Below are 391,450 nucleotides of genomic sequence, written 5' to 3'. Positions count from 1 at the left end.
TGCGCCGGTCACGGTGGGTGCCGGTGAGACCGACTTAGCGCCGGAATCCAAGGCCTTCCAGCAGCATGCGCGTCTCGTAAAGAGGCAGTCCGACGATGGCGGTATAGCTGCCATTTATAGCCGTGATGAACCCGCCGGCCATGCCCTGGATGCCATATCCGCCCGCCTTGCCCTTCCATTCCCCGCTGGCGACATAGGCCGCGATCTCGGCGTCGGTCAGGCGTTTGACCTTCACCCGGGCCAGCACCGCGCGCGACACCACTCGGCCATCCGGCGCCCGGACGGCAACGCCCGTGATGCACTGGTGGGCCCGCCCGGACAGCAATTTCAGAAAGGCTTCCGCCTCGGCCTCATCCGCCGCCTTTTCGAGGTTGCGCTGGCCGAGCGCGACGACCGTATCAGCGGCCAGCACGAAGCCCGCCTCCGAACACGCAGCCGCTTTTTCCCGCGCCAGCCGTTCGGCCAGGGCGCGGGGCGATTCATCCTTGCGGCGGGATTCGTCGATGTCGGTAGGTGCGACCTTGTCCGGCACGAGGCCGATCTGGGCGAGCAGTTCGAGACGCCGGGGGCTGGCACTGGCGAGAATGAGCGGCGCCCGGTCCGGCATGGGAATTTATTTGAAGCGGTAGGTGATACGGCCCTTGGTCAGGTCATACGGGGTCATCTCGACCATGACCTTGTCACCGGTGAGCACACGGATGCGGTTTTTCCGCATCTTGCCGGCGGTGTGCGCAATGATTTCGTGGTTGTTCTCAAGTTTCACGCGGAACGTCGCGTTCGGCAGCAGTTCAACAACTGTACCTTCGAATTCGATGAGTTCTTCTTTCGACATGCCTTCTCCAGCTGTCCGGCCATTCCGGCCAGGACTTCGCAATGCTGGGCTGCGCCATACAGGCTTGAAGGGATTCCGGCAAGCGCGAGGGGGAGTCGGGCCTCCCCCGTCCCGAACCCCGCAGGCTCAGGCCGGTTTCACCCGGGCGCGAGGTTCCGTTGCGGACAGGCCGAACCAGGCCCGCAGCGGCCCTGCCCGCAGGCCCAGTCCATAAAGTAACCAGCAGCCGAGCGTTGTTGCCCCGATCAGCAAAGGCGCTTCCACCCAGAGCGGCAAGCCGAAATTGTCCAGGTGGTGCCGGACGGCGTCTACCGCCCCCGCCAAGATCCTCTTCCTCGAAGCGGCCGGCAACTATGTCGGGATCAACACCGCCGAGGCAACGCACCTGATCGGCGGCACGCCCGCGCGTGGGAGCAGAAGCTCGCCGGCCTTGGCTTGGTGGGCATCCACCGGTCGCGCCTCGTCAACAAGGCGAAGATTGGCGCGCTGCAGCCGACCGCCTCCGGTGATTTCGAAGTGACGATTGGCGGCCGCCGGACGCTGCAAGGCAGCCGACGCTTCCGCGCCGGTCTCGGCTGATCAGCGCACCGGCAGCGGCACGCCGGACTTCAGGCTGCACTGTCCCGCAAAACCCGGGAAGGTGCCGTTCTGGTCGAGATGGGATTCGGCATATCCGTCGCCGATGGCCACGCGCACGGTGAGGGTGGTCGCAACTGCCGCAAGCAATTCGGGCGACAGGGGCAGTGTCAGGCTGACAGCGGCGCCGTCCTCCGTTTCGGTCAGCACGGCGGCGCCGTCAAACACATCGCCAGAAGCTACGAGCTGCGCTGGCCCTGCCACGGCATACGGACCGAGCTGGCGTGCCGGGGCGACGGCTTCCAGGGTCTTGGCGGCCGCATCGCAATGCACCGCGAACTTCGGCGGCTGCAATCCCGATACAGCATCCTGCGGGCCGACATCCAGAACCGAGATCCCGGTCTCGCTGTCGAACAGTTCGAGCCCGTCTTCATAGCGCACCGGCGCCTCGATTTCCGCAAGCCCGGATTCCTCAATGACCGTGTCCGGCGCGGCGGGTTCTTCCAGCGCCGGTGTCGGATTGCGCGCCTCGCAGGCCGCGAGGGCAGCGAAGCTGGCGGCGATAAGGAACAACTTGCGCTTCATCTGCCGTCTCACCTTTCAGGTGCCCGGCGCCCTGCCCTGACCGGCATGCAATGCGCAGATCAGGGTGAACAGGCGCCGCGCCGTTGCGTGATCAATGTCGATCTTGCCTTCGAGGCGCTCTTTTAGCAGTTCGGAGCCCTCATTGTGGATGCCGCGCCGCGCCATATCGATGGCCTCGATCTGGTGCGGCGTCTGAGTCCGGATGGCTTCGTAATAGCTGTCACAGATCATGAAATAGTCGCGGATCACACCCCGGAACGGCCCGAGCGACAGGATGAATGTGTGAACCTCTCCGCCTTCCTCATCGCGCACGCCGAAGATCAGACGGCGTTCGGCCTGGCTGAGCCAGAGCACATAAGGCCCCTTGTCCTGACCGGCGATCGCGAAGCTGTTCTCCTCGATGAGGTCGAAAATCGCAACGCGCCGCTCGTGCTCCGCGTCGGGACCGGAGGCGCCGAGCGTGTCGTCGTCAATATGGACGGCGATCAGGCGATTATTGCCCATCCCCTCCACCCCGGTTTGTGCGAATGGACACCGAGCGGGCATGCGCCGGCAGGCGTTCGGCCTCAGCCAGGCGGAGGGCTGCCGGCGCGAGGACTTCCAGCCCTTTCGGGCCGGCGCGTTGCACGCTCATCCGCTTCAGGAAATCATACAGTCCGAGTCCGGACGAAAACCGCGCGGCGCGGCTCGTAGGCAGCACGTGGTTAGAACCGGTCACATAGTCGCCCAACGCTTCCGGCGTGTGGTGGCCCAGAAACACCGCGCCCGCATGGCGGATCAGCGGCAGCAAGCCGTCCGGGTCGTCGATGCAAAGCTCAAGGTGTTCCGCCGCGATCCGATTGGCGACTTCCGCCGCCTGCAGGCGATCGCGCACAAGGATGATCGCGCCATGATTGATCCAGGACTCCCGCGCCCGCTCGCCGGTGAGCAGCGTTTTCAGCTGGTTTTCCACAGCCTTTTCCACAGCCTTACCCACAGCGTCATCCACAGTGATGAGAATGGATTGGCTGGACGGATCATGCTCGGCCTGACTCAGCAGGTCGGCGGCGATCCAGTCCGGATTCGCCGTCGCGTCGGCGATGATAAGAATCTCTGATGGCCCGGCTATCGTATCGATGCCGACGTGGCCGAACACCTGGCGCTTGGCTTCCGCGACCCACGCATTTCCCGGCCCGACAATCTTGTCCACCGGCACCAGCGCGCCCGCACCGAAGGCCAGCGCGCCGACCGCCTGCGCGCCGCCGATGGGGTAATACTCGTCCACGCCCGCCTTAAGCGCCGCATAGGCGACCGCATTCGACAGCTCCCCGTTCGGCGCCGGGGCGACCATGACGATCCGCTCCACGCCGGCAATCCGTGCCGGGACGATGTTCATCAGTACCGACGAGGGGTAGCTCGCCCGCCCGCCCGGCACGTAGACACCCACCGAATCCAGCGAAGTCCAGCGCCAGCCAAGCTCGATGCCGGCATCGTCCGTGAAGCGATGATCGGCCGGACGCTGCGCGCCGTGATAGGCCGCGATCCGGTCATGCGCGAAATCGATGGCTGCGCGCAGGTCCGGGGGGCAAGTCGCCGCGAGCGCGTGCAGGTCCACATTGTCGGTCTGCAGGGTCGAGGGGTCAAGCTGCAGCCCGTCAAACTTCGCCGTATAATCGGCCACCGCAGCCCCGCCGCGTTTCCTGACATCGGCAAGGATGTCCTTCACCACCCCGAACACGTCATCCCCCTGCCCGCGATCTTCTGCGAGGAAGCGCGTCAGGGCCTCATTAAACTGAGGCTTGGTGGCGTCGAGATGGCGGGCCATGGGGCGGGCCTGTTTCCGGGATTGTTGCAGCCTCGCTACATGGACCGGGGCTGGCAGGCTGGCAAGGCGGCGCATGGGCTAATTGGCGCCCCGCAGGGCGCAATACGAACTTCGGCCCAGTGCCCCCTACCTCTTCCGCCGCTCATGGCTCGGCACATGCCGGGTCGGCCAGACATAATCGCTGTCGAGCAGCGTGCCGTCGAGGGCTTCCACGGCCAGCACGATCTCGCCGTCGCCGGCGAATAGGAGGGTGACCTTGCCGCCCGGCGGCTCGGCGTCCGGAGTGAACTCAACACTCAGCAGCGACAGGATCAGCTCCGGGTCGGCCTTGGTAATGCCGCGCGTTTTCACGCCAAGAACTCCGTCAAACGCGAGCAGCGCACGCACCCGCTCGCCCGGCTGGCCCTTGCGGGCTGGTGCGGTTTCCCAGCGATAGCGGTTCAGCTCCACGGCAAAACGGCGATTCCGCTTCTCGTATTTGAGGTTGCCGGCCTTCACCACCGCGTCCTGAACGGCCGCCGCGATGATCTTGAGGTCTTCGGCCTCCTCGGCGAGCAGGCGCAGCGGTTTCGGATCGGTCATACAGCCCCGCCCTCGATTACTCGTCTTCGCCAGATCGGCGTTCGATCTTCGCGCCGCAAGCCCCGAGCTTTGCTTCCAGCCTCTCGAAACCGCGATCGAGATGGTAAATGCGGTTCACGACCGTCTCGCCCCTGGCGCCGAGCGCGGCGATGACGAGCGAGACCGACGCGCGCAGGTCCGTCGCCATGACCGGGGCGGCGGTGAGGTGATGGACGCCTTTCACGACCGCTTCCTGGCCGCGCACCGTGATGTCCGCGCCGAGGCGCGAAAGTTCCGGGGCGTGCATGAAGCGGTTCTCGAAGATCGTTTCGCGGATGATGCTGGTGCCTTCGGCCGTGCACATCAGAGCCATGAACTGAGCCTGCAGGTCGGTCGGGAAGCCGGGATGCGGCTGGGTCGAGAGGCTCACGGCCTTCAGCGGCGAGCCGTTGCGGCGGATGCGCAGCGTCGAAGCGGCCTCATCGGCATCGATGGTCACGCCCGCTTCGCGCAGCTTGGAAATCATCGCGCCGAGAGCGGCCACGGGGCAGCCATCCAGCGTCACATCCCCGCCTGCGCCGGCAGCCGCCATGGCATAGGTGCCCGCCTCGATCCGGTCCGGCATCACGGCATAGGTCGTGCCCTTCAAGGCTTCGACGCCCTTGATGCGGATGATCGGCGTGCCGGCGCCCGTCACGTTCGCGCCCATGGAGTTAAGGCAGTTGGCGAGGTCTTCGATCTCCGGCTCGCGCGCGGCATTCTCGAGGATGGTCTCGCCCTTCGCGAGTGTCGCCGTCAGCATCGCATGCTCCGTGGCGCCGACCGAGACGGTCGAGAAGTTGATATGCGCGCCGGTCAGGCCATGGATCGCGGCGGCCTTCACGTAGCCGCCTTCGACGCGCAGGTCCGCGCCCATGGCTTCCAGAGCTTTCAGGTGCAGGTCCACCGGGCGAGCGCCGATGGCGCAGCCACCGGGCAGCGACACGGTGGCATGGCCGGAGCGCGCGATCAGCGGACCGAGCACGTTGAAACTCGCCCGCATCTTCCGCACCTGTTCGTAGGGCGCGATCGTGGACTTCAGCTCCGCCGCATTTAGATGGCAGGTCGATGAGCCCTTCGGCCAGTAGACTTCTACACCCAGCGTCTCCAGCAGCTGCGCCAGGAAGCGGGTGTCCGCCAGGTTCGGCATGTTGGTGAGTTCCACCGGCTGATCGGTCAGCAGGCAGGTGACCATCAGCTTCAGCGCCGAGTTCTTGGCGCCGGAGACGTGGATGCGGCCGTTGAGCGGTGTGCCGCCCGTGATGTGAAGTCTGTCCATGGGCGCGAGGTATACTGTGCTTCGCGGCTTTGTCAGGACCGGAATGTGCGCGGAATTTGCAATTCTTCAGGGCCTTGTGGGCCGGCGGGCCTCAAAGTGGCTGACTTGGGCGCCGGATCAGCTTACTCTGGGGCATATGCTGAGGGTTCACCGATGCACACGGTTGATGCCATCCATACCCGCCGCTCCGTCCGGGCTTACCAGCCCCGGCCGGTCGACCGGCATCTCATCGAGGAAATCCTGTGGGACGCCGCGCAGGCCCCCACCCCGCCCGTCAGCGGAGCCGAGCCCTTCACGTTCGTCGTGATCGAAGGGGCCGACAAGGTCGCCCTCTGCGGGGCCCGCGCCCTCGCCTTCGCCCGCGCCAGCCGCCCCCAGGGACCAGGCTATGCCTGGCTTGATCAGGAGGATTTCTCGGTCTTCTTCGATGCTCCGGTCGTCATCCTCATTTGCGCCGTGCCTGACGAACTCGGCCAGGCGGCGTTCGATTGCACCCGCGCGGGGCAGAACCTTATGCTGTCCGCGCAGGCGCGCGGGCTCGGTACCTGCTGGGTCGGCTCACCGATGCACTGGCTGCGCGAGCCGATGACGCGCGCCGAACTGACGATCCCCGATACACACCTGGCTTACGCCGCTTTCACGCTCGGATATGCCGAGGGGACGCCCACAGGAAAGCCGCGTGAGCGACCACCGGTGATCTGGGCCCCCTAGGGTTTGTCAGCGGGTGTCGGGGCGCCCGCCGCGCCGCCCGAATCCTTGCGGGCAGCGGCCTTCCGGCGCTTCAGATTGGCCCGCAAAGCCTCAGCCTGGCGGGCGGTACGGTCTTCGTTTGACGATCGTGGCTGCTTGTAGGTCATAATGGGCGCCTAAACTCTCTTTTCATCTGGGAAACCTTAGGCTAAAGCCCGCGAACCGAACCGGCAATGCCGCCTTAGCTCAGGGGTAGAGCGCGTCATTGGTAATGACGAGGTCGACAGTTCAATTCTGTCAGGTGGCACCACCGGTCACTGGTTTCGCACAGCTAATGCGCCGGGCGTTACCTAAACCCGCACCAGCCGGTCTATCGCTTGCACACCTGCCGCGTCGGGAAACACCTTTGCGCCCAGCACGCTGTGCTCCAGCCCCCAATGGTCCTGCAACACGGCCATGAATAGCGAGCGCAGGTCATTTGCGGGGGCAACATCCCGCCCTTCGAACAGCGCCCTGGGGGCAAGGCCAGGCCAGTCGCCCGCGAATCTGCCGCCGGACACCGCCCCGCCGAGAAGGAAAGCCGCGCTCCCGGTGCCGTGATCGGTTCCGCCGGTGCCATTACCCGCAACCGTGCGACCAAACTCGGTGACCACGGCGACCACCGTTTTCTGCCAGTGCAGACCGAGGCCGTCCTTGAGCGCGCGCAGCGCCGCGTCCAGCCCGGCGAGACGCAAAGCCAACTGGCCATTGGCGGCGCCCTGATTGGCATGCGTGTCCCAGCCATCGAAGGAGAGAACGGCCGCCGCCGGGCCGCCCGCCGCCGACAACAACCGGCCCGCCGCTTCGGCGAGGCCCTTGTAGGCGCCGGCTCCGCCCCGCCGCTTGCCTTTGCCGTCCATCGTATCCATGCCCGAGGCGCTGGCGACGGCGTTGGTCTCGATGGCTGAGGCAAGCGCCGGGCCCAGCAGGGTGTCACCGGCATAGAGATCCATCAGACGGTTCAGCGTATCGTCACTCGCAGACGGCGCAAACGACGGCGCCCAGCTGGTCGCGGCGCCTGACCCGCGCAGCACCAGCGGCAGCGCGCCGGAAATCGCCACGGCCTCGCGCGCGGCCTCCGGCGGCAGCGCATTGAGCGCGCGGCCGAGCCAGCCATCACTGGCACCGAACACCTCAGCGGCGCCGCTTTCCAACACGTCCTGCGCATCGAAGTGCGATCGCTCCCGATAGGGCGACGCGCAAGCCGGCAGGATGGCCAGTTCCTTACTTGTCCAGCGATCATGCAGGAAGGCCAGATTGGGGTGAAGGCCGAAACCCTCCGTGAGCGGAAGGACACCGTCCGCCTCGCCCGGTGCGGCAAGTGCCAGCTTTCCGCGCGCGGCGCGGTAGTGCGGGTCGGCGTACGGGGCAACCGCGGCGAGGCCGTCCATTGCGCCGCGGAGGATGACCAGAACAAACTTCCGGTCTCCAGCCTGTTTGGAGACGGTCAGCGCGCCGGCCGAGCTGGCGAGGAAAAAACTGCCGCCGGCGATCAGTGCAGCGCGCCGTGTCATCAGGGGCAAGGTCATATCGTACTCCTACCGGCGCTGGAATTCAGGACTCATCAGGCCCAGTGTCAGACCCTGCGAGGCGCTTTCGGCACGCGCCATGCTCTGCACCGTCTGCACCGACAAGGCCGGGCCGAGACCGCCCCGCACGAGGGTCTCGGGCCGGATCTTGCTGCCCATCCGGTCGGACAGGCCCTGCGCCCACTCGACCCGCTTGATCACGGCGTCCGGCCCTGCCCAGCTGACCGCGTCGTCAGGCCAGCCTTCCGGCGATGGCGCCTGAAAGGGCACCTGGCCCAGCAGGCCGTAACCCGCAACGATCCCCTTGCGCTCGATTTTCGGCAGGCCCACCAGGCGCAGCGCAGACAGGAAGAATTCGTTCGGCGACTTGAACTTCCGCGCCTCCGGCTGCCATGCCGCCTCCAGCGAAATCAGCGTTTCGTGCAATGCCGGCAACCGGCCACCGCTGTTACGAAAACGCTTCGCCAGCGCCTCGACAGCTGCAGCCGGCGGATCATCCGAGATGAAATGGCGCGCGAGCTTCGTGGCAATGCGTTGCGCCGTTGACGGATGAATAGCGAGGTCGCGCAGGATCGCTTCGCCCTGCTCTTCTCCGGTCTCGGCATAGCGCTTGCCCATCACGGTGCGCACGCCGGGCTCATGGAACCGGTCGATGAAAATGAAATCCCCCGGCACTGCACCGGGGACAAGCACCTTCGTGCGACCCCCGGCCAACGACCAGCCGGTCAGCGCCTTGGCGAACTCGGTGACGTCCGACTGCGTATAGCCGCCCTGCGCGCCCAGCGTCTGCAGCTCAAGGATCTCGCGGGCGAGGTTTTCGTTGAGGCCCTTGTCCCGGCGCTTGCCGGTTTTCGAGTTCGGCCCCATCGACTGGGCCTGATCCAGATAAAGCAGCATTCCCGGATGCCGGGTGGCGGCGACGAGCAGATCGGCAAACGTGCCCGTCATGCCGGCCCGGATCACCTCGCGTTCGAACACACCCGCAAAAGGAATCGTCACCGCCTTGTTGGCCGATACGGTAAAGTGGTTCGACCAGAACAGCACCAGCCGTTCGGCGAAGCTGTTCCCGGTCGTCAGGCCATGGAGCGTGCGCGCCTCGATCTCGTTCATGTTGATGTCGCGCAACTGCTGCAGCGGCTTGAGGATGGCCGCCTCCTGCGCCTCGGGAGTCATCTTGCCTGCGTTGCCGGCTGTCTTCGTCTTGAGGTCTTCGAGATAACTGCCCAGCGCTTCTGCGGCCACACGGGTGGTTGGAAGGCCGGGCGCGCTCAGCACAAACACCGAATTGTCCTTCAGCTGGCGCGAAAGCCAGGCTTTCGGGTCAGGGGCGGCAGCCTCAAGTTCACCCTGCCGGGCACCCAGCCCAAAGCGGTTCACAGCGATGGCGGCGGCAAGGGAGTCCGGCATGTCTCACTCCGAGCAACTTCACTGTAACGCAGAGCGCCGCGCAATCCGTCGCCAGATGCAAAAAAATCAGAGCGCCCGTTCGAGCGCCGCCGTCCAGCCAGCCAGCAACCGCGCCCGCTGGTCCGGGGCCATCGACGGCAGGAAACGTTTGCCCGGCACCTTTCTGGCCGCCCAGTCCGAAGCCGTGAGCCAGCCCAGCTGCATCGCAGCCGCAGCAGCCGCGCCGAGCGCCGTCATCTCGCGGTAGTCGGGCCGCAACGCCGGCAAAGCACAGATGTCGGCAAGGAATTGCATCAGCCAGTCATTGGCGACCATACCGCCATCGACGCGCAGTTCCGCTATCGGCGCGCCGTCACCGGCAAAGGCGGCGAGCAGGTCGTGCGTCTGATAGGCGACCGACTCGAGGCCCGCGCGAATGAGATGCGCCGCCGTTGCCGCGCGCGTGAGCCCCGCAATCACGCCGCGCGCTTCGGCGTTCCAATGCGGCGCCCCAAGGCCGGTGAAAGCGGGCACCATATAGACGCCGCCATTGTCCGGCAGACCGGCGGCCGCGGCAGCGCTTTCGTCCGCCCGCTGAATGAGTTTCAGATCGTCCCGCAGCCACTTGATGACCGTGCCGGCATTGAAGATGGAGCCTTCCAGCGCCATCGCCGACGCGCCGGGAAGCGCGTAGCCTATCGTGCCGAGCAGCCGGTTCTCGGACACCGGTCGCACCGTACCGGTGTTTGCTACAAGGAAGGCGCCGGTACCAAACGTCACCTTCGCCTGACCAGGGGCGAGACAGCCCTGCCCCACCAGCGCCGATTGCTGATCGCCAAGAACAGAGCAGATCGGTATCGCGCGCCCGAAGAGCGCGGCGTCCGTTTCGCCGTAGGCCGCCGCACTCGGCTTCACCTGCGGCAGTAGCGCGGCCGGCACAGACAGCATTTCGCTCATACGGTGGCTCCAGCCGCCCTCGGCGCCCAGGCCCAGCCGGTAGAGCAATGTGCGCGACGCATTCGTCACGTCGGTCGCGTGGACCTTGCCGCCGGTGAGGCGCCACAGCAGGAAGCAGTCCACGGTGCCGAAGGCCAGTTCACCCGCTTCGGCGCGCGCCCGGGCGCCCGGCACATTGTCCAGCAGCCAGCCGATCTTGGTGCCCGAGAAATAAGGATCCAGCAGCAGGCCGGTTTCCGATTGCGCGGCGGCTTCATGGCCTTTCGCCTTCAGCGCCTCGCAGGCCGTCGCTGTGCGCCGGTCCTGCCAGATGATGGCGGGCGCGATGGGTCTTCCAGTCGTCCGTTCCCAGACGAGTGTGGTTTCGCGCTGGTTGGTGATGCCGATGGCGGCGATTCGGTCTGCGCCGCCCGCCTTGGCAATCACCGTACGGCAGACAGACAGTGTGCGCGCCCAGATCTCCTCGCCATTCTGCTCCACCCAGCCATCGGCGGGGTATTGCAGCTCGACTTCCTCCTGCGCGAGCGCGACTTCGCCGAACTGACGGTCGTACACGATCGCGCGGGTCGAGGTGGTGCCTTCGTCGATGACGAGAATGAAATCGGCGGCCATGGAAATTACCCCTTCATCTGCGCGGGATCATAGAAAAACGTCTCGGCGGCAATACGCTCACCGCGCCAGGTTTGCCAGGCGACTTCTTCCAGTGACCGCCTGCCGCCACCTTTCGGATACAAGGTGAACCGCCAGCGGATGACAACCGTGTCCTCATTGATGACGGGCGGCGCGAGCAGTTCGGTTTCCACCCTCTCCATCCGATCGAGCGTCGCCTGCTCCTGCCGGATCAGCTCGTCCTTTCCCCGGCGCGGCTCGGCCTGGTTCTCCTGCATGGTGGCATCGTCCGTGTACCAGTCACGGATGGCGCCGGCATGATCGCCGCTGAGGACCTGCGCCGTGAAGCGGCGGACGGTTTCGCTGGAGGGCATGAGTGTACCCTGCGTCAAGCCGTGAGGCCTGCAGCTTCGAGCAGCTGCGCGAAGCGCAAGCTCGTACGGTCGCCGAAGGGCGGGCCGATCAGCTGGAAGCCGACAGGCAGCCCGGAACGCGTACGCGCCACCGGCACGGCGGTTGCAGGCAGGCCGGCATAGGTGGCGATGCTCGCCCAGGCGAGCTGGCCGCCATAGGGATGAAGGGCATTGTCGATCGGCAACTGCCGTTTCGTCCAGTCCGGATCGGTCATGTAAGTGAAAGCGGGCGTCGAGAAGATCGGCGAGATGATGATATCGGTCTCGTCGAACACGTTCGCCCACTGGCGCGCGGCCGCGAGCTGTTCGTCCTGCAGGTTCATCCAGTCGTGCGCGTTCATCGGCGATGCCTCGGGCGTACCGCGCGAGATGACGGTCATCAGCATGCGGACATAGGCGGCGTTCATGTGCGCGAGGTCCGGATAGCCTTCGACGGATTCCGTCACGCGAACACCGGCCTTGTCGAGCCCGGCCAAAAATCCCTCCAGCGCCGCCGAAGTATCGGAATCAATCGGTACACCGGGCATGCTGCGGATCACGCGAACGCGGAAATCGGTCAGCCGGCCATGGCGCGCGGGAGGCAGGTCCAGCTTGTAGCCGGGCATCTCCGGCCCGGCAATGATGTCCAGCGTCTCGATCAGGTCGCCGACATTGCGCGCCATCGGCCCGACCACGGCGAGCGGCACATCGAGGCCGTCCGTACCCGGAAATCCATGCCCGCGCAGCGGCACGATGCCATAGCTCGGCTTGTGACCGAACACACCGCACATGTGCGACGGCTTTCGGATCGAGCCGCCGATGTCGGAGCCGATTTCCAGCGGCACCATCCCGGTCGCCAGCGCCGCTGCCGCCCCGCCGGACGAGCCGCCCGGCGAGCGCGTAGGATCGTAGGGGTTCACGGTGCGGCCATAGACCGGGTTTTCGGACTGCCAGTCGCCCAGCGCCACCGGCACATTGGTCTTGCCAACGATTACCGCGCCTTCCGCCTTGAGCCGCTGGACGACCACACCGTCGCGGGGTGCATCGACATTGGCGAACATCTCGAAGCCCCAGGTTGAGGGCAACCCCTCGACATCGTTGGACTCCTTTACCGTCATCGGCACGCCAAGCAGACGGCGCGGGTCGCCGGCCAACTTCGTCTGATCGATCCGCTTTGCGGTCGCCCGCGCGCGCTCGAAATCACGCACGACCACCGCGTTGATCGCCCCGTCCAGCGCCTCGATGCGGGCGATGGCAGCGTCGCAGGCCTCCAGCGCCGAAATATTGCCCGTCCGTACGGCCTCTGCCGTGGCCCGGGCGCCCAGTTTTGCAAGATCGTCCGTCGCTGAAGCGCTCAAGGCTTCCTCCCTTTTGCAGGAAGCCTAACACGGGGGCCGCGAAGCTCAACGCATCCCCCGTTTCGCTACACAAGTTCATTTTCAAAGCGTATATGGTATGTATATGTTTCATATAGTTCTTAAAGCGGAGTGATACCTATGGGCATCGTGAACATCGACCACGAACTGCACGATCAGGTGCGCAGGGCGAGCACTGTCACCTACCGCTCGATCAATGCCCAGGCCGCCTACTGGATCCGCATCGGCATGCTGTGCGAGATGAACCCGTCCCTTTCCTTCAACGAGATCATTCAGCGCGAGATGGCCGCTGCCGGCATCACCCCGCCTCCGCTGGGCGCCCACGCCGCATGACAAAACGACCTGAAGAACTCGGGCTGATGGCAGAGTCCGGCCGGCTGCTGTCGTCCGTGTTCGGACTGATTGACAGGATGGACCTGATCGGGATGTCCACCAAGGACGTGAACGACCTGGCCGAGCGCTTTATCGTGGATGAGCTCAAATCGCGCCCGGCCAGCAAGGGGCAGTATGGCTTTGCCTATGTGCTGAATGCCTCCATTAATGACGTCGTCTGCCACGGCGTGCCCTCGCCCGCGGACATCCTGCGCGACGGCGACATCGTGAACTTCGACATCACGCTCGAGAAGAATGGCTATATCGCCGACTCCAGCAAGACCTACATGCTCGGTAACGTGAACGCGCCCGCCCGCCGGCTGGTGCGCACCACGTATGAGGCCATGTGGAAAGGTATCCGCTCGGTGCGACCCGGCGCGACGTTGGGCGATATCGGCTTTGCGATCGAGCGCCATGCCAAGCAGGCGGGCTATTCGGTGGTACGCGAATTCTGCGGCCACGGGATCGGCCGGGAGATGCACGAGGACCCGCAGGTCCTGCACTTCGGACGGCGCGGCGCGGGCATGGCGCTGCGCCCCGGCATGACCTTTACGATCGAACCAATGCTGAACCAGGGCAGCCGCCAGGTGTTCACCGAAAACGATGGCTGGACGGTGCGTACGCAGGATGGCCGCCTGTCTGCCCAGTTCGAGCACACAGTCGCCGTCACGGACTTTGGCGTATCCGTCCTGACGCTGCGCCAGGACGAGCGCCGCATGCTTCAGCAAAAGACCGCCGCGGGCTGAGCCCCCCGCCGCCGCTTTGCCTTGTTGCAGCGGGTATTGGTGCCCTTGTCGCCGGACCAGCTGAGCGAAGCCGGCGTCTCCGCGGTTCCTGCCTTCGTACCGGCAGCTGCGCTGTCGCAAACTAGTTTCGTGAAGAGCCACCACCGCCGCGTCAGCAGCGCGTGTCGGTGATGGCCGACGCGCGATGCCTGCCGCGATGCGCCAGTGACGGGGCCGCGCCGCCCTCGACAGTGTTGCGCGCGGCGCAGCAATTGGCTGAAAGGATCCTTGTCGGCGCAGCCACAGTTGCACGCAGAGCCCCCATTCCCTCGAAGAAGGCCTGGGCATGCCGTATGCACGCCGGCAACCGCGCATGGGCATGGCGAGCCAGCGCTCAGGGCCTGTCAAGGCGCGAGCGCCGGCCAGCCATGGAAAAGTCCTTGCACGAAGCAAACATTCTTCCGGGAGTATTCTGCAGCCGCGCACCCTGCCGGATTCGAAACGGGTAAATTCTGACCGGCGCGGGGCGGCCTCGCCCCCAATCAACCGACAAGTTCCGGATGGTATGAAGTTTCCCTGCCCCGGCACCGGCAGGAATGGTGCGCCGCGCCGCGCAAACCCCGCAAATCTGTTGAACACGTCATGTCTTATGCACCGAAATCCGGCGCGATGCCGGAAAGGGCGCCTCGCTGCACTGCCACGCCGTCCCTGCGCAATTTCCCCGCGCAATCCGGCGCAAAGTCGCCTATATGCCCGGTCATGAGCTTTCCAGATCGTCAGACTGTCCTTGATTTCCTGAAGGAAAACCCGGCCGCCACGTCCAAGGCCGACATTGCACGCGGCCTCAAAGTAAAGGGCAAGGAGCGCGCGATCCTGCGCGAAGTGCTGGAGGAGCTGGAGCGCGAGGGTAAGCTGGAACGCACCGGCAAGCGCAGCTTCGCCCAGACCGACCGCCCGCCCCCGAGCGGCCTCGTCGAGTTCACCCGCCTCACCCGTGAGGGCGACCTGATCGGCCAGTGCGTCAGCGACCATGGCCTGTTCGGCCCTGAACTCATCTATGGCGGCCCGTCCGGCAAGACCCGCTCCCGCGCGCCGGCCAAGGGCGACCGGGCGGTCTGCAAGATTGCTGAGCGCGACAATGGCGAATGGCGCGCCTATGTGGTCACACTGCTGGAGAAGCGCGTCTCGGACCGCATCGTCGGCCTCTACAACAAGACCCCGCATGGCGGGCGCGTTACGCCGGCGAGCCGCAAGGAGCGCCGCGAATTCCTGATCCAGGAAGCTGACCGCAAGGGCGCCAAAGACGGCGATCTCGTCGTTGCCGAACCGAAACCGCAAGGCCGCCGCCAGTATGGCCCAGCCTTGGGCGTGATCACCGAAGTGATCGGCCATATCACGGATGCGCGCTCGGCCAGCCTCATCGCAATTCATGCTAACGAAATCCCGATGGATTTCCCGGACGAGGTGATTGCCGAGGCGCAATCGAAAGAGCCTGCGAAAGTTCAGCGCACGGACTTGACCCGCGTGCCGCTGATTACCATCGACCCGCATGACGCACGCGACCATGACGACGCCGTGTATGCCGAAGAGCTGCCCGATGGGAGCTGGAAAGTGATCGTCGCCATCGCTGACGTGTCGGCTTACGTCACCGAAGGCTCTGCACTTGACAAGGAAGCCGAGAAGCGCGGCAACTCGACCTATTTCCCGGACCGCGTCGTGCCGATGCTGCCGTTCGAGCTCTCGGCAGAAGCATGTTCGCTGAAGGAAGGCGAACTGCGCCCCTGCCTCGCCGTCGAAATGATCTTCTCCAGGGACGGCCACAAGAAATCCCACCGCTTCCTGCGCGCGACAATGCGCTCGGCAGCGAAGCTTGCCTATGAAGAGGCGCAGGCCGCTATCGATGGCAAACCGGGCGGCAAGGCCGAAGACATTCTGGACTCCGTGCTGCGCCCCCTTTGGGGCGCCTATTCGGCAGTGACGAAGGCACGCGACATCCGCAGCCCTCTCGACCTCGATATGCCGGAGCGTCGCATCCAGTTCAATCCGGAAGGCGAGATCACCGGAATCGTGACGAAGGAGCGCCTGGAGGCGCACCGCCTGATCGAGGAGTTCATGATCCAGGCCAACGTCGCTGCCGCCGAAACGCTGGAAGAAAAGCGCAGCCCCGTTGTCTACCGCGTGCACGATACGCCGTCGGAAGCCAAGATCGCGGCGTTTGCCGAATTCCTGCAGACGCTCGACATGAAATGGAACATCGGAGAACGTCCGCAGACGCACAAATTCAACAAGCTGCTCGCCGAGATCCGCGGCGGTGACTATGAGGGCATGATCCAGCAGATGGTACTGCGCTCGCAGGCGCAGGCAATCTATTCAGAAGAGAACCTTGGCCACTTCGGACTCAATCTCGCGCGCTACGCGCACTTCACCTCGCCCATACGCCGCTACGCGGATCTCGTCGTCCACCGCGCGCTGATCAGCGCCCATGATTTCGGACCGGACGGCCTCTCCGAGCGCTCGGCCGCGCGGCTCGAGGAAATCGCCAGCCACATCTCGATGACCGAGCGCCGCTCGATGACCGCTGAACGCGACGCGACCGATCGCTACCTTGCGATTTTCCTCGCCGACCGCGTCGGCGCCGAATTCGATGGCCGCATCACCGGCGTCACGCCGGCCGGCCTCTTTGTCGCGCTCGCAGGTTCGGGCGCGGACGGGTTCATCCCCATCTCGTCCCTGTCGGAAGACTATTGGGTTCATGATGCAGCGGCGATGGCCGTCTATGCGCGCGGCTCGGGGAAAACCTTCTCGCTCGGCCAGATCGTCCGTGTACGTCTGCGTGAGGTCACGCCCCTGCAAGGTGGGCTGCTGCTGGAAATGATCTCCGAGCCACTGCCCGCCCCTGCCGGCCGGCGCGAAGCCCGCAAGTCGATTAGCCGCGATTCAGGTGGCGGACGCGGCCACCGGGGCGGCGGCAGCGGTCCGCCCCGCCGCGGCAAACCGAAGTTCGACAAGCGGACATTGCCGCCGGGTTCGACGAAGAAGAAGCGCAGATAACCCTCGCCGTTCATTCCCGCAAAGGCGGGAATCTCGCGAGGACCTGCCATTCCCGAGACCCGCCTTAGCAGGCATATGCGAATGGCGGCGTGACCCAACGTCATGGTGCAGTGCGCCTTGCAATCGCCCATTTGGCATTGATGATGCCGCACATGCTGAACACTGTTTTTGACAAGGACGAGGACGGCGTCGCGGTCATCAAGGGCGTACCGAGCCTGCGGCCGCGCGATGCGGCGACACTGATTCTTGTGCGCCGCGACCAGACCCAGCCGCGCGTGCTGATGGGCAAGCGCGCGGGCACCAATGCCTTCATGCCGGACAAGTATGTATTTCCGGGCGGCCGCGTGGACCCAAAGGATTCCAAGGCCATCGCCTGGCAGGAACTGCGCCCTGAAGTCGAGGCGAAACTGCGCATCCAGTCGCGCCGCATCCCCCGCGCTTTCGCGCTGACTGCGATCCGCGAAACCTTCGAGGAAACCGGACTGATCGTCGGCCGCTCTGCCGAGATGCCGGACATAGCGCCGGCCGGCTGGGAAGATTTCCACAAGCTGGACGTTGTGGCGGACCTCTCGTCCCTCGTCTTCATCGGCCGCGCGGTCACGCCGCCATCCCGGCCCCGCCGCTTCGATGCCCGTTTCTTCATGGCCGAAGCCGAACAGGCCCTGATCGACGAGCGTCCCCCGGTGGACGGCGCCGAACTGTCGGACCTGCAATGGGTGACCCTGTCGGACGCCCTGAAGCTGGACCTGCCTTCGGTGACCCGCTTCATGCTGGGCGAGATCGGCGAGCGCCTCGCCAAGCCCGGCCACGAGCCCGGCCCGCCATTCCTGCGCTGGAGCCGGTCCGGCCACGCAACCGACAGGCTTTGAGCGCTTGACTTAAGACAGCCAGATCGTCAATAAGCCCGGTTTCCGGTTTCAACCCCATTCGAGAAGGGCCACCCCATGGCCAAACCCGCCACGATCAAGATTCGCCTCAATTCGACGGCTGACACGGGCTTTTTCTACGTGACGAAGAAGAATCCGCGCACGATGACCGAGAAAATGGTGAAGCGTAAGTACGATCCGGTTGCCAAGAAGCACGTCGACTTCAAAGAAGGCAAGATCAAGTAAGATCCTGTTCTTTAGGGAATTTTTGAAAGCCCGCGCTTTAACGGCGCGGGTTTTCGCGTATCAGGAGGCCTTTTCGGCGGCCACGTCCCGCTCGTTCAGGTAACGGATCCGGCGCAGACCGGGAAAGATGAAGATTGCGGCGGCGGCGACGCCGATGGCGGCGACCCCGCCTGCCACCACGGTAAACACCGGTCCGGTCACAGCCGCCATGAAGCCTGCGCGTGTCTCGCCCAGCTCGTTTGAGGCGCCGACAAAGATAGAGTTCACGGCGTTGACCCGGCCCCTTACCTCATCGGGTGTCCAGAGCTGCAGGATGATCTCGCGCACATAGACCGAGATCATGTCGAACCCGCCGACGCACATCAGCGCCAGGATCGACACCCAGGCCAGCGTCGAGCCCCCAAACACGGCCGTCGCAAGGCCGAACATCGCCACCGCTGCCAGCAGGATCCAGCCGGCATGATCCTTGATCGGAAACGCCGTGATCAGCGCGATTGCGATGATCGCGCCGATTCCGGGCGAGGCGCGCAGGAGGCCGAGGCCCAACTCGCCGACATGCAGGATGTCGCGCGCATAGATAGGCATCAGGGCTACCGCCCCGCCAAGCAGCACGGCGAACAGGTCCAGCGAGATCGCCCCCAGGACCACTTTGTCCTTCCAGACATAGCGGAAGCCGCCAAGGATGCTCGCCAGGGTCGGCGGCTCACGGCTGACGATCTGGTTGGGCTTCGGGATCGAGAAGATCAGTGCGGCGGCCGCAATGAACAGGCAGGTGGCGGTGCCATAAGACGCCTCCGGCGCGAGGCCGTAGAGCAGCGAGCCGACCACTGGGCCGGCGATGGTGGCCATCTGCCAGGACGAGGTGATCCAGCCGACCGCGTTCGGGAAATCCTCGCGTGGCACCAGGTTCACCGCGAGGCTCGTCGCGGCAGGGCCATAGAAGGCGCGGGCGGCGCCGAACAGCGTGAGGATGGCGAGCACGAGGACGGGTTCGAACCGGCCGTTCAGCACCAGAAGGAGGATACTGGCGGCGCAACTCATCATCACCAGCGCCCCGCAGCCCATCACAAGGCGCCGGCCCAGCCGGTCGGCGGCATTGCCGGTGACGACGACCAGCAGCAGCGCCGGCAGGAATTGCACGAGCCCGATCCAGCCGAGCAGCGCCGCGCTGCGCGTCTCGTCATACATCTGCCAGGCCACGGAGACCGACACGATCTGCGCCGAGAAGGACGTCAGGAAGCGGGAGAGGAAATAGCGGGTATAGGAGGAATGCCGGAAAGCCGCGAAACGGTTAGACATGGTTCGCGCTGCCCGACGATCTGGTCATGTCCGGCTGTCGCGCGGGCGCGCGTGCCTGTCAATCAGGCAGCGAGGGTCTGCACGCGGTTGCGACCGGCGGCCTTGGCTTGGTAAAGCGCCGAATCGGCCCGGGCGAGCAATTCCGCCATCGTGTCTTCCGCCCCCTGAAGGCTGGAGACTCCGGCGCTGACGGTGACCGAAATTCGCTGCGTGTCGCTGAGGACGCTGAAGGCATCGGCGGCAATTGCCTTTCGCACGCGTTCGGCCGCCGCATAGGCGAGTTCGCCCGATGTCTCGGGAAGGATCACGAGAAACTCTTCCCCACCCGGACGACAGGCCACGTCCATCGGGCGGATATTGTGGCGCAGGCGGTCAGCCAGTTCCTGCAGCACCTCGTCGCCTGCCTGGTGGCCATGCGTGTCATTGATCGGTTTGAAATGGTCGATGTCGAGCATCATCACCGACAGCGGCTTTGCGCCCATCACGGCACGGTGCATGTATTGCTGCAGCTGGCTGGTCATGTAGCGGCGATTGTACAGCCCGGTGAGCTGGTCAATCACTGACAGCTCAAGGCCGCGGTCCACCCGCTCGCGCAGAATCTCGACATACCGTGTACGGCGCGTCTGCGTGCGGACGCGGGCAAGCAGTTCCTGCGTGTCAACGGGCGCCATGATCATATCGCTCGCGCCGATCTCGAGGCCTTTTACCGCCTTGGCGCGCTCCAGCGGATCGCAGATCAGCAGGATCGAGACGGCGCGGGTGACATCGTTCGTCTTGAAATGGGCGCAGAGTTTCAGCGGATCGAAGCTCTTCGACAACAGCGACAGGAGCAGCACATCCGTGCGCTCCTGCGCCAGGTCGCCCATGTTGCCGGACTCCAGCAGCGTCATCACCTTGTGGCCGTTGTCCCGCAACAGCGTAGCAATGCGGGCGGAGGTGCGCGGATTGTCGTCGATCAGGAAGACACGAGCCGGGCCTTCCGGCTCCTCGCCACCGCCGTTCTCCATCGCGCCGGTCTTGAGGCCGCTGGCCTCGCGCTTGCGCAATTCCGAAGTAACGGCGTTATAGCGCATCAGCGTGTTGACGCGCGAATTCAGGAGAAAATCATCCACAGGCTTGGTGAGGAAATCTTCCGCACCTGCATCAAGTCCGCGCACCCGGTCTTCCGCGTCGCTGAGCGCGGTGACCATCACGACCGGAATATGCGCCGTGACCGGATCGGCCTTGAGCCGTCGGCAGACTTCGTAGCCGTCCATGCCGGGCATCATCACGTCGAGCAGGATGATTTCAGGGTCTTGCGATCTTGCAATTTCGAGCGCCTGCGGACCGCTGCTGGCGAGGATCACCGAATGGTATTGCGCCTCCAGCTTGGCTTGCAGGAGGCGCCGGTTGGCTTCGATATCGTCAACAACCAGGATCCTTGCACTCATGCCGGTTCCTTTGGCATCAGCGATTCGACTGCTCGGATGAAGGAGGCAATCTGGATCGGCTTGGAAAGGTAACCTTCGCATCCGGCTTCGCGCACGCGCTGTTCGTCAGTGCGCATCGCAAAGGCGGTGACGGCGAGCACCGGAATGTGGGCAACCTTCTTATCGTCCTTCAGCCAGCGGGTGATGTCGAGGCCGGAGACTTCCGGCAGCTGGATGTCCATGATGATCAGGTCGGGTAGTTCCTTGCGGGCGATTTCCACCGCCTTCGCCCCGTCCCGGCACTGGAAGGTCTTGAAGCCGTAGGCGCCTAACAAGTCACAGAACAGGCGCATGTTGAGGTCGTTATCCTCAACAACCAGCACTGTTCGGGGGGTGTCCTTGGCCATACTGCTCGATTTTGCTGACGATTCGCACGAATGCTGCTCAACGTTATTCAGTTATACTGTCAAAAGTTAACACGCTTTTATGCCGGTCCGGCGGCGGGTTTGCGGCGACAGACAAAAGCGGCGGGAAAACAGCGCCATGACCAGCCTCTGCCGCGATTGTCTCTTTGTAAAGACAGGAGATTTTGACCGCTGCCCAAGCTGCGGCAGCCTGCGCGTCGTGAGCCATAACGCTTTGGCAACCCTGGGAATAGCGCATGTCGATTGTGACGCTTTCTACGCCTCGGTCGAGAAGCGGGACAATCCGGCCCTGCGGGAGAAACCGCTGATCGTGGGCGGGGGCACGCGCGGGGTGGTGACGACCTGTTGCTACATGGCCCGGCTTTACGGCGTGCGCTCGGCCATGCCGATGTTCAAGGCTCTGAAGCTGTGTCCCGAGGCGGTGGTGGTGGCGCCGGATTTCCGCAAGTACAGCGAGGCCGGCCGGGCCATCCGTGGGCTGATGGACGAGCTGACGCCGCTGGTGCAGCCGGTGTCGATCGACGAGGCGTATCTGGACCTTTCCGGCACCGAACGATTGCACGGCGCGCCCCCGGCGGCGAGCCTTGCCCGGCTGGCGCTGGAGGTGGAGAAGAAGGTGGGCGTGACGGTCTCCATCGGCCTCTCGGCCAACAAGTTCCTCGCCAAGACCGCCAGCGAACTCGACAAGCCGCGCGGCTTTGCCGTGCTTGCCCCGGATGAGGCCGAGGCTTTCCTCGCCGACAAGCCCGCCGCCTTCCTGCACGGGGTAGGCCCGAAATTTGCCGAGTCGCTGGCAAAGGATGGCTTCCACACGATCGCCGATATTCAGCATGCGGACCTTAAGGACCTGATCCGCCGTTATGGCGAGACGGGCGAGTGGCTGAAGAAATGCGCGCACGGGCGGGACAACCGCAAGGTGAGCCCGCACGATGACCGAAAGTCCGTCTCCAGCGAGACAACCTTCTTCGAGGATACGGCAGACCTGGCCCTGCTGGAGGACCATCTCTGGCGCCTCAGCGTGAAGACGGCCGACCGCGCCAAGGCCGAAGGGGTGGTCGGCGTCGTGGTGACGCTGAAACTGAAGACCGCAGACTTCAAGCCGATCACGCGGCGCATCTCGCTGCATGCGCCGACGCAGCTTGCCCAGGAATTGTTCCGCACGGCGCGCCCCCTGCTGGCGAAGGAAGCTGGCGGGCGCGTGAAGTTCCGGCTGATCGGCGTTGGCCTCTCCGGCCTTTCGCCCTTCCGTTCGGACGGGACCGACTTGATTGACCCAAAGGTGGCCAAGCGCGCCGCCGCAGAGCGGGCGTCCGACAGGGCGCGGGCGAAGTTCGGCTCCGGCGCAGTGATCACCGGGCGAAGCGCGCGGATGGCGAAGGACCGGGAGAAGGATTGAGCGGGGCTGACTTGATCGCCGTCAACGGCTAGGACGGGACATAACCATTTCAGGGAGCTAACCCATGCCTACGCCCGAAGAAAAGCTTGACGCCCTTGGCATCGTGCTGCCCGCGCCGATGAAGCCGGTGGCCACCTATGTGCCGTTCGTGATCACCGGCAACCTGCTCTACGTGTCCGGCCAGGTAAGCGCGACCGCCGAAGGTCGCATCCTCGGCCGGCTGGGTGAGAACATGGAACTCTCTGCCGGTCAGCATGCCGCGCGCATCTGCGGCATCAACCTGATCGCGCAATGCAAGGCGGCGATGGGTGATCTGTCGCGCATCAAGCGCGTGGTGAAGCTGGGCGGGTTCGTGAATGCCGCGCCGAGCTTCGTGGACATTCCGCAGGTGGTGAACGGCTGTTCGGATCTGATGGTTGAAGTGTTCGGCGAGGCGGGCAAGCATGCGCGCTCGGCAGTCGCCTGCCCGACGCTGCCACTGGGTGTGGCAGTGGAGGTCGACGGCGTGTTCGAGATCGGTTGAGCGATGGCACGCCGGTTTGATCTTGCCGCCCATTCCTATGCCCACCGGGGCCTGTGGCTGAAGGAAGGACCGCCGGAAAACTCGCTGGCGGCGTTTCGCGCGGCGGCGAAAGCGGGCCTCGGCGTGGAGTTCGACCTGCGCCCGGCCGCAGGCGGCACAGCGATGATCTTCCATGATCCGGTGCTGGAGCGGATGACCGATACGACAGGCCTGTTCGAGGAACGTGAGGCCCGCGCGCTGAGAGCCATCGGCCTGAAGGGGCATGACGAGCGGATCCCCGCCTTCGAGGACCTCCTGGACCTCTGGCCGCACGACCTGCCGCTGCTGTGCGAAATGAAGATCGACGGGACGACGGACCCGGCGGCGTTTGCGCAGACGATTGCCCGCCGGCTGGCCGACTGGCCGGGCCTGGCTGCCGCGATGAGCTTTTCCGAAGCCTGCGTACGCGCGCTGCCGGAGAGCCTGATGCGCGGGCAGCTGGTTGTGCCGATGAGCTATACCGATGCGGAAACCTTTGACGCCATCGTGCAGCGCGCGATTGCGGACGGGATCGACTACCTCGCCGTGCACCATTCAGACCTGGCGCGGACGGCGCCGCTGGCTGCCGCTGCGGGAAGGCCGTTGGTGACATGGACCGTACGCAGCGAGGCAGAGCTGGCCCTAGCGCGCGCTTACAATCCGGCAATCATCTTTGAGCATATCGACCCGGCGCGCGCAGCGCCCTAAATTGCACGGCATGGACTCAGCCCTGCCTCGTATCACGATTATAAAATCGCTCGACGCCGTGGACCCGGCCGCCTGGAACGCGGTCGCAAACCCGCCTGGGCTTGCGTATGATCCGTTTGTCAGCTGGCAGTTCCTGGAGGCCATGGAATCCTCCGGCGCCGCGACCCCGCGCACGGGCTGGCGGGGCGCGCATGTGCTGGCCCATGACGCGGGCGGGCGCCTGCGCGGGGCGATGCCGATGTGGTTCAAGAGCCATTCGCGCGGCGAGTTCGTGTTCGACCAGAGCTGGGCCGAGGCGTGGGAGCGCGCGGGCGGGGCGTATTATCCGAAGCTGCTCACGGCAGTGCCGTTCACCCCGGTGACCGGGCGGCGGCGGCTGGTGGCGCCGGGGACGGACGAGGCGCTGTACAAGTCCGCGCTGCTGCAGGGCGCGTTGCAACTGGTGGCGGAGACGAATGTCTCCTCCTTCCACATGAACTTCATTGAAGAAAGCGAAGCGCCGGCGCTGGAACATGCGGGCCTGCTGATCCGGACGGACCAGCAATTCCACTGGCAGAATGCCGGGTACGGATCGTTTGACGGTTTCCTTGGCTCCCTCTCCTCCGAGAAGCGCAAGAACCTGCGTAAGGAGCGAGCGAAGGCGCAGGAGGGCCTGATCTTCCGGCATATCAGTGGCAGCGAGATCACCGAGGGGCATCTCGACATCTTCTTCGAGTTCTACATGGACACCGGAAGCCGCAAGTGGGGATCACCCTACCTAACGCGCCAGAGCTTTTCTCTGCTTCGGGAGCGGATGGCCGATGACCTACTCTTCATTTTTGCGTATGAGGGAAACGAGCCGATTGCGGGGGCGATGAACCTCATCGGATCGGACACGCTCTATGGCCGTTACTGGGGTACACTTGACCAGCGTCCGATGCTGCATTTCGAGACATGCTACTATCAGGCCATCGATTTTGCGATTGCGCGTGGCCTGAAGACGGTGGAGGCCGGCGCACAGGGAGGGCACAAGCTGGCGCGTGGTTACGCGCCCGTGCTGACGCATTCGGCGCACTGGATCACGCATGCCGGCTTTCGCGCGGCCGTGGCCGATTATCTTGAGCGCGAACGGCAGGCCGTGGACGCGGATTTCGAGTATCTCAAAGACAGAACCCCATTCAGGAAAGACACATGACCCTGCACGCCCCTTACGACACCAATAACATCTTTGCTAAAATCCTGCGCGGCGAGATGCCGAGCGTGAAAGTTTTCGAGGACGATGTAGCGCTGGCCTTTATGGACGTGTTCCCGATGGGCGAAGGCCATACCTTGGTGATTCCTAAGCGGGGCGGGGCTCGGCATTTCATCGATCTGCCGGAAGCGGAAGTCGGCAATTACATGATCCGTGTGCAGAAGGTTGCCCGCGCGGTCGAGAAGGGCCTGCAGCCTGACGGCGTGCGCATCTTCCAGTTCAACGGCGCGCCCGCCGGGCAGAGCGTGTTCCACCTGCACTTCCATGTGCTACCTGTGTGGGAGGGACGCACCGTTGGCCCGCATGCGAGCGGCGGCATGAAGAGTGCTGCGGAGTTGGAGCCTGTGGCGGCGAAGATTCGCGCGGGGCTCTGAGCCCTTCTCCCCTCTCCCATTTCCGGGATAGGGGTTGAAAGGTCAGATACCTAGCTTCGCTTTCAGGATATCGTTGACCGCCTGCGGATTGGCCTTGCCGCCGGAGGCTTTCATCACCTGGCCGACGAACCAGCCGAGCGTCTGCGGCTTGTCTTTCACCTTGGCGACCTGTTCGGGGTTCGCCGCGATGATCTCGTCGACAACCTTCTCGATGGCGCCCGTATCGGTGACCTGTTTCAGGCCATGCTTCTCAACGATGGCCGCGGCCTCGCCCTCACCTGCGATCATCCGGGCAAAGACATCCTTGGCGATCTTGCCGCTGATCGTGTTGTCGGAGATCAGGCCGATCAGGCCGCCGAGCGCGCTGGCGGAGACCGGGCTTTGGGACAGCTCCAGGCCTTCCTTGTTCAGGTATCCGAAGAGTTCCTGTGTGACCCAGTTGGCGGCGAGCTTGGCATCACGGCCCTTGGCGACTTCCTCGAAGAACAATGCCTTGTCGGCGTCGGACGTCAGGACGCCAGCGTCGTAACGCGAGAGGCCGTAATCCATCTCGAAGCGGGCGCGTTTCTGGTCCGGCAGCTCGGGCAGCGACTTGCGGATCTCTTCGATCCAGGCCTTCTCGAGTTCGAGCGGCAGAAGGTCAGGGTCCGGGAAGTAGCGGTAATCGTGCGCGTCTTCCTTCGAGCGCATGGAGCGCGTTTCGCCCTTCACCGGATCGAACAGACGGGTTTCCTGGTCGACTTTGCCGCCGCCTTCGATGATCTCGATCTGACGGCGGGCTTCGTACTCGATCGCCTGCTGGATGAAGCGGTAGGAGTTCATGTTCTTCAGCTCGCAGCGCGTGCCGAGGTGTTTGAAGTCTCCGGTCTCGCGGAATTTCTCGTACTGGCCTGGCTTGCAGACGGACACGTTGACGTCGGCGCGCAGGTTGCCTTTTTCCATGTCGCCGTCGCAAGTGCCGAGCGCGATGACGATGGCGCGCAGCTTCTTTACATAGGCGGCAGCTTCGGCCGGCGAGCGCACGTCCGGCTTGGAGACGATTTCCATCAGGGCAACGCCGGAGCGGTTGAGGTCAACGTAGGTCGCGTGCGGGTCCATGTCATGGATCGACTTGCCGGCGTCCTGCTCGAGGTGCAGGCGCTCGATGCGGCAGGCGAAGGTGTAGCCCTCCTTGCCGGGCACTTCGACGTCCACGTCGATCTCGCCCTCGCCGACGATGGGATGCGCGAACTGTGAGATCTGGTAGCCCTGCGGCAGGTCCGGATAGAAATAGTTCTTCCGGTCGAAGCGGCTGTATTCGTTGATCTGCGCTTTCAGGCCGAGGCCGGTGCGGATGGCCTGTTCGACGCAGAACTTGTTGATGACCGGCAGCATGCCGGGCATGGCAGCGTCAACCAGCGAGACGTTGCAGTTCGGGTCCGAACCGAAAGCCGTGGAGGCGCCGGAGAACAGTTTCGCATTGGAGGCGACCTGAGCGTGGATTTCCAGTCCCATGACGACTTCCCAATCGCCGGTGTCGCCTTTGATGCGGAAGGTGGGTCGGTCGGTCATCGGGGTCTCGGGTGCTTTCGGGTGATCTGTTGCGCTTCTAGGAGAAGCTGGGCCGTTCAGTCCAGCTTGCCTTCTTCGCGGGCTTTGCGGACCCGCTCGCGGCGGGCGGCCATACGGTCCTTGACGTTTGTGGGCGACGTGGCGATCGGGACGGGTACGGGTTCGGGCGCCGGGGCGGGCTCAGGGCCAGCCTCCTCGGGGGCGAGCTTACCTTCGGCGACCAGCTTGCGCCGGCGGGCGGCGAGCTGGGCCTCACGCGCGGCGAGCGCCTTGCTGCGCGGGGCGAACAGGCCGGCAAGCTTGCCCTGCCCTGCCCCGCCGGGCGCCTCGCGATCAGACAGCTTCAGCGAGCGGGCTTTCAGCACGCCGTTGATGCGCCAGGCAACATACAGCGCGACGAACAGGCAGATGCCCAGCATGATCCGCATTTCGGGATCAGCCAGGCTGTAGCCATAGCGGGAGAGGATCCCGCTCATCATGATCACGCCCAGGATGAGGACGATCGAGAAGATTGCGAAAAAACGAGCCATGCGGCCAGATTACCACCAGCGTTCCGGCTTGGCCACAAAGCCGGCTGCATCTTCTAGCGCGCCGCCGACCCGGAAGCAGGCAGCCTCGCCGAGTGCCTTGCCGATGACCTGCAGGCCGAGCGGCAATCCGTTGGCGGACAGGCCCGCCGGCACGGCGATGCCCGGCAGGCCGGCGAGGTTTGCGGTCACCGTGAAGACGTCGTTGAGGTACATTTCCACCGGGTCACCCGACTTTTCACCGAAGGCAAAAGCGGGCGACGGACAGGCGGGTGTCAGGATGGCGTCGCACTTCTCGAAGGCTTCTACGAAATCCTGAAAGATCTTAGTACGGACTTTCTGGGCGCGCAGGTAGTAGGCGTCGTAGTAGCCGGAGGAAAGCACGTAGGTGCCGATCATCAGGCGGCGCTGGACTTCCTTGCCGAAACCGGAGGCGCGGGTGCCTTCATAGGTGCCTGTCAGATTATTTCCCTCGACGCGCGCGCCGTAGCGCATCCCGTCATAGCGGGCGAGGTTGGACGAGGCTTCGGCCGGAGCGACGATGTAATAGGCGGGCAGCGCATACTTTGTATGCGGCAGCGAGATATCGACGATTTCGGCGCCGGCTTCCTTCAGCCACTTGATGCCCTGTTGCCAGAGCGCGTCGATTTCTTCGGAGAGGCCTTCGATCCGGTATTCCTTCGGGATGCCGATCTTCATGCCCTTCACACCCTTGCGGACATCTTTTCGCCAGTCCGGCGTCTTGATGTCCAGCGAGGTGGAATCCTTCGGGTCATGGCTGCACATGACTTCGAGGAGGATGGCGCTGTCTTCGACCGTCTTGGCGATCGGGCCGGCCTGGTCGAGCGACGAGGCGAAGGCGACCATGCCGTAGCGGCTGGCGCGGCCATAAGTCGGCTTGATGCCGACGGTGCCCGTGAACGCCGCGGGCTGGCGGATCGAGCCGCCGGTGTCGGAGGCGGTGGCGGCGAGGCAGAGATTGGCGGCGACCGAGGCGGCCGAGCCGCCCGAGGAGCCGCCGGGGGTGAGCCCCTGATTGTCGCCCTTGCGGCGCCAGGGGTTGATCACGTTGCCGAAACGCGAAGTCTCGTTGGACGAGCCCATGGCGAACTCGTCCATGTTGAGCTTGCCCAGCATGACGGCGCCCTCGTCCCACAGGTTTTGCGTGACGGTGGATTCGTAGGTGGGCGTGAACTCGCCGAGGATGCCTGAGCAGGCGGTCGTGCGCACACCTTTGGTACAATAGAGGTCCTTGATGCCGAGGGGAGCGCCGTCGAGCTTGCCGGCCTTACCCTTGGCGCGGCGGGCATCCGACGCCCTGGCCATGTCCAGCGCCTTTTCGGGCGTCTCGACGATGAAGGCGTTCAGAACGCGCGCGCCCTCGATGGCGCTGACGAATGCCTGCGTCAGCTCGACTGAGGAAAACTGTTTCGATTTCAGCCCATCCAGCGCTTTGGCGAGGGTCAGGGCGGTGAGATCGGTCATGGGGCGTCCCTTTACATGAACTCCGCCTGCTAGGGCCCTCGGGGCAAAAGTTCAAGTCTCCGTGAGCCCATTGCGGCAGCGCCGCCGGGGGCGCAAACTGACCGGGCAGACAGAAGCCGCCCTGGAGGATTCCGCCATGAAACACGTCGCCCTGGCTCTTGCGGCTACAGTCGCCCTTGTCTCCTGCGCCAGCGGGCCGGCAGAGCCGCGCAAACAGAGCCTGGCGGACTATGCTGATGACCCGCGCCTTGGCGAGGAGGCAAAGCGCATTTGCTTTTCCTCTAACATCGACGGGTTCAGCCTGAACGAACGCCGGACCGTGGTGCTGCACGAGGGACGCGACCGGTTCATGGTGGAAGTCACGGCCGGATGCCCGGACCTCGAGTTTGCCGAAGCGATTGCAGTGGACAGCGCGACGGGCTGCCTGACGCCGGGCGATGCGATCATCGTGGCGCGCACGCTGGGCGACTCGTTCGGAAACAACCGGTGCCTGATCACCGAGATGCGCGAATGGGACGAGAAGGCGAAGAAGGCCGAGACTGAGGCGGCCCCAGCTGCGGAATAAAATCCAGCCTGACCCGGCTGGCGCGCGCTTCGGCGCATGCTACAGACGGCGCCATGCTGGCACGAAACGAAGGGGGCCGCGCCGAGGTTCGCACCTCGCCCCTGCATGGACGCGGTTTGTTTGCTTCGGGTAGGATAGCGGCCGGCAGCATTGTCGGCGTTTTCCCGCTTTTGATCCTCAGCCATGAGGATACAGCGCACCTGAAGGCAACACGGCTCTATCACTATGTTTTCTATGTCGATGAGCGGTCGGACGGCGCCGTGCGCTGCGCGGTGGCGTTCGGGGAAATCTCGATGTGCAATCACAGCCCGGACGCGAATGCCGGGTTTGAGGTTGACGCGGACGCACAAACCGTCACCCTGACCGCGCTGACCGATATCGCATCGGACGCCGAAATTCTGATTGACTATCAGGACTTTGCCGAAGAAGCGCTTTAGCGCAGCAACCCTGTTCCGGGAGGACAACACAATGACCAACACGGTTCCCAAGACCGCGCTCCAGCTCCGCAGCCATCTGAAGGCTTCGGGCGAACTCGAGATTTCCCTGGCGGACGTCGCCGTGCCGGAGCCGGGCCCCGATGACGTGGTGATCCGCGTCGAGGCAACGCCGATCAACCCGTCAGACCTCGGCCTGCTGGTCGGCGGGGCGGACATGAGCACGGCGGTGCAGTCCGGCACGAAGGACCGCCCGGTGATCACCGCGAAAGTGCCTGCTCCGGCGATGCGGGCGATGGCGGCGCGGATGGACCAGTCCATGCCGGTCGGCAACGAGGGCGCGGGCGTGGTGGTGAAGGCAGGCTCGTCGCCGGCCGCGCAGGCGCTGCTCGGCAAGATGGTGGCCGGCCTCGGCGGCGAAATGTACTCGCAGTACCGGATGCTGAACGTGGCGCAGGTGCTGCCCCTGCCGGATGGCACTTCGGCCAAGGATGGCGCGTCCTGCTTCGTAAACCCTCTGACGGCGCTGTCCTTCGTCGAGACGATGCGGATGCAGAAGCGCACCGGTATCGTGCATACGGCGGCGGCCTCCAACCTCGGCCAAATGCTGGTGAAGATCTGCCAGAAGGACAATGTTCCGCTGGTCAACGTGGTACGCAAGAAGGAGCAGGCGGACCTGCTCAAGGGCCTCGGTGCGAAATACATCGTCGATTCTTCCTCGCCGACCTTCATGGAAGAGCTGATCACGGCACTGGCCGAAACGAAGACGACGCTGGGCTTTGATGCGATCGGCGGCGGGCCGCTGGCCGGTCAGTTGCTGGTGGCGATGGAAGCGGCGGCGAGCCGTAACATGAAGGAATTCAGCCGCTATGGCTCGGGCCAGGAGACGCAGGTCTATATCTATGGCCGGCTCGACATGTCGCAGACCCAGGTGCCGCCGGGCGTGGGCTTTGCTTGGAACCTGGGCGGCTACCTGCTGACGCCGTTCCTTCAGAAGGTTGGCCCGGAAGTGCGCGCGAAGATGCGCCAGCGCGTTGTCGACGAACTGACGACGACGTTTGCCAGTCACTACACGGCGGAAATCTCGCTCGCCGAGGCGCTCGATCTGAAAACGCTCCAAGCCTACAACGCGAAGGCGACTGGGACGAAGTACCTGATCAATCCGGCGAAATAGCGCTGCTGCGAAAAGGGAGCGGGTTCCCGTCCGGATAGCTCATGCTGAGCGGTGTCGAGGCATGGGCCTGGACCGGCGGGTTGGTGAGCCCGCTCTCTGCGCCGACTTCGCTTGCGATAAGCTTCTTGTGCTCTGCTCATCCCGGCTTTCGCCGGGGTGAGATGACACCAAAGCCTACCGCTTCAGATGTTCCATGCCCTTGAGGTCACCGGGGCGGGCGACGGGGGCGCCGAGTTTCGGTTTCACCTTTTCGGCTTTCGGTTTGCGGATTTCCTTGTTGGACTTCTTCTGACCCTTGGCCATGGCGTGTGCTTTCAGCAACCGAGGCCGGAATGGACCTCTGCCTCTGACGTAAGGCGCTTCGGGGCGGATTGTAAGGCGCGCTATTCCACAGCCTTGGGCACAACGAAAAAGCCGTGCTCGGTGCGAGGGGCGTTGGCGAGGACCTGGTCCTGGATGTTGCCGTCGGTGACCACATCGTCGCGCATGGGGAGTTTCGTCTCGACGACCGAAGTCATCGGCTCGACGCCTTCGACATCAACTTCGTTCAGCTGGTCGATCCAGCCCATGATGCCGTTCAGCTCGCCGGCAAGTTCGTCAAGTCGCTCTTCCGGCACCGCAATACGAGACAGGCGGGCAACTTTGCGGACGTCGTCGCGGGTAACGGTCATGGGAAGGCTCCAGTCGGACTGCCCGATTACGCGATAGGCAAAGCGGCTTCAAGGCGGTATGTGCCCTGCGATGCCCGTTGTTGACCTGTTCGACCTGCCCGCGAAGGGCGTCCTGATCGGCCTCGACCCGGGGACCAAGACGCTGGGCGTGGCGGCGACCGACCTCAGCCGCATTCTGTGCAGCCCGGTGGAGACGATCCCGAAGGTGAAGCTGGCCCCTGCCCTGGCGCGGTTTTTCGAGATCTGGGACGAGCGGGGGGGCGTCGGCCTCGTGGCGGGCCTGCCGCTGAACACGGACGGCACGCAGGGCCCGCGCGTGCAGTCGGTGCGCACGCTGGTGTCGAACCTGCTGAAGGTGCGCGACATTCCGGTGGCCTTCCAGGACGAGCGCTATTCCACCGTGGCGGCAGACGAGATCGTCCGGGAGCTGTCCTTCACCGAGCAGCGGCGCGCCGACCGGATCGATGCAATGGCGGCGGCGATGATCCTGCATGCGGCGCTGGAGCGGCTGGAGAAAGGCGCATGAGCGCTTTCCTCACCGCGCTGGTGCCGGTCATCCTGATCGTCACGCTGGGGCAGCTGCTGGCTCGGCGAGGCCTCGTGCCGGGTGAGGCTTTCCGGGCGCTGGACCGGCTTTCCTTCCTTGTGCTGCTGCCGGCGTTGATCATCCGTGCACTGGCAAATGCGGATTTTGACGGCGCGCCCTGGGTGATGATCGCCGCGCTGATGGCGGCGCAGATCGTGATGGGCGGGTTCGGCCTGACGGCGCGCCTCTGGCCCGGGATGAGCGCGCCGGGGGTGGGCACGATCATCCAATCCAATGTGCGCTGGAATACGATTATCGGCCTGTCGCTGGGCGGGCTGCTGTTCGGCGACGAAGGCCTTGCGCTCGTCAGCCTTGCGGCGGCGGCAATGATCCCGGTGGCGAACGTCATTTCCGTGTACGCCCTGGTGAGCCATGCCGAGCGCCCGCCAGGCGAGAAGCCCCGGCCGCTGCTGGCTCTGACGCGAAATCCGCTGATCTATGCCTGCTTGATCGGAATTGCGCTGGCGAGTTTCCATGTGCGCCTGCCCCCGATTGCGGACGAGACATTAAAGATGCTGGCGAATGCCGCGATTGCCCTGGGTTTGCTGAGCGCGGGCGCGGGCGTCGACCTTGGCGCGCTGAAGCGGGCAGGCCTGCGCACCTTCACCTGGTCCTTTGTGCGGCTGATCGGCCTGCCGGCGGCGACGTTGGTGATCGGACTCGCGATTGGTCTGAGCGGACTGCCGCTGGCCATTGCGCTGATCTGCGCGGCGACGCCAACCGCGCCAAACTCCTATGTGCTCGCGCGGGAGCTGGGCGGGGATACGACGCTGGCGGCCAACTTCATTGCGGCTCAGACGCTGCTGGCCGCCCTCACGCTGCCGCTGACCTGGGGCGTGATCCTCTGGCTCGGAGCGGTGTAGCCGCTGTCACCCCGGCTTTCGCCAGGATGACGCGCCGAAGGCTCAGGCGGTAACAGTCTGCTTACGGACGAAACCCAGGCCCTTGGCGACTGCGGCGCGGGAGTCTTCGTATTCACGCACAAGCTGGTCGACGAAAACCTGCGTCGGCACGCGGGCCTTGATGGCGCCGATGCCCTGCCCGCAGCCCCAGATGTCTTTCCAGGCCTTTGCTTCTGTGTTGCCGCCAGAGCCGAAGTTCATCTTCGAGGGATCGCTTTCCGGCAGGTTTTTCGGGTCAAGCCCGGCGGCGATGATCGACGGCGTGAGATAGTTGCCGTGCACGCCGGTGAAGAGGTTCGAGTAGGTGATGTCTTCGGCGCCGTATTTCACGATGGCGTCCTTGTAGCCTTCCATCGCGTTGGCTTCGTCGCAGGAGATAAAGGCAGAGCCAATATAGCCCATGTCGGCGCCCATCGCGAGCGCGGCAGCGACGGCGCCGCCGGTGGCGATTGAACCGGAGAGGGCGAGCGGGCCGTCAAAGAATTCGCGGATTTCCTGGATCAGCGCAAAAGGCGAGAGCACGCCGGCATGGCCGCCGGCACCGGTGCACACAGCGATAAGGCCATCGGCGCCCTTCTCGAGGGCCTTCTTGGCGAACCAGGTGTCGATCACGTCGTGCAGAACGATGCCGCCATAGGAGTGGATCGCGTCATTCACGTCCTTGCGGGCGCCGAGCGAGGTGATGATCACAGGCACTTTGAACTTCACGCAGGCTTCAATGTCGTGGTCGAGGCGGTTGTTCGTCTTGTGGACGATCTGGTTGACGGCGAACGGCGCGGCCGGACGGTCAGGGTTCTTAATGTTGTATTCGCCGAGTTCGGTGGTGATCCGGTCCAGCCATTCGTGCAGCACGGGCCCCGGACGCGCGTTCAGCGCCGGGAAGCTGCCGACGACGCCCGCCTTGCACTGCGCGATGACCAGGTCAGGTCCCGAAATGATAAAGAGCGGCGAGGCGATCACCGGGATGCGCAGGTTCTGAAGGACGGGCGGCAAGGCCATGAGACTACCTCTGAGTAAAAGTGAACAGTGTTTACATTCAGCGCGAATTTAGCGCTCCGCCGGAGGACGGCAACCCATTACGTAAAGGGAAGCAGTTTCAGCCGATCCGGGCGCTCGCGCCGCCATCGACAGGCAGGATGGCACCGGTGATGAAACGGGCTTCGTCGCTGGCGAGAAAAAGCGCGGCGTGAGCCGTGTCCCAGCCGGTGCCCATGAAGCGCATCGGCACGCGGGCGGCGCGTTCGGCGCGCAGCTCCTCCTCCGGAATGCCTCGCATGCGGGCGATGCCGCCGATGGCCATCGGCGTATCCATCAGACCGGGCGTGACGGCGTTGACTCGCACACCGCAGGAGGCACCGGCCACCGCGGCGCTCTGCGTGAGACGGTTCATGCCGGCTTTGGAGATTTCGTAGGCAAGCTGGTGTCCGCCTGCGATCGAGGCGAGCGAGGAGATGTTGACGATGACGCCGCGCTGGCGCGTGAGCATGCCGGGCATGACGGCTTTCGTTAGCAGCCAGGCACTTTTCAGGTTGATACGGAGTGTGCGGTCGAAGGCTTCTTCGCTGGCCTTGTGGGCGGGACCGTCGCCCGCGTCGCCGATGCCGACATTGTTCACGAGGATGTCCGGCGGGCCGAACGCGGCATCGCAGGCGGCGATGATGGTGGCGGCGCCTTCAGCGGAGGAAACGTCCGCCACGCACAGCGTTGCGGCGCCGCCTTCGGCGGTGATCGCTTCCACGGTAAGCTGGCCGCGGGCCTGATCCCGATCGACGCAGAGCACCTGCGCCCCGGCACGGGCGAAGAGGATGGCGATGGCCTTGCCGTTACCTATAGTTTCGCCAGGGGCCTGCCCGGCTCCGCTGACGATGGCGATCTTTCCGCCGAGGCGCCCGGTGACAGGCGCGCCGCTCACTTGGCGAGGTCCGGATCAAGGGTCAGGTCATCGTCGAGCTGCACACCGAAGGAATTCAGCATCATCGAGACCTGAGTGTACTGACCAACCGTCATCACAAGATCCATACGTTGCTTTTCGGTCAGCGGGGCCAGTTGCCCCCAGGTCTTGTCAGTGACGAAGGCGTCGGAGGTCAGCTCGTCGGTGGCGCGCAGGAGGGCCGCGTCGATGGCGCTCCAGCCGGGCGCGTCGGGGCCGGCCTTGATGCGGACGATCTCGTCATCGGTGAGGCCGCACTGCTTGCCGATGCGCACATGCTGCGCCCATTCGTAGCCGGACTTCCAGTTGAAGCCGGCCCGCAGGATGACGATTTCCCGCTCGCGCGGGGCGAGGCTGTTCTTGTCCGAAAGGATGTAACCGCCCCAGCGCATGAAGCCCCGGTAGGCCTCCGGGGCGCGGGCAAGCGTGCGAAAGATGTTGTAGACATTGCCGCGGCCGAACTGGGCGGCAAGCGCTTCGCGGTGATCGGCGTTCATGTCCGCGTCTGCGAGTGGGGCAATCCTTGGCGCTTTGAGCCGCATCTTCCTGTTCCTCCGGTTTTTCTGTTCGAAGGATTAAAGGCCGGTCCGGCGCTGGCAGCAAGTGCCTGCGGAATCAGGTTTGAGGTGGGCCGAAGATAGGCGTGTTGTTGCGGTCGAGCGCGGCGGCGCGGGTGCGGGCGGGATCGGCGGCGGCAAGGTCGATCGCGGTGATGGTGGCGGCGTCGGCGATGCCGGTGACCGGCAGGCCGTTTTCCTGCTGGAAGGCGACGACGGCGCGGCGGGTTCCCTGGCCGTATATACCGTCCACACCGCCAGTCGCGATGCCGAGGGTTTCGAGATCCTGTTGCAGTTCGCGCACGCGCTCACCCCGATTGCCGGCCTGCAGCGGTTTCAGCGAGGGCGTGGTCGGCGCGGGTTCCGGCGCGACGTTCTGCGGGGACTGGGTGACCGAGAGTGCGGTGTTCGTCCACAGGATCCGCAGGTCTTCGTGATTGGCGGCGGCGGGATCGTTCGGGTTGCCGCGATTTACACCGCGCGAGACTTTCACGGCGTCGTTCTGGTCGGCGTAGGCATTGAGGCCATTGGTTTTCCAGAAGGCAGCAGCCACTTCGACGGACTTGGTGAGGTCGCGCTTGATGATGTCGGGATCATTCACAAGGTCGATGCCCGCGGCGTCGCCATAGCGGGTGTAGTTGTCGCGGCCAGTCAGCTGGATGAAACCGCGGCCACGAAATTTCCAGCCATCGCCTTCCTGCGTGTTGCCGAGGTCGGCGCGGCCGCCATAGACGGTGTTGGCGATCAGCTCCGGCTTGCGGGCGTGCTGCCTGGCAAGGTCCGGATTGCGGCGGTAGTGGCGGAAGGTCTTGATCAGGCCTTCGGCGGAATAGCTGAAGCCTTCCTCGGTGTATTTCAGCCAGCCGGTTTCGACGAGGCCCTGCCCGAAGAAGTGACCGAGGCGCAGGGGCGTGTAGATGTCGTAGCGCTCGAGCGTTGGCCAGGAGTCTATGATGGCCTTGATGTAGCGGCCCTGCGTGCCGAGCTGCAGGATGTCCCAGCCGTTGCGGCCGGGCAGCAGCTTTGCGATCTTATCGAGGTCTACGTCCCCGACGCCGTTGATGGTGACGATTTTTGCCATGAGCTGCCCTCCCGCATGGCATCGTTGTGCCACGCCTTGAAGGCAGACCCTACACGGATTTAAGTCGAAAGCGTGACAATCAGGCGATGGCGCCGGAGCCGAATCAGTCGTCCTTGCCGGACTTGCCGTCGAGCAGGCCGCCGGCCAGCAAACCGGCGAGCGCGGCGATGATCAGCGTCTTGGCCGAGCCGCCGCCCATGGCAAGGCCGCTGAGCGTGCTGAGGGTGGCTTTCTGGCGGGCGTCGGCGACTTCCTTGGCGCGCGCCTCCGCAGCCTGCGCCGACCGGACGCCCAACAGGTAGACGATGGCCGCCATGCCGATGAAACCGAGCGCGACAGCGCTGAGGGCGGCCCAGGGGCTCATCCGCTCGGCCAGGAAGAACGCGAGCGCGCCCACAGCCAGCACATAGGCGGTGAACAGAAACAGCCCTGCCGCCAATGCGTAGCCGAGCCCCTTGGCGCGGCGCGATACAGCGCCGCCCACGTCAAGGCTGGCGACCGACAGGAGAGAGCTGAGCAGTGGCAGAAGGCGCATTGCGCGGAATTACTTGTTACGCAGAAGGAGCGAGGCGAGGAAGCCGACGCCGAAGGCGACAAGCAGCGTCTGGAGCGGATTCTCGCGGGCCGTCTCGACGACCTTCTTCTCGGCCGCAACAGCCTTTTCCTTGATTTCAGTAACGATGGCGCGCAACTCGCCGAGGACTTCCTCGGCGGCCTCGCCGGAGAAGATGTCGGCCAGCGCATCGGCCTTGGTCTCGGTCTTTTTGCCGAGCGTACTCAGGATTTCGTCCATTTCCTCGCGCAGCGCTTCGAGGCGTGCTTCGAGTTCACGGGTCGCCTTGTCGGCGGCGGCTTTGGCGCGTTTTGAAGCGTTGGAGGCGGAATCGGACATTAGGGTCACCTGTGGTTCGGCGGCGCGTCGAAGGACAGGATTGGCCGGAGCGCCGCGAGGCTGGGCACCGGCATACGCCGGATTGCCGCCTATAGAGTGTAAATCATGCTTCCTATTGCGTGCGCCACCTGATTCACTCAGGCGGCGAAGCATGAACGCAGCAGCCTTGAACAGGTTTCAGCCACGAACCATCCGCGTGCGCAGCATTTCCAGCCACGCCTGCTGGCGGTGGACCATCGAGATCAGATCCTCCGGGTCGCCCTGCTCGATCAGGCGGTCGAGCCAGAGACCAAGCACAGTCGCCTGGGAATCGATCCAGTCGCACAAAGGTGCACTGGCGGGCATCGGGGAGGAAACGGTGCCGGCAGGCAGATGTGGACTGGCCGGACAGGTCCGGCAGAGCCCCGTCATTTCGGAAGCCGGACCATCCGCCGGCGACGCCGGGTGGAGCGGGCTTGCATCGGCTAGACGGGACGGGCGCATGGCTTGGTCTCCAGTTTTGCGAATAATTCTCAATCGCAGAATCTGGGCAGTGCGTCAAGTGGGCAGACTCGGTGTCGCGGTGTCCCAAAGGAAACGGTTCACAAGCGCACCCGGAATGCCCTAAATCCCGCGCCATGGCAGACGACATCCTCCCCTTCAGTTCCGCATTCCCCGAAGCCACCGAAGCCGACTGGCTGCGCGAGGTCGAAAAGGCCTTGAAAGGCAAAGGGCCCGACACGCTGACCCGCAAGACGGCGGATGGCGTGGGCATCAAGGCGCTCTACCGCGAGAGCGATTTTGCCGCCGGTCACGACCCCCTCGGCATTCCCGGCGCAGCGCCCTTCCTGCGCGGGAAAACCGCAGCGCCGGACAAGTGGCTGCCCTGGGACATCCGACAATCCTTTGCCCACCCTTCTGCCGAGCAGGCCAATGCGGAAATCCTGCGCGACCTGGAGCGCGGTGTCTCGTCTATCGAGATCGCACTCGACCCGGCCGGAACAGCCGGCGTGCAGATCACAGAGGCAGCGGACTTCGACACGGCGCTGGCCGGCGTGCGCGCCGACTTTGCCGGCGTGGCGCTCGACCATGCAACCTCTCCCGGCGCACCGGCGGCCGCGCTGCTAGGCCTCTGGGCCGAGACGCAGGAAAACGCCGCCGGCCTGAAGATTGACTTCAACATGGATCCGCTGGGCGCCCTGGCGCGCACCGGCACGCTGGCAGGCGGCGTGGACGCGGCATTTGTGCGGCATGGCGCGGTAGCGAACGCGCTCGGCGCGAAGTTTGCGCTGGCAGGGCTTTTCCGCATCGATGCGCGCATGGTGCACGAGGCGGGCGGATCGGAGGCGCAGGAACTCGGCGCCCTGATCGCTTCAGCCATCGACACGCTGCGCCGGCTGGACGGGCATGCGGACACCGCGAAGATCGCGGCGAACTTCACGTTCGCGCTGTCGCTGGACGCAAATTACGGCATCGGCATTGCCAAGCTGCGTGCGGCGCGGCGTCTCTGGGCGCGCTGCCTTGACGCGCTGGGGCTGGCAGCCTCGCCGATGCGCTTGCAGGGGGTGACGTCCCTGCGGATGCTGACGAAATATGATCCGTGGACGAACATGCTGCGCGGGACGGCGGCGGCCTTTGCGGGCGCAGTCGGCGGGGCCGACATCCTCACGGTGCGCGCCTTCAATGAAGCGCTGGGCCTGCCGGAGGAACTTGGCCGCCGGATCGCGCGCAACACGCAGATCATCGCGATGGAAGAGAGCCAGCTGGGCCGGGTCGCTGATGCGACCGGCGGGGCGTGGTTTACGGAAACGCTGGCAGACGACCTCGCCAAGGCGGCGTGGGTCGAATTCCAGAAGATCGAGGGCGAAGGCGGTTTTGCGGCCTCGCTGGCCGCCGGCGCGTTCCAGGGCCGTGTGGCAGCCGTGCGCGAGACGCGGGCCAAAGACATTGCGCGGCGCAAGATCCCGGTGACGGGCGTCAGCGAGTATCCGCTGATCGAGGAAATCGGCGCGCCGGTCGCGGACGTAGAGACACCGACGCCGCGTGCTGGCTTCTCGACGGCAGGCATCCAGCATTTCGTGAAGGCGGCGATTGCGGGCGGCGCAGATGCGTCGGCCCCTGCCCTTACGCCCACCCGCCTGGCTGCGCCGTTCGAGACGCTGCGCGACGCGGCGGCAAAGGCGGATCGTCCGCCTGCGGTGTTTCTCGCCACGCTCGGGAGCCTCGCGGAGTTTACCGCGCGGGCCGATTTTGCACGCAACCTGTTTGCGGCCGGCGGGATCGTCTCGAAAGAGCCGCCCGTGCCGCCTAAGACGGTTGCAGAACTGGCCTCAGCATTCAAGGCGTCCGGTTGCCGGATCGCGGTGCTGTGCAGCACCGACAAGAATTACGAAGCCGAGGCCGCCGGGGCCGCCGACGCCCTGAAGAAAGCCGGCGCCCAGCGCGTCTGGCTCGCGGGCAGGCTGGAAGGCGCCGGCATCGACGCCAACATCTTTGCGGGCGCGGATGTGGTACATCTCCTCAAGCTTGCCCATGCCGAACTCGGAGTGGCCCAATGACCAAGTTTCCAGATTTCACGAAACTCGCTTTAGAGACCCCTGCCGTGAAGGCGGGCAAGCCGACGCTGGGCGAGGCCTGGGAAACGCCGGAAGGCATCGCGGTGAAGACTGCCTTCACCGCTGCGGACAGCGCGGGGCTGGACTTCGTGGACGACTATCCCGGCCTGACCCCATTCGGCCGGGGCCCCTACCCGACCATGTACACAAACCAGCCCTGGACGATCCGTCAGTATGCCGGCTTTTCGACGGCTGAGGATTCCAACGCCTTCTACCGGCGCAACCTCGCTGCCGGGCAGAAGGGGCTTTCGGTTGCGTTCGACCTAGCCACCCACCGGGGCTATGATTCCGATCACGTGCGCGTCTCTGGTGATGTCGGCATGGCGGGCGTGGCAATCGATTCGATCCTCGACATGCGCACGCTGTTCTCCGGCATCCCGCTGGACCAGATGTCGGTGTCGATGACGATGAACGGCGCGGTCTTGCCGATCCTGGCGCTCTACATCGTGGCCGCCGAGGAACAGGGCGTGCCGCCGGAGAAGCTGGCCGGAACGATTCAGAACGACATTCTGAAAGAGTTCATGGTGCGCAACACCTATATCTATCCGCCGAAACCCAGCATGCGGATCATTTCGGACATTTTTGCCTTCACGTCGCAGAAGATGCCGAAATTCAACTCGATCTCGATTTCCGGCTATCACATGCAGGAAGCGGGCGCGACGGCGGACCTTGAACTTGCCTACACGCTCGCCGATGGCATCGAGTACATCCGTGCTGGCGTAGCCGCCGGGCTGGACGTTGACGCGTTTGCGCCGCGCCTGTCCTTCTTCTGGGCTATCGGCATGAACACGTTCATGGAAGTCGCAAAGATGCGCGCCGCGCGCCTGATCTGGGCGAAGCTCGTGAAGGAGAATTTCAGCCCGAAGTCTGACAAATCGCTCAGCCTGCGCACACATTCACAGACCTCCGGCTGGAGCCTGACGGCGCAGGACGTCTACAACAACGTGATCCGCACCTGCCTTGAAGCCATCGCGGCGGCGGGCGGACAAACGCAGAGCCTGCACACCAACAGCTTTGACGAAGCACTCGCGCTGCCCACGGATTTCTCGGCCCGGATTGCGCGCAACACACAGATCTTGCTGCAACAGGAAGCGGGCGCCTGCCAGTCCATCGACCTGTTCGGCGGCTCATATTATGTCGAGCGCCTGACGCATGACCTGGCCGCCAAGGCGCTCAAGCACATTGCCGAAGTCGAGGCGATGGGCGGCATGGCGAAGGCCATCGAGGAAGGCCTGCCGAAGCTGCGCATCGAGGAAGCTGCCGCCAATACGCAGGCGCGCATCGACAGCGGCACGCAGACCGTGGTCGGCGTCAACAAGTTCCTTCTGGACGAGGACGAGGAAGTCCCTGTGCTGAAGGTCGACAATGCCGCCGTGCGCCGGATGCAGCTCGAGAAGCTCGCGCGCCTGAAGGCCGAACGCAACGGCGCAGAGGTCGAGGCGAAGCTGAACGCGATTGCGGCAGCCGCCGCGGGCACCAGCGGCAACCTGCTCGCGCTGGCGGTGGACGCGGCGCGTGCCAAGGCGACCGTAGGCGAGATTTCGGAAGCCGTGGAGCGCAGCCAGGGCCGCCACAGCGCGGTGATCCGCTCGATCAAGGGCGTCTATGGCGGCGGCGTGAAGGGCAATGACAAGGCCGAGTACGCCAAGAGGCTGGCCGCGAGCTTCGAGACGGCGCACGGCCGCCGGCCGAAGATCTACATCGCCAAGATGGGCCAGGACGGGCATGACCGTGGGCAGAAGGTGGTCGCCTCCGCGCTGATGGACCTTGGCTGGGAAGTCGAGATAGGCCCGCTGTTCCAGACGCCGGAAGAAGCCGCACGCGATGCGCGCAAGGCAGGTGTCGACATCGTCGCGGCTTCGTCGTTGGCCGCAGGTCACCTGACGCTGGTGCCGGAGCTGAAACGCGCCCTCGGCAACGAAGGCGCGGCGAATGCGCGGATCATCGTGGGCGGCGTGATCCCGCCGCAGGACTTCGACGCCTTGCGCACAGCCGGCGCCGCCGCCATCTTCCCACCGGGCACCGTGATTGCCGACAGCGCGATTCGCATGCTCGAATTGCTGGACGGCAAGACGGATCCGGCCCTGACGGCAGCAGAATAAGGACTCGCGCATGATCCTCTCGACCACCTCGTCCATCGAAGGACGCAGCATCACGGCCTACAAGGGCCTCGTCTGCGGAGAGGTCGTGATCGGGGCGCACCTCGGCAAGGATATCCTGGCAAGCTTCACCAACCTCGTGGGCGGGCGTTCGGAATCCTATGAGAGTACGCTGCGCGAGACTCGGGATGACGCGATCCGCGAGATGATCGAGGAAGCGGGCAAGCTGGGCGCGAATGCGATCGTCGGCATCAAGTTCGACTATGGCGTGGTCGGCCAGCAGGGCTCAATGATGATGGTCGCCGTTTCCGGCACGGCCGTCCTGGTCGCGTGAGCGCGTTTGACCAGATAGCGCCCGGCGCCGACGAAATGCTGGCCTGCGCGGAGAAGTGTTTCGCCGAGCTACCGGAGTTCATGCGCAGTGCGGCGGGTGACGTGCGCATCCTCGTGATGGACTATGCCGAGGACGCCCTGCTCGATGACATGGAGATTGACGACCCGCTGGACCTGACGGGGCTTTATGTCGGCGTACCGCTGACGATTGAAAGCGTGACGCAGCCGACGATCGAGCGGCCCCTGATCTATCTCTACCGCTTGCCGATCCTGTTCGAATGGGCGCAACGCGGCGACACCACCATCGAGGAACTTGTGACCCACGTGTTCATTCACGAACTTGGCCACCATTTCGGTTGGTCGGACGAGGAGATCGACGCGAAACTCGAAGAGGACTGATCCCTGTTTCCGGTTTCTCCAGACTGACCTATGAAGGCATGCATCATCGACGAACGCGGGAGAAGAGCACATGGCGGATACATCGGAACTGGACGGCCTGAGCCTTGCGGAACTTGTCCGGACACGGCAAATTTCACCGTCTGAGCTGCTGGAAGCGGTTTTGAGCCGGGCCGAGAAGGCACAGGCGCGGGTGAACTGTTTTGCAGCGCTCTATCCCGATCTCGCGCGCGAGCAAATTGCGAAGGGCGGACTTGAAGGGCCTTATGCGGGCGTTCCGTTTGTCACCAAGGACCTAGCGGTCGGCGCAAAGGGCGCACCCCTGACGGGAGGCAGCCGGGCTTATAGGGATGTAGTGTGCACGGACGATACAACTCTGGTGAAACGCTACCGCGAAGCCGGGCTCGTCTTCTTCGGCTCGACCACAACACCGGAATTCGGACTGACGTTGACGACCGAGTCCACGCTCTACGGTCAGACGCGCAATCCCTGGGACCGCACACGCATTGCCGGCGGCTCCTCCGGCGGCGCGGCGGCGGCGGTGGCGTCCGGTGTGCTGCCGGTGGCGCAGGCGAGCGATGGGGGCGGCTCGATCCGCATCCCGGCCGCCTGCTGCGGCGTCTTCGGCCTTAAGCCCTCACGCGGCCGCATCCCGATGGGCCCCTCGCGGACGGAAGGCTGGAATGGCCTCTCGACCGTGCATGTCGTCAGCCGGTCGGTACGGGACACAGCGGCGCTGCTGGATCTCACGCATGGACCGGAGACCGGCAGCCGCTATATCGCGACGCCGCCGGTGCGGCCTTATCTCAACGAGCTCGACCGCGACCCGAAGCAGCTCCGCATCGCGCTCTGGCGCACAGCGCCGAACGGCACGAAGCCGGACGCCGAGGCAGCGGCCGGGCTCGCAGCAACGGCGAAGCTGCTCGAAAACCTCGGGCATATCGTGGTGGAGGCGGGGCCGTTGCTGGATGGTGAAGCGCTCGGCAAGGCCGGGCTGTTCACAATCTCGGCGAATATCGCGGCGCAGTTGGACGAGTATGGCGCGGCGCGCGGCCGTCCGGTCACGGATGATGAAATCGAGCCAGTGACAGCAGGAATGGTGCGGCTAGGACGCACAGTGCCCATGATGGAACTTGCCAAGGCGAACAACGTGTTCATCACGGCCGCTATCCAGTTTGAACACTTTCTGGATGCGGGCGGGTTCGACCTGACGCTGTCTCCCACACTGCACCGGGCACCGGATCTGCTGGGCACGATGGCGCTGACGGCGGACCCGCAGAAGATGGGCGAGGCCATATTCGGCTTTGCGCCGCACTGCGCGGTGTTCAACCATATGGGCGCGCCGGCGATGTCAGTGCCGCTACACTGGACGGCGCCGACGGCGACCGCGCCGGGAGGCCTGCCGATCGGCATGATGTTCGGCGCCCGCTTCGGGCAAGAAGGCCTGCTGCTGGCCCTTGCCGGACAACTGGAACGAGCCGCGCCCTGGGCGCATCGCAAGCCGCCGCAATGGGTTGGCTGAGCGTGAACGCGCGGAGCTGGCGTACGGGCGGCTGCCATTGCGGCGCGGTGCGCTTCGAGGTCGAACTGCCGCAGGCCTTCGAAGTTGAAGACTGCAACTGTTCGATGTGCGCGATGAGCGGCAACATCCATGTGATCGTGCCTTCAAACCGGTTCCGGCTGGTACAGGGGGCTGACAATCTGGCCGAGTACACGTTCAACACGCGCCGGGCGCGGCACCTGTTCTGCAAAACTTGCGGGATCAAGTGTTTCTATGTCCCCCGGTCGAATCCGGACGGCTATGCGGTGACCTGGCGGTGCCTAGATGACTGGAACGCGCTCAATGTGACGGTCACGCCGTTTGACGGGCAGAACTGGGAAGCCAACGCAGGGCGCCTGGCCCACAAGTCGAAGGACTAGTTCGGACCGGTCTCCGGCGTCGCATCGGTGCGCTGGTCGCGGCGCTCGCGCCACTTCTCAAGTCGTTCACCGCGCTTGCCGCGCTTTTCCATGTTGCCGGACATTATCCTGGCGACCAGAGCGCGCTGCGCCGGCGAAAGCTCTGCGAGACCGTCAAACATGTGGTTGCCCACGGTCTCCCGAGCGACACGGTCCGTTTCGCGCAGCCGCATGAGCGCCGCGCGGGCGGCGGCATCATCATAGACTTCGGCCCTGAGCACGGTAGCCAGTTCGCGTTCGGCTTCGCGCCGCGCGGCCATGGCATCTCGCCCGGCTTCAAAGCTTTCGCGCATTAGCTGGCGCACGCCTTCGCGCTCTGCTTCCGTCAGCTCAATTCCTGCCCCGCCCTTGCCGCGATCGCGGCCGGGATCGTGTCCGGCTGGTCCCTTCAGGAAAATGCCCGCCAGCAAGCCGATCAGTACGAGATTTCCGAGCACGGACAATGTAAGCCAGAACGGGAAGCGGCGGACCTGCGGTTGTTGTTGTTCGCTCATCAGCCCAGTTCCTCAGCAAACGCCGCCGGATCAAATCCAAGCGCGTGTTCGAGAACGCGTTCAACTTCTTCCGTTTCGCTGGCTGCGCTGGCGGCCGGGGCCACCATCACGCCCATGAAGAGACCCGCGGCCAGCGCGGCAAAACCGCTTGCCGGCGCCCAGGGCGCAAACTTCGGAAGGCCGAAGCCGCCAGCTGCGCGGCGCGGCTTCGGCGCCGAGGCGACGAGCGCGTCGGTGAGCGTGGTGGAGGGGAGAATTTCCGGCATCCGGGCAAGCGCCGCGTCCAGAACGCGCGCTTCGGCGAGAGCGTCGGCAAAGCGCTGCGGATGCGCCGCGAGCAAGGCCCGGGCGGCGGCGCGGTCAGCTTCCGGGTAAGCTGACGGGTCCGCGCCCCAGGCCTCGATGAGTTCGATCAGACGGTCTTCTGTCATGCGCTGGTTCTCCCTTCCAGCAATTGTGCGCGCAAGGTCCGCCGCGCGCGGGCGAGAAGGCTTTCGAGGGCCTCCACACTGATTTCGAGAATCTCCGCCGCTTCGGCCTGCGAGTGTCCCTGCAAAGCGCACAGCGTCAAGGCGGCGCTCTGGCGTTCCGGCAGCGCGGTGATCGCGCCTTCGATGGCGGAGACGCGCTGGGCCTGGTCGAGCGCCTCGTGCGGGGCGAGGCGCGTGTCGGCCTGGTCCGGCAACGCGCCTGGCAGCGATTCCTTCCGCTTGCGCAGACGGTCGTAGCAAAGGTTGAGCGCGACCCGGTGCAGCCAGGTCGAAAATTTGGCACGTGGTTCCCAGCCGGGCAGCGCTTTCCAGGCGCGAAGGAAGGTTTCCTGTGTCACGTCTTCGGCCTCTGCGCGGTCTGCCAGCATGCGGGTAGCCAAACCAAGGACACCCGGGCTGTAGCGGTTGACAAGGGCACGTACCGCAGCCGGATCGCCCGCTGCGGCACGTGTGATCTGGTCGAGGTCAGACGTGAAAGCCACGCAGCAGCATCTATCCGATTCCGGGCCGGCGACCCGATAGGCAATCGCAGGGGGGATGCAATCGCCACAACATGGCTCCGGCCCGGCTCAGAGGCGCTTATTGCTCGGCCGGCTTGTCCCGCCATTTGCCGCGTTTCTCCTTCATCTTGGCTTTGGCCGCTTCCTGCTCGGCGGCCGTGATGTTGTCGTCGCCGTCAGTGTCGAGCTTGGTGAAGTGCTCAAGGCGGTGCGCGACATACTCAGCCTGGTTCCAGCGGCCGTCATTGTCGGTATCGACGGCGGCAAAGCGTTCAGCCGATTTCTCGACCATCTTTGCCATGCGCCCCTCCTTCTGGGCCTTCCAGGCTTCGGCCTTGGCCGGGTCCATGTCCGCCTTCGGCTCGCGGGCCGGCTTGCCTTCGGATTTTTCGGCCCATTTCGCCTTCATTTCGGCTCGGTGGGCTTCATGGCCGGCTTTCAGCTCTTCCTGCGTGAGAAAACCGTCCGTATTGGTGTCAATCTTGGCAAACGATTCAGCGGCAGACCGCTCGGCTTCGGGGCGGGCAATCATGCCGTCGCCATTGGTGTCCATCTGCTCGAAATGCATGCCGCCCTTGTGGCCACCGGCTTGGGCAATCATCGGGACAGCCAGCGCGAGTGTCAGCGCCGAGGCTGCGGCGAGAGTGAGTTTCTTCATTGTGAGCTCCTTGTTGATCCCAGCGCTGATGAAACGGGGAAACCTCAGGATTCCGTCGCCGGGAGGTGAAGTTTTTCTGCAGCAAGGGCGTGAACCCTTGATTTTACGGCGGTCAGGCGCTCTTCCAGGCCCTCGAAGTCGTCCTCGCCGGCTGCCCGGCACATCCGGGCTTTCAGGCCTTCGGGCATCTCGGCGTCCACCGGGTCGCTGCCGATGGCGAGGCGTTGCAGCTGCTGCATGGCCGACAGGAGGTTGAGCGCAGCTCGCAGGAAGCACCAGTCCAAGCTATCTGCCCCGTCGGCATCTGCGAGCCCGGACAGCGCCATCCCGGTATTGGGGCGCACCAGCTCCGGCCGGGCACGGAGCAACATTTCCTGCTGCGCCATGAACTCGATATCAACGAGGCCGCCCTTTGCGGTCTTGAAGTCCCAGAGTCCGTGCCCTGGCTTTTCGCGGTAGAGCGTCTGGCGCATGTCGGACACATCGGCAGGTATCTGCTTGCGCCGCGGACTGCGCGCGCGGATGGAGATGGCATCGGCGCCGATCTGGCGCACCGCGTCGCCGAGCGAGGCATCACCTGCCACGAAGCGCAGACGCGTCAGCGCCATGTGTTCCCATGTCCAGGCTTCTTCATTCTGGTAGTGGCGGAACGCCTCCAGGCTGACGGCCACCGGACCCGCCCTGCCCGAGGGGCGCAGGCGCATGTCGACCTCATAGAGATCGCCCTCGGCCGTCGGCGCAGTGAGACCGGTGATCAGGCGCTGCGTGAGGCGCGTGAACCAGTTCTGTGCGTTGTCTGAGGCAGAATCGTAGATCACGATGAGGTCGAGATCCGAGCCCGCGGTCATTTCCTCGCCGCCCAGCTTGCCCATACCGAACACGGCCCAGCGTCCCGGCACCTCACCGTAGCGCCGCGCCGTCTCCGCTTCGCCCACGGCCGCCATGTAGCGGATCGTCTCATCGGCAAGACGGGTCCAGACCAGCGCGGCCTCCTCGGGCGCGATCAGCCCGTGCAACAGGCGGTGCCCGGTGAGGAAGCCCTGCTCGCGGTGATAGCGGCGCCAATTGTCCAGCGCTGCGTCGAAGGATACGGCCGCGGAAACTTCAGGCGCCTTGGGGATAGCATTCGAGACAAGCGCTTCCAGAAGATCCGGCCGGCGCGCAAGGATGCGGGCAAGGCGCGGCGCGAGGGCAAGCGTGGCGACAAGGTCGGACAGGAGATCTGGCCGCGCGAGCAGCATGGACAGCGTCTGAACGCCGGACGAAAGCCCCTCGAAGAAGCGCGAGAACCAGTGAAAGGCCTGATCGGGTTCGCCGGTCGCACCCATCGCTTCCAGCATGCCCGGCAGGATAGAGGTCAGAAGTTCGCGTCCGCGCGCCGTGCGCGTGGCGGGCACGCGGCCACGGTGCCAGTTGCGGATCGTATCGATGGCGGCAGACGGATCAGAAAAGCCGAGACCCGCCAGTGTTTGAACCGTACCCGGATCATCATCAACGCCGGTGAAGACAAGATTGCCCAGCCCGTGGCTGCTGGCGGCACGGTCCTGCTGCGCGAACAGCGCATCATAGGCTGCCTGAACCTGGCGGCGCGTATCGAGCAGGTCGCGGTCAAAGTCTGCGAGTGCGCCGTAGCCGCAGAGATAGGCCAGGCTTTCGCGCTCTGCCGGATCGGCGGGCACCGTGTGCGTCTGCTCGTCCTGGCGCATCTGGATGCGGTGCTCGACATTTCGCAGCGCGCGGTATGCGGTCGACAGAGTCTCGGCGGTGGACTTCGCAACGATGCCTTCGGCTTCCAGCGCGGCCATCGCGCCGAGCGTGGTGTTGTCGCGCAGCGACGGCTCCCGGCCGCCGAGGATCAGCTGCTGCGTCTGGACGAAGAACTCGATCTCGCGGATTCCGCCCGGCGCAAGTTTGACATCGGGCGAGCGGATATCGAATTCGCCTGCGCCGACTTTTGTATTGATCATGCGCTTGATGGCCTGGATGTCGCCAATGGCCCAGTAGTCGAGATTACGGCGCCAGACATAGGGCTCCATCCGTCCAAGGAACTTTTCGGCTGCGCCACGGTCGCCCGCCGCTGGCCGTCCCTTGATCCAGACCATGCGCTCCCAGTTCTGCCCGACGCTCTCGTAGTAAAGTTCGGCCATTTCGGTTGAGACGGCGATGGGCGTGGAGGATGGATCCGGGCGCAGGCGCAGATCGGTGCGGAAGACATAGCCGCCTGACGTGATCTCATCCATGATCTTCACGACATCACGCACCACGCGCTGCGCGGCTTCTCCGGGATCGCGTTGGCCGCCATCGAAGCGTTCGCGGTCGTAGAAGACAGCGATGTCGATATCGCTGGAGTAATTGAGCTCGAAGGCGCCCATCTTGCCGAGCGCGATGGCGAAGATGCCCTCTGCGTTCAGGCCACGTGCGGCCAGCGCGACGCGCAGGGCGGCATCAAGGCTTTCGCCGGCAAACTCCGTGAGGCACCGCGTGACGTCCATCACGTCCCGCTGACCGGAGAGATCATCGCCCGCGAGTGACAGGTGTACCGCCAGTTTCGCGGCCCGCAACACCGTCATGGCTTCGTCCAGCGACGTGCTCGCTGGGAGTGTGCGCGCCGCCTCGAGTGCAGCCGGGAAGTTCGTTCCGACGCCCCGGTCGCGCAGCCGGCGCAGGTAAGGGGCGTGCGCTTCAGCGGCGGCGAGCGCGGCTTCGGGTATCGGGGCGATGGGGCGGATCGTGAGCATGCTAAACGCTTAGCCGAGGAGGCGGCGCGCGACAAATGCCAAGCAGGCCAAGGCCTTCGGCGGCGCGGCGACGGTCACCGATGGCCTCGACAACATGGCCGCGCTGGAAGAAGACCTGACCGCATTGCAGTACCACCTCTATTCCGAGCCCTGGCCCAAGGACGACGACGCAGAACGGTCGGTGGACGAAATCTTCCTTGTCCTGCTCATCGACGTCCTGGCGCTGATGGTCGCCGCTGACGGCGCAGTCGACGATCGGGAAATCCTCGAAGCCCAAGTGCGGGCGGCAGAGCTCTTCGGCAATTTTGACCGCGACGGATGCCGTGAGCGCTGCCGGACGCCGGACCAAATCCCTTCGCTCGACAGGAGGGTCTCCTTTGCCGACAAGCTGCTGACCGAAACGGGCATCGAAAACCTGAAGCTGGTGCTGCGGAAGATCGCAGCGCGGACGGCGTGGTGCAGGACGAAGAGGCCCGGCTGCTCGACCAGCTGGACGCCTCTCTCAAGTCTGAGCCCCCATGGCCAGGCTGAGGCGCCATGGCCGGTTTCATGCCCGGCGCGGATTTGCTATCTGGCGAGCATGAAAAGTCTCCTTGCCGCCGCCTTCATAGCTTTTCTGGCCGAGACGCCCCTGGCGGACCCTGCCGAGGAAGCACGCGCCCAATCGCTGATGCGGGAAATCCGTTGCGTGGCCTGCGAGAATGAACCTGCCTCCCAGTCCTCAGCGGCGATTGCCGAAGACATGCGCATCCGCATCCGGGAAATGGTCGAGGCGGGTGCCTCAGACAAAGAAGTCCGGGACTGGTTTGTCAGCCGATATGGTGAATTCGTCCTGTTCCGTCCGCCGGCCCGTGACCCTTCTGGCTGGCTGCTCTGGGGGCTGCCGTTTGGTCTGCTCGCAACAGGTGTGGTGACCGGCCTGATCCTCGCGCGGAAAGCCGGCCGGAAATCAACCGAAATTGAGGCGGAAGACGTCTGACCGCCTGCCGCAGCGCCTGCTGCAGGCAGTTCACATTCGCGGGAAATCACCTAACTGTCTTTTAATGACCACATTACGTGTGTCATGTTTAAGTGCACCCACGCAGCCTGAACGGGCGGCAAATTCACTTCTCTGGAGAGGTTGATGAACAAATTTGGCGTTTCGGCGCAGACACTTGTGGCGGCAGCCGTCGGCGCCGCGCTCATGGGATCCGCATTCGCCATTCCAAAGCTGATCCCGTCGGAAGCCGGAGCTCAGCCGATCGCGATCCAGGCGCCCCCCGGCGCCCCGCTCAGCTTCGCTGACCTGATCGAAAAAGTCGAACCCGCTGTCGTCTCGGTCAACGTCGTCTCGACGCAGGACATGAGCGAACTTGGCGACATGGATGAGTTCTTCGAGCAGTTCCGCGGCATGCCAGGCCTTGAAGATTTCTTCGAACAGCGCCGCCAGCAGCAGGAGCAGGAAAGCCCGCGCACCCGCGAGGCCCGCTCCCTGGGTTCCGGCTTCTTCATTTCACAGGATGGCCTGGTGGTGACGAACAATCACGTCATCGAACGCGCCACGCAGATCCAGATCGTGATGAGCGACGGACGTGAACTGGACGCCGAACTTGTCGGTACAGACCCGCTGACAGATCTTGCCGTCGTCCGCGTGAAACAACCCGGCCCTTATCCCTATGTGTCGTTCGGCACGTCCAAGGACATCCGTAAAGGTGACTGGGTGGTCGCGCTCGGCAACCCGTTCGGGCTCGGCGGCTCGGCCACCGCAGGCATCCTTTCGGCTGACGGCCGCGAACTCGGCGCCGGCAGCCCGTATACGGACTTCCTCCAGATCGACGCGCCGATCAACCGCGGCAACTCCGGCGGCCCGACCTTTGACCTCAAGGGCAACGTGATTGGCGTGAACTCGCAGATCCTTTCACCCACCGGCGGCTCTGTCGGCATCGGCTTTGCCATCCCGGCCGAACTCGCCCGCGAAGTTACCGATACGCTGATCCGCAATGGCCGCGTCTCGCGCGGCTGGCTCGGCGTGCAGATCGGCGACCTGACGCCCGAGTTTGCCGAAGCTCTCGGCCTTGAAGATGTCAAGGGCGCCCTGATCGCCGACGTCACGAGCGGCAGCCCTGCTGAACGTGCCGGCCTGAAGCGCAATGATATCATCCTTTCTGTCAACGGCCAGAAGGTCACCGATTCCACCTCGACCACGCGTCTCGTGGCCAAGCTTATCGCCAACACCAAGAACGAGTTCGCGATCCTGCGAGATGGCAAGCCCCAGTCGATCAGCGTTACAGTGGGCGAGCGCCCGGCAGACCCGAGTGCTGCGACCCCTGCCGGCGACGGCAACGGCAACAGCGTCGGCCCCGGCGCCCCGTCTGCCCTGCCCGGCACGCTGCTTCCGGACTTCGGCGTACGCCTCGCCCCGATGGATGAAGAGACGCGCACGCGCCTCGGCCTTCGCCCCGGCGATACCGGCCTGGCCATCACGGAAGTCGTCACGGACGGCATCTTCGAGAAAGCCGGCTTCGAGAACGGCATTGTGATCCTTGAAGCCAACGGCCGCGCCGTTCCGACCGTGGACGCGTTCCAACGCGCCATTGTCGAAGCCAAGGCGGCCAACCGTTCCAAGGTGCTGCTGGCCCTCCGCATTGGCCAAGTCACTAACTACCGCACGATCGACCTTCCCAAGTAACCCGCGTTAATGGAGCCCCTGATGGCGGATACGCTTCACCATCGATCCCTCAAGGTTCTCGTGATCGAGGACGATCACGAGATGGCCGACTTCATCGAGAAAGTTCTCGCGGATGCCGGACATGACGTCGAATGTGCCCGTGACGGGGCTGCCGGGCTTGCCCGGGCCCGCGCGGCAGATTTCGATGCCCTCGTCGTGGACCGGATGCTGCCCGAAAAGGACGGCCTCACCCTGATCAAGGAGTTCAGAGATGCCGGCGGCACGACGCCTGCCCTTTTCCTGTCGGCGCTCGGTGATGCGCACAACAAGGTGCAGGGCCTGAAGGCCGGCGCAGAGGACTATCTCGGCAAACCCTTCGTGCCCGCCGAACTGGCCGCCCGGGTGGAAGCCCTCGGCCGGCGGACGACAGCCGAGCCGCAGGTCACCACCCTGAAGGCCGGCGACCTGGAAATGAACCTCCTGACCCGCAAGGTCACCCGAGCCGGCAAGAAGATCGATCTCCAGCCACGCGAATTTCGCCTGCTGGAGTATCTGATGCGCCATGCCGGCCAGGTCGTGACACGCACGATGCTGCTGGAGAAGGTCTGGGACTACAATTTCGATCCCCAGACCAATGTCATCGACGTGCACGTCTCCCGCCTGCGCGCGAAGATCGACAAGGACTTCCCCGAGCCCCTGCTGCAGACCGTGCGGGGCGCAGGTTACCGCCTTCAAGGCTAGACGGCGATCAAGGGGGCTGGCACCTAGGCGCCCATGAAGCTGCCCCCCAACTGGCCGGCCTGGCTCAGTCCTGAGCATATCGCCAAGCTGCCCGCGAAATTCGCCGGGCAGTTTTCGCGATTCCCGGACGATTTTCGCCTGCCGATCCCGGAGCGGGTTCGCAAGGCCATGCCGATCTTCGTGCGCACGACGACGTTCAAGCTTGCCCTGCTCTACAGCTTGATGATTGCGGCCTTCTCAGGCGCTTTGCTGGCCTATCTGTATTACTCCACCGTCTATTACATTCGCGTTGAATCCGAACGCCGCATCACCGTGGAGTTCGAGCAGCTGGCGAATGCCTACTATACCGGCGGCATGGAACGCCTCAGCCAGTCGGTGTTCGAGCGGATGACGCTGTCAGGCTCGCCCTTCTACTACTACCTCGAAGACACGTCCGGCCGGAAGATTGCGGGCCACTTCCCGCGCCTGCCAGACGAGCCGCCAGAATCGGGTACGAAGACGGTCTATTTCGATTTCGAACTTCCGCAGACGGATGGAACGAAGGTCCTTCGCCCGGCCGCTGGCCGGATCGTGCGGCTGGTCGACAATGGCGGCGCCCTGATGGTGGCGTTCGATACCGCGCAGCAGACGGTCATCGTGGACCGAATCCAGAGCGCCATTCTCGTCGCCGCGCCCGTTGCGCTGATCCTTTCCCTGTTCGGCGGCGTTCTGATCACGCGCGGCGCGGCCCGGCGCGCCGAGGAACTGGCGAAGACGGCTGAGGCGGTCATCGGCGGTGAGCTCAGCCGGCGCGTGCCGGTGCGCGGGACGGGCGACGAATTCGACCGCCTCGCCCAGCGCATAAACGCCATGCTCGACCAGATCGGCAAGCTGGTCGAAGCCTCGCAAAATACAGGAAACGCCATCGCGCACGACCTGCGCTCGCCGCTGACACGCCTGCGCAACCGTCTGGAGATCGCGCTTTCGCGGCCAATGTCGGAGGAGGACGCGAACACCACGCTCGGCGAAACGGTAGAAGAGGTGGACCGCGTGCTCGACACGTTCAACGCCATCCTGCGCCTTGCCCGGCTCGACGCCGGCACCGAGGGCCTGCGTGTTCGGATGGACCTCAGCGAGGTGGCCGAAGAACTCGCCGAGCTGTTCGATCCGGCCTGCGAAGAAGCCGGCCTCAAGTTCCGCAGCCAGATCACGCGCAATCAGCTGGTGTTGGGCGACCGCGAACTGATCGGACAGGCCATCTCGAACCTGATCGACAATGCCATCAAGTATACGCCAGAAGGCGGCTCGATCTCGCTCAGCGTGTCACGCGGTCCCGAAGCGATGATCGACCTGACGGTGCTCGATACCGGCCCCGGCATTCCGGCTGACGAGCGCCCCAAGGTGATCGAACGGTTCCACCGGATGGACTCGGCGCGCACCCAGCCCGGCTCTGGCCTCGGCCTGTCGCTGGTGCAATCGGTGGCCGACCTGCACGGCGGCGAACTGGTGTTGGCGGACGGCGTGGGCCCGAAGGATTGCCCCGGCCTTAAAGCGACGCTTCGGCTGCCGCGGGCCTAGCTGCGCGGCGCGAAGGCCACAGGCCGAGGAAGCCGCCGAGCCCGATCAGCGTAACGCCCAGAAAGAGAACGTCGACCAGCGGGTTGAAGTAAACGCGGAATACCCACCGCGATTCCCCGTCCACTTCGCGCGCTTCGCCCAGCGCGATGTAGAGGTCACCGGCGCCGGTCTTGTGGATCGCTGTTTCAGTCGTGGGCATGGCCGCCGCCGGATAGTAGCGTTTCATCGGCGTCAGCGTTGCCGTCTGGCCGTCCTTACGGGCTGTCAGCACCGCGCGGTCAGCATACCAGTTGGGGCCTTCGATCGCGCGGATCTCGTCGAGCGTGATGTTCCACCCTGCTACCGTGCCCGAGCCACCCTCCGGCAGCGCCAGCGTGGCCTCGTAGCGCCCGGTCGTCTCGACCACCGCTCCGATCACGAACAGACCGAGCCCGATATGCGCCAGGGTCATCGACCAGACGCGGCGCGGCAACTTGAACACGCGGCCCGGCGTGATCGCCCGGCGTTTCAATTCCCAGATCGCCCCGCCCACAAGCCAGACGCCGAGCGCAAGACCAAAGGCGGCGCCTGCAGAAATGTCGAGCAGCCCGACACCCAGTAGCAGGAAGACTGCGACCAGCGCCGCACCTGCAGCTGCCCAGCGCAGCCAGCCCTTTACGTCCGCCTTCCCCCAAGCCCAGGCCTGGACGATTGGCAACAGGATGAGGATCAGCGTGAGGATCGGCACGAAGGTGAGATTGAAGTAGGGCTCGCCGACCGAAATGGTGCGCCCGAAGGCTTCGGCGATCAGCGGGAACAGCGTGCCCAGCAGCACAGTCAGCGCCGCCACGATCAGCACGACATTGTTCGCCATCAGCGCGCCTTCGCGGCTGATCAGCGTCCAGGCCTTGCCGCCTTCAAGCTTCGGCGCGCGCCACGCAAAGAGGCCGAGCGCAAAACCTCCATAGGCCAGAAGCCCCATCAGCAACACCGTGCCGCGTTCAGGGTCTACCGCGAAGGCGTGCACCGATGTCAGCACGCCGGAACGCACAAGGAAGGCGCCGAGGATCGAAAACAGGAAGGCGAGGACCGCAAGCAGCGCGGTCCATGCAGCAAAGCCTTCCCGCTTTTCGGTGACGACGACGGAGTGCAGCAACGCGGCGCCGATCAGCCAGGGCATCAGCGATGCATTCTCTACGGGGTCCCAGAACCACCAGCCACCCCAGCCCAGTTCGTAATAGGCCCAGTAAGATCCGAGCGCGATACCGAAGGTGAGCGGCGCAAAGGCGGCGAGCGACCAGATGCGCACTTCCTTCGCCCATACGCGGTCGATGCGGCCTTCCATCAGACCGGCGGCGGCGAGCGCGAAGATGAAAGAGTAGCCGACATAGCCGAGATAGAGCATCGGCGGGTGGATCGCGAGCGCTGGGTCCTGCAGCAGCGGATTCAGTTCGCCGCCCTGAAACGGCGCGGGGTCAAGGCGCAGGTAGGGCGAGGACGCAAACAGGAGATAGGCGAGCGCGCCGACACCGAGCAAGCCCTGAATGCCGAGCGCGCGCGCTTCGAAAACCTGGCGGCCCGTATTCATGGTCGCCGCCGCAATCGCGCCGAAGCCAATGGTGACGAGGCACCAGAGCGCCATCGAGCCTTCATGGTTTCCCCATGTGCCGGCGATCTTGTAGACCATCGGCTTCAGCGTGTGGGAATTGTTGGCGACGAGCGCGACCGAGAAATCCGACGTCACGAAGGCGTTGATCAGCGTGAGGAAGGACAACGCCATCACGGCGAAGGCAGAGATGGCCGCAAGACCAGCAAGCCGGCGCTCTCCGCGCAGGCCGAAGATGCCCTGCGCAAGCGACAGAGCAATGGCAAGGAAGGCAGCGAAATGACCGGCCTCGATCATCCGCCCGCCTCGAGCGGTTTCAGTTCGCGCGGCTGGTAATTCTCGTCATGCTTGGCCAGCAGTTGCTTCGCCGTGAACGTGCCATCCGGTGCGAAGGAGCCTGTGGCGACAACGCCCTGCCCCTCGCGGAACAGGTCCGGCGCCACGCCGTTGAACCGCACAGTGATGATGTTCGGGCTGTTATCGATGACGATGAACTGCATGGTCGTGCCGCCGTCAGAATAGGTCAGCGTCCCCGGCTCGACCCAACCGCCAACCTTCACTTCCTTGCCCTCCCGCGGCAGGCCTTTTTCGGCCAGTACTTCCGGCGTGTAGAACAGGTTCGCATTCTCCCGCAGGGCGAAGAAGGCGAGTATGGCTGCGCCCAGCACCAGGAGGGCGGCGAGTCCAAAGGTGTAGAGTCGGCGGGTACGGGCGCGCATGGAAGAATGTATAGGGCGCACCGGCCGGTTTGGGGAGTGCGGCAATGCGGCGGGCTACTGAGGGGGCGCCGCCGCCCCTTGCTCGCCGATCGCCTCGATCATCGCACGGAACCGCTCGCGCCGCGGGTCGTCTTCCGGAAGGCGTGCGTAAATGTAGCGCATGGCCTGTTCGGCCTTGGCCTGATCGCCCGCCTGCGCGGCGCCCATGGCAGCAAACATCCCCGCGCGGACCTGCGTTTCGTCCAGCTCATAGGCTCGGGCATAGAGGCGCGTCGCGTCTGCGCTGACCGCCCCGCCACCCAGTTCGACCAGCACGTCGGACAGTGCCACCAGCGCCGGTACATAGTCCGGGTTGCGGCGAAGGGCCGACTGGTAGGCCCGGAGGGCATCATCCGGCCGGTTCTGCGCGCGCAGCATCTCGCCGATGAAGAAATGTGGCTCCGGCGCGGTAGGCTGGTCCTTGATGGCCTGCTCGAGCCGAGACAATGTCTCGGCCGCAGACAGTGATTGCGGATCGGTGCGTATCTTCTCGGCCAGCGCTTCCTGGCGCAGGCTCATCGGCAGGTCGCCCATGCCGGGCTTGCCGAATACGAAATAGCCGGCCGCACCGAGCGCAAGCGCGCCGCCGAGGATCAGCCAGTTGGAGCGGGACATCAGGGAAGTCGTCATGGGCGCGGAAACCGGAGTGTGGCGCTGAGGCCGCCCAATGCAGCCACGCCGAGTTCGAAGCGGCCCTTATGCAGTTCGGCGAGTTCCTTGACAATCGACAGGCCCAGCCCCGTGCCCGGCGTCGTCTCGTCCAGCCGGACGCCGCGCTTCATCGCTGCTTCCCGCTCTTCTTCGCTGAGCCCCTTGCCGTCATCTTCGACGATGATCGTCAGCCCCTGCGGCGTATCGGATACCGTGACCTTCACTTCGGTGGACGCCCATTTGCAGGCGTTTTCCATCAGGTTTCCGATCATTTCCTCGAAATCCTGCTGCTCGCCCCGGAAGATGGCTGACGCGCTGCCCTCCACCGTCACCTCGATACCCTTGGCATCGAACAGGCGGTTCAGCAGCCGCGCGAGACCGTCGATCACGGGGCGGATTTCCGTCCGTGCGCCGATCGTCTCGGCCCGCGCCGCAACGCGGGCACGCTTCAGGTAATGCTCCACATTGGTCTGCATCGCTTCGGCCTGCCGGCGCACGACATTATCCAGCTGCGTCTGCCCGGCTGCTTCGTTCTTCAACACCGCCAGCGGTGTCTTCAACGCATGTGCGAGGTTACCCACGTGGGTGCGCGCGCGGTCCACGACCTCGCGGTTATGCTCGATCAGCTTGTTCAGTTCCTCCGTCAGGGGACGAACTTCGGAGGGATAGTCGCCGCCCAGCTTCTGTGCATCGCCCTCGCGTACTTTCGCCACATCGGCCTGCAGCTTGGCGAGCGGATTGAGGGAGTAGCGGATGCCGAGCAGCATGGCCGCAAACACGCCGCCGAACAGCGCGATCATCGTACCCAGCAAGAGATTGCGGAACTGCGTCGCCGAAGCATCGTTCGGTGTGCGGTCCGAGGCCGCGACGAGTATCAGCGGCGTCGCCCGGTTCTCGATCACGATGGCTTGCACCGCCACGCGCGAGCGCTGGTCCGCCGGGCCGTTATAGTTGCCATATTGCGTGATGCCCGGTGCGGTGACGGCACGCTCGATCAGCTCTGCCGTGATCGGCACATCCTCATCCCACAGGCTCTTTGACCGGAAGTCACCGGCGATGCTGCCATCTTCGTTGAGGCCTACCACGGCCCAGTATTGCCCCGAATACTGGGTCTGGAAGCGGACATCGCTCGGGAAGAAGTCTCGGTTGGTATTGGTGATCCGGCCATCCGGCAGGAAGGCATCCTCGCGGATCAGCTCGCGCGACAGGGTCACCAGCGTTTCCTGCAGGTCGCGTTCCACCAGCGCCAGCGTCTGCGCCCGGTAGACTGCCGACAAGGCCAGCGCCCCCCCGATCAGCACGAAAAGGCCCCAGACGGCGGCCGCAATGGTAATGCGGCGCGCCAACGAGACGCTCGACCAGCGGTCTATCAGGCTTTTCTGCGGGGCGCCGGTCGTTTCGCTCATAGAGGCGGTTTAGCCTCTGTTTGCGTCATCCCGCAACGCGCGCCTCTTCATCCGGCACAATCAGGCGGTAGCCGAGGCCCCGCTCAGTCTGGATACGGTCCTGGCCGATCTTGCGGCGGAGGCGCCCGATGAACACCTCGATCGTGTTCGAGTCGCGGTCGAAATCCTGATCATAGATATGTTCCACCAGTTCCGTCCGCGGCACGACCCGGCCCTGATGGTGCATCAGGTAAGACAGGACGCGGTACTCGTGGGCAGTCAGCTTGATCGGCTCGCCATTGACGGTCGCCCGCGCGGCGCGCGTGTCTACCATCAGCTTGCCGCACTCCAGTGTCGCCGCCGAATGGCCGGTCGCCCGGCGCAGCAGGGCACGCAGGCGGGCCAGCAATTCTTCGGTGATGAAGGGCTTCGTCAGATAGTCGTCCGCGCCCGCATCGAAGCCGGCTACCTTCTCGCTCCACTGGTCGCGGGCAGTCAGGATCAGCACCGGGAAAGCCTTACCTTCCTTGCGCCAGCTCTTCAGCACGCTGACACCGTCGATCTTGGGCAGGCCGAGATCGAGGATCACGGCGTCATAGGGTTCGGTCTCGCCGAGGAACTGGCCGTCTTCACCATCTGCTGCAAGGTCGACTGCATAGCCGGCCTGCGAGAGCGCGTCCGCCAGCTGGCGGCGCAGGTCTGCATCATCTTCGACGACCAGGATTCTCATCAGTACTGCCTCTTCAATTACCTTTTGAACGCGTCAGCCGCCACTACGGCTGATGATCGCGCCCGTTTGCGCGTCGACCGTAACATGAACCTTGCGGCCGTCATCGGTCAGCCAGTCTATTTCGTACACCGCTTCGCCGGAGCCCTGCGAGTAGAGGTCGGCGCCGAGCTGGTAACCACCATACTCACGCTTCAGCGTCTGGAAGATCTTGCTGAGAGGCACCGTGCGCCCCTCTTTCACGGCATCGCGGGCCTCACCCGGCGAGAACTGGTTGCCCCAGCCCTGGTCCTGCCCCTGGCCGAGGGCAGAGGGGGCGAGCATCAGGCCGAGGGCGGCGAGGGAGGCAAGGGTGCGTTTCATGAGGCTCCATATGCGGGCGAGGCTCTGAACGTTAAGTGAATGGTGCAGTTGAGCTGCAGTCAGCCTAACGCCACCCCCCGATGATCGCCCCGGCCGCAATGTATCCAAGCAGCAGATGGACCGCGTCCATCAGTAAAAGTCCAGCTTTTTCAGGGCTATAAACAAAAGAGTATAGCCGTGTCGACAGCACGATGAAAAACCAGACCTGCACCGCCAGCAGGACGCCCATGGCGAGATTGTCGACCCGTGCCAGCTTGAACAGGATGGCAAGGCCGATGGCCGTCAGAATCGGCATGACCGGGGAAACGGCCATCTTCCACGCGTGTGGCTGCAGCAGCTCTTTGGTATATCCGGAAAGGCGGAGCCAGAGGCCCGAGAAGACAAGTCCGTAGATCAGGAACCCGACAGCATAGACTGCGGCCGCCGCCGCCAATACCGCCAGCCAGTTGTCGCCGGCAAGTATTATCGTATCCGAATGCGGCATGTTTCCCTCCCCGGAGATGCCTCGGAGTGAAGCTATGCTTCATGCGGGGCTATGTCGAGCCGCTCCCAGAGACCGTCAGAGCCGGGATGCTTCGATCTGCGCATTGGCGTGCATCCAGACATGCTCGAAGTGCTCGCGCAGGTGTTTCGCCTGATGGCTTTTTTGCCTTGCGCTTCCAACGCGCCTGCAAGACCTGCCATGGACGAGCCGCTATGAGGATACGCCTCGATCTGCTCGAAACGGACATTCGCTGCCAGCTTTTCAGCCGTCTGAAGGGTCAGCGCGCTCTGGCCGGACATCCCGGCAGCGGCCCACAGGAAGTGTAGGTTGTGCGGGTAGCACATCGCCGGATAGAAGCCCTGCGCATTGCATTGGGCGATGTAGTCCTCACCCACCTTCGCCGCCCGGATATTGGCCTGCGCGGCATCTTCATAGCGGCCGACCCGCCAGAAAACATGTGAAGGCATGTGAACGAGATGCCCGCAAACGGGCACCAGCGTGGAGAGGCGATCGGCCTCATCCTCTGCCCGCGCGGCATCAGGCGAGGCCTCTACTGCATGCAGATAGAGGTGCAGCGCGAGCGGATGGTTCGGCGAACGCTCCAAGATTGTTTCGGGCGCATTGATCAACTGGACCGTACCCTCCCTGGGCAATCCGTCTACGGACCAATAGTTCCAATGCATCGTGTTCATTCGTGCTTCGGCATAGATCGCGGCGGCATCGTCGTCCTCCGGATAAGCAGCGGCGTATGCCCCGATGGCATTCGCCCAGGCAATGTCCTGCGGATCGCGCTCTGCATCAAAGTCCGCGCTGCAGCGTGCGGCGAGCGTATCGATCAGCGCCTGCTCTAGCGCTGTCGCCTTACCGTTCAGCTGTACCACCTTCCGGATCTCCGCATAGGCCGCCTGCCGGTCGGCCATCGACATCACGGCCTTGCCCTTGCTCGTCACATTGATGTTCGGACCCGTCGCCAGCGCCGCTCCCCAGACACACATTGCGCAATCCGGATCGAGCCTCTGCGCCGCGCGGAACGAGCGGATGCTCTCGGCATGATTGAGCCCGAAGGAGAGGACCATCCCCTGATCGAGTATCGTTGGGCATCAGGGTTTGAAGTCGATATCGTGCTGTGAAGTTTTTCCCCTGCCCTCGAACAGCAGCGCTCCGGCGCGTTCGGCGAGACTGCTGCTGTTTTCAGCGGCGGGCGCGTCCAGAGAGACCACGGGCGTTGCATCCGGACTGCACCAGCCGTCAATCGTCTGACAGCCTCCGAGCATCAGAGCGCCCGCCGACAACAGTACCATCCTGATTTTCGTTTTTCCTGCCCTGTTGGCCAAGTCACTGGCTTCGACAGGTGACGCCTATCGAGAGGCATTCCTAACACCTCCGCCGGAAGGAGTTTGGTGCGAAGCCTTACCGACCCTCCGCCCAGCGGCGCAGACCGTCGTCTTTCGGATCGCTGAGGACAATCTCCAAGCGGACATAAAGATCGCCGGGCGGTGTCAGCTGCACGCCCTTGCCTTTCAGCCGCAGCTGGGAGCCCGTGTTCGATCCCGCCGGGATCTTCAATGAGACCGGCCCGGACGGCGTGCGCACTTCGACCGTGCCGCCGAGCACCGCCGTGCGCAGGTCCACGCTCAGCGCCATCCGCAAGTCCTTGCCGTCGCGGGTCCAGATCTGGCTCTCGGCCACATCAACTTCCAGCAGCGCATCACCCGGCGCACCCCCGGAAGGCGAGGGCTGGCCCTGGCTCTTCAGCCGCAGCGTTTGGCCGCTGGTGATACCCGCCGGTATGTTCACGTCCAGCGCGCTGCCATCGGCCATCGACATGCGCCGGCGCGCGCCGGTCACCGCGTCTTCGAAGCTGATCTCCACGCGGTAGCGGACATCGCGGCCCTTCTGCGGACCCGGGTTACGGCGCCGTCCGCCCCCGCCAAACATGCCGGAGAGAATGTCCTCGAAAGGATCGCCCTGCGCTCCGAACGGACTGCCGCCGCCTTCCCAGCGCCCGCCGCCGCCGCCCGGAAAGCCGCCACCGGCAAAGCCTTTCGGATTGCCGTCGCCATCTATCTCGCCGCGGTCGAACTTGGCGCGCTTTTCCGCATCACCAAGGATCTCGAACGCACCGGACAGGCGCTTGAACTCTTCTTCCTTAGCCTTGTCGCCGGGGTGCTGGTCCGGGTGCAGCGTCTTCGCCTTCGCGCGGAACGCTTTCTTGATCTCGGCCTCCGTGGCCGAGCGGGAAACTCCCAGAACTGAATATGGATCGAGCGCCAAACCGGGCTCCTCGCCGCAAATGCCGTGTTGGACCTACAGGTAAGGTGATCCGGGCCGGATTGAAAGCCATGGCCCGGTGCGGCCATCCGGCCCTGTCTCAGCGGCCGGCGGCCGGAATCGTGCCTTCCGGCACGGCGCGGCCGGCCGATTCGGTCTCGATCCGGCCTTTTCGTAACTGCCGCCGAGGCCGAACTCCCCCGCAGCCCGCCCGGCATTCGGCGCCTCCGGGCAGGCCCGGCTATGCGCGAGGTACCGTCCCCGGCGCCATCAGCGGCCGAGCCCGGTGCGAACGCGAAGGCGGTACGGCTGCCAGGGCAGGTTGTCCTGGCGGGTGACGGCGAGCGTCGGTGTTCTTCTACCGCCCACCTTCCAGGTCAGGTCCGGCCGGAGTTCCGCCGCCGGATGGAAAAGGATCGCCTGCAGCATCGGTATCCAGCATTCTGCCTTGCGGCGCACCATACGCTGCTGACCCGTCCGCCCACGGATCGCCCAGGCCTTCAGCAAGACGCTGAATCCCCTACCGGCTGCATGGCTCGGCTGCGCAGCAGCAACACCGCTGCCACTTCTGCAACCATCCGCACACGCCTGTACCCCACTGCGTTGCGCAGGTAAGCGCCGCAGATCCGCTACCCCGCATCCCGCGCGCTGCGCACTGGCCTGCGCTCTGATTCCAAAAGGCCATGTCGATGTCATGGCGGCCTGGCCGCGCGCTGTCTGTCTGCACGGCCATGAAGCAAACCCCGCCGCACCCCTTACCGGACCCAAGCGGCGCGATTTGCAGCCTGTATTTCCCGATGCTTTGAATCGTTAGGAATTTTTTATTGCCGCTTACCCAGAAAATGTAGGCACAAGTGTTTTCTTGTGCCTCTAAATCTGCCATCACCCGGGGTCAGAAACGGACTAGACCGAAAGAGAGAAACTCCATGTCGGCCCGCGTTATTTCGATTGCCAACTCCAAAGGCGGGGTCGGCAAGACCACCACCTGTGTCAGCCTTGCCGAAGCCTTTGCCGCCGCCGGCATGCGCACGCTGGTGATCGACCTCGACACTCAGGCCAATGCTTCGCTGCTGATCTTCGGTCATGCCGGCGACGAACACCTGTTCCGGGCGATCAACGACTACGCAACCATCTCCGACTGGCTGCTGGAAAACTTCTTCGCCGGCGAACAGCGCCGCTTGTCCGAATTCATCGTCACCAATGCCAGCGACGTCACCTTCAAGGGCAAAGCCTTGCCGCTGGACCTTATCCCCTCCTCGCCGCGTCTGCGAAAAACGGAGCGCGAGCTGATCTTCGAACTTACCGCCAAGGGCTACGCCATGGAGGCCTTGCAGAACCAGGTCGGCAAGCGCCTGCGCGACGACCTGAACCTGCTCAAGGCCGACTATGACGTGATCTTGTTCGATTGCCCGCCCGGCATCTCGGTGATGACTGAAACCGTCCTCGCCGCCAGCCACCTGATCATCGTGCCGACTATCCCTGATTTCATGTCGACGCTCGGCCTTGACCTGTTCACCGGTGACATCATGAAGAATCTGCGTAACCGGGATATTGCGACACTGCCCGTCGTGCTCGCCACGCGCTTCGACAACACGCCCCACCAGCAGGTTGTCCTCGGCGCGATGCGGGATGCGTCGAATGCCAAGGAAACCGAGTTCGCGATGTTCAGCACCATCATCCCGCTGAAATCCGGCTTCGCCTCGAACCCGATCGAACTCGGACCGGACCCCACGCTTCAGGCCAAATGGCCGGGTGACGCGCTCGGCATCATCGAGAAGCTTCTCGTCGAAGTACGGGAGAAGCTCGCATGAGTTTTGGCGGCGGCTCCCCCGGTCTGAGGGCCATCGAGGCACTCGTCGCGGCGCGCGGAGACTTCTCCGCTATCGCCGACAAGGACTGGGCCGCCGCGGCCGGCCTCATCGTCAAGAAACTGCTGGTCTCCGCCGGCCAGACACACGCGAGCCTCACAGCCCTTCGCGATGCTGTCGGCGAGGAAATCTTCGATGGCCAGCTGAAAACCCTGTCGCATCACCAGGCAAAACAGCTCGCCCGCCGGCTCGACAAGGCCGCGCCGGACCTTGAAGTCTCCACCGCCCGCGCCGCCATCGGCTATATCCGCACGCTGCTGACGCCTGCGGCCGCCGCAGAGGAACCTGCGCCAAAGGCCGAGATTGAAATTCCGTCCGATCCGTCCGCGGAAGAGACCGTCGCCGCCGATCCGGCCACGGACGAAACGGTCAACGCCCCCTCGGAGGACGAGACACCTCCGTCGCCCCCCGCCGGCCCGAACCCCTATTTCGGCCGCAAGTCCTTCCGCACAGGCTGAACGCCCGCTGCCGTCACCTGCGGGCGCCCATGCTTCAATTCACGGAAAAATCGAATAGCGGCTGATCCCTCAGCCTGCGGACAACGCCGTGTGCCCCGCTGCAGGCGCCGCATCGTTCGCCGGCGCTGCCGCCACGTTCCACAGCGCCCGAAAGGCCGCGCCTGCCAGCTTCGCCTGACCGGTGTCGCGGCCCGTCATCGAGAAGTTGCCTTCCTCGAACGAGGCCGAAAACCAGGCCTTCAACGGCCTGCCCGTCCACACGGCCACGCGGCCGAAATTCACCTGTTCGACAATCTCGCCCTGCTCGGGCACGTTCACCACGCGCACGGTCCGGCGCGCCGTCTCGTCGCCATAGACCGCCGCCACGGCCGCGACGACATCCGTGCCGCTCAGCTTCGTGAAAATCGCCTCAAAACCAACGCCCTGGGCCTCGAACTCCGGGAGCCGCGCCAGCATATCCCGGGCCACCCTGGTGTCCGGGCTGCGGGCAATCAGCTGCACCTTCAGGTCGTCTCCCTGGCGCGCTGCTGCGGCCAACCGGCCGATCACGTCGGGCACCGTGGGAAGCCTTTCGCCGGCGGGCGATCTGGACTGGGTCATGGGGTCTGCCTCGCATCAGCCGGGCAGCCCGAGCCTTCTGCGGCCGCCACCGGTCTGACGCCAACCATCCGCAGAATCCGTAAAGAAGCTGTTTACGTTCTCCGTCAGGCCTCCGGACGCCTCTCAGCGTCGCCGCGGGCCTCATCCTCCGCGCCCGGCATGTCCGGTATCATCGCCTGCAGCACCATTTGCTCGAACGCCCCCGGAAGGAACCGGTAGGCCACGAAGTTCGCGTGCGATTTCGGCAGCTTCAGCGGCAGCGGCGACGCCGCCACCGGCTCCATGTCCTCCTCGTAGCGTGCCCCCGGCCCAACCTCATTGTCATTCTGCGGCTTCTGCACCAGCCGGCTGCCGGACGCGGCCAGCTGCCGCTCGATCGTCGCCGACGACACGCTCGCCCGCTTGATGATCTTGCCCGCCTGCCATGCGATCCTCAGCGTATTCAGGATCTGCGTCGCCTGCTCCTCCGCCAGCGTCCCGCTCACCGGCAGCGCCAGGTACACCTCATCGAAATGCGTGAACACATAGGGCCTCAGGAAACTGAAATCCGGATTGTCCTGGATCTCATGCGCGCCCTGCACCAGAGCCAACGGCCGCTCCTTCTCCCCGCGCAGTTCCCGCATCATGCGCGAGAAGGCGGCAAACTTCTCTGTCGGCTGACTCCACAGCGCCGAGAGGAAGAGCAGGGCGTCGATCACGATGGCGAGGCCCAGCGGCAGCGCATCGTTGCGCCGCAGGCCCTGCTGGCCCTCCACTAGTTCCTTCACGTCCATGCTCGACATCTTGTCGCTGGCCGCCTCATCCGTCCGTGTACCGAGCGCCTCGCGGATCGCATCGCGCCGTACCGCTTCCTCGCGCTCAGTCTCTGTCTGCGTCTGCGGCCCGTCGACCAGTCCACGCAACGGCGCCGTCAGCGTGAACCAGAACCGGTCCAGCGCCTCACGCGTCGCCGCCGCGCCAGCATAGCTGTCCAGCTCCGAAATCGGCAGTACCGGCAGCGCCTCAAGATCCGCTGCCACGCCGTTCAGCTGGCTCGCGATTGTCGTGTTGTAGCATTTGAACGGCGTACCAGTGCCCTCCTCAACGCGCGTCAATGAAGGGTTGCCATACTCGCCCGCCCATGTCCGCAGGTTGGTGATGTAGTTCTGCACGCTCTGGCTTGTCGCCAGCGCCTCCAGCGTCGCGCCCGCCTTGTTGGCCGCCCCCGCCGCCGCGCGGAACACTTCCTCGCGCTGCGCCGGCGTCACTTCGCTGGCGCCCTTCGCGCCCAGCTCGCGCACCGTCTCGATCGATGTGCGCACCACTTCCGCCTCCGTCCTCACGCTCGCAATCTGCGGCGTCAGAGCCATCACTAGCGCATTGATCTCCCCCGCCCGCGCCGCCAGGTGGCGCGTGCGGGGCCCGTCGCCACCGCCAGAGACTTCGCCGCACTGATTGCCGCTTTCGCGCTCCGCCGCCGACAGCGCCGTGAAGTTCGTATTCAGCGTCGTCAGCGTCGCCAGCGTCCCCGCCAGTTGAGTATCCGCCACCGTGATCTCGCGGTCAAAGACCGTCAGGTAGCGCTCGGCATCGCCCACGGCCTGCGTGCGCGCCTCCAGCTGCGTCCAGTAGAACGCAAATCCGAAACTCACCGAGATCAGCAGCGTCACGATATAAGTGATCACCAGCGAAACGCGCGGCCAGAAATCACGACCCGAACGGAACATCTCGCTGACCGAGTAGGCCATGATGATCGTCGTGGCGAAGATGAACAGGAAAACGCCCGTCACGCCCCAGAAGCCGAAACTGTTGTCGCCGGACTGGAGCACTTCCAGCATGCCCGTATACGTCCCAATGAACGAGATCGTCACAAACACTGCGAGGCTGAACATCGGTACCGATGCAAATATCGGCAGCGCCTTCGCTGCCGCGCCCAGCTGGCCCAGCCGCTGCGCGGTGGAGTCGATAACCGCCCCAGCATTGAATCCCGGTCCTCCGGGTGCGGAAGGACCCTGCTCGCTATCGCTGCGTTGCCATGGAAACTTCAAGGTGCGTCCTCCAGGAGATCACGTAGCAACACATCGGCAACCGGCGCCAGAACGCCCCCGCCAAGGTCCTTGGCGAAAGCGCCGCGGTTCGATCCGGCGCCCAGCGATATGACATAGGAATAGGCACGCCCGTCCGCAAACTCGATGCCGCCGGCGATCCACAAGTCGGACTCGTTATACGCCGCCAGCGACCCCGCCGAAACCGATCCCGTCTTCGCTATATGCAGCGCTACATCCTTGCGCGCGTCGGCGCACCAGGCCGACAGCCGCCGCAACGTGCCATCCTTCGTGTCACAGATCGGCTGGCTCAAAACGTCGCGCAGGAACCGGGCCTGCCCGTCGCCGATCGTCTCCGCCAGCGTCAGCGTTGTGCGCTCCGGCGTCTCCAGCCGGAAGCTGTAACCACCGTCCGCCGCCGCCTCGATCAGCCGGTAGCGTTCCACGAAGAACGGCTGTGTCACCGCGCTGGTCTCGCCCTGCGCCGCCTGCAGCGCCGCCGCCGCCAGCCAGTGCACGGCGCGCGGGCGTCCGGCAAACCGGCCAAGCGCGAGGTTCGTCGCCATCGGGGTCTGCCGGTGGCGCTCGGGCAGATAAAACCCGAACGCGTTCATCAGCTCCAGCATCCGCTCGATCGACGTGCCCTCGCCCAGCGCGCGCACCAGCGCCGGGTTCAGCGACGAACCGAACGCGCGGGCCAGCGTCACCCGCGCCGGCGTTGCACCTACAGCCGATGTCGCACATCGCTGCTGCAGTCCCTGCATGCACGCATTGCTCACCGTCTGGCCCGGATCATCCTGCCCGCCTTCAGCCAGCAGCAGCGCCGCCGCCAGCTTCGCGACCGAGCCGATCGAGCGCGTCTCGAACGCGCGGTCATATGCCCCGCGCCCAAAGCCTGGCACCAGGGGCCGTGTCTCGCCAAAACCGGAATACGCCGTCGTCGCCGAGGAATTGTAATAGCGCACGATCCGTCCGGTCTGGTCCGCCGCCGCGACCACCAGCGCCGTGTCGCCGTCCTTGATGCTGAGGCTGCCAAGTTCATTCACGACGCGTTGCGGCAGTGCGCCCTGCCGAAACCGCCCGCCCTCCACCAGCTGCTCGCCGAGCGTCATCGCCGCCTCACGCGCCCGCGCCCGGAACTCCGAATTCTTCGCCACGTCGAGCGTCACCTCGACCTCGCGCACCTTGCCGCGCCAGGGGTGCGTGCCCTGCAGGCGCGTCGGCAGGCGCTTCGCCGGATCAACGGCCTTTGTTGCCTGCGCCGCCGTCACGGGCGCCAGCAGGTCCGTCAACTCAGCCACCACTTCGCGCTGCACGTTGGGCGCCAGTTCCTTCGCCAGCCGCATCGGCGCCACCAGCGGCACCTCCGCCGTCATCCCCCCCCGTCGCATCACGTCCAGGAAAGCCGCTTCCGTCCGGCCCACATTGGCCGGCACGCGCAGCTCCGCCAGCCGCGCCCGGGTCGCGATCCGAAGCGCCCGGCTGTCGATCACCCGCGTCCCGTCGGCCAGCCGCGCATCCTCGCCCGCGCACAAAAGCGCCCGCCGCCGGTCTTCCTCCACGCCGATCAGGTCGTACAGGATTTCGGCGCGCGCCTCCTCGCTCGCTGGCCAGGCAATCGGCCGGCGTACCGCTGCCGCCAGCACCAACTGCTCGGCCGGGTCCAGGTCTTCGGCGCGCTTGCCAAACAGGAACTGCCCGGCCGCATACACGCCGTAGATGCTGCCCTGCTCGTCGCCCCCGCCCTGCACCAGCGGAATGTGCTGCGCGAACCACCGCTCCAGCCCGCGCGTGTCGCCGTTCTTCACGAGATACCGGTTCAGCACCGGCGCCTCACTCAGCTCGTAGAACTTGCGCCACACCGGATCTGAATTGCGCGAGTGCATCTTCCACATCGACCGGGCGAGCTGCATCTCGATGGTCGAGCCGCCCCGCTGGCTGATCGGCAGGCGTGCGAGATGTCCCACATCCACGCCGTAGCGGTTGCGCCATTCGCCCCGGTGCCGGTCCTCGGTGAACACCACGCAGCGCCAGAAGTACGGCGGCGCCTCCGCCACCGGCACGGCCTTGTGGTCCGGCGACATCGCAAACCGGCTCAGGTCCGCGCGCTCGAATTCGCCAAGGTGGTCATGCTCGGTCTCCGGATGCACGATCCCGAAATACCGCCCCTCGCTGTCATAGAGCGCCACTGCCCGCGCGCGAAGATCAGCAAACTGGAATGCATTCCACCGCGCCTTGCCATTGATGAGCAGCGCTCCGTTGATCCAACCGAACCAGGCAAGCGTTCCGAAATAGAGCCCAAAAAAAACCAGAAGGAACACGCCCAGCGTCCGCCGCTGTCCGCCCTGCACCGCCACAGCCGGCACCCGCGTCGTCCACCGCGCCAGCCCGACCACGAAGTCGCGGGCCGATTCGAGTAACCTCACGAGGATACGCACCGGCGTCGGTTTTCCTTCTGGCAGCAACCTGAACGAAAACCTTAACGGAGATGAACAGCGTGTGAAGCAGCCAGACGCAGGCCCGGCTTAAGCCTCGATCAGCTTCGCCCGCAGCTCCGCCTGCAGCGCCGTATCCACGTTCAGCACGTCCATCAGATACCCATCGAGCGAACCTGCGCCGGCGTTGATCGCGGCAAATGCCCGGTCGAGATACTTCAGGTGCACACCCATGAACGGGCGGTAGACTTCTGCCGGCAGGTCTTTGCCGATCATCTGGTTGAAATAGGCCGCCGCTTCCGGCAGCCGCTGGTTCACGCCCACGGCTTCGTTGGTCAGGTCATAATCGGCCCGGATATCCGCGTCCGACACGCCCAGAATGTGATGCGTCAGTGCGCAGAGAATGCCCGTGCGGTCCTTGCCGGCTGCGCAGTTCACAAGCCCCGCCGCCTCGCCTGGCGCCTCAGCCAGCTTCACAAACCAGTCGCGGAACAGCGCCTGATGGTGCGCCTTGAACGGCGCCTTCTCGTAATACTCGCCCATCCACTCGTCGGCCGCTGCCGCGTCCACCGTCACCTGCGTCAGGAAGCGCATGTGCGGCGCCTCGCTCTCGCGCCCGCCATCATGGGTGATCACCACCGGCGGCGCAAACCGGCTCTTCTGCTTGTCGCGCTCGTCCGGCCGGCGCAGGTCCGCCTGCACATGGATGCCGAGCGCGTCCATCTTCACGAGTTCGTCTTCGCTCGCCTCGGCATGGTGCCCAGAGCGGTACAGCCGCCCCATCCGCACCCGGCCGCCATGTCGGCTGTCATAGCCCCCGAAATCCCGGAAATTGCGGATCGTTTCAAAGGCGAGCAGGCGCGGAGGTGTCTGTGTCATACCTCGGACTAAAACGCACCCTCGCCCGCGTCCAGTGACAATGCAGTGTCACGCCGGGGCAAGCTGCCGCGCGCTCTTGCCCCGCGGGCCCAATCCCCTGAAACTCCGCCCATGCCCCCGCTGCCCGACCATCTCGACGCTATTTCCCGCACCGTCCACGAAGCCCTTCGCGGCTGGGCCGCGGCCCATGGACAGCACGACATCCCCGGCTGGGATGAGGCGCCGGACTGGATGCATGCCTCCACGCGCGAAAGCGTCCTTCACGCCCTCGAGAATGGCGGCGCGGACGGCCGCTCCCAGCACGAGCAGTGGCTCGCCCAGAAAACCCGCGACGGGTGGACTTGGGGCGCAAAGAAAGATGTCGCCGCCAGAACCCATCCCCTGATGATCCCCTATGACCAGTTGCCCGACTGGGAGCGCCGCAAGGACGCCCTGATCAACGCCCTCGCCCGCGCCCTCGCTTGACGCCCGCACGCCGCGTCGCTCGGCGTCCAGACTATCCTTCCGGCTTCTTTCCGCGCTTCGGTTTCGGCGGCGCCCAACTGATGTCTGCATTGCCATACGGCGCGTTCACCGGCTCGCCCGTCTCAATGTCCACGAACGACCAGTCATTCTGCAGACCATACCCGCCGCCGCCAAAGAAGCGCACCATCCGGTACATCAACGAGCGCCGCAGCGCCGGCACGCCGGCATCCTTCATCGCATTCAGGAACAGCCGGTCCGCCAGCCGCCGCGCCTTCTTCTGCCCGATGGCATAGAGATAGTCATGCAATACTGCCGCCGGCGCATGACGCCCGAACGGCTGAACGATGAAATGGAAGAAGGACGGGATCGACGCAAAGTCGGTGACAAAGCCCAGTGGCACTTCCACCTTCACCTCCGCACCGTAAATTGGATGCACATAAGCATAAGGCCGCGTCACCACTGCGAGCGTGCGCCCCTGCTTTTCCATGTCCGACAGGATCGCCACCGCGACCATGTAGCGGCGCACTTCATTCTTCCCCACATGCGTCGCGCGGCGAACGGCTTCCAACCCCTCCTCGCCAAGTGCCTCAAGGCCCTCAGTTCCCGCAGACCTGTCAATGAACGGCATCGCGCCCTCTCCCTATCGCCTGCGTCACGCCAGCCCGAACGCCGCCGCATTCGCCGCCGTCACGACGCCGTCCGCTTCACCGGTCATCTCCAGCTGCTTTGCAATCAGCGCGCGCTGCGTCTGGTATCCGAAGTCGCCATCGGCGGTCACGCCCAGCGCCGCCTGCAACATCTTCACCGTGTCACCCTGACTGCCGCGCCGCAGTTTCAGGAACCGCGGATCGCCCCCCGCTGCACCGAGATGCTCGGAGGCAAGGCGCAGCTCGCGCGCCGTCATCAGCACATAGGTGAACACCTGGCCGTCCTCGTCCGTCTTCACCGTATACGCCCCGCCGCCTACGGAGGAAACTTCCGGCTTCGGCGCAAGGCCTGCCGCCATCCGGAAACTCGCCCAATAGCCCGTCGGGGTATCCCGCGTCGCCGGCGTCATGACTGACCCCTTCACCACCTGGCATCCTGCCGAATAATGCTCCGCGCCCCAGTTCGGCCGCGCGACCAGCCCCGCATGGATATTGTCCCAGATCTTGATGTCCTTGCCGGAATCCGTCGTTGTGTCCCAGCGCACATTCCCGCTCCGGAAGCTCAGCTCGGGGCTTGCCAGCCGCATCACGCACAGGCGGGATTTCTGCCGGAACGCGCCTGGCTGTCGGGTTTTTCCACCATCCGCATGCGTGCCCACTGTATGCTGGTAGACACCGGGCGGCAGCATATTGGCGCCGTCGCCCAACTGCCCGCTGGCTGTCTCCTGAACCGCGTTCCAGAGGTAGCCCACTGCCGGCACTGTCGATCCCGGGCAAACCCAGATACGGTCGGTCTCGCGGTCCCACACGCCCATTACGCAATTATAGCCCACATGGTTCGGATCGGTCTCGGCAATCGGCAGTCGCTCGACAAATTCCGGCGGCGCGCCTTCGCGCGGCACGGCCTTGGACGCGGCGCCGCGAATGCCGAACAGTACACGCCGGCTCCAGGTCTCGCCCACCGGCGTCGCGGCAAAAGCCAACGCCTGGCGAAGCACTGCGCCGCTGAACTGAAAGCTCATGCCATTGTTCAGGTCGATCGGGAGGTGCGCGAGATGCTTCGTGTCCGGATGATCTGCCAGCGCCGGCCACTTGGCTTTCGGCTTCGGATTCAGTGCGCTGAAAGGCGCAACACTTCCAGATTCCAGGGCGTGCAGCCCCATGCTTTCATAGCCGGTCTCGGCTGTATCGCGCCGCCCGTCCATGTTCTCGTAGAAGGCCGCATCATCCTCGGGCACAACCTCAACACGCACCGGCGCAACCGGCGCCGCAGCAGGCGCCGCCGCGACCGCCACCGGCGCTGCCACAGGAGCAGGAGCAGGAGCAGGAGCAGGTGCAGGTGCAGGCGCTGGCTGCGGGATAACCGGCTTCGGCGCCTCCGGCACATTCGCCTTCTCCGCCCGCACTGCCGCAATTATCGCCTGGATCCAAAGGCCCTCGTTCGCCTTGTAGCTTTCGTTGGTCTTCAGCGACCGGCCGAGCGGCTCATCCGTGGTCGAATGATGCAGGCCGATCAGCTTCAGCGACGCAGCGCTCAGCACGGGGCTGCCGGAATTGCCTGGCTCGGTCGGGGCACGGTAATGGATACGCACAGGCTGCGGCGTCGCCTTCGCGGCCGGGTTTTTCAGCTCATGATCGATGATGTAATTGTGCTCGAACGTGATCTCGAGACCCCGCCCATTCGGGTGGCCTACGATAAACACGCGCGGCGCGCGCGACGGCGCATCCTTGTCCGCCTGCCCGGCCTCGGTGCTGTAGCGCAGCGGCAGCGAGTCCTGTACCTCCAGTTCCGCCGTCAACCCTTCCGGCTGCTTGTGCAGGCGCAGGATCGCGCAGTCATGCGCCTTGCTGTCTGAGCGCCAGAAGATTTCCGTAACCTGGTAGACGTCATCCGGTTTCAGATCCTCAAAGAAGATGCACGCCTCAGCCGACTTGATTGACGCGCCGCCATAGCTTTTCACGTCGCAAACGACATGGTCATTGGTGATGAACACGTACTCGTTCGCCAGGGCCGGATGAACATGCCGCCCGTGCAGCAGGAACCCCGTTCCCACGGGCCGCCCGTTCGGCGCACACACCTTGCCCACCGATTGCGACAGCTTCAGGACGGTGCGTATGTCCGCCGCCGGAATAGCCTTGACGCCGTCCAGCAGCGCCTCCAACTCACCGGCTTCCGGACCCGCCGTCTCGGCCATCGCCTCAATCTCGTCGATGGTCAGTGACACTGTCGCCATTGAGCGCATCGACAGCTGCGCCATCTGCCGGACGATATGGCTCAGCTCGCCATTGCCCTTCGGCTCAATCCCCCAGACCTCGACCAGCTGCCGCCGCGTCGCATTCAGCGCAAAGGGCTTCGTCTTCGCCTTCTCCAGATAGGCCGTATAATGACCAACTGCCTCGGCCTCTCGGCCAAGGTACAGAGCAGCGTCGCCCGCGTTCGCCAGTTCCCAGTCGGATTTCGATCCGCCCTTCTTCACGCCCTTCAGGATGCCACGCGCCCATTTCGCTGCGTCCGCCTTCTTGCCCAGCGTTATACCGCGCGTCTCTGCCGATTTCATCAGCCCAAGGAGGTTCACCTGATGGAATTCGGGGTCCGGCTCCGCCGCCTGCATCGTCGCGGCCATGCCCTGCATGTAGAACGCATAAGCCCGTTCAAAGGCAAGCCGTGTCGCATCGTTCACGTCCTTCGCGCGCACTGCCCTCTGTTTCCAGATCCGCCCCTGCAGACCGAGGCAATCGGAGAGCAAGCCCGGATCATTCTCGAAATCCTTGCCCGCCAGCTGGACCGCCTTCGTCAGGAAAGCCTCGGCCACCATCGGCGGCAGCGGATCGCCCGCCTCCGCCCGCGCGAGATCCGCCAGGCTCGGGACACCATTCAGTTCCACGTCCGCCGCCGCGCCGAAATAGTGCAGCCAGCCGATCTCCACACCGCCGTCCCGCACCGCCGTCGCCAGCCCGATCAGCGCCTTGAACTCCCTGCGGTCACGGAGCTTCTTGGCAACACCGCGCAGCTGCGCGCGGTAAAGTTCCGGATTGCTGCGTACCAGCGCCGCATAATCCTCTACCGCCGTGTAGAGCTGGCTCACCAGCTCGCTAACCCCCTCATCCGCCAGCCTGTCCGGATTGGCGAGGCCCTCCAGCGAGGCATCAATCGCCGCCTCGGTCTGCGCCGACACCTGCGCGCCGTCCATGATCGCCCGGGACGCCGATTCCGAAACTGCTAAGGGCGAGACATCTTTGGCCGGGAACAGCGTCGCATCGTCGGCATAGTTGAAGCTCTCGCGCTGCTTCATCAGCCGCGTGAAACGTTCCTTCGCATCGGCAATGATCTCGTCCCGGTCCCGCTGCGTCAGCTCGTCGGACAGCTCCACCTCACCGCAGAACTGCCGGAACAGCTCGCGCAGTTTCGCATCCGAAACATCCGCCCCGCTCATGTGCGCCTGCCGCAGCCGCTCGCGCGCCTTCGGAATCGTGCCGATGCGCAGCCGGTCCGGATTGGTGTCCGTCGCGTCGATCGAATAGACGATATACGCCCGCTGCAGCGGCTTGCCCTTGGCATCACGCAGCAGGCTCTCGTGCGCGTCGAAGTATACCTCGCCCGGGTCCGTCCCGCCGCCGGCAATCGCCGCCCAGGTGCCTGTCGTGAACGTCTCGTTGCCCGTCGCCGCAAGGCTCAGGATCACGCCGACAATCCAAGGCGTCTGCTTGTCCGGCAGCAATTCCTTGATGCCCTTGAGCGCCCCGTCGATGCCCGCGCCCGCGATCCCGCCGAGGATCAGCATCTCGCCTTTCGGCAACAGCTTGGATCCTGCGCGCGCCACGTCCACCAGCTTGCGCCCTGCCGCGTTCGACTTGAACAGGTGCAACCCGATATTGATGTCAACCGACCCGTCAAACCGCTCAGGCCCGAAGAAGGTCCGCCCGCCGAAGGCATAGGTGCCGTGCGACTTCATGTTGGGGTGCGCTTCCGGGTTCGGCCCCATCACGGCCACCTGTGGCAGGTCCGTATCCGTCGGCCGGCGCCAGGTCGCATCCGCAAAGATCAGCGGCACCTGTTTGGTCAGCCCCTTGCGCGCCTCCGGGTGATAGAAGGACAGCACGCTGATCGAGAGGTACACGTCCGAATGGGCGGCAATCTCACGCGACACCACCGGCGAGCCCTGCGCGGGCGTGAGCGATAGACGGCGCGGCGGCACGGGCGCCTTGACCAGGATCGACTTCCAGTCGAACCCGCTATCGCCTTGCTCCGCCTGGGCTTCTGCCCCCGTCTTGCGCTTCGCCATAGTGTCCCGCTCCGGCTCGCTGATCGCCGAAACGTTATGTTAATCAGCGCCTTCAGGGAAGCGGGTTCATGCGGCGCCCGCTGCAGACCGGATCCGCTTTACTCAGCGGGCGCCGGCGCCTCATAATCAAACACCACATCCGCCCGCCGGTTGAAGGGCGACTTCACACCGGGCGCCAGCGGCTGCGAGGAGCCATACCCGATCCGCGTGATCCGCATTTCCTCCACGCCCTGCGCTGTCAGCCACTGCGCCACCGTGTCCGCCCGCCGCTGCGACACGCCTTCCGCATAGGACGGGCTGTTAAGCAGATCATCATGCGCCTCGATCCGCACCTCCAGCAACTGGCACCCAAAGCTTCGCCGCAGCGCCCCTTCCAGCACGGATATGGCCTCCGGCGTCAGGTTGGTCTTGTCGAAGTCGAAATAGACCAGAGCTACCGCATCGCCGCAGCCATCATCCGCAAACGTCGCGCCTTGGGACGGCGCCGCCGGTGCCTCGGCTTGCGCTGCATCAGGCTCCGCCCCCACTTCGGGCACACCCGTGGCCGGCACCTCCGCCATCTCCGCCGCCTGAGTGGCCGCCTCATCCGGCGCCAGCATCCGGTATCCAAACCCCACCACCGCAATCACCGCCGCCGCGCCCGCCATGCCCGCCACCAGCTTTGGCCAGGCCGGCCACGGCCCCTTCCGCGCCGGCGCCGCCGCAGCCGCCCGTGCAGGGGCAGCCGCTGCCGCTTCAGCCAGATCCGGCCGCCCCAGCGTGCGTGCCAGCGCCCGCATCAGCTTCTGCCACTCCGCCCCGTCCGTGCGCCCGTGAAATCCCGTAAAGTCGATCTGCTGCAACCCTTCGAACGCGACCGGCACATCCAGCTCCCCCAGCCGCTCGATCGCCAGCGGAATGAGGCATTTGCGCTTCAGCCCGATGGAGCATTCCTGCTTCACCCAGGGCCGGCTCAGCGAATGCTGCGACCAGAGGCTGACCACCGCGCCCGCGCCCTTCACCTCGCGGTCCAGCACGTCCGGAAACACATCGCCTCCGTCCAGCCCCTCCACGTCAAAGAACACGCTCAGCCCGGCCGCATCCAGCCCCGCCTTCACCTTCTCGGCCAACGCCCGGTCCATCCGCGCATACGAGAGAAAAACATCAGCCATCGGAACATCTCATAACCAAACTTTCTCTACCAAGCGAGACAGGTTCGACGTCTCACCGGAACGCCCAGCCAAACACTGCCCCGGCCGCACGCTCCCACCAAGGCGCCAAAGGAGGCGTGCACACATCCTCCCCCTCCCGCCCACGAAGGATCGGTGCGGCAAACGTCGTGGCCTCGTCGATCTCGCGCACGAAAGGCTGCCCGCGCGGCGAGTGCATTCCCTGCAACTTCGACCCGCACACGGCCTGCACGTCCTCCGTCAGGGCATCCAACCGGCCAGCATCGGTCAGGTCCAGCGAGATCAGCTGGCGCTCATTGTCCCAAACCATCAGCCGCCCGGCGTCCTGCTGCCATACCATGTCGCCGTGCGTGAAACTCCCGTACCAGCTGTAGAGCAACGAGATCGTCGCCGTATCGATCACGCGGACAAAACCGCTCGCCTCAATCGCGACCAGGCTGCGTCCATCGTCCGAATAGATAACCTCCTGCTCCACGACTGCGAGCACGATCGGTTTGCCCAGGGCTTCGCCGGTCCGGGCATCCCAGAAACGGAGCATCCGGTCGTCCGCCACGGTCACGATCTGGCTGCCATCCGGAGAATACCAGAGGCCGGATACAATGTCGGGGTGAGCGAGTTCCCTGCCTGCCATGGCGCCGGTGTTGAGATCAGCGAAGGTGACCCCGCGTTCGCCAAGAAGGGCTACCTGTCCTGCGACAGGCGTGAACTCCGCGAGATAAAACTCGCGGTCCGACGCGAAATCCTCACCTATCCCTGCTGCGTCTGAAGATGAAAACAGACCGGCATGATGCAGGCTGTAAACGACAAGCCGGCTGCCATCCGGACTGAACCGCGCCCGCAGAGGCACGCCCTCAAAGCTTGCCTCCGGCTCGCCCGCCGGCGCCTGCGCGACTTCCATCGGGGCGCCCGCTTCGCTGCCCGTCTCCAGATCATACAACTGGCCCGCCTCGTCATCCAGTATAACCATCCGCCCGAGGACGGGTTGGATGGGCGGCATGCCATCCTGGTACATCGCCGTTTCGAAATCCCGGATTCTCGTCAACGTTTCCGCGTTCCAGAGGGTAATCGTGTTCTCGCCGCTCAGGGTTACCAACCGGCGCCCGCCCAGGGCAAACGCTGCATCCCGAAGCGGCAAATCGTGCTCAAGTAAGCCCTCGCGCACCTCTCCGGTCGCAGAATCAGTGACCTGCGCGGCGCCCTCGAACCAGGTCAGCATCAGCGACGATGCAGGGTCAAACGCGGCGCCCCAGTCTCCTGCGTTGCCGAGCAGAATCTCGCGGCCGACCTGCCTACCGGTGCTGGTGTCCCTCAACACGGCACGCCCCGCATCATTCCACATCAACAGACGTTCGCCGTCCGGCGACAGCTTTCCCATCACGAACTCACCGAGGTCCGTTTCGCCGGTGAACGCGATCCGCCGCGCGTGCGGTACTGTCCACACCGATGCCGTATCCTCGTCCAGGGTCACGAAGCTCTGGTCATTGATGAACCGCGCCGGTACGACGGCGTTCGTGTGCCGGAAAGGCCCTGCAATCTGCACCCCGGTCACGAGGTCCCAGAGGCGGGCTTCCTCTACCTCGTTCGACGTCAAGGCCAGGCGCCCATCGGGAGACAGGGTTACAGTCTGTACGAATCCGGGATGTTCGTACACGATCGGCTGGCTTTCGATCCGGCCCTGGCCGGTGAACAGTTCTGCAATCTGGTTGCCATCCCAAGCGATGAAGGATTTGCGGCGCGGATTGCGGATCATGCCGTCCCACGCCGGCATCTCGTCGTTGATTTCCAGGAGACCCTCGCCGGTGGACACGTCCCAGAGCTGGAGGCCGGCCATGTAAGTCCGGGTCAAAAATTGCGTGTCACCCGGATTGACCTGAACGGCGCCGGACCAGCCTTCCGTGCGGATCGGCTCTCCAAGCATCGCGCCGGTCTCGGAATCCCAGATTTCAACAATGCCCGAAGCCGAAACCGTCACGATCCGCGGCGCCGCAGTCATGAATACCGCGCGCTCGACATAGCCGTCCGATTGCCGGGTGCGGGTCATCCGCTCGCCCGTGTCGGTATTCCAGATTTCAATATCGCCTGAGCCGAGTTGCAATACGGCCCGGCGGCCGTCAGGTGACAGAAACCCATCATGATACAGGGGGCCCTCTGTATCGAATGGGCCGCTCAAGATCGCCCCGGTGCCGGCGTCCGCGAGGACAGCCCGCCCGGTATAGACAGCCAGCAGCTTTTCGCCATCCGCCGACAGGCGTACTGAAGGCACGCCCTCCAGCCGAGCGGGAAGTTCCGTCAGCTTCTGTCCGCTCGCCACATCATAGACCCTCACCTCGCTGCCCTGCGCGCCTGTCGCCACCCGCCGCCCGTCCGCCGACAGCGCGACAGTCGTCAGATGACCCGTTTCGCCTTCTTCGATGCCGAGCAGGCCGCCAACCCTCGTCCCGTCCTCCAGCGAAAGGATATGTGCGCCGAGATGATCCCAGACAACGAAATGCCGTCCGCTCTCGGCGGTTTCGAGATGCTGATTGTCCATACTCCCGCTGAGCGCCAGCGTTTCGCCGAGCTGCGCACCCGTCCTCATGTCCCAGACGAAGGTCAGATCCATGTAGTTGGTTGTCACCATCCGGTCGTGTTCCGGACTTATCCAGAACGCCGAGATGATGGAGTCGCCCGCCCCGCCGCCTGGCTGGACCTGGCGCACCGATACCTGGTGGGTCAGCGCCTGCGCGCTTCTCGCAAAAGCAACTCTCGCTTCATCCGTTGACGGATCGAGAAAACTTTCCCGAGAAGCAAGGATCGCCAGCTTCAGCGCGCGCAGGTGATCGCCTTGATTGTAGAACTGGTCGGAGGTCCGCGCCAGCATCAGGCTCTCGCTGCGACCAAGATTTCTCTGCCCGTTGACGACGAACCACGCACCCGCCAGCGTCGCAATCAGGGTTGTCAGCACAAAGACGGCCGTCACCCGCCGCCAGAAGGCACGCCGCACGGCATCCCGCCTGATCTGCTCCCGGCCCGCCGCAATCCACGCGAGGAACAGCTCACCGGGCTCCGGCTCGTTGCGCGGGCGCGACACTGCCCAGCGCTCGGCCTCCTCCACCGCGCCCTCGCGCAGCAGAAGGCTGCGCGGCCGCCCGCGCGTATCCCATTCCTGCACCCGGGCCATATACTTGCGCCCTTCCCGGTGCCAGCCGACATTCATCGCCAGCGCCGAAACCAGTTCCGCCAGCGCTGCGTCAAAGCCCGGCCCGGTCTCTGAAAAGTTGATGCGCACATTCAGCGCCGACAGGCGCGGCGGCGCCTTGGCGAAATCCACTGGCCGCGCCTGCACCGCGATGATCCGCTTGCCCAGCGCCCTAGCGTACGCGATCTCCTCGTCGCACACAGTACTCGCCGCAGAATCCGGCGATACGAGGAACACCATCACGTCCGCCGCCGCGATCATCTCCTGCAGCCGCTTCCACCACTCGTCCTCAGCGGAAATGCCGGCGCTCACATTATGGGGATCATGCGCGGCCTGGTCATAGTCAGCGAGCAACCCTGCCGCCAGCAGCCCGTCCGCCACCCGGACCACAAGAGCCGCATCCTTGCGCGAATAGCTTAGAAAAACCCGCGTGCGGGCGTCTTCCGATCCGGCCTGACTGTCCACCTGTCCCACCCCCGGCCCCTGCCGCTGAACAGGCTCACGTCACCGTAAAATCAGCGCGCTGGCAAGCCGCTCAATCCACCACCCGCAGGCCTTTAGTCTCGGCCCCGAACGTCACCAGCTCCAGCGAACCGGCATCCTCCGACAGGACCAGTTCGAAAGGCCGCGCCGTCGCAAAGAAATGCGTTTCACTTTCGGGATAGAATTCCATGTCCTCGAACTGACCTTCGATCGTTGCCAGCAGGCGTCCCTCACCGGCCTCCAGCACCAGGGTCAGCGGCGTCTCTGTTGCCAGCTCATAAGTGCCGGCATAGAGGGCCAGCACGTCGCCCGGCACATCTGCGCGCATCTTCACAGGATACTCCCGCCGGATCCGGTCCGTCGTCTGCGCTGCCACCATACGCCACTGGCCGTCCGCCTCCTTGCGCCAGATCACGGAGTAACGGGTCGACCCCGGCCGCGGCAGTCCGCCATAATAGGACGCCACCACATCCGTCCGTCCCCGGAACATCACGACACCCGGCCCCAGAACGACGGCTTCGTCCTCGCTCGAGGTCTCCGAAAGGATCCCACGTTTGTCTTCTTTCCGGCGCGCCAGAATTTGGGCCTTGCCGATCCGGTTTCCCGAAAGATCGATGTAGGCATAGTCCTCAGACAGGTATTTCGCGAACGTCTCGAGATCTCCCGCCCCCTGCGCCTGCATCGCCGCCCGGTCGGCGGCTTCCGCCTCGGCAATCAGGTGATCCGGATCGAGCGCAGCGATCGACAAGGGCGCGCCCGCGCAGGCCGCGAGCACGGTGACGGAAACAACCGGTCCTGCAAGTTGCTTGATGAAAGCTGGCATCTTCATCCGGCTAGAGCATCCGATTTCGCTCATCTGCGCAAGTGCGATTGCGCCGCAAAGGCAAGCGCGCGCGGGAAAAGTACGTATCGACGCCGGCCCGAGCCCCTCCTAGCTTGCCGAGGCGAAGTCCGCGCCCCCTTTCCCGTAATCGAGACTACGATGTTGAACATCATGAACCGGGTGCGCCTCTATCATGCGCTACTCGCGATCCTCGCGATCGCAGCTTATCTCACCGGCGAGATCGATCCGGCCCATGCCTGGCTGGGCTATGGCGTAGCTTTCGTTATTGTCCTGCGCCTCCTCTGGGCGCTGGGCGGCGAGCGTCAGGTCGGCCTGATGCGATTCTATCCGAAATTCGAAGGCCTGAAACTCAAAGGCGCGGCAACCCACCCTGCGATCAGCCGTGTGCTGATGCTTGGCATAGCACTCAGCCTGCTGACGGTCACCGGAACAGGCATCGCCATGGATCAAGGCCGCTCGATTGGGCTTCAGCCCGCCTCGGCTGAGCGAACCTACGTTCAATCCCCTGCCGAGCTTCGCTATGCCGGCGACGGTGAAGACGACGAACATGAAGATGAAGAAGACGGTGAGGAAGGTCCGCTTTCGGAAATTCATGAACTGGCAGGAAACCTCCTGCTCGCGTTCGTTGGCATGCACGTCGCTTATCTGCTGGTGTTCAAGCGTCCACTCGCAAAGTTCATGCTCTTCCTGCCGCGCGCCGCCAAAAGAAAGCCAGAGCCGCCTACTTCAGCCTGAACGCATGCGGCAACAGCTCGCTCAGCCAGTAGCGTGCCTCCGCCCCCTCCGGCGTGAAGCACAGTACCTCGAGGTCAGAACCGAACTCCGCCAGCACCTGACGGCAAATCCCGCACGGCGTACCGGCTACATCCCCGTTCGTCACTACGGCGACCGCCCGGAACGCCGTATGCCCCTGCGCCACCGCCGCAAACACCGCACTGCGTTCCGCGCAGCACGTTGCCCCAAAGGTTGCGTTCTCCACATTGCACCCGGCCACGATCTCGCCGCCCGCCGTCAAGAGCGCCGCCCCTACCCGGTAGTTCGAATACGGAACATAAGCCCGCCCCTGCACCGCAAGAGCTGCGGCTTTCAGCGCGGGCCAGTCGATACTCATCGGAACGGCGGCTCGTCGAATGCGCGCAGCTTGCGGCTGTGGAGGCTTGCACCGCCGTCCTGCGAGAGGCGCTCCAGCGTTTCGATCCCGATCCGGATGTGTTCGCCGATGGCGCGTTCGTAGAACCGGTTTGCAGCGCCCGGGAGCTTGATCTCTCCGTGCAGCGGCTTGTCGGAGACACACAGGAGCGTGCCGTAGGGCACCCGCAGGCGGAAGCCATTGGCAGCAATCGTCGCGCTTTCCATGTCAATGGCGACCGCCCGGCTTTTGTTGAACCGGCGCGCCGACGCGGTGAAGCGCAGCTCCCAGTTGCGGTCATCCGTGGTCACCACCGTACCGGTACGCAGTCGCTTCTTCAGTGCCTCGCCCTTCTCACCGGTGACGGCTGCGGCCGCTTCAGCGAGGGCTACCTGCACTTCCGCAATCGGCGGAACCGGAATTTCCGGCGGCAGCACAGCGTCAAGCACATGGTCCTCGCGCAGGTAGGCATGCGCTAGCACATAATCGCCGATCTGCTGCGAATGGCGCAGCCCCCCACAATGGCCCACCATAAGCCAGACCTGCGGACGCAGCACGGCGAGGTGGTCGGTGATCGTTTTGGCATTTGAAGGGCCGACACCGATATTGACCAGCGTGATGCCCGCGCCGTCTTTCGCGCGCAAGTGATAGGATGGCATCTGGAAACGCCGCCACGGCGAGGCCTCGATGGAGGCGCGGCTCTCGGCATGCGGCTGCGTAATCTCCAGACCTCCGGGCACGGACAGAGACTCATACCGTGTATGACCACCCAGCTGCGTCAGCGCCCAGTCACAGAAGGCATCAACATAGCGATGGTAGTTCGTGAACAGAACATAGTGCTGGAAATGATCCACCGGCGTGCCGGTATAGTGTTGAAGGCGTTTCAGGGAAAAATCCACGCGCTGCGCATCGAAGAGCGACAGTGGACGCACATCATAGGGCTCGAACTGTTCGCCGTCGGCAATCTCGTCACCAATCAGCGTCAACTTCGGCGACGGGAACCAGCGCACCAGCTCCGCCGGCGCGATTTCCTCCAGGCCCGCCGCCTGCGCGGGATCCCACACATAGGCATAGGGGATCTCGGATTCGGAGCGCTCGACATAAACGTCCACGTCATAGTCGCGCATCAGCGGCGTCAGCTGCTCGATGAGGTAGGCGCGGAAAAAATCCGGCCGTGTGACGGTCGTCACATAAGTGCCGGCTTCGGACATCTTGCCAAACGCCCGCGAGATCGGCGGCGGCGGCCCGTCCGGATTGTAGATCAGCCGGATCTGCGGATAGCAGAAAATACCCCCCGCCCGGGCCTCGCCATCGGGCGGCGTGCCATCGTGCAGGAAACGGGTTAGGGCTTCGGAAAGGGCGGAAACAGCTTCGCCGTAGAGCGCCTCAAGCGCGTCCACAATAGCTTTGGGTGTGGTGAGTTTCGACATGGCACCCATTGGCGCGGGTTCGCAGCGAAGTCAATCGGCCCCCCTTCTCTTCTCCCCTCTCCGGCAAGGCTTGACCACCGGCAAAGCTTTCGGCCCGGCGCCAGGCTCATGCCGACAAACGCCGCCGATTTCCGGCCCGCCCCTGAATTGTCATTAACTTGACAGAGTTTACCGGGAGGACGTGTCCTTTATTCTCAGATTCACAAAGGGGACCGCCATGTCCAGAATACGATTCGCGATCGCGGCTGCCGCATCCACCCTTGTGCTGGCCGGGTGCCAGTACTGGCCTTGGAAGGGCGACACGACTTCGACCGCCGCGCCGGCGGAAACCGAAAACCGTGCGGAAGAAACCACCAGACTTGTCACCCCGGTGGCTGCGCCCGCGGAAGAAGCCGAAACCTGCGCCGTACTGGAAAGCCGTGACTGGGCCGCTTGGGTGAACCGGATGCCGGGGCCCGGCGCCGTGCCGACGCTGCATGTCACCGGCAAGGTGGACGTGCGCTCTGGCGGCTATACTTTTGACTGGGAACAAGGCCCGCTGGACCGCTCTGCCACGCCGGCTCTGCGCCTGAAACTGGTGCCCAGGGCGCCGGACGGCATGGCGACGATGGCGATCACCGCCGAGGAGGTGAAGTTCGAGCAGCCCCTGTCGGACACTACCTACAGCCGCGTCATCATCAGCTGCGGCAGCATCACGCTCGGCGAGATCGCCGGGATCATGGACGTCTATTGATGCGACCGCGTGCATTCCTGGCTGCGGGCGCCGCCCTGTCCCTCGCCGCCTGCTTGCCTGCGCCGGAACCAGCAGCTGAGCCAGTGGCCGAAAGTGTGGAGCCCCCCTTTGGTCCTGGCCCCGATGCAATCGAGGGCGAGGCGTTTGACGCAGTCGTGAGCGGCACAGGGACATGGGACGGCGCCGCTCTGCCGGAAACAGCGCGGCTGGTCGTCGAGGTGCGCGACCTGACTCGCCCGCCCGAGGGCGGAGACCTTGTCCTGAAGGAGGAGTTTCCGGTCTCTTCCGGATCCACGGCGGCCTTTTCGGGCACCGTTTCGAAGTTTGACCTGATCCCTGGCGGCAACCTGATTCTGCGCGCGCAGATCCAGGATGGCTCTGCGATCCTGTATGCCTCTGACGGCGATGTCGACATTGCAGATAGCGGTGAGACTGCCGGCCTTGAAGTGCCGATGTTCAACCCCGAGGACCTTGCCAGAGGACGCCCCGCGCAGATGATCACGCCGGCCGGAACGGCTTACATGTGCGGCGGTGAACCGTTGACGATCGCCATTGATGCCAGCGCGGCCTATGTCACGTTCGGCGATGGCACCAGCGTCAAGCTCGACAAACTGGACGCGGTCGTGGGCGGGGCAGCACTGTTCTCGAATGGACGCTTCGTGGTGGAGCAGACGAGCGCCGGCATCCGGTTCGGGCGCGGGCGGGCGACACCGGTGGTCTGCACGGCGGACTGAGGCTCGGCCCGGGCGTTCCGTACACTGACGGCGCTCGCGGCCTGGGCCGGGCTAGACCCCGAACTTAGGATAGTGCTGACCAGTGGCGCTTTTGAAACGCCTGCTCTCTCGGTATTTTACATGCGCTGCGATTAGGCAGCTATAGATTGGCGCATCTGCAATGTTAATCTGCTTGTTTACCCAACAACATGACTATGTTTGAAAGGCATCCTGAAGCCTGCAAGAACGCTGGCCAAAAAAAGAGCTGGCATGATCACGCAAAAATCCAAGTACGCCTTGCGCGCCCTGCTTGCCCTCGCCGCACGGTCGGACGAAGGGCCCATGATGATCAGCGAGATTGCCGAGCAGGAAGTGATCCCGCGCAAGTTCCTCGAGCAGATATTACTGGAGCTGAAGCGGGCGGGCCTGGTCGCCAGCCGGCGGGGCAAGGCGGGCGGCTACTTGCTGCTGCGGCGCGCCGAGACGGTAACCTTTGGCGAAGTGCTGCGCCTGATCGACGGGCCGCTGGCCCCCCTGCCCTGCCTGTCCAAGATGGCCTACCGGCGCTGCGGCGACTGTGCGAACGAGAATGCCTGCAAGCTGCGCAAGGTGTTCGCGCGGGTGGCGGACGCGACGCGCGACATTCTGGATACGACGACGCTGGCGGATGTGCTGCAGGGCGGCGTGAAAAGCCTGCCGGTGGAGATCTAAAGGCGGCCGGCTATTTGGCCGGCGCGGACTCGCTCACGGGCTCTGTCAGGATGAAGCCGTCTTCGCCGTAGATGGCAAGCTGGGTGAGGCGTGGCAGATCGAGCACGTCGATGCGGCTGCGGCCGCGGGAGATCAGGCCGGCTTTCTCTAGGTGTTGCAGCAGGCGGTTGGTCCACTGGCGCGAGGCCATTATGGTGAGAGCGAGCTGGTCCTGCGTGATCGGCGAGATGGTGCGCGTGATGACGCGTTCGCCCTGCGCGTTGGAGGCGAGGTCCACGAGCCGGCGGGCGAGGCGCTGCAGCGGCGTGAAAGCGAGGTGCTCGATCAGGTGCGAGTAGAGCGCGCGCAGGGTCGCGATTTCCGGCGCGACCATGTACGAGAGGGCGTCCACGTCGTTCATGAAGATGCGGCGTACGGCGGCGATCGGCAGGTGAAGCACTTCGCAGGGCTGGCTGGCGACGACGTTGAAGGTGTAATTCTGCTCGTCGAGACAGGCGAGGAAACCGATCCAGTTCCCCGGGCGGTGGACGCCGACGAGGATGTCCAGACCCGCAAGCGTAGTGCCGACGACCTGGGCCTCGCCGCTGACGATGCCGAAAATGCCGATGGCGGGATCGCCTTGGCGAAACAGGTGTTTGCCGCGCTTCAATTTGAGGCGGACGCTGCTGCGCAGCACTTCTTCCTGCAGCCGCTCCGGCAGGCCGGCGAACCAGAGGCCGCGCGTGTGATCGAAGTGCTCTTTTCTGGGCAAGGCCGGTGCCCTCCCCGGCAGCGTCTCTCTGTGCGAAAACTAGCTGCTGGTTAGTCTCTGTCAATCGCGCGACAGTGCCATTTGCCTCGAAAAGGTAGAAATTGACTGCAACGCAAACGTTTCTAGACGGAATGGCAGACGGCAGCACTGGCCTATGCCGCACGTTGCACAGAAAGTCGCGCCCCGAAGGGCGCGCCGTCCCATTCGGGACAAGCATTCGACACAGTTTCCGGCGACACGCGTTGCTGGCCATCGACCGGCGCGGAGAAACCGAAAATGAGGAACTCAGACATGATCCAGACCGCGGTTCGCAGGAGCTTCTTTTTCCCGCTTGTCTCCGCCCTTGCCCTGACGGGCGTTTCGGCGTGCAACCTGACACCTGCCGCGGCGCCGGCCGATCAGGCGACAACGCTCGCTCCGTCTGCCCTGCCGCTGGTCACTGGCACGGCGACCTACCGTGAACGAATGATGCCGCCACCGGGCTCGGTGCTGAAGGTTGTGTTGCAGGATACCTCGCTCGCTGATGCGCCGGCGATCAACCTGGCGGAATTTTCCGCTCCACTGGACGAAGGCGGCGTGCCGAAGGCGTTCTCGTTGCAGCTGGTGACGCCGATGGACCCGCGCATGACCTATACGGTGCGCGCGACGATCCTCGGACCGGATGCGGCGTTGCTATGGGCGACGGACACGGTGAACCGCGTGCCGCAGGCAACCGTCGGTAAAGTCGACATGGGTGAGCTGTTGATGGTGAAAGTGACGCCCTATGAAGCGCCTGCCTCTCCGCTCGGCGGCGGCCAATGGATCATCGAGTCGGTCGGCGGCCAGGCAACGCCCGGCCCGCGCGCGCCGACAATCAACTTCGGCGAAGACGGACGCGTTGGCGGCTTCGGCGGCTGCAACCAGTATTCCGGCGGCTATACGCAGAACGGGGCGAAGGTCACCTTCACGCCAATCATCAGCACGATGATGGCCTGCGCCGCGGGCTCGATCATGCAGGTCGAGTCTGCCATCGGCGCCGCGCTGCGGGGCGATGCAACCTATGCCATCAACGGTGATGGCAAGCTGGTGATCAACTCAGCCAACGGCACGGAGATTGTTGCGGGGCGGGCTGCGGCGAATAGCCTGTCCGGCACCAGCTGGGCCGTAGACAGTATCGGCGGGGCGGCGGCGGTCTCCGGCAGCGAGCCAAGCATCACGTTCACTGCCGATGGGCAGATCAACGGCACCACCGGCTGCAACCGCTTCTTCGGCGGCTATGCGCAGACCGGCAGCAAGCTGACCTTCACCGGCGTGGGCATGACCAAGATGGCCTGCAACGGCGACGGCATCATGCTGCAGGAAAACACCTTTGCGGGCATCCTGTCCGGCGCGGCGGCGGCGAGCGTCGACGGCGCAGGAAAGCTGACGATCATGGGAGAAAAGGGCGTGGGCTTCGTCGCGGTGCCGGCTGCGTCTGCCGAAACGCCTCCGGCAGACCCTGCGCTGCTGCAGGGCGCGGCCTGGATCGTCGAGGATATCAACCGCGGCGGCGTGATCGACAATTCGCGCCTGACACTGTTTTTCGGCGCAGACGGGCGTGTAAGCGGCTCGACCGGCTGCAACGGGCTCAGCGGCACCTATTCCGTAAGCGGCAGAAAACTGACGCTGTCACCTCTGGCGATGACGCGCCGCGCCTGCCTTGCGCCGGCCCTGTCGATACAGGAATCGAAGTACACTGGCGCGCTGAACGGCGAGCTGACCTGGTCGATCACGGGGGATGGCGCGCTGGAGCTGACCGGCGACGGCGGGCGCCGGGTGTCGCTGCGGCGATAGGTTTCCGAAGTAAGCCCCCTCACCTCACGTCGTTGTGCAAGTCCCTATTAAAGGGGCATTCGGCTAGCCGCCGACTACGCCGCCATCAGTCCGCGTGATGGCCATCACGCTTGGACGCGGCGGCGCGGCGTCGCTGAAATCCGGCCAGCGAGTGGTGGGAGCTTCAAAGCTCGCCCCATCCCCATCGCCCGGATGCTGGATAGCGACGAACAGCGTTTCGCCGCCGGGCGTAAACCTCGGCCCGCAGAGTTCGGCCCCGATCGGCACTCGGAAGAAATGGCGGCCGGAGCCGCGCCGCTCGCCGTCCGTCTCGATGGCCCAGAGACCGTCAGCGGCGCCGGTATCATCATTGCCGTCGGTGGAGACCCAGAGGCGGCCGCTGGCGTCGATGGCACAATTGTCGGGGCTTGCGAGCCAGCCGTTTTCAGAGGTCAAGGGATTCCAGGTCGCGCCGACTTCAGCGATCGAGGGATCGCCGCAGCGGACAAGGATTTCCCACGTTGACGTCTCGGAGGTGAAGTCTCCGCCAGGCTCAGTGATCTCGATGATGTGACCGAAGCGGTTGGAGTGGCGAGGATTGGCGGCATCGACCTGATCGGGCGTCCGACGGTCGTTGTTGGTCAGCATGACCCACACGCGGCCGGATTTTGCATCAGGCTCGATATCTTCCGGACGGTCCATCGGCGTGGCGCCGAGGATATCTCCGGCGCGGCGCGTCTCGATCAGAACGTCCGCCTGCGAATTGAATCCATTCGCAGGTGTGAGCGGGCCTGCGCCGAAGACGAGGGGAAGCCAGGTGACCGTGCCGTCTTCGTTGAAGCGGGCGCAGTAGAGCGTGCCGGAATCAAGCAGGTCCATATTGCCGGCGCGGTTTGCCGGATTATAGCGGCCTGCCGAGACGAACTTGTAGATATAGTCGAAGCGCTGATCGTCGCCGGAATAGAGCACAACGCGGCCATCGGGGGCGACGACGCTTTCGGCGCCCTCATGCTTGAACCGGCCGAGCGCGGTGCGCTTCTTCGGGGTCGAGGCGGGGTCCATCGGATCGACTTCGACGATCCAGCCGAAGCGGTTGGGTTCGTTCGGCGCCTTCGAGACATCGAACCTTTCGATGTGCCTGCCCCAGCGATACCAGCCTCCGGGCACACCCATGCGCTTGTGATTGTTCGTCTCCGGATGATCCTTGGGCAGGTCGCCGAGGAAGTATCCGTTGATGTTCTCTTCGGCCATCAGGTAGGTGCCCCAGGGCGTGATTCCGCCGGCGCAATTGTTCAGGGTGCCCAGCACCTTGATGCCAGATGGGTCGTCGGTCGTCTGCAGGCGCAGGTGGCCGGCGGCGGGTCCTGTCAGCTCCATTGGCGTATCGGCGGTGAGGCGGCGGTTGAAGGGAGAACCGATGACGGGACGCCAACCACTCGCCTGCTGGCGGATTTCGACGATGGTGCCGCCATGCGCGGCGATTTCGGTGAGCGCGATCTCACGCGTGATGCCGGCGGGATCATCTGCCCGGATGCCGGGGAACATCAGGAAGGTGGACGTGTATTCGTGGTTGACACAAAGCAGGCCGCGCGGAGCACCGTCCGTATCCGGATCAAGCGGGACGAAGCCTACAAAGTCATTGTTGTAGCCAAACTGGCGCACTTGCGCGGTGGCGGACTGGTTCAGCGGATCGAAGGCGGGACTGTCGGCCCAGAGCGGATCGCCCCAGCGCAAGAGAATGTCAGCGCGGTAACCTTCGGCGACGTGGTGGGTCTGGTCCAGTCCGCGAGCGATTTCAGGAAAGCTGAAAGCCGGCTGCGAGCGTGCCATTTCCTGCGCGGACGCGTTGGTAACCTCAGCCGGGCGGCCTGCGCAGGCGGCGAGCGCAAAGCCGGACACGGCTGTCAGCCCGCCAATGAAACCGCGCCGGGAGAGACGGCGTTCGACGATGCCGGTGATGGTTTCGGCGCCGGCCGCGACGCGCGGGTTCAGGGGAAGGTTTTCGGACTCGTCCATGGGTCGTCTCTCATTTGGCTGGGCAGGCTGCGCGTCACCTTGCATGGGGAGGTGACAGGAAGATGACATCAAACCGGACGGCCCGGATCATGGCTCCATCACGGGATAGGGCTCCAGTTCGGCCAGGTCGAGGCTATAGGCAGCATTGCCCACCTCGTTGAGGAACTGGCCGGAGCTGAAGGTGCCTTCGAGATAGTAGGGCACCCAGATGTCGGCGACGGTGATGCCCTGCGGGGCGCGCACGAAGATGATCTGGTTAGGCGGTGGCGGGGGCGTATGGATGCAGGCGCCCATATAGGGCACGAACAGGAACTGGGTGTGGCGGGCCTTCGGATCGAAGTCGAAAGGGACGACGTAACCAGGAATGCGCACGCGCACGCCGTCGAGTTCGGTGACGGCATCGAAAGTGCCGAGCTGGGGCATGAAATCCAGTTCCGAGCCCTCCGCGATGGTGGCGGGGTCGGGCGCGCCGCCGGCCTGGTAGCGTGCGTCGAGCTCAGCATAGAATTCGGCCTGCTGGCGGGCGAGCTCTTCCTCGGCGCCGGCGGGCATCAGGTCGGACCAGATGATCGGAAGCGCCTCCCCGGGCTCGACGCCCCAGAATTCACCGGCATCGCGCCGGGCCCCGGCAGAGCCGGCCTCGGCGGCGTGGCGCTCGAAGTCTGCTGTCTTTGCATCGCCCGGCAAAGGGGGCGGCTCGGCAGGCGGGGCCGAACGGCCACAGGCAGCAGCGAGAAACAGGAGCAGGGCAAGGAGAATCAGGCGGGTCGCGGGCATTCACGGTGGCTTTCGGCAGGGCGGGATTCGCAGAGGCGATAGTCGGTCGGGTGCAGCGCGCTGACAAGACCGGCAGAACGGTCAGCCCGCCTCAGGCAGATCCAGTACGAAGAGCAGCCGCGGCGGCGCGCCGTCTGGCATTGGCGGGGATTTGTGCAGGACGCCCGGCACCTGCTCGCCGCGCCAGCCGCGCAGGAGGAGAACGTCCCACGCTGCGGCCTGGCCCACCTCGTTCGTTTCCGGCAGCAGCCAGAATGTGCCCTCGCCCCGGTAGGTGACAATCAGGCGCCAGCCTGTGCGGTCCTGATGGAGGCGGCGGCAGGCATCGTCATCCACACATTCCATCCGCAGTCGGAGGGGTAGTGTCGGCGCAGCGTGGCGGATTGCATCCACCAGGATGGCCATGTCGGTGCGGACGGCGTCGCGGGCGAGACCGGAAAGGCAGAAAGAAGATGCGGCACAGTCCACCGCACAGGCGGGATTGGCACGAATGTCCGCGCGAAAGAAGGGTTCGTCCGGCACGAGGCGAAGGCGCGCAAGCGCATCTGCCGCACCCGGCGGCGCCGGGCGCGGCAGGTGAACGAGTTCAGTCGAATCCTGGCCGACAAAGGATAGCAATGCGGACAGGGAGTCGACCGTGGCCATCGGGCATGCGGACGTTTCAGGCGGGCGCGTCTTGACGGGGAGGATCATGGGCGGCATTAAATGTAATAATATTACATTTGGCAACCCGAATTGTGAGCCCTGCCCCATGACGCTATCAACTCTTCCCGTGACCGTGCTGTCCGGCTTCCTCGGCGCTGGAAAGACAACGCTGTTGAACCACATCCTGAACAACCGGGAAGGCCGGCGGGTGGCGGTGATTGTCAACGACATGAGCGAGGTGAACATCGACGCGGATTTGGTGCGCGGCGAAGCGGGCTTCTCGCGAACCGACGAGAGCCTGGTGGAGATGTCGAACGGGTGCATCTGCTGCACACTGCGCGAAGACCTGCTGAAGGAAGTGACGCGGCTGGCGCAGGAAGGACGGTTTGACTACCTGGTTATCGAGTCGACCGGAATTTCCGAGCCCCTGCCCGTGGCCGCGACGTTCGACTTCCGCGACGAGGCGGGCTTCTCGTTGGGTGACCTGGCGCGTATCGACACGATGGTGACCGTGGTGGACGCGGCCAACCTGCTGAAGGATTATTCGAGCTCGGACTTCCTGGCCGATCGCGGCGAAAGCCTTGGCGAAGGCGACCAGCGGCCACTTGTGCAGCTACTCGTGGACCAGATCGAGTTTTCGGACGTGATCGTGCTGAACAAGACCGATGTCATCTCTGCCGGCGACCTTACCATCGTGCGCAAGCTGGTGCGGGCGCTCAATCCGGATGCGGACATTGTGGAGAGCAGCTTCTCGCGCGTGCCGCTGGCGCGGGTTATGGGCACCGGGCGGTTCGACTTCGAGAAGGCGCAGGACCATCCGCTGTGGGCCAAGGAACTGTATGGCTTCGCCAATCACGTGCCGGAGACGGATACTTACGGGATCGAAAGCTTTGTCTACCGGTCGCGCCGGCCGTTTGATCCGGTAAAGGTTCATGCCTTCTTCAACGAGACCTGGCCGAACGTGGTGCGCGCCAAGGGATTTTTCTGGGTGGCAACGCGGCCGGACTGGATTGGCGAGGTGAGCCAGGCGGGCGCGCTGGTGCGCCATCAGGGCATGGGGCGCTGGTGGGCGGTGTCACCGCGCGAGCGCTGGCCGGGCTCGCCCGACTTTGAAGCCTACATCGCCGGCATCTGGGACCCGGTTGTCGGCGACCGGCGGCAGGAACTCGTGTTCATCGGCATCGGCATGGACGAGGCGGCCATCCGCAAGCGGCTGGACGCGTGCCTGACGGATATCCGGCATGGCAGCACACCTGCCCGCATTCGGGCACGCGACGACCTGGCCGATCCCTTTCCGGCCTGGGGCCAGGCTGCCATGGCCGAGTGACCCGTCGCCCCTTGGAGGCGGGCGTCTGAAAAGCTAAGGCTGGAGGCGACACCGAACGCAGAAAGCCCGCCTCCCCACATGACTGCTTCTTCCAAAACACTTATCGGCATCGACCTTGGCACGACCAATTCGCTGGTGGCGGTGTTTACCGATGAGGGGCCTCGGCTGATTGCCAATAGCCTTGGCGAGTTCCTGACACCTTCGGCAGTAGGCTACGGAGACGACGGCGCGCTGCTGGTGGGGCGGGCAGCGAAAGACCGGCTGCTGACGCATCCGGCGCAGACGGCGGCGCGTTTCAAGCGCTACATGGGCACCAACCACGAGATGACGCTCGGTAAGAAGGCCTTCCGTGCGGAGGAGCTGTCTTCCTTTGTGCTGCGCAGCCTGCGGGCGGATGCGGAAGCGTTCCTCGGTCACAGCGTGGACGAGGCGGTGATCTCGGTGCCGGCGTATTTCAACGACATCCAGAGGAAGGCAACGATCACAGCGGCGGAGTTTGCCGGCCTGAAGGTAAACCGACTGATCAACGAGCCGACTGCGGCGGCGCTGGCCTACGGCCTGCAGGACCGGCAGGGGGAATCGACGTTCCTGGTTGTAGACCTAGGTGGGGGGACGTTTGATGTTTCCATCCTCGAGATGTTCTCCGGGGTGATGGAAGTGCGCGCCTCAGCCGGAGATGCGTTTCTGGGGGGCGAGGACTTTACCGACGCGCTGGCAATGGAACTCGGCCGGCAGATTGGCATCAAGCCTGAGGATGTGAGCCGGGAGGACGGGGCCCGCCTGCGTGGGCTGGCGGACCGGATGAAGGTGCAACTGAGCGAGGCGCCAGAGGCTAGGGCGGAGTTTGCGCTGAAGGGCGAGGCGCGGCCGGTGAGCATAACGCGCGAGAAGTTCGACGAGATCACCGACCCGATCCTGAAGCGTCTGCGCCTGCCGATCCAGCGCGCGATTTCGGACGCAAGCCTGCGCGCCGACGACCTGCACCGGATCATCACGGTGGGCGGGGCAACGCGGATGCATGCCGTACGCCAGCTCGTGACGCGGCTGTTCAAACGCTTTCCGGAGTATTCGATCGACCCGGACCATGTGGTCGCCCTCGGCGCTGCGGTGCAAGCCGGCCTCGCGGCACGGCACAAGGCGCTGGACGATGTGGTCATGACGGACGTATGCCCGTTCACGCTGGGCTTCGAGACCTCGATCCAGGTCGGCGAGGGAAAGTATGAACACGGACAATTCTCGCCAATGATCGAACGCAATACGGTGGTGCCGGTGTCGAAGGCAGACATCATCTCGCCGCTGCATCCAAACCAGCACGAGATCGCGCTGCGGATCTTTCAGGGCGAGAGCCCGTTCGTGAAGGATAACATTCTGATCGGCACGCTGCACATTCCGCTGCGCGGCGGGCCTAAGGAGGACAAGTCGGTGGAGCTGCGCTACACTTATGACACGTCCGGCGTGCTCGAAGTCGAGGCGACGCCGTTGGCGACGAAGAAGATGGAACGGCTGGTCATCGAGGGCAATCCGGGCAGCCTTCCCCGCGCCGAGATCGAGAACCGACTGAAGGCGCTGAGCGCGATAAAAATTCACCCGCGCGATCAGCATGAGAATGCGGCGCTGATTGCGCGCCTGCGCGCGGCGTTCGAGAATTCTCTGGGCGACAAGCGGCAATCCGTGGGCCGACTGATCGCAGAGTTCGAGGGCGTACTGTCCCGCCAGGACGTGCGCGAGATCAACGAGGCGCGCCGCAACATCGATCAGATCATAGGCAATTTCGAACGCGACGATGTCTTCTGATCCTTTCGACCTTCTGGAACTGGACCGTGCGACGGCGACGGATGTGGATGTGCGCCGCGCCTATGCGGCGAAGCTGAAGATAACCCGGCCCGAGGATGACCGGGCCGGGTTCATGGCGCTGCGGGCAGCGTTCGAGCGGGCGCGCAATGAAGTGCGCTGGCGGGATGAAGATGCCGAGTACGAGTTCCAGGACGAAGACGAGCAGGATCACAGCCCGCCGGATGCGTATGGGCAGTCGTCCGCGGAAACCGGGCGGCCGCCTCTGATGCACGCGGAAGCCCCTGCCCCGGACCCGCCCGTTGAAACGGCGGCTGAACTGGCTATCCCGGAGGAGACACCAGCGTATGATGTCGAAGATGTTCCGGATGATGAAGACGACTCTCCCCCGACCCCGGCGGAGGTCGACTATGACCGGCGGCTGAACACTGTGTTCGACCGGCTGGTGGGCCTGCTGACGCTGGGCGAATATGGCGCCGCGCCGAAAGATGTCCTGCGCGTCCTGGATGACCCCGATGTGGCAGGCATCGAGGAGTACCAGAGCATGCAGTGGAAAGTCCGAGATTTCCTCTGTGAACGGACGGGGTTCAACCGAGACCCCCAGTTGATGCGCCTTCCCGACTGGCTGACGCTCGAGGTGTTTGACGCGCTGGACGGTTACTATGGCTGGACTCGCCAGCCTGTAATGAATGGCTGGGTGCGGCGGCTGAATGACTGGCTGGTTAGGGTGCGCCGGGAACTGGCGATGGCAGCGATGCCGCCTGCCGAGCGTAAGCAGGCCTTGCTGGCCGAGACCAAGGCCGACCTGTTCGGCGCCAAGGATGGCGAGCGGGCGGGCGGCAGGTCCGGAGGCGGCACGATCTGGCTGTGGATCGGCGCGGGCATTCTGATCAGCCAACTGGTGCGCTTCTTCACATCGATGAGCGGCGGCTGACGCCAGGTCAGGGTCGCCGTCGGAAACCGGACCTTGAACCCGCAACACCGCACCGCTGCAGAAAAATTCTCGGCCGTTGCATCCAAAGTCCGCCGCCGATGCATCTTTGGGCTAACCAAGGAGGTACGACATGAAGATTCAGATTGCCGCCTGCGTTCTTGTGCTGGCGACAGCTCTCGCGCCTGAAGCTCTGGCGCACAACACCAAGGATTGCGCCCCCTTCGAATGGGGCCGCATTGCGTATGGCACTTTTGAAAATGACCAGGCCTTTATTACAGTGCCGGTGGCCGTCTCGGCCTTGAAAACGTCGATGCCCTTCCAGCTCGACACGGGGTCAGGTGCAACCTACCTGTATGATCCCGCTCTCGATGAAAACGAGAAGGGCCGAACACTCGCAACGGAGATTGCGATCGACGCGCCCGGCTGGACAGCTTCGGCGCGTGACATAAAGCTCAAGCACGGCGCGGCGGAATCGAAGAGCCGCGGTACGCTCGGCGTTGACCTCCTCGGTTCCGGCGTGGTGCTGGACCTCAAGGCCGGCACACTTTGCCCCCTGACACCGGCACGTGCGGCAGGCTTCGCCGATTGGCAAGTCATGGAACGCTCCGGCACCTCACCGGTCATCCGTGTCAACGATGGACACCGCGACCTTCGCCTTCTGCTCGATACCGGATCGAGCGCATTTTCCGTGCTTTCGACCCGCGGCCGCTCCAAGGCGCTGAAACGCGGCGAAAGCGTGCGCAAGTTTGACGTGCCTTCATTCAATTCGTCTCTCTCGGTCACTGAACTGAAACCAGAGGGGCAGTTCACGGCGTTTGGAAAAGCGCTCGACACACCCTTCGTGTATGCCTTCAACCATCCGCTCGCGGGCTTCGCCCTCAATCGCGGCAAGATCGATGGCCTGATCGGCCTCACGCCCTTTGCGGGCGGGGCGCTGGCGTTCGATTTTGAGGGCAACCGGATCGCATACCGGGAGGCGGACTGAGCGAGAGCGGGTCAAACAACGAACGGCCTTGCTCGTGCTCGCTGCGCGTGACGCCGGGGCAGGACTGTTTTGGGCGGGCTTTCGCGGGTAGAAATGCTTGGCATCTTCACCACGGAGACCTCTCATGGCCGATACCGGCGCGCTTGATCTCGGATTTGACCCAGCTGCGCTGAAGGCGCGTTACCTTGCAGAGCGCGACAAGCGCGTGCGCAAGGACGGCAACGAACAGTATGTTAACGTGGCCGGGCAGTTCGCCCATTACCTCGAAGACCCGTACACGGAACGTGTGGAACGCGCGCCGGTGAAGGATCATGTCGAAGTGGCAGTGATTGGTGGCGGTTTTGGGGGGATGCTTGCGGCCGCAAGGCTGCGCAAGTCGGGCTTCAACGACATCCGAATGATCGAGACCGGCGGCGCATTCGGCGGCACTTGGTACTGGAACCGGTATCCGGGCGCGGCGTGCGATATCGAGAGCTATATCTATCTTCCGCTGCTGGAAGAGACCGGCTTCATGCCGAAGGAGAAGTATACCAAGGCGCCGGAGATCCTCGCGCACTCCAAGCGCATCGCCGAACACTTCAACCTGTTCGACAAGGCGCTGCTGAGCACTGGTGTAACAGGCATGAAGTGGAACGAGAAAAAAAAGGCCTGGACCATCGAGACGGACAGGGGCGACAAGTTTACCGCCCAGTTCGTGGTGATGAGCAACGGGCCGCTGAACCGGCCGAAGCTGCCCGGCATCCCGGGCGTGGAAACATTCGCGGGGCACAGCTTCCACACCAGCCGGTGGGACTATGGCTATACGGGCGGCGGGCCTGAAGGCGGGCTGACCAGGCTGAAGGACAAGGTGGTGGGCATCATCGGCACGGGCGCGACCGCCGTGCAATGCGTGCCGCACCTCGCGGCCGGCGCGAAACATCTCTACGTGTTTCAGCGCACGCCCTCCTCTATCGACGTGCGCAATGACCGGCAGACCGATCCTGACTGGGCGAAGAGCCTGGAGCCTGGCTGGCAGCGCCGGCGGATGGAGAATTTCAACACGCTGGTCTCGGGCGGCTATGAACCGGAAGACCTCGTGAATGATGGGTGGACGGACATCATCCGCAACATCCTTTTCATTGCCTCGAAGGGCGATCAGCAGGGCCTGACGCCGGAGCGGCTGGCGGAGCTGGCGGAGATCGCCGACTTCAAGAAGATGGAACAGGTACGTTCCCGCGTGGATGAGATCATCAAGGATCCGGCGGTAGCGGCTGCGCTCAAGCCCTGGTATCGCCAGTTCTGCAAGCGGCCGTGCTTCCATGACCAGTATCTCGACGCCTTTAACCGGCCGAACGTGACGCTGGTAGACACGAACGGACAGGGCGTCGACCGGATCACCGAGAATTCGATCGTGGTGGGCGGAAAGGCCTACAAGATCGACTGCCTCGTCTATGCTACGGGCTTCGAAGTGGGCACGGACTATACACGGCGCGCGGGGTATGATCCGGTGGGGCGCGGCGGCGTGACCATGAAGGACTACTGGGCCGACGGGATGCGCAGCCTGCATGGCCTGTCCGTACACGGATTTCCTAATATGTTCCTGATGGGCCCGGGACAGGCGGGCTTCACGGCGAACTATCCGCACCTGCTGGACGAGCAAGCCGAGCAGATTGGCTATACGCTGGCCGAAGTGAAGGCACGGCAAGCGGCAACCTTCGAGCCCTCGGCGGAGGCCGAGGAGGAATGGGTGCAGCAGATCATCGCGAAGGCCGTCATGCGCCAACAGTTCCTGGAAGAATGCACCCCGGGATACTATAACAACGAAGGCAAGCCGAGCGACCGCGCGGCGCAGAACAATTCCTACGGCGACGGCCCGAACGCCTATTTCCGCATCCTCAAGAAGTGGCGCGAGGACGGCGAACTGGCGGGTTTGGCGCTGAAATAGCGCTCTGCTCTGACGGGGCTTGAGCGTGGGTGCGATTGCGCTAACTATCGGCGCATGGACACTAGCGAGTTGCAAAGCTGGATCGGGCGCACCGAGGTGCAGATTGACACCGTGCAGCCGGGGCCAGCCCGGGCGCTGGCGGCGACGCTCGATCAGGACCCGGATGATTTCGGGGTGCGGGCCGAGTTGCCACCGCTGTGGATGTGGCTCTACTTCCTGCCGGTGGTGCGGGCCTCAAGCGTTGGGCCGGACGGGCATCCGCAGCGCGGCGGGTTTCTGCCGCCCATCACCCTGCCCCGGCGGATGTGGGCGGGCAGCCGCTGTCACTTCTTCGGGCCGGTGCGGATCGGCGACGAGCTGACCAAAGTGTCGACCATTGCCAAAGTGACCGCGAAGACCGGGCGGACGGGCGAGATGGTGTTCGTAACGGTGCGCCACTCCTATTCACGCGGAGGCGCGGGGCTGATGGAGGAGGAGCAGGACATCGTTTACATGCCGATCCCCGATGTGTTCACCCCGCCAGAGCCGGTGGCTCCGGGCGCCTGCGCCTGGAGTGAAAGCGTCGCGATAGATCCGGTGCTGCTGTTCCGGTTTTCGGCGCTGACGTTCAACGGGCACCGCATCCATTATGACCGGCCCTATGCGATGGAAACCGAGAAATATCCGGGCCTTGTAGTGCACGGGCCGCTTCAGGCGATCTTGCTGATGGAGGCGGCGCGGCGTCGGCATCCAGGCAAGCGGCCGGCGGGCTATTCGTTCCGGGGCCTGCGGCCGATCTTCGATTTTGACGCTGTTTCCGTTTGTGGACGGATGAAAGAGGCGGGCGGGCTGGACCTGTTTACGGTGAATGGCGACGGCGCGGCCGGCATGCAGGCGAGCCTCAGCTGGGCGCAGGGATGAAATGCCCTATTTGAGTCCGGTGAGGCCGGAAACCGGCCCGCTCGGGAGGCAGGCATGGTCAAGATCCTTGAGGGACTTCGCATTGTCGAAGGCTCCGCTTTCGTGGCGGCGCCGTTGGCAGGCATGACGCTGGCGCAGATGGGGGCGGATGTGATCCGCTTTGACCGGATCCGCGGCGGGCTGGTCAACGGGCGCTGGCCGGTGACCGACAAGAGGCGCAGCCTGTTCTAGGCGGGGCTGAACAAGGGCAAGCGAAGCCTGGGTGAGGATACGGACGAGATTTTGTCCGATATCGGCTTTTCGGACGGATAGATCGCCCGCCTGCACGATGATCTGATTGTGGCGGGGCCGAACTAGGCGCCTCTCCCGTCTCCCGCCGGCAGGAGACAGGCTGGAAGGATCATTCCTCTACCAACAGCACCAACACATCGCCGTCGGCGACTTGCTGGCCGGCGCTGGCGTGGACGGCTTCGACGACACCGTCGCGGGGGGCGACGAGCGCGTGTTCCATTTTCATGGCTTCGAGGACGGCGAGCGTTTCGCCGCGTGTGACGGCGGCGCCGGATTTCGCGAACACGCTGAGCACCTTGCCGGGCATCGGCGCCTTGACGACATTGCCACCGAGGGCGGCGTCGGCATCAGCGCTGAATTCCGGGACAGTGACGAGGAAGGTGTCACCGCCGCAGGTAACGGCGAAGCGGCGGGGCGACAGATCGGTGACGAGCGGGAACGGCGTCCCATCGGCGATAGGGGCATCCGGGTCGACCAGACCGGCGGCGCCATCGGCGGCGAGGAGGACATCGCGGCGGGGCACGGAGTTAAGGCGGAAACCATCGTGCAGGTCCCAGGGAGATTCGGCGCCGTCATCGTCCAGCAGCAGCGTGGCGACGGCCGAGAGTGCAGAGGCGCGGTGGACTTGCGGAACGGCGGCGAGGGCGTCGAGGTTGTCGCCGATCCAGTTTACGTGGTGGGTGCCGTGCGCAAATTCATCCGACAGGGCGCAGCGACGCAGGAAGCCGGCGTTCGACGGCACGCCGCAGAGCTGCGTGTGCGCAAGGGTGGCGGTGAGATGCTCAAGTGCAGCCTCGCGGGTTTCTCCGTGTACAATCAGCTTGGCGATCATGGAGTCGTAATTGGAAGGCACGCGGTCTCCGGATTCGAAGCCCGCGTCCCAGCGCAGAGATTCGCCGTCCGGCTCCTCGAGCAGGCCGAATTCGAGAATAAGGCCGGCGCCGGGGCGGAAGCCTTCGGCCGGGTCTTCTGCACAGATACGTGCTTCGAAGGCATGGCCGGAGAGCTTGATGTCTTTCTGCTTCAGGGGAAGCTTGCCGCCGGAGGCGACGAGGATCTGCCATTCAACAAGATCGGTGCCCGTGATCATTTCGGTGACCGGGTGTTCGACTTGAAGGCGGGTGTTCATCTCGAGGAACCAGAACGTGTCCTGGGCGAGCGGTTTTGACCCGTCCACGATGAATTCGACCGTTCCGGCCCCTTGATAACCCACCGCTTTGGCGAGCTTCACGGCGGCATCGGTCATCGCCTTGCGGACCGCTTCCGGCATTCCGGGCGCAGGCGCTTCCTCGATGACTTTCTGGCGGCGGCGCTGGAGCGAGCAGTCCCGTTCGAACAGGTGAACGACGTTGCCGTGCTGGTCACCGAAAACCTGCACCTCAATATGGCGCGGGCGCTCGACCAGCTTTTCGAGCATCACGCGGCCGTCGCCGAAAGAAGATTCGGCTTCGCGCACGGCGCTGATCAGTTCTACTTCGAGTTCGGACACTTTCGAGACCTGGCGAATTCCCCTTCCTCCGCCGCCGGCGACGGCCTTGATCAGAAGCGGATAGCCGACCTTTTCGGCAGCTTTCGTCAGGGTGCTGATGTCCTGCGCTTCGCCGCGATAGCCAGGGAGGACGGGGACGCCCGCTTCCTCGGCGATACGCTTGGCTTCGTCCTTCGGGCCCATCGCGCGGATGGCGGCGGACGGCGGGCCGAGCCAGGCGAGGCCAGCCGCAAGGACCGCTTCGGCGAAGGCGGCGTTCTCAGAGAGGAATCCATAGCCGGGGTGGATGGCGTTGGCGCCGGTTGTCGCGGCAGCGGCGAGGATGGCCTCGATGCGCAGGTAGCTTTCGGATGCGGGAGCGGCGCCGATGTGGACGGCTTCGTCTGCATCGCGCACGTGCATCGCGGCGCGGTCGGCATCCGAATAGACAGCGACCGTGGCTATGCCGAGGCGGCGGCAGGTGCGGAAGATCCGGACAGCGATCTCACCCCGGTTCGCGACGAGGAGTTTTGTGATTTTCACTTGTATGCGCTCCCCTGCCCCGGTGCACGGTGGCGACCAGGACGAAACTGATGATCATAAGCAGATACCATGATCCGAGCTTGGATAAAGACACCATCTCCCAGCCGTCTTCCTGGCCGGGATAGGACCAAGCGCGGGCAAAGGTTCCGAGGTTTTCGGCAAACCAGATAAAGATGGCGACAAGCAAGAAGCCGAGGAGCAATGGCATGGGGCGGTGGACCTCGTCCGGACGGAACCAGACGACCGTGCGCAGGTAAATGACGGCAGTGGCGGCGAAGAGGCCGAGGCGGATGTCCGGGAGCCAGTGGTGGGCGAAGAAGTTCACGTAGATGGCGGCCCCCAACAGGCCCTGCAGCCAGAGCGGCGGGAACCGGTCGAACCGGAACTCGAAGATGCGCCAGACGCGGGCGAGATAAGACCCGACGGCGGCGTACATGAAGCCCGAAAAGAGCGGCACGGCGCCGATCCGCAGGACGCTGTCTTCCGGGTAGATCCAGCTGCCATGGGCGGTCTTGAAGAGCTCCATGACCGTGCCAACGATGTGGAAGACGAGGATGACGCGGGCCTCCTCCCAGGTTTCGAGGCCGGAGAGGATGAGCAACACCTGCAGAGCGAGCGCGGCGAGGACGAGGAAATCGTAGCGCGAGACAGCGGCCGCTTCGGGGTAGAAAAGGTGCGTGGCCAGCAGCAGGGCGAGCATGACGCCGCCAAAGAGGCAGGCCCAGGCCTGCTTGATGCCGAAGCTGATGAATTCGAAGAGGCCGAGGGACCAGGCGCCCTTCACCCAGCGGGCGCGCAGAGCTTCGCGCTCGGCGTGAAGGTGGGCGCGCAGGCGGGCTGAGGCGGAGCGGTGCGGGATCATGGGCGTATGGGATCGCCGGGTTTGCAGGCCGAAACAAGGCGCAAGGCGGGCGGGTGGCGCGTGATTTTGAGGCTTTGTTGGGCTCGCAGGATGGCGTAAGCAGTAGCAAGGAAAACCTGACTGGGGAGTACGATGGCCTATAACTCAGGCGTTCAACTGGCCGGCATCGCCGGTATCGTCGGCGGCGGACTCGGCGCCTATTTCGGCTACAATTATGCACTGGTGGAAGGCATGCCGCCGATCCAGGGAGCGCTGATCCTTGGCGCGATTGGCATGATCGCGTTCAGCGCGGGCGCCTTTGTGCTCAAATCGGTGCTGCAGTTCATCGTCTACGTCGTCATGCTGGGACTGGTCGTGTACATATTCCGGGAGCCCATAGAAGGGCTGACCGGCATCAATCCGGTCCTAGCCGTTCACACGACGCTGACTGGCTGGGGCCTGCCGCTGCCGCCGCTGGACTAACGGCTCAGGTTTTCCAGTTCGGCGAGCGCTTTTCGAGGAACGCGGCGACGCCTTCCTTGCCTTCGTCCGAGGCGCGGCGCGCAGCGATGCGCTTGGCGGTCTTGTGGCCGATTTCCCGGTCGATCGGCCGGCCGGCGACATCGCGCACCAGCTTCTTCGAATCCGCTACGGCGCCGGGCGCCGCCGCGAAGACGAGCTTGGCGACGTGTTCCTCAAGCTCAGCCATTTCATCCGAGGTCTGAGCAACGTATTGCACGAGCCCGATGCGGTGCGCAAAATCGGCATCGAAGGATTCCGCCGTGACAAAGAGGGCGCGGGCCCAGCGTGGGCCTATGGCGTCGATCACGAAGGGACTGATGGTGGCGGGCGTCAGGCCGAGGCGGACTTCGGAGAAGCGGAACGTGGCACCGGCCTTGGCGATGGCGACATCGCAGGCAGCGACGAGGCCTGCCCCGCCGCCCATGGCGGTGCCATGGACGAGCGCGAGCGTCATCTGCGGCATCTCGTAAAGACGTTGCAGCATTTCAGCGAGCCGCTGGGCATCGGCTTCATTGTCCTCCCGCGAGTTGAGGGCGGCGAGCTTCATCCAGGTGAGGTCTGCCCCGGCAGAAAAGGACGGACCTTCGCCGCGCAGGATCATCATGCGGATGGATGGCTGCTCGGAGATCATCGTGAAGACGTCCGTCAGCTCGGCAATCAGTTCAGCGTTGAACGCATTGTGAACTTCCGGTCGGTTCAGCGTGACGATCACGAGCCCTTCGCGGGTCGCGTCGAACTTGATGAGGTCGTACTCGGAATCGCGCATGACGATGGCTCCTCTCAGGGGATCTCTTTGGCGGCTACCTTGCGGTAGTGGCTCGACGGGCGCAAGGCGGGCTTCTCGACGCAGTGCCAGAGCGCGAGGCTGGCCAGGACTACCAGCACGGCGGCGAGCGCCAGAAAACCCGGCAGGCCAAGCGTGACGACAAGGCCGCCGGCAGCCATCGCCTGCAGGATGGGGAAATGCGTGATGTAGAGGCCGTAGGAAATGTCACCGAAGCGGGCCGGGCTGAGCGGCGGGCCGGGTGCGAAGGCGGCGCCTGCGATGACGCCCGCCAGGGCGAGCGCGCGCAGCGGCTCCAGTACCGGATGCAAAAGCGTGGCGGCAAGCAGGATCGTTCCCGAAATGGCCAGCGCGCGCCAGCGGCGGCGCAGCTGGGGTTCAGCCTTCCAGAGGACGACACCCATGGAGAAGAAGGCCATCTGGCCGGGCAGCTGACGGGCAAGCGCGGCGCCGCCCTGCCCGTCCACGGCCAGCGGGACGAGCATTGCCCAGGCGACCGCGCCAGCATAGAGCGCGAGGATGCCGGCCCACCAGAGGCGGCCGAGCCTCGTCAGCACAAGGAGGATCAGTGGCAGGACGGCGTAGAACATAACCTCGATCTTCAGCGTCCAGAGCGCGCCGTTGACTTCGGGAAAGCGGTTGGCAGCGAAAAGGCCCGGCAGGTTTGGCTCGAGGAAGTTCAGGAAGACAAGGTTGGCGGCGAGATAGCGCAGGACACCGGCGATGTCCTGCGTGAGCACGAGGCTGACGGCGGCGGGGATGACGATGATGACGACATAGGCGGGAAAAAGGCGCCGGATGCGCTTGCCGGCATAGTCCGCAAGGCTGGAGGCGCGCGCGAGGGAGCCTGCGACCAGCGCGCCGGACACGATGAAAAAGCCCTGGATGCAGACTTCGGCGACGTCAGCGAGCGCCAGCTCCAACGCCCCTCCGGGCGCGGCGGACGACAACACTACCGCATGGTAGACGAAGACACCGGCCGCCAGCAGGAAGCGGATCAGGTCAAAACGGTTGGTGGCCGACATGTTCAAGCAAGCGCATCCGATAAGGCGTGGCCCTCTCTAGAGAAGTGCGCGAAGGCGGGAAAGAGGGATTGGGCGGCGCGGGCCTACGGCGATGTAACCCGGCGCGGCGGAACGCCCCGGCCTCGGGTGCGTTGGTGGGGAGATGCAAAGGAGCATATCATGGCCAGCCTCAAAAAGTTTGAAGAAAATCCCCAGCGACAGTTGCTGGAAGAGATCAAGGGCGCGCGCTGCGTAATGCTCGGCTCGCCCGTGCCGGACGCGCACATGCAGCCAATGGCGCCGCAGGTGGATGAAGATGCCGGTGTGATCTATTTCTACTCGGACAATACGAGTGAACTGGGCCAGGCCATTATGGCGCGCCCGGCGAACGTACACCTCTGCCATATCGACAAGGACTATCAGGCCTGCGTCAAAGGCATGCTGACGCCGCATAACGACAAAGCGATCATTGAAAAGTTCTGGAACCCCGCGGTCGAAGCCTGGTATCCCGGTGGCAAGACCGACCCGAAAATGCTGATGCTGAAGTTCGAGCCGAAAGACGCAGCCGTCTGGGCGTCCGACAAGTCCGCCATCGGCTTCCTCTACGAGGTCGCGAAAGCCAAACTCACCGGCGCGGCGCCCGACATGGGCAAGACAAAAGAATTCGGGCTCTGACCCCCCACTTCAGACCTGAAAAAGGGCCTCATATCCGCAAGGATGTGAGGCCCTTCTCTTTGGCAGGTTGTCACATCCGGAACAGCCCGAAGCCACGCTCGCCGAAGGGGGCGTTAAGGGCGGCGGACATCGCCAGGCCGAGAACGCGGCGGGTGTCGGCAGGGTCAATGATGCCGTCGTCCCACAGCCGGGCGGTGGAGTAGTAAGGATTGCCTTCAGCTTCGTAGAGATCGCGGATCGGCTGCTTGAAGACCTGCTCCTCCTCTGCGCTCCACTGGCCGCCCCTGCGCTCGATACCGTCGCGTTTGACGGTAGCAAGGACGCTGGCGGCCTGTTCGCCGCCCATGACGGAGATGCGCGCGTTCGGCCACATGAAAAGGAAGCGCGGGCTGTAGGCGCGCCCGCACATGCCATAGTTGCCTGCCCCGTAGCTGCCGCCGGTGACAACGGTGAATTTCGGGACGGAGGCGGTGGCGACAGCGGTGACCATCTTGGCGCCGTCCTTGGCGATGCCACCGGCTTCGTATTTGGAGCCGACCATGAAGCCGGTGATGTTCTGCAGGAACACGAGCGGAATCCGCCGCTGGTCGGCGAGTTCGATGAAGTGCGCAGCCTTCTGGGCGCTCTCTGAGAAGAGGATACCATTGTTGGCGAGGATGGCGACCGGCATGCCATAAAGGCGCGCGAAACCGCAGACGAGGGTTTCGCCATAGAGTTGCTTGAACTCGTGGAACTCCGAGCCGTCAACGAGGCGGGCGATGACCTCGCGCGCATCATAGGGTTCGCGCACGTCCTGCGGGACGAGGCCGTGCAGCTCCGCGGGATCATAGAGCGGCTCCTGCGGGGGCGTCAGCGCGAAGGGCTGTAGCTTCGGCTTGTTCAGGGTACGGATGATGGAACGCACGATGGCGAGAGCGTGGGAATCGTGGGCGGCGTAGTGATCGGCCACGCCCGAACGGCGGGCATGGACGTCGGCGCCGCCGAGATCCTCGGCCGATATCTCCTCGCCCGTGGCGGCCTTTACCAGCGGCGGTCCGCCGAGAAAGATCGTGCCTTGCTTGCGGACGATGACGGTTTCATCCGACATCGCCGGCACATAGGCGCCGCCCGCGGTGCACGAGCCCATGACGGCGGCGATCTGGGGAATGCCCTTCGCGCTCATCTGGGCCTGGTTGTAGAAGATACGGCCGAAGTGTTCGCGGTCCGGAAAGACTTCGGACTGGTGGGGCAGATTCGCGCCGCCGCTATCGACGAGGTAGATGCACGGCAGGTGGTTTTCCATCGCCACTTCCTGCGCGCGCAGGTGCTTCTTCACGGTGACGGGGAAATAGGCGCCGCCTTTGACGGTCGCATCATTGCAGACGATCAGGCATTCCCGGCCCTCGACCCGGCCAACGCCGGTGATGAGACCGGCGCCCGGGGCTTCGCCGTCATACATGCCATTGGCGGCAAGGGCGCCGATCTCGAGGAAGGCGCTACCCGGGTCGATCAGGCGCTCGACCCGCTCGCGGGGGAGCAGCTTGCCGCGCTCGCTATGGCGGCGGCGGGAGTCTTCCGGGCCGCCGAGGGCAGCCTGCGCGGTCTTCGCCTGAAGCTCGGCAAGCAGGGCCTGCATCGCCTTGCGATTGGCGGCGAACTTCGCGCCGGACACATCCAGCGCCGATTTGAGAACAGGCATGCGATCTTCCTTAACACTTAGGCCGAGGATTAGCCGCCACTCACGGCCATGTCACCGGTTCGGTAACGGATTTGTGGTAAACGGGGAGCATGGACGGCTTTCAATCCCCAGTCAGAGCGCGCAAGAAACGGGTCATGCAGATCCCTCTCAATCCTGATCTGAAAACGATTCCGCTGCTGAAGGACATTTCGCAGCGCGCGATGCGGTCGGCGGGCAAGGAGGCGCGCTGGTTCTCGCTGCCGGCCGGGCAGCCTCTGTTCCTCGCCGGTGAGCTGGCCGATTCGATCTATTTCGTGGTGTCTGGCGCGCTGGGCGCATTCGGAGCGGGTAACGAGTTCCTCGGCCATATCCGTGCCGGGGAGCCGGTGGGCGAGATGGCCCTGTTCCTGGGCGGCACCGACCAGAACGGCGACGGCGTGCGCGAAGACAAACCGCATACAGGTTCTGTCTATGCACTGCGCGATTCCGAAGTGGTGGCCCTGTCACGGGCAGGCTGGAACAAGCTGGTGAAATCCGAACCGGAGCTGCTGGAAGGCATGATCCGGATCATCCTGCGCCGCCTCGGCCGCAGCGGACAGCGCAATGTCGCCACCGTACCGAAAGTCTACACGCTGCTGGCGACCTCGCCGACCATCGACCTGCGCCTCCGGGCGCGGGCGCTGCGCGAGGCGCTGATGAAGTTCGGCCAGAAGGTGGCCATCATCGACGAAGTTCAGGGCCATGAGAAACCGGCGGCCTTCTTTGACGAACTGGAGCAGACCAACGACACGGTGATCCTGATTGCCGCGATCGGGGATACATCCTGGTTCAAGCTCGCGACACGACAGGCAGACAGGATCTGGGTACTGGCACGCGGCGACGCCCGGCCTTCAGTACCGCTGATGCCGGAGGACACTTCACCGGCGCAGCGGCTCAAGCTGGTAGACGTTCTGCTGCTTCATCCGGGGACGGAGCGCCGCGCTGCGGGACCTCAGGAATGGCTGGCGGCAGCGGGGGCGAACCGGCTGTTCCACTGGTTCGGCGATTCTGAGGCCGACGCGATGCGTCTTGCCCGCGTGATGGCGGGCCGGTCGGTCGGCATCGTACTGTCAGGCGGCGGCGCGCGTGCCTACAGCCACATCGGCGCCATCCGGGCAATTCGCGAAAAGGGCATCCCGATCGACTTTGCTGGCGGCGCCTCGATGGGCGCCGTGCTGGCGGCCTGCGTGTCCATGGGCTGGGACGACAACGAGATCGACCGGCGCATCCGCAAGGCCTTTGTGGAGACCAATCCGCTGGGCGACTACAACCTGCCGGTGGTAGGCATGGTCAAGGGCAAGCGCGTGAATGCGCGGCTGGAGGAGCATTTCGGCGAGACCGAGATCAGCGACCTGCGCATCCCCTTCTTTGCCCTGTCGACGAACCTGACCTCCGGAAAGGTGCACATCCACCGGTCCGGCAGCCTGCGAACGGCTCTGCGGGCAACCATTTCTCTGCCCGGCATCCTGCCACCGGTGGTGGACGGAGAGGACATTCTCGTGGACGGCGCCGTTCTGAACAACTTCCCCGTAGACTGCATGCGCGAGCTGCACCAGGGTTTCGTGATCGGCTCGGATGTGTCGGGCCAGCCGGAAGGCCTGAACAAGGAGGAGTTCGCCCACCCCCTGAACTTCTGGCAGTGGGTAGCGCGAAACGGCTTTTCCTCCCCGCCTCCGATTGCAGGCCTGCTGATGCGGGCGGCGACCGTGCGCAATGATCCCAAATACGGGCATGACATGGCCGATCTGATCATCCTGCCGGACCTGCCCGGAATCGAACTTCGCGACTGGTCGGCCTACGACGCGGCAGTGGAGGCCGGTTATGTCGCCGCAAAGGCAGCCCTGGAGGGGAGCGAAATTGCCGCGCTCTACTGCCCGGCCTAGCCTTCAACCTGCTGCAGTATCAACAGTACATTAAGCATGTTGCGGCAGGCTTCGCAGAACAATTCTGCCTATCCGGAGGTGCCGAAGCATGGATACCAACCTGCTCGACAAGCTGCCCATTGTTGTCTGCGAAACGGCGCCGGTACGTAACGAATTCGGCGAGATCATCGATCTTGAGTGGGTGGCGGCAAACCAGCTGATGAACGAGTCCATCCTGCCGGATGGTGGCACCATTGTAGGCATGCGGATCTTCGAGTTCGACCCTGCGTATCGCGACTCCGAAATGGTGCGCTGCGTGCTGGATGTTATCAACACCGGTGAGCCGCGCACCCTGATCACCCAGAAGGGCCGCGCAGCCAGGATGCTCGGCAAGGTCATGAAGACCATGATCATCCCAACCGAGAGGGGCGCCCTCTCCTGCTCGCACGAGATTACCGACATTGCTGCCGAGCGTGATGATGCCCGGCGCCGGTTTGAGCTTGCACGCGCAGCATGTGACAATGCGCTTAACGGGATCATCCTGTCAGACAACAACAGCAAAGTGCTGTATGTGAACCGCGCGGTCTGCGACTTACTGGAATATGCACCGGAAGAAGTCGTCGGCGAGAACATCGGCGTCCTGTTTGGCGTGAAGACGCTCGACGCTGTGCGCGCCTTCGGCAAGAGCACGGTTGGCGAGATCGAGCGGGGCGAGAACATCCGCCTCGAGCGTGACACCGAAGCGGTGACCAAGACCGGCGAGCGGATCAAGGTTCAGTTCTCGACGTCGAGCACGCCTTGGGGCGACACCGGCGAGACACTTTTCATTACCGTGTTGCGGGATGTGCGCGAGGAGCGCCGGAAGGCGCATGAACTGCGCGATGCGCTGCACCGTGCCGAGCAGGCGACGCGCCTGAAATCCGAGTTCCTTGCCAACATGAGCCATGAGATCCGCACACCGCTGAACGGTGTCCTGGGTATGGCGCAGGTACTGGCGCACAGCAATCTGACGCCGGCGCAGAACGAGCAAGTCGGCGTGATCCTGGATTCCGGCAACACGCTGATGGTGCTGCTCAACGACATCCTTGACCTCTCCAAGATCGAAGCCGGGCGGATGGAAGTATCGAACGTTGCGAGCGACCTGCGCCATAAGTTGAGCGGCTTGTTCAAGCTACACGAAGCCTCGGCCCGCGAGAAGGGCATCAGCATCCAGCTGTTCATCCATCCCAGCGTCCCTTCACGCCTGATGTTCGATCCGGTGCGGGTGCGCCAGTGCGTCGGCAATCTTGTGTCGAACGCGATCAAGTTCACCGCGGAAGGCGAGGTGATGATCGTGGTATCGAGCGAACTGGTGGCCGATGCGCAGCACAAGGTGACGATCCACGTCTCCGATTCCGGCTGCGGCATTGCGGCCGACAAGATGGACCGCGTGTTTGAATCCTTTGCGCAAGAAGACGGCTCGACAACGCGCCGGTTTGGCGGGACGGGGCTGGGCCTCTCGATCACGCGCAAGTTGGCGCGGATGATGGGCGGCGACGTGACCGCCGTCAGTCAGGCCGGAAAGGGATCTGTCTTTACACTGACATTCCTGGCCGAAGCCAGCAATTCCGTGATGAAGGAAACCATCAATAATGTGGCCCCTTCACTCTCGCGCAAGCCGCGCATCGGCCTGACGGGGTGCCGCGCGCTGGTGGTAGACGACAATGCGATCAACCGCCGCGTGGCGCGGTCGTTCCTCGAAATCCACGGCCTGCACATCAGCGAGGCCGCCGATGGCAACGAGGCTCTGGAAGTGCTGGCAATGGACAAGTACGACATCGTACTGATGGACATCCACATGCCAGGCCTCGACGGAGCGGAAGCCTTCAAGCGCCTTCGCACCTCGGGAAGCGCCAATCGGTTGACACCGGTGATCGCCCTGACCGCAGATTCGATGCACGGCGACCGGGAGAAGTTCCTCTCGAAGGGCTTTGACGGCTATGTGTCCAAGCCGATCGACGAGCGGTCGCTGGTGACGGCGATCACGCAGATCCTGAGCCTGCCGGATGAACAAGTCCGCACAATGCTGCAGGCGGGCTGACGCAGGGTGAGGCTTTCTCCGGCCTGATTGTCCGTAGACGGTTTTGACGAAAGCTGGCACGTGATGGGCCCTATAGCGCCCGTGTGCGCAGAGGAGATTTCGATGGCCAAGACACCCAAAGCCCACAAGCAGGTCGGCGAGGAATACCTTGCGACAGCCAAGCAGGCGAGCGCCGTGCACCGCTTCCCCTTCCCGCCGCAGATGGTGTGGAATGCGCTGCTGGACGGTCCGGCCTGGACGGAGTGGCTGCCGATCACGAAGGTGACCTGGACGAGCCCCAAGCCGTTTGGCCCGGGAACGACGCGCACGGTGGAAGTCGGCGATCAGATCATTGAAGAGACGTTCTTTGCATGGGACGAAGGCAAGCGTATGGCCTTCCGGTTCGAGCGTTCCACCCTGCCCGTCTCTGCGGCGGTGGAAGACTACCGCGTGGTGCCGGTCGAAGGCGGCTGCGAGCTGCGCTGGAGCGGCAAGGCGAGCGCGCCGCTATTCCTGGGCGGTCTGGTGACCGGACAGCTGACGAAGGGACTGGTGGACGGCCTGCCGAAGCTGGAAGCGCTGATTGCGAAGCAGCCGGACCGGTTCAAGTAAGCTCAGCGCCGAGGTGGCGAAAGCCGACGCTCTCGTGCAGCGCCGCACTGGCGGGATTGCGTAGCGCTATGCCTGCGAAGGCGTTGCGGAATCCCTGCGCGCGCAGGATCCGGATAAGCTCCGTATAGAGACCGGTTCCAAGGCGGCGTCCGCGTGCGCCCTCGGCAAGACAGACGGTGACATCGCAGGACCAGTGATAGGCTTCGCGCGTGCGGCGCTGTGAAGCGTAGGCTTAGCCGATGATGCGGCCCGCTTCTTCCGCAACGAGCCAGGGATGGGTTTCCAGCGTCCTCGCAATGCGCCGCGCCATTTCGGCGGCATCGGGCACCATTGCCTCGAACGAGTTGATGGTATCGCGCACGAACGTCGCATAGATGGCGGCAATTTCTTCGGCATCATCCGGCGTTGCAACCTGAAGGTCAGGCAACCCCGCCATGACTGGTCAGGCCGTCTCGTTGAACAGTTCGCGGCCGATCAGCCAGCGGCGGATTTCGCTGGTGCCGGCGCCGATCTCGTAGAGCTTGGCATCGCGCAGCAGGCGGCCCGTGGGATACTCGTTGATGTAGCCATTCCCGCCGAGGAGCTGGATCGCGTCGAGCGCGAGCTTGGTGGCAGTTTCGGCGGCGTAGAGGATCGCGCCGGCGGCGTCCTTGCGGGCAGTCTCGCCGCGGTCGCAGGCCTTTGCCACCGCGTAGACATAGGCCTTGGCGGCGTTCATCTGTACGTACATGTCCGCGAGCTTGCCCTGCACGAGCTGGAACTCGCCGATCGACTGGCCGAACTGCTTGCGGTCGTGGATGTAGGGAATGACGACGTCGAGGCAGGCCTGCATGATGCCGGTCGGGCCAGCGGACAGCACGGCGCGCTCATAGTCGAGGCCGCTCATGAGGATGCGCGCGCCTGCGCCCACTGGACCCATGACGTTGGCCTCAGGGACTTCGCAATCCTCGAACACGAGTTCGCCGGTTTCGGAGCCGCGCATGCCGAGCTTGTCGAGCTTCTGGGCAACCGAGAAGCCCTTGAAGCCTCGCTCGATCAGGAAGGCCGTGATGCCCTTCGAGCCGCCGTTCGGATCGGTCTTTGCGTAGACGACGAGCGTGTCCGCATCCGGCGCGTTGGTGATCCACATCTTGGTGCCGTTGAGGACGTAACGGTCGCCTTGTCTGTCGGCGCGCAGTTTCATCGAGACGACATCGGAGCCGGCACCGCTTTCGCTCATGGCGAGGGAGCCGAGGTGTTCGCCGGAGATCAGCTTGGGCAGGTAGCGGGCCTTCTGGTCGTCATTGCCCCAGCGGCGCAGCTGGTTGACGCAGAGGTTCGAGTGGGCGCCATAGGAGAGGCCAACAGACGCGGAGGCGCGGGAGATTTCCTCCATCGCCACGACGTGCTCGAGATAGCCGAGGCCGGTGCCGCCCCATTCCTCTTCGACGGTGATGCCGAGGAGGCCGAGTTCGCCCATTTTTGGCAGGAGGTCGCGCGGGAACTTGTCCGTGCGGTCTATCTCCGCCGCGCGGGGCGCGATCTCGTTCTGGGCAAAGTTTTTCACGGTTTCGCGGATCATGTCCGCGGTTTCACCGAGATCGAAGTTCAGCGTGGGATAGGTGTTCGGAATCATTGGACTTCCCTAGCAAGGGCGCCCTTCCGTGTCACCGTTTCAGTCCTGACGGGTCATCGCCCGGTAGAGATAATAGCTGGCGATCAGGAACAGGAAGCCGCCGCCAAGGGCCAGGACAGGCCCGGCATAAACGTCGCTGCCGCGCAGTACGGGACGGGCAGCCTGCGAGATGAAGCGCTCGACGCCGGCAATCAGGCCGACGAGGCCGAGGCCGGAGAGCAGCGCATAAGGCATCCAGGCGCCGAGATTGCGGACGGCGGTGGTGTCATGATCGCCGTTCTCCTGGATGGCGCGCTCGAGGTCGCGCTGGTCGACCTGGACGATTTCGAGGTCATCCACGACGACGCCTTCAGCGGGCGGCAGCGGCGGCAAGGCCGTATCCGTTGTCGTGCCGTTGGCCGGGCGCGGCATGCGGCGGCGCTCGATGCCTTCCGGCGGGCCCTTGGCGCGCTGGGGCGCCGTGGCGGAGGTCAGCGGCGCGGCGATGGGCTCATCGCCCACGAGGGCCTTTACGGCGTCTGTAATCTCTTCCGGGGTCGGCCCGTCGCTCGCTGCGAGGGGCTGCGGCGGCGGCGAGGCGGGCTGGCGCGGCGCTTCGCCCAGGATGCGGGCGATACGCTCGCTGACCGCGCGGGCGGCGGCCTGCGTGGAGTTCTCGGGCGCGGCGGCAGGCGTCTCGCCGGTTACACGCGGGCCGATGGTGACGGAACTGGCGCCGGCACCGCTTTCCTCGTCATCGTGGCCTTGCTGGGCCAGCGGGCGGACGAGCGCGCCCGGGATGGCCGCGCGGCCGGCGGGGTGTTCCAGGAAATGGGCGATCTCGGCGGCGCGGCGGCGGGCCAGCGCATCGACCACACGCAGCTCGCCGGAGATGTTGGCGAGGCGCCAGGCCCACATGGCATTGGCGGCCAGCGCCCGGTCGCCGGCATTCAGCGCAGCGACGACATCGGAGTTCGCGAAGGCTTCCGGGCCGATATTGAAGGCGAAGGAGACGAGGGCGTCGAATTCGTTCTGGCTGAGCGGGCTCAACACCTGCTCGGCGATCTGCTGTTCAATCCGGGGCAGATCATGGTGGCGCAAAATCAACGCGGCATCGCGGGGGGTGATCTGCAGGCCGGCGCGAGCCGTGGCAGTGTGGCCATAGCCAATCAGCCAGCCGCCACCCGGCAAGCGCGCCGCCCGCGGGCGAAAGCCCTCGAAGCTCTGGATGAGCTCGAGACCCTGTGCTGACGTGCGCATGGGACGGGCCAAACCCACTAACTCCCGTTGTGGTACATCCGGCGAATTGCCTACAGGCGCACCTTGCAAAACGCGCGCCCATTCGCCTCCAACGCGAGATTCGGCCGAAATTCCGTCTGTTTACAAGAGAACGAGGCTCGCAAGGCCGAGGAAGCTGAAGAACGCCATGACATCGGTCAAAGTTAATACGAAAACCGACGAGGCTACAGCAGGATCCGCACCCAGGCGCTTGAGGCCGAGCGGCACCAGGATGCCCGACAGGCCAGCCCAGAGGAAGGTACCGAACATGGCAAAGCCGATGACCAGGCCGAGGCCGGTATCGCCGAACCAGAACAGGGCGATGACGCCGACGCCGGTGCCGATCAGCAGGCCGTTGATGGCGGCGGCGAGGAACTCACGCATCACCGCCCGGCGGGCTGCCGAACCGCCGAGCTGGCGCGAGGCGATGGCGCGGACGGCCACGGCGAGGCCCTGACTGCCGGCATTGCCGCCGAGGGCCGCCACCACGGGCATCAGGATAGCGAGGGCCACGACCTGCTCGATGGCGCCTTCGAACATCGAGATGATCGCCGAGGCAATAAAAGCGGTGAACAGGTTGATGGCGAGCCAGGGCAGACGTGCCTTCACGGTTTCCAAGACAGTGTCGGACGCATCCGCCGAAGACACGTTGGAGAGGGCCAGCAGGTCTTCGGAATGCTCCGAGTGCATGACGTCGACCATGTCATCGACCGTGATCATGCCGACGAGGCGGCCGGCGGTATCGGTGACCGGGGCGGAGGCGAGCGAGTATTTCTGGAACTGGAAGGCCACGTCTTCCTGGTCGGTCGACGTATCTAACGTCGTGGTCGGCTCTTGCATGATGTCTTCGAGCAGCGTTTCGCGCGGCTGGCGCAGGAGGTTCGCCAGCGAGACGATGCCGAGGAGTCGATGCGCAGGGTCGGTGACGTAGACGTCATAGAAGACTTCCGGCAGTTCCGTGCCGAGCGTGCGGGCATGATCGATGGTCTGGCCGACGGTCCAGAATTCCGGAACCGCGACAAACTCCGTCTGCATCAGACGGCCGGCGGTTTCCTCTTCGTAGCCCAGACTGCGCTCGAGTTCGGCCCGGTCTACCGGGGCGAGGTCTTCCAGGATGCGCTCGCGGCGATCTTCCTCAAGGTCTTCGAGAATGGTCGTCGCATCGTCCGAATCGAGTTCGTCGAGGGCCTGCGCGACCGCCTGGTCGGGCAGCATGTCGACGGCGTCTTCGCGGTAGGAGTCGCGAAGCTCGATCAGGATTTCCGGAGGCAGCTCCCCACCGAGCAGCTCAACCGCCTCTTCGAACGTATCATATTCCAGCGCCTCGAGTGCATCGGCCGCATCGGCCGGGTGCATGCGCTTGAGGGTGCGGGCCAGCCAGCGGACATCGCGCTCGTCGACTGCATCGGCGAGGTCGCGCAGGAAGACCAGATCGATCTTCCCCTGCTCTTCAGGCGTGGGGGCGCTGGTTTCGGTCATCGGCGCCTCTCATGCCGGGGTTGCAAGGCCGCGGCAAGAGAGGGCAGACCGGCCAGGCGTCAGCTATACCGGAATTCCGGCGCGTCGAGGTCGATGTACGGAAGTTCGTCCTTTTCCTTCCAGTAGTCTTGGGAGTGGGCCCATTCGGCATTTGAGCCTCGCTTGGGCATCTGGTCCATGCCGCGCATCAGGTAGCCCGGGTTGAAGTTGTCCGGATCCATCCAGGGCAGCCGGGCCATATTGTGGTCCTGCGGGCGAAGGGTGACATCGACCTGTTTGGCGCCCTTGGCATCCATATGCTTCAGAAGGCGCGTGACGAAATCTCCAAGGATGTCGACCCGGAGGGTCCAGCTGGCGCGGAAATAGCCGAATACCCAGACCATATTGGGCACACCCGTGAACATCATGCCGCGATAGGTGACCGTGTCTGCCCAGTTGACGGGCTTGCCGTCCACCTCGAACGGAATGCCGCCGAGAACCGACAGGTTGAAGCCGGTAGCCGTGATGATCACGTCGGCTTCGAGTTCCCGGCCGGATTTCAGCAGGATCCCCTTTTCGGTGAAGCGATCGATATGGTCGGTGACCACGCTGGCGAGCCCCGCCTTGACGCCTTCAAAAAGGTCCGCATCCGGAACAAAGGCGACGCGTTGCTGCCACGGCCGGTATTTCGGCGTGAAGTGCGACATGTCGAACCCTTCGGGGAGACATGCCTTGACCCCTTCGAGGAGTTCGTTGCGAAGCGCCTCGGCATCCTCGAAGGAGCGCCGTGTGAACTCGGCCTGCTCGAACAGATACTTCCGGCGGACGATCTCGTGAATCCAGTTCTCGTCGACGCCGAGCTTGCGCAGCTCATCAGCAAGGACGTTCTCGTTGCGGGCCGGAATGAAATAGGTTGGCGAACGCTGCAGCAGCGTAACGTGCTTGCACTTGCCGGCGATGGCCGGCACGACCGTCGCGGCAGTCGCCCCCGATCCGATGCAGATGACGTTCTTGCCGGTAAGGTCCAGATCCTCCGGCCAGGTTTGCGGATGGACGATCTGCCCACGGAACTTGTCCATGTCCTTCCATTCCGGCGTGTAGCCTTCGGAATGCTTGTAATAGCCCTGGCACATCCAGAGGAACTTGGCCGTGAAGGTCAGAACCTCGCCGGTGTCGAGGCGCTCAGCCTTCACGGTCCACCGCTTCTTCGCGGTCGACCAGCTCGCCGAGGTGATCTTGTGGCGGTAGCGGATGTGCGGGGCGAGATCGTTCTCGGCGATCACCTCGTCCATGTATTTCAGGATCTCGTCGCGGCTGGCGATCGGTGGGCCGACCCAGGGCTTGTAACGGTAGCCGAAGGTATAGAGATCAGAGTCCGAGCGGATGCCTGGATACTTGTGCATGTGCCAGGTGCCGCCGAACGTGTCGTAGGCTTCCAGAATGACGAACTTCTTTTTCGGGGCTTGCGTCCTCAGGTGATACCCGGCGCCGACACCCGAAATGCCCGCGCCCACGATGAGCACATCGAAATGTTCCGTCTTCGCCTTTGCCTTTGAAGCCTGAAGGGTTGCGGTATCTGCCATGATCTTCCTCCCGCTCGTTCCGGACCGCCGGAGAGCCACTCATATGACGTGTGCAAGTGTCGCCCGGGAGGAAGGCGCCTCAATACGTAATCGACCGGACCTGCCGCGAAGGCAAGCAAGCGGGAATCAGGATCGGACTGCATGCCCGGCTGTCAGCGCGGGATTTCGCCCTTCACGTCCTTCATGACGCCGGAGAAATCGAGGCCGTCGAGGCCCTTGTCGGAGAGGGCCTGATAGATCGCTTCTGCATGCTCGCCGAGGCGAATTTCGGCGCCGGCGGCGCGCGCAGCTTCAGCGGCGAGGTGCAGGTCCTTCAGCATCATGGCGACCGCGAAGCCAGGCTTGTAATCCCGGTTGGCCGGCGAGGTCGGCACCGGGCCGGGCGCCGGACAATAGCTGGTCATCGACCAGTTCTGGCCGGAGGAGACGGACGATATCCGGAAGAAGGTTTCGGCATCGAGGCCGAGCTTTTCGGCGAGATTGAAGGCTTCGCAGGTGCCGATCATGGAGATGCCGAGCAGCATATTGTTGGCGATCTTGGCCGCCTGCCCGTTTCCGGGACCGCCCGCATGGAAGATGTTCTTGCCCATGCCCTTGAGGATTGCCTCCGCCTTTTGGAAAGCCTTGGCGGTGCCTCCGGCCATGAAGGTCAGCGTGCCGGCTTCAGCGGCGGCGACACCGCCGGAAACCGGGGCATCAACCATGATAAGGCCGGACAGGTCCGCCTGTATATGCGCCTCGCGCGCGTCGGTGACGGCGATGGTGGAGCAATCGATCAGCAGCGTGCCGCGTTTGGCGTGATCCTTGACGCCGTGCGGGCCGAAATAGACGCCGAGCACGTGCTTGCCGGCAGGCAGCATCGAGACGACGACGTCTGCATCCTTTACGGCATCGGCCACCGACGCTGCGGCGCGCGCGCCTTTGGCTGCGACGGCTTTCACGGCATCGGTGTTCAGGTCAAACGCGGAGACGGCATGGCCGGCTTTCACGAGATTGGCGCACATGCCGCCGCCCATGTTGCCGAGGCCGATGAAGGCGATCTTGGTCATCTCACTTGTCCTCGAACTTTGCGGGGCGTTTCTCGCTGAAGGCGGACATGCCTTCTTTCTGGTCTGCGGTGCCGAAGAGACCCTGGAACAAGCGGCGTTCGAACTTCACGCCTTCCGTGGTCGGGAGTTCCAGCGCGCGGGCAACCATTTCCTTGGCGGCCATCAGGGACGGCACGGAGAAGCCAGCGATCTCGTTTGCGGCAGCGAGGGCGACCTCCATCAGCGTGTCATGCGGGACAACGCGGGAGACGAGGCCGATCCGGTCTGCCTCTGCCGCGTCGATCATCCGGCCCGTGAGGACGAGGTCCATCGCCTTTGCCTTGCCGACGGCCTTGGTGAGGCGGATGGAGCCGCCCATGCCGGGCGTGACGCCGAGCTTGATTTCCGGCTGGCCGAACTTCGCCTTGTCGGAGGCGATGATCAGGTCGCACATCATGGCGAGTTCGCAGCCGCCGCCGAGGGCGAAGCCGTTGACCGCCGCGATCACCGGCTTGCGGCAGGCCGCGAAGCGGTCCCAGCCGGCGAAGTAGTCCTCGACATACATGTCAGAGAAGGATTGCGGCTGCATCTCCTTGATGTCTGCCCCGGCGGCGAAGGCGCGGCCTGCACCCGTCAGCACACTGACGGCGAGATCCTTGTTCCGGTCGATATCCGCGAAACACGCGACAACCTCGGACATGATCTCGGCATTGAGCGCGTTCAGGCTGTCTGGCCGGTTCAGCGTGACAATGGCCACGCGGCCCTTTTTCTCGAAGGTAATGGTTTTGTATTGGGACATCAGAGTCAGCCTGTTCTGGAAAAGGAAAAAGCGCCTCAGCCTTACATCGGCGCAGGCGGCGGTCCTGGCGGCGGCGGGAAGTCCAGGCCGCTGGTGCCGGCGAGCGGCGTTCCGGCGACAACCGCGTCATAGACGGCTTCGCCGACAGGCGAGAACCCGATAATGCGCGCCACAAGGGTGACGGCGATCAGCACGCCGATGGTCCAGAACCAGGCAGGGTGCGGTCGGCCGTGGACACGCCAGTCGTACAGGATGCCGATGGCCGGGAAGATCAACGCGGTCAGGCTGGCGATCTCGAAGGCGTAGGGCGGCAGGAAAGGCATTGGCAGCAGCCGTCCGAAGCCGGGGCCCATCAGCAGCACGAATGAGGCGATCTGCAGGCGGGCGTGCCAGTCGGTCTGTTTACGCATGACGTAGGCCGCAACCAGCAGGCCGATGGCAGCACAGAGCGTCATCGGATTGGCAACGATGAAATGCTGAGGCTGGAAGAAGAACGGCGTGCGACCGGTCTGCACCGCGGCAACCGTGATCCAGGTTCCGAAGATGAGAAGGCCAAGGGCCCAGATGGCGGCCAGCTTGCCTACCTGCCGATGCAACGGGATGTTTCCCGCACCAGCAAGCCAGACCTGCGTGAGGACGATGCCGACCCAGCCCATGAACACGACGGCATGAGCATGCACGATCAGCGGCGCATTGAAACTCGACCTGCCCAGCGCGGCCTGGACAACAAAACCCGCCACGAGAATGATGGCCATTCCGGTCGCGAGGTTGCGGATAAAGCGGCGATCGTCCGCCACTGGCGCAGAAGTATTGGCATCCGTCATGAAACCCTCCCCGGTTTCAAAAGTTGCGTCACCCGATTAGCTCAGGCCCGGAAACCCCACAAGCGGCGGAGCTTCCGGTTCGGGGCGCTCTACCCCATCGTCGGGATGACAAAGGCCTGATCGCCGACATCGCCGTCGGGCCAGCGCTGGGTGACGGTCTTGATCTTTGTCCAGAACTTGATGCCTTCCGGCCCGTGCTGGTTGGTGTCGCCGAAGGCGGAGCGTTTCCAGCCGCCGAAGGTGTGGTAAGCGACAGGCACCGGGATCGGCACGTTGATACCGACCATGCCGACGTTCACCTGGGCGGCAAACTCGCGCGCCGCGCGCCCGTTGGAAGTAAAGATGGCGCAACCGTTCCCGTACTGATGATCCGAGGCATAGCCGGCGGCTTCCTCGAGCGTCTCGGCGCGCACGACCTGCAGCACCGGCCCGAAGATTTCCTCATGGTAGGATTTCATGCCGGGCTTCACATGGTCAAACAGCGACGGGCCGATGAAGAAGCCTTTCTCGTGGCCCTGCAGCGTGTGGCCGCGCCCATCGAGCACAAGCTTGGCGCCTTCGTCGACGCCCATCTGGATATAGCTCTCGATCTTGGCCTTGTGCTGGGCGGAGACGACCGGGCCGTAGTGCGCGTCCTTGTCTGTCGAGATGCCGATTTTCAGCTTCCGCGCCTCGGCGGTCATGCGTTCGACGAACTCGTCCGCTGTTTTCCTGCCGACGGGGACTGCGACGGGAAGCGCCATGCAGCGTTCACCGGCCGATCCGTAGGCCGCACCAACAATGTCTTTCACCGCCTGTTCCAGGTCCGCATCCGGCAGGATGATGCCATGGTTCTTGGCGCCGCCCATGGCTTGCACGCGTTTGCCATGGGCGGTGCCGGTGGCGTAAACATATTGTGCGATGTCGGACGATCCGACGAAGCTGACGGCCTTGATGTCAGGATGCGTGAGGATCGCATCGACGGAGACCTTGTCGCCGTTGACGACGTTCAGCACGCCTGCCGGGGCGCCGGCTTCGAGCATCAGCTCGGCCAGGCGCATCGGGACGGACGGGTCCTTCTCCGAGGGCTTCAGAATGAAAGTATTGCCGCAAGCGATGGCGACGGCGGCCATCCAGCACGGGATCATGGCGGGAAAGTTGAACGGCGTGATGCCGGCGCAAACGCCGAGGGCCTGGCGCATCGAGTAGACGTCGATGCCGGGGCCGGCGCCTTCGGTATACTCGCCCTTCAGCAGGTGCGGCACGCCGCAGGCAAACTCGACCACGTCGAGACCACGCTGGATGTCGCCCTTCGAGTCGGCGATCACCTTGCCATGCTCGGACGACAGAAGGTGCGCGAGGTCGTTCATATTGGCTTCGACGAGGCGCTTGAATTCGAACATCACGCGGGCACGGCGCTGCGGGTTGGTCGCTGCCCAGGCCGGGAGGGCAGCCTTGGCAGCATCCACCGCTGCAGCCAGTTCGGCCGCCGTTGCCAGCGCGACCCGGGCCTGAACCTCGCCGGTATTGGGATTGTAGATATCGCTGAAGCGGCCCGATTTGCCTGCTACAGCCTTGCCGCCGATGAAATGGTGCACCTCGCGCATGGCGTGTCTCCTCATGTGTGCGGGCGTTATAGGCGCAGCCTCGCCCGAGATACATCGCGAATTTTGCACTTCGGCGCAGACCAGTCCCACCCCTCCAATATTAGGGCTTGCTTGCCTTTGCGTTATATCCCGGATCAAGGGGTTGAGATGGCGAACGGAACGCGCAAAAATGCGTCCGCTGGCAGACCGTCAGGGAGGAACATTCCGGCGTTTTCCCATGCCGGCACAAAGCGATGGATGGCGATACGCAACTCCTGACCGACAGCCCGCTGACAGCGCGACAACGCGCCGCCACGCTCCTCAAATCACCCCGCGTGCGCCGGCGAGCGATGACTGCGACTGCCCTGCTCCTCCTGTTGCTGGCGGGCCTCTTCGTCGCCGACCGGAGCGCCTACGTCTCGACCGCCGATGCGCGCATCGCCGCCGACATGATCGCGGTCTCCACAGATATTTCGGGCCGGATCACCAGCGTGACCGTCAGCGAGGGCGACCGGGTCAAGACCGGCGACGCGATCTACACGATCGATGACCGCGAGGCCGCCTACACGCTCGCCCAGTTCCAGGCTGAAGCGAACCGGTTGCGCGCAGAGATTGCCCGCGAGGAGGCCCGGGCGGGCCTTGCTACGTCCAAGGCCGGAAGCCAGGTCGCCGCCCGGCAGGCGGGGACGCGGTCTGCCTCGGCCTCGGTGGAGGCGGCGCGATCAAACCTCGAGAACGCCCGTCAGGAACACGAGCGCACGAAGAACCTGTTCGAACAGGGTCGCATTCCCAAGAGCACTTATGACCAGGCCAAGAACGCGCTGGACACTGCGGCGCAGGCGTTGCTGCGCGCGCAAGCGGAGCGCGAGACCGCCGCTGCCGAACAGCGCACGGCCAGCATCACCGGTGAGGAAGTGCGCCTGATCGACTATGACCTGTCGGTGCTGCACGCGGAACTTGAGCGGGCCGAAGCGCGCGTGGATGCGCAGAAGGTTGTGCTGGAGCAGCATACGATCCGCGCGCCGATCGACGGCGTGATCGACGAGTTGTTTTATGATGCCGGCGAGCATTCCCTGCGCGGGTTCAGAATGGCGCTGATGCATGATCCGGACTTGGTCTGGGTGTCGGCAAACATCAAGGAAACGGATATCCGGAACGTCGCGCCGGGCGCCCCGGTTCTGGTGCGGGCGGACAGTCATCCTTCGACGGCGCTCAAGGGCCGGGTGTCACGCATCCGCGAGGCGACGCTGTCGGAAGCGGCGATGATGCCGAACCCGAATGCCAACGGCGTGTTCACCAAGATTACCCAGCGTATCAAGATCCGCATCGACCTCGAGCCCTCTGACGTGCACCTGCGCACGGGAACTATGGTGACAGTGCGAATCCGGAAGTCGAAACCTGACTCCGCTGCGGCTCCGGCTGCGCCTTGACCGGCGCCACTGGCCTGCCCCTGCCCGCAGGCGCCGGCGCGCATGGTCTGCCTGCGGATGTTCCCGCAACCGCCGGCGCAGCCATCCGCGAGCGGTTTGCCCAGTTCGGACCGCGCTATCGCTGGGTTCTTCTCCTGACGATGCTGATCGGGTCGATGGCGACCATGCTGGCAGCGACGACGATCAATGTTGCCCTGCCGGCCATCATCGGTGCGTTCGGTCTGGGACAGGATCAGGCTCAGTGGATGTCCACGGCCTTTCTGGCATCCTCCACCTTGGCGATGCTGGCCAATGCCTGGGCGATGGCGACCTACGGCCCGCGCGCAACCTACGTGTTTGGCATGGCGACCTTCATTGTAGGCTCGCTGCTCGGCGCCGTGAGCGGCACTCTGGAGATGCTGATCCTCGCGCGCGCCTTGCAGGGCGTATCGGCGGGCCTGTTGCAACCGATGTCGATGTTCCTGATCTTTCAGACCTTCCCGGACCGGCTGCGCGGCACGGCGATGGGCCTTTTCTCGATCGGCGTAGTGCTGGCGCCGGCATTCGGCCCGGCACTGGGCGGTATTGCAGTGGACCTTGCCAGCTGGCGGCTGGTGTTCGTCGCGACGCTGCCGCTGGCGGTCATCGCGCTTTGCCTTGCGCCGTTCCTGATGCCGAAGGGCGACCGGCAGAGCCACCAGAAGAAACCTCCGCTTGACTGGCAGGGGCTCTGCCTGCTGGCGGTTGCAGTCGTGGGTCTGCTGTCAGCCTTCGCCGGGGGCAACCGGGACGGCTGGGATTCCGACAAGACACTGATCAAGGTCGTCGTCTCGATCGGCGCCGGAATCGCCTTTTACTTCTGGGAGCGCCGCCACCCCTTTCCCGCGCTGAACCCCGCCATCTTCAGGTACCGGCAGTTCTGGGCGGCGAGCATCATCATCGTGGCGACGGGCACAGCGATCTATGGATCCACTTACCTGATCCCGCTGTTTGTGCAGCTGGTGCAGGGCTATTCACCGACGGCGGCAGGCGTGATGATGATCCCGGCCGGGCTGGTGATGGTTGCGTGTTTTCCGCTCGCTGGACGTCTTACGGACCGGATGGATCCGCGCTGGCTGCTTACGTTCGGCATCCTGTGTTTCGCGATCTCAGGGGTATTGCTCTCGGGGGTCACGGTGCTGACGCCCTACTGGCTGCTGGTCAGCTGGATCATGCTGAGCCGGGTCGGCATCGCTTTCTGCATGCCACCAGCCAACACCACCGCAGTGCGCGCCGTGCCGCAGAACCTTCTGGCCTCGGCAACCGGAGGCGTCTCGTTCCTGATGCAGGTGGGCGGTGCGTTCGGCGTCAACCTGCTCGCGGTGCTGCTTCAGCGGCGGACCATTTTCCACGGCGAGCACCTTGCAGCCGAAATGAACGAATCGAATGCCGAATTCCTGTTCGAACACGCCCAGCAGGCGCTGGCGATGGAGGCTTCGGGAATGCCGACACTTTCAGCCTTCACGCAGGCCTTCGATGCAATCGGCCATCAGGTGGCAATGCAGGCGACGGTGCTGGCTTTCCGGGATTGTTTCTTCGTGATCGCGATCTGGTTCGCCGTTATCTTGTTCACAGTTGCGCTTGTTCCGAAACCGAAGATGCAGATCGCCGCAGCGGGCTGAAGATCACCGGCAGGTCACCTTCAGGCGAGACAGGCCTCGACTGCACGAGCTGTTGATCGCAGCACCCGGCGTGCGTCAAGATCCGGTACTTCAAGCAGCATCTCGATGGCGGCATAGCCGAGTTCAACAGCAAGGCGCGCACGCGCATAGACATCCGCCTTCGCCCGGCCTTTTGCACCGGACTGTGCCGCAACGAGGCGGGCGACGTGGGCATGGGAATCCAGACGGATGGGGAGAAGGTCTGGCACAGCGCGCAAGGACGAGATGATGGCACGGCCGCCCTGGAAGTCGCGGGTGACGGCAAGCGTGTCCATCAGGATGGCCTCCAGCGTTTGAGTGTCTAGGCGGCGTGAACGACCAGCGGACTCGAAGCGGCGCTCGACAATCAGGTTTTGTGCCGACATCAGCCGCCGGCCGAGGTCGGCAAGCAAGTCGTGCTTGTTGCGGAAATAGCGATAGAATGAAGGCGGCGTAACGCCGGCTTCGGCGGCCACGGCGTTGGAGTTGACCGCTTCAAGGCCGCCGCGCTCAAGGATCGCCTGCGCGGCGGCCAGCAAACGCTCGTACGTCTCACGTGCCCGGGCTTGCCGGGGTTCGGTGTGCGACACAGTCAGGCCGGCAGGTGCAGATCTGGGCACAGCAGTCTCCTGGACATCCCGGGAACAAGATTGACCGCTTCTGAAAATTAGTAAATGCTATTTTTGGGGAGGACGGCCAGATGAAGATCACACGGCGAAGCATGCTGATAGGCGCGGCGGGTGTGGGCGCTGCTGCCGGAGCGGTCGGGGCGGTAAAGCTCAACTGGGACGGAAAGTCGTTTGTCCGCGAAGGTTATGTGGAAAGCGCGCCGGTTGCGCCGCCAGGAGAAGCAAGCTGGATGAACTGGGCGGGTATCGAACGCGCTACACCGAAACAGATCGCCTTTCCCGAATCGCTGGACGCGCTCGCGGAGACCATCCGCTCGGCGCCGGGCCGGGTTCGTCCAGTAGGTTCCGGGCACTCCTTTACGGGACTCGCCACAACCGAAGACACGTTGCTGATGCTCAACGGGCTATCGGGATTGATCGCGTATGACGCCGCGACGGGTGAAGCGCAGTTCGGCGCGGGAACGCCGCTTTACCAGGTCAGCGAAGAACTGGCCGCTCATGGGCGCGCCTTCGACAACCAGCCGGACATCGACTCGCAGACACTCGCCGGCGCCTTCGCCACGGCAACGCACGGCACGGGTAATGACCTGCCGGCGCTGCATGACAATGTCACCGGCTTCCAGATGGTGACGGCGGATGGCTCCTTGAAGGATGTAACTCGCGCATCGGATCCGGACCTGTTCGAGGCGGGCAAGGTTGCTCTCGGCGCACTCGGCGTGATGACGTCCTTCACGTTGCGTAGCGTGCCGGCCTACCGCCTGAAACGCACCGTGACAGTTGAAGATTCCAAGACGTTCCTTGCCGGGCTGGAACAGGCTGCGGCAGCGCACCGGAATTTCGAGTTCTACTACTTCCCGCACACGGGCCTTGTGGCGAGTATCGTGCATGATCTGACGGATGCATCGCCTACGGAGGAAACGGCAACAGACGATGACGAGTTTCTGCAAGGCCTCAAGGCGCTGCGCGACCAGCTGGGTTGGGCGCCTTGGCTGAGGCGCTCGTTTGCACGGTCGGAGTTTCCGCGCGGCGTGATCGAGGAACGCGTGAACGAATCGCGGGTGCTGCTGTCGACCGTGCGGCCGACGCGGTTCATCGAGATGGAGTACCACCTCCCGCGCCAGCGGGGACCGGAGATGGTCGAGCGCGTGATGCGCAAGCTGGATCAGCGCGGCGATCTCTATTTTCCGATGGAATATCGCCATATCGCGCCAGACACCGCCTGGCTCAGCCCGTTTAACGCTGGCCCGCGCGCATCCATCGCAATTCACGCCGCCGCCGACGAGCGCTACGACTATTTTTTCACCGACTTCGAGCCGATGTACCGCGAGGCCGGCGGGCGGCCGCATTGGGGAAAACTGCACTCCCTCGGGCGCGCCGATCTGACGGAACTTTATCCCGAGTACGAACGCTTCCTGGCGATGCGTGAGGAGCTAGACCCCAAGGGCAAGTTCCTCAACGCGCATCTGGCCAAACTGTTCGGAGTGGACTTTGATGCTTGAGCTATCGCGCCGCAACCTGATGATCGGGGGCGCAGGCCTTTTGGGAGCGGGACTTCTGATGAGCAAACCGGATGACAAAAGCGGGCCGCGCGATCCTTACTTCCTGCGGTTGCAGGCGGCTTTGACCGAGGCGGGCATCGCGTCGCCGACGCTGGTGATCGACAAAGCGCGGCTCGATGCGAACATCGACACGCTGATGGGTCATCTGCCGGCGGGGATGGCCTACCGGATCGTCGCGAAATCCCTGCCCTCACTCGACCTGATTGCCCACGTCCGCCAGCGTTCAGGCTCGGACCGCCTGATGACGTTCAATCAGCCCATGCTGACCGCGCTCAGCAAGGCCATGCCGGAGGCGGACCAGCTGCTCGGCAAACCCCTGCCGGTTGTCGCCGCACGCAATTACTTCGCCTCGCTCAGCTCCGAAGACGCGCCGGCCGCCGCACGCGTGCAGTGGCTGATCGATACGCCGGACCGGCTTCGTCAGTACCGCGAGCTTGCGGCAGCCACCGGCCAGACCCTGCGCGTGAACCTGGAACTGGACGTGGGCCTGCACCGGGGCGGCCTGGAAGCCGGCGACACGTTGAAGACTTTGCTTGAAACCCTGCGCGATGCGCCGGAGTTCAATTTTTCCGGCTTCATGGGGTATGAGCCCCATCTGGCGGCCCTGCCCGAAGCGATGGGCTGGCGGGACCGCGCAAAATCAGGCGCCTGGCGCCGTTACGGTGAAGCACTGGCACAGGCCGCGCAGGTATTGGGGGCAGAGGCTGTTTCTGGCCTCGTTCGCAATGCGGCGGGCAGCCCGACCTACCGCTACTATCAGGATACGGAGGTTGCCAATGAAATCTCCGCAGGTTCCTGTCTCGTCAAGCCGACGCATTTCGATACACCGCTCCTCGAGCCGCACCAGCCGGCAAGCTTCATCGCAACGCCGGTCATCAAGTCGCTCGCTCAGACGCGCCTGCCCGGCCTCGAGTTTGCCGCTGACGGTCAGCGTGCCTGGGACCCGAACACATCGCGCACTGTCTTCATCTATGGAGGCAACTGGCTCGCCGAGCCGGTCGACCCGCCCGGGCTCTCTTACAACAAGACTTTCGGCCGTTCGTCGAACCAGGAAATGCTGACCGGCGGTCACAATCTGGCGATCGCGCCGGACGAGTTCGTATTCCTGCGTCCGCACCAGAGCGAAGCGGTATTCCTTCAATTTGGCGACATCGCGGTTTATGAAGATGGCCACATTACGCAGCGCTGGCCGGTGTTTGAAGCCTCCGCCTGACCCGCGATCCACGTAGTTTCCCGGATTCCCCCCGGCCCGCGCGCCCGCCGAAATGGCAGTCGGACGAAAACGGGAACGGATCAACGTGGACGGAACCTTTGAGCTGAGCACGCCAAGCGCGGGTGCGGACGACGCGTTCCGCCGCTGCGTGGATACCTTTCTCGATGCTTCATTGACCGAAGCTCTGCGCGCCGCTGGGCGCGCGACCACAGGGCTGAAATCGTCGCCGGAGGCATGCGCCGACTGGAGCCGTATCTTGCGCGCACAGGGCTGGCTGGCTCCCTCCTGGCCGGTGACACATGGAGGTGCAGGCTGGACTACAGCGCAGCGTCTCTACTTCGAGAATGCTTGCGCGGAGCGGGATGCGCCGATCGTCCAGTCTTCAGGCATCAGGACCATAGGTCCCCTGATCATTGCGGAAGGATCTGCAGCGCAGAAGGCCCGTTACCTTCCCGCAATACTGGAAGGCCGGCATGAGTGGTGCCAGGGCTTCTCGGAACCTCAGGCTGGGTCTGACCTTTCCGCACTCACATTGCGCGCTGAATTGGACGGCGATGATTTCGTCCTTACAGGGAGCAAGCTGTGGACCAGTTTCGCTCAATACGCGACACACATGTTCCTGCTGGCTCGGTGCAATCCGCACAGCTCAGGCGGCGACGGCCTCGTATTCCTGCTCGTAGAAATGGACCGGCCGGGAATCGAGGTCCGGCCCATTCGGTTCCTCGATGGAGAATGCGAAACAAATGAAGTGTTCTTCAACGGCGTACGAACGCCGGCCGCCGACCGGATCGGGGCCATCGGAGAAGGTTGGAAGACAGCCAAGCGGCTGATGTCTATTGCGCGTTCGAACAACACGACAACCGGCCAACTGCGCCGCGCTTTGCGTGCCGCCTGGCGCGAAAGCGCGGATGCCGGCGCGATGGATGCAGGCTCACGGCGCCACCTTGCGGGTCTGGCGCAGCGGATTGATGAATTCGAGGCGCTCGAACATCATGCCGGACGGGTCAGCATCGACGAGGCGTCCACGACATCCCTGCTCAAACTGATCGCAACGGAGCTGCATCAGCTGATCACGCAGATCGGCTTGGAAGCCGCCCCGGACAGCGACTTTGCGCAGGCGAAGTATTTCGCGACCCGCGCGGCCACGATCTATTCCGGTACCAGCGAAGTGCATCGCAACATACTGGCACGTGCCATCGGCTGTCCCTGAGCCTGCGACTTTGTTTGCCGGAAGTCCGGCCGCTTCCGGAATGATATCCGCAAGGATCGCCGTACTGATAGTCGGTCCAGCGGCGGCAGGCTGCGGTCCAGCACGAAGGCGTCATACTCTTCCCGTGATGGGAGATCGGGCGCATGTAGCCCGCTCGCCGCGTGCTCCACGGAATGAACCTGGTGACGCAGGCCGTTCACGCTGACTTCCGCGTCAGTGGTGCCGTCCCCCACGGCGGGGTCCGCTTTTGCGGGCCGCGCTGTCAGAAGAGAATTTTCAAACTGCGATCGCCTGCGCTCAGTCACCATTGGAGCGGTGATGCATGAGAGCGGGACCAGCCGATGGCCATTCCCATTCCCGATTATAAGCAACAGCGAAAGCCGGGGCTTACGCTCTTCTTTGCTTATGTCAGGCCGGGTCCCCTTTCACACGCGGTGTCCGGACAGGACGGGACGCCGTCCGGTAGGCGCCGGATGCGAACGCGGCGGGCCATCCGCGCTTTTCCGAAGTCCGCACAGACAGGAAGCGGAAGCTGAGCCCGCGCATGTCCTTGCAGGAGTTCAGCAGCGCCATCTTCTCGTTCGGCTTCAGCAGCGAAACAAATTCCGGAATGCTGGCAGCTTTTTCGGCACGCGCCCGCGCCACCGCCAGCGGGACATGAACATCGCCGTGCGCCACTGGCCAGTAGGGATCAACCATGTAGCTGCGGCGATGTATGTCGTGCGGCTCCTGCAGAAGGGATTGCAACGTGTGCGGACGAAGTCGGCCGAACTCCTCGCGGGCCGCAATGGATGCGGTGCTGGACGCGGGCGGCGTGCCATCATGCGGTGTAGCCAGCAAGCCCATTTCCTTAGCCTTGCGTCCGGCCCTACTCTTGGCGGTGAAGTAGGAAACCGGCGCACTGAGGATCAGGCCAAGGGTCGCCGGCGCTAGCCACGCGGCGTGAATTGGCGAGATCACAACAGCCGACACGGTCAGCACCACACCCAGCGCTGTGGCCGGAAGGTTGTGCCGGAAAGTCGTTGCAAAGGAATAGCCGTCATCCCCGCGGCGCTGAGGCGCCCAGCCGGAATCCTGCCCCGACAGAACGCTCACGACAGCGCTGGTCTGCGTGACCATGAGCATCGGCGCCGTCAGGACCGAGAGCGCCGTTTCCGTCAATGTGCCAAGGATCGTGCGCCAGGCCCCGACCCCCTTGCGCCAGGCGCGGTTGCTGAGGCCGTAGATCAGGCCACAGATCTTCGGCGTGAAGAGGATCACCATGGTGGCCATGAACAGGTTCAGAGCGCGCTCGGAGTCGATCACCGGCCAGGACGGAAACAAGGTTGCCCCTTCCCCGAAATAGTCCGGCACCAGGAAACTGTTCTGCAGCGACAGGACCATGCCGATACAGATGAACAAAAGCCAGAGCGGCGATGAGAGATATGAGAAGATACCGGTGATCAGGTGGAACCGGCTTGTAAAGGTCAGGCCGCGCGCCTTCAGCAACACCGCCATGTGCTGCATGTTGCCCTGGCACCAACGCCGGTCACGTACAACGAGGTCGATGATCGTCGGCGGGCCCTGCTCAAAGGAGCCGCCGATCTCCGGTCGCACTTCCACGTTCCAGCCGGCGCGGCGCAGCATGGCCGCTTCCACGAAGTCATGGCTCATGATTGTGCCGCCAAAAGGTGCACGGCCCGGAATGACAGGCAGGCCGGCCGCTTCCGCCAGCGCCCGTATACGGATAATGGCGTTGTGGCCCCAGAAGTTGCCTTCCTTCTGCGACCACCAGGCGATGCCATGCCCCAGTACGGGGCCATAAAGCGCCGCGGCAAACTGCTGATAGCGGCCGAACAGCGTTTCCACACCGACGAGCTGCGGAATGGTCTGGATCAGGCCGGCTTTCGGCGCGGCCTGCATGGCGTCGACAAGGCGCAGGATCGCGTCGCGCTCCATGTAGCTGTCAGCGTCATAGACGACCATGTAATCGTAACGGCCGCCCCAGCGCGTGACGAAGTCCCGGATATTGCCGGACTTGCGATGCAGGTTGATCGTGCGGCGGCGGTAGTGGATTTTCACATCCTGCGGACGAAGGGCCTGAACGCGCTCGAAGGCGGCTTCTTCGCGCAGGGCGATGTCGGCATCGGTCGTGTCGCTCAGGACGAAGCATTCAAAATGCCCCGGGGCATTCGATAGGCTCTGCGCGGTCGACAGGACCGTCGCAAAAATCTGGTCCACGTCTTCATTGTAGATCGGAAAAGCGATGACGGTGCGCGCGCTCGCCACGCGGCTCACGTTGATCTTCACTTCGGGCCGGCTCGCTGTGTGGAGCGCCGACGCCAATCCCGCGAGCGCGTTGACGAAGGCAAAGCAGACCCAGCTGATGTTCAGCGTAAAGACGACCAGCAACGCCCATTCGAAAACCGTCAGGCCGGACACTTTCAGAACCTGGTACATCTCGTGCGTGGCCCAGCCGGTAAGCAGGAGGGCAGACCCGAAGACGAACAGTTTGCGCCACATCAGCGACTTCGGCCGATAGCGGTCACGGTCTGCCGCCGGCGCGGCGAACGCCTGATCCGGCATCGAAACCGGGAATTCGATGGGGCGTGCGCGGAAATCGGTCATTCGGCTCTCCAACGGTAAAGCCAGGTTTCGGAAACAGGTTTCCCGCCCTTGGTAAGCACCGCCCTCAGTTCGGCGACATCGGCGCCATCCGCACTGAGTTCGAAGGTGAGCCGGGTTTTCCCGGTCTCGGAATTGCGTTTAACGACCGGGTTATGGATCGTCCCGGCAGACGTCGAGATGCTCGCCTCGAGCCCGCCTGCCAGCGCGTCTTCGGCCGCCTCATAGTCGATCACAAACAGTTGCCGCCGGCGATCCGGCGTCTTGCCAGAACGTGTCTCCGCGATCGGAATGACGGTCGGCGCGGCCGGCGGAAGAAGGCTCCAGCGCATGTTGTACGAGACGCCATAGGCCTTACCAGGTTGCCAGGTTTCCGACGGCTTCCAGAACACCACGATATTGTCGTTATACTCATTGGCAGTCGGGATTTCGACGAGCGACAACTGGCCTGGTCCCCAGTCTGAAGTAGGCTGAACCCAGACATTGGGCCGGCGGTGATAGTCGGCTTCCACATCGGAATAAGCTGCAAGGTCGCGCTTGCGCTGCACAAGTCCGAAGCCGCGCGGGACATCGGTCGCCAGCACCGAAATCTGCAGCGATTGAGGATTGGTCAGCGGGCGCCAGACCCACTCGCCATTCTCCATCCGGATCATCAAGCCTTCGGAATCATGCACCGCCGGACGGAAATCATCCGGCTGTTTGCGCAGGTCGTGCGGCGAAAAAAAATACATTGAGGTCAAAGGGGCGATGCCGAGTGCGTCAATCTCGCGGCGGGGAAACAGCACGGCCGTGACTTCTGTCCGCGTTTCAGGACCGGGCGTAATTTTGAAGGCGTAGGCGCCCGTGATGCTGATTCCGTCCAGCAGCGCGTAAATGGTCACAGCCGGCGAGGCAGGTGTCGGCTTGACCAGCCAGAACTCGGAGAAATGGGGGAACTCTTCGCCGTTCGGCGAGGCAGTACCGATCGAAAGGCCGCGCGCCGACGCGCCGTAAACGGTGCCTGCTCCGAGCGCGCGGAAGAAGCTCGCGCCCTTGAAGCTTATGAGCTCGTCAAACTTGCCTTCCTGATTGAGAACCGTGAGCACCCGGAAACCGGCAAAGCCCAGCGTTTCCTTGATCCTGTCGTCCAGCGGCAGATCCAGAAAGGCAAAATCCCTTTCCGAGTAGTTTCGCGAAGTGACCTTGCCGCCTTCAACAATGTTGATGCGCACTTCATGCGTGAACAGGTACCCACGCGGATCGGGCAAAACACGAAAGCCGTTTGCCGCATCGGGCCAGATGGCGCGGTCGGGGATGTTCTGGATGCGGCGATACTGGTCATAGTCCAGTTCGGCGGCGGGTTTCGGAAGGTCGGGCTGGACGAAGAAGGGTTCTTCGGAAAGGGCCCGCGCCTTGCGCTGGATGTCCTCGAAGTCGAACTCCGGTGTGGTGGCGGCGAGCACGAGGCTCGCGCCTTCAACGGGCGGGACGGATTCCACTGGCGCGGCCACGCCGACAGCGACCAGTTCCGGCCCTGCAATGCCGGAAACCGTGACTTCAGGGCCGGGGCCGGTTTCAGGCGCCGAGCAGGCGGACATGCAGAAGGCCGCCGCCGCAGCAGCACAGATCCCCCGGTAAAAGGCTTTGCGATCACGCCGCAAATCGAACTCCTGACATACCTATGCCCAGCGTTGCTCAAGCTTCTTATGCTGCGGCGCACCAATCTGGGGCCCCGTTCAATGCAGAAAGGCCCAAAAGGTTGCATGCTGCGCTGAAACTGACCGCCTATCTGGCGTGTCACTCACCGAGCGATGCGGCGACATTGTGGCCGAAATCGCGCCGCAACTGCAGTTTGCGGCGTACTCGCCCCATCTGCCCGAATGAGGGCAAAGGCGCCCGTGATGCACGAAATTACGGGCGCCTCACCTAGCGCGAAACGCGCAGGCTGACGCCCCATGTGGCAGGCTGCGAACGGAACGTATCGTAACCAATGAAACCGTAGCCCGAGAGCGCGTAGTCCTCGTTTGTGAGGTTTCGCCCCCAGATCGCCACTTCGGTACCGCCGCCAAGGTCCAGCGCCGCCCGGGCATCTACCAGCGTGATGCTGCCCTGACGCCGGTCTGCCCGGCCTTCCGGGTCGAGATAGTAGGCGCTCTGATACTTGGCGTTGACCTCGACCGAGGCGCGCCGGTCTCCGCCGGCGGCCCATTCCCGGCGGATGCCGAGGGTGGCCGATACGTCCGAGGCAAAAGGCAGGGGATTGCCGTCGAAGGTGGCGGCATTGGCGGCGCCGGAGGCGTCCGCCCCCTGCCTGATCTCAGTGTCCATGGCGACCACACCGCCCTGCACATCGAGGCCTTGTAGCGGCGACCAGGCCGCAGAAAGCTCGATACCCTGAACGGTGGCGGCATCCAGGTTCGCCAGGGAGTTCGACGTGATCGACCCGCCGCCCGGTAGCGGGAAGAGCACAAAGATGCGCGCCTGCGGGTGGGCATAGTCCTGATAGAACGCGGCCGCTTCCACAGCCAGGCTAGCAGCCAGCGCGCCCTTGTATCCAATCTCGTAGGCATCGACCTTTTCAGCAATGAAGAGACCTTCGTCCTGGTAATGGGTCACGTTGTTGGCGACTTCGCCGTTGAAGCCCCCGCTCTTGTAGCCCTGCCCGAAGGACGCATAGACGACTGACTCGTCACCGAGGCGGTAGCGAAGCGCGGCCATGCCGGTAAACGCGTCCTCGTCGATCGCATTGCCGCCGACGGCGGGGCCAAGACCCGAGCGATTGTTGAAGGCCCGCACGCCGTCGCTGTAAATGTGCTGGCCAAAGCCGCTGGCCTCGATGCGCTCGATGGTCTGGCGTGCGCCAATCGAGACCGTGGCGCGCGGGCCAAGGGCGAAATCAACAAGCCCGTAGACGGCGCCCATGCGGCGCTCCTGTTCGATCCGGGTGAGCAGCGAGACGGCCGGCGCGGACGAGGCCGGCGCCGGGCCGACACGGCCGGGCGCCGCCGGATAGGTGCAGCTGCCGACGAGCGTCAGCGGGTTCAGATCGCCGCACCAGATCAGGTAATCCTGCGTGAAATCATCTTCCGACAGTGAGGCGCCGAGCAGCAGCGAGCCACCTGCCCAGTCGCGCCGGCCGTAGAGCTCCTGGCTGACTTGCAGGTAGTCCCGGTCATAGGAGAGGTTGGCGGTGGCGGCAGGGGTGCCATCGAAATCGAAGCCGTAGCGCTGCTGGAAAGCTTCCGCTGCCGTCAGCGAGGTGATCGCCCAGCCGCCGAGTACGGTGGTCAGTTCCGCCGAGGCGCCGTGGAAATCGTTGTTGGTGTCCTGAACGCCGTCGGCGCCCACAGAGATCCTGTGCTTCCCGAGGGACAGGGCCGAATTGAGGGGCGCAGGGTTTACGCCGTTGTCGGCTTCGAAATGCGCGCGCAGCAGTAAGGTGGTGGCGGGCGCAAGGTCGAACTCCAGCGCGCCGCGCAAGCCATACTCGTCGCGCTCGCCGCCAGCGGAATCCGGGCCGCCAATATTCTCGAGAGCGGCGTCCTGCTTCAGGTAACGGCCAGCAATCCGGCCTCTTACCCCGTCCAGAAACTGTCTGTTTGCAGCTGCCTGAACGTCCAGACGGTTGAACCTTCCATAGGACACCGACGCATAGGCTCCAGGTTCCGCCGTGGGCCTTGCGGTTATGAAGTTGATCGATCCGCTGGAGGCATTTCGTCCCTGCACCGTGCCCTGCGGACCCTTGAGCACTTCGACGCGGTCGAGGTCATAGGCAAGCAGGCTTGCCTGCACGTTCGTCGCGAGGAAGACACCATCGACGCTCACGGCGGCGCCGCTCGGCGTCAGCGCCTGATGGTCGACCGCGCCAACGCCGCGGATCTGGAACGTAGTCTGCGAGCCGTTGGAGATCGCAGCCTGCACACCGGGAAGGTGCATGACAACGTCTTCTGCACCTTCGGCCCTCCGCAGCGCCTCACCTGACACCACGGCGACGCTTTGCGGCAGTTCGCGCGCGGACTGGGACTGGCGGGTAGCGGTGACGACAACCACATCGAGCCGGTCAATTGCCTGCGCAGCAGCGGAGCCGCCCGCGCCCAGAGCAACGGCGGAACCCATTCCGAAAACTGCGGCGCCCAAATGCATAGTCCACTCCCTCAACAGCGAGCGGTTGAATGCGCGAGCGGCGCAGGAAAGGCAATCGCACCTGTGGGGAAGCTAGGCAGCTCCGGACGCTGCGTCAGTGTTCGTGAAGCTGTGGACCGACGGGGAGCGAACCATCCTTTGGTGGAAAGGGATTAATCGGCTCCTTCTTCAGGCTGGCGGTTTCGGTGCGCATCGCTTCCACGGCGGCCGTGAGCTTGGCAACAATTTCGGGATGGTCGCGCAGGTAGCTGAAGCGTTCCTGCGGATCGACTTTCAGATCGAACAAAAGCGGGACGCCGAACGACTGCAGCGGCACATCATAGGTACGATAGAAGGTTTGCAGAACGAGACGGAAGCGCGCGTCACGCACGGCAGAGATGTTGTTGCCGTCGAAGAAGAAGAGCATGTCGTGCGGCGACACTTGGCTGCCGCGCAGCACGTCGGTAATGTCGCGGCCGTCGATCACGCGGTCCTGCGGCACCTTCGCACCGGCCAGCTTTGCAAGCGTTGGCAGAAGGTCGATGTTCATAGTCATCGCATCCGAGACAGTGCCTTTCGGGATGTGGTTCGGCCAGCGCGCCAGGAAGGGTACGCGGAAGCTGCCCTCATGGGCCCCGCCCTTGCGGTCGCGCAGCATGCCGGCATCGCCTTCGAACCATGGTCCGTTGTCGGAGGTTATGATGACAATGGTGTTGTCAGCGACGCCTGCCTTGTCGAGCGCATCGAGCAGGACACCAATGCCTTGGTCGAGATGTTCAACCACATCGCCGTATAGGCCCGCTTCCGACTTGCCCGACGCCTCATCCGGCACGAAGAGCGGGATGTGGGGGAAAGTCTCGGCATAGTAGAGAAAGAAGGGCTCTTCGGCGTGCGCCTCGATGAAGGCGGTGGCGGCCTTGGCATAGTTCGCGGTGAGCGCCTTTTGGTCGGCTGGGGTCTGCACGACCACCTTGTGATGATAGAGATCGAAAGGGCTCATGTCGTTCGAGTACGGAACACCGTAGAACTCATCGAAGCCATGCTCGGTTGGCCAGAACTCGTCCGTGTGTCCGAGGTGCCATTTGCCGACCATACCGGTAGCGTAGCCTGCTTCCTTGAGAAGTTCTGGCAGCGTCACTTCGCTTTTCGGAAGACCGTCCTGCGAATGCGGCATGATCACATGCTGCATGCCTGAGCGGATCGGGTAGCGGCCGGTCAGCAACGCTGCGCGAGACGGCGAGCAGACGTTGGAACCTGCGTAGAAGGTTGAGAGGCGCACGCCTTCGTCGCCGACCCGGTCAATGTTAGGCGTGCGGATGAGACCGGCACCGTTGGCGCCAATGTCGCCCCAGCCAAGGTCGTCGGCCATGACGATGACGATGTTGGGCGGCCGGGTGTCCGCTGCTTTCGCCGCCGTATCGGCGGGCGTTTCGGCGGGTGTCTTGCAGGAAGCCAATGCCAGCAGGAGCGCGAACGCGATCAAGGTCGGTTTCTTCTTCATGGGTGCCTCGCTGGCCAGTCAGGAAATCTCTGGCCGGTTCCGGTCAAACCGGCCAGAGCTATTTGAAGGACTTGAATTAATAGCGCAGGCTAAGCTTGGCGCCCCAGGTGCGCTGGGCCTCGAGCGTTAGGAACTGCGCGTAGCCGCCGGTGTCGAACGTCATGCCGACGATGGCTTCCACGAAGCTTTCGTCGGTGAGGTTGCGCCCAAAGACGGTGAAGGTGGCCCTGTCGTCCCAGAAGCTCACGCCGACCTGGGCATCAATGAGCGTGTAAGCGTCGATGATGGTATTCGGGTCGTTCGTGATAGAGGACTGGACTTCATCCCGGTACTGAGCACCGACTTGTGCAAAGCCGCCGAGCGTTTCGGAGATGTCGAAGTCATAGCGCGCGAGCGCGTTGATGACCCATTCCGGCGAGTTGGCGAGCGTCTTGCTGGAGAGGTCCTGCTGGCGCTGGCCGGAGACAACAGTACATCCCTGAGCGGCTGTCTGCCGCGTGAAGCAGGGCGCGCCGGTGAACTCGTCAAACGTCGCGTTGGTGTAGGCCAAGGCCGTTGAGAGCGTGAGGTTGTCGGTCGGCAAGGCCGTGATCTCGCCTTCGAAGCCGTAGGTTTCGACGCTACCGGCGTTGGCCACGTTGAAGATGGCGGTGCCCGACGGGCCAGGCACGAGGGTCTGGGCCTGGAAGTCGTCTATCTGTGAGTAGAAGCCGGTGAAGTTCGTTACAAGCTTGCCGTCATACGACGTCTTGCGGATGCCGGCTTCGAACTGGGTCGGCACTTCCGGCTTCACGCGCGGCAGGGTGTTGCCCTGGACAGGGCTGACCGTGAGGCCCGTGACGACGCCGGACGCCTTGTAGCCCCGCGTGACGGTGGCGAAGAGGTTCGTTTCGTCATCGAGGAAGTACTGGCCGCCGAGGCGCCAGACGAGCGCGCTGTCATCATCGCGTTCGCTCTGCACGCCGGCCGAAACCGACTGGCCTGCAAACGGCGCGACGAACCCCGGTGCAACGGTCTTGACCTGCTGTCCCTCGATCTCGGACTGCAGGAAACGCAGGCCGGCGATCAGCGAGAACTTGTCCGTGAGCGCATATTCGCCCTGGCCGAAGATCGCGTAGTTCAGCTCCTCGACATTCGATTCGAGCTTGGTACCGACTTGCGCGCCGGGCGGCAGGGCGCCGAGGAAGTTCAGGCCGGCAGTGCCGCCCTGAATATTATTCTGTGCGATCTCCTGCTGGAAGTAATACGCGCCGACCGTGTACGTCAGGGCCTGGTCGCGCGGAGAGTCGATGCGGAATTCCTGGCTGAACTGGTTCTGCGCGAGGTCGCCCGAGTTCACCGACAGCATTGGCAGCGGCACGAGGTCAGCGTCGTTGTTATCAACGCTGTTCCACTCGCGGTAAGCCGTCAGCGAGATGAATTCGTGATCGCCGAGGGGCCGGGTGTACTCGGAGGACAGGCCCCACGAATCCATTTCCGAGGTGAACTCCGCTTCCGAACCGATCGAGAGGTTTTCCGGGCCGGGCGTGATGCCGAGCGCGAGGGTTGCCGGTCCGGTGACGGCCACGCCGAAACCGAGCAGGCCTGTGCCGGGGCCGCCTGCGGAGATCGAGCGGTAGGTCAGCGCGCCGGAAGCCTGGTCGCGCCGCACGTAGTCAGCGCTGAGCAGCAGGTCAGAATCATCCGAGATCTCGAACTTGAGCTTGCCTCGCACGCCCTGCTCGTTGCGCTCGTTCAGGCGGTCCTGCGAGGCGTTCGGATTGACGTTCTTGATGTAGCCGTCACGCTTGTTCGAGTAGGCCGAAATGCGGCCCGTGATGCCGTTGGCGATCGGGCCGGAGATGGCGCCGGTGAGGTTGATCTCGTCATAGGATCCGTAGCTCGCGCTGACATCGGCCTGGAAGTCGTCAGTCGGACCTTTGGTGACAACCGATATCACGCCGGCAGAGGCGTTCTTGCCGAACAGTGTGCCTTGCGGGCCGCGGAGCACTTCGATGCGCTCGACATCCGAGAAGTCGAAGATGCCCGCGCCTTCACGGCCCATCACGACGCCGTCGACCGCGATGGCGGAGCTGGCTTCGATGCCGATATTGAAGAGGCTGGTGCCGATTCCGCGGATCGTGGTAGCGGACTGGCGGGCGTTAACGCCGGCATTGAACGAGATGCCGGGTGCCACGTATTGCAGCTGGTCGAAGCCGTCGATCTGACGCGCTTCGAGGTCGGCGCCTCCGATGGCGGTCACCGAGATCGGCACGTCCTGCAAGTTCTGTTCGACACGCTGGGCGGTGATGGTGACGGTGCCGAGACGGCGGTCATCAGCCTCTGCATCAGCCTCCTGGGCGACCGCGCAGCCACTCCAGCCAAGTGCCAATGCCGATACGGTGAGTACGAGTGTTTGCGTTGTCCGCATGTTTTTATCCTCCCAGAGCAAGGCATCCCATGCCTTTCCGGTCGGAAAATTACCCAAATGGAAAGTTTGTCAAGGGCGCGATGAGTTTCCGTTGCGCAAAGACATCAGTTCTGGCTTTCCTGCTTCCGGGTCCAAGCTGGCAGCTCTGGCCACGTGCCCTTGTGGGTCGATGGCTCGCGCAGCAGAATTGAAATTACCGCGTCCGTATGGGCGTCGATCGCCTCCTGGGAGCGCATGTCCACGCCGTAGAGGCCCTTGATCGTGTTCGCGAGGACGAACGGCATCTGGCTAACGGTCGAGATCACGTAGAACATCGAGACCAGCCAAACTTCAGGCAGGATGCCGATCTTCATCAGGTTCTGCACGACCGGGGCGAGCGCCTGATGACTCTTGCGGATGTAGGAGATCATCCATTGCAGCCGCTCGCCGCCATTGAAGGTCTCGGCAATCATGATGCGCGCCTGCTCGGGATGCGCGGCGCAATGGCGGACGTAATGCTTAAGGTAGTCGCGCATGCCGTCCTTGGTCTGCATGTCGAGCTCGCCGATCACTTCGCGGCTCATCGCCCTGTCGAGCTCCTGGTACATGTGGGTCACCACATCTTTCCAGAGCTGCTCCTTGCTGCCGAAATGGTAGCGGATGAGCGTATGCGTGATGCCGACTTCGGCCGCGATGTCGCGGATGTTGGCGCCTTCGAATCCCCGTTCGGCAAATGCCTTGCGGGCGGCAACGAGAATGCGCGCGCGGCTCTCCTCCGCTCTCGCCTGGGTCGGCGCACGGCGAACGGGTTGCTTGTAAGCGGGGGGATCGGACATCCTGACCTTCTCTTTAACCAGCAGTCGCCGCCAGAGACCCTCAAAACTTCAAGTCTTCAAGGCTTTCGGCATATTGCATTAAAACTTTCCATGTGGAAAGTATCGACAAAACCAGAGAAGCGGGGAGCCAGATGAGTCAGGACAAGGACAAGCACACAGCCGGAAACCGCGGGGCCACGGCCGCATCCGATCGCATCGAGTCGCTGCTGGCGCAGATGACGCTGGCCGAAAAAGTCTCGATGATGTCTGGCAAGGATTTCTGGAACGTGGGCGGCATTCCGCGACTGGGCATCCCGGACCTTTCCGTCTCTGACGGCCCGACGGGCCTGCGCTCTGTCAACTCCGATCCGGCCACAGTGTTCCCGGTCGGCGTGGCGCTTGCGGCGACCTGGGACCGGCAACTCGTTCAGTCCATGAGCTCCGCCATCGGGCGCGAAGCAATTGCTTACGGCGTTGATGTGCTGCTCGCACCGACCGTCAACATCCAGCGCACGCCGCTCGGCGGGCGCAACTTCGAATGCTATTCGGAAGACCCGCTGCTCTCCTCTGAAATCGGGATTGCGTACGTGGAGGGCGTCCAGTCGCAAGGCGTGGGTACTTCGCTGAAACACTACGCCGCCAACAATCAGGAACACGAGCGGATGCGCGGTTCGTCCAACGTGCCCATCCGTGCACTGAGAGAAATCTACCTTTCCTCTTTCGAGCCCGTCATCCGGCGCGCTAAGCCCTGGACGGTAATGGGCGCGTACAACCGTGTGAACGGCGTGTTCGCCTGCGAGAATGATTTCCTGCTGAACCGCGTGCTGCGTGACGAGTGGGGCTATGACGGCGTGGTCGTCTCGGACTGGGGCGGCACGAAATCCACCGCAGATGCATGCAACAATGGCCTGGATCTCGAAATGCCAGGCCCGCCGCGCCAGTTCGGTCAGGCGCTGATCGCCGCCGTGGAGGCCGGCGACGTTTCGCAGGCCACCATCGACGAACACGTGCGCCGTCTCCTGCGATTGTTCGACCGGTGCGGCCTGCTCGACGGCAATCCAAAATCATCGCGCGGCGCGCGCGCCACGCCTGAACACAGGCAACTTGCCCGCAAGGCCGCCGCAGACAGCATAGTCCTCTTAAAGAACGAGCGCAGCCTCCTCCCCCTGCGCGGCGTCAAACGGGTGGCCGTCATCGGTGCCATCGCGGATGGTCCGGCGATACAGGGAGGCGGCAGCTCCCAGGTGTCGCCGGACCGGATCGTCACGCCGCTGGAAGGCCTGCGCGCGGCACTCGGCGACAGCGTCGAACTCGTGTTCGAGCGCGGCATCGACCATGAGCCTCGTCCGCCGGTCATTGATGGCCGCCTGTTGTCGCCCGAGATCGGCAGCCGCGAACAAGGCCTGAAAGCGCGCTACTTCAACAAGCCGAACCTTGCCGGAAAGCCCGTCCACGAGGAGACCGACTGGCGGTTCAACAAGCTTGGCTTCGGCGCGGTTGCGCAATCCAGCGAAGACCTTTCGTTTAGTGTGGAGTGGACCGGATTCATCACGCCGCGTCATTCCGGCGTGCATGACTTTGCCATGTCGCACTCCAACCCGGATGTCGAACTCATCATCGGCAACGAAACGCTGGTCGGCAACGGGACGCCCCGCAAGTCCGAACTGCTGTTCATGATCCTGCCGCTGAATTTGCGCAGGGCGCGGATGGAACTGGAAGCAGGGCGATCTTACCCGATCTCCATCCGCTACAGCCAGCCGACCGAGCACGCGATCCGGGCATTCAACATCTTTTCCGTTTCGATGCGGGAGCCTGCCCCAGCGCTCGATGCCGCCATCGAAAGCGCCGCGACATCGGACGTGGCCATCGTCTTCGTGGGTTCTGGCACGACCTCGGAAACCGAGGGACTTGACCGCGCCAGCATGAAACTCGGCCGGGGACAGGACAATCTCGTGCGGGATGTGCTTGCCGCCAATCCGAACACGGTGGTCGTCATCAACTCGGGCGCGCCGATTGAAATGCCGTGGGCGGATGATGTGCCCGCCATTCTCCAGATGTGGATGCCGGGACAGGAAGGCGGACATGCGCTGGCGGACGTGCTGTCCGGCAAGGTGAACCCTTCGGGCAAACTACCCGTCTCCTTCCCGAAGCGATACGAAGACAACCCGACCTTCCTGCACTATCCCGGCAACATGCAGGCCGACTATGGCGAAGGCCAGTTCGTCGGTTACCGGTACTACGACAAGATGGGTATAGATCCCCTGTTCGCCTTCGGCCACGGGCTCTCCTATTCGCGGTTCGCCCTGTCCAACCTCCATGTTCCGGAAACGGCCAAAGTTGGCGAAACCGTAAAGCTGTCGATTGACCTCAAGAACGAAAGCGATGTTGAAGGGGCGGAGACCGTCCAGATCTATGTCGAAGACCTTGCCACCAGAGAAGCGATGCCGCTTCGCCAGCTGCGCGGTTTCGAAAAAGTCAATCTGCCGCCCGGTTCTTCATGCACCATCTTCGTTGAACTGCCGGCCCGGGCATTCTCCTGGTTCGATCCGGATGCAGACGAGTGGGCCATCATCCCCGGCCGCTACAGGATCCATGCCGGCACCTCGTCGCGAAGCCTGCCCCTCTCGGCAGAACTGGTTCTCGGCGCATGAGCGGCAATACGGCATCCACGAAGGTTCCACTTCGGAGCAAGGTAGGCTTCGGCCTCGGAGACTTCGGCTTTGTCCTTATCTGGCAAGGCACGGCGATGTTCCTGATGTACTTCTATACGGACGTACTGGGCATCGGGCCTTTGATTGCCGGCGCAATCTACCTGACCGCCATGGTATGGGATGCGATAACAGATCCGATCATGGCCACGCTGGCAGATAGGACGCGTACACGCATGGGGCGTTACAGGCCGTGGATCCTCTACGGCGCCCTGCCCTTCGCCTTGTCCTATCCGCTCGCGTTCTCGTCTCCCGGAAACCTGCCGATCGAGCCATGGGTCTGGGCACTCGGCACGCATGTCCTGCTACGGACAACATACACAATCGTGTCGATGCCCTTCAACTCGCTGCAGGCGCGCCTGACGCAGGATGCGGACGAGCGCAGCGTGCTGGCAGGCTTTCGCATGGTCGGCGCAGCCTCCGGCGGGCTTGCCATCGTGTTCCTAACCCCGGTCATCGTCGGCGCTTTCGGTCCGAACCGCGAACTGGAAGCTTACTTCACCGTGGCTTGCATCGCCGGCGTCCTGACGCTGGCTGGCCTTCTGTTCTGCTTCTTCTCGATGCGCGAGCCGGAGGAGACAGACGCCGGGCCGGGGAAAGTACCCTTTCTGTCTGACCTCGGCAGCGTCCTGCCGATGTTCCTGAAGAATCCCCCGCTGATCCGCGTGTTTGCGATCATTGTCATCGGATCGATCTGTCTCGGCATGTTTGGCAAGAATGTGCTGTATCACTTCAAGTATGACATGCAGCGGCCGGATCTTGTTACTCCGGCGCTTGTTTTGCCGGCGATCCTGCTGATCCTGACGACGCCATTCTGGGTCTGGGTCTCGAAAGTTCGCTCAAAACGCGACGCATTGGGCCTCGGCTCGGCCATCGCGCTTGTCGGCTACCTCGTATTCTTTCTCAATCCTTCGCAGAATGTGCCGGTCGCAATGGCAGCCATTCTCGCAACCGGGATCGGCGGATCGGCACTGGCGGTCATGTTCTGGGCGATGCTGCCGGACACAGTGGAGTACGGCGAAGCGGTCACCGGCATACGCGCCGAAGCGAAGACATTCGGCTTTGCCACGTTTGCGCAGAAGGCTGCGGTCGGCATCAACGCGGCCCTGCTCGGCCTCTTGCTGCAGGTATCCGGCTTTGAAGCGAACGCAGTGCAGAGTGAAGGCACCCTGCTGGGGATGAAGGCCATCATGGCGCTTGTGCCCGGGGCTGGGTGCGTTGCGATCCTCGTGATCCTGCGCGGCTACAAGCTGGACAGGTCGATGCATGCGACGATGGTTGACCGGATCAACGATCGCAAGGCGGCGCAGATCGGCGCCGGAAGCTAAACTGGAAATGACTGCTCGGTAGCCCGGCGCGAAACTGACGCAGACCTTGCCCCTGCAATGCCTCGACTAACCCCGCCGGTCCGACTAGGGTTCTCCGGGGCGGGACGGGACAAGATTTGCAGACCACATGACAGGCCAGGCGAAGACCTATCGCGCCTTCATCAGCTATTCCCAGCAGGACCAGGTCTGGGGAAAGCGCCTGCACGGCTGGTTGGAAAACTACCGCATTCCACCGGGGACGAGCGGACTGTCGGCAGGCGAACGCCTCGGGCGCTTTTTCCGCGATGACGAGGAGATGGCCGCTGCCTCGGATATTGCGCAGATCGTGGAAAGGTCCATCGACGATTCCGAAAGCATGATCGTTATCTGTTCGCCGCGTTCGGCAAAGTCCGAATGGGTGGCGGCGGAGATTGAACGGTTCCGGCGCGGCGGCGAACCGCGCCGCGTATTTGCCTTCATCATCGACGGTGTCCCGAACTCCGGCGATCCGGATACGGAGTGCTTTCCTGCTGCCTTCCGAAGGTCTCACCACCCCGCAGATCCTTTGGCGCTACCCATCGAACCGCTCGGCCTTGATGTCAGGAAGGACGGGCGCGATCGCGCGGTGGCGCGGCTTGCAGCTGGACTGCTCGGTGTCGACTTTGATGACCTTTGGCAGCGTGACCGCCGCCGGCAGGAACTACGCCAACGCACATGGCTTTTCGGCTTGGCTGCGCTCAGCTCGGTTTTCGGCCTGCTGGCCACAGCCGCCATTATTCTGGGCCTGCAAGCCCGGCAAAATGCACGGGACGCTCATGACAACCTTGCGGCCTTCTTTGCCGAGCGCGCCTGGCAGAGCCTCGAAAGCCGGAACGTCCAGGCAGCCGCGCGCTACGCGCTGTCGGGCAGAGAGCTCTCCGAGAAAAATGCGAACAGCTACCATGCCGTGCTCAGCGCCGTGATGTTCGAAGCGGGCGAAACCCTGCCGCCGCTTCTGCACGCAGGCGACGTGTTCAGCGCCGGTTTTTCTCCGAACGGCAAACGTGTGGTGACCACGAGTGATGACGGGACCGCGAAAGTATGGGACGCGGGTACGGGCGCGTTGATCGGCGTATTGAATGGCCATGATGGCCGGGTCAGCGCGGCAACGTTTTCCCGCGACGGCGCCTGGCTTGCCACAGCGAGCCATGACGCCACCGCGATCATCTGGGACATGTCCACACTTTCTGAACGCGTCCGGCTGGAAGGCCATCAAGATCCGCTCCAGACGATCCGCTTCTCGGATGACGGCAATCGGCTCCTGACCAGCAGCCGCGATGGTACAGCCCGGCTTTGGGACGCCGGGTCGGGCGAACAGCTTCAGCAGTTTGGCGAACCCGGTGAACCGGTCTGGACGGCCGAGTTTTCTCCTGACGAGACCCGTATCCTGACAGCGCATGAAGACGGAATCGCCCGTATCTGGAGCGCGGAGGGTGGCCGGTTGCTCCGCAAGCTATCGGGGCACACAGGACCTGTCTTCAGCGCCTCCTATTCCGCGGATGGCGCCCGGATTGTCACGGCGAGTTTCGACCAGACCGCACGCATCTGGACAGCTGAAAGCGGACGCCTCCAGTCAACGCTTGAGGGGCATTCCGATACAATCCTCAATGCTGTCTTTTCTCCGGATGGACGATCCGTAGCGGCGGCCAGCGGCGATTCTTCGGCAAGCCTCTGGGACGCCCGCACTGGCCGGCTGAAGCATTACCTGCGCGGGCATGCCGGGACTGTGCGGAGCATTCGCTTTTCAGATGACGGTGAAATGCTGGTTACGATCAGCAACGATTCCACGGCCAAGCTCTGGAACGCTGAAAGCGGTGAACTGGTACGCACGCTTCTTGGTCACGGTGACCGCATCAGGATGGCCAGCTTCTCCCCGGACGGCACGCAGATCGTCACCGCCAGTGATGATGATACCGCCAAGATATGGGAGACCAAGGGACGTTTGCTGGCAACGATCGTGGCAGGTGGCGATGATGTCTCCTTTGCCGAACTTTCGCGAGACGGCACGCACCTTGTCTCGGCGACACAGGATGGCCAGGTGCAGGTCTGGGATACCGCGCGCGGCGAGCGGGTGGCCGTGTTGTCAGAGCATGCCGGGAGCGTGTCAGGCGTAGCCTTCTCACCCGATGGCATGCATGTGGTGACGGCAGGCGAAGATGCGACAAGTCTGATCTGGGACTGGCGCACCGGAGCTATCCTGGCGCGGCTTACAGGCCATGAGGGGGCCGTAAACAGTGCGTCCTATTCCAGGCAGGGAGACCGGATCGTCACCGCAAGCTCTGACGGGACGGCTAAAGTCTGGAATGCATCCGGCGGCGCGCTCCTGACGACACTTACCGGCCATGAGGACGCCGTTCGGGGCGCTGAGTTCTCGGCCGACGGCAAACGGATCGTGACGGCGGGTCATGACCGAACCGCACGGATCTGGACATCCGCCGACGGATCACCCGTCAGCCAGTTGCAAGGCCATACCGGAAGTGTCAGCTCTGCCGTGTTCTCGCCAGACGGAAACCGAATCCTGACGGGAAGTGATGATGGAACCGCGCGCATCTGGGACCTGAACGAGCAACGGGTCATCACGACACTGAGTGCCTCGCGGGGGCGCGTGTTCGGCGTCCAGTTCTCTCCGGACGGGACCCGCATCGCGACAGCCCACCTCGATCAGACAGCCAACATCTGGGACACGGTATCGGGCCGCCTCCTGTCCACCCTACCTGCCTTTGGCAGCGATGTGCGCAGCGCGACGTTCTCCGCGGATGGCCGCCGGATCGTACTCGCCAGCAGCGACGGGCAAATCCGTTTGTGGGACATCGCCCGCCAGACACAAGGCTGGGGCGACCTCGCCGCAGATGCCTGCACACGGTTATTGTCGGCCGGTAGCCGTCGCTTTTCAGACCTTGAGATCGGAACAGATCCGCTGCTCCAGGCCGAATGGCCGGATCCTACGCGCGATGTCTGCCGCCGTGTTGACCGTGCCCCATCCGTCTCGCAACTCAATCAAGCTGCAGGGATCGCGCCCGCGACCCCGCAGTAGTGGTCGCGGGAACCCCGCCGACTAGTCGTCGGGCCGTGTACCGGGACGGGTCGAACCGCCCGGGTCGCTTTCATCTGTCGAACCGGGAGCTGCCAGGACCACGCCGCTCTGCGCGTCGGCTTCGGGCGCAGCTGCCGCCGGCGCTGCCTCAGCAACGGCTTCGGCTTCAGGCGCAGCTGCTACCGGCGCCGCATCAACAACGGCTTCGGCCTCCGGCGCTGCCGCGACGTCTTCGTCAACAACGACTTCATCCGCCTCAGCGGGAGCGTCCGCGCAGTCTTCGCCTTCAGCGCAAGCTTCTGCTTCTTCAACGATTTCGGCCGCCTCTTCAGCTTCGACAATGTCCGTTCCCTGCGCAAACGCTGCAGGGAAAACCGCCGACGTCATCGCCGCACCCAGAATCATCGATGCCGAAATAAGTGATCTATTTTTCAGTCGCATTGGTGCATTTCCTCCCACTATTGCCGAGATTCTTACTCCTGACCCGGGAACAAGAACATTCAATTTTGCAGACGGCGCCAGATCAGCGCCCGAGCTACTGCGCGTCGTCTTCTAATCCCCGCAAGCCGTACTTGAGCCGGGCATCAATCATCTCGTAGCAGAGCGTGATCACGAAGTGATCCTGCTCCGGCGTGGCCCCCCGGACGCGGTCCGAATAGAAAGTGTCCGGCTTTGCTCTGCCAGTACAGCTCATCGCCTGGATGGTCGTACGATGCGTCAGATAGAAGTCGAACTCGATATCAGACTTTAGATCCTCGACGATACCGCTGTCCTGAAGGAACCGCTGGGCGGCCTCCATGCCGCCAGTCGGCGCGGCATACACAATGTCGATCTCGCGTCCCGTTTCACCACTATAGTCGCGGAAGACTTCTTCGATATCCGTCTCGATAAGCTTGTAGTCTGCAGGGCAATCTCGTCCCTCCGGAACATATTCGGCAAAGCCACTGAAGGCAGAAGGATTGCTGCCGTAGAGCAGGCAGATGATTTCGAGGGCACGCACTTCGGCGGGCGCATGCGGCTCGTTGCGGACAATCGAGCTATCAACCTGCAGCCAGCCTCCCGCCGCACTGATGATCTCGTCCACACCGTCCGGATCATCCGCATCGGGAGCAAGCAGGATCATCGCAAACCGGTCTGCATAATCCTCCCTGTCAGTCGCCGTCCAGTCCGGACGGCTATTCAGGTCAGCGATCTGACCCATAAGCATGTGGCCCGCCTCATGATAGGCAAGGAAGCGCACAAATCCGCGAACAAAAGCTTCTGTCTCAGCATCCTGTCCCTGCGCCTGAACCGGCGCAGAAACCATGGCGGAAAAGAACGCCGCACTGACCAACCACCGCAGATACCGCACAATCGTGCTCCCCTGATCGAGCGAGTACCATACCCCGTCTTCAAAGGCAGGAGAAGATACCGAACTGCCTGACGATAGCGCCTGCCTGGACTTGTATTTTTGCGACGACGGAACTTTCAGTGGCCGGCCCCGTTAGGGTGATATGGGCCAGGCTCCTTCCCGGAGCGGCCAAGGAGATCCCCATGAAAACGATTGTCGCAGCCGCCCTTTGGGGCGCGCTACTGGTTGCTGCGCCGGCAGCATTTGCTGAACCAGCGCGGGATGAACTGATCCGCACCGAAGCCCAAGTGGGCGCCCTGAACACTGCGGATGCCTCTTCTGCGGCGCCGATTAACTTCCAGGAGGCACAACTCCGCCTCAGCGAAGCGCGCACCGCCGAAGACAAGAACAAGGACCAAACATCGCTCTGGCGATCGGCAGAAGCCTCACTCCAGGCCGATATCGTCCAGGAAAAAATCAAACTGCAGGCTCTTGAGCGTACCGTCTCGGAAATCGAGACCGGGATCGCCACACTGCGCCGCGAACTGAACTCATAGGAAGCCATCAAGATGAAACATGCACTCAGAAAGACCGCGGGCCTTGTCGCTCTCGTAGCCGCCCTTGGCGCTTGCGCCTCTACGCCGGACGCCAGCCCAAGGCTTTTGGCCGCCGAAGCTTCGCTTCAGCAAGCCAAATCCAACCCGGCAATGATGGAATCGGGCCGCTCGGCCATCGAGAAGGCGGATACATCCCTTGCCGCCGCCCGCGACTACTACATGCGCGGCAAGGAAGATGCGTACACGCACAATATCCGCATGGGCGAAGGCTATGTCGAACTCGCTGAAACACGCGGGCTCCAACGCAGTGCCAATGCCCGGATCGAAGCGCTGGATACGGAACGTGCAGAAGTCGTCTCGCAGGCCCGGATGCGTGAAGTGGCCGCCGCCGAAGCGGCGACTGCGGTTGCAGAGAACCGAGCAGACCGCTCCGAGGCAGTCGCCGCAGGGGCGGTTGCCGACACCGCCGTGTCCGAGGCCGCGCGCCTTGCCGCCGAAGCGCGAGCCGCAGCCCTCGCCGCAGAACTCGCGGGATACGAGCAGACAAAAACGGACCTTGGTGTCACACTGATCATGCGAGACCTGCAGTTCGCTTCGGGGTCCGCCGTCCTAACATCGGGCGCGCAGGGCCGCCTCGCCCCGCTCGCTTCGTTCCTGGCGAAACAGCCCGAGGCCCGCATCCAGATTGCAGGGCACACCGACTCCCAGGGCGCAGACGCCTACAATCAGGACCTGTCCGCCCGGCGTGCACAGTCGGTCGGATCCTACCTGACGTCGACCGGCGTTGACGCTGACCGCATTGTCAGCATCGGTCTGGGCGAAAGCGTGCCGGTATCCTCAAATGCGACGGCGGCCGGCCGCGCCATCAATCGCCGTGTTGAAGTGACCATCCTCGACTAACCGATCATCTGCCGGCACCGGCCGGTAGGGTGCCCGTTCAGAGCTTGCGGCCAGTATTGCCTGAAAATGGCATTCGCTGGCCGCAATTGCATTGAAATCCCGCAGATGTCTGCTCTCCGCATCAATTCCCCCTAGCTTCAAAGTCAGGAGCCGAACCGCCCGCAAGCGGGGTTCAGGTCGACTGCCGGGCAGGATCAGACTCCGGCGGCAGAGGAAAGTCAGACATGCTGGCCGGATCAAGGCAGAAGCTCAGGGCATCCATCTGCCGACGGCAGACTGTTGGATCGATCTGTCGATCGCCGTCTCAAGGGCGCGGGTCACACACGGGCAGGCCGTTCATGCGCGCGGGGGGCGCAGCGAAGTATGGGCAACGGCCGTAACACGGGAGATTGTCGCGCTGCGGTATGGCACACCCCCAGGCGGCGGCGCCGGTCCGGACTGGCCATGCGGTTCCCCCGCATCAGCCGGATACGCCGGGACAAGCCCGCCGTCGAAGCTGATCACCTTGCCACATTGCGCAAAATGATCGACGCGGGCGCAAACGTCTGATCGCATCTGGCGCGGCGCGGGACGGGTGCAAGACGCCGTCTGAGGTGCTAAAGGGGCGCCGATGCTACGGATATCCGAACTTAAACTGCTTTTGGATCACGCGCCTGCGGACCTTCCTGCAGCGATAGCGAAGCGTCTCGGCGTCGACCTGGATGACCTCATTCAATGGTCAGTTTGGAAGCGGGCGCACGACGCGCGGCGAAAATCGGCGATCCTGAAAGTCTACATCGTTGATGTTGCGGTGCGCGGCGAAGCGGCGGTCCGGCAGCGCCTGGCGGGTGATCCGCACGTCATCCCTACCCCCGATACGGCCTATCACCCACCATCCGGACCGGAGGCGCCGCGCCGCCTGCGCCCTGTGATCATTGGCGCAGGGCCCTGCGGCCTTTTCGCCGGCTTGATCCTCGCCGAAATGGGCCTGCGCCCCATCATCCTGGACCGCGGCAAGGTCGTGCGCGAAAGGACGAAAGACACCTGGGGCCTGTGGCGGCGAAGCGAGCTGAACCCGGAGTCGAACGTCCAGTTCGGTGAAGGCGGCGCCGGAACCTTTTCAGACGGCAAGCTTTACAGCCAGATCAAGGATCCGCGCTTCCTCAGCCGCAAGGTGCTGAACGAGTTCGTTGCCGCCGGCGCGCCGGCGGAAATCCTGACCGAGGCGCACCCGCATATCGGCACGTTCCGGCTGGTCACGATGGTCGAAAGCCTGCGTGCGAAGATCGAGGGCCTGGGCGGCGAGTACCGGTTCCGGCAGCGCGTTACAGATGTTGAACTGGACCGCTCGGCCGAGGGCGGCCAGCGCATCCGGGGCGTGCACCTTCATACCGGGGATTTCCTGGAAGCCGATCACGTCGTGTTGGCGGTCGGGCACTCTTCACGCGACACGTTCCACGCCTTGTTCGACCGGGGCGTCCATATCGAAGCCAAGCCTTTCTCGATCGGCTTCAGGATCGAGCATCCCCAGTCATGGATAGATATGGCCATGTTCGGCGCCTGCGCCGGCCATCCTGATCTCGGCGCAGCGGCCTATTCCTTGTCGCATCACTGCTCCAATGGGCGGACCGTCTACAGCTTCTGCATGTGTCCGGGCGGCACGGTCGTCGCGGCCGCGTCGGAACCGGGCCGCCTCGTGACCAACGGCATGAGCCAGTACTCACGCAACGAGCGCAACGCCAATGCAGGCTTTGTGGTCGGCATTTCGCCCGCCGACTACCCCAGCGACCACCCTCTCGCCGGAATCGAGCTGCAGCGAGACCTCGAGAGCCGCGCATTCAATGCGGGTGGCCGCGACTACTTTGCGCCGGGTCAGCGCGTGGGTGACTTTCTGGCGGGCAGCCCCTCTGCGTCGCTCGGCCCGGTCATACCCAGCTATCGGCCCGGGGTTCGCGCGACTGATCTCGCGCCGCTTATGCCGGATTATGTGATTGAGGCCATGCGCGAGGCCCTGCCCGTGTTCGGACGCAAGATCCCCCGCTATGACGATCCGGACGCCCTGCTGACAGGCGTCGAGACCCGCACCTCCGCGCCCATCCGGATTAGACGGGGCGCAAATTTCCAGAGCGTGAACGTGCGCGGGCTCTACCCAGCCGGTGAAGGCGCCGGTTACGCCGGGGGCATTCTCTCTGCAGCGGTCGACGGTATCAAGGTCGCCGAAGCGGTCGCCCGTGCAATGGCGAACGAACCCGTCCATCAATCCTGATGCTGCGATAGGTCAGTAGGCCTCGGCGGCTTCGTTTTCAGCTTCCGGCTCAGCAAATTCTTTTGGGGTCAGGAGCATGTACATTGCCGGTGTAACAATCCGGGCAAGGATGGTCGAGCTGACCAGGCCGCCGATGATCACAACAGCAAGCGGCGAATAGAGCGGAGATTGCTCCCACACCAGCGGGATCATGCCGCCAATGGCGGTGGCGCTTGTCAGAAGCACCGGCAGGAAGCGGATTTCGCCCGCCTGAACGACAGCCTCGCGCAACGGCACGCCTTCGCGCCTTAGCCGGTTGGCAAAATCAACAAGCAGAATCGAGTTCTTGATCTCGATTCCTATGAGCGCAATGAAGCCGATCATCGCGATGAACGAGAGTGGATATTGCGCGATATAGAGCGCCACAAAGCCCCCCATTACACCGAACGGGATCACGAAGGCGACCACAGCCATCTGGGCGAAGCTCCCAAACTCGAGGAGCAGCACGGCAAGCACACCGAACAGCGCGATCAGCACCGCCGCGCCAAGGCCCGAGAAGCTTTCGCTCGCCGCTTCAGCCTGTCCGCCGAAGGTAATGCGGTAGCCGGGCGGCAGGTTGATGGCTTTGATCTTGGACGCGACATCGGCGGTGACATCCGCCGCAAGATAGTCCGGCAGCACATAGGAAAGTACGGTGACCACCCGCTCCTGTTGCACGCGGTTGACCACTGTTGGGCCGGATGCAAATGAGACCGTCGCGACCTCCGACAACGGCACGCCGCCGCCTTGCGCCGTCCACAGGTACATTCGCTTCAGGGCATCGGCGTCCGGCGGTGAGCCGGCATCCATCCGCAGGCGGATGGGATAGGCTTCGCCGGTCGGATCACGAACCTGGGCAACGGTGGCGCCGCCAACGGCTATGCGCAGCGTCTGGTCGATCGAGCCGGGCGCAATTCCGAGTAGCGCGGCCTTTGCCGTGTCGACGTCGAGTTCAAGATCTATCTGGCGTGCCGAGGACGGGTTTGACACATCGCGCGTCCCCGCCGTGTTGCGCAGGATGAGTTCGACATCCCGGGCAATCTGGCTCAGCGTTTCGTTGTCCTTGCCCCAGATGCGAACGGCAATCGGCGCTTCGACGGGCGGCCCATTCTCGAACCGGCGGAAGGTCAGCTTGGCGGCCGGATATTTGGAGAGTTCGGCGCGGATTGCCGTGACGACTGCCGGGCTTTCCTCCGGATGCCAATGTTTGAAGGCGCCATAGACCTGACCGTAGTCTGCAACTCCAATTGTCTCGAATACGTTGTAGTACACCTGCGGATTGCTCGACCCGCTGTTGGCGAACCGGAAGGCTATGTCTTCGCGCTTCTCCAGCACGCTCTCGACAAATCGCACGGCCTTGTCCGTCTCTTCGATGGAAACGCCTTGCGGCAGCTCCACATCGATCATGAAGTATGGGCTGTCGTTCTCCGGAAACAGCGAGAAGCCAAGGCGCGGCACAAGCGCAAAAGACGACAGCGCAATCGCCAGCGAAACAACGACCGTTGAAACCGGGAAGCGGAGCGCCACGCGCAGGATGGGGCGATAGACCCCGTGAATCCCGCCCATGACGGTGTCCAGGAAGACGTTGGATTTTCCATGCCCTTCGCGCGGCAACAGGCGACTGGCCAGAAACGGAATGATCGTCAAAGATACGATCAGTGACGCGATAATGGTCGTCAGCACGGCGACCGGCAGTGAGCGCGTGAAATCGCCAGCGCCTTCCGGCAAGGCAATCAGCGGCAGGAAGGCGAAGATCAGCGTCGCCGTACAACCGATTACCGCAACGTTGATCTCCGATACGCCGGCGATCGCCGCTTCCCGTCTCGGCAAGCCATCTCGCAGGTGTCGCGCAATGTTCTCAGTCACCACAATCGAATCGTCGACCAGAAGTCCAAGCGCGATGACGAAGCCAGAGATCGACAACTGGTTCATCGTAAAGCCCAGTTGGCCGATCCAGAACACGCCAATAGCGAGCGAAAGCGGGATTGCCATCATTACCACAAGGGCTGCGCGAAACCCGAGCGGCAGGAGCGTCAGCAGCACCAGGAATACGGCGATCAAGAAATCCCGGCCGAGGCTGGTCAGACGGTAGGCGACGGTCTTCGACTGGTCGAATCCCGTCTCCAGCCGGATGCCTTCCGGCAGGCTGCTGCGATAGGCTTCGATCTGCTTGTAGAGATTATTGCGCACGACGAACACATCGACGCCAAGTTTGCCCTTGGCGCTGACGAGCACGGCACGCTCGCCGTTATACCGGGTAAAATGGCGGGGCTCGTCATTGTCCCATTCGACCTTGGCGACATCCCCGACGGTGAGAGTACTTCCCCCTGCTGACCGCAGTACCGTGTTCCTGATTTCGTCGAGGCTGTCGAACGGGCCTGTGGCCGTCACGTTGAACCGTCGGCCGCCGGACTCGACCGCCCCGATCGGAACGTCGGCCCCTTCGCGCTGGAGCGCGTCGGCCACCACGAGCGGCGACAACTGGAAGTTTGAGAGCCGGTCGAGATCGAGTGAGATGCGCACTTCCGATTCCGGCGCGCCCCAGATCTGTGACTGCTGCACACCGCCAGCCCGCTCCAGCATATCGCGCAGGTCGCGCGCGGCGGCTTCAAGCTGCCTGGCCGGCGCTGTTTCGCTGACGAGTGCGAGAACAACGACGTTAGCGTTCGCGGTGTTGGCCTTGAACGTGCGCACATCCACGACGCCTGTTGGGAAATCCGGCCGCGCGACATTCAGCTCACGGACCAGTTCATCGTACTTGCGTTCCGGATCTGAGCCATAGGTGAACTCGACCGTTACGCTTCCGACGCCGGATGTCGCGCTCGAGCGTACTTCCTTCACGTCTTCAATCCGGTTGAAGGCCTGCTCCAGCGGTATGACAATCAGCTTCTCGATCTGCTCAGCATCGGCGCCTGGCAATACGACTGTCACACCCGCGAGCGGAAACCGCACGGTCGGGTCTTCGGACTTCGGAATGGAAATCATCGCACTCGCGCCGAGGGCAACGAGCATCGCGAACAGCACCAGCGAGAATTGCCAGCGGTCGACAAAGAAGCGGACGATGTGCTGCATATGGCTCAGGGGCGGTCCGAGACAATCACGGCTTCACCATCTCGGACGTAGGCCGCGCCCTCCGCGATGACCCGTTCGCCCGCAGCAAGCCCGGACAGGATCAGAACTTCGCCGCGGAAGATGCCGGATGTGGAAACAGCGCGCCGGTGTGCGATATTCTGGTCATCGATGACATAGACGTACCCCTGATCCGCCCGGGCATCGATCAGGGCCAGTGTCGGAATGCGCACGGCGCCGCCATCGCCTTTGGACTTGGTTGCTTCGGACGACGTGATGCGCGCATTGCCGATCAAGCCGCTGCGCAGGAGCGCCGGATCACCCGCACTGATGTCGACATCGAAATTGCCGGTGGCGTCATTGCTCTTGGCGCCGATCCGAACAATAGCGCCCGTGCGCGGAGGGCCCGCAAGCCCGGCAATCGAGAATTCAGCCGTGTCGCCAACTTTCAGGCGCGCCGCATCGGCAGCCGTCACCGGCACACGCAGAACAAGTCCGGAGGTCGTATCGCCAATCTGGAGGACAGGAGCGCCGGGCGCCAAGGTCTGCCCCGGTTCGGCGAACCGGCGGAGCACGACACCATCGACCGGCGATGCCATGACGCCGAGATTGCGATTGAAAGCGACTGCGGTCAGCCCGGCTCGGGCCTGATCGCGCGCGAGCGCCGCGTCATCAAGACGGGCCTGCGCGAGATGCCCTTTTTCCACGAGGTCGCGAGTACGCTCATATTGAAGGTCCGCATTGACCACCGCCGCTTCGGCCTGGGCAACACTTGAGGCCAGCTCGGTAAGATCAAGCCGGGCGAGGCGTTGCTTCGCCTTCACGAGGTCGCCTTCGTCCGCTGTGAGCTCCGTCAGGATGCCACCGGTCTTGAAGGACAGCGTGGTCTCCTGCGTGTAGACAATCGTCCCGGTGGCAGCGACCAGCGCATCAGGCTCGGCCGGCATCACCTCGGCGCCCACAACCACGGGTTGGGCGACTTGCGGCGCGGTGACGGCGTGAGCCGTTTCGGGCGCCCCGGCGCTGCAACCTGTCAGCAGCAAGGCGATACTTGCCGCCAATGAGGCTGCGATCGTGCGATCAGTCAACTTACCTGCTGGCATGGCTTACCGCTTGTCTCTATGACAGATTTTAAAAACGCTAAATGAATGATAAACTGTTCAGACGCGATGTCCAGCCATCATCAAAGAAGTTGTTTTACGCCGCGATTGAATAATCTGGCGTCAATGCCAGCCAATCCGGAGCCCGTCTCTTTTCGAGCAGCGCGGCTACTGGAACCGGCTTTTCAGGCGCAGCAACGGTGCCTCCAGGAACCTGTAGCTCGCGAGGGTTACCAGGACGCTGATCGTGAAGGCGAGCGCCAAAAGCAGAACCACCTCCAACTTGGTGTCTGCGCCAAACTGCGCGGTCAGCGGGGAGTGCAAAAGGAGCATGTTGACGATCGGATGCCACACGTAGAGGCCATAACTGTATTTTCCGAACCAGCGCATCACGGGCAACTCCATCACGGAGGTCAGCGGCCGGAAGGTCAGGGAAAGGACAAGGAGGCTCGCATACATGATGGTCAGGCACGAGATCCCGGCCGTCAGGATCACGGCATCTTCTGTCGAAAAGTCTCGCCGCAAGATGACAATGGTCAGGAAGGCAGCCGCCGCCATGGCGCCAAAACGCCATGCCCACGGGACAAGCGGCGCAATGCCACTCGGGCCTCGCACGGCTAGAGCAATAAGCGCGCCCATCGCCAGCCCGTCCATCCGCGCCGGCGTCAGCACATAAACTGCAAGATCGGGCGCATCATTCAGCACCAGAAGCGTGCGGACCAAAGGCGAGATCACGATCATCGCAGCCGCCACAATCATCAGTTTGCGCCGTGACAAGCTAAGAACGATCAGTGGCCAGACGAGATAGAACTGCTCTTCGATAGCAAGGGACCAGAAGTGGTCGAGAATGCTCCCCCCGCCCTCGATCGCCATCTGGAAGTTTCCAACATACAGCAAGATCCAGATCGGATTCGAACCGCCGAGAATTCCAAACCCCGTTATCACCGCCAGAACAATCACGACTACGGCCGCAAAGTAGTAGAGGGGAAAGATCCTCAGTGTACGGCGGGCATAGAAGTTCTTGAAGTAGTTCTGCTTTCCCTTGGCGTCATAAAGCAGTCCGGTGATCAGGAAACCGGACAGCACAAAGAAAAGGTCCACGCCCGACCAGCCGATGCCGGTCACCTTGAGCAACGAACTGCCGAGGCCCAGCGCCATGGCGCTTGAGCCGTAGTGGTAGAACAGGACGAGGATAACGCCGAGCCCGCGTATGCCATCCAGCGCAAGGATGTGCCCCGACCAGACTGACGCTGCGGTCATCGATGGGGCGCTGTTCGCAGACCGCGTTTCGTCAGTCAAAGTATCATCGATCCTGGTCATAGGCCCAACTATAAAGAGCACCATTCGATGAAACATAGGCCGTGCCAGTAGCCACATCGAGTTCGATCGAGCGCAGCCAAGGCCCGAGATATACGGTCTCCACATTGCGCCAGGTGTTGGTGTCGATCACGCGAACCTGGCCCGTGACAAAACTGCCCGCGAACAAAAGTTGGCGTTCATTGTCGACGGCTAGCGTCCGCACCCCGAACGGCCCCTTGATCGCCCCTTTGGTTGCCAATGTGTCAGCGTCCAGCCGTAGGATTTCGGATTTCACCGGCGATGTCACCAGCAGTTCATTGGCTGCGGGCATCAGGATCATGCGATCCAGCCGCGCCGGAGCAGGCGACCTCGCAATTATGTCGCGCTTCGTCATGTCATAGATGAGGACTTCCGGATTTCGCCTGAAGAAACTTAGATAGAGCAGCGGCTTCTCCGGATGCTTCAGGATGTTTCCGGCATCAAGTTCCCGCGTGTCGAGCACATCACCGGTCGCATGATCCAGCAACACAAACGCAACGCCGTCGTCGAGATCAGCCTCGGAAACGAGTGCGATCGTATCCGAGATCGGATCGAAGGATATCCAGGGGTCGCCGGAAGCGAGTAGCTTGACGTCAATGGACCGATTCAGCGAAAGGGTTTCCGCATCAATGAAAAGAAGCTGTTTTGTGTCACCGTTAAAGACACTCAGCTCTCCGGCTTGAGCATCGAGAAAAATTCCCTGGGCGCCGCCACTCACAACTTCAGACGTGCGAGAGGCCTTGCCCGGGGTGTCTATGTCAACCTCGACAATGTTCTCAAGGCCATGTCCTGTAACGTAAAGCCGACGCGAAACGGGCTCCAGCGAAAGACCGTTGATGCTGCCCTTCATGATGATCCCGACTGTGTTCGGCGTGCGCAACGCCTGCTCAACGGGGACAAGCCGCTCACCTTTGATCAGCGCCACCATACTGGCGCTGACGAGGGACACGGCCAGCCCCCAACCCAGGATGCCGCAGACTCGCTGAGCCGCCGCACTCCAGTTCGCCAAGCCTGCTAGCCAGGAGATGTGTCGCCGGATAGCCAGCGCCTCTGTAAAGCCCACGCCGACAGCCAGAATTCGTCCATTAAGATGGCGCTGAAGGAATGCTGCAGGCAGGAAATTTGTCGCGGCAAGGATGACGGGGATTGCGGCATGCCGGAGCGGCGTCTGTGTGATCTCGAACAAGATCACCGTCGTCAGAGCGACCGCACCAAGCAGAATCAAGTATTCCCGCGCCGGAAACCAACGACGCAAGATGATCACCAGACCGCCGAACATAGCGGCAAGCAGCAGAAACAGCATGCCGCGGGAAGCTGGCAGGCTCATCAGGTCAATGATCCGTACAGTGAGGGCTTCACCGTCAAAAACCTGCAGCGTCGAGATTGTTTCCCGGGAAAGGAACAGAATGACGAGGATGAGTGGCGCGCGCAGAATCCCCCACGCCAGGAGCGCCTTGGCGCCTGCCGTCACTGAAGTTGGCGATCTGCTTTGATCGGTATGTGCCATCCCGCAGTTATCCAGTACTTCGGCGATTTCATTTTCCCGGCAGCCTTTTCGAGGCCGCCGGGGTCAAACATTCCGGCCTCGACATCCGCCTACCAGACGCCCTTCAGGTGACCGGTCCAGCGACATACAAGCAAGAAGCAGACCAGAAAACAGCAGGCTTTCAATGCCATAGCCTATTTCCTGCTCACTTCATGTTTGAGTTGGATAATCTCTCCTCGCCCGCACGATCGCCAGAAGTACGATCAGGGCTATCGTGCCGATCAGCCAGTGGGACACAATCAAGTTGGAGAGCGCCCCGAAACGACCAAGTGTCATGGAGTGACTGACAAAAGCGGTGCCTGCCAGCAGCGAATAGGTGCCGATCAGCGGCCAGCGAAGCCCGGAAAGCGCCTGGCCCGGCCGCGACTTCACCCATAGCAGAACCAGCGCGGGCAGCAGCCAGACATGATAGTGCGCCCAGGACAGGGACGAGACCGTCATGGTAAATGATACCGCGATCAATACTTCGACTTCAATGTCGCTTGCGTCTGCCCGCAACAACCGACGCGACTGATATGCAGCAAATACCACGCCCGCAAGCAGCGCCAGCGACATGCCGATTGCGGCGGCGCGGCCAACGGGGGAAAGCGTATGGGCCGAGTAGTCGTGACCGAACGGGCCGCCCAGTTCGTAGCGAGCCACCATTCCTGCCAGCGTCTGATTTACATAAGCAGGAACAGGGTTGCCGGCATAAGGCGCGATCGACGTTTCGTACCAAAGCACATGCATGTCCCATCCAAAGATCAGCAAGGAGAGCGCAGCCGATCCTGCCAGGACGGCGGCGCCGCCTGCTACCACGCTCCAGCGACCCCGCAGGAAGTAAAGGATACCGACAAGCACAAGAGCCGGCTTGATGACAGCAGCAACGCCAAACAGCGCGCCCGCTACAAAGCCCTTGCCGGAACGGACCATTGCCAGGCCGCCAAGGATCAGCGCAAGGACAAAATGCGATGTATTGCCGACCTTGAATGAGTACAGCAAAGGCCCGAATGCGCATATCGCGAGAAACAGCAATGCGCTTTCCCGCGTATCGAGACTGAACATATCCACCAGCAGGCGCCAGATCAGACCAACAATGCCGACACCGATCAGCGTAATGACGATTGCCGCCGGCATGTCGGGCAGCAGGGCAAAAGGCGCGAACAGATAAGCCACGATGGGCAGATTGACGAACACAAGGTCTTCACTGCTATACGCGCCGGCCAGGGACTGAGGCCCCTCAAGGACGAGTTTCCCGGCCAGCCAATAGCATTCCTTGAAGTCCCAGAAGACAAACTCCATTGAGGGCTGTGTGTTTATGAAGATGAGACCAGCAGTCGCTGCGCCCCACAAAACGGTGAAGGGCCATAGAAGTGCGGCATACCGCGGCGATCCAGCGAGACGATGGATGAGCAGAAAACCAACGATCGCGAACACGGCATGAACGCCGTTTACCGTAAGCGAATGCACCAGCACCTCCCTGCTCTCGCTGTCTCTGTGAGAAGCCCCGGCCTGTCCCGGTATTGTCTTGGCGGCGCAAAGTCAACGCGCGCCCAATACTCCGCAGCCCGTCAGCTTCAGGCCTCGCACTCCTCAGCAAGGTTCACGCCAAGACCAGCGCTCGATCGCGAACCACAGCGCAGCAACTCCAAAAGCGCAAGCCGCAAGCCAGAGTTCGTTGACGAAGCAGTCGTGCCGACCAATCCACGGCCAATGCCGAAAACCTGTTTGAGGAGATGTCCTGTCTGACCTTCTAGTCGCGCTTTGCTGCGTAGACCCAGAAGGTGAAGAACAGGAAATTCACGATCGGAAGGGTCACGACCACCGCAAGCAGACGCAGCGGCTCGGGAACGTTCAGTGCCACGCCGAGGCGCGCAACGAAGATGTCCGCAACAATGACGCTTATGAAAATGCTCACAACGAACTTCACGAGCTGGCCGCCGTCAGCCCACTTGCGCTGGAACGTGAACACACTGTGCATGACATACTGGAACACCACGGCGCTCGTCATCGAGATGCCTGATGCGAAAGCGGGAGACAGCGTGAGCAAATTCCTCAAAAGGAAATAGAGCCCGACATATACCGCCGTTACAGCCAGGCCGGTAATTGTATACCGTACAGCGAACTGGACCGTCGCTTTCGAGAGTTTGAAAGGCAGGGTCATCTGGGCCTCATCTGCGCGGTCAGAGCGGAACGCCGAACCAGGCGAAGAAGAAGCATATCCCAGCCAGGGCGGCATAAGCGAGACACACCCTGTCCTTTACCACGAACACAACCGGATCATCATCCAGTTCACCGCGCTGGCAGGTGATCCAGATCCGGCTCGAGATCATGAAGATCATCGGCGGCAGCGCCCATAGCCAATCACCATTCTTGATAAAGCTCTGCTGGTGCGCATCCTCGATGATGTAGAGCACCATGATGACAACGGCGGCGACCGAACTCGAAATTCCGGCGGCAAGGACCAGCGGCAGGTCTGACGCCCGGTAACCGCGGCCATTGACCCAGAAGCCGCCGCGCTCGATCACGCGTGCGATCTCGGTGTGGCGTTTCGCAAACGCCAGGGAGGTGAAAAAGAACATGGCGAAGACAAACAGCCATGGAGACGGCACAGCTGCCACCGCCACCATGCCGACGACCAGACGAAGCGTGAAAAGCCCGGCCAGCGTCACGGCATCGTGGATCACCTTGCGCTTCAGGAAGAGCGAATAGCTCATCGTCACAACCACGTAGACGAGCACCCATTGCAGCACGGCCAGCCCAGCCAACAGTGCCAGTGCCAAACCGGCAGCGAGGCAGATCAGGGCGCCGATGATGCCTGCCGGCAGAGACAGTGTCCCGCTCGCCAACGGGCGCCGGCGCTTCGACCAGTGCGCCCGGTCGTCCTGCAGATCCCAGATGTCGTTGAACACATAGGTCGCCGACGCTGTCAGCGACAAGGCAAAGAACGCGAGTACAAGCGGGAGGATCGCGTCGGGATCTATAATTCGGCCGGACAGAATTGCAGGCACCACGACGAGAACGTTCTTGGCCCACTGGTGCGGGCGCAGGCATTTGATCAGGGCTTTGAAACTGCCCGGGCGCTTGAACACCTCGGTGACGTTTGCACTCTTGCGGGCGCGGCGAAGGGTCGATCCGGACGCCCCAACGACGATCGCATTGCGCGCGCGCTTCCAGACCTCGAGGTCAGGGCGGCTGTCGCCTGCATAGTCGAAGCCCTGCGGAAAACGTGCCGCCAGCGCGTCGGCTTTCACCTTGCCCTTCAGGTTCACCTGACCTTCCGTCGCAATCACGTCCGAGATAAAGGAAAACCGCTGCTTGAAAACCTGAGCAGTGTTCTTGTGCGCGGCCGTTGCCAACACGATCGTGCGGCCCTTGGCCGCTTGCTCTTCGGCGAAAGCCACGAGGTCTTCGTTGACCGGGATGAATTCTGGATCGAGCGAAACGGCATTCGCCAGATGTTGCTTGAGCATCACCCGGCCGGCCAGCAGCCAGCCAATCAGCTTAAAAACTGCAAAGGGATTGCGGCGAAGCAGTGCGAAGCCCTGCTCGATCAGCGAATCCGTCCGAATTAGCGTGCCATCAAGGTCCAGCACGAGCGGAACAGCGTCTGCCTCTCCGGCGGCTTCGTTGGCGATCGGCGTGTTAAGCATGGTTCGGCTTCATCTTTTGAAAGCGGCGCTTGCCACACTGGCCGCCGGATCAGAAACAAGGGTCGTGCAGGCTGTGAAACCAAACGGGGATTCATCCTGCGAAATGCGGCTCAGACTTCTGTTTGGCACCAAGATCCCCTCCCCCAACCAGCCGCCCCCCCGAGCTGACATGCCGCGGGTGCACTAGCGTTCAACGGCTAACCAGCAATTCATGTGCCAGCGGGCGCCGGACGTTTATCGTTAAGCCCGCTGAGTGCGCGGCGGTCAAACCGGAAGCCTGAGCAGTGGCCGACTGGCGCAGATATGCCTCAGGATTGCGACACACCGGTTAAATTCTGGCACGAAAGGGTAAACGGCGGGCGCGCCAGCGCGTGCAATTTCGCGCCCGGATAGGCTGGATTAAGCACGCCGGACCGGCCGATGCCGAAAACCTAGCTTTGCCGGGAGGCTCCCTCGTTCGCGCGAAACTCTGCAATGAGCTTGCCCGCCTCCGCGCACCGGTCCGGCGACTCCAGCCAACTCTCTGCCGCCAGATTGGCCTTTAGCCGTTCAGGCCGCGTGGTCGAAAACAGCACAAGCCCTTCCGGGTTCTGGGCCAGCGCGTGTGCCAGGAAGGCCTGCGCAACTTGGGCTGTGTCGTCTGCATCGACGCCAACAGCCTGGAGCCAACGCTGCCGCAAGCCGGCATCTGACCCCAGCCGGTTAACTATGGCTCTGAAGTCCTGCCCGAGACAGGAGTGGGTGACGATAAGCGGCGGCTTTCCTTCGCCGCTGAGCGGAAAGTGTTCGCGGATGGCCGTGTCGAACTGCGCAACGGCTCCAAAAGGCTCGCCGCTCTTAGCAATGGCAAGCATTTCGTGCGCCGAGGGCGCAACACCGTACATGCGGGCTTTGCCCGATTTGACAGCCTGCTCCAGGAACGCCCGAACCTCATCCTTGCGCACGTCTGCAAGCGTACATTCATGCAGCAACAGCGCATCTACATGATCCGTCCGCAGAAATTTCAGACTGGTCTCAAGGCTTTGTTGCATGCGCCTGGGGTCGAAAACGCCGAACTCCGGATGTTGCACCACGGGCTCCGGAACCACTGCCTTCAGAGGCGGAATGCGCCGGAGAACCGCCGCAGCCTTTCCAGACGCGCGCGTAGCCAGACCCCGGCGGACCGGCAGGATGCCCACCTTCGTCGTGATTATGATGTCGTTGCGCATATGTGAAAAAGCCGCGCCGAGGAGCTTCTCCGCCTCTCCGTCCGCATAGAGCCGGGCTGTATCGAAATAGGAGATTCCCTGATCGTGCGCGTCCCGGAGCAGGCGAACTGCGTTGGACGGGCTGCCGGCATGGTGCAACAACCCAGTTCCGAAGCCGAGGGGGCCGGACCGTTTAGCAAAAAGGCGGGCGCTGATAGTCTGGGCGTCTTGATCCTGCATCCTCGAGCAAAGACGAGGAGATAAATCTCATGTCAATCAAGATCGTATAGTCAAAGTCTTACAGAAGCCGATCGACCCTGCCCGCTTGCTTGCAGACCTTCCGCTGAAGGTAAAACGCGAAAGTGACTATCCCAGATGAGCAAAAACCATGACGCCATCGTTGTTGGTGCCGGCGCTTCAGGAGGGCTCGCAGCCGCCCTGCTTTGCGAATCCGGGCTCTCGGTGCTTCTGCTCGATGCAGGCCGCGAGCAGTCATTCTGGAAAAAGCCGTTCAGCAAGGCCCTGTCGACTTCCATCGGCGCGATATCCGACCCGCGGCTTGCAGGCATCCTGCACCCCAGGCTAATAAATGCGGGGACACGATTGCTGCGCGCTGCAGGACGCCTTCGCCAACCTGTGCAGACAGAGTGCTTTGCTTGGGTGCAAAAGCCCGGCAGCTTTGTCGATGACCGGGACCACCCCTACGAGACCCCGCAAGGCAAGCCCTTCACCTGGATCCGGTCCCACGGTGTCGGCGGGCGGATGGTCGTGCCGGGCCACGGGCGGCAGTACTACCGGCTCAGCGAATATGATGTCGGACCGAAGAATGACGGCCCCAGTCCCTGGCCGTTCGGGATCGAAGAGCTCGCGCCCTGGTACGAGAAGGTTGAAAGCCGGATTGGCCTGTTCGGCGGGCGAGAGGGCATCCCCTTCATCCCCGACAGCCTGGTCACCCATCCGATCAGCCCGAACATCTCGGAACGGCAGCTATTGGAGACATTTGCACAGCGCTGGCCCGAGGCGCGGGTCATGCTCAGCCGGTACGCGCCACCGGTCGATTTCGCCGGGATTGCAGCTGCCACCGGCCGGCTGACCCTGCGCCCCAGCGCCCTTGCGCAGCGCATCCTGCACGCCGCAGATGGCCGCGCGGCCGGTGTCGAATGGCTCGACCCCGCAGACGGTCAAACCCATTCGGCCAATGCGCCGCTGGTTTTCCTGTGCGCCTCATCCCTGGAATCGACACGCATACTCCTGAACTCGTCCAATGCGTCCGGCCCGTTGACAGATCAGTTGCCGGCGCTGGGTCTTCATCTCAGTGATCACGTCATGCTGAAGGCCGAAGGTCTGAGCCCGCCCCTGCCCATCACGCCTCCGGCGGAGCCAGGGCGCTGCCTCTATCTCCCCCGGTTTGACCTTCGCAAGGGCGGCGATGCCACCCGGCGCGGATTCGGCGTTCAACTCTATGCGACCGCCAATCCTGCCGGTGCATGGACGACAGCCGTGGGCTTTGGTGAAACCTCTCAGACCCTGCAGGGACGCGTCTCCCTGTCAAAACAGCGCAAGGACCGCTGGGGGCAGCCCGTTCTGTCGATCGACACCCAGTGGGGTGAGCCCGAGCGGGCGCTGGCAGACTCGATCTCCGGAGCACTCGACGAATTGTTCGAGGGTATCGGCGCGAAGGTCCTGGTTCGGCCGGCAGGGCCTGCAAACCCGGGAACGTCCGTACACGAATGCGGCGGCGCCCGCATCGGCAAGGATCCCGCAACTTCCGTGCTGACGCCCCACAATGAATGCTGGGCAATGCCCGGCCTGTACGTTACCGATGGTGCCGCCCTGCCCTCACAAGGCACGCAGAACCCGACGCTCACCATCATGGCATTGACAGCGCGTGCATGCCAGGCGGCGCTCAGCCGATAGGCGTCGCTGACACGGAGAGACTTCCTCGGCCAAACATTTGGTCCGCAGACGTTGACTTCTGGTCTGCGCGCCGCGTCAGGCCGGGCAAGCGCAGATCAAGCCGCCGGTACGGTCGGGACCGTACCCGTCAAAACCTTCTGGCGCATCGCACGCAATCGCTTCGACAGGTGTATACACCGCCTCGATCCCGGCGTTCTGCATGATGAAGATGCGGGACTCGGCCATATCGGGATTGACGCAGTAGCGCGTGCCCGTTTCTGCAAGGCGCTCGATTTGCGCTGCCGCTTCCAGGCTGCGATTTGCCGAAAGCCAGCTTGAGGCGCCGCCTACTGCCAGTGAGCCTGCCAGACTGACCGCAACGATGGCCGCGCCCAAAGACCGGGCGAGCCGACTGCTGTCAGTCAGCGCGGCGGCCGCCACACAGACCGGCACAAACCAGAACTGCGGAACATACCTCGCCCACCAGTTCTGCGGCATCAGGATTACCGAGACGAGAAGCCCCGCGGCAACGAACAAAAGGACCCGCGCCGCCGGGCCACATTCCGCCCGCCGGACAAACAGAAGGATCGCTGTACCCAGGGTGAGCAAGATGCTGCCTGAGAAGAACGGGCCGAATCCAGCGAGCCGGACATCCACGCCGCCCGCAGCACGCAGCTCTTCAGGCGACACAGTAAAGGGAATTTTCAAATGCGGCAGCGTGCCATAACCCGCATGCGTTTCTGAAAAGAGCGAAAAGAAGAATCGCTCGGCCGCAGACATTTCCTTCAGGACATTCGGCGTATTGTCGTAGGCAGTCCCGTCACCGATCATGATGTCGATCGCATCCTTTCCCATAAGCGGATGGAAAATGTGACCATGCTCGAGGAAATTCTGCATGTAGGGCGACCACCCCAGAAGGAAGATCGCTGCGAAGGCGGGAACGAAAAGAATGGCCGCAGCGGTATACGCCTTGGGGCGGCCGCGCATCAGATAGGCGCCAGCGCACGCGAAGGCGCACAGGATCACGAATGTCGGGATGGCTGAAAATTTCAGGTTGAGGGCGAGCATCATGGCGGCCACACCAGAAACCAGAAAACTCCTGTTCTCCTGCTCGATCCATGTAACCATCGAGACGACAAAGATCAGTATGCAGAGCGCCAGGATGCCGTCGTTCATGCTCGTCCAGATCTGCGCCAGGACGATCGGGTTCAGGACGGCCGCACAGGTCAGGGCCAGAGTGAACAGCCAGGAATAGCCGGCGCGGAACAAGGCGCCGCCCACAAGCGCAGCGGCTGCAAACAGGACAAGCAGGAGTGACAGTTTGACCATTGCCAGCGGAAGGCCCGCGGCAAGGACGTTCGCCGAGAGAAGCCAGACAGCCCTCGGATAATGCACCGCCCACGGCGTTATGGCATCGCCGACAATGGGCGGCGGCGCCGGCTTGTGAACCGGGTTCCATCCCTCTGCCAGGGCATAGATGGCCTGAAAGTGGTAGTGCTGGCCATCGATCGATGTGTCGTGAAGCAGGGAGGCGACGAGCGCCGCGAGCACGCCCAGTCCAAGGGCGAGGAATGGCGCAACCCGCGACGTTTCGGGAAACAGCCTACCCGGCACGTAGAGCGCTATAGCCGCGCAGACAACGAGGACGATCCGGCCAAAGTCCGGTGTGATGGCACCGCCCACCACGAACCAGAGTGTGGTCAGGGCGAAGACGAGCACCGGAAACAGGATCAGCGAGGTGCCGGCAGCCCAAAGCACCGAGGGTGTTCTGGCCCGCGTGTCAGCATGTTCCCGCTTGTAGCCATTCTGGAACAGTTGATCGATCATGCGACTACCCCCCCCAGCCCTATCGTGCCAGCCGTCATCTGATTGGCGCGTTTCGCATACCCGAAAGCGAACGGCATGCCAAAGTTTTAAGTTAACGAACACATTGGCGCCGGCACGCTCACCTTCCGGACAGTGAGGCGATCTGCGGCGAACTCATGGACCTAGAAGGCTTTGTCGTCGCCCGGTCCCGGCCATTGCTGTTTGACGTGCAGCCAGCCCGGCACGGCGGATCCAAATTAGCGACCGCTCCGGTCGCTGGCGGTCTGGCTGCAAGCTACCGGATCGGCGCCACATTGGCGAAAACGTGATCAGAGAGGATCGGGATGCCCCTCTTCCCGGTAGTCCCCCGCAAAGAAAGGGTAGTGCACAGACGAGCGGACTGAGGTGCATGCCAGAAGTTCTGGCGCGCACCTTCAATACGGCAAACGGGCCGTTCGTGCGCGACTGCTCAGATTCGGGCCGCCGCCTGCCATCACGGCGGGCCATGCGGCCGTAACGCGGGAAACATGGCCGGCCACAAGGCGGCGAGGCTTTCCACAGCCTGACGCACGCACGGGAGATCGCATCCCGTTAAAATCACAAAGCATGTTCTTGATTTGTTCTATGCATCGTGTTTGGGTACCTGATCACTTTTTGAGATCCGCCCCTTACATCAGCGGAAGAACAAAACTGCGCCCATGGACCTTAGCACACTTATATCCAAAGGCCTGATCGGCCCGGTGAACACTTCAAGGACACGCACTGCCGCTTTCCCATATGAACTGGGTGCACGGGGCCTGCATGAAGTGGTGGAAGGGGCTTATGGCGATATAGCCGCCGCGACAGGCTTTGCGCTGAGTGCGGCCTGGCCTTCGGGCTTCGGGGCCTTGTTATGGATTTCTCAAGCCACCACGCGGCGAGACGCGGGAAGCCTTGCCGAGACAGCCCTGCGAGAGATGGCCAGCAGAAATGCCCGGCGTCTCAGCCTTGTGGCCAAACATGCCAGTGACGTGTTGTGGGCCACAGAAGAAGCCGTCGTTTCGGGCGCGGTCAGTCATGTCATTGCCGAGGTGGACGCCGCCGATTTTACAGCCACAAGGCGATTGGCACTGGCATCGGGACGTCATGGCGTGCCCGTCACTTTAATGCTTCCGTACGGCCGTGAGGGCGCGACGGCAGCCGCTACACGCTGGCGGATCACCGCACGCCCCTCCGCCCCTAATCCTTATGATCCAAGAGCTCCGGGCCGGGCTCGCTGGCGCGCCAACCTCGAACGTTGCCGCCTCAACCCTTCTGCTGTCGGCAGGACTTTTGATCTTGAGTGGAACGATGAGACGCTATCTCTCAGTGTGGTTTCCGGAATGGTCGCTGGATCGGCTGCGACGCGTGCGGCGCCATCCTACGGACTCCCTGGCCGAAAGGCCGGCTAAGGCTCGCCCTTTCGTCCTCTATGAAAAATCTGCTCACGGACTGATTGTCGCCGCGACAAATGAGGCCGCACGCACTTCCAGTCTGCAGCCAGGCCTGCGTCTTGCCGATGCGCGCGCCACATTGCCAGACCTGACTGCCGAGGAAGTGGATCGCGAAAGTGATGAAGAGAGCCTGAAGGCGCTGGCGAGCTGGCTTGTGCGTTTCTCTCCGCTTGTCGCGCTGGATGGGAACGATGGGCTTATCCTCGAAGTAACCGGCTGTTCCCACCTCTTCGGCGGCGAGGCTTGCATGGCGGCAGAACTTTCTCTGCGTCTGAAGGCGGCGGGATACGGTCATCGCCTGGCCTTTGCGGGCACGCGGGGCGCCGCCTACGCCCTTGCTCGCGGAGAAGCCCTGGAGGACACACCCGCCATCCTGCAGTCCGGAAGCGAACAGGAAGGCCTTGAGAACCTCCCGGTCAGCCAGCTGCGCCTGTCCGATGCGGCGTTTACCCTGCTGCGGCGCTTCGGCCTGACCCGGATTGGGCAGCTCTACGAGATCGACCGCAAGGCGCTCGCACGGCGGTTTCATTCGCGCGAAGCAGCAGACGCTGTCTGCATGCGACTGGATCAGGCCCTTGGTTACCGTAATGAACCTTTCGAACCCTTCCGTCCGCCATCGGATTATATCGAATCCCTGCCCTGCCCGGAGCCCCTGGCGGACAGCGCGGGGATCCATGCCGGCCTCACCCTGCTTACAGGCAAGCTCTGCAGAGCGCTTGATGCAGCAGGATTGGGCGCACAAAGCTTTGTTTTGCGTGCCTTTCGTTCGGATGGTGAAGTCCTGACCCTTCGCGTCAATGCGGCGTTGCCTGTTCGCACCCCCGATCATGTCTTGCGCCTGTTCGGTGATAAAGCGGAGAGCATAGATCCAGGCTTCGGGATAGATCTGTTGCAGATCGAAGCCTTCCGGACCGCCGCCATGACGGCCGGCAGCCGGCCTCTTTCAGGCGAGCTGGCGCAAAACGACATCGATGAAACCGCGCTTGCTGCCCTGGCAGACAGGATCAATGCCCGCCTTGGCGAAGGGAGTGTCACGGTCACCGTGCCGGTGGCGCGCCATCCGGTGGACCTGGCCGAAGAGACCTGGCCGTATGCGGGGAAAATCATGGACGGCGTGCTTCCGGCCGCCGGCATGAAGGGCTTGCGCCCTATCCGCGTGTTCGACCGCGCTGAGCGGGTCGAGGTGATGGCACAGGTGCCCGACGGACCGCCCCTGAGTTTCGTTTGGCGGCGGGTTGTACGCCGCGTCGTTCGGGCGGATGGACCGGAGCGCATCGCCCCGGAATGGTGGACCTACTTTCCGCCGCGAGCAGGCGAAGCGAAGTCCCTGCCGCGCGCGCGGGACTATTACCGGGTCGAAGATGCGGATGGGCGGCGTTACTGGGTGTTCCGCGAGGGGATTTATGGTGACAGACGCGGCACAGCTCCCGATTGGTTCGTACAGGGATTGTTCGCGTGACCGCCTATGCCGAACTTGCCGTGATGACGAACTTCTCATTCCTGCGCGGAGCGAGTCATGCCGCAGAACTTGTCAAACGCGCAGCTGAGCTTGGAATCGCGGCGATCGGGATCGCCGACAGGAACACGCTCGCCGGGGTCGTCCGGGCGCATGTCGCGGCAAAGGACGCTGGTCTTCGGCTTCTGGTCGGCGCCCGGCTTGTGCCGATTGAAGGACCGGAGATCATCGCCTACCCGACAGACCGCGCCGCTTATGGTCGGCTATCCCGCCTTCTTTCCGAAGGCAAGATGAAGGAAGACGCCGCCAAGGGGGAATGCCTCATCACGCTTTCGGACATCCTGGGTGCCAGCGAAGGACAAGTCCTGATCGTCATCCCTCCGGAACAGCCATCCTCTTGTTTTGCGGACACCCTCAGCATGATCGCTTCAGCGGCGCCGGGCCGCACATTTCTCGCTGCGCGGGCCGCCTATTCTGGCCGTAACCGCGAACGCCTCGCGCGGTTGGCGCAGACTGGCGCTCTGGCGAGCGCGCCGATAATCGCCGTGAATGATATACTCTATCACGCACCCGAGCGCCGGCCCCTACAGGATGTGCTGACCTGTATCCGCGAGCACTGTACGCTGGACACCGCCGGTTTCCGCTTGGAAGCAAATGCAGAACGCCACCTGAAGAGCCCTGCAGAAATGGCCCGCCTGTTCAATGGTTTTGAGCCAGCTATTGCCCGCACGCTTGAAGTCATGGAGCGCTGCCAGTTCAGCCTCGACGCCCTGTCCTACGAGTATCCGGATGAACCCGTGCCGCCGGGTTCCACCCCGCAGGCCCATCTCGAAAAACTGGCGTGGGCGGGCGCAGACTGGCGCTATCCCGGCGGCATACCGGAGAAGGTTTCGGCGCAGATCCGTACGGAACTTAAAACCATCGCGGACCTCTCCTATGCACCCTACTTCCTCACTGTACATGACATCGTCCACTGGGCTCGTGCGCAAAACATCCTCTGCCAGGGGCGCGGATCGGCAGCGAACTCTGCCGTGTGTTACTGCCTCGGCGTCACAAGTGTTGATCCGACCCTCACGAAACTCCTGTTTGCCCGTTTCCTTTCACCGGACAGGAAAGAGCCTCCGGATATCGACGTCGATTTTGAGCACGAACGACGCGAAGAAGTGATCCAGCATGTATACGACCGATATGGTCGCCATCGCGCCGCTCTTGCGGCGACAGTCATCTGCTATCGCGCCCGCTCCGCCATCCGCGATGTCTGCAAGGCGCTCGGCCTGAGCGAAGATACTGCATCTGCGCTGGCAAAAGGCGTTTGGGGCAGCTGGAGCGACCATCTGCCCGATAAGCGGATTACCGAGGCAGGTCTTGACCCTGCCAATCCGCTCATCCGCCGGGCCGTCCAGTTGGCACGGCAACTTCTGGGCTTCCCGCGTCATCTTTCCCAACATGTCGGCGGATTCGTGCTGACACGCGGGCCGTTGATCGAAACCGTGCCCATCGGCAATGCGGCGATGGAGCAACGCACCTTCATCGAATGGGACAAGGATGACATCGACGCGCTGGGCATCATGAAAGTGGATGTGCTGGCCCTCGGCATGCTGACTTGCATACGCAAAGCATTTGCTATGCTCGAAAGTCACAAAGGGATCCGGCATACTCTCGCCAGCATTCCACCAGACGACACCGCTACTTATGACATGCTCTGCAAGGGTGACAGCATCGGCGTCTTTCAGGTCGAAAGCCGCGCGCAGATGGCAATGCTTCCGCGCCTCCGGCCGCGCCTTTTCTACGATCTGGTGATCGAGGTCGCAATCGTTCGCCCCGGCCCCATTCAGGGCAACATGGTACACCCCTACCTCCGGCGGCGGAAAAAGCTGGAGCAGGTGAATTATCCCAGCCCCGCGCCAGAGTACGGCCCGGCGGATGAACTCCAGCAGATCCTGGAAAGAACGCTGGGTGTCCCCCTGTTCCAGGAACAGGCCATGCAGATTGCAATAGACGCTGCCCGCTTCACTTCAGAAGAAGTCAACGGCCTGCGCCGCGCCATGGCCACGTTCCGTAATGTTGGCACGATCCGCAATTATGAGGACATGCTGGTGGGCCGGATGATCGCACGCGGGTATGATCCCATCTTTGCAAAGTCCTGCTTCGATCAGATCAAGGGCTTCGGCGAATACGGCTTCCCGGAAAGCCACGCGGCCTCCTTTGCCTTGCTCGTCTACGTTTCCTCATGGATCAAATGTCATCACCCGGAGATTTTCTGCGCCGCGCTTCTGAACAGCCAGCCCATGGGATTCTATGCGCCGGCGCAGATCGTCCGCGACGCGCAGGAGCATGGCGTCGAAGTACGTCCCGTGGATGTGAACTATTCCGACTGGGACCATACTCTTGAGCCCATGGAAGACCGCGAAGGCAAATTCGCGGTGCGCCTCGGTTTCCGGCAGGTCGATGGATTGTCGCAAGCCCACATGGAACACCTGATGGAACGGCGCGGCGGCGGATACGCCACACCGGATGAGCTTATGCGCCGCAGCGGCTTGTCCAGGAGCGTGCTGGAGCGTCTCGCCGCCGCAGACGCCTTCTGCTCCATGGGCCTCTCACGCCGCAACGCCCTCTGGAAAGTGCGGGGCGAAGCGCCAAGCTACGCCCTGCCGCTGTTTTCAGCGACAGGCCTTGCCGAACAGGGCGACGAGGCTGCCGTTGCCTTGCCGCAAATTCCGCCCTCGGAACATGTTCTCCAGGATTATCAGACGACCCGCCTTTCCCTGAAGAACCATCCTATGCATTTCCTGCGGAGCCTGCATGAGAAGCGCGGTATCCTGTCCACAAAAGACGCCGCCAGTCAGCCGGACGGCCGGCGTGTCCAGACATCCGGCGTCATCCTCGTTCGCCAACGCCCGGGCACCGCAAGCGGCGTCGTCTTCATCACGCTGGAAGACGAAACCGGAATTGCCAACCTCGTCGTCTGGCCGCGGGTCATGGAACGCTTCAGGGCCGTCGTCATGCGGTCTCGGATCGTTCATGTAAAAGGCCGGGTGCAAACTGCGGACGGCGTGACACATATTGTCGCCGAGCAATTGATCGACTGTACGGCAGAACTCAACCTTCTTTCGGAAGATGCGCTGCGCGACCCATTGAAAGGCGTTATCTCCCGGTCCGATGAAGTGGCCCGGCCCGTCGCCGAGCGCCAGGCCCCTACCGTCTGGTCAGCAGGCGAAAGTCACCCCCGAAGTGTACGCATCATCCCGCCCAGCCGGGACTTCCACTGATACAGAAAACCTTCAGCGCTGCAGGCTCAATCGTACGCCTCAAGCATGGTGCGGTGGGCTAAACGTAGAGGGCTTTGTGCAGCGAAATCTGTAGCGCAAAGTGCAGCGGTTCAAGTTCGAGCACGTGCAAGCCGGCGCAAAGCTGCGCAATTGATTCAATACGTTCAGAGCGATAACTGTCGCGCCGTAATATCTGGCAGGCGGTGCCATCAGTCTGTTGTAATCCCGCCTCCGCTTTTCGCGTTCGAACAGGTGCCAAGCAAAAAGAAGTTTGCGCCATTCGCGAAAGGTGACATCCCGCAACGATCTGACCCTATCATTCCTCCGCTGTTCCAGTTTTTTGGTTCGCCCTTTCGGAAAAATGACCTCCGGCAAGCTCGGCGCGACTTGATACAAAGCTGCCACATTGGGGAAACACGTGGCAAATCGATTTGCCTCAATGTCACGCCCCCCCGAGGATGCGCGGCAAGAGAACCGCGACAAAGAAAAATGACTTTAGAATGTTGTGACTGTGAGGGACACGCAACATGCTACAGCAGCACCCATCCGCAGTGCGCAAGCTTTTACGTAGGCATCTCGCAGGGCTGTTCCGGGCCGTTTCCCGTCAACCAAAGCAGGTCCTGCAGAATACTTTCAATAAGCCTGTGAGCCGCCTCGTTTTCATCTCGCGGAACGGAAGCCGCAGCGACTGCAAGCTTCGACGCAAGACCAAGCGGCGTTTGGGCAGCCAGTGAAGGAAGGACCAAAAGTAGCTCGCGCTGAACTTCGGCTAACTCTTTAATCCGGCTGTCGATTGCCTCGAGTTCAGCTGCTTCGGGAACTGCTTTGCGTTGCCGGAGCGTGAGCTTAAACCAGTTGCGTTCGCTTATGAGATAGGACTCGAGTTTTTGCCACTCGCTAGCGAGGGCCTTTGCTTCTGCAAATCGAGCAAGCCAATCTTGAGACACTGTGGCAGCCGGATCCATCTCCGGAACAGGAAAAATGCGCTCTGACAGCATCGCGGAAGGCCCCTTCGCAGCGCCCACCGGACGCATGCCTGCAGCCTCCGATTTTTTCGGAAGTCGTGACATTTTAGGCGAACCTTGGTTAGACAAATTACTTCTTAAATCATCGGATTTCGAAAGTCAATCCAAAAGTGACTTATTATACTAAAGGTGACATTTGCTAACTTCTGGACAAGTCCGCGCTGCGCGAGGTCTTTTGGACTGGAGCCAAAGCAAGCTGGCGCATGAATCAAAGCTGTCCGTTCAGACCATAAAGCGCATGGAAGGTGTCCGCGGACCTGAAGGAAGTACCCCGGCGAATGTGGAAACAGTTCGCAGAATATTAGAAGAAGCGGGGATTGTTTTTTTGGCAGACGGCGACAGGCCTGACGGTGGAAGCGGTGTGCGGCTAAAAAAAGTAAAATGAGTCTGATGTTCGCTTTCCACGTCCACACATAGCCGCGTCAATCGGAGCCGGGACTAACTCAAATAGAGGGCCACTTTCCGGGAGGCAGACCAGTCAGCCGGATGCGTACCTCACAATGGCTGACGAGGAACAATCATGAAGGACGAGGCAAATGGTCAGCCATTGCGACGTTTTCCGATCTGCAGTGGCAAAACTCAATCTGGCCCGACCCAGACATTGGCCGGATCTATCAGCACACGGAACAACGCTCTATCGAGCGCGAGATTGCTCAGCATCTTCTCTTGTCGACGAAGGATTTTGAACTGTTTTGCCGCAGGCTTGAATCCCATAAGATGCAAATAGGCATAAACTTCTGCTCTCAGAAGCGGATTCGTCGTTGTCGTCTTAAACCCAAAGGACATTCTCTGTATCCTGGAGACTATGTCGGACTTCTCGAAGAGAACCGCGCCTTCAATATCCGCCAACTTCATTCCAAGGATGTGGGTCATGACCACCGCCGAGGCAGCGTTGCTTAAGTATTGAATTTGTAGCTGGTCAATGAAGGACTGTCTCATTTCGTTTTCATTAGATTTGAAGTGCGCCTCGAGATGAAGGCAGGTTGCCAGATCGTTCACGGCGCGGATCAAGGCCGCTCTGGAATGTTGTCCAGGTAGCTTAGACGCAAACAGATTTTCTACGTGATCCGAATACCCAAGGCTGTAAGCGAAGTTTTGATCCGCCTGTCTGATTTTCGATTGGTCGCCTTTGAACCGAACATTTATCGCTGTCCGCCTGACTTTCGAAGCGAACGCGGCACACAAGAACAAGTTTAGCGCCGCCCGCTCCGAGTAGGCCCGGCAAAGGCGGACAAATTGTGGGCCTTCTGAGTGTTCTTTTGCGTGATAATCGATGCAATTCGTGAGGTGTTCATTTGCTATTTCAAACTCACGGAATACTCGCGCGCCTCCGTCAAAGCTCAGCGGTGGCGACATCGCACCAATGCGGAAACGATTGGTCAGCGCCGCGAGGAATCTGTACTCTGCCCAGTCCTCTTCTTCATCGGCAGTTGGAGGGTGCGAATGGCCATCTATGGTTCTAAGCTCGAGCGCCGCATCAGCAAATTGATCTGCGTTAGACCAGTCCTCAACAGCTAGCGCCGACCAAGCCCCAAGTGCAAGAGCGAGCGCCGGCTGGCCCAACACTTTGTCCCAAGCATTTGCCAGAATAGTCTTTAGCTCGTCGTCTTTTCGGACTGCGAAAGTGTTCGTGAGCTGGAGTTTCGCGCCGTCTTCATTGAGGTTAAGCCTCAGCGAAATTGGAACCCGCGGGGAGGTTCGCATTCCATTCTCATGCCAGACTTGAACGAATTCGCGCGCAATCGGGAGCCAAAACCGAGCGCTGTCATTGCGAATTTCGCTGATGATTAAGTTAACGTAGTCTGCGAACGTATCTTCGGAAGTGGCGCTTCCAGCGTCAGTGAGAGCGGTTTGCATTCGAACGTTCCGATCCTGGAGTCGCGGAAGTATCGTGCGACCGGACATACTGATTGCGCATCGCTCAAGCCGCCTCCATTTTTCGATTGTCGACTGGAGCAGCTTGAGGTCGTTCAGCGCACCACTTAGGTTCAGCATTTGAATGAGCTCGTCGTGCGCTGCACTACTCAAAATCTGTTCGCCATCAGTTAGACGAAGCGCGGTACGCTCGCGTTGACGTAGTTGCGATTCTCCAGAAGCCTTGTTGAGCTCCGACAGATTCAAGGTCAGCAGCGTAACCTCTAGAATCTGATTAAGTTTGTCGAAACTGTTTCGCAACGTCGAACCGAACCGGACGTTGGTGCCCTGCAGATTGAAGATCGGAGCATATTGCCGGAATCGGCGCAGCAGAAATGGATTGGAGTATCTGCTGTCGTCCTGAGCTCTCTGCGAAAACTCTCGCCTATACGTGTCGAAAACGATTTCGTCTGCGGTAACAAATACGACCCTGTCTTCCCCACTTTTTTCAGACACCGCTTCGACAAGTGCGATGGTTTGTGCATCACTCCATAGTGCAGCACGGCTACGCCCCGACCGCTCATCGTCTTGATCGTCGTTAACGATGCCAATATTCCGTCTGCGGCATTCGAGTTGTAGCAATCCGAACCAGTGCTTGGAGCGTGAGGCCGCGACCGTTTCATCATAGTCAGGAAATTTCCTGTGCAAGCCTCTCATTTTGTGAACGGTCTTGCTCTCAACAATGTGCCGCAACTGTTCGATCGGAGTTATCTGGTTGTCTTCTGCGAGGATTTCCATACCGACTCGCGTCTCTACCATCGCTGGCGGCAAATCCGATTCAGAAAAATCCTCTAGATAATCCTGGAAATCGGCAAGCATCGCTGCTCGCAATTTCGTAAGTTTGGCGCGATCAGATTTGCCTGCCAGCGCATCTTCAACGGCCTTCGTGCCTTCGATGATCATCCTGCCTTGAGCTTCCAGTTTCTTAGGGGAAGCGTTCAGAGCCTGTTCCTGAAATTCCTTACTCATCTTGTCGATGCGCAGAGCCAGCTCGACCCTGTGCCAAGGACTGATCAACAGCTGAGGATGCGGTTGCCCCGGCAACACGTCCGAGACGATGTACTCAGCAGCAAGCATCGCAGCCTGTTTCTGATAGCTTTCCTTGACCAAGCGCGTGGAAGGATTGGCGAGTATATCCCAATCTTCGGAATGAAAGCTCGCTGAGCGCCCGCGAAAATCCCAGGGTCGAACAAAAAGTTCGAAGATGTTCGCGTCGACAGTGTAATGAATTGTATGTCCTTCTTTTTGATAAAGAACATCATCGCGCATGCGCTTTAGGTCGAGACTGAGGTCCAAAAATCGAAGCGCAAGTCGGACCAGTTTCTCGGGATCGGCAGACGGGCTCGTCACGCGACATCCTCCGGAATCGGACCGAAATTCGGCACACCTTCGAATTCGGCGATATCCAACTGACGAGAAGCGCCGCGTTTCAATCGATCAGAGTCTGAGCGCGCTGGCAGCTTTAACAAGTTCGCATTTTGGGCTTTTGTCAGATCGATACTGATCTTTGATTGATCGGTGAAAATGGCGTCTGCAGGTGCAACAAGACCTAATCCTTCCAATTCGCCAATCAGAAATCCAACGATATTGTCATTCCAGTCAGTGACCGCACGTCCCGAAAACGCTTTAAGTCCGTCGGATTTTGCAAATCGCACTGCGATGAGATCTCGGACGACGACGCGCTTAACCCCCGACTTTAGCTCGGCTGCGCCGAGTAAGCGAAAAACACTTCCCTTTAAAGACATTCCATTGTTTCCGGCAACCGAGATCGGCTCTTCGAGCACAGGTGTTTGTCGCCGCAAGTATATGCCTGAAAAAGCCTGCTCGATCGGCTTATCGAATCGCTCAGGCACCGGCCAGTGCATCACCAAGTTGCTTGATTCGATGCTTCCATCTGGATCGAGAGCTTCAGCAGCTTTGGCGCCGAGGGCGAGCACGTGCAATCTTTCGTTGATCGATACGAAACAACTCACGTTTCCTGAAGCGACGATGCCGATATCAGAAAGTGATACTCCGGGACCGATCGTATTGGATTTCGGCGCACTCATACCCACAGAGACCCCGTCGCCTGCGTGCTCGGCTCTGTCCTGATACCGAACATTTCTCCGGGCATTTCTAACTGATAGCCTTCTTTTTTTGATCGAGCCACCTCGGCGTCCCACAAAGGGTAGACCTCGAAACCTAAGCCGTCTGCTGATGTGCGAACTGAGTAACCGGGCATGATTGATTTGATGAGTTTCATCGCAAGCGAATGACGAATGGAAACATAAGCTTGGCGTTCTGGTTCCAGTCTGGGGTAACCGGAAGGCGGCTTTAGCGTATGAGGCGCCTGCGTATCGATATAATCCGCGAGCAGCAATTGGCGGATATGGAGCCCGCGTTGCTCGTCGTTCGAAATCTTAAGGCCACCAAGATTCGCGGAAGCGCCATGACGGATGATGTATGGATGATTCGGAAAAGGCTTGCTGCTTGAGACTTGGGTCAGCAGGGGTACTCCGATCTCGGTGCAGCGAAGCATGCCGCTTTCAAATTCCACGACGCCCTTGCCCAATGCGTGGCGGAGCATGAGTTTGTGAATAGGCGCCGACAGCGGGATGAAGGGTCTGGCTTCCATTGCAACAAGGAGCACGGACCCAACATTTACCCCAGCCTTGGCTATTGACTTATCGAGCAACAATCGCGCCGCTTTGGGCATCCGCTTTACTGCCTCCGAGTACGCCGCCTCCAATGCACCAACGTATTCGTGGTGTTCGATATGTGCCTTTAAGTACTCTACGAACCGATCATTTTGCTCCGGTGTCCGCGTCGCAGAATTGGCATCGCGAGGTAGCTCATCCGAGATAGTAGACCTGATCGAACGGATCGCCATCAGAGCGTCCCGTTCGGCTTTAATGATAATCCCAGCCACGGTGTCTTGGCACATCTCAGCTATTTCTATGGCCAACCAACCGTTCCGAAAATCACCATGAACGAAGCGCAGGCAGTCTATCAGCCCGCCATCCCCGCAACCGCTTATCAAAACGCACTTATCACTCGCTCTCAACTCCTTTAGTTCTTCTTCCGTCCACTGACTGAATTGATCCTTGGGCTGCCAGTATGAATGCGAGGCGAGGCCGGCGACGACTCTCTCCTCAGCAAATCCCGTCGTTATGATCGCGCATCGATAAGCGTGGTCGTTCTTTGGGACCGTAACCAAACGGACAGGCCCATCCGGTTTTTGTGGCGACAGCTTAGTGACCGCACTCTTTACCAAATTGAGTTTACGCTTGGGTGTGGTTGAGGATGGAACTATCCGGGTTTCCCAATCGGATAGGATTTCTGCATAAATCTGGGAAGCAGGCGCGGCATACCAATCCGCGAAGCCGTAATCCGTCGTGTGCCGGAGCCGCTCCTCGGGCCAACGAGAGATGGTTGGATGCACAAGCCGATGACTGGCTTCCTTTTGCCTGTGGAAAATGCCCTCGCCACCTTCAAAGATATCGACGATACAATCTTGACCGCGCAGAGCGGCAGCGGCGGTGATGCCCGCCAATCCGGCACCTACAACAGCGACCCGGTCCCCTTCGCGCAACCTTTTCGTCTGGATCAATCCCTCTATGAGGTCCAAAACTCGGATCTGCTGTGATTTAAAGCTGACTCTGCTGGCGTATGGACCCACAAAATAGCAATTTGGCCGGGTATGCAGGTATGCGGCTTCAACAACCTGTTCCAGGTAGCCCCGCCTGCTAGCGTCCACGACAGCCATCCACGCCTCTCGTCTTAGAGCAGTCTTTTGATGACATTACCGTTACGACAGACCCACGCAACCGAAATTCACCCAAGGTTGAGCGGTCTGTTGAATCGCCCGGCTAGGGGGCTTCTTCGCAGTGAGTCGCTGCGCGACCTTTAACGATTATCCCCGATCCGGTTCTGAACAACGCTTCTGGCACAAAACATCAAAGGGCAGCGCCAAGCGCGCAATCCGATACTGCCCAGCGTCCCCGCCACCAAAAGGAGTAAAGCACGCTTCGATCATTGCTCTGTCTGACGCGTAGCGCCGAGGCCGATCCCGGCCGACAGTCCCTGGTCCGGTGCTGTCAGTCTAATGCGAACCCGTCTCCGCTTTTCGCGGGTCAGCAGCTGCTACACAACGAGAAGTTCGCGCCATTCGCGAAGGGCGGCGTCTCGTAGCGATTTGAAGCCGGCCCTCCTCTCGATGTTTCTTTGGTGATTGAAATGATTGTGTACAGACGAATGGACTGAGGCGAATTTCTGGAGACTTCGCATTCGCCTGAAGCGCGACATTGCCCGCTCTCGTCGGCGGAATGGCTGGTGAGAATTTTCGGCGCGGTTGTTTAAGTGCCGGCCCGTCTCCTGGCGTCCCTCGTTTCCAATCACTTTCATCGCCGCGTGATAGGATGGGCACTTGTCAGTCACCACGACCTCGGGATTTCCATAGCGTTTCATGGCTTTTCTGAGGAATTTCAGCGCTGCTGCCTTGTCCCGCTTCTTGGTGACGTAGGCTTCAAGCACCTCCCCTTCGTGGTCAACCGCGCGCCAGAGATAGTGCGTCTCTCCGCGGATCTTCACGAATACCTCATCCAGGTGCCAGCGCCACTGCTTGACCCGGCGTATTGCCTCTGACCTCCGCTTACGGATCTTTTCTGCGAAGTATGTCCCGAAGCGATCGACCCAGAGGCGGACGCTTTCGTGGCAGACATCTATGCCGCGCTCGTGCAGGAGATCTTCGACGTTTCGCAAAGAAAGCGGAAATCGCACGTACATGAGTACGCCAAGCTGAATGATCTCGGGCGACGTTTTGAAGTAGCGGAACGGGTTCTGGCTCATTTTCCAAGGCTATCTGCCCTGCCCGGCCGGCTCAAGACCCGGTTCCTCTGACATCACCCCGGGCCGAGCTCTCACCAGACAATGAGTATTGGAATGTCACCGCCAATCCGAAGGGATCGAAGATGGACCTGAGCGTAGTCCGTGTTGGGAGGTTTGGAGGTGCCATCCTTGGTGCTGACCGAGTGTTCGCATTGTCGGCCGATGTCACAAGCAAGGACGCGGCTCCCGTCGTCCTGCGCATCATGCTCGACAGCTGGGTAAGCCAATAGCCGAAGTGATGGGTTACGATAGCCCATGACGGGCTCACATTCCGCCCTGCAGAAAAGATCATCGAGAGACTTGAGCGCGCGTTGGCTGCTGCACAGGCCCCCTACCTCGACACGAAGCAGGCTGCCGAGCTGACTGACATCAGCACCGTGACGCTTGAACGCTGGCGTGGAGAGGGCGTTGGCCCGCCGTACGTGAAGCTCGGTCGGCTGGTGAAGTACCGGCGCGTGGACCTCGACGCCTTCATGGAAGCCCGAATTCTGCGATCCTTGAATGGAACCGATTGTCAATCTTTTGTTGGCTGAGCGTTTAACTCACACCAGTGGTAGATTGAAATCGGCCCCTAAGCGAAGCTTAGCGAAAATGAACCGTTGGAATTCAAAGAGGATCCCAATGCATTTTGTACGTCATCGGCGCGGTTTGCAAAGCTTCTAGTCGAGCTATTTCCCGCAAACACCAATCCGACCATGTAATTTTGGCTGTCGAGCAATAACGACCCGGAATCTCCCGGCCTACTCATATCTGTTGTCATAATTTGATTAGTAAATGTGCGAGCCCCGCCCGGATACCCACTGACGCTTACGGTGGCATTTGTTGACTGTATTGAACCGGTAGTGACGTTCGTGGTACGACCTCCCTTCTTTACACTGGCTCCTGCTGAGGGACTTCTGATCCCTGCCACACGGCCTATTGTGCGAACAGTTCCAACCGAGACCAAAGAAGAGTTTCGGACCTCAGCGATTGCCAAGTCAACTCGTGCGGTAAGCGCTGACCAACTCAAATCTGCAATCCAGGCGGCAGGAGCCAAGCCTCCATCGTATGCGGACTGCTGGAGAATGGCATCGCCATTCGAACCTCCGCCTCCAACCAAAACATGCCAGTTCGTGATAAGGAAAAGTTTATTGGGTCTAGTGCTGATAGTTACTGTTGCGCCCAGAGTACCGGCTCCGCCAACGCGGGCGTTGCCGATGCTATCTCCTCCTTCAGCGGGTCTGTGAAAATCAGTCCACTGCGCAACAATAGAATCGGTTGGTTCCCACAAAACCTCTATCTGAGGAGAAGCAGATGAGAATATCATCGGGCCATCATCGCTCGGAATCGGCAATGATCTGGGCAAAGGCTCTGGTCCGCCCGGCATTTCATCAACAGCAAGCGCACTCGCCATCTCAGCAAGGTTCAAGTCAAAGACCCCGAGAACAAGAACCCAATTTCCGTTTCGCAATTCGACCGAGGCATAGCCCACATTTGGATGGCTTACCAAAATGTCGCCGAATGCTGCAAGCGTACGATCTGCTTCGCCTTGAGTGGCCATCCAAAGTCTCCCCGATCACCAGACAATGTAAGATTTCAATCCCACGTATTCTTCGGAAAATCAATCTAAAAGTGCGAAGCTGTCAGGTGAGTACCACTATGCAAGACGTTCGAAGTCATCGAACGCCATGCTGGCATTGAGGGCGAGCGAGAAATCGTAGCGCCGGTCGCCTTCGCGGATGCCTACCTCACCGACCCACTGCCGACGCGGCCGATGCCGGGCGTGGACCCGGCGCACCTCGAGGAGCTGGGCCGGACCTACGGCGATCGGTTCACGTACTACCGGGGCCTGCTGCTCGCCGAGGCCGTCCGTGTCCAGAGGATGTCGGGCGAATGAATGACGGCCCGCCACGACGGAAGAGTGCGGGGCCGGCCGGCAGCGAACACACCAGCCGCCGAAGAGCGCCGGGACGGTGGCGCCGTAGTCGTCGGGTTCGCAGCTCGCGCTGGAGATGATGGCTAAAGTCATTGGCTCGAAGTCAGGCGATTGAAACAAAGCAAGGTTAGCAAGCGGCAACAAATCGTTCCGCGGCTGGCTTAGGGCCTTCGGAAGCATAATTCTGGACACCCGCGAACGTCCCCGGAACAGCCTTTGACATTCGCTGCAACTTGCTAACCGATCTGGGCGAATCTCCGAAGGCGGACGGTATGGGCGGCATGGGATCGGGCGGTCACAACAGCAAGGGACGTCGAACGGTCGAAGGCCAGTACCGGCTTGATGCCTCGGACCTGAAGCGGCGCGGATTGACGCGCAACGGCTCTGTCTCGCACCTTTACTGGAAGGGCAGCGACACAGCGCCCGGCCCTTCGCTGAAGGTGGTTGGCGGCGAGAACGCGATCACTCTTTCCTATGCCTGGCGACGAGGCGACGATCTGTGGCAGAAGCATGAGGAGCGAGTCGGGCTGCATCATCATGCGCGCCAGTTCGGTGGATGCGAGACCTACTTCCTATGCCCGAAGTGCGCGCGAACTGTGAAACGGCTGTACGGCGGCGGAGTGCGGTACCTTTGCCGAACCTGTCACGGCCTCGTGCATGCCTCTACGCAGGAACGGCCGGGCAGCCGCGCGACACGCAAGAACCAGAAGCTGCGTCGCCGGCTTGGCGTGGAGATCGGCCTCGGCGACTGGATCGGGCCGAAGCCGAAGGGGATGCACCGGAAGACGTTCGAGGAGATCAGCGCACGGATTCATGCCGCGGAATCCGAAGTCTACGACGACATGCTCGTGCTGCTGAACCGGATGCAGCGGACGACCGAGCGGCGTTCAGCCCGGATTGGCGTGCGAGAGCGTCCGAAGGATTTCTGGAGGTAGGCGGACATGAGCGAACAGGCTGTGCTGATACCGAATGTCCTGCCGCCATCGCCGTATGAAGTCGCACTCCTGCCCTGGGAAGATGCGGAGGCCTTTGTCTGTCTTCGCGAAGAGTACTTCTCAGCATATCCGCCCGGCGGCCCGGCCGAACGGCACATCCCAGAACAGATCGTCTGGTGTGACTGGCGGCGGCGCAGGCTCGTGCTTGGAGAACGAGCGTTGCACATGGCGAGCCTCGACAGCCGGACGAGCGGCGAAAAACGGGATGCCCTGTCGCGCCGCGCGCTGGCGGTATCGGGCGGCACGCGGCCGGAGATCTCGTCAGCCGGCGCCATAAAGAATGACGACGACGAGGACGCCGAGACCGAACAGATGTGGGCCGGCATGGTTGAGCAAGCGGAGACGTCCGAACAACTCCTCGAAGCGAACGCCAAGGATTGCTATGCGCAGGCGCTGGCATGCCTGCCGGAAGAGACCGCTGAATGGTTCCTTGAAACCTGCGAGACCGAAGAGAAGTACAACGAGGACCGCGAGAGCTTGCTACGGTTTTTGAGTGGCGAGGTGTTGCCCTTCTTCCGCAAGCACCTCGCGGGCTCCCAAGCTGGCCCCACTGTGCGCCTCCAGGCCTGGGGCGAAAGTCTCGACCCGCACCGGATGGACCGGCTGATGCAGCTCGATGAACGCCTGACGCGGCAGTATGAGAAGCTATTGGGGATGCTGGAGCGGGCGCGGCGCAGCGGCCCGGCGCAAGTGTGATTCTCTATGTCAAAAGTGATTCATGTTTATGTTCCGCTCACAGAGCAACTAAACCTCTGCAAGAGGCTAAACCTAAACATGCAAAAGTGACAACATTTGACGCTTACTAGCGAAGCGTCTTCGCAAGACGAAACCCCAGATAGTAGTTCCGGATGCCGGGCGTGCTCCTGCCGCGTTCGGCCAAACGCAGGTTTAGCGGATCGTCGCCCCACGAGCCGCCGCGAACCACACGTTCAGAGCAACCTTGGACTGTATATGCCGAACCATCATCCGGTTGCGCCGAATACCCTGCCTCATAGCAGTCTTCCGTCCACTCCGAGACATTCCCATGCATGTCAAATAGGCCGAACGCGTTCGCGGGGAAGGAACCCGCCGGTGTCGTTTTCTCCCGGTATTCGCCCTCGACGCCAGACCCGTAAGTATAAGGGCCGAAATAGTTCGCCTGGTCTGTCGAAATCGTCGCACCGAAACTGAACGGCTTCGCCGTCCCTGCCCTCGCCGCATATTCCCATTCGGCCTCTGTCAGAAGGCGGTAGCCCTGTCCCGTTTTGCCGCTCAGCCACGATGCATACTTCTTCGAGTCTTCCCAGCTCACATTCGTCACAGGCCGGCTGCCCTTGCCGAACCCATCGTCCCTTGCCGCCGCACAGCCCCCATCCGACACGCACGCCGAATACTCCGTCCACGTTACTTCATGCTTGCCGACTGCGAAGTGATAATTGATTCGAACCGTGCGCTGAGGGCCTTCGTTGTCCTTTCGCCCCTCTTCGCCAGCTGGCGAACCCATCGTGAATCTTCCCGAAGGCAGAACCACCATCTGGGGCCCCCGGCCGGAGCCAGACTTGAAGCTATCGCTGAACTCTTCTCCGACACGGGGAACAGCGATAGGGCCCGCAGTTTTTGGCGGAGTACTCAGGGTCGAAATTCGGGTTCTCGCTGCAGATGCGTTCGTCCCCTTCGGAAAGTCCTCAAGGTAGGCCTGATAGGCGGCGGATGTGTCGGTGCGTTGCGTAATCTTCCAGGCTGCGGCGTCACGCTGAGAGTATTCCTTGGCTGCCGATGTCACTTCAGCTCGAAAGACTGCCAGATTGTCGATGGCGACGCTCGCCAACACCAGCTCCTCTCGGCCGGCAACACGCGCAAAGGCATCGGCCGCCGATTGTGTGGCGGCGCCCGCTGTTCCGTCAACGGACGAGGCGTAATAGCCGAGCACCTTGAGACCGGCCTGTATTTCCTTGATCTGGGTAACTCGCGTGGCAGGAACTTCTGAGTTGCCTGGCGGAGGTACGGCGGTACCTGGGTCGGCGACGGTTTGGGCGAACCCCGCTGCGCCAGGCGCGTCCTGTTCCGAAACCACTTCAAGCAGGGAGGGTGCCGCCGGGATGTCAGACTGCTCCTCGACCTGTTGATCGGTACGTGCCGGAGCGTTTCCAAACATGCCGACGGGATCAATGAAATAGACCCCTGCCCCGGCTGCACTGACAATCACGACGCCGAGCGCTATCAGCACCGCCATCCGTCCTGATACCGCTGCCGGTGGTCTTTCGCGTCGGTAGGGATTCACGATCGGGGCCGCCGACCTTGATTCCACTTTGGGCTTCGGTTTCTGCGTAACGAAAATGCCCTTTGTCGGCCGCTCGATGCCGAGGCCTTCCATAAGCCGTTCGACATCAGCTTCAAACGAGAGCCGGTTCACCGGCGTGCCGTTGCGCTTTGACAGCAGTTTCAGGTTCTCCGGTAAGTGATCGGCGCTTGGAACTGGCGCGCCATCAAGCAAGACCGGAACTACGGGGATGCCCCTTTCAAGCGCGGTTGAGATTTCGATGCGGACAAAGTCCGCCGGATCATCTAGCCGACGCTGGCCTGTTTTGGCGTCCTGGCAATTCAGCCAATTCCCCCCGATTACGGCCAGCAGGATGTCGCATTGAGCAACCTTTCCTTTGAGATGCTGCTCGAAGTCCACGCCGAGCGGTATGTTGTCCACGTCGATGAAGATGTCTTCCCTCGGATTGGCGACCCAAGGCTGCATCAGCCTATGCAAGTGGTCGGCCTGATATTGCGCATCCTCCCGCCGGTAAGAGATGAAGATCTTCGCCATGCGCAACGTCCCCTCGACGCAGAGACCCTAGCGCGACCGACTGGGCAGTTCAACGGGACAGACTTGTTCGCCGACGTCCGCAAGGGGACGTCGCCATTCGCTTCAAGCCGCACCGAAGTGTGTGGACGAATGTGGGGACGAGAACTCGACACATTGTCAAATTCCCTTTGTATTCATATACTTATTGAAGTTATCTGGCGGTGCTGTCAGTCGGATGCGAACCCATCTCCGCTAGTCGCGGGTCAACAGGTGCTAACCGCCCTGCTCGGCCGCCTCAAGACCCGGTTCCGCTGACATCACCCAAGTGCCAATTGGCAAAAACATCTGGGCTAGCCGGGCACGGGGTCGTATTTCCGAGTTGGCGGATGTTGTTGCATATCGTGATCGTTGCCGGTCAGTTGGTCGACCAGTGCTTTCAGTTCCACCAGTCGGATCTGACCGAGCTCCCTTGGCGTCACACCATGCCGGTTGCAGAGTACGGCCGCGGCGGCTGCAGCGACACCATGCTGCGCTCCATTCCCCATCAACTTGGTTGATGAACCTGCAACGTGCGTGACGCTGATATGCTTACCCGCGGCCAGGAGGTTGCTGATGTTCCGGGAATAGAGGCAGCGGAACGGGATCGCATAGGCCTGCTTGTCCCGGCCGTCGAATATCCAGTCCTTGAGCCGGAAGTCGTACTTTCCTTCTCCTGGCTCCCAGGCACAATGGATACAGAACGAGCCATCATTTGCGATCAGCGCATCCTCAAAGTATGCGTGGTTTCGGATATCATTTTCGGTCAGGATATGGTCACCCTTGTATCGCCTGAACTCGCCTTGCGCTGCGACATAGGCCATCCACTCGAACTCCAGATTGGCGTAGTCGGTCGGCTCAAGCCTCTTGACGTTCGAAAAGGTCCCGAAAAGGGCACGCATGAGATAGTCCCTGATCCGCTCTCCATTCGTGTACGGATCAAGCCACTGGCCATATTCCCAGAAATGCGTGGCCGGAAAGTCCGTAAGTGCCTGGCTGTACTGGAACTCAGGCGTATTGGGGTTGTTGCCGGCTTTCGGGCCCGGGCCGTTTTCGAGGCCGGGCACAACCAGCTGACCGCTGAGGTTGGCATAATCCTTTGAAACTTCGGTCGCCCAGGGCACATCCGGGAAATCAACGGGCGCGTCCGCCATGCGCGTGCGGAAGAACAGCGTATTGCCATGATGCATATCGTCTGCGGTCTCCGGCGCGTAGGGCTCATTGAACTCTGAGCGCGCCTCCCGCCCGAACAGGGTCTCGGCCCCTGCAAGAACTCCCAGGATCGCAACGCCGCTTGCATCGATCCAGATTGCGCCGCGGATTCGGCGCTCCATGCCGGTCCTCGCTTCCACGGCATCGATACTGTCGATCCGGTCGCCGTGCCGAACCGCAGAGACTACCCGGTGCTCAAGAAATAGCGTTGCGGTCGGCTCTGCCTCAAGCAGGGACTGAGCCCTGAGCTCTCCTGCCGCATTGCGCTCGGAGAGTTCTTTTAAAAGCGCGCCCTGCGTGCCACGCGGCATGAGTCCGATCTCTGTGCTGGCGTTTCCTCCGAGGACAGGACGGTCGTGGATGAGCGCAACCTTCTGACCGAGGCGCGCGGCCGCGAGCGCTGCAGCGCAGCCTGAGATCCCTCCCCCCACAACCACAACATCGTACTGGCCCGCGTCCACCGGTTCAGCTGGCAGCCTCCTCAAACGACGGCGCCAGGCGCGGCTCTGCTCACCCACATCATTCGGCGGCTCGCCGCCAAGCCTTCCAATGAACACAGCATCGCACCGACCGTTAAAGCCGGTCAGGTCATGGAGCGCCAGCGAGACCTCGCCGGCCGGCAGCGCTACCTTTCCGGCCGATTGCCAGGACCAGTCCTGATCGTTTGCACCGAAGATGGTCTCGAGCCTCGTCCCATTGATCGAAAGCGCAAACTGGCCTGGATGGTAGCCTGGTACCCAATCCTTGGCGCGGACCCAGACTTCGTAGTCACCGGCTTCGTCGACGACGACCGTTGTCGTCGCATCCTCAACGGGCCGGCCGAGCCCATGCGCCATGAGGTAAGGCGAGCCCATCTGTACCTCGAACTGCGAGTCCAGAACCCAGCCGCCATAAGACGCGAAGTCTTCAGCCTCGATGAGGATTCCGTCGGGCTGCTTGTCCTCTTCTGATGTTAGCGACATCCGCATGATCTCCTTCGGCTGCTCTGTTCTTCACGGTGCAGGCGTCCGCTAAATTTGGCCTGCTTTCGACAACGGTTCGAGGTCGACACTTCAAGTCACCATATCGGCGCGTATGAAACGCGCGGCGCAAAAAAAATGAAACGCGGCCCATGGCATAAGGAACAGAAGCGCGATGATCGCGGCCTGTAACGAAGCTTCGCCAAAGACAGGCTGGAGCATATCGGACAGAATGCCTGTCAACACAGGCCCTGCCCCCATACCCACAAGGTTCGACACGAGCAGGATGAACGCCATGACCATCGCCCGGTGCCCGGCGTCGATGACAAGGTGGATCGCCGCATAGGCCGGCGAGGCAAGAAGCAGAAGCACCAAGTGTGCGATGCCTGCGAGTATCAGGAAGTGCTGGAAGTTATCGGTCGAGAATTTCGCGAGGTAGAACGGAAAACTGGCCAGAAGCGCCGCCACACAGATCCAGCAGAGCCACCTGATGTCCCGGCGCATCAGGCGATTCCCGAGCCAGCCGCTGAGGGGAATTGCGATCAGTCCCATCGCGGCCTGGATCAGCGACATTGGAACCGCAATCGAGGGGAGCTCTTCAACAGAAATGTCGTAGTGGCGCATCGCAAAGGGCAGCGTCCAGATGAACGCGCCATAGAGCAGGAACCCGTTCAGCGTGAACCCGATCAGGAGGTGCACAAAGGCTGGCTTGCGCATGGCTGGCCTGAGCGCCGACATCATGTCGGGCCAGAGCTTCGAAAGATCCGGCATCACCGGCGCGCGGCGTGGTTCCTTGAGGAAGAGGTATGCGAGCAGACCAATCACAATGCCGGGCAGCCCCATCCAGATCAGGGTCTCCCGCCAGCCAATCACGGCAACGAGAACACTTCCGCCGATACCCGCAACCAGCGAGCCGATCACGGGGCCCAGGTTGAACACCGAAAGCGCGCCGGTTCGATCCGCCGGCGGATAGTAATCCGCGATCAAAGAATGCGACGGCGGCGTTGCGCCAGCTTCGCCCACACCGACGCCCACCCTGAAGAGGAAGAGCTGGACCACGTTGCCCGCCATCCCGCACAGCACGGTCATGAGGCTCCATAAGGAGACGCAGGCAGAGATCAACACGCGCCGGTTCCAGCTGTCGGCGATCCGGGCCAGCGGGATTCCGACAAGTGCATAGAATATCGCGAAGGCGGGCCCGGTCAGCAGGCCGACCATCGTGTCGGACAGGCCGAACTCAGCCTTGATGGGTTCGATCAGGACCGAAAAGATCCAGCGGTCCGCATAATTGACGACGGCAATCAGGAAAATGAGGACCATTGCCCAGCGGCGGGCCCACCCGGTGACCGGCAGGCTTGCCAGCGGGACGGAAGCGGTCGTGACGCCCTCCGACATCCTATCCGGTTGCTTTTGGCGCGAGCGAAACCCCTGCAGCTTGTGCGGCCTTGGTGATGAACTTCGTTACCTGCTGCCCGCCATTGGTATAGGCTGACTGGCCTGCCTCATCCGAGATTTCACCGAAGCGCGCGACGATGTTTTCGGCGGACTGGTCTGCCGGGCCGAGATAGATGCCATCGGTTTCGTGGATGATGGTGCGCGAATAACCGCCGGCGGTCGCATTCAGGATCGTGCGGCGCGGCGCATCTTCACTGACGAGGTAGATGGCGGCGGGCGTGACCGATTCCGGGGTCATCAGAGCGACGATGGGCGCAGGCAGCAGACTTTCCGTCATGCGGGTTGCCGCACCTGGCCCGAGAGCGTTGATGCGAATGTTGTTCTTTTCGCCTTCAATCTGCAGCGTGTTCATCAGCCCGATCAGTGCCATCTTGGCGGCGCCGTAGTTCGATTGCCCGAAGTTGCCATAAAGCCCGGACGAGGACGTCGTCATCAGGATGCGGCCATAACCTGCGTCGCGCATATGCCCCCAGACCGCCTTCGTGCAGATGACCGAGCCCATCAGGTGGACGTCCATCACCTTCTGGAAATCCGCGATTGTCATCTTGGCGAAGCTGGCATCACGCAGGATGCCGGCATTGTTGATGAGGATATCGACCCTGCCCCATTCTTCCATGGCGCTGGCAACCATGTTCTCGACCTGCTCGCGGTTCGTGATATCCGCGCCGTTCGAGATGGCCTGCCCGCCCGCCGCGCGGATTTCACCGGCGACTTTATCAGCAGGACCAGAGGAGCCGCCGGTTCCGTCGACGCCGCCGCCAAAGTCGTTGACGACGACCTTTGCGCCGCGGCGGCCAAGTTCCAGAGCGTGCGCACGGCCGAGCCCGGCGCCTGCGCCTGTGACGATGGCGACACGCCCGTCAAATCGAATCGACATGATACTTCCGTCTCCTGATTATTTTACAAACTGAAGGGACAGCCACCCGGCCTTGACGGCCGGCTTGTCCTCGCCTTCGATTTCAATGGTACAGTCGAGTGTTGCCATCCACTGGCCGGGCGAACGCTCAATCATGTCCTTCAGCGCGAAGCGTCCGCGGATGCGCTTGCCGGACCGAACGGGTGCCATGATGCGCACTTTGTCGAACCCGTAATTGACCCCCATGTAGATGCCCTGCATCGCAAAGCTTGCCGCCTTGCCCATACTGGCGATCATCGAGAGGACGAGGAATCCGTGGGCAATCGTCCCGCCAAAGGGCGTTTTGGCGGCAGCCTCCGGATCGATGTGGATGAACTGATGATCATCGGTGAGGTCGGCGAAGCGGTTGATCATGTCCTGATCGATCATCATCCAGTCGGAGAGGCCGATTTCGGTCCCGATCTTCGCGCGGATTTCGTCCGCTGTATGAAGCTTGATGGTCATGGGATTACTTCCCCTTGAAGTCTGGTTTGCGTTTTTCGAAGAAGGCTTTGACCCCTTCCTGGAAGTCCTCTGAGAGGAAGGTCAGCAGGTACTGATCGCGGTCCATGAAAGTTGAGGCATGATGCAGGGCGTTGGCTGCTGCGTTGATCGCCTCTTTCGTCATCCGTACCGGGATCGGCGGCAGCGCGGCGAGCTTCTGCGCCCAGGCGAAGGCTTCGGCATAGGCGCCGCCTGAGGGGGCTACCTCATCGACCATGCCCCACGCGTGCAGCGTGGCCGCCTTTGTGGGCTCGCCAAACATCGTGAACCGCTTGGCGCGCGACGGCCCGGCGATCGTTGCAAGTCGCGGCAGGGTGCGCCAGCTCATGTTGATGCCCAGCGGCACTTCCGGAAGCCGCATCATGGCCCCTTCACCGGCGATCCTGAAATCGCAGCAGAGGACGAGCGCGGCGGCGCCGCCAACGCAGTAGCCTTCTATGGCCGCGATCGTGACGGGCTCGATCTCTTCCCAGGCTTTGCACATGTCGGGGCCTGACAGGACCGCTTCTCGCAGGGCCAGGAGGCCCGGCTTTTCCGCAGGCTCAGAGGGCACGCCCCGGTCCTCGCCGAAACTGCCAAGATCGGCGCCCGCCGAGAAGAAAGTGTCGGCGCCCCGGAGGATAATCGCCCGGACATGCGGCGCGGTTCGGAAATCGCGCGCAAACTCCGTCAGTTCCTTCATAAGCTTCCGGTTGAGCGTATTGCGAAAAGGTTCGCGATTAAGACGGACGGTTACAATGCCGTCTGCCTCCTCGACGATCAGATGTTCATAGTCGGACATCAGGCTACCTCGAACAGACCTGCCGCGCCCATCCCGGCGCCGACGCACATGGTAACAACAGCATATTTTTCTCCCCGGCGTTTGGCCTCGATGAGCGCATGCCCGGTCGAGCGCGAGCCCGTCATACCATAGGGATGGCCGATCGAAATCGCGCCGCCATTGATGTTGTATTTGGCCGGATCAATTCCGAGTTCGTCGCGGCAGTAGAGGCATTGGCTGGCAAAGGCCTCGTTGAGTTCCCAAACACCGATATCGGAAACCTTAAGGCCTGCGCGTTTCAGGAGTTTCGGAACCGCATAAACGGGACCGATTCCCATTTCGTCGGGTTCGCAGCCGGCGACGGCAAAGCCGCGGAAGATGCCAAGCGGTTTCAGTCCGCGGCGTTCGGCTTCCTTGCCTTCCACGAGAATACAGACGCTGGCGCCGTCGGACTGCTGGGAGGCGTTGCCCGCCGTGACATACTTGCCTTCCTTTACGACCATACCGCTGCGATAGACCGGCTTCAGTGCCGCAAGCGACTCCAGGGTCGTCTCGGGCCGGTTGCACTCGTCCCGGTCAACCCGGACATTGATGAGTTCGGGCTCGCCTGTTTCCTTGTTCGGACGTTTCCAGACAACATCCATCGGAACAATCTCGTCCGCAAACTTCCCGTTACGCTGGCCGGCCGCTGTGCGCTGCTGGGACTGAAACGCATATTCGTCCTGGGCTTCCCGCGAGATGCCATAGCGTTCCGCAACAATTTCGGCGGTCTCAATCATTGGCATCCAGAGCGAGGGCTTGGCGGCGAAGAGGGTCTCTTCGACGGCGCCCGTCATGTTCATTTTGCCGGAGAGCTGCACCATCGAAATCGACTCGACCCCGCCACCGGCAACGACCGTGTCGCCCTCGTTGGTGATGCGTCCTGCGGCCATCGCAATCGCCTGGAGACCAGAAGAACAATAGCGGTTGACGGTCACGCCGGAGGTCGTCACCGGGCAGCCCGCCTTGATTGCGGCATTGCGCGCGATGTTGAAGCCGGTTGCACCTTCCGGCATGCCGGAGCCGAGCACCACGTCTTCGACTTCGCCAGGGTCAATCCCCGCGCGTTCGATCGCTGCCTTCAGCGCGTGGCCGGTAAAGGCGATAGGATGGGTGTTGTTGAAGCTGCCTTTGACAGCCTTCGGCATGCCCGTCCGGGCTGTAGAGACAATGACGGCTTCGCGCATAGGGTGCTCCCTGATTTTGCTTTGTTTTGCGGCCCCGGCGGCTGAACAGTCCCGATCAGCGAAGCGCCGCTTTCCTTGATCTGAAGACTGAACAATAGTTCAGTATTTAGATCAAGTCCCGGCTCGAAATTGACCATTTTCGTAATTTTTGGCGCGTAGGACTGAACAAAAGCTTCGCGTTCGATCGTCAGTCCGTTAGGGTCCAAGTCATGCCTGACAACATTCCGCCGCCCGCCCTGGAACCCGAACGTCCTGCCTTGAAGGGCCGCGACCGGCTGATCATGGTCGCCATGCAGCTGTTCGCGGAACGCGGGTTTGACGGGGTGACAGTCCGCGACATCGCAAAGGAAGCCGGCGTCTCAATCGGCTTGATCAACCATCATTTTGATTCGAAGGAAGGCTTGCGCGCCGCTGTCGATGCGCACTTTCTTGAACGCACTTCAAAGGCAATCGCACGTGGTGCCCGCGAGATGGCCAGCACCGATCTGGAGAAAATGGCCGAGTACCAGCGCAACTGGATCCGCCAGTATGCCGACGAATGGCCAAGCTTTGCCGCCTACCTACGCCGGGCCATCACCGAGAACAGCGAATGGGGCGAGCATCTCTTCCGGGAGTACTACGACTCGATTTCCAAGATGATCATGCGGTTTGACGCTGAGGGACGCGTCTCAGATGATGCCGACCGCCTGTGGCTGCCCCTGCTCTACATGTTCATGCTCATCGGGCCGCTCATGCTGGACCCTTATGTCAAGGCGATGATGGGCAAATCAACCTATGACCCCGAGATGTGGGGCCGGTTCCAGAAAGCGATGAAGCACCTCTTCTGGAACGGCGCTTCTCCCAGGTAAAAAAAGGCCGCCTCAGAGAGGCGGCCTCAGGAAGAGCGCGTGGGAGGAAACGAGCGCTTAGAAATCCACGCCGAGTTTCACGCCGATGCGGCGCGGGTACGGACGGACGATCGGATTGCCGGCAAAAGTCGACAGTTGGGTTGCGCCGTCTTCGTCGGTGAGGTTGTAGCCGAACACGCCGAGCGTCCAGCCCTGGCCGGTCTTCAGGTTGGCCGTGAGCGAGACGTCCTTGATGTCATCGGTGCGCCCGCCCGTCTGCTGCAGCGTATCCGACCGGTAAGCATAGGCCGAGCTGAGAGACAGGGTCGAGCCACCCAGTACATCGACAGGACGCTCGTAAGTCGCCGCGACCGAGAAGGTCTGTTCCGGCACCGCGAGAAGCTCGCCGCCTGCCGTCACGAAAGGAAGTGACGCCGTGATATTGGGGCGCACTTCATCCCATTCGGTGCTCTGGATGTTGGCGTTGGCCTGAAGCGAAAGGCCGTCTAAAGGCGTATTCCATGCAGCGCCAAGATCGATCCCCTGGATCGTTGCATCACCGACGTTTGCAACGGACGACAAGGCTCCGAAGGGCTGTTGAACGTCCGACCAGGTCGTCTGGTAGAGCGCGCCATCAAAGAGGAAGGCGCCGTCTGCGGACACAAACTTAGCGCCCAGCTCATACGTCCAGAGCTCGTCCGGCTCGACCCCTTCCTGCGCGGGCACGCCGAGAGCCGATGCTGCAGCCACTTGCGACGGTGTCTGGATCGTCCCGCTCCGGAACCCGTGCGCGATATTGGCATAGACTGTGGTGTTATCGCTTGGCAGGTATTTCAGGCTGAAGCGCGGGCTGACCTTGTCGAAGGTTACCGACTGCTTCGGGCGCACCAGGCTGGTCACCCGGTCCAGGCCGGGACCGGAGGACCGTTCATCTTCGAAGTAGCGCACGCCGATCAGCGGCACGAGCTTGCCGTCGAAGAGCTCCCACGAGGCTTCACCGAAGATCGACCAGGACTTGGTCTGCAAAGGCCCGACGATGCTGATCAGCGGGATCTCACCCAGCAGGAAATCGGTTCCATCGAGGTAGAAGTCGATATCGCTGTCGATGGTGGCGTCGCGGTAATAGACGCCGGCAATCCATTTGAAGGCGCCGTCATCATTGTTCGTGAGCCGCAGTTCCTGGGTGAAGGAGTCGGTCTCGAAGGTCGAGTCGTTGTTGTAGTTGAAAAATCCCAGTGTAAGGGGGGCTTCAAAGTCAAGCTCATGGGTGGTGTAGGACGTTGAGCTTATCAGGGTGACCGCATCAAACTCGTAGTTCACCGCCAGCGAACCAATGTCCATCGCCGTGTTGGTGAAGCCGTCAACCGGGCCGTTCGTGACACTGCCGGCACCGTTGATTGCAGGCTCAAGGAGCGGCAAGCCGGTCGCCGGATTTGTCGTGATGACCGCGTTGTTGAAGCCCTGCTCGTTCTCGATGGTCCAGTAGGTCGCGCGCAGCGTCAGGCGATCGGACGGGGTGAACAGGGCCTTGATCCGCAGGTTGGTTCCCTGGGAATCGTTGGCATTCTCTTGGCCGGACTGAAGGACATCGGCGAAGCCGCCGAGTTCGTCATAGCCACCAGAAATCCGGATCGCGAACTTGTCCGCAACGACCGGAATGTTGACCACGCCGTCCACGGCATAATTGTCGGCGCCGCCTTCCGTGGTGGAGTATTCGCCGAGCAGCTTGCCGCTGAACGCGTCCGTCGTCGGATCTTCCGTGATGAGGCGGATATTGCCGCCCATGGAGCCCTGGCCCCAGATCGTGCCGGAAGGTCCGCGGATGACTTCGACCTGCTTCAGATCGAGAAGCCGGGCGGGCGGGGACAGCTGCAGGTTCGGAACGCCGAACGCAAAGTCGTCGACATAATAGCCGGTGAGGCCGTCGCCGGTGGTGCCGGCGGCGATGCCGCGGATCTGGATGGTCTCGAACCCGCGCGAGGACGAGGAGACGACAGAGGCGCCAGGGATGAGTTTGACCAGGCCGCCGACATCCTTGATGCCGGAGTTTTCGAGCGTGTCCGCTCCGATCGCCTGAACCGACAGCGGCACGTCCAGAATGGTCTCTTCCCGCTTCTGCGCGGTCACCGTGACGGTGCCGAGGCGCTTGGCATCGGTTTCGTCTTGGGTCGTTTGTGCCTGCGCCGGCAGGAAAGACAGCGCGCCGAACATACCAGCGCTACAGAGAAGCAGTGTACGATTGTTCATTAAATCCTCCCAGTTTCGCGCTGCCACTTGCCGGGCAGACCGCTTTGAGCCAAGAACTATACAAATGTTCAGTCTTCGACAAGGGCTGAGTTTACTTTCGGGAAGGCATGAGGCCTTTCGGTCACACATTGAGGGAGGGCGAACCTGTGACGGGCCCAAGCGTAATTCATCAGGTGCTGGCGGGCCGCTCGGCAGCCGCCCCCACGGATCAGGCGGCCATGCAGGGCGATCTTCGCCTGACGAATGCGGAGCTGCTGGCCCGGGTAGACGCCGCAGCGTCCTTTCTGCTCGCGTCCGGTGTGAAGAAAGGCGACCGGGTGGCCACACTCGCCCCGCCAAGCCTCGACTTCTGGATCACGTTCCTGGCCGCTACGTCGATCGGGGCGATCTGGCAGGGCCTGAACCCGGCCTATAAGCGCAACGAGTATGCTTATCTTCTCGAGGACGCGGCCCCTGCCCTGATCTTTGCGCAAACAGATTTTGACACCCGCAACTACTTTGAAGAGCTTCAGGCCCTCGCAAAGCCGGATATTGTTTTTGTGCCGCTCACGAAAGAACCGCTATCTGCCGTCGATCCGAGGCTCTATCCCGGCCGTACGGTTTCTGCCGCCGACCTTCAGGCAGCGCGCGCATCGGTCGAGCCTGAAGATATTGCCGTTATCGTCTATACGTCAGGGACAACCGGCCAGCCGAAAGGCGCCATGCTCTCGCACCGCGCCGTCGTACAGACCGCGCTGTCGAACCTCGCCTGGATGCCGGCGGAAGGCCTGAAAGCAACTGTCTGCGCCGCCCCGATCAATCATGTCGGCGGCCTGAACAATGTCTGCTTTACCGTGTTCGCCGCGGGCGGCCGGATCATCTTTTTCCCGCGCGTCGACCTCACCAAGCTCGGACAGGTCAACTTTTCAGAGCGCCCGACCTACCTTGTTGGTGGTCCGACTGCCTGGGCGATGATGATTGCCGCCGGGGCGGACTTTGCAGCCGCATCTTTCTACAAGCTGATCGTATTCGGAGGCGCGGCTTCGACCGTTGCGCAGCTGGAACACGTTCGCAGGACCGGCGCGCGCCTGTCGAGCGTCTACGGACAGACCGAGACAACGGGCATGATGACGTATACGGAGGAAGACGCCGGTCTCGACATCATGTCGGAGACCATCGGCAAGCCCATCCGCGGAAACGAGATCCGCATTGCGGCTCCGGACGGGGCAGCTCTCCAGCCGGGCGAGACAGGCGAGATCCAGGTTCGCGGGATCTCGGTCATGTCGGGATACTGGAACAAGCCGGACTCCAGCCGGGAGGCCTTAACGGCAGACGGCTGGTTGAAGACCGGGGACCTGGGTATTCAGCGCCCGGATGGCAACATCGTCTTTGCCGGACGCCTGAAGGAGATGTTCAAGTCGGGCGGCTACAACGTCTATCCGGTCGAAGTCGAGCTTGCGATCTGCGAGCATCCCGACGTGATGGAAGCTTCCGTAATAGAAGTCCCGCACGACAAATTCCAGGAAGTCGGTCATGCCTTTCTCGTCCTGCGTCCGGGCTCAAGCCTGACCGGAGACGACCTAAAGGCGTTTCTCAACGACCGCATTGCCGGCTACAAGATCCCAAAATCCTGGCAGATCCTTGCGGCCTTCCCGCGCCTGCCGAACGGCAAGACGGACAAGCGCAGCCTCAGGGCTGCCTTCCAACCCGCGGATTGATGCCGTCAAAAATCAGGTTTGTGCGAACCTGCGATCGATCACGCCGCGCAGGGCTCTTTCATACTGTTCCAGACGGCCCGTGTTGACTGCGGCTCCGTCATCGACAGGCGTGTGAAATGTCGCCGCAACGCCGGTTAACCCGAGGACGTCCTTGTAGCCCGCGGACAGGACGTCTCCTGTCTCGCCGTTACGCATCTGTGCCGGATCTAGTGGCGAGAGCGCCATCGGACCAAACGCCTCGTCGACAAGGTCCTCAATGCCCGGCGTTGCCATGCGGAAATGCACCGATTTCAGTGGATAGTCTTCATCCTGCGCGGTTGCGCCGAGGCTCGCGCCCAGATGAATCCAGAGACGGACCTCTTCAGGCGAGGGTGCGAGCGCCCCGAGCACCTGCTGCATGCCGAGGTGGCCGATCTCGTGACCGCTGCTGGCGACAATCCAGACCGGGAACGAGGCCTTCGCATAGGCTTCGGCGAGTTGCCTCGCGAGGAGGATCCCGGGCGCGCGCTCGGCCACCGATCCGAACCATCCCGTCATCGGCGTCGAGATGACGAGTCCCGCCCCCTTTCCAAGTCTCGCCCCGATCAGACTTACTCCGGACACGGAGGTACGTGTCGCTGAAAGCGACAGCCGAGCCTCATGCTTCTGATGAGCTGCTGCCAGGATCAGGTCGTGATCGCGCCGCGCATACAAGATCACGGGGATCGCAAGGTCAGAAGACGTGACGGACCGGTTATAGGCAAAGATCGAACCGGACGGTGTCTCGGTGCACATGAGGTAAGCGGCTGCGCCTTGCCGTGCCGCTGCCACAACTTCAGCTTCTAGCGCATCTGTCCAATAGGCAGAAAACGGGCCTTGCATGGCACGTACAACGCAGTCCCCAGGACGGGCGTTGTCCGGCAGGGACAAACGCACACTCCCTTCTAAAGGTGCCGGCAGGGAGATCGGCGGCATCCATTGCAGGAACCCCTCGTACGTTTTGCTGCTCAGTTCGATTGCCACCGCCGGATCTACGAGTGTGTCTGCCGAAAATGCTGTCAAGCCGAGCCTGTAGCCGGCAGACTCGAGGGCCGTGGCAATCCAGTCGCGGGTGCGCTCTTCACCTGGAGAGCCGGTTCGCCGGATGCCAAACGATGCGAGTTGGAGAAGCTTTTCGGACATCGGGACTTCAGTCGGCTGTGCGCCGCGGCTCATACAGGCTGACAAACCTGACGCTAACAGAAGTGACAGGGCCTGACGCCTGCTGGGTCCGGGAATTTTCAAGCTCACCTCTCCTGTCAGGTTCAGCGTCGCAGGGCCTCGACTGAGCGGCGATTATGCTTGCGCTGATCAATTCTCGGAACAAGCAAAAAACGCGAGCAGGTTTGGACCTGAACGCATTTACCGGACCAGAGCCTGATAGATTTAAAACATCTGGCGCTGGTCTTCGCGCTTCAACAGTTCTCGGCGTCAAGGCGCTCGAAACGCGGGGCGGAGTGCCGGCAAGCCTCGACCCACGCACAGCCAACGCGGTGGCCGAAATGTTCTGTCAGGCGACGGCGCTGGAAATCGACTGAATCATCCAAGCCGCGGAAGCCTGGGGCGCGCCCGCCCCTCGCGGTTCATGGCAATGGACCCGTTGGCGACGGCGGCGACAACATCCGGCGTGGCCTTTTCGATTGCGCCCGAATCAAACGGTGGCTGGGGGTCATATTCAATCCCGAGCTGTATCGCTTTGGCGACTGACGCATCTGCGATGAGGCTGACCAGGTGGAGCGCCATGTCGATGCCTGCTGAAACGCCCGCGGCTGTAACGACACGATCTTGCTCGATCCAGCGGGAAGCCTCAGGCGTTGCGCCGAATTCCGTGAGCCGCTCACGAACGGCCCAATGGCTTGTTGCGCGAAGGCCTTTCAACAATCCTGCTGCCCCCAGAATGAGAGAGCCGGTGCAGACCGAACAGGTCCACTTCGATCTTGCGTGGACGTTGCGCAGCCAATCGAGCGTAGGCTGATGGCTTTCCATTGCAATCGACCCCGGACCGCCGGGAACAATGACCAGATCTGCTTCAGTGACGTCCTGGTAGCTGTAGCTGGCTATGAAAGGCAGAACCTGATTGTCAGGATAAACAACACCAGCCGTTTCTGCGACAACGAAGACGTCCGCGTCCGGTAGCAGGGACAAGACTTCGAGCGGACCGACTGCATCCAGCATAGTGAAGTTGTCATAGAGAAGAACTGCAATCTTCAACGGCATCGGAAACCTCCCTCCGAACGTTCTGACGGGCAAGCTACAGGCCCACCTGAGCCCTGCTTCCGTCAGCATTCAACTTTGCCTCAGAGTCTAGAATAGCTCTCGAGCCGGCTAAACTGGACCAGGTGATGAGCCTCAGCCGCAGGAAGCCACCCGCCATCTAAAGTCTTATCCACCTTGCCGCAGATGCGCCAGAATCGCTTCGTGCACGGAGCCTGGCTGTTCGAGATGAACGAAGTGACCTGCGCTGGAAACCGTCTGGGTGCGCACGCCGCCGGCAAAGAAAGCGGGCGGCATGGCGGCCTCGAAGATCGCCGCGCTGATACAGCCATCGTCGGCGCCGCAGAGCCCGAGCGTCGGCGCCGCGATCGGCGACGAGAGGAGGCGCTGGCTTTCGGCAGCACGCGGATGCGCGAAGTCAAAGGCCGTTCGGTAGTATTCGAGCGCGGCGGCCAGCACGCCGGGACCGGCGAGCGCCGCCTCTGCGTTGGTGAGGGACTCTGTATCGTTCCAGTTCGGAGACCAGTCGCGCCAGAGGCGCTTGAGGAATGCATACGCATTGGCTGGCAGCAGGAGTTCGGCTGCGCCGCGGACCTGGAACCAGTAGACATACCAGGACCTGCGCGTCTGCTCATAGTCTGCGGCCATGACCCCGGCGAAGGCGGCGGGTTGCGGGACCGACAGCATGACGACCCGGCCGATTCGCTCGGGGCAAAGCGCGGCGGCGCCGTAGACGAGGTTGACGCCCCAGTCATGGCCGACGAGGTGGGCCTGGTCGGCGCCAAGCGCGTCCATCCATCCGCGTACATCCTCTGCGAGGCTCGCGACGCTGTAATCATTGTCTGCCGGCTGCGAGGAGGGCTCATAACCGCGCAGCGTGACCGCGACAGCCCGGAAGCCAGCCTTGGCGAGCGCCGGCAACATCAGCCGGAAAGTCTGCGGCGTATCCGGGAAGCCATGCAGGCAGAGAACGAGCGGGCCTTCCCCCATCTCATGCGCCGTAAAGGACAGCCCATTGGCTGTGAGGGTCCGGACGGCCGCGCCGTCGATCGTCGGCAGGGTCAATTCAGGCTCCCGTCCGACCACGGATCGATCAGGATCTTGGCATGCTTCTCCGGATCTGCGAGCTCAGAGAAGGCGCCGGCAATCCCGTCAAGGCCGACGGTGCCGGTGTGAAGCGCCTGCCAGTCAAACAACCCCTGCTCGATCAGGCGAAGCGCATCGGCAAATTCTTCCGGCGAGTAGTAGATGACAAACACCATGGAGAGCTCCTTGGCGATGGCCACCATCGGCAGGAAACTCTCATTGCCGGACGCAATGCCGGTCACCACGATCCTCGCATTCTGCGGGGCTTCGAGCACAAGCCGTCCCAGCATGCCGGGCGCTCCGGTATTCTCGAAGATGACCAGCGGAGCGCCGGGCGCTTTTTCCGCGGCGAGCGCGATCGGGCTCTGCTCGGCGCCGTTGACGACATCGCTTGCGCCCATCCGGGCTGCGAGCTCCCGGCGCTTCGGGGAAAGATCTGACGCGATGATGGTCCGCACGCCCCGCGCCCTGAGGACGGCGGTGATCGCGAGACCGATCGGCCCGGCGCCGACAATTACAGCCGCTGCGCCGTCAGGCAGGGCGGCCTTGTTGACCGAGTGCACTGCGATCCCGAGCGGCTCGACGAAGGCGGCAGCTTCTGTCGGGACGGTCGCTGGTACCTTCAGGAGCATGGCTTCTGTCAGGGTCATGTACTCGGCATAGGCGCCTGTCGTTTCCGGATTGGATCCGATGAGGACAGGCGCGCCCTGCTTCAGAACAAAAGGCATCGAGACAACGCGGTCGCCAACGGCGAGGGCTCGCTCCGTCCCTGGCCCGAAGGCGCAGACCTCGCCGACGAACTCGTGCCCGAGGACGACGCCCTGATTGTAGGCGCGCTCGAGTTCGGTCACATCCGCGCCGAGCGAGCGTGCCGTTTCGATCGTGTGCTTCTGGTGCTTGAACACATGCAGGTCAGATCCGCAGATGCCGCAGGAGCGGACCTTGATCAGCACCTCGCCGGGTCCCGGTTCAGGCACGGGACGGTTTTCAGTCCGGAACGTCTGGCCGTAAAGGACGCTTGCCCGCATACCCGTCATCATCATTCACCGTGAACAATCAGCTTGGAGCAATCTGCGCCGATGGCGTCGCAATACACTCGGTACATTTCGAGTGCGGCGCGGGCATCAACGACAGAAACCGGCTTGCCCTCGTCATCGAGATTGATGTTTGCGCCGTAGATCGCAAACCAGACGATGGTCTCTCCAGCCTGATCCGGCGGCGTCACAAGCGTATGGGTCGAGCCGGCGGGCTCGAAAAGGTAGGAGCCGGGCCCGGAGACTTCTTCCGGGCTTTCGAGATAGTACCAGCTTCCCTGCAGGGTGACTGCATAAACAAAACCGGTATGGAAATGCTTGATGACTTTTGCGCCGGCCGGAAGCCGTGTCATCGAAATCCAGAGACCCTGGTTGAGATCCACATGCAGCAGCTTGATGGCGGTGCCGTCCGGGGCGACCGCCCAGGGAAGGTCCTCGTCGCGTACGAGCTGTGTCGGTGCTTCCCAGACCGGGAACGTGCCGCGCGCGGCGACTTTCGCCGCATACTGGGCGAATTTTTCTTCCATGCTGAGCTTAGCCTGTCCGTCTGCCATCTTGTCCTCCCGGGGTCTGTCTTTGAAGTTTTCTGAAGTTCAGCGAATGCTGAGGGCGAGGTTCGAGTAAGTCGTCCTCGCCGTCTCGTAGCCCCCCGGCAGCGGCACCCGCGATGGGTTGTACCAGGGCATGTAGGTTGCCAGCAGTTTTGGCAGGAAGACCTTGTTATAGGCCTTCATCCGGGCCGCACGCTTGGCCTCGAGTTCGGGCGTCTGGTAGCGGGCGATGGTTTCCGGATCAGCCTCAATCATGGCTGCCTGGAAGCGGCTGCAGAGCCCCAGATAGTGCCGCTGGAAGAACATCGCGAGCTTCATCCGGTGGAAGTAGTCGCCGCCGCAGGCATGATAGACATCGTGCGCAACGCTGCGGTGCTCGACCTCTTCCATGATGTGCCAGTACATCAGCCCACGGATGGGTTCCTTCATGTAATCGAACATGCCTGTTTCGATCTGTGTCCGCGCGGCGGCGCACGTCATGGATTCGAAGCCTTCGCCATATGCGAGGCAGAACTTGAGCGGCTTATTGCGGCTCCAGTCGTCGAACAAGGCTTCGACTTCCTTTTCGAGTTCCGCAAGGCGCGGTCCTGCCGGGTGCACCCGCTTTACCACATCGTTCATTTTCTGGTGCTGACGGAAGTGCTGGCCTTCCTGCGCGCAGAAGCGCAGCGCCTCTTCCTTGAGGTCCTGGTCCTTGATCTGAGGCATGGCCGCCTGGACCGTCCGGATCAGGAAGGGCTCAAGGTAGGGCAGCATCATCCATGACCCGACGAAGAGGTAGGACAGGGCCGGATCGTCCTCGATGAAGACGAGATCCATGTCATCGGGAAACTCGAAGTTCATCCGGCGGATCGGAATGTCTTCAGCAATGCTCATGACCTGCTCCTCGCGTTGACAAGCGGCGTTTAACTTCACTTACCGTCCATATGGACTGTACGTTTGTTCAGTGTCAATATGCGGACGATTACGGAGGTCAAAATGCAGCAGCGGCGCGTCCTGGTTACCGGCGGAACGGGGTTTATTGGCCGGCGGGTCGTCAGCCGCTTCCTGAGCGAAGGAGACGATGTCGCCTCCTTTGCCCTGCCCGGAGAAGCGCTGCCTGCTGACTGGGAAGGCCGGGTCGCCGCGCGTTCGGGAAATCTCCTAGAGCCAGCGAGCCTCGCCGCGGCCTGTGAGGACCGCGATCTCGTGATCCATCTGGCGGGGCTCGTCGGTCATGGCGGCGACTATGACCTCCAGTGGCGCATCTTTGTTGATGGCACACGCCATGTCTGCGAGGCGGCTGGTAGCGTCCGCGCGCGGCTCGTCGTTGCGACTTCGATCGCGGTCTACGGCACGCACATCCAGACACGCGTCTGCGATGAGGAGGCCGGCCACGGTCCCTGGGCGGGGGCCTATGGCCGAGCCAAGCAGGGCCAGGAAGCTGCCGCGCTGGAGGTGGCCTCAAGACTGTCACTGCCCCTGACGCTCATACGTCCGGCAAACGTCTACGGGCTCGGCGGCGGCGGGGCCTGGGGCGACCGGCTGATCGAGGCAATCCGGGCGTCCGGCGGCGCGCTGATTGGCGAAGCGGATACGAACAATGCCGGACTGACGCATGTCGACAATCTGGCGGATGCAATTTTCCTTGCGGCCACGCACCCGGCCGCCATTGGACGCACCTACAATGTCTGCGACGGCGAAGACGTGACCTGGGCCCGCTTCATGACCGACATGGCCACCCTTGCCGGCCGGCCGCGCCCGCCGCTATTTCCGCTGCAGGACGTCCTCGATCTCGTGAAAGCGAATGAAAACCCGGCCGAACTGAAAGGCCCGGAAAATGCGGCCCTGCCTTTCATGGAGGGGGTCAATCTCGTGGGATTTGATAACCGGATCCCGAACGCGCGGATCGGCCGCGAACTCGGCTGGACGCCGCAGATCCGCTATGATGAAGCCCTTGAACAGATGCGTCGATCGATCCCGACCGCGGCCATTCCCGGTTCTGGCGAACGGGCTTAGACTCGCGCCATGCCCGACACTGAAAAACCTCCAGCCCGCCGCACCCAGGCCGATCGAACCCGCGCCACGCGCGAGCGCATCTTGAAGGCGGCGCATGATACGCTGATGGGCCGCGGCTATGCCGGGGCATCGACCTGGGCCGTGTGCGAGACCGGTGGCTTTTCGAAAGGCACGCTGCTGCATCATTTCCGGCAGCGCACGGATCTTTTCGGCGCGCTGATCGTGGATCTCGGCCTGCGCAGCCTGGCCTCGCTCGACGCGGCGATGCAGACGGCCGAACCCGGCCAGAAAATAGATGTCTTCCTGGGCTGGCTCTGGTCGACGCTTGAGGGTGACTTCTTCGTCGTGGGCCTTGAAGTGCTCACCGCCGCGCGGACCGAGCCTGAACTCGGCGAAGCAATACGGCGGGGGGCCGACGAGCTTTCAAGGCTTCTGGATACGTTCATCGACAGCGCGCTTGAAGATGTGCCGGTGGGCTCAGCCGATCTCGTCAGGAGCGCGCTCCAGACATCGGTTCATCTGGTGCGGGGGATCGGGCTCGACCTGTCCATTGGCGGCGATCTGAGTGCGCACCGCGCACGCTTCGACACCTGGTCCCGCACTGTGCGCGTGCTTGCCTCAGGCACGTTCGCGCCGCCGCCTGAGCGATAATTTCAAGACAGGCCTTGAAGACTGAACATTTGTATAGTTTCTTCGATCAAAGAGCGCATCGTGCCGAATGCGCCGGATCGGGGAAGACGCCATGCAAACGCACGCATCACCGCTGAGCGAAGCCGACATACAGACCTGGAGGGAAGAGGGCGTCCTGATCCTGCCCGGTTTCTACAGCGCCGAAGAACTCGAAAAGCCGCACGAAGACTTTCAGACGATCTACGAGATGCTGCCGCCGGCGGCGCGAAAAGCGACGGCCGAGGCCGGCAATACGGCCGAGACGGCGAAGTTCCATGTCGACCAGCTCGAAGCGATCCGTCCGCTGCCGACGCTGGGAGCTCCGGACCTCAACCTGCTGGCCGCGCATCCGCGGCTGATCCGGGCCGTACAGTCGCTGCTCGGGACGGACGACGTCTTCCTCTACACGTCCTATGCATGGCGCAAGGATGCCGGCCAGACCAATTACAGCCAACCCTTCCACAGAGACTACCCGACCCATCAGCTGCTTGTGCCGCCGGACCGGCCGGAACACGGCGCCGTGCTGATGTTCATCTACCTCACGGATGTGGACCTCGGTAACGGCGCGCTCGCCTATGTCCGTAACTCAGAGGCGCGGCGCTTCGGTATCGAGGCCGGCCAGCCCGGCAGCGAAGGGCAAACGGAGCTTGCGAGAGGCGAACGCCGCGCGGTAGGCCCGCGCGGCACGGTGCTGCTCTATTCGGGCGAAACCTTTCACCGCGGCACGGACCTGACAGAGCCAGGCGCCTACCGGCACGTGGTGGGTGCCGGATACCGGCGCAGCGACATGCCCTGGATCGGTCCGCGCCGCGGGGATTTCCATCCTGTGCTGCCGATCTGGCGCGACATCATGGAAATGGCTGGCCCCGAACAATTGTCCGTCTACGGTGTACCAAGACCCGGCAATCCTTACTGGACCGAGCGCACGATCAGAGGGGTCGAGGCGAGATTTCCGCGCTGGAATTCTGACCCCTGGCGCATCGCCGCGGGACTTGCTTCCAGGTCGGCCGCGCCGCCCCCAGAGTCGTTCCAGTGGCCGTCGGTCACAGAGGTCGGCGGCGCCGACATTGACGCCTTTGTATCGCGGGCGCGGCAGAAGGCGCGTGCAAGGAAAGCCGGCCAATGAACGCCCGGAAAACGGGTCCGGGGGGTTATGAGGGTTACACCTCAGAGGTGGCGAACAGCTATGAACGCAGATCGATGTACGTTGCGGTCGATGACGGCTGCCGGATTGCCATCGACATCCTGCGGCCATGCCTCGATGGCGAAGTCCTTGAGGGCCCGCTTCCCACGATCGTTCAGGCGACGGGATACAGGCGGGCTTACTTCTTTGGCGAAACCGATCTGGCGCTCAGCGGTGACCAGCCCGCCTGGAAGAAGCTGAAAGTCGGCGATCTCGTCACCGGCTATGAGAAAAGCCTGCTCGCCAAACGGCTGGTTGACCATGGATACAACCTCGTCTGCATTGATCTTCGCGGCACAGGAGCCTCGTTCGGGAAGGGCTCGAATTTGATGTGGCGCAACAGCGCCGACATTGCCTTCATCATCGACTGGATCGCCGCACAGGACTGGTCGACGGACAGGGTCGGCATGATCGGCATTTCCTGGGAAGGAACGATCCAGCTGACGACGGCGGCCTATCATCCGCGTCACCTGACCGCGATCGCCCCGATGGCCACATCGCAGGGTTTCTCCGCCGTCTGCGACGGCGGGCTCTACCTGCATGGTTTCTACTCGGTCGACTGGGCGGGCATGGTTGCCAACCAGCAGGGACAGGCCCCTGCCCTGCCCGTCGATGGGAATGAGGGTCCGCGCCTGATGGAAGAAGCTGTCCTGCAGCGTCGCCCTCGGTCGCTGCCGACAGATACGGCGGACCCGATGTCGCTGATGAAGATGGTCCGTGAACCGATGCTTCAGGCCGTGCGCCAGGACGCCCCTGCCCCACCGCTGCCCGAACTCGGGCCGCTGGGTGACAGTCTCGATGAAACCGCACGCCTCAATGCGTCGGGTACGGCGATCCTGCTCGTCAGCGGCTGGTGGGACATCAGTTTCAACGGGCACATCCTGGATTTCTACAGGGCACTGACGGTTCCGAAACGGCTCCTGATGGGTCCGTGGAATCATCTGGGTCCGCAAGTCTCCTATATCGAACAACACCGCTGGTTCGATTACTGGCTGAAGGGCATCGACAACGGGATTCTGTCGGAGGCGCCTTTCTGCTTTGCTGAGGTCGATACGTTTGGCCTTGAACGCTGGTTCAGCGCTGAGACGTATCCGTTGCCCGAGAGCTGCAAGAGGCGCCTCGACCTTGATAGCGAAGGCAACCTTGCCCAGCCGGGAACAGCAAGGAATACTGAGCTGACTTACGCAGTCGACTATGGAGTCACACTAGGTGACCATAGCCGGTCCCGTTTCTTCTTTCGCAGCGACAAGCGCATTTCGCCGCCGGACCTGAACCGCCGTTCGCTGCGATGCCTCGCATTCCTCACAGAGCCCTTCAGGGACGGCGCGCGCCTCAACGGCCGTCCAGAGCTTTTTGCTTACCTGAAGACGACGGGCCGGTCTGGCGCGCTCATCGCGACGCTGGAGGAAATCCTCACGGATGGCCGGGCGCATTACATCACCGAGGGCTGGCTGAACTTCTTCCACCGCCAGATCTCGGATAGTCCGCGCCCGCATGACGGGCGTGCGTTCCATAGCCAGTCGGCGCGCGATCTGAAGGACGTCACCCCGGGCGAGGTGATGGAGGTCGCTCTTGAATTCTATCCCGTCGCCTGGCGGCTGCAGCCGGGAAGCCGGGTGAGACTGACCCTCGCCGGCACGGATGCGGACAACCTGTTCGTCCTTCCGGAAGCCCCCGCTCCGACGCTGACGCTTCTGACCGGAGGCGAGCCGGCAAGCTGCCTCTACTTGCCTCTCATTGACGAATGTCTTCCACAAAGCGCCGCTCATGATCCTGGAGCCCGGTTTGAAGGGCGCCATGCTGCGGCATTCCACTACTTGGAGCGCAATGATGTCTGATCTGATCAAGCCGGCTTCGATAAGCTACGCGGATGTCTTCGACCTTGTTGCAGCAACCGTTGATCCTGCCTCGCCCGCTGTCATCTGCGACGGCGAGCGGACCGACTGGCAAACCTTTCACGCAAGATCTGACGCTCTTGCAGGTGCCCTCTTGCGGCGCGGACTCGCCCCAAGCTCAAAAGTGGCGCTCTATATGCGCAACGGAGCTGACTACCTCATCGCCTTCGCGGCCTGTTTCAAAGCGCGCCTGGTTTCGGTCAACATCAATTACCGGTACGGCCCTGGAGAGCTGAGCTACCTTCTGAGCAACGCCGATGCCGAAGCGGTGATCTTTGACGCCGAGTTTTCCGGCACCCTCGAGAAGGCGAACTCCTCAACTTTGAAGCTGAAGATATCTGCTCGCGGCTCGGCGCCAGAAGCAGAAGCAATCGAGAAACTTTATGCGGAAGGTCCGCAGCTGTTGCCAGCGAGCCGCAGCGGTGAGGACATCTTCCTGCTCTACACGGGCGGAACCACCGGAATGCCGAAGGGCGTAATGTGGCCGTCGCAATCCATGTGGGAAGCGCTCGCGTCGGCGCGCCGCGCGGGGCTGAACGATCCGTCAGCGATGACACTCGAGGCGCTCGCGGTGCTCCTGCGAGGCAGCAAGACGCAGCCAGCATACTTTATAGCGCCGCCGGTGATGCACGGCACAGGACTGTTCTCTGCGGTCAGCGTCCTGTCACGCGGCGGAGCCGTAGTCTGCAGCGCCGCAAAAAGCTTCGACGCAACCGCGGCGCTCCGCGCGATTGAAGCGCACCGATGCTCCGGTGTCGTCATCGTCGGAGATGCGTTTGCCCGCCCGATCGTCGACGCGCTAGACGCGGCACCCGGCGCATTTGAACTCACGTGCGTTGAAGCCATCGTCTCGAGCGGAATGATGTGGAGCCATGAAGCAAAGCAGGGACTTCTGAAGCACATGCCGCGAGCGGTGCTCTCAGATGGCCTTGGCGCAAGCGAGGCCTCCAGCATCGCCTTTTCAGTCACCACGAAGGACATCGTTCCGGAGGCGGCGCGGTTCTCGCCTGTCGACGTGATCGTTGTTGATCCTGAAACATTCGAACCGGTCGAAGCGGGTTCCGGAAAAATCGGCGTCATCGCCAAGGCCGGTGCCCTGCCCCTCGGCTATTACAAGGATCCGGAACGCACGGCATCGACCTACCGCATCATCGACGGCATCCGGCGCATGATCAGCGGCGACCACGCGCGCCTCGAGGCGGATGGAACGATCACGCTGCTTGGCCGCGGCAATCACTGCATCAACACTGCGGGGGAGAAAGTCTACCCGGAAGAAGTCGAGGAAGTCCTGAAGCAGTTTCCGGGCATCATTGATGCCTTGGTCTTCGGGGAAACAGATCCACGGCTCGGACAGCGGGTCGTCGCTATTGTTTCGCGGAAAGCTGATACTGACCATGAGGAACTAGCGGCCTTCGCCCGGCAAAAGCTTGCCGGATACAAGGTCCCGAAAGCAATCAAGGTGGTTGATCAGGTACCCCGCGGCCCGAACGGAAAGGCCGACTACCCAAGTGCAAGGGGGCTGTTTTTGCAGAAATGACCTGCCGCAGGTTTTTCAGACCCATGATTGTTTCAATCGAGCTGCCCTTAGAGATGCGCCTGTCTCCAAATGAACGGCCCGGATCGGGGGGCTGGGTCAGTTCGGCGACGCCGCTATGTAAATGCCGGGAATTGGCTGGGGATCACGCAAACTTGGCTGGGGATCACGCAAACGGAGACGCTGGAACGTCCCAAATCGCCCCGGTTCGCGGGCATTTGCGGGGGGAAAACCGAAGCGTCGTCACATGAGGAATTGCGTGGCGGAGAGGGAGGGCGCTGCCTAAGAACAAGGGCACTCTTATGTCCATGATTTTATAAGGTTTTAAGAATTAAAGCGTAGCGATATGTGCAGCAATTTGTGCAGCAAATCAGCGGGCCATGAGGCTCATTGCATGACTTAGCCTGTCGCAACAAAGCCGCGACCCGCAAAAATTGGTCCGACAATCTTGGGGCAGATTACGGCTGAACGAACTTAGTTATGAGCGCATCGCAGTTTCGGATACCGATGCGAACCTTTCGTGCAATTGATTGCAACCGGTCTACTGTATCAGCCAACCAAATCTCAAACCCAAAGTTCATTGTGCACCGATCTTCATGAACACTCGCTGACAGATGCACTAACAACCAGCTCTGGCTACACGACCCGCGTCCGCACACGGATTTTGTCGCGGATCTCATTGTAAACGTCAAAGCGGACGTTTCCCTCGACTTCAAAACTGACCGCAATTGCGAAACGAATATCTTCGTCAGGTGACAGCCCCCCCGAACCAATCTCGCGGCACTGAACACGAATTGGCAGAAAGTCAGTCTCATCGTAAGTCGGCGTTGAAACCCTGTTCGGAGTGAGCCTTCGAGACCAAACCGTCCCCCTTCCAATCATGTTTGCATCAGGCCCAATTCCCTTAAGGGCGAGCTTCCAATCTTTTACTTCTGCGTTTGTTGTTTCTGCGAGGCAAACCGCCTCCAATGCCGCGCAGCGATAGAGAGCACGTGTCGGAGACACTGGTGAAAACCATGCCAGGGTGATCCTCAAATGCCGTGGCAGTTTTTGGCCAGAGAGTGACGGCGGTAGCGCAAGTCTAAAAAGTTGAGCACGATCCTTGCGTGTAGTGCCAAGGCCAATAAGCGTAGCGCCGTGTTGGGGACCATCAATCATTCGAATGGGCTCGAGAACTCCATGCCCGAAGTGACGCGCTATCTGATCCTTCACACCAGTGTGCGACTTATCGGTGCCGAAGCGACTCTTCGCCTCTGCCTCAAACGGCTGGAATGACGTTGGCCACATCGCAGCATTCACCGCCAAGGCGCGCGTAGCCAACGCGAGATCGCGTCGTGGAAGTTCTTGCCCTTCGAAAGGGCCATCCTGTTCCGTAAGCATCTGTGCAGCTTGCAGCAGAGCCCGCGTTGTCAAAGCAGTAGCAGGACTTGTTCCACGGCAACGAGTGGTCGAAGTTCCAAGTGCAGCATTAGGCGCAGCGACGACCAAACCGGTTCGGTGCGTGTCTGATATGCCAAGGCGCGTATCAACCCCGTTGGGTTTGATCCTCATTTCTTGTACGCCGCCCGGTGCTAGAAGATCAGGTTTAAGAGCCTTTTTCGGACCTAAGCCAATCGCAGTAGAGACGTGGGGCAAGTGTTCTCCAGCGTTTTCGAAACGAATTAGAGTCGCATCGTGAGGATTAGTTTTAGGAGTGGCATCTATGGAGTAAGCGCCGACAGTCAGTGCGTTCAACGCCTCAGCGGGAGACAACAAACTACGCTCGTAAGCTTGAGCGTCGATTGCGCGGCGAATTAGCGATTGGCGTGTGAGTTGATCACAATCCTCAAACGCGGTTGCCGTTATGCCAGGTAGATCTAGTTCCTCAGGTATATTTCCTGCCGAGACCGCAAACAGAACGCCGTATTTCCATGACCACCAATCCAGTAGGCGAGCTATCGCGCTAATTCGTCCTGCAAAACGTTGGTCACTAACACCAATCGAGAGGTTCACTAAGAATGCGTCTGGCGCTAGTGGCTCCTCGTTGAGAAAACACCGGGCAAGTGCGGCATGCAGAATATCTACGAACAGTTTGTCCGGCTGCGAACGTGCCCGCCCGTCGGCACCGTCTACCAGCACCGGGATGCAGAGAAGTCGGCTATCCTGCAACCGAGTTCCGTCGCTCTCGATGTCACCGCGTAGAATAAGTGAAGCCATTGCGGTACCATGATATCGCTTCGCAACTACGGAAATTGGCTCGATAGAGAACAAATCCTCGATGACCACACCGCCATCGAGCTGTGGGTGAGCTGCCACTGGAACGCTATCAAGCAGGATTGCGCGCATAGGCGCATTTGGATCGAAAGCGTTCGCAATTCTCGCCGCCCCGGCTGCAGGATCATCATCCATTTGTGAGGACTGTGCGATGGTCTGAGGGAGGATAAACTGAATCCCATGAACGCTGGCGAGGCCGCCCTTCAAGCGCGGGTTTTTGATCAGCTCTCGGACGTCTCCCGCTCTGAGCGCAACCAGCACTGCATCGTAGACGAAGCCATCCAATCGAATCTGACTTTCGTCTATAATCCGACCTTCAAGTTCGTCGACAGCGGCTTTCGCCTCCTGGCGCCACTGCGCTCGTTGAGCGTCGTTTGCAGAAGGCCATATCTCAAGCTCAAGCAAGACATCGTCATCATCATTGTCCGGAAGCCGGCTTTCAAGGATTTGTCTTGCTCTCTCCGTGAACCGATCCTCTGGCCCCCAGAGACGCAAATCAACCAGTTGGTCGAACATATTCCACCATGGCATTAACGCTTCTTGGCGGGTCGGCTTCTTACCTGCCTTGTATCGGCGCCAAAGAGCCAAGAGCTGGCGAAGTGCACCTTCGCTAGGCATAGTCGCATAGAGCGTTGGGAATAATTGTTCCTCGCCCTTAGGCGGAGCGAAATCTCCTTCACGAAGATCCAGCGCACTGTCACTCTCAAATTCTGCGAAAACATCAAAGCCAGCGGAAACCGCTACTTTTGCAAAGTTCTGGATAGACGTAGCGGTCTCAAATACGAGTGCTCGCTCGGGCGCTATGCCGGCGGGGTCTTCTTTCAACGTAACACTCGGTTGATCTCCCTCAAACGCTTTGACTAGAGGCGCAAGGCGTGGAGAAAGGCGCTCGCCCTGGCGGGCCCTCGTGGGAGTTCGAGCGAGTCGCTTAGGTATGAACTGCTTGTTGCTTTTTTTACGCTGATCCTGACGCGGCTCAGGCAGTTTCAGAATCGGACGCTCTACCATTTTGTTGTTCTTCCCCCAGATTCGTCATGCGCGAGCCCCAAGCTCTAACTCTCTCGTCAAACACAGTCCGGAGCTTTCGCTTTCCTTGATCGAGCACGTAACGCCGCCGAGTATCCAGGAAGAAATTTTCAGCTTCGGAAAAGCTTGTGGGTTTAATCGCCTCGTAAAGTCTGGTCGCTGTGAATCCGGAATTCTGGTCGAATTTGTCAAGTTGATCGGAAAAGTACCGAATCAATAGATTTCTACCAGGTTTAGCAATTTCTAGCCGCAGTTCGAACCTCCGCCAAGTTGCGCGGTCCAGAAGTTCTGGATGATTTGTAGCGCCGACGACGACGCAGTATGAAGGCAAGTCATCTAACTGGAGAAGAAGCGTGGTCACCAAGCGCTTAATTTCACCGGTTTCGTGTATGTCGCCGCGTTCTTTTCCGATGGCATCAAATTCATCGAAGAACAAAACGCAGGGCTCGGTTCTCACATAGTCAAAAAGACGCTTCAGCCTCTGCGCTGTTTCGCCGAGGTAGCTCGTCACTACCGCCTCGTACCGCACAGTAAAAAGAGGCAGAGCCATTTCGTAGGCCAGCCCTTCCGCAAGCGACGTTTTGCCATTGCCCGGAGGACCCACGAGTAGCACCCGATGACGGGGTTCCAGCCCGTGAGCCCTTAAAAGATCTGCGCGACGCTGCTCTTCCACTAGCTCTTGGCAAGCGTTGAGCACGGGAGCATCAAGATAAAGGTCTGAAAATGAGCGCCGGGCTTCTTGTCGAAGGATCCCCCCGGAACCGTCTCGAAGTCGAGGACGAGCTTGCCCACTATCTCCGGTGGGCCGGTGCTGGTCTGCAAATTCAAGCACTCGGGCAATGCGATCCGCTACACCGGAATGCTTTTTGCCGCGCTCTTCGGCGGCAATTGCTTCGGCTGTTTTGCGCGCAGAATCGACGTCGCCTTGGACACCCGCCTTTACCAAATCGATAAGGTGGTCGCTGCGCGCCATCGTATTCCTTCCTGAATTCACGTCTCTATACTTACGCGAGAACCGATTGAGACTTTCTTACACCGATTTGGGGCAAAGTCTCCCCGATTCGCGCAAATTGCATCCGATATGAATAAAAGCACCTCCACGCCGGCCTGACCTGCCCGAGGTACTTCAATCCAGTCCTTGCTTGGGTCGAGGGGCCCTCGGAGAGCCGCGAATCTCCAAATAAGTGGCTCGCAACAGGGGGCTGGGTCAGCAGGCAAATCTCGGGGGTCGTCTGAAGTGCCGAAGCCGGCGCCTACGCTTGTCCCCTGTAATCAGCGAGCCTTTGCACGTTCGGTCGGAAGTCGCGCTTGGAGGTCGAGCCCCCTCACGATCAGTCGAAGGCTGCCCCCCATATCCTGCTCAATCCGCCTAGCCTCTTCGTTCAGCATCTCGATCAGCGCCTCCAGGTTTACATCCTTGTTTGTGTCAGGATGCTTCCATGTGCGAGGCGAGTTCACTGTAATCAACAGGCAGCCTGCCCGGATGTTTTCTGCAGCCATGTACTTTTCGACAAGCTGCTTCCTGATGGTGGCTTTGAGTTCTGCCGCCGAGCGCTTCTTTTCACCGATCTTCAGCTCGATAACGGCCTCGTGCTCCGAGCCTGTGGAACGAAGCCGAATATCGGTTTCCTTTCCGTCAGCAGTCACCGCTTCTTGATCGACCGTATATGCGGATCTGGAAGCCTGTCTAAGCTCGCGAGCTAGCTGCTGCCGCATGATCGTCTCGTCCTGTATGAGGGCCCAGGCAGCGCGCGGTGAATCATCACGCAGCAGCGTGTCCTCGATATCATCGAGGCGGTCGTTCATCAGTACAAAGGCTTCGTCCCGGGTTTTGGCTGGGAGATCATATGATGTATCTATTGCCACGATTTCATCGTCGGTGAAAACTGCAGCGTCCGCTTCTTCGCTGGCCTGTTCGAGAGCCAGCGCCCTCGCACGGTCCCTGAAGTTTGCGAAGAGCGGGTCCTCGAACATTTCCAGCTTCGCCGCCCACCCATCCGGCCCCTTAGCGGCGAGAAGAGCGGCCAAGATATTGCTTCGACCCTGCTCGGCATGGTCGCGAGCATTGGGCGAGTAGCTCCCCTCGTCGCGGACCATATCGTCCTGGGGTCGGATGAACTCATAGGCGAGGCGCGCAAGCTTGAGCAGCAAGTCCGGAGCGAACCCCGTGCCCGAAAGATGGGTGTCGCCGCCGCTGTGCCGATCACCAAATAGAGACGCAAACCAGGTGGTCGGCGGTCCGAATTTCGCTGGCGAATGCGTCCGAAGGGTTTTCTCAAGCGCATCCACCCCTTCAGCCGGGTTGAGACGCATCAGGATGGGCAGCCAGAGCTCGCTCATATGATCTATTGCGCCGTCAGACAGCTCAGATTTCGCGATGGCTAGGATTAGAGCTAGGTCCTCATCTCCGCCGTGCTGGATGAAAATCTGCAACACTTGGCGAAGCCGGTTCGCCCGAAGGCTCTCATCGGTATTCGGGCCGCCTCGCCATCCGCCCTCGCCGAGCCAACGGCGTAAGCGCGGGAGAAACAAAACCGCCACACTTGGCGCTGCATACTGAATATCCTGCAGCATGCCCGAGTGGGCACTTGCTAGCTCATCGAGCTCCGCTGTCAGTTCTTCACCGAGCACCGCATCTACGGTAGGCGGATGCGCCAAAGCAATGCCCTCAAGCCACGCCGGGAAGCCGTTCAGTTGAATAGGCGCGTAACGCAGCGCCAGTTCCGCTTCGTCCTCATTGAGCTTCTCGGCCCATTTGGGATCTTCCGCTTCAGCCGCGACACCAGCGAGCCCGAACTGCCAGCGGACTAGGTAGGTACCCTTTTCACCTTCGGGACGCTCGCTTCGCAGCGTAGGGCGTTGCTTCCGCCAGAACGCCATCATTGCAGTGCGCAGGCGGTCGGCCACGTCTTTTCCGAACTGATGCTCTATGAAGCGCCTGTTCCAACCTGAAGCCCGGCTTTCTTCGCCTGAGCGTTCCATCGCCCGCCAGAGGTTCCATGCGGTGTTGTCAGAACGGCCGGCGTCAAATAGCGCGTCCGGGTCGTTGCTGACCTCCCGCCAAAAAGTGATCCAGCTGGCACGTGCTTTCGCTTTGCGGCGCTCCTCCTTCTTTTCACGCTTTACGCTCTCACGCCTCAATCGCTCCTCTTCAGGGTCAGGCTTTTGTGGCTCAGCCAGCTGGTCAAGGCGGGAAATCAAGTCGGGAAGATCCTCCACATGCGGTCTGAGTGACGCCAAGTGGTCTATCCATTCCACACTGTCGTCGCGGATACGTAGCGCCGCTTCGAAGTACATTGCGCGCTCATCTGCAAATCGCACCGGGTCGGCCAGGGATGCAATCACCCAGTCGATGTCGGAATTCCTCAGACGCAGAGCATCGGTGTGAAAGGCTACCCGGGCAAGGCGTTCAATAGGATCCTTAGCCGGCTTTTGGGCTTCAAACAGCATGTCCGCTGCTTCGAACAACCGCCGTCGTGCCTCCGCCGGCAGGCCGGCAAGCATGGACGCCAGCTGTTTTGGAGAATCGGCGTGAACATGATCGCTATCCGTCAAGATGACGGTGATCGCGGCAGACTTCATCACGTCGGGCGCGAAAACTCCGGATTGAAGCAGTTGAATACAGGTCGCGGCCAACACGGGCAGCACATGAGGTCGGCGACATTTGAGACGTGGCCACCCCTTCTCATTCCATTTCAGCCCCTCAAGCACTTGCGCTGTAAGACCTTGGCGCAGGGCTTCCAGTGTCGCGGCGTCGAATGCATGTTGATCAATAATGCGCGGGAGCTGCCATGACATTCCCCCGACCGATCTTTTGCCCTCCGTGATACGGGACAAGGTTTTGCAAAGGGAATCGACGGATAGGTGGGCGGGAAAAAGCCGCAGGACCGCGGAGCACGCGAGCGAACTGGGCCAGTCATCTGCATTCTGCGCGACTGCTTCGCCGATCTCGACGAGGCGCGGATCGTTAAGTTTAACGAGCGTGCCCAAGGCATCGATGCGTTCGCCGAACAGCGCGTCCGAACATACAGCTACACGGTAGGCGATATCAGCGCAGTCGCTCATCCCCCCGAGACCGATGAGGTCCAGCAAAACTTCACGGATCTCGGAGTTCTCGATCCCGCTCTCCCACAAAGTCGCGACCTCAGGTGCCAATTCAGTGGCGGCGATCCGGTGCAGCTGGATGGCGGGCACCCGCAATCCGCGCCAACCACCCGCACGATGTCGCTGAACGAACGCGCGCAGAGCAGTTTGCCGCTGTAACGGTGTCAGGGATTCCGGATCCCCGTGATTGAGTAGCACGTCGGGTTCACGATACAGCACCTCCGCGAAGATCGCTTCGTCCTCTAGAGCCATCCACGCTGCGACCGGGCGATAAGTTGGCTTCACGACCGGAATGCCCTGCGCTGTGGTCGTGAACAGGAGTCGCTTGATTGCACGGATCGGCATGCCGCGATCACGCAGCGCAATCAGTTGTTCCGCGGCCAGACGTTCGATGACGGAACGGTGATGAAAACGGACACGTCCATAGGACACGAATCCGAAGAGCGGACGCTCGAGCAGTGTCTTGCGTTCCTCACCAGTCCAATCATGCAGGATGATAGCGGGATCAAGTGGCGTTTGAGCCGACTCCCCATCCCTGTCTGCTTCAGGGCTGTGGCGCAGGGTCAGTTTACGGCTAAGCGTGGCGGCCAGCGCCAAACGACGAGCGCCGTCCAATGCCTTCCCCGGAGACAAGGAAGCGTACTCGCGGCCTTCATCACGCGGCTTTAGCTTCACGGCGATGTCCGCGAGGACTTGGTCGCGATGAGACCTTATCCGGTGGTGTGATCGCCAGTCTGCGCAAAGCTCGATGAGGTCCTGCGGACGGCGAACAAACTCCTCCGCATTTCGCCGCTGTATGTCGGTGAGCAGCGCGTCAGGATCATCGACGCCCCGTATTCTCGCGATATGCCGGATATGGTCGCTTGAAAGGGGCAAGAGCGCGACGTTTCGCCAGTCCTTCGCGACCTGCGCACTGGATGCGCGTTGGTATTCGCGGGAGGTCGCAATATCCGCAAACGCCTCGCCGCTTGGTGCTTCCTGAGGCTCGTCAGGCACCGGGAGGAGCTGGCGAAATAATTTTTCATCAATGGGGGTTGGGCGCGATGTGATGACCACCCGCACTCTAGAAAGGTTGCCAGCCACGGCCTTGGCTAGGCTCGTAAGCGCGCTTCTAAATGATCCGCGCGTCAGCTTGAGTTCGTCGATGGAATCCAGAAAAAAGGTTGCGATATCCGACTGCGCCCCGCGCCAAGCCTTGAAGCGGACTTCTTCCTCTGGCGAAAGCGTGTCTGCCAAAGTTTTTCGCGCCAAGTCAGCAAGTTCGATGAAAAATGCAGGCTCGCCCTTATTCCACAAGGCTTTCTGGCGCTCCTGGCACTCGAACGTCTTGCCCGCGCCTGCTTCGGAAATGATTAGAACGCGTTTAGATTTCAGCAGCTCTCCCCAGTTTGAGCCTCTATGCCAGCTCAACTCCATCAGAAACGCAGTCTGTTCAGACTCGCTGACTCTGTCAGCAGGAATGTCCTGAAAGCTGCGTTCTGGCGCCCCTGCGCCTTGGTCTGCAGTCATAAATCTCATCACCCGTCTTCGCGGAACATAATGACAACATCAATTATTGCCAATAGCCAACGGAACTTGCCTGCGAATTCAGCCGCCGACTCAACCGTAATTGCTGTTTGGTATGTTCTGACCGATCCCGCCGGGGTCTGTGCTGAAAATGCTTTTGATGTGCACGCGTTCACGACCCGGGAGCCCCAGTGAGTTGCCAACTGTTGTCGTCACCACGGTCCGCAAGCAAGTCGTCATCCGACGATGCTCATTATCGTTGGTGTCAATGTCAGCGCCGCCTTGCGCTATTTGCTCAGCCGCACACCGACGCCGCCCAGAACGTTTTGTCCGGCTTCGAGAAAAACGACCCCTGCCCGTTCCAGCGCTCGGCGGACCGCATCGACATTGGCAGGCGTACTTGCCGAGGGGCCGCGTTCGCTTTCCATCCGGCGCACGGTCGGCACGGAGAGTTTTGCAGCAGCGGCGAGCTCTGGCTGGGTCCATCCCAGCAGGGCCCGCGCGGCGCGGATCTGAGCAGAAGTGAATTCAGTCATTTTCTTTTTTCGTTCATATTTACTTAATTCGATCACGATGGTAAGGTGCGTGATATCAAACGATTCACGCGTACCATAAAAGGCCAACCCATGTCTCGACGTCCCAAAGGCGGCGCGAAGGCGGACATCTGCGTACACTGCGGTCTATCACGCCGGCAAGTTCTGGCAGGTTCGGCGGCGCTAGCCCTTCCCGCCGGCAATCCCGCGCCACCTGACCCGGTCATTTCAGCCTGCCAAGACTGGATCCGTCTGGATACGGAGCACGAGGGGTTGATATTCCGCTGGCAGACGCTGGAAAGCCAGGCCGTCCGCGAATTCAATTGGTTCCGACTTTCAGAAATCGAGCGCCATCAAGTACCCCTCGCGCCCGAGATGTCCGCTGTCGAGGCGCGCCTGGAGTCATCGTTTGAATCGAGACATTATCTCCTGACCCAGCTGGCGGATATGACCGCTGCGACGCTGCAGGGTATCTGCCTGAAACTAGCGGTCGCCGCAAAAGCTGTTCCGGTCGATGAGAACCCCGAAGCTCATGCGCTGCTCCAAGGCACGCTGAAGGATTTTCAGGCTTTGCTTGAAGCGGGCGCTCCCCCACTGGCATGAATTGCCCTCCCTGCCTCCGGCCGCACCGGCCACCGCGTCGCGAATTCACAAACGAGACCATCCTGACCACGGTCGAAACGCTCCTCCATAATATGATTTATGTTTGGCGCGACGTGCTCCTGCTGCATAGAATTGAAAAGCTGACCTACGCAAATCGGCGAGCGCCTATCCACCTCCCTCGCAGAGTTGATCGCGTACATTGCCAACTCCGCAACGGAACTCGCAGCGGGTCTTATGCCGCAAGGAACCGTGAAAAAGGGTTGCCCCTCTCAGCTCCCCATCCGCATTAGAAGAATATGAACAAGAAAGTTTACGCTCCCGACTCAATATCGATGTGCAGTTCTCGGACGGTTACGACTAAAGCGGCGTGAGAATGGCCGGCGAGGTACAGTCAACCGGTAGGGCAAGTTTAAAGCAGTGGCACCACCCTTCGGGTAGCGCCCTGTCTGCACAACGATTTTCTGGCGCCTTTTGGACAGCTTATTGGTGCATGGATTTCGCCGGAGCTTCAGCTCGTGCGCAAACGTCCGTACACCAATCTTTGCATTGTGCTGCCGCCGCTTGTGCGCGGTTGCGCCACTTTGCAGATGCTCCAACTACGCGGTCTGGATCAGTGGCGGCACTCTAGGAGACATTTCTGGAGTCCTCGCCATGCCCAAGCTCAACCCTCTCATTCAGAGCGCGGTTTTCGTGCCCGGCGCCGCCCGATGAAACCCCGCGTCAATCTCCGCCTCGATGCCACCCTCCTCGCCCAGGTCGAAGCGGCTGCCCTTGAGCGCCGCACGACCAAGACAGACATCCTCGAAGACGCGCTGCGCTGCTATTTCGATCCTGATCGCAGCCGCCCGTTGGAGGACCGGCTCATGCAGCGCATGGACCGTTTCGAACGGCGGATGGGACGCTTGTCCTGGGCGGTTGATCTCAGCGTCGAGCTTGTCTCACAATTCGTGCTCTATTGGCTAACCCGGACAGACCCGATTCCGGAGGCCGACCGGCAGATGGCCCACGCGCTCGGACAGAGGCGATTTGACCACTTCATCAACCAGGTCGCCGGCAAGGTTGGCAGGCGCCGCACGCTTGTTCAGGAATCCCTTCGCTGGGAAGATCCGGACCCGGAGTGAATTCAGCTCGCGGAACTGTTCTCTGACGATCATCCCTAATAGGTGATCGGAAAGCACCCTGCAGAGCTGCTTCCAGGCCGAATGGCAGGCTCTGCCATTCGGCCATAGCCAGCCTCTCTGCCTACGCGGTCCCTCGTCAAGGGCATGGCCGCTCTCGCGGCGCGCGTCCCGCGCGCCCTTGACGAGGGCCCGCGCAGGCATAACCCTCACGCAGACTTTGCACAGCGTTGTCATCTGATGCTGCAAATGGCTCCTGATCCGATTGGCAGCAGGCCGGCCGCTCGGCGATCCTCGGCACCATGCAAACCGTCAGTGCCCAGCGTATCGAAAACGCCATCCGGATCGTTGCCCGGCTGATCGACGCTTCGGGTGATGAATACTGGCCAGTGCTCGAACGGCTGGAAGCAGAGCAAGCGGCGCTTGCCAGCCGGGAGGAACGCCTTGCCCGCTATCTCGCCGGAGAGCGGCCTCAAGCCGCGCGGCGCTTGCTGTCTCCGTCTGTGCGGTCAGTTCTGCGCGAGCCTCCTGCGCAGAGGCGATGAACGCCAGAACCTTTTCAGAGCGCAATCTCGCGCACCAGCCGCGCGACGTGATCGAGCGAAGCGCCCTTGCCATAGCGTTCGCGGTCAAGCCGGTGGCCGAACAGGTCGCGCCGGATACGGTCATCGATACCCGCCGCCAGCATCCGGTCCTCGAATGCATGGCGCAGGGAGTAGAACGAGTGGGCTGGTGTTTCCAGCAGGCCATGGGCCTTGAGGTATTTGTTGACCGTGGCGCTGAGGCCCGCGCTGCTCTCCCGGTAGCGCGGGAACCCGTCTGGGAACGCCTTGAACGCCTCCAGCGAGACGCCCGTCAGCGGGATCACGCGCCTTGCATAGGCGCTTTTCAGCTGCCGCCCTTCTGGCTCGATGGCGATATGCGGCACGGCAGCATCCAGCCGGATCGTCTTCGCGGTAAGGCCTGCGCCCTCGGACGGCCGGTAGCCGGTGTTGACCATGCCGAGCAGGAGGCCGCGCGCCTCATCGTTCAGCCCCGACAGCGCGCCAGGCGCCAGCAGCCGGTTCCTGATCCATTCAGGACTGAACGGCGGACGCGTCCGCGTCTCACCTTCGCGGAACGAGAGCTCGCCAAGCGGCAGGGTGAGGCCCAGCCGCTTCATCGTGTTCACGGTCTTCAGCACATCGCCGAGATGGATGAGGTCCTTGTTGGCCGAGTTGGGCGTGACCTCACCCGCCTCGATCCGCTCCAGCCAGTGCTGGCGAAAGTCCAGCATGTCGTCCCGCGTGATTGCCTCGATCGGCTTGTTGCCGACGATCTCCACGAAGTTGCGCACGGCCTTGAGGCGGGGGTTCTTCCAGCGCCGGAGCTGGTCCTCGCTCTTGCCGAACGTCTTCTCCCGGGCGAGGCCCCAGTAGAGTTCCAGTGCCTTCTCCAGCGTCAGCGAGGGCACGGGAACGGTGCCGAGCAGAGCAGACGCCTCCACCGGATCCGGCGCCGTCCGGCGCGTGCCGATGGCTTCCACGCGCGCCACAAGCTCATCCACGGGAAGGCGGGCGACTAGGCCGACATCCAGATAACGGAAGCCCCGGATGCGGGCGAGCTCATGGGCGGCCGCATGGCGGGCCTCGGCGTCCTCAGTGTCGCCCGCCAGCCTAGCCTCCCAGGCCTCGACCAGATTGCCCCAGGCGCGGTCCGCCTTGCTGCGCGCCACGGTCTCGGAATCGGTATGCAGGCTGATCCAGATCACCTCGCGCGGTTCCACCCCGCGATACCTCTGAGGCACCCGGCGGCGCAGCTGGAACGTGCTCCCGCGCTTCACAATCGACATGCACAGCTCCGTCAGACTTAGCGGACTTTGTGCAGCGAAATGTGTAGCAAAAAATGCAGCGATTCAAGTTCGAGGGCGTGCAGGCCGGTGCAAATCTGTGCAATAAAATCAACAGGCTCAGCGTGTTGTCGCGAGCAATACCCGACTAGGCTGGCGGAGAGGGAGTCCGCATAACTTACTTTCACCCGCATTCGCTCACTTCCTTTTTACACTGTTTTTATTACTATTATTTCCGCTGATTTTCGCTCGCACTCGTTGAAGCCCGCTTAGTTTCGCACTAAAGTGTGGGGACGAATGTGGGGACGGAAACCGGATCATGGGCCAATTGACCGCTTTGAAAGTGAAGGCTTCGAAGGTAGCCGGAAGCTATCAGGATGGCGGAGGCCTCATGCTGATAGTGAGGCCCTCGGGCGCTCAATCGTGGCAGCTCAGGATTCAGGTGAACGGCAAGCGCAGGGACTTCGGACTGGGCTCAGCGTCGGACGTTTCGCTCGCTGACGCACGGCAGAAAGCCGAGGAGCTGCGCCGGCAGTACCGGTCGGGGCTTGACCCGGTCGCCATCAAGCGCGCCGCCAAGGCCGAAGTAGAGGGTATCCCCACCTTCGAAGTCGCTGCTCGCCAGGTTCATGGCGAACACAAAGCAGGCTGGCGCAATGCCAAGCACGCCGCGCAATGGCTCTCGACGCTGGAGGAGTATGCCTTCCCATACATCGGGCAAAAGCCCGTCAGCGAGATCGACGGCCCCGAGATCCGGGACCTGCTTGCCGAGATCTGGCTCTCAAAGCCCGAGACCGCCAGGCGGGTGCGCCAGCGGATCGGCACGGTACTCGATTGGGCGCATGCAAAAGGCTATCGCTCTGCCGAGGCGCCCATGCGATCGGTGAGCCGCGGCCTTCCGCGCCAGCCGAAGCGGGACAACCATTTCGCCGCCCTTCCCTACGAGGAGCTGCCGGCGCTTATGGCTGAGCTTGAATCAACTGTGTCCCTCAGTCGCCTCGCCCTGCGCTTTGCAATCCTCACGGCCTGCCGTTCCGGCGAAGTGCGGGGCGCTACCTGGGCCGAGATCGACCTCAAGCAGCAGACCTGGACAATTCCAGCGGTGCGCATGAAGGCGGGCAAAGAACACGTGGTCCCGCTCTCGGAAGCTGCGTTGGAAATCCTGCGGGCCGCAGAGCCGTTCCGAGGGCGGAGCAAGGGTTCCTTCATCTTCCCGGGCAAGCCCGGAAAGCCGCTGTCTGACATGACGCTGACGAAAGTCATTCGGGATATGGGGCAAGCGCAAATCACAGTGCACGGATTCCGATCAACGTTCCGGGACTGGGCAGCCGAGCAGACATCCACACCTGGCGACGTTGTCGAGGCCGCGCTGGCGCACACGATAAGGAACAAGGTCGAGGCTGCTTACCGACGGACAAACTACTTGGAGAAGCGCCGGGTACTGATGAAAATGTGGAGCGAGTTTTCTGCACCGATCTAACAGTACCGTTCGCCGCCGGATGTTGAGTTCCGAGCACAGAAGCGTAATAATCGTTGTTGCTTTCAAAGCTCACTCGTCACACCCCGCAAAGCAAACCCTCGAAGAAAGACTGGAGCTAATCCACGGTATCTGCCTTCTCTCGGTTTCCCTTGCCACTCGAATACCTACATTGTTGAACACTTGTTCGGCCGTAACTCCTACCTTCACGATCTCCCCCGCCAGCGCAGGTGCATATCTACCTTCTTCTGCATACGTTCCAGGCGACGACGATAACGCGACGAGCGCGTTGGCCTCGGGAATTTGTCTCGCCAGCCCAAGTCTAAAGGCACTACTGGTGTCGCTGCCTTCATCGCTGGTACTAACGTCAAACACCATAAATGCAGCTTCCGAGTCTACTACACTAAGCTGAATCTTTAGGTCGTCGACGCTTAAGCCCTCAGAGAGGAGATCCATTTCGGTCTCAACATTTGCATCGGTTCCAAGCAAGTATGAAGCGCCAGTCCGAGAGCTCTGAACCGCATGCCCTGTGTAATACACAAACGAAATCGACCCGGGTCCAGCACGACCGACGGTATAGAAGAAGTCATCGAATGACTCTCTGAGTTCAAATCCCGTTACGTCGTTGACGCGCATGACGTTAAAGCCAACAGATGATAAAGCCTGCTGAATTTGATCCGCGTCACTTTCAGATAAGCGGAAATCTGAGAGCTTTGAATAGTTGGACTGCGAAACAACAAGAGCAAAACGAGCGCCTTGGTTTATCTCAGCCGCTGGCGTTTCGGTCGCCAATTCGATCCGGTCACGGACTACGTCTCCAGGGCTCTGCTCGTCAGCATCCCCGGTCTTTCGAGCGAACCAGAGTTCGGGAGGCGGCGACTCGCCGAGGGGCGCGCGCGCGCGCACTACCTGCGTGATGCCAATTCTGCGCTTTGCCGTCGCCGCAATCGAACTGGCAGTTTCCTGATCTGCAGCGTCGAAGTAGCGGACTTCGGGAATTGCCGGGCTTTCGGCTGCACGAAGTTCGATGCCGAGGACAGTCATACCTCTGCGGGAAAAGTCCCGTTGCATCTCTTCAGCCTGCGCCCGCTGATCCTCTGATGCGATTGCGATTCGGAATGAGCCGGCCTCCACTGGCAGCGCCTGCTCATCCATGCGGCTTTCCAGTTGTCCGACCGCGCTTTCATACGCAAGACCTTTGTCTCGCGCGATTCCAGCAAGCTTGCGGTCGTAGGCTTCGACCAGGGCCATATAAGGCGAGACGCTCAACGGAGGCTCGCCCTCACGTTTGAGACGGACTTCGAAACCGATGCCAAGTGTTGTCGGGGTGCCGCCAAAATCATTCGAAAGATAACCGAGGAGGTCGCCTTTGCGGACGCTCTGGCCCTCGGAGATGGCGAGCGCAGCCATGTTGAGATGGATGTAGCGATACTCGTGTGTCCCAGCATCAAGCACAACGGTATACACGTCGACGCTGGAAATCACGCCGTCATCGGCGGCAACGACGCTGACTTGCTGGCGGTCCGCCGCTGCGGCCCTGCTGATGTCACGGCAGAGCGCGGGTGTGCCAGCCCGTATACGCACAATGCTGGTGCTCCGGGGGTCCGGGCAGGCTGTATTAGCACGCGAGCTTGACCGGGACTCGCAAAATGTGTCGCGCCAAGGATAGGCAAAATTGCGGGCATCACATTGGTCGCCGCCACTCATGCCGCCGCCCGGACTATAAATATGCGAGTTGAGCCAGGCCGGATGATCCGCGATCGGGAACGCGATCTCGGGCGCCCAGTTGGTGGTATCGGCAAGGCCCGTACCAGATCCATCAATCAGCTCGCCTGCCGGTAGGAACGAAAACTGCAGGTCCGCCTCGGTGAAGTTCGGCCAGTCGCGCGGTTTGCTGCGGCTCTTGTCACTGCGCACGGGGGGGCCGAGTGCAAGGGCTGCAAGGACGCCAGCGTCTTCCATCTGAAGCTCTTCGTCGGCGCCGTAGCGAACGGTCCAGAGGCGCCCATCTGTGCTGAGCATCCGAAACGTGCCCGGAGCATTTCCCGAAAGCAGCTGCCGAGCTGCGCTCGGCGGATCAAGAGGCTGAGACGCGGTCCTGATCGTAGGCCCTGTCTGCACAGCGCGTGCATTTACGAAGTGCACCGAGCCGTCCAGAGTCGCGACAGCAGCGAGTCCTGGCTCTAGCGCAATAAGTGCCGCCGGGGGACCAAACTCGGCGCCTAGGCTGACGGTCCGGCCACCGACGAGCAGGCGTGTTGCGCCGTCTTTCTCGACCGCAGCGAATAAACGCCCGTCTGGTCCGAAGCCGAGTTTCGGCGGCGAGGCGACGCTTACGAACTGGCCTCCCGTCTCCGGGTCGATCAACGGCTGAAGCGAGCTTCCCGGCTCCCGCATAAACACCCGGCCGCTGGCATCGGCGAAAGCAATACGCGGCGCTTGCGGGGTTCCCCCAATTGCGACAGCCGCTGGCCGGCCGCTGCCTGTGCGAACTGGCGCGCCAATCGGATTGCCATCCGCCGTGAACACGGCAAGGTCTCCGGACGCACTGATTGAAAGAATCAGTCCTCCGTCTACGGATGACACAACTTCTGTTGGTGCGAAGTTAAGCTCCTTTTGGATATGGGCTGTTTTCAAATGCATCGCCACAAGCAGGGCCGTAGAAATTGACGCAGTGACGAGGCTCAAGCGTCCCAGTTGCGGTAACAGTGACGCGCGGACGTCTTTAGAAGAGCGAGCGTGCTTGTTTGCTGACGCAAGTCCGAACCGGCTGGAAATCCAGCCAACCACTGACAGGATCAGAAATGGTAGAAATAACAGGCCGAAGGCGTGGACTATCGTTAGGCCTCTCAAAAGAGAGCCTATCAGATCCCCAAATAGGTAACCGCCAAGAACAAAGGTCACGGCTAGCCCTGCACTTCTCAACAACAGCTGCTGCCAACCGCCCGGTTGGGCTAGCGGAACTGCGAAGATATTGAACCCGAGCCTCTCACCGGCCCATCGAAAGAGGAGAAGCCCAAACGGACCGCCGATGAAGCATGTAGCCCAGAGCAATGCATAAGGCACAAGCGCCCCTATGCTGCCAAATGACATAAGACGCGAATAACCAGATGTCTCGCTGAACCATGCAGCAACCATGAAGACCATTGATGTCGTTATCGCGACTAGTGCCAAAGGGGATGCGCGTTCGGCGATCCAGAACAGTCGGACAATGGAGGCACCGGGATGCCAAAAGATCGTAGCGACAAGCCCGCTGACTGCCAGGATAACCAATGGCAGCAAAGCGCCAGTAACCATCGGACCTAAACCGGGGTGCGGCGTAACTGCGAAGACCGTTGCAGCGGAGGCTAAAGCTGCCAAAGCTGTCAACCATTCCGGCGCTCCGAACTGTTCCCAGAAACTGCGCTGAAATATCTGGTTGAGCCGCGTTAGCCGCGCGAGCGGGAAGTCTTCCTCATTTCGTCCCATGAGGAAATCGAGGAGCACCTCATCATCAAACAGGCGTTCCGGCGGGAGCGCTTCCTTCGGCGCCTCGCGCCCGATCCGCAGGCGGAGCTTTTCTTCCTCGGCACGGTCCTGAGGGCGCGCGGCTTCGATGGCACGGGCGATGACTTGGCGCACTTCCTCGCGCCGAACCGGCGACAGCTCGGCAATCAGCGCGCGGCGCAGCCAGTTCGGCATCTGGCCGGCCTTCAGCCATGGAAGCTGGGAGAGGGTCGCAAGGCGAGCTTCGTCATAGAGCGGATCGCGCACTGGGTCGCCGCCCGGGAGGCGAGCGAGTTCGACACCAAGATAGAGGGTCAGGTCCCACTGGATGGCCGGATAGACACCAATAGCGGCGAGCCATTCGAAACCCTGAGCATCGAGACCGCCCCTCAGTTCACGAATGAGACGGCGCAGCGTGAGTTCGTCCGGCACCGACGGGTAGAGGAAGCGCTGGCCGCCGCCCCGGAAGATGTCCGGCAGCGGCCGCGCGAGCCCGTCCCCTTTGGGATTGAGGCGGGCGGCACTGTCAACGCCGTCCAGACCGAGAAGGTCGGACAGGGTGAGAAGGCCTTCCGGCGTCGCGCGCCCGATCGGCATCGAGAGGCCTTCGGCGAGCGCATATTCTTCGCGGCTCCAGTCGGCGAGAGCGACCGGGGTGAGCAAGGCGCGTCGCGGCCAGAACCGCAGCTTCTGCGCGACAGGGCGCGGCTCGAAGCTCACCGGATCGAGGAACCCCTCCCCCGTCCCGAGAATGATCAGGCGGTGTTCCGGAAACCGCGTCTGGGCCTGTTCGATCGTGATGCGGCGCGCGCGGTCGTCACTTTCGAGTTCGCCGGGCTCGGTCTGGAAGTACCAGATGTCATAATCGACGAGGCCCTTCAGGCGCTCGATCAACTGGCGCAGCCGAAGGGCTTCGTGGTCCGACGCGGAGGCGCGTTCGATCAGGATTAGATATTCCGGGCGGGCGCGTGTGCTGGCATAGACCGGGGTGATGAACACGCCGCCTTCGCGCAGGGTGGCCGACAGGGTTTCCCTGATGTCGAGCGCTGAGGAGGCCTGCGGGGTGCGGCTCAGCAGCCGCTGGCCGGCGCGCTGGAAGAGGCCCGCGTCAAACGCAACCCGGCGCCCGGCATCGCTGACGAGATCTGTATGCAGCGGCGGCACTCGCGGCTGGCGCCGCCGGAGGAATGGCCGCCGCAGGGCATATTTTGTGAAGAACCAGAACAGAAAGCCCAGCGGAACAGCGGCGGCGAGCCAGCGCAGCCAGGCTGGCGCAACCGAAGAGGCGGGATGCGGCGGCGGGGATTTCCATACCTGCTCGGGCGCCGGCAATCGCTCATCGCCGAGGATCGCCAGCGCGCGGTTGACGGCGCCGGCGGACGCGCCATCGATCGCAGGCTCTGCGTTCAGGCGGTCCACCAGCAGGCCAATGTCCGCCGGCGGAGCCTCTTCAGCGGCGATGGCCGTCAAGGGCGCGATCAGGGCGGGCGCGCCATCAACGCTGGCCGTTTCAAAGGCGCGGCTGGCTGCTGTATCGAGTTCTGCAATCGGCGGCGCCTCCGCAGGCGCTTCGATCCGGGCGAGCGCCAGCGCCAGCCTTGCCCAGCCGGACGTTTCCTCGCTGCCGGGCCGGAACAGGTCGAGTGGCACGCCGACGGGCAAACCGCTGAGCTCGTTCAAACGAGCTGCCATCCGCTGGGATGTCCATGCCGTGGTGAAGAGGGCGCTGGTCCAGGCCCCGTCCGCCCCGGCGCGCCAGACACGCGCGGTGAGGTCGTTAGAGTCGGTGACGATCGACGCGCCGTCAGGCGAGAACGCCGCGGATGTGACCTCCCTCCGATGCCCTTTGAGGACGGTGCTGGTCCAGGTCCCGTCCGCCCCCGCGCGCCAGACCCGCGCGGTGCCGTCATCAGACGCGGTGACGATCGACGCGCCGTCCGGGGAGAACGCAGCGGAGCGGACCGGGCCTACATGCCCGTCGAGGATTGTACTGGTCCAGGCCCCGTCGGCCCCCGCACGCCAGACTCGCGTAGTCATGTCCTCAGACGCGGTGATGATTGACTCGCCGTCCGGTGAGAACGTGGCGGAGAAGACAGGCCCCCCATGCCCTTCGAGCACGGTGCTGCTCCAGGCCCCGTCCGCCCCCACGCGCCAGACCCGCGCGGTGCCGTCATAAGACGCGGTGACGATCGACGCGCCGTCCGGTGAGAACCCGGCGGTGTTAACCCAGCCTCCGTGCCCTTCGAGGACAGCGCTGGTCCAGGTCCCGTCCTCCCTCGCGCGCCAGACACGCGCGTTGTTTTCCTGAGACGTAATGACAATCGACGCGCCGTCCGGTGAGAATGTGGCGGAGCGGACCTCGTTCTCAGGCCCGTTGAGGACGGTGCTGGTCCACGCCCCGTCCGCCCCGGCGCGCCAGACACGCGCGGTGCTGTCCCAGGACGCGGTGACGATCGACGCGCCGTCCGGTGAGAATGCGGCGGAGGTGACCTCCTCCCAATGCCCTTTGAGGACGGTGCTGGTCCAGGCCCCGTCCGCCCCGGCGCGCCAGACACGTGCGGTGTTGTCACCCGACGCGGTGACGATCGACGCGCCGTCCGGGGAGAATGCGGCGGAGGTGACATAGCTCCCATGCCCTTTGAGGACGGTTGGGGTCCAGGCCCCGTCCGTCCCCGCGCGCCAGACACGCGCGGTGTTGTCCTCGGACGCTGTGACGATCGACGCGCCGTCCGGTGAGAACCCGGCGGAGAGGACAGACACCGCATTAATGACCGTGGGCGCAGAGGTCCGCTCGACGAAGTTCGCCCGTCCATGTTCTGGATCAAGCATGACCGAGGCGGCGACCTCTTCCAGTGTCGGGGCGAAGTCATGTTGCTCTGCTGCAGCCAGTACGCGCGCAAGCCAACGGTCCGCAGTCTGAAGGATGGGCGCGTCTTCCTCGACGATGTCCGGAGCCATGCGTTCAATGCGGGAGCCCCCCCCGGCCACTCGATCAAGCGCTACAGGTTCTGCGGCCGCAGGCTGGTCCGCAGGCTTCCAAGGCCGCACTGCGCCCGCCCAGATCAGGCCGGCGAGCAGCACCGCGCCCAGAAGGCATATCCAGACCTGCAGGGTCAAGCGCCAGGCAGGCCCCTTCTCTTCCGAGCGCTTGTGCTCGGCGCTTCCGTCACCCCGTTGCAGCGCCGCCTCGGGCGAGAGGCGGCCAAGGATCGCGAAGAACCGCTCGCGCTCTTCCCGGCTGCGCGCGAGTATGGGTGCCAGCAATGGCCCAAGTTCGCGCAGCAGGCGCGTGGAATCTACATCAGCGGCCAGCTCCGAGGCCGCGCCCTGCCTGTCCTGCAACCAGCGAGCAGTCACGGCATGCGCCGCAACGCGTTCCCGGGCGCCGATGGTCAGCCCGTCTTCCTGAAGCTGCGCGAGGAACACGTCCAGCAGGTCCCCGAGTCCTGGGGACGTATCCGGTTCGCGCGTGTCCTCTCCGCCGTCGGCCATATGAGCGGCGTCTCAGTCTGGCCGGCCGGAGGCCTGGCCGGAGACCCATTTCTCGGCGTGGGCGAGCGCGTCTCGCCGGTCCGACTTGTTCTTGACGAGCGACGAGAGGGTTTCGCGCACGAGCGCTGGCTGCCCGCGCAGTGTCTGGCCGGGTTTTGCGCCGCGTTGCACGAGCAACTGGATCCAGTTGATCAGTTCGGCCGTCGAGGGCTCCTTGACGAGGCGCGTGTGGCCATTGGCATGGCGCAGGTCGTAAAACAGGTCTAGCGCATCAGTGAGCAGCGGCGAGCCCTGCTCGATACCGGTAAGGCGCCGGGCCACGATCTCGCCCATGCGGGCCTTGTCCGGGAACGGAATATCATAATAGACGCAGCGACGCAGGAACGGATCGGGCAGACCCTTCTCCGAGTTCGAGGTCAGGATGACGATTGGCCGGAAGGCGTTCGGCACGCCTGCTTCGCCCGCCTCGCTGCCGGGCGTGCCGGCATTCTGCAGTTCGGGGACACGGAACGCGAGACGATCGATCTCGGTGAGAAGGTCGTTCGGGAAGTCGCGCGGCGCCTTGTCGATCTCATCGATCAGGACCACCGCCCGCCGCGGGGCGCCGGGATGGGTGAAGCTGCCCTGCCCGTCAGGCGGCAGGAGCGGCTGAATCGCGGCCGAGTCCTTCGGGAAGGCTTCAAGGATCGCGCGGCCGAGGGCCTGGTAACGGATGAACAGGCGGGGGTCGGCCGCGTCCCTCGCCTTGAACGCTGTCAGGGCGTCATAGGTATAAAAGAGGTCGCGCGCCGCGCTGGTGGACTTGGTGTCGAACCGGTGCAGCGGACAGGCGAGATCATTTGCCAGTGCGTCGGCGAGGCGGGTCTTGCCGGTGCCGGGCTCGCCGGTGAGCAGCAGCGGCATGCCGAGCACGAGCGCGACGTTGACGGCGTGGCTGAGATCGGGGTCCGGCAAGTAAAGGGCAGGATCCTCGCTGCGCGCGCGGTCGACCAGCGGGATCGCCTCTGCTTGCGGCGCCGGGCCATCGGCAAGGCCGCGCCTGAACCATGGATAGGGCGGCGGAGTGCTCATCTGGGATTGATCCTCAACGAAGTCGTGTCCTTAGCGAGCACGGGAAGCAGCCGGTTATTCCAGTCTTCCATGCTGATGCCGGTCTTGCGCGCCTTGCCGGCAAAGAACGTTTCGAACTGGCGGCCAAGGTCCAGATAAAGCGGGCTGGAGGTGTCCTCGATGTGCTTGCGGCGCCAGTCATCGGCGTCCTTGCGGTAGAGCGGGCCGAGAATTTCGAGCAGTTCGACACCGAACCCGCTGGCGGCCGGGCGCTTGGTCTGGGCCTTCGCGAGTTTGCCAAGGTCCTTCCAGGCCTGCCGGGTCGAGACCCCGCGCTGGTTGCGCAAGGCGGGCACGGGTTTCCAGCCGGGCGGCGCTGCCTCGGTGACGACCATCAGGACCGGCAGCAGCGGCGCGCCTGAGCCTGCCGTGCTCAGGCGGCTCCAATATTCGACCCAGGCCTGCACAATCCGGGCACTGCCTTTATGCCAGTCATCAAAATCCATCACCGACTGGACCAGTAAGGGCGCCTGACGCGCGCGCCGCAGGACAGCGCCTACGTCCTTGTCTGGCAGCTTCAAGGCGCTACGCAGGCTGTTCTCATACCAGCTGTCAAACTCTTCCGCGCGGTCGACCCGGGGCCAGTCAACCTTCAGCACTTCGCAGCACCGCCCCTCACCGAGAACGCGCGCACTGGTATGGCGCCGCAGGCGGTCCATGAACTGGTCCGGGCATTCATTACGGGGCGCCTTGGCGATCAGGGCACGGACAGACTGGCCGAGGGTTTCCCGGAGCCGGATTTCGGCTTTCTGCTCCTGCGACTGGCGATTGGCGAGGAAAGGTAGGAAGGGGTCCCGGGCCGGGGCCTCGCCGAGCGAGGCGAGCCGGCGCTGCAGGGTGCGCTCCATTACCCTACCCACATCCTCAAGCAGGGCCTGACGCCGTCCCGGGTCAGCCTGCAGATCGATGATCTGAGCTTCTCCGATCCGCACCGGAATCGCGGTAAAGGCGACATCGTCGATCCGGCAGACCACGGCTTTGCGCGCCGTGAGCGCCTGTGAGACCTCCCGCCAGATGACTCCCTCTTTCTTGTAGGTGTCCAACTCATAGCGCTCGCAGAACTTCCGGCTGACGCAGACGAGGATACAGGCGGCGTCTTCGAGTGCATCATCGATCTGGTCTTCCCAGCGCCCGTCGCCGCGCAGATCGTGAAAGTGGGTCGCAATGTCGGCATCTGAGAAGCCGAGGGCGCGCGGATCGTCGAGCCAGATCTTCAAGCCTTTTTCGATCAGCGCGGTGACAACCGACGCCAGCAAGGGCGTGTGCGCCTTGTCATGCTTGGCATGACTGACGAATACGAACGGCTTCGACCGGATACTGGCGGTCATCGCTGGCACGTCCCTCCCTGATTACCGGAACGTTAACTTTGAGGCGCCGGGACGCCAAGCAGAGATTTGCAGGCTGCGCCGGGATGGCGCTGCAAAAACAACGCAAACCCGCTCCGCGGGTAAAGAGGGGCAGGAGGCCAAGCCGTTCCAGACAGGCACCTGTCCGGATTTCCTCATAGGTAAACCTGTATACAGGAGAACAGGTAAGCTTCCGCCTTAAGGCGGAAGCGTCCTCGCAACCCGGAACCCCAGACTGCTGACCCGGTTGCCGGGATCGGACCTGTAGCGGATGGCGGACCGCAGGTACTGCGGTGCGTCGCCCCACGAGCCGCCGCGGATCACGCGGGCAGAGCACTCTCCGGTTGGGGCGCCGCCCTCCGGGGGGGCGCCCGAATAATCGCCGTCACAATCCTCGACCCATTCCGCGACATTGCCGTGCATATCGTACAGCCCGAAAGCGTTCGCCGCAAAACTGCCTGCCGGCGCGGTATTCAGATAGCCGTCATCGCAGCCCGATGTGGTCCAGTCCGGGTACGATTTTCTTGCCCTCGCATCGGCGCCGTTCATATGCCCGCAGCCGCGATCGGCATCGGTTCCAAATGAATAGGCTGTCGTCGTCCCCGCCCGCGCCGCATATTCCCATTCGGCTTCGGTTAGCAGTCGGTAGCTATGACCAGTCTCGCCGCTGAGCCAGGCCATGTAGGACCTGGCATCTTCCCAATTTATGCAGACGACGGGATCGTTGAGCGACTGAGGAAACGCTGGCGATGTCCAGTTGGCCTCAGGAGTCCCCCCCCATTCGCTGTTCCCGAGGGGGTCAGCGAAACAATTGCCGCCGGCTGAATGGCCGGTTGCACGGGTGAACTGACGGAACTGCTCAAGCGTGACTTCAAAACGGCCGACCGCCAGCGGCGCGGCGATGTCGACTTGCCTTTGTGGGCCCTCGTCGTCGTTGCGGCCCTCTTCGCTTGCAGGCGACCCCATCGTGAACTTGCCGGACGGGACAACAACCATATCCGGGCAGTCCTGGCAGTCCCGGAACATGGTGCCTGGTTGTGGGCGAACGCCTTTCGGAAGGATGGGCGCGCGGACGGAAGGCGCGTCCAACTGGCGGGCAAGCGAGGCCGGGTTCAGTGACCATTCGGCACGCGCGGCGGCAGAGACCAGTTGCGCGCCGCCTGGCCGCCAGAGCCTTGTCGCCGCCCATTCGCGCAGCGCGGGCTCCGGCGCGAGGGCTGCATCGCGCAGGCCCAGCGCAGAAACGGGTGTCAGGCGAAGCCCGCCTTCCACATCGATCGTGCGCACCGCTTTTCCATCCGGCGTGAACTGGACGTCCACAAGCGGCGCTGCATGCCCCCGGACGAGACCGACGAACTCGCCGTCCGCGCGGCGCACTTCGGCGGCGCCGTCATCGCGGATAACGGCGGTGAACTGGCCATCCGGCGACAAGGCCCCGGCGAAACCCGCCTGCCCTTCCGGACGCGACAGGTGCGCCTCGATGTCGGGCGCTGTTCGGACCAGAAAGACGCATCCCGCAATCACCGCGGCCGCGAGCAGGCTGGCCGATGCAAGCCTTGTCCATATTCTGTTTCGTATCTTGAGGGCCAACGCGAACCTCCCACCTTTGCGAGACGCTACTCCGATTGGGCGCCGCCCGTCCACATTTGCGCCTCACCTGCCGCGCCAGCCGATGCGTGACAATCACTTCGCCGCCCTGCCCTATGAGGAATTGCCGGCGCTTATGGCAGAGCTTGAAACGACTGTTTCGCTCGGTCGCCTAGCGCTGCGCTTTGCTATCCTGACAGCCTGCCGTTCCGGCGAAGTGCGGGGCGCTACCTGGGCCGAGATCGACCTCAAGCAGCAGACCTGGACAATTCCAGCGGTGCGCATGAAGGCGGGCAAAGAACACGTGGTCCCGCTCTCGGAAGCTGCGTTGGAAATCCTGCGGGCCGCAGAGCCGTTCCGAGGGCGGAGCAAGGGTTCCTTCATCTTCCCGGGCAAGCCCGGAAAGCCGCTGTCTGACATGACGCTGACGAAAGTCATTCGGGATATGGGGCAAGCGCAAATCACAGTGCACGGATTCCGATCAACGTTCCGGGACTGGGCAGCCGAGCAGACATCCACACCTGGCGACGTTGTCGAGGCCGCGCTGGCGCACACGATAAGGAACAAGGTCGAGGCTGCTTACCGACGGACAAACTACTTGGAGAAGCGCCGGGTACTGATGGATGCTTGGAGTTCGTATCTCGCAACGTTTTAGTGGAGGCACATCACCACGCCACCCGGTGATCATGGACTTACAACAATCAGCGCCCGAACATGAGCATCGGCGGCATCACTCCTGCCTTGAAACTGAAACTTGCCGCGTGAAGTCCAGCAATCCGGCCGCTCAAAAATTGGATGTTTGCCGCCTCATCAAGCCCGCGGCATGAAAACACCCGCTGATGCATTCGCTTTAGCGGTCTAAACTGAGCAGCACCTGCTGGCTCGATCCAAACCGCTAGATCCGGGGACGTCGTCGAAGCTGCGCTGACGCACACCATCCGCAACAAAGCAGGGCACACCTAAGAAGCCCAACGCGGCCAGTCTTGACAACAACGCCGCGGCACTTAGCCCAAGCATTCGCAACCGAAACTTGTAATATACTTTTAGTTGCGCGATTCGAGGGTTTTGCCGTCGATCCGACACGGGAGAAATTACATGGCTAGCTATCAACGCGTTGCGTTGTTTATTTTCTTCGATGCTATCGAACGCGACCTAATCAAGCATATCAGAGATATGTCCGGAGTAGATTTCACTAACGTGCTGAGTGCGCAAGAGCGAGAAAAAGCTAAAGCTCGCTTGGCTGCCCGAGGCGAAGACATTTCAGGCGAGGACACTGATCTCTTAAATGGCCTCGACCTAGGCGATAAATTTTACATCCTCCTCAGACATAAAGACAGGCTGAGCAGAACCACGGCAGATTACTTCATCCAACGTCGGGCCGCTTTTGAGAAGGCGCTTCCAATCAGGAACTCGACTATGCACGGACGCCCTCTGACAACAGAGGAGTTTTCTCTTGGATTTTCGATTGCACAGGACTTTCTGGCATCTCCAAGTTTCTGGCCCACATTGCAGGCTACGTACAAGAAATATGGACAGGATCCGGATGCGTTGTTGTCGTTGACAATAAGTCTATGGGACGAGCCCATTTCAGGCGAAGTACTCAACAACTTACCTGTTCCCGACTACGACGACACGGGTTTTCAGCCAAGAAAAGCGCTAGAATCCGATTTAAAAAAGAAGATCCTCGGACGTCATCCTGTTGTCACAGTGCTTGGCGATGGGGGCGATGGCAAAACCGCTTTGACTCTGCAGACTCTCTACGGGCTACTGCACACAAACGAACATGATTTCGACGCGTTTGTTTGGGTTTCGGCAAAAACCAACCATCTCACTGCCAAAGAGATTGCTCGAATTGAAGGAGCTATCACCACTTCAATGGGGATTTTCGAAGACATCGCAAAAACTTTTGAACCTGGTGATGATGAACCTATTCAAAGAGTGCGTCGCTTGCTTTCAGAGAATAAGATTTTGTTGGTTATCGACAATCTCGAAACGGTCCTAGACGAAGCTATTGTTGAGTTTGCGTCTGACGTGCCCGGCGAAAGCAAACTTGTGTTCACATCGAGAGTGCCCCTGGGAAGTGATCTTGCCGTTCGTGTACCCCCGTTCTCCGAAGCCGAATCTCTGCCCTACCTTCGACGCCTTATAGAGGCCTATGACATCGCAGCGTTGCGCAAAGAGTCTGATGATACTCTCCGACGTCATCTAGGTCGGCTCGCCCACAAGCCCCTTCTTATCAAATGGTTCGCCATAGGTGTTTCAACGGGCCTGCATCCGAACCAGATAACTAGCGATCCGCAGATTGCGCTGAAGTACTGCTTGGAGAACGTTGTCGAACGCCTAAGTGCGACTGCAAGAGCTGTGGTCTCCGTTTTCGCCGCAGTGCCACAGGCACTCTCAGCAAGCTTTTTGCAACATATTGCAGCACTTGAGCCCAAAATCATCGAAGAGGGATTGGCCGAGCTGCTGCGCTTCGGACTTCTGGAGAGGAATATATCAACAGAGCACGAACAACAATATCGACTAAAACCGTTTGCTCGATCGTATGTTTCTCGTGTGCTGCGACTGAAATCCAACAATGCGGACCAAATTCTAGAGCGGTATCGAAATGCAATAAGTGCATATCAAGTCGAACGTGGAGCTGGCCGCACAAACCGCTATGATCCGAGATCATTCGTTGTCCGAACACCATCAGAATCTCTATCGGCGCGACGACTTCGTCATGCAATGAATTTAGCAGCCAAATCTCGCTTTGATGATGCATTAAGGATTATTAGTGATCTGAAGATCATCTCTCCCGACTATTTCGAAGTCTACCGCACAGCGGCGTTCGTATTCTATCGAATGGGAGACATTCCTAGCACTTTGAACTCTTATGAATCCGCGTTCGAATTTGCAAAAAAAGAACCTCAACTTCACTTCTTCTTTGGCGGCTTCCTCATGCGAGGGTATACGGACTTTTCAAGAGCCCGCGATGAGTTTGATGCAGCGCTCGCTATTGACCCGCTTGAAACAACTGTTCTTCGGGAAGCTGCGCGAGCCAATTTTTTTCTCTATGATTTTGAACGGGCGCAGCAACATATCGACAGCGTTTGGAAACTCGGTTTCAAAACTTTCCGCGATGAGGTAATTGTCAACGACCTGCAAGCACAGCTTTTTGTACGGCAAGCCGAGTATCAGCTAAATCGAGGCGATTTCAGAGGTTGCCTAGATTCTATTCGAAAACTGCAGGACTTCTTGGTCGCAATTAGGCCAGAGGTCGTTGACAGCACAATGGTTGAGCACGTGTGGAAGGTTCTACCCGTTCTGCGAGCCCTGGGAAATCAACCCGCGTTCAACGAGCGCACGTTGCTTGATGGCACAATGAAGTTGGTACAGGATCTGACACCTTACGCTTCGACGGAATCCGCTCAGCTCAAGCCAGACTCGGGCGATCTGACCGATCGAACTGGAGAACTCAAGCCGCAGGGCCGAACAAGTCACTTCGGTTTTTTGAAAGACACTCAAGGTTTAGAATCGTACGTAAACCGCAACTCTGTCTCCGAATCTTTATGGAACGATATGTGTGCGGGCAGAGCAGTGCGTTACGACGTAAAGTTTGGTGGGCCAGGCAGAATATGGGCCGTCAATATCGTCCTGATTTAGCGACCCTTGGGCCAAACGCCAAATCGTAAGCGGCATCGAATGAGCATTCTTACTTTGCTGCGTTTCTGCATTGCTTTAACTTCAATATCCAGTTTCTAGATTCGGAACTGGTAGCGCATTGAGCTCACCGCGTGCTTCCCGCCAAGCCGGGAAGTGGCGATCGAGAAGCCTTGTGAACTTCTCGCTATGGCGCGGCTCCAGGATGTGCAGCATCTCGTGGACGATGACGTATTCGAGGAGGTCTTTTGGCTTCTTCACGAGTTCCGTGTTGAGTCGGATCGTGCGCCTGGCCGGATTGTAGCTACCCCACTTGGTTTTCATGCGTTGAAGGAAGTAACCGGCAACCTTTACTCCGAGCCGCTTTTCCCAGCGGCGGATGATGGCCGGCACCTCGGCGTGCAGCGTGGCGAGGTGCCACTTGTGCATGATCTCGGCGCGCTTTGCCTCTGTCGTTCCGGGACGGACGATCAGGCGGAGGGTGCGGTGTGTGACTTCGATGGCTGGCTTCTGATCGCGCTCGATGACTTGCATCAGGTGGCGACGGCCCCAGAGGTAATGCGTTTCGCGTCCGACGAAGCGGCGCGGGGCTTCTCGCGCCTGCCCTCTCAGCTGAGCTTGTTGTTTACGGATCCAGCCGAGGCGGGTGACGGCATAGGCACGCGCAACATCGAGGCGAGTAGCGCGCGGCGCTACCAAGGTCACACGGCCGTCCGGAGGGTGCACGGACAGATGCACGTTCTTCACGGCCTTGCGGGTGACAGCGATAGAGATCTCGGCGATGTCGATAACGTCTGGCATCAATAACCTGGCTGGTTTCGGACAATGTCAAAGATCGCCATCGTTGCCTCCCGATCTTGGTCCATCAAGGGGAAGATTACGTTCTTCACAACGCTTTCCTTAACAGGATCGCCTTTGAAACCCGCCGGCGCTTTTTCCCTGACCTCGCGATCGATCAGCAAGGCGAGCTCAGCCCGATCCGTCTCGTTCGAAGGGCAGACGAAGGTGGTTGCGGAGATCGTTTCGAGGTTGTTGTAAAGGACAGAGGCTTCGCGATTGCCTTTCAAGACCGCTGGTAAACCGCCAACGGAGCTTTTGCTGGCTAGCTGGCGGACGAGCTCCTCAGCTTTCAGCAGGAAGGCTTCATAGGCAGCAGCATCTTCCCGGCTCTGACGGATCAGGTCTTCGAGTAGCACCGACATCTGTTCGTAGAAGCGCGGGTCCGTCAGCTGATCGCGTATGATCGTCTTGCGGATATTGTTCACAATGCCTTCGGCGACAGCGTCCTTCGTCAACTTGCCCTTTTCGTTGAGCTTGCGGGCGATGGCGTCATGGATGCCGGTCTCGATGATCAGCTCAGTCAGGGAAAGGTCGGCAAGATTGCCGAGGTTGGCGGCCGGATCTGCCTGGACGTAAGTGTTCAGGAGGTGGCGCATGTCGGCCTCGTACGGCTTGATGTCGAGTTCTTCCCCGGAGTGCATCTTGATAGCCGCGCGAAGGTCGCTGTAGGTCTCAACCTCTCCTGCTATCTCGGCGGCTTCTACCGCAGAGTAGCCCGCAGCCTCCAGGTGCGCCGAGATGGCCGCATAGGCTCGCACGAAGGCCGCTGTGGACTTGTAGAAAGCGATCCGCAGCGCTTCGGTCTCATTCAGAGCTTCGGGATTCGACGCGTTGCCGCAGAAATAGATCAGGAACTGCTCAACCTCGCGAGGATGCGGCACGGTTTCACAAAGATGCCGAAGCACCTCCCGCGTCTGGTCGAGGTGCGCCTTGCCTTCGACCAGCCAGTTCTTGATCTCGACCTCGTTTGTGCCACCGCTGCCCTGGTCAATGTCCAGCTCATCGGAGCTATACACTGCGATGGCCTGCTGCACGTCGGCGAAGAGCTCCTTGAAATCCACGATATGACCATAATCCTTGTCGTCGCCGTCGAGCCGGTTCGTTCGGCAGATCGCCTGGAAGAGGTTGTGGTCGCGCAGTTCGTTGTCGAGATAGATGTAGGAGCAGCTGGGCGCATCGAAGCCCGTCAGCAGCTTGCTGACGACGATCAGCAGCTTCATGTTCGCCGGCTCTTCGATGAATCGCCGCTTGGTTTCGTCCTCGTACTGTTTTGTCGTCTGCCCCGCCTTCAGGACATGCTTCGTGTACGTATCGAATTTGTAGCGTTCATCGCTGTTGGCCGGCTCGCGCGAGATGGCATTGTGGTTCGGCTCATAGGAGGTGATGATGCCGACATGATCGCCGAAGCTTTTGCTCTTGAACAGGCGGAAATAGTGGCAGGCATCATAGATCGATGCGGCGACTAGGATTCCCGTGCCACGGTCATTGTTCAGACGCGGCTTCAAGCTGAAGTCCCCGATGATCTCCGCGATGATGCGGCTCTTGCGCTCCTCGGCGCTCATCAGGTCTTCCATATTGGCCCAGCGTTTGCGCAAGGCAGCCTTCTGGAAGTTGTTCAAGCCCTTCGTCTTCTGGTCAAACCATGCGTCGATTGTTGCCTGATTGGTGAGGCGCTGCGGCACATCGCGCGCCTCGTATTTCAGGTCCAGCACAACTTTGTCGGCGACAGCCTCATGGAACTTATAGGTGTGGATATATGTGCCGAACACATCCCGCGTCATCTGGCGGTCCTTACGGAGTAGCGGCGTGCCGGTGAAGCCGATGAAGATCGCGCCTTCGAGCCAGCGCTTCATCTGGGCGTTCATGTTGCCGCCCTGCGTGCGGTGGCACTCGTCCACAAACACGTAGAACCGGCCGGTCACCTTGGGCGGTGGGCCGCTGAGGTCGCTCGCGTCGAACTTGTGGACCAGGGCGCACATCAGGCGCGGAGACGCCGCGCCCAACTTTTCGACGAACTCGGCGCGCGAGGTGATGCGCGGCGACAGCGCATCCGCGCCAATCACGCCAGCATTGCGCATGACGCCGGTGATCTGCTTGTCAAGTTCGTCGCGGTCGGTGACGATGAGCACACGCGCACCCGGATCATGCTCCATCAGCCATTTGGCGATCAGCACCATGAGGATGCTTTTGCCCGAGCCCTGGGTGTGCCAGATTACCCCGCCCTCGCGCCTTGCGATGCGTTCCTGTGCAAGCTTGACGCCTTTGAATTGATGCTGGCGCGGCACCTTCTTCTGACCCCCGTCGAAGATGACGAAGTTGCGGATCAGGTCGAGGAGGCGCTCCGGACGCAGCATTTGCGCAACCGGGCGGTCGAGCAGCGCGCCTTTCGCCGCCGTTCCGACGGGCGCATCTTCATCCTTCCATTCGACGAAGAATTTCTCAGGCGTGCCGACCGTGCCATACCGCAAGCCCTGCGCATCGCTGCCTGCGAGGAGCAGCTGAACCGTCGGGAAGAAGGCCTCGTTGAAAATGCCCTCCTGGTTGGTGATCAGTTGACGGATGCCGTCGCCGACATCGACCGAGCTGCGTTTCAGTTCGATCACGGCGATGGCAAGGCCATTGATGTAAAGCACGATGTCTGGCCGGCGCTCATGGCCGCCGCGCAGAGTAACCTCTTCAGCGAGCGCGAAGTCGTTCGCGGCGGGATTGGTCCAGTCGATCAGGTGGACGGTTGTGTGCGGCTGTCCGGCCTCGGTCTGCACATCCACGCCATAGCGAAGTAGCTGGTAGGTGCGAAGAGACGCCTGATAGAGGGTCGTGCCCATGACTTGCGCCGCCGTGCGCAGCTTCAGCAGCGCCGCCGCGATCTGCGCCTCAGTGTAGCCTCGGGCTAAAAGGTTCGCGCGGAGCAGTTCTTCCTCGATGCCAAAATTGACGCGGCCTTTCGACCAGTCGCCGAGATGGCGGAAGCTGAGCCCGCCTTCTGCGGCGGACGCTGTAAGGTGCTTGACCAGCCGGTTCTGGGTCGCCCGTTCGGACCGTGGCCGCTCAGGCATCGACGGCTTCCTTGATCGGCAACCGGATCCGACCCGTGAGCAATTCCTGCATCATTGCCTGCTTTATCATTTGGGTCTTTCCGAGCTGTGACTCAAGTAACGAGAGTTCGGCATCTAGGTCCGACAACACAGCGGCGATGGCAGCCTGCTCCTTTATAGTTTCCGGCAACTTAATCGGGAGCTGTTTCACAAGTGCGGCAGTATAGCTTTGCTGCTTCGTTCCCTGGCAGTATTGCAAAGCTAGGCTATTTCCACGAAAGACATAATAGTGGAACAAGTACGGCGTGATAAGCTTTTCGTTTGGAAACACAGCCATACAAGACTGGTTCATCGTTGAGGGCGCTCCCACGATCGCACAGGCACCACGCGTCCCCTCAGCTTCTAGTCCGGTAACGGCCATCAAAAATGTTCCGGGTGGGACGATGATCAGATTGGTCTCTTTGACCGCATCGAAACTCACAGTCTCTCGCGTCTCGTAGATTACATTGTAGTTGAGTTCTCCGCTGGTAATCCAACGAACCGGACCCTTATAGAACTCAGGCCGGTTCCGCCGTGGCGTTGCTCCGGAAAAGCATCGATCAGCTAGATCGCCTAGTTTTTCAATCCGCCACTCGCCCGAAAAACCCGGCAAGCGGGTCTCACCGGTGAGAAGTTGCTGCATCGCGGCTTGCTTCAGATCGCGCTTTTTGGAGACCAGCCGCTCCAATGCTATAATCGTTTCGTCGACATTTAAGAGAACCGCAGCAATGGCGCGTTGCTCAGCTTGCTCTTCCGGCAATGCAATTTCAAAATCCCTGACCGCAGCAATGGAAAACTCTAACCGAGTAGTTCCAACTATCACTTGAGAAATTCTTTGCTGCGTCTGCTCGTGTGCAATTTGGAAAGCAACGTAATTCGAATCAACGAACGGGAGGACACGGATCCTCGCAATTTCTCTTGCGATGTTGCCTTGGAAATCCTGGGGCACGACTCCGACGCGCCCGATAGTTCCTTTCACGGAAACAAGAACGTCTCCGCCGATCACCCTACTGCCCTTATATTGCCCCTCAATCTCCTTCGAGCTCCGATGAAGTGGCGAACTGGCTATCTTCTTCATGTACTTGATGGGAACGATTGGCACGCCATCATCCACGTTTTTGCCAATTTGAACGACGCCATATCGAATAGGTGCTTCGGGATCGACAATCGAACCCAATCTTTCTGCACTCCAATCCTCCGGTATTTCACCGACCTCAGTTTGCTTGTATCCCGGCCTCATGCAGACACTCCCATCAGATTGAGGTGTCGGGCTACCCTGGCCGCCAATTCAGCAGCCTCCTTCTGAAGCGCCGGAAGCGGCGTCGCATATCGTTCCGCCAGCTGCTTCACCCGGCCCGTCAATTGTTGCGAGATGCGATCCAATTCCACCTGGACGTCGCGCTCCAGTCGCGCCAGCCATTTGTCATGAACAACCAGTTCCCTGACCTCGAACTCGGTCAGCGCATTGTAGCGCGCATGAACCGCCTCAAGCAGCGCGGCATCTGCGGCTGCGCGTTCGCCCTTCACCTTCGCATAGGCTTCGATCAGCTCTTCGTAAGCCAGCAGCGCCGCGCGTTCGTCCGCATACGCCTTATCCACACCGATTTCTGATAGCCGGGCCTTTAGCCCCTTGGCGGTGATCTTCTGTTTGTCGCCGTCGCCGTCGATGACTTCGGCCAGAAGCCCTTCCTCGCCCGCCCCTTCTTCCAGCTTGTCCTTAAGTTCCTGCTCCAGTTGGGCGAGCCGCGTGTCGAGCACATCAAGCGCTGCTTGTTCTTTCACAAAGAAGCGCGCGATGATCAGGGCAGCGGGCAGAAGGTCAGACGCAAAGCGGCGGCGCCCGATCTGATAGTCACCCGCCTCCGGCCAGACGAGCTTGTTATCCTTGTTCTTCACTTTGACGATCTCTCGAACGCGAGCGGCTTTGATCCACCCCTCGGCCGAGACCAGATAGCAGTCGTCCTGCATCGTCTCGTTCCAGAAGGTCATGAGGTGCTGGTAAATGTCATAGGCATCGATCAGCGGTGTGGCGGTGAAAGCATCGAGCAGATCGTCGGCAATCTCAGCGATCAGTTCCTTCGGGGGCGCGCCCTCTTTGAACGTTTCCAGTTTCGGCAGGGTGCGGGCGCGCCAATCTGCAAAGATCTTCGAAGCCTTTCTGGTGAAGGCGGCGAACTCCGGGTGCCCCAAGATCGCTGCCTTCACTTCCGTCTGGGGCAGTCTGAGATGATGGTAGCGCGGACGATCCGCAGCCTGGAACAGCGCTGCGCGTACATCGGGCATCACGGCCCAATAGTCCGAGAGCGCATCAATGTCCCGCTCCGGAATGCCGCCTTTCAGATGGCCTTCGATGTCCTGCAGATCTTCAGGCTCGGAGGCATCGATGTAGCGGGGAAGGTTCAGGTTGAAGACGTTCTTTGCATCCGCGATCTCGTCGAAAGCAACCATGCGGGCAAAGCGGGGCACATCGGCGCCTTTTGCAAACGTGTCCACGATGCGGTGGATGTCCTGCTCGCGCAGGCGGTTCTTCGGCCCATCCTTGGCGAAGCCTTTCGAGGCGTCGATCATGAAGATGCCCTTGCGGGCGTTTGCGTTCTCCTTGTCAAGCACGAGAATGCAGGCCGGAATGCCTGTGCCAAAGAAGAGGTTCGCCGGTAGGCCGATAATGCCCTTGAGATAACCTGAGCGGACCAGCTGCTCGCGTATGACGGCTTCCGCATTGCCGCGGAACAGGACGCCGTGCGGCAGGATGCAGGCGGCCTTGCCGGTTGCTTTCATCGAGCGGATGATGTGCAGGAGATAGGCGTAGTCGCCCTGCTTGTCCGGCGGCGCGCCCCAGCCGAAGCGGGCAAACCGATCGCTCTCCGGCGTCAGCCCGTTGCTCCAGGCCTTGTCGGAGAAAGGCGGGTTCGCAACGACGTAATCATACGTGCGCAGATTGTTGCCTTCGAGAAATCTCGGCTGCGTCAGCGTGTTGCCGGAGACGATCTTGGCGGTCGGGAAATCGTGCAGGATCATGTTCATGCGCGCGAGACCGGCCGTGGTCACATCCTTTTCCTGGCCTTCCAGCGTGATCTGCTTGCCGGCTTCAGCGGCGACCTTGAGGAGCAGCGAACCAGAGCCGCAGGTCGGGTCATACGCGGTCGTGGAAGCCTTGGTGTTGCTTGGCGAAATGCCGATCACCTTGGCAATGATGCGGCTTACTTCGGACGGCGTATAGAATTGGCCCTTGCTCTTCCCGCTTTCGGTCGCGAAGTGGCGCATGAGGTATTCATAAGCATCGCCGAGGATGTCGTCGTTCTCGGCGCGGTTGCCGGAGAAATCGAGCGCCGGGTTTTCGAAGATCGCGATCAGGTTTCCGAGAGTTTCGACCTTCTCTTGTCCGTCGCCGAGCTTGTTCGGGTCGTTGAAGTCCGGGAAATCGGTGCGCGCGAGGGCGGTCGGATTGTTGTCCACCAGCGGCTGGATGACCTGCGTGTTGATCCGGTCGCCGATTTCCGGGTTGCCCTTCAGGGCCACCATGTCCTTGAAGCTCGCCCCTTTCGGGATCTTGATCGGCGGGTCGAAGTCCTTGCTGCTACCGTACTTGTCCGACACGTATTTGATGAACAGCATGAACAGGACGTAGTCCTTGTATTGGCTGGCATCCATGCCCCCCCTGAGCTCGTCGCAGGACGCCCAGAGGGAGGAGTAGAGGTCGGATTTCTTGACGGCCATGGGATAGTCTTCCGGTTACCTGTTTTGCGCGCGCCAGATTGTTCCGCGCGCGAAGATACCTTCTTAGCGACGGCGCCGGACACTGCGAGTGCGTCAGCGAAGCGACAGGTATCGCGTCCCGCGGCCATGAACGCAACCGGACATTGACGAACGCGGGCGAACTCCCCAACTCTCTGATCAGACAGGGTTTTTGCAGGAGCGCTGCGCCGTGCTTTCGCTTTCCGCCTTTGCGTCCGACGTTCCGGCGGAACTTCTGCGCGCCTACACCGAATCGATCGGGTGGGCGATAGCGCGCTCAGCCAAGTTCACTCCCGATGCGCTGGCCGATGGAAAGAAGTTTCAAACGGTTGTCTCAAAGGCACCCGCAAGTATCAGAGACGCAGTCTGGCGCGATCTTGAAGCCTGTGAGCGTATTGCTTCGGGCGGGTTGCAAGCAGTCCTATGGCCGGCTTGTGGCGATGATCAAAGCCTGCGAGCCGAGATCGAAAGGCTCGGATCCAACCGCGCGCGCGCCTTGAAACTGTTTTTGCACCACAAGCCGGCCGACGACCTCTCTCTCGTCTTCCGGCGGGCTGAAGCCTTGTTTGACTGCGGGGCCAGACGGCCCGGCGGCAAAACCTGGAAGCTCTACCGGCTCACACAGTTTTCACGTGACTGGACTCCGGGACGCAAGCTTGAAGCCTCGATCAAACAAATTGTCGAAGAGCAGCTAAGCCAACTCAACGAGCCCAAGCGCCTTATCAAGGTCGAGCTATTCTCACGACCAGCCCATCCCGATGCGGGTCCTGACGACCTATGCCATACGATCATCCTCAACATCGCATCTTCGTCTGAAACTGAAGAAGACTGGCTAGAAGGCGAGCTGGCATTTCGTTCGAAGACACCGAACCGAAAAATCATTCTTTGCATCACCCCAGTTTCGAAAGGCTTCGACTGCGGATGGCATGAAACCAACGCTGCGATGGCAAACCAAGTTATGCGAGCCGTCGCAACGCGCGTCCTCGGTCAGAAAGATGCGCCGGAACCAATTGAACCGGTCGCGATCAATCTAGCCGCTCTCGCAGAGCGCCGGAAGATTTGGGTGCGTGCGCCGGAGCACCATATCAGTTCGGTCCAGGTCAAGAAGCTGGTTGTCAGCCACGGGCCTGGAACCCGGACCTACTTCGCCCCCGCGCGAAGCAAGGCCGACGCCTACGATGTTGCGCCGCGAAACCTATTGGGTGCTCGGATCATCGCTGCCAGCCTGCGTGTAGTTTTCGATAAAGGAGCATTCGGCTCGGGTCAGAAAATCGTAAATTTCGAACTTGCCGTACCCAATCGCTGCAGTCTGCGTGAAACCGACGATGCTGAACGCGTCATACTAGAGAAGTATCTCGGCGAATGGGGTTTGAAGGATACTGATCCAAACGAAGAACGACCGATTAGACTCGCACCAGCTCCGGGTCCATTCACCGTTCTACTCAGTGCACCAACATTCGCCATATCAACCCGCGAAGCACAGAACGCGTTTGGCACCAATGTGGAGTTGCTCGCCGACCTTGGAGCTCTGACCCCTACTCCGCGAGACAGTGCCATGATGTGTGATAATTGCGGAGACCATCATTCCGCCGTTGTTTCTTCGAGCGGCACGGACTGGGTGGTGCATTGCCCAGAGTCTGGCTTGGTAAAGGTCGCGGAGGAGGACTTGCCGGCATTTACATCAAACGTCGATGCGCTAGCTCTTGCGCTTTCGGTTTCAATGCCGCTCAAGGATCTGAAAGTCCGGAGGCTTTCTGAAAACCTATTCTACTTAGGTTCTGGCGCAGGCAAAGCTGACTGGAGTGCACTGTTTGCACCAACGCTCACGTCGATGCGTGATCTCGACAGCGTCAGCAATTGCCTCAGGAGAAATGCGGCACTCGCTCCAGGGATCCTAATCTGCAGCGGCGATGGACCACGGGAAGCATCGCTGCCTGGCAAACATGTCTTCTTATCAATAGATGAACTGTTTTTCCTTCAGGGCGGCCGGCTTTACTGCGACGAACAGCGGTTGGCCCACGCGCTCGGCCGGTCAAAACCGCTTCGCGCGCCGGGACGCCCTTCGGCGAAAGCGCTGGCTCAACGCATCGCAAATGCTCGTCCGCGTCTGGGCGTTCGCGGCATTTCAGCGAGCGAAGAGATCGACGCCATAAAAAACATGATCGTCGCGACCCAGGGACCAACGGATCTGCCGACTGATAAGGTCATTCGATACGATTGGCTCCAAGAACACTTCGCTCGCCTAAGCTTTCCGGAAACCCCAGAATAATTCGCAAACGATAGCCCCGTTTTCCAGAAACGCATCCGTGGTGGGTTGCCTGCATTCGCAGATGGAGCAACTCATGACACAACCTGAACAGTCAGTCCCTCAACTTCGCCTCGCTGTTGCCCCGGCCGAAGCCGCACGCATGCTCGGCCTAGGCAAGACCAAACTCTATGAGCTCATGGCCGCCAATGAGCTGTCATCGATCAAGATCGGCACGCGCCGGTTGATCCGCATATCGGCGATCGAGGCATTCCTTGACCGCCAATCGTCCGTTGCCTGATCGATGGACGCTGAGACTCTCACCCGCGCCCTTGGCGGCAAATGGTATGGGCGAGATGGTCTTGCCTCATGTCCAGTGCCCGGGCATGGCAAGGGACACGGTGATCGCAACCCGTCGCTTTCCATTTCCCGCGGCGACCGACAACCTTTGTTGGTTCACTGTCATGGCGGCTGCGATCCTCGTGACGTATTCGCAGCCCTGCGAGACATCGGACATATCGAGCCAGCCTCCCCACAGTACTCCGGCCAGCGCGGTAGCGACGCGGGTCCCGATCGGACCCGATCAAATCTTCCAGAATGGCTCTGGAACCAAGCATTGCCCGTACAGGACGGTCCGGCGGTTACCTACCTCAGCCAACGCGGGCTCGGACGAACCCTGCCCGCTACCTTGCGCTACCTGCCCCGGTCGCGTCAGCACGAACATGCGATGATTGCGGCGTTTGGACTTGCCGAAGAAATAAAGCCAGGCCGCCTCAAAGCGCCGGCTCATCCGACAGCGGTCCACCTGACACGACTTGCTGCAGATGGCAGCTCTAGGATCGACAAACGGATGCTGGGCCCCGTCTCTGGCCAACCCATCGTCCTTGCACCTCCTAATGACGGCCTCGGGCTCGTTATCACCGAAGGTATCGAAGATGCCCTCTCACTGCATGAAGCGACGGGACTCGGTGCCTGGGCAGGAGGATCGGCCGGTCACATGTCAAAGCTTGGCCAAGTTGTGCCGGGCTATATCGAGAGCGTTACACTCGCCGAGGATGCCAATGAAGCTGGCCGCAGGGCATGCGCCGGTCTGGCCGAGGATCTCTTTCGCCGGGGCATCGAGGTTCGCATCCTTCGCATCGGAGGTTAAGCGAAGCTCATGGATGCACCGAAGGATGCCAATGATGTACATGTCCAAGGGGGAGAGGACACGCTCCGTCGGATTTTCGACCAAGCGACAACCGCTTCACGCGTACACGCGCCGCCTACGAAAAAGAAGCTTACCCCGACGGCCTGGACGCCCCCCGATCCTGCAGCGGTTCCCCGCCGGCCCTGGATTTATGGCCACCTGTTCATGCGCGGGACGCTGACCGTCACGGTGGCGCCGGGCGGGATGGGGAAGTCTATTCTTGCGCTTACCGAAGCGATCGCGATGGCCGCGCAGCGCGACTTGTTGGGGGAAACCCTTCCTGAAGGCGGCCTGCGCGTCTGGTACGTAAACTGCGAAGACCCGGACGGCGCAGCAAACCCTGAACTGACGCGGCGCGCCACTGCAGTCTGCAAGCATTACGGCCTCAACGCTGAAGATTTAGCAGGACGCCTATTTCTAGACTCGGCTGTTCTTACGCCGATCAAGCTGGCCGGCGTTGAGGCCGATCAAAGAAGTTATGCGGTTGATGAACCTGAGTTTGCCCGCCTTGAGCAGGAGATTCGGCTCCGCGCCATCGATGTGGTTATCTTTGACCCTTTCGTTTCAATCCACGATCTCAACGAAAATGATAACCCAATGATTGACCGGCTGGCGAAGCGGCTCGTCAAACTTGCGAGCACCACGAACTGCGCCGTGCATCTCGTGCATCATACCCGCAAATCCAACGGCTCGGAGAATGATGCCGACAGTTCACGTGGCGCTTCAGCTCTCGTGGCGGCGGCTCGGATCGTCCGGGTGCTGAATGGCATGACCGCCAACGAGGCCGACAAAGCAGAGCTGCCGAAGGGAAGCCACCGGCGCTTCTTTAGGACTTCGCTCGACAAGCAAAACCTTGCCCCCGCCCAGTCCGACCGTAACTGGCATCAACTCATGTCTGTAGATCTCGGCAACGGGACCCCGCCCCTCGGGCTGGATTCCGATCTTGTTGGCGTTCCGCAGAAATGGGCGTGGCCCGAGCAGAAAGTGGAGATCAGTCTCCACTCCATCCGGCGCATCCAGGAAGCTTTGCACGAAAAAGCACTCCCCGCTCACCAAACCGCCACCGAATGGGCGGGGTGGGTCATTGCGGATGTCATGGGCTTTAGCATGATCAGGCAGGGTAGGAAGTCACCAGAGGGACATGCTCCAGTACTTCGTTTGCAGGAGATGCTTGTCCAGCAAGGCTGGTTGGTTCTTCAGGAGATTTCCGACAGCCGGCGGGGCGGCACGCGCCAGGTGCTGGCGGTCGGCACATGGGCCGACACGAGCCTTGGGGACGAAAGCAGCTTTGGTTGCGACGAGCCCCAACTTGAAGATTCGGATGAGAAAGATGCCGCTCTGCCTCCTCCGACCAAAAAGCAACGGTCTCGCCGAAAGCCAAAATCGTCGAGCGGCAGCAAACCGGCCGAGGGATGACGGAGTGCGGCTTTTGCTATTAGGCAATTTATCGCCGAAGACGGTCATTCAGTATCCGGCCATCGGCATGAAAACACCGGCTGAGGCATTCGCTTTAGCGGTCTAAACTGAGCAGAACCCGCTGGGTCTATAAAGATCATCAGGTTAGGCCTAAACTGCTCATGGGCCGCACCGATCGAGTTACAGGCGAGAAGGCCAGAATCGCTCATTGCCGGGCAGCGGTTCGGCTGCAAACCTTAGCCGGCAAAGGAAGGGCGCGCCGCAAAAGTCTTCAACTCGCGACGACGTGTCTGACAACCCGGAAACCAACATGTGAATGTCCTTCTGCATGATAGAAGCCCTTTCTCGCCGCACATCTCAGATCCAGCTCCGGGCTCCGCCATCCTCCGCCGCGCGCAACGCGGAGCGGCTGTCCGGCACGTACCCTGGGTTCACCGCTTGAGGCGAGATCGGAATAACCTCGGACCCAAGAATCTTCGCACCACTCCCAGACATTACCAATCATTCCGATCAGGCCGAAGCTGCTTTTGTGCAGCGTAATGCACGCTGCTGTTCCCGCCCGGGCGCTTGCTCCAGCAACTTCGACGCCATCGGGCAAAGGCCCGTCACTGCCAGCCCGCGCCGCAAACTCCCACTCGGCTTCCGTAGGCAGACGATAGGTTTGACCGGTCATGTCGGTCAGCCATTGGCAGTAGAGTTTTGCATGGTCCCAGGAAACACCGACGACGGGGTGTGTATCGCCCTGTTCGAACCCCGGCGCCCGCCAGCTTGCACCTTGGGTCAAACGCCAACTTCGCGCTTCGTGATTCCATGACACGATCGCCGCAGGATCGGAAAGCCCGGTCTCATCGACAAAATCGCGCCACTGAGCAACAGTTGTCGGCGTTACAGCAATCGCAAACTGGTGCTTCAGCTGAATTTCCTTCTGCGGTCCCTCATCACTGGAGCGCCCTACTTCATGATCTGGTGATCCGATCCTGAATGATCGGCCTGCAAGGACGCGCATAGCCGGAGATGTCTCAAGGTCGCGAAACTCGCTGCCCGGAATCTTTGAAGCGGCGGCATTCAATCCTTTGCGGACACCATCGGCCCAAAACTGCGCGTTTGCACCTGAATGTGTCCGGACTAGCCTCGACACTCCCGCCTCGATAAAGCGCACCCGGCTCCGCGCAGGTTCACTTTCCGACGCCGCCGCGAGCCAGTCAGAAAGTATGATCTGTAAGCGGACCAGATCATCGAGGTTCGGCTGCAGGGAGGTCCGAAGATCGAGGTCAAACCCATGTTCAATCGCAAGTTCAAGATCGCCGCCGAAGCAGGCAAGACCTGTCCGATAGATGATTTCATCGAGGCCAGTGAGGTTGCTCCGGCCCAGCAAGCTTTCCAGCGCCTTCAATACGCTTTGCCATTCGATCGAGTTCGCAGGGCCCGACGTCCAGGCACGCCCTTCATGCGGAAGATGCGCTGCACCTGAATAGGGCTGAAACCATTGCTCGAGATTACGTGCATGATCGCGCGCGAATGGCGGCTGCAATTTGCATTGCTCGAACAAGGTCGGCACAGCGACCTTCCGATCACGCAGGAACTCTGCCTCATATAACACCCAGGGAGACGTTTCGTCGAAGACGTCAGGCGTGAAGGCAATAACTCCAGCCGGAACCGATTCCAGCTTTTCGTTCACGGTCCGGCGCCAGTCATCCCCGGCATCGAGACCAAGATCGTACCAGCATTTGACTGACAACGCTTCGAGGCGACGCTTCATCGCCGCAATTTGCGGCAACTTGCGTCGCCTGTATGATATGAAAACCCTGTCTTCGGTTATCTCAGTTCCAGAATTCACCAGGGCACACCCAACGTTTCTGCCGCATCCTCGCAAGATCGCACGAGACGTGAAACGCCTTGCTCTCCGAGGCTTTCCCAGGACACCAACGGACAAAAATCCACGACTTCGACCAGCGCCCGGATGGCCGTGCGCTCGTCTTCAATTCCCATGATCCGTGCAATATCCGCCGGCACCTTGGCAGAGTCTCCCGCACAGGCGACTGTTGCGTTCTCGCCTGCCTTAGTTGCGATGGCCTGGCTCACGGCCTGCAAGAGAGGGTCTTCAAAACCCGTTCGTTCGAACTCCCGCTTTCGGGCATCTAGGGGTGCGCGCACCGAGCAATAGTCGGACGCGTAGGCACGAAAGACGCTGGCAGCGTCCTGGCCCAGCATCATCCGGTGTCGTCCAAGGCGGTCGCCGCCCAGGGCATCGTTCCAGAGTTCGATCAATCGGCGATTTTCCAGCCCGGCATCGTCCTTGCGCCCAAGCAACCGTCCAAGATCAGGCAACGGCCCGGCTGGCGGCGGAGGCTCTTCCCGCGTCCGGTGGACATTGGGAAGTCGGCGTTCGTTCCCGCCTTCTGTGAGCGTCCGCACAGGGACAAGCGGAACGGTATCCGGAAGCCGGAAGAGATCATCATGCAAAGCCTGCTTTGACCAGGTTGATAGAAAATCCGCTTCATAGAGGTCACCTGACAGTGCTCCCAGGAATTCTTGCTCCTGTAGCCGCGCGTAGGCTCCGCAGTACCCTGTTGTGACCTGCTGTACATTCTCCCAGCCGCGCTTCGACGGCGCTGGCTCATGGCAATAGGAAAATGCGTACTGCATCGCGCAATTGGCAACGGGGCTTGCATTATCCGGGGCCCGCAACTGGATACACAAGTCATTTAACCCTTTCTCGACTTCAGGCTCGCCGTGTCCAAGGCCTGAGCCGTCTACGCCGCTTTTGGAACTCACTCTCCCGAGCGGAGACGAGTCATTTTCCGCTCCGAACTTTGTGTACACAAGAGCGCCCGCACCACACACGGCAGCAAGCGCAAAAACGCCAACTGCGAACCAAACCTTGGGGAACCTCTTTACACGGACCTCCTCTGAACGCTGTTGTTCTTTGACCGCCAGCGTTCTCGGGCGCGATACTTTGGGAGCGGATACAGATGCGTGTTCAAAACTGAGGTCGAGCGGTGTTTCAGGCGATACAGGGAAGGCGAAATCAGAGACTGCCGCAAGTCGCGTGGGGTCATCACCGTGCTGGTAAACGGCCGCAGTAAACGCAGGCGCGGGGCGACCAAATTTGTCCAACTCATCCTGATAGTCGAACGCCGCCTCGTACTCGCCGTAACGGCGCTGCACAGGGCGGCTTATCATCAACAGGGGATAGTCATCTTTGACCTGACGAACAATCTCGGGCGGAAGGCGACCCGAAGAACGCCACACAGCGTTCTCCCCACCCTCCCAAAAATGGCGAATGATCCCGACATCGAGCCTGATGACCGAACGCGCCATCTTCCTGTTTCACCCCTTGTAGAGCGTCACAGTGTATGAACTTTCCGGAACGTTCAAGGTGGTCTGCCCATCCGTCTTCAGCTGATAGATATGGTCACGAGTGATCGTCAGGACCTGTGGTCTCATGACAAAAGAACGACCATTGTACCAAGGATTCACTCTGCGCAGCGCCAGTTTGAGCCCACTGCCGGCAGAAATCGCATAAGGATTGATAATCCATCTCAATTGCGAGGAGTATCCGCTGCCTTCGCAGCTCCCTCGACCCAAAAATCCGCCAGCAAAGTCCAACTCGATCTTGCTGCGATCCGCATAGAAGGAATTGCCACATTCAATGTTGAGCGGGTTGTTGTAAGTGTCGGTGCCCGAGTTCGCTTTAACGAGGATGGTGTTGATAGTGATGCTGTATGTGTAGAGGTAATCGGTTGCTGCCGCTTTTGACTGCTGCAATAACGTATCGATTTCTGCGGATCTTGAATAAGCGCCCTCAATACCGTCGAATTGGGAAGTTGCGGCCTGCATATCCTGAACGAGAGCAAGCGTTTCATCAAGTTGCTGAGCGGTCGTGAAGCGCGTCACAAGTTTGTAGCGATTGTCATTGTCCAGCCGCGTGAAAGTCTGGTCACGATCGTTGCCCAAAGCAACCTCAAGCCCCCCCGGCAGGACGCCTTCTGCTTCTGCCGTGAGGCAGGCGCTCGCATCGCCCTCAAACACCCTTTTAAAAAACTCTTCATATCCGGTTGCTTGCTGCGCATATGACCGGAAATCGCCACAACTGTTCAGAGCGTCGCATTTCAGGCTGGCCTCTTGCACTCGGACTTTCTGTTCAATCAGGTCTCGCGCGAAGCCAGGCGTCGCCGGCAACTGCGCATCCAGCGCGACAATGTCCGGACAACCATCGGGCGGCGCTTTTGCGGCAATGGCCCGATCCATGAAAGTGACGGCGTTGCCGAGTTCTGCGGCGATCGCGCGCAGCTCTTCACGAGGGCTGCGATTGCCAATCATCTGCCCTTGCGGCAGGCAGCGTTCATCCGCCTGCATCATCGCGTTGGCTTCCTGGACAACAGCGGCAAGGCTGTCGGCATCTCCCGTCCGAAAAAAATCAATCCGTTCAAGGAGTTTCGATGAAACTGCAGAATGCATTGCAGACTCGGCTGACCTTGCCTTCGCAAGATGGAGATCGAGTTGGTAGATAGGTGGCCGCAATCCTGTCTCGTAATCGGCGAGATAACGGCCTGCTCTTTCGCATTTCGCAAAATCGGCTGGTGTGCTCTCAAGAGCTTTGACCTCGTCGAACCGCTGCCGCTCCACAAGGTTTTCAGACAGCGTCCACATGGCGAAGAGCACCACAGGGATTGCGGCGGTAACCAGACCTATGCGCTTCAGTCTTTTGGCCCGCTGGACCGAGGCAACCCTCGCAACAGCTGCCTGGTAGGCCTGCTCGTGCTCGGGATGTCCTGCGAGGCGCGTGAACAGCCAATCGTTCTCCTTGCGGAAGATCTCGAGATCTTCTGCGCTACCCCGTGCCTTGTTCAGACCTTCTTCGAACTTGCCGACCAGTGCGCCGAACCGCAGCTTGTCGAAACGCCGGTTCAGTTCTTCGGAACGGATAGAATCAAAAAACCACGACTCGTCGGCGATGCGCTCATCGATTTTCCGGGCATCGTACCCGACAAACTCAGCTTCAAAACGGTCTGCGATGCGTTTCTCAAGCCTGTCGTATTCCTCTCCGTACGATTTGTAGTTCTTGATCTCGCGATAATAGGAACTGAGTAGCAGGAAGCGCTGCTTGTCACTTTCTTCGTCAGCGAGGCCTGCAAGATTCGCGTAATCCTCTTCAAATCTCTGGAACACGGAATTGATGATGAACCTCAGCGGTTCCAGGAGATTGTGGGGCTCAATATCAGGGCGGGACGGATTGAACTCTTCTGACGGACGTTGCGTTGAAACAGGAATGACAACATGATTGGGAAGGAAGGTGCGGATCCTCGCCACAGCGTCCCGGTAGACGGGAGTCGAATTGAGGTACTCCGTCGCAGCATCGACCTCTCCCGGCTTGCCAAACTCAGGGGCCCGGTCCCATTTGTTGACGGCAATGACCACAGGAATGGACAAGGCGTCCCGGTTGACCCCACCCTGTTCGACCAGAGAAAGGAACGTGTTGATTTCGTCACGGAACTTGCGCATGCGGTCATCGTCAACCTGTTCGCCGTAAGGGAAGAGGAAGATCAGACCGGAAGCAGACTGCACCATTTTGCGGAAGATCGAGAGATTCTCCGCAACATCGGCATCATCCGCAGACTGACTTAGGACCTCGGTCAACTGACCGTCATAGTCATTGATGTTGAGATCGACGCGAAAGTCCTGTGAATAATAAGAGAATGCGAGTTCGCGCACCCCAAGTGCCGTCGCCGCGGGCCAAGCAGCCCCGCTCTCCAGCTTTTTCCAATCTGCCTGCAGCAATTGTGTGGTCCGGTCGTTGCCGGTCTTGACGTTCGGGGCACGGCCAAAAATAGTCGTGATGTAAACAGTCTTGCCGGACGATTTGGGCCCGCAAAGCACAATCTGAATCTGCGGCCGCACTTTCGCGCTGTCCATCCCCATACCCACGTCTGCTCGAGACCAATAGCGGCACCCGCTAACCCTTGGTCAAGTGGGAATCGAGGCAACCAATCTGAGAAAGCGCGAAAAAGCCCTTCCGTTGCGAGGGCATTTCAGGCGGAGTTCAAGGTCGTCGAACAAGCCATCTTGCTCCTCGCGACTTTCACGGGATGAACGGCCCTACCCTTAGAATCTGGCAGCATCCAATTCTATGTAGCTGGTATTCGTCCCAAACTCCGGGCCGGCTCTACTCGCTTGAAAAGTTGCACCGGCCTGGGTCTGCTACCACAGCGTGACGTGCCCCACGCTTTTTGAGCCAAAGTTTCGTTGCATAAGGTCCGGCGGTTTAGGGCCAGGTCGCCTCCGATCGCCATCGGCGGTGATCGGCAAGGTCAATCCATTCGTGTCATTCGGGATCCTCACCGGCACCAGGTCGGAGTTCGCCGAAAGCTGACGAAGCCTAGTGGCGAGTCGAAGCGTGAACGTCGCCGAAGGCAGACAGAGTCCGGATACGTGTCTCAGGCAGTTCAATTCACTGTTTGCTCACTGTCCGTAGACCACCGGATATTCCATTGTGGGCGCCGAAAGGCGCACTTTTTGAACGCCACTTGACAACCGCGATCTGGATCACAAAGGTCGATATTAACCAATGGGGGAATGCGATCATGGCGAATACAAAATCTCTAACTCATGTTATTGGCGGCATTGTGGTTTTTGGCGCTGTGTCGGTTTCCACTGCCTTTGCGCCTACCTCGTCAAAATCTGGTTTGGAGCACGCTCAACTAGAATTGGAGCATGCTCAACTCGAACAACGATCGTATTCTCTTCCGAACGCGCAAGATGGCCTGACGCTCGCGCAATCACCCGACGACTTCGGCGCGTGCTACGTATGGTTACGCGTTACGCCTTGGAAAGAGTCGTGCAGCGAAGTTACTCGTGAGTATTGCGATCTTCAGAATACAATCACTTTAGGCCGCCGGTTTGAACAAGGCGGTACGTGCCCCGAAGGCATGTAGTGCGCGCTGTGTCGTAACCAGGAATAGGCATCGACAACATTCCCTCCCACCCTCTGCTCAGTGAGAGTTCGGGTTACCTCATCCAGTGTTATGACTGGAGCCATCTCACTGTGGCCTGCCCCTCAGCAGTGGTCATCAGATTTGTTAGCCCGGCGGTTAAAGGTAGCAGCGTTCATGCTGTCACCTCCGCATAGTGAGGCGGCATGAACGCTGCGGGCAAGACGGCTTTTGGGGCGGGCGGTTTGTAGCCGAGAGAGGGAGCGCGGCCGAGCGGTCTTGTAGTGCTGCAGCCACGCTTCGATCAGGCTCTTTGCCTCGCGCAGGTCGAAGCGCCTACTATTCAGACGGCAGACGTCTGTTTGGAGCCTCAGGACAGCCGCAGAACCAGCTGAACGCCCCCGGCTCGAATGGGCCAGGTTAACTCCGATGGTCATCGTCAGCGACCGGCAGGGTCAACTCAGACCTGACATTCAGTGACATCGCCAGCACTAGGCCGGACTTCGCCGGAAACGGTCATCGACGGTCGGCCGCCGAATGACGGATTGCTGGCATTCTCGAATTGAATGCGGGACCAATCGGGGCTTTGGTCACTCAACATTCCGGTTCTGGATCGAACTGGATCAACATCGGGGGTCACAGCAGTCGCCGTGCGCTGCGAGACCTGATCCGCACTCGTATCGCTCGGTCGAACGTAGCTCAGACTCGGAACGCACCGCTGTTCGCATTCCAGCAGCGGACAGCATCTTGCGCGCGTTAATCACTGCGTCTCCGGAAATCTATCCGGTTCCACTTTCTAGTGACGGCGTTTTTCGACGAAGATTAGTTACTCGCCTTTGCGCGACCTTCTACACCAGCCATTGATTGCTTCATCAGCGCCGTCAACCTTATAAAACGGGAACTGAGTCAGGTCCGGGTAGCTTTCATAGACAAAGCTCCATGCTCGCTCGCATTCACCGTGCAGGGCGAGGGCGTAGATCAAGTTTGTCAGCGCCTCGCGTCCCTCCACGCGGCTCGCCTTCAGCGACCAGTACTCGAGGTTTCTAAGGTCGGTACTGGGAAAGTTGGCATAGTATCTCATAAGCGTAGAAATGCTCTGCTCGTCACCTGCCTCCGCCTTTTCAACGATCGCAGCATATTTCTCCTGATACTGAAATTCTTCGAAGACGCCCGATTCCGTTACGTCCGCCTGAGCTGGCACCCTATCGGCAACTTCCTGACAGCAACCAGCTCCAAGCAAGAAGGTTATTCCTACAAACAGAGCTTGGCATTTGAAGAGCATACCTATTCTTCCTTCTTTTCGTCCTCAATACTGATAGATGGATGTCGCCGAAGCCCGACATAAGCGACTCAACGGCGAATGTCATCTTTAGAGCCGACTGCACCAGCGCCGCCACCAAGGAAAACTCGGCGGGCTATCTCGGCCAAGTCCAAGACGCCGCCTGCGTGAAGGTCACAAAAACTAGCGTGGGCAAGCCTCAAGTGGGTTTTCCAGACGCCCATCTTACTGCTACGGGATACTCAGAGTCTAAGTCCACTGGCGGTCCGTCTGTCGACGCGGAAGTCGAAGCAAAGACACAGACAAAAACCAGGGTCGAAATTCGTGAGGATCGATTTGCCGACCAAGCAAGACAAGTTCAGTGGCGTTCGATTTGCTAACCTCTCAGCGCCGCTTGATGACTTAAGACCGTTCTTAAATGGCGGAATGGAAGTCGTATTCCTCGATCAACAACTGTCTGTAGACCCCTTATTCTGTCAGCTATTTCGCTCGGTTTTTCGCAGCAATGGCCTCGTTGCGTGTACTGTCTACTTTCCTGAATCCCGAAGAACGCAAGAGTATCAAGTGAAGTTTTGTGTTGGACTTAGAAAACTGCTTCTGTCGGGCTCAGATTTTTTTTCAGATTTCTACATGGTTCTCGGCGAAGGTGAGTTGTGCTTCTACAACTCTGTTCGAGATGATTTTTCCGTGTTCTTTGTCTCAGACGGAGTATTATCAGTTGACCGACTCCTCATGTGGGATGCTCAATTCTCAAAGCATCTGATTTCGACCGGCATCGGTTTCGGGCGCGCAGGGTACGACTATGCAAATGACTTGTTGGGTGTATTGCCAAGCGAGCGCTTGAAAGTTTTTAAGCCGCGTTACCGTTCGGCCTGAGCACGTGCAATCTCCGCGGAAAGTCTGCTCCCGTCCGTTGCGGGAAGCCTTAAGACAGACCTTCTTCGGAGTTCGAAGGGCCTAGAACTGCCGGTGGACATCACCTAACCGGTATAGGGTGTCTGACGGCGAGCACGGGGCCATAGAAACACGGGTGAAGCCCGTTGGCTCGGGAAACCGGACATTCGCAACAAAAGTCACAACCGGCAGCTTAGGGCCAGAAACTGCCGTGGGTATGCCTAGCCGTGAATGGCAGGCATTGCGCCGATAGAAGACATACCCCCAAAGCCCCACACCTTTACGAGTGTGGTGTGGAAGGGTGTGGATGTATGGAGCAATGAGCGCCATCCACACATCCACACCTTCCACTCCCCCCTTTAGGGGAGTGAAGGTGTGGTGTGGTGGCGCTCGGGCCGATCCAAAAGAAAACTTGGAGCGAACGACAAGGCTCAACAGGAACACAAATATCAATGAGAATTGCCCCGCGGAGAGTTTAGCTTACTTTTCCTGCGATCCTGCCCTAGTCTAAGGCCACCGGCGAACTCAGGCGGAACGCGGTTTGACTTTCCCCTCAACTTGACAACCGATCTGGGCAAACTCCGGAGGCGGACGGTATGGGCGGACTCGGTTCAGGGGGCCACAACAACAAGGGCCGGCGCATCGTCGAGGGCCAGTACCGGCTTGATGCGTCTGACCTGAAGCGCCGTGGATTGTGCCGGACGGGCAATATCTCGCACCTTTACTGGAAAGGTAGCGACAACGCTCCGGGCCCCTCATTGAAAGCAATCGGCGGTGAGGATGCAATCACCCTCGTCTACTCCTGGAAGCGCGGCGACGAGCCATGGCAGCATCACGAGGAACGCGTCGCCCTTCGCCATCACCCGCGCAACTTCGGAGGAAGCGAGACATACTTCCTCTGCCCAAAATGCGCACTCACGGTGAAGCGGCTCTATGGCGCCGGCGTGCGCTACCTTTGCCGGACCTGTCACAACCTGGTGCACGCCTCGACGCAGGAACGCCCGGGCAACCGCGCGACGCGAAAGAACCAGAAGCTGAGACGGCGCGTTGGTGCTGAGATCGGTCTCGGCGACGAGATCGGCCCCAAGCCGAAGGGCATGCACCGAAAGACGTTCGAGCGGATCAGCGAGCAGATTCATGCGGCGGAATCCGAAGTCTACGATGACATGCTGGTACTGATAAACCGGATGCAGCGGACAGCGGAAAGACGATCCTCGCAGATCAGCGGGCGCGGCGCTGTGAAGGATTTCTGGAGGTAAGCAGACATGAGCAAACAGGCTGTCTTGATCCCGAATACCATACCGCCCTCGCCATATGAAATGGCGCTCCTGCCTTGGGAAGATGCCCGCGCATTCGGGATGCTGCGCGAGGAGTACTTCATCGCCTACGCACCCGGCGGCCCTGCGGAGCGGCACATCCTGGAACAGCTGGTCTGGTGTGACTGGAGGCGGCGCCGGCTGGTGCTGGGCGAGCGCGCTCTCCAAATAGCGGGCCTTGATAAGCGCGTTGACTTTGGTCCGAGCGATCCTCTGACACGAAGAGCGCTGATGCCGCTGGGTGCCAAGCGCGCGAGATTTTCTTCCGAGCTGGCGGTTACGACAACACTGGCTGACGACGAAGACCTTGCCGTAGATACCTCGGACGATGAAGCTCACACGGCCGACGCGCTGTTGATCCTCGAAGCTGGCCGACCTGGCGCCTATGAACAGGCACTCGCAGCTCTTCGTGATGACAGCCGGGATTTCTGGATCAACAACGGAACCGGCGATGATCCCGAGTCCTATCCACCAAACACAGAGGGGCTCGCCAATTTCATCCGGCGCGAACTGATGCCGCTACTGGAACAACAGAAAACCGAAGCGACGATGCGGCAGGCCGTTCGTGTTCAGGCCTGGGGCGAAAGCCTCGACCCCAACTATATGGACCGGTTGATGCAACTCGATGAGCGACTGACAAGGCAGTATGAGAAGCTGCTGGGCATGCTGGACCGGACGCAACACAGCTCAGCTCCGAAACCACCCCATCGAACCGCCAACAAACTTCGCTGACGATCGCTGAGATCCGCCGCGGATCGCCTCAAGCCGCCTCGAAGTGTGGGGACGAATGTGGGGACGGCAGATCATTGAACTGGAAAATATCTTTTGTTTTCATATATTTAAAGGAATTTCATGGCGGAGAGGGAGGGATTCGAACCCTCGATGGGCTTGCACCCATACCGGTTTTCGAGACCGGCGCGATCGACCACTCCGCCACCTCTCCGCGCCGGGGTCTTAGAAGGGCGGTCAACTATCGCGGACTCGCCCCGAGCGCAAGCGCTGGATTGCCATCATCACCGCGCGCCCAATTCGGCCAACCCGTCAGCGCAATGCCCGAAGCGCAAGTTCTGCCAGCGACTGAAGCTGGACGGCGCCGGCGCCCCCGCGCGCCGCGATGCGGATGGCACTGATGGACGCCAGCAGGAAGTCCGCGGCCTCGCCCGGGTCAACGGTCTCGCCGACATCGCTTTCCGCCTTCGCCTCGCGCACCCGCGCCGCCAGCGCCGCACGCAGCGTGCGGCTCCCCGCCTGCTGGATCGCCATCAACTCCGGCCTGCGGCGGCCGAACTCGCAGGTCGCCCCAACGCTCAGGCAGGCCTCCCCGGCTTTCGCCCGCACGCGCGCCAGCAGGATTTCGAGCCCGTCCATGGCCCGCGGCCCGGTCCGCAGCGCCGCAAGGTGGGCCTCCGTCTCCTGCGCCGTGTAGCGTCTGAGGGCCTCGAGATAGAGCTGCCACTTGTCGCCGAACGTGTCGTAGAGGCTCTGCCGGCCGATCTGCATCGCCCGGGTGAGATCGCCCGTGGACGTGCCCTCGAAGCCCTGCTCGCGGAACACGGTAACGGCGCCCTCCAGGGCAAGTTCGCGGTCGAATTCTCTGGGTCTGGCCATGCCGGTACATGCCCATTCTGGACTGATAAGTCAATAATGGGCCATTTTCGTACGCCGAAGCCCCCACCCCGGTCGATCCGGTATCCCCGAAAACCCTGCAGCTACGGGGGATTCCGCCCCGCGGCCCTGGCTGAACTCCGGATTTGACACCGCCGCGGCTTTGGTGTTTACCCCCGGCTTCGGTCGCCGTGCCCTTCAGGTTCGGCGGCATCCCCGTTTCTAGACGTTACTATCCGGAAGGTTCCGCCCATGTTCGCGGTCATCAAGACAGGTGGCAAGCAGTATAAAGTGTCCGAAGGCGACACGCTTGTCATCGAAAAGCTGTCGGCTTCGGCCGGCGATACCGTCACGTTTGACCAGGTTCTGATGATCGGCGAAGGCGCCGGCATCACCATCGGCGCGCCCACCGTGGCCGGCGCCGTGGTCACCGCTGAAGTCGCTGCCGATGTGCGCGGCCCGAAGCTGATCACCCGCAAGAAGCGCCAGCGCCAGACCTACCGCCGCACGATCGGCCACCGTCAGGACCTGATGGAAATCAAGATCACCGGCATCAGCGCCGAAGGCGAGAAGAAGAAAGCCGCACCGCGCAAGAAAGCTGCGCCCAAGGCCGAAGCCGCCGAAGGCACCACCGAAGCGTAATTTTCACGGGGACCGGACCAGCCGGTGCCCCACAGGACAGGTAAGAGGAGCGGACTATGGCTCACAAGAAATCAGGCGGCTCTTCGCGTAACGGTCGCGATTCGAACCCCAAGTATCTCGGCGTCAAGAAATACGGCGGCGAGACTGTTGTTCCGGGCATGATCATCGTGCGCCAGCGCGGCACGCAAAAGTTCCCGGGCAAGGGCGTCGGCATGGGCAAGGACCACACGATTTTCGCCACCAAGGGCGGCAAGGTCGAGTACGCGCACAAGTCGGGCGGCCGAGTATACGTCAACGTCGTCCCGATGGCGGACGCGGCAGAGTAACGGCCGGAAACAGCTTCCGGCCTCGTCAAGACGAGTGGCCGGGTCGCTGTTGAAGACGACCAGTTTCCGGGGGGAGGCAGGCCACTGTCTCCCCCTTTTCGTTTCGCCTCCCCCACCCAAGGCCGTGCCCGAGAGGATGCCATGAGTGAGACAGAGATAAGGACCAGCCGGCTGGTGCTGCGGCCCGTCACGCCGCACGATAGCGGGCCGTTCACCCAAGCGGTCAACGACCCGCGCATCTACCGGATGCTCGCCAGCGTCCCGCCGGAGCAGACCAAAGCGCAGACCCTTGCCTGGATCGCCACCCATGACCGCGCCCGCGAAGAGGAGACCGGCCATTTCTTCGCGATCACCGCGCCCGATGGCGGCCTCTGCGGCATCATCTCAGCGACCCGCGCCGCACGCGAAGATCCTTTCGAGATCGGTTACTGGCTGATGCCGGAATTCTGGGGAAAGGGCCTGTGCACCGAAGCGGGCGCCGGCCTCATCCGCTGGCTTGAAAACACGCGCGCCGTTCGGGCCCTGGTGGCCGGCCACTTCGCCGACAACCCAGCCTCGGGCCGCATCCTCGCCAAGCTAGGCTTCCTCCCCTGCGGACGCAGCCCGATGTTCAGCAAGGGCCGCGGCACGAAGTCGGACCACATCATGATGGCGCGGATCGCCTGAAACAGATAAGAGCCCATCCATGAAGTTCCTTGACCAAGCCAAAGTCTTTATCCGCTCCGGTGATGGCGGCGCGGGCGCTGTCTCGTTCCGGCGCGAGAAGTTCATCGAGTATGGCGGCCCGGACGGCGGCGATGGCGGGCGCGGCGGTGATGTCTGGGCAGTGGCCGTCGAGGGCCTGAACACGCTGATCGACTTCCGCTACCAGCAGCACTTCAAAGCCAAGAAGGGCGGCCACGGCATGGGCCGCAACCGCTTTGGCGCCAAGGGCGACGACTCGATCCTCATGGTGCCCGTCGGCACGCAGATCTACGAGGAAGATCAGGAAACCATGATCGCTGACCTGACGCAGGAGGGCCAGAAAGTCCTCCTCGCGCAGGGCGGCAATGGCGGCTGGGGCAACCTGCGCTTCAAGACCTCCACCAACCAGGCGCCTGCCCGCTCGAACCCCGGCGCGCCGGGAGAGGAGCGCTGGCTCTGGCTGCGCCTGAAACTCATCGCCGATGCCGGCCTCGTCGGCCTGCCCAATGCGGGCAAGTCCACTTTCCTCGCGGCCGCCACCGCCGCTCATCCGAAGATCGCGGATTATCCGTTCACGACGCTTCACCCAGGCCTTGGCGTGGTTGACCTCGGCACGTCCACGCGCTTCGTCCTCGCCGACATTCCGGGCCTCATCGAGGGCGCCGCCGAAGGCGCCGGCCTCGGCCACCGTTTTCTCGGCCATGTCGAACGCTGCAAGGTGCTACTCCACCTGATCGACTGCACGCAGGACGATCCTGCCGGCGCCTACAAGACCATTCGCAACGAGCTGCGCGCCTACGATCCCGAACTCGCCGCCCGCCCGGAAATCGTCGCCCTCAATAAGATTGACGCCCTGACGCCCGAACTCGTCAAGGAGCAGGTGAAGCTGCTAAAGAAAGCCTACAAGGGCAAACCGCTGCTGATCTCCGGCGTCTCCGGCGAAGGCGTGAAACCCGCCCTCTACGCCATTGCCGAAAAGCTCGGCCTCAACGCGGACCGCGAAGAGACCGCTCCGTCTTCTGATGATCCAGGCACGGAAGAAGGCTGGAGCCCGCTCTAGGCAAGCCCCATTCTAAGCCCCCGCGCTCGGCCGCGCGCTCACCCGCGCATGCCAGGCGCGCAGATTCCCCGCCGCCTCCGGCACCTTCAGCCCTATCCAGTCGGCAAAATCCACCGTGCTCAGCGCGCAGATGTCCGCCATCGTGAACAGGTCACCAGCCACGAAATCCCGCTGCACGAGCTCCCGGTCCAGCCACATCAGCGCCTTTTCATAAGCGCTGCGGTTCGCCTCACCAAACTCCTTGTACTGAGGAACCACCACGCGCGCCGTGAACGGATGCGCGTGCCGCCAGAAATTCCCGACCGGCCCCATCAGCTGAAACTCGATCCGCCTCACCCACATGTCCACCTGCGCCTCCTCCAGCGCATTGCGCCCGAACATCGCCGGCTCCGGATACAGCCGCTCGATGTACCGGCAGATCGCCACCGTCTCGCTGAGGCACGTTCCGTCATCCAGCTCCAGCACCGGCGTCTGGCCGAGCGAGTTGCGCGCCACATGCTCCGGCGCCTTGTGCTCGCCCTTCTGCAGAGCAACGTCCACCAGCGGAATCTCGACGCCCTTCTCGGCCAGGAAAATGCGCACGCGGCGCGGGTTCGGGGCCGGCATCGGCGTATTGTAGAGTTTCAACGGCGCGCTTCCTTCTTGTTCAAGCTCTTCTCAATGCCGCCAGTGTCCACCGCGCGTCCGCGCTGGTCAACGCCGAAGGGAACGATCCGCTGGCCCCCGCGTTTGTCTCTGGCACCCGGACCCGTCCGGCCGCGCCGGGGAGAAAGAGCCATGCAGACCGAAAACATCGACCCACCCCGTCCCGAACCCGATGCGCCCGGCAAAGGCGTGCACATTTCGACGGACGATGCCCGCGCGGGTTACAATTTCGGCGTCTGGAAAATCCTCGCGGGTTCGCTCGCGCTGGTGATCATCGGCTACGCCCTCGTATCCATATTCTTCATCGGCGGCGCTGCCGACGGCGCCTGATAGATACATATCGTGACCCTCAGTCTGCGGATCATCCTGCAGGCGGAGCCTTTGCTTGAGCCGAGCTATTTAGGCCGCTCCCACACCCATCACCGCCCCTGCAGCAGACCCATCGCCGTCCTTGGACCGACGCGGCGTCAGCCCGCTGCCCCCTCGTCTTCCCCCTCGCCAGAGCCCGCGCGTGCGTGTATCTCCCGGCGCCATGACTGCTGACACCCTCGCCCGCGCCCGGCGCATTGTCGTCAAAACCGGATCGGCCCTCATCGCCGAAGCCGGCGCGCCGCGTGCCGAATGGCTGGCAAACCTTGCCGCCGACATCGCGGGCCTGCGCCGGCGCGGTAAGGAGGTCATCCTCGTCTCCTCCGGCGCCGTCGCCCTCGGCCGCGCGGCCCTCGGCGCCCCGTATCAGGGCAGGCTCGAGCAGAAACAGGCCGCGGCCGCCATCGGCCAGCCCCGCCTCATGGCCGCCCTCGCCGGCGCCCTCGCGCCGCACGGCCTCGCCTGCGGCCAGGCCTTGCTCACCCCCGGCGACACCGAAAGCCGCCGCCGCTGGCTGAACGCCCGCGCTACCCTTGAAACCCTGCTCGAAGCCGGCGTCGTGCCCGTCATCAACGAGAACGACACCGTCGCGACCGAAGAAATCCGCTACGGTGACAACGACCGCCTGGCTGCCCGTGTCGCTCAGATGATGGCCGCCGATGTACTGATCCTGCTGTCGGACATCGACGGCCTTTACACTGCTGACCCGCGCGGCAATCCGGACGCCCGACACATTCCATTCCTCGAGTCCCTCCTGCCCGAGCATGACGCTATGGCCACCGGCTCCAACGCTGCTGCAGGTGTCGGCTCCGGCGGCATGATCACCAAGCTCGCCGCCGCCCGGATCGCCCACGCCGCCGGCTGCTCGACGCTGATTACGCTCGGCAACCGCCCTCACCCCCTCGGCGCCATCGAGGCCGGCGAACGCGCTACCCTGATCGCGGCGAAAATCTCACCCGCCAGGGCCCGCGCCGCCTGGCTCGAAGGCCACCTGCAGCCCGAGGGCGAAATCCTCGTCGATGACGGCGCGGCCAAGGCCCTCGCCAATGGCGCCAGCCTGCTCGCGGTCGGCGTGCGCGGGGTCACCGGCCAGTTCGAACGCGGCGCAGCCGTCGCTGTTCGCGACACCGCCGGCCGCACGCTCGCCAAGGGCGTCACCGCTTACAGCGCCGAAGACATCCGCCGAATCGCCGGCCGGCGCACCGAGGATGCCGAAGCCCTCCTCGGCTACAAGGGTCGCCCCGCCATCATCCACCGGGACGACATGGTGCGCCTGTGATCCGTGCAGCAACCCTGGCAGATCTGGGTGCCCTGGTGGCCATGGAGGAAGCTTTCCCGGAAGTCGACCGTTTCGACCAGCCTACCTGGCGCCGCCTTCTGACCGGCCGGTCAGCGACCCTCGTGCATGAAACCGGCGGCACGCTCGATGCGAATGCTATCCTGCTGTTTCGCAAGGGTTCTGACCTTGCGCGTCTCTACTCCATCTCGGTCGCTCCGGCTGCCCGCGGACGCGGTCTTGGCGCAAAAATCCTTGCTGCCTGTGAAGCCTGCGCCAGGAAACGAGGGGCAAAACGTATGCGGCTGGAAGTTCGGGCCTCAAATAGTGCAGCCCGGCGCCTTTACGACTCAGCCGGTTATCGCGTAATTGCGGCCCTCGAGTCCTACTATCCGGACGGAGAAGCGGCGCACAGGATGGAGAAAGTTCTCATCGCGTCCTCAGATGGAGCCCCATGACCGATTGGGTCGTGCTCGTAGAATCGGCGAGCGACATTTCCCAGGCCGAAACACCGCACAAAGTGCTGCGTATCTCGGACTATATCTCCAAGCCCGCGCTCTTCGCCGGACGGCGCCCCTACATCCTGAACCTTGCGCGTTCCTACGGTTACCAGTCCGGCGGCTACTACGCCTCACTGCTCGCGGAAGCCCGCGGCCACCGCGTCAGCCCCTCGGTCCAGACCATGGTCGAGCTGTCCAAGAAGACACTCTACAACCATGCCCTCCCGGACCTCGGCGAAACCCTGCAGGAAGCCCTCGCCAAGGGCGCGCCCAAGGTCGGCACCCTGTTCGTTGCCTTTTCCCGCTGCGAAATCCCGGCCTATGAGGAGCTCGCCCGCGAGGCCATGGACTGGTATCGCACCCCCGCGCTTGAAATCGAGTTCGACCCGGAAGCCCCGCACGGCATCGCCCGGATCCGGGCCATGCCGCCGCACAAGCTGAAAGACCAGCGGCGCGAGTTCTTCCTCGACGCCATGGAAGCCTATACCAAGGGCAAGGTACGCGACGCCAAGGCGCGCGCTCCCGCCAAATGGGCCCTCGCCGTGCTCGTGGATCCGAACGAGAAGACCGCGCCCTCCAAACCCGCCTCGCTGAAACGCTTCGCTGATGTGGCCGAAAAGATGGGCGTCGAGGTCGAGCTGATCGACCCGACCGACCTGCCGTCACTGGCCGAATTCGACGCGCTCTTCATACGCGCCACCACGTCCATCGACAACTTCACCTACCGCTTCGCCCGCCGCGCCGAGCAGGAAGGCATGCCGGTCATCGACGACACCCAGTCGATGATCCGCTGCACCAACAAGGTCTATCTGAAGGAAATCCTCGAGAAGGCTGGCTTGCCCACTCCGCGTACGGAGATTGTTGACGAAAAGGCAGACCTGTCCGCCCTGTTTGACCGTCTCGGCTCGCCGATCATCCTGAAGACGCCGGATGGCAGCTTCGGCATCAACATGGTCAAGGCCCACACGCTGGAGGAATTGCAGGGCGGCGCGAAGAAGATGTTTGAGGACACCGCCCTCATCATCGCGCAGGAATTCCGTCCCACGAAGTTTGACTGGCGCATCGGCGTGCTGAACGGAGAGCCGCTTTATGCCTGCCAGTACCGCATGGCGCGCGGCCACTGGCAGACGGTGAAATACAAGGAAGACGGCAAGTCCACAGAAGGTGGCTTCACGACGCTGCCCGTGGAAGATGCCCCGCCAGAAGTCGTGAACGCCGCCGTCCGTGCCGCCCAGCTGATCGGCGACGGCCTTTACGGTGTCGATCTGAAAGAAACCGAGCAAGGCGTGATCATTATCGAGATCAACGACAACCCGTCGATCGACCATGACGTTGAAGGCCTGATCCTCAAGGATGAGATCTGGCGCCGGATTATCTCCTGGTTCTCCACACGCCTCGAACGCCGGATGAACCGTTCAGGCTAACCCTTCCGCTGGCGGAGCTTCTCCCGGTACACGCCCGGCGCCTCACCGAACCAGCCCTTGAACGCGCGCATGAACGCCGTCTGATCGCCGTAGCCGAGCAGCCCCGCGATGTCGGCCAGCGAGAGCTTGTCCTCATGGATGTAAACTTCCGCCGCCTCCTTGCGGGCCGTTGCCAGCAGCTCGGAATAGGACAATCCTTCATCCAGCAACCGCCGGCGCAGTGTGCGCCCGCTCATGCCCAGCAGCTTCGCGGTGTCCGCCAGGCTCGGTTTGCCTTGCCGGATTTGCTTGTGCAGCCCGGTCATCACCAACATCCGAAGGGAGCTGCCTGCCTGCAAGGCGGCAAGGCGGGCATTCAACCGCCCGGTCAACAGCTGGACGAGGCCCGGATTGGCATTCGGCAGGGGCCGCGAGGCCAGCCCCGCATCGATCACCAGCGCGTCTTCCGCTGCCCCGAAGGTGACGTTTCCGCCAAACATCACGTCATAGAAATCGCGCGTCTCTTTAGCGGGCGCCTTGTGCCGGAAGCTCGCCGACGCGAACTGCTTCTCCTGATCCCAGAGCAGCCACCGGCCAATCGAGGCATAGCCCGCCAGAATCGCCTCGATCACCCGCCGCATCGCCTCAGCGTCTTTAATTGCTGCCTCGAGGGCAATGCGCAGCTCGTTGCCGCATGAATCGAGCCTCATCCGCGCCACGTTCTGCGTCAGCGCCTGATAGCGAATGTTGATCTCGAGCGCCTCCCGGATCGTTGAGGCGGCAGACAAGGCATAGCCCACGTCCATGAAGGTCGCTGGCCTGAATTGCATGCCGACCCGAAGACCGATCGAATCGAGCCCGGTATGCTCGGCAGCGGCGTCCAGTATCCGGCCGGCCAGAAGGCCGTCAAAGCGCTGATCGGGGTCTGTAACCGCATCGCGCCCGCCGGGCACCATCGCGTAAAGCGCCTCTGCCTGCGCCCCCAGCGCGGTAGCCGTTTCCAGGATACTGCCCAGGTAGGAGGAAGAAACGGTTGGCAAGGCGGGCGTCCTTCATTTCCGAAAATTTACCGCAGCGGCAACCCGGCCTGTTTCGTCCATTGCAGCAAACGGCATTTAAATTTGGCCCAAACTGACGCCCTCGGTGGCCCAATTTGTCAAGACGATAGATTACAAGCAAGATTACCTGCCGGACGGGACGCACGCGGAAACCATTCGTTCGTAAGGGGCGAACGTTTCGGGATGACCCTGTGTCTGGCGGCGCTGCCTGGGTGGGCGGCGCCGCATTCCGTTTCTGCCGCAGTGAAAAGCGCTTGCGCCCACTCTCCATCTCATTACACCGGGACTCCGGAGCGTAGCGCAGTCTGGTAGCGCATCTGGTTTGGGACCAGAGGGTCGGAGGTTCGAATCCTCTCGCTCCGACCAAAGTTTCAAAGACGGGTCAAAGAGCGGCAGAACGATGGAAGCGCGGATCTACAAACCGGCAAAAAGCGCAATGCAATCAGGGCGCGGCAACACGAAGGACTGGGTCCTCGAGTTCGTCAATCCGGCCGCCCGGCGCCGCGTGGATCCGCTCATGGGCTGGACCGGGATCGACGACATGTCCGGCCAGGTCCGCCTTCACTTCGAAACCCGCGACCAGGCCATCGCCTATGCCGAACGCGAAGGCCTGAAGTTCACGGTCGAAGAGACGAAAGAGCGCAAGCGCCTCGTCAAATCCTATTCGGAAAACTTCTCCGCCGCGCGCAAACAGCCGTGGACACACTGAAGCGCCCCGCGCTACTTGGCCGTCAAGACTCCGTAGCTCAGCTGGATAGAGCGCTCGCCTTCTAAGCGAGTGGTCGCAGGTTCAAATCCTGCCGGGGTCGCCACTCCCCCTAGAACTTGAAGCCCCCCGACACCAGCCGGTCATACCGGCCCTGGGTCATCGGCACATAAGCCGCTTCTTCCGGATCAAACATCCACAGCGGCTCGTCCACCTTTTCCGGATCGAACCCGTCCGCCACCAGCTCCACCTTGCGGTACTTGAACGTGCCCGTCGTCTCTGCTTCCGGCTGCACACGGATGAAGATCGGCACTGCATAGCTCGGCAGCATCGAAGCCAGCGATCCGTAGAGTGCCGCGAAATCCACGTCACCCTCGGTCGTGATCGCCGCCATACCGGCCTTGCCGTCCGTTCCCGGAATGGCCACGCCATACACGTTTGCCGTCTTGATGCCGGACACGCGCGACAGCGCCTCACCCACTTCGTTGGTCGACACATTCTCGCCTTTCCAGCGATACGTGTCGCCGATCCGGTCGACGAAATAGATGTAGCCGTCCTTGTCCTTCCTTAAGAGGTCGCCGGTGCGAAACCAGAGGTCACCCTTCGTGAACACATCGCGCAGCAGCTTTTTCTCGGTCGCCTTCTGGTCGTTATAACCCTCGAACCTCTGGCGCACGTCGTCGCCGATCAGCCCCAGCGCCTCGCCCGCCTCGTCCACGTCGGCCTTCACGCACAACCCGTCCGGCCCGCGCACCGGCTGCTCCGTCTCGATGTCGAACTTCACGAACGCGATGTTGGCAAACTGTGATTTGAGCCAGCCCGGAATGCGCCCGACCGCGCCAACCTTGCCGTCAAAGTTCAGGAAGCTGACATTGCCCTCGGTCGAGCCGTAGAACTCGCACAGGTGCGGAATGTTGAAGCGGTCGAGGAAAGCCTGCCACACTTCCGGGCGAAGGCCGTTTCCGAAACCCGTCCGTATACGGTGCGCCCGCTCCTTCGGATGGGGCGGCGAGTTCAGCAGGTAACGGCACAGCTCGCCGATATACACGATGCTGGTCGCGCCTTCCGCAGTCGCCTCATCCCAGAACGCGCTCGCCGAGAATTTCCGCCGCACGATCGCTGTCGCCCCGGTCATCAGAGCCTGCCCGATGCCGCACAATCCGCCCGTGCCGTGATACAGCGGCAGCGTAATGTACACCTTGTCCTTCGGCGTGATGCGGCACGGCGCGATAAAGCTGCGCATCATGCCCTGCGTGCGCGCGTGGGTCAGCCGCGCCGCCTTCGGCAAGCCCGTCGTGCCGGACGTGTAGACATAGAGGCAAAGGTCCTTGCCGAGCAGACCTGCCCGTAGCGAACGGTCTGGCCGCTTGTCTGAAAATGCCTCCAGCGCGCCGGTGAGGTCAGCGCCCGCCTTGCCGCCCAGCGACCAGACCGCCGGCTTGCCCTGGATCAGGCCCAGCGCCCCGAGCACCGCCGCGTCCTGGTCCGCCCCGGTAACAAGCAGCTTTGCATCCGCGATGTTCACGCAGTGCGCAAGCGCTTCGCCTTCAAGGTTGTGATTGATCAATGCCGTGACGAGTCCGGCCTTCGCAAAACCCGCCCAGGCCGCCACGTATTCCGGCCGGTTCTCCATGAACAGCGCGATACAGTCGCCCGCCTTCAGGCCCTGCGCAACAGCCCAGTTCGCAAACCGGCTCGCCAGCGCGTCGAACTCACCATAGGTCATCGAGCGGCCTTCAAAGCGGAAGGCCACATTGGCCCTGTGCGCGTCGACCGCCCGCTCGAAATCGTCCGCCACCAGGAAGTCCGAGTCCGGCGAGATATCCCCCGTCCATTTCTTCAGCAGCTGTGCATCCTGAAAGAAACGGAACTCGCGCGCGAGAATGCCAATAGGGTTCATGGTCGGGGCCTCCGGCCTTAGGGCGTCGTTGAAAATCTGGAAATTGGGTGCTTCATGACAAAGACGTTTTGCCCGCCTTGTCAAAGAAAACCGGCGTGATCGGCCGATTGCCTTCCCCGGCGTGACGCCTTAGTGCTGCGCCGCACAACAAAAAAAAGGAGCCGCGCAATGGCGACCGATCCCGTAGGCGACCTGCTGACGCTGCTCGACATAGAGCGCCTCGAACTGGACCTCTTTCGGGGCCAGAGCCCGGATGAGGAGGAGAGCCAGCGCGTCTTCGGCGGCCAGGTCATTGCGCAGGCGCTTGTCGCCGCCTACCGCACGGTCCCGGACGACCGCACCTGCCACTCGCTCCACGGCTATTTCATCCGGCCGGGCGACCCGAAAGTGCCGATCATCTACCAGGTCGACCACTCCCGCGACGGCGGCAGCTTCACGACGCGGCGCGTCGTTGCCATCCAGCACGGCAAGCAGATCTTCAACCTGGCCGCCAGCTTCCACGTGGCCGAGGAGGCGTGGCACCACCAGCACGCCATGCCGGAAGTGATCGGCCCCGAGGAGGTCGAAGACCGCACCGAATGGCGCAAGCGCTTTGCCGAGAAGCTGCCCGAACGCCACCGCGGCCACTTCCTGCGCCCCCGCCCCATCGAGATGCGCGAAATCGCCCCGCTCCACCCGACGCGGCCCGCCATCGCCAGCGACCAGCACGACCTCTGGTTCCGTGTCGCCCGGCCCATCGACGAGGCGCCGTGGCTGCACCACTGCCTCCTCGCCTATGCCTCCGACATGGCCCTCCTCGGCACCGGCAACCGCCCGCACGGCGTCTCCTGGATGACCGGCGAGTTGATGTCGGCCAGCCTCGACCACGCCATGTGGTTCCACGCGCCCCTGAAGTTCGACAACTGGCACCTCTACTCGATGGACAGCCCCTATGCCGGCGGTGGCCGCAGCTTCAACCGGGGGAAAGTCTTCGACGCGGCCGGCAACCTTGTCGCCTCAGTCGCCCAGGAAGGCCTGATGCGCAAAGTCATCCGCAAACCGAAACCGGAGTAGCCTTCTGTCATCTCCCCGCATCAGCGGGGGAGGTGTCACGTTCTGCGCGACATCAGATCGGCGATAGCAAATGTCCGCCATCCACAACAATCGTCGAGCCCGTCATGTAGCTCCCCGCCTCTGACGATAGCAGCAGCAGCGCGCCGTCGAGTTCGCGGTATTCGCCGAAGCGCCGGAACGCGATCCGCTTGCGCATCGCCTCGCCCGCCTCGGACTCGAGATACGCGTCATTGATCGCCGTCTTGTAATAGCCCGGCGAGATCGCGTTTACGCGAATGCCGTAGCGCGCACTCTCCAGTGCCATGTGCCGCGTCAGGTGGTCCACCCCCGCCTTCGAGACGCAATAGGCCGTTGTCATGTATTGCGTCCGGTGCGCCGTGATCGAGGCGATGTTGACGATCGACCCTTTCGCCTTGGCTTCAATCAACGCGTTCGTCGCATGTTTGCCCACGCGCCAGACACCGGTGAGATTGGTATCGATCACCGCGTTCCAATCTTCCTCGCTCTGTTCGCGGTACCAGCCTTCCCGCGACATGCCCGAATTGTTGATTACAACGTCGCACGGCCGCCCGAGGGCTTCCCGGATCGAATCGAAGGCCGCCACGATGCTGCCATCGTCAGTGACGTCCATCTCGACCGCCAGGGCCTTGCCCCCCTTGGCTTCGATCTCTGATGCCACCTCCTCCAGCTTATCCATCCGGCGCGCTGCGATCACGACGGTCGCCCCGGCCTGTGAGAGTACGTGCGCGAAATGACGCCCCAGCCCGCTTGACGCGCCGGTAACCAATGCTGTCCTGTTAGCCAGACTAAACAAGCTCATGCCTCAAACCTCCAAAATAACAGTTGCGCAGCGCAACGTTTAACCTAATTCAAGGCGCCATGAAGATATCAGTGCTCAAAGAACGGCGACCCGGCGAGACCCGCGTGGCGGCAACTCCGGAGACAGTCAAGAAGCTCGTGGGCCTTGGCCACACGGTGACCCTCGAATCCGGCGCGGGCACCGTCGCCGGTTTCCCGGACAGCGCCTTCACCGAAGCCGGGGCGTCCATCGCCGCCGGCCCGGCCGCTGCCGCAGGGGCTGACATCGTGTTCAAGGTCCGCCGTCCGGAGCCCTCCGAAATCGCAGCCCTGCCGGAAGGCTCGGCCCTGATCGCGTTGATGGAGCCCTTCGCCTATCCGGCCGAGGAAGTCGCGGCGCTGAACGCGCGCAAGATCGCCGGCCTCTCGATGGAGTTCACGCCGCGAATCACGCGCGCCCAGTCGATGGACGCGCTCTCCTCCCAGTCCAACCTCGCCGGCTACCGGGCCGTCATCGAAGGCGCGCAGATCTATGGCCGCGCCATGCCGATGATGATGACAGCCGCCGGAACGGTCGCTCCGGCCAAGGTGTTCGTGATGGGCGCCGGCGTCGCAGGCCTCCAGGCCATCGCCACGGCGCGCCGCCTCGGCGCGGTCGTCACGGCCAACGACGTGCGCCCTGCCGCCAAGGAACAAGTCGCCTCCCTCGGCGCCAAGTTCATCGCGGTCGAAGATGACGAGTTCAAGGCCGCCGAAACCTCCGCCGGCTATGCGAAGGAAATGTCGGCGGACTACCAAGCGAAGCAGGCCGCGCTCACCGCCAGCCACATCGCCAAGCAGGACATCGTCATCACCACCGCACTCATCCCGGGCCGCGCCGCACCGGTGCTGATCACCGAGGAGATGGTCAAATCGATGAAGCCCGGCTCGGTCATCGTCGATATGGCCGTCAGCCAGGGGGGCAACTGCCCGCTCTCGAAGGCTGACGAGATTGTCGACGTGAACGGCGTCAAGGTCGCTGGTTTCTCGAACCTGCCTGCGCGCCTGCCGGCGGACTCCTCTTCGCTCTTCGCGAAAAACCTCCTGTCGTTCCTGCCGCTGATCACCGGCGAGGGCGGCAAGCTCAATCTCGATACGGACGACGAGATCGTCAAAGCCATGCTGCTGACCCGCAATGGCGCCACCGTCAGTGAGAGGCTCAAGTAAATGAAACGCGCCCTTTCCGTCCTCGCCCTCGCGGCGCTCGCCCTGCCCGCCCATGCTGAAGCGGGCGGCATCGACTCCACGGTCTTCCTTGCCGCCATCTTCGCGCTCGCCTGCTTCGTCGGCTATTATGTCGTCTGGTCGGTCACGCCTGCGCTGCACACGCCCCTGATGGCCGTCACCAACGCCATCTCCTCGGTGATTGTTGTCGGCGCCCTCGTGGCCGCCGCTGCCCACGGCCTCACGCAGGAAGGCTGGATCGCCAAGATCCTCGGTGCGGTCGCCGTGATGCTCGCCAGTGTCAACATCTTCGGCGGCTTCCTCGTCACCCAGCGGATGCTGGCCATGTACAAGAAAAAAGGGACCTGACCCGTGGAACAGTTTCAATCCACCTGGGCGCCCTTGCTCTACCTCGTCGCGGGCGTACTTTTTATTCTCGCGCTGCGCGGCCTCTCCAGCCCCGCAACGAGCCAGAAGGGCAACCGCAACGGCATGATCGGCATGACGATCGCCGTCGCCACCACCATCGTCCTGCTCTGGAACCAGCTTGATGCGACGACCTGGGCACTGATGATCGGCGCCGTCGCCATCGGCGGCACCATCGGCGCGGTCACCGCCCGCCGCATCGCCATGACAGACATGCCGCAGCTTGTCGCCGCCTTCCACTCGCTGGTGGGCCTCGCCGCCGTGCTGGTCGCCGCCGCCGCGCTTTATGCGCCGGACAGTTTCGGCATCATGGGCATAACCGGCATCAAGGCCGCCTCGCTGATCGAACTCGGCCTCGGCTCCGCCATTGGCGCGCTCACCTTCACAGGCTCGATCATCGCCTTCGCGAAGCTCAACGGCAACATGAGCGGCGCCCCGATCCTGCTGCCTGCCCGCCATTTGCTGAACCTTGGCCTCGGCTTCGGCATTATCGCGCTCACCGTCATCCTCATCATGAGCGGCGGCGAAGCCCAATGGGCCTTCTGGGGCCTGACGGTCCTGGCGCTCATCCTCGGCATCACGCTGATCATCCCCATCGGCGGCGCCGACATGCCGGTCGTCGTCTCGATGCTGAACTCCTATTCCGGCTGGGCCGCGGCCGCCCTCGGCTTCACGCTCGGCAACTTCGCGCTGATCATCACCGGCGCCCTCGTCGGCTCGTCCGGCGCGATCCTGTCCTACATCATGTGCAAGGGCATGAACCGCTCTTTCATCTCGGTCATCCTCGGCGGCTTCGGCGGCGAGGATGCCGCAGCGGCTGCCGGCGGCGTGAAGGTGGATCGTCCGTACAAGAAGGGTTCTGCCGAAGACGCTGCCTTCATTATGAAAAACGCCTCCAAGGTCATCATCGTCCCCGGCTACGGCATGGCCGTTGCCCAGGCCCAGCACGCGCTGAAAGAGATGGCTGAGAAGCTGAAGGCCGAAGGCGTCGAAGTGAAATACGCCATCCACCCCGTCGCGGGCCGGATGCCGGGCCACATGAACGTCCTCCTGGCCGAAGCGCAGGTGCCTTACGACGAAGTGTTCGAGCTGGAAGACATCAACTCCGAATTCTCCGCCTCAGACGTTGCCTTCGTTATCGGCGCCAACGACGTGACGAACCCGGCCGCAAAGACCGACAAGACCTCGCCGATCTACGGCATGCCCATCCTCGACGTGGAGAACGCCCGCACGGTGCTCTTCATCAAGCGGTCGATGGGCTCAGGCTATGCCGGCATCGAGAACGAACTCTTCTTCCACGACAACACCATGATGCTGCTCGCAGACGCCAAGAAAATGGTCGAGGATATCGTCAAGAACCTCTGACCGGATACACCGTACGCAAACAAAAGGCGGGCCCGCTCAGCGCGGCCCGCCTTTTCATTTCAGGCTCCCAGACCCCGCTCCCCGAACATCACAATCTTGTTCTCCACATCGTGCCCGATATCCGCGCGCCCGAGATACGCAATCCCGCCCCGCGCGCACCAATCCCGCACGATCTCTTCCTCGCCCCTGCCGAAGTCGATATCGTTCACCGGAATCGCCCCGCAGCGTCCGAGCCGGATGCCGGCGACCTTGCGCACCTCCGGGTTCGACGTGATCGTGAACATCATCCGGTCGAGCCGGTAATGATACTCGCCCACATCCTCAAGCATCAGCACATGCCCGCTGAGGTCCGGCAGCCAGCCGGTGCCGATCAGGCTCGCGAACACCGAAATGTTGAACGCGGCATACTTGCCAGGCGCCTGCGCCGCAGCATCGATCCCTGCGCCATCGTCCGTACCCGTCAGGAAACCCAGCGCCCGCCGCACTGCCGCCTCGCCGCCCTCGCGCAATATGTCCGCCGGCATGGGCCCATGCGCCACCTGGCCGATCCCGTCCCGCGCCAGCCGCGCCAGCAGGCTGCCCGCATCGCTATAGCCGAGATACGTCTTCCGCCGCGCCGCATCGCCGAGGTTTTCAAAGGCCAGGTCCAGAATCCGGCACGCCCCATACCCGCCCCGCGCAAACCAGATCGCATCCAGCGAGGAATCATTCGCGTACTCGGCAAACGCCGCCGCCCGCGCGCTGTCCGGCCCCGCAAAATGCCCCTCCCGCAGGAAGCATTGCGGATGAAACACCAGCTCCGCCTTGTCGCCCGCCAGCGCAGTCACCCGCTCCGCCAGCCCCCGGTCAATCGCCCGCCCCGGCCCGACAATTCCGATGCGTGTTGTTTTCTTTTTCAACTTGATCTCCCCGCGTCAGACCGAAGCTCAGTCCCCCTCAGCATAAACCATACTTATCGCAGCGCCATTGCCTGGCTCAGGACGACCGCTCGCTGCATACCTGCAGCTCAGGCGGCACCGTCGGTAAACTGTCCCATTTCTTGCAACTCGTTCAGCTTCCTTAACGGGTTACCACCATGCAAGAGCAACCCAGAGTTTCCAAGGCGCAAGTTCCTGCGCCTGACGCTGCCGCGCCGCGGCGCCTTTTCGAGCAGATCGAACGGTTTGGAAACTCGACTGCGTTGATCTGCGAGGACGGTTCAAGCCTTTCCTATGCCGAACTTGCAGAGCGTGCCGACGCAGCGGTGCGGTCTGTAACCCTCGCGCGCGCGCTGATCTCAGTTGAGATGCCGAACCAACTCGAGGCGATACTGTTCTATATTGGTGCACTCCGCGCAGGGCATGTGGTCATCCCGACAGCAGGCGGGGATGCTGACACCTCCGTCCGGTTGGCCCTCAGGCCAAACTTTGGCTTTGCAAGCACCGGCGAGAAGTGGGCACTGACCGACTTTGACGCCGGCCCGATCGACATGGCGCCGGATCTCGCCGTACTGCTTTCGACGTCCGGATCGACCGGAAGCCAGAAATATGTGCGCCTGTCGCATCAGAACCTGCTGAGCAATGCCTGCGCGATTGCATCCTACCTCGAACTGCAGCCCGGCGAACGCGCGATTATGTCCTTGCCGGCGTACTATTCTTACGGCCTGTCGATTTTGCATTCCCATCTGCTGATGGGTCATACCATTGTGCTCAGCGAGCATTCGGTAACCGATGCGCGTTTCTGGGAACGCGTCGAGCGTGACCGCGTAAGCAGCATTGCCGGTGTGCCGCATACCTATCAGATGCTCGAGCTGGGCGGCTTCCTTGATCGCGACTATCCCAGTCTCAGATACCTGACACAGGCTGGCGGCAAACTGTCGCCGGACCTCGTAAGACGTTTTGCTCAGTGGGCGGAGCGGTCCGGAAAACGCTTCTATGTCATGTACGGGCAGACAGAGGCCGCCCCCAGAATAGCCTACCTGCCCCCCATTGATGCTGCGACTTTTCCGGACTGCATAGGGATTGCCATTCCCGGCGGCGTGTTGCGGCTAGAGCCGATTGGCGATTCTGCAGGCCTACCCGAAGGCGCCGGCGAGCTGGTCTACCGGGGCCCAAACGTCATGCTGGGTTATGCAACCTCCCGCGAAGATCTGTTGAAACCTCAAACTACAGATGAAGTCTGGACAGGCGACATCGCCGTTTGCAACGACCGGGGATATTTCCGAATTGTCGGCCGTACCAGCCGCTTTGCCAAGTTGTTTGGATTGAGGATTGGCTTTGACGATATCGAACGGCGTTTGTCTGATGCCGGCATCCAGGCGGCCGTTTCGGGAGATGATACAGGGCTAGTTGTTGCAACATCAAAAAAGGGATCTGCAGATACAATCCGCAGTTCACTGGCGCAGGACCTGGATATTCCTGCCTATCTGATTTCGGTTGTTGAAGTTGAGGAGATTCCGCGGCTGGCATCCGGGAAGACTGACTATGCGACAATACGGACTTTCCGTCGTGACACGTCGTTGTCCAGGCCATCCTCGCTTGTCGCAGAAATAACGATGGTTCTCGGTCAAGAGGATCTGGACACCCGGTGCAGCTTTACCGAACTGGGCGGCGATTCGCTCAACTATGTTCAGATGGTCCTCGCTCTCGAGAAGCACCTCGGTTACGTGCCAAACGGCTGGGAGAACACGCCGATACGCCAGCTCGCTACGCTGGCGAAGACGCCGGGCACCGGGACTGAAGCCGGAGCGGCGAAAAGATCGAACATTTCGATAAAGGCGCTTGATCTGGCAAGGTCAGGCGCAATCTTCCTCGCTCTCTTGATGCACTGCTTCTATCAAGTCAGTTTTCACGTTGTTCCAGAGCTGCAGTTTGTAGTTCGGACCGCGACCCCGATGCTGATGATCCTGTTTGGCGTGATGATTCCTCTCCTGTATGCTCCGCGTACAGCGCAGGCTGACCAAACCGAAGCGTTCCAGGACTTCCTGACGAAATCCCTGCAATGCTATGCCTTGTACGCGCTCAGCGTCCTCGCCTTCTGGCTGACAATCCCGTCGGGCTGGCTGTATGCGCTCGGATCCCTCGCCCTGGTCGGCGCCATGCCCTATTCGCAGATCCTGATCTTCTACGGCGTCATGTTTCTGCTGGTCCCGCCTATCCTCTTTGCGATTAAGAGAGTGGGATTCTGGACGCTCTTTGCCGCGGCCCTCGCCGTTCACATGGCCTTCATTCCCTTGAAAATGGTTCCAGCGCCGCCAGAGTTTTACGGCCAGCCAGTCTTTCAGAGACTGCTCGATCTCTTAATCGGCGCAGGCGCAGCTCCGTATGCCGCAGGACCGTCGATACTTCACAGTTTTGTCCTGCTTCTTGCCGGCTATTGGCTCGGGTTCGGCCTACGGCGCAGCGCGGACAGCCCGCGCCCCGGCCTGCAGCTCATCCGCTCACAGATACCAATGATGGCGTTGTTCGCAGTGGGGCTTGCCTTTGCCTTCTCGATCCCCGCCTATCCCGTTGACTGGATACGCCTCGTCAGCATGGATCTTCGTAACCTCAACCATCCTGCTTATGTCTTTTTCTTCGGACTCATCTGCATCGCGCTGTTGATTCTGCTGCTCGTCTCAAACGTAAGCGCCCGCGCGCCGAACTGGCTGATGACGATGGGTCGGCGCTCACTGTTTGCATTCGGGGTCGGAAACGCCATCATCCTGGTTTGGCCGCGCGACGGGTTGCCCTTCCTGAGTCCGCTTCCCGACGGGCTTCTGCTGATGTCCCTGCTGATCGCGCTAACCTACTCCTTCGACTATTGCATGCGCACCGGCCGGTATGGGCACGGTTTGGCGCGCCTGGTCTTTGATCTGACCAACGGGGGCAGTCGGAAGATCGCTGCATTGGCCGGCCTGATTGTTCACCTGTTCACGAGAAACAACGCGCTGATGCGCCCTCCGGCTGACGAGACCGTACGGCAAGCGGAATGAGCGCTTCAGTTCCGGCGGCTTGATCCGGCTGATCCGGCATAGAGATTTCCACATTACATCTCCGCAGGACACCGGACCTCGGTGATGGTGCCGATCAATCCGTTGATATAGAAGGCACGCCATGACCAAAAAGAATCGCTTTTTCTTCTGCGGTATCGGCGGCTCCGGGATGTTGCCGCTGGCGTTGATCCTGCTGGATCAGGGGCATGTGATCGAGGGGTCGGACCGGTCTCTGGATCAGGGGCGGACGCCCGCGAAGTTTGATTATCTGCGCGCGCGCGGCATCCGGCTTTATCCGCAGGACGGCAGCGGCGTGACGAACCCGGAGCAGGTCGTCGTCGCCTCTGCCGCCGTGGAAGATACTGTGCCGGACATCGCCGCCGCGATCCGCGCGGGCGCCAAGCGGATGAGCCGGGCGGACATGCTGTCGGCCTTGTTCAATGCGGCGCCGTTTGCGATTGGCGTCGCCGGGACGAGCGGCAAGTCGACCGTGACAGGAATGATCGCCTGGATTCTGCACCATGCGGGCAAGAGCCCGACCGTAATGAACGGCGCGGTGATGAAAAACTTCCGCACGCCCGAGGCGCTTTTCTCCAGCTCTCTCGTTGGAACCAGCGGCCTCTTCGTCTCCGAAGTCGACGAGAGCGACGGCTCCATCGCCGCCTACAATCCTCGCGTTGCCGTGCTGATGAACATCGCGCTCGACCACAAGACGATGGACGAGCTTCGCGCCCTGTTCGGCGGCTTTGCGGGCCGCGCGAAAGATGTGGTGCTGAACCTCGACAACGCCGAAACGTCGCGGCTCGCGGCCGGCTTTCCCGCCGCGATCACCTACAGTCTCGACAATCCGGCGGCGCAGCTGAGCGCAGGCTCCATCGTGCCGGGGCCGACCTCCATCGCCTTCTCCGTACACGACCGGAAGTCGGGCGAGACCGCCGCCATTCGCCTGAAGACGCCCGGGCGCCACAATGTGTCGAACGCGCTGGCTGCCATCGCGGCCGTGACGACGTGCGGCGTGACGCTCGTGGAGGCGGCCCGGGCGCTCGACGAATTTTCCGGGATTGCGCGGCGCTTTGACATCATAGGCACCGCGAACGGCGTGACCGTGATCGACGACTTCGGTCACAACCCCGATAAGATTGCCGCCACCTTGCGCACGGTGAACCAGTTTCCAGGCCGCGTGCTGGTGATGTTCCAGCCGCATGGCTTCGGCCCGCTCAAGAAGATGAGGTCCGAGTTTTCTGAATGCTTCGCGGATAATCTGGATACGGAGGATATCCTTCTGATGCCGGAGCCCGCCTATTTTGGTGGTACGGTAGACCGCTCAGTCGGCAGCGTAGATCTGGCCGCCGATATACGCGCGCTGGGCCGCAGCGCCGAAGCCCTGGGCGACAGGGCAGCCTGCGGCGCGCGGCTTCTGGAACTGGCAAAGCCCGGCGACCGCATCCTCGTGATGGGCGCGCGGGACGATACGCTCACACTCTTTGCGCAGGAATTGCTCGCTAGCCTCAAAGCGCGCTGAGCAAGGCCTGCACGCGGGCTGATTCCGGCTCATCCCATTCACACAGATCGTCAGCGCCCAGCTCCACCGCATGCTCGGCGACCGTGCGCCCGCCTACGATCCAGTCCGGCACAAGGTCTGCCAGGGGGGCGAGGACGAAACGGCGTTGCAGCATGCGCGGATGCGGCAAGGTCAGCGCCGGCGTCTCCAGCTCGGCGCCGGCCATCAGCAGGATGTCCACGTCGATCTCGCGCGGCCCCCAGCGCTCGCGGACCTGACGGCCCATCGCGGCCTCCACAGCCTTGCAGGCGGCGAGCAGTGCCGGCGGCGATAACCCCGTATCGATCCGCACGCAGAGGTTCAGGAAATCCGGCTGCTCCTCCACGCCCCAGGGCGCGGTTCGGTAGACCGGCGAGACGGCGACAAGATGGATGCCGTCCACAGCGTCCAGCCGAATAAGCGCCTCGGCCAGCTGCGCGGCGCGGTCACCCAGGTTGGTGCCGAGGCCGAGGCAGGCTGCGGTCAAGCGCGCCCGCGCGTCACGCTGACGCCGACATGATCGAGGAAATAGCGGATCGGCGCAGACGGCTTGCGCACCGTAATCGTGACACGCTGCACCAGCGGCTGGGTCGAGAGGATCGCCTCAGCAATGCGCTCGGCGAAGGTTTCGATCAGGTTGAAAACGGTCTCGGCCGACAGCTCCATCACGAGGTCGCAAAGTGCGCCATAGTCGACGGTATCGGCCATCTTGTCAGTGGCTGTTGCAGAGCCCGCGAGTTCGCAATCAATGTCGATGAAGAATTTCTGGCCCAGATTCTTTTCGGCGCTGTGCAGGCCGTGGAAGCCGTGCACACAGAGGTTTGAAACGAAAACCCGGTCAGTCATTGTGGCTCCCTGATGGCTGTCATCATGTCCAAGGCGTCGCGGTGTTCGGCCACGTCATGCACGCGCAGCACCCGCGCGCCCCTGTGCACTGAATCAAGTCCTGCCGCCAGTGTGCCCGCCAGCCGCTCGCCGATCGGGCGGCCGGTCAGCTTGCCGATGAAGGATTTCCGCGAGACGCCGACCAGCACCGGCCGGCCGGTCTCCACCAGCACGTCGAGATGCGCGAGGGCCTGCAGGTTCTGCTCATAGGTCTTGCCGAAACCGACGCCGGGATCAAACAGGATGTGTTCGCGGGGGATGCCTGCCCTGGCGGCCCGGGCGAAAGCTTCGGCGGCGAAGGCGGCCATGTCGGTGCGCAGGTCGAGGGCCGGGTCAGCGGTGCCGCGATGGTAGGTGATGACGGCGAGTGCGCCGGTTTCGGCGACCACGGCGCCAATTGCGGGATCGCGCGTCAGGCCCCAGACGTCGTTGATCATCACGGCGCCGGCCTCGGCCGCTTTTTGGGCGACCTCGGCCTTGTAGGTGTCGATGGAGACCGGCAGGGCGCCTTCGGCGGCGAGCATGGCGATGGGGCCGGAGACGCGCTTCCACTCCTCCACCGCGTCCACTTCCAGCGCGCCGGGGCGGGTGGACTCTCCGCCGATATCGAGAATGTCTGCGCCAGCGGCCTTCATCTGCGCACCTTGGGCCAGCGCGGCGTCCAAGCGGTCGAAACGGCCGCCGTCGGAGAAACTGTCCGGCGTCACGTTGAGGATGCCCATGAGGAGGACGCGCGGACCTGCCAGCCGGCTCAGCAGCTGGTCGCGAACCCTGTTGCGCGCGGGCCTGTCCATGGCGCTCCCTTCCAGTGTCCGCGCCGTTTAGCCTTACTTCACGAAGCTGGCCAGCGCTTCGGCTTCGGCGCCGAACGCAGCGGTACCCGGGGTGACGAGTTCGACATGGCCGGTGGCGGACACGACGATCAGGCTGGCGCGGTCGCCGGCCGCTTCGGCCTTGCGGGTCAGCGCCTCGCCAAGGAGCGGCGGGGCGATCCGGTCCTCGCTACCATTGACGCTGATGAAGGGCACGCCGATGGGCAGCAACCGGGCGGGCGAGGTGTCGGACAGCGGGTCAGGCCGCTCCGGCGACGGCGGACCGGTCAACTGGTCGTAGACGGCATCAAGGCAGGTAGGCGAAGTGACCGGGCGGGAGGCTTCAAGGTCGGCCAGGCCGCCGGAGACGACAACGCCCCGGAAGCGGAGCGGGTTGGAGACGCGAAGAGGACTGCTCTCAGGAAGCTTCGCGCGGGCGGCGAGCCACAGGACGAGATGGCCCCCGGCGGAATGGCCGATGCCGGTGACGCGGGAGAGGTCCAGGTTCCAGGCCTCGGCGCGTTCAAATAGTTCATCGGTAGCGGCGCCGACATCGAGATAGGTTCCGGGATAGCCGCCGCCGGGCTCGTCAACGCCGCGATACTCAATGTTCCAGACGGCCCAGCCCTGATTGCGCAGGGCGTCCGCCATAGGGTTCATCAGCGTGCGGTCGGCGATGGATTTCTGCCAGCAGCCGCCATGCACCATCACGATGACCGGATGAGGACCCCGGCCCTCGGGCAGCCAGATGTCGGCGACATCGGTGTCGCCCTCACCCCACTTTACCTCGACGGAGGGCGTCGGTTGCGGACGGGCGCCCAGGTCTGCCCAGGTCATGATCTTCGCGGGCTCAGTCACGGCCGGCTCCGGCACGGCTGCCTCCTGCTGCGCAGGCGTGCAGGCGGCGAGCATAGCCAGCGCCGATGCCGCGACCACAGATTTCCACACACGTCTCTCCCTTGCCGCCGAAGCCTTCGCCTCTACTGTCGCGAGTTCACCTGCCGAGGCAAGCCAGTCTGATGATCCCAATCCCCATTTCCCGCGCCGAAGCGCTTGAGCAGGATGCGGCCGATCCCCTGGCGGAGCGGGCGGACCTGTTCGACCTGCCGGCAGGCGTGACCTATCTCGTCGGCCATTCGCTGGGGCCACCACCGGCAGGCGCCCGGGCGAGGCTCTCGGCGACGCAGGCGGACTGGGCGGGCGATCTGGTGCGCAGCTGGAACTCGGCCGGATGGATCGACCTTGCCGAGCGGACAGGCGACCGGCTGGCGGCGCTGATCGGCGCGCAGCCGGGCGAAGTGATCGTCGCAGACAGCGTATCGGTGAACCTTTTCAAGCTGGCGGCGGCGGCGCTGCCGCAGGCCCGCACCTACGCCCTCTTCGTCGAGGAGGACGAGTTTCCGACCGACCAGTATATTGCGGCGGGGCTGGGCGGCCTCAGCGGCGCGCAAGTGCGCCAACTGGCGCCGGGCGGAGGGTTTGACGCGCTGAAGGCGGGCGGCGTGCTGATCAAGAGCGCGGTGAACTATCGCTCGGCAGAGGTAGCGGACATGGCCGCGCATGAGCGCGAGGCGAAGCGGCATGGCACGCGGATCATCTGGGATCTCAGCCACGCGACAGGTGTGCTGGACCTGAAGGTCGGCGCGGACGGCGCGGTCCTGGCGGCAGGATGTACTTACAAATACCTGAACGGCGGGCCGGGCGCGCCATCGTTCGTGTACGTATCTAATGCACTATCGGGGAAGCTATCCAATCCCCTGCCCGGCTGGATGGGGCATGCGGCCCCGTTTGCGTTTGATGAGAAATATGTGCCGAGGGACGGCGCGGCACGGTTTGCGAGCGGCACGCCGCCGATCCTGTCGCTGGCGGCGCTGGCCGGGGCGCTGGAGGCCCTGGAGGGCGTGGATCTTACCCAGCTGCAGGCGAAGGCGCGGGCCCTTGGCGCGCTGGCGATAGCGCGGGCGAAGGCGATCGGCCTCGATGTGCCAAGCCCGGCGGAGGACGCGCGGCGCGGCGCGCATGTCAGCCTGCGGATCGCCGAGGGCTATCCCGTGGTTCAGGCGCTGGCCGCGCGAGGCGTAATGGCGGACTTCCGGGCGCCGGACACGGTGCGCTTCGGATTCTCGCCTCTGTTCCTGACCTATGCCGGCGTGTGGGATGCGATGGACGCGCTGGCGGACATCCTCGCCAGCAAGAGCTGGGACCAGCCGCGATTCCATTCGCGGGCGAAGGTGACCTGATCAATCCGGGAGCTGACTGCGCCAGCGCGCTCCGAGCTTCTTGCGGATGAGCGTGCGGACATCATCATAATGCTGGCCAAAATCCTCTGCCGCCAGAATGATATCGCCGATGCCGCCGGACTGGTATTTGACGACGCGCGTGGCGACCTTGTTCAGGCCGCGCAAAATCGGGTTGTAGGCAACGAATACAGAATCCGGATCCTTCAGGGACACGACGATCGTGGGAGCCGTTCGCGGGCCACCGATGTTCGCGGCGCCGCTCGTGAGAAGTGGCGCCTCGGCGCCTTCCGATATTTCGCTCCACTTGATGAGGCCGGGCGATACATCGCCCGGTTCATAGATGAAGCCCAGGTCGGTCGCGACGAAGAAGGGCAGTTGCCGGACGGCGCGGAGCGTGAAGGCGACGAGAAGGAAGTGCGCAACGAGATAGAAAAAGAGAAGATACAGCAATGCATCCAGTCCAAGGGCAGCACTATCAAGATCGGTCGCGCCCGGAACAAAGACGACCGCGTTCAGGCCCACGGCGAAGAACAGTGCCAGGAACGGGAGGATGAAGCGGGTTGCGAAGCGGGGCGGATAGAGTTCGATCAGCGGCGTTCCAAGTTTTCGCCGCTGGCGCTTTCGGGAAAACTCAATCAGCAGGAATTGCCAGACGAGCGCCACCAGGACGACGTAGAAGAACAGGATGACGATGATCGCGAAGGGGTCTTCGGCAGTTTTGAAGAAACCCCATACCTGCTCAGTCCAGTATCGGTAGCCGCCGAAAAAGTCGGCGAGAAAAGCCAGGAGCATCAGGGCGCCGACAGGATAGAAAATCCACTGCAGGACGCCGAGTATCGTCAACTGCCGCTTGTTCAAGTTGAGCCCTCCCAAGCTTCCAGACCGGTAATTTACGGGCAGTTTCGAGCCTTGTCGATCAAGGGAGAATGAACCGGGCCGGCGAAAGAGACAGGGCCGCAACGAATGCCGGTTGACCCGGCTCATTATTGGCACTATTCGTGCCATATTATAGACACTGCTCGCGGGGGACAAGGCCTTTGAAGATACTCAGAACACCTGACACGCAATTCGCCAACCTGTTCGAGTACGGATTTTCGCCGAATTATCTGGAGATTTCCGGGCCAACCGGAGAGCCAATGCGGATGCATTATCTCGACGAGGGCCCGAAGGACGGCGAGCCAATCCTCTGCCTGCACGGGCAGCCCTCGTGGAGCTATCTCTACCGCAAGATGATCCCGGTACTGACGAAAGCGGGATTTCGCGTTCTGGCGCCGGACCTGATCGGCTTTGGCCGCTCGGACAAGCTGGCCGAGATGGATGACTATAGCTATAGCGGGCACGTCGGCTGGCTGAACCAGTGGCTGACGAAGATGGACCTCAATGGCCTGACGCTGGTGTGCCAGGACTGGGGCGGGCTGATTGGCCTGCGCGTGGCAGCTGACCAGATCGGCCGGTTCAAGCGCATCGTGGTGGCGAATACGGGCCTGCCGAGCACGGCGATGATCTCGGACGAGATGTCGGCCTTCCTTGGCCAGATGTATCCGGCTGTGCCGGTGCCGGACGCCGCGATGGTGCGCGAGCAGTTCCAATCCGGCGGGCCGGGCGCGTTCCTTTTCTGGGTGAAGTATGCGAGCGAATCGCCCTCCTTCTCGGTGCGCGATGTGTTCGGACTGCTTTCGGGCGTAACCGATCCGCGGATCCTCGACGGCTATGTTGCGCCCTTCCCGGATGACAGCTTCATCGCGGGCGCGCGCAAGTTTCCGGCGCTCGTGCCTCTTCTGCCCCAGCACAAGGACCAGCGCCTCGCCAATGACCGCGCCTGGTCGGTGCTGGAAGGCTTCCAGGGCCGCACACTGATTGCCTTCAGCGACAACGACCCGGTGACCAAGGGCGGCGACGCAATTTTCAAGGCGCGCATTCCTGGCGCCGATTGTGTCACCATTAAAAATGGCGGACACTTCCTTCAGGAAGACCAACCTGCCGCGTTCTCGGAGGCGATCATCGCCTTCATGCGGCAGGGCTGAACGGGGGCGCGCGCCAAATGAAACGGATCCTGCTGATCGTATTGGCCTTCATCGCCTGCGCGGGCGCGCTGGCCTGGGGTTTCAAGAAAGAGATCATTCTATTCCTCGTGACGCGCGCGGACAGGCCGGCGATTGCCGAGTATGCCCCGGTTGCCTGGCAGCAAGGACCGGCGCAGGCAACCTTGCCGGCGGGCGAGCGGCCGCCGAACATCATCTTCATTCTCGTTGACGACCTCGGCATCAATGACCTCTCGACCTTTGGCGGCGGTGTCGCTGGCGGGCGCGTGCCGACGCCGAACATCGACGCGCTGGCCGCACGGGGCGCGAACTTCACCAACGCCTATTCCGGAACCGGCACCTGCGCGCCCTCGCGCGCGATGCTGCTGACCGGGCGTTATCCGACGCGGACCGGATTCGAGTTTACGCCGACGCCGAACGGCATGGGCCGGATCGTGACCATGTTTGCCAATGAGGACACGCGGGGACGGCCGAAGGTAGGCTTTGACCGGAAAGCGGCCGCCACGCTTCCCGATTTCGAGGACCAGGGGCTGCCTGGCTCGGAAGTGACCATTGCTGAAATGCTGAAGGATGAGGGCTATCACACGGCGCATATCGGCAAGTGGCATCTCGGCAATTCGGGCGAGTTCCATCCGAATGCACAGGGCTTTGATGAGAGCCTCAACATGACAGGGCTGCTTCATCTGCCTGCAGATGATCCGGAAGTGGTGAATGCTAGGGTGGACTCCGATCCGATCGACAAGTTCCTCTGGGCACGCGGCGATTTCTCGACCTCGTACAATGGGGGCGCGAAGTTTGCGCCGGGCGGATACCTCGCCGATTACTGGACCGAAGAGTCTCTGAAGGTGATAGAGGCAAACAAGCACCAACCCTTCTTCCTCTACCTTGCACACTGGGGCGTGCACACGCCGCTTCAGGCAACCAAGGAAGACTATGATGCGGTCGGCGATATCGGATCGCACCGTCTACGCGTCTACGCTGCAATGCTGCGGGCGCTCGACCGCAGCGTGGGCCAGATAGTGGCGAAGCTTGAAGAAGAAGGTCTGGCCGAGAACACGATCATCGTGTTTTCCAGCGACAATGGCGGGCCGGGCTACATTGATCTGGCGGGCATCAACGACCCTTATCGCGGCTGGAAGCTCTCGCTGTTTGAAGGCGGCATCCGTGTACCGATGTTCGTGAGCTGGCCGGCCCGTATTCCGGCAGGCACGGTGATCGACACGCCGGTGGCGCATATCGACGTGACGCCGACGCTGGCCGAAGCGGCGGGCGCAGACCTGCCGACAGGTGTGGAGATCGACGGACGCAGCCTCCTTCCTTTGGCGCAAGGTACGGGCGGACTGGCGCGGCCCGACGATGCGCTGTTCTGGCAGAGCGGCTATTATCGCGTGGTGCGGGCGGGTGACTGGAAGCTGCAGGTGGACGGCAAGCAGGGAAAGTCGTGGTTGTTTGACCTCGGCAAGGATCCGACCGAATCTACAAACCTCGCCGCAAGCGAGCCGGAGAAGCTGGCGGAGTTGCAAGCGCTGCTAGAGCGACATCACGCCAATGCCCGCGCACCGCTTTATGCGTCGACATCGGACATCCCGGTGGCGATCGACAAGACCGGCGCAGAGCAGCTGACGGCTGGGGATGAGATTGTCTGGTGGCCCAACTGACGGCGGCCGTAATGTCCTTGTTGCCAGCCTCCACCAACGGATCCTACCGCGGCATGAAGGCGGCCGCCTGGGGGCTCACGGTCATTGCCGCCGCGACGATCATTCCGGCATTGCTGCACATCGGACTGCCCGACGGCGGAGCGGGTGTGATTGGCGGGCTTGATCTCTCGGGCGCCGAACGCACGATCGTCAGCCTGTTTGCATGGGCGGGGACAACACAGTTCGTCTGGGGACTGATGTTACTCGCGATATCCTTGCGCTACAGAACACTTGTGCCGCTCGGGCTCGGCCTGTTGACCGTTGAACGGGCCCTGCACACCTGGAACATGTGGGGCCCCAAGGGCTCGCACCTGGCCGGCGGCCATCATCCCCCGGAAGCCTGGGCTACGTTAGTCAGTGTGCCTGTTCTGACCCTCTTGCTGCTCATGTCACTCCGGCGGGCCTGAACCCGCCGGGAGCTCGTCTCTCACGATGCGGAAGCCGATATGGCTAGACGAGAAATCGACCTCCTGTGGCTGGCGCGCTGCGGGACGGTAGCGGCGGCAGAAATTGTCCGCACACAGATAAGAGCCGCCCTTGATCGTGCTGGCGCCCGCCTGGAAGGGCGTTGACGTCCACTCCCAGACATTGCCAATCATGTCGTAGAGACCGATGCCACTCGGCGCGAAGCAGCCCACCGGGGCGCGGCCGGAGAAGCCGTCTGCGGCCTGGTCCATCAGCGGGAAGAAGCCCTGCCAGGTGTTGGCGACGGGGTTTCCGGACGCATGATAGGCGCCGGACTGGGCATCGCCGGGATCGGGCAAACCGAGCGCCGCGGCGTATTCCCACTCCTCCTCGGTCGGCAGGCGCGCGCCCGCCCAGGCGGCATAGGCCTCTGCATCCTCAAGCGACACATGCACGACCGGCTGCAGGGCGCGGTTGGAGATGTCCGACCCCGGACCTTCCGGCGCACGCCAGGTCGCGCCGGCGACCAGTTGCCAGCCATCTGCGGGGGATGCGCGCTCGGACGGCATGCGGAAGACGGCGGAGCCTGCGGCCGGGCCGCCCGCAGCGGCGCTTTGCTCGGCGGTGGTGACATGACCGGTCGCCTCGACGAAGCGGGCGAACTCGGCATTGGTGACTTCGTGGGCCAGCATCTCGAAGCCGGCGACATGCAGCGACAGCTCAGGTGCTTCTTCTGGATAAAGGGCGTCTGCGCCTTTTCGGAACTGGCCTTCGGGCACGGTGATGAAACGGCCCAGCAATTGTTCATCGAAACCGCAGGCAGGCGCCGAAACATCCGCTGGCGATGTATCGGGGAGCGAGTGTTGCGGCGCAGGCTGGCTGCACGCAGCGAGAAGCGCGGCCGACATCAGAACCGGGACGCGTTTCATTATCCGATGAGGCGTTCCAGCACGAGACGGAAGACGATGCCGGCGTCTTCGGGCGAGAGGTCCGAATCCTGGCGCAGGCGGCGCCAAGTCTGGAAACTGGCGGAGGTTTCGATGGCGGCGAAGAGGACCGGATCTTGGCTGATCTCCTCCGGCAGCAGCGCCATGAGGGCGGAGCGCTCCATTAACAGGTTGCGGCGGTATTCTTCCATCAGGAAACGTGACTGGAACCGCCGCAGGTTCGCCGAAACGCGAACCGGCAGGATGTGCTCATAGATCGCGATGCGTCGGTTGACGTGCTCGAAGAAGCGCTCGCGCCATTCCTGCGCCTCGAACGGCGCGAGGACTTTTGGCATGACCTCGCCATTGATGCGCTCGGCCATCTCGACATAGAGGCTGTCCATGTCCTCAAAATGGCGGAAGACGGTGCGCAGGCCGACTTCGGCGCGCTCGGCGACGCGGGCGGCGCTGGGGCTCATCTCACCTTCGCGGATCAGGCTGAACATCGCCTCGATGATCTGGGCGCGGCTGCGCTCACTGCGCTGGCGGCGGCCGTCAGAGGCCTCGTTCTTGGCGGCATCGCGCGGGACGATTTTCAGGTCGGTCATTCAGAAGGCTTTCTTAACGGTGATGTCCTGGGTGCCAGCCGGGAGCGAGTAGATGAGGCCATCTTCGGCGACCTCGATGGGACCGTCAAATAAAGCCTTTGTCTCCTTGGTGAACAAGGCGTTGAGTGCACGTGAAGGCAGCGGCGGGACGGTATGGTAAAGCACGAGGCGCGAGACCCCGGCATCCTGGGCCGCTCGGGCGGCATCGGCGGGCGTCGCATGGTAGTCGAGGATATCGTTGAGAACCTTGGCAAGGTCGTCCCGGCCCGCCTCGGCCATGGCGTCGCGCATATGGGCGACCATTTCAGGGTTCAGCGCGTCGTGGAAGAGCAGGTCAGCGCCGGAGGACGCGGCTACGAGGTTCGGATCATAGATCGAATCGCCGCTGATTGAGACGGAGCGGCCTTTGAAGTCCGCACGGTAGCCGAACGCGGGCTCGACCGGGGCATGGCTGACCTTGTAAGCGGTGATCGTCAGGCCACCGGCATCGTAGACGACCGTCTGGCCGCCGGGGCCGGCGGGCACGGCAATCGGGATAGGCGCGCCGCCGCGGCCTTCAGGCGGCGCGATGGCGGGGCCATGGTGGCCGGTGCGATAGGTGCCATCGATGCGGTAGGCGGCGTTGAAGCCGCTGACGACTTCCTCGACGCCGGCGGGGCCGTGAACGGGCATGGGGACCTTGCGTCCGCCATTGACCCAGGCCTGCATCAGCAGCTCGCCGAGACCGTCCATGTGATCGGAATGCAGATGCGTCAGGAGGACGGCGTCCAGTTTGCCGACGGGATAGCCCATGCGGGTGAGTGTACGCACGCCGCCGGAGCCGGCATCGATCATGACGTGCTCTTCGCCTGCCACGATGGCAAGGCACGGGCCGCCGCGCATCGGATCGGGAAAAGGAGAGCCAGCGCCGCAAACATAAATGTGCAGGCCGTCGCCCAGGCTCGCAGCGGTGTTGCGGCCGATGTTCTTCTTCACCGCACGTTCGAACATTGCTTCAGAAATCTGTACGCGGAATATCTGGCTTCCGGCGAAGACGGCGGCGGCGGCAAGACCGGCGATAAGGAGTGTCCAGCGTACAGGGCCCATAGGGGTCAGCCTCCGGCTTTCATGATTTCGAGGAAGGGGGAGGTCATTCCGGTGGCCGGGATGACGGTTTCGATGTTCAGCTGGCCCTTGAGGCCCGCCATGCGGTGGACAGCGATCTCACGCCATTCCTCCGACAAGGACATGCGCACCATGGAGGCACGGTCGGGATACATGGCGATGGCGATTTCGTCCCAGAGTTCCTCGACCTGACCGAGGGCGAGGAAGGTGACGTCGCCCGCGAAGAGGCCCCGGCCGCCGAACTTCGGCAGCAGCTCGGTGACGGCGCGGCCGTAGATCATGTAGGCGTCTCGTCCCGACAGGTCGCAGGGGCGGCCATCGTCATACTCCGCCTTGTCCTTGAACTTCAGCAGGTTGACCATGAAGATCGGACCATCAGGTCCCTTCTCCATCATCGCCTTGAAGCGCTCGGGATCAGTTGGGAAAACTTCGTTCAATACCTGCATGTCAATTCCTCCTCAGGCGGATGATCCGGCCTGTCGTTTCAGTTCTTCCTCGATGACCCAGAGGCGGTCTTGCCCCCAGGTGATGACCTCGCCGACGCGGAAACTGGGCACGCCCCAGACACCGAGCGACATCATCTCTGCGCGGTTGGCTTCGGCTTCGGCGCGCCAGGTGTCGGATTCCAGTTGCTGGCGCGCGGCGCTCCAGTTCAGACCGGCGGCTTCGACGATCTGCTTCAGGCCGGTATCGGTACCGGCGTCGATGCCCTGCGACCAGACGCCGGAGAGAAAGGCGTGGCAGAATTCGTAGCCGCGCCCCTGCCCGCGAGCCCAGGGGAGAATTGAATAGCCGCGCTCGACGGGTTTGCCGACGGGATCGACGATTCTGCCGAAGGGGACGCCGAGGCGGCGGGCTTCGCGGGCGGTATCAAGTGAGATGTAGCGGCGCTTCATTTGCGGAACCGGCAGGCCGCGCATCACCATCGGCAACACGTAGCGCAGCTTGAGTTCGGCGCCATAGGCATCGGCAAGCGCCTTTGCGCGCGCGGCGGCAATGTATGTGTACGGACTTCTGAAGGAGAGGTAGTAGTGCAGCTCCAGCGGCTTTGCAGGGCGTGCGCTACCGTACGGCGCGACCGGCGGCGGGAAAATCAGCGCATCGCCCGTGCCGGGCCTGCGGGCGCCGAGTTCGGTTAGGCGGGCTTCGAGAAAGTGGAGCCGGTCGATGCCCCAATACCATTCGCCGCCATAGTGGAGCGTGCCGCTGAGATAATGGCCGAGTTCCTCGCGCAAGGCGCTGCCCGCCGCAAGATCGACGGCGCCTGCCGAACCACCGAGCGTGCCGGCCCAGAGCTGGTCGCCGATGCGGGGCGCGTCTGTCAGGAATGTGCCTGCCCTGATGGCGGCGGCGAGTTGCAGATTGGCGCGCTGGACGAGATCAGGTGCGGGCTGGGCGCCAGGATCCGTGAAGCGGAGACCGGCCCGGCGGGCGAGACGCGCGCCATCCACGCGGGCGTAGGTCTCCAGTTGCGCGCGTTCCGGCGCGGCCCAATCTGCGGGCGGGCCGGCGAGGTGGACCTGCAGCGTGATGTCATAGCGCGCCGCAAAATCAGCGAGCACCTGGGCGGCAAGATGAGAATACGGGTCGGCGGCCTCGTGGAAGTAATCGACGGTGTGAAGCGCCGCCGCTGCGATGCGCCGGGATTCTCGCGTGGCCCTGATGCGTTTCAGTCTTTTTTCGCCGGTCAGGTTCGCCGCGATGCGCGATACCAGCAGGGTTTTCAGGGACATGTGGCGACGCTCCCGGTGAAGAGCCTGGGCCCGCAGCCGATGGGCTGGATTGCATCACGGGCCATCAGAAAACTCGCTCCTTCCTGCAAAACGAACATTATGGCATTTTAAGTGCCATAATATCCGGGAATGCTCAAGCCCCCCGCTTGCGGCGGCGCCACAGCAGGATTGCGCCGCCAATGAGCGCGAAAAGCGCAAGCCCGCCGCCGATCAGCCAGGGACCGTAACGCGCCTGCTGGCGGGCGAGCGAATGACGCGTGACCTCGTCGATCGAGTTATAGCCTTCGGGCACCTCAAGCACGCCGACGCGGCGGCTGTAGGCAGCGTACTCGGCGAGCAGGTCTTGGCGGATGGCGGGCAGAGCCTCGCTGAGATCGGCCGTCTCACCCGGATCCTTCGACAGATCGTAAAGGCGCCAGAGCGCGTCGCCGTGGGGCAGCTGGTTGCGGGTCAGCTTGTAGTCGCCCTTGATGACGGCAGCATTGCCGGAGACTTCGATGACAATGGCATCGTTAGGCCCGTGCGCCGCCTCGACCTCACCGCGCAGGAGCGGCAGGAGGCTGCGACCAGTCATCGGCTTTGCGCCTTCAAGGTCTGCCGGCGCGCCGGCGAGCGCGATCAGGGTCGGCGCAACATCGGTGACGAACGCGCGCGCATCGATGCGGGCGCCCTTCCTGAGGCCCGCGCCGGACATAATGAACGGCACGCGGATGCCGCCTTCAGAGCCGAGGAATTTGAACTTGTCATGCGGCGAAGCGGCAGCCATCGCCCATTCGGGACCGATGAAGGCCCAGCTGCCCTTCTCGCCGATGCCGTCGATATTCATGTGATAGCCATTCATATCCATCCAGAATTTGAGGCGCGGGTCCGTATCGCCGCGCGAGGGCTCGGGACCGTTGTCGGACGTGATGACGAAGATCGTGTTGTCGAACTGGCCACTGGATTTCAGGTGGTCGACAAGGCGGCCGATATGGTGGTCCATCGCCTCGAGCATGCCCGCGTTGACTTGCATGCGGGCAGCGTAAAGTTGCTGTTCCCCAGGGGGCAGAGAATCCCAGGGTCGGAAGTTTTCCGGCATCGGCGCAAGCGCAGCATCGGCCGGCACGTATCCGCGCGCCTTCGCGCGCTCCCAGCGGGCCTTTCGCGTTACGTCCCAACCCGCATCATAGACGCCGGCATAGTTGGCGGTGAATTCGGGCGGCGCCTGCAGCGGAATATGGACTGCCATGAAAGCCATGTAGGCGAAGAAGGGTTCCTTCGCGTCGCCTTCGTCCAGATAGCTCATCATCTTGTCGACGATGAATTCGGAAGAGTAGAAGTCGTCCGGCAACTTGGCGGCGACGTCATTTTCGTACCACGGCGCTTCGGCGTAGTAGGGCATGTAGGACTTGTCTTCCCAGTTGTCCGCGCCAGATGCGTCGAGCGCGAAGGACCGGTCGAATCCGTGGGCTTTCGGCAGGTCGCCTTTGCCGCTGCCGAGGTGCCACTTGCCGGTCATCAGCGTACGATAACCCATTGGCTTCAAACGTTCAGCGAGCGTGGCGACGCCAGGCTCGAGACGCATCGTGTAGCCGGGCTGGCCTTCGTGCTCCTTCGGCAGGACTTCCGGGATGGTGGCGACGCCGGTCAAGTGGTTATCCATGCCGGTGAGCAGCATGGCGCGCGAGGGCGAGCAGAGCGGCGAGGAATAATAGCGCGTGAACAGCGCGCCTTGTCCGGCAAGCGCGTCGATGTTCGGTGTACGCGCTTCCCCGCCATATGCGCCGAGGTCCATGAAAGCGGCGTCGTCGATGACCATGACCACGAAGTTTGGCGGTGCGCCGGTCTGTGCTGCTGCGCTGCCACAGGCCAGGAGACCTAGGCTGATGGCCGTAACCAGACTGCGCATGCGAGGTCCCCCAGATGTCCGGTGCTGGCGCGGGGGCAGTTTGCCCGCTCTTCCCACGCAGATTCAATTGACAGGCATGGCGCCGATACCTGCGCGGATCAAGATGCAGAAGGGTATTTTACGTGGGATCAGCCGCCGCCGAAGAAGCGGCCGATCTGCTGGCTCACGAAATCAACCGCTGCAAAGCCGAGCGTGAACACGAAGATGCTGTAGAGGACGCCCAGCGTGCTTCCGATGATGGCAAGGACGCCGTCGCGTTCGATCATGGCCAGCGCAATGAGCGCGACCGCGACGCCGGGCGCACCGTTCGTGCCGGGCCCCGGGATAGCGATGATCGCGGCACATACGAGCATCACCACCGCCAGCACGGGTTCTGCCCCCCGGCCTGCAAGGAACTTCAGGCGCGGACGCGTTAGCTTCTCGACCCGGCGAAGCCACGGAACGGCAGCCCGCGTCATCTTGCGGAACGTGTCCATGGTGATCGTCTGTGTACGGATGCGGCGCGGCAGCCAGGGGCGGCGCTGGCCGGCCACCATCTGCAGGCACAGCAGTGCGATCGGCAGGGCGGCGGCCGAGTTGATGCCGACGAGGAAAGGGATCAGCGCCGGAATAGCGAACAGCAGGATGAGCATGCCGAAAGCACGCTCTTCGAGGGCATCGACAATCGCGCCGATGGAAATCTCGGTCTCATCTGCGAGTACGGAAATCTGAGTGAGGATGTCTGACGCTGAACCGTGCAGCGCGTCCACTTCGCGCGCCGCCGGGTTATCATACTCTGGGAGGACCTGGGGCGAGGCCTCCGGCGACTCGGGTTCCGGGCCCCGCTCGCTTTCCGCATCCGAAAGGCTAGACATCAGTCCACGACCCGTGAAGGTCCCTGTTGCCCAGAATGGCCAGGCACCAGATGACACTCTGGGTCCCCCGCGGACGATGGCCGGGCAGCGCGATCAGTTCCAAGGCAGCACCTACGCTTTTGCAAGACTCCCGTAAAGCACGAGAACAAGAATATCATGTAGGCTTGAAGCGGGATTGTGGCAGGGTTTGGATGACGCAGACCACGGCGACAGCGTTGGAATTGGTGTGCCCAGCAGGATTCGAACCTGCGACCTACTGATTAAAAGTCAGTTGCTCTACCGACTGAGCTATGGGCACGACCGGACGGCCTGAATCGACCGAAGGGGCCATTTAGGCTGCGCAAAGGTGCCGGTCAACCGCTACCTGCATGGCGTGGGTTGATGGCCTTCACTTTTTGTCGTTCCCTTTAATTATGAAGGTATTTCTGTTCGCTCTCGCCGCCCTCTGCGCCGTTTCGGCCTGCTCCAGCCGCAACACGTCCTCCGCCAACAGTGCAGTGACCCAGACACGGGACGGATTCGCCGATGCCGCTACGGCGCCGCTGGAGGACCTGAACCTGAGGCGGGACCAGATCCCGCCCCTGCTGGCTCGGCTGAGCAACCCCTACGACTTGCCGCCGGAAATCACCTGCGACGAGATCATCAGCATGATCCAGGACCTGGACGGGGTGCTCGGACCAGACTGGGACACGTCCAACCCCGACGAGCGGCTGAGCACGGAAAAGCTGGCAGATGAAGCCGCCGAGGCGGCGCTCGGCGCCGTCGAAACCGGCGTGACAGGCTGGATCCCCTATCGCGGCTTGCTACGCGAGGCGACCGGCGCGGCGGGGCACATGCGCAAGTATAATCAGGCCTACAAGATCGGTGCGCAGCGGCGGACTTACCTCAAGGGGATCGGACTGGCGATGCAGTGCGACCTGCCGGCGAGGCCGGACTTCGACGCCATCGCTGCCGAGAGCGACGGCCGGATCATCTACAAGTAGGCAGGTCAGCCAGCCGCTTCGCGCGGGCCGGACCTGGTTGGTGCCCACGCGGCGGCGAGCCTTGCTCTGAGCGCTTCGAACCTGCCTTCGGCGATCGCGGCGCGGATTTCCTGCATCAGCGCCTGGAAGAAGGCCGTATTGTGCCAGGAGAGGACCATGGGACCGAGGTATTCCCCGGCCTTGAAAAGATGATGCAGGTAAGCGCGCGAGAATTCGCGGCTGGCCGGACTGTCGACGGCTTCGTCCAGCGGCGCGAGGTCTTCGGCGAACTTCGCATTCGTAACGTTGATCGGGCCGTCCCAGGTCCAGGCCTGACCATGGCGGCCGGAGCGCGTGGGCAACACGCAATCGAACATGTCGATTCCGCGCGCGACGCATTCGACGAGGTCAATGGGTTTGCCGACGCCCATGACATAGCGCGGCAGTTGCAGTGGAAGATGGGGCACGGTGAAGTCGATCGTATCGCACATCTGCTGGTGGCCCTCGCCGACTGCGAGACCGCCGAGCGCGATGCCGCCGAAGCCCTGCCCGACGACGCCCTTGGCCGAGCGCTCCCGCAGCGCCGGGAAGTTCGAGCCCTGCACAATGCCGAACAGTGTTTGCGCCTCGCGATGACCGAAGGCATCAAGGCTGCGCTCGCCCCAGCGCAGCGAGAGTTCGAGGCTGCGCTCGGCCTCCTGCGCGGTGCAGGGAAAGTTTGTGCACTCGTCTAGCTGCATAGATATGTCGGCGCCCAGCAGATCGGCCTGGATCTCGATTGAGCGGGCGGGCGTCAGCCGATGGGTAGAGCCGTCGATATGGCTCTGGAATGTGACACCGTCGGGATCCATCTTGCGCAGCTGCGCCAGCGACCAGACCTGGAAGCCGCCCGAGTCAGTGAGCATCGGGCCGGACCATTTGGCGAAGGCGTGCAGGCCGCCGAGCCTCTTCACGCGCTCGGCGCCGGGACGAAGCATCAGGTGATAGGTGTTGCCGAGGATGATGTCGGCGCCGGCCGACTTCACCTGATCCATGTAAAGAGCCTTCACCGTGCCGGCTGTGCCGACCGGCATAAAGGCGGGCGTGCGGATGTCGCCGCGCGGCGTGCGCAGGCGGCCCGTGCGTGCCCTGCCTTCGGTTGCGCTTATTTCAAACGAAAAGGTCGCCATGGGGGCGGCCTATAGGACGGAGGCTAAGCCAAGCCAAGCACCGGATTCAGGACGCCATAGCGCCCCAGGCCGCCATCAGCACCGCGAAGGCGCGCATATCGCCGGTTGTCGTGGGGGCCATCTTGTTCATGGCGTAGGCATAAGTGGCGTGGGCGTCCATGTCGTTGACGACGAGGGAGCCGCCATACCCGCCCCAGTAGATGGTGTTCGGGTTCGGGAAAGGGACCATGCCGCCCGCAAGGCCGAAGCCCATGCCATAGCGAACCGGAATGCCGAGAATGAGGTCCGTGCCTTCGATCTGCAGCTCCAGAGCGCGGCGGCAGCCAGCCTCAGACAGGATCTGCTTGCCGCCTGCCGCACCCCCGGTCGCGAGGATAGACTGCACGGCTGCAACCGAGCGGGCATTGCCCGTGCCGCCAGCTGCCGGGATTTCGGCGCCTCGCCAGGCGCGTGTGCGCGTGTCCAGCGGATTGATTGGCGGATTGCTGGACATGTTGGTGACGAGTTCGTCGGCCGAGCCATTGCCGAGCGTACCGCTGGCCGGCGGCGGGGTGAGATCGGCCACGCGGTGATCCTCCGTAGACGGAAGACCGATGTGGAAGTCTGCACCGATGGGTTCGGCGATCTCCTTCGCGAACAGTTTGCCGACCGTCTGACCGGCTACACGGCGGATGACTTCGCCGACAAGGTAGCCCTGCGTCATGGCGTGGTAGCCAGGCGCAGTGCCGGGCTTCCAGTAAGGCGCCTGCGCGGCGAGGAGGCTGGTGGCCTTCTCCCAGTCGTAGAGATCTTCGCGCACCAGCGGCTCTTTCCAGCCGGAAAGACCGGCGGAGTGGCTCATAAGGTGGGCCACCGTGACATCCGCTTTGCCGTTGGCGGCGAACTCCGGCCAGTATTTCGCAACGGGCGCAGCAAAATCGAGCGCGCCCTTGTCAGCGAGGTAGAGCGCGGTGAGCGCGGTCATCGTCTTGGTCGTCGAGTAGACGTTGACGATGGTGTCCTTTTCCCACGGCTTCATCTGTGCCTCGTCGGCATAGCCCGCCCAGATATCGACGACCGGCTTGCCGTCCAGCATCATGCAGAAGCTCGCGCCGTTTTCCTGCACGCCGTCGAAGTTGGATTCGAACGCGGCGCGCACACCGTCAAAGCGCGGCTCCACGTGGCCCTGGCTTTTGGTCATCGCAAACTCCTCCCGGTGGGCGCCGCCCCTTTTTGGGATCATGCTGCGCGCCGCGAGGTGCTAATCCCGGGGCCGGAAAGTGGCAAGGGCGAGAGCAGGCTGACCCAGCGTCAAAAGGTTATTTCGACGCCGGCGAGTTCAGGCAGCTGGAGCACGATCACGAGATCGCGCAGCTCCTGGCGGGCGGCCTTGTGGCTCATCGTGAAGGCGACGTTGGACGACGTCTCGCTGAGGTCGAGCAGCGTCAGGCCGGCCGGGAAAAGCTCGCGGTAGATGACGCGCTCGGAGAGGCCGGGCGCGAGGCGAAAGCCAATACGCTTGGACAGGTTTTCCAGGGCGCCGCCGACGCGTTCCTTGTTGCGGGCCGCGAGCGGCGACATACGGTTGCGCATCACGACCCAGTCGATCGGGCGGCGTGACGTCTGCGCCTTTTTCTTGCGGCAGGTCCAGACCATTTCGGAATAGAAACTGGGGCGCAGGACTTCGAGCGTCTGCGGGTTCACGTCGCCGAGGAGATCGAAGTCCACGAAGCTGTCGTTCAGCGGCGTGATCAGCGTGTCGGCATACATGTGGGCGAGGCGCGACAGGAAGGTGTCACCGCCGGGGGCGTCGATGATGATGAAATCGCATTCGCGCTTCAGACGCGCGAGCGAGGCGAGGAAACGCTCGCTTTCCTCGGCTTCGGCCTTGTCGAGGTCGCGCTCCTGGCTGGCATCGACGCGGACGATTTCCGGCATCGTGAGCTTGGCACTGGTGTTCTGCATCCAGCGGGTGCGGTTTTCGAGATATCGGGTGAGCGAGCGCTGGCGCACGTCGAGATCGATGACGCCAACCTTCTTGCCGATGCAGAGCAGCGCGACGCTGAGGTGGATCGAGACGGTGGACTTGCCTGCCCCACCCTTCTCGTTGCCGATGACGATCACGCGGGCTTCAGCCTGCTGGGTGATGTCGGCCAAGCCGGTCCGGCTCATGGTAGACATCCCGTCGGCGGGCATGAATCCTACTCCACAATCTGCTCAGCACGAGGCCGGCTAAACCAACAAATCACGCAACGCGTGGAAGTGATTCAATAGTCGCGGAGGGTTTCTGAAGTGTTAGGGTGCTTTCGATGAAGAGGTCATCTTCATCGAATGCCACAACATTCGTGAGCACCGGCGCGGGGGCGGAAATCTCGTCGAAGAGCGCCGTATCCAGCGAAACTGCGGAGGCCGCCATCGGGACGTACTCTTCCTCGGCGTGCAGCGGCATCTTTGTCAGGTTCGACAGGACGGCGCGCAGGCTGGCCAGAGCGCCTGAAGCGCGGCCGTATTCCTGGTCAAGCATATAGGCTTCGGATGAGATCGCCGCGTGCTGACGGTCGAACATCCAGTCGTCGTTCAGATCCTCTGGTTCGGCGCCGCTGCGCAAGGCTTCCGGCTCGCGAACACTGATGTTTGCCCGGCGAAGGCCCAGCTTTACGGCCCCGAACATGGCCAGCGAACGAACGGTGTTAACGATGCGGTGTGTCATGACTTGGAAATTCCGGCCTATGGGTTAACAACCCGTTTACAACAGCCTGATGCGGGACGGGAGCAAAGTGAATTCCACGACAGAAAAGACGTTGACCGTGGTGCGCACCCGTGTGGCCTTGCAGCAACAGGTGCGTGCCTGGAAAGCCGCAGGTGAGACAGTCGGATTCGTGCCCACCATGGGGGCCCTCCATGCGGGCCATATCTCGCTCGTTGAAAAAGCGAAGGAAAACGTCAGCCGCACGATCACAAGCATATTCGTTAATCCGACGCAGTTCGCGCCGGGTGAGGATTTCGAGACATACCCGAGGCGGGAAGAGGACGACCTTGCGTTGCTGACGGCCGCCGGGTGCGATCTCGTTTATTTGCCGACTGTTGCAGAAATGTATCCCGATGGTTCGGTCACGGACGTTCGGGTGAACGGTATGTCGGACTTGCTGGACGGTATCTACCGGCCGCACTTTTTCTATGGTGTGGCAACGGTGGTGGCCCGCCTCTTCCTCCACGTACAGCCAGACGTCGCTGTGTTTGGCGAGAAGGATTACCAGCAATTGCAGATCATCCGGCGGATGGCGCGCGATCTGGGATTCCCGATTCGCATAATCGGCGGCGAGACCAAACGGGATGCGGATGGGCTCGCGCAGTCATCGCGCAACCTTTACCTTTCGGCGGATGAGCGGCGCACAGCGGGCGCGATGTTCGCCGCGCTGCACCGGGCGTCGGTGCGCCTGGCCCTGGGGGGCCTGCCCGGCGATGTGCGCGCTGAGGCCGAGGCACATCTCAGGCGCGCGGGGTTCCGAAGCGTGGACTACGTCGCGCTGGTCGACCCTGCGACCTTGCTGGCGCTGCCCGATGATGCACCGATTATCCCGAAAAGCGAGGCGCGCCTGCTCGGCGCCGCTTGGCTGGGCCGCACGCGGCTGATCGACAATATCAGTGTGATGCGGTGAAGGTTTTCAGCGCGTCGAGGCAACGGGTATTGTCGTGCGCGCTGCCGACCGTGATGCGAAGTTTGGACGGAAGGCCGTAGCCACCGATTGCACGCACGAGGATAGCGTTGTCTTTCAGGTGCTGGTGGGCGGCAGCGGCGCGCGCGCCAGAGCCGAACTCGCAGACCACGAAGTTTGCGTGCGAGACCGGCGTCGGCAGACCCATGGCGTTCAGGGCGTCGATCATCGTGGCCCGCCAGGCGGTATTGTGGTCGCGCGACATCTTGAGAAAGGCGTCGTCCCCGACGCTCGCGATGCCGGCTTCGACCGCAAGCGTGTTGACGTTGAACGGGCCGCGGATGCGCTGGAATGTCTCGGCCACCGGCTTCGGCATGTAGGCCCAGCCGAGGCGGAGGGCAGCGAGCCCATAGATCTTCGAGAAGGTGCGCATCATCACAGTCGTATCGCGCCGGTCGACAAGGTCGCGCAGCGCGGCTTCGTAATCCGGGCCGAGATACTCCGAATACGCACCATCGACAACGAACAGCACATGCGGCGGCAGCGCGTCCTGCAGCGCCTTCAGGGACGCCAGCGGCAGCATTGTGCCGGTCGGGTTGTTTGGGTTGGCCAGAAACAGGATTCTCGTTTTCGGCGATACCGCCCCGAGAATAGAATTCACCCCCGCGGTCATGTCGGTCTCGGGCGCCTTGATGGCGGCGGCGCCGTGCGCGCGCGCGGAGACCTCGTACATCGAAAAGGCGTGCTCCGTGAACAGCACCTCGTCGCCGGGGCCTGCATAACACTGGGTGAGCAGGTGGATGATTTCGTCCGAACCGGCAGATGTAACGACGCGGGCGGCGTCAGCGATGCCCTTCGCCCGGGCAATGGCTTCGCGCAGCGCGGTGTAGTCGGGGTCCGGATAGACCTGCAGACCCTCGCCCGCCGCCTTGCGGATAGCCTCGACGGCCAGCGGACTCGGCCCGAACGGATTCTCGTTGGAAGCGAGCATCGCTACCGGGCCGGAGGCCCCATGCAGCTTACCGCCCGGGACATAAGCCTTGGTGTTCGTGATGTGGTCGAGAGGCTTGATCGTGTTCATCGTCGGCGCGCTTACACCAATCGGGGCGCGGCGGGAATGGCGCCGCACCGGGTTCAGGGGCTGCGGGGCGCGGTGGTTTCGCGCACCACTATCCGATGCGGCAGGACGTGGGCCGCCTGAGGCTCTGCCTCACCCTTCCCCAGGAGGATACCAGTCGCCTGCGCCGCCATCTCGCGGATGGGCTGGTAGATGGTGGTCAGCGATGGCACGAGCACTGAAGCAAGCGGGGTATCGTCGAATCCGGCGACCGACAGGTCCTGCGGCACGCGGAGGCCCCTGCGATAGGCCACGGCGAGGACGGCGGCCGCCATGTCGTCATTGCTGGCGAAGATGGCGGTGGGCGGCGTCCGGGCCGCGAGCAGCGCCTCGGCGGCCTTGAGGCCGGAATCGAAGTGGAAATTGCCGATGGCCATATGTGCCGGATCGAGGTGAAGCCCGTGGCGGCCGAGCGCAGCGCGGAATCCGGTCTCACGCAGGCGGGCCTGGGGATGATCCGGCGGACCGGCAATAAAGCCGATCTGCCGATGGCCGAGGGAGACCAGATGGTCGGTCATTTCGCCGGCGGCAAGTTCGTCGTCCATGCTGACATGGCCCGCCTCACCGTGTGACGCGAACGGTGCGAGCCTTACAAAGGGAATGCCGGCCTCCGTCAGGCGCAGCAGGATGGCCTGGTCTTCCGTCAGCGGGGGCACCAGGATAACGCCGGCCAGATTCGGCTCGCCGCGCAGGGAGACGAGGCTGTCCAGGCCGCCGCCGGCCTCCTCGAAGATGGCGTTGAAGCCTTCGACATTACACCGTTGCAGCACACCGATCTGGATCTCGCTGGTGTAGTTGCGGGAGGGATTTGAATAGTAGACCGCGATCAGCCGGCTCTGCGCGGCCCGAAGGTTGCGCGCGTAGGGGTTTGCCCGGTAGCCGAGCGCCCGCGCCGCTTCCAGCACGCGCTGGCGCGTCGGTTCGCGAACATTCGGTTCGCCGTTCAGGACGCGGCTGACCGTCTTGAACGACACGCCCGCTTCACGAGCAACGTCGACGATAGTCGCGGGCCGGCGGTCGTGCGTGTCGATGGCGAGTTCCCCATGGCGAAGGTCCCCGCGGCAAGGCCGGGACCGGATCAGCCATACCTTATGGCCTCGGCCCGCCGGGGCAAGCCTTCTCGGAAGGGCGGGCGTCAGCCTTCGCGGCGTGTGCTCGGCCGGATTTCGGTGACTTTCGCCTGATAGTCGCGCGGATGGACGAACTCGTCACTGAACCAGATGGCTTCGGGAGACTCGAATAACTTGCGGATCCAGTCGATCAGCAGTTTGCCCTGCGGCAACCGCCGGACGCGCTCTGTATAGGTGATCCAGAACCTGACCGGCGCGAGTTCCGGAAGCTCAAGCGGCACGAGGCGCTTGTCGAGCAGGGACATGTAGGACGGAAGAATGCCGATCCCGCCGCCGCGCGCGCAGGTCTCAACGATGGCGGTGCCGGAATTGGTAATGAAGGCGAAGTCGACCATGCGGCGGTATTCGGACATCCGCGGGGCCCAGCGCTCGACCTGGTTGGCATAGGACGAGTGCAGGATGCAGCGGTGCTTGTGGTACTCGTGCAGGTTCTCGGGCCGGCCGAATTCGGCGAGATAGTCCTTTGAGGCGAAACCGACATAGTGCTGGACACCCAGCTTGTGCGCGATGACGTCCGGCTGGCGGTGTTCTGAAAAACTGATTGCAATGTCGTTGCCGCCGGCATGCACGTCCGGGGTCTCATCAGTGACGTTCATCCGGATCTGGACATTCGGATGGTCACGGTGGAACTGCGACAGGCGCGGCGCGATCCAGTACGGCCCAAGCCCGTCCCCTGTGCAAAGCGTGATCGAGCCGGAAATGGCCGCGCCCGACGGCGCCGTTTCCCGGCGCAGGGCTTCAGCCGATTCCGCCATGGTGTTTACATATCGGAGAACCTGTTTACCCACCTCCGTCAGCGTGACGCCCCGGGTCGAGCGCAGGAAAACCTGCGTTTCGAGGCTGCGTTCCAGGTCGTCTATCTTGCGGCTGATTGTGGGCGGCGACTCACCCAGACGGGCCGCAGCCGCGCTCATGCTGGACAGCTCGGCAACAACACGGAAAACGCGAAGCGTATCCCAATCCAGACGGTCAATCGACATGAAAGCCCACTCGGTTTTGCCCGCAACGGGCGCAAGCTCGAACGCGGGCAGGTCTGAGCCTGACGTCTGCATCCGTCAACTCAAAAATGTAGATGACGCGGTGTCATCTACATGTGGTTGACCTTTTCAGACCCGGGGCCGGCTATTCAGCAGCAAGCTTTTTGGACAGCATGGCGTCGAAGTAGGTGATGGTCTTGGTCAGGCCATCGCGAAGCTGGACCTTGGGCTCCCAACCGAGGATTTCCCGGGCCTTGTCGATGTTCGGCTGACGCTGCTTCGGGTCGTCCTGCGGCAGAGGCAGGAAGACGAGCTTCGACTTCGAGCCCGTCAGGTCGATGACCTGCTCGGCCAGCTGCCGGATCGTGAACTCGCCCGGGTTGCCGATGTTGATCGGGCCGGTGATGTGGTCCGGAGAGTCCATCAGGCCGATCAGGCCGCGCACGAGGTCGTCGACATAGCAGAAGCTGCGCGTCTGCTGGCCGTCGCCGTAGAGGGTGATGTCCTCGCCCCTGAGGGCCTGGACGATGAAGTTCGACACCACGCGGCCGTCATTCGGATGCATCCGGGGCCCGTAAGTGTTGAAGATGCGGGCGACCTTGATGCGCAGCTTGTGCTGGCGGTGATAGTCGAAGAACAGCGTTTCGGCGCAGCGCTTGCCTTCGTCATAGCAGGAGCGCGGGCCGATCGGGTTGACGTTGCCCCAGTACTCCTCGGGCTGCGGGTGAACGGCGGGGTCACCGTACACTTCCGAGGTCGACGCCTGCAGGATCTTCGCCTTCACGCGCTTGGCGAGGCCGAGCATGTTGATGGCGCCGTGAACGCTGGTCTTGGTCGTCTGGACGGGGTCGAACTGGTAATGGATAGGGCTCGCCGGGCACGCCATGTTGAAGATCTCGTCGACCTCCACATAGAGCGGGAAGCAGACGTCATGGCGCATCAGTTCGAAGCGCGGATGGTTCAGCAGGTGCGCGACATTGGTGCGCGTGCCGGTGAAGAAGTTGTCCGCGCAGATGACGTTGGCGCCCGCTTCGAGCAGGCGCTCGCACAGGAATGACCCGATGAAGCCGGCCCCGCCGGTGATCAGGATGCGACGCTCGAGGTGCATGGAAAGTGTCCTTTAACTGTACCGGCGGCTGGAAACGCCCTTGTCGCGGCAAATCCTGCAAGAAGCGTGCAAGACTCGGTGAAAATTCGCCTTATAGGATATGGCACACAACTCAACCTGTTGGAAAACCGGGCTATACAGGCCGTTGGGGCGGTCCTTGAGCGGGGCGATGCCAGCACCGGGGCCGGGCCGCGGCGCGGGCCGGTCCCTGCCTGGTTCAGCCGATTGAGGACAAGAACAGGCCTTTGTCACGCCCCCAGCGGGTAACCATGCCTGGCCAGTCTTCGAGCGGCGTGCCGGCAATGCCCCTGAGGCCGAATCCGTGCCCACCGGCTTCGAACACGTGCAGCGCCGCAGGTACCTCCGCCCGCCGTAGCGCTTCATACAGGACCAGCGCATTTTCGACCGGCACCGCCGCGTCATCGGCCGCATGCATCAGGAAGAGCGGCGGCATGTCTGGCCGAATGCGGTGTTCGAGGGACCAGGCGGCCTCCTGTTCTGGGGTTGGATCAGATCCGATAAGGTTGAGGCGAGAGCCCTCATGGGCAAACGGCCGCGCCATCGTCGCGACCGGGTAGACAAGCACGACCCCGTCAGGACGTGCGGAGGAAGAATCGACGACATCCTGCGGCGCGTGGATCGGCGCATCGAAGCCGGTCGCGAGCAGGCCGGCAAGATGCCCGCCGGCCGAAAAGCCAATGACGGTGACCCGCGCCGGATCGATCCCGTCCGCGGCCGCGCGAGCCCGAATCAGCCGGACAGCGCGCTGCGCATCCTGCAGCGGCGCGCTGGCGCCGGCGGCCCACCCCTGATGGGGCAAGCGGTAACGCAGCACATAGACCGTTGCGCCCTGTCCGCCAAAATGCCGGGCGCCTTCAAAACCTTCCTTATCGACGACGACCCATTTGTAGCCCCCGCCCGGAATGACCAGGATTGCAGAACCGTCCGGGACAGTTGGACGGAAGATCGACAGACTGGGCGCCGTCACTTCATGCGCTGCACGGTCCAGCAGTCCGAAGGGATTGTCGCGGTGGACGATCTGCTCCGAAAGTCCCGGCGGCACACCGCCCGGCGGCCCCTCGGACCAGAGGAAGACTACCTCATCCGGCATGGACAACTTGTCCGTATTCGGAGCAACCGGGGATACGCAGCCACTGAGGCCCGCGGCGGCCAGCGACAAGAGGACGGCGCGTCGGCGCAGCTTCATCACCCTGCCCTATTTGAACGCAGCCGGGAGGGCGAGCGACAGGGCGGGGATGTAGGTGACCAGCATCAGAGACAGAACGAGCGCGAGATAGAACGGCCAGATCGACCTGACGGCCTTCTCGATCGGCAGGCCGCCGACGGCAGAGCTGACGAACAGGACAGAACCCACCGGCGGCGTGACAAGGCCGATGCCGAGGTTCAGCATCATGATGATGCCGAAATGGACCGGATCGACCCCGACTTCCATCACCACGGGCAGAAGGATCGGCGTGGTGATCACGATCAGGGGCGACATGTCCATGAAGGTGCCGAGCACGAGCAGCATGATGTTGATGATCAGCAGCACGAGTAGCGGATTGCGCGTGATCGAGGTGATCAGGTCTGCCAGCTGCGCCGGCGCTTCGAGTACCGCGAGCGCGTAACCGAAGGCTGTCGCCGCACCGATAATCAGCAGCACCATCGCGGTGACCTTGACAGACTGCATGGCGGCTTCAGCAAAGCGGCTCCAGCCAAGGGAGCGATAGACGAAGGCGCCAACGAGGATCGTGTAGATGACGGCGATGGCGGAAGACTCGGTAGCGGTGAAGATGCCCGACAGGATGCCGCCCATGATAATGACGGCGGCCATCAGGCCAGGCACGGCGAAGAACACTGCCCGTGCGAAGGCGCGCCAGCCCGGGAAAGCGCCGCGCCCATAGCCTCGCTTCACGGCGACAAACCAGGTGACCATGCCGAGGATGATGGCCGTGACGATCCCCGGTACGACCCCGGCGAGGAACAGGTCGCCGATGGGCACACCGATGCCAGAGGCCGCCGAGTAGATGATCATGTTGTGTGATGGCGGAATGAGCAGGCCGACGATGGCGGCGGTCGCCGTGACGTTCACGGCATAGTCTGCGTCATAGCCCTTCTGCTTCATCAGCGGCATCAGTGTGGAGCCCATCGCCGAGGCGCAGGCAATCGCCGAGCCGGAAACGGCACCAAACATCGTGGACGCGCCGACATTGACGAGGCCGAGGCCGCCGCGCGTGCGCCCGAGCATGGCTTCCGCGACTTCGACAAGTCGCTGCGCAATGCCGGATCGGTACATCAGATCGCCCGCAAAGATGAAAAACGGAATGGCCATCAGCGAGAAGACGCTGACGCCGGCCGCGAGGCGCTGAAAGACGACGACGAGCGGGATATCCATCACGAGGAAGGTGGCGATGGAGGCGCCGAGCAGCGAGAAGGCGACCGGCACGCCGAGCGCGAGCAGACCGAACAGGACGAGCATCAGGACAGCGAGTTCCATCAGGTACCCACCTCTTCTGTCAGGGATTTCGGAAACAGCACTTCGAGCATCCGCTCGCCCGCGAACAGGACCATCAGCGCGCCGGAGAGTGGCAAGCCGAGATAAGCAAGGCCGCGGGAAATGCCGAGCGACGGGATGACGTGCTGCCATGTCAGCAACACGAGTTCACCGCCCCATATCAGCATGGCGCCGCCGCAGGCAGCGACGACGAGATTGGAGCTGAACTGCATCACCCGCCGCAGGCCTGGCGAGACCGCCTCTTCCAGCGCGACGATGCGGATGTGGAACCCCTGGCGCACCCCCGCAGCGGCGGCGAGCGCGACATACCAGATCATCAGCGTAAGGGCGGCTTCTTCCGACCAGGAGGGTGTCGAGTTCAGCACATAGCGGCCGAACACCTGCCAGCCGACAATCGCGGTCATCAGCACGATGCCGAACGCCGCGACCTTGACCAGAAGGTCGGCGAGCAGATGAGTTACGCGGGCAAGACGTTCCATTATTCGGCCTCCGCCATGTCTTCGATCTGCTGCACGATGCGGCGCTGGTCATCCGTTACGATGTACCTGTCCCAGACCGGGCGCATCGCGGCGGCGAAGGCGGCGGGATCGGTAATCTCGTTCACCTTCACGCCCGCGGCGAGCAGTTTGGAACGCGCGGCGTCGACGCGCCTGTCCCACAATGTCCGCATGAAGGGTACCGACTCCCGCGCTGCCTTTCGCACTTCGGCCTGATCTTCCGGCGTGAGCTTGTCCCACCGGCGGCGCGACATCACGAGCACTTCCGGCGCAATCACGTGCTGCGTGAGGCTGTAATAGGTCGCAACTTCGAAATGCCGACCGGATTCGTAGGAGGGCCAGTTGTTCTCAGCCCCGTCGATCACGCCCTGTACGAGGGACTGATAGACTTCCGAGATGCTCATGGGCGTGGCATCCGCGCCGAGCGCCTTGACCATGGCGATGTAGAGATCGGAGTTCGGTACTCGGATCTTCAGGCCCTTCATGTCTGCGGGCGTGTAGATCGGACGTTTGGTGTTATAGAAATTTCGGTCGCCGCTGTCATAGAAACAGAGGCCAATCAGTCCATGGCGGGTCAGCGATTCAAGGATTTCGTCGCCCACGGCGCTGTCGAGCGCCCGGCGCATGTGATTGTTCGAGCGGAACAGGAAGGGTAGCGCCGGGATAGTCGTCATCGGCTCGATGGAATTGAGCGGCGCGAGATTGACGCGGTTCATGTCGAGGCCGCCAAAGACCGTGATCTCCAGCGTGTCGCGCTCCGAGCCGAGTTGGCCGCCTGCATAGGTCTTCACATCAAGCCGACCGTTCGTCCGTTCCCGCAGGAGGCGCGCCATTTCATCGACTGCCTGGACGGTGGGGTAGTCGGCAGGATGCGTATCCGAGGACAGGAAGGCCCGCCCGTCAGCGCGGCCGCAGGCTGAGAGCGCACCGGCTGCGGCGCCGGCAATCAGCACGTTGCGACGGCTGATGCCGCCTCCATCTGACATTCGCGAAGGCTTCATTTCGCCACCTGTTTTCCGATCACCGGGATCACCGGCGCACGTCGAGACTGCCGCCTGCCATGGCAGCTTCCACTTCCGCGACGGAGACGCGGTTGAAGTCACCCGGGATCGAGTGCTTCAACGCGCCGGCCGCAACGGCAAAATCAATCGTGTACTGCTGATCCCGGCCCGTGATCAGTCCGTGCAGGGCGCCGGCCGCAAAGGCATCGCCGCCGCCGATCCGGTCGATCACGCCTGGCAGTTCATGGACCGGCGATATCCGGCGCGCGTCGCGTGTGACGAGTTCGCCGGCAATGGCCTGGTCTTCCACGGAGGATTGCTGACGCGTCGTCGCGGCGATAGTCCTCAGGCGGGGGAAGGCTGCAAATGCGGCTTCGAACGCCCCTTCCCGGCTTTCGAACCGCGCCTTGAGGATCAGCGCAATATCGCGCTCGTTGATGAAGGCGTAGGTGGCGGAGGCGAGAATTTCCCGCAGAATCGCCGGGCCGTCGCCGTCCCAAGCTTCCCAGAGGAGCGCGCGGTAATTGCCATCGAACGACACGGGCACACCCGCTGCGTTAGCGGCTTTCACGGCGCGGATCGCCGCCTCGGCGGCATTGGGACCAATGGCGGGCGTGACGCCCGATATATGAAAAAGGTCTGTTCCCGGAAAGATGTCTGCCCAATCCAGCGCATTCGGCGCAGCCTCGGCAAAGGCGGACCCGGCGCGGTCATACGTAATGCCGGAGGGCCGGCGCACGGCGCCGGGCTCGAGGAAATAGAGGCCCATTCGCTTCGAGGAGCGCAGCACGTGGCCGGTGGCGACATTGTGGCGGCGCAGCTCGCCCAGCGCGGCCGAGCCCAGCGGGTTGGCGGCCACCACGCTGGCGAACGCCACGTCGTGGCCAAAATTCGCAAGCGACACGGCGACATTTGCCTCCGCCCCGCCGACACAGACATCGAAGGCATGGGACTGAAGCAGCCGTTCACTTCCTGGCGCTGTGAAGCGCAGCAGCAATTCGCCGAAACACACTACCCGCGCCATGCCGCTGCCCCTCCCTTCCCGATCTACCGTGCGAGCCAGCCGCCGTCGACGGCCAGGACAGTGCCATGCACATAGTCCGACGCGCCGGACGCAAGGAACACGGCCGCGCCTGAAAGATCGGACGGCTGCCCCCAGCGGCCTGCCGGAATGCGGCCGAGGATTTCGGTATTGCGCTTTTCGTCCGCCCTCAGAGCATCGGTATTGTTGGTCGCGAAATAGCCGGGCGCGATCGCGTTGACGTTGATGCCGTGTTTGGCCCACTCGTTGGCAAGGAGCTTGGTGAGGCCCGCGATGCCGCTCTTGGACGCCGTGTAGCTCGCCACCCGGATGCCGCCCTGGAAAGAGAGCATGGAAGCGATGTTGATGATCTTGCCGCCTTCTCCGGAAGATACCATCGACCGCGCCACGGCCTGAGACAGAAAGAAGACGGACTTCAGGTTCACGTCCATCACTTCGTCCCAATCAGACTCGGTGAAGTCGAGCGCGTCGTTGCGTTTGATCGTGCCGGCGTTATTGACGAGGATGTTTATGGGCCCGAAGGCGGACTCTGCTTTCGCAGCCACGTCACCCGCAATTGCCGGTTTCGAGAAATCTGCAGGCACAAAAGCAAACTTGCGCCCCAGCGCTTTCACCGCTTTTTCGGTATCAGATGGTGTGGAACGTCCCGCCGCGACAATATCCGCGCCCGCAGCGGCGAGCCCGACGGCGAGCCCCTGCCCGAGGCCGGTATTTGCGCCGGTGACAAGCGCCACCTTGCCCATGAGATCAAATGCCGACGCCATCGCCTGCCCCTATTTCAGCTGGCAGATGTCAAGTACGTTCATGTCGGTATAGTCCAGGTTCTCCCCGCCCATCGCCCAGATGAACGCATAGCTCTTGGTGCCGGAGCCCATGTGGATAGACCAGGGCGGCGAGATCACCGCTTCGTCATTGTTCATTACCAGATGGCGCGCCTTGTCCGGCTCGCCCATGAAATGGAAGACGCGGTCATTGTCGCCCAGGCCGAAATAGAAATATACTTCCGAGCGGCGGTCATGCAGGTGCGGCGGCATCGTGTTCCAGACGGAGCCGGTGTCCAGGATCGTCAGACCAAGGAGCAGCTGACAGGACTTGGCCGTCGCCGGAACGATATACTGGTAGATCACCCGCTTGTTGCTTTCGGCCAGCGAGCCGCGCTCCAGCGGCACGGCTTTCTCAACCGACAGCTTCACCGTTTCGTAGCGCACGTGCGCAGGTGTAGAAACAAGGTAATACTTCGCCGGCGACTTGGGGTCGCTCGAGGCGAACTCTACCTTTGAGCCCATCGGCACATAGAGCCCGTCCCGCGGCGCCATGGAGTGGGCGACCCCGTCGACCGTCACTGTGCCGGCGCCTGCGCCGACATTGACTATTCCGAGTTCGCGCCGTTCGAGGAAGGGTTTGCCAGCGGCAGACGCCGGTTCAGTCTGGTCAGGCAGGGCTATCTTGCCCTTCACCGGCATCGCGCCGCCGATCACCATCCGCTCGTTGTGAGAATAGTTGAGCTTCACCGCATCGGCCTCAAACAGGCCGGCGACGATATACCGGGCGCGCAGGTCGTCGTTCGAGGCGCCTTCCATCATGTCGGGATGGGTGGCGTGGAAAGTTTTCTCGAACATAGGTGCTCCCTGCGTTTCTTGATTTTGGTAACCGGTGTCATATCAACTCGGCAAATGAACCGCAAGCGACTTGTCGGCACTCTTTCCGGTTAGCCAGCTTTCGGCGGCGGCGCCGCAGAATCGCGCACCACGATTTCCGGCGAGAAGCTGATGGTCTCGGCAGGCGCCTTGCCGGCGGCCTGGTCCAGCAAGAGTTTCGCGGCCGCCCTGCCCATCTCGCGGATCGGCAGGCGCACGGTCGTGAGGGCCGGCCAGAGTCGGCCAGCAATCGGTGTATCGTCAAACCCGACAATCGAGATGTCTTCCGGTATGCGCAGGCCCGCTTTCCGGACAGCGACATAAGCGCCGGTAGCCATTTCATCATTGCCAGCGAACACGGCCGTCGGCCGGCGCTTGGCATAGATCAGACGCTCCATCGCCTGCAGGCCCGAGTCGAAGGTGTAGCCGGCTTCGGCAATCAGATCGGCTGGAAGGCTGCGCCCCGATTCGCCAAGGCCGCGAACAAAACCGCTGCGCCGCTCATGCGCGGACCGAAAGGATTCAGGCCCCTGGATGTGGGCAATATCCACATGCCCCAGAGCGCAGAGGTGCCGGGCGGCTTGAGCTGCCCCTTCGGCATCATGCGTCCGGATCATGCGCGCAGGGGTGTCGAGTTCGACCGACGCGATACGCACATAGTCGACCTCATGCTCGCGCAACATGTCGACCAGCTCCTCATCCTCGGAAACCGAGGGCGGCAGGATCAGACCGAACGGCTTGTGCTGCTGGATGAAGGAGCGCAGCCTGTGCCAGTAGTTCGCGTCGGCCCGGTTTACGGGACGCAGCACGAGCTGGAAGTCCGTCTCCTCGAGCCCGTCCAGAATGCCGCGCTGCATGTTGACCACGTATTGCGGGCTCGGATTGTCATAGACCATGCCGACGAGGAACGAGCGGCGCAGCGCCAGTGCGCGGGCCTGCGGATCCGGCGTGAACCCCAGCTCCGCGATGATCACTTTTACCAGATGGCGCGTGCGCGGCTTTACCAGCGGGCTCTCGTTGATCACCCGAGAGACGGTCTTCTTCGAAACCTTCGCGATGCGGGCGATGTCGTTGATCGTCGCGCGCCCTGTCTGACGGAAGGCGGCCGCTTCGCGCAGGGCATCTGCGATTTCGGCTTCTTGGTCGGTGTCAGGGAGGTCGGTCACAAAAGGCCCTTGATGCAACGGGAGAACTTGCCAGAAGCCTGTCTCGCGCGGACACCGCGATTTGGCAAGTTGTCCCCCGTTGTCAGCCCCTCAGGTGCCCCGGCCCTTCTGGCTGGCGTCCAGCGCTTCAGGCGACTTCGGCAGCATGGTTTCAAGGTCCCAGAGCGCCGGGTCAAATGCCCGGTAGGACGGCGCCATCACGGGATAGCCGCCCACTTCGGTCTGGCTGTCGATGATCTCGCCGCGCCCTTCGGCGGCATTGGCAATCACGCGAACGTCGTGGCCATCCCGGTCCCAGGGGCGGGCGCCGGCATTCTTCAGGACAAAAAGTTCCACGTCCTCGGCCGCCAGAACCGGCAGGCCCTCTGGCAGCGGCATTGCCTCCGGCGCATCGACAATCTTCGCGCGTCCGGTAGTATAGTAGCCACGCTCGGGTAGCAGATCTCCTTTCCAGTCGACCGCGATATTGTCGCGCGTATGCAGCGCCAGGTCTCCGTCTCCTCCCAGCATAACCAGCGGCAAACCGGCGGCTGTCGACTGGCCGCCTCGCAGGACGTTACCAATCATGTCCATCCGGCCGGTCTGGAAAGGCACGGCGCCCCATTCCTGGGCCTGAAGGTTGTAGTGTACGGCCCGCTGCCCAGGATCGTAGATGAAGTTGTTGACAATCTGCCCCTGCACGCCGCCCTTGAAAAGCGGGTTACGCTCATAATTGTGCGCATACAGATTACCGTAAATCAGGATACCGCTTATATTGTCGTGGATCAGCGATCCCTTCGAGTGCTCAAACTTGGGATGCGTCGCATCAGCCAGACCTTCCGCAATCAGGTTGTGACTGTAGAGGATGTTGCGAGACGTACCGGCGCGCCATTCCTCTGGCGTTGCGCCAGTGAAGCGCGGGCCGGATGCAGAGAGGTTCTCATCGACCGCCCAGGTCAGCGAACAATGATCGACAATCAGGTTGTGGGCGCTCGCTGTGGAGACCGAATCTTCCGAAAAGCCGGTCCCGCGCGCTTCGCCATTGTCACCGGGGCGGATACGCAGGTGCTGGATGATCACATCATTGGTCTTCACGTCGATGCCGCCGCGGATCAGCGTGATGCCTGGCGAGGGCGCCGTCTGACCAGCGATCGTAAGGTGCGGATTGGTAATCGAGATCGTCTGCTTCTCGAGGTCGATTACGCCGCCGACCTCGAAGACGATGATCCGCGCGCCGTCCTTTGCAATCGCTTCGCGCAGACTGCCCGGGCCGTCATTCGCCAGCGTCGTGACGCGGACAATCTCGCCGCCGCGACCGCCATCGGTGATCGCCTGCCACTCGATGGCCGGGAAGAACCAGACTGGCCCGGCCGGAGATGAGGAGGTTGCAGCCAGCGCCGGCAACGGTTCGCCGGAGGCCGGCGCAGGCGGCGTAGCGCAGCCCGTCAAATGCAAGGCGGCCAGTGCCGCTGAGGCTGCAATCACCCGGTAGAGTTGCGCGGTCATCTGATCCTCCCAAAACGGTTTGAGTGATTTTTCTGGACGGGCCAATCGAGAAATTGATTGACACATCCTCGTTTCGGAAGACTATGACACCGGTTTCCAAGGCTGTCCAGCAACAGGCTAGGCATAAAAACAACGCGGCAGGCGGCCCCCGAACAGAGGGCTCCCCGCCACCAGGGACGAAACGGAATGGCAAGTACACACCTCACGGGACGCCCGGGCAACCCCGCCATCGATGTGCGGGCCGCTGCCTTTGTCGAAGCGCGTCTCGCGGGCCGTCCGCTGTCGGATTATCCCGGCGCGCTACCCGCGTCCCTGGCCGAGGCTTACCTTATCCAGACGCAGGCCATCAGCATCTGGCCGGACCGCTTGGCCGGCTGGAAGGTCGGACGGATCAATGCCCCCTTCGATGCCACCTATGGCACCGACAGGCTCGCAGGCCCGATCTTCTCCCGGCAACTGACACGTACCGCCGAGCCGGCCGGAAACGTCTTCCTGTTCAGCGGCGGATTTGGCGCGATTGAGGGCGAAATAGTTATAGAAGTCGGCGAGGATGCGCCGGCCGGCAAAACGACCTGGAGCCTCGCGGAGGCATCTGAAATAGCAGCAAATGCAAGGCTTGGCGCCGAAATTGCCTCCAGCCCCTTCGCCCAAATCAACGACCATGGGCCGTTGGTGACCATTTCGGACTTTGGCAACAACAACGGACTGATCCTCGGCGGCGAGATCCCGTCCTGGCGCACTGCAAACCCTTCAAGCTGGCGGTTGCGAACGTTGATCGACGGTGTTGAAGCCGGCGCGGCAGATGCCTCTGCCATTCCCGGCGGGCCGCTGGAATCTTTCCGTGCGGTGCTCGAGATCTGCGCGCGCCAGGGCCACCCGCTTCGCCGCGGCATGCAGATCACCACGGGCGCTGTAACCGGCGTCCATCCCCTTCGCGCTGGTCAGACGGCGCGCATCGAGATGGCCGGAATGGATCCCATCACCTGCACCGCCGCCCCCGCGATGGCACAGCAAACCAACACTGCCCACAAACGTCCGGCTTGAGCCGGGCGACCTTTCTGCAACACCTTTCGGGAATGGAACCAGAAGATGACAGGATCGAAAGAAAATTAATTGATACCGGTAGCATGTTTAATTATGCTACCGGTGACATAAAGAGCGGCCTCCCTTGCAGGCGGCCGCCAAGATGACAACGCTCAATCCTGGGAGGAGAGCAAAGATGCGTTTCAGGGACACCAGTTTCAACTTCCGGCTGCTCATGGGAGCGGCCGCTGTCGGCCTGCTTGCAGGCGGCGCCAACGCTCAGGAGCAAGAGACTCCTGAAGACAGCGAAGCCCGCCAGGAAACGGTCGTCGTGACCGGCTTTCGCCAGAGCTTGCAACAAGCCATCGCCGTCAAGCGCAACGAAACCGGGATCGTCGACGCGATCAGCGCCGAAGACATTGCCGACTTCCCTGACCTCAATCTCGCCGAAGCTCTGCAACGCGTTCCCGGTGTCCAGATTGACCGTGACGGCGGCGAAGGCCGCTCGATCAACGTGCGCGGCCTCTCCTCGGACTTCGTCCGCGTCCAGATCAACGGCATGGAAGCTCTGGCCACCACGGGTGGCCGTGATGGCCGCGCCAACCGCAACCGGCAGTTCGACTTCAACGTCTTCGCGGCGGACCTGTTCACCAGCGTAAAGATCGCAAAATCGCAGGAAGCAGAAGTCGACGAAGGCTCGCTCGGCGCAACCGTCCAGCTGCGTTCCGCCAAGCCGTTCGACTATGATGGCTTCACCTTCGCAACCGGCGCGCAGGCCTCCTACAATGACTTGTCGGAAAAGACAGATCCCCGGTTCACCGCGCTGATTTCGGACCGCTGGTTCGATGACCGCGTAGGCGCGCTGGTATCGGTCGCCTATTCGACGCGCAATACGTTCGAAGAAGGCTCAAGCTCGGGCCGCTTCCGCGTGCCGGCCGACGATGGCTGCGCCGGCCCCGGCTTTGTCAACACGACGCGTTGCTATCAGTCTGTTGGCACCGTAACGGATGCCAGCGGCGCGGTCCTGACCGGGCCGGCAGCAGCCGCAGCGGCAGCACGCGGCGCACATCCTCGCATCCCCCGCTATGGCCGCATCGGCTATGATCGTGAACGCCTTGGACTCACGGGAGCATTCCAGGTCGAACCGTGGGAAGGCACCGAAATTACCTTCGACTCGCTCTACGCCCAACTCGACCAGACGCGGAACGAAGAATTTCTCGAAGTCATTTCTTTCGCCCGGGAAACGGGTGTCCAGGGCCTTCGGACGGTCGACCTTGTCTCGGGTCGTGTCGACGACAATGCGACGCTGGTTCAGGGCACATTCAATGATGTCGATATCCGGACCGAGCAGCGCATCGACGTTCTTGAAACCGAGTTCTTCCAGAACTCGCTGAGCTTCGAATCCGATTTGACAGATACAGTCCGGATCTCGGGTCTGGCCGGCGCCTCGCGCGCCATCGGCACCAACCCTCAGCAGACCACGATTTCGCTCGAGCGTTATGATGTGGACGGATATTCTTACGACTATTCTGATCCGAACCTGCCGGCGTTCAACTATGCCTTCGACGTGACGAACCCAGCGAACTATGTGTTTTCGTCCAGCACCGCACTGGGCGACGCTTCCATCATCCGTCAACGCCCGAACAAGACCGTCAACTCCTATGATACCGCCCGCCTCGACCTGGCCTGGGACGTGAACGACATCTTCACGCTCAGCGGCGGCGCTTCCTATAAGGAGTTCGGCTTCGACGTCCGGGAGTGGCGCACAAATGAGGCGGTCAGCGCGACCACCACCGCCGCCCTTGCGGCCCAAGGCATTCCGCAGTCGGCGTACACAACACTCGTGTCGAACTTCGGTAGCGGCATGGACCTGCCGGCTGGCACGCCAGCAACCTGGGTGATCCCGGACCTCAACGCGCTCAATGCCATCATGGATTTCGATTGCAATTGCGTGAACTCTTTCGGCGATTTCCGCCTGACCCGGTTCGATGGCGAAACCCGGAGCGCCGTCGAGAAGTCGACCGGCGGCTACGTGCAGCTCGATTGGAACGCCGACCTCGGCTATATCCCGGTACGCGGCAACGTCGGTGTCCGCTATGTCGAAACCGACCTGACGTCCGTGGGTATTCTCAGCGGCGCCCCTGTCGAAGCCAACTTCAAGTACGATAACACGCTGCCGGCCCTCAATGTCGTGATCGAACCATCGGCCGACGTCGTCCTGCGGATTGCGGCGGCCAAGACGATTGCCCGCCCAGGCCTTGCCTCGCTGACACCGGGCGGCTCGATCGACACCAGCCCGCCCGGCTTCTCGCTCACCTCGGGCAACCCCTATCTCGAACCGATCCAGTCCAACAACGTGGATCTTTCGCTCGAATGGTATCCCTATGACGAGGCCCTGTTCTCGGTTGCCCTGTTCCGCAAAAACATCGAGAGCTTCACTCAGCGCCTGGTTCGCACGATCCCCTACTCGGAGACGGGCTTCCCGAACTCACTGCTCGGTCCGGGCGTAACACCGGCCGACCCGTTCGTCGTGACCAACTTCGTCAACACGCCCGGCGGCGTGCTGAACGGCTTCGAAGTCACGCTTCAAACGCCGTTCAACTTTGACTTCATTCCTGAGCAGCTTCACGGCTTCGGCGGTCTGGTGAACTATACTAAGATTGACTCCGAGTTCGACTACATCATCAACCCGACGACCGGCGCCACGGTGACCGAGTCGCTCATTGGCCAGTCTCCGTCTTCCATGTCGGCCACGCTCTACTACGAGCGCGGCCCGTTTGAAGCGCGCATCTCGAGCAGCTGGCGTGATGAGTACCTTACGCTCGTTCCGGCGGCGAGCGGAAACGATGTCGAAGGCAAGGCGGCGACGCTGAACCTGGACATGTCTGCTTCCTATGAACTGACGGACAAGATTGAATTGACCTTCGAGGCGATCAATCTGACGGATGTCTATGACGAGCGCTGGATCAGCAGCCAACGTCAGAACAGCCTCAACTATGAGCATACCGGCCGTGAATTTGTCGTCGGCGTCCGGTACCGCTACTAAAGGCTGAGGCGGCACCGGTGGAGCCCCTCTCTCCGCCGGTTTACTCGCGCCATCCCTAGCCGCCGGATCGCCCCCCGATCCGGCGGCTTTTTTGTCCGCATACCGATTGAAATGGAGCCGTCAATGAAGCTGACCCGACGCATGGCCCTCTCTGGCCTCGCCGCCCTGCCTCTGACGGCCTGTGCCAGCCGTCTGGAAGCGGCCACAAGAACGGCGCTCTGGCCCGAAGAAGGATTGATATCGCCGTCCGGTGCCGACTGGTCGCATCTCGACTGGCCGCGCGGCTTTGAGGGCCAGCGCCGCGCTGATCTCGGAAACGGTACTTTCCTCAACCCCGTCTTTTCAGGCGACCGGCCGGACCCGACTGTGCTCCGCGACGGTGATACCTACTACATGACGTTCTCGACGTTCGACGCCTATCCAGGTCTGGTCATCTGGAAATCAACGGATCTCGTGAACTGGTCACCCGTCACCGCCGCACTCAAGACTCCTATCGGCTCCGTCTGGGCGCCCGAGCTCTGCAAGCATGAGGGCCGATACTACCTCTACATCCCTGCCCGCTTTCCGGATTATCGCTCGAACTATGTCATCTGGGCCGACCACATCGAAGGCCCCTGGAGTGAACCTGTCGATCTCAAGCTACCCAGGCACATCGACCCCGGGCACGCAGTCGGCGAAGACGGAAAGCGCTATCTCTTCCTTTCCGGCGGAGACCGCGTTCGCCTCACCGATGATGGCCTTTCGACCGCCGGAGAGGTCGAGCATGTCTATGATCCCTGGCGATACCCCGACACATGGACCGTCGAGGCCTTTGCGCCTGAGGGCCCGAAGATCACGCGGCGCGGGGACTGGTTCTATCTCATTACTGCTGTTGGCGGCACAGCAGGCCCGCCGACGGGACATATGGTGATCGTCGCCAGATCGCGGTCGATACATGGTCCGTGGGAAGACTGTCCGTTCAACCCCATCGTCCGCACCTGGTCGGCCAGCGAAAAGTGGTGGTCGCGGGGCCATGCAACGCTGGTCGAGGCACCGGACGGTGGTTGGTGGATGGCCTATCACGGCTACGAGAACGACTTCTGGACCCTGGGCCGCCAGATGCTGCTTGACCCTGTAGAATGGACGGAAGACGGCTGGCCGCTTGCCAAGGGGGGAGATCTCTCGGTGCCGTTGCGCAAACCCGTCGCGTCTTCCGGCCATCCGCACGCGCAGCCCCTGTCCGATGATTTTTCGTCCAATCGCCTCGGGACACTCTGGGCCTTCTACAACCCGGCGCCGGATGAAAGTGAGCGATTTAATCTGCAGCCGGAAGGGCTATCGCTCACGGCCAAAGGGACGAGCCCAGGCGACGCTTCGCCGCTCTGCTTTGTCTGCGGGGATCTTGCCTATGAAGTGGAAGCCGACATTGAACTTGGCGAGCGCACAGAAGCCGGACTTTTGCTTTTCTATTCGAAGCGCCTCTATGCAGGCCTCGGCTTTGACGCAAACGGGCTCGTCATGCATCGCTATGGCCGCCAGCGCCGCGGCCGCGCGTTTGAGGACTTGGGAAATCGCCTGTTCATACGCATCCGGAACGACCGTCACATCGTCACGATCCACACAAGCCGGGATGGTTCGACATGGGAGAAGTACGGCGTTCAGATGGAAGTGTCCGGATATCACCACAATACCGACGGAGATTTTCTCAGTCTTCGCCCGGCACTATATGCTGCAGGCGGCGGCGCCGCACTCGTCCGGAAGGTGACGTACCGCGCGCTTTAGTGCGGCCAGCGCTCTTGAAGCACGCGGGCAACTCCTTGCCTATCAAGCGCAACTTCGATCGCAGGATCCGAAGGCATGCCAGGCGCAAACAGCTCGTAGATGACTGTGCCGTCCGCCTGCGTACTTTCTATGACGCGCGCCGGTGAAACTTCTGGCGCCGCTGTCCGGACCGCGACAGGTGCGTCGGCCCAGGCGATGTCGCGTTGGGTCTCCACAATCTCGGGACCTGCAGAAGTCAGAAGAATATCAAACTCCAGCTCACTGCCATCCGGCAAGTTTCCTTCCACATCAAAATAGGTCCGCCCGCCCCGCTCCTTCTTCTGCGCGCCGGAAATCCGGAAGCCTTGAGCGGCGCCCTCAGCCAGAGCGCGCACCTTTTCAGGCACATCGCCGGGCTCGAGATCCGTGATTCGAACATCTGACGCGCCCGTCACCGCGCACCCCGCCAATGTGGCCGCTGCCATCCATGCCATCATCTTCATCGCCTGTCTCCTTTGCGCAGGTCAGCTGCCCCACTGGATGAAGGGCACCTTGGAAAACAACTCGCGCTCCATGCTGCGGGGATCGCGCGCCACTCCGGTCCTTGCTCCGAAGATCATCGTTTCGCGCGCGGGTATCCTGTATCGCGGCCAGGCCTTAAGGCCCGCATGTTCAGGCGAGCCGGTCCGTGCCAGCGCGACGAGCGCGCTGCTCAGCTCGTCGCTGATCCGGCGCGCGGCGGCGGCCTCACCCGGCATCGCGCCTGCCCGGTCCAGATTGCCGAAGGCATACCCGATATCGGCCGTATGCGGAGCGCCCCACTTGCCCCTATCCGCCAGCCAGGGCAGATCAAAGCGGTACACCCAGGTCGGCGACCCCTGCCGCGCGCGGGCGTCCGCCTCCTCGACCTGTCCGCGCCAGGAGCGCCCCGCCGTGGTCGCAGCAAAGAAGATGTCGCCAGGGGATTGATCAGGATAAGCCGCGCGGTATGCGGCGACTACCGTACCCGGATCGATATCGCTGCGCATGTGCCGAACCAGCGCCTCGGGCAAAGCCTCCCAGCCGAGGTCAAACAGCTCCGGCTCACGGCGCCCGATCAGCGTCCGCGTCTCATTCAGCGTATTGCCAAGGATCATGGGGATATGCGCTGATTGCGGCGGCGCATCTGGCCAGAACGGATGCCGGGTCAGCATCCGTTCATCCAGAACCGGACCGAAGTAGATCCCCTGTGCCTCGTCCAGCGGATCACGAGCAGCAAGCGCGTCCACGATTTTCTCTGCCGGAACCGAGGCGATCCGCGAGGCATCGGCAGGGTCAATCTTAAGGGCGGCGAGAAAGGCCCGCGTACGCCGCGCGGCATTGAGCGGGCCAGAGGCTGTCACCTGCTGGCCGCTCATTGTGGCGACCGAATGAAACAGTCCCTCCGCTGCAGGCGAGGCCATCAGTGTCGCGATCTTCGCGCCGCCGCCGGACTGGCCGAATACCATGATGCGGGACGGGTCGCCGCCGAAAGCAACCGCATTGTTGCGAACCCAGTTCAGCGCGAGCACCAGGTCCCATTGCCCGGCATTTCCGGAATCCGGGAACCGCCCCGGCAGGACGGGCTCCAGATAGAGGTACCCGAAAGCGTTGAGGCGGTGATTGAGGGTGATGACAACCACATCGCCCGCCGCCGCAAGGCGTGCGCCATCATAGAGAGCTTCAGAGCCGGAGCCGGAACTGTAAGCCCCGCCATGAATGTACACCATGACCGGCCGCGCCCCGCCATCTCCAGGTTGCGGTGTCCAGACGTTCAGGAAAAGGCAGTCCTCGGATTGATACGGTTCGCCGCCGCGCTGGGGCGCAGAGGCACCGTATGCGACTGCCGGCAAGATATCCGTCCACGGATCTGGCGGCGACGGGGGGGCAAACCGGGTGCGGCGCGTATCGGCGCCGTAGCGGATACCCTTGAACACGCTGACACCAGCCTCCCGCAGTCCTCGGACCGGGCCGTGGGATGTCATCACGGCAGGATCGCTCTCGTCCGCCCCTGCACTTGCGCCTGCCGCAAAGGCGAGCGCGGCGGTAGCGGTCAGAAAGTCCCGCCGGTTCAGGGGCATGACCCGCCGTCTGGTCGATCGCCCAAAACCCGGCAATGCCATTTCGGATAGTCGCGCGCGAGCAGTTTGGCTGGCCAAACGCCATACCAGCTATAGCCTGTGCGTCGCTCGGGATGGATCTGGTCATACCGCTCCACCCGGACACCGTCCCGGTTGGCGAGGACGACCGAATTGTCGGCAAGATCATAGAACCGCGCCCAGAGCGGCGGCGCGCCGGGATCCGGCGTCAAGCGCCGGTCTGTCTTCGTATTGTGGAAGTCATATGGAGCTTCCGCATCAAGTTCGACTGTTTCGAGACGCATGCCGTCAATCTGCACGGCGATGAGCCAGGTGGCGGCACCTTTCACGCTTGCGATGACCTCCGGTGACGGATCCTTGATCGACATGAGGTATTTGACGATGGCGACCGTCTCCTGCGAGACGATCCCGGGCAGTTCAAAGCTGCGCCCCCCCATCGGCGCCAGCGTGACCGGGTCATACTGCCCTGCCCATCCCGTCAGCGTATCGCCCTGACGCACCTGCAGGCGCAGCAGACATTCTGTGCCGCGCCCCAGCGCATCGGCCGCCCTCGCCTGCGTCGCTTCATCAAGCCGGTCGAAAGGGGCTTTCGCCTCAGAAATTCGGCTAAGCAACGTAAGCGGACCGGAAAACACCTCGTCCGCGACAGTGATACGCCCCTGATACTCTGTTTGCGGCGGCACCGTGTGCGGCCAGCCCCCACAGCTCTCGATCTGGTTAGCCAGCAGGTAGTCGAGCCCGCGCACCGCGCCCTCCCGCAGGCGTGCCTCGCCCGTCAAGGCATACGCGCCCATAAGGTATTCGATCTGTGTAAAGACGTTCCGGTTGTCGAAGCTTCCGCCCGCCTCCTCTTTCTCGGCCATGAGCTGGACCACGTCTTCCGGTGACAGCACCTGAAGCGGGTCGCGGTTCTGCACCCAGCCGCCATGATTGCGCTGCATGAGCAGCAGGTTGTCTGCAATCGCCGCCACGTCGCCGGGCTCATGGCGGGGATACTCTTTTCCGCGTTTCATCTGCCAGTGATGGATGCCGTCCTCGAAGCCGTCGAGCGGCAGGCCCTGGGCGCTAGCCGGCAGGCCCACCATCGCGCCCGCCAGGGCCACGACGGTTACCAGCCACCTGAATTGTGCCCATCCGCCGCGTTGCCTTGCCATGCCCCTGCCTCCCGGCGCGCTATCACCCGCGCCCTGATTTCAGTAAATGACACCGGTAACATTTGGTCAAGAGCGGCATCGGTGGCGCGTGACGAGATATTTTCCCGAGATGTCAGGCAGCTTCGCAGATCCTATCACCGCCCTGGCCAGTCCGGCGGCCTCCAACAGGTCCGGAGCGGGGGCGCAACACTGAGCGCTCCCGTCACGCTCAGCGCCTACACATGTGGGTATACAGCCAACACGACCTCGCCTCAGGAGCCGCCGCCCTGAGCGCGCCGGCGCCGCGCCGAGGCAATCACCCGCGACTCAGCAGCATGAGATCAGCATCAGGGCATTCTGCAATTTTCGCCATCGGCGCACTCCGCACCCTTCTCCAGGCCGGCAATCACTGGCTCGAGGAATTTCGCCAGCGGTTCGGCGATCACCACGATGCCGTCCCGGGTCGGATGAAGCCCGTCACTCTGCAACATGGAAGGATCGCTTTCGATAGCTTCCAGAAGAGAGGGGTAATAAGGCACACTGAACGCCGCCGCGAGTTCCGGGTAGATCGCCGCGAACGCCGCGTCGCGGCTGCCCCGCGCGATGTCGCCGCGCGGCGAGAGACCGACGAGCACCGCCGGGATCCCGGCCGACTTTGCCTTCTCGAGGATCGCAGAGAGGTTCGCGCGCGTCACATCCGGCGGCACCCCCATCAGGAAGTCGTTGGCGCCCAGCGCGATGACGAGCAGGTCCGGCTCAGCCGCCGTTACGCTCCAGTCGAATCTTGCAAGCCCGTTGGCGGTCGTATCGCCGGACACGCCCGCATTGACTGCCACCGCATCGATCCCGCGGGCACGCCAGACCGCTTCGACCTGTTCCGGCAGCGCGTCATCCGGTTCGAGGCCGTAGCCAGCCGTCAGGCTGTCACCGAGGAAGACGACGACGGCGGCGTCAGCGGCATTTTCGGCGACCGGCGCCCGGGGTGCTTCGGCAGCCGGCGGCGGCGGGGACTGAGGCGCCGGTTCGGGACTTCCGCAAGCCGCCAGCGCGAGGCAGACGCCCGCGCCGGCGATTGAAAGGCTGCGCCCGAGGGCTTGCCGTAAGCAGGCTGCAAACGAAGTCATACTTTGAGATAGACACCTGGTCCGCGCCTGACAATGTGCGCCGGACCTAGCAGAGAGTATGAAAGCATGACTGAGGCGCTGAAAATGACCGGTGTCTGGCTGACCTTCCCGTCCGCCGCCGGCGAAGATGGCGCGGCCTCGCTGGATGTTCTCAAGGGCGTAGACTTCTCGGCCCGGCGCGGCGAGAGCGTCGCCATCGTGGGCCCGTCCGGCTCGGGCAAGTCGTCGATGATCGCCGTCGCTGCCGGTCTCGAACGCGCCAGCAGAGGTGAAGTCACGCTCCTTGGCGAGCGGATTGAGACGCTGGGGGAAGATGCTCTTGCGAGGCTGCGGCGCGGACGTGTCAGCATGGTGTTCCAGTCCTTCCACCTGCTCGAGACGATGACGGCCTTCGACAATGTGCGCGCCCCGCTCGAGATCGCGCGGCTCGACAAGGTGGACGCGCGCGCTAACGCTGCGCTCGATGCCGTCGGCCTCAGCGCGCGGCGGCTACACTATCCCGGGCAACTCTCCGGCGGCGAACGTCAGCGCGTGGCGGTGGCCCGCGCGCTCGCCTCCGATCCTGTGCTGGTATTCGCCGACGAGCCGACCGGAAACCTCGACTCCGAAAGCGGACGCGTTGTTGCAGATCTCCTGTTCTCGATCGCGAAGGATCGCGGCTCGACCCTGGTCATCGTTACACACGACCACGATCTTGCCGGCCGCGCGGGACGCACCGTGCACATGCGCGACGGGCAGATCGTATGAACAGCCTCGCGATCAAGCTGGCGCGCAGCGAGCTGTCGCGCGGGTTAAAGGGTTTCTGGATCTACCTCGCCTGCATCGCGCTGGGCACAGCGGCAATTGCAGCTGCCGGATCGGTTGCGGAAAGCTTCTCGCGCGGCCTCGCCAGCGAAGCGCGCACCCTTCTCGGCGCCGACGCACAGTTCACAACGGCGCAGAGACGTCCGTCTGCGGAGGAACGAGCCTTTGCCGAAGCACTCGGTACGGTTTCTGAAACCGCGTCGCTGGACGTCATGGGCGCGGCCAAAGACCTCCGGGCGCAGGTCGACGTTCGCGCTGTTGATCCGCAGTATCCGCTTATCGGCGTCGCCAAGGTCACCGGCGGCGAGCCGGACCTGCAGGCGGCGCTCGCCCCGCGAAACGGCCGTTGGGGTGTCGTCGTCTCCCAGTCCTTCCTCGACCGGTTTGATGCAGCCATCGGTGATGATGTGGAGATCGGTCCGGTATCCGGCGTTGTCACTGGACGGCTGGACCGTGTGCCGGACCGGATCGGCGCGCCCGGCGGCTTTGGCCCGGAAGCGATGGTGTCGCTCACCGCTCTGGAAGAAGCCGGACGTCTGACCCCAGGCCAGCTGTTCCGCTCCAGCGTGCGCATCGTCTTTAAGCCCGGCGAGACCTTCAGCACCGCGCAAGACAGGTTCAGGGACACCTTCCCGGATGAAGGCACCGAACTGCGCGGGCCAGAAGAATCGGTCGACGGCCTGCAGAACCTGCTGCAGACCCTGAACAGTTTTCTGGCCGTGATCGGGATTGCCGCGCTCATCTCCGGCGGGATTGGTGTGGCACAGGCCACGTCCGCCTTTCTGGAATCAAGAACGCCGTCGATCGCAGTGCTGAAGGTTTTCGGGGCGGACGCGGCCACCTTGCGCGCAGCTTATCTGCTGCAGCTCGGCCTGCTGGCTTTACTGGGCGCGCTGGCCGGAACAGCGCTCGGCGCGGCGGCGCCCTTCCTCCTCGCCAAGATCGCCGGCAGCGCATTGCCCATTCCGCAGCAACTCACGCTGCATCCTCTCCCGCTGCTCAAGGCGCTCGCACTCGGCCTGCTCGCCGCCGCCGTCTTTGCCCTGCCCGCTATCGGCACGGCGCGGGCCACCCGTCCATCCACCCTGTTCCGGCGCATCGGCGGCGAGACGCGCACGGCCGCGCCATGGCTCGAGCGTAGCTGGGCCGCGGGAGCTGCCGCAGCCCTCGCGGCACTCGCCACTTTCAGCAGCAACCGGCCGGCGCTGACTGCGGTCATCCTCGCGGGCGCCTTGGTCGTGGCCGCGCTGTTCATGCTCGCCGCCATGCTGGTCAAGCGCCTCGCTCGCACCGCGTCCCATCCGGCCCGGGGCATGTGGCGCCTCGCGCTTTCAAATCTCGGAGGCCCGGGCTCCCTTGCCCCGGCCATCGTCCCATCGCTTGGCCTCGGGCTCGTCCTGCTGGTGCTGGTCGTCTCTGTACAGACAAATCTCATTCGCCAGATTTCGGCAACCGCACCTGCCAATGCGCCTTCGCTCGTCCTCTCCCAGATTCCGAACGACAAGGTCGAAGCCTTCGACGCCGTGATGGCGGCCAACGGCGTCGACATTGCCGATCCCGACCGCTATCGCCGCGCGCCTTTCCTGCTCGGCCGCGTCACGTCGCTGAAGGGCAAGCTACTGATCGAGGAAGACGTGGCCGAATCCGAACGCTGGGTCGTGCGCGGCGAGACGAGCCTCACCTATTTCGCCGAACGCCCGCCGGAGACGCAGCTTGTCGCCGGCAGCTGGTGGCCGGCCGGCTACACCGGCCCGCTGCTCGCCTCGGTCGAGGTTGACGCTGCCAAGGGACTGGGCATCGGCGTGGGCGATACAGTCGGGTTCCGCATCGCCGGGCGAGATGTGACGGCCACGGTCTCCTCTCTCCGCAAGGTCGACTGGGGCACCTTCGGCATCGGCTCCAACACCGCCTTCATCTTCTCGCCAGGCACACTTGAGGCCGCAAAGCCCGCCTATGTCGCCATCGCACGCGCAACGCCGGAGCAGGAAAGCGCCATTATCACGGCGCTGGGCAATGATCTGCGCGAAGTCGTCGTCTTTCAGACCCGCCCGGCGCTCGAGACCGCCGCGCGGCTCTTCGGGCAGATCGCTGTGGCCGTGAATGCGGCGGCCGGCATCGTTACTCTGGCAGGCCTCCTCGTGCTGGCGGGCTCGTTCGCCGCGCTCGCCCGCAGACGGCGGCGCGAAGCGGCCTTGCTGAAAGTCTTCGGCGCCTCTCGCGGCGAAATCCTTCGCCTCTACGCCACCGAATTCGGCCTGGCCGCCGGTATCGCAGCCCTCATTGGCACGCTGATCGGTGTAGCCGCCTCCTACCCCATCGTGACCTTTGTGTTCGAAGCGCAGTGGCAAATGCCCTGGCAATCCGCCGGGCTGGTCGTTGGCGGCGCCATCGCCGTCTCAGCGCTTGGCGGCGCCGTTGCGGGCCTCGGAGCCCTTGCCCCCAAGCCGGCGGAGGTCCTGCGCACACCCTAGGCGGGCGCGCGGCAAGGTGATCACAAGATCCACGAAAACGCCCCGCGCAAACGCGGCGCCGGAGCCTTGGCTTGTTTTTCTGGAGATTCTTCTGGAGCGGGCGAAGAGATTCGAACTCTCGACCCCAACCTTGGCAAGGTTGTGCTCTACCACTGAGCTACGCCCGCATCCTGAAGTGGTTATCGCTGCCGCGCGCGGCAGAGCGGTGGGAATAAGCGGAAGGCTCGCGGTTTGCAAGAGCCAAAAACAAGTCCGCTGCGCCGCGCCGAACCCGCCTATCCCCGCAGGACGGCGCGGATCTGGTCGGGGCGCACTTCCCGGCCGTCCGGGTCCACAAAGGCGGCGCGGATCGCCGTTTTGGAGCCGGCTTTGGTAAAGCTGATCGGCGGAGGTTCGCCTTTGCCCAGCCAGATGTCGCCCCACTGGGTCAAACCGATCAGGATGGGCCGCAGCGACAGCCCCATGGCCGACAGGACGTACTCCGGCCTCGCCCGCTTGCCGGGTACCTTGTAGGTCTTTTTCGTGAGCAAGCCCGCATCAACCAGGATCTTCAGCCGGCCGGACAAGACTGTCCGCGGACAGCCAAGCTCGGACTGGAAGTCGTCAAACCGGCGCACGCCATACAGCGCCGCCCGAAGGATCAACAGCGTCCAGCGATCACCCACGATCTCGATCGTGCGCGCGAGATTGCAGTTCTCGGGCGGAATGGGGGAGCGGCGGGCAAGCGGGATCTGACTCATCTGCAATATTTGAAAGAGTTCGGAATCGAAATCCAGCCCGCACAGGCATGGCGGCCATGAAAAGGTCGAGGTTCTGTCATCCCTTGGCCGCGCGGGGGTGAGACCCGCCCGAAATGCAAACTCCCCCAAGGCTTTCCATGAAAATCGTCCTGCCCCTGATCGCGGCCGCTGTCGTACTGGGTTTCGCCAGTTGCGCAGCGCCCGGGACCGAAGCCGAGCCGGTTGCCGCGCGTTCCGCGCCCGCCGCGGTGACTAACGACCTGTGGACTTTTGCCGCCGCCGCAGATGGCATCCACGCCGCGTCATGCCCGGACGGCAACGCCCCGATGCGCGGCTTCCTCCCGCTGGATGTGTCAGTGACAGAGCTGGACGCGAAACAGACGGAAAGCCTCGCCGGCCTCGCGCCCGCCGGCGCCCGGCTCGCCGGGGCCTGGGAACTGACCTCGGGCGACCCCAACTTCGGCGGGCTCTCGGGTCTCGCCGTCGAGGACAGCAACACGCTTCTGGCGGTCACCGATGCTGGCGGCTGGGTCCGGATCGGCACGTCGGGCGGGGCGCCCGCCGCCGCCACCATCGGCTACATGCGCGGCGCCGAAGGCCAGTTTCTTTCCGGCAAGAGCGAGAATGATGCGGAAGGCCTCGCCGTGCGGGACGGCATCGCTTTCGTCAGCTTCGAGCGCGATTTCCGGATCGAGGCCTTCGCCGTCGGCTCCTGCGGCGCCGGCGCGAAAGCTGTGGAAATCTCAGCGCTGCCCGCCACGTTCGAAGGCCGCGCCATAGACACGAACGAAGGCCCCGAAGCCCTTGTGCTGACGCCGGATGGCCACCTCAAGGCCGGTTTCGAGGGCGCGTCCACCAGCGGGTCCCCAATCAGCCGCGTGCTTGCCTCCGGCGCTTCGGATTGGACGGGTCAGCTCGCAGACAACCCCAAGGGCTTTGCCCTTGTCGGCCTGGATGCGGTGCGCCTGGCCGACGGCACAACCCGGAATATCCAGCTCTACCGCGCCTTCGATCCTCTCCGGGGCGCCCGCTCAGTGCTGGTCTGGGGGGCCGGTGCAAACCAACGGCTGACGCTGTCGCGCCCCGTGCTGACTGACAACTTTGAAGGCCTGGCCGCCGAGGTTATGCAGACCGGCGAGCTGCGACTCTGGATTGTTTCGGACAATAATTTCAACAAGGTCCAGCGCACCCTTCTTTATGCCTTCGATGTGACGCCCTGAGCAGGCCCCTTCCCAGCAGCCCCCCGGCCCACTACATTGGCCGTTCACAAGGGCTGCGACGCGCGCAGGGACTGATCTCCAGCGACCTTACTTACCGTCAGGGAGTTGGCACTCTGGTCGGGGCTGTGGCCTCGGCTCATCCGGCACCCACCTAGTCTCTAGGTCGACGGGAGTGAAATGTGCCCGGCGGCGATTGCGGTTCTTGTGTCCCTTCTTCGGTGACGGCGCCATAAAGCCCCGCTAGAAGGCCCCATGAGTATCGAAGACGACAAGACAAACCTGCGCCACCGGATGCGCACGTTGCGCGCGGAAGCCGCCGCCCGCGACCCGGATGCGGCTGAAAAGCTCGCGGCGATTTTCCCGATGAAGCTCCTGGAGCGCTATGGCCCGGTCGTCTCGGCCTATGTTCCGATCAATGAAGAACTCGACCCCATGCCGCTGCTCGACCGGCTGGCCCGCGCGGGAGCGGAAACCTGCCTGCCACGCATGACGCCTCAGGGTATCAGCTGGCGGTTGTGGTCACCCGGCGAGCCGCTGGAGCGGCGCGGCTTCGGCCTGTCAGAGCCGCCGGAAGACGCGCCAGAGGCGACGCCAACGCTGGTGCTCACGCCCTTGCTCGCCTTCGACACGCTGGGAAACCGGCTCGGCTATGGCCGGGGCCATTACGATCAGGCGCTGTCGGTCCTGCGGGCCAAGGGCCGCGCCTTCGCCTGCGCGGTCGCCTATGCGGCCCAGCAGATCGACCGGGTCCCGGCGGAGTCGCATGACCAGCCGCTTGACTGGGCCATCACACCCATCGGCTCGGTGCCGCTGTTCATGATGCGCAATCGCTCCGCCCTCACCGCCCCTGCTCCGGATGACGGTTCGGCCGCCTGATTCCTTACCCGCGTTGGCGCATTTTTTGCTGGTTAGCGAAGCGTTAACATAGGGGCCCGGGTCTTGGCCGAGCATAAACCATCACCTGCCGCACAATGGCGCTGCGCCGATACCGGCGTTGACCGGCTTGTGCTGGGCAGCTGGGCGGCTTTCCTCGCGCTGGCCCTCTGGCTATTGCAGCCACCGGCCCCGGCGCGCAGCCCCCTGTCCGAAACTGAAGCAGCCGCCGTCCTGCCTGAACCGGTCGCCGCGGCAAACGAACCGGACTTTTACCCCTGGGTGCGCCCAGTCGAGCGGGATATGGCGCCGGTTGTCACACAACCGTGGTCGCCGAAACGCAAGCCTCGCACCGGCGGCTTCCTGACGCGCCTGACGTTCCCGTCCGAGGACCCCGTCTTCACCGCGTCCGATCACGGCAATGCCAACTCCTACTATGGCGGCGACTGGCTGCCCGCGAACGTCGATGCCCGCAATGGCGGCGCCTTTCTCGAAGTGAAACGAGAGTCTCATGGCGGCCTGCCCTACACGGCAGCCGAGATGCAGTCCGGACAGACCTACCATTATGGCCGCTACGAAGTGATCATGCAGCCGGCTCCCGGCTCAGGTCTCGTCACGGCCTTCTTCACCTATACCGGCCCGTGGTTCGGCGACCCGCATGATGAAATCGATATCGAGTTTCTCGGCACGGATACGACCAAGATTCATTTCAACTATTTCCGGAAGGGCAAGACCAACCAGCCTGCGGTCTTCGATCTGCCCTTCGACGCGGCTGCTGCGCCCCGTCTCTATGCCTTCGAATGGCGCCCCGATGGTATCACCTGGTTCGTCGACGGCGTGCCTTACTATGCAACGCGGCCAGGCGACCCCGGTGTTCCGCAGACCGCCGGCAAAGTAATGTTCAGCACCTGGACGGGCAAATCCAGCATTCAGGGCTGGCACGGCAAGCCCTTGTTCCGGGACGGGGCCGGCGCGCAGTTCAACTGCGTCTCGTTCACGCCGCTGGGCCACGAGACACCGAGCTGCGCCGACAGTTATGTTCCGGCATCCGGCGGCAGCCTGAAGTCTGTTCAGGCTCGTTGAGACCTGTCAGCCTTTGACTTCGCGGATGATTTCCTCGCGAGCGACCGGCAACAGGCGCGCCAGCTCTTCCTTGATCTGCGCTTCGGTACGGGTGATGCCCGCCGCTGTCAGGTCGCCCAGCACCTTGCGGATCACGTCGCCGTCGCCGGCTTCCTCAAGATCCGCCACCACAACGCTCTTGGCATAAACCTCGGCATCTGCGCCGCTGACGCCCATCAGGCCGGCGGCCCAGAGACCCAGCAACTTGTTCCGGCGGGCGGCTACGCGCATCTGCGTCTGCTGGTCGAGGGCATACCGGGCTTCCTCGGCGCGTTCACGATCATCGAATGAGCTCATGGAAATACCCTTTTCTGTGTCAGACGTTGGCTTGTCAGCGGTCATATAGGTCGCCGGGCCGGGTGTTCGCAATAATTGTTTCTGCCTGCGACTTGGCGTAACAGTCGCGCCTTCAGGGGTGCTGGCCGGTGATTCCGCCGGGCAGAAGGCCCCCAGGCACTGCAGGAAGGGCCGGATAAGATGAGCAAACGGCGCATCGTCTATGAGGGAAAAGCGAAAATCCTCTATGAGGGCCCGGAGCCGGGCACGCTGATCCAGTATTTCAAGGACGACACGACGGCGTTCGATGCCCAGAAGAAAGCCGTGCTCGACGGCAAGGGCGTGCTGAACAATCGCATCAGCGAGTTCATCATGACGCAGCTGAGCGCCATCGGAATCCCGACGCACTTCATACGCCGTCTCAACATGCGCGAGCAGCTGATCCGCAAGGTCGAGATCATCCCGCTCGAAGTCGTTGTCCGCAACATCGCAGCCGGTTCCCTGTCGACACGCCTCGGCATGCCCGAAGGCCAGCAGCTGCCTCGCCCGCTTGTGGAATTTTACTACAAGAGCGACGCGCTCCACGACCCGATGGTCTCCGAGGAGCACATTGCAGCTTTCGGCTGGGCGACGCCGCAAGAGTATGACGACATCATCGCGCTCGCCCTGCGCGTGAACGACTACATGTCCGGCCTGTTCGCCGGCGCCGGCATCCGCCTCGTCGATTTCAAGATCGAATTCGGCCGCTATTTCGAGAACGATCACGACATGCCGCGCATCTTGCTGGCCGATGAGATCAGCCCGGACAGCTGCCGCCTGTGGGATTACAAGACCGGCGAGAAGCTGGACAAGGACCGTTTTCGCCGCGACCTCGGCGGCGTGACGGAAGCCTATGCCGAAGTTGCGCGCCGCCTTGGGATCATCAAGGAATCGGGCGACACGGACAACGTCGTCAGCTTCACCGGAGGCAGCAAATAATGAAGGCCGTCGTTCACGTCTCGCTGAAATCCGGCGTGCTGGATCCCCAGGGCAAGGCCGTCGCCGATACACTCGCCCGCATGGGTTACGGCGAAGTCTCCGCCGCCCGCGTCGGCAAAGTGATCGAACTTGAACTCGAGGACGGCCTTGCAAAGGCCGACGCCGAAAAGCGCGTGAAGGAAATGTGCGAGAAGCTGCTCGCAAATACCGTCATCGAAAGCTACCGGATCGACGTCCTCGCCTAGGCGGCAATTCACAATCGAACACCCTTTCCGGGCGCACCCAGACGGTGCGCCCGGTTTGCATTTGGCGCCCTCCACACCTTCCAATGGTTTACGCGTCATTCACGGATCCCGCACCCCAGTGAGCGAATGATCACTTGCAATCTGGCCGACCGCCTGCTATATGCCGGCCTGTAACCGGAGACATTCCGCATGGCCCGATCCGCCGCCCCGCCGCCCCAGCCGCCCGACAAGAAGCCGCGGGTGCGCAACGCCAAGCCGAAGATCGAGCGGGCGGCGCTGAAGCTGTTTATCCACGAAGGCGTGGACGCCGCCACAACGCGCGAGATCGCCGACAAGGCGGGCGTCTCAGAAGGCGCGCTCTACCGCCACTACAAGGGCAAGGACGAACTCGCCCTCTCGCTCTTCCAGGCCACCCACAATCGCCTGTCGCAGATGCTGACCGAGGCGCTGTCGAGCAAAGGCAGCCTTGACACTAAAGTCCACGCCGCCGTGCTCGCCTATTGCACGCTGGCGGACGAAGACTTTCTACTCTTCTCCTTCCACCTCGTCTCGCTGAACCGTTACCTGCCCTACGACAAGCGCCGCGAAGACGACCCAGTCTCGGTCACCGAGAAGATCATCAGTGGCCTGATGGATGCCGGCGCGATACCGAAGGGCGATCCTGCGCTGAAGGCGGCCATGGCCCTGGGCGTGGTCATGCAAGCAGGTCAAAACAAGATCTACAACCGCCTGCAGGGCCCGCTTTCCCAGCACGCGCCCGCCCTATCGCGCGCTGTGCTCGCCGTCCTTAAATCTGCCTGATCCTTCGCCTACGGAGCATCACCCCCATGCGCGGTACCCTTTTCCAGATGGCCTACTGGCTCTTGTCGATCATCTATGTGCTCGTCTCGCTGCCCTTTCTCGCCTGGCCGGGCCACAGCCCCGTGCGTGCGATCATCAAGAGCTATACACGCGCGATGAACTGGGCACTGCGCATTGTCGCCGGCATCCGCAAGGAGGTGCGCGGGCGCGCCAACCTCCCCGATGGCGCCTTCGTGATCGCCTCCAAACACCAGAGCTGGGGCGACGGTTTCCTCGTCTACCCGGAAGTCCACAACCTCGCCTTCGTCACTGGTGACCACCTTGAGCGCTTCCCGCTTGTGTCCGGCATCCTGAAGAAGCTTGGCGCCATTGTCATCGACACCTGCGGCGGCGGCGAAAAGAAAGCCTCTTCGCTCGCCAACGGCATGCAAAGAGCCAAGGATGACGGCCGCCGTGTGCTGATCTATCCGGAAGGCCACCTCGCCCCGGTCGGCTATCACTTCCGCTACAAGTCCGGCGTCTGGCACATGGCCGAAGCGATGGGGGTGCCCGTCGTGCCGGTTGCCACGAATATCGGCGTGTTCTGGCAGCAACAGGAATCGCCGCGCCGAACCGGCAAGGCCGTGATCGAATTCCTCGAACCCATCCCGCCCGGCCTTCCAAAGGACGAATTCATCGCGCGCCTCACCGAGGCCGTTGAGGCCCGCACCGCCGAACTTGTCGCCGAAGCCACCGGCGAACCGGTAAGGCGCGCAACCTTAATCCCCGACCCGCCGAACGGCTTCGAAGCCAAGCCCACCCCGGACGATCTATCGGCGTACAGCAAGGCCTGAACCACCTCTGGAATCCCGTTGCGGATGTCCTATCTCGCCGCCACATTCAGGAGAACGGCTTCCCCCGGTGCCGGAAACATGACCGGGACGGCCCGATAAACCGGAGCATCCCATGTCCTGGATCTACCTCATCCTTGCCGGCCTGCTCGAAATCGTCTGGGCTGTCGCCATGAAACAGTCCGCCGGTTTTACGCGCCTTACGCCGACCCTGCTGATGGCCGCGGCAATGCCCGCAAGCTTCTTCCTGCTGGCGCTCGCCATGCGAAGCCTGCCGCTCGGCACCGCTTACATGGTCTGGACCGGCATCGGCGCGATCGGCGCGTTCGCCGTCGGCGTGCTGTGGCTCGGGGAACCCGCCACGGCGCTGCGTGTGCTCGCCGCACTGCTGATCGCTGGCGGCATCATCCTGATGAAGCTTTCGGGCGACGGGATCTGATCAGGCGCAAAGCGCGGCCCGCCACAGATCACACTTTGCCTCGAAGCTGCGCGCCGCATGGGCGGGACTAGTGGAGGGCAAGGCATGCAAAGCCGCGCCGTCCGGTAGCAGGCGCGCGGCGTGCTTGCGAAAGCTCGCCGCCGCCTTGCCGCCGTTCAGCGCCAGGGTGCGCAGCTCGGCATGCGCCGCGAAGAAGGCCGCAAAATCGTTGGGCACTTCGCTGCGGATGTTCGAATCGAGGCTGCCCTCGCGCTCGCAGGCCTGCAGGACGTCCCACACCGCCACGCCCCGCGACTTAAGCCGCTCCACACGCTCTGCATACGCCAGGTCCGGTCCCGCGCCAAACAGCGCGCCCATGATCGGCCAGAACGCGTTACGGGGATGGGCGTAGTATTGGCCCGCGTCCAGCGAGGCAACGCCAGGCATGCTGCCAAGGATGAGGATTTTCGCATCCGGCGCCGCAATCGGCGCGAAACTGCGAACGATCATTCCGCCGCGGCGGGAACAATGGTGACGCTTTCGCCGCAGCCGCAGGCGTCCGTCTGGTTCGGGTTCCGGAACACGAATTTCTCGTGCAGCAGCGTCGTCTCGTAATCGAGCTCGCTGCCCAGCAGGAACAGGACGGCCTTCGCATCAATCACGATCGTGACGCCATTGTCCTCGACCACTTCGTCGAGCGGCTCCGGCGCGGCGGCATAGTCCATGACATATTCCATGCCCGCGCAGCCGCCATTCTTCACGCCGACCCGAAGGTAACCAAGGCCGCGCTCGGCCATGATGTCCCGCACGCGCGCTGCGGCGGAATCAGACAGTTTCACGGGTTTCGGGCGGGGTCGTCTGGCCATGCCCCATAGGTGGGCGATTGGCGCGGTAAGATCAAGGCCTGCCGGGTTGCCCAAGTTTTGTTGCCCTGCTGGTCAAACGGCCGCCGTCTGCCGCCGGAATCGGCCATTTGGCGCCCTTTCCGGTCCCGGAGAATTGCGCCCGGCCATAACAGGCGTAACCCGGTTGCAGGCCGCATTTCCGGCAGGAGTCGTGCTTGGCGATTACGGGCGACACGCTGATGTTCATTGCGGCCATGCTGGCGGCCGGCGCGCTGGCCGGCTTCGTGGCAGGCTTGTTCGGCATCGGCGGCGGCTTTGTCGTGGTGCCGGCGCTGGCCTCCGTGCTTACCCTGCTGGGCACTGGTGGTGACGGCGACAAGATCATGCACGTCGCCATCGGCACCTCGCTCGCCACGATCATCTTCACCTCCCTGCGCTCCGTTCAGGCGCATGCCCGGCGCGGCGCGGTCGACTTCGACATATTGAGGAGCTGGACGCCCTGGGTGGTCGCCGGGGTCGTCCTTGGGCTGATCATTGCGCGCTACATGGACGGGCAAGCGCTCAAGGTCACCTTCGGCATCGGCGTGTTCATCATGTCCTGGCACTTCCTGTTCCCGGCACTGACGAAGAACGGTCCCATCGCTGGCCAGATGCCGACGGGCATGCTGCGCGGCGGCCTGGGCAGCGTTCTCGGCGGCTATTGCACCCTGCTCGGCATTGGCGGCGGCACGCCGGCCGTTCTGATCATGACACTGAGCGGCCAACCCATGCACCGCGCGGTCGCCACCGCCGCCGGTTTCGGCACGATCATCGCGGTACCCGGCACAATCGGCTCCGTCCTCGGCGGCCTGGGCGAAACCGGCCTGCCCTTCGGCTCCATCGGCTATGTCAATGTGATCGCCGCCCTGGCCATCATCTCGATGAGCCTGATCACCGCGCCGTGGGGCGTCGCCATGGCGCACAGTCTCAACGCGGCGCACCTGCGCCGCGCGCTTGGCCTTTATCTGCTGGTCACGTCCACCTTGATGCTGACGTCTGCCTTTGGCCCGGCGCGCCCCGGTCTGCCGATGCGCACCGACGCCGTCCCGATCACCACCGAACTCGCTACCCGAACACCGGAGAAAGACCATGGGATATAGACTCACACGCCGCGGCATCCTCTCCGGCGGCGCAATGGGCGCAGCGGCGAGCCTCGCGGCCTGCACCACAAGTTCGCCCGCGGCGCTCGCCGAAGCAAAGGGCGCCTTCCCGCCTTCTGCGCCGCTCCCCCTGTTCGGCCCCGCCGAAGGCCAGGCTTTGCTTTCGCGCAACGAGAACCCATACGGACCCTCCCCGTCTGCCCTTTCGGCGATCAGCAAATCCGCCGAAAAGGGCGCCTATTACACCAATGCCGAAGCCATCCAGACGCTGATGGCGCTTATCGCCGACCGCCACGGCGTGGCGCCGGAACAGGTCGTCATCACCACCGGGTCCGGCGAAGCCCTCAGCGCCATTGCGCTGATCTACGGGCCGAAGGGTCCGATCGTGGCGCCGCGCCTCTTCTGGGACACAACCTCCCTCTATGCCGCCAATCTCGGCATGGCCAGCATCACACGTATTCCGCTTACGGACGGTATGGAGGTCGACTATGCCGGCATCGAAGCTGCCATCACGCCGGGAACCGGCATGGTGCAACTGTGCAATCCGAACAACCCGACCGGCCTGACGACGCCGGGCACCATAATCCGCTCCGCCGTCGCCGGTATGGCCGCGAAAACCACCGTGGTGGTTGACGAAGCCTATATCGAGTTGACCGATGACGAGGCCGCGATCACCTGTGTGCCGCTGGTCAAGGAAGGCAAGGACGTGATCATCACGCGCACCTTCTCGAAGATCTATGGCATGGCCGGCATCCGCGTCGGCTATACGATTTCATCGGCAGAAACCGCCGCGAAGATCCGCGCCACCGTGATGTCCTCGGCGCCCTGCACATCCACGGCCGCCGCCATCGCCTGTTATAACGACGAGGCCTTCATAACCTATTCGAAAGGCAAGATCGTCGAAGGCCGGCAGATGGTCGAGGCGACCCTCGACACGCTCGGCCTGCCCTATCTCAAGTCACAGACCAACTTCGTCTATTTCCAGAGCGGCAAGCCGGCCAATGATTTGCAGAAGGCGATGGCCGCCGAGAAGATTTCCATTCGCGGGCAGTACATGGACTACACGCCGTGGAGCCGCGTCTCGATGGGCAAGCTGGAAGATGTGAGCCGCTTCTGCAAAGCCCTGCCAAAGCTGATCGGGGCCTGAGCCCTGGTCAGATCAAAGCATGTTCAACGCGAGGCGCGCCTCGTCCGACATGCGGGCGGGCGTCCAGGGCGGATCGAAGGTCAGGCGCACCTCGACATCGGCGACGCCGTCTACTGACTTAGCGGCATTCTCCACCCAGCCCGGCATGTCGCCGGCCACAGGGCAGCCTGGCGCCGTCAGGGTCATCTCAATGTCGACCTTGCGGTCATCATCGATATCCACTTTGTAGATGAGGCCCAGTTCATAGATGTCGACCGGGATCTCTGGGTCGAAAACGGTCTTGAACGCCGCAATCAGCTCATCCGTCATCCGGTCGAGCTCTTCCTGCGGAATCGCTGACGCTGCAGGCGTTTCAGCCGCGTTCATTGTGTCCCGGGAAGCAAGATCGTCTGCCATGAGGCTTCCTATACCAGCATTTTCCGCGCCTTGGCGAGCGCTTCGGCGAAGGCGTCGGCCTCCGCTACAGTGTTATACAATGCGAAACTCGCCCGCGCAGTGGCCGAAACGCCGAGATGCTGCATCAACGGCTGCGCGCAGTGGTGGCCCGCGCGGATGGCAACGCCGTAACGGTCAAGGATCTGGGCAAGGTCATGCGGGTGGGCGCCTTCCAGGCTGAAGGACAGGACCGCGCCCTTGCCCGATGATTCGCCGTGCACCTTCAGGCCGTTGATGCCGCGCAGGGCCTCGCGGGCGCGCGTGTAAACGGCGTGCTCGTGCGCGGCGACCCCGGCCTTGTCGAACTGGCCAAGCCAGCGCAGCGCCGCGCCAAGACCGATCGCCTCGAGGATCGGCGGTGTGCCGGCCTCGAACTTGTGGGGCGCCGTGTTGTAGGTCACCCGGCCGGTTTCCACGACCTCGATCATCTCGCCGCCGCCCTGATAGGGCCGGGCACGGGCGAGTGCGTCAGACGTGCCGTAGAGCGCACCGATGCCGGTCGGCCCGTAGAGTTTGTGGCCGGTGATGACGTACCAGTCGCAGCCGATGGCCTGCACGTCGAGCGGCAGGTGGACCGCCGCCTGACTGCCATCGATCAGGATTTCGGCGCCGGCCGCGTGGGCAAGCTGCGTGACGGCGGCCACATCCGTGACCGTGCCGAGTACGTTGCTCATGTGCGTCAGCGCGACCATCTTCGTCTTCGGCCCGATGGCGGCGCGCATCGCGTCCATGTCGAGCGAGCCGTCCTCCTGCAGACCCACCCAGCGCAGCACGGCGCCGTGGCGCTCGCGCAGGAAGTGCCAGGGCACGATGTTTGAATGGTGCTCCATGATCGTCAGGACGATCTCGTCACCCGGCTGGACGCGCGCCCCCAGCCCCGCCGCGACAAGGTTGATGCCCTCTGTGGAGCCCTTGGTAAAGATCACATTGTCCGTGGACGGTGCATTGAGGAAGGCGCGTACTATCTCGCGCGCGGCTTCATAGGCTTCGGTTGTCTCGTTCGCCAGCGTATGCAGGCCGCGGTGCACGTTGGCATAGGCGGTCCGCATCTGGTTCGCCATCGCGTCGATCACCGCGTCCGGCTTCTGCGCGCTGGCGGCGTTGTCGAGATAGACGAGCGGATGCCCGTTCACCAGGCGGGCAAGGATCGGGAATTCGGCGCGGATCGCGGGAATATCGAGGTTACGCGGCATGGGTCAGCCAGGCCGTCGCTTCGGCGCGCAGGGCCTCTTCCATTCCGCCCGCGCCTTCCAGCGCCTGCGCAATGAAGGCTTCGGTCAGAATGGCGCGTGCCTGCACCAGCGGGATGCCGCGCTGACGCAGATAGAACAGCTGCGCCGCGTCCAGCGCCCCGGACGTATTGCCGTGCGCGCACTGAACATCGTCGGCCAGAATTTCAAGCTCGGGCTTGGCAAACACTTCCGCGCCCTCTTCGAGCAGCAGCGCGTTGTGCTGCATCGAGGCATCAGTCTGCTGACCCGTCGTGCGCGGCACATGAAACTTGCCCTGGAACACGCCGCGCCCGCCGTCCAGCACAGCGCCCTTGGTCAACTGGCGCGTCACGCAGGACGGCGCGCCATGGCGCACATGCGTCGTGATATCGGCCTGCAGGCCAGCGCCCGCGAGATAGGCGGCATTCAACGTGGCCTTCGACCCGGTCTCCCGGTGCACAAGGCGCGTTTCGAGGCGCGCCACTTTCGCGCCGAAGGCCAGCGTCGTCTGCAGGCTCTCGGCGCCCGCATCCTGTTCGATGATGGCCGTCACCGCCTGCGCTTCGCTGGCGCCGCCGATCTGGTAAACCGTGCGATGGAGACGCGCGTTCTTGTTCAGCGTGAACTCTATCAGTGCTGTCGACAAAGCCGCGCCGCCGAGATGGCTTTCAGTCACCTGCAGCTCCGCTCCGGGACGAAGCAGGAAAACGACCCGCGCGGCATTGAGCGCGCCCGGCCCTTCAAACACCATGTGCAGATGCACCGGCGCCCCGGCGCTGACATCCACCAGCAGTGTGCCCGGGGTCTTGCCACCGGACAGCGCGGCCGCCAGCGCGCCCAGCGGCGCGGCCTCGGCTCCGCCCATCGCCTGAACATCATCCTTCACAAGCAGACGCAGGCCTTCCGGCAGGGCCGACGGCGCTGCGTAGCCCGACGGGGTGAACCGCAGCGTGGCCACACCTTCACGTGCCAGCGGATCTCGGGGCGGCGCACTTTTCGGCGCCTCCATCGACGTCACGGCCGTCTTGAAATCTGTCCAGCGCCAGCCTTCGACACGGCGCCCGGGCAGGCCTGTCTGCGCGAAGGCTTCGAACAGTCGCTCGCGGCGCGGATCCGCCTTCAGCGCCGCAAAGCGCGCGACGAGTTCCAGTTCGGCAACGGTCGGGTTCCGGATCAGGTCTTTGAGGGCGGCGCTCACACGGCCTCCGCCAGCACGCCGTCATAGCCTTCGGCTTCCAGCCGGTGGGCGAGTTCCGGTCCGCCGGTCTTGATGATGCGGCCCTTGGCCAGCACGTGCACCTTGTCTGGTTTGATATAGTCGAGCAGGCGCTGGTAGTGCGTGATCACCAGCATGCCGCGCGACGGTGCACGCAGCGCGTTGACGCCTTCGGCAACGGTGCGCAGCGCGTCGATATCGAGGCCGGAATCAGTCTCGTCGAGCACCATGAAGCGCGGCTCCAGCATCATCATCTGGTAGATCTCGAGACGTTTCTTCTCGCCCCCGGAAAAGCCCACGTTGACGGGACGCTTCAGCATCTCGGGATCAAGGCTCAGCACCTTGGCGATCTCGCGTGATTTCTTAATGAAGTCCGGCGCCGAAATCTCCGCCTCGCCGCGCGCCTTGCGCTGGGCGTTCATGGCGGTGCGCACGAAAGTCATCACCGGCACACCGGGAATTTCGACCGGATACTGGAACGACAGGAACATGCCCTTAGCGGCGCGCGCTTCGGGCTCCATCGAGAGGAGATCTGCGCCGTCCAGCGTCGCCGTGCCGCCGGTGACGGCGTAACCTTCCCGCCCGGTCAGCACATAGGACAGCGTGGATTTGCCGGCTCCGTTGGGGCCCATGATCGCATGCACTTCGCCCGCGGGCACGGCGAGCGACAGGCCGTTGAGGATGGTTTTCGCATCCTCGCCTTCACCCACGGTCGCGGTCAGGTTTTCAATCTTCAACATGCCGGGGATTTAGGGCGCCCCGGGAGGATTTGAAAGCGGAAAGCGGAGTTTGCCGCAGCCCGCAATACGGGTTTCCCCCTGTTTCAGGCCGATGCGGCCACCAGGGGCGCCACAAACAGGGCGACAAAGATCAGAGCGAGCGCGGCAACAGGTTTCCACATGGCATCCTCCGGACGGCTCGAAACGGCCGCTTTCCGGTGGAATCGCAGCAAGTTCCGGGCCGGATCAGCCGGGGCCGGGCGCGCCCTCGGCGCAGAAGGGCGCCGGGTCGATGCCGTCGAGGATACGGATAACCTCGCAGGCTGGCGCCGTCAGGGGCGGCTCGCCCGGTTCGGGGTCGACGCGGTTAACCACGGCGGCGATTTCCTCCAGCGCGCCGTCGGTCAGCCGGTAATACCCTGTTTCCCATTCGGCAGCGTTCGAGCGTCCCGAAGCGGCAATCATGCCCTCGGGCGTCTGTCCGATACTGACACCGCTAAGTTCGCCGGCGCGCTTGAAACTGCCGTCCGCAGCCTTCAGCCAGACAGCATAGTTGGTGTTCACGTTGCCGGTCAGGAGCGGCACCATGATGTCAGCGGCGCCGTCGCCGTCGATGTCCTCGATATAGGGATAGCTGTAGGAACCGGTAGCCGTCTCCTCGATCACCTGCAGCGAAGCGCCGGACGCATCGAGCACATCCAAGCGAAGTGTGCCTTCGCCGTCTGCCATGGGGTCGGAGGAGACGCTGAGCGTCGGCTGACCTTCGCCAAGCGCGATGGTGCAGGTCGAAAGTTGCGGGATCATCGCACCCGTCGCCGATTCCGTGATGGCGCAGGTCTGCAGCTCTGCGGCAAGTGGCGCGGTGGCCGTTTCATCCGCTGGTGGCGCTTCGACCGTTTCCGGTGTGCAGGCCGCCGCCATCAGCAGCGCAATCCCTGCAAGACTCGTTCTCATCATTACCCCACACTTCCTTCCAGGCTGACTTCCAAAAGCTTCTGCGCCTCAACGGCAAATTCCATCGGCAGTTCCTGCAACACGTCGCGCACGAACCCGTTGACGAGCAGGGCCACCGCCTGCTCCTCGCCGATGCCCCGCTGGCGCACATAGAACAGCTGATCTTCCGACAGTTTCGTCGTCGTCGCCTCATGCTCGAGCTGCGCGTCAGCGCGCCGGTTCTCGATATAGGGCACGGTGTGGGCGCCGCAGCGGCTGCCGATCAGCAGGCTGTCGCACTGCGTAAAATTGCGCGCGCCTTCGGCCTTCTTATGGATCGAGACGAGGCCGCGGTAGGTGTTGTCGGACTTGCCAGCCGAGATGCCCTTGGAAATGATCCGGCTCTTCGTGCGCTTGCCAAGATGGATCATCTTGGTGCCGGTATCGGCCTGCTGGCGGCCATTGGTCACGGCGATTGAGTAGAACTCGCCGACCGAATCGTCGCCGCGCAGGATGCAGGATGGATACTTCCAGGTAATCGCGGAGCCTGTCTCCACCTGCGTCCACGAAATCTTCGAACGCGCGCCGCGGCAATCGCCGCGCTTGGTCACGAAGTTGTAGATGCCGCCCTTGCCGTCCTCATCACCCGGCCACCAGTTCTGCACGGTGGAATACTTTATCTCGGCGTCGTCCAGCGCGACCAGCTCGACGACCGCTGCATGCAGCTGGTTCTCGTCGCGCATCGGCGCGGTGCAGCCTTCGAGATAGGAGACGTAGGCGCCCTCGTCAGCGATGATCAGTGTACGCTCGAACTGCCCGGTGCTTTCCGCGTTCATGCGGAAATAGGTCGACAGCTCCATCGGGCAGCGCACGCCCTTCGGCACATAGACGAACGTGCCATCCGAAAAGACGGCCGCGTTCAGCGTTGCGAAGAAATTGTCCGAGGCCGGAACCACGGTGCCGAGATATTTCTTCACCAGCTCCGGATACTCGTGCACCGCTTCGGAGATCGACATGAAGATCACGCCGGCCTTCTTGAGCTCCTCACGGAAGGTTGTCGCCACCGATACAGAATCGAACACGGCATCGACTGCCACGCGCGGCTTCTCCCGCGCCGTCGCCGCCGTCTCGGCTGCGCCTTCCACGCCGAGCAGCACTTCGGCCTCGCGCAGCGGGATTCCCAGCTTCGCGTAGGTGTCGAGGATTTCCTGCGGTACTTCGTCGATAGACTTGTACTTCGCGGCATCTTTCGGCGCGGCGTAGTAATAGTAAGCCTGATAATCGATCTTCGGATAATTCACCCGCGCCCAGGTCGGCTCTTCCAGCGTCAGCCAGCGGCGATAGGCGTCCAGACGGTAAGCCAGCAGCCATTCGGGCTCGCCCTTCTTGGCCGAGATGAAGCGCACGGTGTCTTCATTCAGGCCCTTGGGCGCGAACTCCATCTCTATATCGGTGATGAAACCGGCCGAATAGTTCTCCGACTCGAGCCGCTTCGCCGCCTCGACCGTGCCTGCATCAATGCCAGGCTTCACCTTCACGTCGGCGCACTCCTCATCGTGCTCATCAATCCCGCCGCAGCAATCCATCACGCGGTTTCCTTCAAGACTGTTCTCCGGGCGGCCTCGAGCCAGGCATCTGCCACGCGCTCGAAGTCTTCCGGCTTTGTACCCCAGCCGAAACTGGTGCGGATGGCCGATTCCGCAAGGCTGTCATCTGCGCCCATGGCCATCAGCACAAGTGATCTCTTCACCTTTCCGGACGAACAGGCCGAGCCCGCCGATACGCAGACACCGGCCAGATCCATCGCCATCACTTGAGTCTCCGCGCGAAAACCGGGGCGCGCGAAGTTTGACGTGCCCGCAAGGCGCGGGCTGGCCTCGCCGATCACGGTAACGCCGCCTTCGGCTTTGAGCCGCGCCTCCATCGTGTCGCGGTGTTTCGCGAGGGCTGCGTATTTCGGCAGGTCTCGCACAGCTGCCTCGGCCGCCGCGCCAAAGCCCGCGATGCCGGCCACGTTCTCGGTACCGGAGCGCAGCCCGCGTTCCTGCCCGCCGCCGTGCAGCAGCGCCTTCAGCGGAGCCCCGGCCCGGTGCCAGAGGGCGCCGACGCCTTGCGGACCGCCGATCTTGTGCGCCGACAGTGCGACGAAATCTGCGCCCAGAAGCGCCGCATTCACCTGAACCTTGCCGAGCCCCTGCACCGCATCACACACAGTCAGGCCGCCGGCGCCGCGCACCATTGCAGCCGCTTCGGCAACGGGCTGCAGGATCCCGGTTTCGTTATTGGCGAGCATCAGCACAAGGACCGGCGTGCCCTTCAGGGCCTTGTCCCAGGCGCTGAGCCGGGTCTTCAGGTCATCGAGGTCCACCTGTCCGGAGGCGAGCACATAGGCCGTCTCGACCGGTACACCAGCAAATCCGGCAGCCTTGGTCGCCGCCTCATGCTCGATGGCAGAAACGATCAGCGTTGCCTTGCCGTCCAGCGCCTGGACGGCGCCCTGTATGGCGAGCGCCAGGGATTCGGTGCCGCCGCTGGTAAACAGGATGTCTTCGGCCCTCGAGCCGATGGCGCCGCCGATCTGGGCCCGCGCCCGCTCCACCACAGCCCGCGCGGTCCGCCCGGCCCGGTGGACCGAGGAGGGATTGGCCGCGCCAAGGTCCAGCGCCGCGAGCATCGCTTCGCGGGCTTCCGGCCGCATCGGGGCGGTGGCGTTGTAGTCGGCATAGATCATGCCCCCATATATAGGCTTTTCCGGCCAAGGCCGCACCCTGCAGAAAAATTTGCATTCTCAGGGCGATTTGGCCTATCTCGCCCCCTTCACTTCAAAAAGCCGAGGATCAGATGGCAGAAATCATCATTCCGGGCCCCCAGGGGCGGATCGAAGCGCGTTACACCGAGCCGCCATTTCCAGGCGCCCCGATCGCGTTGATCCTGCATCCCCACCCCAAGGCCGGCGGAACCATGCAGGACCCCGTCTCGATCATGCTCTACCAGCTGTTCGAACGGCGTGGTTTCGGCGTGCTGCGCTATAACTCGCGCGGCGTCGGCCGCTCGCAGGGCGTCTATGACCAGGGCATCGGCGAGCTCGAAGACGCCGCCTATGTTCTCGACTATCTCGAAAACCTGTCGGAAAGCCCGCGCTATGTCTGGTGCGCGGGCTATTCCTTCGGCGCCTGGATCACGCTGCAACTGCTGATGCGCCGTCCGGAAATCGATGGCTTCCTCGCGATCTCGCCGCCGGCCAATCACTACGACCTCTCCTTCCTCGCGCCGTGCCCGGCCTCGGGCCTTATCGTCGCGGGCGATGCCGATTCCATTGCCTCGCCGGAAGACGTGGAGCGGGCGCTGTCGAAAGTACGCGTGCAGAAGGGCCACAAGGTCGAGCGTGCCAAAGTGAAGGGCGCCAACCACTTCTATGTGGATAAGCGCGAAGAACTGATCGGCGTCTGTGAGGAATACCTGCTACGCCGCCTCGCCGAGGCCGACCAGCAACTTCGCCTCGAAGCCGAGGAAGGCGTGGACGCAGACATCGTCGAGGACGATGAAGACTTCGAAGAATAGAAATCAGGCGGCCCGCCCAGACATGAGCGGGCCGTTTTCACCTGCACGCGGGACATTGCTCCTCCATGGCCACCATCCGGTTTGCCGAAGAGGCGGACACCCCCACCATCCTGCGCTTCATCCGCGCCCTCGCTGTCTATGAAAAGCTGGAGCATGAATGCCTCGCCGACGAACCGGGCCTGCGCGCCCAGCTGTTCGGCCCGCGCCCCTACGCTGAAGTGCTGCTGATCGAGGAAGACGGCGCCGCGCATGGCTTTGCGCTGTTCTTCCATAACTTCTCGACCTTCCTGGCGAAGCCCGGGATCTATCTCGAAGACCTGTTCGTGGACCCCGCCCAGCGCGGCAAGGGCTATGGCAAGGCGCTGCTCATGCAACTGGCGGCAATAGCCGTCGGCCGCGGCTGCGGCCGGCTCGAATGGTCCGTGCTCGACTGGAACAAACCGTCCATCGATTTCTACCTCTCCCTCGGCGCAAGGCCGATGGACGATTGGACGATCTACAGGCTGGACGGAGCGGCGCTCGCTGAGCTCGGCGGCCGTTAGGGCGCCGGCGTCAATCCAAACACCTGTCCGCCGGTCATCGGCGCTGGCACGCCCGTCGTCATCGGCCAGCTCAGCGGCAGCTTGCGCATCCGGCGTGCGGCAAGGTAGGCGAAGGCTTCGGCTTCGATGGAATCGCCGCGCCAACCGGCGTCTTCCGCCGTCATCAGCTTGCAAGTCAGCGCGCCTTTCAGCGCCGCCATAAGCGCCGGATTGTGCCGTCCGCCGCCGCTCACGATCACGCGCGCCGGTTTTTCCGGGAGCTGATCAATTCCTGCTGCCACCGCCGCCGCCGAGAAGGCAGTAAGCGTTGCGGCGCCGTCTTCCAGCGACAGGCCCTCGGCCATACCCGCATTGAAATCGTACCGGTCGAGCGACTTCGGCAGTTTCTCCGCGAACCAGGAATGGCTCATCAGCCTGGCCAGCCGCGCGGTATCTACCTTGCCCGCCAGCGCGAGGCGGCCACCGGCGTCGTGCGTGCCTTTGCCGTGGCGTTCGACCCACTCATCAATCGGCCCGTTGGCGGGGCCGGTATCGCAGGCGATCAGTGTCCCGTTCGAGAGGCGGGCCGTGATGTTGGCTACCCCGCCCAGGTTCAGCACGACGGCCGCCTCGCCGCCGAGGCGGTCCATCAGCGCGCCATGATAGGCAGGCGCCAGCGGCGCGCCTTGCCCGCCCGCTTCGACATCGGCGGAGCGGAAATCGCACACCAGGGGCACGCCCATGGCCTTCTGCAGGGCGAACGGATCGACCAGCTGGAGCGTCGCGCCCTTGTGTCCGGGCTGCGCGCGCCGGTGCAGTACCGTCTGTCCATGTACCCCGGCCAGCAGCGGCGCCGGCGCCCGGGCAAGGCCGGTGAGCATGCCCCAGGCCTCGAAATGGGTGCGGGTTATCACGTCCAGCGCCGCCTTGAACGGGGCTTCCGGGATCGGTCCCGCCCAGTTCCAGGCCCGCGCCGCGTCGGTCGCTGCCTGCAGGATAGCCCGCTCCGCGGCGCTGTACCTGCGTTCCACGGCGGGTCCGAAGTCCGTTACCTTCTCTCCGTCCGTCAGGATCATGGCGGCGTCCACCGCGTCCAGCGAGGTGCCGGACATGAAACCGGCCACCCAGACCGGGCTGGTGGGAGCGGGTGTTTTTTCCGTAGCCGTGTTCAAGAGCTGCTCTTTCCGTGTTAGGCGCGCGTCTGCTCCACGGAGACACAAGAACATGAGCGAATACAAGTCGGAATTCCTGCGCGAGCTCAGCTGGCGCGGCTTCATCAAGGACACAACTCACAAAGCTGAGCTGGATGCCTATTGTGCCAAGGGAACGCCAGTCGCCTATGTCGGCTATGACGCGACGGCGGACAGCCTGCATGTCGGCAACCTGATCACCATCATGATGCTGCGCGTGTTCCAGCGCCATGGCGGCAAGCCGATTGCGCTGATGGGCGGCGGCACCACCAAGGTGGGTGACCCGACGGACAAGGAAAAGTCGCGACCCCTGCTCACCGACGAGCAGATCAACACCAATATCGCCGGCATAAAGACGGCGTTCGAGCCCTTCATCCGTTTCGGCACGGGCCCGAACGACGCGATCATGGTCAATAACAATGACTGGCTGGGCGAGCTAGGCTACCTGGAGATGCTGCGCGCTGTGGGCATCTACTTCACCATCAACACGATGGTGAAGCAGGATACCGTGCGCCGCCGTCTCGAGGCGGAGCAGCCCTACACCTTCCTCGAGTTCAACTATCTGCTGATGCAGTCCTACGACTTCCTCGAGCTATATCGGCGCTACGGCTGCCGCATGCAGCTTGGCGGCTCCGACCAGTGGGGCAATATCGTTGGCGGCGTTGACCTCGTTCACAAGGCCGAGGGCGGCGAAGCTTTCGGCGTGACGGCGCATCTCGTCACAACGTCCTCCGGCGTGAAGATGGGTAAAACGGTTGGCGGAGCCGTCTGGCTGAACGCCGATCGCAAGAGTCCCTATGAATACTGGCAGTTCTGGCGCAACACTGAGGACGCGGACGTCGGCAAGTTCCTTCGTCTGTTCACGGACCTTGGCCGGGAAGAGATCGAACGGCTCGAAGCGCTTGAGGGCGCGGGCATCAACGATGCCAAGATCGCACTGGCCAATGCGGCCACGACGCTGCTGCACGGAGTAGCCGCGGCGAAAGAAGCCGAGGCAGCGGCGAAGGCCGTGTTCAGCGCCGGGGCTTCGGCGGATGCCTTGCCGACAGCACTTGTGCCGCAGGCGGAGCTTGACGCCGGCATGCTGGTCGCTGCAGCGTTGGCTGCTGCCGGTCTCTCCAAGAGCAACGGCGAAGGCCGCCGCCTGATTGAACAGGGCGCGATCCGCGTGAACGACGAGGCCGTGACGGATCCGAACGCGAAGGTCTCCTCCGCCGACCTGAAGGACGGCGCGATCAAGCTCTCGGCCGGCAAGAAGCGTCACGCACTGATCAAGACGGGGTGACCATTTCCTCCCGCTGCTTTGGGAGAGTGGTTCACCGGGTGATCAGAACGTTTCATCCTTGATCGGCGGCAATTCCCTCGGCAGCGGCGCATCGGGCGGACGCGGCGTGGCTTCCGGGATTTTCGTGTCCGACGGGTTCTCGAAGATGCGGCGGATCACGCCGGGTGCCAGAGCGGACAGCGGGTTGACTGAGACGCTCGCCTTCTCCAGCTTGCCGCGCACACCGTAAGTCAGCGAAAAGACGCCCTCGCCGTCGCGGCCGACCACGAGGTCACCAAGAATCGGAATGCCTCCGAGCGCAGAGTTCACGCCGAAGCTCGGCACCAGCACGCCGTCGATCTCGATGTCGGTCGATTTGGAATCGATGAAGCCGCTCGCCGTCAGGCCCAGCGCAGGGCCTTGCGCCTTGGCGCCGCTGATGATGTAGCGTCCGCCGGAAATCTTCAGTGGCAGGTCGATCTTGCTGAACATGACGCCTTCGCCGGTCAGGGTGTCGGCAAGCCCGCGTAAGGACGCGAGCGACAATATCTGCGTCAGGAACGGCGCATTGCTCATGCGCGCGCCGGAAATGTTGATCATCAGGTTCGCCGGCGTGTTGCCCTCCTCCAGCGTGCCGCTCATTTCCAGCGCGCCGCCGGAGATGAAGTCCGCATCCATGAAAGCGCGGGCCAGGAACCCGGCATCGCCGGACGTCACGCTCACCCGCGCCGGGCCCGCGCCTCGCGCATCTATCGCGGCCTCGAGCGGCGCGCCTTCTCCGGCAACGCCGCTCGCCGTCAGCGTCTCGAGCCCTGCCTTGCCAGACACCATTGCAAGCTTTGCGTTGCGCAGGTCGAGACCCGGCCGAAGGGTCAGGCGCTCGACCGCCGCATCGAGCGTCATCGGCGAGCCTTTGCCGGCGTCCTCGCCGCCCATCGTGCCGAGGCCGGGCATCAGGCCGGATATGTCGAGGTGCTTGCCGCCGAGCTTCAGAACCAGCTGGTCATTCGGGCCGCGGCTCACCTTCCCGTTGACGTCGGCGACATTGCGGAAGAAGGCGCGCCGCAGGTCCGCTGTATAGAGACGCATGTCGACGGCGCCGAGCGTGAAGTCTCCGTCAAGTACAGCGCCGTCGGCCGTGAAGCGCACCTTGGACGTCACCTTGTCGCCGGCCCTGGCGTAGTTGATGGTCGCCGTCGAGGCGCCGCCGCGCGGCTTCAACCAGCCGATCTCTGCCATGTCGAGACGCGCGTCGGTGAAGTCGATGCCGACAAGCGCCGTCTCGAGATCGGCGCCCTCCAGCGTCGCGCGCACATCCAGCGGCGCTTCACCGGTCATGTAGGCGCGGCCGAGCAGGCCAAAGCCGTTGAGAAAATCTGCGGTGACCAGGCCCTTGGCCGTGAGGTCGGCGGGCTTGCCGTCTTCGGTGAAGGAATCCTTCCAGACGAAATCCACCGGCGAAGGCCCGAGCTTGCCCTGGCCCGACATCACGATGCCGTTCTGGTCGAGATCGACCTTCACGGCGCCGCCGGTGAAATCGAAGCCGAACGCCGCACCTTTCAGGCCGGTGTTGCGGATGGTGCCGAAGCCAGTGAAGCGCATGTCCTCATACGGAACATCGCTGAGCGCCGGCCGGAACAGTTCGTAAGTCATTTCGGCATCGCCGGACACACGCGCCGGATCGAGGTCGAACTCCAGCCGCGACTCGCCGAGCGTCTTGACGATACTGCTCGCAGGCCCGCGCCCCTTGGCGAAGACGCGGAATTCCTGGCCACGCGGATTGAAGGCCGGAAAATCGACGAGCCCTTCGGTTACCGTCCAGCCGGCATAGTCACCCTTGTCCAGAACGACCTTGAAACTGTTGCCGGTCAGCCGCCCCTTGCCGCTGGCGTTCTCCACCGGCGGCAGGTCCGACAGGAACTTCACCCGCGCGCCCTCGACCGCGAAGGTTACTTCAAGGTCTGTATCGCGCAAGTAGCCCTCGGCGAAGCTGTCGCGCAGCAGGGTGATGCGCCCCTTGACGTTGCGGGCGGTGCCCGCTTCGACCTGAACCTTTCCGAACTCACGCGCCCCCGTCGCGAGCTTCACCGGCCAGAGCGCCGTGACCGTGCTCAGCGGCAGCGCGCCCGGCACCGCCACATCCAGCGTCCCGAGGATAGGTGCCTCGCCATCAAGCCGGTCCGGCGTCCTTGCAAGATCGCCCGAAAGTTCGAACGCTGCGCCGCCGATCACGAACTTCGCCGTCGCCGCCCGCACCGCCAGGGCGTCCAGATCGACCTCGCCGGCTGCCGACACGCTGGCGAGGTCAAGCGGTGCTTCGAGGAAGGGTGTCAGGTTTGCGGTCAGCGCGGGGCTGGTCAGGCGGAAGGGACGAAAGCCCTCGCCCGTCAGCGCGCGCTCAAGCAGGAACTCTGCCCGGCCCTTGAACACACCGGTCCCGGTAGATTCGACCGTTAGCGCGAGCCGGTCATCCGGCCGGCCATAGGCGCCGGAAATGCGCAGGTCCGTCACAGGGTGGACGGCGCTGCCGAGCTTCAGCTTGCCCGGCCCGCTGCGCGCAGTGAGACGTATCTCCTCGATGCCGGTTGACTGCGTGAAGCCGATGGCGACTTCGAAATTCGACTGCAGCCCTTCAGAGCCGGCCTGTCCGAGTCCGGTGCGCCTGAAAAGTTCGCCCAGCGGCCAGTCAGCGACGCCGAGTTCGGCGAGCATGCGCGTGCCCGCCTCGCTCGTCTGCATGCGGATGGCGATGCCGCCGGGCATGCCCTGACCGAGGCCGCTGCCAGACAGTGTCAGGCTCAATCCGTCAGCCGTGCGCGTCAGGTTGCCTGTGGTCTGCTGGACGGTACCGAGCAGCGCGAGGTCTTCGGCGCGCACCCGCAATTCGAAACCGTCAAACCGGATCGCCTCGAAGCTGAGACTGTCTTCGGTCTCGGTCAGCCCCTTCAGCCATTCCGGCAGCACGGTGTTGGCATAGTCAAGCCAGCCCTGGGGGGTCGCCGGCATCTCGCGCGCCGTCATCTCCGGCAGCGGATCGCCGCCCAGCGTCCAGGTATTCCCGCCCTTGTGGTCCAGCCCGATCCAGCCATCACGCAGGCTGAGCCGGAGCACCTCGACGCGTCCCAGCGCAAGGGCGGAGGCCGACAGCACGATTTGCGAGTTTGCCGCCTCGGCGGCGGGGCGCCCGCCCGCATCCATCAGCCGGACGTTCTGGGCGGTGATCTGTACACGTTTGGTTTCAGGCGACCATTCCAGCTGCAGCGCCCCGATCGATACCGGCCGGCCATCGCGGGCATCGGCAAGGGCATGCTCGACATCATCCCGGAAGGGGCTGAGATCCATCGGGCCGCTGGCCAGGCGCAGCAGGAGCAATGCGCTGGCCGCCATCAGCACCAGTGACAGGGCGCCGAGGACTTCCATGACGATGACGGACGCGGTCTGGCGGACCAATCGCTGGCTCCTCAAAATTTCCGGTATTGCCGCAGGTCCATTGGCACATAGAAACTATAATTGCGTGAATGGTTTGAGACCATGGGAGAACTGCATGAGCGTCGAGCTGACCCCCGGTGACAAGGCCCCTGCCTTCAGCCTCGAGACCACTGCAGGCCCGAAACGCCTTAAGGACTTCGCCGGCGGCTATCTGGTCCTGTATTTCTACCCCAAGGACGACACGCCCGGCTGCACCCAGGAAGCCCTCGATTTTACTGCACTTGCGAAGGCATTCGCGAAGGCGGGCGCTACCGTTCTGGGCATCTCCCGCGACACACTCGAAAAGCACGGGAAGTTTGCCGCCAAGTACGATCTGACGGTCCTCCTGGGCAGTGATGCGGATGGCACAGTTTCCAGTGCCTACGGGACCTGGGAGGAAAAATCGATGTACGGGCGAACTTACATGGGTATGGCCCGGCGTACCTTCCTGATCGGCCCCACCGGCAGAATCGTCCGTGTATGGCCTAAAGTGAAAGTTAAGGGGCACGCCGAAGAAGTTCTTGCAGCGCTTCCCGGCTGATTTCAGGTTTGCCTGTTTTCCGCCCGGCCTTGCCGAAACATTACGCCAGTTAATGAGAAGTTTACGCTCAGCTGCGAACATTGCTGAAAAATATGGATAGCGGGGCTTCCGCACCCCGTCGAATTGGGTATGTATGACCCGGGGAATGGGAAGCCGGCTGCAGGTAATCCTGCAGCTACATAAGAAGTTTCCAGCTTACAGGTAGCTTGCATGGCGAAATGGAGTGCGAACCTCAAGGCGACGTTCGATCGTGCATTCCCGGAACGCCAGATCTACCACCGCAGTGGCGGGACCGTCCGGTATATTTCCGTTTCTCCATGGCAACAGGCCATGATGGCCGCTGGCGCGACCGCCATTGCCGGGTGGACTGTGTTTGCAACGGCGAGCTTCGTTTTCGGCGGCGGCGAGACCACCATCGCGGGTGGCGAGGGCAAGGAACTCGCCAAGTACGAGCGCTGGGTCCAGGACCTTCGGGCCCGTGAATCGCTGCAGCGCACCCTTCTGGAAGAGCGCTCCAAGGAAACAGCCGACCTCGAGAAGAAGCAAAAGGCCCTCGAAGAGCTGCTCAACGACATGCGCGAGGACGACGGGCAGAAACTGTCCGCCCTCGAAGGCGATGGCGCCTCCCTCCTGGTCGAGGCCACCATCGAAGAAGCTGACCGCCGCCAGTCCCGCGATGCCTACCTGATGACCGCCGGTCTCAGCGTTCCGGCTGCCCGCGGCACCCCCAAAGCCATCGAGCAGGATATCTACCGCCTGTTCGACCGGATGGAAGACCATGCCGCCGACCGGGCAGAACGGGCCCGCGGCGTCCTGATGCTCACCGCCGTTGGCACCGACAACCTGCTGGCCGCCTCCGGCGTTGGCGGCCCGGAAGTCTCGATGGGCGCCCTGACCTCCTCGGCCTCCGAATGGTCAATTGGCGACCAGGACTTCATGACCCGGATCCTGCAGGCCCGTGCCCGCATCGCTGAGATGAAACATTACGAGAAGGTCGTGAACAGCCTGCCGCTGGGCGAGCCGGTTTCCGTGCCTTTCCGTTATACCAGCCCCTATGGCATTCGCGTTGACCCCTTCACGAAGCGCCCGTCGCCCCACATGGGCGTCGACATGGCCGCTTATCGGGACGCCCCGATCGTGACCACCGGGCCGGGCAAAGTGAGCTATGCAGGCGCCCGTTCGGGCTACGGCCTGCTGGTCGAAGTCGACCATGGTCATGGCTTCAAGTCGCGTTACGGACACTTAAGGTCGATCACCGTGTCAAAAGGTGATAGTGTTGAAGTTGGCGATCTTGTCGGCCGCATGGGTTCGACAGGCCGCAGCACCGGTGACCACCTCCACTACGAGATCTGGTACAACGGCAAACCCTATGACCCCAGCAAGTTCCTGAAAGCAGGCCGACATGTTCACAAAAAATAGCAAAACCCCGGACGTAGCGCCCGTAGAGCCGCCCAAAGTGGTGCCCGCGCAGGACGCCATCCGGGGCGCAGCGACCAAGAACGCTGCCCGCGCCGCTTCCATCATCTGCGCCGACATGAAGATCAACGGCTCGGTGACTTCCGAAGGGTCGCTTCAGATCGACGGTATCGTCGATGGCGATGTCTCGGCCACCGATATCACCATCGGCGCCTCCGGCCAGATCACCGGCGAAGTGAAAGCCGAGGTCGTTAAGGTCAAAGGCAAGATCCGCGGCTCCATCCGGGCTCGCAAGGTCGAGCTGGAAACCGGCGCGCACGTGAAGGGCGACATCGTCCATTCTTCGCTGCAGATCCAGCCGAATGCGGTGTTTGAAGGCCAGGTGAAGCACGCGGACGATCCGCTGCGCGAAACCGGCCCGCAGGCCGCCACCGACGTGAAGCCCAGCCTTAGCGCCGCCTCGCCGACGCCGAGCGCCTTCGGGATCTCCTCGCAACCGAGCTAAGACACTCCGCCAGTACGCACTCCAGAACGCCGGCCTCACCCGCCGGCGTTTTTTGTTTGGGCAGGGCATGGCTGGCCTTGGCCCCTCGCTGGCCGACATTCCTGAGGTCAGGAACTTCAGGTCCGGAATGCAAAAAGCCCCGGACCAGCAGCGATCCGGGGCTTTTGCAGGTTGGATGGGCCTAAAGTCCCCGGTCAGACCGGCTGGGCGTTCCGGCACTGAGGCGTAGCTTCGAACTTCGCGCGGCCAGCTTTCAAACGGTCTCCGACGGTCTTGCAGCCTTCCGGCTGGGCGTCGCCCAGACCTGCGAGTTTCTTGCAGATCTTGTCTTCATTGACCATGTTCAGCACGGCAGACTGGACTTCGAAGCAGACAAGCGCGTCCTTCGTGTCCTCTTCCGACTGCATGAACTCAAGCCAGCCGCGACCACCTTGGTTGCCAGCCTGACGGAAGGCTTCCTTGGCACCGGCACGGTCACCGCGCTCGAAGCGGGACTGACCGATGCGGACCCAGATGGTGCCGCGGTCTTTCACGCCGCCCATCTTGAGGGCCTGCTGCAGGGCGTCCTCGGTTTCCTTCCATTTCTGGATCTCGCTGTAGGAGGCGCCAAGACGCTCGTACATTGCACCGCCACCGCCCATTTCAGCGGCCTGACGGATCACCGGGATCGCCTTGTCGTGCTCACGCGCGACCTGGTAGAAGTCGGCGAGAAGCGACATCTTCTCGGTGGTCTTCTTGATGCGGCCGGCGTTCATTTCCTTTTCCAGCACTTTCGCGGCGTAATACGGCGCGTTGAACTGGTTATAGAAGTTTACGATGCGCATGATCTCGTCTTCGGTCTTCAGCAGACCGGCGAGGTACATGGCTTTCTGGACTTCGAACGCCTTGCGCTGTTCGTTACCGTTGAAATAGTTGCCGGCAATCGCGTCCCAATACTTGCGCTCTGTCGGATTGCGCTCGACCAGCGTCTCTAGAACAGCGGCCAGTTTCGCCTCGTCGCCGGTCTCGTTGTAGAGGAAGACGAGCAGGTCATAGAGCGGCTGGTCGAACTTCGCGCCGTCCTCGCGGCGGACTTCCTCGGCGTAGCGGATGGCTTCCTTGAAGTTGTCGACGCGCTGGTAGAGCACCGCAAGCTGCCACTTCTGCTGACGGTCGGCCTTGCCGCCGGCGGCCTGCCACTTCTGCATGTAGTCGAGCGACGACTTGATGTCTTCGAGCTGCAGGTAGATCTGGGCGATGTTGTAATAGGTCTGGGCAATGTCGGCCGGCGGGATGTAGCCCTTGGCGATGGCATCAAGCAGATCCTTGATGGCGCCCTGACGGTCACCCTTCTCGATCTTGATGTAGGCTGAAATGCGGATGATCGCGCTTTCTTCGTAGCAGTTCAGCTCCATGCCGCGCAGCTGGTTCAGCTTCGCAATGGCGGTGTCGTAGTCCTTGTTGGTGATCGCGGCCTGTTCGGCCTCGAGGTACAGCTGCCCGGTCTTCGAGCTGAACTGGGTTTCCGTGCAGCTACCGCCGGCCTGAGCGAGCGCCGTGCCAGCGCTCATCAGGCCGAGCATACCGGCCGCCACTGCGCCTTTGAGGAAAACTTTAAGTCGCATAATCTCTCTCCTGGCCGCCTCGCAGCGGCAAATCTCTCACACTAGCCAGGCCGGCCCAACGGTCTTGTTGCCATTGTGGGCGGCGGGGAAAGGCGGGCGGCGGCGTGATCGGTGCTGCCGCCCGGCCCTCGAAGAAACCTACTGGATGTTGAATTCCAGAGGATAGACGACGTTCCGGCGTTCGACAGCCTTGCCGCGGACGATCTTCGGCGCGAATTCGACGCGTCCGACGGCCCGTTCGGCTTCCTGCTTGAACACCGAGTCCGTGCAGGTAGCCTGGACGTTGTAGGGCTTGCCGCGGGTATCCACGTCGAAGCGCACATCGCAGCTGCCCGACAGGCCGCGCTCTTGTGCACGCTGCGGATAGGACGGCGTCGGCGGACGGATCGGCTGGGCATCGCGGTCCGACACCGCCACCGGATCGATGGCCAGCGACTTCATGCGGCCGAGGTCGAGGTTCTGCGGAACAGCGCCTTCGATCTTCGGTGTCGGCAGGTTGATGCTCGACTTGGTGGCCGACTGCTTCGGCGGCGGAGGCGGCTTGGAGGCCGACTCGATCCGCTGCGGCTTGGCCCGCTGGCGCGTCCGGACATCAGAGTCCTGCGACTGCGGGGTGATCGCCGTGAGCGTCCGACTTTCTTTTGCATCCAGCGTGATCTCGTCAACCGAAATCAGCGCGTTCATCATCAGGAAGATCGCGAACGCAATCGGGGCTGCGATGGCGAAACTGACCAGAAAACGCCCAAGGGGACTGCTGAACATGGCTCTTCTCCCTAGCTGTTGGTCTTGGCTGAGATGTTGATCACCGTGGCGCCATCAATCCTGTTGATGGCTTCCATGACTTCAACCATGGCTTCTGCAGATGAGTTCACATCTGCTTGAACCACGATCTCGCCCCGCGGGTTGTCGGTCCGCAATTCCTTGATGGTGAAGCCCACTTCGACCATCGGAATCATCTTCTTGTCGATGTAGACCTCGTCATTTGCATTGATCGCAATGAGAATGGCGAGCGGTTTTGCCTGGGACTTGTTGTCGACATCCGGACGCGAAATCGCAACGCCGGGTTCCTTGATGAACTGGGCGGTGACGATGAAGAAGATCAGCAGGATGAAGACGACATCCAGCATCGGGGTCAGGTCGATCTCCTGCCCGCTGCTGCCAGTCGGTGCGCGTTGCTTACGTGCCATGAATCTGCTCCTGACTTACGACTGCGAGATCACGATGTTGACGCGGTCCCGGAAGCCAGCGTTGTACGCTTCGTCCCGGATTCTCACGACCACACCGGACTTCGTCTTCGGATGAGCTTGGATGATAACCGAACTATTGGGCGTTTCTGCGATGACCCGCTCAATATTCGCACGAACCGAGCTGATGTCGGCCAGGCGGCCGTTCACGGTGATGAGATTGCTCTCGTCCACGTAAATCAGGATCGCCGGAACCTGGTTCTGCTGATCTGCCTGATCAGGGGCCGGCGGCGGCGGCGGCTCGAGACCAATAGCCTCTTCCCGGGCGAACGTCGACGTAACGATGAAGAAGATCAGCAGGATGAACACGACATCCAGCATCGGGGTGAGGTCGATTTCGGCCGACTCTGCCTGTCTTGTGGAACGTCCGCGCATCAGTTGATCTCCATCTGATCTTCAACCTGCTGCACCGAACGGTTCACTTTGCGGTCCATACCCGACGTGATGAGTACGCCGGAAAGGGACGCCACCATGCCTGCCATGGTCGGGATGGTCGCACGCGACACGCCCGCAGACATGGCCTTGGCATCGGCACCGGACGTGATGGCCATGATGTCGAACACCGACACCATGCCCGTCACCGTGCCGAGCAGGCCGAGAAGCGGTGCCAGCGCGACCATGGCTTTGGTCAGCTGCACGTTTTCCTCGGCCTTCTGGCGGACTTCCGAAACGAGACGTTCGCGAACCCAGTGGGCAAGCTTCGACTTCTTGTCGGACCGGGCCCGCCACTCGGCGATTGCCTCACTGGCAACCGCGTTGTGCGCAAAGCGGAAATAGAAGAACCGTTCCAGGATCAGGGCCCACATGACAAACGTCGCCGCCATGATGACCAGCAGCACGGGGCCGCCTCGATCCAGAAAGGCCTGTAGAGCGTCAAAACCCAGCATGGGTTACTCCTCCAGGGGTGAGGGAGCCGGGCTTATGCCCGGGCCCCATGCAGCGACTCCATCTTCTCGGCGACGAGGCCAGCGGCCTGCTCGTCAAGAATCTGCTGGTTCGAACGTGCCATCGAGGAAGCAACCGCGTGGATCAGAACCAGCGGGATAGCCGAGATCAGGCCCTGCACGGTCGTCACGAGAGCGGTCGAAATACCGTCAGCCATGAGCTTCGGATCGCCCGCACCGTAGATCGTGATCGCGGTGAAGGTGATGATCATGCCCACAACGGTACCCAGAAGGCCGAGGAGCGGCGAGACAGCTGCGAACACCTTGATGATGTCGAGGCCCCATTCGATCTTCGGCGACTCTTTGAGGATCTGCTCGTCGAGCTTGAGCTCAAGCGTTTCGATGTCACGGCTGCGGTTGCTTTCGTAGACTTCGAGCACGCGGGCCAGCGGATTGCTGGTGCCGGCTTGACGGGTTTTCGCCGTGTTGCGCATGGCGGCGCCCTGGGTGAACAGCATGAACATCTTGTAGAGGCCGAGCAGGATACCGATGACCGCGATCACGATGATCGTGTAACCGACTTCACCACCGTGACGCAGGCGGTCCTGGAAGGTCGGCAGGTCGCCGAGGATACCGAACAGGTTGCCTTTGGACGGATCGACCGGGGCTTTCACGACAGCGCCTTCGCCGGCGTTGACGAGCGAGCCGATGGACGACGCGTAGTTGCCGGAGGGCTGGCGGGCGAAGACCTGAAGGAAGGTTTCGCTGCCTTCGCCCTTGCGCACTTCGACGAACTTGCGGCCGTCGACGGTTGCTGCAGTGAAGACGCCGACGCGGATCAGTTCAGCTTCTGCGTTGGAGCCGTCCGGGCCAATGCCGTTCACGACAGCCGTGAAGGTTTTGACTTCGGATTGCGCGATCATTTCCTGAAGCATGGCTTTCGGAAGGCGCTCGAGCTGGCCACGGTTCGGGAGAACGCGGGCTTCTGCGATTTCGGCAATGCCGGCCACGCGGTCTTTATAGTCGAAGTTGGCGACCGAGTTGGCGATTTCCGGCATCGTGGCGCCGGCTGCCGAACGGAACTGGCCCAGCATTTCCTGGAAGTCGCCGGCGAGAGTCGAGACCTGGGCCTCGAGCGCGCCGAGTGCGGCTTCATTGGCGTCGAATTCGGCGCTCAGGGTGCGCGCGCGGCCTTCAGCGGCGGCGAGCGCATTGCGGGCAGTTGCCATGCTGGCCGCCTGGCTGGCGGTGTCGGCCTGGAACTGCTTCAGGCGGGCCTGATCTTCCGTCGACATCTGGTTGGCGTCCTGACGGACTTTCGCCAGAACATCGCTCAGCGTCTGTGCCGAAGCGGGAGCAGCGGCGAGGAGCGAAACCGATCCGAGAAGAACCGCGGCGCCCAGTGCCTTGAGTGTGGTGTTGAACGTTTTCATAACTCTATGACCTTCGTATCTGATCGTCTGGCCGCTTACTGGACCGAGAACTTCTGGACGGGAGCGAAGAGGACGACCTGCTGGGCCTTGCCTTGGGCAACGCGTACAGCACGGCGGATGTCGTTGGCGTAGCTGCCCGGAAGCGGCTGCCATTCGCCCGTGGCGCGATCATAACGTGCGGCTTTGCCGCCCGGTGTGATGTAAACGAGGGCAACGCGCCCATAGAGGAACATGTCAACCGTCGTCGGGTTACCGTCGATGGCGATCTCTTCCTGCCAGGTGTCGATCGTCCGGCCATATTCCATTTCAGCCGAGTAGGCTTCCATGATCAGACGGTACTGTTCGGCCGTGGTGACGTTCGGCGTTTTCATGAGGGCGTCGAGCGAGTCGAGGCGGGTCTTGCGCTCTTCAGCCTTGAAGGGGATGTCTGCGGCGACGAACTGCTTCAGGTCCGCGATCATGCCAAGGAGCATCGGGACGGTCTGGGCCGTGATGTCGTCGATCGAGCCGAGCTGTTCGGTCAGCGACGCGATTTCCTCACGCTGGCTCTGAACCACCAGTTCCTGCTGTTTCGCGAACAGCTCTGCGGCGTCACGGCGCTGCAGAAGGGTGCGGTACTCGCGCACCATGTCCGAACGCTGGTCGTCCAGCTGGTTGATCTGGTCTTGGACCTGCTCGGCCTTACGGGTTGCTTGCTCGCCCGTCGTCAGGGCCTCGCGAAGCTGGGCGTGAGCCGGAATGGCCAGGCCCGCAATCAACGCTGCAGCAATGACACTGCGGGCGGGTGACAGAATTTTCTTCATGAGGTTTGCCTCTCACTCTCCAAACGGTCGCGCTCAATCGGCGCGCAAATTCCTGGGTCTTGGGCGCACCTGCTGACGAGGGCGTCCCGATGATCTTCGGCTCAACACACACGAGCCGGCAGTTGAAGATGGAAGTTGAAGGAGAACCCTCATCACCTCCCCTGATTGTCTGGAGCGCGTTCCGCTCTCTTAAATATTAACTGAGACGTCCGGCAAATTTCTGATGCCGGACAGAGCCAAGCCCTTAGCGATGAACCTCAACGGTAACAATCCTCTAATTTCGGATCAATCTCGCTTTACGATTCGTTTAGAAAATACCCCGGCCTCCAGCGAACGCAATCAACATGACGCAGTAGACACGCATAAAGGGGCATGTCGCATGCCTATGGCAACAGGTTTATGACAACGATAGCAATGTTGACGGAGGGTCACGCCGGAAAAATGGCTGGGGTGCTAGGATTCGAACCTAGGGTGGCGGTACCAAAAACCGCTGCCTTACCACTTGGCGACACCCCAACTGTGGAGCGCGCGAAATAGCTACTCTTTGTGCAGCTGGCAACTCCCGAAACACGCTTCCTCTGTGAAGCGCCATATTGATCGGGCTCCATTGCCTCCGGCCGCGGCGAATCCAGATAAGCTTACACACGAGCCCTTTACTTTTTATCGATTATCAACAATATCGACTATCGAGATACTCCGGACTCCAGAACCAGCAGAGGAAATGCCCCGGTCATGAGAACCTTCTTCCTGTCGATGGCAGGTACATTCGTTGCGATGATCCTTTTTGTGGTCCTCGGCTTTTTCATGCTGTTTGCGCTGATCGCGACGGCGGCCAGCGCGAAGCCGCCAAAGCCGGAAAACGTTGTCCTGTCGCTCGACCTCAATGCCGGCCTGCCTGACCAGGCGCCGCTGGGTGGCTTTGCGGCGTTCTCGGGCATCCCCGGTTTCACGGACATCCTGCTGAAGCTGAAAGGCGCCGAGACGGATGACTCCGTGAAAGGAATATACCTGCGCGGATCATTCACCGGTATCGGCACCTCACGCGCCGAAGAACTGCGTGCCTCCCTGAAAAGCTTCCGCGACTCCGGCAAGTTCGTCATCGCGCATACGCAAGGCATGATCGGCTTGGGTGGTCCGTCTGCGTATCATTCGATCACGGCCGCCGAAGAAATCTGGATGCAGCCGGGTTCGGACTTCATGATCAACGGTGTCACCTTCGAAACCGAATTCCTGAAGGGCCTGTTCGACAAGATCGGCCTGACCCCGCAGATCTATGCGCTCTACGAATACAAGAATGCACCGAACTCCTATAACGAGACCGCCTTTACCGAGCCGCACCGCGAAGCCCTCGAGGGCCTTGCCAACTCGCTGTGGAATACGGCGCTCACGGACATTGCGGCTGACCGCGGCATGCAGGTTCCGGCGCTGAAGGCCTTGCTGGAATCGGGCCCGAAGCCGGCCGAAGCGGCGCTTGAAGCCAAACTCGTTGACAAGCTCGGCTGGCCGGAAGATGCCGAAGAGGCTGCGCTTGCCAAGGCCGGCGAAGGTTCCGAACTGGTTGACCTGCTCTATTACGCCCCCCCGGCCTCTAAAGCCAAAGCCAAGGATGGCATCATTGCCATCGTCGGCGGTGAAGGCGCAGTGGTCACCGGTGGCAGCGGCACGGACTCGCCCTTCTCGGATACACCGGGCTTTGCTTCGGACGTGATTGCCCGCGCCATCCTTGACGCAGCCGAAGACGAAGACGTGAAGGCCATCGTCTTCCGCGTCGACAGCCCCGGAGGCTCGCCGACCGCGTCCGATCAGATCTGGCGCGCCGTGGAACGCGCCAAGGAAGCCGGCAAGCCTGTCGTGGTCTCGATGGGCTCGCTCGCCGCATCTGGCGGCTACTACGTGTCCACCGGCGCGGACTCGATCATTGCCAACCGCGGCACGATCACCGGTTCGATCGGCATCTTCGGCGGCAAATTCGCCCTCGATGGCACGTTCAACAAGATCGGCGTGACATTCGACACGGTCACCGTCGGCGGCGACTTCGCCAATGCCTATGGTGTGGCGCCCTTCAACCAGGCTCAGGAAGCGGAAATCCGCGCGATGCTGAAACGCGGCTATGACCGCTTCCTCGGCCTCGTCGGCGAAGGCCGCGACATGACCTATGATGAAGTGCACGCCGTCGCCCGCGGCCGCGTGTGGAGCGGCGAGGAGGCCAAGAAGATCGGCCTCGTCGACGAGCTTGGCGGGTTCCTGACCGCCATCGACAAGGCCAAGGAACTGGCCGGCATCGAAGCCGACAAGACGCCGATGCTGGTCTTCTACCCGCATCGCAAGACCGGCTTTGAAGCCTTCGAAAGCCTGTTTGGCGTCTCCGCCGAAACGGCCCGTGCCGCAGCTGTGCTGAGCGCCCTGGCGGGCGACGAACGCACCCAGGCCCTGATCGAGGAACTGGCCGTCGCTGACGCCATGAACTCGGGCCAGACCATGGCGATGGGCCCGCGTATCCGCGAGCGCTAGGCGCCCGTGGACGTTTCAAAGCGGCCTGCCAGCCCGCGCTGGCAGGCCGTTTCGTTATCGAGGGCGCCATTCCCGCTTCGTCTGTTGCAGCGGCGGCGCTTGTGAAGGCCCGGTGGATCGTCTAGCCCGCGTGCACAAGAGGTTCTGCAGAAGCACATGAACATCATCGTCACCGGAGCGGCCGGATTTATCGGAAGCGAAGTCGCGCTGAGGCTTTTGCGCGAGGGCCATTCGGTCACGGGCATCGATTCCTTCACAGCCTACTATGATGTGAAACTGAAGGAAGACCGGGTCGCGCGCCTCGTGGGATTCCCGAACTTCCGGCTCGCCCGGTCACGGGTGGAAGACACCGCGACGATGGAGCGCGTATTCGACCGCGTGAAGCCAGACATCATTCTCCACTTCGCCGCGCAGGCCGGCGTGCGCTACAGCCTCGAGCATCCGCGGGACTATATCGACGCTAACGTCGTTGGTTCGTTCAACATCATTGACCTCGCCCGCCGCTACAAGGCGCGCCATCTGGTGCTCGCCTCGACAAGCTCCGCCTATGGCGCAAACCAGAAATTCCCGTTCGAAGAACGCGACTCAGCGCCCTACCCGCTGACCATCTACGCCGCCACGAAACTCGCCGCCGAACTGATCGCGCACAGCCACGCCCACCTCTACGGCGTGCCGACCACCGTGCTGCGCTTCTTCAGCGTCTATGGCCCCTGGGGCCGCCCGGACATGGCCTTCTACCTGTTCACCGACCGGATCTTCAAAGGCCAGCCGATCGACGTATTCAACAACGGCGACCTGCTACGCGACTTCACCTATATCGACGATCTGGTCGAATCCATCCGTCGGCTGATGGATGTTCCGCCGCAGCAGGGCAGCCATATGATCCGCGGCGACTCGCTCTCGCCAGTCGCGCCTTACCGCCTCGTTAACATCGGAAATGCCAGCCCCGTGCGCCTGATGGACTATATCGAAGCCATCGAGCACGCCGTTGGCAGGAAAGCCCTGAAAAACATGCTGGGCATGCAACCCGGAGATGTGCAGCAAACCTATGCAGATGTACGCCTCCTGAAGGCCCTGACCGGCTATACGCCGCATACGGACTATCGCACCGGCATCCCGATCTTCGTCGACTGGTTCCGCAGCTACTACAATCCGGCCTGAAGCCCGGCTGCTTTGGCCGATGCCCGGAAATCATCCGGCACGGGCGCTTCCAGAACCAGCTGCCCGCCTTCAGGATGCGGCAATGCCAGCTTTTCAGCATGCAGCATCAGGCGCGGCGCGGTCGCCTGCCCTTCGCCGTAAAGCGCGTCGCCAAGGATCGGGCAGCCGAGCGACATAAGGTGCACGCGGATCTGGTGCATGCGCCCGGTTTCCGGCGACATCTGCATCAGCGCGAAGGCGCCCTCGCGCGCCACAATGCGCCAGCCTGTCCGCGCGGCCTGCGCGCCCTTCCGGTCCGGCCGCGCCAGGATCATGCGCGCCTTGCCGCCTTCCTCCACCTTCACCAGCGCCGCATCAATGACGCCCGCCTCAGCCTGCGGCAGGCGCCCTTTGACGAGCGCCAGATAGGTCTTCTGCACCTCCCGGCCCGCGAAAGCATCGGACAGCTTCGCGGCCACCGGATGCGTCTTCGCCGCAACGATGACGCCGGACGTCCCTTGGTCCAGCCGGTGGACAAGGCGCGGGCGTTTGCCGTTGGATTTGGCAAACACCGCCATCATCCCATCGAGCGAGCGTGCCACGCCGCTGCCCGCCTGTACGGCAAGGCCCGCCGGCTTGTTGAACGCGATCAGAGAATTGTCCTCATGCAGAACCATCGCGCGCACGAGCGCGGTGTCTTCTTCGCTAATCGCCTGGATTTCCCGGTTGCGGGTCATTTCTTCGCCTTTGCGCGCAGTTCAGACAGCCGGGCGAGATGTTCCGCAATTGGACGCTCGCGGCCCTCACCTTTGGGATCGTAAAAGACCGGGCGCTTCATACCGTCCGGGAAATAGTCCTGCCCGGAAAACCCTTCCTCCGTATCGTGATCATACTTGTAACCCGATCCGTAACCCTGGTCCTTCATCATCGACGTCGGTGCATTCAGGATATGTTTCGGCGGCATGAGGCTGCCCGTGTCGGCCGCGGCTCGGCGAGCCGCCTTGTAGGCGACATAGGCCGCATTGGATTTCGGCGCGGTCGCGAGGTGAATCACGCAATGCGCAAGCGCCAGCTCACCTTCGGGCGATCCAAGGCGCTCATAGGTGCGCGCGGCTTCCCCGGCGATCATCAGTGCGGTCGGATCGGCGAGGCCAATATCCTCGCTCGCCATGCGGATCAGGCGCCGCGCCAGGAAGAGAGGGTCTTCGCCGCCTTCCAGCATCCGCGCGAACCAGTAAAGCGCCGCATCCGGATCTGATCCGCGCACGGATTTGTGCAGCGCCGAGATGAGATTGTAATGCTCCTCGCGGTCCTTGTCGTAGGCAGCAGCGCGCTTGGACAGCGACTTTGCAAGCTCCTCCGCCGATAGAAGACCCGGCTCGCCCATCATGGCAAAAGCCTGCTCGGCAAGGTTCAGCAGATAGCGCCCGTCTCCATCCGCCATCGACAGGATCATGGTACGCGCCTGCTTTGTTGCCGGCAGGCGGCGCCTTTCCATATTCTCGGCGCGCTGCAGCAGTTTCTCCAGCGCTGCTTCGTCGAGGCGTTTCAGCACGAGAACCTGGCAGCGCGACAGCAGCGCGCCGTTCAGCTCGAAACTCGGGTTCTCTGTTGTCGCGCCGATCAGCGTCACCACGCCGCTTTCAACGAAAGGCAGGAAGCCGTCCTGCTGGGCCCGGTTGAAGCGGTGGATCTCGTCGACGAAGAGAAGCGTGCCCTTGCCGATCTTGCGGCGCGATTCGGCCCGGTCGAACGCCGCGCGCAGGTCCTTCACGCCGGAAAAGATTGCGCTGATCGCTTCGAACTCAAGGCCGGTGCCTTCCGCGAGCAGGCGGGCGATCGTCGTTTTTCCAGTGCCCGGCGGGCCCCAGAGGATAATCGAGGACAGCCGCTTTGAGGCCAGCATGCGTAAGAGCGTCCCCTCCGGCCCGACAAGGTGATCCTGCCCCACCACTTCGGCCAGCGTTTTCGGGCGCAGCCGGTCGGCCAGCGGCCGGGGCGCGCTGCCGGAAAGGCCTGCGGAGTCGAAAAGGTCGCTCATAAGGGCTTTCTAGGCGAGCGCGGCCTTTGTGGTAAGCTGCCAAAAAATGCCGGGAGGAAAACTGGATGAAACTCGATATCACACCTTCGGGTCAGGCCTGCGGCGCCAGCGTGCGCGGGGTGGACCTGTCGAAGCCGCTGACGAAGGCTGCCGCGGCCGCCATCCGCGCGGCCTGGTTGGACCATCAGGTGCTCGCCTTTCCGGACCAGAAGCTGACCGACGATCAGCTGGAAGACTTCACGCTGAACTTCGGCCCGTTTGGCGAAGATCCCTTCATCGCGCCCATCCCCGGCCATCCCCACATCATCGCCGTGAAGCGCACGGCCCACGAGACTTCGCCGATTTTCGCCGAAAGCTGGCACTCGGACTGGAGCTTCCAGGCCAAGCCCCCGCAAGGCACCTGCCTCTATGGCAAGACCATCCCGCCGGTCGGCGGCGATACGCTGTTCGCCAACCAGTATCTCGCCCTCGAGCAGATGCCCGTTGACCTGCGCAAACGCATCGAAGGCAAGCGTGCCATCCATTCTGCAAAAAACGGCTACTCACCCACCGGCTTCTACGGCGCGGGCGACAAAGGGCGCAGCATGGACATCCGCCCGTCGGTGGACGCAGAGGCGACCCAGCCCCACCCAATTATACGGACGCATCCCGAAACAGGGCGCGAGTCCCTGTTCGGCACGGCCGGCTACATCATCAGCATCGAAGGCATGGACCAGGCCGAGGCTTGGGATCTCGTCTCGGAAGTCTACCGCTGGCAGACGCGGCCGGAATTCCAGTACCGGCACAAGTGGAGCCCGGACATGCTGGTGATGTGGGACAACCGCTGCACCCTGCACATGGCGACCGGCGGGTATGCCGGCCATGACCGTCTGCTGCACCGCACCACAATCGGGGCCACCTAGGCCGTTTCCGTAGGACACGCTTCGCGCTATGGTCCTCGCTGAGGCCGCAAAGACGGCCCGGGAGGAACATCGATGGCTGACACCTGGCATGGCGCGAGCGCCGGCATACCTGACCCGTGGACCCTGCCGCTGGATACGTTCGACGTGTCGAAAGCAGCGATCTTCCAGCAGAACGCACACGGAGAGTATTTCCGCCGCCTGCGGAAGGAAGCGCCCGTCCACTACTGCCCGGAAAGCCAGTTCGGCGGCTTCTGGTCGATCACACGTTTCAACGACATCGTCGCTATCGACTCGAACCACAAGCAGTTCTCATCCCACAAGAGCATCGTTATCGGCGACTCGCCGCCGGATTTCGACACGCCGATGTTCATCGCGCAGGACCCGCCGATCCACGATGTGCAGCGCAAGGCAGCGCAGCCTGCCGTGGCGCCGAGCCAGCTGGCCGACATCGAGGCGTTGATCCGCCAGCGCGTAAACAACATCCTGGACGACCTGCCGACTGGCGAGCGCATCAACTGGGTGGAGCATGTCTCGAAAGAGCTGACCACGCAGATGCTGGCCACGCTGTTCGACTTCCCGTTCGAGGACCGCCACCTGCTGCCCTACTGGTCGGATGTAACCACGACGTCTGAAACGGTCGGTGTGGCGGTGGACATGAAACACCGCGAGGCGGAGCTGATGAAGTGCCTCGCCTACTTCACCAAGCTCTGGCACCAGCGTGCCGCCGAGCCGCGCAAGTTCGACTTCATCTCCCTCTTCGCGCACGATCCCGAAACGAAGGACATGATCAACAACCCGATGGAGCTGATGGGCAATCTGATGCTGCTGATCGTGGGCGGCAATGACACGACACGCAACTCGATCTCCGGCGGCGTCGTGGCCCTGAACCAGTTCCCCGGCGAATATGCCAAGCTGAAGGCTGACCCCACGCTCGTGCCGAACATGGTGTCAGAAATCATCCGCTGGCAGACGCCGCTGGCGCATATGCGCCGCACGGCGATTGAGGATGTGGAGTTCCAGGGCAAGCAGATCCGCAAGGGCGACCGCGTCGTGATGTGGTATGCCTCCGGCAACCGGGACGAGACCGTGATCGAAGATCCAGACTCCTTCCGGATCGACCGCGAGAACGCACGCCGCCATCTCTCCTTCGGCTTCGGCATCCACCGCTGCATGGGCAACCGTGTCGCCGAGATGCAGCTGCGCCTGCTCTGGGAAGAAATCCTGAAGCGGTATGACCGGATCGAACTCGTCGGCGAGCCGACGCGCGTCCTGTCAAACTTCGTGCTCGGCTATGAGGACGTGCCGGTCATCGTTCATCCGCGCTGAGCACCTGGACTGCATCGACGATTTCAACGTCGCTCATCATACCGAGATAGGCATCGAACCACGGCTTGTGGGCTGAACCGACGACAACCAGCACACGCCCGCCGGGGGCCTGCGCCATCGCTTCGCGGATGTGGGCGACCTGACGCAGGTTGCGCGCTTCCCAATCCATCATCCTCGCCCGCGCGACATCATTCGGGCTCGGACGATCCAGCATCATCCGCCATTGCAGCGCGACATCAGCGATGCCTGCCTCGGGCGTGTTGAGGAAAATGTACGTTTCAAGCGCCTCCTCCGGCGAGGTCAGGCGTTCTGCGGCCCTGATGATCGGCGCATTCACGGGATCGGAAATGATCGCCTGAATGTTCACCTGCTCATAGAAGGCCATCATATCGTCCTGCATGAAGTTGCGCACGTCATCGGCATGGTGGTCATCGGTCGGGTAAACACGCTCGAGCCCGAGACGGGCCGCGAGACGCGATCCGATCTGGTGGCTCTCGTTCTGCCTGGCTTGGTACTCTGCGAAATAGGCGGCAAGGTCTGCTGATACGCCGTCGCCGGCAAGGCGCTCAGATTCCGGCAGGCGCCACCACTGGACGAGGGCTGAATGCGTGTCGCCGGCCGCGGTGAACATGGCGGCGAGGTGGCGCCGTTGGGCCGGCGTAGGCTGGACTGGCCATTCACGCAGTATACGGCGGGATTCCGCTTCGGCTTCCGGCATCGCAAGCTTAAGCTCCGCTTCTGCCAGCGCCGCGCCCTTGATCAGACGGCCGCCATAGGTCGATGCCGACTCCGGATAAATGGCCACATAGGCTTTCAGGGCATGGATGCTTTCGCCGGAAAGGTTTTCGATGGCGATCTGGTCGGGCTTGAAGGCAGCGAGGCGGTCCAGCAGCGGATCCAGCACGGCGGCATCGAAGCCGTCCGGCGTGTTGCTGAGATGCGGCGTGGCGAGGACGAGAACCTGGGTCTTCTGTCCGTAGACGAGTGGCTGCAAGTCGCGCGGATCAAACGCGCGGGCGGGCGCTGGCGCCATCTCGACGGTGAGCGCAGGCGTTTCCGGCGGTTCGGTCGGCGAGGCGCATGCCCCCGCGAACAGGCCGGTCAAGGCAATGGCGGCGATGCGGCGCATGGGAGGTTCCTCGTGTTTCTCCCTATGTGATGCCGCCAAGTGTGCCTATGGATGCAGCGTCTCTCAAAACATTGGCGCCGGCAGTACGATAGGCCGGACAGGGTTTCCCCTTCCGGTTTTAAGGCGGATTTGTTGCGGATGCGGCGCGCGGGTGTCGCTAAGCTTGCCCTTCTTCCCTCTCCCACTTCGTGAGAGAGGGAAGAAGAGGCAAATCAGGTCCGAACGGTACCTTTGACGGTCCGGCCGTTGCGTTCGATCTCGATTTCCCACTCGCGGCCGCCTTTGGCGACGACGCCTTCAAGGTCCTTGACCGACTTCGTGGTCTTGCCGTTCACGGCGCGGATGATGTCACCCGGCTGGAAATAGTTGCGCGAGATCGTGCCGCGCGTGACGGAGTGGACGTAGATGCCCGAGCCCTTTGAGAAAGGATCAAGGCCGTTTTCCTCTGCAAGGCGCGGGGAGAGTTCGATGACGCGGGCGCCGTTGAAGATCGACGCACCTGACAGCAGCACGACGTCCGCTTCGGTCGCGCCCGGCGGCGGCTCGAGTTCGACATTGATCGTCTGGACCGCGCCGGCACGTAGCACCGTAAGCTTGGCAGTCTCGCCCGGATTGCGAACGGCGGCGAGGAACTTCAGACCCTTCTCGTCGAACACTTCGCGCTCGTCGATAGCGGTCACGAGGTCGCCGCGGCGCAGGCCGGCATTGGCAGCCGGGCCGTCAGGGTAAACTTCGGTGACGATGACGCCGACCGGACGGGCAAGGCCTTGTGTCTTGGCGATGTCGAAGCTGACCGACTGCGCGGCAAGGCCGAGCCAGGGGCGCACAAAGGTGCCGCCATTGACGGCGGCATCGACGACGCGCTTGACCATCTCGGACGGGATGGCGAAGCCGATGCCGACCGAGCCGCCGGTGCGCGAATAGATGGCGGTGTTGACGCCGACGAGCTCGCCCTTGGTATTGATCAGGGCGCCGCCGGAGTTGCCGGGGTTAACCGCCGCGTCGGTCTGCAGGAAGAAGGAGTAGTCGGAGACGCCCACATCCGTGCGGGCGGTGGCAGAAATAATGCCGCTGGTGACCGTCTGGCCGACACCGAACGGATTGCCGATGGCAAGCACGAGGTCGCCCACCTGAACGGCGCGGGTGTCGGCGAAATCGAGGGTCGGCAGGCGCTCGGCGCCGGTGTCGATCTTGAGCACGGCAAGGTCCGTACGCTCGTCGGCGAGCAGCAGCTCGGCGGCATATTCGCGCCGGTCGCTGAGCACGACGCGGAAACTGTCAGCGCCCTGGATGACGTGGTTGTTGGTGACCACAATGCCTTCGGCTCCCACGATGACGCCTGAGCCAAGCGAGTTTTGAACGCTGCCCTGAGCGGGGACGCCGTAAAGCAGCTGCTCCATAGGCGTGACCCGGCTCTTCACGTTTTTCGCAGTGTAGACGTTCACCACGGCCGGCGACGCGCCTTTCACCAGTGGCGCGAAGCTCAGATAGATCTCTTCCTGTGACTGGGGGACAACCGCGGGAGCGGCCTGCGTCTGTGCGGGGGCCGGCTTGCCAGGCGGCAGGGTGGCCGCCGCCGGGGAGAGGTCACCCGGCTGACGCTCAGCCTGTGAAAACATGGGCGCCAGCGCAACCGTGAGCAGCATCAGGACGGCCACGCTGAGGAAAGCGAGGAGTTTGGAAACGTGTTTGGTCATGGTGCGTGGATCGGTCATGAGTATGGCTCTATTGCGGCTCCAATTGAGGCGCAATTCGTACCTTCATGACATTTCAGTCAGGGGGCGTCAGAGGCCGCTGCTGCTGCGTCCCGCTCGCGCAGAAGGCGCAGGTTTTCGCCATGCGACTCCCGGCTGATCTTGTAGAAACTGACGCAGATGAGCATCAGCGTCCAGGCCGCGAGCACTGATACCCCGTAACCGAATCCAAGCGCCCGGATCGACTCCTCGCTGGCCCCCGCCCCGCCGCCACCGGTAGAAAACCCGGAAACCCAGAGCACCGCAGAAGCCGTCATGACGCCGGCCCCCTGCGAGAGCTTCCGGATGAAGCTGATGCCGGCAAAAAAGATGCCTTCAGAGCGGCGGCCGGTCTGCAACTCGCTGTCCTCGACGATGTCGGCAACCATGGATGCCATCAGCATCTGGGTGGCGATTATCAGGGCCAGGTCGAAGATCGTGATGAAGAAGATGATATTGAAAAGCGCTTCCGTGCCGTTTGGCGGCAACAGGCCGAGAAGGCGCAGGAAGACCGGCATTGGCGCAATGGTGAAGGCGAGTGCGCCGATCACGATGGCGCCGCGCTTCTTGCCGAAGGTCTTTCCGACCAGCGGGGCGATGATCAGGGCGAGAATGGCCGAGACATAGATCGCTGCGGTTATGGTGGCGATCTGGGCGTTGGTGAAGCCCCAGAAGATTGTGTTGATGTACTGGTTGAGTGTGGCCGAAATGCCAGACGCGATGAGGCCGCAAAGCGTCGCGAGGAACAATGCCCTGAAGGAAGGATTTGAAACCGTCTCGAAGATTTCCCTGAAGACCATGCCGAGCGTGATCTTGCGCGCGGCTGGAGGCGCCTTCAGGTGCGGGATGTGGCTGTGCGTGCCGGCTGTACAGATCAGCGCACAGATGAAAATGCAGATTGCGGCGACGAGACCGTAGGTATTCCAGCCGTCGACATTGAACACGCCGACTTCAATCTCTTCCGTAGGCACAAGCAGGAAGCGGAACAGAAGTATCTGGATCGTAAGGCCGCCAAACCAGCCAAAGAAGGTACGCAGGGACAGGAGCGACGTCCGGGCGTCATAGTCCTGCGTCAGCTCCGCCGCCAGCGCCGTGCCGGGCACGTCAAAGAAGGTAAAGGACAAGCGAACGAGAATGGTCAGCGTCACCAGCCAGAGAAACAGGTCATTGCCGGTCATTCCCGCCGGCGGGTTCCAGGTGAAATAATAAGTGACCGCAATCGGGATCAGCGCCCCATACATGAAGGGATGCCGGCGCCCGAGCCGGGTGCGCATGTTGTCTGACCAGTAGCCGACGATCGGATCCGAAAAGGCATCGACGACGAGGGCGATCAGGAGCGCTACTGCGACCAGCCCGGCATCTACCCCCAGGATGTTGGAATAGAAGAACAACAGGACATATTCGAACCCGTTGTTCTTGACGCCTTCCGCCGCGCCTCCGATGCCAAACGAAACACGTGTCAGCAGGCTGGGCGCGGCGGCAGTGGCTGTCGTCATCGGGGCAATCCTATTAAGGGGGTCGGTCATTGGCCTCAGAGGCCGAGCACAGCCTTCGCCATGATGTTGCGCTGAATCTCGTTCGAGCCCGCATAGATCGAGGTCTTGCGGTAGTTGAAGTAACTCGGCGCCGCAGTCAGGGCATATTCCGGTGTAGGCGACTCAATGTTCGAGCCGGGGCCGGCCAGGGCCACCGTGTCCTGTACGAAAGGCTCGGCATAGAGGCCAGCCGCTTCGAGCGCGAGTTCGGTGATGGCCTGCTGGGCTTCCGATCCGGCGCATTTGAGCATCGAGCTTTCCGGGCCGACATTCTGTCCTGCCGACAGTGAAGACAAGACGCGCCGCTCGGTGGCATCGAGCGTGTCGATGCGCATTTCCAGCAGCGCAAGCTTGCGAGCGAAGTCGGGATTGCGGATCACAGGCTCGCCGCCATCCATTTCCTTCGACGCGATCTTGCGCGCCTTGTTCAGCATGTGGCGCAGGCCTGGCGCGTAGGCGTTGCCCCGCTCGAACTCGAGCAGGTATTTCGCATAGGTCCAGCCCTCGTTCTCCTTGCCAATCAGCGCGTCCTTGATCTTCACACGGACGTTCTCGAAAAAGACCTGATTGATCTCGTGCTGTCCTTCGGCCGGGCCGTCGAGTGTTGGCAGAGGACGCACCGAAATGCCGGGCAGAGACATCGGGAATACGATGAAGGAGATGCCTTCCTGCGGCTTGCCCTCCTTCGAGGTGCGAACGAGACAGAAGATCATGTCGGCCCACTGGGCGAGCGTTGTCCAGATCTTCGAGCCATTGAGGACGTACTCGTCGCCGTCACGCACGGCGCTCATCTGGAGGCCGGCAAGGTCGGAGCCGGCGCCGGGCTCGGAATAGCCCTGGCACCACCAGACTTCGGAGGAGAGAATGCTCGGCAGGTGCTTCTTCTTCTGCTCGTCATTGCCGAAGGCCATGATGACCGGAGCCACCATCGAGACACCAAACGGCGCCACGTTTGGTGTGCCGGCGCCCGACAATTCGGAGTGCAGGATGTAACGTTCGGTCGTGGACAGGCCCGGGCCGCCATATTCCTTTGGCCAGTTCGGCGCGATCCAGCCCTTCGCGGAAAGCTTCTTCTGCCAGGCCACCTGGCTTGCCTTGTCGACATAGCCATTCTTTGACAGGGCCATGCTCGCCCGCAGGTCCTTGTCGAAGTTTGCTGCGATCCAGTCGCGCACTTCTTTCTGGAACTTGAGGTCAGACGGTGAAAGCGAGAGATCCATGGCCGCCGCTCCCGCTATTCGACGATGTCGTAGTACTGGATCTCAGGGGCGCCGCCGAGAACCGCGCCGAGCTTGGGCCCCGCTGCCTTGAAATAGTCGGTCTGGCCATGCGCCTTCAGCGCGTCAGCGGACGCATACTGTTCCATGAAGATGTATTCGGTGGTCGAGCCCTTGGTCTTGTAGAGTTGATAGGTCAGGCATCCGGGCTCGTTCGCCTTCACTTTGGCCATCAGGTCCTTGGCGACCTGTTCGAACTCTCCCTGTTTCCCGTCCTGAATCTTCAGTTTGGCGACGACACCGATCATCTGCGTTCTCCCTCATAGTGGTCTGGTGCCACACTATGTAGTCCTCCGGACTCGGCAAGCCCGTCCCCAAGGGTATGGTGACAAATCGTGGAGGGTTAATGCCGGTTGCGTGCCCAAGACCGGGCCGGGGGGCGCCCCGAAACTGCGTCAGACGGGTAAACGTCCGATGCGGCGCCAGACTATTCCCGCTCGGGCCCTGCACGGGTCCGTATCCGGCACACTCGCCTTGTTGGTGTATTGGCCCTTCGTCCTGAAGCTGCCGGCCCGGCCAGCCGTTGTGGCCGGCGCCCGCAGCTGCGGCCGGCCGCCGGACGCTATGCCGGTCATTCTGCCGGAACCATGCTCTCGAGTTGGGCAGCAGGCTGTCCGGCGCAGGCCGTTCATCAGGAAAGGTTAACGATCCGCTCAGCCGGTCTTGGTTTTGGCCCGTAGATTGCGTAGTCTGACGGATGAATTGGATACTTTCCATGGCCAGCGCAAATGATCGAGTGCCCGCGGCGAGCGAACGGCTGAATTTTTTCGGCCGGACTGCGCGTGCGCTGCGAGCCCGCATCAAGCGTGGCTTCGGGTTGGTCGAACCTGTGGGCGAGCCCGAAGAATATGGCAGGCTCCAGGGCAAAGGCGCCGAACTTAAGGAGCCGGACCGGGTCATCGCAGCCCCTGAAGGCGTTTGCCTTTATGCGGTCGGCGACATCCATGGGCGCCGCGACCTCCTCGATCAGCTGATGGAGCTGATCCGCGAGGACGCCGACAAGCTGCCGGAAGGCATCAAGCCGCAGATCATCTTCCTGGGAGATTATATCGACCGCGGTCTGAAGTCGCGGGACGTGATCGACTTCTTCACCAGCGGCGCAGCCGACCGGTTCGACCCGGTCTATCTGATGGGCAATCATGAAGAGGCGCTGCTGCGCTTTCTGCAGGAAGCCTCGTTCGGCAACCAGTGGGCTCGCTATGGCGGTGCCGAAACACTCTACTCTTACGGCCTCGCGCCGCCGAATCAGCGCGCCAGTCTCAATTCACATGAAGAAATGTCGGCCGCACGGGACGCCTGGGCCCGGGTGTGGGGCGAGTTTCGCAACCGCTTGCCGGCCGAACACCTTGCCTTCTTCCAGTCGCTGAAACCCTACCATGTCGCAGGGGACTACCTGTTCGTGCATGCTGGCCTGCGCCCGGGCGTGGAGCTGGAAGAGCAGTCGATTCGGGACATGCTCTGGATTCGCGAGGAGTTCCTCGATGACCGGGCAAATTTCCCGCAGATGGTCGTCCATGGTCACACACCTATGGATTCCGTCCATCAAGATGCCCGGCGGATCGGTCTGGATACTGGCGCGTTCCTGACGGGGCGCCTCACCGCGGCAAGGCTGACAGGCACGGAAGTTGCTTTCCTCAGCACCTGAGTCATTTATTCGTTGCCATATAGGCGACACTACAAACACGGCCCTTGGGAGAATTACGCAGACATGATCGCGCTTCGTCCTCTTTATATCCTCCTTCTTGCTGCCGCGGCGCTTGTGCTTTCGGCCTGTGGTTCAACCGGCGGACAGTCGGCCGGGGCCCGCGAGGCCTCTGCCGAAGCCCTGACCCAGGTCGCCACCGCTTACACGCTCGGCTCCAGCGACCGCCTTCGGGTCACGGTGTTCGGCCATCCCGACCTGTCCGGTGAATTCGAAGTCGACGGCTCGGGCGCGATCTCGCTGCCGCTTATCGGCCAGCAGCAGGCGCTGGGCCTGACCACCAAGCAGCTTGAAGAATCGATCACGACCACCCTGTCCGGCGGCTATATCCTCAATCCGCGCGTCAGCGCTGAAGTGATCAACTACCGACCCTTCTACATCCTTGGCGAAGTCGGACGCCCCGGCGAATATCCCTACACGAGCGGCCTGACGGTGCAGAACGCAGTGGCCGCAGCGGGCGGCTTCACTTACCGCGCCAACAAACGAATCATCTACATCAAGAGCATGGATTCGGACCGCGAGATTCCCTACGACCTGACACCGGGTACCGTGGTCAAACCGGGTGACACATTGCGGGTTGGTGAACGGATCTTCTGATCCCAGCTGCTGTTTTTTGCCTGCAGAAGGGGCGCTGCGATCTCCTGCGGCGCCCTTTTTCGTTGTGCGAGAAGCCTTGCGGCGGTGCAGCACGGCCCCGCAAACCGCCCGTAACACTGTTATTCTGGGTAATCTGCACATCCGGGCGGCACGAATGGCATTTCAGTGCCGTAATATTTAACGAATACTTCTTGTCACAGTTGAAACTTCTAAAATCCTCTTAATTCGCAACCGCAGCAGTGGTATACGGTTTGCAATTGCCCAGTTCAGGACAAGGGAATGGTTTTGTGTGGCGCCGTGGGGGCACCTTCAAAGCTTAGACCTGAGCCGGGCACAGTGGACTTTGAAGGGGAACTAAATGGAATTCCGGTACGGCGATCAGACAGGAAGTCTGAGCAGCGACGGCTATGCGCATACAGAAGCTGACAGCGCGCCAGAAGGCAGCGATTTCAGCGCAAAGCGCATCTTTGACGTCGCTGTCGCTTCGATCGCGCTCATCTTTGTTGCGCCGCTGCTTCTTGTTGTAGCGCTTCTTATCCGTCTCCAGGACGGCAAGAAGGCGCTTTATTCGCAGCCGCGCTGGGGCCGGAACGGCGAAACCTTCCAGTGTTTCAAGCTCCGCTCGATGGTGCCTGACGCTGCCGAGCGCCTGGACGCCGTGCTGGCGAGCGACCCGGAAGCGAAACGCGAATGGGACCTCACCCAGAAGCTGACCAACGACCCGCGGATAACGCCGCTGGGCAAGTTTATTCGCGCAACTTCGATCGACGAGCTGCCGCAGCTGCTGAACATCGTGCGCGGTGACATGTCGTTCGTCGGCCCGCGCCCGATCCCGCTCTACGAGCGCTCCAAGTATGGCGAAGGCTTCGAATACTATTGCCGTGTCCGTCCCGGTTTGACCGGAATCTGGCAGATCAGCGGCCGCAGTAACGTCTCGTACGCCGAACGCGTCGAGATGGACACGGCCTACGTCAAATCGCATACGTTCGCGGGCGACATTGGCATCATGCTCAAGACGGTTCCGGCGGTACTGATGTCGGTCGGCGCGAAGTAAGCCGGCCCGCGAACTCTGAATCCACGCGAAGGGACGCAGTGCGCCCGGACTTAACGGAAGCGCGCGGCGATGCCCCGAAACGGAGCCGTCAGACCCTACCAGCTGCACACCATCGGCGCATTCGCCCTGGTCGCCTGCCTGGTGATTGGCGCGCTGGCCTTGTTCGTCCATCCGCCGGCCTCCGATCCTGAAAAGACCGCGCCGACCTCCGTGCGCCCGCCCGGGGTGTCGGCGCGCGAGGTTGCAGGGTCTTTCGTGCATCATTTCGGCCGCAAGCATGATGCGGCGCACTGGTACAAATCGGACTTCATGTACCCGAACTCGCCTCATCCCGCGTGGAAGGCGGAACTGATCCACTTCGCCAAGGACCGAATAGACCTTGAGGTCAGGCGCGAGAAGAACGGTTACAAGACCATCGCCGGCGCCGAGTACCAACGGCGCGGCTTTTTTCACTACGGCCGGTATGAAGTCGTGATGAAACCGGCAAAAGGCTCCGGCACGGTGTCTGCGATGTTCACGCACACTCACGCCCAGTTCGGCGACCCGCATGACGAGATCGACATCGAATTTCTCGGCAACCGGCCGCGCGAGTTGCACCTGAACTATTTCACTGGCGGCATCGCCGCCGGGTCGATCTATGTACCACTCGGTTTCGATGCGACCAGGGAAGTGCACCTCTACGCATTCGAGTGGGAGCCAGATGAGATCCGCTGGTATGTCGACGACCGGCTCGTCTACACGGCAACACCGGCCACGCTCGCCATCCCGCAGACGCCTGGCCGGCTGATCGTCCACCTGTGGAGCGGCGGGCGCGAGCAGTATGCCTGGCATGGCCGGCCGACCTTCAAGGACGGCACGCGGGCCTCGATCTACTGCCTGAGCTTCCGGGCACTAGGCGACGACACCGCCCAGTGCTCCAGCACGTTCCGCGCGAAGCAGTAGCGGTCAGCGACGTCCGCCGGCATAGCCGCGCGGCTCGGCGCCGGCCTCGGACTTCATGCTCAGCGCAATTCGCTTTCGGGCCACATCGACTTCCTTGACGCGCACCCGCACAACCTGCCCTGCCCGAACCACCGTATGCGGATCTTTCACGAACGTATCGGAGAGTTCCGAAATATGGACGAGGCCATCCTGATGGACGCCGATATCGACGAAGGCGCCGAAGGCAGTGACGTTAGTGACAACGCCCTCCAGTGACATGCCGGGTTTGAGGTCAGACAAGGTTTCGACGCCGTCCTTGAAGGTTGCTGTCTTGAATTCGGGGCGCGGATCGCGACCGGGCTTTTCAAGTTCCTTCAGGATGTCCTTCACGGTCGGCTCGCCGAATGTGGCATCCGCAAAGTCGCGCGGCTTCAGCTTGGACAGGAAGGCCTTGTCACCTACCAGGCTTTTCACATCGCGGCCGGTCTTCTCGGAGATACGCTCGACGACTTCATAAGCCTCCGGGTGGACACCGGAACCGTCGAGCGGGTTCTTTGCGTCGCGGATCCGCAGGAAGCCGGCAGATTGTTCGAACGCTTTGGGGCCCATGCGCGGCACCTTCTTGAGCGCTGCGCGCGACTTGAAGGCGCCGTTCTCGTTCCGGAAGGCGACGATGTTGGAGGCGAGCGTTTCATTGAGACCGGATACGCGCGCGAGCAGCGGCGCCGATGCTGTGTTCACGTCGACGCCGACCGCGTTCACGCAGTCCTCGACGACAGCCGAAAGAGAACTGGAGAGTGCAGACTGATCCACATCGTGCTGATACTGGCCAACCCCGATAGCCTTCGGCTCTATCTTTACAAGCTCCGCCAACGGATCCTGCAGGCGGCGGGCGATGGAAACCGCGCCGCGGATGGAGACGTCCATGTCCGGAAATTCCTTCGCCGCGAGCTCCGACGCCGAATAGACTGAGGCGCCGGCTTCGGAGACCATTACGCGCGTCAGGCCGAGGTCCGGCATCTTGGATTCCAGTTCGGCGACAAGCTTGTCGGTCTCGCGGCTGGCGGTACCATTGCCAACGCTGACGAGCTGGACTTTGTGCTTCTTGGCAAGCTTGGCGAGCGTCATCAGGGCCCCGGCCCAGTCACGCTTCGGTTCATGCGGATAGATGGTGGTGGTTTCGAGCACCTTGCCGGTGGCGTCGACCACAGCAATCTTGCAGCCGGTGCGGATGCCGGGATCGATGCCCATCACTGTTTTCGGACCGGCGGGCGCCGCAAGCAGCAGGGCCTTCACGTTCTTCGAGAAGACGCTGATCGCTTCGCCGTCAGCGCGCTCCTTTACACGGGCAAAAAGGTCGTTCGTGCAGGCAGGGGCAAGGCGCGTCTTCCAGGCGATCTCGGCTGTTTCGGCGAGCCAGGCATCTGCCGGGCGTCCCTTGCGGGAGATACCGCCCTTCGCCATCACCACGGCGACCGCCGGATGGACAGCTTTATCCGCATGCGGAACATCCAGTCCGAGCTTCAGAACGCCTTCTTTCTCGCCGCGCAGCAGCGCGAGGAGACGGTGTGACGGCAGCTGCTCGATCGGCTGATCGAAATCAAAATAATCGGAGAACTTGGCGCCCTCTTCCGCCTTGCCCTTGGCGACGGATGAGCTGACCTTGCCCTCGGCCCACATCTTCTCACGCACGGCGCCGACGATTTCCGGCGTTTCGGCCAGCGTCTCCACAACAATGTGCCGCGCACCTTCCAGCGCTTCAGCGGCGGAGGTGACGCCCTTGGACTTGGAGACGAATTTCGCGGCGATCTCGGCAGGATTCAGCAGTGGATTGGCCAGAAGCTGCTCCGCGAGCGGCGCGAGGCCGGCTTCGCGCGCAATTGTCGCCTTGGTACGCCGCTTCGGTTTGAACGGGGCGTAGATGTCCTCGAGCGCGACCTTGGTTTCAGCGGCGTTGATCTGCTTTTCGAGCGCGGGGGTCAGCTTGTCCTGCTCGCGGATGGATCTGAGGATCGTGTCACGCCGGGCATTCAGGTCCGTGAGATAGGTCAGCCGGGCCGCGAGATGGCGCAGCTGGGTGTCATCGAGGCCGCCGGTGCGTTCCTTGCGATAGCGCGCGATAAAGGGGACTGTGGCGCCCTCCCCGATCAGGTCGATCGCCGCAGTGACCTGTTTTTCTTCGACATTCAGTTCGCGGGCGATGATGCGGGCGATCGAAGCGGGAGCGGCGGACATGCGCGGGATTTCCTCTGGATAACGGCAAGACGGGCATGCGCCCAGGCTGCCATCATGTGAGGCCGCATGGTTCACAAATCGTTTCCGGCAGCGCGGATGACAGGCCCGCTGAGCCATAGCATAAAGTGGCAGACTGCGCCGGGAAATGCCGCGAGGAAAGATGACCGCGATAGACGCGATCCTGATTGCGGCCGGCTTCGTGGCGGGCGCGGGCATCGATACCGGCGCGGCGCAATATGCGCGCAGCGTCGCCGGTTCCAATGCGGACAGCGTAAGCGAATCGACGCTGGTCACCAGACTCCTGTCCAGTTTCGCGGGAGTTGGTGCGGCGGTCCTGGCCGTCGGGTTAGCACCTTCGGAGCTGCGCCTCTTCACGGCGGCGTTCGGCGGCATTCTCTTGGCGCTTGCAAACATCGACTTTCGCACACAACTGCTCCCGGATCTTTTGAACGCCGCACTGCTTCTGCTCGGCGCGGCGATGGTGCTTGTGACCCGGCGCGAAGAATGGCTGATGCATGCGGCCGGCGCAGTCATCGGATTTGCTGTGCTGTGGGCGGTTGAGACCGGATACCGGCGCCTGCGCGGGCGCGAGGGGCTTGGACGCGGTGATGCGAAGCTTCTGGGGGCTATCGGAGTATGGGTTGGCGCAATGTCTCTGCCGCACGTTTTGCTTGTTGCGTCGCTGTCGGGCATCGCCGCCGCGATCATCCAGTCCTGGCGCCGTGCGGCGCCGATTGGCGCGGCAACAGCAATTGCCTTCGGACCATGGATCGCGCTTGGCGGTTTCACGGTATGGCTGCTGCAGTTAACAGCGCCGCAGCTTCTCGGCTATTGATCCGCTTCCGGACAAAAAGGAAAACCCCGGTCTCCTTTCGGAGCCGGGGCTTATTTGGGTGCGGGAACAGGATTTGAACCTGTGACCTTCAGGTTATGAGAACGGCTCGGGCCATTTCCCGCGTTTTCACGGCACGTCCCGAAACCGTCATAACCACCTGATTACACTAAATATAATTTGACACTTACGACTCTTAGCGTCACCCATCGGACCCGCGAAATCCCGCTAATCTGCTTCCAATATGCTTCCAAATCCGGAGCACCCGATGGCGAAAATCACGATCCGTTCTGCCGACGCTCTGAAGGCCGACAAGACCGAATCCTTTCTCTG

At 62.6% G+C, this 391,450-nt stretch carries 331 protein-coding genes, 7 tRNA genes and 2 pseudogenes; 140 read left to right on the top strand and 200 right to left on the bottom strand.

Features of this window, described 5'->3' with window-relative positions:
- Positions 1-34 precede the first annotated feature (34 nt).
- Both Q0C17_RS04765 and infA read right to left on the bottom strand, forming a co-directional pair.
- Complete coding sequence (locus Q0C17_RS04765; protein ID WP_291202099.1) at positions 35-607, bottom strand: nucleoside triphosphate pyrophosphatase; 573 nt, start codon at positions 605-607, stop codon at positions 35-37.
- A 6-nt stretch (positions 608-613) separates the two neighbouring features.
- Positions 614-832, bottom strand: a complete 219-nt coding sequence (gene infA / locus Q0C17_RS04760; protein WP_220987554.1) for a translation initiation factor IF-1 — start codon at positions 830-832, stop codon at positions 614-616.
- A gap of 291 nt (positions 833-1,123) precedes the next feature.
- On the opposite strand from infA, the gene Q0C17_RS04755 reads away from it, so the two are divergent.
- Positions 1,124-1,411, top strand: a complete 288-nt coding sequence (locus Q0C17_RS04755) for a LytTR family DNA-binding domain-containing protein (RefSeq protein ID WP_366914760.1) — start codon at positions 1,124-1,126, stop codon at positions 1,409-1,411.
- Here the strand turns inward: Q0C17_RS04755 and Q0C17_RS04750 are convergent, their stop codons facing one another.
- From Q0C17_RS04750 to murA, 5 genes are all read right to left on the bottom strand, one after another.
- Positions 1,412-1,993 carry a hypothetical protein gene (locus Q0C17_RS04750; protein ID WP_291202090.1) on the bottom strand — a complete coding sequence of 194 codons (582 nt, stop codon included), beginning with the start codon at positions 1,991-1,993 and terminating at the stop codon, positions 1,412-1,414. It lies immediately after the preceding gene.
- Positions 1,994-2,008: 15 nt separating this feature from the next.
- A complete protein-coding gene (locus Q0C17_RS04745; protein WP_291202087.1) occupies positions 2,009-2,497 on the bottom strand; it encodes a UPF0262 family protein in 489 nt (162 codons plus the stop codon).
- Positions 2,487-3,797, bottom strand: a complete 1,311-nt coding sequence (hisD, locus tag Q0C17_RS04740) for a histidinol dehydrogenase (RefSeq protein WP_291202084.1) — start codon at positions 3,795-3,797, stop codon at positions 2,487-2,489. Before hisD ends, Q0C17_RS04745 begins: the two co-directional genes overlap by 11 nt.
- Positions 3,798-3,923: 126 nt before the next feature.
- The gene (locus Q0C17_RS04735; protein WP_291202081.1) at positions 3,924-4,379 is read right to left on the bottom strand and encodes a DUF2948 family protein; all 456 of its coding nucleotides are present in this window, start codon (positions 4,377-4,379) and stop codon (positions 3,924-3,926) included.
- Positions 4,380-4,395: 16 nt separating this feature from the next.
- On the bottom strand, positions 4,396-5,676 hold the full coding sequence (gene murA, locus Q0C17_RS04730; RefSeq protein ID WP_291202079.1) for a UDP-N-acetylglucosamine 1-carboxyvinyltransferase: 1,281 nt from the start codon (positions 5,674-5,676) through the stop codon (positions 4,396-4,398).
- 153 nt (positions 5,677-5,829) lie between these two features.
- Between murA and Q0C17_RS04725 the strand changes: the two genes are divergently transcribed.
- Both Q0C17_RS04725 and Q0C17_RS04720 read left to right on the top strand, forming a co-directional pair.
- Positions 5,830-6,387 carry a nitroreductase family protein gene (locus Q0C17_RS04725; protein ID WP_291202076.1) on the top strand — a complete coding sequence of 186 codons (558 nt, stop codon included), beginning with the start codon at positions 5,830-5,832 and terminating at the stop codon, positions 6,385-6,387.
- Between the two features lie 214 nt (positions 6,388-6,601).
- Positions 6,602-6,676, top strand: a tRNA-Thr gene (locus Q0C17_RS04720).
- Between the two features lie 40 nt (positions 6,677-6,716).
- On the opposite strand, the gene Q0C17_RS04715 is transcribed toward Q0C17_RS04720, so the two are convergent.
- The 5 genes from Q0C17_RS04715 to Q0C17_RS04695 all read right to left on the bottom strand — a co-directional run bounded on the left by Q0C17_RS04715 (position 6,717) and on the right by Q0C17_RS04695 (position 12,636).
- Positions 6,717-7,934, bottom strand: a complete 1,218-nt coding sequence (locus Q0C17_RS04715) for a DUF1501 domain-containing protein (protein ID WP_291202074.1) — start codon at positions 7,932-7,934, stop codon at positions 6,717-6,719.
- A gap of 9 nt (positions 7,935-7,943) precedes the next feature.
- Positions 7,944-9,341 (bottom strand): DUF1800 family protein, encoded by a 1,398-nt coding sequence (locus Q0C17_RS04710; protein WP_291202071.1) that lies wholly within the window; start codon positions 9,339-9,341, stop codon positions 7,944-7,946.
- 66 nt (positions 9,342-9,407) lie between these two features.
- Positions 9,408-10,889 carry a glycerol kinase GlpK gene (gene glpK, locus Q0C17_RS04705; RefSeq protein WP_291202068.1) on the bottom strand — a complete coding sequence of 494 codons (1,482 nt, stop codon included), beginning with the start codon at positions 10,887-10,889 and terminating at the stop codon, positions 9,408-9,410.
- A gap of 5 nt (positions 10,890-10,894) precedes the next feature.
- On the bottom strand, positions 10,895-11,260 hold the full coding sequence (locus Q0C17_RS04700; RefSeq protein ID WP_291202065.1) for a nuclear transport factor 2 family protein: 366 nt from the start codon (positions 11,258-11,260) through the stop codon (positions 10,895-10,897).
- A 14-nt stretch (positions 11,261-11,274) separates the two neighbouring features.
- Positions 11,275-12,636 (bottom strand): amidase family protein, encoded by a 1,362-nt coding sequence (locus tag Q0C17_RS04695; protein WP_291202062.1) that lies wholly within the window; start codon positions 12,634-12,636, stop codon positions 11,275-11,277.
- A 138-nt stretch (positions 12,637-12,774) separates the two neighbouring features.
- Here Q0C17_RS04695 and Q0C17_RS04690 point away from each other — a divergent pair, with 138 nt between their 5' ends.
- From Q0C17_RS04690 to rpmG, 5 genes are all read left to right on the top strand, one after another.
- Positions 12,775-12,987, top strand: a complete 213-nt coding sequence (locus tag Q0C17_RS04690) for a ParD-like family protein (protein ID WP_291202059.1) — start codon at positions 12,775-12,777, stop codon at positions 12,985-12,987.
- On the top strand, positions 12,984-13,772 hold the full coding sequence (gene map, locus Q0C17_RS04685; protein WP_291202056.1) for a type I methionyl aminopeptidase: 789 nt from the start codon (positions 12,984-12,986) through the stop codon (positions 13,770-13,772). Before Q0C17_RS04690 ends, map begins: the two co-directional genes overlap by 4 nt.
- A 738-nt stretch (positions 13,773-14,510) precedes the next feature.
- Positions 14,511-16,802: a ribonuclease R gene (gene rnr, locus Q0C17_RS04680; RefSeq protein WP_291202053.1), complete on the top strand. Its 2,292-nt coding sequence runs from the start codon at positions 14,511-14,513 to the stop codon at positions 16,800-16,802.
- Between the two features lie 152 nt (positions 16,803-16,954).
- Complete coding sequence (locus tag Q0C17_RS04675) at positions 16,955-17,671, top strand: NUDIX domain-containing protein (RefSeq protein ID WP_291202050.1); 717 nt, start codon at positions 16,955-16,957, stop codon at positions 17,669-17,671.
- 75 nt (positions 17,672-17,746) lie between these two features.
- On the top strand, positions 17,747-17,914 hold the full coding sequence (rpmG, locus tag Q0C17_RS04670; protein WP_291044473.1) for a 50S ribosomal protein L33: 168 nt from the start codon (positions 17,747-17,749) through the stop codon (positions 17,912-17,914).
- A 60-nt stretch (positions 17,915-17,974) separates the two neighbouring features.
- Here rpmG and Q0C17_RS04665 read toward each other — a convergent pair whose 3' ends face one another.
- The 3 genes from Q0C17_RS04665 to Q0C17_RS04655 form a co-directional block, all read right to left on the bottom strand.
- Entirely contained in the window at positions 17,975-19,213 is a 1,239-nt protein-coding gene (locus Q0C17_RS04665; protein WP_291202047.1) for an MFS transporter, read from the bottom strand.
- Between the two features lie 62 nt (positions 19,214-19,275).
- Positions 19,276-20,643, bottom strand: a complete 1,368-nt coding sequence (locus Q0C17_RS04660) for a PleD family two-component system response regulator (protein WP_291202044.1) — start codon at positions 20,641-20,643, stop codon at positions 19,276-19,278.
- Entirely contained in the window at positions 20,640-21,029 is a 390-nt protein-coding gene (locus tag Q0C17_RS04655) for a response regulator (protein WP_291202041.1), read from the bottom strand. The genes Q0C17_RS04660 and Q0C17_RS04655 overlap by 4 nt, the downstream gene beginning before the upstream one ends.
- A gap of 136 nt (positions 21,030-21,165) precedes the next feature.
- Between Q0C17_RS04655 and Q0C17_RS04650 the strand changes: the two genes are divergently transcribed.
- The 5 genes from Q0C17_RS04650 to Q0C17_RS04630 all read left to right on the top strand — a co-directional run bounded on the left by Q0C17_RS04650 (position 21,166) and on the right by Q0C17_RS04630 (position 25,297).
- The gene (locus Q0C17_RS04650) at positions 21,166-22,443 is read left to right on the top strand and encodes a DNA polymerase IV (RefSeq protein WP_291202038.1); all 1,278 of its coding nucleotides are present in this window, start codon (positions 21,166-21,168) and stop codon (positions 22,441-22,443) included.
- A 64-nt stretch (positions 22,444-22,507) separates the two neighbouring features.
- Positions 22,508-22,966 (top strand): RidA family protein, encoded by a 459-nt coding sequence (locus Q0C17_RS04645; RefSeq protein ID WP_291202035.1) that lies wholly within the window; start codon positions 22,508-22,510, stop codon positions 22,964-22,966.
- A 3-nt stretch (positions 22,967-22,969) separates the two neighbouring features.
- Positions 22,970-23,692, top strand: coding sequence for a glycerophosphodiester phosphodiesterase family protein (locus Q0C17_RS04640; RefSeq protein ID WP_291202032.1), 723 nt, complete (start codon positions 22,970-22,972; stop codon positions 23,690-23,692).
- A gap of 10 nt (positions 23,693-23,702) precedes the next feature.
- Positions 23,703-24,866 (top strand): GNAT family N-acetyltransferase, encoded by a 1,164-nt coding sequence (locus tag Q0C17_RS04635; RefSeq protein WP_291202029.1) that lies wholly within the window; start codon positions 23,703-23,705, stop codon positions 24,864-24,866.
- Entirely contained in the window at positions 24,863-25,297 is a 435-nt protein-coding gene (locus Q0C17_RS04630) for an HIT family protein (protein ID WP_291202026.1), read from the top strand. Before Q0C17_RS04635 ends, Q0C17_RS04630 begins: the two co-directional genes overlap by 4 nt.
- Before the next feature lie 42 nt (positions 25,298-25,339).
- Here Q0C17_RS04630 and gatB read toward each other — a convergent pair whose 3' ends face one another.
- From gatB to gatA, 3 genes are read right to left on the bottom strand one after another with little or no spacing between them, the layout of a single operon-like run.
- Positions 25,340-26,848 carry an Asp-tRNA(Asn)/Glu-tRNA(Gln) amidotransferase subunit GatB gene (gatB, locus tag Q0C17_RS04625; RefSeq protein WP_291202023.1) on the bottom strand — a complete coding sequence of 503 codons (1,509 nt, stop codon included), beginning with the start codon at positions 26,846-26,848 and terminating at the stop codon, positions 25,340-25,342.
- A gap of 56 nt (positions 26,849-26,904) precedes the next feature.
- Positions 26,905-27,378 (bottom strand): hypothetical protein, encoded by a 474-nt coding sequence (locus Q0C17_RS04620; RefSeq protein ID WP_291202020.1) that lies wholly within the window; start codon positions 27,376-27,378, stop codon positions 26,905-26,907.
- 9 nt (positions 27,379-27,387) lie between these two features.
- Complete coding sequence (gatA, locus tag Q0C17_RS04615) at positions 27,388-28,860, bottom strand: Asp-tRNA(Asn)/Glu-tRNA(Gln) amidotransferase subunit GatA (protein WP_291202017.1); 1,473 nt, start codon at positions 28,858-28,860, stop codon at positions 27,388-27,390.
- Between the two features lie 136 nt (positions 28,861-28,996).
- Here gatA and Q0C17_RS04610 point away from each other — a divergent pair, with 136 nt between their 5' ends.
- The 3 genes from Q0C17_RS04610 to Q0C17_RS04600 are packed head-to-tail and all read left to right on the top strand — an operon-like array spanning position 28,997 to position 31,033.
- Positions 28,997-29,425: a DUF6491 family protein gene (locus Q0C17_RS04610; protein WP_291202015.1), complete on the top strand. Its 429-nt coding sequence runs from the start codon at positions 28,997-28,999 to the stop codon at positions 29,423-29,425.
- Positions 29,426-29,478: 53 nt separating this feature from the next.
- Positions 29,479-29,862, top strand: a complete 384-nt coding sequence (locus tag Q0C17_RS04605; RefSeq protein WP_291202012.1) for an SET domain-containing protein-lysine N-methyltransferase — start codon at positions 29,479-29,481, stop codon at positions 29,860-29,862.
- Between the two features lie 31 nt (positions 29,863-29,893).
- Positions 29,894-31,033, top strand: a complete 1,140-nt coding sequence (locus Q0C17_RS04600) for a zinc-binding dehydrogenase (protein WP_291202010.1) — start codon at positions 29,894-29,896, stop codon at positions 31,031-31,033.
- Positions 31,034-31,207: 174 nt separating this feature from the next.
- Here the strand turns inward: Q0C17_RS04600 and Q0C17_RS04595 are convergent, their stop codons facing one another.
- The gene (locus tag Q0C17_RS04595) at positions 31,208-31,336 is read right to left on the bottom strand and encodes a hypothetical protein (protein WP_291202008.1); all 129 of its coding nucleotides are present in this window, start codon (positions 31,334-31,336) and stop codon (positions 31,208-31,210) included.
- A gap of 80 nt (positions 31,337-31,416) precedes the next feature.
- Complete coding sequence (gene gatC / locus Q0C17_RS04590) at positions 31,417-31,704, bottom strand: Asp-tRNA(Asn)/Glu-tRNA(Gln) amidotransferase subunit GatC (protein ID WP_291202005.1); 288 nt, start codon at positions 31,702-31,704, stop codon at positions 31,417-31,419.
- Between the two features lie 70 nt (positions 31,705-31,774).
- Between gatC and ruvX the strand changes: the two genes are divergently transcribed.
- Positions 31,775-32,230 (top strand): Holliday junction resolvase RuvX, encoded by a 456-nt coding sequence (ruvX, locus tag Q0C17_RS04585; RefSeq protein ID WP_291202003.1) that lies wholly within the window; start codon positions 31,775-31,777, stop codon positions 32,228-32,230.
- Positions 32,227-33,153: an AEC family transporter gene (locus tag Q0C17_RS04580; protein WP_291202002.1), complete on the top strand. Its 927-nt coding sequence runs from the start codon at positions 32,227-32,229 to the stop codon at positions 33,151-33,153. Before ruvX ends, Q0C17_RS04580 begins: the two co-directional genes overlap by 4 nt.
- Before the next feature lie 42 nt (positions 33,154-33,195).
- Here the strand turns inward: Q0C17_RS04580 and Q0C17_RS04575 are convergent, their stop codons facing one another.
- The 7 genes from Q0C17_RS04575 to Q0C17_RS04545 form a co-directional block, all read right to left on the bottom strand.
- Positions 33,196-34,191 carry a nitronate monooxygenase family protein gene (locus Q0C17_RS04575; RefSeq protein ID WP_291202000.1) on the bottom strand — a complete coding sequence of 332 codons (996 nt, stop codon included), beginning with the start codon at positions 34,189-34,191 and terminating at the stop codon, positions 33,196-33,198.
- A gap of 97 nt (positions 34,192-34,288) precedes the next feature.
- Positions 34,289-35,104, bottom strand: a complete 816-nt coding sequence (locus tag Q0C17_RS04570) for an SDR family NAD(P)-dependent oxidoreductase (RefSeq protein ID WP_291201997.1) — start codon at positions 35,102-35,104, stop codon at positions 34,289-34,291.
- Positions 35,101-35,619 carry a carboxymuconolactone decarboxylase family protein gene (locus Q0C17_RS04565; RefSeq protein ID WP_291201994.1) on the bottom strand — a complete coding sequence of 173 codons (519 nt, stop codon included), beginning with the start codon at positions 35,617-35,619 and terminating at the stop codon, positions 35,101-35,103. The genes Q0C17_RS04570 and Q0C17_RS04565 overlap by 4 nt, the downstream gene beginning before the upstream one ends.
- Positions 35,620-35,737: 118 nt before the next feature.
- Positions 35,738-36,760 carry a peptidoglycan-binding protein gene (locus Q0C17_RS04560; protein ID WP_291201991.1) on the bottom strand — a complete coding sequence of 341 codons (1,023 nt, stop codon included), beginning with the start codon at positions 36,758-36,760 and terminating at the stop codon, positions 35,738-35,740.
- 103 nt (positions 36,761-36,863) lie between these two features.
- On the bottom strand, positions 36,864-37,295 hold the full coding sequence (locus Q0C17_RS04555) for a phage holin family protein (protein ID WP_291201988.1): 432 nt from the start codon (positions 37,293-37,295) through the stop codon (positions 36,864-36,866).
- Between the two features lie 9 nt (positions 37,296-37,304).
- Positions 37,305-37,652, bottom strand: coding sequence for a hypothetical protein (locus tag Q0C17_RS04550; RefSeq protein ID WP_291201985.1), 348 nt, complete (start codon positions 37,650-37,652; stop codon positions 37,305-37,307).
- Positions 37,653-37,829: 177 nt separating this feature from the next.
- Complete coding sequence (locus Q0C17_RS04545) at positions 37,830-38,135, bottom strand: hypothetical protein (protein ID WP_291201982.1); 306 nt, start codon at positions 38,133-38,135, stop codon at positions 37,830-37,832.
- 134 nt (positions 38,136-38,269) lie between these two features.
- Here Q0C17_RS04545 and Q0C17_RS04540 point away from each other — a divergent pair, with 134 nt between their 5' ends.
- From Q0C17_RS04540 to Q0C17_RS04515, 6 genes are all read left to right on the top strand, one after another.
- A complete protein-coding gene (locus Q0C17_RS04540; protein ID WP_291201979.1) occupies positions 38,270-40,189 on the top strand; it encodes a methylmalonyl-CoA mutase family protein in 1,920 nt (639 codons plus the stop codon).
- Positions 40,186-42,348, top strand: coding sequence for a methylmalonyl-CoA mutase (gene scpA / locus Q0C17_RS04535; protein WP_291201976.1), 2,163 nt, complete (start codon positions 40,186-40,188; stop codon positions 42,346-42,348). Before Q0C17_RS04540 ends, scpA begins: the two co-directional genes overlap by 4 nt.
- Before the next feature lie 10 nt (positions 42,349-42,358).
- Positions 42,359-42,679, top strand: coding sequence for a YbjQ family protein (locus Q0C17_RS04530; protein ID WP_291201973.1), 321 nt, complete (start codon positions 42,359-42,361; stop codon positions 42,677-42,679).
- Positions 42,676-43,077, top strand: a complete 402-nt coding sequence (locus Q0C17_RS04525; protein ID WP_291201970.1) for a metallopeptidase family protein — start codon at positions 42,676-42,678, stop codon at positions 43,075-43,077. The genes Q0C17_RS04530 and Q0C17_RS04525 overlap by 4 nt, the downstream gene beginning before the upstream one ends.
- A gap of 70 nt (positions 43,078-43,147) precedes the next feature.
- Positions 43,148-44,596, top strand: coding sequence for an amidase (locus Q0C17_RS04520; RefSeq protein ID WP_291201967.1), 1,449 nt, complete (start codon positions 43,148-43,150; stop codon positions 44,594-44,596).
- Positions 44,584-44,994: a GFA family protein gene (locus tag Q0C17_RS04515; protein ID WP_291201964.1), complete on the top strand. Its 411-nt coding sequence runs from the start codon at positions 44,584-44,586 to the stop codon at positions 44,992-44,994. Before Q0C17_RS04520 ends, Q0C17_RS04515 begins: the two co-directional genes overlap by 13 nt.
- Here Q0C17_RS04515 and Q0C17_RS04510 read toward each other — a convergent pair.
- The 5 genes from Q0C17_RS04510 to Q0C17_RS04490 form a co-directional block, all read right to left on the bottom strand.
- The gene (locus tag Q0C17_RS04510; RefSeq protein WP_291201961.1) at positions 44,991-45,527 is read right to left on the bottom strand and encodes a periplasmic heavy metal sensor; all 537 of its coding nucleotides are present in this window, start codon (positions 45,525-45,527) and stop codon (positions 44,991-44,993) included. The two genes, Q0C17_RS04515 and Q0C17_RS04510, sit on opposite strands and share 4 nt — an antisense overlap.
- Positions 45,527-45,958 carry a hypothetical protein gene (locus Q0C17_RS04505; RefSeq protein ID WP_291201959.1) on the bottom strand — a complete coding sequence of 144 codons (432 nt, stop codon included), beginning with the start codon at positions 45,956-45,958 and terminating at the stop codon, positions 45,527-45,529. Before Q0C17_RS04505 ends, Q0C17_RS04510 begins: the two co-directional genes overlap by 1 nt.
- The gene (locus Q0C17_RS04500) at positions 45,955-46,500 is read right to left on the bottom strand and encodes an RNA polymerase sigma factor (protein WP_291201956.1); all 546 of its coding nucleotides are present in this window, start codon (positions 46,498-46,500) and stop codon (positions 45,955-45,957) included. Before Q0C17_RS04500 ends, Q0C17_RS04505 begins: the two co-directional genes overlap by 4 nt.
- Before the next feature lie 97 nt (positions 46,501-46,597).
- The gene (locus tag Q0C17_RS04495) at positions 46,598-47,176 is read right to left on the bottom strand and encodes a hypothetical protein (RefSeq protein WP_291201953.1); all 579 of its coding nucleotides are present in this window, start codon (positions 47,174-47,176) and stop codon (positions 46,598-46,600) included.
- A gap of 44 nt (positions 47,177-47,220) precedes the next feature.
- Entirely contained in the window at positions 47,221-49,914 is a 2,694-nt protein-coding gene (locus tag Q0C17_RS04490) for a bifunctional [glutamine synthetase] adenylyltransferase/[glutamine synthetase]-adenylyl-L-tyrosine phosphorylase (RefSeq protein WP_291201951.1), read from the bottom strand.
- 94 nt (positions 49,915-50,008) lie between these two features.
- Between Q0C17_RS04490 and Q0C17_RS04485 the strand changes: the two genes are divergently transcribed.
- The 4 genes from Q0C17_RS04485 (at position 50,009) to Q0C17_RS04470 (ending at position 54,859) form a co-directional block, all read left to right on the top strand.
- The gene (locus Q0C17_RS04485; protein WP_291201948.1) at positions 50,009-50,893 is read left to right on the top strand and encodes a cytochrome c-type biogenesis protein; all 885 of its coding nucleotides are present in this window, start codon (positions 50,009-50,011) and stop codon (positions 50,891-50,893) included.
- A gap of 144 nt (positions 50,894-51,037) precedes the next feature.
- Complete coding sequence (locus Q0C17_RS04480; RefSeq protein WP_291201945.1) at positions 51,038-52,582, top strand: trypsin-like peptidase domain-containing protein; 1,545 nt, start codon at positions 51,038-51,040, stop codon at positions 52,580-52,582.
- Positions 52,583-52,603: 21 nt separating this feature from the next.
- Positions 52,604-53,302 carry a response regulator transcription factor gene (locus Q0C17_RS04475; RefSeq protein ID WP_291201942.1) on the top strand — a complete coding sequence of 233 codons (699 nt, stop codon included), beginning with the start codon at positions 52,604-52,606 and terminating at the stop codon, positions 53,300-53,302.
- Positions 53,303-53,335: 33 nt separating this feature from the next.
- Positions 53,336-54,859 carry an ATP-binding protein gene (locus Q0C17_RS04470; protein ID WP_291201938.1) on the top strand — a complete coding sequence of 508 codons (1,524 nt, stop codon included), beginning with the start codon at positions 53,336-53,338 and terminating at the stop codon, positions 54,857-54,859.
- On the opposite strand, the gene Q0C17_RS04465 is transcribed toward Q0C17_RS04470, so the two are convergent.
- The 11 genes from Q0C17_RS04465 to Q0C17_RS04415 all read right to left on the bottom strand — a co-directional run bounded on the left by Q0C17_RS04465 (position 54,828) and on the right by Q0C17_RS04415 (position 63,590).
- Complete coding sequence (locus tag Q0C17_RS04465) at positions 54,828-56,741, bottom strand: heme lyase CcmF/NrfE family subunit (RefSeq protein WP_291201935.1); 1,914 nt, start codon at positions 56,739-56,741, stop codon at positions 54,828-54,830. The genes Q0C17_RS04470 and Q0C17_RS04465 overlap by 32 nt on opposite strands.
- Positions 56,738-57,163, bottom strand: coding sequence for a cytochrome c maturation protein CcmE (locus tag Q0C17_RS04460; RefSeq protein ID WP_291201932.1), 426 nt, complete (start codon positions 57,161-57,163; stop codon positions 56,738-56,740). Before Q0C17_RS04460 ends, Q0C17_RS04465 begins: the two co-directional genes overlap by 4 nt.
- Positions 57,164-57,217: 54 nt before the next feature.
- Positions 57,218-57,832 (bottom strand): tetratricopeptide repeat protein, encoded by a 615-nt coding sequence (locus Q0C17_RS04455; protein ID WP_291201929.1) that lies wholly within the window; start codon positions 57,830-57,832, stop codon positions 57,218-57,220.
- Positions 57,829-59,259 (bottom strand): ATP-binding protein, encoded by a 1,431-nt coding sequence (locus Q0C17_RS04450; protein WP_291201927.1) that lies wholly within the window; start codon positions 59,257-59,259, stop codon positions 57,829-57,831. Before Q0C17_RS04450 ends, Q0C17_RS04455 begins: the two co-directional genes overlap by 4 nt.
- Before the next feature lie 25 nt (positions 59,260-59,284).
- Positions 59,285-59,968 (bottom strand): response regulator transcription factor, encoded by a 684-nt coding sequence (locus Q0C17_RS04445; RefSeq protein WP_291201924.1) that lies wholly within the window; start codon positions 59,966-59,968, stop codon positions 59,285-59,287.
- A gap of 33 nt (positions 59,969-60,001) precedes the next feature.
- Positions 60,002-60,328 (bottom strand): PepSY domain-containing protein, encoded by a 327-nt coding sequence (locus Q0C17_RS04440; protein WP_291201921.1) that lies wholly within the window; start codon positions 60,326-60,328, stop codon positions 60,002-60,004.
- A gap of 64 nt (positions 60,329-60,392) precedes the next feature.
- Entirely contained in the window at positions 60,393-60,812 is a 420-nt protein-coding gene (locus tag Q0C17_RS04435) for a DUF1761 domain-containing protein (RefSeq protein ID WP_291201918.1), read from the bottom strand.
- A 32-nt stretch (positions 60,813-60,844) separates the two neighbouring features.
- Positions 60,845-61,888 (bottom strand): hypothetical protein, encoded by a 1,044-nt coding sequence (locus tag Q0C17_RS04430; protein WP_291201915.1) that lies wholly within the window; start codon positions 61,886-61,888, stop codon positions 60,845-60,847.
- Positions 61,889-61,912: 24 nt separating this feature from the next.
- Positions 61,913-62,146: a hypothetical protein gene (locus tag Q0C17_RS04425; RefSeq protein ID WP_291201912.1), complete on the bottom strand. Its 234-nt coding sequence runs from the start codon at positions 62,144-62,146 to the stop codon at positions 61,913-61,915.
- A gap of 76 nt (positions 62,147-62,222) precedes the next feature.
- The gene (locus tag Q0C17_RS04420; RefSeq protein WP_291201909.1) at positions 62,223-63,086 is read right to left on the bottom strand and encodes a J domain-containing protein; all 864 of its coding nucleotides are present in this window, start codon (positions 63,084-63,086) and stop codon (positions 62,223-62,225) included.
- A gap of 267 nt (positions 63,087-63,353) precedes the next feature.
- The gene (locus tag Q0C17_RS04415) at positions 63,354-63,590 is read right to left on the bottom strand and encodes a hypothetical protein (protein ID WP_291201907.1); all 237 of its coding nucleotides are present in this window, start codon (positions 63,588-63,590) and stop codon (positions 63,354-63,356) included.
- 419 nt (positions 63,591-64,009) lie between these two features.
- Between Q0C17_RS04415 and Q0C17_RS04410 the strand changes: the two genes are divergently transcribed.
- Both Q0C17_RS04410 and Q0C17_RS04405 read left to right on the top strand, forming a co-directional pair.
- Positions 64,010-64,894: an AAA family ATPase gene (locus Q0C17_RS04410; protein WP_291201905.1), complete on the top strand. Its 885-nt coding sequence runs from the start codon at positions 64,010-64,012 to the stop codon at positions 64,892-64,894.
- Complete coding sequence (locus Q0C17_RS04405; RefSeq protein ID WP_291201902.1) at positions 64,891-65,409, top strand: hypothetical protein; 519 nt, start codon at positions 64,891-64,893, stop codon at positions 65,407-65,409. Before Q0C17_RS04410 ends, Q0C17_RS04405 begins: the two co-directional genes overlap by 4 nt.
- Before the next feature lie 69 nt (positions 65,410-65,478).
- Here the strand turns inward: Q0C17_RS04405 and Q0C17_RS04400 are convergent, their stop codons facing one another.
- The 4 genes from Q0C17_RS04400 to Q0C17_RS04385 form a co-directional block, all read right to left on the bottom strand.
- Complete coding sequence (locus Q0C17_RS04400; protein ID WP_291201899.1) at positions 65,479-66,009, bottom strand: hypothetical protein; 531 nt, start codon at positions 66,007-66,009, stop codon at positions 65,479-65,481.
- A 104-nt stretch (positions 66,010-66,113) separates the two neighbouring features.
- Positions 66,114-68,036 (bottom strand): hypothetical protein, encoded by a 1,923-nt coding sequence (locus tag Q0C17_RS04395; protein ID WP_291201896.1) that lies wholly within the window; start codon positions 68,034-68,036, stop codon positions 66,114-66,116.
- Positions 68,033-70,471 carry a transglycosylase domain-containing protein gene (locus Q0C17_RS04390; protein ID WP_291201892.1) on the bottom strand — a complete coding sequence of 813 codons (2,439 nt, stop codon included), beginning with the start codon at positions 70,469-70,471 and terminating at the stop codon, positions 68,033-68,035. Before Q0C17_RS04390 ends, Q0C17_RS04395 begins: the two co-directional genes overlap by 4 nt.
- 87 nt (positions 70,472-70,558) lie before the next feature.
- On the bottom strand, positions 70,559-71,347 hold the full coding sequence (locus Q0C17_RS04385) for a tyrosine-protein phosphatase (protein ID WP_291201889.1): 789 nt from the start codon (positions 71,345-71,347) through the stop codon (positions 70,559-70,561).
- 111 nt (positions 71,348-71,458) lie between these two features.
- On the opposite strand from Q0C17_RS04385, the gene Q0C17_RS04380 reads away from it, so the two are divergent.
- The gene (locus Q0C17_RS04380) at positions 71,459-71,812 is read left to right on the top strand and encodes a RyR domain-containing protein (RefSeq protein WP_291201886.1); all 354 of its coding nucleotides are present in this window, start codon (positions 71,459-71,461) and stop codon (positions 71,810-71,812) included.
- A gap of 31 nt (positions 71,813-71,843) precedes the next feature.
- Here the strand turns inward: Q0C17_RS04380 and Q0C17_RS04375 are convergent, their stop codons facing one another.
- The 5 genes from Q0C17_RS04375 to Q0C17_RS04355 form a co-directional block, all read right to left on the bottom strand.
- A complete protein-coding gene (locus tag Q0C17_RS04375; protein ID WP_291201883.1) occupies positions 71,844-72,440 on the bottom strand; it encodes a DUF1353 domain-containing protein in 597 nt (198 codons plus the stop codon).
- 24 nt (positions 72,441-72,464) lie between these two features.
- Positions 72,465-76,742, bottom strand: coding sequence for a serine protease (locus Q0C17_RS04370; protein WP_291201881.1), 4,278 nt, complete (start codon positions 76,740-76,742; stop codon positions 72,465-72,467).
- Positions 76,743-76,840: 98 nt separating this feature from the next.
- Entirely contained in the window at positions 76,841-77,893 is a 1,053-nt protein-coding gene (locus tag Q0C17_RS04365) for a TIR domain-containing protein (RefSeq protein ID WP_291201877.1), read from the bottom strand.
- A 52-nt stretch (positions 77,894-77,945) separates the two neighbouring features.
- Positions 77,946-81,554, bottom strand: coding sequence for a TIR domain-containing protein (locus Q0C17_RS04360; RefSeq protein WP_291201873.1), 3,609 nt, complete (start codon positions 81,552-81,554; stop codon positions 77,946-77,948).
- A 70-nt stretch (positions 81,555-81,624) separates the two neighbouring features.
- Complete coding sequence (locus Q0C17_RS04355) at positions 81,625-82,401, bottom strand: nuclear transport factor 2 family protein (RefSeq protein WP_291201870.1); 777 nt, start codon at positions 82,399-82,401, stop codon at positions 81,625-81,627.
- Positions 82,402-82,554: 153 nt separating this feature from the next.
- Here Q0C17_RS04355 and Q0C17_RS04350 point away from each other — a divergent pair, with 153 nt between their 5' ends.
- The gene (locus Q0C17_RS04350; RefSeq protein ID WP_291201867.1) at positions 82,555-83,151 is read left to right on the top strand and encodes a cytochrome b/b6 domain-containing protein; all 597 of its coding nucleotides are present in this window, start codon (positions 82,555-82,557) and stop codon (positions 83,149-83,151) included.
- Here the strand turns inward: Q0C17_RS04350 and cdd are convergent.
- Both cdd and Q0C17_RS04340 read right to left on the bottom strand, forming a co-directional pair.
- Positions 83,138-83,527 (bottom strand): cytidine deaminase, encoded by a 390-nt coding sequence (gene cdd, locus Q0C17_RS04345; protein WP_291201864.1) that lies wholly within the window; start codon positions 83,525-83,527, stop codon positions 83,138-83,140. The two genes, Q0C17_RS04350 and cdd, sit on opposite strands and share 14 nt — an antisense overlap.
- Positions 83,524-84,984, bottom strand: coding sequence for an AMP nucleosidase (locus tag Q0C17_RS04340; protein ID WP_291201861.1), 1,461 nt, complete (start codon positions 84,982-84,984; stop codon positions 83,524-83,526). Before Q0C17_RS04340 ends, cdd begins: the two co-directional genes overlap by 4 nt.
- 208 nt (positions 84,985-85,192) lie before the next feature.
- Between Q0C17_RS04340 and Q0C17_RS04335 the strand changes: the two genes are divergently transcribed.
- The 3 genes from Q0C17_RS04335 to Q0C17_RS04325 all read left to right on the top strand — a co-directional run bounded on the left by Q0C17_RS04335 (position 85,193) and on the right by Q0C17_RS04325 (position 87,132).
- On the top strand, positions 85,193-85,708 hold the full coding sequence (locus Q0C17_RS04335; protein ID WP_291201858.1) for a hypothetical protein: 516 nt from the start codon (positions 85,193-85,195) through the stop codon (positions 85,706-85,708).
- On the top strand, positions 85,708-86,442 hold the full coding sequence (locus Q0C17_RS04330) for a hypothetical protein (protein ID WP_291201855.1): 735 nt from the start codon (positions 85,708-85,710) through the stop codon (positions 86,440-86,442). The genes Q0C17_RS04335 and Q0C17_RS04330 overlap by 1 nt, the downstream gene beginning before the upstream one ends.
- Positions 86,443-86,691: 249 nt before the next feature.
- Entirely contained in the window at positions 86,692-87,132 is a 441-nt protein-coding gene (locus tag Q0C17_RS04325; protein WP_291201852.1) for an Rrf2 family transcriptional regulator, read from the top strand.
- Positions 87,133-87,142: 10 nt separating this feature from the next.
- Here Q0C17_RS04325 and Q0C17_RS04320 read toward each other — a convergent pair whose 3' ends face one another.
- Positions 87,143-87,883 (bottom strand): Crp/Fnr family transcriptional regulator, encoded by a 741-nt coding sequence (locus tag Q0C17_RS04320; protein WP_291201849.1) that lies wholly within the window; start codon positions 87,881-87,883, stop codon positions 87,143-87,145.
- A gap of 291 nt (positions 87,884-88,174) precedes the next feature.
- Between Q0C17_RS04320 and Q0C17_RS04315 the strand changes: the two genes are divergently transcribed.
- Positions 88,175-89,695, top strand: coding sequence for an META domain-containing protein (locus tag Q0C17_RS04315; RefSeq protein WP_291201846.1), 1,521 nt, complete (start codon positions 88,175-88,177; stop codon positions 89,693-89,695).
- Positions 89,696-89,758: 63 nt separating this feature from the next.
- Here the strand turns inward: Q0C17_RS04315 and Q0C17_RS04310 are convergent, their stop codons facing one another.
- The 3 genes from Q0C17_RS04310 to Q0C17_RS04300 form a co-directional block, all read right to left on the bottom strand.
- Positions 89,759-91,690, bottom strand: a complete 1,932-nt coding sequence (locus Q0C17_RS04310; RefSeq protein ID WP_291201844.1) for a PhoX family phosphatase — start codon at positions 91,688-91,690, stop codon at positions 89,759-89,761.
- A gap of 87 nt (positions 91,691-91,777) precedes the next feature.
- Complete coding sequence (locus tag Q0C17_RS04305; RefSeq protein WP_291201841.1) at positions 91,778-92,467, bottom strand: DUF3299 domain-containing protein; 690 nt, start codon at positions 92,465-92,467, stop codon at positions 91,778-91,780.
- An 81-nt stretch (positions 92,468-92,548) separates the two neighbouring features.
- Positions 92,549-93,160, bottom strand: coding sequence for a DUF1826 domain-containing protein (locus Q0C17_RS04300; RefSeq protein WP_291201838.1), 612 nt, complete (start codon positions 93,158-93,160; stop codon positions 92,549-92,551).
- Positions 93,161-93,218: 58 nt separating this feature from the next.
- Here Q0C17_RS04300 and Q0C17_RS04295 point away from each other — a divergent pair, with 58 nt between their 5' ends.
- The 7 genes and pseudogenes from Q0C17_RS04295 to Q0C17_RS04265 all read left to right on the top strand — a co-directional run.
- Positions 93,219-94,439 carry a GTP-binding protein gene (locus tag Q0C17_RS04295; RefSeq protein ID WP_291201834.1) on the top strand — a complete coding sequence of 407 codons (1,221 nt, stop codon included), beginning with the start codon at positions 93,219-93,221 and terminating at the stop codon, positions 94,437-94,439.
- A gap of 78 nt (positions 94,440-94,517) precedes the next feature.
- Positions 94,518-96,233 carry a molecular chaperone HscC gene (locus Q0C17_RS04290; protein ID WP_291201831.1) on the top strand — a complete coding sequence of 572 codons (1,716 nt, stop codon included), beginning with the start codon at positions 94,518-94,520 and terminating at the stop codon, positions 96,231-96,233.
- Complete coding sequence (locus Q0C17_RS04285; protein WP_291201828.1) at positions 96,223-97,164, top strand: hypothetical protein; 942 nt, start codon at positions 96,223-96,225, stop codon at positions 97,162-97,164. The genes Q0C17_RS04290 and Q0C17_RS04285 overlap by 11 nt, the downstream gene beginning before the upstream one ends.
- Positions 97,165-97,294: 130 nt before the next feature.
- Positions 97,295-98,149 carry a hypothetical protein gene (locus Q0C17_RS04280; protein WP_291201825.1) on the top strand — a complete coding sequence of 285 codons (855 nt, stop codon included), beginning with the start codon at positions 97,295-97,297 and terminating at the stop codon, positions 98,147-98,149.
- A gap of 124 nt (positions 98,150-98,273) precedes the next feature.
- Positions 98,274-100,073 carry an NAD(P)/FAD-dependent oxidoreductase gene (locus Q0C17_RS04275; RefSeq protein ID WP_291201822.1) on the top strand — a complete coding sequence of 600 codons (1,800 nt, stop codon included), beginning with the start codon at positions 98,274-98,276 and terminating at the stop codon, positions 100,071-100,073.
- A gap of 54 nt (positions 100,074-100,127) precedes the next feature.
- Positions 100,128-100,973 carry a MaoC family dehydratase N-terminal domain-containing protein gene (locus Q0C17_RS04270; RefSeq protein ID WP_291201819.1) on the top strand — a complete coding sequence of 282 codons (846 nt, stop codon included), beginning with the start codon at positions 100,128-100,130 and terminating at the stop codon, positions 100,971-100,973.
- A gap of 54 nt (positions 100,974-101,027) precedes the next feature.
- A pseudogene (locus Q0C17_RS04265) lies at positions 101,028-101,201 on the top strand (CoA transferase); the annotation flags it as partial.
- 172 nt (positions 101,202-101,373) lie between these two features.
- On the opposite strand, the gene Q0C17_RS04260 reads toward Q0C17_RS04265, so the two are convergent.
- Positions 101,374-103,275, bottom strand: coding sequence for a biotin carboxylase N-terminal domain-containing protein (locus Q0C17_RS04260; RefSeq protein WP_291201813.1), 1,902 nt, complete (start codon positions 103,273-103,275; stop codon positions 101,374-101,376).
- Positions 103,238-104,137, bottom strand: a complete 900-nt coding sequence (locus Q0C17_RS04255; RefSeq protein ID WP_291201810.1) for a DUF817 domain-containing protein — start codon at positions 104,135-104,137, stop codon at positions 103,238-103,240. The genes Q0C17_RS04260 and Q0C17_RS04255 overlap by 38 nt, the downstream gene beginning before the upstream one ends.
- Positions 104,138-104,269: 132 nt before the next feature.
- Here Q0C17_RS04255 and Q0C17_RS04250 point away from each other — a divergent pair, with 132 nt between their 5' ends.
- Complete coding sequence (locus tag Q0C17_RS04250) at positions 104,270-104,599, top strand: hypothetical protein (protein ID WP_291201807.1); 330 nt, start codon at positions 104,270-104,272, stop codon at positions 104,597-104,599.
- Between the two features lie 4 nt (positions 104,600-104,603).
- Here the strand turns inward: Q0C17_RS04250 and Q0C17_RS04245 are convergent, their stop codons facing one another.
- Together Q0C17_RS04245 and Q0C17_RS04240 are read right to left on the bottom strand one after the other, a co-directional pair.
- Positions 104,604-105,404: an enoyl-CoA hydratase-related protein gene (locus Q0C17_RS04245; protein WP_291201804.1), complete on the bottom strand. Its 801-nt coding sequence runs from the start codon at positions 105,402-105,404 to the stop codon at positions 104,604-104,606.
- 14 nt (positions 105,405-105,418) lie between these two features.
- Positions 105,419-106,447: an acyltransferase gene (locus Q0C17_RS04240; RefSeq protein WP_291201801.1), complete on the bottom strand. Its 1,029-nt coding sequence runs from the start codon at positions 106,445-106,447 to the stop codon at positions 105,419-105,421.
- 159 nt (positions 106,448-106,606) lie between these two features.
- Between Q0C17_RS04240 and Q0C17_RS04235 the strand changes: the two genes are divergently transcribed.
- Positions 106,607-107,101 (top strand): pyridoxamine 5'-phosphate oxidase family protein, encoded by a 495-nt coding sequence (locus Q0C17_RS04235; protein WP_291201798.1) that lies wholly within the window; start codon positions 106,607-106,609, stop codon positions 107,099-107,101.
- Positions 107,102-107,171: 70 nt separating this feature from the next.
- Here the strand turns inward: Q0C17_RS04235 and Q0C17_RS04230 are convergent, their stop codons facing one another.
- A complete protein-coding gene (locus Q0C17_RS04230; RefSeq protein WP_291201795.1) occupies positions 107,172-108,779 on the bottom strand; it encodes a carboxyl transferase domain-containing protein in 1,608 nt (535 codons plus the stop codon).
- 134 nt (positions 108,780-108,913) lie between these two features.
- Between Q0C17_RS04230 and Q0C17_RS04225 the strand changes: the two genes are divergently transcribed.
- The 3 genes from Q0C17_RS04225 to Q0C17_RS04215 all read left to right on the top strand — a co-directional run bounded on the left by Q0C17_RS04225 (position 108,914) and on the right by Q0C17_RS04215 (position 113,330).
- A complete protein-coding gene (locus tag Q0C17_RS04225) occupies positions 108,914-110,680 on the top strand; it encodes a patatin-like phospholipase family protein (RefSeq protein ID WP_291201792.1) in 1,767 nt (588 codons plus the stop codon).
- Between the two features lie 88 nt (positions 110,681-110,768).
- On the top strand, positions 110,769-112,739 hold the full coding sequence (locus Q0C17_RS04220) for an ATP-binding protein (protein ID WP_291201789.1): 1,971 nt from the start codon (positions 110,769-110,771) through the stop codon (positions 112,737-112,739).
- A 102-nt stretch (positions 112,740-112,841) separates the two neighbouring features.
- Positions 112,842-113,330 (top strand): SRPBCC family protein, encoded by a 489-nt coding sequence (locus tag Q0C17_RS04215; protein ID WP_291201786.1) that lies wholly within the window; start codon positions 112,842-112,844, stop codon positions 113,328-113,330.
- On the opposite strand, the pseudogene Q0C17_RS18150 reads toward Q0C17_RS04215, so the two are convergent.
- The 10 genes and pseudogenes from Q0C17_RS18150 to Q0C17_RS04170 all read right to left on the bottom strand — a co-directional run.
- Positions 113,323-113,547: pseudogene (locus tag Q0C17_RS18150) on the bottom strand (GNAT family N-acetyltransferase); the annotation flags it as partial. The gene Q0C17_RS04215 and the pseudogene Q0C17_RS18150 sit on opposite strands and share 8 nt — an antisense overlap.
- Before the next feature lie 15 nt (positions 113,548-113,562).
- Positions 113,563-113,766: a hypothetical protein gene (locus Q0C17_RS04210; RefSeq protein WP_291201783.1), complete on the bottom strand. Its 204-nt coding sequence runs from the start codon at positions 113,764-113,766 to the stop codon at positions 113,563-113,565.
- Positions 113,767-113,772: 6 nt separating this feature from the next.
- A complete protein-coding gene (locus Q0C17_RS04205; protein WP_291201780.1) occupies positions 113,773-114,945 on the bottom strand; it encodes an isovaleryl-CoA dehydrogenase in 1,173 nt (390 codons plus the stop codon).
- A gap of 39 nt (positions 114,946-114,984) precedes the next feature.
- On the bottom strand, positions 114,985-116,196 hold the full coding sequence (locus Q0C17_RS04200; RefSeq protein ID WP_291201777.1) for a glycoside hydrolase family protein: 1,212 nt from the start codon (positions 116,194-116,196) through the stop codon (positions 114,985-114,987).
- 108 nt (positions 116,197-116,304) lie between these two features.
- On the bottom strand, positions 116,305-117,681 hold the full coding sequence (gene mgtE, locus Q0C17_RS04195) for a magnesium transporter (RefSeq protein ID WP_291201774.1): 1,377 nt from the start codon (positions 117,679-117,681) through the stop codon (positions 116,305-116,307).
- A gap of 59 nt (positions 117,682-117,740) precedes the next feature.
- The gene (locus Q0C17_RS04190) at positions 117,741-119,243 is read right to left on the bottom strand and encodes an NAD(P)/FAD-dependent oxidoreductase (protein WP_291201771.1); all 1,503 of its coding nucleotides are present in this window, start codon (positions 119,241-119,243) and stop codon (positions 117,741-117,743) included.
- Between the two features lie 152 nt (positions 119,244-119,395).
- Positions 119,396-120,292, bottom strand: a complete 897-nt coding sequence (gene mmsB, locus Q0C17_RS04185; protein ID WP_291201768.1) for a 3-hydroxyisobutyrate dehydrogenase — start codon at positions 120,290-120,292, stop codon at positions 119,396-119,398.
- 1 nt (position 120,293) lies between these two features.
- The gene (locus Q0C17_RS04180; RefSeq protein ID WP_291201765.1) at positions 120,294-121,070 is read right to left on the bottom strand and encodes an enoyl-CoA hydratase-related protein; all 777 of its coding nucleotides are present in this window, start codon (positions 121,068-121,070) and stop codon (positions 120,294-120,296) included.
- Positions 121,071-121,111: 41 nt separating this feature from the next.
- Positions 121,112-121,894 carry a hypothetical protein gene (locus tag Q0C17_RS04175; RefSeq protein WP_291201762.1) on the bottom strand — a complete coding sequence of 261 codons (783 nt, stop codon included), beginning with the start codon at positions 121,892-121,894 and terminating at the stop codon, positions 121,112-121,114.
- 89 nt (positions 121,895-121,983) lie between these two features.
- Positions 121,984-123,480 carry a CoA-acylating methylmalonate-semialdehyde dehydrogenase gene (locus Q0C17_RS04170; RefSeq protein ID WP_291201759.1) on the bottom strand — a complete coding sequence of 499 codons (1,497 nt, stop codon included), beginning with the start codon at positions 123,478-123,480 and terminating at the stop codon, positions 121,984-121,986.
- Positions 123,481-123,713: 233 nt separating this feature from the next.
- Between Q0C17_RS04170 and Q0C17_RS04165 the strand changes: the two genes are divergently transcribed.
- Both Q0C17_RS04165 and Q0C17_RS04160 read left to right on the top strand, forming a co-directional pair.
- Entirely contained in the window at positions 123,714-124,889 is a 1,176-nt protein-coding gene (locus Q0C17_RS04165; protein WP_291201756.1) for an HlyD family secretion protein, read from the top strand.
- Positions 124,886-126,529, top strand: a complete 1,644-nt coding sequence (locus Q0C17_RS04160; protein WP_291201753.1) for a DHA2 family efflux MFS transporter permease subunit — start codon at positions 124,886-124,888, stop codon at positions 126,527-126,529. The genes Q0C17_RS04165 and Q0C17_RS04160 overlap by 4 nt, the downstream gene beginning before the upstream one ends.
- Positions 126,530-126,549: 20 nt before the next feature.
- Here Q0C17_RS04160 and Q0C17_RS04155 read toward each other — a convergent pair whose 3' ends face one another.
- The gene (locus Q0C17_RS04155; RefSeq protein WP_291201750.1) at positions 126,550-127,167 is read right to left on the bottom strand and encodes a TetR/AcrR family transcriptional regulator; all 618 of its coding nucleotides are present in this window, start codon (positions 127,165-127,167) and stop codon (positions 126,550-126,552) included.
- Between the two features lie 80 nt (positions 127,168-127,247).
- Between Q0C17_RS04155 and Q0C17_RS04150 the strand changes: the two genes are divergently transcribed.
- The 3 genes from Q0C17_RS04150 to Q0C17_RS04140 all read left to right on the top strand — a co-directional run bounded on the left by Q0C17_RS04150 (position 127,248) and on the right by Q0C17_RS04140 (position 131,158).
- Positions 127,248-128,675: a D-arabinono-1,4-lactone oxidase gene (locus Q0C17_RS04150; RefSeq protein WP_291201747.1), complete on the top strand. Its 1,428-nt coding sequence runs from the start codon at positions 127,248-127,250 to the stop codon at positions 128,673-128,675.
- A 58-nt stretch (positions 128,676-128,733) separates the two neighbouring features.
- Positions 128,734-129,948, top strand: a complete 1,215-nt coding sequence (locus tag Q0C17_RS04145) for an alanine racemase (RefSeq protein ID WP_291201744.1) — start codon at positions 128,734-128,736, stop codon at positions 129,946-129,948.
- 85 nt (positions 129,949-130,033) lie between these two features.
- Positions 130,034-131,158, top strand: a complete 1,125-nt coding sequence (locus Q0C17_RS04140) for an acyl-CoA dehydrogenase family protein (protein ID WP_291201741.1) — start codon at positions 130,034-130,036, stop codon at positions 131,156-131,158.
- Positions 131,159-131,566: 408 nt separating this feature from the next.
- Here the strand turns inward: Q0C17_RS04140 and mdoH are convergent, their stop codons facing one another.
- The 6 genes from mdoH to Q0C17_RS04110 form a co-directional block, all read right to left on the bottom strand.
- Complete coding sequence (mdoH, locus tag Q0C17_RS04135) at positions 131,567-133,765, bottom strand: glucans biosynthesis glucosyltransferase MdoH (RefSeq protein ID WP_291201738.1); 2,199 nt, start codon at positions 133,763-133,765, stop codon at positions 131,567-131,569.
- Positions 133,762-135,339 (bottom strand): glucan biosynthesis protein G, encoded by a 1,578-nt coding sequence (locus Q0C17_RS04130; RefSeq protein WP_291201735.1) that lies wholly within the window; start codon positions 135,337-135,339, stop codon positions 133,762-133,764. Before Q0C17_RS04130 ends, mdoH begins: the two co-directional genes overlap by 4 nt.
- A 328-nt stretch (positions 135,340-135,667) precedes the next feature.
- The gene (locus tag Q0C17_RS04125) at positions 135,668-137,857 is read right to left on the bottom strand and encodes a TonB-dependent receptor (RefSeq protein WP_291201732.1); all 2,190 of its coding nucleotides are present in this window, start codon (positions 137,855-137,857) and stop codon (positions 135,668-135,670) included.
- A gap of 121 nt (positions 137,858-137,978) precedes the next feature.
- Positions 137,979-139,364 (bottom strand): sulfatase, encoded by a 1,386-nt coding sequence (locus tag Q0C17_RS04120; protein WP_291201731.1) that lies wholly within the window; start codon positions 139,362-139,364, stop codon positions 137,979-137,981.
- A 76-nt stretch (positions 139,365-139,440) separates the two neighbouring features.
- On the bottom strand, positions 139,441-141,774 hold the full coding sequence (locus Q0C17_RS04115) for a TonB-dependent receptor (RefSeq protein WP_291201728.1): 2,334 nt from the start codon (positions 141,772-141,774) through the stop codon (positions 139,441-139,443).
- Between the two features lie 104 nt (positions 141,775-141,878).
- Complete coding sequence (locus Q0C17_RS04110; RefSeq protein ID WP_291201725.1) at positions 141,879-142,589, bottom strand: TetR/AcrR family transcriptional regulator; 711 nt, start codon at positions 142,587-142,589, stop codon at positions 141,879-141,881.
- Between the two features lie 131 nt (positions 142,590-142,720).
- Here Q0C17_RS04110 and Q0C17_RS04105 point away from each other — a divergent pair, with 131 nt between their 5' ends.
- The 3 genes from Q0C17_RS04105 (at position 142,721) to Q0C17_RS04095 (ending at position 149,656) form a co-directional block, all read left to right on the top strand.
- Positions 142,721-145,219 carry a glycoside hydrolase family 3 C-terminal domain-containing protein gene (locus tag Q0C17_RS04105; RefSeq protein WP_291201722.1) on the top strand — a complete coding sequence of 833 codons (2,499 nt, stop codon included), beginning with the start codon at positions 142,721-142,723 and terminating at the stop codon, positions 145,217-145,219.
- Positions 145,216-146,604: an MFS transporter gene (locus Q0C17_RS04100; protein WP_291201718.1), complete on the top strand. Its 1,389-nt coding sequence runs from the start codon at positions 145,216-145,218 to the stop codon at positions 146,602-146,604. The genes Q0C17_RS04105 and Q0C17_RS04100 overlap by 4 nt, the downstream gene beginning before the upstream one ends.
- Positions 146,605-146,731: 127 nt before the next feature.
- Complete coding sequence (locus Q0C17_RS04095; protein ID WP_291201715.1) at positions 146,732-149,656, top strand: TIR domain-containing protein; 2,925 nt, start codon at positions 146,732-146,734, stop codon at positions 149,654-149,656.
- A 21-nt stretch (positions 149,657-149,677) separates the two neighbouring features.
- Here the strand turns inward: Q0C17_RS04095 and Q0C17_RS04090 are convergent, their stop codons facing one another.
- Together Q0C17_RS04090 and Q0C17_RS04085 are read right to left on the bottom strand one after the other, a co-directional pair.
- Complete coding sequence (locus Q0C17_RS04090; RefSeq protein ID WP_291201712.1) at positions 149,678-150,097, bottom strand: hypothetical protein; 420 nt, start codon at positions 150,095-150,097, stop codon at positions 149,678-149,680.
- A gap of 94 nt (positions 150,098-150,191) precedes the next feature.
- Entirely contained in the window at positions 150,192-151,007 is an 816-nt protein-coding gene (locus Q0C17_RS04085; RefSeq protein ID WP_291201709.1) for a DUF4344 domain-containing metallopeptidase, read from the bottom strand.
- Positions 151,008-151,189: 182 nt separating this feature from the next.
- Here Q0C17_RS04085 and Q0C17_RS04080 point away from each other — a divergent pair, with 182 nt between their 5' ends.
- From Q0C17_RS04080 to Q0C17_RS04070, 3 genes are all read left to right on the top strand, one after another.
- Entirely contained in the window at positions 151,190-151,543 is a 354-nt protein-coding gene (locus tag Q0C17_RS04080) for a hypothetical protein (RefSeq protein ID WP_291201706.1), read from the top strand.
- 12 nt (positions 151,544-151,555) lie between these two features.
- Positions 151,556-152,443, top strand: a complete 888-nt coding sequence (locus Q0C17_RS04075) for an OmpA family protein (protein ID WP_291201703.1) — start codon at positions 151,556-151,558, stop codon at positions 152,441-152,443.
- A gap of 610 nt (positions 152,444-153,053) precedes the next feature.
- On the top strand, positions 153,054-154,688 hold the full coding sequence (locus Q0C17_RS04070; RefSeq protein ID WP_291201700.1) for an NAD(P)/FAD-dependent oxidoreductase: 1,635 nt from the start codon (positions 153,054-153,056) through the stop codon (positions 154,686-154,688).
- 12 nt (positions 154,689-154,700) lie between these two features.
- Here the strand turns inward: Q0C17_RS04070 and Q0C17_RS04065 are convergent, their stop codons facing one another.
- The 8 genes from Q0C17_RS04065 to Q0C17_RS04030 all read right to left on the bottom strand — a co-directional run bounded on the left by Q0C17_RS04065 (position 154,701) and on the right by Q0C17_RS04030 (position 166,818).
- Positions 154,701-157,778 carry an efflux RND transporter permease subunit gene (locus Q0C17_RS04065; RefSeq protein WP_291201697.1) on the bottom strand — a complete coding sequence of 1,026 codons (3,078 nt, stop codon included), beginning with the start codon at positions 157,776-157,778 and terminating at the stop codon, positions 154,701-154,703.
- Between the two features lie 5 nt (positions 157,779-157,783).
- Positions 157,784-158,863 (bottom strand): efflux RND transporter periplasmic adaptor subunit, encoded by a 1,080-nt coding sequence (locus Q0C17_RS04060; RefSeq protein WP_291201694.1) that lies wholly within the window; start codon positions 158,861-158,863, stop codon positions 157,784-157,786.
- Positions 158,864-159,043: 180 nt separating this feature from the next.
- Complete coding sequence (locus Q0C17_RS04055) at positions 159,044-160,135, bottom strand: acyltransferase (RefSeq protein ID WP_291201691.1); 1,092 nt, start codon at positions 160,133-160,135, stop codon at positions 159,044-159,046.
- Between the two features lie 43 nt (positions 160,136-160,178).
- The gene (locus Q0C17_RS04050; protein ID WP_291201688.1) at positions 160,179-161,720 is read right to left on the bottom strand and encodes a hypothetical protein; all 1,542 of its coding nucleotides are present in this window, start codon (positions 161,718-161,720) and stop codon (positions 160,179-160,181) included.
- A 189-nt stretch (positions 161,721-161,909) separates the two neighbouring features.
- Positions 161,910-163,208 (bottom strand): glycosyltransferase family 87 protein, encoded by a 1,299-nt coding sequence (locus tag Q0C17_RS04045; RefSeq protein WP_291201685.1) that lies wholly within the window; start codon positions 163,206-163,208, stop codon positions 161,910-161,912.
- Positions 163,209-163,491: 283 nt separating this feature from the next.
- Positions 163,492-163,902 (bottom strand): GtrA family protein, encoded by a 411-nt coding sequence (locus Q0C17_RS04040; RefSeq protein ID WP_291201682.1) that lies wholly within the window; start codon positions 163,900-163,902, stop codon positions 163,492-163,494.
- Between the two features lie 19 nt (positions 163,903-163,921).
- The gene (locus tag Q0C17_RS04035) at positions 163,922-165,391 is read right to left on the bottom strand and encodes a UbiA family prenyltransferase (protein WP_291201679.1); all 1,470 of its coding nucleotides are present in this window, start codon (positions 165,389-165,391) and stop codon (positions 163,922-163,924) included.
- 431 nt (positions 165,392-165,822) lie between these two features.
- Positions 165,823-166,818, bottom strand: coding sequence for an aldo/keto reductase (locus Q0C17_RS04030; protein ID WP_291201676.1), 996 nt, complete (start codon positions 166,816-166,818; stop codon positions 165,823-165,825).
- Positions 166,819-166,953: 135 nt separating this feature from the next.
- Here Q0C17_RS04030 and Q0C17_RS04025 point away from each other — a divergent pair, with 135 nt between their 5' ends.
- Entirely contained in the window at positions 166,954-168,495 is a 1,542-nt protein-coding gene (locus Q0C17_RS04025) for a GMC family oxidoreductase (protein ID WP_291201673.1), read from the top strand.
- 75 nt (positions 168,496-168,570) lie between these two features.
- Here the strand turns inward: Q0C17_RS04025 and Q0C17_RS04020 are convergent, their stop codons facing one another.
- The gene (locus Q0C17_RS04020; RefSeq protein WP_291201670.1) at positions 168,571-170,301 is read right to left on the bottom strand and encodes a hypothetical protein; all 1,731 of its coding nucleotides are present in this window, start codon (positions 170,299-170,301) and stop codon (positions 168,571-168,573) included.
- 1,308 nt (positions 170,302-171,609) lie between these two features.
- Between Q0C17_RS04020 and Q0C17_RS04015 the strand changes: the two genes are divergently transcribed.
- A complete protein-coding gene (locus tag Q0C17_RS04015) occupies positions 171,610-173,211 on the top strand; it encodes a DNA polymerase Y family protein (protein WP_291201668.1) in 1,602 nt (533 codons plus the stop codon).
- Positions 173,212-173,234: 23 nt separating this feature from the next.
- Positions 173,235-176,477 carry an error-prone DNA polymerase gene (locus Q0C17_RS04010; protein WP_366914762.1) on the top strand — a complete coding sequence of 1,081 codons (3,243 nt, stop codon included), beginning with the start codon at positions 173,235-173,237 and terminating at the stop codon, positions 176,475-176,477.
- Positions 176,478-177,040: 563 nt separating this feature from the next.
- On the opposite strand, the gene Q0C17_RS04005 is transcribed toward Q0C17_RS04010, so the two are convergent.
- The 5 genes from Q0C17_RS04005 to Q0C17_RS03985 form a co-directional block, all read right to left on the bottom strand.
- On the bottom strand, positions 177,041-177,511 hold the full coding sequence (locus tag Q0C17_RS04005) for a hypothetical protein (protein WP_291201664.1): 471 nt from the start codon (positions 177,509-177,511) through the stop codon (positions 177,041-177,043).
- Between the two features lie 570 nt (positions 177,512-178,081).
- Complete coding sequence (locus Q0C17_RS04000; RefSeq protein ID WP_291201662.1) at positions 178,082-180,766, bottom strand: hypothetical protein; 2,685 nt, start codon at positions 180,764-180,766, stop codon at positions 178,082-178,084.
- Positions 180,763-181,464: a hypothetical protein gene (locus Q0C17_RS03995; RefSeq protein WP_291201660.1), complete on the bottom strand. Its 702-nt coding sequence runs from the start codon at positions 181,462-181,464 to the stop codon at positions 180,763-180,765. The genes Q0C17_RS04000 and Q0C17_RS03995 overlap by 4 nt, the downstream gene beginning before the upstream one ends.
- Positions 181,461-183,161: an NAD(P)-binding protein gene (locus tag Q0C17_RS03990; RefSeq protein ID WP_291201658.1), complete on the bottom strand. Its 1,701-nt coding sequence runs from the start codon at positions 183,159-183,161 to the stop codon at positions 181,461-181,463. The genes Q0C17_RS03995 and Q0C17_RS03990 overlap by 4 nt, the downstream gene beginning before the upstream one ends.
- A 377-nt stretch (positions 183,162-183,538) precedes the next feature.
- On the bottom strand, positions 183,539-184,243 hold the full coding sequence (locus tag Q0C17_RS03985) for an IS6 family transposase (RefSeq protein ID WP_291201655.1): 705 nt from the start codon (positions 184,241-184,243) through the stop codon (positions 183,539-183,541).
- Between the two features lie 350 nt (positions 184,244-184,593).
- Here Q0C17_RS03985 and Q0C17_RS03980 point away from each other — a divergent pair, with 350 nt between their 5' ends.
- Positions 184,594-184,815, top strand: a complete 222-nt coding sequence (locus Q0C17_RS03980; protein ID WP_291201652.1) for a helix-turn-helix domain-containing protein — start codon at positions 184,594-184,596, stop codon at positions 184,813-184,815.
- A gap of 38 nt (positions 184,816-184,853) precedes the next feature.
- Here Q0C17_RS03980 and Q0C17_RS03975 read toward each other — a convergent pair whose 3' ends face one another.
- Both Q0C17_RS03975 and Q0C17_RS03970 read right to left on the bottom strand, forming a co-directional pair.
- The gene (locus Q0C17_RS03975) at positions 184,854-185,822 is read right to left on the bottom strand and encodes a trypsin-like peptidase domain-containing protein (protein ID WP_291201649.1); all 969 of its coding nucleotides are present in this window, start codon (positions 185,820-185,822) and stop codon (positions 184,854-184,856) included.
- A 96-nt stretch (positions 185,823-185,918) separates the two neighbouring features.
- Positions 185,919-186,377 (bottom strand): hypothetical protein, encoded by a 459-nt coding sequence (locus Q0C17_RS03970; RefSeq protein WP_291201647.1) that lies wholly within the window; start codon positions 186,375-186,377, stop codon positions 185,919-185,921.
- 92 nt (positions 186,378-186,469) lie between these two features.
- Here Q0C17_RS03970 and Q0C17_RS03965 point away from each other — a divergent pair, with 92 nt between their 5' ends.
- Together Q0C17_RS03965 and Q0C17_RS03960 are read left to right on the top strand one after the other, a co-directional pair.
- On the top strand, positions 186,470-187,132 hold the full coding sequence (locus Q0C17_RS03965; protein WP_291201645.1) for a hypothetical protein: 663 nt from the start codon (positions 186,470-186,472) through the stop codon (positions 187,130-187,132).
- A gap of 6 nt (positions 187,133-187,138) precedes the next feature.
- Positions 187,139-187,888, top strand: a complete 750-nt coding sequence (locus Q0C17_RS03960; RefSeq protein WP_291201643.1) for a hypothetical protein — start codon at positions 187,139-187,141, stop codon at positions 187,886-187,888.
- Between the two features lie 106 nt (positions 187,889-187,994).
- Here Q0C17_RS03960 and Q0C17_RS03955 read toward each other — a convergent pair whose 3' ends face one another.
- The 7 genes from Q0C17_RS03955 to Q0C17_RS03925 all read right to left on the bottom strand — a co-directional run bounded on the left by Q0C17_RS03955 (position 187,995) and on the right by Q0C17_RS03925 (position 197,012).
- Positions 187,995-189,986 (bottom strand): SUMF1/EgtB/PvdO family nonheme iron enzyme, encoded by a 1,992-nt coding sequence (locus tag Q0C17_RS03955; RefSeq protein ID WP_291201641.1) that lies wholly within the window; start codon positions 189,984-189,986, stop codon positions 187,995-187,997.
- Between the two features lie 329 nt (positions 189,987-190,315).
- A complete protein-coding gene (locus tag Q0C17_RS03950) occupies positions 190,316-192,175 on the bottom strand; it encodes an FAD-dependent oxidoreductase (protein ID WP_291201639.1) in 1,860 nt (619 codons plus the stop codon).
- A 90-nt stretch (positions 192,176-192,265) separates the two neighbouring features.
- Positions 192,266-193,567, bottom strand: a complete 1,302-nt coding sequence (locus Q0C17_RS03945; protein ID WP_291201637.1) for an MFS transporter — start codon at positions 193,565-193,567, stop codon at positions 192,266-192,268.
- 1 nt (position 193,568) lies between these two features.
- The gene (locus Q0C17_RS03940; protein WP_291201635.1) at positions 193,569-194,504 is read right to left on the bottom strand and encodes an SDR family NAD(P)-dependent oxidoreductase; all 936 of its coding nucleotides are present in this window, start codon (positions 194,502-194,504) and stop codon (positions 193,569-193,571) included.
- A gap of 18 nt (positions 194,505-194,522) precedes the next feature.
- A complete protein-coding gene (locus Q0C17_RS03935; RefSeq protein WP_291201634.1) occupies positions 194,523-194,987 on the bottom strand; it encodes a MaoC family dehydratase in 465 nt (154 codons plus the stop codon).
- A 4-nt stretch (positions 194,988-194,991) separates the two neighbouring features.
- On the bottom strand, positions 194,992-195,807 hold the full coding sequence (locus Q0C17_RS03930) for an enoyl-CoA hydratase/isomerase family protein (RefSeq protein WP_291201632.1): 816 nt from the start codon (positions 195,805-195,807) through the stop codon (positions 194,992-194,994).
- Positions 195,807-197,012 (bottom strand): acetyl-CoA C-acyltransferase, encoded by a 1,206-nt coding sequence (locus Q0C17_RS03925; RefSeq protein ID WP_291201630.1) that lies wholly within the window; start codon positions 197,010-197,012, stop codon positions 195,807-195,809. The genes Q0C17_RS03930 and Q0C17_RS03925 overlap by 1 nt, the downstream gene beginning before the upstream one ends.
- A 209-nt stretch (positions 197,013-197,221) precedes the next feature.
- On the opposite strand from Q0C17_RS03925, the gene Q0C17_RS03920 reads away from it, so the two are divergent.
- The gene (locus Q0C17_RS03920) at positions 197,222-197,860 is read left to right on the top strand and encodes a TetR/AcrR family transcriptional regulator (RefSeq protein WP_291201628.1); all 639 of its coding nucleotides are present in this window, start codon (positions 197,222-197,224) and stop codon (positions 197,858-197,860) included.
- 57 nt (positions 197,861-197,917) lie between these two features.
- On the opposite strand, the gene Q0C17_RS03915 is transcribed toward Q0C17_RS03920, so the two are convergent.
- Positions 197,918-200,086, bottom strand: a complete 2,169-nt coding sequence (locus Q0C17_RS03915; RefSeq protein WP_291201626.1) for a TonB-dependent receptor — start codon at positions 200,084-200,086, stop codon at positions 197,918-197,920.
- Positions 200,087-200,193: 107 nt separating this feature from the next.
- On the opposite strand from Q0C17_RS03915, the gene Q0C17_RS03910 reads away from it, so the two are divergent.
- Entirely contained in the window at positions 200,194-201,783 is a 1,590-nt protein-coding gene (locus tag Q0C17_RS03910) for a class I adenylate-forming enzyme family protein (RefSeq protein WP_291201614.1), read from the top strand.
- Between the two features lie 12 nt (positions 201,784-201,795).
- Here Q0C17_RS03910 and Q0C17_RS03905 read toward each other — a convergent pair whose 3' ends face one another.
- On the bottom strand, positions 201,796-202,944 hold the full coding sequence (locus Q0C17_RS03905; protein WP_291201611.1) for a hypothetical protein: 1,149 nt from the start codon (positions 202,942-202,944) through the stop codon (positions 201,796-201,798).
- Between the two features lie 155 nt (positions 202,945-203,099).
- Here Q0C17_RS03905 and Q0C17_RS03900 point away from each other — a divergent pair, with 155 nt between their 5' ends.
- Positions 203,100-203,339 carry a hypothetical protein gene (locus Q0C17_RS03900; RefSeq protein WP_291201608.1) on the top strand — a complete coding sequence of 80 codons (240 nt, stop codon included), beginning with the start codon at positions 203,100-203,102 and terminating at the stop codon, positions 203,337-203,339.
- A 1-nt stretch (position 203,340) separates the two neighbouring features.
- Here Q0C17_RS03900 and Q0C17_RS03895 read toward each other — a convergent pair whose 3' ends face one another.
- The 5 genes from Q0C17_RS03895 to Q0C17_RS03875 form a co-directional block, all read right to left on the bottom strand.
- A complete protein-coding gene (locus Q0C17_RS03895) occupies positions 203,341-204,012 on the bottom strand; it encodes a DJ-1/PfpI family protein (RefSeq protein WP_366914761.1) in 672 nt (223 codons plus the stop codon).
- A 171-nt stretch (positions 204,013-204,183) separates the two neighbouring features.
- Positions 204,184-205,080 carry an alpha/beta hydrolase gene (locus Q0C17_RS03890; RefSeq protein WP_291201602.1) on the bottom strand — a complete coding sequence of 299 codons (897 nt, stop codon included), beginning with the start codon at positions 205,078-205,080 and terminating at the stop codon, positions 204,184-204,186.
- The gene (locus Q0C17_RS03885) at positions 205,077-206,078 is read right to left on the bottom strand and encodes a zinc-binding dehydrogenase (RefSeq protein WP_291201599.1); all 1,002 of its coding nucleotides are present in this window, start codon (positions 206,076-206,078) and stop codon (positions 205,077-205,079) included. Before Q0C17_RS03885 ends, Q0C17_RS03890 begins: the two co-directional genes overlap by 4 nt.
- 62 nt (positions 206,079-206,140) lie before the next feature.
- On the bottom strand, positions 206,141-206,689 hold the full coding sequence (locus Q0C17_RS03880) for a 2,4'-dihydroxyacetophenone dioxygenase family protein (protein WP_291201596.1): 549 nt from the start codon (positions 206,687-206,689) through the stop codon (positions 206,141-206,143).
- Positions 206,690-206,728: 39 nt separating this feature from the next.
- Positions 206,729-207,562: a metal-dependent hydrolase gene (locus tag Q0C17_RS03875; protein WP_291201593.1), complete on the bottom strand. Its 834-nt coding sequence runs from the start codon at positions 207,560-207,562 to the stop codon at positions 206,729-206,731.
- A 102-nt stretch (positions 207,563-207,664) separates the two neighbouring features.
- Here Q0C17_RS03875 and Q0C17_RS03870 point away from each other — a divergent pair, with 102 nt between their 5' ends.
- The 5 genes from Q0C17_RS03870 to Q0C17_RS03850 all read left to right on the top strand — a co-directional run bounded on the left by Q0C17_RS03870 (position 207,665) and on the right by Q0C17_RS03850 (position 213,968).
- Positions 207,665-208,684 (top strand): NAD(P)-dependent oxidoreductase, encoded by a 1,020-nt coding sequence (locus tag Q0C17_RS03870; protein ID WP_291201590.1) that lies wholly within the window; start codon positions 207,665-207,667, stop codon positions 208,682-208,684.
- Between the two features lie 9 nt (positions 208,685-208,693).
- Complete coding sequence (locus tag Q0C17_RS03865) at positions 208,694-209,335, top strand: TetR/AcrR family transcriptional regulator (protein ID WP_291201587.1); 642 nt, start codon at positions 208,694-208,696, stop codon at positions 209,333-209,335.
- 91 nt (positions 209,336-209,426) lie between these two features.
- Positions 209,427-210,479, top strand: coding sequence for a phytanoyl-CoA dioxygenase family protein (locus tag Q0C17_RS03860; RefSeq protein ID WP_291201584.1), 1,053 nt, complete (start codon positions 209,427-209,429; stop codon positions 210,477-210,479).
- Complete coding sequence (locus Q0C17_RS03855; protein ID WP_291201581.1) at positions 210,476-212,374, top strand: CocE/NonD family hydrolase; 1,899 nt, start codon at positions 210,476-210,478, stop codon at positions 212,372-212,374. Before Q0C17_RS03860 ends, Q0C17_RS03855 begins: the two co-directional genes overlap by 4 nt.
- Positions 212,367-213,968 (top strand): AMP-binding protein, encoded by a 1,602-nt coding sequence (locus Q0C17_RS03850; RefSeq protein ID WP_291201578.1) that lies wholly within the window; start codon positions 212,367-212,369, stop codon positions 213,966-213,968. Before Q0C17_RS03855 ends, Q0C17_RS03850 begins: the two co-directional genes overlap by 8 nt.
- 633 nt (positions 213,969-214,601) lie before the next feature.
- On the opposite strand, the gene Q0C17_RS03845 is transcribed toward Q0C17_RS03850, so the two are convergent.
- The 4 genes from Q0C17_RS03845 to Q0C17_RS03830 form a co-directional block, all read right to left on the bottom strand.
- Positions 214,602-217,226, bottom strand: a complete 2,625-nt coding sequence (locus Q0C17_RS03845; protein WP_291201575.1) for a S8 family peptidase — start codon at positions 217,224-217,226, stop codon at positions 214,602-214,604.
- A complete protein-coding gene (locus tag Q0C17_RS03840) occupies positions 217,195-218,217 on the bottom strand; it encodes an ATP-binding protein (RefSeq protein WP_291201572.1) in 1,023 nt (340 codons plus the stop codon). The genes Q0C17_RS03845 and Q0C17_RS03840 overlap by 32 nt, the downstream gene beginning before the upstream one ends.
- A gap of 299 nt (positions 218,218-218,516) precedes the next feature.
- Positions 218,517-222,866 carry a hypothetical protein gene (locus Q0C17_RS03835; protein WP_291201570.1) on the bottom strand — a complete coding sequence of 1,450 codons (4,350 nt, stop codon included), beginning with the start codon at positions 222,864-222,866 and terminating at the stop codon, positions 218,517-218,519.
- Positions 222,867-223,141: 275 nt separating this feature from the next.
- The gene (locus Q0C17_RS03830; protein WP_291201567.1) at positions 223,142-223,390 is read right to left on the bottom strand and encodes a helix-turn-helix transcriptional regulator; all 249 of its coding nucleotides are present in this window, start codon (positions 223,388-223,390) and stop codon (positions 223,142-223,144) included.
- Positions 223,391-223,435: 45 nt separating this feature from the next.
- Here Q0C17_RS03830 and Q0C17_RS03825 point away from each other — a divergent pair, with 45 nt between their 5' ends.
- The 3 genes from Q0C17_RS03825 (at position 223,436) to Q0C17_RS03815 (ending at position 225,653) form a co-directional block, all read left to right on the top strand.
- Positions 223,436-223,990, top strand: a complete 555-nt coding sequence (locus tag Q0C17_RS03825) for a hypothetical protein (RefSeq protein ID WP_291201564.1) — start codon at positions 223,436-223,438, stop codon at positions 223,988-223,990.
- Between the two features lie 707 nt (positions 223,991-224,697).
- Entirely contained in the window at positions 224,698-225,111 is a 414-nt protein-coding gene (locus Q0C17_RS03820) for a hypothetical protein (RefSeq protein ID WP_291201561.1), read from the top strand.
- A gap of 299 nt (positions 225,112-225,410) precedes the next feature.
- Positions 225,411-225,653, top strand: a complete 243-nt coding sequence (locus Q0C17_RS03815; protein ID WP_291201558.1) for a hypothetical protein — start codon at positions 225,411-225,413, stop codon at positions 225,651-225,653.
- Between the two features lie 14 nt (positions 225,654-225,667).
- On the opposite strand, the gene Q0C17_RS03810 is transcribed toward Q0C17_RS03815, so the two are convergent.
- Positions 225,668-226,939: a DUF6538 domain-containing protein gene (locus Q0C17_RS03810; protein ID WP_291201554.1), complete on the bottom strand. Its 1,272-nt coding sequence runs from the start codon at positions 226,937-226,939 to the stop codon at positions 225,668-225,670.
- Positions 226,940-227,255: 316 nt separating this feature from the next.
- Here Q0C17_RS03810 and Q0C17_RS03805 point away from each other — a divergent pair, with 316 nt between their 5' ends.
- Positions 227,256-228,416 carry a tyrosine-type recombinase/integrase gene (locus Q0C17_RS03805; protein ID WP_291201551.1) on the top strand — a complete coding sequence of 387 codons (1,161 nt, stop codon included), beginning with the start codon at positions 227,256-227,258 and terminating at the stop codon, positions 228,414-228,416.
- A 69-nt stretch (positions 228,417-228,485) separates the two neighbouring features.
- On the opposite strand, the gene Q0C17_RS03800 is transcribed toward Q0C17_RS03805, so the two are convergent.
- The 4 genes from Q0C17_RS03800 to Q0C17_RS03785 form a co-directional block, all read right to left on the bottom strand.
- Complete coding sequence (locus Q0C17_RS03800; protein WP_291201548.1) at positions 228,486-235,391, bottom strand: caspase family protein; 6,906 nt, start codon at positions 235,389-235,391, stop codon at positions 228,486-228,488.
- A gap of 12 nt (positions 235,392-235,403) precedes the next feature.
- Positions 235,404-236,462 carry a MoxR family ATPase gene (locus Q0C17_RS03795; RefSeq protein ID WP_291201545.1) on the bottom strand — a complete coding sequence of 353 codons (1,059 nt, stop codon included), beginning with the start codon at positions 236,460-236,462 and terminating at the stop codon, positions 235,404-235,406.
- Positions 236,459-237,829 carry a toll/interleukin-1 receptor domain-containing protein gene (locus tag Q0C17_RS03790; RefSeq protein WP_291201542.1) on the bottom strand — a complete coding sequence of 457 codons (1,371 nt, stop codon included), beginning with the start codon at positions 237,827-237,829 and terminating at the stop codon, positions 236,459-236,461. Before Q0C17_RS03790 ends, Q0C17_RS03795 begins: the two co-directional genes overlap by 4 nt.
- 216 nt (positions 237,830-238,045) lie before the next feature.
- Positions 238,046-239,437, bottom strand: a complete 1,392-nt coding sequence (locus Q0C17_RS03785) for a formylglycine-generating enzyme family protein (RefSeq protein WP_291201538.1) — start codon at positions 239,435-239,437, stop codon at positions 238,046-238,048.
- A gap of 82 nt (positions 239,438-239,519) precedes the next feature.
- Here Q0C17_RS03785 and Q0C17_RS03780 point away from each other — a divergent pair, with 82 nt between their 5' ends.
- Together Q0C17_RS03780 and Q0C17_RS03775 are read left to right on the top strand one after the other, a co-directional pair.
- Positions 239,520-240,089 carry a site-specific integrase gene (locus tag Q0C17_RS03780; RefSeq protein ID WP_291201536.1) on the top strand — a complete coding sequence of 190 codons (570 nt, stop codon included), beginning with the start codon at positions 239,520-239,522 and terminating at the stop codon, positions 240,087-240,089.
- 440 nt (positions 240,090-240,529) lie between these two features.
- Positions 240,530-243,079 (top strand): NB-ARC domain-containing protein, encoded by a 2,550-nt coding sequence (locus Q0C17_RS03775; protein ID WP_291201533.1) that lies wholly within the window; start codon positions 240,530-240,532, stop codon positions 243,077-243,079.
- A gap of 81 nt (positions 243,080-243,160) precedes the next feature.
- Here the strand turns inward: Q0C17_RS03775 and Q0C17_RS03770 are convergent, their stop codons facing one another.
- From Q0C17_RS03770 to Q0C17_RS03755, 4 genes are read right to left on the bottom strand one after another with little or no spacing between them, the layout of a single operon-like run.
- On the bottom strand, positions 243,161-243,877 hold the full coding sequence (locus tag Q0C17_RS03770) for a SprT family zinc-dependent metalloprotease (protein WP_291201530.1): 717 nt from the start codon (positions 243,875-243,877) through the stop codon (positions 243,161-243,163).
- Positions 243,877-246,972 (bottom strand): HsdR family type I site-specific deoxyribonuclease, encoded by a 3,096-nt coding sequence (locus tag Q0C17_RS03765; protein ID WP_291201527.1) that lies wholly within the window; start codon positions 246,970-246,972, stop codon positions 243,877-243,879. The genes Q0C17_RS03770 and Q0C17_RS03765 overlap by 1 nt, the downstream gene beginning before the upstream one ends.
- Entirely contained in the window at positions 246,965-248,230 is a 1,266-nt protein-coding gene (locus Q0C17_RS03760; protein WP_291201523.1) for a restriction endonuclease subunit S, read from the bottom strand. Before Q0C17_RS03760 ends, Q0C17_RS03765 begins: the two co-directional genes overlap by 8 nt.
- Complete coding sequence (locus Q0C17_RS03755; protein ID WP_291201520.1) at positions 248,227-250,707, bottom strand: class I SAM-dependent DNA methyltransferase; 2,481 nt, start codon at positions 250,705-250,707, stop codon at positions 248,227-248,229. Before Q0C17_RS03755 ends, Q0C17_RS03760 begins: the two co-directional genes overlap by 4 nt.
- Positions 250,708-250,915: 208 nt before the next feature.
- Between Q0C17_RS03755 and Q0C17_RS03750 the strand changes: the two genes are divergently transcribed.
- From Q0C17_RS03750 to Q0C17_RS03735, 4 genes are all read left to right on the top strand, one after another.
- A complete protein-coding gene (locus Q0C17_RS03750; RefSeq protein WP_291201517.1) occupies positions 250,916-252,994 on the top strand; it encodes a hypothetical protein in 2,079 nt (692 codons plus the stop codon).
- Between the two features lie 73 nt (positions 252,995-253,067).
- On the top strand, positions 253,068-253,271 hold the full coding sequence (locus tag Q0C17_RS03745; RefSeq protein WP_291201514.1) for a helix-turn-helix domain-containing protein: 204 nt from the start codon (positions 253,068-253,070) through the stop codon (positions 253,269-253,271).
- A 315-nt stretch (positions 253,272-253,586) separates the two neighbouring features.
- On the top strand, positions 253,587-254,120 hold the full coding sequence (locus Q0C17_RS03740; protein WP_291201511.1) for a toprim domain-containing protein: 534 nt from the start codon (positions 253,587-253,589) through the stop codon (positions 254,118-254,120).
- Between the two features lie 9 nt (positions 254,121-254,129).
- On the top strand, positions 254,130-255,575 hold the full coding sequence (locus Q0C17_RS03735; RefSeq protein ID WP_291201508.1) for an AAA family ATPase: 1,446 nt from the start codon (positions 254,130-254,132) through the stop codon (positions 255,573-255,575).
- A 271-nt stretch (positions 255,576-255,846) separates the two neighbouring features.
- Here Q0C17_RS03735 and Q0C17_RS03730 read toward each other — a convergent pair whose 3' ends face one another.
- From Q0C17_RS03730 to Q0C17_RS03720, 3 genes are read right to left on the bottom strand one after another with little or no spacing between them, the layout of a single operon-like run.
- Positions 255,847-257,412 carry an SUMF1/EgtB/PvdO family nonheme iron enzyme gene (locus tag Q0C17_RS03730; protein ID WP_291201505.1) on the bottom strand — a complete coding sequence of 522 codons (1,566 nt, stop codon included), beginning with the start codon at positions 257,410-257,412 and terminating at the stop codon, positions 255,847-255,849.
- Positions 257,409-258,896: a hypothetical protein gene (locus tag Q0C17_RS03725; protein ID WP_291201501.1), complete on the bottom strand. Its 1,488-nt coding sequence runs from the start codon at positions 258,894-258,896 to the stop codon at positions 257,409-257,411. Before Q0C17_RS03725 ends, Q0C17_RS03730 begins: the two co-directional genes overlap by 4 nt.
- 9 nt (positions 258,897-258,905) lie before the next feature.
- Positions 258,906-261,491: a hypothetical protein gene (locus Q0C17_RS03720; protein WP_291201498.1), complete on the bottom strand. Its 2,586-nt coding sequence runs from the start codon at positions 261,489-261,491 to the stop codon at positions 258,906-258,908.
- Between the two features lie 575 nt (positions 261,492-262,066).
- On the opposite strand from Q0C17_RS03720, the gene Q0C17_RS03715 reads away from it, so the two are divergent.
- Positions 262,067-262,510: a hypothetical protein gene (locus Q0C17_RS03715; RefSeq protein WP_291201495.1), complete on the top strand. Its 444-nt coding sequence runs from the start codon at positions 262,067-262,069 to the stop codon at positions 262,508-262,510.
- Between the two features lie 823 nt (positions 262,511-263,333).
- On the opposite strand, the gene Q0C17_RS03710 is transcribed toward Q0C17_RS03715, so the two are convergent.
- Positions 263,334-263,789, bottom strand: coding sequence for a hypothetical protein (locus Q0C17_RS03710; RefSeq protein WP_291201492.1), 456 nt, complete (start codon positions 263,787-263,789; stop codon positions 263,334-263,336).
- A 333-nt stretch (positions 263,790-264,122) separates the two neighbouring features.
- On the opposite strand from Q0C17_RS03710, the gene Q0C17_RS03705 reads away from it, so the two are divergent.
- From Q0C17_RS03705 to Q0C17_RS03695, 3 genes are all read left to right on the top strand, one after another.
- Complete coding sequence (locus tag Q0C17_RS03705) at positions 264,123-264,662, top strand: hypothetical protein (RefSeq protein ID WP_291201489.1); 540 nt, start codon at positions 264,123-264,125, stop codon at positions 264,660-264,662.
- Between the two features lie 614 nt (positions 264,663-265,276).
- Entirely contained in the window at positions 265,277-265,939 is a 663-nt protein-coding gene (locus Q0C17_RS03700; protein ID WP_291201486.1) for a hypothetical protein, read from the top strand.
- 6 nt (positions 265,940-265,945) lie between these two features.
- Complete coding sequence (locus Q0C17_RS03695) at positions 265,946-266,728, top strand: hypothetical protein (RefSeq protein WP_291201483.1); 783 nt, start codon at positions 265,946-265,948, stop codon at positions 266,726-266,728.
- Positions 266,729-266,849: 121 nt separating this feature from the next.
- Here the strand turns inward: Q0C17_RS03695 and Q0C17_RS03690 are convergent.
- Both Q0C17_RS03690 and Q0C17_RS03685 read right to left on the bottom strand, forming a co-directional pair.
- Positions 266,850-266,939, bottom strand: a tRNA-Ser gene (locus Q0C17_RS03690).
- A gap of 98 nt (positions 266,940-267,037) precedes the next feature.
- Entirely contained in the window at positions 267,038-267,604 is a 567-nt protein-coding gene (locus Q0C17_RS03685; RefSeq protein WP_291201480.1) for a TetR/AcrR family transcriptional regulator, read from the bottom strand.
- Positions 267,605-267,853: 249 nt separating this feature from the next.
- Here Q0C17_RS03685 and rplU point away from each other — a divergent pair, with 249 nt between their 5' ends.
- The 4 genes from rplU (at position 267,854) to obgE (ending at position 270,313) form a co-directional block, all read left to right on the top strand.
- Positions 267,854-268,243, top strand: a complete 390-nt coding sequence (gene rplU, locus Q0C17_RS03680) for a 50S ribosomal protein L21 (RefSeq protein ID WP_366914757.1) — start codon at positions 267,854-267,856, stop codon at positions 268,241-268,243.
- 56 nt (positions 268,244-268,299) lie between these two features.
- Positions 268,300-268,569: a 50S ribosomal protein L27 gene (rpmA, locus tag Q0C17_RS03675; protein WP_291201476.1), complete on the top strand. Its 270-nt coding sequence runs from the start codon at positions 268,300-268,302 to the stop codon at positions 268,567-268,569.
- A 141-nt stretch (positions 268,570-268,710) separates the two neighbouring features.
- On the top strand, positions 268,711-269,235 hold the full coding sequence (locus Q0C17_RS03670; protein ID WP_291201473.1) for a GNAT family N-acetyltransferase: 525 nt from the start codon (positions 268,711-268,713) through the stop codon (positions 269,233-269,235).
- A 19-nt stretch (positions 269,236-269,254) separates the two neighbouring features.
- Positions 269,255-270,313 (top strand): GTPase ObgE, encoded by a 1,059-nt coding sequence (gene obgE, locus Q0C17_RS03665; RefSeq protein WP_291201470.1) that lies wholly within the window; start codon positions 269,255-269,257, stop codon positions 270,311-270,313.
- A gap of 12 nt (positions 270,314-270,325) precedes the next feature.
- On the opposite strand, the gene Q0C17_RS03660 is transcribed toward obgE, so the two are convergent.
- On the bottom strand, positions 270,326-270,940 hold the full coding sequence (locus Q0C17_RS03660; protein WP_291201467.1) for a glutathione S-transferase: 615 nt from the start codon (positions 270,938-270,940) through the stop codon (positions 270,326-270,328).
- A 150-nt stretch (positions 270,941-271,090) separates the two neighbouring features.
- On the opposite strand from Q0C17_RS03660, the gene Q0C17_RS03655 reads away from it, so the two are divergent.
- The 4 genes from Q0C17_RS03655 (at position 271,091) to Q0C17_RS03640 (ending at position 274,527) form a co-directional block, all read left to right on the top strand.
- Positions 271,091-271,288, top strand: coding sequence for a hypothetical protein (locus Q0C17_RS03655; RefSeq protein ID WP_291201464.1), 198 nt, complete (start codon positions 271,091-271,093; stop codon positions 271,286-271,288).
- Between the two features lie 202 nt (positions 271,289-271,490).
- Entirely contained in the window at positions 271,491-272,606 is a 1,116-nt protein-coding gene (proB, locus tag Q0C17_RS03650) for a glutamate 5-kinase (RefSeq protein ID WP_291201461.1), read from the top strand.
- Entirely contained in the window at positions 272,603-273,061 is a 459-nt protein-coding gene (locus Q0C17_RS03645) for an N-acetyltransferase (RefSeq protein ID WP_291201458.1), read from the top strand. The genes proB and Q0C17_RS03645 overlap by 4 nt, the downstream gene beginning before the upstream one ends.
- The gene (locus Q0C17_RS03640; RefSeq protein WP_291201455.1) at positions 273,058-274,527 is read left to right on the top strand and encodes a RimK family protein; all 1,470 of its coding nucleotides are present in this window, start codon (positions 273,058-273,060) and stop codon (positions 274,525-274,527) included. Before Q0C17_RS03645 ends, Q0C17_RS03640 begins: the two co-directional genes overlap by 4 nt.
- On the opposite strand, the gene Q0C17_RS03635 is transcribed toward Q0C17_RS03640, so the two are convergent.
- Positions 274,524-275,546, bottom strand: a complete 1,023-nt coding sequence (locus Q0C17_RS03635; RefSeq protein ID WP_291201452.1) for an AraC family transcriptional regulator — start codon at positions 275,544-275,546, stop codon at positions 274,524-274,526. The two genes, Q0C17_RS03640 and Q0C17_RS03635, sit on opposite strands and share 4 nt — an antisense overlap.
- Positions 275,547-275,853: 307 nt before the next feature.
- Between Q0C17_RS03635 and Q0C17_RS03630 the strand changes: the two genes are divergently transcribed.
- From Q0C17_RS03630 to Q0C17_RS03620, 3 genes are all read left to right on the top strand, one after another.
- Positions 275,854-275,930, top strand: a tRNA-Pro gene (locus tag Q0C17_RS03630).
- Between the two features lie 34 nt (positions 275,931-275,964).
- Positions 275,965-276,273, top strand: coding sequence for an ETC complex I subunit (locus Q0C17_RS03625; RefSeq protein ID WP_291201449.1), 309 nt, complete (start codon positions 275,965-275,967; stop codon positions 276,271-276,273).
- Between the two features lie 26 nt (positions 276,274-276,299).
- Positions 276,300-276,376: transfer RNA gene (locus Q0C17_RS03620), tRNA-Arg, on the top strand.
- 6 nt (positions 276,377-276,382) lie between these two features.
- On the opposite strand, the gene Q0C17_RS03615 is transcribed toward Q0C17_RS03620, so the two are convergent.
- Positions 276,383-278,170, bottom strand: coding sequence for a long-chain-acyl-CoA synthetase (locus Q0C17_RS03615; protein WP_291201446.1), 1,788 nt, complete (start codon positions 278,168-278,170; stop codon positions 276,383-276,385).
- A 168-nt stretch (positions 278,171-278,338) separates the two neighbouring features.
- Here Q0C17_RS03615 and Q0C17_RS03610 point away from each other — a divergent pair, with 168 nt between their 5' ends.
- Positions 278,339-279,223: an acyl-CoA thioesterase II gene (locus Q0C17_RS03610; protein ID WP_291201443.1), complete on the top strand. Its 885-nt coding sequence runs from the start codon at positions 278,339-278,341 to the stop codon at positions 279,221-279,223.
- Between the two features lie 52 nt (positions 279,224-279,275).
- On the opposite strand, the gene Q0C17_RS03605 is transcribed toward Q0C17_RS03610, so the two are convergent.
- Complete coding sequence (locus Q0C17_RS03605; protein WP_291201440.1) at positions 279,276-280,043, bottom strand: SDR family oxidoreductase; 768 nt, start codon at positions 280,041-280,043, stop codon at positions 279,276-279,278.
- 59 nt (positions 280,044-280,102) lie between these two features.
- Between Q0C17_RS03605 and Q0C17_RS03600 the strand changes: the two genes are divergently transcribed.
- From Q0C17_RS03600 to Q0C17_RS03590, 3 genes are read left to right on the top strand one after another with little or no spacing between them, the layout of a single operon-like run.
- Positions 280,103-281,227, top strand: a complete 1,125-nt coding sequence (locus Q0C17_RS03600) for a Re/Si-specific NAD(P)(+) transhydrogenase subunit alpha (protein WP_366914755.1) — start codon at positions 280,103-280,105, stop codon at positions 281,225-281,227.
- Positions 281,228-281,593, top strand: coding sequence for a proton-translocating transhydrogenase family protein (locus Q0C17_RS03595; RefSeq protein ID WP_291201434.1), 366 nt, complete (start codon positions 281,228-281,230; stop codon positions 281,591-281,593).
- Between the two features lie 3 nt (positions 281,594-281,596).
- The gene (locus Q0C17_RS03590) at positions 281,597-283,015 is read left to right on the top strand and encodes an NAD(P)(+) transhydrogenase (Re/Si-specific) subunit beta (RefSeq protein WP_291201431.1); all 1,419 of its coding nucleotides are present in this window, start codon (positions 281,597-281,599) and stop codon (positions 283,013-283,015) included.
- A gap of 59 nt (positions 283,016-283,074) precedes the next feature.
- Here the strand turns inward: Q0C17_RS03590 and Q0C17_RS03585 are convergent, their stop codons facing one another.
- Complete coding sequence (locus Q0C17_RS03585; RefSeq protein WP_291201428.1) at positions 283,075-283,914, bottom strand: LD-carboxypeptidase; 840 nt, start codon at positions 283,912-283,914, stop codon at positions 283,075-283,077.
- A 176-nt stretch (positions 283,915-284,090) separates the two neighbouring features.
- Here Q0C17_RS03585 and Q0C17_RS03580 point away from each other — a divergent pair, with 176 nt between their 5' ends.
- Complete coding sequence (locus Q0C17_RS03580; protein ID WP_291201425.1) at positions 284,091-286,967, top strand: AMP-binding protein; 2,877 nt, start codon at positions 284,091-284,093, stop codon at positions 286,965-286,967.
- 121 nt (positions 286,968-287,088) lie between these two features.
- Complete coding sequence (locus tag Q0C17_RS03575) at positions 287,089-288,489, top strand: Mur ligase family protein (protein ID WP_291201422.1); 1,401 nt, start codon at positions 287,089-287,091, stop codon at positions 288,487-288,489.
- Here Q0C17_RS03575 and folK read toward each other — a convergent pair.
- Genes folK through Q0C17_RS03555 form a run of 4 tightly spaced genes read right to left on the bottom strand, consistent with a single transcriptional unit; the run spans position 288,476 to position 291,152 of the window.
- Positions 288,476-288,994: a 2-amino-4-hydroxy-6-hydroxymethyldihydropteridine diphosphokinase gene (gene folK / locus Q0C17_RS03570; RefSeq protein ID WP_291201419.1), complete on the bottom strand. Its 519-nt coding sequence runs from the start codon at positions 288,992-288,994 to the stop codon at positions 288,476-288,478. The genes Q0C17_RS03575 and folK overlap by 14 nt on opposite strands.
- Positions 288,991-289,353 (bottom strand): dihydroneopterin aldolase, encoded by a 363-nt coding sequence (gene folB, locus Q0C17_RS03565; protein WP_291201416.1) that lies wholly within the window; start codon positions 289,351-289,353, stop codon positions 288,991-288,993. The genes folK and folB overlap by 4 nt, the downstream gene beginning before the upstream one ends.
- Positions 289,350-290,186 carry a dihydropteroate synthase gene (gene folP, locus Q0C17_RS03560; RefSeq protein ID WP_291201413.1) on the bottom strand — a complete coding sequence of 279 codons (837 nt, stop codon included), beginning with the start codon at positions 290,184-290,186 and terminating at the stop codon, positions 289,350-289,352. The genes folB and folP overlap by 4 nt, the downstream gene beginning before the upstream one ends.
- Positions 290,187-290,219: 33 nt before the next feature.
- Positions 290,220-291,152 (bottom strand): alpha/beta hydrolase, encoded by a 933-nt coding sequence (locus Q0C17_RS03555; RefSeq protein WP_291201410.1) that lies wholly within the window; start codon positions 291,150-291,152, stop codon positions 290,220-290,222.
- A 71-nt stretch (positions 291,153-291,223) separates the two neighbouring features.
- Between Q0C17_RS03555 and Q0C17_RS03550 the strand changes: the two genes are divergently transcribed.
- Positions 291,224-292,444, top strand: coding sequence for an aminotransferase class V-fold PLP-dependent enzyme (locus Q0C17_RS03550; protein ID WP_291201407.1), 1,221 nt, complete (start codon positions 291,224-291,226; stop codon positions 292,442-292,444).
- Here Q0C17_RS03550 and Q0C17_RS03545 read toward each other — a convergent pair whose 3' ends face one another.
- Positions 292,445-293,476, bottom strand: coding sequence for a hypothetical protein (locus tag Q0C17_RS03545; protein ID WP_291201404.1), 1,032 nt, complete (start codon positions 293,474-293,476; stop codon positions 292,445-292,447).
- A 5-nt stretch (positions 293,477-293,481) separates the two neighbouring features.
- On the opposite strand from Q0C17_RS03545, the gene Q0C17_RS03540 reads away from it, so the two are divergent.
- From Q0C17_RS03540 to Q0C17_RS03530, 3 genes are read left to right on the top strand one after another with little or no spacing between them, the layout of a single operon-like run.
- Complete coding sequence (locus Q0C17_RS03540; RefSeq protein ID WP_291201401.1) at positions 293,482-294,468, top strand: haloalkane dehalogenase; 987 nt, start codon at positions 293,482-293,484, stop codon at positions 294,466-294,468.
- Between the two features lie 17 nt (positions 294,469-294,485).
- Entirely contained in the window at positions 294,486-296,144 is a 1,659-nt protein-coding gene (locus Q0C17_RS03535) for a sulfatase (protein WP_291201398.1), read from the top strand.
- On the top strand, positions 296,132-296,590 hold the full coding sequence (locus Q0C17_RS03530; protein ID WP_291201395.1) for a hypothetical protein: 459 nt from the start codon (positions 296,132-296,134) through the stop codon (positions 296,588-296,590). The genes Q0C17_RS03535 and Q0C17_RS03530 overlap by 13 nt, the downstream gene beginning before the upstream one ends.
- On the opposite strand, the gene Q0C17_RS03525 is transcribed toward Q0C17_RS03530, so the two are convergent.
- From Q0C17_RS03525 to Q0C17_RS03490, 8 genes are all read right to left on the bottom strand, one after another.
- The gene (locus Q0C17_RS03525) at positions 296,573-297,517 is read right to left on the bottom strand and encodes an SUMF1/EgtB/PvdO family nonheme iron enzyme (protein WP_291201391.1); all 945 of its coding nucleotides are present in this window, start codon (positions 297,515-297,517) and stop codon (positions 296,573-296,575) included. The genes Q0C17_RS03530 and Q0C17_RS03525 overlap by 18 nt on opposite strands.
- Entirely contained in the window at positions 297,517-298,122 is a 606-nt protein-coding gene (locus Q0C17_RS03520; RefSeq protein WP_291201388.1) for a TetR/AcrR family transcriptional regulator, read from the bottom strand. The genes Q0C17_RS03525 and Q0C17_RS03520 overlap by 1 nt, the downstream gene beginning before the upstream one ends.
- Entirely contained in the window at positions 298,123-299,208 is a 1,086-nt protein-coding gene (locus Q0C17_RS03515) for an MBL fold metallo-hydrolase (RefSeq protein WP_291201385.1), read from the bottom strand. It lies immediately after the preceding gene.
- Between the two features lie 5 nt (positions 299,209-299,213).
- Entirely contained in the window at positions 299,214-299,672 is a 459-nt protein-coding gene (locus tag Q0C17_RS03510) for a DUF1330 domain-containing protein (protein WP_291201382.1), read from the bottom strand.
- Between the two features lie 12 nt (positions 299,673-299,684).
- Positions 299,685-300,959 (bottom strand): DsbA family protein, encoded by a 1,275-nt coding sequence (locus tag Q0C17_RS03505; RefSeq protein WP_291201379.1) that lies wholly within the window; start codon positions 300,957-300,959, stop codon positions 299,685-299,687.
- Positions 300,960-301,092: 133 nt separating this feature from the next.
- Positions 301,093-302,847 (bottom strand): arylsulfatase, encoded by a 1,755-nt coding sequence (locus tag Q0C17_RS03500; protein WP_291201376.1) that lies wholly within the window; start codon positions 302,845-302,847, stop codon positions 301,093-301,095.
- Positions 302,848-302,975: 128 nt separating this feature from the next.
- Complete coding sequence (locus tag Q0C17_RS03495; RefSeq protein ID WP_291201373.1) at positions 302,976-303,701, bottom strand: exopolysaccharide biosynthesis protein; 726 nt, start codon at positions 303,699-303,701, stop codon at positions 302,976-302,978.
- 222 nt (positions 303,702-303,923) lie between these two features.
- Positions 303,924-303,999 (bottom strand) — tRNA-Lys (locus Q0C17_RS03490).
- 115 nt (positions 304,000-304,114) lie between these two features.
- On the opposite strand from Q0C17_RS03490, the gene Q0C17_RS03485 reads away from it, so the two are divergent.
- A complete protein-coding gene (locus Q0C17_RS03485) occupies positions 304,115-304,684 on the top strand; it encodes a hypothetical protein (RefSeq protein WP_291201370.1) in 570 nt (189 codons plus the stop codon).
- Positions 304,685-304,689: 5 nt separating this feature from the next.
- On the opposite strand, the gene tgt is transcribed toward Q0C17_RS03485, so the two are convergent.
- From tgt to Q0C17_RS03465, 4 genes are all read right to left on the bottom strand, one after another.
- A complete protein-coding gene (gene tgt, locus Q0C17_RS03480; RefSeq protein WP_291201367.1) occupies positions 304,690-305,832 on the bottom strand; it encodes a tRNA guanosine(34) transglycosylase Tgt in 1,143 nt (380 codons plus the stop codon).
- Between the two features lie 46 nt (positions 305,833-305,878).
- Positions 305,879-307,012: a serine hydrolase domain-containing protein gene (locus tag Q0C17_RS03475; RefSeq protein ID WP_291201363.1), complete on the bottom strand. Its 1,134-nt coding sequence runs from the start codon at positions 307,010-307,012 to the stop codon at positions 305,879-305,881.
- A gap of 110 nt (positions 307,013-307,122) precedes the next feature.
- Positions 307,123-307,983, bottom strand: a complete 861-nt coding sequence (locus Q0C17_RS03470; RefSeq protein ID WP_291201361.1) for a division plane positioning ATPase MipZ — start codon at positions 307,981-307,983, stop codon at positions 307,123-307,125.
- Positions 307,984-308,056: 73 nt separating this feature from the next.
- Positions 308,057-308,521, bottom strand: coding sequence for a hypothetical protein (locus Q0C17_RS03465; protein ID WP_291201359.1), 465 nt, complete (start codon positions 308,519-308,521; stop codon positions 308,057-308,059).
- 49 nt (positions 308,522-308,570) lie between these two features.
- On the opposite strand from Q0C17_RS03465, the gene panC reads away from it, so the two are divergent.
- Positions 308,571-309,470 (top strand): pantoate--beta-alanine ligase, encoded by a 900-nt coding sequence (gene panC / locus Q0C17_RS03460; protein WP_366914754.1) that lies wholly within the window; start codon positions 308,571-308,573, stop codon positions 309,468-309,470.
- Here panC and hisC read toward each other — a convergent pair.
- The 13 genes from hisC to Q0C17_RS03395 all read right to left on the bottom strand — a co-directional run bounded on the left by hisC (position 309,454) and on the right by Q0C17_RS03395 (position 323,142).
- Positions 309,454-310,548 (bottom strand): histidinol-phosphate transaminase, encoded by a 1,095-nt coding sequence (hisC, locus tag Q0C17_RS03455; protein WP_291201356.1) that lies wholly within the window; start codon positions 310,546-310,548, stop codon positions 309,454-309,456. The genes panC and hisC overlap by 17 nt on opposite strands.
- A gap of 53 nt (positions 310,549-310,601) precedes the next feature.
- Entirely contained in the window at positions 310,602-311,585 is a 984-nt protein-coding gene (locus tag Q0C17_RS03450; protein WP_291202102.1) for a LacI family DNA-binding transcriptional regulator, read from the bottom strand.
- Positions 311,586-311,719: 134 nt separating this feature from the next.
- Positions 311,720-312,766, bottom strand: coding sequence for a LysR family transcriptional regulator (locus Q0C17_RS03445; protein ID WP_291201353.1), 1,047 nt, complete (start codon positions 312,764-312,766; stop codon positions 311,720-311,722).
- 70 nt (positions 312,767-312,836) lie between these two features.
- The gene (locus Q0C17_RS03440) at positions 312,837-313,799 is read right to left on the bottom strand and encodes a UDP-glucuronic acid decarboxylase family protein (RefSeq protein ID WP_291201350.1); all 963 of its coding nucleotides are present in this window, start codon (positions 313,797-313,799) and stop codon (positions 312,837-312,839) included.
- 217 nt (positions 313,800-314,016) lie between these two features.
- Positions 314,017-315,006, bottom strand: a complete 990-nt coding sequence (locus Q0C17_RS03435; protein ID WP_291201347.1) for an alpha/beta hydrolase — start codon at positions 315,004-315,006, stop codon at positions 314,017-314,019.
- Between the two features lie 9 nt (positions 315,007-315,015).
- Complete coding sequence (locus Q0C17_RS03430; protein WP_291201344.1) at positions 315,016-316,296, bottom strand: TRAP transporter large permease; 1,281 nt, start codon at positions 316,294-316,296, stop codon at positions 315,016-315,018.
- A complete protein-coding gene (locus tag Q0C17_RS03425; RefSeq protein ID WP_291201341.1) occupies positions 316,296-316,793 on the bottom strand; it encodes a TRAP transporter small permease in 498 nt (165 codons plus the stop codon). Before Q0C17_RS03425 ends, Q0C17_RS03430 begins: the two co-directional genes overlap by 1 nt.
- On the bottom strand, positions 316,793-317,797 hold the full coding sequence (locus Q0C17_RS03420; RefSeq protein ID WP_291201338.1) for a TRAP transporter substrate-binding protein: 1,005 nt from the start codon (positions 317,795-317,797) through the stop codon (positions 316,793-316,795). The genes Q0C17_RS03425 and Q0C17_RS03420 overlap by 1 nt, the downstream gene beginning before the upstream one ends.
- 43 nt (positions 317,798-317,840) lie before the next feature.
- Positions 317,841-318,836 carry a sugar kinase gene (locus Q0C17_RS03415; protein WP_291201335.1) on the bottom strand — a complete coding sequence of 332 codons (996 nt, stop codon included), beginning with the start codon at positions 318,834-318,836 and terminating at the stop codon, positions 317,841-317,843.
- A 23-nt stretch (positions 318,837-318,859) separates the two neighbouring features.
- Positions 318,860-319,618 (bottom strand): 2-dehydro-3-deoxy-D-gluconate 5-dehydrogenase KduD, encoded by a 759-nt coding sequence (gene kduD / locus Q0C17_RS03410; protein WP_291201331.1) that lies wholly within the window; start codon positions 319,616-319,618, stop codon positions 318,860-318,862.
- 9 nt (positions 319,619-319,627) lie between these two features.
- The gene (gene kduI, locus Q0C17_RS03405; protein ID WP_291201329.1) at positions 319,628-320,473 is read right to left on the bottom strand and encodes a 5-dehydro-4-deoxy-D-glucuronate isomerase; all 846 of its coding nucleotides are present in this window, start codon (positions 320,471-320,473) and stop codon (positions 319,628-319,630) included.
- 89 nt (positions 320,474-320,562) lie between these two features.
- Positions 320,563-321,657 carry a LacI family DNA-binding transcriptional regulator gene (locus Q0C17_RS03400; protein WP_291201326.1) on the bottom strand — a complete coding sequence of 365 codons (1,095 nt, stop codon included), beginning with the start codon at positions 321,655-321,657 and terminating at the stop codon, positions 320,563-320,565.
- A gap of 90 nt (positions 321,658-321,747) precedes the next feature.
- On the bottom strand, positions 321,748-323,142 hold the full coding sequence (locus Q0C17_RS03395; RefSeq protein ID WP_291201323.1) for a pectate lyase: 1,395 nt from the start codon (positions 323,140-323,142) through the stop codon (positions 321,748-321,750).
- Between the two features lie 186 nt (positions 323,143-323,328).
- On the opposite strand from Q0C17_RS03395, the gene Q0C17_RS03390 reads away from it, so the two are divergent.
- The 3 genes from Q0C17_RS03390 to Q0C17_RS03380 all read left to right on the top strand — a co-directional run bounded on the left by Q0C17_RS03390 (position 323,329) and on the right by Q0C17_RS03380 (position 328,972).
- Positions 323,329-324,186, top strand: a complete 858-nt coding sequence (locus Q0C17_RS03390; protein ID WP_291201320.1) for a hypothetical protein — start codon at positions 323,329-323,331, stop codon at positions 324,184-324,186.
- A gap of 175 nt (positions 324,187-324,361) precedes the next feature.
- Entirely contained in the window at positions 324,362-327,211 is a 2,850-nt protein-coding gene (locus Q0C17_RS03385; protein WP_291201317.1) for a TonB-dependent receptor, read from the top strand.
- A gap of 123 nt (positions 327,212-327,334) precedes the next feature.
- Complete coding sequence (locus tag Q0C17_RS03380; RefSeq protein ID WP_291201314.1) at positions 327,335-328,972, top strand: family 43 glycosylhydrolase; 1,638 nt, start codon at positions 327,335-327,337, stop codon at positions 328,970-328,972.
- On the opposite strand, the gene Q0C17_RS03375 is transcribed toward Q0C17_RS03380, so the two are convergent.
- The 4 genes from Q0C17_RS03375 to Q0C17_RS03360 form a co-directional block, all read right to left on the bottom strand.
- Complete coding sequence (locus Q0C17_RS03375) at positions 328,969-329,454, bottom strand: hypothetical protein (protein WP_291201312.1); 486 nt, start codon at positions 329,452-329,454, stop codon at positions 328,969-328,971. The two genes, Q0C17_RS03380 and Q0C17_RS03375, sit on opposite strands and share 4 nt — an antisense overlap.
- 21 nt (positions 329,455-329,475) lie before the next feature.
- On the bottom strand, positions 329,476-331,050 hold the full coding sequence (locus tag Q0C17_RS03370) for a carboxylesterase family protein (RefSeq protein ID WP_291201310.1): 1,575 nt from the start codon (positions 331,048-331,050) through the stop codon (positions 329,476-329,478).
- Positions 331,041-332,222: a pectate lyase gene (gene pelA, locus Q0C17_RS03365; protein WP_291201308.1), complete on the bottom strand. Its 1,182-nt coding sequence runs from the start codon at positions 332,220-332,222 to the stop codon at positions 331,041-331,043. Before pelA ends, Q0C17_RS03370 begins: the two co-directional genes overlap by 10 nt.
- Before the next feature lie 326 nt (positions 332,223-332,548).
- A complete protein-coding gene (locus Q0C17_RS03360) occupies positions 332,549-333,325 on the bottom strand; it encodes an arylesterase (RefSeq protein WP_291201306.1) in 777 nt (258 codons plus the stop codon).
- Positions 333,326-333,391: 66 nt separating this feature from the next.
- Between Q0C17_RS03360 and Q0C17_RS03355 the strand changes: the two genes are divergently transcribed.
- Together Q0C17_RS03355 and Q0C17_RS03350 are read left to right on the top strand one after the other, a co-directional pair.
- Positions 333,392-334,072, top strand: coding sequence for an ABC transporter ATP-binding protein (locus Q0C17_RS03355; RefSeq protein ID WP_291201303.1), 681 nt, complete (start codon positions 333,392-333,394; stop codon positions 334,070-334,072).
- Positions 334,069-336,600, top strand: a complete 2,532-nt coding sequence (locus Q0C17_RS03350; RefSeq protein ID WP_291201300.1) for an FtsX-like permease family protein — start codon at positions 334,069-334,071, stop codon at positions 336,598-336,600. The genes Q0C17_RS03355 and Q0C17_RS03350 overlap by 4 nt, the downstream gene beginning before the upstream one ends.
- A 92-nt stretch (positions 336,601-336,692) precedes the next feature.
- On the opposite strand, the gene Q0C17_RS03345 is transcribed toward Q0C17_RS03350, so the two are convergent.
- Both Q0C17_RS03345 and Q0C17_RS03340 read right to left on the bottom strand, forming a co-directional pair.
- Positions 336,693-336,767, bottom strand: a tRNA-Gly gene (locus Q0C17_RS03345).
- A 108-nt stretch (positions 336,768-336,875) separates the two neighbouring features.
- Positions 336,876-337,340, bottom strand: a complete 465-nt coding sequence (locus Q0C17_RS03340; protein ID WP_291201297.1) for a helix-turn-helix domain-containing protein — start codon at positions 337,338-337,340, stop codon at positions 336,876-336,878.
- A gap of 137 nt (positions 337,341-337,477) precedes the next feature.
- Here Q0C17_RS03340 and Q0C17_RS03335 point away from each other — a divergent pair, with 137 nt between their 5' ends.
- The 3 genes from Q0C17_RS03335 to Q0C17_RS03325 all read left to right on the top strand — a co-directional run bounded on the left by Q0C17_RS03335 (position 337,478) and on the right by Q0C17_RS03325 (position 340,516).
- Positions 337,478-338,560, top strand: a complete 1,083-nt coding sequence (locus Q0C17_RS03335; RefSeq protein WP_291201294.1) for an esterase-like activity of phytase family protein — start codon at positions 337,478-337,480, stop codon at positions 338,558-338,560.
- A gap of 252 nt (positions 338,561-338,812) precedes the next feature.
- The gene (locus tag Q0C17_RS03330; RefSeq protein ID WP_291201291.1) at positions 338,813-339,436 is read left to right on the top strand and encodes a 5-formyltetrahydrofolate cyclo-ligase; all 624 of its coding nucleotides are present in this window, start codon (positions 338,813-338,815) and stop codon (positions 339,434-339,436) included.
- Between the two features lie 63 nt (positions 339,437-339,499).
- A complete protein-coding gene (locus Q0C17_RS03325) occupies positions 339,500-340,516 on the top strand; it encodes a family 16 glycosylhydrolase (protein WP_291201287.1) in 1,017 nt (338 codons plus the stop codon).
- Between the two features lie 6 nt (positions 340,517-340,522).
- On the opposite strand, the gene Q0C17_RS03320 is transcribed toward Q0C17_RS03325, so the two are convergent.
- A complete protein-coding gene (locus tag Q0C17_RS03320) occupies positions 340,523-340,852 on the bottom strand; it encodes a DUF1476 domain-containing protein (RefSeq protein ID WP_291201284.1) in 330 nt (109 codons plus the stop codon).
- 180 nt (positions 340,853-341,032) lie between these two features.
- On the opposite strand from Q0C17_RS03320, the gene purC reads away from it, so the two are divergent.
- The 5 genes from purC to Q0C17_RS03295 all read left to right on the top strand — a co-directional run bounded on the left by purC (position 341,033) and on the right by Q0C17_RS03295 (position 344,124).
- Positions 341,033-341,809: a phosphoribosylaminoimidazolesuccinocarboxamide synthase gene (purC, locus tag Q0C17_RS03315; protein WP_291045019.1), complete on the top strand. Its 777-nt coding sequence runs from the start codon at positions 341,033-341,035 to the stop codon at positions 341,807-341,809.
- Positions 341,809-342,054 carry a phosphoribosylformylglycinamidine synthase subunit PurS gene (purS, locus tag Q0C17_RS03310; protein ID WP_291201281.1) on the top strand — a complete coding sequence of 82 codons (246 nt, stop codon included), beginning with the start codon at positions 341,809-341,811 and terminating at the stop codon, positions 342,052-342,054. Before purC ends, purS begins: the two co-directional genes overlap by 1 nt.
- Positions 342,055-342,243: 189 nt before the next feature.
- Positions 342,244-342,855 (top strand): TetR/AcrR family transcriptional regulator, encoded by a 612-nt coding sequence (locus Q0C17_RS03305; protein ID WP_291201278.1) that lies wholly within the window; start codon positions 342,244-342,246, stop codon positions 342,853-342,855.
- Between the two features lie 26 nt (positions 342,856-342,881).
- Positions 342,882-343,688, top strand: a complete 807-nt coding sequence (locus Q0C17_RS03300) for a 1-acyl-sn-glycerol-3-phosphate acyltransferase (protein ID WP_291201275.1) — start codon at positions 342,882-342,884, stop codon at positions 343,686-343,688.
- 112 nt (positions 343,689-343,800) lie between these two features.
- A complete protein-coding gene (locus Q0C17_RS03295) occupies positions 343,801-344,124 on the top strand; it encodes a multidrug efflux SMR transporter (RefSeq protein ID WP_291201272.1) in 324 nt (107 codons plus the stop codon).
- Here the strand turns inward: Q0C17_RS03295 and Q0C17_RS03290 are convergent, their stop codons facing one another.
- On the bottom strand, positions 344,125-344,613 hold the full coding sequence (locus Q0C17_RS03290) for a DNA-deoxyinosine glycosylase (RefSeq protein WP_291201270.1): 489 nt from the start codon (positions 344,611-344,613) through the stop codon (positions 344,125-344,127).
- The gene (locus tag Q0C17_RS03285) at positions 344,610-344,969 is read right to left on the bottom strand and encodes an iron-sulfur cluster assembly accessory protein (protein ID WP_291201267.1); all 360 of its coding nucleotides are present in this window, start codon (positions 344,967-344,969) and stop codon (positions 344,610-344,612) included. Before Q0C17_RS03285 ends, Q0C17_RS03290 begins: the two co-directional genes overlap by 4 nt.
- Before the next feature lie 194 nt (positions 344,970-345,163).
- On the opposite strand from Q0C17_RS03285, the gene Q0C17_RS03280 reads away from it, so the two are divergent.
- Both Q0C17_RS03280 and Q0C17_RS03275 read left to right on the top strand, forming a co-directional pair.
- Positions 345,164-346,087, top strand: coding sequence for a sulfite exporter TauE/SafE family protein (locus Q0C17_RS03280; protein WP_291201264.1), 924 nt, complete (start codon positions 345,164-345,166; stop codon positions 346,085-346,087).
- The gene (locus tag Q0C17_RS03275) at positions 346,077-347,234 is read left to right on the top strand and encodes a histidinol-phosphate transaminase (RefSeq protein WP_291201261.1); all 1,158 of its coding nucleotides are present in this window, start codon (positions 346,077-346,079) and stop codon (positions 347,232-347,234) included. Before Q0C17_RS03280 ends, Q0C17_RS03275 begins: the two co-directional genes overlap by 11 nt.
- Positions 347,235-347,246: 12 nt before the next feature.
- Here Q0C17_RS03275 and Q0C17_RS03270 read toward each other — a convergent pair whose 3' ends face one another.
- The 7 genes from Q0C17_RS03270 to Q0C17_RS03240 form a co-directional block, all read right to left on the bottom strand.
- Complete coding sequence (locus tag Q0C17_RS03270) at positions 347,247-347,630, bottom strand: SUF system Fe-S cluster assembly protein (protein ID WP_291201258.1); 384 nt, start codon at positions 347,628-347,630, stop codon at positions 347,247-347,249.
- Between the two features lie 8 nt (positions 347,631-347,638).
- A complete protein-coding gene (locus tag Q0C17_RS03265) occupies positions 347,639-348,862 on the bottom strand; it encodes a cysteine desulfurase (protein ID WP_291201255.1) in 1,224 nt (407 codons plus the stop codon).
- On the bottom strand, positions 348,852-350,078 hold the full coding sequence (locus Q0C17_RS03260; protein ID WP_291201252.1) for a SufD family Fe-S cluster assembly protein: 1,227 nt from the start codon (positions 350,076-350,078) through the stop codon (positions 348,852-348,854). The genes Q0C17_RS03265 and Q0C17_RS03260 overlap by 11 nt, the downstream gene beginning before the upstream one ends.
- Positions 350,075-350,836 (bottom strand): Fe-S cluster assembly ATPase SufC, encoded by a 762-nt coding sequence (gene sufC / locus Q0C17_RS03255; protein ID WP_291201249.1) that lies wholly within the window; start codon positions 350,834-350,836, stop codon positions 350,075-350,077. The genes Q0C17_RS03260 and sufC overlap by 4 nt, the downstream gene beginning before the upstream one ends.
- A 225-nt stretch (positions 350,837-351,061) precedes the next feature.
- The gene (locus tag Q0C17_RS03250) at positions 351,062-351,772 is read right to left on the bottom strand and encodes a hypothetical protein (protein WP_291201246.1); all 711 of its coding nucleotides are present in this window, start codon (positions 351,770-351,772) and stop codon (positions 351,062-351,064) included.
- Positions 351,772-353,334 carry a Fe-S cluster assembly protein SufB gene (sufB, locus tag Q0C17_RS03245; protein ID WP_291201243.1) on the bottom strand — a complete coding sequence of 521 codons (1,563 nt, stop codon included), beginning with the start codon at positions 353,332-353,334 and terminating at the stop codon, positions 351,772-351,774. Before sufB ends, Q0C17_RS03250 begins: the two co-directional genes overlap by 1 nt.
- A complete protein-coding gene (locus Q0C17_RS03240) occupies positions 353,334-354,479 on the bottom strand; it encodes a cysteine desulfurase family protein (protein WP_291201240.1) in 1,146 nt (381 codons plus the stop codon). The genes sufB and Q0C17_RS03240 overlap by 1 nt, the downstream gene beginning before the upstream one ends.
- Before the next feature lie 110 nt (positions 354,480-354,589).
- Between Q0C17_RS03240 and Q0C17_RS03235 the strand changes: the two genes are divergently transcribed.
- Positions 354,590-355,309: an alpha/beta hydrolase gene (locus Q0C17_RS03235; protein ID WP_291201237.1), complete on the top strand. Its 720-nt coding sequence runs from the start codon at positions 354,590-354,592 to the stop codon at positions 355,307-355,309.
- Positions 355,310-355,374: 65 nt separating this feature from the next.
- The gene (locus tag Q0C17_RS03230) at positions 355,375-355,851 is read left to right on the top strand and encodes a GNAT family N-acetyltransferase (RefSeq protein WP_291201234.1); all 477 of its coding nucleotides are present in this window, start codon (positions 355,375-355,377) and stop codon (positions 355,849-355,851) included.
- Here the strand turns inward: Q0C17_RS03230 and Q0C17_RS03225 are convergent.
- Positions 355,848-357,002 carry an anhydro-N-acetylmuramic acid kinase gene (locus Q0C17_RS03225; RefSeq protein ID WP_291201230.1) on the bottom strand — a complete coding sequence of 385 codons (1,155 nt, stop codon included), beginning with the start codon at positions 357,000-357,002 and terminating at the stop codon, positions 355,848-355,850. The genes Q0C17_RS03230 and Q0C17_RS03225 overlap by 4 nt on opposite strands.
- Positions 357,003-357,054: 52 nt before the next feature.
- On the opposite strand from Q0C17_RS03225, the gene tyrS reads away from it, so the two are divergent.
- Positions 357,055-358,305 carry a tyrosine--tRNA ligase gene (tyrS, locus tag Q0C17_RS03220; RefSeq protein ID WP_291201227.1) on the top strand — a complete coding sequence of 417 codons (1,251 nt, stop codon included), beginning with the start codon at positions 357,055-357,057 and terminating at the stop codon, positions 358,303-358,305.
- A gap of 42 nt (positions 358,306-358,347) precedes the next feature.
- Here tyrS and Q0C17_RS03215 read toward each other — a convergent pair whose 3' ends face one another.
- Entirely contained in the window at positions 358,348-361,734 is a 3,387-nt protein-coding gene (locus Q0C17_RS03215) for a DUF3971 domain-containing protein (RefSeq protein ID WP_291201224.1), read from the bottom strand.
- A 94-nt stretch (positions 361,735-361,828) separates the two neighbouring features.
- Here Q0C17_RS03215 and Q0C17_RS03210 point away from each other — a divergent pair, with 94 nt between their 5' ends.
- The 3 genes from Q0C17_RS03210 (at position 361,829) to Q0C17_RS03200 (ending at position 364,214) form a co-directional block, all read left to right on the top strand.
- Positions 361,829-362,293 carry a peroxiredoxin gene (locus Q0C17_RS03210; RefSeq protein ID WP_291201221.1) on the top strand — a complete coding sequence of 155 codons (465 nt, stop codon included), beginning with the start codon at positions 361,829-361,831 and terminating at the stop codon, positions 362,291-362,293.
- 210 nt (positions 362,294-362,503) lie between these two features.
- On the top strand, positions 362,504-363,712 hold the full coding sequence (locus Q0C17_RS03205) for a M23 family metallopeptidase (protein WP_291201218.1): 1,209 nt from the start codon (positions 362,504-362,506) through the stop codon (positions 363,710-363,712).
- A complete protein-coding gene (locus tag Q0C17_RS03200; RefSeq protein WP_291201215.1) occupies positions 363,696-364,214 on the top strand; it encodes a polymer-forming cytoskeletal protein in 519 nt (172 codons plus the stop codon). Before Q0C17_RS03205 ends, Q0C17_RS03200 begins: the two co-directional genes overlap by 17 nt.
- A gap of 194 nt (positions 364,215-364,408) precedes the next feature.
- On the opposite strand, the gene Q0C17_RS03195 is transcribed toward Q0C17_RS03200, so the two are convergent.
- The 8 genes from Q0C17_RS03195 to Q0C17_RS03160 all read right to left on the bottom strand — a co-directional run bounded on the left by Q0C17_RS03195 (position 364,409) and on the right by Q0C17_RS03160 (position 370,698).
- Positions 364,409-365,818 carry a hypothetical protein gene (locus Q0C17_RS03195; protein ID WP_291201211.1) on the bottom strand — a complete coding sequence of 470 codons (1,410 nt, stop codon included), beginning with the start codon at positions 365,816-365,818 and terminating at the stop codon, positions 364,409-364,411.
- Positions 365,819-365,956: 138 nt separating this feature from the next.
- Entirely contained in the window at positions 365,957-366,580 is a 624-nt protein-coding gene (locus Q0C17_RS03190) for an energy transducer TonB (protein ID WP_291201208.1), read from the bottom strand.
- An 11-nt stretch (positions 366,581-366,591) separates the two neighbouring features.
- Complete coding sequence (locus tag Q0C17_RS03185) at positions 366,592-367,005, bottom strand: biopolymer transporter ExbD (RefSeq protein ID WP_291201205.1); 414 nt, start codon at positions 367,003-367,005, stop codon at positions 366,592-366,594.
- A 15-nt stretch (positions 367,006-367,020) separates the two neighbouring features.
- A complete protein-coding gene (locus tag Q0C17_RS03180; protein ID WP_291201202.1) occupies positions 367,021-367,437 on the bottom strand; it encodes a biopolymer transporter ExbD in 417 nt (138 codons plus the stop codon).
- Positions 367,437-367,949 (bottom strand): MotA/TolQ/ExbB proton channel family protein, encoded by a 513-nt coding sequence (locus Q0C17_RS03175; RefSeq protein WP_291201199.1) that lies wholly within the window; start codon positions 367,947-367,949, stop codon positions 367,437-367,439. The genes Q0C17_RS03180 and Q0C17_RS03175 overlap by 1 nt, the downstream gene beginning before the upstream one ends.
- A 32-nt stretch (positions 367,950-367,981) precedes the next feature.
- Complete coding sequence (locus tag Q0C17_RS03170; protein WP_291201196.1) at positions 367,982-369,379, bottom strand: MotA/TolQ/ExbB proton channel family protein; 1,398 nt, start codon at positions 369,377-369,379, stop codon at positions 367,982-367,984.
- Between the two features lie 35 nt (positions 369,380-369,414).
- Complete coding sequence (locus Q0C17_RS03165; RefSeq protein WP_291201193.1) at positions 369,415-370,182, bottom strand: DUF3450 domain-containing protein; 768 nt, start codon at positions 370,180-370,182, stop codon at positions 369,415-369,417.
- Between the two features lie 442 nt (positions 370,183-370,624).
- Positions 370,625-370,698 (bottom strand) — tRNA-Gln (locus Q0C17_RS03160).
- A gap of 216 nt (positions 370,699-370,914) precedes the next feature.
- Between Q0C17_RS03160 and sppA the strand changes: the two genes are divergently transcribed.
- Together sppA and Q0C17_RS03150 are read left to right on the top strand one after the other, a co-directional pair.
- Entirely contained in the window at positions 370,915-372,693 is a 1,779-nt protein-coding gene (sppA, locus tag Q0C17_RS03155) for a signal peptide peptidase SppA (RefSeq protein ID WP_291201189.1), read from the top strand.
- A 156-nt stretch (positions 372,694-372,849) separates the two neighbouring features.
- Complete coding sequence (locus tag Q0C17_RS03150; RefSeq protein WP_291201186.1) at positions 372,850-373,854, top strand: NAD-dependent epimerase/dehydratase family protein; 1,005 nt, start codon at positions 372,850-372,852, stop codon at positions 373,852-373,854.
- Here Q0C17_RS03150 and Q0C17_RS03145 read toward each other — a convergent pair.
- Together Q0C17_RS03145 and Q0C17_RS03140 are read right to left on the bottom strand one after the other, a co-directional pair.
- Positions 373,839-374,570 (bottom strand): RluA family pseudouridine synthase, encoded by a 732-nt coding sequence (locus tag Q0C17_RS03145; protein WP_291201183.1) that lies wholly within the window; start codon positions 374,568-374,570, stop codon positions 373,839-373,841. The two genes, Q0C17_RS03150 and Q0C17_RS03145, sit on opposite strands and share 16 nt — an antisense overlap.
- Positions 374,567-375,874 (bottom strand): replication-associated recombination protein A, encoded by a 1,308-nt coding sequence (locus tag Q0C17_RS03140; RefSeq protein WP_291201180.1) that lies wholly within the window; start codon positions 375,872-375,874, stop codon positions 374,567-374,569. Before Q0C17_RS03140 ends, Q0C17_RS03145 begins: the two co-directional genes overlap by 4 nt.
- A 65-nt stretch (positions 375,875-375,939) precedes the next feature.
- On the opposite strand from Q0C17_RS03140, the gene Q0C17_RS03135 reads away from it, so the two are divergent.
- Positions 375,940-376,776, top strand: a complete 837-nt coding sequence (locus Q0C17_RS03135) for a TauD/TfdA family dioxygenase (protein WP_291201178.1) — start codon at positions 375,940-375,942, stop codon at positions 376,774-376,776.
- 72 nt (positions 376,777-376,848) lie between these two features.
- Positions 376,849-378,102, top strand: coding sequence for a cytochrome P450 (locus tag Q0C17_RS03130; protein ID WP_291201175.1), 1,254 nt, complete (start codon positions 376,849-376,851; stop codon positions 378,100-378,102).
- On the opposite strand, the gene Q0C17_RS03125 is transcribed toward Q0C17_RS03130, so the two are convergent.
- From Q0C17_RS03125 to Q0C17_RS03105, 5 genes are all read right to left on the bottom strand, one after another.
- On the bottom strand, positions 378,083-379,231 hold the full coding sequence (locus tag Q0C17_RS03125; protein ID WP_291201172.1) for a DUF5694 domain-containing protein: 1,149 nt from the start codon (positions 379,229-379,231) through the stop codon (positions 378,083-378,085). The two genes, Q0C17_RS03130 and Q0C17_RS03125, sit on opposite strands and share 20 nt — an antisense overlap.
- Before the next feature lie 212 nt (positions 379,232-379,443).
- On the bottom strand, positions 379,444-380,946 hold the full coding sequence (locus Q0C17_RS03120) for a Do family serine endopeptidase (protein WP_291201169.1): 1,503 nt from the start codon (positions 380,944-380,946) through the stop codon (positions 379,444-379,446).
- Between the two features lie 59 nt (positions 380,947-381,005).
- The gene (locus tag Q0C17_RS03115) at positions 381,006-382,460 is read right to left on the bottom strand and encodes an MFS transporter (protein WP_291201166.1); all 1,455 of its coding nucleotides are present in this window, start codon (positions 382,458-382,460) and stop codon (positions 381,006-381,008) included.
- A gap of 35 nt (positions 382,461-382,495) precedes the next feature.
- The gene (locus Q0C17_RS03110) at positions 382,496-383,719 is read right to left on the bottom strand and encodes an acyl-CoA dehydrogenase family protein (RefSeq protein WP_291201163.1); all 1,224 of its coding nucleotides are present in this window, start codon (positions 383,717-383,719) and stop codon (positions 382,496-382,498) included.
- A gap of 14 nt (positions 383,720-383,733) precedes the next feature.
- Positions 383,734-384,024, bottom strand: coding sequence for a putative quinol monooxygenase (locus Q0C17_RS03105; RefSeq protein WP_291201160.1), 291 nt, complete (start codon positions 384,022-384,024; stop codon positions 383,734-383,736).
- Between the two features lie 467 nt (positions 384,025-384,491).
- Here Q0C17_RS03105 and Q0C17_RS03100 point away from each other — a divergent pair, with 467 nt between their 5' ends.
- The 4 genes from Q0C17_RS03100 to Q0C17_RS03085 all read left to right on the top strand — a co-directional run bounded on the left by Q0C17_RS03100 (position 384,492) and on the right by Q0C17_RS03085 (position 388,071).
- Positions 384,492-385,421: a metallophosphoesterase family protein gene (locus tag Q0C17_RS03100; protein WP_291201157.1), complete on the top strand. Its 930-nt coding sequence runs from the start codon at positions 384,492-384,494 to the stop codon at positions 385,419-385,421.
- Between the two features lie 63 nt (positions 385,422-385,484).
- On the top strand, positions 385,485-386,075 hold the full coding sequence (locus Q0C17_RS03095; RefSeq protein ID WP_291201154.1) for a polysaccharide biosynthesis/export family protein: 591 nt from the start codon (positions 385,485-385,487) through the stop codon (positions 386,073-386,075).
- A gap of 358 nt (positions 386,076-386,433) precedes the next feature.
- Positions 386,434-387,129, top strand: a complete 696-nt coding sequence (locus Q0C17_RS03090) for a sugar transferase (RefSeq protein ID WP_291201151.1) — start codon at positions 386,434-386,436, stop codon at positions 387,127-387,129.
- A gap of 69 nt (positions 387,130-387,198) precedes the next feature.
- Positions 387,199-388,071, top strand: a complete 873-nt coding sequence (locus tag Q0C17_RS03085) for a family 16 glycosylhydrolase (protein WP_291201148.1) — start codon at positions 387,199-387,201, stop codon at positions 388,069-388,071.
- 3 nt (positions 388,072-388,074) lie between these two features.
- On the opposite strand, the gene Q0C17_RS03080 is transcribed toward Q0C17_RS03085, so the two are convergent.
- Positions 388,075-390,285, bottom strand: coding sequence for a Tex family protein (locus tag Q0C17_RS03080; protein WP_291201145.1), 2,211 nt, complete (start codon positions 390,283-390,285; stop codon positions 388,075-388,077).
- 160 nt (positions 390,286-390,445) lie between these two features.
- Between Q0C17_RS03080 and Q0C17_RS03075 the strand changes: the two genes are divergently transcribed.
- Positions 390,446-391,120: an A24 family peptidase gene (locus tag Q0C17_RS03075; RefSeq protein ID WP_291201142.1), complete on the top strand. Its 675-nt coding sequence runs from the start codon at positions 390,446-390,448 to the stop codon at positions 391,118-391,120.
- The last annotated feature ends 330 nt before the right edge of the window (positions 391,121-391,450 follow it).

This window comes from Hyphomonas sp., from assembly GCF_022844445.1.
In the GTDB taxonomy this organism is placed as follows: Bacteria; Pseudomonadota; Alphaproteobacteria; order Caulobacterales; family Hyphomonadaceae; genus Hyphomonas.
Note: the sequence above shows the minus strand (reverse complement) of the source record. Positions and strands in the feature narration are given on the sequence as shown.

What these genes read in the sequence shown, in the direction of transcription:
- Q0C17_RS03765 (WP_291201527.1), bottom strand. Translation starts at nt 246,972, where the DNA reads ATGCCTGAGCGGCCACGGTCCGAACGGGCGACCCAGAACCGGCTGGTC.
- Q0C17_RS03710 (WP_291201492.1), bottom strand. Translation starts at nt 263,789, where the DNA reads ATGCTCTTCAAATGCCAAGCTCTGTTTGTAGGAATAACCTTCTTGCTT.
- Q0C17_RS04645 (WP_291202035.1), top strand. Translation starts at nt 22,508, where the DNA reads ATGCCTACGCCCGAAGAAAAGCTTGACGCCCTTGGCATCGTGCTGCCC.
- Q0C17_RS03370 (WP_291201310.1), bottom strand. Translation starts at nt 331,050, where the DNA reads ATGCCCCTGAACCGGCGGGACTTTCTGACCGCTACCGCCGCGCTCGCC.
- Q0C17_RS03855 (WP_291201581.1), top strand. Translation starts at nt 210,476, where the DNA reads ATGAACGCCCGGAAAACGGGTCCGGGGGGTTATGAGGGTTACACCTCA.
- Q0C17_RS04165 (WP_291201756.1), top strand. Translation starts at nt 123,714, where the DNA reads ATGGATGGCGATACGCAACTCCTGACCGACAGCCCGCTGACAGCGCGA.
- Q0C17_RS03795 (WP_291201545.1), bottom strand. Translation starts at nt 236,462, where the DNA reads ATGAGCACTCCGCCGCCCTATCCATGGTTCAGGCGCGGCCTTGCCGAT.
- map (WP_291202056.1), top strand. Translation starts at nt 12,984, where the DNA reads ATGACAAAACGACCTGAAGAACTCGGGCTGATGGCAGAGTCCGGCCGG.
- Q0C17_RS03170 (WP_291201196.1), bottom strand. Translation starts at nt 369,379, where the DNA reads ATGAAAACGTTCAACACCACACTCAAGGCACTGGGCGCCGCGGTTCTT.
- Q0C17_RS04330 (WP_291201855.1), top strand. Translation starts at nt 85,708, where the DNA reads ATGCGACCGCGTGCATTCCTGGCTGCGGGCGCCGCCCTGTCCCTCGCC.
- Q0C17_RS03600 (WP_366914755.1), top strand. Translation starts at nt 280,103, where the DNA reads ATGAAGATATCAGTGCTCAAAGAACGGCGACCCGGCGAGACCCGCGTG.
- Q0C17_RS04515 (WP_291201964.1), top strand. Translation starts at nt 44,584, where the DNA reads ATGGGTTGGCTGAGCGTGAACGCGCGGAGCTGGCGTACGGGCGGCTGC.
- Q0C17_RS03815 (WP_291201558.1), top strand. Translation starts at nt 225,411, where the DNA reads ATGCAAACCGTCAGTGCCCAGCGTATCGAAAACGCCATCCGGATCGTT.
- Q0C17_RS03105 (WP_291201160.1), bottom strand. Translation starts at nt 384,024, where the DNA reads ATGATCGGTGTCGTCGCCAAACTGAAGATTCAGGACGGGAAACAGGGA.
- Q0C17_RS03385 (WP_291201317.1), top strand. Translation starts at nt 324,362, where the DNA reads ATGCGTTTCAGGGACACCAGTTTCAACTTCCGGCTGCTCATGGGAGCG.
- Q0C17_RS03670 (WP_291201473.1), top strand. Translation starts at nt 268,711, where the DNA reads ATGAGTGAGACAGAGATAAGGACCAGCCGGCTGGTGCTGCGGCCCGTC.
- Q0C17_RS03390 (WP_291201320.1), top strand. Translation starts at nt 323,329, where the DNA reads ATGGCAAGTACACACCTCACGGGACGCCCGGGCAACCCCGCCATCGAT.
- Q0C17_RS04545 (WP_291201982.1), bottom strand. Translation starts at nt 38,135, where the DNA reads ATGCGCCCGTCCCGTCTAGCCGATGCAAGCCCGCTCCACCCGGCGTCG.
- Q0C17_RS03790 (WP_291201542.1), bottom strand. Translation starts at nt 237,829, where the DNA reads ATGACCGCCAGTATCCGGTCGAAGCCGTTCGTATTCGTCAGTCATGCC.
- Q0C17_RS03465 (WP_291201359.1), bottom strand. Translation starts at nt 308,521, where the DNA reads ATGACACACCGCATCGTTAACACCGTTCGTTCGCTGGCCATGTTCGGG.
- Q0C17_RS03130 (WP_291201175.1), top strand. Translation starts at nt 376,849, where the DNA reads ATGGCTGACACCTGGCATGGCGCGAGCGCCGGCATACCTGACCCGTGG.
- Q0C17_RS03900 (WP_291201608.1), top strand. Translation starts at nt 203,100, where the DNA reads ATGCTTGCGCTGATCAATTCTCGGAACAAGCAAAAAACGCGAGCAGGT.
- tgt (WP_291201367.1), bottom strand. Translation starts at nt 305,832, where the DNA reads ATGGCGACCTTTTCGTTTGAAATAAGCGCAACCGAAGGCAGGGCACGC.
- Q0C17_RS04655 (WP_291202041.1), bottom strand. Translation starts at nt 21,029, where the DNA reads ATGGCCAAGGACACCCCCCGAACAGTGCTGGTTGTTGAGGATAACGAC.
- Q0C17_RS04035 (WP_291201679.1), bottom strand. Translation starts at nt 165,391, where the DNA reads ATGCTTAACACGCCGATCGCCAACGAAGCCGCCGGAGAGGCAGACGCT.
- Q0C17_RS03475 (WP_291201363.1), bottom strand. Translation starts at nt 307,012, where the DNA reads ATGACCAAAAGCCAGGGCCACGTGGAGCCGCGCTTTGACGGTGTGCGC.
- Q0C17_RS03250 (WP_291201246.1), bottom strand. Translation starts at nt 351,772, where the DNA reads ATGATGAGAACGAGTCTTGCAGGGATTGCGCTGCTGATGGCGGCGGCC.
- Q0C17_RS03990 (WP_291201658.1), bottom strand. Translation starts at nt 183,161, where the DNA reads ATGGCTGTCGTGGACGCTAGCAGGCGGGGCTACCTGGAACAGGTTGTT.
- Q0C17_RS04305 (WP_291201841.1), bottom strand. Translation starts at nt 92,467, where the DNA reads ATGCCCGCGACCCGCCTGATTCTCCTTGCCCTGCTCCTGTTTCTCGCT.
- Q0C17_RS03965 (WP_291201645.1), top strand. Translation starts at nt 186,470, where the DNA reads ATGGGCGGCATGGGATCGGGCGGTCACAACAGCAAGGGACGTCGAACG.
- Q0C17_RS04375 (WP_291201883.1), bottom strand. Translation starts at nt 72,440, where the DNA reads ATGCCGTTCATTGACAGGTCTGCGGGAACTGAGGGCCTTGAGGCACTT.
- Q0C17_RS04385 (WP_291201889.1), bottom strand. Translation starts at nt 71,347, where the DNA reads ATGACACAGACACCTCCGCGCCTGCTCGCCTTTGAAACGATCCGCAAT.
- Q0C17_RS03340 (WP_291201297.1), bottom strand. Translation starts at nt 337,340, where the DNA reads ATGAGTCAGATCCCGCTTGCCCGCCGCTCCCCCATTCCGCCCGAGAAC.
- Q0C17_RS03780 (WP_291201536.1), top strand. Translation starts at nt 239,520, where the DNA reads ATGCGTGACAATCACTTCGCCGCCCTGCCCTATGAGGAATTGCCGGCG.
- Q0C17_RS04025 (WP_291201673.1), top strand. Translation starts at nt 166,954, where the DNA reads ATGAGCAAAAACCATGACGCCATCGTTGTTGGTGCCGGCGCTTCAGGA.
- Q0C17_RS04340 (WP_291201861.1), bottom strand. Translation starts at nt 84,984, where the DNA reads ATGGGTGCCATGTCGAAACTCACCACACCCAAAGCTATTGTGGACGCG.
- Q0C17_RS03100 (WP_291201157.1), top strand. Translation starts at nt 384,492, where the DNA reads ATGGCCAGCGCAAATGATCGAGTGCCCGCGGCGAGCGAACGGCTGAAT.
- Q0C17_RS03510 (WP_291201382.1), bottom strand. Translation starts at nt 299,672, where the DNA reads ATGCAGGTATTGAACGAAGTTTTCCCAACTGATCCCGAGCGCTTCAAG.
- gatB (WP_291202023.1), bottom strand. Translation starts at nt 26,848, where the DNA reads ATGACCGACCGACCCACCTTCCGCATCAAAGGCGACACCGGCGATTGG.
- Q0C17_RS04430 (WP_291201915.1), bottom strand. Translation starts at nt 61,888, where the DNA reads ATGGTCCTCTCCTTCGGGCTCAATCATGCCGAGAGCATCCGCTCGTTC.
- Q0C17_RS03140 (WP_291201180.1), bottom strand. Translation starts at nt 375,874, where the DNA reads ATGAGCGACCTTTTCGACTCCGCAGGCCTTTCCGGCAGCGCGCCCCGG.
- Q0C17_RS04130 (WP_291201735.1), bottom strand. Translation starts at nt 135,339, where the DNA reads ATGTCCGCCTGCTCGGCGCCTGAAACCGGCCCCGGCCCTGAAGTCACG.
- Q0C17_RS03200 (WP_291201215.1), top strand. Translation starts at nt 363,696, where the DNA reads ATGTTCACAAAAAATAGCAAAACCCCGGACGTAGCGCCCGTAGAGCCG.
- Q0C17_RS04600 (WP_291202010.1), top strand. Translation starts at nt 29,894, where the DNA reads ATGACCAACACGGTTCCCAAGACCGCGCTCCAGCTCCGCAGCCATCTG.
- Q0C17_RS04700 (WP_291202065.1), bottom strand. Translation starts at nt 11,260, where the DNA reads ATGCCCTCCAGCGAAACCGTCCGCCGCTTCACGGCGCAGGTCCTCAGC.
- kduI (WP_291201329.1), bottom strand. Translation starts at nt 320,473, where the DNA reads ATGTTCGAGAAAACTTTCCACGCCACCCATCCCGACATGATGGAAGGC.
- Q0C17_RS04335 (WP_291201858.1), top strand. Translation starts at nt 85,193, where the DNA reads ATGTCCAGAATACGATTCGCGATCGCGGCTGCCGCATCCACCCTTGTG.
- Q0C17_RS04745 (WP_291202087.1), bottom strand. Translation starts at nt 2,497, where the DNA reads ATGGGCAATAATCGCCTGATCGCCGTCCATATTGACGACGACACGCTC.
- Q0C17_RS03960 (WP_291201643.1), top strand. Translation starts at nt 187,139, where the DNA reads ATGAGCGAACAGGCTGTGCTGATACCGAATGTCCTGCCGCCATCGCCG.
- Q0C17_RS04640 (WP_291202032.1), top strand. Translation starts at nt 22,970, where the DNA reads ATGGCACGCCGGTTTGATCTTGCCGCCCATTCCTATGCCCACCGGGGC.
- Q0C17_RS03355 (WP_291201303.1), top strand. Translation starts at nt 333,392, where the DNA reads ATGACTGAGGCGCTGAAAATGACCGGTGTCTGGCTGACCTTCCCGTCC.
- Q0C17_RS03860 (WP_291201584.1), top strand. Translation starts at nt 209,427, where the DNA reads ATGCAAACGCACGCATCACCGCTGAGCGAAGCCGACATACAGACCTGG.
- Q0C17_RS03930 (WP_291201632.1), bottom strand. Translation starts at nt 195,807, where the DNA reads ATGTCCGACTATGAACATCTGATCGTCGAGGAGGCAGACGGCATTGTA.
- Q0C17_RS03935 (WP_291201634.1), bottom strand. Translation starts at nt 194,987, where the DNA reads ATGACCATCAAGCTTCATACAGCGGACGAAATCCGCGCGAAGATCGGG.
- sufB (WP_291201243.1), bottom strand. Translation starts at nt 353,334, where the DNA reads ATGGATTGCTGCGGCGGGATTGATGAGCACGATGAGGAGTGCGCCGAC.
- Q0C17_RS03920 (WP_291201628.1), top strand. Translation starts at nt 197,222, where the DNA reads ATGCCTGACAACATTCCGCCGCCCGCCCTGGAACCCGAACGTCCTGCC.
- Q0C17_RS04245 (WP_291201804.1), bottom strand. Translation starts at nt 105,404, where the DNA reads ATGCGCGATTCCGAGTACGACCTCATCAAGTTCGACGCGACCCGCGAA.
- Q0C17_RS03805 (WP_291201551.1), top strand. Translation starts at nt 227,256, where the DNA reads ATGGGCCAATTGACCGCTTTGAAAGTGAAGGCTTCGAAGGTAGCCGGA.
- Q0C17_RS04510 (WP_291201961.1), bottom strand. Translation starts at nt 45,527, where the DNA reads ATGAGCGAACAACAACAACCGCAGGTCCGCCGCTTCCCGTTCTGGCTT.
- Q0C17_RS03420 (WP_291201338.1), bottom strand. Translation starts at nt 317,797, where the DNA reads ATGTCAGATGGAGGCGGCATCAGCCGTCGCAACGTGCTGATTGCCGGC.
- Q0C17_RS04630 (WP_291202026.1), top strand. Translation starts at nt 24,863, where the DNA reads ATGACCCTGCACGCCCCTTACGACACCAATAACATCTTTGCTAAAATC.
- Q0C17_RS03595 (WP_291201434.1), top strand. Translation starts at nt 281,228, where the DNA reads ATGAAACGCGCCCTTTCCGTCCTCGCCCTCGCGGCGCTCGCCCTGCCC.
- kduD (WP_291201331.1), bottom strand. Translation starts at nt 319,618, where the DNA reads ATGGCGTCGGCATTTGATCTCATGGGCAAGGTGGCGCTTGTCACCGGC.
- Q0C17_RS03075 (WP_291201142.1), top strand. Translation starts at nt 390,446, where the DNA reads ATGACCGCGATAGACGCGATCCTGATTGCGGCCGGCTTCGTGGCGGGC.
- glpK (WP_291202068.1), bottom strand. Translation starts at nt 10,889, where the DNA reads ATGGCCGCCGATTTCATTCTCGTCATCGACGAAGGCACCACCTCGACC.
- Q0C17_RS03605 (WP_291201440.1), bottom strand. Translation starts at nt 280,043, where the DNA reads ATGAGCTTGTTTAGTCTGGCTAACAGGACAGCATTGGTTACCGGCGCG.
- Q0C17_RS04105 (WP_291201722.1), top strand. Translation starts at nt 142,721, where the DNA reads ATGAGTCAGGACAAGGACAAGCACACAGCCGGAAACCGCGGGGCCACG.
- Q0C17_RS04270 (WP_291201819.1), top strand. Translation starts at nt 100,128, where the DNA reads ATGGACACTAGCGAGTTGCAAAGCTGGATCGGGCGCACCGAGGTGCAG.
- Q0C17_RS04765 (WP_291202099.1), bottom strand. Translation starts at nt 607, where the DNA reads ATGCCGGACCGGGCGCCGCTCATTCTCGCCAGTGCCAGCCCCCGGCGT.
- Q0C17_RS03925 (WP_291201630.1), bottom strand. Translation starts at nt 197,012, where the DNA reads ATGCGCGAAGCCGTCATTGTCTCTACAGCCCGGACGGGCATGCCGAAG.
- Q0C17_RS04150 (WP_291201747.1), top strand. Translation starts at nt 127,248, where the DNA reads ATGAAGATCACACGGCGAAGCATGCTGATAGGCGCGGCGGGTGTGGGC.
- hisD (WP_291202084.1), bottom strand. Translation starts at nt 3,797, where the DNA reads ATGGCCCGCCATCTCGACGCCACCAAGCCTCAGTTTAATGAGGCCCTG.
- Q0C17_RS04020 (WP_291201670.1), bottom strand. Translation starts at nt 170,301, where the DNA reads ATGATCGATCAACTGTTCCAGAATGGCTACAAGCGGGAACATGCTGAC.
- mmsB (WP_291201768.1), bottom strand. Translation starts at nt 120,292, where the DNA reads ATGACCAAGATCGCCTTCATCGGCCTCGGCAACATGGGCGGCGGCATG.
- Q0C17_RS04605 (WP_291202012.1), top strand. Translation starts at nt 29,479, where the DNA reads ATGCTGGCACGAAACGAAGGGGGCCGCGCCGAGGTTCGCACCTCGCCC.
- Q0C17_RS03695 (WP_291201483.1), top strand. Translation starts at nt 265,946, where the DNA reads ATGAGCAAACAGGCTGTCTTGATCCCGAATACCATACCGCCCTCGCCA.
- cdd (WP_291201864.1), bottom strand. Translation starts at nt 83,527, where the DNA reads ATGAGTATCGACTGGCCCGCGCTGAAAGCCGCAGCTCTTGCGGTGCAG.
- Q0C17_RS03195 (WP_291201211.1), bottom strand. Translation starts at nt 365,818, where the DNA reads ATGCGACTTAAAGTTTTCCTCAAAGGCGCAGTGGCGGCCGGTATGCTC.
- Q0C17_RS04620 (WP_291202020.1), bottom strand. Translation starts at nt 27,378, where the DNA reads ATGGCTCGTTTTTTCGCAATCTTCTCGATCGTCCTCATCCTGGGCGTG.
- Q0C17_RS04080 (WP_291201706.1), top strand. Translation starts at nt 151,190, where the DNA reads ATGAAAACGATTGTCGCAGCCGCCCTTTGGGGCGCGCTACTGGTTGCT.
- rpmA (WP_291201476.1), top strand. Translation starts at nt 268,300, where the DNA reads ATGGCTCACAAGAAATCAGGCGGCTCTTCGCGTAACGGTCGCGATTCG.
- Q0C17_RS03950 (WP_291201639.1), bottom strand. Translation starts at nt 192,175, where the DNA reads ATGTCGCTAACATCAGAAGAGGACAAGCAGCCCGACGGAATCCTCATC.
- rpmG (WP_291044473.1), top strand. Translation starts at nt 17,747, where the DNA reads ATGGCCAAACCCGCCACGATCAAGATTCGCCTCAATTCGACGGCTGAC.
- Q0C17_RS04495 (WP_291201953.1), bottom strand. Translation starts at nt 47,176, where the DNA reads ATGAAGAAACTCACTCTCGCCGCAGCCTCGGCGCTGACACTCGCGCTG.
- Q0C17_RS03125 (WP_291201172.1), bottom strand. Translation starts at nt 379,231, where the DNA reads ATGCGCCGCATCGCCGCCATTGCCTTGACCGGCCTGTTCGCGGGGGCA.
- Q0C17_RS04010 (WP_366914762.1), top strand. Translation starts at nt 173,235, where the DNA reads ATGACGAACTTCTCATTCCTGCGCGGAGCGAGTCATGCCGCAGAACTT.
- Q0C17_RS03985 (WP_291201655.1), bottom strand. Translation starts at nt 184,243, where the DNA reads ATGAGCCAGAACCCGTTCCGCTACTTCAAAACGTCGCCCGAGATCATT.
- Q0C17_RS03835 (WP_291201570.1), bottom strand. Translation starts at nt 222,866, where the DNA reads ATGAGATTTATGACTGCAGACCAAGGCGCAGGGGCGCCAGAACGCAGC.
- pelA (WP_291201308.1), bottom strand. Translation starts at nt 332,222, where the DNA reads ATGGCAAGGCAACGCGGCGGATGGGCACAATTCAGGTGGCTGGTAACC.
- Q0C17_RS04220 (WP_291201789.1), top strand. Translation starts at nt 110,769, where the DNA reads ATGGATACCAACCTGCTCGACAAGCTGCCCATTGTTGTCTGCGAAACG.
- Q0C17_RS04435 (WP_291201918.1), bottom strand. Translation starts at nt 60,812, where the DNA reads ATGCCGCATTCGGATACGATAATACTTGCCGGCGACAACTGGCTGGCG.
- Q0C17_RS04050 (WP_291201688.1), bottom strand. Translation starts at nt 161,720, where the DNA reads ATGGCACATACCGATCAAAGCAGATCGCCAACTTCAGTGACGGCAGGC.
- Q0C17_RS04450 (WP_291201927.1), bottom strand. Translation starts at nt 59,259, where the DNA reads ATGAGCGAAACGACCGGCGCCCCGCAGAAAAGCCTGATAGACCGCTGG.
- Q0C17_RS04455 (WP_291201929.1), bottom strand. Translation starts at nt 57,832, where the DNA reads ATGACGACTTCCCTGATGTCCCGCTCCAACTGGCTGATCCTCGGCGGC.
- Q0C17_RS04475 (WP_291201942.1), top strand. Translation starts at nt 52,604, where the DNA reads ATGGCGGATACGCTTCACCATCGATCCCTCAAGGTTCTCGTGATCGAG.
- Q0C17_RS03870 (WP_291201590.1), top strand. Translation starts at nt 207,665, where the DNA reads ATGCAGCAGCGGCGCGTCCTGGTTACCGGCGGAACGGGGTTTATTGGC.
- Q0C17_RS03975 (WP_291201649.1), bottom strand. Translation starts at nt 185,822, where the DNA reads ATGGCCACTCAAGGCGAAGCAGATCGTACGCTTGCAGCATTCGGCGAC.
- Q0C17_RS03770 (WP_291201530.1), bottom strand. Translation starts at nt 243,877, where the DNA reads ATGCCAGACGTTATCGACATCGCCGAGATCTCTATCGCTGTCACCCGC.
- Q0C17_RS04410 (WP_291201905.1), top strand. Translation starts at nt 64,010, where the DNA reads ATGTCGGCCCGCGTTATTTCGATTGCCAACTCCAAAGGCGGGGTCGGC.
- Q0C17_RS04210 (WP_291201783.1), bottom strand. Translation starts at nt 113,766, where the DNA reads ATGGCGGGGTTGCCTGACCTTCAGGTTGCAACGCCGGATGATGCCGAA.
- Q0C17_RS04575 (WP_291202000.1), bottom strand. Translation starts at nt 34,191, where the DNA reads ATGGCCTTGCCGCCCGTCCTTCAGAACCTGCGCATCCCGGTGATCGCC.
- Q0C17_RS03185 (WP_291201205.1), bottom strand. Translation starts at nt 367,005, where the DNA reads ATGGCACGTAAGCAACGCGCACCGACTGGCAGCAGCGGGCAGGAGATC.
- Q0C17_RS03915 (WP_291201626.1), bottom strand. Translation starts at nt 200,086, where the DNA reads ATGAACAATCGTACACTGCTTCTCTGTAGCGCTGGTATGTTCGGCGCG.
- murA (WP_291202079.1), bottom strand. Translation starts at nt 5,676, where the DNA reads ATGGACAGACTTCACATCACGGGCGGCACACCGCTCAACGGCCGCATC.
- Q0C17_RS04710 (WP_291202071.1), bottom strand. Translation starts at nt 9,341, where the DNA reads ATGCCGGACTCCCTTGCCGCCGCCATCGCTGTGAACCGCTTTGGGCTG.
- Q0C17_RS03955 (WP_291201641.1), bottom strand. Translation starts at nt 189,986, where the DNA reads ATGGCGAAGATCTTCATCTCTTACCGGCGGGAGGATGCGCAATATCAG.
- Q0C17_RS03500 (WP_291201376.1), bottom strand. Translation starts at nt 302,847, where the DNA reads ATGCGCAGTCTGGTTACGGCCATCAGCCTAGGTCTCCTGGCCTGTGGC.
- Q0C17_RS04560 (WP_291201991.1), bottom strand. Translation starts at nt 36,760, where the DNA reads ATGGCAAAAATCGTCACCATCAACGGCGTCGGGGACGTAGACCTCGAT.
- Q0C17_RS04665 (WP_291202047.1), bottom strand. Translation starts at nt 19,213, where the DNA reads ATGTCTAACCGTTTCGCGGCTTTCCGGCATTCCTCCTATACCCGCTAT.
- Q0C17_RS03230 (WP_291201234.1), top strand. Translation starts at nt 355,375, where the DNA reads ATGGCCACCATCCGGTTTGCCGAAGAGGCGGACACCCCCACCATCCTG.
- Q0C17_RS03610 (WP_291201443.1), top strand. Translation starts at nt 278,339, where the DNA reads ATGGCGACCGATCCCGTAGGCGACCTGCTGACGCTGCTCGACATAGAG.
- Q0C17_RS04635 (WP_291202029.1), top strand. Translation starts at nt 23,703, where the DNA reads ATGGACTCAGCCCTGCCTCGTATCACGATTATAAAATCGCTCGACGCC.
- Q0C17_RS04565 (WP_291201994.1), bottom strand. Translation starts at nt 35,619, where the DNA reads ATGAACGCCGATCACCGCGAAGCGCTTGCCGCCCAGTTCGGCCGCGGC.
- Q0C17_RS04240 (WP_291201801.1), bottom strand. Translation starts at nt 106,447, where the DNA reads ATGTCGGCCACCAACCGTTTTGACCTGATCCGCTTCCTGCTGGCGGCC.
- Q0C17_RS04400 (WP_291201899.1), bottom strand. Translation starts at nt 66,009, where the DNA reads ATGACCCAGTCCAGATCGCCCGCCGGCGAAAGGCTTCCCACGGTGCCC.
- Q0C17_RS04540 (WP_291201979.1), top strand. Translation starts at nt 38,270, where the DNA reads ATGGCAGACGACATCCTCCCCTTCAGTTCCGCATTCCCCGAAGCCACC.
- Q0C17_RS03190 (WP_291201208.1), bottom strand. Translation starts at nt 366,580, where the DNA reads ATGTTCAGCAGTCCCCTTGGGCGTTTTCTGGTCAGTTTCGCCATCGCA.
- Q0C17_RS03840 (WP_291201572.1), bottom strand. Translation starts at nt 218,217, where the DNA reads ATGGCGCGCAGCGACCACCTTATCGATTTGGTAAAGGCGGGTGTCCAA.
- rnr (WP_291202053.1), top strand. Translation starts at nt 14,511, where the DNA reads ATGAGCTTTCCAGATCGTCAGACTGTCCTTGATTTCCTGAAGGAAAAC.
- Q0C17_RS04520 (WP_291201967.1), top strand. Translation starts at nt 43,148, where the DNA reads ATGGCGGATACATCGGAACTGGACGGCCTGAGCCTTGCGGAACTTGTC.
- Q0C17_RS03095 (WP_291201154.1), top strand. Translation starts at nt 385,485, where the DNA reads ATGATCGCGCTTCGTCCTCTTTATATCCTCCTTCTTGCTGCCGCGGCG.
- Q0C17_RS03700 (WP_291201486.1), top strand. Translation starts at nt 265,277, where the DNA reads ATGGGCGGACTCGGTTCAGGGGGCCACAACAACAAGGGCCGGCGCATC.
- Q0C17_RS04015 (WP_291201668.1), top strand. Translation starts at nt 171,610, where the DNA reads ATGAGACGCTATCTCTCAGTGTGGTTTCCGGAATGGTCGCTGGATCGG.
- Q0C17_RS03285 (WP_291201267.1), bottom strand. Translation starts at nt 344,969, where the DNA reads ATGGCCAGACGACCCCGCCCGAAACCCGTGAAACTGTCTGATTCCGCC.
- Q0C17_RS03550 (WP_291201407.1), top strand. Translation starts at nt 291,224, where the DNA reads ATGATCCCAATCCCCATTTCCCGCGCCGAAGCGCTTGAGCAGGATGCG.
- Q0C17_RS03320 (WP_291201284.1), bottom strand. Translation starts at nt 340,852, where the DNA reads ATGAGCTCATTCGATGATCGTGAACGCGCCGAGGAAGCCCGGTATGCC.
- Q0C17_RS03425 (WP_291201341.1), bottom strand. Translation starts at nt 316,793, where the DNA reads ATGGAACGTCTTGCCCGCGTAACTCATCTGCTCGCCGACCTTCTGGTC.
- folP (WP_291201413.1), bottom strand. Translation starts at nt 290,186, where the DNA reads ATGGACAGGCCCGCGCGCAACAGGGTTCGCGACCAGCTGCTGAGCCGG.
- panC (WP_366914754.1), top strand. Translation starts at nt 308,571, where the DNA reads ATGCGGGACGGGAGCAAAGTGAATTCCACGACAGAAAAGACGTTGACC.
- Q0C17_RS04650 (WP_291202038.1), top strand. Translation starts at nt 21,166, where the DNA reads ATGACCAGCCTCTGCCGCGATTGTCTCTTTGTAAAGACAGGAGATTTT.
- Q0C17_RS04355 (WP_291201870.1), bottom strand. Translation starts at nt 82,401, where the DNA reads ATGAAGATGCCAGCTTTCATCAAGCAACTTGCAGGACCGGTTGTTTCC.
- gatC (WP_291202005.1), bottom strand. Translation starts at nt 31,704, where the DNA reads ATGACCGTTACCCGCGACGACGTCCGCAAAGTTGCCCGCCTGTCTCGT.
- Q0C17_RS04690 (WP_291202059.1), top strand. Translation starts at nt 12,775, where the DNA reads ATGGGCATCGTGAACATCGACCACGAACTGCACGATCAGGTGCGCAGG.
- Q0C17_RS03625 (WP_291201449.1), top strand. Translation starts at nt 275,965, where the DNA reads ATGGAAGCGCGGATCTACAAACCGGCAAAAAGCGCAATGCAATCAGGG.
- Q0C17_RS03435 (WP_291201347.1), bottom strand. Translation starts at nt 315,006, where the DNA reads ATGAAGCTGCGCCGACGCGCCGTCCTCTTGTCGCTGGCCGCCGCGGGC.
- Q0C17_RS04125 (WP_291201732.1), bottom strand. Translation starts at nt 137,857, where the DNA reads ATGGGTTCCGCCGTTGCTCTGGGCGCGGGCGGCTCCGCTGCTGCGCAG.
- Q0C17_RS03375 (WP_291201312.1), bottom strand. Translation starts at nt 329,454, where the DNA reads ATGAAGATGATGGCATGGATGGCAGCGGCCACATTGGCGGGGTGCGCG.
- Q0C17_RS04095 (WP_291201715.1), top strand. Translation starts at nt 146,732, where the DNA reads ATGACAGGCCAGGCGAAGACCTATCGCGCCTTCATCAGCTATTCCCAG.
- Q0C17_RS03305 (WP_291201278.1), top strand. Translation starts at nt 342,244, where the DNA reads ATGGCCCGATCCGCCGCCCCGCCGCCCCAGCCGCCCGACAAGAAGCCG.
- Q0C17_RS03820 (WP_291201561.1), top strand. Translation starts at nt 224,698, where the DNA reads ATGAAACCCCGCGTCAATCTCCGCCTCGATGCCACCCTCCTCGCCCAG.
- Q0C17_RS03800 (WP_291201548.1), bottom strand. Translation starts at nt 235,391, where the DNA reads ATGGCCGACGGCGGAGAGGACACGCGCGAACCGGATACGTCCCCAGGA.
- Q0C17_RS04230 (WP_291201795.1), bottom strand. Translation starts at nt 108,779, where the DNA reads ATGCCTGTTCTCAAATCGGCGCTGGATGTGTCCGGCGCGAAGTTCGCC.
- Q0C17_RS03515 (WP_291201385.1), bottom strand. Translation starts at nt 299,208, where the DNA reads ATGGGCCCTGTACGCTGGACACTCCTTATCGCCGGTCTTGCCGCCGCC.
- Q0C17_RS04005 (WP_291201664.1), bottom strand. Translation starts at nt 177,511, where the DNA reads ATGCGTCCGGTGGGCGCTGCGAAGGGGCCTTCCGCGATGCTGTCAGAG.
- Q0C17_RS04205 (WP_291201780.1), bottom strand. Translation starts at nt 114,945, where the DNA reads ATGATTCCGAACACCTATCCCACGCTGAACTTCGATCTCGGTGAAACC.
- Q0C17_RS04530 (WP_291201973.1), top strand. Translation starts at nt 42,359, where the DNA reads ATGATCCTCTCGACCACCTCGTCCATCGAAGGACGCAGCATCACGGCC.
- Q0C17_RS03300 (WP_291201275.1), top strand. Translation starts at nt 342,882, where the DNA reads ATGCGCGGTACCCTTTTCCAGATGGCCTACTGGCTCTTGTCGATCATC.
- Q0C17_RS03580 (WP_291201425.1), top strand. Translation starts at nt 284,091, where the DNA reads ATGCAAGAGCAACCCAGAGTTTCCAAGGCGCAAGTTCCTGCGCCTGAC.
- Q0C17_RS04300 (WP_291201838.1), bottom strand. Translation starts at nt 93,160, where the DNA reads ATGATCCTCCCCGTCAAGACGCGCCCGCCTGAAACGTCCGCATGCCCG.
- Q0C17_RS04070 (WP_291201700.1), top strand. Translation starts at nt 153,054, where the DNA reads ATGCTACGGATATCCGAACTTAAACTGCTTTTGGATCACGCGCCTGCG.
- Q0C17_RS04325 (WP_291201852.1), top strand. Translation starts at nt 86,692, where the DNA reads ATGATCACGCAAAAATCCAAGTACGCCTTGCGCGCCCTGCTTGCCCTC.
- Q0C17_RS03905 (WP_291201611.1), bottom strand. Translation starts at nt 202,944, where the DNA reads ATGTCCGAAAAGCTTCTCCAACTCGCATCGTTTGGCATCCGGCGAACC.
- Q0C17_RS03085 (WP_291201148.1), top strand. Translation starts at nt 387,199, where the DNA reads ATGCCCCGAAACGGAGCCGTCAGACCCTACCAGCTGCACACCATCGGC.
- Q0C17_RS04235 (WP_291201798.1), top strand. Translation starts at nt 106,607, where the DNA reads ATGGCCAGCCTCAAAAAGTTTGAAGAAAATCCCCAGCGACAGTTGCTG.
- Q0C17_RS04735 (WP_291202081.1), bottom strand. Translation starts at nt 4,379, where the DNA reads ATGACCGATCCGAAACCGCTGCGCCTGCTCGCCGAGGAGGCCGAAGAC.
- infA (WP_220987554.1), bottom strand. Translation starts at nt 832, where the DNA reads ATGTCGAAAGAAGAACTCATCGAATTCGAAGGTACAGTTGTTGAACTG.
- Q0C17_RS03240 (WP_291201240.1), bottom strand. Translation starts at nt 354,479, where the DNA reads ATGATCTATGCCGACTACAACGCCACCGCCCCGATGCGGCCGGAAGCC.
- Q0C17_RS03395 (WP_291201323.1), bottom strand. Translation starts at nt 323,142, where the DNA reads ATGACCGCGCAACTCTACCGGGTGATTGCAGCCTCAGCGGCACTGGCC.
- Q0C17_RS04215 (WP_291201786.1), top strand. Translation starts at nt 112,842, where the DNA reads ATGGCCAAGACACCCAAAGCCCACAAGCAGGTCGGCGAGGAATACCTT.
- Q0C17_RS03725 (WP_291201501.1), bottom strand. Translation starts at nt 258,896, where the DNA reads ATGGCGCGTTCGGTCATCAGGCTCGATGTCGGGATCATTCGCCATTTT.
- Q0C17_RS04610 (WP_291202015.1), top strand. Translation starts at nt 28,997, where the DNA reads ATGAAACACGTCGCCCTGGCTCTTGCGGCTACAGTCGCCCTTGTCTCC.
- Q0C17_RS04120 (WP_291201731.1), bottom strand. Translation starts at nt 139,364, where the DNA reads ATGAAGAAGAAACCGACCTTGATCGCGTTCGCGCTCCTGCTGGCATTG.
- Q0C17_RS03720 (WP_291201498.1), bottom strand. Translation starts at nt 261,491, where the DNA reads ATGGACAGCGCGAAAGTGCGGCCGCAGATTCAGATTGTGCTTTGCGGG.
- Q0C17_RS04290 (WP_291201831.1), top strand. Translation starts at nt 94,518, where the DNA reads ATGACTGCTTCTTCCAAAACACTTATCGGCATCGACCTTGGCACGACC.
- hisC (WP_291201356.1), bottom strand. Translation starts at nt 310,548, where the DNA reads ATGAACACGATCAAGCCTCTCGACCACATCACGAACACCAAGGCTTAT.
- Q0C17_RS03090 (WP_291201151.1), top strand. Translation starts at nt 386,434, where the DNA reads ATGGAATTCCGGTACGGCGATCAGACAGGAAGTCTGAGCAGCGACGGC.
- Q0C17_RS03135 (WP_291201178.1), top strand. Translation starts at nt 375,940, where the DNA reads ATGAAACTCGATATCACACCTTCGGGTCAGGCCTGCGGCGCCAGCGTG.
- Q0C17_RS04075 (WP_291201703.1), top strand. Translation starts at nt 151,556, where the DNA reads ATGAAACATGCACTCAGAAAGACCGCGGGCCTTGTCGCTCTCGTAGCC.
- Q0C17_RS03330 (WP_291201291.1), top strand. Translation starts at nt 338,813, where the DNA reads ATGAGTATCGAAGACGACAAGACAAACCTGCGCCACCGGATGCGCACG.
- Q0C17_RS03275 (WP_291201261.1), top strand. Translation starts at nt 346,077, where the DNA reads ATGGGATATAGACTCACACGCCGCGGCATCCTCTCCGGCGGCGCAATG.
- Q0C17_RS03940 (WP_291201635.1), bottom strand. Translation starts at nt 194,504, where the DNA reads ATGTCGATTCGATTTGACGGGCGTGTCGCCATCGTCACAGGCGCAGGC.
- Q0C17_RS03760 (WP_291201523.1), bottom strand. Translation starts at nt 248,230, where the DNA reads ATGAGGCCGGGATACAAGCAAACTGAGGTCGGTGAAATACCGGAGGAT.
- Q0C17_RS03235 (WP_291201237.1), top strand. Translation starts at nt 354,590, where the DNA reads ATGGCAGAAATCATCATTCCGGGCCCCCAGGGGCGGATCGAAGCGCGT.
- Q0C17_RS04580 (WP_291202002.1), top strand. Translation starts at nt 32,227, where the DNA reads ATGAGCGCTTTCCTCACCGCGCTGGTGCCGGTCATCCTGATCGTCACG.
- Q0C17_RS03360 (WP_291201306.1), bottom strand. Translation starts at nt 333,325, where the DNA reads ATGACTTCGTTTGCAGCCTGCTTACGGCAAGCCCTCGGGCGCAGCCTT.
- Q0C17_RS03685 (WP_291201480.1), bottom strand. Translation starts at nt 267,604, where the DNA reads ATGGCCAGACCCAGAGAATTCGACCGCGAACTTGCCCTGGAGGGCGCC.
- Q0C17_RS04370 (WP_291201881.1), bottom strand. Translation starts at nt 76,742, where the DNA reads ATGGCGAAGCGCAAGACGGGGGCAGAAGCCCAGGCGGAGCAAGGCGAT.
- Q0C17_RS04145 (WP_291201744.1), top strand. Translation starts at nt 128,734, where the DNA reads ATGAGCAAACCGGATGACAAAAGCGGGCCGCGCGATCCTTACTTCCTG.
- Q0C17_RS03745 (WP_291201514.1), top strand. Translation starts at nt 253,068, where the DNA reads ATGACACAACCTGAACAGTCAGTCCCTCAACTTCGCCTCGCTGTTGCC.
- Q0C17_RS04405 (WP_291201902.1), top strand. Translation starts at nt 64,891, where the DNA reads ATGAGTTTTGGCGGCGGCTCCCCCGGTCTGAGGGCCATCGAGGCACTC.
- Q0C17_RS04190 (WP_291201771.1), bottom strand. Translation starts at nt 119,243, where the DNA reads ATGGCAGATACCGCAACCCTTCAGGCTTCAAAGGCAAAGGCGAAGACG.
- Q0C17_RS04365 (WP_291201877.1), bottom strand. Translation starts at nt 77,893, where the DNA reads ATGGCTGATGTTTTTCTCTCGTATGCGCGGATGGACCGGGCGTTGGCC.
- Q0C17_RS04725 (WP_291202076.1), top strand. Translation starts at nt 5,830, where the DNA reads ATGCACACGGTTGATGCCATCCATACCCGCCGCTCCGTCCGGGCTTAC.
- Q0C17_RS03535 (WP_291201398.1), top strand. Translation starts at nt 294,486, where the DNA reads ATGAAACGGATCCTGCTGATCGTATTGGCCTTCATCGCCTGCGCGGGC.
- Q0C17_RS03165 (WP_291201193.1), bottom strand. Translation starts at nt 370,182, where the DNA reads ATGAAGAAAATTCTGTCACCCGCCCGCAGTGTCATTGCTGCAGCGTTG.
- Q0C17_RS04445 (WP_291201924.1), bottom strand. Translation starts at nt 59,968, where the DNA reads ATGAGAATCCTGGTCGTCGAAGATGATGCAGACCTGCGCCGCCAGCTG.
- Q0C17_RS04090 (WP_291201712.1), bottom strand. Translation starts at nt 150,097, where the DNA reads ATGCGACTGAAAAATAGATCACTTATTTCGGCATCGATGATTCTGGGT.
- gatA (WP_291202017.1), bottom strand. Translation starts at nt 28,860, where the DNA reads ATGACCGATCTCACCGCCCTGACCCTCGCCAAAGCGCTGGATGGGCTG.
- Q0C17_RS03875 (WP_291201593.1), bottom strand. Translation starts at nt 207,562, where the DNA reads ATGAGCATTGCTGAAGACATTCCGATCCGCCGGATGAACTTCGAGTTT.
- Q0C17_RS04715 (WP_291202074.1), bottom strand. Translation starts at nt 7,934, where the DNA reads ATGACCTTGCCCCTGATGACACGGCGCGCTGCACTGATCGCCGGCGGC.
- Q0C17_RS04170 (WP_291201759.1), bottom strand. Translation starts at nt 123,480, where the DNA reads ATGCGCGAGGTGCACCATTTCATCGGCGGCAAGGCTGTAGCAGGCAAA.
- Q0C17_RS03430 (WP_291201344.1), bottom strand. Translation starts at nt 316,296, where the DNA reads ATGGAACTCGCTGTCCTGATGCTCGTCCTGTTCGGTCTGCTCGCGCTC.
- Q0C17_RS03575 (WP_291201422.1), top strand. Translation starts at nt 287,089, where the DNA reads ATGACCAAAAAGAATCGCTTTTTCTTCTGCGGTATCGGCGGCTCCGGG.
- obgE (WP_291201470.1), top strand. Translation starts at nt 269,255, where the DNA reads ATGAAGTTCCTTGACCAAGCCAAAGTCTTTATCCGCTCCGGTGATGGC.
- purC (WP_291045019.1), top strand. Translation starts at nt 341,033, where the DNA reads ATGAGCAAACGGCGCATCGTCTATGAGGGAAAAGCGAAAATCCTCTAT.
- purS (WP_291201281.1), top strand. Translation starts at nt 341,809, where the DNA reads ATGAAGGCCGTCGTTCACGTCTCGCTGAAATCCGGCGTGCTGGATCCC.
- Q0C17_RS03775 (WP_291201533.1), top strand. Translation starts at nt 240,530, where the DNA reads ATGGCTAGCTATCAACGCGTTGCGTTGTTTATTTTCTTCGATGCTATC.
- Q0C17_RS03880 (WP_291201596.1), bottom strand. Translation starts at nt 206,689, where the DNA reads ATGGCAGACGGACAGGCTAAGCTCAGCATGGAAGAAAAATTCGCCCAG.
- Q0C17_RS03945 (WP_291201637.1), bottom strand. Translation starts at nt 193,567, where the DNA reads ATGTCGGAGGGCGTCACGACCGCTTCCGTCCCGCTGGCAAGCCTGCCG.
- Q0C17_RS04660 (WP_291202044.1), bottom strand. Translation starts at nt 20,643, where the DNA reads ATGAGTGCAAGGATCCTGGTTGTTGACGATATCGAAGCCAACCGGCGC.
- Q0C17_RS03080 (WP_291201145.1), bottom strand. Translation starts at nt 390,285, where the DNA reads ATGTCCGCCGCTCCCGCTTCGATCGCCCGCATCATCGCCCGCGAACTG.
- Q0C17_RS03850 (WP_291201578.1), top strand. Translation starts at nt 212,367, where the DNA reads ATGTCTGATCTGATCAAGCCGGCTTCGATAAGCTACGCGGATGTCTTC.
- sppA (WP_291201189.1), top strand. Translation starts at nt 370,915, where the DNA reads ATGAGAACCTTCTTCCTGTCGATGGCAGGTACATTCGTTGCGATGATC.
- Q0C17_RS04055 (WP_291201691.1), bottom strand. Translation starts at nt 160,135, where the DNA reads ATGACCGCAGCGTCAGTCTGGTCGGGGCACATCCTTGCGCTGGATGGC.
- Q0C17_RS03270 (WP_291201258.1), bottom strand. Translation starts at nt 347,630, where the DNA reads ATGGCAGACGATCTTGCTTCCCGGGACACAATGAACGCGGCTGAAACG.
- Q0C17_RS03910 (WP_291201614.1), top strand. Translation starts at nt 200,194, where the DNA reads ATGAGGCCTTTCGGTCACACATTGAGGGAGGGCGAACCTGTGACGGGC.
- Q0C17_RS04275 (WP_291201822.1), top strand. Translation starts at nt 98,274, where the DNA reads ATGGCCGATACCGGCGCGCTTGATCTCGGATTTGACCCAGCTGCGCTG.
- mdoH (WP_291201738.1), bottom strand. Translation starts at nt 133,765, where the DNA reads ATGACCGATTTCCGCGCACGCCCCATCGAATTCCCGGTTTCGATGCCG.
- Q0C17_RS04040 (WP_291201682.1), bottom strand. Translation starts at nt 163,902, where the DNA reads ATGACCCTGCCTTTCAAACTCTCGAAAGCGACGGTCCAGTTCGCTGTA.
- Q0C17_RS03520 (WP_291201388.1), bottom strand. Translation starts at nt 298,122, where the DNA reads ATGACCGACCTGAAAATCGTCCCGCGCGATGCCGCCAAGAACGAGGCC.
- Q0C17_RS04285 (WP_291201828.1), top strand. Translation starts at nt 96,223, where the DNA reads ATGTCTTCTGATCCTTTCGACCTTCTGGAACTGGACCGTGCGACGGCG.
- Q0C17_RS03295 (WP_291201272.1), top strand. Translation starts at nt 343,801, where the DNA reads ATGTCCTGGATCTACCTCATCCTTGCCGGCCTGCTCGAAATCGTCTGG.
- Q0C17_RS03290 (WP_291201270.1), bottom strand. Translation starts at nt 344,613, where the DNA reads ATGATCGTTCGCAGTTTCGCGCCGATTGCGGCGCCGGATGCGAAAATC.
- Q0C17_RS04465 (WP_291201935.1), bottom strand. Translation starts at nt 56,741, where the DNA reads ATGATCGAGGCCGGTCATTTCGCTGCCTTCCTTGCCATTGCTCTGTCG.
- Q0C17_RS03470 (WP_291201361.1), bottom strand. Translation starts at nt 307,983, where the DNA reads ATGAGCCGGACCGGCTTGGCCGACATCACCCAGCAGGCTGAAGCCCGC.
- Q0C17_RS03205 (WP_291201218.1), top strand. Translation starts at nt 362,504, where the DNA reads ATGGCGAAATGGAGTGCGAACCTCAAGGCGACGTTCGATCGTGCATTC.
- Q0C17_RS03845 (WP_291201575.1), bottom strand. Translation starts at nt 217,226, where the DNA reads ATGGTAGAGCGTCCGATTCTGAAACTGCCTGAGCCGCGTCAGGATCAG.
- mgtE (WP_291201774.1), bottom strand. Translation starts at nt 117,681, where the DNA reads ATGACCGAAACCAGCGCCCCCACGCCTGAAGAGCAGGGGAAGATCGAT.
- Q0C17_RS03115 (WP_291201166.1), bottom strand. Translation starts at nt 382,460, where the DNA reads ATGACGACAGCCACTGCCGCCGCGCCCAGCCTGCTGACACGTGTTTCG.
- Q0C17_RS03525 (WP_291201391.1), bottom strand. Translation starts at nt 297,517, where the DNA reads ATGAAACGCGTCCCGGTTCTGATGTCGGCCGCGCTTCTCGCTGCGTGC.
- Q0C17_RS04460 (WP_291201932.1), bottom strand. Translation starts at nt 57,163, where the DNA reads ATGCGCGCCCGTACCCGCCGACTCTACACCTTTGGACTCGCCGCCCTC.
- Q0C17_RS03210 (WP_291201221.1), top strand. Translation starts at nt 361,829, where the DNA reads ATGAGCGTCGAGCTGACCCCCGGTGACAAGGCCCCTGCCTTCAGCCTC.
- Q0C17_RS03110 (WP_291201163.1), bottom strand. Translation starts at nt 383,719, where the DNA reads ATGGATCTCTCGCTTTCACCGTCTGACCTCAAGTTCCAGAAAGAAGTG.
- Q0C17_RS04350 (WP_291201867.1), top strand. Translation starts at nt 82,555, where the DNA reads ATGTTGAACATCATGAACCGGGTGCGCCTCTATCATGCGCTACTCGCG.
- Q0C17_RS03350 (WP_291201300.1), top strand. Translation starts at nt 334,069, where the DNA reads ATGAACAGCCTCGCGATCAAGCTGGCGCGCAGCGAGCTGTCGCGCGGG.
- Q0C17_RS03180 (WP_291201202.1), bottom strand. Translation starts at nt 367,437, where the DNA reads ATGCGCGGACGTTCCACAAGACAGGCAGAGTCGGCCGAAATCGACCTC.
- Q0C17_RS03265 (WP_291201255.1), bottom strand. Translation starts at nt 348,862, where the DNA reads ATGCCGCGTAACCTCGATATTCCCGCGATCCGCGCCGAATTCCCGATC.
- Q0C17_RS04255 (WP_291201810.1), bottom strand. Translation starts at nt 104,137, where the DNA reads ATGATCCCGCACCGCTCCGCCTCAGCCCGCCTGCGCGCCCACCTTCAC.
- rplU (WP_366914757.1), top strand. Translation starts at nt 267,854, where the DNA reads ATGTTCGCGGTCATCAAGACAGGTGGCAAGCAGTATAAAGTGTCCGAA.
- scpA (WP_291201976.1), top strand. Translation starts at nt 40,186, where the DNA reads ATGACCAAGTTTCCAGATTTCACGAAACTCGCTTTAGAGACCCCTGCC.
- Q0C17_RS03995 (WP_291201660.1), bottom strand. Translation starts at nt 181,464, where the DNA reads ATGAGTGCGCCGAAATCCAATACGATCGGTCCCGGAGTATCACTTTCT.
- Q0C17_RS03615 (WP_291201446.1), bottom strand. Translation starts at nt 278,170, where the DNA reads ATGAACCCTATTGGCATTCTCGCGCGCGAGTTCCGTTTCTTTCAGGAT.
- Q0C17_RS03145 (WP_291201183.1), bottom strand. Translation starts at nt 374,570, where the DNA reads ATGACCCGCAACCGGGAAATCCAGGCGATTAGCGAAGAAGACACCGCG.
- Q0C17_RS03970 (WP_291201647.1), bottom strand. Translation starts at nt 186,377, where the DNA reads ATGCTTCCGAAGGCCCTAAGCCAGCCGCGGAACGATTTGTTGCCGCTT.
- Q0C17_RS03830 (WP_291201567.1), bottom strand. Translation starts at nt 223,390, where the DNA reads ATGACTGAATTCACTTCTGCTCAGATCCGCGCCGCGCGGGCCCTGCTG.
- Q0C17_RS04480 (WP_291201945.1), top strand. Translation starts at nt 51,038, where the DNA reads ATGAACAAATTTGGCGTTTCGGCGCAGACACTTGTGGCGGCAGCCGTC.
- Q0C17_RS04100 (WP_291201718.1), top strand. Translation starts at nt 145,216, where the DNA reads ATGAGCGGCAATACGGCATCCACGAAGGTTCCACTTCGGAGCAAGGTA.
- Q0C17_RS04315 (WP_291201846.1), top strand. Translation starts at nt 88,175, where the DNA reads ATGATCCAGACCGCGGTTCGCAGGAGCTTCTTTTTCCCGCTTGTCTCC.
- Q0C17_RS03120 (WP_291201169.1), bottom strand. Translation starts at nt 380,946, where the DNA reads ATGACCGATCCACGCACCATGACCAAACACGTTTCCAAACTCCTCGCT.
- Q0C17_RS04110 (WP_291201725.1), bottom strand. Translation starts at nt 142,589, where the DNA reads ATGTCCGATCCCCCCGCTTACAAGCAACCCGTTCGCCGTGCGCCGACC.
- Q0C17_RS03810 (WP_291201554.1), bottom strand. Translation starts at nt 226,939, where the DNA reads ATGTCGATTGTGAAGCGCGGGAGCACGTTCCAGCTGCGCCGCCGGGTG.
- Q0C17_RS04550 (WP_291201985.1), bottom strand. Translation starts at nt 37,652, where the DNA reads ATGTCCGATTCCGCCTCCAACGCTTCAAAACGCGCCAAAGCCGCCGCC.
- Q0C17_RS03755 (WP_291201520.1), bottom strand. Translation starts at nt 250,707, where the DNA reads ATGGCCGTCAAGAAATCCGACCTCTACTCCTCCCTCTGGGCGTCCTGC.
- tyrS (WP_291201227.1), top strand. Translation starts at nt 357,055, where the DNA reads ATGAGCGAATACAAGTCGGAATTCCTGCGCGAGCTCAGCTGGCGCGGC.
- Q0C17_RS04280 (WP_291201825.1), top strand. Translation starts at nt 97,295, where the DNA reads ATGAAGATTCAGATTGCCGCCTGCGTTCTTGTGCTGGCGACAGCTCTC.
- Q0C17_RS03655 (WP_291201464.1), top strand. Translation starts at nt 271,091, where the DNA reads ATGCAGACCGAAAACATCGACCCACCCCGTCCCGAACCCGATGCGCCC.
- Q0C17_RS03445 (WP_291201353.1), bottom strand. Translation starts at nt 312,766, where the DNA reads ATGCAGACGTCAGGCTCAGACCTGCCCGCGTTCGAGCTTGCGCCCGTT.
- Q0C17_RS03175 (WP_291201199.1), bottom strand. Translation starts at nt 367,949, where the DNA reads ATGCTGGGTTTTGACGCTCTACAGGCCTTTCTGGATCGAGGCGGCCCC.
- Q0C17_RS03735 (WP_291201508.1), top strand. Translation starts at nt 254,130, where the DNA reads ATGGATGCACCGAAGGATGCCAATGATGTACATGTCCAAGGGGGAGAG.
- ruvX (WP_291202003.1), top strand. Translation starts at nt 31,775, where the DNA reads ATGCCCGTTGTTGACCTGTTCGACCTGCCCGCGAAGGGCGTCCTGATC.
- Q0C17_RS03640 (WP_291201455.1), top strand. Translation starts at nt 273,058, where the DNA reads ATGACCGATTGGGTCGTGCTCGTAGAATCGGCGAGCGACATTTCCCAG.
- Q0C17_RS03380 (WP_291201314.1), top strand. Translation starts at nt 327,335, where the DNA reads ATGAAGCTGACCCGACGCATGGCCCTCTCTGGCCTCGCCGCCCTGCCT.
- sufC (WP_291201249.1), bottom strand. Translation starts at nt 350,836, where the DNA reads ATGTTGAAGATTGAAAACCTGACCGCGACCGTGGGTGAAGGCGAGGAT.
- Q0C17_RS04030 (WP_291201676.1), bottom strand. Translation starts at nt 166,818, where the DNA reads ATGCAGGATCAAGACGCCCAGACTATCAGCGCCCGCCTTTTTGCTAAA.
- Q0C17_RS03485 (WP_291201370.1), top strand. Translation starts at nt 304,115, where the DNA reads ATGAAGGTATTTCTGTTCGCTCTCGCCGCCCTCTGCGCCGTTTCGGCC.
- Q0C17_RS04065 (WP_291201697.1), bottom strand. Translation starts at nt 157,778, where the DNA reads ATGCAGCACATCGTCCGCTTCTTTGTCGACCGCTGGCAATTCTCGCTG.
- Q0C17_RS04380 (WP_291201886.1), top strand. Translation starts at nt 71,459, where the DNA reads ATGCCCCCGCTGCCCGACCATCTCGACGCTATTTCCCGCACCGTCCAC.
- Q0C17_RS03440 (WP_291201350.1), bottom strand. Translation starts at nt 313,799, where the DNA reads ATGCACCTCGAGCGTCGCATCCTGATCACCGGCGGGGCCGGCTTCATC.
- Q0C17_RS03865 (WP_291201587.1), top strand. Translation starts at nt 208,694, where the DNA reads ATGCCCGACACTGAAAAACCTCCAGCCCGCCGCACCCAGGCCGATCGA.
- proB (WP_291201461.1), top strand. Translation starts at nt 271,491, where the DNA reads ATGACTGCTGACACCCTCGCCCGCGCCCGGCGCATTGTCGTCAAAACC.
- Q0C17_RS04310 (WP_291201844.1), bottom strand. Translation starts at nt 91,690, where the DNA reads ATGGACGAGTCCGAAAACCTTCCCCTGAACCCGCGCGTCGCGGCCGGC.
- Q0C17_RS03505 (WP_291201379.1), bottom strand. Translation starts at nt 300,959, where the DNA reads ATGTCCCTGAAAACCCTGCTGGTATCGCGCATCGCGGCGAACCTGACC.
- Q0C17_RS03415 (WP_291201335.1), bottom strand. Translation starts at nt 318,836, where the DNA reads ATGGCGCGGGTAGTGTGTTTCGGCGAATTGCTGCTGCGCTTCACAGCG.
- Q0C17_RS04295 (WP_291201834.1), top strand. Translation starts at nt 93,219, where the DNA reads ATGACGCTATCAACTCTTCCCGTGACCGTGCTGTCCGGCTTCCTCGGC.
- Q0C17_RS04750 (WP_291202090.1), bottom strand. Translation starts at nt 1,993, where the DNA reads ATGAAGCGCAAGTTGTTCCTTATCGCCGCCAGCTTCGCTGCCCTCGCG.
- Q0C17_RS03335 (WP_291201294.1), top strand. Translation starts at nt 337,478, where the DNA reads ATGAAAATCGTCCTGCCCCTGATCGCGGCCGCTGTCGTACTGGGTTTC.
- Q0C17_RS04555 (WP_291201988.1), bottom strand. Translation starts at nt 37,295, where the DNA reads ATGCGCCTTCTGCCACTGCTCAGCTCTCTCCTGTCGGTCGCCAGCCTT.
- Q0C17_RS04440 (WP_291201921.1), bottom strand. Translation starts at nt 60,328, where the DNA reads ATGAAACGCACCCTTGCCTCCCTCGCCGCCCTCGGCCTGATGCTCGCC.
- Q0C17_RS04180 (WP_291201765.1), bottom strand. Translation starts at nt 121,070, where the DNA reads ATGTCCCAATACAAAACCATTACCTTCGAGAAAAAGGGCCGCGTGGCC.
- Q0C17_RS04595 (WP_291202008.1), bottom strand. Translation starts at nt 31,336, where the DNA reads ATGGCCAAGGGTCAGAAGAAGTCCAACAAGGAAATCCGCAAACCGAAA.
- folB (WP_291201416.1), bottom strand. Translation starts at nt 289,353, where the DNA reads ATGACTGACCGGGTTTTCGTTTCAAACCTCTGTGTGCACGGCTTCCAC.
- Q0C17_RS04175 (WP_291201762.1), bottom strand. Translation starts at nt 121,894, where the DNA reads ATGACGGATGCCAATACTTCTGCGCCAGTGGCGGACGATCGCCGCTTT.
- Q0C17_RS04225 (WP_291201792.1), top strand. Translation starts at nt 108,914, where the DNA reads ATGCAGATCCCTCTCAATCCTGATCTGAAAACGATTCCGCTGCTGAAG.
- Q0C17_RS04490 (WP_291201951.1), bottom strand. Translation starts at nt 49,914, where the DNA reads ATGCTCACGATCCGCCCCATCGCCCCGATACCCGAAGCCGCGCTCGCC.
- Q0C17_RS04675 (WP_291202050.1), top strand. Translation starts at nt 16,955, where the DNA reads ATGCTGAACACTGTTTTTGACAAGGACGAGGACGGCGTCGCGGTCATC.
- Q0C17_RS03150 (WP_291201186.1), top strand. Translation starts at nt 372,850, where the DNA reads ATGAACATCATCGTCACCGGAGCGGCCGGATTTATCGGAAGCGAAGTC.
- Q0C17_RS04250 (WP_291201807.1), top strand. Translation starts at nt 104,270, where the DNA reads ATGGCCTATAACTCAGGCGTTCAACTGGCCGGCATCGCCGGTATCGTC.
- Q0C17_RS04470 (WP_291201938.1), top strand. Translation starts at nt 53,336, where the DNA reads ATGAAGCTGCCCCCCAACTGGCCGGCCTGGCTCAGTCCTGAGCATATC.
- Q0C17_RS04115 (WP_291201728.1), bottom strand. Translation starts at nt 141,774, where the DNA reads ATGCGGACAACGCAAACACTCGTACTCACCGTATCGGCATTGGCACTT.
- Q0C17_RS03495 (WP_291201373.1), bottom strand. Translation starts at nt 303,701, where the DNA reads ATGTCTAGCCTTTCGGATGCGGAAAGCGAGCGGGGCCCGGAACCCGAG.
- Q0C17_RS04485 (WP_291201948.1), top strand. Translation starts at nt 50,009, where the DNA reads ATGGCCGCGCTGGAAGAAGACCTGACCGCATTGCAGTACCACCTCTAT.
- Q0C17_RS04505 (WP_291201959.1), bottom strand. Translation starts at nt 45,958, where the DNA reads ATGACAGAAGACCGTCTGATCGAACTCATCGAGGCCTGGGGCGCGGAC.